Here is a 456,896-nt window from a genome sequence, read left to right as displayed (position 1 = left end):
GACCTCGTTGCCGGCCTGGGCCCATTCCCGCATTTCCGCCACGGTCATCAGGGCCGAAAACGGGATGCCTTTATGTTGGTCCCATATGTTGCCGCCGTCGAACTGGCGCGCCACAAGGTAGTTGGTGGCGGTAAATCCCAGTTCGCTCAGCACCGGCATGGCGTTGCGATGGACGTTCCGATAGCCGTCGTCGAACGTGATGCCGAACACCTTGCCCTGCCGTTCGCCACGCACATAGGGCATGACATCGCGCATGGACAGGCCGCGGTAGCCCAACCGGCGCATCCAGCGCATCTGGCGGGCAAATTTATCGGGATGTACCGTCAGGCCGCGAAACGGCGTGCCCCGGGGATTGGGGTCGCCGATCTGGTGATACATGAGAATAGGTATGGACATGTGACAGATTATAGAGGGTCAGCACCCGTCAGCATGCGGTCCGCCAGGGAAGAACGGACACTTTTTGAACTGGCTCAAGGTGGCGGACGCCCGGCGCCCGCCACCCGCTGGCTCACGCCAAGCTCAAATACACCTCTTCGGTGCGTCGCGCGAACTGGTCCAGTCCGAACTCCGCCACGCTCTTGTCCCTGGCCGCGGCGCGCATGCGCGCGATGCATGCCGGATCATCCAATATGCCAGCCAGGACGTCAGCCACGGCTTCGGGATTGCGCTTGGGCACGATCCAGCCGTCCACCCCCACCGAGATGTTCTCGGGCAGTCCGCCCTGATCGGACACGATGACCGGGAGCCCCATGGACATCATCTCGCGGCAGGCGAACGAGATGGTTTCCACCCGGTAAGACAGGACGAAGCCAAGATCCAGCGCCGCCAGGAAGGGGCGCACATCATCCAGCATGCCCGCGAAGATGACCCGGTCGGCCATGCCCAGGGCCTGCACTTCCTGCATCTGATCGGCCTCGGGCGCGGCGCCGGCCAGGGCGATGTAGACGCCCGCGGCGCGCGGCCCGAGCTGGGCCACGGCTCGAACCATATCCATCCAGCCCTTATAGGCGTTCGTGCCGGCGTTGCTGCCCAGCAACAACGAGCATTTCGCCGCGTGCACGCCCAGCAGCTGGTCACGCGCGGCACGCGCGCGCTCCGCGGGCCAGGGTGCGTAGCGTTCGATATCCACGCCATTGGCGATGGTGGATACGGGCCGGGCCGCGTACGGCGAGGCCCGCAACATGCGTTCCACGAAGTCGCATACGCCGATCACGTGGTCCGTGCCCACGCGCGTGCGCAAGGCGGCGCCGAGGTACGAGATGGGAATGTCGTTGTGCTTGGTCAGCACAATGCGCGGCCGGCGCTTTCCCATGCCCATGCACGCCAGAATGACGGTGCGATGGTCGGAGGATCCATTGACGTGGACCACGTCGATCTGCCGGGAGAGGATCACGCGCCGCAGGCTGCGCGCGGCGGCCAGGCGCTTGCCAAGCCGGCTCGGGTAATTCTGGGCCACGACGTGTACGCCCGGGACGTCCCCGGCCAGCCGGTGAAGGCTGCTGCCGTCGGGCACGGCAACCGTAAGGCGATGACGCTGCGCCAGCGCCCGCAGCAACGAGACTACGTAGATGGTATGGCCGCCAATCGTGGTGTTGCTGTGATAGTTCGTATAAAGAATGTTCATGGGACTGGAGCGCAAAGGCGCGAGGGAATCACTTGCCACGGGTGGTCAGGAACATGAGCTTGGCATAGCGCAGGAAGCTTCCCGTTGCCGCAATCACGGCCAGCACCAGGCCATGCCGGCCGTCGAGAAAGCCGCGCCGGATCAGGTAGATGCGCACGAAGGTCCAGAAGCCATGACCCAATGCCCCGAAGACCGAGGTGCGCCGGCCCTTGGCATACATCATGGCGGCGGCGTCGGACGAGTAGCGGTTGACCTTGGTGATCAGCGCTTCGAGGTTGTCGTACGGATAGTGGTTGAAATAGCCGCGCAACCGCAGCGGCTGGCCGTTGGCCGGCACCACCCGCTCGTGCACGGCAGCATCGGTGAAGCGCGCCGTGCCGCGCTTGAACAGGCGCAGCACGTAGTCGGGCCACCAGCCGCTATGGCGGATGTCGCGGCCGCAGAAGTTCGACAGCCGCGCGATTTCGTAGGTGTCGCCACGCGGATCGCGCAGCACTTCCTGGATTTCCTGGGCCAGTTCGGGGGGAACGCGCTCGTCGGCGTCGATCGACAGCACCCAGTCGCCCGTCGCCAGATCCAGCGCGCGGTTCTTCTGGGGGCCGAAACCGGGCCAGTCGGGCGTCACTTCGACCCGGGCGCCCAAGGCTTGCGCCAATTCCACGGTGCCGTCGGTGCTGCCCGAATCCACCACGATGAACTCGTCGGCGAACGCCACGGACTTGAGGCAATCGGCGATGTTCGCCGCTTCATTCTTGGTGATGATGATGACTGATAACTTCATCCGCGATTCCTAAGACGCTTTTTCCAGGCTCTCCAGGCGTGATAGCGGGGCCCCCAGAAGGGATCCCGCGACAGCCAGATGCGCCGGTTCAGCCAGGCGCCCCCCTGATTGCGCACCGCGAACCGATAGATGTGCTCGGGATCCGCGCCGGAGGTGTTCTGTCCGAAAGGGTCGGTAGTGTACAAGTGCCGGAACCCCGCCTGGCGCGCGGCGGCCACGTAGTCGGCGTCGAAATAGCCCTGGGGCCAGCAGAGATGGTCGCTGGCGGCGCCCAGCCGGCGGACCAGCGCCTCGCGGGAGTCATGCAGTTCCTGGGCGATGCGTTCGCGCTTGGCGTGCGCATCGGCGCCACAGACCTTGTCCCAGCGCGTGTGGGTGTGCGTATGGGAATGGAATTCAAAGGTGCCAGCGGCCAGCATGGCCTCGATTTCGCTCCAGCGCAGCATGGCCTCGTCGGCACGGCCGGCCGCCACGAGCTGCTTGCAGGCGTCATGGTCCGGCGTGGGAGGCAAGGGACCGCTCTGCCCCGCGTGCGGGCGCGGCGGGCCGTCGCCGATCCAGCCCGTGATGGTGAACAGCACGGCGCGCATGCCATGGCGCGCCAGCACCGGATGCGCGTGTACCCAGTTGTTCAGGTAGCCATCGTCGAAGGTGATCAGCACGGAGCGTTCAGGGACAGCGTCCCCGGCCAGATAGCCGGCGAACTGCGCGGTGGACAGCGACTGGTAGCCCGCGCGCGCCAGCCGCGCGACCTGGTCTTCGAACACCGCTGGCGTCGCGGCGATCATGCCCCCGGCCGGCGTGACGTGGTGATACATCAGCACCGGGACGTTGGGCGCGTTCATCCGCGGCGCTCCGCCAGCCACTTGATATAGAGAGCCTCGGTGGTTTCGGCGAGCCGGGCGGGCGAAAACACGGCCTCTTCCCAGACCATCCTGCGGCCCGCCTCGCCCATGCGCCGGCGCAGGGCCGGGTCGTCGATCAGGCGTTGCAAGGCTTCGGTCAGCGCGACCGGATCCTTGGGCGGGACCAGGATGCCGGTTTCGCCGTCGCGGAACATTTCAGAGACGCCCCCGACGTTCGTGCCGACCACGGGCAGGCCGCTGGCCTGGGCTTCGACGAAGACTGTGCCGGACGCCTCTTGCTGCGTCGCCAGGGCAAACAGGTCACAGCCCGCCAGCAGATTGGGGACATCGCGCCGCGTGCCCATGAAATGAATGCGGTCCTGCAGGCCGCGCTCGGCCACGTAGCTCTGGGTCCGTTCAAAAGTGGGCGACCCGGCGCCGACGAGCACCAGGTGCAGCTTGGGCCGGGTGGCCATGAGCGGCGCGATCGCGTCGATCAGATCCTTGTGGCCCTTGGTGGCGCGCATGACCGCCACGCAGCCCACGACGATGTCGTCGTCGGCCAGGCCCAGCTCTTCGCGCAAGGTGGAGCGGTCGACCGGCGCCGGCAGCACGATGGGCGAATAGACGGTAGCCACCTTCTCGCGCGCCACGCCTCGGCTGATCAGGTATTCGCGCACATGGTCGCTGACCGTCGTGACCCGGTGCGGCAGGATGGTGTACGACCATAGCGACCCAACCTTGTTGGACAGGTGCCGGGTCCGCACGATCAGCGGCGTCTTGGTGAGCCGGGCGGCGGCGGCCGCAATGACGGTATCGCGCCGGCTGTGCGTGTTGAGCACGTCGAAGCGGCCTTCTTTCAGGATGCTCCGGACGGCCGCCACGCCTTTCAGGTAATTGACGGGGCCCTTCATGCCGACGGCATGGACCTTGAAGCCGGCATCGCGCAGGCGTTCCGTCAGCTGCGCCTGCGGCTGACAGATCGCTTCAAGATGGTGACCGCGCGCCCGCATGGCGGTCATTTCCTTGAATATTCTTCCTTCCTGGCCGCCAAAGCTGGTGGCCGCTTCCGAGTGCACGATGCGCAGACTAGGCATTAATAGGTGACCTCCACGCCATCAGGCTTGGTCCAATCGTTCAGGTTCGCAAGCAGCGTATCGGCCATGCGAACCCGCCACTCCTCTCCGAGGCGGACCGTGCACAGGAAATTGTTCTTGGTATAGACGATGTCGACCGGCACGCCCGGAATACCGTTTTCGGGTTCGGCACGGAAGGGATTGAGCATCTGGCGCAGGCGGGCGGCGTCGGCGCTGCCATTGAGCTTGACGCGCAAGGACTTGGCCCGCGCCTCGCGGGCGAGCTGCAGGTCATAGAGCTGCTCGGCCACGATGCGCATGCCGCCCGAATAGTCATCATTGCTGACCTTGCCCTGCACGATGACGAGCTGATCTTCGCGCAGGCGGTTGCGGTGCTTTTCGTAGAGTTCGTTGAATACCGAGATCTCGACCTGCGCGGTGCCGTCGTCCAGCACCGCGAAGACCATCTTGCCGCGGCGGGTCATCATGACGCGCACGCTGGCCAGCACGCCGCACATCCATTGCAGGTCGCGCTGCGGTTCCACACGCACAAGCTGCATCGGCACGATGCGGCGCACTTCGTCGCGCCACGCGTCGAAGAGGTGCCCGCTGTAGTAGTAGCCCAGCGCCGACTTTTCTTCCGTCAGTTTTTTGTGCAGGTCCCAGGGCGCGACCTTGGCCAGTTCGCCAGCCACCACGTCGCCGCTGTCGTCGCCGAACAGCGAGGACTGGTTGGCGCTGCGGGCCGCCTGTTCGGCCGCCTCCATGGCAGTGGGAACGGACGCCAGCATCGCGGCGCGGTTGGGTTCGATCGTGTCGAACGCGCCAGCCTTGATCAGGGCCTCGATGGTGCGGCGGTTGACCGCCTGCTTGCTGACCCGGCGGCAGAAGTCGAACAGGTTGAGGAATGGGCCGCCGTCCTTGCGCGCGCGCAGGATGTCTTCGACCGCGCCCTGCCCCGTGCCCTTGACCGCGCCCAGGCCGTAGCGCATCGTGCGCGGCGGCTTGCCCTTTTCGGTGTGTTTGTCGGCGACGGGCTCGAAGCGGTATCCCGAGTGGTTCACGTCGGGCGGCAGCACTTCGACGCCGTTGTCCTGGGCGTCGCGGCAGAAGATCTGGACCTTGTCCGTGTCGTCCATGTCGGAAGACATGGTGGCGGCCAGGAACTCGGTGGGATGGTAGGCCTTGAGCCAGGCCGTCTGGTAGGAGATCAGCGCGTATGCGGCCGAGTGCGACTTGTTGAAGCCGTACCCCGCGAACTTCTCCATCAGGTCGAACAGCTTGACCGCCAGGTTCGGATCATGGCCTTTTTCCTTGGCGCCCTGCTCGAACAACTCGCGGTGCTTGGCCATTTCTTCGGGCTTTTTCTTGCCCATGGCGCGGCGCAGCAGGTCGGCGCCGCCCAGCGAATAGCCCCCGATGATCTGGGAGATCAGCATCACCTGTTCCTGGTAGACGATGACCCCGTAGGTGCTCTTCAGCGTGCTTTCCAGGTCCGAGTGGAAGTAGTCCACTGCGGCGCGGCCGTGCTTGCGGTTGACGAAGTCGTCGACCATGCCCGATTCCAGCGGCCCCGGGCGGTACAGGGCCAGCATGGCGATGATGTCTTCGAAGGTGTTGGGCCGCAGCTTCTTCAACAGTTCCTTCATGCCGCGCGATTCGAGCTGGAACACGGCGGTGGTGTTGGCGTCGCACAGAATCTTGTAGGCGGCCGGATCGTCCAGGGCCAGCGCCATGACGTCGAAGTCGCGCTTGCCGTCGTTGAACTGGCGCACGTAACGCACCGCCCAGTCCAGGATGGTCAGGTTGCGCAGGCCCAGGAAGTCGAACTTCACCAGGCCGGCGGCCTCGACGTCGTCCTTGTCGAACTGCGAGACCGCGCTGTTCTCCTGCCCCGGTTGGCAATACAGCGGACAGAAGTCGGTGAGCTTGCCGGGCGCGATCAGCACACCGCCCGCGTGCATGCCGATGTTGCGGGTCAGGCCTTCGAGCGGCTTTGCCAGGTCGACCAGCGCGCGCACTTCCTCTTCCTGCTCGTAGCGGTCCTTGAAGGCGGGCTCGTCCTTCAGGGTGCGTTCCAGCGTCCAGGGATCCATCGGATTGAACGGGATCAGCTTGGACAGGCCATCGCAGAACATGTAGGGCATGTCCAGCACCCGGCCTGCATCGCGCACCACGGCCTTGGCGCCGAGCGTGCCGAAGGTGGCGATCTGGCTCACGGCGGCGCGGCCGTACTTTTCCTTGACGTAGTCGATGACCCGTTCGCGGTTGTCCTGGCAGAAGTCGATATCGAAGTCGGGCATGGAGACCCGCTCGGGATTCAGGAAGCGCTCGAACAGCAGGTCATAGCGGATCGGGTCCAGGTCGGTAATGCCCAGCGCATAGGCCACGAGCGAACCGGCGCCCGACCCGCGCCCCGGCCCCACCGGCACGCCGTTGTTCTTGCCCCAGTTGATGAAGTCCTGCACGATCAGGAAGTAGCCCGGGAAGCCCATCTGGATGATGGTCTTGCATTCCCAGCGCAAGCGTTCGTAGTACTGCTCGCGCTTGGACTCGCGTTCGGCGGGTTCCGGGAACAGGAACTCCATGCGTTTTTCTAGCCCCTCTTCCGACAACTGGACCAGGTAATCGTCCAGCGTCACGCCCTCGGGCGTGGGGAAGTTGGGCAGGCGCGGCTTGCCCAGCACGAGGCTGAGATTGCAGCGCTTGGCGATTTCCACAGTGTTAGCCAGCGCGGAAGGCACATCGGCGAAACGCCGGGCCATTTCCTCGGAGCTGAGCAGGTACTGTTCCTTGGTGAACCGGCGCACGCGGCGCGGATTGGCCAAGATCTCGCCTTCGGCGATGCAGACGCGGGCCTCGTGCGCCTGGAACTCGAATTCGTCCAGGAACTGCACCGGGTGCGTGGCCACGACCGGCAAGCCGGCCTCTCCCGCCAGCCGCATGGCGGCCTGGCAATAGGCTTCGTCGCCGTCCATGCCGGCCCGCTGCAGTTCAATGTAGTAGCTGCCCGGGAACATATGCGCCCATTGGCGCGCCAGCGCCAGCGCCGACACGGCATTGCCGGCGTCCAGCGCCTGCCCCACGTCGCCGCCCCGGCCGCCCGACAGGGCGATCAGGCCTTCCTGGCCCTGCAGCCATTCACGGCGGATTTCGGCGCGGCCCTTGCCCTGGTTCGTCAAGAATGATTTGGACAGCAACTCGCACAGGTTCAGGTAACCCTGATGGTTGCGCACCAGGAGCAGCAGGCGGAAAGGCTTGGCCAGATCCTCGTCGTTGGTGATCCAGACGTCGCAGCCCGCGACGGGCTTTACGCCGGCGCCGCGCGCTCCTTTGTAGAATTTGATCAGGCCGAACAGGTTCGACAGGTCGGTCAGCGCCACCGCGGGCTGGCCCAGCTTGGCGACGCGCTTGATGAGGTCGGGGATACGCACCGTGCCGTCCACGACCGAAAACTCGGAGTGAACGCGCAGATGAACAAATGGGGACGGGTTTATTGCGGCTTCGGACATTGCAGAATTGTACCCAGGGCCTGTTCTCGCTAGAAGTATCCATGCGTGGTCGCCCGCGGGCGGCGGCCGGGGTGCGGAACCACCGCGCCGCGGCGCTTGTGGGACAATACACGCTATCGGGGGCTACCTCGTATCAGGACAAGATTTACGTATGAAATGGTTAATTCCCGGGATCTGGTTTGCAGCCATCCTGTTCGCTCACCTGAGGGGCCGTGTCAGGCTGCCGCTGGGCCGGCAACTGTTGGACCACTCCGTGCTGCTGGCCCCCATCAACGCCTTCATGGTGCTGACGTCGCGGGTGCCTTCGACGCCCTATCTGACCACCAGCGAGATCGCCGAACTCAAGGTGCTGGACGAAAACTGGGAGACGATCCGCGAAGAAGCCATGCAAATGGCCGAAATGCAACGGATCAAAGCGGCCGATACCCACAATGACATCGGCTTCAATTCCTTTTTCAAATACGGCTGGAAGCGCTTCTACCTGAAGTGGTATGAGGCGCGCCACCCGTCGGCCGAGGAATTGTGCCCCAAGACGGTCGCCATCTTGAAGACCCTGCCCAAGGTCAAGGCCGCGATGTTCGCCGAGCTGCCCCCGGGCGGCCAGTTGAACCCTCACCGAGACCCCTTCGCGGGATCGCTGCGCTACCACCTGGGCCTCGTCACCCCGAACGACGACGGCTGCCACATCATCGTGGACGGCGAACATTACAGTTGGCGCGACGGCGAAAGCGTGGTGTTCGACGAAACCTACGTGCACGAGGCCTACAACAAGACGGCCGAGAACCGGATCATCCTGTTCTGCGACGTGGAGCGCCCGCTGAAATGGCGCTGGGCCGAAGGCTTCAACCGCTGGTTCGGCCGCGTCGTCATGTCCGCGGCCAGTTCGCCCAACGACGGCGGCGACCAGACCGGCGCCATCAACAAGCTGACCCACGCGCACTGGGTGATCGACGAGAAGCGCAAGGCCTTCAAGACCTGGAACCGCAATGTCTACAAGGCCACCAAGTATGGCCTGATCATTTTGGTAGTCGCCGGATTCCTGGCGCTGTAGCAAAACAGGCCGCGAACATCGCGGCCTGTTTTCTTTGCGCGCCGGGTCAGCGCTTGATCGATTCCCAGCTCTTCATCAGGCGTTTGACCGACACCGGCATCGGGGTTCGCAGTTCCTGCGCGAACAGGGCCACGCGCAGTTCCTCCAACAGCCATCTGAATTCATCCAGCCGGGGATCCGGCGCCCCCTTCAGTGCCGAGCGCGCCCGTTGATACTGCGTCACCAGCGGCGCCATTTCCGCCACCAGTTTCGCATCGCGCGCCGGATCGGCGCGCAGCTTGTCGATGCGCGCCACCGCCGCCTTCAGATAGCGGGGGTAGTGCGAAAGCTGCGCGTACGGCGTATCGCGGATGAACCACTTGGGCATCAGCGCGCCCAACTGCTGCTGCAGATCGGCATAGGCGGCGGCGTGGGGCTTGGCCTGCGGCAGCTTGCGCTGGACGGCGGCGTACTCGGCAAGCACGGCTCCGGCCAGTCTTGCCACCTCCTGGGCCAGCAGGCCCAGCCTGCCCTTGCCTTCAGCGCGCCTGGCCTCGAACTGCTGTTCGTTCACGGGCCACGGCTCGGCCAGGCAAGCCTGCCCGAGCGCGCAGTCGATGATCTGGTCCCGCAGTTCCTCCTGCGTGCCCAGCGTCATGTACAGCATGCTGATCTTGGTCAGGTCCGCCAGGTTCTTTTCCAGGAATTTCACCTGCTCGCGCAGCCCCAGCCGGAACAGCTTGAGCAGGCCCGCGCGGTGAGCTTTGCGTGCCTCGTCCGGGTCGTCGAAGACGTCCAGGTCGCAGTGCGCGCCGCGGTCGACCAGCGCCGGATAGCCGATGACGGACTGGCCGCGCCGCTTGATCTCCATGATCTCCGGCAGGGGGCCGAAGGACCAGGAGGTGAGGTTTTCGTGCGCGAGCGCCTGGGCAACCTGCGTGTCGGTGGCCGCCAACTGCTGGAACGTGGCCTGGGCCTGCTTGCCGAATTCGGCCCGCAACTGCGCCAGGTTGCGCCCCGCGGCCAGCATGCGGCCATGTTCGTCGACCACGCGGAAGTTCATGAACAAGTGGGCCGGCAGGGTCTCCAGCTTGAAGTCCGCCACCGCGGGCCGCACCTGCACCTGATCCCACATGTCGGCAATGATCGCGTCCACCAGCCCCTGCTGGGGATCGGCCTGCCGTTCAAACCAGCGGTCATAGAAGCCCGCCGCATAATCCGGCAGCGGCACGCAATGGCGGCGCAGCTTCTGCGGCAGGGACTTCAGCAGCAGGTGCACCTTTTCCTTCAGCATGCCGGGGACGAGCCACTCGCAGCGCGCCGGATCGATCTGGTTCAGGGCGAACAGCGGCACCGCCAGGGTGACACCGTCGCGCGGGGACCCCGGCTCGAAGTGGTAGTCCAGGGCCATCGACACGCCCTGCCATTCGACCTTCTTGGGAAAGACGTCGGTCGTGACGCCGGCGGCCTCGTGGCGCATCAGTTCGTCGCGGGTCAGCATCAGCTTGGCGGCCGACGCCTTGTCCAGCCCGTTGACCCACTTTTCCAGCGACGCCGTCTGCGAGATATCGGCCGGCAACTGGCGGTCATAGAACGCGTGGATCAGCTCGTCGTCCACCAGGATGTCCGGGCGGCGCGTCTGATGCTCCAGCTTTTCGATGCCCGCGATCAGCTTGCGGTTATGCGCCACGAATGCCAGGCGCGTATCGATTTCGCCGGGCACCAGCGCCTGACGGATGAAGAGCTCCCGTGCCTGCGTGGGGTTCACGCGGCCGTAGTGGATACGCCGGCCCGTGTATATGGTCAGCCCGTAAAGCGTGGCCCGTTCATTGGCCACGACCTGCCCGGCCTTCTTTTCCCAGCGCGGGTCGGACCAGTTCTTGCGGATCAGGTGGGCGCCCACCTTTTCCAGCCAGACGGGGTCGATGCGCGCCACGCAGCGCGCATACAGACGCGTGGTCTCGACCAGTTCGGCGGCCATGATCCAGCGGCCGGCTTTCTTCACCAGGCGCGAGCCCGGGTGGATGTGGAAGCGGATCTCGCGGGCCCCTTGGTAATGCCCGCCCTCGTCGCTCTTGAAGCCGATATTGCCCAGCAGGCCGGACAGCAGGGCCAGATGCAATTGCTCGTACGTGGCTTCGATCTGGTTGACGCGCCAGCCCTGTTCGCCCACCAGCGCTGCAAGCTGCGTATGCACGTCATGCCACTCGCGCAGGCGGATCGGCGACAGGAAGTTCTGCCGCAGCAGGCCCACCAGCTTGCGCTGGGATGCCTTGTGCTGCACCTGCTCGCCGTACCAGCGCCACAGTTTCAGGAAGGAGATGAACTCCGACTTGTCGTCGGCGAACTTGGCGTGCGCCGCCTCGGCGGCTTCGCGCTCCTGCATGGGGCGGTCGCGCGCATCCTGCACCGACAGGGCCGAGGCGATGATCAGCATTTCGGCCAGGCACTGGTGCTCGCGTGCCGCCAGGATCATCCGGCCGATGCGCGGGTCCACCGGCAGCTTGGCCAGTTCATGGCCGGTCTGCGTCAGCGCAAAGGCCGCGCCGGTGCGCGCGGCGTCCGCGTCGTCGTCAGACGTGGACACCAATTCGATCGCGCCCAGCTCCTGCAGCAGATGGTAGCCGTCGGCCACGGCGCGCCCGGGCGGCGCCTCGACGAAGGGGAACTGTTCGATATCGTCCAGCTTCAGCGATTTCATCCGCAGGATGACCGACGCCAACGACGAACGCAGCACTTCGGGGTCGGTGAAGGCCGCCCGGTTGTTGAAGTCCAGCTCGTCATAGAGCCGGATGCATACGCCCGGCCCCACCCGGCCGCAACGGCCGGCGCGCTGGTTGGCCGACGCCCGGCTGATGGGCTCGATGCGCAGCTGCTCGACTTTGTTGCGCCAGGAATAGCGCTTGATGCGCGCCAGCCCGCTGTCGACCACGAAGCGGATGCCAGGCACCGTCAGCGAGGTTTCCGCCACGTTGGTGGCCAGCACGATGCGCCGCGCGTTGCCGCGCGGATGAAAGATCTGTTCCTGTTCCGCCTGCGACAGCCGCGCGAACAGCGGCAGCACCTCGGTGCCGGCCGGATGGCGCTTGCGCAGCGCTTCGGCGGACTCGCGGATCTCGCGTTCGCCCGGCAGGAACACCAGCACGTCGCCCGGACCGTGCCGCGCGCATTCGTCCACGGCATCCACGATGGCGTCGATCAGATCACGTTCCTCGTCGCCCGACATGCGTTCGCGGTCGCGGCCAGTCTTGGCCGGCGGCGGCGCGCCCTCGTCGGCCGCCAGTTCCTCGCGCACGGGCCGGTAGCGGACTTCCACCGGGTACAAGCGGCCCGACACCTCGATGACGGGCGCGGGCTTGTCCTCGGACGCGGCAAAGTGCCTGGCGAAGCGGTCGGCGTCGATGGTGGCCGACGTGATGATCAGCTTCAGGTCGGGGCGCCGCGGCAGCAGTTGCTTCAGGTAGCCCAGCAGGAAATCGATGTTCAGGCTGCGCTCGTGCGCCTCGTCGATGATGATGGTGTCGTAGCGGCGCAGCAGCGGATCGCGCTGCGACTCGGCCAGCAGGATGCCGTCCGTCATCAGCTTGATGGACGCATTGGGCCCGGTGCGGTCGTTGAACCGCACCTGGTAGCCCACCACTTCGCCCATGGGCGTGTTCAGCTCTTCGGCGATGCGCTTGGCCACCGAGGTCGCCGCCAGCCGGCGCGGCTGGGTGTGGCCGATCATCTTCTGGCGGCCGCGCCCCAGTTCCAGGCAGATCTTCGGAAGCTGGGTGGTCTTGCCCGACCCCGTTTCACCGCTGACGATCACGACCTGATGGCCCGCGATGGCGCGCGCGATCTCCTGCCGCCGGGCGCTGACGGGCAGGTCTTCCGGGTAATTCACGACGGGAATGGGCCGCTCGGGACGCGCAGCGGGGCGGCTTTCGGACCGGGATCTTGCACGGCCCTCGTTTGCCGGCGCGTTCGCGTCCGGCTCCCGAGGGGCTTTCCGAGGGTCCGTGCGAGGGTCTTTCCGCGGCTCTTTGCGAGGCTCTTTGCGAGGTTCGTTCCGGAGTTCGTTCCCGGGCTCGTTCCCGGGTGCTTTCCCGGTCTCGTTCCGGTCTTTCCCGGGCTCGTTCCGGCCCTCGGCGTGCGGCACGGACTTTTTGGGCGCCCGCGGGCTGGAGGATTCAGGCATGTAGGATTTATCCAATTAGCCTGCCATTATAAATTTCCGGCGGACTTCGCGCGCGGAGCCGTCCGCGGGCGCCGCCAACCCGGCTTGCCGCCCCTTGCCCGGACCTACAGCAGTTTGCCGGGATTCATCAGATGATTCGGGTCCAGCGCCCGCTTGATCATGAGCATCAGGTCCATTTCGACGGGTGACTTGTAGCGCCGCAGCTCGTCGCGCCGCAATTGCCCGACTCCGTGCTCGGCGCTGATGCTGCCGCCACGCTGCGCCACCAGGTCGTGCACGCGGCGGTTCAGCGCCGCCGTCAGCCGGGCGTACTCCGCCGGCGCCACGTCCAGCGGCAACAACACGTTGTAGTGCAGGTTGCCGTCGCCGATATGGCCGAAATTCACGATGGGCAAGCCCGGAAAATCCGACACCAGCGCCAGATCCGCCTCTTCCACGAATGCGGCGAGCCGGGAGATGGGCAGCGCGATATCGTGCTTGACCGCTTTGCCGGCGCGCACCTGCGCCTGGGAAATGCCTTCGCGCAGCCGCCACATGGACTGGGCCTGCGCCTCGTTCATAGCGATCACGCAGTCCTGGATCAGCCCCTCTTCCAGCGCCGTGCCCAGCGAGGTCTCCAGCAGGGCGGACAATCCCGAGGGCTCCGTATCCGACAGTTCCAGCATCACGTAATACGGATGCCGGCCCGCCAGCGGACTGGCCGCGCCGCTGACGTGGGCCACCACCAGGTCCAGGCAGCGGGCCGACATCATCTCGAAGGCGGTCAGTCGTTCGCCGCAGGCGGCCTGCAGACGGGTCAGCAGCGCCACCACCTGCGCGGGCGTTTCGGCGCCGGCCCAGGCCGTGGCGCGGCCGGCGGGCGCGGGATACAGTTTCAGCACCGCCCCCGTGATGATGCCCAATGTGCCTTCCGAGCCGATGAACAGGCTCTTCAGGTCATAGCCGGTGTTGTCCTTGCGCAAGCCGCGCAGGCCGTTCCAGACACGCCCGTCCGGCAACACCACTTCCAGCCCCAGCGCCAGATCCCGCGTGTTGCCATAGCGCAGCACGGCGGTGCCGCCGGCGTTGGTGGCGAGGTTGCCGCCGATGGTGCAGCTTCCTTCGGCGCCCAGGCTCAAGGGGAAGAACCGTCCCACGCCGCGCGCGGCCTCCTGCACATCAGCCAGCAGCACGCCGGCATCGGCGCACAGGGTGTTGCTGACCGGGTCCACCTCGCGGATGCGCTTCATGCGGTTCAGGCTCAGGATCACCTGAGCGCCGCTGGCATCCGGCGTGGCGCCGCCGCTCATGCCGGTGTTGCCGCCCTGCGGCACCACCGGGACCCGCGTCTGGTGACACAGGCGCATGACGGCGGACACCTCGGTGGCGTTGCGCGGACGCACCACCACGGGCGTGCTGCCCTGCCACTTGCCCAGCCAATCGCGCACGTAAGGCGCCTGGCCGTCGGCGTCCAGCACCAGCCCGGCATCGCCCACCAGGTGCGACAGCCGTTCGATCAGTTCGTGATGGCGCATGCTGGCCTCAGGCGCCATGCCAATTGAGCCGGATGCGGCCGATCGCCATGGCCGCCGCCGCCTGCGTGGGCTCCACCACCGGCAGGCCCAATTCGCCTTGCAGCCAGCCCCGGTAGGCCGCCATGCCCGCGCACCCCAGGACGAGCACGTCGGCCTGGTGCTCGTCGCGCAAACGCCGTCCCACCTGCAGCAGGCGTTCGCGTGTGCGCGACTGGTCGGACAATTCCACGACGCCCAGATCCAGCGGCAGTTCGGCCGCCACGCGAGCCGACAGGCCCGCCGCGCCGAACAGCCGCCCGTGGCGCGGCAGCGACTGACGCAGGATGGCGATCACGCCCACGCGCTGACCTAGGGTAAGCGCCGTCAGCATGCCGCATTCGCTGATACCCAGCACCGGCTTGGGCGTCGCCTCCCGCACGGCGTGCAGCCCGGGGTCGCTGAAGCAGGCGATGACATAGCCCGCCGCGGCCGCGCCATGCTTGGCGTCCAGCTCGCGCACAAGCCGCGCCAGCGGCAGCGTCACGCTTTCGACGTCCATCTGGGTCTGCACGCCGGCAGGCCCTTCGGCCAGCGTCAGGCACCGGATGCGCGGACCGCCCGCCATGCGCAGCGGCTCCAGGGCGGCGTCAAACGCGTCCGTCACGGCCTGCGTGGAATTGGGGTTGATGACAAAGAGGGTCTGTTCCATTCGTCCATCCTGGGCAAGATACGGCGCCAGTCTAGCTGCGCCGCCACATAAGCATGTATTGTCAATTTGTGCGTTGCCCTTAACCCTTTGTTATGCTTTTTCCGTCAAGTCGGAGCGTGCGCGTCATGCAACTGAATCTGCGGCAAATCGAAGTATTCCGGGCGGTCATGACGACCGGCTCGATCAGCGGCGCGGCCAAGCTTCTGTTCGTTTCACAGCCGGCGGTGAGCCGCCTCTTGTCGCACACGGAACAGCGGCTGGGGTTCGCGCTGTTCGAACGCATCAAGGGGCGGCTCTACCCCACGCCCGAATCGCGCCAGCTGTTCCGCGAAGTAGAGACCGTCTATGCCGGCGTGCGGCGCGTCGGTGAACTGGCGTCCGAACTGGCCGAGCGCCGCAGCGGCATTCTGCATCTGGTGTCCAGTCCCAGCATCGGCCATATGCTGATCCCGCTGACCATCGCGCGCTTCCGGGAAACGCATCCCGACGTGAAGATCACCTTCCAGCCGCTGACCCAGCAGCCGTTGACGCAGATGCTGCTGGACAATCGCGCCGAACTGGGCGTGGTGATTCTTCCGATCCAGCATCCGAACCTGCTGACCCAGGCCATCGGCCAGGCGCGGCTGGTCTGCATCTGTCCATACAACCATCCGCTGGCCCACCGGTCGTTGCTGTCGATCGCCGACCTGCTGCCTTATCCGCTGATTTCCTACGGCGGCGATACGCCGTTCGGCACGCTCGTGGAACAGATGTTCCTCGAGGCCGGCCAGACCCGCCGGCTGGCGGTGGAGGTGAGTTCGCCGCAGAACGCGTGTTCCCTGGTGCAGGCCGGCGCGGGGATTGCCATCGTGGACGAATTCTCGGTCAAGAGCCGCACGCAGGGAGACTTCGTGGTTCGTCCCATCGACCAGGCCAAGACGCTTACCGCCAGCCTGGTGCAGTCGCGCTTCGAGCCCCTGTCGCAACTGGCGCAGGCCTTCGTGGACGTGCTGCGCCACACCTTGCAGGACCAGGGTTTCGAGCTTGCCGCACCGGCTCTGGCAAACCCTGCCAAGGGTAAACCTTGACTTAACAGGCTGTTATACCAAAGCAATAAAAAAGCAAGTGGAGTTCTAAAACTTCCGCTTTAGGATGACATCCGAAACGTCGTTTCCGATTTCGGTTTTCACGCATCCTGACGGAGTAAAGATGGCAGCCTCCATCGACGCCCAAGGCGTCTTCACCATTTGTCCCACGCCCTTCGACGATGCCCTGAAGGTGGATACCGGCAGCATCCGCACGCTGGTCGACTTCCTGCTGGAAACCGGTGTGACCGGCCTGGCCATCCTGGGATTCCTGGGCGAGCTGCACAAGCTGTCCAATGCGGAACGCAGGCAGGTCCTGGAGACGTTCGTCAAGCATACCGACGGCCGCGTGCCGGTCTGGGTCGGGGTGCGCGCCCACGGCATCACCGGCGCGATCGAACAGGCGCAGGAAGCGCAGGACATGGGCGCTTCCGCCGTGTTCGCCGCGCCGCTGGACAACGCCAGCGACGCGCTGCTGTTCGACTACTACAAGGCCGTCGCGGACGCCGTGAAGATCCCCGTGGTGATCCACGACTTTCCCGATTCGTTCGGCACCGAAATCCGGCCCGAGGTCGTCGCGCGCCTGGGCCGCGAAGGCGGCGTGCACCTGATCAAGATGGAAGAACCGCCGGTCGCGCAGAAGATCAGCCGCATCCGCGAGCTCGTGCCGGACGCGGACATGAAGATCTTCGGCGGACTGGGCGGTGTGTACTTCCTGGAAGAGCTGCAGCGCGGGGCGGTCGGCACCATGACCGGCTTCGCCTTCCCGGAGATCCTGGTGGCCATCTATGAACGCTACGCCCGAGGCGACCATGCCGGCGCGGCGGCGATCTTTGACCGCTACTGCCCGCTGATCCGCTACGAATTCCAGCCCAAGATCGGCCTGGCCTTGCGCAAGTACGTCTACCAGCGCCGCGGCGCCATCAAGAGCCATGCGCTGCGCGCGCCCGGCATGCGCATCGACCCGGTGACGGCGGCCGAACTCGAGGCCACGGTCGCGCGCGTCGGGCTGTCGCTCGCGGCCACCGGCCGGCAACCGGTGCAAGGCTGAAAGGAGCATCGCAATGGACTTGGGAATCAAAGGCAGGAACGCGCTGGTGTGCGCATCCAGCAAGGGCTTGGGCTACGCGTGCGCGCTGTCGCTGGCGCGCGAAGGCGTGAACCTGGTGATGGCCGCGCGCACGGCCAGCACGCTTGACGCGGCGGCGGAGGCGATTCGCCGCGAAACCGGCGCGGCCATCGTCACCGTGGCCGCCGACGTCACCACCGAAGCCGGCAGACAGGCGCTGCTGGCCGCGTGCCCCGAGCCCGACATCCTCGTGACCAACGCGGGAGGCCCCAAGCCCGGCGACTTCCGCGAATGGTCGCGCGAGGACTGGATCGCCGCGCTGGACGCCAACATGCTCACGCCGATCGCCCTCATCCGCGCCACCGTGGACGGCATGATGGCGCGCCGCTTCGGCCGCATCGTCAACATCACGTCCGCCGCGGTGAAGATGCCCATCGACATCCTGGGACTGTCGAACGGCGCGCGGGCGGGCCTGACCGGCTTCGTCGCGGGCCTTGCGCGCCAGACGGTGCGCCATGGCGTCACCATCAACAATCTGCTGCCCGGCCCCTTTCTCACCGACCGCCTGCGTCAGACCGCCGAGCGCGGTGCGCGGGACAGCGGCAAGACGGTGGACGACGTGCTGGCGGCGCGCCTGGCCGGCATCCCGGCCGGCCGCTACGGCGACCCGGCGGAATTCGGCGATGCCTGCGCGTTCCTGTGCGGCGCGCGCGCCGGCTTCATGACCGGGCAGAACCTGGTGCTGGATGGCGGCATCTATCCCGGCACCCTCTGATCCCTTCCAAGCGGAACCCCCATCCCATGACCGACACTGCCGCATTCGACCTGACCATCCGGAACGGGCGCATCAGCACCGCCACGGACACCTTCCATGCCGACATCGGCGTGCGCGACGGCGTGATCGTGGCGCTGGGCCAGAACCTGCCTGCAGGCTCGCGCGATATCGACGCCGCGGGCCGCTGGGTGCTGCCCGGCGGCATAGACAGCCACTGCCACGTCGAGCAGCTTTCCGGCATGGGCATCATGTGCGCCGACGATTTCTACAGCGCCACCGTGTCCGCGGCCTTCGGCGGCACCACCACCATCATTCCGTTCGCGGCCCAGCATCGCGGCAATGCGCTGCCGGAGGTGGTGGCCGACTATGCCCGGCGCGCCGAGGAAAAGGCGGTCATCGACTACGGCTTCCATCTGATCCTGTCGGACCCGACCGAGCAGGCGCTGTCGCACGACCTGCCCGAACTGATCCGGAACGGCATCACCTCGTTCAAGGTGTTCATGACCTATGACCGCCTGAAACTGGACGACTACCAGTTGCTTGACGTGCTGGAAGTCGCCGATCGCGAGGGCGCGCTGGTCATGGTGCATGCCGAAAACAACGACATGATCCGCTGGGTGGCACGGCGCCTGGCCGAACGCGGCATGACCGCGCCCAAGTATCACGCCGTGGCCCACACGCCGCTGGCGGAAAGCGAAGCCACCCATCGCGCCGTGACGCTGGCGCGCATGATGGACGTGCCCATCCTGATCGTCCACGTGGCCGGGCTGGAGGCCGTGCGCGTAGTGCATTCGTCGCAGGCGCTGGGCCTGCCCATCCATGCGGAAAGCTGCCCGCAATACCTGTTCCTGACCGCCGAGGACATCGACCTGCCCGGCCTGGAAGGCGCCAAGTTCTGCTGCAGCCCGCCCCCGCGCGACGCCGCCTCGCAAGAGGCGGTGTGGCAAGGCCTGACCGACGGCACCCTGCAACTGTATTCGTCGGACCACGCGCCCTACCGCTATGACGCCAGCGGCAAGCTGCCCAAGGGCGAGGCCACGACCTTCAAGGACGTGGCCAACGGCGTGCCGGGCCTGGAGGTGCGCATGCCGCTGCTGTTCTCCGAAGGTGTGCTGGGCGGGCGCATCTCCATCGAGCGTTTCGTCGCGCTGACCGCCGCCAACCACGCGCGCACCTACGGGCTGTATCCGCGCAAGGGCACCATCGCCGTGGGCGCGGATGCCGACATCGCCATCTGGAACCCGGAACGCGAAGTGACGATCTCCGCCTCCATGCTGCATGACAGCGTCGGCTACACGCCATACGAAGGCAAGACCGTGCGCGGCTGGCCTGAAGTGGTGATCAGCCGAGGCCGCGTGGCGGTCGAGAACGGGCAATTGCACGTGGCGCGGGGCAGCGGCCGGTTCATCAAGCGCGGCACGCCCGAACCCGTGCTGCGCCAGCGCCTGACCGGCAATCCCAACGCGCTCGTGCGCAAGTATTTTTCAAACAACGGCTCCGCCTGAGGATCACGACATGAGCAAACGTCCCTTCGGCCTGGCGGTCGCGCAGATGGGTCCGGTCCAACCGCAAGAGTCACGCCGCCAGGCGGTGGCCCGGCTGCTGGCGATGATGCGTGAGGCGCACGGCCGCGGCGCGCGCATGGTCGTGTTCCCGGAACTGGCGCTCACCACCTTCTTTCCGCGCTACTGGATGACGGAAGAAGAGGCGATGGAGCGCTACTTCGAAAAGGAAATGCCCGGCCCCGAGACGCGCATCCTGTTCGACACCGCGCGCGAGCTGGGCATCGGCTTCTATCTGGGTTATGCCGAGATCGCGTCGGACGCAAGGCGGTACAACACCAGCATCCTGGTCGACGCCAATGCGCGCATCGTGGGGCGCTACCGCAAGATCCATCTGCCGGGGCACAGCGACCACAAGCCCGAGGCCCCATTCCAGCACCTGGAAAAGAAATTCTTCGAAGTCGGCAACGAAGGCTTCAACGTCTGGGAAACCCTGGGCACGCGTGTCGGCATGTGCCTGTGCAACGACCGCCGCTGGACGGAAACCTGGCGCGTCCTGGCGCTGCAGGGCGCCGAGATCGTGGCGCTGGGATACAACACGCCGTCATTGAACATCCACTGGAATGAACCGGTCCACTTGCGCATGTTCCACCACCTGCTCAGCCTGCAGGCCGCCGCGTATCAGAACGCGGTGTGGGTGGCGGCGGCAGGCAAGGCCGGCGTGGAAGACGGCAGCCACCTGATCGCCGGATCGGCCATCGTCGCGCCCACGGGCGAGATCGTGGCGCAGGCGCAGGGGGAGGAGGACGAGGTGATTTATTGCCAGGCCGACCTGGCACTGGGAGACACCTTCAAGCAGCACATCTTCAACTTCGCCGCCCACCGGCGCCCGGAACACTACGGCTTGATACTTGAGCGTGTGGGAGCCGGGCCGGCGCTGGGCAAGACGCCTCTTCCCTAAAGGACCCGCCATGACCCGCCTTACCCGCACCCTGACCTTTGCCGGCCGCTGTGGCCTCACCTTCTGGCTGGCAGGCGCCGGCCTGGCCGCGGCGGCCCAGCCGCTCACCACCGGCGTGGACGCCACCTTCGCACCGCACGCCATGCCCAAGCTGGGCGGCGGGCTGGACGGCTTCAACATCGAACTGGGCCAGGCGCTGGCCAAGCAGCTGGGCACCACCATCAAGATCGAAGGCACCGAGTACGCCGCGCTGATCCCGGGACTGAACGCCAAGAAGTACGACTTTGTGCTTGCGCCCACCACCGCCACCGAGGAGCGTGCCCGCGCCCTGCTGTTCTCCGAAGGCTACCTGAACACCGACTACACCTTTGTGATCGGCAAGCAGGCCAAGGACATCGCCGGCCTGCAGGACCTGAAGGACAAGAAGCTGGCCGTGAACAAAGGCTCGGCCTATGAAAACTGGGCGCGCGACAACGCGGCCAAGTATGGCTTCAAGTACGACGTATACGCATCCAACGCGGACGCGGTTCAGGCCGTGCAGGCCGGGCGCGCCGATGCCAATCTGGCGGGCAATACCGTGGCGGCCTGGGCCGCCAAGCAGAATCCCGCGGTGCGCACCAGCTACACGATCAAGACGGGCCTGGTCTGGGCGCTTGCGTTCCGGCTGGACGACCAGGCGGGGCGCGACCGCGTGTCCATGGCGCTCAAGTGCCTGAAGCAGGACGGCACGGTGTCCAAGCTGGCCCAGAAGTGGTTCGGCTTCACGCCGGCCGCGGGCTCCGCCGCGGCCACCGTGACGCCCGGCCAGGGCGTGCCCGACCTGCCGGGCTATGACGCCACGCCGGTCGAACTGCGCTGCGGCTGATTCGCCGCGTCACTGCCAACGCACGGGGGATGGCGCCGCCTGCGGCCCGCCCTCGCGCTTCGAGGATGCACACGATGGAAGAACCGATCCTGAAAATCGCGGGGCTGCACAAGTCCTATGGCGACAACGCGGTGCTCAAGGGCATAGACCTGGAAGTGAAGAAAGGGGAACTGGTCTTCATGATCGGCCCCTCCGGGTCGGGCAAGAGCAGCCTGCTGCGCTGCTGCAACCGCCTCGAAGAACCGTCGGCGGGCACCATCCACGTCGACGGCCAAGAGATCACCGCGCCGGCCGCCGAACTGAACCGGATTCGGCAGAACATCGGCATGGTGTTCCAGCACTTCAACCTGTACCGCCACATGTCCGTGCTTTCCAACATCACGCTGGCGCTGCGCAAGGTGCAGCGGCTGGCGCGCGCCGAAGCCGACCGCCGCGGCATGGAAGCGCTGGAGCGAGTGGGCCTGGCGGACAAGGCCACCGCCTACCCCGACCAGCTCTCGGGCGGGCAGCAACAGCGGGTGGGCATCGCGCGTTCACTGGCCCTGCGGCCCAAGGTGGTGCTGTTCGACGAGCCCACCAGCGCGCTCGACCCCGAACTGGTGGGCAGCGTGCTGAACGTGATGCGGGAGCTCAAGCAGGACGGCATGACCATGATGGTGGTCAGCCACGAAATGGGGTTTGCCCGCGCGGCGGCCGACAGGGTTGTTTTCATGGACGGCGGCGTGATCGTCGAACAAGGCCCGCCGCAAGCCGTCTTCGGCGCTCCCCGTCAACCCCGCACGCAGGCCTTTCTTGCCCGCATGGCGGAACATGCCGCCTGAGGCGGCTTCACTGAGCACCCCATGGATCTGAACGCCCTGCTGTTCTCGTTCTTCAATGCCGAAGTCGCGTGGCGCTACCTGCCGGACATCCTGGCGGGCATGTGGATCACGCTCCAGCTTGGGGTGGCGGTGGCCGCCACGGGCGTGGCGCTTGGACTGGTTCTGGCCGTGCTGCGCGCGCTGCGCATCCGGCCGCTGAACTTCCTGATCATCTGCTTTGCCGACATCCTGCGCGCGCTGCCGCCGCTGGTGGTGATCATGGTGCTGTTCTTCGCTTTCCCCTACATCAACCTGTCGATGTCGGCGTTCATGGCCTGCTGGCTGTCCCTGTCGCTGGTGCTGGCCGCTTTCGCGGAAGAGATCTTCTGGGCCGGCATCCTGTCGGTGCCGCGAGGCCAGGCGGAGGCCGCCCGCTCCACGGGACTGAACTGGCTGCAGAGCATGGTCTACGTGGTGATGCCGCAAGCCATGCGGCTGACGGTGGCGCCCCTGACCAACCGCGTCATCGCCATCACCAAGAGCACCGCGCTGGGTTCGGTCGTGGGCCTGAGCGAAGTGCTCAACAACGCGCAATCGGCCAGCAGCAACGCAGGCAACGCCACGCCGTTGACATTGGCCGCGGTCGCCTGCCTGCTGATCTTCCTGCCGGTGGTGGTGCTGGGACGCTGGACCGAAACCCGTTTCAAGTGGAAGCACTGAGACCGCGTCATCGACACACGGCGGCGGCGCCGTCCCCCGCCCGGCCCCGCAAGGCTCCTATTGGCATGAACAGGCCCTAGAGGAAACGCATGGACGAAATCCTGCAGAATTTTTTCAATCTGAACATCTACATGAGCGTGGCGCCCTATCTGCTGCAGGGCCTGGGCCGCACGCTGATGCTATCGGCGATGGTGATTCCGGTCGGGCTGGCGTCGGGGCTGTTGATCGGCGTGCTGTCCATCACGCTCAAGCGGCGCTGGTCGCGCGTGCTGCTGGCCATCTACATCGACTTCTTCCGCGCCCTGCCGCCGCTGGTGCTGCTGATCTTCATCTATTTCGGCGCCCCCTTCCTGGGACTGGACCTGCCCAAGCTGCTTGCGGTGGCCATCGGCTTCATGCTCAATAATTCCTCCTATTACGGCGAGGTGTTCCGCGCCGGCCTGGAAAGCGTGCCGCGCGGGCAGATCGAAGCGGCGCGCTCGACCGGCCTGTCCGCCTGGCAGACGCTATGGCATGTGCAGATTCCGCAGGCCACGCGCAACGTCATGCCGGACCTCATCAGCAACACGCTGGAGGTCGTCAAGCTGACCACCCTGGCCAGTGCCGTGGCGCTGCCGGAGCTGCTGCGGGTGGCGCGCGACGCCCAATCGCTGGTGTACAACCCCTCGCCCATCGTGCTGGCGGCGCTTTTCTACCTGGCGCTGCTGTGGCCCGTCGTCCGTCTTTTGAGCCGGCTGGAGCACCGGAACCTGGCCAGGCACTGAGTTTCCTGTGGGGCACGCGCAACAGCGCGTGTCAAGCGCGCCGATGGCGGCCGGGCTGCGCGGTCATATAATTCCGCCTAACGCCGCCCTCCCGGCGGCGCGCGCGGCACAGCCCGCCGGCTTTGCCGTCCCGCGACCCCATAGGACCTAGCAACGCACATCATGCCCGACCTGGAACCAGACACCGTCTCCGCCCTTGAAGCCCCCGAATTCGCCGCCGCCCAGTTTGTGCGATGGTTCCGAGATGTCGCCCCCTATGTGCATGCGTTCCGAGGCAAGACCTTCGTGGTGGCGTTTGGCGGCGAACTTGTGCAGGCGGGCGCGCTGAATGCGCTGGTTCAGGACCTGTCCCTGCTGTCGTCGCTGGGAATCCGGCTGGTGCTGGTGCACGGCTCGCGCCCGCAGGTCAATGAGCAGTTGCGGCTGAAGGGGTTCACCCATCAGTTCGACCGAGGCCTGTCCCCCACCGACGCCGCCGCGCTCGAATGCGCCAAGGAAGCCGCCGGCGAAATCCGCCTGGACATCGAGGCGGCGTTCAGCCAGGGTCTGCCCAACACGCCGATGTCGCATGCGCACATCCGCGTCATCTCCGGGAATTTCGTCACGGCGCGTCCCACCGGCGTGCTGGACGGCGTGGATTACAAGCACACCGGTCAGGTACGCAAGATCGACGTGGAAGCGCTCAAGTTCGCCATCGAAAAGGGCTCGTCCGTCGTGCTGCTGTCGCCGCTGGGCTTCTCGCCCACCGGCGACGCCTTCAATCTGGCCATGGAAGACCTGGCGACCAGCGTCGCCGTGGCGCTGCGCGCCGAGAAGCTGATTTTCCTGTCCAGCTCGCAAGGCGTGCTGAACGAGGACGGCACGCTCGACACCGAGCTGGCCCGCATCGACGCCGACGCGCTGCTCGCGGCCGGCGAACTGGACGAAGAAACCCACGCCTTCCTGCAATACGCGTCGCTGGCGGTCAAGCGCGGCGTAGCGCGCGCGCACCTGCTGCCGTTCGAACTGGACGGCAGCGTGCTGCTTGAGATCTTTACCCACGATGGCGTGGGCACCATGGTCGTCGAAGACACGCTGGATGACCTGCGCGCCGCCACGATCGACGATGTGGGCGCCATCCTCAGCCTGATCGAACCGCTGGAAGCCGATGGCACCCTGGTGCCTCGCCCCCGCAGCGTGATCGAACGCGACGTCGAGAACTTCACCGTGCTGGAGCACGATGGCGTGATCTACGGCTGCGCGGCCCTGCATGCGTTCGCCGATGAGCAGATGGCCGAAATGGCCTGCCTGATCGTGCATCCCGAATGGCAGGGCTCGGGCGAAGGCGAGATCCTGCTGCGCCACATGGAGTCGCGCGCCCGCGCGGCGGGCGCCAAGCGCCTGTTCGTGCTGACCACCCGGACCTCGCACTGGTTCATCAAGCGCGGTTTCGTGCAGGGCGGGGTCACCGACCTGCCCCGTGAAAAGCAGAACAACTACAACCGTTCGCGCAACAGCATGATCTTTATCAAGAAGCTGTAACCGCGGCCGTCCCGACCTCGGGAACGGAAGGGGCTTGGCGCCCATGGGATGCCAAGCCCGCTAAAATACAGCGTTACTACTCTTTCCGGCAGCGAACACCATGGCTCGTATCGTCAACTGTGTGAAATTGAAGCGTGAAGCAGAAGGGCTGGACTATCCGCCCTATCCCGGCGAAGTCGGCACGCGCATCTGGCAGAGCATTTCCAGGGAAGCCTGGGAAGAATGGAAAGGTGTGCAGACCCGCCTCGTGAACGAAAACCGCCTGAACCTGGCGGATGCCCGGGCACGCAAGTACCTGCAACAGCAAATGGAACGCTTCCTGTTCGAAGACGGCAACGTCGAAGCCGACGGCTACGTTCCGCCTTCGGCCTGATCGGGCCGCGCCGCTTTCCCGCGGCGCCACCGCCACGAAGCCCCTCGTCCGCGAGGGGCTTCGCGTTTTGGGGCGCGCGGTCCGCTCACGCCTTCCCGGCCAGGCCTTCCCGGCGAGGCCTTCCCGGCCAGGCCTTCCCGGCGAGGCCTTAAGATTCGAATATCGCTGGCCGTATTAATGCTGTCATGAAAGAAGAATCGCGCTCGTCCGTTCCGCCCAATCCGTCCCCCGCCGTCAAACGCGCCCTGGAGACCGACCCAGATCGCAAGACCGGCACGCTGCAAGACGTGCGCCATGTCGTGATCCTGATGCAGGAAAACCGGTCCTTCGACCATTATTTCGGCTCTCTGCCCGGCGTGCGCGGCTTTGCGGACCCGCATCCCGTGCCCACGGCCGCGGGCACGGTCATGACGCAGGCCGACGGCGCCGCGCGTTGCAGCCCCTACGCGCTGCAGGCGGAGTACCCGAGCGACGCGCCGGTGGGCTATATCACGCCGCACACCTGGGACGACTCGCAGCGCGCCTGGAACGACGGCCGCATGGACCAATGGCTATCCGCCAAGAGCCGGCTGGGCATGGGCGCATACCACGGCGAGCAACTGCCGTTCCAGACCGAGCTGGCCAACGCTTTCACCTTGTGCGATGCCTACCATTGCTCGGTGCACGCGGGCACCAACCCCAACCGGCTGTTCCTGTGGACCGGCACCAACGACCCGCAGGGTCTGGCCGGCGGACCCGCCCTGGTCAACACCTTCGACCGCCCGGGCCCCGCCACCGAAGGCTATGCCTGGACCACCTATCCGGAACGCCTGCAAGCCGCGGGCGTGGACTGGCGCATCTACCAGGACATGGCGGACAACTATCACGACAACCCGCTGGCCGGCTTCAGGCAGTACCGCCGGCAACTTGCCGAAGGCGCCGCCGACGCCCCGCTGCGCGACCGCGGGCTGTCCACCCGCACGCTGGACGATCTGGCGCAAGACGTCGCCCAGGGCACGCTGCCGGCGGTGTCGTGGATCATCGCGCCCACGGCCGACTCCGAGCATCCCGAAGTGTCGTCGCCCCGCCAGGGCGGCGCCTACACCGAACGCGTGCTGGAAATCCTGACGCGGCATCCCGGCATCTGGAGCCGCTGCGTGTTCCTCGTCACCTACGACGAGAACGACTGCTTCTTCGATCACATGCCGCCGCCCGCGCCCCCTGCCCGCCATCCGGACGGCCAGTCCGGCGGCTTGTCCACGGTTGAACTGGACGGCGAATACCATGACGCCCGGCATGGTCCCAGCGCTTCGACCTCCGACGATCCGGCCAGCCTGCACGGACGCGGCTTTGGCCTGGGCCCGCGCGTCCCCATGCTGGTGATATCGCCCTGGAGCCGGGGCGGCTGGGTCAACTCGCAGGTGTTCGACCACACGTCGGTCATCCGCTTCCTGGAAGCCCGGTTCGGGGTGGCGGAACCGAACATCAGCGCATGGCGGCGCGCGGTCGCAGGCGACCTGACCTCGGCGTTCGACTTCACGGGCGACCGGGGTTCGCACCATCCGGACAGCAATCGCCACGCCTGTCCCTTGCCGTATGTGCTCGAGGCCGTGGGGCGGATGACCGCCGACGGCGAGCACTACCGCCTGACCTTGCGCAACCCCGGCAGCGCGGGCGCCGTCCTGCATGTCTACGACCGTCACGCGCTGACGCAGCCGCCGCGGCGCTACACCGTGGGCGCCGGCGCACGCCTGGACGATGGCTGGCGCCTGGCCAGCGACGGGGCTTACGACCTGTGGCTGCTCGGCCCCGACGGTTTCCACCGGCAGTTCCGCGGCGACGCCCAGGACGCCGGCATGCTCGAGGCCCAGTTGGTGCCCGTGACCTCGGGCCTGCGCCTGCGCCTGATCAATCACGGGGATGCGCCGCAGCCGGTCAGGCTGGAATCACGCATGAGCGACGGCTGGCGCGCCATGGCGCACGTGCCCGCGGGGGGAGCGATGGAGCTCAAGTACGCGGGCTGCGAAGGATGGTACGACCTGGAGATCGGCGCGCCCTCGATGCCGGCCTTCGCCCGGCGGCTGGCCGGCCGCATCGACGCCGGCAAGCCCGGCGTACCGGATCCGCGCCTGTGCCAGGGCGCGATGCTTGCGCCGTAGCGGCGGCGGGGTCGAAAAAAAACCCCAGGGCTAGACGCTGCTGGGGTCTCGATGACAAGGCGCGGCCGATGGCCGCGCTTTGCGTTACTGGTCCGGCGAGTCTTCGGACTCTTCCTCGCCACGCGCGAGGCGCTCGGTGTTCTTCACGCCGGTATGGCGCACATCCGCGCCCTTGACCATGTAGATCACGCGTTCGGACATGTTCTTGGCGTGGTCGCCGATGCGTTCGAGCGCGCGCGCGATGAAGATCATGTCGATCGCGCGCGAAATGGTGCGCGGGTCTTCGATCATGTAGGTGATCAGGTGGCGCAGCGCGCCCTTCCATTCCTTGTCGACCTCTTTATCGCTACGCACCACGGCGGCGGCAAGAATGGGGTCAAGGCGGGCAAACGCGTCCAGCGACTGATGCAGCATGGTGCGCACGTTGGCGGCCATGTGGCGCAGTTCGATCACGGGGATATGGCGCAGTTCGCCCTCGTGCACGCGGCGGGCGACGGTGGCGACCTTCTCGGCCTCGTCGCCGCAGCGTTCCATGTCGGTGAGCATCTTGGATACGGCCATCAGCATGCGCAGGTCGATGGCGGTAGGCTGGTGCCTGGCCAGGATGCGGCTGATGCTCTCGTCGATCTCGACCTCGTGGCGGTTGACTTCCTTTTCCCGTTCGCGGACTTTTTCAACCAAGGACAGGTCGGCGGTGGCCAGCGCGTCGATGGCCTCCTGGATCATGGCTTCCACCAGGCCGCCCATTTGCAAGAATTGCGAACGGACGCTTTCCAGATCGGCGTCGAACTGCTTGTTTGTATGCTCCGTCATCCGGGCTCCCTGCGTGGTTGATCTCATTGCATTGCCCCGAAATAAGAGAGTTACGAGATGGGACTGCACAACCTGCAAGGTTATGACCCAAGTGTGACAGGATTATGAATCCGGGCCCCGCCGCCCGCAAGGCGGATCGGCGGCGCGCCACGGGGGAGCCCGTCGCGTCAGGCGCGGCGGTCCAGCCGGCGGATGCCGTTCTGGGTGGCCAGCAGCGCCACGTCGGCGCCTGGCAGCGAAAACAGGCCGCAGGTCACGACGCCGGGCAGGTTGTTCAGGCGGGCTTCGAAGGCGGGCGCGTCGGCGATCGACAGGCCGGACACGTCCAGGATGATGTTGCCGTTATCGGTAACGAACCCTTCGCGCAGGCGCGGCTGCCCTCCCAGCGCGGCCAGCGCGCGCGCGACCGACTCGCGCGCCATGGGAATCACTTCCAGGGGCAGCGGGAACTTGCCCAGGGTCTGGACCAGCTTGGATTCGTCGGCGATGCAGATGAAGCGCTCGGCCACCGAGGCCACGATTTTCTCGCGCGTCAGCGCGCCGCCGCCGCCCTTGACCATGGACAGGCTGGCATCGATCTCGTCGGCGCCGTCGACGTAGATCGGCATGGTCGCCACGTCGTTCAGGTCCAGCACCTTCAGGCCATGGCCGGCAAGGCGCGCCGCGCTGCGCTCGGAACTGGCTACCGTGCCGCCGATGCGGCCCTTGAAACGCGCCAGCCCGTCGATGAAGAGATCGGCCGTGGACCCAGTGCCCACGCCGATGATGACGTCCGGGCCCGCGACCTGTTCAACGAATTCCAGGGCGGCGTCGGCGGCTTGCTGCTTGAGTTCTTGCTGGGTGAGCATGGCGGTGAAAGTGCGGGAAAGTTGGTTGAGCCAGGAAATTTAGCATGCGCCGATGGCGGGCCACGCCCGCGACAGGATCGCCTGCGTGTCGGCGCCCGCGCCCAGTTCGCCGAATATGCCCCCGTCCGGCTGCAGACGGCTGCCGATGAACGCCTGCGCCACGGCATCGGGCGCATGTTCGATCAGCAAGGCGGCCTGCCACAGCCGTGCCAATCCCCCGGCGATGCGGCGCGCCTGGAATTCCGCCTGGCCGCTATCGGCCAGCAGGGACCGCCAGCGCGCCACGGCCTCGTCGAAGTCCCGGTACTGGCCCGCGGCCCGCGCGAACTCGGCCTCCAGCGCGGGCAGCGCTTCGGGCTCGCGCTGCAAGGCGCGCAGCACGTCAAGCGCCATGACATTGCCCGAGCCCTCCCAGATGGAGTTCACGGGGGTTTCCCGATAGAGCCTGGGCATGGGCCCCTCTTCGACATAGCCATTGCCGCCCCAGACCTCCATGCACTCGGCCACGGCGGCGACCGCGCGCTTGCAGACCCACAGTTTGGCGGCCGGCGTGCCGACCCGCAGCAGCGCGCGCGCGCCGGCGCTGGCGCGTTCGTCCACGGCGCGCGCCAGCCGCAGCCCGAGGGCCATGGCGCCTTCGCTTTCCAGCGCCAGGTCGGCCAGCACATTGCCCATCAGGGGCTGTTCGATCAGCGCCTTGCCGAACGCATGGCGGTGCTGCGCGTGATGCGCCGACTGGGCCAGCGCCTGGCGCAGCAGGGCAGCGCTGCCCAGCACGCAGTCCAGCCGCGTGGTGCCCGCCATTTCCAGCAGCACCGCCAGGCCCTTGCCCGGTTCGCCAACCATGACGCCCCAGGCCTCTTCGAATTCGACTTCCGCGCTGGCATTGCTGCGATTGCCCAGCTTGTCCTTCAGGCGGCGCACGCGGATGGCGTTGCGCGGACCGTCGGGAATCCAGCGGGGGACGAAAAAGCAGCTCAGCCCCTCTTCCGTCTGCGCCAGCACCAGGTGCGCGTCCGCCTGCGGCACCGAGAAAAACCACTTGTGCCCCACCAATTGGTAGGCGCCCCCCCGGCCCGGCGCCCCCAGCGGCATGGCGCGCGTCGTGACGGCGCGCAGGTCCGAGCCGCCTTGCTTTTCGGTCATGCCCATGCCAATCAACGCGCTGCGCTTGGCGGCCAGCGGCGCATCGGTTCCGTCGAACTCGCGGGAATACAGCGCGGGCAGCCACTGGCCGCCAAAGTCCACGACGCCGGCGGGTTCGCGCTGCAGCAGGGGCACGGCGGCAAAGGTCATGGTCGTGGGACACAGCGTGCCGGCTTCGACCTGGCCCTGCATCAGGTAGGCCGCCGCCCGGGCCACATGCGCGCCGGGCGCGGGCGCGGCCCAGGCCCGGCTGTGCAGGCCGCGCGCCATGATGCCGCCCATCAGCAGGTTCCACGACGGATGGAACTCGACGTGATCGATGCGGTGCCCGCCACGGTCATAGCTGACCAGACGCGGCGGGCAGCGGTTGGCCTCGGCGCCGGCCGCCAAGGTCTGCGCGCGGCCCAGCCACGCCCCATGCGCGTTCAGGTCGCCCGCCCAGGCCTCGGCGCCCTCGCGGCGCACCGCCTCGCGCAAGGCCGGATCGGTGTCGAACAGGGAATAGTCTTCCAGGGGCGGGACCTGGTTGATGACGGTATGCGTCGCGAACGATGACATGGCAGCTCCCGGGTTCAATCCGCACGGGCGCCACGGGCCGATGCGGCGCGATCCGGCCTCTTGGCCTTATCCAGCCATGGGCGCGGTCAGGTTCCAGGGCCGCAAAGCCTCGACTTGCGCCGCCAGTTCCAGCAACAGCGCCTCGGTGCCCAGCGCCCCCATGACCTGGATGCCGATGGGCAGGCCGTCGGACGACATCCCGAAGGGGATGGAAATGGCCGGCATGCCCGTCAGGTTGGCCAGGGGCGCAAACGGCGAATAGCCGATGACGCCCTTCTTGCCCAGACGGTAGGCCAGGTAGTCGGCGTTGTCCATGGCATAGCGGCCGATCGGTGCCGGCGGCTGGGCCAGCACCGGGCAAAGGAACAGATCGTAGCCCTGGGAACCGTCGCGGTGCAGGAAGCGGCCCACCCGGCGGGTGATCTCATGGCAGGTATCGACGCAGGCCACGTACTGCGAGCCGGAAATGGCGCGGGCATATTCGCGCGCGCCCAGCGTGGTGGGCTGCAGTTCGTCGGCGGCCAGGCGCCTGCCGCGCGCGGCCACGAAACTGTCGATGGCGTTGGCCGCCGCGCTCGCGATCAAGGGCAGCATGGGCGACAGGACTTCCTCGGACCCCACGGGCGGGGCGGCCTGCACCAGCTCGTGTCCCAGCGAGGCGAAGAAGCGGGCGGCCTCGTCCAGCGTGGCGGCGACATCGGGGTGGATGGCGCCGCCCTCGTAGGTGGTATTGATGAAGGCGATGCGCCGCCGCGGGGCGGAGCGCGGATCGGAGGCCACCCGGGCGACGACCGCGCGGTAGGAGTCCACCGGCTGGGCGGGCGCCGCATAGGGCGCGCCCACGTCCGCGCCGGCGCTGATGTCCAGGGACGCGGCGCAGTCCCGCACCGACAGCGTCATCATGTGCTCGGTGGCCAGGCCGCCCCAGCCCTCGCCCTTGAGCGGACCCAGCGGCATCAGGCCGCGCGAGGGCTTCAGGCCCAGCACGCCGCAGCAGGATGCCGGGATGCGGATCGAACCGCCGCCGTCGCTGCCATGGGCGATGCGCACCATGCCGCTGGCCAGTGCCGCGCCCGCGCCGCCGCTGGAGCCGCCCGCGCTATGGCCGGTTTTCCAGGGGTTTTGCGTGGGCGGGCCGTAGGCCGGGGATTCGGTGGTGGGGCTCAGGCCCAGTTCGGCGCTGGTGGTGCGGCCGAAAGGAATCAGCCCAGCCCGGCGATACCGTTTGACGAGCTCGGCATCGACATGCCATTCGACATGCCCGTAAAGCACGGAACCCATCGCGCTGGGGAGCCCGATGGCGGCGGTGGCAAGATCCTTGAGCAGCGTGGGGACGCCCAGGAACGGGCGGTCGCGCAGTTGCGCAAGGCGCTGCGGCGGCGACAGCGAGGCCAGTTCATCGTCCAGCGACTGGGCCAGACGCAGGCCGGCCTCGGCTTGCACGCCGCAGGCCGCGTTGACCGAAGGGTTACGGGCCGCCACCCGGTCCACGGCTTGCTGCATTGCAGCAAGCGCCGTGATGGCTCCTTGGGCGATGTCGGCGCCCAGCGCCGTCGCGTCGAGAGAAGAGGAATCATGGCGTTCAGCGGTGCTCATGCTTACGATGCTCCAGGTATCGACGGCGAAATGCCGTAAGCATGAGGATATCGGCTGCAGGGGCGGCCAACAAGCAGCCTGGGAACGGCAGGAGTCCGATACGTGCGCTCCGGCCGGTCAGACGGCGCCGGCGGACGGCGCGCGCAGGCCGTCAGCCTCGTCCTCGGCGTCCTCTTCGACCTCGGCATCGGCCTGGTCGGCCGCGCCCGCCCCGCCCAGCAGTCGCAAGGCATCGGCCTCGGGCAACGCTTCCACGCTTTTCAGATTCTTGAGCATGGCGCGGGTGCGCACTTCGGTCTGGCCGATCTTGTTGCTTGCCGTGTCCAAGGTCTTCTTGACGCTGGCCAGGGCTTCGCCGAACTTGCCGAACTCGGTCTTGACGGCGCGCAGCACCTGCCACACTTCGGACGAACGCTGCTCGATCGCCAGCGTGCGGAATCCCATCTGCAGGCTGTTCAGCAGGGCCGCCAGATTGCTGGGGCCCGCCACGTTGATCCGCAGGCCGTGCAGCTTGTCCAGCAGCCCCGGCCGCCTCAGCACCTCGGCGTACAGGCTTTCCGTGGGCAGGAACATGATGGCGAAATCGGTGGTGTGGGGCGGCGAGACGTATTTGCCGGCAATCAGCCGCGCTTGCAGTTCCACCGCCCGGCCAAGCGCGGCGCCGGCGGCCTTCACGCCCTCGGTATCGGCCGCGTCCTGGGCATCCATGAGGCGTTCGTACTCTTCCTTGGGGAATTTGGCGTCGATAGGCAGCCAGACGGGCTCGCCGCCATCGCCGCGCCCGGGCAGGCGGATGGCGAACTCGACCACGGCGTCGCTGCCCGGCACGGGCTTGATATTGCTGGCGTACTGGTCCGGCGTCATGTTGTCTTCGATCAGCCGGGCCAGTTGCACTTCGCCCCAGGTGCCGCGCGACTTCACGTTGGTCAGCACCCGCTTCAGGTCGCCGACCCCCGCGGCCAGCGCCTGCATTTCGCCCAGCCCCTTGTGCACGGCTTCCAGGCGGTCGGATACCAGTTTGAAGGATTCACCCAGGCGCTGTTCCAGGGTCGCATGGAGCTTTTCGTCCACGGTCCGGCGCATTTCGTCGAGCTTGGCGCTGTTGTCCGTCTGCAAAGACTGCAGGCGCTGGTCCACCGTGGCGCGCACCTCCATCAGGCGCCGCTCGTTGATCTGGATCAGCCCCTGCAATTGTTCCGAAAATCCGCCGGCGAAGCGGCCCAGCGATTCGGCCGATTCGGCGCGGGCGGCCTGCGCATCGCGGGCCAGGGCGGCGCGCAGTTCGGCGTGCGACTGTGACAATTCCACCCGCAGGGACCGCGTGGATTCCGAGAATTCGCTGCGCAGGCCGCGTTGGCCTTCGCCGATATCGGCGCGTAGCGCCCGTTCGGTTCTTTCCAGCCCTTCCAGCAAGGCGTCCAGGCGCGCATCGGCTGCGGACGGCCGCAACCAGGCCAACACCGTCGCCAGCATGGCCAAAACCGCGCCGCCGGCGGCGACCCAAAGCAGAATATCGTTCAAAAAGGCGCCTCCAAAGCGGGAATTGTAGGTCTCATCCCCGGCCCTTTCCAGCCAGCCCGAATCATTCCAGGACAATTCGAAGACGCAGGTGGGCAACCGCATTAAAATGACCGCCACCTAAACCGATCCACGTTCCCCTTTTGAACCCTGCTGACCTCTCCCAATGCAAGCCGCCGGTCTCATTTCAGTCCGTGTTTGGCCCGCTGGATCTGAATTCGGAAACGCAGCTTGCCGCAGGCGGGGACCGGCACATCTTCCAGCATCCGCATTCGCCAGCCCTGCTTGTCAAGATCATCGACATGCAAGCGCGCGCCGTCTATCTGGAAGCGCGGCCGTTCAAGCGCTGGTACAAGCAATATCAGCGCGAAAGCGCCTACCGCGTCTATCTGAACGAAATCTCCGAATACGTCACCACCACCACGCGTCCGTCCGGCGTGTGGGAAGTCCCGATGGCGCGCATCGTGGGCCTGGCGCAGACGTCGCTGGGCCTGGGCCTGCTGGTCGAGAAGATCACCGACGGCGAGGGCAACCTGGCCCCCACCGTGCGGGACCTCGGCAGACGCGGCCTCATTGACGACGCATTGAAAGCGCAACTGGCCGAGTTCTTCGAAGACCTGGCCGATGCCCACGTCGTGGTGAACGACATGTCCGCCAGCAATATCGCGGTGGGGCTGAACGCCGACGGCAAGAAGGGCCTGTACCTGATCGACGGCTTCGGCGTGCTGCCGCTGATTCCGCTATACGCCTGGAGCAAGCGGCTCAATCGCCGGCGCATCCAGCAAAAGCATGCGGAACTGCGCGCATCCTTGGCCAGGCGCGAAAGAGAAGGCAGCTTCTAGAGGCCGCCGGCAGGTCCGCCCTGCCCGCCCGCGGGCGCCTCTGACAGCACGATGCCCTGGCGGTCCACCCACACATAGTCATGCCCCGCGCGCTGTCCGCGCCGCAAGGGGTTGCGCGTGCAGAACGCGGCGTAAGCCGGATCCACGAAGCGATAGCTCAGGTGTTCGTCCCGGCCAGCCGGGATGCCCAGCCGCGTGGTGCAGATCAGGAAGGCGGGCGCTTCGCCGACGTCCTCGACATACAGCGCGGCAGGATCAAAACGGCGGGCGTCCCAATCGGGCACTTTCAGGCCCAGCGCCCGGCACAGCAGCGTCTGCCCCGCGCAAAGGCTGGCGGGCGGGCGGGCGCGCCCTTGCGCATCGGGATTCAACTGCTGCATGCGGGCGAGCGCTTCGGGGCCCGACAGCGCATCCGTCCAGGGGTGGGCGGATTTGATCAGCACCGCGTTGCCGGCGCCCGCCGCGCTGAAGTTCAGCGAGTCGCCGCCGCGGGCGTAATACATGTAGACCGTGCCGCCATCCATGAACAGCGCGCGGCGCTTGTGCGTGTAGCCCAGCGAGGCGTGGCTGCCCTTCTCTTCCAGGTAGTAGGCTTCGGTCTCGATGATGCGGGCCGACAGCCACAGATCACCCACGCGGTGGCGGATGACCTTGCCCAGCAGTTCGCGCGCAAGCTGGACCGCGTCGCGGTCGAAGAAGGCATCGGGCAGCGCCCGGCCGGCCAGGCCCGGCGCCGCCGGCTCAGGCGTAGCGTTCGCCGTAGCGCTTTTCGCTGAAGCCAACGCTCACCTCGCCATCGGGCGTCACCGTGACCGGACGGCGCACCAGCGCCGGGTACTCGGCGATCAGCGCGGTCCATTGGGCGTCGGTATCGGCGCCCTTGCGGTCTTCGGGCAGATTGCGCCACGTCATGGAGGCGCGATTGACCAGCTTTTCCCAGCCGCCGACCTGCCCGGCCCAGGATTTCAGCGTGGCGGCGGGCACCGGATTGTCCCGGTAGTCCACGAAGACGTGATCAACGCCGTGCGCCGTCAGCCAGTCGCGCGCCTTGACGCAGGTACTGCACTTGGCCAGGCCATACAGGGTGGTTGCTTTCATTTGGATTCGGCCTCCTTGCGCCATTGCATGCGGTTGGCGAGGATCACGCAGGTGCCCACCGCCAGGATGAACAGGGTGGCGAGCGCGTTGATCTCGGGCTTGAGGCCCAGCCGCACCCGCGAAAAAACCTCCATGGGCAGCGTGCTGGAGCCCGGGCCGGACAGGAACGACGCGATGACGACATCGTCCAGCGACAGCGTGAAGGACAGCAGCCAGGCCGACGCCAGCGCCGGCGCGATGAGCGGCAGCGTGATCTTGAAGAACACGGTGATGGGCGTGGCGCCCAGGTCCAGCGCGGCTTCCTCGAGCGAGCGGTCCAGGTCGCGGATGCGGGTCTGGATGACGACAGCCACGAACGCCATGCACAGCGTCACGTGCCCCACCCAGATCGTGAACATGCCGTTCTGCGACGGCCAGCCCAGCGTTCCGCGCAGTTCCACGAACATCAGCAGCAGGGAAATGCCCAGCACGACCTCGGGGATCACCAGCGGCGCGCTGAGCATGCCCACATACAAGGCAAAGCCGCGAAACCGGCCCATGCGCGCCAGCACATAGCCCGCCCATGTGCCGATGACGACGGCCGCCGTCGCCGTCAGCACGGCGATCCGGAACGACAGCCAGGCCGCGCGCAGCAGCGCGTCGTCGTTGACCAGCGCGTGATACCAGCGGAACGAGAAGCCCGTCCAGGAAGTGACGGAGGGCGACTCGTTGAACGAAAACACCATCAGGCTGATGATGGGCACATACAGGAAGAAATACCCCAAGCCCAGCACCACGGCGCGCATCGTCTTGTTGGGACCGTTCATGCGCGGCCTCCGCCAGCCAAATCCTGCTGCTTGACCTGGCTGTACTGGAAGTACACCAGCGGCACGAGCAGCAACAGCACCATCACGCAGGTCACCGCCGAGGCCATGGGCCAGTCGGCATTGTTGAAGAATTCATTCCACATGACGCGGCCTATCATCAGCGTGTTGGCGCCGCCCAGCATTTCCGGGATCACGTATTCGCCCACGGCCGGGATGAACACCAGCATGGCGCCGGCGATCACGCCCTGGCGCGACAGCGGCACGGTGATCTGCCAGAACGCCTGCCAGGGCTTGGCGCCCAGGTCGTATGCCGCTTCCAGCAGGCGCAGGTCCATCTTCACGAGCGTGGCGTACAGCGGCAGGATGAAGAACGGCAGATAGGCATAGACCATGCCGATATAGACCGCCACGTCGGTGCGATAGATCTCGAGCGGACTGGAAATGAGCCCAAGGCCCTGCAGCAGGTTGTTCAGCAGGCCGTCGTTGCGCAGGATGCCCACCCACGCATATACGCGCAGCAGCAGCGACGTCCAGAACGGCAGGATCACCGCCAGCAGCAGCAGGTTGCGCACCCGCGTCGACGAACGCGCGATGTAGTACGCGATGGGATAGCCGATCAGCACGCAGATCAGCGTGGTGATGCCGGCGATCTTCACCGAGCTCAGGTAGGTGCGGAAATACTGGTTTTCGGTGAACAGCAGGATGTAGCCGCGCAGATGCAGGCTGAACTGGATGGCCTCGTCCTGGAATTGCGCCAGCGATGTATAGGGCGGAATGCCGAACTTCATTTCGGCAAAGCTGATCTTCAGCACCAGCAGGAAAGGCAGCAGCAGGAACAGCACCAGCCATGCGAACGGCGGCACCACCGCCAGGGTCCGGCCCGACGGCAGCCAGTCGCGGGGCGAAAAGCGGATCATGACGCCAGCACCGTCGCGCTATCCGCATCCCAGCTGACGAAGATCTCTTCGTCGATGCCCGGCGCGTCCATCTGGGCCAGCAGCAGGCTGGGCACGCTGGCCTCGACCGTCTTGCCGGAATCCAGGCGGATCTGGTAGAGCGCGTAGCTGCCCATCCAGGCCATGTGGCTGACCATGCCGTGCGCCCAGTTGTATTCGCCTTCGGGCTGCTCGCGCGACACCACCAGGCGCTCGGGCCGGATGGACACATGCACTTCCATGCCCAGCGGCTCGCTCACCCCGTGGTTCACGAAGAGCGGGCGCGTCAACTCGGCGCATTCGATCGCCACATGGTCGGGCTCATCGACCACGATGGTGCCGGTGAACATGTTGGTCGACCCGATGAAGCTGGCGACGAAACGCGAATTGGGGAAGGCGTAGACGTCCTGAGGCGTGCCGCACTGGACGATCTGGCCTTCGGTCATGACGGCCAGGCGGTGCGCCATGGTCATGGCCTCTTCCTGGTCGTGGGTGACCATGATGCAGGTCACGCCGACCTGCTCCAGGATCTTCACCAGCTCGATCTGCGTCTTCTGGCGGATCTGCTTGTCCAGCGCGGACATGGGCTCGTCCAGCAACAGCAGCTTGGGCCGCTTGACCAGGCTGCGCGCCAGCGCCACGCGCTGCTGCTGGCCGCCCGAAAGCTGGTTGGGCTTGCGGCGCGAATAGCCCGCCATCTGGACGAGATCCAGGGCTTCGAACACGCGGTCGTGGATTTCGGCGCGGTCCACGCCTTCCTGCTTCAGGCCGAACGCCACGTTGGCCTCGACCGTCATGTGCGGAAACAGCGCGTAGGACTGGAACATCATGTTCACGGGCCGCCGATACGGCGGCACGCTGGTGATGTCTTCGCCGTCCAGCAGGATCTGGCCCGAGGTGGCCTCTTCGAAGCCGGCCAGCATGCGCAGCAGCGTGGACTTGCCGCTGCCGGAGCTGCCCAGCAGCGCGAAGATCTCGTTGCGCTTGACGGACAGGTTGACGGCGCGCACGGCAACCACGTCGCCAAAAATCTTGACCACATCGGAGACCCGGACGAACTCATCCGGGTCCGCCGCGTGCGGCGCCGAGTGACGGCTATCGTTCATGATGACTAATTTCCCAACTTCAGCTCGGACCACAACTTGTTTTGCAGGCGCGCGATATTCAAGGGCAGCGCCTTGATCACGTACAGGGTCTTGGAGACCTCCGCCGGCGGGTAGATCATGGGGTTGTCGGCCACGTCCTTCGTCACGTACTGCCGCGCCTCTTTGTTGGCGTTGGGGTAGAACATGGTGTTGGTGATGGCCGCGTGAACCTGCGGCGTTTCGATGTAGTTGATGAAGGCCAGCGCCTCTTCGGGATGCGGGGCATCCTTGGGGATGACCATCAGGTCGAACCACGCGGGCGCGCCGCCTTTGGGAATGAAGTAATTCACTTCATAGGCCTTCTTGGCCTCTTGCGCGCGCTTGCGGGCGATCATGACGTCGCCGGAAAAGCCGTAGACCATGCAGAGGTCGCCCACGGCCAGTTCGTCGATATAGCCCGACGAGCTGAACTGCCGGATGTACGGGCGGATCTTCTTCAGGACTTCCATCGCGGCCTGGTAGTCGGCGGCATTGGTGCTGTTGGGATCCTTGCCCAGGTACTTCAGCACGGCCGGAAACACCTGCGCGGCTTCGTCCAGCATGGAGATGCCGCACTCCTTCAGCTTGGCGGCGTTCTCGGGCTTGAAGAGCATGTCCCAGTTGGCCAGGTCGACGTCGTCGCCCATGATCTGCTTGACCTTGGTGACGTTGTAGCCCAGGCCGTTGGTGCCGTAGCCCCAGGGAACGGCGTGTTCGTTGCCGGGATCGACCGTGGCGACAAGCGCCATCACCTCAGGATCCAGGTGCTTCCAGTTCGGGATCTTGGACTTGTCCAGCTTCTGGAACAGGCCGGCTTCGATCTGGCGCGAGGCGTAATGGGTGGACGGGACAACGACGTCATAACCCGACTTGCCTGCCAGCAGCTTGGCCTGCAGGGCGTCGTTGCTGTCGTAGACGTCATAGCGGACCTTGATACCGGTTTCCATTTCGAAACCGGGAATCGTATCGGGGGCCGTGTATTCGGCCCAGTTGTAGACGTTGACGACCTTGTTCTGCGCGACCGCCGCCGATGTGGCTGCTGCGATCAACGCCGCTCCGAGCGCCCAGCGCATTCCCGCCTTGAGTTCCATTATGACCAAGCCCCCTTGCTCTGTGCCCTGTGTGACAGGAGTACCAAAAGGCGAAATGATAAAGCTTTTTAGCGATGACCTGCCCAACTTTGGCGGGCGATTGGGGCACTGCCCGCAGGCCGGGAGCCGTGGCCTGGACGGCGGTCAGGGCTGGATTCCGACGCCCCAGGCCGTCCAATAACTGTCGCGCAGGCGCAGCCAGAAGCGCTCTCCGGACTCGCCCGCCACCTTGCGCAGCGAACGCCGCAGCCGCTCCAGATTGGCCTGGCGCTGCCGTTCCGACAATGCGCCCTGCGTGCCGCGGTCGAAATCGATGAGCCAGACCTTGCCATCGCTGCCGATCAGAATGTTGAACGCATTCAGGTCGGCATGCCACACGCCCGCCCGGTGCATGTGGACGATCGCGTCGGCCACGGCCTGCCAGAGCGGCTCGGCCACCGCCTGAGCCAGGGGACGCACGCCGGGTATGCGCTCCACCACGATGGCGGCGCGGTAGATCGGGCCTTGCCGCCAGTAGGCCGCGGCCAGCGGCGCGGGAACGGGCAGGCCTAGTGCGCGCATCTCCGCCAGCAGGCGGTATTCGCGGAAACTCCGGGTACGGGCCTCGCCATTCCAGAGATAGGCGTCGCTGCTGACGCGGGCAATCATGCCGCCGCGGCGGTAGCGGCGCAACACGCCCTGCCAGCCCTGCCCCTGCACGAACCAGGCCGCCTGGCGGCCGCCGGCGTCCACCGGCCGCGCCCGCTCGCCGTAGTGCGCCGGGTTGAAGACTTCGGGTCCGGCATCCGGCAAGCGCGCGGCGTCGCTGAGCATGGCGCCGCCCAAGGGGCCGGCCCAGGACTGGCGCCGGGCGCCCGATTGCGGGTCGTCAGCCTTCACGGTTGCGCATCCAGTCGGCCACGCCGTAGAAGGATTCCAGCAGGCGCTCGACCAGCGCGGGCTCGATGCCCTCGTCTTCCATGGCGCGCCCGATGCAGGTCACCCATTGGTCGCGTTCGACCTCGCCGATGGAAAACGGCAGGTGCCGCGCCCGCAGGCGGGGGTGGCCAAAGCGTTCTATATAGTGGTCCGGCCCGCCAAAGTACCCGCACAGGAACCAGAACAGCTTGTCCCGGGCCTCATCCAGGCTGGGGCCGTGCGCGGCGCGCAATTCCTTGAGATCGGGCTCCATGTCCATCAGGTCATAGAAGCGGTCGACGAGCGCGCGCACGCCGGACTCGCCGCCCAGAAGGTCAAACATGGTGCGGGAATTTTCCACGGGTTCGGTAATGGTTTGGACGCGGGATGTCATCAGGTTTCTCGAAGGGTGACCAGGGGCGGCGTGCGCAGGACGCCGCGCAGCGCCAGGGCGCCGCCCGCCCAGGCGCCCAGCATGCCGATGCCGATGCCCGCCAGCCACGGCCAAAGACTGAAGGTAATAGTGAAGTCGAACACCAGCGTTGATAAAGCCCAGGCAATCGCGGTGGCGCCGGCGGCCGCCAGCAGGCCGGCCAGGCCGCCCACGGCCCACAGCTCGATGCGCTGGGACCGCGCCAGTTGGCGCCGCGTGGCGCCCAGCGCGCGCAGCACCGCGGCCTCGCGCATGCGCTCGTCGCGGGTGGCGGTCAGTGCCGCGGACAGCACCAGCACGCCGGCGGCCAGCGTGAACAGGAACAGAAGCTGCACCGCCCTGCCCACTTCATTCAGCACGGACTGCAGTTGCTGCAGGATGGCGCCCACGTCGAACACCGTCAGGTTCGGGAACTCGCGCACCAGCGCGGGCAGCACCGCCGCCTTTTCGGGCGGCAGATAGAACGAGGTGATCCAGCTTTGGGGCATGTCGGCCAGCGAGGCGGGGGTCAGGATGGCGAAAAAATTCACGCGCATCGTATCCCAATCCACCCGGCGCGTACTTGAAACCGCCACCTCGACCTGCTGGCCCGCCACGTCGAAGGTCATCTTGTCGCCCAGCCCGATGCCCAGGGTCTTCGCCAGGCCCGACTCCAGCGAGACCTCGGCGGACCCCGGCGCCAGCCAGCGGCCCTGCTCGATGCGGTTCGACGAAGGCATCTCGTCGCCATAGGACAGGTTGAACTCCCGGTCCACCAGCCGCTTGGCGCGCGGCTCTTCGTAGTCGTCCGGCCCCACCGGCTTGCCGTTGACGGCGATCAGGCGCCCGCGCACCATCGGCGACAGCGCAATCCCGCCCAGCCCCTCTCGGGTCAGCGCGTCGGTCACGGCCTGGCGCTGGTCGGGCTGCACATTGATCAGAAAGCGGTTGGGCGCGTCCGGCGGCAGCGTGCGCTGCCAGCCCTGGATCAGGTCGGTGCGCGTCATGGTCAGCAACAGCAGCGCCATCAGCCCGACCGCCAGCGCGCAGACCTGGGTGATCGTGGCGGCCCGCCGGCGCACCACGCCGGCCAGCGCGAAGCGCAGCGCCGGCAGGCCCGCGGCCAGGCCGCGCACGCGCGCCAAGCCCAGGATGCACATCCAGGCCACCAGGGCGAAGACCCCGAAGGCGCCCAGAAAGCCGCCGGCCACTACGGCGCCCAGCCTGGCGTCGCCCGCGAACCACCAGATCAGCAGCGCAAAGCCCGTGGCGCCCAGGACGTAGCCCAGGGCGCTGCGCGCGCTGAGCGTATCCGCGTCGCGCCGCAACACGCGGGCCGGCGGCACGTGGCGCAGTTGCGCCAGCGCCGGCAAGGCAAAACCCAGCAAGAGCAACAGCCCCGTCAGCAAGCCCTGCAGCGCCGGAATGGCCGAAGGGGCCGGCAAGGCGGTGTCGATGAGCGAGCCCAGCAGCATCACCAGCACCTGGTGGACGGCATACCCCAAGAGGCAGCCGGCGGCGGACGAGAACAGGCCGACCAGCGTGAATTCCAGCGTCAGCATGCGGGCGACCTGGGATTGCACCGCCCCCAGGCAGCGCATGACCGCGATGCCGTCGCGGTGCCGGGTCATGTAGCGGCCGGCGGCGAGCGCCACGGCCACCGCCGAGATCAGCACCGCCAGCAGCGCGACCAGCGACAGGAAACGCTGCGCGCGGTCCAGCGTGCGGCGCACTTCGGGACGGCCCGACTCCAGGGTGGCGACTTTCTGGCCGCGCTTCAGGTTCTGCCCGAGCCAGGCCGAATACCCGGCCACGGCGTCCGGCTGGCCGGCGACCAGCAGCGCATAACCGATGCGGCTGCCCGGCGCGATCAGGCCGGTGGCCGGAAGATCGCTGGCGCGCAGCAGCACGCGCGGCGCCACGTTGACGAACTGCATGCCGCGGTCCGGTTCATAGGTGATCACGCGGTCGATGCGCAGATGGGCATCGCCCACGTTCAGCGTATCCCCCACTTTCAGGTTCAGCAGCGACAGCAGTTGGGCATCGACCCACACCGCGCCTTCGGGCGGCGTATCGCGTGTCGGCGCATCGGGGCTGAATGGCGCGTCGGCGACCCGCAAGGCGCCACGCAGCGGATAGCCCGGCTCCACCGCCTTCAGCGCAGCCAGTTGCGCGCCGTCCGCGGCCCCGCCGACCATGGTGGGGAACTGCCAGGTGCTGGAGACGGTCAGGCCGCGCTCGCGCGCCTGTTCCTTGAACGCCGCTGGCACGGGCTCGTCGGCGTCCAGCACCAAGTCGGCGCCCAGCATCTGGCCGGCGTCGCGTTCCAGCGCCCGGCTGACCCGGTCGGCCAGGAAGCCGACACTGGTCACGGCCGCCACCGCCACCACCAGGGCCAGCACCAGCAAGCGCAATTCGCCCGCGCGCGCATCCCGCATCATCATGCGGGCGCCCAGGCGCAGGGTGGACCAGAAACCAGGGCGCTTGGCCTGTGACATATCAGGGAAATCCATCATTCATCTATGTTAACTAACCGCCTATAGGGCGTCCGAATCCCGATATCATCCCGGGGCGGGCGGCAAAGCCGCCCATAAGATAACCAATACCGGAGAAGACAATGCGCAAATCCTGGCTTGCGGCCACGATTCTGACCGCCTGCGCGGCCGCCACCTCGCTGCCCGCGGCAGCCCAGACCACCCTGAAGATGGCCTACGCCCTGTCGACCTCGTCGCACTACGGCGCGGGCGCCGATGCCATGGCCAAGTCCATCGAGGCATCCAGCAACGGCAAGTACAAGGTACAGCAATTCGCCAACAGCGCGCTGGGCGGCGAACGCGAGGTCATCGAAGGCCTGCAGATCGGCACCATCGACCTGGCCATCGTTTCGACCGGCGCCACCCTGAATTTTGTTCCCGAGACCGGGGTTTTCGATATCCCGTTCCTGTTGCGCGACCTGCAGCACGCCCGCACCGTCCTGGACAGCAAGATCGGCCAGGACATGCTGGCCAAGTTCCCCAGCCGCGGCATCGTCGCGCTCGCCTGGGGTGAACAGGGCTTTCGCCACCTGACCAACAACGTGCGCCCGGTCAAGACCCCGGCGGACGCCAAGGGCCTGAAGATCCGCACCACCGAGAACCCGATCCACATCACCGCCTTCCGCCAGATCGGCATCCTGCCCACGCCGATGGCATGGCCCGAAGTGGCCACCGCCCTGCAGCAAGGCACCATCGACGGCCAGGAAAACCCCCTGTCGGTGATCACGTCGGCCAAGCTGTCGCAGATGCAGAAGTACCTGTCCTTGACCGGCCACGTGTACGGCCCGGCCCTGGTGCTGATGTCCGCCAACGTCTATGAAGGCCTGTCGGCCGCCGACAAGGCCAACTTCGACAAGGCCGGCAAGGATTCCGCCCTGGCCATGCGCGCCTACGTGGACAACATCGAGAAGACGGGCGTCGAACAGTTGAAGAAGGAAGGCATGCAGGTGTCCGAAGTCGACCGCGCCGCCTTCGCGGCCGCCGTCGAGCCGGCCTACCCCGAGTACTACAAGAAGTTCGACAAGAAGCTGATCGATTCGATCCGCGACACCAAGTAAGCGGGGCCTGCCCCTGCGGGCATGCAACGCCGGGCGGCGGGATCCCCGTCCCGCCGCCCCCGTGCCCCATTCTTTGCGCCCATCGCACCCGGGATTCATCATGCGTTTGCTCTGCGCTTTCGACCGTGGCTTGTTCAAGCTGATTTCGGTCCTTGCCCAACTTTTGCTGGTGGCCGCCGCGGCCGCCGCCTTCTATCAAGTCATCGCCCGCTTCGTGCTGCACTCGCCCGCCGACTGGAGCGAGGTGCTGACCCGCGCCCTCCTGATCTGGACCGTGCTGCTGGGTGTGGCGCTGGCCTTCCGCCACGGCGCCATGATCAGCGTGGAACTGCTGCGCAACCTACTGGGCGGCACCAAACGGCGCGTGCTTGAAGCCGTGATCGGCCTGATCTGCGCCAGCTTCCTCGGCTTTCTGGCCTGGATTGGCGGCAACATGACCTATCGGGTGCGTTTCCAGACCGTACCCAGCCTGGACATCTCGATTTCCTGGATTTATCTGGCGATCCCAGTGGGGGCAACGCTTGCCGCCATCGCCGTGCTGGCCCGCTGGTGCGCCGGCGAAGAAGAAGACGTGCCCGTGCGCAACGACGCGCAAGGCTGAGCCGCCCTTATCGAACCTGAGCAGCAGATATCGCCATGTCCCAAATAATGATTGTCTCGATGCTGATCTTCTTCGGGCTGTCCGTGCCGGTCGCCGTGTCGATCGGCCTGGCCAGCCTGGCGGGCGTCGGCACCGCCGGCCTGCCCTGGGTGGTCGTCGCCCAGCAACTGTACGCAGCGCTGGACAAGTACCCGCTGGTCGCCATCCCGTTCTTCATCCTGGCCGGCAACCTGATGGAAGCCGGCGGCATCTCCGAACGCATGGTGGAATTCGCCAAGAGCGTGGTGGGCGGCATCCAGGGCGGCCTGGCCTGCACCTGCGTGCTGACCTGCATGATCTTCGCGGCGGTCGCCGGTTCCAGCGTCGCCACTACCTTCGCCGTGGGCGCGATCCTGATCCCGGCCATGATCCGGCACGGGTACCCCGCTCCGTTCGCCGCGTCGCTGCAGGCCAGCGCAGCCGAATTGGGCGTGATCATCCCGCCGTCCATCCCGATGATCCTGTTCGCCGTGTCCACCGACACGTCCACCGGTGAACTCTTCATCGCCGGCGTGATGCCCGGCATTCTCATCGGCGTTGCGCTGATGTTCTACGTCTGGTTCTACGCCAAGCGCAACAACCTCGGCAAGCGCGACGGTGAAGGCCGTCTGCCGCTGTGGCCGGCGTTCAAGAGCGCCTGGCTGGCGCTGATGATGCCCGTGATCATCCTGGGCGGTATCTACGGCGGGGTGTTCACGCCGACCGAAGCCTCGGTCGTCGCCGTGATGTACGCCGTGGTGGTGGGCAAGTTCATCTACCGCCGACTGAGCTTCAGGCAGTTGTCGCAGACACTGCACAAGTCCGTGGTGTCCACCGCCGTCATCATGTTCGTGATCGCCAACGCCGGCATCTTCAGCTTCCTGCTCAACCGGGCCGGAATTCCCGATGCGCTGGGCGTGTGGCTGTCCCAGATCTTCGACACCAAGTTCACATTCCTGATGGGCGTGAACGCGGCCTTGTTCGTGATCGGCATGTTCATCGAGACCTCGGCCTCCATCGTGGTGCTGGCCCCCTTGCTGCTGCCGGTCGCGCTCAAGTTCGGCGTGGAACCGGTGCACTTCGGGATCATCATGGTCGTGAATCTGGCCCTGGGGATGATCACGCCGCCGTTCGGGGTAAACCTGTTCGCGGCCTGCGCGGTGGCGAAGCTGCCGCTGGAACGGTTGATCAAGCCGCTGGTGCCATTCGTGGGCGTGGTGATCGTCTGCCTGATGGTCATCACCTACTGGCCGGGCTTGTCGCTCGGCCTGCGCGATCTGGTGTATGCGAAATAACTTGGCCGGTCCAGGGACGGCAAGGCGTGCGCGGGAACGCGCCGCCTTTTTGTATACAATTTGCATTCGCCGTGCGCCCGTCCCGCGCGGGTTGCAGGGGATCGCCGCCCCCGGCAGCAATGCCGCCGGCTGTCCCTGCCCCGCAAACGACGCGTAGCGGCCGGCCCGCCCGCTGGGGCGCGCCGGCTGTCCGAATGAGAAAAGCGCCCGGTTGGGCGCTTTTTCGTTCGGAAGACCTAGATTTCGCGTTCTTCCGTCTTGAGGTTGTTGTCGCGGGCGAAGTCCACCACGAACTTGTACGCCAGGGGCTCCAGGTCGCGCAAACGGAGATCGACCACGATCCCGCGCACGCCATCGATCACGACGGGGAGCACATAGGGCGAATAAGTGAGGTGGTTACCAGCACAGCCGGCGGGCCGGAACTGTGCCATTACGCCGGCGAGCCGCTCCGCCCAATCGCTGGGGCGGAATCGGCTACCGCTTTCGGTAACGCCATGAATTACGAATTGTCTGACGCGAGTTGCCATGAGTTCTTCACTGCAGGGCGCCTTTCACGAAAGCCGGATCTTCGGCGTGATCAAACATGCGTCCTGCGCCGCGAATTGTATATGATTGATCCTTTGCCCTCTTTCGAAAGGCGATTCGCCTCGAATATGCCGCTGAAAAGCAGGGCATGCCTTTCAGGCAATCACCCTCGGGCAACAACCCTCAGGCAATAACCCAGGAGGATCCGCGATGAGCTCGCCTCTGGCCAACATCTACGCCCGGCTGCCGGTGTCGTTCACGCACGGCCAAGGCGTATGGCTATGGGATGCCCTGGGCCGCAGGTATCTGGATGCCCTGGCCGGCATCGGCGTGTCCTGCCTGGGCCATGCGCACCCGAAACTCGTGGCCGCCATCGCCGAGCAGGCCGCACGCGTCATCCACACCTCGAACATCTACGAAATCCCCCAGCAGACGGCGCTTGCCGCCCGCCTGGCGGAACTGTCCGGCATGCAGGAGGTCGCGTTCAACAACAGCGGCTCCGAAGCCAACGAGGCCGCCATCAAGCTGGCCCGCTATTACGCCTACCAGCGCGGCAACAAGCACGCCCACATCATCACCATGGATTCGTCCTGGCATGGCCGCACGCTGGCCACGCTGGCGGCCACCGGCAGCGAAAAGGCGCGCAAGGGCTTCGAGCCCCTGCCCAGCGGCTTCGTCCAGGTTCCGTACAACAACCTCGACGCAGTGCGCGCCGCCGGCGACGCCGAACCCCGCACCGCGGCCGTGCTGCTTGAAGTGCTGCAGGGCGAAGGCGGTATCCGCCCGTCCGACATCGCCTATCTCCAGGAAGTCCGCCGCCTGTGCACCGAGCGCGGCTGGCTCCTGATGATCGACGAAGTACAGTCCGGCATCGGCCGCACTGGCAAATGGTTCGCCCACCAGTGGGCCGGCATCGTGCCCGACGTCATGACGCTGGCCAAGGGCCTGGCCGGCGGCGTCCCCATCGGCGCAATGCTGGCAGCCGGCCCCGCCGCGGGCGTCTTCACCCCGGGCAGCCATGGCACCACCTTTGGCGGCGGCCCGCTGGTGTGCGCGGCCGGGCTGGCGGTGCTGGATACCCTGGAATCCGAAAAGCTGCTGGACAACGCCCACGCCGTGGGCAATCACTTGAAGAATTCGCTGGCCAGCGCGCTGGCCGGCACCCCTGGCGTCACCGAAGTGCGGGGCCGTGGCCTGATGTTGGGCATCGAGCTCGCCCGCCCCTGCGGCATCCTGGCCATGCGTGCCCTCGAGGCCGGCCTGCTCATCAATGTCACGCGCGACCGCGTCATCCGTATGCTGCCACCGCTGATACTGACCCGCGAAGAGGCCGACCAGATCGTCGCCATCCTGGTTCCGCTCATCCAACAGTTCCTCACCGAAAAACCATAATCAACGTCCCGCCCGGGCCACGAGCCTGGCCGGGCCCAATGACCTGCGACATCACCATGACTCCTCCCACGACTCAAAACGGCCCGTTGCGGCACTTTCTTCAGTTCAAGGACTTCTCGTCCGCCGAGATCGCCTACGTGCTGGACCGCGCGCGCCTGATCAAGGAAAAGTTCAAACGCTATGAGCCCCATATGCCGCTGCACGACCGCACGCTGGCGATGGTGTTCGAAAAGGCCAGCACGCGCACCCGCGTGTCCTTCGAGGCCGGCATGTACCAGATGGGCGGTTCGGTCATCAACCTGACCTCCAACGATTCGCAGCTCGGCCGCTCCGAGCCCATCGAAGACACCGCGCGCGTCATTTCGCGCATGGTCGACATCGTCATGATCCGCACGTTCGAGCAGACCCGCATCGAGCGCTTCGCCTCGCACTCGCGCGTGCCCGTGATCAACGGCCTGACCAACGAATTCCACCCCTGCCAGATCCTGGCGGACATCTTCACCTACATCGAGCACCGCGGTCCCATCGCCGGCAAGACGGTGGCCTGGGTGGGCGACGCCAACAACATGGCCTACACGTGGCTGCACGCGGCCGAAATGCTGGGTTTCACGCTGCACGTGTCCACGCCCGCCGGCTACGAGCTCGAAGCCGCCCGCATCGGCACGCCTTCCAGCAAGGTGCTGCGCCAGTTCAAGGACCCAATGGAAGCCTGCAAGGGCGCGCACCTGGTCACCACCGACGTCTGGACCAGCATGGGCTACGAGGCCGAAAACGAAGAGCGCCGCACGGCCTTCGCCGACTGGTGCGTGGACGCCGAAATGATGGCCGCCGCCGACCCGCAGGCCGTCTTCATGCACTGCCTGCCCGCCCACCGCGGTGAAGAGGTTGCCGGTGAAGTCATCGACGGCCCGCAAAGCGTGGTCTGGGACGAAGCCGAAAACCGCCTGCACGTGCAGAAGGCGCTGATGGAATTCCTGCTGCTCGGTCAGGTCGACTAGACCGGATCCGCAAGGCAGAGGGGCCCGGACATCGCCTGATGTCCGGGCCCCTCTGCTTTCCGCTAGCAGGCGCTACAGGATCTTTTTGAACATCGTGCGCCGCGTGTTGCAAAACGATGGCCGCACACGGCTGCTCCAGTCGCTTGCGCGCACGGCCAGCCACGGCGGGCTGCCGAAGGTTTCCTGGGTATGCAGGTCATAGCAAGCCAGGTAGCGCGGCGACTCGTCGCGGCATTCATAGCGTTGCGCGCGCACCGTACCGGGCACTGACGCCAGGCCGGGCAGATGCTCCTGGTCGTACCAGGCGTTCAGGTCGGCATCCGCTTCGGGCAGCACATCGGTTTCGACGATGTAGTGCCACGGCGCGTCCTGCCCGGCCGACGCCCCGGCCAGATCCAGCGTCCGGTGCAGCACCCGGGCATGGGCGCCGGGAAGCAGCTCGGCCAGGCGGGCCTGGATCTCAGGCAGCGCCTGCTTCCCCGTCACATAGATATAGGTGTCGTCGGCGTCCAGCGCCGCGAACGCGCTGAGCTGCGCTCCCGCCAGGCCGTCGGTCAGACGGGCGGCCAGATCCCGCGCGCGCGCCTCGTCGAAGCGCTCGCCCAGCGACACCAGCAATATCGTTTCCTGCACAGTCATCTCCTTTCAATGCCCGACCCGCAGGGCCACCAGAAAGCGCGACACCATGTTGTACGCACCCACCGTCGCGGCCAGCTCCACCAGCTGCGCATCATCGTAGCGCTCGCGTAGCGGCGCGAACACTGCGTCCGGCACGTCGATGTCGCGTGTCATGGCGTCGGTCAACGCCAGCACCTCGGCTTCGCCCGGCGCCAGGCCCTGCATCCGGTCCGGCGCGGGATTGCCGCGCAGGGCGTCGATCACCGCCTGGGGCATGCCGCCCGCCAGCGCGTGCGGCACGTGCGCCTCGAACTCGTATGGCGCATTGTTCAGGGTCGCCACGCGCAGGATGATCAGTTCGCGCAAGCGCGGCGGCAGCGAGGTCTTCTGCCGGATGGCCGTCAGCATGGCCTCCCAGCCTTCCACCACGGCCGGACTGTTCAGCAGCACCTGGTACAACGGCGATATCCTGCCGCGGGCGGCGGCGATGCGCGCCTCCAGCGTGGCCAGTTCCGGGCGGGTGCCCGGCACAACGGGGGAGACTCGGCTGGCGGTCATGGTCACTCCGGACGAATGTTCTTGCGCTGGATCAGCGTGGTCCACTTTTCGCGGTCAGACGCGATCAGCGCGGCCAGTTCCTGCGGACTGCTGGGCGCGGCCTGGGCGCCGAACTTCTCCAGCCTGGCGCGCACGGCTTCGTTGCCCAGCGCGGCGCGCAGGGCCTGGTTCAGCTTTTCCACGGTGGCCGCGGGCGTCGCGGCGGGTGCCACGATGCCATACCAGTTGTTGGATTCCACACCGGCAATGCCCTGCTCGGCCAGCGTTTTCACGTCGGGCAGGAGCGGATGGCGAGTCGCCGCGGCGATGCCCAGGGGTTTCAGCTTGCCGCCCTGGATGTGGCCGATCAGGCCCGGCACGTCTCCAAAAAAGCCGGACACCTGGTTGCCCATCACGTCATTGATGACCGGCGCCGCGCCCTTGTACGGCACGTGCAGCACGTTGGCCTTGCTGGAATCGGCGAACATTTCCAGGGTCAGGTGCGGAATGCTCCCAATGCCCGACGAACCGATGGCCACGGATTGCGAGGCGGCCCGCGACTTCTTGACGAAGTCCGCCGCGTCGGTCGCGGGGTTGGACGGGTTCACCACGAATACCGTCGCGTTGTTCACCACACGGGACACCGGCGCAAAATCGCGCACCGGGTCGTAAGGCAGGTCCTTGTAAAGCGCCGGGCTGATGGACACCGCCCCCACGCTGGTCAGGAACAGCACCGAGCCGTCGGCCGGCGCCTTGGCCACATAGGCGGCGGCGATATTGCCGTTGGCCCCCGCCTTGTTCTCGACGATGACCTGCTGCTTGAGCTCCTTGCCCAATTGCTCGGCCAGCACGCGGCCCACCAGATCCACCGGGCCGCCCGGCGGGAAAGCGATAATCAGGCGGACCGGGCCGTCCGCTTGCGCGGCGCCCACGGCGGCCAGGCTCAGTAAGCCGGCCGACAGTATTTTCTTGAACATGATGTCTCCTCGTTGAATGACTACTGAAATCCGTACAGCCGCGCCGGGTTGTCCACCAGCACGCGCTGGCGCAGCCCGGCATCGGGACATGCTTCAAAAAACGTATCCACCAGTTCGCCGTCGTCGGGCATGTCGCCCGCCACGTTGGGGTGCGGCCAGTCCGTGCCCCACAGGGTGCGGTCCGGCATCGCCTCGACCAGCGCACGCACAAAGGGAACGCCCTCGGCGAATGGCCGCCGGCCAGACGCGATGCGGTCGATGCCAGACACCTTGACCCACGCCTGCGGCACGGCGGCCAGGCTCAGCAAGGCGCGCATCGCGGGCGACTGCAATCCATCAGCCGCCTTCAGGCGTCCCATGTGATCCACCACGAACGGCACCGGCAGCGCCAGCAGGCGAGGCAGCAATTCAGGCAGCATCGCGCCGTCCACGTGCAGGCACAGATGCCAGCCCAGAGGCGCGATCAGCGCAACAACGCGATCGAAGACCGCGGGATCGGGCGCCCCGCCCAGATGCGGCACGAAATTGAACCGGGCGGCCCGCACGCCCCCCTCATGCAGCGCCGCCACGCCGGCTTCGGTCGCATCGGCGCCCAGCAGCGCCACGCCGCGATAGCGGCCGCCGCTTCGCGCCAGCGCGTCCAGCAAGGCGGTATGGTCCCCGCCGTGGCAATTGGCCTGCACCACCACGGCGCGTTCCACGCCCAGGTGCGCATGCAGCGCCGCCATCGAGGCGTACGGCGCGTCGGGCGGCGTATAGGAACGGCCCGCCGCATACGGAAACACGTCGCCCGGCCCAAAGACATGGCAATGCGCGTCGCAGGCGCCAGGCGGCAGCGCATGGCGGGGACGGGAAGGCGACGCAAGCGGGGGACGGCAATCGGGCACGGGCGGGTTCCTAAATTGAAAGCGTCATCCTCCCGGATTGCGGACTACCAAACAATGCTATATCTTATATTTCAGATATAGATAAATTAAATATCGTATGGATCTCAAGCAGATCGAGTATTTCTTGCGGGTCGCCGAGAGGCGCAGCTTCTCGCGCGCCGCCGAAATGCTCGACGTGGCCCAACCCACTCTCAGCCGCCAGGTCCGGCTGCTGGAACTGGAACTGGGCCAGCACCTGCTCTACCGCAACGGCCGTGGCGCCGAGCCCACCGAAGCGGGCCTGCGCTTCCTGGAGCACGCCCGCGCCCTGCTGACCCTGGCCGAACGCGCCAAGGAAGATCTGCAGACCCTGCGGGAAACCCCCACCGGCAAAGTCGTGGTCGGCCTGCCCCCTCGCATCGCGCGCGTGCTGACCCCGCCGCTCGTGCAGGCCTTCCGCCGCCGTTTTCCGGACGCCTCCATCGCCGTTGCCGAAGGCCTCAGCGCTCAGGTGCGCGAATGGCTGCTGGCCGGCCGGGTCGATCTGGCGCTGCTGTACGATCCCGCGCCGTCCCCGCAACTGGCCTACGAATCACTGTTTCGCGAAGACCTGGTCCTGGCGGCCGCTGCGGGCCATCTGCCTCCCCTGCCGGCACGCGTCCCCGTGGCCCGGCTGGGCGACTACCCCCTGGTGCTGCCCAGCCTGCCCAATGCCATCCGCACCCTGGTGGAAAGCGTGTGCCGGGCCCAGGGCGTGCGGCTCAAGGTCGCCGCCGAGGTCGACGCCGTGCAGACCATCGTGGAACTGGCCGCGCAAGGCGACGCCTACGCCATCCTTCCCCGGTCGGCGGCGCGCGGGCCGGCCGCCGAACACGAGCTATCGCTGTGCGACATCGGCTCGCCCACGATCACCAACAACCTGGTGCTGGCCAGCGCCCGCCACCGCCCCGCCACGCGGCTTGCCACTGCCACCGCCCAACTGATACGCCAATTGAAGCTGGCCGAACTCTTCGCTCCGCCGGCGTCCTCCGCCTGAAGGTGCGGGCTGGATGCCGACCGGCCCGCCCGCCGCCCTGGCCCCACGGCGGCCTTTCGCGGGCAAAAGAGTTAAAATGCACAGCTATATTTCTTGTTTGGCGGCTCGTTGCTGTCAAAGTCCTGTTGGCGTCTCACCTCAAACAATGACCACTATCCTCCCGAACCTTCCCACCGGCCAGAAGGTCGGCATCGCCTTTTCCGGCGGCCTCGACACCAGCGCAGCGCTCCTGTGGATGCGCAACAACGGCGCCATCCCGTACGCCTACACGGCGAACCTGGGGCAACCCGACGAGTCCGACTACGACGAAATTCCCCGCAAGGCCATGGCCTACGGCGCCGAAAACGCCCGCCTGATCGACTGCCGCGCGCAGCTCGTGGCCGAAGGCATCGCCGCCCTGCAATCGGGCGCCTTCCACATCTCGACCGCCGGCATCACGTACTTCAACACCACGCCCATCGGCCGCGCAGTCACCGGCACGATGCTGGTGGCCGCCATGAAGGAAGACAACGTCAACATCTGGGGCGACGGCAGCACCTTCAAGGGCAACGACATCGAGCGCTTCTACCGCTACGGCCTGCTCACGAACCCGGACCTCAAGATCTACAAGCCCTGGCTGGACCAGCGCTTCATCGACGAACTGGGCGGCCGTTCGGAAATGTCCGAATACATGCGCCAAGCCGGCTTCGACTACAAGATGTCGGCCGAAAAGGCCTATTCCACCGACTCCAACCTGCTGGGCGCCACCCACGAAGCCAAGGACCTGGAACAACTGAATTCCGGCATCCGCATCGTCAAGCCCATCATGGGCGTGGCGTTCTGGCGTGATGACGTGGCCGTCAAGGCCGAGGAAGTCACCGTCCGCTTCGAAGAAGGTCAGCCGGTCGCCCTGAACGGCGTCGAATACAGCGACCCCGTAGAACTGCTGCTCGAAGCCAACCGCATCGGCGGCCGCCACGGCCTGGGCATGAGCGACCAGATCGAAAACCGCATCATCGAAGCCAAGAGCCGCGGCATCTACGAAGCCCCGGGCCTGGCCCTGCTCTTCATTGCCTACGAACGCCTGGTCACCGGCATCCACAACGAAGACACCATCGAGCAGTACCGTGAAAACGGCCGCAAGCTCGGCCGCCTGCTGTACCAGGGCCGCTGGTTCGACCCGCAGGCCATCATGCTGCGCGAAACCGCCCAGCGCTGGGTCGCCCGCGCCATCACCGGTGAAGTCACGATCGAACTGCGCCGCGGCAACGACTATTCGCTGCTGAACACCGAATCGGCCAACCTCACGTACGCCCCCGAGCGCCTGTCCATGGAGAAGGTGGAAAACGCCCCCTTCACCCCGGCCGACCGCATCGGCCAGCTCACCATGCGCAACCTCGATATCGTCGACACCCGCGAAAAGCTGTTCACCTACGTGAAGACCGGCCTGCTGGCTTCCAGCGGCGCATCGCTGCCGCAATTGACGGACGCAGCCAAGAAGAAGTAATTCTTCGACTCGTTAAAAAAGCCCTCCTCTGCATTGAGCTAAGGAGGGCTTTTTTGTTGCAACCGCCACAACGGGCAGGCGAACCAAGCAAACGAACAGCCCGTTTTATTGCAGCGCCACTTGCATGATCTCGAAGGCGTTCAGTGCGGCACCACGAAGCAGTTGGTCACCGCTGATGAAAATATCAAGACCATACTCACCATAAATCAGGTTGTGGCGAATTCTTCCCACCTCGACCGCGTGCTTGTACGTGGAGGTCATGGGCATCGGGTAGCGCTGCTTGCCAGGCGCATCCACAACTTCCACTCCCGGCGCTCGCCCGAGCATCTCGCGAATGGCTGCGAGCGACCGAATGGGACGGCTGAACTTCAAGGTCAGGCTTTCAGCATGAGAACGCAAAGTAGGCACCCTCACCGCCGTAACGCTGATTGCCAGTGCGGGCTCGTCCAGAACCTTTCTCAGTTCCCACACCACCTTCATTTCTTCACGCGTGTAGAGATTGTCCTCGAAACGATCCACCTGAGGAATGACGTTAAACGCGAGATTGTGTGAAAAATACTCGCTGGAATTGTCCTGGCCATACTCGTCAAACCCCTGCACGCGCTTACGAAGCTCGACCATCGCGGGTTGGCCCGCGCCGCTGGCAGCTTGATAAGTCGAAATGATGGCGCTTTCCAGGCCGAATGCCTGATGCAGGGGCCCCAGCACCATGAGCGCAATTGCGGAGGAACAGTTCGGATTTGCGATCAGCTTCTCGCCGCGATAGGTACCGCCGTTGATAGGCGGGACCAGCAAAGGGACATCGATGTGATACCGGAACGCTGAAGAGTTATCAATGACAACAGATGCCTGCGCCAGCGCCGGCCCATACTCCAACGAGAACTCGCCAGAGACGCACAGAAAGACCACGTCGCAATCGGCACAGGCCTCAACAGAGAACGGCTCGATCCTGTATTGGTGCTTCCCGATTTCAAGCGGCCGGCCCACAGATTGTTGCGATGCCATGCAAACCACTTCGAATGATGTGTCCTGCAGCAATTCAAGCATTGTCATTCCTACGGCGCCCGTGCAACCGACAACAGCAATTCTCATGTTCCATTTTTCCCGAAAGCGGCAAGCCTCTGTTCCCGCGCATTAGCCACCCTGACGACGGAACCATCAGGAACCGAAAGCCCGTCTCAAGCACTGATATATTCTAAATATCGAGCAGTCCATGCACGCTGAAAAAGCCGACAATAACCAGAGGTTTCGCGACAATGTTGAGTGAACCAGGACTCGTGGCCACACTGGCATATCACGGGCTTTGCACCTTCGAGTTCGGAATTTCCGTAGAGATCTTTGGCCTACCTCGGCCGGAACTGGATATACCCTGGTACAAGCACGCCGTGGTTGGCGTGGACGACGGCCAGATGCGGGCATCGGGTGGCATTCACATAACGAGCGATACCGGAATCGACGCATTGCCAGCGGCCAGAACCATCATTATTCCGGGATGGCGCAGCCAGAGCGATGCCCCGCCGCAGCCATTGCTGGACGCCTTGCGCGTGGCCCATGCAAACGGAGCGAGACTCCTGTCCATCTGTTCCGGCGCTTTTCTTCTGGCGGCAACGGGGCTGCTCGACGGCCGGCGTGCGACCACCCATTGGCAATTGGCGGATGAGCTTGCCCTACGCTATCCGGCGATCAAGGTGGATTCCAATGTTCTTTATGTTGACGAGGGGCAACTGATTACCTCGGCAGGAAGCGCGGCAGGAATCGATGCCTGCCTGCATTTAGTTGCGCGGGACCACGGCTTCCATGTCGCGAATACAGTGGCGAGACGTTTGGTGATGGCGCCGCACCGATCAGGCGGGCAGTCTCAATTCATCACTCTGCCCATGAACAAGTTGCCTCGTAACGAGCTAACTCGGGCACTTCAGTGGGCAAGGGAAAACCTAAGCCAACCTATTAGCGTCACGGAAATGGCGAACAAGGCCGCCATGAGCGAGCGCACGTTTCAACGACGCTTCAAGCAAACGAGCGGACAGTCGCCCAAGGAATGGCTGCAACAGGAACGCGTCCGCCAGGCACGCGCGCTTCTAGAGCGCACCAGGCACAGCACTGCATTCATCGCGCAGACCTGCGGATTTACCTCGGCGGACACCTTCCGCGTCGCTTTCAAGACGGTGGTCGGCCTGTCGCCAGGGACGTATCGCAAGCATTTTGGAAATGAGGAAATTCTTGATCGGCCGCCCACCGCACAGTCGCGCAATTCCTGAAGCCTCTTTGAATCGGCCTATAAACACGAACCAAGAGTGCGCTCGGCCCCGATGTCATTCGCGCTGTCTTGCTGGCATGCCGTTCCAGGATTCCACTACAACTCCACCTGCATCCCCATTTCCACCACCCGGTTCGCCGGGATCTTGAAGAACTTCGTGCTGCGCGTGGAATTGCGCGCCATGAACGAAAACACAGTCCGCCGCCACCGCGACAAGGCCGGCTTCTTCGCCGCCACCACCGTCTGGCGCGACAGGAAGAAAGACGTGCGCATCGGTTCCAGATCCAGCTCCGGATACGCCTCGGCCACCAGCCGCAGCGCCTCCGGCACGTCGGGGTCTTCCTTGAAGCCGTAATTCACCGTCGCCGTCCAGCTCGACGCGCTCAGCTTTTCCACCACGAACCGTTCTTCGGGCGACACGTACGGCACATCGGCTACCAGGATCGTCAAGAACAGCACATGATCATGCAGCACCTTGTTGTGCTTCAGGTTGTGCAGCAGCGCCGGCGGCACGTTGCCCGAATTCATGGTCATGAAAATGGCGGTGCCCGGCACGCGTGAAGGCGGATATTCCTCGAGCTGCGCCATGAATTCCTTGAGCGGCTGGCGGTCCCGCTGCTGCATGTCGGACAGCAGCCGGCGGCCGCGGCGCCACGTCATCATCAGCGTGAACACGGCGATCGCCACCACCAGCGGCAGCCAGCCGCCTTCCGGAATCTTCAAGACATTGGCGGAAAACAGCAGCACGTCGAGCAACAGCAGCAAGCCCAATCCCGTGAACCACAGCATGCGCTTGAAGCCGGTGCTGCCACGCGGCAGCACCGCGAAGGCCAGCACCGATGTCGTCAACATCGTGCCCGTGACCGCGAACCCGTAGGCCGCAGCCAGATCGTCCGATTTGCGAAACCACAACACCAGGACCAGCACGGCGCACAACAGCAGCGCGTTGACTTGCGGCAGGTAGATCTGGCCCTTTTCGACCGCCGATGTATGCAGGATCTGCATGCGCGGCCAGAAGCCCAACTGCACCGCCTGGCGCGTCACCGAATAGGCCCCGGAGATCACCGCCTGCGAGGCGACGATGGTCGCGACGGTGGCAAGCGCCACCAGCGGCGCCAGCCCCCACTCGGGGGCCATCATGAAGAATGGATTGCGGATCGCGGTGGGATCGCGCAGCAATAGCGCGCCCTGGCCGAAATAGCACAGCGTCAGCGACGGCAGCACCATGCTGAACCAGGCGCTGCGGATCGCGGGACGGCCGAAGTGCCCCATGTCGGCGTACAGCGCTTCGGCGCCGGTCAGCGCCAGCACCACCGCGCCCAGCAACACGAAACTGATCCGCGGAGACTCGACGATGAACCGCAAGCCATACATCGGGTTCAGCGCCGCCAGCACGTCCGGGTTCTGCCAGATCTGCCAGGCGCCCAGGACAGCCAGCGTGCCGAACCACAAGAGCATCACCGGCCCGAACAGCTTGCCCATCACGCCGGTGCCGCGAGACTGGATCGCAAACAGCGCAACCAGCACCACCAGCGCGATCGGCACCACCCAGGCGTCCAGTTGGTGCGAAACGATGCTGATGCCCTCCAGCGCCGACAGCACCGAAATGGCAGGCGTGATCATGCTGTCGCCATAGAACAGCGCCGCACCGAATATGCCCAGCACGATCAGCACCCAGCGCAGCTTGCCCTCGCGCGCCCGCACGGCCAGCTCCAGCAGCGCCAGCGTGCCGCCTTCTCCGCGGTTGTCCGCGCGCAGCACCAGGGTCACGTATTTCACCGACACCACCACCATCAGCATCCAGAACAGGATGGACAGCACACCCAGCAGATGGGCCGGCTCCAGGTCAGTGTGCACGCTCAGGCCTGTCAGGCAGGCGCGCAGCGTGTACAAGGGGCTGGTGCCTATATCCCCGTACACCACGCCCAGCGCCCCAAGGACAAGGGCCGCACGCGACGAAGGCGCATGCGCGCCGCCTGGGTGACCGGCGGACGAAGAAGGAGCACTAACCGTACCCTGGCTCATGATGCGGGTTCTTGACGAGTGAGTTGGGCCCCTTTGCGGGGGCCGGGAAACACGACGGACAACCGCGTTCCGGAAAAGTCCGGGCGGCTGGTGAGCTTCCACCAGGCCCCGTGCGCGTGCGCGATCTCGCGCACGATGGCCAGCCCCAGGCCAGAGCCGCCCGCCGTGGCGGTGGGCGACCGGTAAAACGCTTCAAAAACGCGATCACGTTCTTCGGGTGGAATGCCGGGTCCGTCGTCTTCCACCGTCAGCGACGGCGGATTGGCGCCGACGATCAGCGTGATGCGCCCCGTCGGATTGCCGTAGCGCAACGCGTTGTCGATCAGGTTGCCCAGCAGTTCGGCCAACAGCAAGGGATCCGCATCGATCCAGATGGGGGATTCCGGCGCCGCCAGATCCAGTTCGTAATGCGCGTCCCGCACGCGCGGGAACCATTCGGCGCCGTGAACCCTTACCCATTCGCACAGATCGATGCGCACAAAGCTGTCCTGTGGCCGGGCGTTGGGGTCGGCGCGCGCCAGCACCAGCAGTTGCTGGCCCAGCCGTATCATGCGGTCGCTGACCGCCTTGATGCGCTCCGCGCGGGCCCGCACGTCGTCCGGCAAGGGGCGGGCCAGCATCAGCTCGGATTCCAGCCGCAGGCCGGCTAGCGGCGTGCGTAGCTGGTGCGCCGCATGGCCGATGAAACGGCGCTGAGCCGCCAGCGACGCGTCCAGGCGCAACAGCAGGTCATTGGTGTGGGTGACCAGCGGCTCGATTTCCACCGGAACGCCGGCCACTTCGAGCGGCTGCATATCATCGATGGAACGTTGCCGGATTTCCTCGGACAGATGGTTGACCGACCGCAGACCGGACCGCACGCCCTGCACCACCACCCATGTGAACAGTGCGATCAGCGCGACCTGCCCCACGACCATCAGCCAGAAAAAATCTTCCAGCATCCACAGCGACATGTCGATCTTGTGCGTGATGACCCAGGTGGCGGCCAGATCCAGCAACACGAGCAGCAGGATGGGCGGCATCAGCCTGATGACCAGATGCCGGGCAAGCGAACGTGAAGGGAGCAAGGGGTGCGAAACCCGGCGCGAAATCCCGGGTGCGGAAGAAGGTATGCGTTCCTGCGTCATGACGCGTAGCCCTTGCTTAGGCGGATCGATGCGCGCGGCCGGCATGAGCCGGGCGCGGCTGGCCCGTCAGGCCGCTTCCACATCCAGCATGTAGCCGAAGCCACGCACAGTCTGAATGCTGGCGCCCGTGCCCTCCAGGCGCTTGCGCAAACGGTACACGTAGACTTCCACCGCGTTCTCGCTGAAATCTGCATCCCAGGCGGAGAGCGAATTGACGATCTGCCGCTTGGTCACGACGCGGCCTACGCGGGCCATCAGCATTTCCAGGACGGAAAGTTCGCGCACGGACAAGGACAGGCGCTGGCCATTGGCCCGGACTTCACGGCCAACCGTGTCGAATACGAGCGGGCCGACTTCGATCAAGGGTTGTGCCTGGCCGGCGCGGCGGCGGCCAAAGGCGCGCACGCGAGCGGCCAGCTCGGGCAGTTCGAAAGGCTTGGTGACGTAGTCGTCCGCCCCGGCATCCAAGCCCGCGACGCGGTCTTCGATGCCATCGCGGGCCGTGAGAATCAGCACGGGGACCTGGTTGCCATCCTGGCGCAATTGCCTCAGGACATCCAGCCCGCTCATCCCCGGGAGGTTGAGGTCGAGCAGCATCAGGTCGTACGGCTGGCCTGCCAAGGCGCCCAACACGCGGTCGCCCTCGGTCAGCCAGTCGACCGCATAACCCTGGTCGGCCAGAAATTCCTGGAGCGCATGGCCCAGGGTGGTGTCGTCTTCGATTACCAGAACTCGCATGCCGCGATTCTAGCGCGATCCCAAAAAAAAGGGCGCTAAAAGCGCCCCCTTTTCCAGGATTCGTTCACCCGCCGGACGGGGCGGCGGCAGGCGCCGGAGCGCCCCCCCCGCCGGCGGCCGCACCGGCCGGAGCCGTGCCACCCGAGGGCGGCGTCGTAACAAACCCGATGCGCGTCATGCCCGAGCGGCGCGCCGATGCCATCACCTTGGCCAGCGTTTCGTAGCGGGTATTCTGGTCCGCGCGGATGCGGATTTCAGGTTGCGGCTTGGTGCCGGCGATCGACTTGAAGCGGTTCGGCAGGTCATCGATATTGACCGGCTTCTCGTCCCAGAACAGCGCGCCGCTGGCATCGATGGCCAGGTCCACGGTCTTGGGCTCTTCCTCGATCTGCTCGGCGGCCACCTGCGGCATGTTGATCTTGATCGAGTGCGCCAGCAGCGGCGCCGTGATGATGAAGATCACCAGCAACACCAGCATGACGTCGATCAGGGGCACCATGTTGATCTCGGAAACCGCATGGCTCCCGGATCCTTTGCCCTCGAAGCTGCCAAAAGCCATTATTCGCTCCCGCGTTGTACCGCGGCGCCATTCTGGCGGCGCAGCGCGCGCACCTTGCCGTCGGACAGCGCCACTTGCTGGCCGGTGGTCAGGAACGCAAACAGGTCATGCGCAAAGGCATCCAGGCGTGACAGGTACACGCGGTTGTTGCGCACAAAGGTGTTATACGCCAGCACGGCGGGGATGGCCACCGCCAGGCCGAGGCCCGTCATGATCAGGGCTTCGCCCACCGGACCGGCGATGCGGTTGATGGTCACGCCGTCGGACAGACCGATGCCGACCAGCGCGTGGTACACGCCCCAGACCGTGCCGAACAGGCCCACGAACGGCGCCGTCGAACCCACCGAAGCCAGCACCGTCAGGCCGTTCTCGAGCTTGGCGGTTTCTTCGTCGATCACCTTGCGCATGGTGCGCGTGACGAAATCCGAGTTACTGCCCGACTCTTCCAGCTTGGTCGCGCCGAACTTGTTGTGGTGGGCCTGGGCGTGCATGGCATGGCTGGCCAGGTGCGAGAACGGGTCGCGCGCGCCGTGCGTGCTGATCTCGTGCTCGACCTGCTCCAGCGAACTGGCGTTCCAGAACTTGTTCAGGAAGTCGGCCGAACGCTTGCGCATGCTGACATTGCTGGCGGCCTTGACCAGGATCAGGTACCAGGTCACCAGCGACATAAGGATCAGGATGACGAACAGGCTCTTGCCCACGAAGTCGCTCTGGGCGACAAAGTGCATGAAACCCATGTCGGGAACGGCGAGCGGAGCGGGTGCGGCGGGCAGCGCGGCAGCGGCGCTATGCAGCGCGTCGGCCGATTGCTGGACAGCGCCGGCGGCTTGCTGGGCGACCTCGCCCGCGGCGGTGGCGGCTTGTTGGGCCGCGGGCGCGGCCGCTGCCGCGGCGGGCGCGGCCGGGCTGGTGGTCGCCTGCGCCACCAGGGTGGCGCCATGCAGTGCGTTGGACATCTCAGTTCCTCATTACGAAATCGAACGGAATTTTGGCTTTGGCGGGATAGGCCACGCCGTTACGGGTATAGGGCTTGAAACGGCCCTTGCGGGCGGCGGTCAACGCGGATTCGTCCAGGCGCGGAAAACCCGACGACGCATCGATGGTTGCCCGCTCGACCAGCCCCTGGGTGTTGATTTCCACCAGCACCACGACCCTGCCCTCTTCCCGCATGCGGCGCGACGCCATCGGGTAGTTCGGCATCGGACGCGCGCCCTGGAACTCGATACTGGAGACCATCACAGGCTGATCGGGCGGTGGTCCTTGTTGCGGTCCCTGCGGCGCCTGCGTGCCTTCCGGCGCGCCGCTGGGCGGCGTCTGCCGAGGCGGCGTTTCCGGCTTCGGCTCGGGCTTGACGTCCTGCTTGGGCTGGGGCTTCGGTTTGGGCTTCGGTTTGGGCGGCGGGGGTTTGGGCGCCGGCATCGGCGGTTTTTCAACCACCGGCTCGGGTTCCGGTTCGGGTTCCGGCTCGGGCTTCAATTCGGGTTCGGGCTCGGGTTCAGGCTCGATCTCGGGTTGCGGCTCGGGCGGTGTTTCCGTCACCGGCTGCGGCACTTCGGGCGTGGGTTCGGCTTTTGCGATCTGGGGGATGGGCGCATCCACCACGCTCACCATGATCGCCTCGGGTTCCTCCAGTTCAGGACGGCTTTCCGGCGCCATGAAGATGGCGCCGATTACCGCCGCGTGAAGCGCGACTACCGCCAGGCCAGCGCCTGCGCGTATACCAAAAGAAGACCGCGAAGAAGAATTCCAACCGCGTTGAAAACTAGGCATGAATCAGCCAGGGTGCATTGACTTATCCGGCCAGCCAGGGAAAAGACGCGCACAGAAAGGCGACGCCGGCTGACCGGTACAAGCCCGTTATAGTATCTTAAATGCGAATGATTCGCACGTTGTATTTCGTCTGGGCCAGCACATGTCCTGACCGGGATCAAACCCGGCGACAGGGCGGTGCCCCCCGCACCCGGCCACGCCATCGCGTTCTGATACGAAAAATCCGCCACCGGCCTGGAATAGCCGGAATGCGGCTCGCCCGCTAGAAGCGGATCGTCAAGCCGGCCATCGGCCCCTTCTGCACCACGTCGAACACAAAACTCCCTTGGCGGTAATCCACGCCGAGCGCCCGGTAACCGAACGTCGCGGAGAATCGGTCGTTGAAGTGGTAACCGAACCCGAGGCCGACATCCCAGTCCAGGTCCGCGCCCCCCGCGCCGATCAAGCCCCAGCCCGTCGCATAGAACTTCGAATTGAAGGCGTAAATGCCGCGGAGCCCCACCAGGGCATCCACCCACGTCGCGCTATCGCTCCGTTTCCTGCCATGCAGGACGCCTCCACTGAATGAAACCTCCGTGTCGACAGACCAGACCCGAGCGCCCGCCACGAGGTCCAAGTGGTGCGGCGAGGTTTTCAGCACCGAATAGCCGACGCCTATCATTCCCGCGAACGTCGTCGCCTTCACATCGGCGCTCGTCGCAAGCACGCCCCGTGGGCTTGCGCCATCCGAAGAAATGTCGGTATAGATGACGTCCCCGAACACGCTGTACCGCCCCTTGCGCGCATCGCCGATCACCATGGCGGCAAAATTGAGGTCATCGAAAATCTTGTCGAAGCTCGCGTCGATATCGACGGTGGGAAGATGGAACTGCGAAGTCTTGCCGGAAAGGCCGGTGGCCCACAGGTACGGCGTGACCGAAAACTCCCATTCCGTCGGCGCATCCTGGGCGCTTGCCGGGGAAGCCGGGGCCGGATCCGCGCCAAATGCCCGGCCCATCCAGAAGAGGCAAAAAAACAGATAACACACGGTACTGTTTTTCATCGCGAACCTCACGGTGGAACTCATTGAACGGCAGGCAGCGCCAACTGCGCGGCGCCCCTGCCCCCTCCATTGGCTGTCAACTGACCCTTCTGGCCGGCGGAATCACCCAGGAGCCGTCGATGATGGATGGATTGCTTTCGTTGGGCCAATAGAGCCGCATCATCAAGATGAACTTGCCCTTGGGCGCCGGCAACCAGTTGGACTCCAGTTCGGCGCCCGGTGATACATGCTGAATGAGCAGATCGATCGAACCGTCGGCTTTCGCCTTCAAGGGCTGGCGCGCGCTGATCGAGTAGCGATCAAGCGGATTGTCGACAAAGAAATAATCCTCGTCGTACATGGTCAACGACCAGAATCCGGAAACGGGCGGCGTCATCCCTTTTTTGAAGGTCAGCACATACTTCTCGGACCCGTCGTAGGCGCGCATTACCTTGCCGCTGGCGGATTTGAGCGAAGTCGGATAAATCGCATCCTGCGGCCTGTTGGCGCCCAGGCCGATCGCCGTGATCAATGCCCGTTGGACATAATTCGTGCCATAGATCCCGGTCTTGGTCGTAAAGCCCCATCCGTCGATTTCCTGGATATCGCCATCGCTGGATTTGAAGTGCGCCATGATGCGTCCAAAGCCGATTTCGGGCACACGCTTCACGAAAGCAGGATCAAGCTTCGTCTTGTCAAAATCCTGTCCTGGCACGATTCCTATGGAGGCCAACCTGGCAACCATGGGTGCATCCGCAGCGTACGGCGGGTTCCTTTTCAAGAGTTCCGAAAACAGCGTGAAATACTCGATCGCGTCCATCTTGTTGACTTGATCGCGCACGCTCGCCTTCATGTCTATCGCCGGATCGACCTTGCCTTGGGGCGGCTTCCATTCTTTCCCCATTGCGCTCAAGGGAAAGATCTTTACTTCGTCCTGCAGCCTGTGCACCTCCGCATAGTCCTCGGGAGTGCCCGTGCAGTAGATGCGGCCAAGCAGCCACACAATGCTTGTCGGCGACTTGTATTGCGTCATGCCCTGCGGGACCTGCCCCTCCCACCCTGGCCCCGTAACCACGAAAGTCTGCGCTTGGGTTCCCGTCGTCCGCTTGCCGGGAACGTCGAAAACCGTCGTCCAGCCGTCCAGCATGGGAAACAGCGCATAGCGTTTGTTCATATCTGGCAGGCTCACCACCCATGGCTCGGCTCCCACATCGAAAAAGGCTGTCGTATACAGCGTGTCCGCATTTGGCGCGGTCACATCGCGGAAATGCGCGTCCGGGTATTTCCGCAACTTGATGAGATGCCCCATCGGAGCCCGCGTCCCCACCGGTTCCGCGACGTTCGTGATGACCCTCCTGGTCAGCTCCATCGTCACAAGGGGATAGGCATAGATGTATGCGTCGACCGCCGTCGAGAACCCCTCGCTTGCCTCCGGCAGATCGGCAACCAGCCCCTCCGCGGCGCGCACTGACGCGCCCAAGCCGCCGGTCGCAAGCAAAGCCAAGCACCCCGCGTTCAAATTTCGACGAGTAATGTTCATTTTCTTTCCCACGAAAAGTTGTTGAACGGCTTTATGCAGCTTTCATACGGAAACGCACGTAATGGCGGCGAAACGCTGGGCAACCGCGTGGGGCGCTTCAAACTGTCGAAGTGGACGCGCCCCTGGCGTGCTGCCGGCACAACCGCCGGACAGGCTTACCTCGGTCTGACATATTTCCGGATTTCATAGGCCGCCGCGGTGGTCCATTCGTCGATAAGCGGTTGCAGCTTCGACAACTGGACACCGCCCTGGCCCTGCATCGCGCTGGCGACCCTTTCGCCGGTGCCGCCACGCACCGATGCGTAAAGCAGTTCGCCCGATCTGCTATCCGTGATCTGCGATTCGATGGCTACCGTGGCGTTGGCCGGCATGCCGCCCTCCATCGCGGCCCTCGCTCCCGTCATGACCAACGCAATGGGGATGTATTGGTATTCCTTGAGCGGCTGCGTGGCGGTCCCGACCGCGGTGATGGCGATACGCACCTGCGCCACGCCGGGGCCCGGGCGGTCGGCCAGTTGAACCTCTTGACCGATCTTTTGCCGCAACGACCGATCGACCGCCTCGCGAATCTGCGTAAGGGTTTCCAGCGACACATTCTCGGAAGGCTGAGGTTCCGGGTAGTACACGACGGGAGCAAGCCACACCGCGTGGTAGCGTTCGGGCGTGAAATCAGGGTTCAGATACACCAGCCGGGTGCCGCCGCCCGGGGCGGGCCGCTCGGTCAGCATCGAATAATTCTGGAGAAAGCCTGATTCCACCGGTGCGGATGGAGTAGCGCAGCCCGCGACCAGGACGGCCGAAAAAATGCCGAGCAGAAGATTTCGCGGCGAATTACCAGCATTCATTTCGTCTACCTTTTGGAAAGGCGGGTGACGGTGCGAAGCTACTAGTACCTGTGCCAGACGGATTCGGACGAAAAGCGGGACAGCCCCTTCCGTGTATGAACCCTGTGAATACTGAAGTTCAGCCGCTAAAAAAAAAAGTGCGATATGAACCAGTACAAAAATCCTACCCGCCGATCCCGGCGTGCCGTCGGGGCCGGCGACTGCCCGTCAGGCCACCCGGAGGCCCCACAAGCCTCACAAGCCTCGCAGCTTCAAGCTTCAAGAGCCCAAAACAAAAAACCCGCCACGGCGCCGTGTGCGGGTTTATGTGGAATTCATGCCATGCAAGCATGATTCAGGGTCGCTTTTGGTGGGTGCTACAGGGGTCGAACCTGTGACCTACGCCGTGTAAAGGCGCCGCTCTACCAACTGAGCTAAGCACCCATTCTGGTGCGGATGCAAGACGAAAATTCGTACAGGCAACTGCCAACTGGGTTACTCAAAAGCAATACGCGGGCCGGAGTATACCGGACCGCGTACTTGTCGGCAAATCGCAGAGGGCCATGCCGTGCGATCAGCCTGCCGTCCATTAGTTGACGGCGTCCTTCAGGGCCTTGCCCGGACGGAACTTCGGCACCTTGGCCTTTTTGATCTTGATGGTTTCGCCGGTGCGCGGGTTACGGCCGGTGCGCGCGGCGCGAGCCGACACTGCAAACGTGCCGAAGCCAACCAGCGTGACCGTACCGCCCTTCTTCAGCGTGGTCTTCACGGCACCGATCAGGGCGTCGAGCGAACGGCCGGCTGCAGCCTTGGAAATATCGGCCTTGCTGGCGATGTGATCGATGAGTTCGGTTTTGTTCATTCAGGTGTACCCCTCACAAGGTGTGGAGTCTGCCGGGAGAGCAGTTCATGGCCGTCAGGATTGGATGCCACGATTGGACGCAAGACCCGGCAAACGACGAACAGACAGTGGATAAACTTTTATCTTGCGCTGCAAAGCACAACTTTTAAACTGCTGCGCCGCTTAGGATTCGATGGCATGTTGCCTTCAAACCGTCAGCGACGCAGACGTGTATTAGGCCTTGGCGTGGCGCGGCTGTCAAGCGAAAACCTCACCGCAACCCGCGTCAATACTAGCTTTTAGGCGTTTTCGCAATAAACAAAAACGCGAATTTAGGGGTTTGCGCGACACCCGGAAAAAACGCTTTAGGCTTCATCAAACGTCGGCCCAGCGGCGCAGAAGATTGTGATAGATGCCGGTGAGCTGCACGATCGACGCATGCCCCGCCACGTCCTGGTTCAAGCGCTGTATGGCCACGTCCATGTCCAGAAGCAGCGCGCGCTGGCTGTCTTCACGCACCAGGCTCTGCATCCAGAAGAACGAACTGACGCGCGCCCCGCGCGTGACGGGGTTGACCTTGTGCAGGCTGGTGCCTGGGTACAGCACCATATGCCCCGCAGGCAGCTTCACGGCGCGCGGGCCATAGGTGTCGTCGATGACGAGCTCGCCGCCCTCGTAGGAATCGGGATCGGAAAAGAACAACGTGGCCGACAGGTCGGTGCGCACGCGCTCGGCCGAGCCCGTTATGCCGCGCACGGCATTGTCCACGTGATAGCCGAAGGCCTCGCCGCCTTCATAGCGGTTGAACAGCGGCGGGAATATCTTGCGCGGCAAGGCGGCCGACATGAACAGATTGTTGCCCGCCAGCCGCTGCAGGATCAGGTTGCCCAGTTCCTGCGCCAGGGGATGCTGTTCGGGCAGTTGGCGGTTGCGCTTGACCTCGGCCGACTGGAAGCCCGCGGTGACCTTGCCGTCCACCCAATCGGCGGCATCCAGGCGGCGCCGGACCTCTTCAGCCTCTTGCGCCGTGAACACTTCTGCAATCTGTATAAGCATGGGACCCACCCCGTTTGCGTTGCCCGCGCGTCCGTCAGCAGGCCGCGCGCGTGCCGCATTATCCCTTCAGGCAACCATTGAGCGCCTGATCGAAATCAAACAGCAAATCCGCTTCGTCCTCGATGCCGACGGACACGCGGATCAGGCTGTCCGCGATGCCCATCTGCCGGCGGCGCTCGGCGCCCATCTCGTAATAGATGGTGTGGGCGGCGGGCAGCGCCAGGCTGCGGGTGTCGCCAAGATGGGTCGCCATCAGCACGATGCGCAGGCGGTTCAGGAAATCGAAGCAATCGACGCCGTCGGCCAGTTCCACGCCCAGCAGCCCGCCAAAACGCGAACCGAACAGCGCCGCCGCGCGGGCGTGCTGCGGATGGCTGGCCAGCCCGGGGTAATGCACCTTGGCCACGCCGGGATGTTCTTCAAGGAAGCGCGCCAGCGCCAGCGCATTGGAGCAGTGCTTCGCCATGCGCAGAGCCAGCGTCTCGGCGCCCACCGCGATGCGGTGCGCCGGTTCGGCGGCCAGCGTGCCGCCCATGTCGCGCAGTCCCTTCTTCTTGATCTGCGTCAGGCCCCAGCCCGTCGACGGACCCTTGCGGTAGGTCTCATGGATGTTGGCGTCGCCGGACCAGTCATGCAGACCGGTGTCCGTCACGGTGCCGCCCAAGGCGTTGCCGTGCCCGCCTATGTACTTGGACAGCGAATTCATCACGAGCGACGCGCCGACCGACGAGGGGCGGAACATCCAGGGCGAAGTCAACGTGTTGTCCACGACATAGACCAGGCCCTTCTCGCGGCAGATCTCGCCGATCACGGCCAGGTCGGCCACCTGCGTGCCCGGGTTCGCGATGGTCTCGGTGAAGACCATGCGCGTATTGGGCTGGATCGCCGCCCTCACCTGCGAAGAATCGGTCGCATCCACGAACGTGATCTCCACGCCCAGTTCCTGCAGCGTGCCGAACAGGCTGTTCGTGTTGCCGAACACGAACTGGCTGGAGACCAGATGATCGCCCTGGCGCAGCAGCGTCGTGAAGATGGCCGCCAGCGCCGCCATGCCGGTCGAGAAGCTGACCGTGCCCTTGCCGCCTTCCATCTGATTGATCTTGGCTTCCAGCGCGGTGGTCGTGGGCGTGCCCTGGCGCGCGTAGGTGAAGCCCGCCTTGCCCTGGAACACCGCGGCCAGCTCGCGCGCATCGTCGTACGCGAACTCGGACGATGGATGCATCGGCTTGTGCACCGCTCCGTGCTCGACGGATTGATTGCGGTCGGAATGGAGGATCGTGGTGGTGAAGCCGTTCTGGTGCATGATGGGCTGACGCGAAAGAAAAAGGGAATCTACAAAACGAGGCCGGATTACGATTGGCGCTGGCGCACGGTCTCGTAGAGACAGACGGCGCTGGCCACGCTGACGTTCAGGCTTTCAACGGAACCCAGCATGGGAATGTTCACGAGCTGGTCGCAGGTTTCACGGGTCAGGCGGCGCATACCCTCGCCTTCGGCGCCCATGACCCACGCCATCGGCTGGCGCGCGTCAATCTGATGCATGCTGCCGGTGGCCTGATCGTCGGTGCCCACCAGCCACACCCCGCGGTCCTTCAGGCTGCGCATGGTGCGAGCCAGATTGGTCACCATCAGGTAGGGCACGGTGTCCGCCGCCCCGCAGGCCACGCGCTGCACGGTGGCGTTCAGGCCGACGGCCCGGTCGCGCGGCGCGATCACCGCATGCACGCCCGCGGCATCCGCGGTGCGCAGGCAGGCGCCCAGATTGTGGGGATCGGTCACGCCATCGAGTATCAGCAGCAGCGGCGGGCCCTCGATCACGTCGAGCACTTCATCCACATCGACCGCAAGCTGGCGCTCATCGGCCAGCGCCACGACGCCTTGGTGGCGCGTGCCGCGCGACAGGCCGTCCAGCCGCTCCATCGGGACCGGGTGCAGGCGGCAGCCCGCCTTTTCAGCCTGCTCGATGAGTGTCTGCATGCGCTTGTCGCGGCGGGAGGCCTCGACATAGATTTCCTTGATCGACTCGGGCGCGTGGCGCAGCCGCGCGACAACCGCGTGAAACCCGGCAAGAACTTGGGTCGACGCCATAAAGCAATACCTTTAGATAAACGAATACCCGCCCCAGAGCGGGGCGGGCCACCGGATCAGGCCGGCAATAACCGCAATGTTACCCCTTAAGGCCACGCCGCCAAACGACGGCATGGCCATAAGGAACGCGGCGCGCGCATCAGTGCCGCTTGTGGACGGCCTTTTTGGCCGGCGCGGCCCGCTTGGTTGCCTTGGGCGGCTTGCTGGCCTTCTTGGCCTCGGCACGCCTTTCCTTGGCGGTCTGCCCCTTCAGGGCAGCGGGCTTGGGCGACGCCGCCTTCTTCACGCGGCGCACGGGCTCGTCGGGCCCGCGGGCCGCCGCCTTGCGCAGCGCGTCAAAGCTCGTGCCCTGAACCAGGCGGAATTCGATGCGACGCGCTTCCAGGTCCACGCGCGACACCTGCACCTGCACCTTGTCGGTCAGGCGGTAGCGCATGCCCGTGCGCTCGCCGCGCAGCTCATGCAGGGCGTCGTTGAACTGGAAGTATTCGCCGCCCAGTTCCGAGACGTGCACCAGGCCCTCGACGTGCAGGGTGTCGAGCGTGACGAAGATGCCGAAGCTGGCCACGCCGGTGACCGTGCCGCTGAAGTCCTCGCCCACGCGCTCCTTGACGAACCAGCACTTGAGCCAGGCCTCGACATCGCGCGAAGCCTCGTCCGCGCGGCGTTCGCTGGCGGACAGGACCAGGCCCATCTTTTCCCAGATGGCCTGCTCGTGTTCGCGTTGCGTGCGGCCAATGACGACCGCGTGGTCATCCAGGCTGGGCACGTAACGCTGCCCCGCCAACAGGGCCTTGATCACGCGGTGCGTCAGCAGATCGGGGTAGCGGCGGATCGGCGACGTGAAGTGGGCGTAGCCCGGATAGGACAGGCCGAAGTGGCCCATGTTGTCGGGGCTGTAGACGGCCTGCTGCATGGAGCGCAGGCACATCGTCTGCAAGAGCTGGTAGTCGGGGCGGCCGCGCACGGAATCGAGGAAGTCGCCGTAATCCTTGGCGGTGGGCATCTCGCCTCCGCCCAGCGACAAGCCCATCGTGCGCAGGAATTCACGCAGCGATTGCAGGCGTTCCGGCGTCGGGCCTTCGTGTATGCGATACAGACCGGGATGCTTGCTGCGCGTCATGAAGTCGGCCGCGCACGTGTTGGCTGCCAGCATGCACTCTTCGATCAGTTTGTGCGCATCGTTGCGCACGGATGGCACGATCTGTTCGATGCGTCCCAATTCATTGCAGACGATCTTGGTCTCGACCGTATCGAAGTCGATGGCGCCGCGCTTCTTGCGCCCCTGCGACAGCACCTGAAAGAGCTCGTACAGGTGCTGGACGTGGGGCATGACGCTGCGCATCGCGTGCGCGGCCGGGCCGCCGGGCTGCTGCAGGGCGGCCCAGATATTCGTGTAGGTCGTGCGCGCATGCGAATGCATGACCGCGTTGTAGAACTGGTAGGCCGTGACGGTGCCGGCCTTGGCCCCCGTGGCGGGGATGACCATGTCGCACACCAGCACCAGGCGGTCCACATCCGGATTCAGCGAACACAGGCCGTTGGACAGGGACTCCGGCAGCATCGGAATGACCCGGCGAGGGAAGTACACGCTGGTGCCGCGCTCGATGGCGTCGTCATCCAGCGCATCGCCCGGACGCACATAGTGGCTTACGTCGGCGATGGCAACCAGCAGACGCCAGCCGGGACGCTTGCGCTGGCCAGTGCCCAATTCCACGGGTTCGCAATACACCGCGTCGTCGAAGTCGCGCGCGTCTTCGCCGTCAATGGTGATGAGCGGCACGTCGCGCAAGTCCACCCGGCCTTTCAGATCGGCTTTCGTGACCACGTCGGGCAGGCGCGCGGCCTGCTTGCGGGCGGCTTCCGAAAATTCGACGGGCACATCGAACTTGCGCACCGCGATCTCGATTTCCATGCCGGGGTCGTCGATCTCGCCCAGCACCTCGGCAACACGGCCCAGCGGCTGCGTGTGGCGCGTGGGCTGCTCCATGATTTCGACCGCGACGACCTGCCCGTGCTGGGCGCCATTGGTGTCGCTGGGAGGAATCAGGATGTCGTGCTTGATGCGCTGGTCTTCGGGCGCGACGATGGACAGGCCGTGCTCATGCAGAAAGCGCCCCACCAGCTTGTTGGTGCGGCGTTCGATGACTTCGACGATGGTGCCTTCCGGCTTGCCCCGGTATTCGCCCGTTGGCTTCACCAGCACGCGGTCGCCGTGCAGCACCTTCAGCATCTCGCGCGGAGACAGGAACAGATCGGGTCCGCCATCATCGCGCAGCAGGAAGCCGAAGCCGTCGCGGTGACCCAGCACCTTGCCGGCGATGAAGTCCAGCTTCGTAGCCAACAGCAGCACGCCCTTGCGGTTGGGCATCAATTGCCCGTCGCGCTCCATGGCACCCAGGCGGCGCTCGAAGCCCACCATCGTCGCCGCGCGTTCCACGCCCATGCGCTCGGCCAGTTCAACCGGAGACAACGGTGCTCCCGCGGCGCGCAGCGCTGTCAGGATGGCTTCACGGGACGGAACATCAGGGTCGAAGTCCGGCGGCGCTTCGGGCAAGGGTGTTGATCTGTTGTTATTCGATTCGTTATTCGATCGTTTTGCCAAAGCTAAAATTTCCGTATATAATGCGCAGCTTCTGTGGTTCGCCCAAGGCTGAACACTGAAGCAGAAAATGGTCAGAAGGGGTTTGAACAAAAGGGGTTTGAACAAAACCCAAGGGTTTGAAAAAACCCATTGTAAAACCAACTGCACTCTGGCGCATGTTTTAGTTCAACAGTTTAATCAAATATGTTGAGCCAAACGATGCAACTAGGGCGGCAGCGTAGCACATAGTTCTGACAGTATCTCTCAGTGCCCAGGTGGCGGAATTGGTAGACGCGCACGGTTCAGGTCCGTGTGCCGCAAGGTGTGGAGGTTCGAGTCCTCTCCTGGGCACCACGGAATTCAAATCGGGGCAATCAAGATTGCCCCGATAGTCAGGGTGATAAATCCTGGCAAGGTAAAAGCTGAAAAGCCCCGGAAATCGAAAGATCTCCGGGGCTTTTGCTTTGCGCGATTAAATTTCCGAGACAGCCAGCTTTCCGAGACATCCAGCTTCTGCCCTGCCCCGCTTATGCCGGCGACGGCGCCGCTCAACGCCAGGGAACCTTGCGATTCAAATGGTGGCGCGCATAAAGATCCGCCCCCATTCCATCGATCTGCCCGTCGATCAGCGCCTCGAAGGGATCGAGCAGCGAGTCGAAATTGCGCGGCGATTCGATGGCGTTCAGGGCGTGCGTTACGGCCTCGATGGTGGACAGCGCACCCGGCACGTCGGCATGACGCACGCGATAGCGCGTGGACAGCCCGGCAGGCAGCATGACCCGCGGCAAGGCGGCGAGCGCGGGATTGATATGCAGAAGTTTGCGCGCATGCCCCCACGTTCCGTCCGGCACGATGAGCGAAACGGGCACGCCCAGGTCGCCCCCATAGCCCGGCCCCAGCACCTCGGCCCCGTCACCCGGAAACAGCAGGCGCGGCGCATGGCCCGGCACCGACCAATCGCTTTCGGAAAAATACTCGCCCACCACCCTGCGCGCGCCCTCCAGGCCCAGCACGGCGAGCCTGGCCGTATTCAACGCGTGGCGCGCTTCGCTCGGGTGCTGCAGCACCACCACGCGCGTACGGCAGGACAGCGAGGGAATCCGGGCGCACAGACAGTGCGATTGAGGGCGCAGGCATCGCGTGCAGAGGGTACGGGACATGGGCGACACTATATCGAAAGCCGCCCGAACAAAAAAAAGTGAAAAAAAGCGGATCGACTTGCACACTTCAAAGAAAGTATGCATAATCTCGTTCCTCTGCTGCTGAACACGAAACAACGCGAAAGCGAAGCAACGTTAAAGCAACAGCGCCCAGGTGGCGGAATTGGTAGACGCGCACGGTTCAGGTCCGTGTGCCGCAAGGTGTGGAGGTTCGAGTCCTCTCCTGGGCACCAATTATTACATCACGAGGTACCTGTCGTGATGCGCCAAGTAAAACCCCGTACGCGTAAGCGTTCGGGGTTTTTGCTTTTCGGGTCCTGATCAAAGCGGCGCGCAGGGCCTGCGGCCCCGCGGCACCACGTCACGACCCGGGCCTCGTCACCGTAGCGCCGCCCCGGGCCTCGCTATCCAAGACCTGTTATTTCAGCACGCGCGTCATGACCACGTGCGGAATGCCGGCCTCGACGAACTCCTCGCCTTCCACCGTGAAGCCGTGCGCTTCATAAAAGCCCGCGGCATGCGTCTGCGCGTGCAGCACCAGCATGCGGTGGCCGTCTCCGTGGCCCTGCCCGATCAGCGCATCCAGCAATTGGCTGCCCACGCCCATTCCGCGCGCCCGCTTGTGCACGGCCATGCGGCCGATATGGCCATCGGGCAGCAGGCGCCCGGTGCCCATCGGCGTGCCGTCGGGCCCGTACGCCACGGCATGCACGGACACCGCGTCGTCGTCATCGAGCTCGACCTCGGGCGGCACGTTCTGTTCAACGACGAACACTTCGTGGCGCACTGAATAGGCATCCTCGCGCAGGCGATCCCACGTTCCCAAGGCGATACGCACCGTTGCTTGTTTGTTGGCCGACATGTCCTTTCCCTCGCGTGCAGCAAATGAATAAAAGAATCCTACGCCGCATTTTCGCAGGGATGAAGGAGGGACGAAAAGGGGTACGATCGCGGCTTGCCCACGACGCCCATGTTCCGCCATGCCGCCCGCCGCTCCCCCCGCCTGGTTGAAAGCCGCTCCCGCGCTCTTCCTGCTGCTGTGGTCCAGCGGTTTCGTCGTGCTCAAGGTGGGGTTGGCCTATGCTGATCCGCTGACATTCCTGGCCCTGCGCTACGCCTGCGTGGTGCTCATCCTGGCGCCCTTCCTGCTGGTGCTGCGCCCGCCCCCGCCAGCCCGGGCCCGCGCCTGGATCCATCTGGCCGTGGTCGGCCTTCTGTTGCAGGCAGGCTACTTCTGCTTCACCTATCTGTCGCTCAAACAAGGGATGTCGGCCGGCGGCCTGGCGCTCATCACGTCCCTGCAACCGATCCTGATCGGTTTGCTGGCGCCGGCGATCGCGCGCGAACAGGTCGACGCCAGGCGCTGGGCGGGCCTGGCATTGGGCGTGGCGGGGGCCGCGCTCGTCATCGTCGCCAAGGCCTCGATCGACGTGCTGGCGCCATTGGGCCTGCTGTTCGGGGTCAGCGCCCTGCTTTGCATCACCGGCGGCACCCTGTATGAAAAGCGCTTCGGCGCACAGACCCATCCCGTCACCTCCAATCTGGTGCAGTACACCGTCGGCCTTGCCGTCACCGCGCCGCTGGCCTACTGGCTGGAGCCGATGCATATCGAATGGACGGGGGCCCTGCTGGGTTCGCTGGCCTATCTGGTGGTGGGCAATTCCCTGGTGGCGATCACGCTGCTGTTGACCATGATCCGGCACGGTGAAGCCTCGCGGGTGTCCGCGCTATTCTTTCTGGTGCCGCCGTGCACGGCAGTCATCGCCCTGGTGATTCTGCGCGAGCCCATCCCCGCGCTCGCCTGGCCGGGCATGGCGCTGGCGGCCTTGGGCATTCTGCTGGTCACCCGCAAGACTAGCGGTGCGCCCAAGTAGAATAAGCGCCTTCCCGCCCCCCCACCCCGCGCCCATGAATGCCGTCGTCACCGCCGCCCTGCCAGTCTTTGCGCTGATCCTGACCGGCTGGCTGGCTGCCCGGTGGCGCGTGCTGGGCCCCGGCGCCACCGACGCGCTGAACCGCTACGTGGTCTACCTGTCCTTACCCGCGCTGCTGTTTCGCGCCATGACGCAGGTCGATTTGAAGCACATGGCGCATTGGGGTTTTGTCGCCGCATTCGCCGGCGGCATCGCGGTCACCTTCCTGGCATCCTTTCTGCCCGCCAGGCGCGCGCCTCATGCACTGACCGACCGCAGCATCGAAGGCCTCGCCGCGTCGTACGCCAACGCCGGCTATATGGGCATTCCGCTTTGCCTGGCGCTGTTCGGAGCGGAAAGCCTGGCGCCCGCGACCTTCACCACGCTGCTCACCGCCAGCGTGCTGTTCGGCTTCGCCATCGCACTCATCGAATTCGACCGCCAGCAGACGCCCAACCTGACCGCGACGCTGCTCAAGGTCGGACGCGCCCTGATGCGCAATCCGCTGCTGGTCGCCCCGGTACTCGGCCTGGCCTGGGCCGCCACCGGCCTGACCCTGCCGGAAGGCGTGGACCGCTACGTGTCCTTGCTGGGCGCATCCGCCAGCCCCTGCGCGCTGGTGACCATCGGCCTGTTTCTGGCGCAGACGGAAACCGCCAGCGCGGGCCCCGGTGTCTTGCGCCTGGTGGCAGGCAAGCTCTTGCTGCAGCCCGCCGTCACGGCGGTGCTCGCTTTCTACGTGTTTCCGATGCCGCCGCTGTGGGCGTGGACCGCCGTGCTGATGAGCGCGCTTCCCATCGGCACCGGCCCCTTCATGCTGGCCAAAATGTATGGCCGCGATGCCCGCGTGACCTCGCGCGCCATTCTGGTCAGCACCGTGGCCTCGGTGCTGACCGTCAGCCTGCTGGTGGCCTGGATCAGCGCACACCCTCTTTCCTGATTCATATCCATGCTGCTTGCCGTCGCCATCTTCATCTTCACCATCACCCTGGTCATCTGGCAACCCAAAGGCCTGTCCATCGGATGGAGTGCCGTGATCGGAGCGGGCCTTGCGCTGGCGACCGGCGTGGTTCACCTGGCCGACATCGCCGATGTCTGGCGCATCGTCTGGAACGCCACCGCCACCTTCATCGCCATCATCATCACCAGCCTGATCCTCGACGAAGCCGGCTTCTTCGAATGGTCCGCGCTGCATGTGGCGCGCTGGGGCGGAGGACGCGGACGGCTGCTGTTCGTGCTGATCGTCCTGCTGGGCGCCGCCGTCTCCGCGCTGTTCGCCAACGACGGCGCGGCGCTGATCCTGACGCCCATCGTCATGGAGATGCTGCTGGCGCTGGGATTTGGCCCCGGCGCCTCGCTGGCCTTCGTGATGGCCGCGGGCTTCATCGCGGACACCGGCAGCATCGCGCTGATCGTGTCCAACCTGGTAAACATCGTGTCGGCGGACTTCTTCGGCATCGGCTTCGGCGAATACGCATCGATAATGCTGCCGGTGAACCTCGTGGCCGTCGGCTCCACGCTGGCCGTCCTGCTGCTGTTCTTTCATAAGAGCATTCCCCCGCGCTACGACGTGAGCCAACTGCCGGCTCCCGCCTCGGCGATACGCGACAAGATCACATTCCGCGCCGGCTGGGTGGTGCTTGGCCTGCTGCTGGCGGGGTTTTTCATTCTGGAGCCCATGGGCATCCCGGTCAGCGCCATCGCCGCCGCGGGCGCGCTCGGCCTGCTGCTGATCGCGGGGCGCCAGCACGTCGTCGGCACCCGCCGGATCATGCGCGAGGCGCCCTGGCATATCGTGATCTTCTCGCTTGGCATGTACCTGGTGGTGTATGGCCTGCGCAATGCCGGCCTGACGGCCCATCTGGCGCAGGTACTGGACCGTTTCGCGGAACATGGCTTGTGGGGCGCGGCGATGGGCACCGGCCTGATCACCGCCTTTCTGTCGTCCGTCATGAACAACCTGCCGACGGTGCTGATAGGCGCGCTATCCATCGCGGAAACCACCGCCACCGGCCCCGTGCGGGACGCGATGATCTATGCCAACATTATCGGCAGCGATCTGGGCCCGAAGATCACGCCGATCGGCAGCCTGGCGACCCTGCTCTGGCTGCATGTGCTGGCGCGCAAGGGCCTGCGCATCACCTGGGGCTACTACTTCAAGGTGGGCATCGTGCTGACGCTGCCCGTGCTGCTGTTGACACTGGCGGCGCTGGTGTGGCGCTTGCAGTGAGCCCGCAGGCCACGGCGTCGGCCATATATAACTTTTAGTTATTAACGAAGCATGATTTGATGTTTTGAGAAATTTACAAGCCGTTTTAGACTCGCGGCTACTCTCCCGATTCACCCGAGACTTCCATGAGCGCCAACGCTTCCTCCCTGCCCCTGCCTTCGGCCTTGCCGCCCATCCGGATCAACCGCAAGCCGCTCTGGCTTGCGCTGCTGCTGGTGCTGGCGGGTGCCCTGTACCTGAACCAGACCGTCAGCTGGCGGCAGGGCGCGCTGTGGGTGATCGGCGCTTTGCTTGGCGTCACCCTTTATCACGCCTCGTTCGGTTTCACCCAGGCTTGGCGCGTGTTCGTATCGGATCGCCGTGGCGCGGGCCTGCGTGCGCAGATGTTCATGCTGGGCGTGGGCGTGCTGCTGTTTTTCCCCTTCCTGGCGGCAGGCACGTTGTTCGGCCAACCCGTAAGCGGCTTCGTATCGCCACCCGGCGTGTCCGTCGTGCTCGGCGCTTTCCTGTTCGGCATCGGCATGCAACTGGGCGGCGGATGCGCGTCGGGCACGTTGTTCGCCGTCGGCGGCGGCAATACCCGCATGGTCGTGACGCTGCTGTTCTTCATCGTGGGCTCGGTGATCGCCACCGCCAATTTCGGCTGGTGGTCCAGCCTGCCCGCGCTGGCGCCCACCTCGCTCATCAAGACCTGGGGGCTGGCTCCTGCGCTCATCGCCAACCTGGCGGTGTTCGTGCTGATCGCCTGGGCCGCCACGGCGCTGGAAAAGCGTCGCCATGGCCACGTGATCTCGTTCGCCTCGCGCACCGCCCGGCCCGCCTCGCTGTTGCAAGGCCCGTGGCCGCTGATCTGGGGCGGCGTGGCGCTGGTGGTATTGAACTTCGCCACGCTGGCGCTGGCCGGGCGCCCGTGGGGCATCACCTCCGCTTTTGCACTGTGGGGCGCCAAGGCGCTGAATGCCGTGACGGGCGACGTGGCCACCTGGGCCTACTGGAGCAAGCAGCCCTCGCTGGCCGCGCCGCTGCGCCAGGATGTCACGACTGTCATGGACATCGGCTTGATGCTGGGCGCACTGGCCGCCGCCAGCGCCGCCGGCAAGTTCGCCCCCATCTGGAAGGTCCCCGCCCGGTCGCTGGCGGGCGCCGTCATCGGCGGCCTGCTGCTGGGCTATGGCGCCCGCCTGGCCTTCGGCTGCAATATCGGCGCGTATTTCAGCGGCATCCTGTCGGGCAGCCTGCATGCCTGGCTGTGGCTGCCGGCCGCCTTCGCTGGCAGCGCGCTGGGCGTCCACCTGCGCCCGCTGTTCGGCCTGGCTGTCGAAAAGACGCCGCCCGCCTCGAGCTGCTGAGTATCAGCGCCTCAAGAATGGTCCCCTGAAATTCAGGGGATTTTTTTTTGGGCGCACCCCGGCTCCGGCACGCGGCTCCCGGCGTGCGCCGCCTTCCCGGCGCGCGCACCCCGCCATCCATTCATTCATCGGCCAGACGGCTGGGCTGGTGTATGGTGGCTCCATTCCGAAATACGGAGAGGGACATGAACTGGATTGCTGGCCGGTACTCGGCCTTTTTCTTGACCTTGGCGGGCGCCGCGATCACAAGCGCGCTGGCCGCGACACGCTCGCTATGGTGGCTGACCGCCGCCGTCCCGCTGCTGATGCTGGGCGCCCTGGGCGTCTATGACCTGATCCAGACGCGGCATGCGATCCGGCGCAACTACCCGGTCCTGGGCAACCTGCGCTTTCTCTTCGAGTTCATCCGCCCCGAGATCCGCCAGTACTTCCTGGAAGACGACACACAAGCCTCGCCGTTCTCGCGCGCGCAGCGTTCCATCGTCTACCAGCGCGCCAAGCGCGAGATCGACAAGCGCCCCTTCGGCACCCAGGAAGACGTCTATGGCGACCGCTACGAATGGATCAACCATTCGATGTCGCCATCGCACATCAACGACACGGATTTCCGGGTCACCGTGGGCGGCCCGGAATGCACGCAGCCCTATTCCATGTCGGCGTTCAACGTGTCCGCCATGAGCTTTGGCGCGCTGTCCGCCAACGCCGTCCTGGCATTGAATGAAGGCGCCCGCCAGGGCAACTTCGCGCACGACACCGGCGAAGGCGGCATCAGCCGCTACCATCGGCAGCCGGGCGGCAGCCTGGTGTGGAACATCGGCTCGGGCTATTTCGGATGCCGCGACGAACAGGGCGCGTTCTCCGAAGAGGCTTTCGTCAAGAACGCCTGTACGCCGCAGGTCAAGATGATCGAAATCAAGCTGTCGCAAGGCGCCAAGCCCGGTCATGGCGGCATCCTGCCCGCGGGCAAGGTGACCCCCGAGATCGCCGAAGCGCGCGGCGTCGCCGCCTGGCAGGACTGCAACTCGCCGGCCAGCCATTCCGCCTTCGACACGCCTATCGGCCTGATGAAGTTCGTGGCGCGCCTGCGCGAGCTCTCGGGCGGCAAGCCGGTCGGCTTCAAGTTCTGCGTCGGCCACCCTTGGGAGTGGTTCGCCATCGTCAAGGCCATGCTGGAGACCGGCATTACCCCGGACTTCATCGTCGTGGACGGCGCCGAAGGCGGCACGGGTGCCGCGCCCGTGGAGTTCGTCGACCACGTCGGCACGCCGTTGCGCGAAGCGCTGCGGCTGGTCCACAACACGCTGATCGGCGTCAACCTGCGGGATCGCATCAAGCTAGGCGCGTCGGGCAAGATCATCACCGCCTTCGACATGGCCCGTGTCATGGCCATGGGCGCCGACTGGTGCAATGCTGCGCGCGGCTTCATGTTCGCCATCGGCTGCATCCAGGCCCAGGCCTGCCACACCGGGAAATGCCCCACGGGCGTCACCACGCAAGATCCCTTGCGCCAGCGCGCGCTGGTCGTCCCCGACAAGGCGCAGCGCGTGGCCAACTTCCATAAGAACACCCTGCATGCGCTGGCGGAACTGCTGGCGGCGGCCGGTCTGACCCACCCCGGCCAATTGCGCCCGCACCATATCGCGCGTCGCATCTCGTCCAGTGAAATCCGTCTGCTGTCCGCGCTGTTCCCCGAACTTTCCCCCGGCGAGCTGCTGCGCGGGGAATTCCGCCACCAGGTGTTCCGTGCGGGCTGGGCGATGGCGCAAGCCCAGTCGTTCCAACCGACCCACGACATCACCACCGCCCTGGCGCAGGAACACGCTGCCCCGCGCGTAGCGGGCTACGCCTGAAGCGGCTGGCCGGGCGCTACAGCCAGCGCTCGAACATCCGCGAGAAAATCTCCATGAAGCGGTCATCCACGCCCCGGTCCTTCCAGGCCTCGGGCGTGATACGCACGGAGTCTTCCACATCGCGCTGGAACAGCGCTTCCATCTCGGCCGCGAACTCGGGGCCCAGCACCACGGCATTGACCTCGTAATTCAAGGCAAAGCTGCGCCAGTCCATGTTGCTGGAGCCCACCGTAGACCAGACGCCGTCCACCACCGCCGTCTTGGCGTGCAGCAGCGCATCGCGCCGCTCATAGACCTTGACGCCGGCGCGCAGCAGATCGGTGTAGTGCGACCGCCCGGCATTGAACACCAGCGATGAATCGCTGAAACCGGGCAACACCAGAACCACATCCACGCCACGCCGGGCGGCGGCCGTCAGCGCGTCGATGAACGCCGGATCGGGCACGAAGTACGCCATGGTGATATGTATGGATTTCTGCGCGCTTTCAAAGGCGGACATCAACGTGAGATAGACGGTATAGCCGTCGCTGCGATCGGGCTGATTGGCCAGAATCCGCACGCGTGTCGTTCCCGCAGGCGGCGCGACATACGTGCCGCCGCCCTTGATGGGTTCCTTGGCCTGCGATTCCCAGCCCGACTGGATGACCTGTTCGAGTTGCGCCACCGCCGGGCCCTCGATGCGCAGATGCGTGTCGCGCCATGGTGAGGACTTAGCGTCGCCGGCGGGCTGCGCATCGGCCTTCCCCGCGCCGGACCCCGCCCCGGAGCCAGTGCCCGACCGCCCCCCGCTACCCGATAGGGACGACGACTCGTAGACGCTGCTGACGTTGATCCCGCCCAGGTAGCCGACCTTGCCGTCCACCACCAGCACCTTGCGGTGATTGCGCTGATTGGGCGACCAGCCGGCCCGCGCGCGCGCCGGGTTGACCGGGTTGAATACCGCGACCTGAACCCCGTTATCGCGCAGGCGCTCGAACAAGGCGTCGGGCGTATTGAGGGTGCCCACCGCATCGACCATCAGGGACACCTCGGCGCCGCGCTTGCGCGCCGCGATCAGGGCGTCCGCGAACCGCGCCCCTTCCGCGTCGTCCTCGAAAATATAGGTTTCCATGTGGACATACCGGCGCGCCTGCCCGATGGACTGCAGCATGGCCTTATAGGTGCTGGGGCCGTCCGCGAGCAGCCACACCCGGTTGCCGGGCACGAGCGGCGCGCCGCTGACCGCCTGCTCCACCGCCAGATGGCGTGCCAGAAAATCGTCTTTCGGTGTTTGCGGATCCGCCGCGATGCCCTGGCCGCGGCGGTAGCTGTCGCGCGCCGCGTCGGCGGACAGGCCCGCCTGCGCGGCGCGCGCCTGGCGCTCTTGTGCGTCGGGAACGCTGGCGCAGGCAGCCAGCACGGACGCGGCGCAGGCCAGCAGCAGCGCGCGCGTCCATCGCATCGCGCCAGCCACGCCATGCCGCGGGCCCACGCCTGGCCCGAACCGGCCCAAGGCCGGTGGCGGTCTCATGATGCGCCTTTAGCGCCGGCTTCCCGCTACCAGGCAGCAGCCGAGCAAGGCGCCTACCACCGCGGCCACCCCTACCGACTTCCAGGCGTTTTCGTGAACGTATTCGTCCGCGTAGGCGGTTGCGCGGCGCGCGCGCTCCCGGGCAACGCCTTCCCATTCCCCCGCGGATTCGCGCGCATCGGCCAATTGGCGCTTGAGGCGGGCGCGAGCCGCCTCGATTTCGGAGCCCGTGTACGAAGCCGTCGAACGCAAAAGGTCTTCGGTCCCGGCAAGCAGCTCGTGCAAGCTGTCGTTCACCCGTTCACGATGCAAAGCCATCTCAGCGCGCTGGTGCTTTCGATTCATGGTCGCTCCTTATGCTTATTGGGTCTCCCGGCATATGCCTGCCTGACGCAATGCAACATCGCGTCAGCCGCGGGGCGCCGCCCCGCTCGACCGAAGCCCCATTGTGACCGTCATCGGCGGGCCCTGCCCGAGCTTTCGCAACCAGCCGTAAACCGATATTTCAGCGGACCGAAACTTGCTGGGGATAAGCACCGGCCCTGTTGGCGGTCCGCCAAAGCAGATCGGCGGACGGCCCGCCGATCTTCCCCCATTTCGTAAAAGTCCATTGCATTCAGAGGCTACGCGCTTGACACGCAAACCCCCTCACCCGCCACAATAGGCCTTTGCAATGCGCTTCAACCGCCTCAAAAAGGAACTGAACGCATGGTTTCCCCATCCGCACTGCTTGCCCCCGTCGCGCCGGAGTTCCTTGCGCGGCAACTCCAGCGCCCCAGCGACGAGCAGATCGAACTGCGCGACGGGCTGACGGACACCCCAGCTCATATCGATCCAAAGTTCCTCTACGACGCACTGGGCTCATCGCTGTTCACCGCCATAACCCAGTTGCCCGAGTATTACCCCACGCGCTGCGAAGCCGAGATCTTCCAACGCCATGGCGGCGACATCGCGCGCCACATCGGGCCGGTCCAGGCGCTGGTCGACCTTGGCGCCGGCGATTGCGTGAAGGCCGAGCGGCTTTTTTCGAGCCTGCGGCCCAGCCACTACGTGCCCGTCGATATCTCGGTCGACTACCTGCAAGCCGCCGTGCGCAGGCTCAAGCTTTCGTATCCCGACTTGAGCATCCACGCCGTTGGCCAGGACTTTTCCCGCACCCTGGACCTGCCCGCCGACATCCCCGCTGAGCAGCGGCTGTTCTTCTATCCCGGCTCCAGTATTGGCAATCTTGGCCCCGACGACGCCTACGCCATGCTGCGGCGGATACGCGCCGCCTGCCCGGGCGGCGGGCTGCTGGTGGGCGTGGACCGCGTCAAGCCCAGGCAAGTGCTGGAACCCGCCTATGACGACGCCCTGCACCTGACGGCGGCGTTCAACCTGAATCTGCTTCGCCACGTCAATGCCGTGCTGGACAGCGACTTCGATGTGGGCGACTGGCGGCACGTTGCCATTTTCAACAGCGCCCTGTCCCGCATGGAAATGCACCTGGAAGCGCAGCGCGCGCTGCGCGTGACCTGGCCCGGCGGCAAACGCGAGTTCCGCCCCGGCGAACGCATACACACGGAAAACTCATACAAATTCACCCCGCAGGCTTTCGGCGACCTGCTCCATGGCGCGGGCTATCGCGATGTCGCGCACTGGTCAGATTCGAACGGCTGGTTTTCCGTTTTCAGCGCCCGCGCCTGACGCGCAACGCACCCACCCCGCCACAGAAGGATCGCCATGGAACCCGCTTGCCTGTTGACTCATCCCGCGATCGGGCCGTACGCCGCGGGACAAGCGGGACAGCACGACCGGTACGACGCCGTCCGCGCCACCAGCACGGCCCTGGCCGCGCCCCTGAGTCCCGAGGACTGCCAAGTGCAATCCATGCCGGACTGCAGCCCCGTCAAATGGCATCTGGCGCACACCACCTGGTTTTTCGAGACCTTCCTGCTCACGCGCTTCGAGCCTTCCAGCCCGCCATTCCATCCGCAATACCGGATGCTGTTCAACTCCTACTACAACGCCATCGGCGCCAAGCATCCGCGCCCCCAACGCGGGCTGCTGTCGCGCCCGCCGCTCGCCGAAGTGCTGCGCTACCGCCAGCACGTCGACGACGCCATGCATGCGTTGATCTCGCGCCTCGGCGGCAACGACCCGGCCTTCGATACCTTGCTCGAACTCGGCCTGAATCACGAGCAGCAGCATCAGGAACTGATCCTGACCGACATCAAGCACATGCTGTCGGCCAACCCGCTCAAGCCGGCCTACGTGGCGGCGGGCTCGCCGGCCCTGCCGCCCGCCACCCCCACGGGTTGGACCCGCTACGCGGGCGGCATCACACGAGTCGGCCACGACGGGCACGGGTTCGGTTTCGACAATGAAGGCCCCGCCCACGACGTGCTGCTGGCGCCGTTCCACTTGGCCGACCGCCTGGTGACGCAGGACGAATATCTGGCCTTCATCCGCGACGGCGGGTATAAGCGCCCCGAACTGTGGCTGTCACTGGGTTGGGATCTGATTTGCGCCCAAGCGTGGCGGGCGCCGCTTTACTGGGAAGAAGAGCAAGACCAGTGGCGCGCCTTCACCTTGCACGGCATGCAGGACCTGGAGTCGCAGGCGCCGGTCACGCACGTCAGCTATTTCGAGGCCGATGCGTATGCCCGCTGGGCCGGCGTGCGCCTGCCGCGCGAAGCCGAATGGGAGCACGCGGCCCGCCAACTGGCGGAAGACACATTCTCCGAACGCGCCAACATGCTGGAAAACGGGCACCTGGATCCTCGCCCCGCCCCGTCGGCCAATGGGTCGGGTGGTCCGGTGCAACTGTTCGGCGATGCCTGGGAATGGACATCCAGCGCCTACGACGCCTATCCCGGCTTCCAGCCGGACGCGGGCGCGGTCGGCGAATACAACGGCAAATTCATGTGCAATCAGTTCGTGCTGCGGGGTGGCTCCTGCGTCACGCCGCGCGACCATATCCGTCCCAGCTACCGCAATTTCTTCCCGCCCGAGGCGCGGTGGCAGTTCTCCGGCATCCGGCTCGCCCGCGACGCTTGAACGGGGCGTAAATCCACGTTTCGGCTCGCTTGCGCATCCGAAAAATTTCATGCTAGAATTTCGTTCTTCGTTGATCAGCGCTTTGCCAGAAAGACGAAAAGATGGCGCATTAGCTCAGCCGGTTAGAGCGACGGAATCATAATCCGCAGGTCCCCTGTTCGAATCAGGGATGCGCCACCAAGAATTTAAAAGGCCCTCACTTCGGTGAGGGCCTTTTGCATGGGCCGCGGTCCCCTGGCCACAGCCCCCCCTGCCGCAGATACTCGCGGCGGCAGGGGGCCTACCCCAAAATCAACTATATCCCGCGCAACGTGTCGCGGCGCTTGCCGCCCCAGGTTGCGGCCAGGCTTGCCACGAACGCACCAATGAGCATCGAGGCGAAGCCCCACAAGGCGAACGCAGCCGCGGCCTTTCTTGCCGTGTCGGCCGCTTCCTTGGCTTTTTGCTTGGCGTCCTCGGCAGCCTTCTTGGCATTCTGGATCGCCTGCTCGACGCGGCGTTGCGCCACGGCGGGCTCCAGACCCGTTTGAGCGGCGACCACCTTCACGACGTAATCACGGTCCTCCGGCGTCATGTCGCCGCGCGTCAGACTCATGGCCACGATCCGGCCCACCTCGCCTCGCGCCGCGTCGCGGTCACCTCCCGCTTCGGGGCGCTCCGCGCGCAGCAGGGTATCGGTGAAATAGTCGGTCGCCCGCTCCATGCCACCCCCGCTTGCGCCCGCCGCCGCGGTGGCCGTCACGGCCGTGCCGGCCCCCGCCGCGACGGATGCGCCTGCCTTAGCCGCGCCCGAGGCCAGAGACGCAAGCGCCGAACCCAGCAGGGCCGCGCTGACCACGGCGCTCAAGGCCCACACCAGAAAACCGTGCGCCGTGTCGCGGAAGTAGATTTCATCGGAATGCACATCCACCCATTTCGTCCGCAGCCGGCCGGCCACGTAGCCGCCAATGCCATAGGCGACGATCTGGGTGAACAGCATCCAGACGATGATGCCGATACCAACCGCCGGGGCGGACATGCCTTCGTCGCCCCAAGGCGAGACAGACAGAAAGCCCAGGCCGGTGCCGCCGGCGAACAGCGCCAGAGACAGCGCGGCGGCAATCACCGCACCGGCGAAGACCGCCGCCCATGAGACGGCGGAAATCGCGGACTCACGGGGAGGAACCGCGTAGGGCTGGCTCAATGAAGATGCGTTTTCCATGGTCAATCCTTGTTCATTGTGTTTCGTGGCCGCAAGAGCGGCTCCGAAGTGGGAAACGGCGTGCGTCAGTGCCAGAACAACGCCAGCAGAATGATGATCGGGATGGGCACGCCCAGCAGCCACAGCAGAATGGAACGCATAAAAACCTCCTTGGATGTCTTTGTTGCCTGACGGGCAATGAAACCGCTTACGCCAGGTCTATCGTGCCCGGGGATCGAGGATCCGGCGCGGGCGGGGTGGGATCGAGCGCGTCGGGGTTGTCGGCCGGGCGATTTGGATCGGGCCGAGGATCATCCGGCGGTAGATTGCCGGGAAGCGCGGGATCGTCGGACGGCAGGCTGTCCGGCGTGCCGGGCTCTCGATGCGGGGGCTGGGACATGATGTCTTCTCCTCAAGCGGCGCCTAACGCGCCTTGCCCCTGTCAGCAAATCGCGTTCCCGCCTGACGCCGCACGCAAAAAAGCCCTCTTGCGAGGGCTATTCGTGAGTGGGCGCGACGATCAGTTTTTGGGCTTGCCCTACAGGGGAGCCTCCCGGCCTTGCGCATCGCCAGCCCCCAGAAAGGCCACGACGGCGGCCTTGCCCGCGGTCGAGGCTTCAACCAGGCTGCCGTAGCGCTTATCCGAGTAATTGGTGCTGCGCACATTGCCCGATTCCGGATCAAGCAGCGTGATGATCCACGCGAACTCGCCCGGCGTCAGTTGCCGCACCTGCAAGGTGGCGCGCGTGCCGGGACGCAATCGTTGCGACATGGGGCGGCCTCTTCAGTGTTTTGATACTGCCATCGTAGCGCATACCGGACGACCGCAAGCACGGCGCCGCCTCGAAATATGCTGCGCCCGCACATGGCATTCATGCTGCATACCCCGCGGCAAATACACCACAAAGCACGGGTCCCGCCAGGAAAACCCTAGGGCGCAGGCCTGCAATACAGGCGCACAATCAACACAAACATACAGACCGCTCAGCGGCGCCGCATCCCTTTAATCAGGCGAGGACGGAGACAACATGACTTACGTAGCAGTGGTTATAAGCTGTTTGATGGTTGTGGGTATCGTCGCGTTGGTGATTCAAACGATTCAAAGCGCGGGGCCCGAGCCCTGGCTGAAGATATCAGCGGCGATTGTCAGTTCCACCTTTGCATCGCTCTTGTTGATTCCGCTGGGATACGCCGTCGCCCAGAGCATGCTCATCGAGTAATTCCCGTCGCTTCAACGCCGCGCCTTCACGCTATGCGTGTTTGGCCGGTCTGCCGCGCGTCGCCGCCCAACACAACAATGAACCGGCGGTGACCATGGCTACTCCCTGCCAGAACGACGTCGTCAGCGGGGTGGACAGCCATACCGCGGCGAAGACGGCGGAAAACACGGGCGTGAAATAGGAGGCGGTCGCCAGCAGAGTCAGGTTGCCCCGCAGGATTCCCACGTTCCAGAATGCATAGCCGGCCGCCATGGCGCTGCCGGTCACGCACAACTCGATCGTGGCGCTTGCGGTAAAGGCAAGCGGGGGCTCCGCGCTCAAGAGGTACTTGGCCCATAAAACGGCGGCGGTGAGCATGAAAAACAGCGCCACACCATTCTTGCCGTCGGCAAAGCGCTTCGTCACGTTGCAATACACGGCCCAGATGATGGCGCCGCTGAATGCCAGCCCATAACTGAGAGGATTGCTCAAGATGTTGGACGCCGTGCGTTCCAGGGAAAGGCCGCCCGACCCGCCCACCACCCACACGATGCCGCAAACCGACAACAAGATGCCCGGCACCACCAACACGCCCGCGCGCTGGCCGTTGATGAGCATGGCGAGAATCACCGTGAAACAAGGCCACAGGTAATTGATGATCCCTAACTCGATGGCCTGCCCCCGATTGGCGGCGAAGCCCAGCGACAGCGACAGGCATATCTCATAGGCGACAAACAAAATGCTGCCCACGAGCAGGTATGAACGGGGAAAACTGCGCAGCTTGGGAAATCCCAGCAACAGCACCAGGAGTATCGACCCCACCGTATAGATCAGCGCCGCGCCGCCAATGGGACCGAAATCCTCGCTGACGCCGCGGATCAAGCCGACAACGGTGCCCCACAACAATATCGCCAGCAAACCTGACAGGGTGGCCGCTCTGCGGCCGGGAGTGAAGTGCATTGCCGATTCCGATTGCCCGCTGACCGCGCCGAATGACCTGGGCAGGCCCGGCGCCAAGGCGGGAAGTTTAGCGAAAACCGAACAAGCTGTACTGACTCGCCGGCAGATGGGGATCTATGCCGGCAACAGACCCACCACGACGAAAGAGGGAGAAAAAGCCGAATGGCCATTTCAATACGCAGATTGAGCGACGTGCTGGCCAGCACGGAGTCGGGCCGGCTCTATCGGATAGAGGTGTTCTTGCAAGCGGATGATCCGCGCCGCGCCGCCCCCCCGCCCATCGACACCCGCTACATACTCAGGACCACGGATGGAGAACACGTGATGGCACTGGGCGACAAGCGCTACCGGCTGAAATCGGGCGAGATCCTGACGGCCTTGACCCCGCCCTCCCAGGAAACCTGAAGGCGGGTTCCACAGCAAGCGGCGGGTTCACTGATCCAGCGCCACTCTCCGCTTGCCCTGCCCCTTGGCCTTGTACAGCGCCACATCGGCGCGCTCGAGCAATTGCAGCATGGTGGTGCCGGATTGCGGAAAGACCGCGATGCCCACGCTTGCCGACACGGCGACGCGGACATTGGGATATGGCAGCGACAGGCTTTCCACCAGGGCTTCGGCGACCTGCTTCGCATTTTCTCGATTGGCGCCCATCAAGAGCACCGCGAATTCGTCGCCGCCCAGCCTCGCGGCCACGTCGGACAGCCGGATAGCTCTCGCCATCCGCTCGGCGGCCTCTTTCAGCACCGTATCGCCCGCGGCATGGCCGTGCATGTCATTGACCGCCTTGAAGCCATCCAGGTCGATCGCCAGGATCGAGAATTCATCGCCGCTACGCTGCGCCACGGCCAGTTCCCGCAGCACGAGTTCGCCGAACAGCACCCGGTTGCACAGCCCCGTCAGCGGATCGTAGTGCGCCAGGTGTTGCGCGCGCGCCAGCATGCGCGAAGCCTGCAGCATGGCGGCCCCCACCTCCTGGGCTTCCTTGATCCGCGTGGCCGGCAGCTCAACCGTGCGCCCCTCGCCCAGCGCCAGCGCTGGCGCCACCAGCCCCTGCACGGCCGAGGTCAGCCGGCTCGCCAGCTTCAGGGCCAGCCACAGGCCCAACCCGAAAGCGATCAGCGTGCCCAGGCCGATCCAGGCAATGGAGCGGTAAAGATCCGAGGTCAACAGTGTCATCGGGGCGCCGGCGGCGACCGTCCAGCCGGACAGCGCCGAGCGGCTGAACGCCGTGTAGACGGGCGTTCCTTCCTTGGTAACGGTTTCCAGCGATCCCTCGCCTTCCTGCTGTACGGCGCGCGCCAACGCGGGCACCGCCTTTTGCCCCACGAATCGCGAGGTGTCCCGCGTGCGGGCAACGATGGTGCCGGAGCCGTCCAGCACGGCCGCCACCCAGCCCTCTGGCAGCGCGCGCCGGCCCAGCACGCTGCCGATCCGCTCGGGCGACAGCCCCACATTCAGGCTGTAGACCACCTCGTCGCCCCGCAGCACGGGCACTCCGAGGGCGATCGAGGGATCGCGCCCGGCGCCGTCCGAGAACAGGCCGGTGAGCACGGGCATGCGCGATTGAAAAACGCGAATCAATTCCTCCGGCGCGCTACTGGCCGGCAACGCGGTGCCATACGGCACCTGCGTATTGATGAGCTGGCGTCCATCCTTGCTGAGCAAGACATAGCTGTCCACGATCTGGAATCTCACCGATTCGCGCGCCCGCTGATGAAAACCGGCCAGGTCTCCGCCGATCAGGTCGGGGGACGTGGCCAGCATCTGCAAACCGGCTTCGACGCCGGTCAGTTCACGGTCGAGAATGGCGGTGAGATTGCGCGCCAGGAAAATCGTGTCGCGAAAAATCCGTTCTTTCTGGATGACGAAGCTTTGGTGCACAGCCGCGGACGCCACGATCAACGCGGGCGTTATGCAGGCGAAGACCAAGGCCAGCAGGCCGGTTCGCATGGAATACCGCTGCTGGCGCCGCGGACGCGCGCCAGCGAGGCCGTCGCCGTCAGCCATGGCGCGGCGCCTCCAACGCAGTCCGCGCAGCGCGGACATCCCACCGAAACAGCAGCCCTGGCCTCATGTACCTCCCGATACGTCCTTCATGGTCTGCGGCCTGGCCCAATTTACTCCCAAACGGTTCGATGCGACCTGCTTATCGGCCACCGCAGACCGCGCCTGCAATGACGCAGGAAAGGCGGCTGGATGAATCCAGCCCGCCCTTTGTCGCTACCGGTCTTCGAGGTCTGGCGTGCCCGTGAACTGGCTCCTGAGCAAGGTTAACGCCCCTTTCTCCGCCAAGGCCTCGTTCGGAAACACATGCTTGGTGTCTTCAAGAACCGGAAATCCGAAGACCCTTACACGGGAGTGATATCCCTCGGGGGTCTCGGCGAACTCGATGTCGAAATTGCGCTCTTCGATCCAGCCCGATCGATGCAGTTTCCATTCCATATGCAACACGCTCCTGAGTGGCGAAGTTGACACGAAAGGCCGCCCCCCGAAAGGGCCGACGCTGCTACACCATACACCCGTCCAGCAGCGGACGGACGGACACTCGTTGGCGTGCGCCCATCCGCATCTATATCGCTACTTGCCTTCGGACGGGGTGTCTTCGACCTGGGGGGCTGGCATCCCGGACGAAGGCGAGAACAGATCCCAGCTTGCCATGAACAAGGCGGCGACAAGCGGGCCGATCACGAACCCGTTCAAACCGAACAAGGCCATGCCGCCCAACGTGGAGATCAGCACCACGTAGTCCGGCATCTTGGTGTCCTTGCCCACCAGGATGGGGCGCAGCACGTTGTCGACCATGCCGATGACCAGCACCCCGAAAGCGATCAGCGCAACCCCCTTGATCGTGGCCCCCGTCAGCAGGAAGTAGATCGCCACCGGCGCCCAGATCAGACCGGCGCCGATTGCGGGCAGCAGCGACAGAAAACCCATGACCACGCCCCAAAGCAGCGCGCCCTGGATCGACAGGATCGAAAAGATGATGCCACCCAGCAAGCCCTGCGCCGCCGCCACCGCGACGTTGCCCTTGACGGTGGCGCGCACCACGGTGGTGAACTTGCGGAACAGATGCTGCTTGTGCATGTCGCTCAGGGGCACCGCGCGCTTCAGGCGAGCCGAGAGCTGCGGCCCGTCCCGCAACAGGAAAAACAGCAGGTAGAGCATGATGCCAAAGCCGATCACGAACTGGAACGTGTCCTGTCCGATGCTCAGGGCCTGCGTGGCCAGGAACTGGCTGGCCTGCATCGCGCCCGCGGTGAGCTTTTCCTGCAAGCTGGGAATGTCCGCCAGATCAAAGCGCGCCAGCATGTCGTGCACGGATGACGGCAGCGCCGCCATGGCCTGTTGGAAATAGGCGCCGAAATTGATCTGCCCTGACTTGATGCTCTGATAGAGGTTCGCCCCTTCCCGCACCAGCGACCCGCTGATGACGACCAAGGGCAGGATCACCAGCAGCAACACCAGCAGCAAGGTGATCAGCGCGGCGAGATTGCGCCGCCCCCCAATCCGCGCGACCAGACGGCGCTGCAAGGGAGCAAAAAGGATGGCAAGGATGGTGCCCCAGAAAACGGCGCCATAGAAAGGCCACAATAACCAGCCGAACGCGATGGTGACCACCACGAGCAGGAGCAGAAAGGTTCTGTAGTGCACGCTGGAAGATTGGCTCATATTCCGTCCAAGGCGCGGCGCACGCCGCGAGAGCCGCATTGTACAAAGCGCGGCCGGACGGCGCTCGGCGACCCGCGCGCGTCCCGGAACACTAGGGCGCGGGCGAGGCGCGGCCCGCCGCCTCCAGCAGGATGGCGCGGGCCTGCTCAAGCCCCTCGGATTGCGCGTTCAAGCCCTGCAGCCGCAGATTCAATTCCTGCTGGAGGGTGGGCGTCGCCACGCGAGCCTGACCTTCCACCAGCAGAACCTCTTCGGCATGGTCCGCGACAAAGTCCGCCACCCCCAGGGCATCGCGGGCGGCCGAGTCCATTTTTGACGCCGCATCCATCATTTCCGCCGCGGGCGCGCTCACCGCCTCGTCATAGACGCCGTCATAGACAGGCGCCAGATCGGCGGGCAGCGCCAGCGCGGCCCGGGCCTTGTCCGCTTTGGCGCGGGCACTCTGAAGTTTCGACGCGCTCTGGGCCAGGGTCTTGCGCGCGGCTTCGAAGCTGTCCCTGCGCTCCACGATGTCGGCGACGGAGCGGATGGTTTCCACGGCCAGCACCTCCCGTAGCGGCTGGGCGGCCTCGGTCAGGGCATCCTGAAAATCGGTGATTACCTCATAGGCGTCGGCGTAGCCGCCCACGGCCTCTTTCTCGGCCTTGCTGAGCGCGCCAATGGGCACCAGCGTGGCGCCGTTTATCCGGGCTTGGAGCAACTGTATGAACGCGACGCGCTCCTGAGGCTCTTTATTGACGCAGGCCGACAGAAGCAGCATGGAGGCCATCGCCAAGCCCGCCACGCACGCGCGAAACAAGATCATGCACATCCTCCTCGCATGCAGATTCATGAAAATCAGAACCCGCCCCGGAGGGCGGGCGCCTTCCGGCAAATTATCCGGTAGCACCGTCCCGCATCCGCCGGCGGGCGGATTTTGTTGCCATCGAAGCGAGTTGACACAGGGCGGTGGGCCATGGCGCGAAGTATGCCAGCACCCGGACACCACGGGCCGTCCGCGCATCCTCTAAAATACGCGTTTCGGCCGCTGGCGGCCGTTCGCAACATTGGCTTGGCCTCACGACATGACTCAGAACGCTTCGTCCCATTCCTGGGGCTTCAACCATCCCGAGTGCCGCGGGGCCGCGGCATTGCTGTTTTTCATGGATGACCTGGCCCGGGTCGTGAATCAGTATCTGGGCAACGGCCAATTGTCGGATGAAGCCCTGGCCGACGCGCAAAAGGCGGTCGACGCGCTGCTGAGCCGCTACGTGGATATCCAGGCAGCGCCGGGCGCCTTCAACGACGAAGCCATCGAACTCGCGCTGGAAACCGTCGCCCAGGCGGACGGCACGAGCGGCGCCCAGGTGGCGCTGCGGATGTCGCCTCGGCTCGAGGGCTTGATCATCGAAGCCCAGCGCCAGGCCCGGCCCGCCGCGCACTGACCAGGCCGGCAGGGCCTCGCCTGGCCCCCCTGGCCAAAAAAGACTTGCCAACCTTGTCAACTAGCGATAATATCGTTGGTTGATATCCGCGAGCGCCTCGCGCCAGGATAGCAAGTAGTACAGTACCCCAGCAGTACCCCCGCAGTATCCCAGCGCCTGACCGTAACGCGACCCGCCACTGCAATTCGCACCCGCGACCCGCATTTACACCACCAGGCCACCCGAAAGCCCCTTCGGAATTGCGAAGTACAACGCGAAAAACGCAATCCCGGGGCCCGATCTGGAATAAGCGCCTTCACCGAACCGGCAGTCCGGCTTGGCTAGAAGCAACCACACATATCCTGCGGCAAAACGCCGCAACCGCCAGAGCCTCCCGCTCTGAGCCAACTCTCAGGCCGCGAGAGCGCACGCATACACAAGAACAAGTCTTGCATGCGCATGCCGAACGGCCTGAACCGATGCCAACTCGGACTGATTGATGGCATCGCGCCGTTCCCCGTGCGCGCACAAACATGAGAATGCGCAAAGGGCCGGCAGCAGCAATGCGTTAGTGTCATGAAGCTCCTGTCCAATTGAACCCGGCTGGACCAGGCAAGCGGCAAGGATGCGCGGCGTTGATGACGCCCCGATCCTGCGCGACATGGCAGACGCAGCTTTTCAAATAACTAGAACTTAAGAGATCACACACCATGAATACTCGTTTCACTACCTCGGATCTGATCCGCCGTCCCGCTCACACCAAGCTGGACAATATGCCGATCCACATCGGCGATATCGTTTACCTGAAGCCGGCCAATGGCCCGGAAATCCGCGCAACGGTGATTTTCAACGCGCCCATCAACGGCACGACCACCTACACGACCGAAGTCGTGCCCTGCGGCGCGCCCGCGCAAAAGGCTCCCGGCCAGCGCATCCGCTTCCGCCACGAGCACGTGCATCGCATCGAACCCGTGCGCCGCGGCGCACGCTGAGCTAGCTCAAATCCGCCGCGTTTCCAACGCGGCGGTTTTCATTTTGTGCGTGATAAAGTCCCGGCATACCCTGCCCTGGCGACATCAACATGCAAAACAGCCGTCTCGCGGTCCGCATCTGGGACCTTCCAACCCGCGCATTCCATTGGACGCTCGTCGTCTGCATCGTGGGCGCGTTCGTCAGCGTGAAACTCGGCGGGCTGTACATGGATTGGCATGTGCGCTTCGGCTGTACGGCGCTGGGCCTGATCCTCTTTCGCCTGCTGTGGGGCTTTTTCGGCCCGCGCTACGCCCGCTTCGCGCACTTCGTGCGCGGCCCCGCGGCGGTGGCCAGGTACCTCAAGGGCGCGGCCCCTCCCGCCGGCCACAATCCGCTTGGCGCGCTGTCGGTCCTGGCCTTGCTGCTGGTGGTGGGGTTTCAGGCGGTCAGCGGCTTGTTCGCCACCGACGACATCATGACGCAGGGCCCGCTGTTCGGGCATGTCAACGAAGCCACCGCCAGCGCCATGACTTCCTGGCACAAGCTCAATGAATGGGTCATTATCGGCCTGATCGCCTTGCATCTGGCGGCGGTGGCCTGGTACGCGGTGGTGCGCCGCAAGCGCCTGGTCCGCGCCATCATCACCGGCAATGTCGATGCCAAAGACATCCCTCCCGGCACGCCGCCCACGCAGGACGGCCTGGCGATCTGGCTGCGCGCCCTGCTGCTGGGCGCATGCGTGACCGGCCTGGTGCTGTGGATACGATCCCTGGAAGTCATGTCGGACATGTCTTTCTCCTGAGCGCACCAAAAGAAAAAGCCCGCCAAGCGGGCTTTTTTTCGCACTGGCGCCGTCCGCGGACGGCCCCGGGACTTACTTCTTCTTGCGGTAGGCGTCGTGACAGGCCTTGCAGCTTGCGCCCACATCACCAAAGGCCGCGCGCAGCTTGTCCAGATCGCCGGCGTCGGCGGCGGCCGACAGCTTGACGATGTTGTCCTGAAACGCCTGCTGCTTCTGCTTGAAGCCGGCGGCGTCGCTCCAGATTTCCGGACGGGCGTCGCCGCCTTCCGTGCCAGGGCCGAAAGCCGTCCACGGCAATGCCGACAGCGTCTTCAAGACGTCGACATTGGCTTTGATCTGCGCGGGATCATAAGGCGCCTGCCCCTTGACCACCGGCGCCATGCGCCCAAAATGCGAACCCATCAGCGACAGCGCCGATTGGCGGTACTTGACCGCGTCCTCGGGCTTGGCGAACTGCGCGGAGGCGGACGTCGCCAGCAACGGACCCACCGTCATACAGGCCAGCGCGACGAGCGTGGACAACTTCTTCATTGCATTCTCCCGTAGGTACAACGTGAACGCCGCGCGCGTGGCGCGCGCGGCAGGGCGACTATACCGCCCGGGCCAGCTCGGCAGCCAGCCCGATATAGGAGCGCGGGGTCATCGCCAACAGGCGGGCCTTCGGCTCTTCGGGCAGCGCCAGGCCCTGGATGAATTCTCGCAGAGCCTCTTCGGTAATGCCCTTGCCGCGCGTCAAGGCTTTGAGTTGTTCGTACGGTTGCGGCAGGCCATAGCGGCGCATGACGGTTTGCACGGGCTCGGCCAGCACTTCCCAGCACGCATCGATGTCGGCGTCGATGGTGGCCACGTTCACTTCGAGCTTGCCCAGGCCGCGCATGCAGGCATCCCAGGCGACCAGGCAATAGCCCAGGCCCACCCCCAGGTTGCGCAGGACCGTGGAGTCGGTCAGGTCGCGCTGCCAGCGGGAGACCGGCAGCTTGTCGGCCAGATGGCGCAGTACGGCATTGGCCAGCCCAAGATTGCCTTCGGAGTTTTCGAAGTCGATCGGGTTGACCTTGTGCGGCATGGTCGAAGAACCGACCTCCCCTTCCTTCAGGCGCTGCTTGAAATAGCCCAGCGCCACGTAGCCCCAGATATCGCGGTCCAGGTCCAGCACGATGATGTTCGCGCGCGTGATCGCGTCGAACAGGGCCGACATCCAGTCGTGCGGCTCGATCTGGATGGTGTGGCGGTTCTGGGTCAGGCCCAGGCCGGCCAGCACGCGCTGGCTGAAGGCGGGCCAGTCGATCTCGGGATAGGCGGACAGGTGGGCGTTGTAGTTGCCGGTCGCGCCGTTGAGCTTGGCCAGAGGCTGGACCGCCTCGACGGCGGCAATGGCGCGGTTCAGGCGCGCGGCCACGTTGGCGAATTCCTTGCCCAGCGTCGTCGGGCTGGCGGGCTGGCCGTGCGTGCGGGACAGCATGGGCTGGTCGGCCTGGGCCACGGCCAATTCATTCAACTTGGCGGCGACCTCCTGCAGGCGCGGCACCACGACCTGATCGCGGGCGCGCGAAAGCATCAGCGCGTGCGAGGTGTTGTTGATGTCCTCGGAGGTGCAGGCGAAGTGGATGAACTCGGCGGCGCGAGCCAGTTCGGCGTCATCGGCGACTTTTTCCTTCAGCCAGTATTCGACGGCCTTGACGTCATGGTTCGTGACGCGTTCGATGTCCTTGATGCGGCCGGCGTCTGCTTCGGAGAAATTCTCGACGAGCTGACGCAGGCGGGCACGGGCGCCCTCGGAGAACGCGGGCAGTTCCGGCAGGCCGGCATCGGACAGGGCAACCAGCCAGGCCACCTCGACTTCGACACGGTGCGCCATGAAGCCGGCCTCGGAGAGCAGACCGCGCAGCGCGTCGCCCCGGGAAGCGTACCGGCCATCCAATGGCGAAAGGGCATTAAGTTGGCTCAATTGATCGGCGATTTGCATGGTCTGGGAAAGAAAAAGCTACGGATGGGAAAACCCGACGATTTTATCATCCGAGGACGCGCAACATTGTGGCAAACTGGCGAAGATTCCGGCCAGCGGACGATTCGACGTCGTGCGGCCTGCTATACTTCGGCCGCTTTCCGACTCCGCTTGTGACTCCATGAAACTGATCGGCTCGCTTACCAGTCCCTACGTGCGCAAAGTGCGTATCGTCATGGCCGAGAAAAAGCTGGATTACCGGCTTGAACTCGAAAACGTCTGGTCCGCCGACACGCAGATCCAAACGTACAATCCGCTGGGCAAGGTGCCCTGCCTGGTCATGGAAGATGGCGGCGCCCTGTTTGATTCGCGCGTCATCGTCGAATACCTGGACACCTTGTCTCCTGTCGCCCGTCTGATTCCTCAGCCGGGGCGTGACCGCGCGGCCGTCAAATGCTGGGAAGCCATCGCCGATGGCCTCCTGGACGCTTGCGTGACCATCGTCAAGGAAACCCAGCGCCCCGAGGCCCAACGCAGCCCCGAGTGGATCGAACGCCAGTTCGGCAAGATCCACGCCAGCCTCGATGCCATGAACAAGAGCCTGGGCGACAACGCCCACTGCATGGGCATCAACTACAGCCTGGCCGACATCGCCGTCGGCTGCGCGCTGGGCTACCTGGACCTGCGCTTCGCCTCTCTGGACTGGCGCACCGGCCAGCCCAACCTGGCCCGCCTGTACGAAAAGCTGTCCCAACGGCAATCGTTCATCGACACCATCCCCAAGACCGCCTGACGGTCCTGGCAGGCGCCCGGCGTTACGGGGCGCCTGCTCCCGGCCGCTTCCCGCGGCCGGCCCCTTCCCCGCCTTCCGCTCAGGCCGAAAAGGTCTGCCACGCCTTGAACAGCATGTACGCGGCCAAGGCGAACAGCAGGCAGGCGAAAACGCGCTTCAGGGTCTGCACCGGCAAGCGGTGCGCCATGCGCGCGCCCAGCGGAGCCGTCAGCACGCTGGTGCATACCAGCGCCACCAGCGCCGGCCAATAGATGTAGCCCAGCATTCCCGGACGCGACACGCTCTCGTTCAAGCCCGACACCACGTAGCCCACGCTATTGGCCAGCGCAATGGGAAAGCCCAGCGCGGCCGAGGTGGATACGGCGTTATGCAGGGCCACGTTGCACCAGACCATGAAGGGCACGGACAGGAAACCGCCGCCCGCCCCCACCAGCCCCGAGAGAAAGCCGATGCCGGCCCCCGCCGCGCTGGTGCCCGCGATGCCCGGCATCTGGCGGGTGGGCTTGGGCTTCTTGTTGCGCAGCATGCTCCAGCCGGAATAGCCCACGAAGAGCGCGAAGAACAGCGACAGCCACAGGGTGCTGAGCGCGGCGAAGACCGCCCCGCCCGACACCAGCCCGCCGATAATGATGCCCGGCGCCATGGCCCACACGATGCCCCACTTGATCGTGCCGCGCTGCTGGTGGGCGCGCACGCTGGATATCGAGGTGAACAGGATCGAGGTCATCGATGTCGCGATCGCGGTATGCACGACCAGTTCGGGCGGCATGCCCTGCCAGGCGAACAGCATTGTCAGAAAAGGCACCAGCAGCATTCCTCCCCCTATGCCCAGCAGGCCCGCGGCAAACCCCACCACGGCCCCCAGCACCAGCAGGCAAATCACCATCGTCACATCCACAACCGTCTCCTCTTTATTGTCATGAACAAGGCCCCTCGGGTATTGCACCGGGGGGCCTTGAGTAAGGGCAACAAGGCATCGCCTACAGGATGATGCCGCCGCCCAGGCAAACCTCGCCATCGTATAGCACGGCCGACTGGCCTGGCGTCACCGCCCATTGCTGTTCTGTGAAATCGAGCGTGAACGCGCCATCCGCGGCATCGGCCAGGCGGCATGCCGCATCGGCCTGGCGATAGCGCGTCTTGGCGCCGTACCCGCCGGCAACCGGCGGATGGCCCGCGACCCAGCTTGCATCCTGCGCCCGCAGGCTGCCCGACAGCAGCCACGGATGGTCATGCCCCTGCACCACGTAAAGGATGTTGCGTTCCAGGTCCTTGCGCGCCACGTACCAGGCCTCGGCCGTGCCGTCTTCGCGCTGCCGGCCCTTCACGCCGCCCACGCCCAGCCCCTTGCGCTGGCCCAGCGTGTAGAACGACAGCCCTTCGTGGCGGCCGACCTTCTGTCCTTCGGGGGTCATGATCGGACCCGGCTCGGTCGGCAGGTAGCGGTTCAGGAATTCACGGAATGGCCGCTCGCCGATGAAGCAGATCCCCGTGGAATCCTTCTTGGCGGCGTTGTGCAGCCCAATCTCGTGCGCGATGCGCCGAACCTCGGTCTTGTGGATCTCGCCGAGCGGGAACAGGGTGCGCGACAGTTGCGCCTGGTTCAGGCGATGCAGGAAGTAGCTTTGATCCTTGGAGGCATCCAGCGCCTTGAGCAGTTGGAACTGCGTGGCGCCGCCATCGCCCGGCACTTCACGCACGCGCGCGTAGTGGCCGGTCGCGATGTGTTCGGCGCCCAGCGACATGGCGTGGTCGAGAAACGCCTTGAACTTGATCTCGGCATTGCACAGCACATCCGGATTGGGCGTGCGGCCCGCGGAGTACTCGCGCAGGAAGTCCGCGAACACGCGGTCCTTGTATTCGGAGGCGAAGTTGACGAATTCGAACTCCACGCCGACCAGATCGGCCACGCTGGCCGCGTCCAGCAGATCCTGGCGGGTGGAGCAGTATTCGGAATCGTCGTCGTCTTCCCAGTTCTTCATGAACAGGCCGACGACCTCGTAGCCCTGCTGTTTGAGCAACCAGGCGGTGACCGAAGAATCGACCCCGCCGGACATGCCGACGACAACGCGGCCTTTCTTGGTGGAAATTTGACTCATGATGGGACTATTTTAGATCGGACGAGGCATCTTCCCGCGGCCGCGGCTCCGCGGCCCGCGACACCTCCATCAGCCAGGCCCGGAAGGCCTGCAAGGTGGGAAGGTTGGCCTTTTGCTCTGGATAGCACAGGTAATAGCCCATGCGCGCGCGGATGGGCAGTTGAATGGCGATGGCCAGCTTGCCGTCGCGCAACTCGTCTTCGATCAGGCAGCGGGGAATCAAGGCCACGCCAAAGCCCGCCGCCGCGGCCTGCGACAGCAGCGCGTACTGGTCGAAGCGGGCGCCTTCCAGACTGCGCCGGGTGTCGCAGCCGGCCTGCTCGAACCAGTCGCGCCAGCCGTCCAGGGCCGAAGTGTGGTGCAGCAGCGGATAGGCCAGCAGCGCTTCCGGCGAGGCGCAACCGCCCGGGATCAGGCGCGGGCTGCACACAGGCAGGATCTCGCGGCCGACGATATAGTCCGCGCCGCTGCCGGGCCAGAGGCCTTCGCCAAAACGCACCGCGGCGTCGAGCTCGGGCGTGGAAAAGTCATAGCCCTGGCGGTGCGGCAGGAACTCCACATGGATATCGGGCCGAAGGCGCATGAAGGCGGTCAGGCGCGGGATCAGCCAACGCGCGCCGAAGGTCGGCATACAGGTCAGGTTGAGCGTGCCGCCCTGCCCCTGGTGCGCGATCAGTTCGACGGTGGCGGCCTCGATCTGCCCCAGGCCGGCCTGGATCTTGGTCAGATAGCCGCGGCCAGCCTCGGTCAGAACCAGCCCTTGCCTGATTCGCAGGAATAGTTCGACGCCAACGAACTCCTCCAAATGTTTCACCTGTTTACTGACCGCCCCCTGTGTCACGCAAAGTTCCTGGGCGGCGCGAGTAAAGCTGCTGTGCCGGGCAGCCACTTCAAACGCCTGAAGATCCGTTAAAGAGGGACAGAAACGCCGCATCTAATGTCCCCACGCTCGCCGTGGGGCTCCCTGCCGCAATGGGCTCGGTACTGGCGCGGGCGCACCGAAGAAGTTACACAAAAGTAACGGGAAATCCAGCCCGGCCAAAAAGAGGTATGAAAAAAAGTCATAGCTTACGGAGAAACTTTCGTTTGCGCAAACAGGGCCGCCAGGAAAGAATCGTTGCGTTTGCGTCTGCCTTTGCGCATCCGCTTTCCAATTTATTAGGGGAATCCATGCAACGCCGTAATGTAGTTCTGGGCCTGTGTGTCGCCGTCGCGACCCTGGCCACGCCGCTGACCTCGGGTATCGCGCACGCTGAAGACGCGTTTCCGAGCAAGCCCATCCGCCTGATCGTTCCCTTCCCGCCCGGCGGCACCACCGACATCGTCGGCCGCCTGTTCGCGGACAAGCTGAGCAAGGAACTGGGCCAGACCGTCGTGGTGGAAAACCGCGGCGGCGCCGGCGGCTCGATCGGCAGCGCATTCGTCGCCAGCAGCGCGCCGGACGGCTACACCCTCGGTATCGCCACCGTCAGCACGCACGGCATCAACCCGGCCATCTATCCGAACCTGCCGTTCGATGGCGAGAAGGACTTCACGCCCATCTCCAACCTGGCCGCCGTCCCCAACATCATGACCATCAACCCGAAGGTCAACGCCAAGAACATCGCCGACTTCATCAAGCTGGCCAAGAGCGAGCCGGGCAAGCTGACGTACGCGTCGGCCGGCAACGGTTCGGTCTCGCACATGATGGGCGAACTGTTCAAGATGGCGTCGGGCACCGACCTGATGCACGTGCCTTACCGTGGCGTGGGCCCGGCGCTGAACGACGCGCTGGCCGGCCAGGTCGACGTCATGTATGACAACCTGCCCTCGACGCTGCCGCATGTCCAGTCCGGCCGCCTCATCGCCATGGCCGTCGCCGCGCCCCAGCGCGTGGCAGCGCTGCCCAACGTTCCCACGTTCGCCGAAGCCGGCCTGCCGGCCGTGAACGACGCGTCCTGGTTCGGCCTGGTCGCGCCCGCCAAGCTGCCCGCGCCCGTCCTGGCCAAGCTGAACGCCGCCGTGCAGAAGGTCAGCGCCGAAGCCGACGTCAAGACGCGCCTGGAAGCCCTGGGCGCCGCGCCGGCCGCCAACACCTCGGCCGAATTCGGCGCGCAGATCGCGGCTGAAATCGCCAAGAACAAGCGCATCGCCAAAGAAGCCAACGTGAAGATCGACTAAGCGGTCTTCGGTCCTCGCGCGCCGAACGCGCGCGAGGACCTCCGATTCACGAACGCAGTAACCCTATATGCGAATTACCCAACCCCTGTCTTATCGGCTCGACCTTCCGCAGCAATATCCGAATTCGGAATCCTCGGCTCCGCTCGTGCTGGACTCTCCGCACAGCGGCACCGCCTACCCTCCCGATTTCGCGGCCGCGGTGGACTTTGGCGCGTTGCGCACTGCCGAGGACACCTGGGTTGACGACCTGTGGGGCGACGCCATGGACATGGGCGTGCCGATGATCGCCGCCGCCTTTCCGCGCGCCTACATCGACGCCAACCGCGCGCCCGACGAGATCGACGAACTGCTGCTGGACCAAGCCTGGCCCGACGCCATCAACGCGTCGCCCAAGGTCAAGCTGGGCAAGGGCCTGATCTGGCGCATGCTCGATGACGGCACGCCGCTGTACAACCGCAAGCTGACGGTCGCTGAAGTCCGCCACCGCATCGACGCCTGCTGGAAGCCCTATCACGCCGCGCTCGGCCAGGTGCTGGACAACGCCCATCAGAAGTTCGGCAAGGTATGGCACATCAACTGCCATTCCATGCCCAGCGTTGCCGGCGCCTTCGCCACCGACCGCCCCGGCCTGGTCCACCCCGACTTCGTGCTGGGAGACCGCGACGGCAGCACCAGCGATCCGGCCTTCCGCGAATTCATCGCCGCCTGGCTGCGCGAGCGAGGCTACGACGTCACCGTCAACGATCCCTACAAGGGCGTGGAGCTGGTGCGCGCCTTCGGCCGCCCCGACGAAGGCCGCCACAGCCTGCAGATCGAGATCAACCGCAAGCTCTACATGGACGAAGTCACGCTGCGTCCAACCGAAAACTATGGCCGCCTGAAGGCCGATCTGCGCGAACTCACCGCCGCGCTGATCCTCTGGACTCGCGCGCAAACGGCCTGACGCCGGACGTTTGCGCGCTGGTGCCGGGTTGCAAAACCCGACCCCATGGTTCGCCATGGGGTTTTTTTTTGTTATCCCGTGTATAACTACGGCGAACCTTCTAGGAGAGGCGTCGATGCACATCGGGATACCAAAAGAAACCCGAGACGGGGAAACCCGTGTCGCAGCAACACCAGAGACCGTCAAGAAGTATGTAGGCGGCAAGCACACCGTCGTCGTGGAGCGCGGAGCAGGCAGCGCGGCCCGCTATCTTGATGACGCCTATGAAGCAGCGGGTGCCACGCTCGGTTCCGCCCAGGATGCCCTGGGCGCCGAACTGGTCATGAAGGTTCGCGCGCCCGACTCCGCTGAATTGCCGCACATGAAGCCAGGCGCCGTGGTCGTCGGCATGCTCGATCCCTTCGATGCCGAAGGCCTCGCGCAGATGGCCGCCGCAGGACTGGTCGGATTCGCACTAGAGGCCGCTCCCCGCATCACCCGGGCCCAGAGCCTGGACGTGCTGTCGTCGCAGGCCAACCTGGCGGGCTACAAGGCCGTGCTGTTGGCCGCCCATCACTATGGCCGGCTCATTCCCATGATGATGACCGCCGCCGGCACCTTGAAAGCTGCGCGCGCCGTGGTGCTTGGCACCGGCGTGGCCGGCCTGCAGGCCATCGCCACGGCCAAGCGACTGGGCGCGGTGGTCGAGGCCTCCGACGTGCGTCCCGCGGCTCGCGAACAGGTCGAATCACTGGGCGCCAAGTTCATCGACGTGCCCTTCGAAACCGATGAAGAGCGCGAGATCGCGCAAGGCACCGGCGGCTACGCCCGGCCCATGCCGCCCGCATGGATGGCCCGTCAGGCCGCGCTGGTATCGGAACGCTGCAAGCAGGCCGACATCGTCATCGCGACCGCGCTGATTCCCGGCCGGCCCGCCCCCACGCTGGTTTCCGCGGAAACCGTCGCGGCCATGAAGCCCGGCTCGGTGCTGGTGGACCTTGCCGTCGAACGCGGGGGCAACTGCCCGCTGTCCGAGAAAGGCTGCATCGTGGACAAGCACGGCGTGACGATCATCGGGCTGACCAACCTGCCTGGCCTGGTCGCCACCGATGCCTCGGCGCTCTACGCCCGCAACATCCTGGATTTCCTGAAACTCATCATCGATGCGGACGGCGCGCTGGCGATCCAGCGCGACGACGAAATCGTGGCCGCCTGCCTGATGTGCGAAGGCGGCACCGTGACGCGGAGGACCTGAACATGGAAGCGATCAACCCCACCCTGATGAACCTCATCATCTTCGTGCTGGCCATCTATGTCGGCTATCACGTGGTGTGGAACGTCACGCCCGCGCTGCACACGCCGCTGATGGCGGTGACCAACGCCATCTCCGCCATCATCATCGTGGGCGCCATGCTGGCGGCCGCGCTGACCGAAGGCGGACTCGCGCGCGGCATGGGCGTGTTCGCCGTGGCGCTGGCCGCGGTGAACGTGTTCGGCGGCTTTCTCGTCACGCGGCGCATGCTCGAGATGTTCAAGAAAAAGGACAGGAAGCCGGCCAAGGAGGAAGCGAAATGATCTCGCTGAACCTGGTCACCCTGCTGTACCTGATCGCCTCGGTCTGCTTCATTCAGGCGCTCAAGGGACTGTCCCATCCCACGACCTCGCGCCTGGGCAATGCCTTCGGCATGGCCGGCATGGCGATTGCCGTGCTGACCACGGCCGCGCTCATCATCGGCCTGGCGCGCAGCGGCACCGCCACGATCGGCCTGGGCTGGGTGCTGCTGGGCCTGCTGGTGGGCGGCTCCATCGGCACGCTGATGGCCAAGCGGGTGGAAATGACGAAGATGCCCGAACTCGTCGCGTTCATGCACAGCATGATAGGTCTTGCTGCAGTGGCCATCGCGGTGGCCGTCGTAGCCGAGCCGCATGCCTTCGGCATCGTTCCCATCGGCGTTCCCATTCCCGTCGGCAACCGCTTCGAGCTGTTCATCGGCACCTTCGTGGGCGCCATCACGTTCTCGGGCTCCGTCATCGCCTTCGGCAAGCTGTCGGGCAAATACAAGTTCCGGCTGTTCCAGGGCGCGCCCGTCGCATTCCCCGGCCAGCACATGCTGAACCTGGCGCTGGCGTTGCTGATGCTGGCTTGCGGCGTCTGGTTCATGCTTACTCAGGAATGGACGCCCTTCGTCATCATGACCATCATCGCCTTCGTGCTGGGCGTGCTGATCATCATCCCGATCGGCGGCGCGGACATGCCGGTCGTGGTGTCGATGCTGAACAGCTATTCCGGCTGGGCGGCTGCGGGCATCGGCTTTTCGCTGAACAACCCGATGCTGATCATCGCGGGCTCGCTGGTGGGTTCGTCCGGCGCCATCCTGTCCTACATCATGTGCAAGGCGATGAACCGGTCGTTCTTCAACGTGATCCTGGGCGGCTTTGGCGGCCAGGCCGGAGGCGGCGCGGCGGCAGGCGACGGCCAGCAGCGCAGCGTCAAGTCGGGCAGCCCCGACGACGCGGCATTCCTCATGACCAACGCCGAGAGCGTGACCATCGTGCCCGGCTACGGCCTGGCGGTGGCGCGCGCTCAGCACGCGTTGAAGGAACTCGCTGAAAAGCTCACCGCGCGCGGCGTGACGGTCAAGTATGCGATCCATCCGGTCGCCGGCCGCATGCCCGGCCACATGAACGTGCTGCTGGCCGAGGCCGAAGTGCCCTACGACCAGGTCTTCGAAATGGAAGACATCAACAGCGAGTTCGCGCAGACCGATGTCGTGCTGGTGCTGGGCGCGAACGACGTGGTCAACCCCGCCGCCAAGAACGACCCGCAGTCGCCAATCGCCGGCATGCCCATCCTGGAAGCCTACAAGGCGCGCACCGTGATCGTGAACAAGCGTTCGATGGCCTCGGGCTATGCCGGGCTGGACAACGAGCTGTTCTACATGGATCGCACGATGATGGTCTTCGGCGACGCCAAGAAGGTGCTTGAAGACATGGTGAAAGCCGTGGAATGACGGCAAAGGCCCGCGGCTATTCGGCCGCGGGCGCCTTGCGCAACTGCTCGTCCACCACTTCAACCCAATGACGCACCGGTGTATCGGTGCCGCTTTGCAGGTGGCCGATGCAGCCTATGTTGGCCGACAGGATCACATCGGGACTCCCCGTGGCGATGGCGGCCAGCTTGCGGTCCCGGAGCTCAAGCGCGATGTCCGGATTCAGCACCGAATAGGCGCCCGCCGATCCGCAGCACAAATGCTTGTCCGCGAAAGGCTGCAGTTCGAAGCCCAGGTCCGCCAGCAGTTGTTCCGACAAGGGCCGCAGCCCCTGCCAATGCTGCAGGGTGCAAGGCGGATGAAATGCCGCCCGCGTGCCTGCCGGCAAGCGCGCGCGCAGCCGGTCGGCATGCGGCGCCACGATCTCGGCCACATCCCTGACCAGCGCCACGATGTCCGCGGCCTTTTGTGCATAGGCCGGATCGTGACGCAGGTGGTGCGCGTACTCTTTGACCATCGCGCCGCAGCCCGATGCGTTCATGACGATGGCCTCGACCTTGCCGTCCTGCACCAGCGGCCACCAGGCGTCGACATTGGCGCGCATCTGCGCCACGGCCTCGTCCTGCGCGTCCAGATGGAAACTGACGGCGCCGCAGCAGCCAGCGCCTGGCGCGATGCGCGCCCCGATGCCGACGGCGTCCAGCACCCGGATCGTGGCGGCGTCGATGGTAGGCATCATCGCCGGCTGCACGCATCCGGCCAGCATCAGGACCTGACGGTCATGACCGGCGATTGGCGGCAGCACGCCCGCGTCGCGGCGCTCGGGAACCTTGCGCTTCAGCGCTTCCGGCAGCAGGCCCCGCATCGCCTGCCCAAATCGCATGGCGGGCGCGAACATGGGCGACAGCATCGCCCGCCGCAGCAAGGCACGCTTGGTCTTGTCCGCCCAGGATCGGCGCACGCGCTCGTCGACGATCTTGCGGCCGATATCCACCAGGTGTCCGTATTCGACGCCGGATGGGCAAGTGGTTTCGCAATTGCGGCAGGTCAGGCAGCGATCCAGGTGCTGCTGCGTGGACTGTGTCGGCTCCTTGCCTTCGAGCACCTGCTTGATCAGGTAGATGCGCCCCCGCGGACTGTCCAGCTCATCGCCCAGGACCTGATAGGTCGGACAGGTGGCCGTGCAGAACCCGCAATGCACGCAACGGCGCAGAATGGCGTCGGCCTCTTTGCCCAGATCGGTGTCGCTTGCCCAGGAGGCCAGATTGGTTTGCATGATGCGCTATAGCTCCAGGACCAGGCGGCCGGGATTGAACAAGCCGGCCGGATCGAGCTCTTGCTTGAGCCGGCGCGTGATCGAGCCGACGCCGGGCGCCAGCGGATGAAATACGCCATCGGCGGGCGGCTTCGTGTGGGCGGCCCGGAACAGCGTCGCGTGGCCTCCCAGCCGAGCCGAGATCTCACGCAGCTCGGCTGCGTCGCGAGGCCCGGACAGCCAGCGCTGGCCTCCGCCCCATTCCAGCAAGGTCGGCCCCAGTCCCAGCGCGGCGGCCGTGGGCGGCAGGGCCAGTCGCCACAAGGGCTGGTCCTGCGCAAAGAATGCATGAGTCTGTTCCCGCAGCGAACGCCACCACGCCTCGGCCACGTCCGGCGTCAGCGGATCGCCGCCGATCACCTGGCGGGCGCTGGCAAGGGCGGGCGGAGCGCCCGACAGCCGTACGGTAGTCAGCCCTTCGCCGCGCTCGTCGGTGCTGGTCCAACTGGTGGCGGAGATAGGCAAGGGCTTGCCCCGCCAGAGGGCGAAGTTGGCCAGCGCCTGGGCTTGCGTGGCGGGCATGGCAAGCGTCAGCTCCTCCATCGGCCGGGGCACGACCTTGAGCGACACTTCGAGAATGGCGCCGAAGATGCCGTGCGATCCCGCCAGCAAGCGCGACACGTCATACCCCGCCACGTTCTTCATGACCTCTCCGCCGAAAGACAGGATGCGTCCTTCGGAATCCAGTAACTGCGCGCCCAGCACGAAGTCCTTCAGAGCGCCCGCGCTCATGCGGCGCGGTCCCGAAAGGCCCGCGGCCACGCAGCCGCCTATGGTGGCGGACTCCGCGAAATGCGGCGGCTCGAAAGCCAGCATCTGGCCGTGTTCGGCAAGAGCGGCTTCAAGCTCGGCCAGCGGCGTTCCCGCGCGCACGGTCACCACCAGCTCGGAGGGGTGGTAGCTGACGATGCCGCGATAAGGAGTCATGTCCAGCAAGCAGTGGCCATCCTGCGGCCTGACCGGCCGGTAGTTGCCATAGAACCCCTTGCTGCCGCCGCCCATCACAAACAAGGGTTTGTGACCGGCACGCGCCGTCATGACCTGGTCGCACAATTCCGACAGGACAAAATCCATAAGGGATACGTCCTAGAAACGGGCGAGATCGGGGAAGCGCAACTCTCCCGCATGGACATGCATCTTGCCGTATTCGGCGCAGCGGGCCAGCGTGGGAATGACCTTTTCAGGATTCAGCAGGCAAGGCGGATCGAAGGCCCGCTTTACCGCCAGGAACGCGTCGAGTTCTTCGCGAGAGAATTGCACGCACATTTGATTTATTTTCTCCATTCCCACACCGTGCTCTCCAGTCACGGTCCCTCCTACTTGCACGCACAGCTCGAGAATGGCGGCGCCGAATTTCTCGGCGCGCTCCACCTCGTCAGGCTTATTCGAATCGAACAGGATCAGCGGGTGCAGATTACCGTCGCCCGCATGGAAAACGTTGGCGCAACGAAGGCCGAATTCATCTTCCATTTGCTCGATGGCGCCCAGCACGCGCGCCAGGTGACGGCGCGGAATCGTGCCGTCCATGCAGTAATAGTCAGGCGATACGCGCCCGGCGGCCGGAAACGCATTCTTGCGGCCGGCCCAGAACTTGAGGCGTTCGGCCTCGGATGTGGAGACCTGGCAACGCGTGGCGCCGGCCTCGCGGAACACCGCCTCCATGCGCGCGATCTCGTGCGCAACCTCTTCGGGCGTGCCGTCCGATTCGCATAGCAGTATGGCTTGCGCGTCCATGTCATAGCCCGCGCGGACGAAGGGCTCGACCATGTGCGTCGCGCGGCGGTCCATCATTTCGAGGCCAGCGGGAATCATGCCCGCCGCGATGACCCGCGTGACCGCATTGCCGGCCGCCTCGACGCTGGAAAAGCTGGCCATGACGACCTGCGCGCAGGCCGGCTTCGGAATCAGCTTGACGGTCACTTCCGTGACCACGCCCAGCATGCCCTCGGACCCGATAAAGACGGACAACAGATCCAGGCCGGGAGCATCAGGGGCCTCGGATCCGAGTTCGACCACATCGCCATCGATCGTGACCACGCGCACGCGCAGCACGTTATGCACCGTCAGCCCGTACTTCAGGCAATGCACGCCACCGGAATTTTCCGCCACGTTGCCGCCGATGGAGCAGGCGATCTGGCTGGACGGATCCGGCGCGTAGTACAGCCCATAAGGCGACGCGGCCTCGGAGATCGCCAGGTTGCGCACCCCCGGTTCCACGATGGCGGTGGCGCTGGCCAGATCGATATGCTTGATGCGGTTGAATTTGGACAGTCCCAGCAGCACTCCCTGGCTGTGCGGCATGGCGCCGCCCGACAAGCCCGTGCCCGCGCCACGCGCGACGATGGGTGCGTTCAGGCGTTTGCAGATGCGCATGACGGCCTGCACCTGCGCTTCGGTCTCAGGCAGCGCGACGACCGCGGGAAGGGAGCGGTAAAGGGATAGGCCATCGCACTCGTAGGGGCGGGTGTCCTCTTCGCGGAACAACACGCAGTGTGCGGGCAACGCGGCCGACAATGCCTCGACGAGCTGCTGCAACGAATAAGGCGCCTGCACTTGTGCCAGGCCAGTTTCGACCAGTGAATTCATGAGCGCAACAATAGCGCGTGCGCCCGCGTTAAGCAGGCCGGGATTTACCCGCACCCAACGGTTTTACGGGGTTTTCCGGGCGGTTCAGAAGTAACCAGCCGTAAAAGCCGAGCGCACCTGTCGTGGAAATGCAGCAGTCTCGGGCGCCGCTTGCGCTCAGCCGGAATAGTCCAACAGCGCCAAGGTCTTCGATATCGCCGCGCAAGCCTCGACCAGCGGCTTGATATAGCTGGCGGTCCGGTCGGCGCTCATCCGGAAAGCGGGGATGCTCAGGCTGACGCAGGCCACGGGACGGCCTTGCTTGTCGGTGATGGCGCAGCCGAAGCAGAAGATGTCTTTCTCGTTCTCTTCGCGGTCCTCCGCAAAGCCTTGCCGCCGGATCTGTTCGATTTCCTTGCGCAGCGCCTGCGGCGTGCGCAAGGTCGCGTCGGTGAAGACATTGAAATCCAGCGTCGAGATCAGCGCATCGCGTTCAGCCGGCTCCAGCCGCGCCAGATAGGCCTTGCCCACCGAGCTGGAATACATCGTGACGCGGCTGCCCAGCCGCGAGTTCATGCGCACGGCCTTGGGACTTTCGAGCTTGTCGATATACGTCATCTCGGACCGGTCAGGCACCGCCAGGTGGACGGTCTCCTGGGTCAGTTCCTTCAGGTCGAACAGATGATCCTTGCAGAGTTGGCGGATGTCGGAGCTTTCAAGCGCGCGGCTTGCCAGACTGACCAGGCGCGGGCCCAGCCCGAACGACTGGTCATTGCGCTTCGGAACAATGAGTTGTTCGGCGACCAGCGCGTCGACGATCCGATAGACCGTCGGCCGTGGATACCCAAGCTTCCGGCTGAGTTCGTTGATAGTCCACGCCGTGTCGCCGCCCTGGGCAATGGTGTCCAGCACCCGCATGAACTTGGAAAACGACGCGGTTCCAGCGACGGGATTGATGGGGTGTGCCGGACTGGGCTGCGTGACCTTCGTTGTAGTTGCTGTGCCGCGAGTGGCTTTCATTGACCGGTATCCGTGACGATGCGTGCCGGCTGGCCGGCGCGAAGGTCAAGTTACCATATAGCCGCCATCCACCGGCATGACCACGCCCGTCATGAAGGCCGCGGCCGGCGAGCACAGAAACACCACGGCCTGCGCGACATCGGCGGGCGTGCCCCACCGCTTGAGCGGCGTGCGCTCCAGGATGCGCGACGACCGCGCGGGATCGTTCTGCAGCGCTTCGGTGAGCTTCGTGGCAATCCATCCTGGCGCCACCGCATTCACGCGGATCTCCGCATCCGCATAGGCGATGGCAAGCGATTTCGTCAACTGCGCCACCCCGCCCTTGCTGGCGCTGTAGGCCGGCACCAGCCCTCCCCCGAAAAAACTGAGCATCGACGCGGTATTGACGATGCAGCCCCTGGACTGCGCCAGCAGCGGCCGCAACGCCTCGCAGACGCGCATGGTGCCGGTGAGATTGATGTCCAGCACGCGCTCGAACACGGGCAGCTTGAACTCTTCCTGGCGGAAGATGACGCCGGCGCAGTTGACCAGGATATCGACGCGGTCAAGCCCCGCCGCGAAACGCGCCACCGCGTCCGCCTGCGTGACGTCCAGCTCCGCCAGCTCGACGCCCGCCGGGGGCGCTTCGTCCGCCGCCAGTCCGACGGCGTGGACCCGCGCGCCCAGGCGCGCGAGCGCATCGGCGATTGCCCGCCCCATGCCCTGCGTCCCGCCCGTCACTACCGCGGCCTTGCCCTTGAACAGCCCTGCTTGAAAACTCATGTCGGCTCCCTGGTGTAGCGATTGAATGTCTGCTCAACGGACGAACTGATCGGCGTAGCCCGCGCCCAGTCCCACGCTTTCGTAGTGCTTCCTGCACATCTCAAGCTTGGTGAATACATCTTCGTAGCCGGTATGGCGGCCCTCGCTGTCGCAGTAGTACATGACGCCATTGACCTGGAACATGGTGATCATCTCTTCCACATCCTCCGGCACATACAGCGTGTGGGTTTCGCCCGGCGGCTCGAAGACATAGCTGCCTTCGCGCGCGATCCAGTCATGTTCAAGATAGCGCCACGACCCCTTGATGACGTAGCCATGCACCGCCTGCGGATGCCGGTGACAGCTAAGCACACCCGACCTGCGCACGCGCAGCAGGTTCATCCAATATCCTTGGGACACGTTCAGGCACAGGGGCCTGAACCACACGTTCTCGGCCTGCGGCACCCACACGCGTTCGTCGTCCGGAATCACTTGCGGCACCACGATGTCGGGCAGCGCTTCCTTCGGATTGGGGTAACGGTAAGGCGTGGGCACGGCGTTCTCGTGAGTCATGGCGGTCCTGCTCGGTGGGGTGGGGGCGTGGCGCCAGAGGTTTACTTGATGCTCAGGGTCTTCAGGATTTCGGCGTAATCGGCGGTTTCGGCCGCCATCTTTTTCTCGAAGGCCTCACCGTCGGCGTAGACGTAGCCAAGGTTCTGCGCCTTGATCGCCGAGATCAGTTGCGGATCCTGCGCAACCTTTTCGAATATCTGCTTGAGCTTGGCGACCGCGGCGGGCGGCATGTCCTTCGGGCCGGCGATACCGCGCCAGGTGCCATAGGCCACGTCGATGCCCTTCTCCCTGGCCGTGGGCACGTCCGCGAAATCCGGCACGCGTTTGTCGCTCATCAGGACCAGCAGGCGCATCTTGCCAGCGCGCACGTACTCGGCCGCTTCCGCCGGGCTGGTGGCCACCGCATCGAGCTGGCCGCCAAGCAGGTTCAACAAGGCGGGGCCCGACCCGGGAAAGGGAATGTGGGTGAACCGGGTATCCGACTTGACCTCGAACGCGCTCAGCGCGACGTCGTAGATCGAGCCCGTGCCCGAGGTGCCGACGTTCAGGGCCGCGGGCGACTTCTTGGCCGAGGCCATGAAGTCCTCAATGGTCTTGTACGGCGAATTGGCGGGCACCACGATCGCGGCCGGATCGGCATTCAGTTGCACCAGCGGCGTGTAGTCCTTGTAGGTGTGGTCGAACAGGCCGAGCAGAGGCAGGATGACGAACTCGGCGGTGACCACGGTCAGCGTATGGCCTTCGTTCTTGTTGTTCAGCACGTAGTTCCAGCCCACCGCGCCGCCCGCGCCCGACTTGTTGAGCACCACCATGCCTTTCGGGAAATACGGGGCGGACACCTTGGCGAACGTGCGCGCCACGGCGTCGGTGCCCCCGCCCGGCTGGAACGGCACCACCAGCGTCACCGGCTGGCTAGGGTAGTTGTCCGCCGCCAGCAACTGCGCCGGCACCGCGGCCGCCGCGCTGGCGAATGCCAGGCCGGCCACCATCAAGCGTTGTCTCATCAACATCCTTGTCTCCTTTGTCGAGGACGTGGTTTTCTGTAGAAACACGTTCCATGCTTTTGACGGTAGACGGCCGAACTCAAGCAATATCCACAATGTGGACATTTGTCTACGAAAAATCAGAGTAAAGGATTTGTCCCGCTCTGTCACTTGGCAATTACGGAAGGAAGACGCGGCGCGCGACGTGGAGTAGGCAAAAAAAAACCGACGGGCAAGGCCGTCGGCTTTGGACACGCGCGGCACGGCGGCCGCTTGCGGTTTACCAGGCCACGATCTTGCCCGGGTTCAGGATGTTGTTCGGATCAAACGCATGCTTCAGGCTGCGCATCAGATCCAGGGCGTCCTCGCCGTGCTCTTCCGCCATGAACTGCATCTTGTGCAGGCCCACGCCGTGTTCGCCCGTGCAGGTGCCGTCCGCCGCGATGGCCCGGCGCACCAGATTGTGGTTGATGGTTTCCGACTCCTGCCATTCCTGGGCGCTGTCGGCGTCCAGCAGCATCAGCACATGGAAATTGCCATCGCCCACGTGTCCCACGATCGTATAGGGGAAGCTCGCCCGGTCCAGTTCCTCGACGGTGTCGCGCACGCAATCGGCCAGTCGCGAGATCGGCACGCAGACGTCGGTGGTGCTGGCGCGGCAACCGGGGCGTAATTGCAAGCCCGCGAAGTAGGCGTTGTGGCGCGCCGTCCAGAGCCGGCTGCGGTCTTCGGGGCGTTCGGCCCATTCGAAATCCATGCCGCCATGTTCCGCGGTGATCGCCTGGACGGTCTCCGCCTGCTCCTGGACGCCCGCGGGGCTGCCGTGAAACTCAAACACCAGCAAGGGGGTTTCGCGCAGGGTCAGCTTGCTGTGCAGGTTCACGGCGCGCACGCTGGCGGCGTCCATGAATTCCACGCGGGCGATGGGCACGCCCATCTGGATGATTTCGATCACGCTCTGGACCGCCGAGTCCAGCGTGGGAAAGTTGCAGACCGCGGCCGACACGGCCTCGGGCTGCGGATACAGCCGCACCGTGACTTCGGTGATGATACCCAGGGTGCCTTCGCTGCCCACGAAGATGCGCGTCAGGTCATAGCCGGCCGACGATTTGCGCGCGCGGCCCGCGGTGCGGATGATGCGGCCATCCGCCGTGACGACGGTGAGCGACATGACGTTTTCGCGCATCGTGCCATAGCGCACGGCGTTGGTGCCGGAGGCCCGCGTGGCCGCCATGCCGCCCAGGCTGGCATCGGCGCCCGGATCGATCGGAAAGAACAGGCCAGTGCTTCGGATTTCTTCGTTGAGCTGCTTGCGCAGCACGCCCGCCTGCACGGTGGCGGTCAGGTCTTCGGCGTTGATGGCCAGGACCTTGTTCATCTGCGACAGGTCGAGGCTGATGCCGCCCTGGATCGCAAGTATGTGGCCTTCCAGCGACGAGCCCGCGCCGTAGGGAATCAAGGGAACGCGGTGCTCATTGCAGATCTTGGCGATCGCCGCCACTTCGTCGGTCGTGTGCGCGAAGACCACGGCGTCGGGCAGCATGGCCGGATACGGCGATTCATCGCGGCCGTGGTGTTCGCACACGGCGGCGGACTCGGACAGGCGGTCGCCGAAGCGTGCGCGCAAGGCATCCAGACAGGCGGCCGGCACCGCGCGGCGCAACGTTTCGGCGTGCAAGGGAGCGTTCATGATCAGCGTGTTCTCGGGTTCGGTAATCCAAATATTCTACGCCGCCGCGCATGCTGCACCGCAAACCGCCCCAGGCAGGCGATTCGCGGTGCATCGGGCCGTCACTTGCCGGAGGTCAACGCGACGCGGCGGCGTTCACGCACGGCATGGGCCAGGCGCTCCAGCACGGCCACCGACGCATCCCAATCGATGCAGCCGTCGGTGATGCTTTGCCCATAGACCAGCGGCTGCCCCGGCACCATGTCCTGGCGGCCGCCCAGCAGGTGGCTTTCCACCATGACGCCCACCAGGCGGGTATCGCCCGCTTCCATCTGGCGCGCGACGTCCTCGACGACCAGCGTCTGGTTCTCGGGCTTCTTGCTGCTGTTGGCGTGGCTGGCGTCGACCATGATGCGTTGAGCCAGACCGGCCTTGGACACGTCCTGGCATGCCGCGTCCACGCTGGCCGCGTCGTAGTTCGGCGTTTTGCCGCCGCGCAGGATGACGTGGCAGTCCTCGTTGCCGGCCGTCGACACAATGGCGGAATGCCCGCCCTTGGTCACCGACAGGAAATGGTGCGGCTGCGACGCCGCCTTGATCGCGTCCACCGCGATCTTCACATTGCCATCCGTCCCATTCTTGAACCCCACCGGACACGACAGGCCCGAGGCCAGTTCGCGATGCACCTGGCTTTCCGTCGTGCGTGCCCCGATCGCCCCCCAGGAGACCAGATCCGCGATGTACTGCGGCGTAATCATGTCCAGGAATTCGCAGCCCGCCGGCAGTCCCAGGCTGTTGATGTCCAGCAGCAGTTCGCGGGCCACGCGCACGCCCTTGTTGATATCGAAGCTGCCGTCCAGATCCGGATCGTTGATCAGCCCCTTCCAGCCCACCGTGGTGCGCGGCTTCTCGAAGTACACGCGCATCACGATTTCAAGGTCGGCGCTGAGCCGGTCGCGAACGGGCTTGAGGCGCTTGGCGTATTCGACGGCGGCGCGCGTGTCATGGATGGAGCACGGCCCGATCACGACGATCATGCGGTCGTCCATGCCGTGCAGGATGCGGTGCATGCCTTGCCGGGCGGCGAACACGGTGTCGGACGCCTCTTTGGTGCAGGCGAACTCGCGCATCACATGCGAGGGCGGGTTCAGTTCCTTGATTTCTCGAATGCGAAGGTCATCGGTATTGTGCGACACGGTACTGCTCCTGGGTTGCCCGCCACGGGGGTTGGTCCGACGGCACAAAAAAAGCCGCCAGTTCGCTGGCGGCTTTTTTGGGGGGATTCTTTCCAAACTTCAGATTGAGCGCGTCCCTTCCTCCGCCAGCGGCTTCAGAAAACCATAAAAATAAAAATAAAAGGCGGGGGACGCGAATTTCATGGGGATTGACTCTAGCACAGTTTTTTAGGGCCGTCACGCCGGTTTTGCCGGCGGGACGGCCCCCGGAACGCCTCAGGCCGTTCCGCCGACCGTCAGGCCTTCCATGCGCACCGTTGGCATGCCCACGCCGACAGGCACGCTCTGGCCATCCTTGCCGCACGTGCCCACGCCGGAATCCAGTTGCAGGTCATTGCCGATCATGGTGACCCGGTTCATGGCGTCGGGACCGTTGCCGATCAAGGTGGCGCCCTTGACCGGATAGGTCACCTTGCCGTCCTCGATCATGTAGGCCTCGGAGGCCGAAAACACGAACTTGCCGTTGGTGATGTCGACCTGGCCGCCGCCAAAGTTGACCGCGTACAGCCCGCGCTTGACGGACGCCACGATTTCTTCGGCGGGCTTGTCGCCAGCCAGCATGTACGTGTTGGTCATGCGCGGCATGGGCAGATGCGCGAAGGATTCCCGGCGGCCGTTGCCCGTCGCGGCGGTTTTCATGAGGCGGGCGTTCAGGGTGTCCTGCATGTAGCCGCGCAGGATGCCGTCTTCGATCAGCACATTGCGCTGCGTGGCATTGCCTTCGTCGTCGATATTGAGCGAACCGCGGCGGTCGGGGATGGTGCCGTCGTCCACTACCGTGACACCCTTGGACGCCACGCGTTCTCCGATCCGGCCGGAAAACACGCTGGAACCCTTGCGGTTGAAATCGCCTTCCAGGCCGTGGCCGACGGCTTCGTGCAGCAGAATGCCGGGCCAACCCGAACCCAGCACCACGGTCATCTCGCCCGCCGGCGCGGGACGCGCCTCCAGGTTGACCATGGCCTCATGGACGGCGCGCTCGACGTAGCCTTGCAGCATCTCGTCCGTGAAGTACGCCAGTCCCAGGCGTCCGCCACCGCCCGCGTGGCCCATCTCGCGGCGGCCATTGCGTTCGGCGATCACGGTCAGCGACAGGCGAACCAGCGGGCGCACGTCAGCGGCCAGGCGGCCATCGCTGCCGGCGACCAGCACCACGTCATATTCGGCCCCCAAACCCGCCATGACCTGAATCACGTGCGGATCGCGTGCCCGCGCCATGCGCTCGACGCGTTCCAGCAGCGCCACCTTTTCGGGGGCGCTCAGCGTGGCCACGGGGTCGATATCGGCGTAGAGGCTACGGCCGATCTCGGCTTCGACCTGGGCGGCGACCTTCACCTTGCCGGCGCCGCGGCGGGCGATGCCGCGCACCGCATGCGCGGACGACAGCAGGGCTTCGGCCGACAACGAATCGGAATAGGCAAAGGCGGTTTTCTCGCCGCTCACGGCGCGCACGCCGACGCCTTGGCTGATCGAGAAACTGCCCGTCTTGACGATGCCCTCTTCGAGGCTCCAGCCTTCGCTGCGCGTGTACTGAAAGTACAAGTCGGCGTAGTCGACCTTGTGGGTGAAGATTTCACCCAGCGCCCGCGCCATGTCCGCTTCGGTCAGCCCCCAAGGGTCTAGCAAAAGGGATTTGGCGGTGGCCAGGGATGCAATAGCGGGATCGATGATTTTCATAGGCTCTATTCAGGGGCGGCGGCGCGGCCGCGCACGCGCGCGATGACGCTCAAGACCGTATCGTAACGCCGACATGCCCCCGCCGTCCCGAACGCCGCCAAAAGATGGGGCACCCGGCTGCGGGAGGCGCAAGGACTAAATGACCGGATTATTCGGAAAGGAATAGATGGGGACGGAATATTGGGTATCAAGTTAACCTCCTGGGGGTTGGGCGATGGCGGCCGCGGAAGTCGTCATACAACCTGACAAGAAAATGAAATCTTCGGCAAGCCGCGACGCCCGAGCCCTCCATATCATTCTCGAAGGTTGAGAAGCACAAAATGCATGGCGGCTTTGAACACGCCGATTTAGTTCAAGGCGCGTCATCACCCCGAGCGGCGAAAGCGCCCTCCGGAGGCGGCACATCGAATATCGGCCGGCTGCACCGATTCCCGAGCGCGGCGGGCCGCAAAGCCGCCTGCCTGCTCGCTCCACGAAACAAAGGAGGGGTTGTCCGGCAGGCCCCAACAGCCCATTCGGCCGCTATGCGAATCAAGCAAGCGGATGTTTCCGGTTGTCCCAAATTTGAGAATAACCATCCCAATACTTGCTCACTGCGGCCGACCACAAGCGAAATCGCTATACCGCTCTTTTGATACAAAGTAATTAGTCCGAAAATAGCGAAGTCAAGGCGTAACTTCTGTATTATGCGAAGCACAACAAATAAACATAACTTCGCCGGCGATTAAAGCAGTTCCATAATCAGGAATAAACCATGGCCCGAGAAACATACGCAGCTCTGCAAGCAAAGATCGAAAAGGAAATCAACAAGCTCCAGAAGAAGGCTGAGGTCCTACAAACGAAGCGCCGCAAGCCCGTGATCACCTCGATCATCACTTCGATGCGCGAGTACGACATCACCCCTGAAGAGATCATCGCAGCCTTCGGTGCCGGCAAGCCCGCCCGCGCCGCCACCGGCACCGGCACGCGCCGCAAGGCCGGCGCCCCCGCCCGCGCCGCCAACGCTGCCAAACGCGCGGTGGCGCCGAAGTATCGCCACCCCCAAACCGGGGAAACCTGGAGCGGTCGCGGCAAGGCGCCGCGCTGGCTGGCCGCCGAAGAAGCCTCGGGCGCCACGCGCGAGAGCTTTCTTATCAAAGAATAAAACCTATTCTTCAGTAAGAAACAAAACGGCGCACCAATTTGGTGCGCCGTTTTTATTTAACGAAGTTGGCTCCGGACGCTGTCCGGCTCATCGCAGCGGGAATTGAATCTCGCGTTCCGAGCCATTATTCCCCGGGAAATTGTCAAATATTGCTCGGACCAGAAAGGGCATGGTCCGAATGAAATCGTCACTCTCGCTCAGTATGAAAGCGGTCGAGCGGTATACCTCCGCGCCCCCTTGCTGGGTATCGCGGATGTGCAGGGTAAGGGAATTCCGCTGAACCACCATCGGCACATCCACCCAGTCCGGCCCCCAGAAACCCGCGCCCATCCCCCACGGCCGCGGTCCGTAGAATCCGCCATATCCGCCGTAAAAGAACGGATCGTAAGGACGGCGCACCATTACCTGGGTCTGCGAGGAACCATGGCGGAACGACACATCGAAGCGGCCCTTGACGCCTTGCTTGGCCTCGATCAATCCGGTCGCGCCGATGCCGGCCCGCACCATATCCTGGAAGGACTGGTGTTCGAGATTATTGATTTGCGACGGATCCGCCGGGACGAACTGGTAGGTCTGCCCTTCGACGCCCGCCGGCCATTGCTGAAATGAGGTCACTCTTGCCGACACGGTGGGGGCCGCGCAACCCGTCAACGTCAGCACCCCGAGCACGGCCAATATACCGGCCCAACGGCCCACACTGCTGAACAAAGACGGTTTGGACATTTTTGCAACTCCTCGTGTGCGACGGCGCCCATCATACTGACCTTTGACATGCCCGCTTGCCAAAAGTTTACGGCTAGCCCGTAAGCCCCAGGGCGAGCCCAGCAGCCAGCCACTACAATAGACCCCTCGTTCCCACAGGACTGCAATCCCATGCGCACCGAAACGCCCGTTACTGTATACCGCAAGGATTACCAGCCCTACCCCTACGACATTCCCGAAGTCGCTCTCGCCTTCGATCTTGCGCCCGACGCGACCGAAGTTCGTTGCACGATGCGAGTGCAGCGCAAGGCCGGAGCCAGCGCCGACGCCGCCTTGATCCTGGACGGAGAAGACCTGGAACTCGTCTCGGTAGGCGTGAATGGCGCGGCGCTGTCCGCCGACAGCTACCACCTGTCCGATCACAGTCTTGCGCTGCAGGGCCTGCCGGCCGATGCCACGGTCGAGATCGTCAGCCGCTGCAAGCCGTCCGCCAATTCCACGCTGATGGGACTGTACGTGTCAGGCGGCAATTTCTTCACGCAATGCGAGGCGGAAGGCTTCCGGCGCATTACGTGGTTCGCCGATCGGCCCGACGTCATGTCCCGCTACCGCGTCACCCTGCGTGCGCAGCCGGCTTATCCCGTCTTGCTGTCCAACGGCAACTTGATCGCTACGCGCCAATTGCCGGATGGCCGCAACGAGGTGGAATGGGAAGACCCGTTCCCCAAGCCCTGCTACCTATTCGCGCTGGTGGCGGGCAACCTGACACACCGCGAAACCACCGTCAAGACGGCAAGCGGGCGCGACGTGCTGCTGCAGGTCTACAGCGATCCCGGCTCCGAAACCAAGACCGAGTGGGCGCTGGATTCGCTGGTGCGGGCCTTGCGCTGGGATGAAACCCGCTTCGGGCTGGAGCTGGACCTTGACCGCTTCATGATCGTGGCCGTCCATGACTTCAACATGGGCGCCATGGAGAACAAGGGCCTGAATATCTTCAACGCGGCCTACGTGCTGGCCGATGCGGACACCGCCACGGACGCCAACTACGAAGGCATCGAGTCCGTCATTGGACACGAGTACTTCCACAACTGGACCGGCAACCGCATCACCTGCCGCGACTGGTTCCAGCTAAGCCTGAAGGAAGGCCTGACCGTCTTCCGCGATCAGGAATTCAGCGCGGACATGATGGCGCACGGCATGGACGCCACCGCGGCGGCCAGCGCCCGCGCCGTCAAGCGCATCGACGACGTGGTGGCGCTGCGCGCCGCCCAGTTCCCGGAAGATGCGGGTCCCATGGCGCACCCGATCCGTCCGGAAAGCTACCAGGAAATCGGCAACTTCTATACGGCCACCGTGTACGAGAAAGGCGCCGAAGTCATCCGCATGCAGCACACGTTGCTGGGCGAGGCGGGTTTCCGCGCCGGCATGGACGAATACTTCCGCCGCCACGATGGCCAGGCCGTGACTTGCGACGACTTCGTCGACGCCATGGAGTCTGTCTACGTGCGCCAGCAGCCCGGCCGCGACCTGTCCGTGTTCCGCCGCTGGTACCGCCAGGCGGGCACGCCGCGCGTCACGGTCAAGCTCGATCACGACGCCGTGGCCCGCCGCTGCACCGTGACCTTGACCCAGGACTGCCAGCCGGTGGGCGTCGAAAGAAAGGCCGGCGCCGACTACGTCAAGGCGCCCTATCACATCCCCTTCGCCATCGGCCTGCTGGACCGCGACGGCCGCGCCCTGCCCTTGCGCCAAGACGGAGCCGTCACCGAAACGGCTCTGCTGGAACTGACGACGCACAGCCAGCAATGGGTGTTCGACGACATCGCCGACCGTCCCGTGCCGTCGCTGCTGCGCGACTTCTCGGCGCCCGTCATCGTGGGCTACGACTGGACCGACGAGGAACTGGCCCTGCTGTCCGCGCATGACAGCAACCCCTTCGCGCGCTGGGAAGCCGGCCAGGAACTGGCCACCCGCCAGATCCTGGCGCTGGCCCAAGCCCGCCAGGCCGGACGCACGCTGCACGCCGACGCCGCCTTCATCGAAGCATGGCGCGCGCTGCTCACCGACCCGGCGCTGGACGCCGCGTACCGCGCCCGCGCGCTGGCCCTGCCGTCGGAAAAGACCCTGGCTGAACGCATGCAGCAGGTCGACCCGCCCGCGCTGGCCGTGGCCCGCGACTTTCTGCGCGCCGAACTCGGACGTCAGCTCGAAGCCGAGTTCCGCCACGCCTTCGACGACAACCAGACCCCGGGCGAATACAGCCCCGCCCCGGTTCCGGCCGGCAGGCGCGCGCTGAAGAACCTGGCGCTCAGCCACCTGATGGCCGCCGGCGAACAAGAGGCCCAGCGCCTGGCCGAACGGCAGTACGGCCAGGCGGGCAACATGACCGACAGCATGGCCGCGCTGTCCGCCCTGATCAACTACGGGCAGGGCGAGTTTCCGCAGGAAGCGCTAGCGGCGTTCTACGACAAGTGGCGCGACAACCCGCTGGTGGTGGACAAGTGGTTCGCCCTTCAGGCCACCGCCCGCTCGACCACCGTGCAGACCGCGCGCAAACTGATGACGCATCCGGCCTTCACTTTGCGCAACCCGAACCGCGCCCGCGCGCTGATCTTCCAGTTCTGCCTGAACAACGCCCGCGGCATGCACCACCCGGATGGTTCGGGCTACGCCTTCTGGGCTGAACAGGTGCTGGCGCTGGACGCGCTCAACCCGGAAATCGCCGCCCGTCTGGCGCGCGCGCTGGACAACTGGTCGCGCTTCGTACCCGCGTTGCGCACGCCCATGCAGACCGCCCTGCAGCAGGTGCGCCAGCATGATGGCCTGTCGCGCAACGTGCAGGAAATCGTATCCAAGGCTTTAGAATTCGCAGCATAGGGAGACCCTTTTGAAACGCAAAACACTCACTCAGTACCTGGTGGAGCAACAACGCTCCGCCCAAGCCCTCGCCCCGGAAGTGCGACTGCTCATCGAAGTGGTCGCGCGCGCCTGCAAGGCCATCAGCCATGCAGTCAGCAAGGGCGCGCTCGGCGGCGTCCTGGGCAGCCTGGAAAGCGAAAACGTCCAGGGCGAAGTCCAGAAGAAGCTGGACGTGCTGTCCAACGAAATCCTGCTGGAAGCCAATGAATGGGGCGGCCACCTCGCGGCCATGGCCTCGGAAGAGATGGAAACCATCCATCTGATCCCGAACCGCTACCCCAAGGGCGAATACCTGCTGTTGTTCGATCCCCTGGACGGCTCGTCGAACATCGACGTGAACGTGTCCATCGGCACCATCTTCTCGGTGCTGCACGCGCCCCACGACGTATCGGGCGCGCCGGTCTGCGAAGACGACTTCCTGCAGCCGGGCAACAAGCAGGTGGTGGCCGGCTACGCCGTCTATGGCCCGCAGACCATGCTGGTGCTGACCATCGGCAATGGCGTGGTCGGCTTCACTCTGGACCGCGAAATGGGTTCGTGGGTGCTCACGCACGAGAACATCCGCGTGCCGGAAGACACCAAGGAGTTCGCCATCAACATGTCGAACATGCGCCACTGGGCTCCCCCCGTGAAGCGCTACATCGACGACTGCCTGGCCGGTTCGACCGGTCCGTTGGGCAAGGACTTCAACATGCGTTGGATCGCCTCGATGGTGGCGGACGTGCATCGCATCCTGACCCGCGGCGGCATCTTCATGTATCCCTGGGACGCGCGCGAGCCCGGCAAGGCCGGCAAGCTGCGCCTGATGTACGAGGCCAATCCGATGAGCTTCCTGATCGAGCAGGCAGGCGGCGCGTCAATCAACGGCACGCAGCGCATCATGGACATCCAGCCCGACAAGCTGCATCAGCGCGTCAGCGTGATCCTGGGCTCGAAGAACGAAGTCGAGCGCGTGGGCCGCTATCACGCGGAAGACGCCGGCAAGTAAGCCCTTCCGCCCATGCAAAAACCCCGGCCTGGGCCGGGGTTTTTGTTGGGTCAGACACGCGGTGCGCTTACTTGACCTCTTCGATGGACTTCACATCGTCCTTGTTGATCTGAACCTTCTTGCCGTCCTTGTCGTATTCGTACATGTCCGACTTCTTGTTGTATTCGGGTGCGTCGGGCGTCACGGTAGAGGTTCCGTCCCGCTGCTGAATGACCGAGGGCGACGAGCATCCGGCCAGCACCCCAACTCCGGTCACCACCAGGGCCAACGTCATGGTCTTCAGATTCATGGGCGTGTTCTCCGATTGTGAATAGGTGAATTCACTGTATCCGAACCTGGCCCCGAATTCGTGTCGGGTTGTGGGAAAAGTGCATGAGAACGTAATCCGCCCCACCCCCATATGTGAAAAACCCCTCGCGGGCGGCGCCTGCGAGGGGTTGCAACCTTACACAAGCGGCAAGCCGCCTTTACACCTTGGCGTTTGCCTCGATGTATCGGCGCACGGATGCCTGGTCGCAATCCATGGTTTGCACGCGCTGAGGCAACGATTCGAGGTCCGCCAGATTGCCGGGCGGCGTGGCGGGACGGCCAAGCGCCTCTTCGATGGTCTCGGAGAACTTGGCCGGCAAGGCCGTTTCCAGCACCAGCATCGGCACGCCGGACTCGACGAATTCGCGGGCGACTTTCACCCCGTCGGCGGTGTGAGGATCGATCAGCACGCCCGTCTCTTCATACACGGACCGGATCGTCGCGAGGCGGTCGTCGTGCGAGCTGGCGCCAGACACGAAACCATAGCGGGATTCGAACTCCGGCTTCAAATCGGACAGGTCGAACGATCCGTCGCGCGCGACCGCGGCCCACAATTCCTTCACGCGGCCCGCGTCGCGGCCCACCAGGTCGAACACGAAGCGCTCGAAGTTCGAGGCGCGCGAGATGTCCATCGACGGGCTGGACGTTGCGTAAGTCTGCTCGGCCGGGCGCGGGCGGTAGACGCCGCTGCGGAAGAATTCCTCCAGCACGTTGTTCTCGTTCGTGGCCAGCACCAGGCGGCGGATGGGCAGGCCCATGCTGCGCGCGATGTGGCCCGACAGGATGTTGCCGAAGTTGCCCGAGGGCACGGCAAACGAGACCTGCTGGCCCGGCTTGCTGGTGGCGCGCAGCCATCCGTGGAAGTAATACACCACCTGGGCGGCGATGCGGGCCCAGTTGATGGAATTCACCGCGCCGAGCCGGTACTTGCTCTTGAAAGCCAGATCGCCCGCCAGCGCCTTGACGATGTCCTGCGCTTCATCGAACACGCCGCGCACGGCAATGTTGTGGATGTTCTCGTCCTGCAGGGAATACATCTGCGCGCGCTGGAAGGCGCTCATGCGGCCTTGCGGCGACAGCATGAACACCGCCACGCCCTGCTTGCCGCGCAAGGCGTATTCCGCGGCCGAGCCGGTATCGCCGGAGGTGGCCCCCACGATATTCAACGTGGTGCCGCGCTTGGCCAGCACGTATTCGAACACCTGGCCCAGGAACTGCATGGCCATGTCCTTGAAGGCCAGCGTCGGCCCTTCGGACAGGCCGAGCAGCGACAGCCCGCCGTTCAGCGGACGCAGCGGCACGATGTCTTCGCTGTTGAAGATCTGTTGCGTGTAGGCGGCGCGGGTCAGGCGGCGCAGATCGTCCGCGGGAATGTCGGTGGCAAACAGCGACAGCACCTCGAACGCCAGGTCCGCGTACGGCAGGCCCCGCCAGGATTCGAGCGTCTGCTCGGACACCTGGGGCAGCGATTCCGGCACGGCCAGGCCGCCATCGGGCGCCAGGCCTTCGAGCAGGATGTCGGAGAACGTCAGGGCGGCCATGCCGCCGCGGGTAGAGATGTATTTCATGCGAGTTCCTCCGGTATGCGCTGCGCGCCCCGTCCCGGGGCGAGCGCATGCAGTGCTGAATTGTGCAGTCGAGACCCCCGAGCCGCGTGGCACCGGTGCAGCCCAAGCGGGGCCGCCGCGGAGCCGGCTCCGCCGGTCCGCTGGCGGCGCCCCCTTGAGGGGGAAGCGCCGGAGGCACTTCGGGGGTGGATCTTCACGTCAGGTTTTCCACGCGCAGCCGCGTTACCTTGGACCGCACGAAGGGCAAGGACTCGATGCGTTCGATGGCTTGGTTGACGTTGCCTTCCACCGCCTCGTGCGTCAGGAAGATGATGTCCGCGCCGCCGATATGTGAGGGCTGCTGGATCATCGACCCGATGGAGATGGAGCGGTCGGCCAGAATGCGGGCGATGTCCGCCAGCACGCCGGGTTGATCGTCCACGCGCAGGCGCAGGTAGTAAGAGGTGCTGACCAGTTCGATCGGCAGGATCGGCGTATCCGACATGGCGTCCGGCTGGAAGGCCAGGTGCGGCACGCGATTGCCCGGATCCGCGGTATGCAGGCGGGTCACGTCCACCAGGTCGGCCACGACAGCCGAGGCGGTGGGCTCTTCGCCCGCGCCTTGCCCGTAGTACAGCGTGGGACCGACGGCGTCGCCCTTGACCAGCACGGCGTTCATCGCGCCTTCGACGTTGGCCAGCAGGCGCTCGGACGGCACCAGCGCCGGATGCACGCGCAGCTCGATGCCATCGGGACGGCGCTTGGTGATGCCCAGCAGCTTGATGCGGTAGCCCAGGCGCTCGGCGTGTTCGATGTCTTCGGCCGCCAGTTGCGAAATGCCTTCGATGTAGGCGCGATCGAACTGCACCGGCACGCCGAAGGCCAGCGAGGCCAGCAAGGTCAGCTTGTGCGCGGCATCCACGCCCTCCACGTCGAATGTGGGATCGGCTTCGGCGTAGCCCAGGCGCTGCGCCTCGGCCAGCACCTCGGCGAACGGCAGGCCGCGCGACCGCATTTCGGACAGGATGAAGTTGGTGGTGCCATTGATGATGCCGGCCACCCACTGGATGCGGTTGGCCGTCAGGCCTTCGCGGATCGCCTTGATGATGGGGATGCCGCCGGCGACGGCGGCTTCGAACGTCACCATCACGCCGCGTTCGGACGCCGCGGCGAAGATCTCGTTGCCGTGCTTGGCCAGCAACGCCTTGTTGGCGGTCACCACGTGCTTGCCGTTGGCGATTGCTTCCAGCACCAGTTCGAGCGCCAGCGTGTCGCCGCCGATCAGTTCGACGACGATGTCGATCTCGGGATCGCGCACCAGTCCGTGCACGTCGGTGTCGACGTGGATCGAGTCGCCCACGCGCGAGCGCGCCTTGGCGACGTCGCGCACGGCGGCGCGGGTGACCTCGATGCGGCGGCCGGCGCGGCGCGCGATTTCCTCGGCGTTGCGGGACAGCACGGTCCATGTGCCGCCACCAACCACGCCAAGACCCAGCAGGCCCACCTTCATGGGATTCATCGCGCCGCCCTCTGCGGGCGGGCGTTGAGGGGAATTCATTTCAGTTCTCCATAATGCTGTGTGATGCTGCGCAGCACCCCCGACGCAAGATAGCGGTCACCCCTTATCGGGACGCCGCAGATCCGGCTCCGCCGGTCTGCTGGCATGCCCCCTTAAGGGGGAAGCGCGCAGCGCTGCGGGGGTGGGCTTCATTCACTTCAGCAATCCGTCCTTGCGGAACATATCTTTGATGCCGCGCACCGCCTGGCGGGTGCGCTGCTCGTTTTCGATAAGAGCGAAGCGTACGTATTCGTCGCCATACTCGCCGAAGCCGATCCCGGGGGACACGGCCACTTTCGCATCCGACAGGACACGCTTGGCAAATTCCAAAGAGCCCATCGCCCTGTAGGGTTCGGGGATCTGCGCCCAGATGTACATGGACGCCTTGGGAATCTCCACATTCCAACCTGCTTCGTGCAGGCCGCGCGCGAGCACGTCGCGGCGGCTCTGGTACTGCGCCACGATTTCGTTCACGCAATCCTGCGGGCCGTCCAGCGCGGCGATGGACGCCACCTGGATCGGCGTGAACGTGCCGTAGTCGTGATAGCTCTTGATGCGCGCGAGCGCATTGACCAGCTCGCGGTTGCCGACCATGTAGCCGATGCGCCAGCCCGCCATGTTGTAGCTCTTGCTCATCGTGAAGAACTCGACCGCGACATCGCGCGCGCCGGGAACCTGCATGATGGAAGGGGCCACGTAGCCGTCGAAGGTGATGTCGGCATAGGCCAGGTCATGCACGACGAGGATGTCGTGTTCCTTCGCCAGCGCCACCACACGTTCGAAGAACGACAGGTCCACGCACTGGGCGGTGGGGTTGCTGGGAAAGCCCAGCACCATCATCTTGGGCTTCGGGATGGATTCGCGCACGGCGCGTTCCAGCTCCTCGAAGAAGTCCACGCCCGGCGTCATGCGCACGGAGCGGATGTTGGCGCCGGCGATGACGGCGCCATAGATATGGATCGGGTAGCTGGGATTGGGCACAAGCACGGTGTCGCCGCGGTCCAGCGTGGCCAGCATCAAGTGGGCCAGGCCTTCCTTGGAGCCAATCGTGACGATGGCTTCGGAGTCCGGGTCGAACTCGACCGCGTAGCGGCGCTGGTACCAGTCGCAGATCGCCTTGCGCAGACGCGGGATGCCCTTGGACACCGAGTAGCCGTGCGTGGTCGGGCGCGAGGTGGCTTCCACCATCTTGTCGACGATGTGCTTGGGAGTCGCGCCGTCCGGATTGCCCATCGACATGTCGATGATGTCTTCGCCGCGCCTGCGCGCCGCCATCTTGAGCTCGCCGGTAATGTTGAAAACGTACGGGGGCAAACGCTCAATGCGAGAGAACTTCCTCATGATGGGAATCCTTAGGGGCGAAAAGGCAAATAAACCAGGGCGCGGTCGCGCGAAGGGGAAAGGGGCTCAAAGCCGCGCCAGCACACGTTTGCAGCGCAACAAAACCCTGTAATCTAGCGCAACGACGCCTAGGCGGCAAATGGGGCGGAAAAAGCCCCTTTTCCTGGTGGATACGTTGCAACATGCGGCGTGTCCGATGCGCTATTATCAAGCACGTAAAGCCGGAGTTTTTATTGAAGCTGCATACCGATCCTGCGACGGCCGCTCTGAACACTGTCACCGCCTACGGTGATGGCTATATCGAGGTCAACCAGGTACGTTTTTCCTCCTCGGTCGCTTTCGGCCCGGAAGGCGAAGTTACCCTCTGGCCCGTTCAGTCGCCGGCCGACATCACCTCATCTCTCTTGCTCCAGGCGGCCGGATTGTCCGAGCCCGTCCGCGACCCCATGGCTTTTCTGGACGAACCAGAAGCCGCCCCCAGCCGGCCGGCCAATGCGCCCGAAGTGCTGCTGGTGGGCACGGGCGCCCGGCAACAGTTCCTGCGCCCCGATGTGCTGCGTCCCCTTTTGGCGGCGGGCATAGGCGTCGAGATCATGGACACACATGCCGCCTCGCGCACCTACAACATCCTGATGGCCGAGGGCCGGCGCGTGGTCGTCGCCCTCATTCCTCCCCATGGAGCATCCGCTAAATGACGCCCAGCATAGGCAAGTCTGCCCCGCAATTCACCGCCGAGAGCACGATAGGCCCGATCAGCCTGGAACAATGTCAGGGGCGCGCCGTGATCCTGTACTTCTATCCCAAGGACAACACGCCGGGCTGCACCACCGAAAGCCAGGATTTCCGCGACCTGCACGCCGAATTCCTGGCCGCCAGCGCGATCGTGATCGGCATCTCGCGCGACTCGCTGAAGTCGCATGAGAATTTCAAAGCCAAGTACGAACTTCCCTTTCCTCTCATCTCCGACGCCGACGAAACCGTCTGCAATCTGTTCGGCGTCATCAAGCAGAAGAATATGTATGGAAAACAGGTGCGCGGCATCGAACGCAGCACCTTTTTGATCGATGCCTATGGCGTGCTGGTGCAGGAGTGGCGCGGGGTGAAGGTCCCGGGCCACGCCAAGGAAGTCCTGCAAGCAGCCAAAAGCATCGGTTAGTTGCAAGGAAAGACCCGTCAGGCGCTATAGCCGGCCCACACAGGAGAGTGACGCATATGCCGCTTCCGAAGTTGCCTACCCGCCCCGCAGCCATCCTGACCTTCCCCTCGGGCGAATCCGCCCGAGCGCAGGCCCGCACGACCAAGACTGCCGCTGCGCGGTCCAATACCCAGGCCGCCCTCGCCGAAGACGCCGAGGACGAGCTGCTGGTCCAGCCGGAACTTGATGGTCTGGCCTCGCCGGCCCGCAAGGCGCAGATTCCCGCGCCCGCCCGCCAGGTGCCGCCGCCTCCGCCCGCGCCAGCCGTCCGCGCGGAAACGCGCCCCCAGGCCAAGCCCGCCCCGGCGCCCTCCAAGCGCGGCAAGGCGCGCGCTCAGAACGCTCCGCGCAAGCTGTTCGTCCTGGACACGAATGTGCTGCTGCACGATCCCAGCTCGCTGTTCCGCTTCGAAGAGCACGACATCTTCCTGCCGATGATGACGCTGGAAGAGCTGGATCACCAGAAGAAGGGCATGTCGGAAGTGGCGCGCAACGCGCGCCAGGTCAGCCGTTCGCTGGACGCCCTGGTGCAGGACGCGACGCACCTCGAGGAAGGCCTGGAACTGGCCAAGCTGGGCAACAAGGATGCAACCGGCCGCCTGATGTTCCAGACGACCGCCATTCACAGCACCCTGCCCTCCGACCTGCCCATGGGCAAGGCCGACAACCAGATCCTGGGCGTCGTCCGCGCCCTGCAGGAAAAGTACCCGCAACGCGAAGTGGTGCTGGTGTCCAAGGACATCAACATGCGCCTAAAGGCCCGGGCGCTGGGGATGGCGGCGGAAGACTACTTCAACGACCACGTCCTGGAAGACTCGGACCTGATGTATTCGGGCGTGATGCAGTTGCCCGAGGATTTCTGGAACAAGCACGGCAAGGATGTGGAGTCCTGGCAGCAGGGCGGCACCACGTTCTACCGCATCCATGGCCCGCTGTGCTCGCAGTTCGTCGTCAACCAGTTCGTCTACTTCGAAGGCCAGATGCCGCTGTACGCGCAGGTGCGCGAAGTCAGCGGCAAGATGGCCGTGCTGGCGACCCTGCGCGACTACACCCACGGCAAGAACAACGTCTGGGGCATCACCGCGCGCAATCGCGAGCAGAATTTCGCCATGAATCTGCTGATGAACCCGGAATGCGATTTCGTGTCGCTGCTGGGCCAGGCGGGGACGGGCAAGACGCTGCTGGCGCTGGCCGCGGGCATCACCCAGGTGCTCGAGACCAAACGCTACACCGAGATCATCATGACCCGAGTCACGGTGCCCGTCGGTGAAGACATCGGCTTCCTTCCCGGCACGGAAGAGGAAAAGATGCTGCCCTGGATGGGCGCGCTGGAAGACAACCTGGACGTCCTGAACATGGGCGACGGGGAAGGCAACGGGGACTGGGGGCGAGCCGCCACCATGGACCTGATCCGCTCGCGCATCAAGGTCAAATCCCTGAACTTCATGCGCGGCCGCACCTTCCTGAACAAGTACCTGATCATCGACGAAGCGCAGAACCTGACGCCCAAGCAGATGAAGACGCTGGTGACCCGCGCGGGCCCTGGCACCAAGGTGATCTGCCTGGGCAACGTCGCCCAGATCGATACGCCGTACCTGACCGAAGGCAGTTCGGGCCTGACGTTCGTCGTGGACCGCTTCAAGGGGTGGCCGCATTCCGGACACGTCACGCTGCAGCGCGGCGAACGCTCGCGCCTGGCCGATTACGCCGGGGACGTGCTGTAACCCCGCTGTGTCCAGAAAAGAAAAAGCCCCTTGAGCGATCAAGGGGCTTTTTTACTTCCAACGCGGGCCGATTATTTATCGGCGGCGTTGGTGATGGCATTGCCGGCCCGCGACATATCCTTGCCCATGCCGGCGACGGTATTGCAACCGGCCAGCACAAACCCGAAAACGACGAAGGCGGTCAGCACGATCTTGCCACGCATGCTGGAACTCCTGGACTGATGAAATAAAAGTGCTGAAGCTTAGACGATCTGCACGCGCAGTTCGCCCAGGCCTTCCACGCCGCCGGTGATCACGTCACCTTGCAGCACGGCGCCCACCCCTTCGGGCGTGCCGGTGAAGATGATGTCGCCCGGCTGCAATTCGAACAGGCCCGACAGGTAGGAAATGCTCTCGGGCACGTTCCACAGCATCTGCGAGATATCGCTGGACTGCTTGCGTTCGCCGTTCACGTCCAGCCAGATAGCGCCCTTGTCCAGGGTGCCGACCACGCTGCGCGGATGGATGGGGCCCAGCGGCGCCGACTGGTCGAACGCCTTGCCGATTTCCCAGGGACGACCCTGCTTCTTCATTTCGCCTTGCAGGTCGCGGCGGGTCATGTCGAGCCCCAGCGCGTAACCCCAGACGCACTCATTGGCCTGTTCCACGGGAATATCGCGGCCGCCCTTGCCCAGCACCACGACCAGTTCCATCTCGTAGTGCAGATTGGAGGTCTTGGGGGGATACGGCATCTTGCCGGTTTCGCCATCGGCCACGGTCACCACGGCGTCGGCGGGCTTGCAGAAGAAGAACGGATCTTCACGGCCGGTGAACCCCATTTCCTTGGCGTGCTCGGCATAATTGCGGCCCACGCAATAGACGCGGCGTACCGGAAACAGCGCGGCGCTGCCGGCAACGGGAACCGCGACGGGCGGCTGAGGAGGTAGAACGTAATCCATGAGCTATCAACCTATGACAAATACGTGACCGGGAACCGGCCAAACATGTTACCCCGACGCCGCGCGCGCTCCGGATGCCCGCTGTCCCGTGTACGGGGGCATTTTTTATGGCGAAGCGGCCCGGCGATTGAAAATCATCCGCGAGTTTATCCCTTTCCGCGCCCTCCGCGCGGCCCGGTTTTGTTCAGGAAAACCTAGGGATATCCCCATCAAACACCACCAGGCGCTCGATGTAGTCCGCCATATACGCCTTCATTTCCTGGTGCGCCGCCGAAACCTGGTAGCGGTCGTGGGCCGGGCCGTCCGCGAAGGCCGCCACGACGGCGTGGGTCAGGCCGTCGGCGCGGCTGGCCTGGTTGGACCGGAACGCATACCCGGCCACCCCTTCGCATTCCGCCAGGATCCGGTCGCAGTAATCCTGAACCCGCGCATGGAACCGCGCATCGGCGGCGGCGGACAGTTGCAACATCACGACATGCAAGTACATCAGATCTCCTTCTTCGCGCGCGTCGCGGCAAGCCATGCGCGCGACACCAGCCCCATGATGCCGTCTCTAAACAGCAGCACGCACATCACGAAAATCGCGCCCTGGACGATCAGCACCCACGAGCCCAGCGGCGCCAGATAGTTCTGCAGGGACACGAAGGTGAACGCTCCGGCGAGCGGGCCGAACACGGTGCCGATGCCGCCCAGCAGCGCCATCAGCACCACTTCGCCATTGGCGTGCCAATGCACGTCGGTCAGCGATGCAACGCCGAACACCAGTACCTTCAAGCCGCCCGCGAGCCCGGCGACGGACGCCGACAGCGTGAACGCCAGCAGTTTGTAGCGCGACGTGGAGTACCCGAGCGAACGGGCGCGCTGTTCGTTGTCGCGCACCGAGCGGATCACTTCGCCGAATGGCGAGTTCAGCACGCGCAGGACAAAGGCGTATCCGAGCGCGAACACCGCCAGCGTGAAGTAGTACATGGGTATCACGCCTTCCAGGTCGAAGATGCCGAAAAGCTTGCCACGCGGCACGCTCTGCAATCCGTCCTCGCCGCCCGTGAAACCCGCCTGCACCGCGATAAAGTAGACAAGCTGCGACAGCGCCAGCGTGATCATCGCGAAATAGATGCCTTGGCGCCGGATCGCAATGGCACCGAACAGCAGGCCCAGCAGCCCGCCCGTCAACACGCCGGCCAGCAGGCCCAGTTCGGGCGTGGCGCCCAGCAGCTTCATGACAATGCCGGTGGCGTAGGCCGCCGCGCCAAAGAAAGCCGCGTGGCCGAAGGACAGCAGACCCACATAGCCGACCAGCAGGTTGAAAGCCGCCGCGAACAAGGCGAAACACAGTACCTTCATCAGAAACGTGGGATACACGAACCAGGGCGCGACCAGCGCCGCCAGCGCCAGCGCGGCCATCGTCACCCGCATCGCGCGGCGGCTCAACTGCACGGGCTGGCGCGTGGCTTCCGCGGCCAGCACGTTCTGCACCTGTAGCGGTTTGCCGAACAGCCCCGCCGGCTTGCACAGCAGCACCAGCACCATGATGATGAAGATCGCCAGATTGGCGGCTTCGGGATAGAACACCTTGGTCAGGCCTTCGATGATGCCCAGCCCGAAACCGCTGACGATGGCCCCCATGATGGAGCCCATGCCGCCGATGACCACGACCGCGAACACCACCACCACCAGGTTGGAGCCCATCATCGGACTGACCTGGTAGATCGGCGCCGCGATCACGCCCGCCACCGACGCCAGCGCCACGCCCAGCGCGTAGGTCAGCGTGATCAGCAGTGGCACGTTGATGCCGAACGAACGTACGATGGTCGGGTTCTCGGTGGCCGCACGCAGCATGGCGCCCACGCGGGTCTTCTCGATCAGCACCCACACGGCGAGGCACAGCACCAGCGACACCGCCACGGCCCAGCCGCGGTACCAGGGCAGGAACATGAAGCCCAGGTTGACCCCGCCGCTCAGCGCCTTGGGGATGACGTAGGGCAGGCCCGACACGCCATAGGCCTGGCGCAGGCCGCCCTCGATGAGCAGGGCGATGCCGAAGGTGAGCAGCAGCCCATACAGGTGATCCATGCGGTAGGTCCGCGAGATCAGCAGACGTTCCACCACAATGGCGAATACCGCCATGATGAGCGGCACCAGCACCAGCGCGGCCCAGTAGTTCACGCCCGCGTAGTTGAGCAGCATCCACGCCAGGAAGGCGCCCGCCGTGTACTGCGCGCCATGGGCGAAGTTGATGATGTTCAACAGCCCGAAGATCACCGCCAGCCCGATCGAGAGCAGCGCGTAGAAGGAGCCGTTGATCAGGCCGAGCAGGAGCTGGCCAAACAGTGCCGTGGACGGCACACCGAATATTTCGAACACGTGCATTCTCCTCTCAGACACCCAGGCGGCGCGCGATCCGGCCGGGATCGCCGCGCGCCTCGTCCGCCGACAACTCGTCGACCACGCATCCATGCTCCATGACGTAATGGCGGTCGGCCACCTTGGTCGCGAAGCGGAAGTTCTGTTCGACCAGCACGATGGTGAATCCCCGTTCTTTCAGGGTTCGGATGGCTTGGCCGATCTGCTGCACGATGACCGGCGCCAGCCCCTCGGTGGGCTCGTCCAGCAGGATCAGTTGGGCGCCCGTGCGCAGGATGCGCGCAATGGCCAGCATCTGCTGCTCGCCGCCGGACAGATTGCCGCCAGAGCTTGCACTGCGTTCGCGCAGGTTCGGAAACAGCGTGTAGATCTCGTCCAGCGACATGCCGCCCGCAGCCAGCCGCGGCGGCAGCATCAGGTTTTCGGTCACGCTCAGGCTGCGGAACACCGCGCGCTCTTCCGGGCAATACACCACGCCCAGGCGCGGAATCCGATGCGGCGCCATGCCCACGGTCTCCTGCCCGTTCAGGCGGATGGAGCCCCGCCGCTTGTCCAGGATGCCCATGATGGCGCGCAGGGTCGTCGTCTTGCCCGCGCCGTTGCGGCCCAGGATGGTGACGAGTTCGCCGCGGCTCACGTTGATATCCACGCCATGCAGGACATGGGATTCGCCATACCAGGCGTTGAGGTCTTTGATCGCCAGCATCTCAGTGCGCCTCCTCTTCCGACCCCATGTAGGCGGTGATGACCCGTTCATCGCGCGAAACGGTGGCGTAGTCGCCTTGCGCCAGCACGGCGCCGCGCGCCAGCACGGTGATGGTGTCGGACAGGTCGGCCACCACGGAAAGATTGTGCTCGACCATCAGGATGCTGCGGTTCACCGACACCCGGCGGATCAGCGCGGAGATACGCGCCACGTCTTCCTGGCCCAGCCCGGCCATGGGTTCGTCCAGCAGCATGATCTCCGGCTCCAGGGCCAGGGTCATGGCGATTTCCAGCGCGCGCTTGCGGCCGTAAGGCAATAGCGCGGCGGTCGTGTCCGCGAGGTTCGCCAAGCCCACCGCGTCCAGCAATTCCAGGGCGCGCCCGTTCAGGCGGTCCACGCTGCGCCGGCTGCGCCAGAAGCGCAGGCCGTCGCCATGCTGGCGCATCAGCGCCACGCGCATGTTCTGAAGGACGGTCAGCCCCAGGAACACGGCGGATATCTGGAACGAGCGGACGATGCCCAGACGCGCGATCTGTTCCGGCGCCAGAGCCGTGATGTCGCGCCCGCGGTAGTGGATCACGCCTTCGTCGGGCGTGAGGAATTTGGTCAGCAGATTGAAGCAGGTGGTCTTGCCGGCGCCGTTGGGGCCGATAAGCGCGTGGATGGAGCCTTCCTGCAGGGCGAGTGTCACGCCGTCGACGGCATTGAAGCCGCCGAACCGCTTGACCAGCCCCTGGGCGGACAGAACCGCTTGGGTGCTCATGGCGGCGCTCCTACATGCGGGCCAACAGGCCGCCGTCGATCGCCAGGACATGCCCGTTGACGAACGACGCGCCCGGGGACGCCAGGAACACCACCGCGGGCGCAATATCCTCGGGCGCGGCCCAGCGGCCAGCCGGCACGGCGGACGACAGAAACGACTGAAATTGCGGATTGTCCTGCAGGCCCTGCGTGAAGTCCGTGCGCACGAAGCCCGGCGCGAGCGCATTGCAGGTCACGCCACTGGGGCCGTACTCCACGGCCAATGCCCGCGCGAATGCGGCAATGGCGCCTTTGGCGGTAGCGTAGGCGGCGATGTTTGGCATGGTCGCCTGCCCGGCCACCGAAGACATCAGCACGATCCGGCCGAAGCCGCGCTTGGCCATGGCGGGCAAGACGGCACGCGCGCAATGAAACGCGCCATTGACGTGTACGTTCTGCAGCGCCTGCCACTCCGCGGCGGCCATCTCTACCACGGGCTTGCGATTCTGGTTGCCGGCATTGCTGACGAGCACGTCGATGGCCAGGCCAGCGGAATCCAGTTGAGACACGGCGTGCGCCACCGCGGCATCGTCGGCCACATCGAAGGGCGAGGCATGTGCCCTGATGCCCTCTTCGGCCAGACGCGCGCAGGCGGCCTCGCAGGCCTCCCGCGACAGGTCATTGATCACCACCTGCGCGCCGGCCTTTCCCAGCGCCCGCGCAATGGCGTAGCCCAACCCCCGCGCCGCCCCCGTCACCAACGCGACGCGACCCGCCAATCCGAACGTCTGGTCCAGATAATCGTGTTTCAACGCTGTCTCCTTGTCTTATATGCACCGGATCTCTGGGTCCGGCCTGTGTCTTCCTCTGCTTTCGGCATGCAAAACAAAGTTGACATCAATCTCAATATACGCGACTATTTTTAAACACTCAATAACAAGATTTTTGGTTTATCTTCCATAACGAGCAACGGCTAGGAGACCACCATGGCCCTCGAAACCCCCGGCTGCCCCGCCGCCAATGCACTGCCGCCCTTGGCTTCGCGCTTTCTGAAAGTTGCCGATCTGCCCTGGAAGCCGACGCAGGTCGAAGGCATAGACATGAAGGTGCTGATGCAGGACAAGGAGTCCGGCCTGCTTACCGCCCTCTTCCGCTGGCAGCCTGGCACCGAACTGCCGCTGCATGAACACGTCGAGGTCGAACAGACCTTTGTGCTGGAGGGTTCCATCGTGGACGCCGAAGGCGAGGTGTGCGCGGGCGACTATGTCTGGCGCCCGCGTGGCAACCAGCACGTGGCGCGCGCCCCGAATGGCGCCCTGGTGCTCAGCTTTTTCCTGAAACCCAATCTGTTCATCGACGCCTACGCCGGCCAGACGCTGGAATAGGCGTTACCCGCCGCATGACCCCGCACGACTGCCCGGCACAGGGCGGCGCGCAAGGAACCAAGCCCCCGAGGAGACAACCCATGAAGACCCGTATCAAGAACAGCCTTGCTGTCTGCGCGCTGAGCGCCCTGTCCCTGTCCGCCCAGGCGCAGGTGTCGGACGATGTCGTGAAGATCGGCGTGCTGGGCGACCAGTCCGGCATGATGGCGGACCTGTCCGGCAAGTTTGGCGTGGAAGCCGTGAAAATGGCCGTCGAGGACTTTGGCGGCACGGTGCTGGGCAAGCCCATCGAAGTCATTTCGGCGGACCACCAGAACAAGGTCGACATCGGCGTATCGGTTGCGCGCCGCTGGTACGAGAACGACAAGGTGGACCTGATCCTGGACGTGCCCAATTCGGCCATCGCGCTGGCGGTGCAAGATTTGACCCGGCAGATGAAACGCATCGTGATTTTCACCAGCGCGGGTTCGGCGGACCTGACCGGCAAGGCCTGCTCGCCCAATGGCATGCACTGGACCTACGACACCTATGCCTATGCCACCGGCGTGGCCAGCGGCGTCATGGACGACGGCGGCAAGAGCTGGTACTTCATCACATCCGACTACGCGTTCGGCCATTCGCTCGAACGCGACGCGATGGCGGTGGTGAAGGCCAGGGGCGGACAGGTGATCGGCAGCGTGCGCCACCCCATCGCCAGCTCGGACTTCTCATCGTTCCTTCTGCAGGCGCAGGCGTCCAAGGCGCAGGTGATCGGCCTGGCCAATGGCAGCGGCGACACGATCAACAGCATCAAGCAGGCGTTCGAATTCGGCATCATGGGCAGCAAGCAGCGCGTGGCCGCGCTCTTCATGAGCATCGTGGACGTGCGCAGCGTGGGGCTGGAATACGCGCAGGGGCTGAACCTGGTCGAACCCTTCTATTGGGATCAAGACGACAAGGCGCGCCAGTGGTCCGAGCGCTACTTCAAGCGCACCGGCCGCATGCCTTCCATGGTGCAGGCCAGCAACTACAGCGCGGCCATGCATTACCTGAACGCGGTCAAGGCCGCGGGCACGGACGGGTCCGAGGCGGTGCTGAAGAAGATGCATGACACGCCCATCAATGATTTCATGACCGAGAACGGCCGCATCCGCGAGGATGGCCGCGTCATGCGCGACCTCTATCTGTTCCAGGTCAAGAAGCCGTCGGAGTCCAAGCGCGAATGGGACTACTACAACCTGGTGCGCAAGATCCCCGCCGAACAGGCCTTCCGCCCGCTGAAGGACGGCAACTGCGCGCTGGTGAAATCGTGACAGGCGGCGCGCTCCAGCTGCTGGCCGGCAAGCGCGCCATTGTCACGGGGGGCGCCAACCCCCGCGGCATTGGCGCGGCCGTCGTCGAACTGTTCCTGGCGCAGGGGGCAAACGTCGCGGTGTTGGACCATGCCTACCCCGAAGGGGCGGAAGTCCAGCCCGTCCGGGGCCGCGTGGACCTGCACTGCGACGTATCCCGCGCGGCCTCGTGCGAAGCCGCCCTGGCGCGCGCAAAAGAGGTGCTCGGAGGCATCGACGTTCTGGTCAACAACGCCGGCATCGTCGCCGCCACGCGCATCTGGGATCTGCCCGAAGACGAGTTCCGCCGCATGATCGACGTGAATCTGACCGGCACGTATAACGTCACGCACGCGGCGCTGCCCGCCCTGCTGGAAAGCACGCGGCATCCCGCGATCGTGAACCTGGGCTCCACCGCTGCCTTGCGCGGCGGCGGACTGCTGGGCGGTTCGCACTATGCGGCCTCGAAAGGCGGCGTCATCAGCTTCACCAAGGCCCTGGCGCGAGAGCTGGGGCCGCGAGGCATACGGGCCAACTGCGTGGCGCCGGGCATTATTGAAACCGACATGACGCGCGAAAAATTCGGCGAAAATTGGGAACAAGAACTCAAACAGGGCATTCCGCTGCAACGTTTCGGCTCGCCCGCCGAAGTTGCTCAGGCCATTCTTTTCCTGGCATCGGACCTGTCCTCTTACTCAACCGGCATCGTGGTCGACGTCAACGGCGGCTTCCACATTCACTAGGCACGTCCAGAAGCAATGAGCACTCCCGATCGCATGCTGTCCATTCTCGACCTTTTTCGCGACGACACCACTGCCGCGTTCCAGGAAGACGTCATGGCGCATCTGGAGTGCTCGCGCGCCACCGCCTATCGCTATCTCAAGTCGCTGACCGAAAGCGGCCTGCTGGCGCCCACGGCGGGAGGCGCCTACGTGCTGGGTTCGCGCATCATCGAACTGGACCGCCATCTGCGCAGGCACGACCCGCTGATGCGAGCCGCGCGCGAGGTCATGCGCGCCACCGGCGACGAGCTGCGCGCCAACCTGATGCTGTGCAGTTACTACGGCGACAAGGTGATGTGCGTGGACCGCTACTGGACGGACAACTCGATCGAATCCAGCTACGCGCGCGGCCGCCCGTTCCCGATGTTCCGAGGCGCCACCGCCAAGCCCATCCTGGCCAACCTGCCGCCCTACCAATTGCGCAATCTGATGCTATGGCACGCGGCCGAGATCCGCGAAGCCGGACTTGGCGAAGACTGGGATGAGTTCCGCGCGAATCTGAAGCGCTTGCGGGCGGCCGGCGTGTGCGTGTCCCACGGAGAGGTCGACCGTGGCCTGATGGGCATCGGCGCGGCCATCTTCAGCCCCGAGCAGAAGGTGGTCGGCAGCCTGGTTTTCATCGCCGCCGAAGCGCATACCCCGGCCGCGCGCCTGGATGTGCTGCAAGCGCGGATCCAGGTCGCGGCGGCAGAGGTCTCGCAGAATCTGCAGGCGCCTCAAAGCAACGGCGCGGCGGCGATCGGCATCATGCCGTCGCGGCCGCGCCGCATCAAACCGCCAGCCGGTACAGCACCGGCTCGGGCCAAAGCCTGATCAGGCCTTGTTGTAGCGTTCGACGCTGTTCACGATTTCCTCGTGCGCGGCGTCAACACCCTTCCAGCCCTTGACCTTGACCCACTTGCCCTTTTCCAGGTCCTTGTAGTGCTCGAAGAAATGCTGGATGCGGGAAACATCTTCCGCCGGCAGATCTTCATAGGACTTGATGTTGCGGTACGGGGGGTACAGCTTTTCGATCGGCACGGCCAGCAGCTTGGCATCGCCGCCCGACTCGTCGTCCATTTCCAGCACGCCGATGGCGCGGCAGCGCACGACGGCGCCGATCTGGATCGGGAACGGCGTCAGCACCAGCACGTCGGCGGGGTCGCCGTCGTCGGACAGGGTTTGCGGGATGTAGCCATAGTTGCACGGGTAGTGCATGGCGGTCAGCATGAAGCGGTCAACGAAAATCGCGCCCGATTCCTTGTCGACCTCGTACTTGACCGGGTCGGCGTTCATGGGGATTTCGATGATGACGTTGAAGTCTTCCGGCAGCTTCTTGCCAGGGGAGACGCGATCAAGACTCATGGTTCAACCTTGTTTGTCTGAAGGAATGTTCAAATCGAGCCATCGTCCTTGAACGGCGGCTTGGTGGTCGGCACGGGCGCCGCGGCCGGCGCGGGCGCGGGCTTGGGCGCGGCGGGCGGCGCCGGCGCATACGTGGGCACGGGTTCGTCGAAAGCCGCGGCCGGAATCGGCGCGCTGTCGAAGTACTCGTCGATATCGGACGTGCCGCCGGCAAGCGGTGCGTCCTCGGGCGCCAGCGCACGGTCGCGCTGTTCGCTGCTGACGCGTGCGTCCGGATCCAGCACGTAGTCGGAGGCCGAGGCCGCCACCGCGGGCGCCAGCGCGGGGTAGTCGCCACCGAGACCGGTGTCGCCATCGGTGTCCGACAGGCCTACCGCATAGCCGCCCTCGGCATCCACATGGTAAGGATCGGAACCCGTGTCCGCGGGCGGCAGAGCCGCATCCGCCGCCAGCACCGGCAGGGCCATGCTGGCCGCCGTGGCAAGGCGCCAATGGCGCACGGCGTCCGCGGGGCGTTCCAGGCGATCGTAGAGGCTGCCAAGCAGGGCATGCGTTTGCGCATCGCTGCGGCGGCTCAGGCTGCGCAGCAGATAGCGCTCGGCCTGCCCCCAAAGCTGGCCGTTCAGGCACAGCATGCCCAGCGCGGTCAGGAGGTCGGGATCGGTCGGACGCTGTTGCAGCCAGGTCTCCGCCTTGGCCAGACGGCGCGAGACCTGTTCGGCTTCGCAGCGGGCGTAGGCAGCCACCAGGGCCGGATTGAACTTGACGGCAATGGCCGCTTCCAGCACGCGGGCGGCTTCGTTGGCTTCACCGGCGGCCTCGAAGGCCGCCGCGCCCGCCAGGGCGATCTCGGGCAGCAGGCGTTCTTCGGCCTTCAGGTCTTTCCAGGTGGCGCGCCAGGCATCGCTGCCGGCGGCGGCGCGCAAGCGCGCTGCGCCCGAGGCGTCTATGAGCAGATCGGCTTCAGCGCGCGCCAGCGCATTGCGCCGCACGAGGCCGCGCGCCAGCGTGAAGACCTGGTCCTGGTGGTTCAACGCGGTATGGGCGCGCAGCAGCAAGCGCATGGTGTGCAGATGGCGCGCGCCGCCGTCGGCCAGGGGAGCCAGCACCGCCAGCGCGCGTTCGGCGCGCCCCTGGTCCAGCAGCATGTCGGCCGACACCGTCGCCGTGGCTTCGACCAGGCCCGGATCGGCGCCCGCCTGTTCCTGCGCGGTGACCAGCAGGCGGTCGCGCCGGTCGAATTCGCCCAGGCCGTGCGCGGCGCGCCCGGCCGACAAGGCGGCCAGAACGCGGCGCGTCTTCACCTTGGTCTGTTCGAGCAGCTTGGTCAGATCTTTTTCGGCATGGGTATAGCGGCCTTCCAGCAAGCCGATCCAGCCACGTTCGAGCAATTCGTGATCGCGGGCCTGCGCGCGCTTGCCGCGCCAGGCGCGCACGCGGTCGGGAATGGCGAGCAGCCACGCCAAGAGGCGCAAACCCACGTACAGCACGATGAAGGCCGCCACGAGCAGCAAGACGGCGAGCGTCAGCGACATCCCGATGCGCCACGGCCACACGAGCAGCAGCACATTGCCGGAATGCGAGCGCAACACCACCGCCAGGGCGACGGCAATGACGGTGAGCAGCAGTGTCCAGAACCAGGTACGCATATGCCTTAGTCCTGATCGCTGGTCTTGAAGCCCGCAGCCCGCAGCGCCGCGACGGCGTTCAGGCTGTCGGCCACGTCCGGCATGCGCACGGCGATGTCGATCTGCGCCAGTTCGCGCGCCAGCGTCTGGGCGGCGACGGTATCGGGAGAACGGTTGTCGAAGTACTTGGACAGCGTCACGCCGACGTTTTCGAGTTCGCTTTTCCAGACCGGCGACTGACGCATCAGCATCGCGAGTTGCGCCGTCAGAAGGCGCTGACGCAGCGTGCCGCGCACCTGGTCAGCCTGTTCGGGCGACAGCAGCAGCGCGGCGGGTTCGTCCACGCGCTGAATGGTGATCAGCCCACCCAGCTCATGCGCCAGCGCGGAGCCGGCGCGGCCGGGCCAAGAGGCCACTTCCGCACGCCAGCGCTGCCACCAGGGAGCGTCGGCGGGCAAGCCAGCCTGGGGGTCCACCGTGGGCGCCGGAGCAGCCGGCTGGGATTCGCCGACGGGCGCAATGCCCGGAGCGGCGGCGTCTGGCACCAGCAAGGGCGCCCTGCCGATCAGCGCGACCAGGCGTTCGATGCGGGCAGACTGGGCGGGAATATCCACCGTGGACACGGCGCGCAGGCGATCGAGGTCGCCGTTGATCGCTTGCTGCAGGCTGGAGAAGCGCGGCCGGTCGGCGCGCGCCAGCCTGGACTGGGCGGTTTCCAGGGCGACGATGGCGTTTGAAACGTTGCCGGCCAGGCGCAATTGCTGGTTGGCGATCGTCAGCAGACGCTCGATGTCGTTAGCCAGAAGCTCGTCGCTGGCGCTGTCGTTGAAGTTCTGCCAGGCCAGTTGCAACGCGTTGTACTGGCTTTGCGTTTCACGCACGGTGTCTTCAAGTTCGCCCACGCGTCCTGCCTGGGCCTGCGCCAGCGCCAAGGCTTCACGCGTGTCCTTGCGGGCCTGCGCGACGTCGGCGCTGAGCGTTTCGATGCGGGTGGCGACCTCGCGTCCGGCGGACACGAACTGCGTGCGCTGCTTCCAGAGCGCGTAGCCCAAGCCTACGGCCAGCAGCACGACGATTATCAGGGCAGTGACCAACGGGCCACTGCCGCGCTTGGCCGGACGGGCCTTGACGGAATCGGCCGGGGCCGATGCGGACGCGTTTGCGTCCGGGGCGGCCGTATGAACGACCGGATCGGTAGCGGGAGTCTTGTCTGTCATGACGCGATTGTATTCGGTGTCAGTCCGAAGCAACGAATCAAGCAGCAACAAAAGCCTGGAATATCGACTCGTCGTTGGGCAAGCAGATTTTTACCATCGACGGGCACGACGCGCCATCGGCCGTCACCGGCAGGCGGCGCGCAAGGGAGGGATGAGTCAGCACGAAGCCGCACTGCTCCCACCAGCCGGACAGCCCCGCCGCCTCCAGCCCGGCGCGCGCGGCGTCCGCGCCCTCGCCGCTGGTGATCAGCCAGGTGGCGCTGACGCCGGCATCCGCCCAGCGCCGCAATTGGGTCAACTGCGCGGGACGCCAGAGCGCCGGACGCCGCAGGTAAGCGGCGTGCCGCGTGACCGCGACGCCCTCGGCCTCGAGCTTGTCCCCTAGCCAGTCCCTGCCTTGCGTGCCGCGCACCAGCAGCACGCGGGCGGGCATGGGCAGATCCTGGAGCACGCGCCACAGGGCCTCGGAATCGTGGCTGGGCGCGGACTCGTCCGGATGCAGGACTGTTGTATTCGCGCCAAAACACCCCGACTCGTGCAATGCCTGCGCGCTGGCCGGGCCCACCGTGGCCGCGCTCACGCCTGCCGGCCACGGCGCCGGCCCGTCAACCCGGGCAAGCTGGTCGAGGTACTGCCTGGCGGCGTTGCCGCTGACAAACACAACCATGTCATAACCGGCCGGCCGAGGCAGGTCCTCGGGGGCAATCGGCAAGGGATGGATTTCAAGGGCGGGCAGGATGCAGGACAACCAGCCGGCGTCCGACAGACGGCCGGCCAGTGCCTCGTTGCGCCCGGCGGGCCGCGTCAGGACGGCGACGCGCGGCCTCTCGGCGGCTGCGGACGCCTTGGTCATCAGCCTGGCCCGGGGTCCTGCAGCAAGTCGCGCAGAATGGCCTGGGCGCCCGCCTGCAGCAGTTCGTCGGCGGCCGCCTCGCCGATGGCCTCGGCCGCGCTGACGGGACCGCTGCGCGTGGCGTGGACCATGCGTGCGCCGTCCGGCGACGCCACCAGCGCCCGCAGCGTCAGCGTGCCACCCGCGATCTGGGCGAATGCGGCAAGGGGAACCTGGCAGGATCCGCCCAGCTTGCGCGAAACGGCGCGCTCGGCCAATACGCAGGCGGTTGTGTCGGCGCTGACCAGCGGCGCCAGCCAGGCACGCATATCACCGCGATCATCGCGGATCTCGATGCCCAGCGCGCCCTGTCCGGCCGCCGGCAGGCTGTCGGCGGCATCCAGCAAGCTGCTGATGCGCCCCCCCAGGCCCAGGCGTTCAAGACCGGCTGCCGCCAGCACGATGGCGTCGTAGTCGCCCTTGTCCAGCTTGCCCAGACGCGTGTCCAGGTTGCCGCGCAGGGGTTTCACGACGAGCTCGGGATAGCGCGCGCGGATCTGGGATTCACGGCGCAGGCTGGACGTGCCGACGACCGCGCCCGCTGGCAGGTCTGCCAGCGACGCATAGCGGTTGGACACGAAGGCATCGCGCGGGTCCGCGCGATCAAGGACGGCGCAAAGCTCGAATGGGGCTTGCAGATCCACCGGCACGTCCTTCAAGGAGTGAACGGCAAGATCGGCACGCCCATCGAGCAGCGCGTTTTCGAGTTCCTTGACGAACAGTCCTTTGCCGCCCACTTTGGAGAGCGTGCGGTCGAGGATCTGGTCGCCTCGGGTCGTCAGGGTAAGAAGCTCAACCGCGCACGCCGGGTACAGCGTGCGCAGCCGGTCGCGCACATGCTCGGCTTGCCACAGGGCAAGCCGGCTGGCGCGGGTCGCGATGACCAGGCGTTGCGGAAGAGACACGAGACGTCATCAAACAAAATTGGAGACGATGACCGTCGCGACTATCCCGAGGATGGCCAGCACGAACAGACCCTGAAGAAGGCTCAGGCCCGATTCGGATTGCTGGGGATCGACGGATCTACGCAGACTCATGTGCTGATTCCTTGGAAGCGGTTTTGCGGCTTGCCAGCCACCGTCCAAGGACAACAACGAGCAAGGCGCCGATAATTTCTGCAGCGATTTTAACCGTAGTGGGCTGAACGCCGAAATGACGTTCGACAATCACATCGGTGATCAACATGCCGCCCGCGATCCAGCCGAGCAAAGCCGCGCCAAACGTGACAACCAGCGGATAGCGGTCGATGAGCTTGAGGACCAGCGTGCTGCCCCAGATGATGATCGGCACACTGACGATCAGGCCAAAGGCGACCAGGCCGATCTGATGATCGGCGTGGGCATTCTGGGCCGCGCCAGCGATGGCGATGACGTTGTCCAGGCTCATCACGAAGTCAGCGATGATGATGGTCTTGATGGCGGCGGCGATGGATGTTCCGCCCTTTACGTTGCCATGCGCATCGTCTTCGGGAACCAGGAGCTTGACCCCGATCCAGAGCAGCAGCACGCCACCCACGACCTTCAGGAAGGGGATCGACAAGAGCGTCAGGGCGAAGGCAATCAGCACGACACGCAAGATGATTGCGCCGGCGGTACCCCACAGGATGCCTTGCATGCGCTGCTTGGGCGCCAGGTTGCGACAAGCCAGCGCGATCACGACGGCGTTGTCGCCGCCAAGCAGGATGTCGATGAGGATGATCTGGAATACCGCTGCCCAACTCAGCGTCTGTAAAAACTCAAGCACTATGAACCCCCGAAGGCATTTATGAAAAGAATGGCCGGTCCCGAGCCGGCCGACTCGCCGCGCTGCGCGCGGCGAGGTGATTCAAAACAACGCAGTATTGTAATTCAGCTTTCAGTCAGCTTTCTGGCGCATCACCAAAACTTTTCCGATCGCCAAAACAAGCACCGCGCCCAGCACGCCCGTCATCATCGCGAAGCTGTGCTGTGACACACCCAGGGCAGCGTCTATGCGCGCCACTGGTTCCTGCAAGGCGGGATCCCCCACCAGCAACTCGCCAGCAATGAAGCCCAGCAACGCCGCACCCACCCAGACGATAACCGGGAAGCGCTCGATGACCTTCAGGAGCAGCGTGCTGCCAAAGATGACCAAGGGGATGCTGATCGCCAAGCCCAATACCAGCAAGGTCGTGTCGCCCATCGCGGCGGCGGCTACAGCCACCACGTTGTCCAGGCTCATGACCAGGTCGGCAATCATGATAGTGCGAATTGCCGTGAACAAATTGCCTTGCGTCTTGCCCGCGCCGTCTTCTTCGCCTTCCGGCATCAGCAGCGTCACGCCGATGTAGACCAGGAGCAGCGCGCCGATGAGCTTGAGCCACGGCAACAGCAGCAATTTGGCCGCCACGAGCGTCAATACGATACGCATGATGATCGCGGCAGCGGAGCCGACCACGATCGCTTTCTTCTGTTGCGCCGGAGGCAGCGAACGCGCCGCCAGCGCAATAACCACGGCGTTGTCGCCGGATAGCAGGATATTGACCCAAATGATCTGGAGCAACGCTATCCAGAATGCCGCTGAACTGAGTTCCATACTTCTTTCCTAGGTGTGATCCCCCTAGGACAAACCAAATTAATGGGCGAATGAAGACAAAAACGTACTGGCCGTCTTGGTGCGAGCCCGACGGCGTTCTTGCTGGGTACGCGCGAAATTTCTTTCATTATAGTTTCGTTCAGCTTTCCGTATGATTCCGTGACCTCGGCGTGGACACGGGATTACCCTAGGAAAACTGCCAAAGCAGGCAAAAAAAAACCCGCCGAAGCGGGTTTTTTTTGGCGCGCATGCTGAAACTTACAGCACCGACTTGAGCAGCTTGCCCATTTCGGAGGGGTTGCGCGTGGTGCGGATGCCGCAAGCTTCCATCACTTCCAGCTTGGCGTCGGCCGTGTCGGCGCCACCGGAGATCAGGGCGCCAGCGTGGCCCATGCGCTTGCCGGCGGGCGCGGTGACACCAGCGATGAAGCCGACGACCGGCTTCTTCATGTTGTCCTTGGCCCATTCGGCGGCATTGACTTCGTCGGGACCGCCGATTTCGCCGATCATGATGACGGCGTCGGTGTCGGGATCGTCATTGAACAGCTTGAGCACGTCGACGTGCTTCAGGCCGTTGATGGGATCGCCACCGATGCCGACGGCGCTGGATTGACCCAGGCCCAGCTCGGTGACTTGCGCCACGGCTTCGTACGTCAGGGTGCCCGAACGGCTGACGATGCCGATGCGGCCCTTGCGGTGGATGTGACCGGGCATGATGCCGATCTTGATTTCGTCGGGGGTGATCAGACCCGGGCAGTTCGGGCCCAGCAGCAGCGTCTTGCTGCCCTTGGCCTTCATGCGGTTCTTGACTTCGAGCATGTCACGGACCGGGATGCCTTCGGTAATGCAGATCACCAGATCCAGTTCGGCTTCGACAGCTTCCCAGATCGCGGCGGCGGCGCCAGCCGGCGGCACGTAGATGACCGACACGGTCGCGCCGGTGTCGGCCTTGGCGTCCTTCACCGAAGCGAAGATCGGCACGCCTTCGAAGTCTTCACCCGCCTTCTTGGGGTTCACGCCGGCCACGAAGGCGGCCTTGCCATTGGCGTACTCACGGCACATGCGGGTGTGGAACTGACCCGTCTTACCCGTGATGCCCTGGGTGATGACTTTGGTGTCCTTGTTGATCAGAATCGACATTTGTGAATCCTTGGATTTTCTTTAGCGCCAGGCCGCCCCCAGCTGAAGGCGCCCCCTTGGGGGGCAGCGAGCCATGAAAGGGCGCGGCGTGGGGGCATATTTACTTGACGGCGGCTACGACGCGGGTGGCCGCTTCGGCCATCGTGTCGGCGCTGATGATCGGCAGGCCCGAGTCGGCCAGCATCTTCTTGCCGAGCTCTTCGTTGGTGCCCTTCATGCGGACGACCAGCGGCACGCTCAGGTTGACGGCCTTGCAAGCCGCGATCACGCCTTCGGCGATGACGTCGCAGCGCATGATGCCGCCGAAGATGTTGACCAGAATGGCCTTCACGCTCTTGTTGGCGAGCATGATCTTGAACGCTTCGGTGACTTTCTCGGCCGTGGCGCCGCCGCCGACGTCCAGGAAGTTGGCCGGCTCGCCGCCGAACAGCTTGATGGTGTCCATGGTGGCCATGGCCAGACCGGCGCCGTTCACCAGGCAGCCGATGTTGCCGTCGAGCTGGATGTAGGCCAGGTCGAACTTGCTGGCTTCGATTTCAGCGGGATCTTCTTCGTCCAGGTCGCGGTAGGCGACGAGTTCCGGGTGGCGGAACAGAGCGTTGGGATCGAAGTTGAACTTGGCGTCCAGGGCGATGATGTTGCCCTTGCCGTCGCGGTTCAGCGGGTTGATTTCGACCAGCGAAGCGTCGGTGTCCATGTAGCACTTGTAGAGCTTCTGGAACACGTCGACGGCCTGGGCGGTCGAATCGGCGGGCAGGCCGATCGCATTGGCGATCTTGGTGGCTTGCTCGGCGGACAGGCCGGTCAGCGGATCGATGTATTCGGTGATGATCTTTTCGGGGGTGGAGTGAGCCACTTCCTCGATGTCCATGCCGCCTTCGCTGGAGGCGATGAAGGCGACTTTCTGCGTGGCGCGGTCAGTGACCAGCGAGACGTAGTATTCCTTCTGGATGTCGGCGCCGTCTTCGATGTACAGGCGACGGACCTTCTGGCCTTCCGGGCCGGTCTGGTGCGTGACGAGCTGCATGCCCAGGATTTCCGAGGCCAGCTTGCGGACGTCGTCCAGCGAGCGCGCCAGCTTGACGCCACCGCCCTTGCCGCGGCCGCCCGCGTGGATTTGTGCCTTGACGACCCAAACCGGTCCACCCAGCTTTTCAGCGGCAGCCACGGCCTCGTCGACGGAAAGAGCGGGAATCCCGCGCGGCACGGGGACGCCAAATTGCTTCAGCAGTTCCTTGCCTTGATACTCGTGGATTTTCATGTGTTACCTGTCAGGACGTATGAGAAAAAGAAGGTGAATCGGAGGACGAATCGGCCGATGCCTCAGCGCTGCCCCCGGTGTACCACTTGGGATAGTGCTCAGCCACCACCGGGCCGCCAGTGCTCAAGGCATGGCAACCGTCCAATTGGAATGGACGCAGGTCCGGGTTGATTTCTTGCCGCCGGCGGTTGGCCATGGTCTGGATTGCCGCGGTGGGAAGCACCTGCGACAGTTCGGTCATGTGCGTACAGCCCGCCACATGCCCGAAACGCTCCTTGACCTGACGGCGGAAACCCTTGAGCAGGTTCATCCCGATCAGATCAGTGTAAGCCGGCTCGATCGCCATGCAATGCCCGCCATAGGGCGCCGCGTCATAGACGGCCTGAGCAGCCAGGATCGAGAAATTCTCGTCGATGGTGATGCGCAGGTGCATATGATGAACGGGTTGCCCGGCCTTGAACATCTCGCCGTCGCGCTTGGGAAAATCGTACGCCTTGACGTCGATCAGCTCGGCTTCCAGATCCCAGTTGCCGTCATCGCGCGCATAGGACTGCACGCGTATGGAACGCGTGTGCAGCGGTTGGCGAGGATAATCCGGCGGTGGCAAGGGCATGCGTGGGGGCCTGCGGGGCGAAGATGGCCAGCGCATGGTGCGCGGCAACAAAACCTTCAAAGTATAGCGCAGGCAGCCCGGGATCAACTGTCTTCTTGGGCGCTGCCCGCAACGCCGCATCGGTCTCGTGGCCCGCGCAACGGGCGCACGCCCTCTAACCGGGGACAGAACAGCGGGCCGCTGGCGCCGGATGGCTCGGCCAAACGCAGAAAAAACCCGGCTAGCGCATTGACCGCGCAAACCGGGTCTTTATTGTCGCTATCGCCCGGAGCCCTGACTCCGGACGGCTCCCTCAGGCCGCTTCGCGCAGCGCGCGCGCGGCCTGCACCATGCCGATCAGCGCGGCTTCCGTTTCCGGCCAGGCCCGCGTCTTCAGGCCGCAGTCGGGGTTCACCCAGAGGCGCTCCTTGGGCAGACGGGCGGCGGCCTTGCTCATCAGGTCCACCATCCAGTCCACTTCGGGGACGTTCGGCGAGTGAATGTCATATACGCCGGGACCGATGTCGTTCGGATAGCGGAAATCCTCGAATGCCTTCAGCAGCTCCATATTGGAGCGCGACGTTTCGATCGTGATCACGTCCGCATCCATGGCGGCGATGGATTCGATGATGTCGTTGAACTCCGAATAGCACATGTGCGTGTGGATCTGCGTCTCGTCGCGCACGCCGGCGGTCGACAGGCGGAAGCAATCCACGGCCCAGTCCAGATACGCCTGCCAGTCGGCGCGGCGCAGGGGCAGGCCTTCACGGATGGCGGGTTCGTCGATCTGGATGACGCTGATGCCGGCCGTCTCCAGATCCACCACTTCGTCGCGCAACGCCAGCGCCAGTTGGCGGCAGGTTTGCTCGCGCGGCTGATCGTCGCGGACGAACGACCATTGCAGGATGGTGACGGGACCCGTCAGCATGCCCTTGACCGGCTTGTCGGTCAGCGACTGCGCGTAGGACGACCAGCCCACCGTCATCGGGGCGGGACGGGCCACGTCGCCAAAGATGATCGGCGGCTTGACGCAGCGCGAACCGTAGCTTTGCACCCAGCCGTTCTTGGTGAAGGCAAAGCCAGCCAGCAGTTCGCCGAAGTACTCAACCATGTCATTGCGCTCGGGTTCGCCATGAACCAGCACGTCCAGGCCCACCTTTTCCTGGAAGCGGATGACTTCCTCGATTTCCCTGCGGATGGCGGCTTCGTACGCGGAGTCCGTCAGTGCGCCCGACTTCCAGTCGCGTCGCAGGGCGCGAATTTCGGCGGTCTGCGGGAAAGAGCCGATTGTCGTCGTCGGGTAGGCGGGCAGGCCAAGTTGCTCTTGCTGACGAGCGATTCGCCCGGCGAACGGCGCGCGATCCCGCGACACCTCGGCCGCGCCGGCCATGCGCTGGCCCACCGCCGGGTTGTGGATGCGGACCGAAGCCCGGCGCGCCGCGAGCGCCGCGCGTTGCTTGATCAGGCCACCCTGCGCCGCCGGGTCGGTTGCGCCGTCCAGCGCACGGCCCAGCAGGCTCAGTTCTTCCAGCTTCTGGGCGGCGAACGACAGCCAGCTTTTCAGCTCGGCGTCCAGGTCGGTTTCGTTGGCCAGATCCACCGGCACATGCAAGAGCGAGCATGACGGGGCGAGCCAAAGGCGGTCGCCCAATTGCTGCCGGATGGGGGCCAGCGTGGCGAGGGCGGCGTCCAGATCGGTGCGCCAGATATTGCGGCCATTGATGACGCCGGCGGACAACACCTGTTCGGCGCCCAGTCCGGTAACGACGTCTGCCAATTGCTCGGGCGCGCGGACCAGATCCACGTGCAGGCCGGCCACGGGCAGGCTCAGGGCGGTGGGCAGGTTGTCTTTCAAGCCATCGAAGTAGGTCGCGACCAGCAGCTTGACCGGGCTGGCGGACAGCGTGGCGTAGACCCGCTTGAACGCGTCGCGCCAGGCCAGGGGCAGATCGAGCACCAGGATGGGCTCGTCGATCTGCACCCATTGCACGCCCTGCTTGGCAAAGCGGGCCAGCACTTCTTCATATACCGGAAGCAGCGCGGCCAGCAGTTCCAGCTTGCCGGCATCGGCGGCGCCACCGGCAAAGGCGTCGCCCTTGCCCTGGTACAGCCAGGTCAGCGGCCCGGGAATCACCGGTTTGACGGCAAGGCCCAGGTCCTGCGCTTCCTGGATTTGCTCGAACAACGATTCGCGCGCAATGCGGAACGTCTGCCCCGGAACCAGCTCAGGCACGATGTAGTGGTAATTGGTGTCGAACCATTTGGTCATCTCGCAGGCGGCGGCCGGCTTGCCCGTTGGCGCGCGGCCCCGGCCCATGCGGAACAGCGTGTCCAGCGTGACGGGCTCATTGTCCTTCTGGCCGAAACGGGCGGGCACGGCGCCCAGGAGCGTGGTCCATTCCAGGATCTGGTCGTACCAGGCGAAATCGCCCACGGGCACGAACTTCAGGCCCGCCGAGGCTTGCAGCTTCCAATGCCTGGCGCGCAGTTCGCGGCCGGTCTCTTCCAGCGCTTCAGCGGTCTGCTTGCCGGCCCAATAGGCCTCGACAGCGCGCTTCAGTTCGCGCTGGGCGCCAATGCGGGGGAACCCCAAATTATGAATAGTAGTCATGGGAACACCGTCGTTAGACAAAATTTGTTCAAGTGGAGGCTATTCTGAGGCCAAACCAAAATGAATCAAAATCAATGTCTACATTCATAAAATGAGGAATTCTCATACAATATAAGCTCATTCCAGACCTCGGGGTCCGGAGCCCGAGCCCAGCGCCGCTTTGGCGGGGGGGCTTGTCCTGCCTTTGCCACTTCCATGCTAGAAATCCGCCATCTTGAAACGCTCACCGCCATCCGGGAAGGCGGCAGCCTGCAGGAAGCCGCCGAGCGCTTGCACCTGACCCAGTCGGCCCTGTCGCATCAATTGCGCGACCTCGAAACCCGTCTTGGCACTCCCTTACTGAACCGCCGCACGCGGCCGGCCCGGCTCACCACCGCCGGCCTGCGCGTGTTGGCGCTGGCCGACGAAGTCCTGCCCCGCATCCGCGCGACCGAACGGGAGCTGCAGCGCCTGGCCGCCGGCCGCACCGGCCGGCTGCACCTGGCGATCGATTGCCACTCCTGCTTTCAGTGGCTGATGCCGGCGCTCGACGCCTTCCGCGTGCAATGGCCGGACGTGGCGCTGGACCTGTCGGCGGCGTTCTCGTTCGCCCCCCTGCCCGCCCTGGTGCGCGGCGATCTCGATCTGGTCATCACGTCCGACCCCCAGCCGCTGGACGCCGTCGATTACCTGCCGTTGTTCAAGTACGAATTGGTGCTGGCCGTGTCCGAATCCAATCCGCTGGCCGGCAGCAAGTTCGTCACGCCGGACCAACTGGCCGACCAGACGCTCATCACGTATCCCGTAGACAAGCAGCGCCTGGATGTCTTCACGGCGTTCCTGGATCCCGCCGACGTGGAACCCGCAGCCATCCGCAAGGCCGAACTGACGCCCATCATCGCGCAGTTGGTAGCCAGCAACCGCGGCGTGGCGGCGCTGCCCAATTGGGCGCTGACGGAATACATGAACCAGGGCTGGCTGCGGCTCTGCCGGCTGGGCCCGCAGGGCGTGTGGCGCACGCTGTACGCCACGGTGCGCAGCGAGGACACGGACACCTCGTACATCGACGAGTTCCTGACCATCACCCGCGACGTCTGCTTCAAGACATTGTCAGGGATCAAGTCAGCGAAATAGGGCCCTTTCTTGGCGCGCCGATCGTGAGAGATATTCAAAAATAATACGATTCAATTAAACACATAAAGTTTAAAATATCGCTCCTCCAATCTTCGAGTCAGCAGCAAACATGTTCCTGTCATCGTTGCTTTCAGCGCGCCATATCCGCCGTTCGGCCATTCTTGCTTCCATCGCTTTGCTGGCGGGTTGCGGCAATATTCCGAACACGCTCCCAGTCCAGTATTCGCCCTCGTCGGTGATCAGCGCTGAAGGCGCTGTCGAAGTCGGCGATTTCACATACGACCCCAACAAAGCAGATACGGTGGATGCGCCAAAATCCCAGCGCTACGCGAATGCCGGCCTGTCGTCCTCGCAACAGATCAGCGCGCCCAACTCCACTGGCGCCTACCGCGCTCCGCAGATTGCCGCGAACCAAATCCGCAACACCGCAATCGGCAACATACTGCTCGAAAAGGACATCAAGGACTTTGTTCGAGACGCCACCTTTACCGAACTGCGCTTCATCGGCGTCAAGGTCAATGGCGACCAGCAGCGCCGTAGGTTGAACGGCGATGTCCAGGAATTCCTGGTCGACGATCTAGGATATTCGGTGGATTGGACACTGCGTATCGCCTATGTCGTGACTGACAAGGCCACGCAGAAGCCCGTGTATTCGCAGACCAAGGAAATCAAGCGGCGCACGAACAAATTCGCCAATTTCTTCACTTCGCTGAACGATTCGATACGGCTCAGCACCGAAGCCCTGGCCAAAGACCCGGATTTCCTGTCGGCCATCCAGGAGTGAGGCCCCCCCCGCAGCCTGCCCTCTTTAGAAGATTCGCCCTAGCGGATCTTCATTGACGCACAGGCGGGGGACAAGGCCGTCAGTCCTCATCGCCCTCGCCGAGTATTCGGCGGATCACATCGTGCGCGAAGCCGCGGCTGGCCAGGAAGCGGGCCTGCTTGGCATAGACCGCGCGGTCGTCCGGTTTCGCGTCGAAGCGCTTTTTCCAGACTTCCAGCGCGCGATCGTATTCGGTGGCGCGCAGCTGGTCGCGCAGTTCGGCGACCTGGTTGTCGTCCACGCCATGCTGGCGCAATTCCTGCACGATGCGTGCCGCGCCCTGGCGCGATGCGCGCCGGTGCACCAGGCTTTGCGCAAAGCGCTCGGTGGACAGCCACCCCTCTTTCTGCAGGGCATCCAGCACCGCTTCGACTTCGGCGGCGTCTTCGGCATGGGCGGCCAGCTTGCGCGCCAGTTCTTCACGCGCGTGTTCTCGGCGCGACAGATAGCCCACCGCGCGCATTTTGAGCGATGGTCCCTTGCGGGCCGGCTTGGCATCGCCCGCGGAGGCGTCACTGCCGGCGGGGTCTGTGCGGCGGCCGCGCCCCGCGCCGCGCGCTTCGGAACTGCGCTGCCATTGATCGGCGTCGACCGCGGGCGCGGCGCCTTCCTGCTCGCGGCGCGCATCCGAGGTGCGGCACAAGCCCTGAGGCTTGGCGACGGTTTCGAATTCGTCATCCAACTTGGCACGAAGGCGGTCGGCTGACGCGGGAGTCGGTTTCCAGCTCATGCGCTTCCTGCTATGCAAAACGGCAGGCCCGTCGAGGCGCCTGCCGCAATTCACCGGACCGGAGCCCGGACCAATGCAGGGTCACGGCAGGGAATGGCCCGTGACCGGTGGATGGTTTCGATTACTCGGCGGTGTCTTCCGTCGTGGGCACGAATTCGGCGGCACGGCTGACGATGCCCTGGTTCTCGCGAACGCGGTTCTCGATCTCGATGGCCATGTCCTTGTGCTCTTTCAGGTATTCACGGACGTTGTCCTTGCCCTGACCGATGCGGTTTCCGTTGTAGCTGTACCACGCGCCAGACTTGTCCACGACGTTGGCTGCCACGCCCAGATCGATGATTTCGCCTTCGCGCGAGATGCCGGCCCCGTACATGATGTCGAACTCGGCCTGCTTGAACGGCGGCGCGACCTTGTTTTTCACGACCTTGACGCGGGTTTCGTTGCCGACCACCTCGTCGCCCTTCTTGATGGAGCCGATGCGGCGGATATCCAGGCGCACGGACGCGTAGAACTTCAGCGCATTGCCGCCGGTGGTGGTCTCGGGGTTGCCGAACATGACGCCGATCTTCATGCGGATCTGGTTGATGAAGATGACCATGCAGTTGGTGCGCTTGATCGTGGCGGTCAGCTTGCGCAGCGCCTGGCTCATCAGGCGGGCTTGCAGGCCGGGCAGCGAATCGCCCATTTCGCCTTCGATTTCAGCCTTGGGCACCAATGCCGCCACCGAGTCGATGACGATCAGGTCGACAGAGCCCGAACGCACCAGCGCATCGGTGATTTCCAGCGCCTGCTCGCCCGTGTCCGGCTGCGAGATCAGCAGATCGGTCAGGTTCACGCCCAGCTTGTTGGCGTACTGCACGTCCAGCGCATGTTCCGCGTCGACGAACGCGCAGGTGCCGCCGATTTTCTGCATTTCGGCGATGACCTGCAGCGTCAGCGTGGTCTTGCCCGACGATTCCGGGCCGTAGATTTCAACCACGCGGCCACGCGGCAAGCCGCCGACGCCCAGCGCGATGTCCAGACCCAGCGATCCCGTGGAAACCACCTGGATGTCGTGCGAGACCTCGTTGTCGCCGTAGCGCATGATCGAGCCCTTGCCGAACTGCTTTTCGATCTGCGAAAGCGCGGCGGCAAGCGCCTTGGCTTTTTCCGATGCGGCGGCCTTGGTGGTTTTGTCGTCCATGTGGAGTCCTGTCTGTAACGTATCTGGGTGTCGAAGGGATTGCGGGTCTGACGCGGGGGTCCGACTTCTAGTCTGACATTCTGGTCTGGCGCTTTGGTCTAACGTTCTGGTCTGGCTTTCTCGCCTGACTGGCGCCTTGAGCTACGGATCAGATTATGGCATCGGATTGTACTGTACATAAAACCAGTGTGCCAGTCTTTTGCACGTATACCCTGAGTGGGCAAGCCCGGCGCCCTATGACAGAATCGAAGGAGTTCCCGGTATTTTCCCCCTTTTCCGCCGCCGGGCTCCGCCTGCAAGGCGGAAAGCGCCCCGCAGGTGGCGGCAAAGCGCGCGGCGCGGGGTTCCTTCCTTGCAGCAGCCCATGCGTATTCTGATCGCCGAAGACGACAGCATCCTGGCCGATGGCCTGTCCCGTTCGCTGCGCCATAACGGCTACGCCGTGGATGCCGTACGAGACGGCCTGGCGGCCGATTCCGCTTTGGCCGCCCAGGCATTCGACCTTCTCATCCTCGATCTCGGCCTGCCGCAACTGGCCGGTCTGGAAGTGCTGCGCCGCCTGCGCGCCCGCAACTCCGCCCTGCCCGTACTCATCCTGACGGCCGCCGACAGCATCGAGCAGCGCGTCAAAGGCCTGGACCTGGGTGCGGACGACTATATGGCCAAGCCCTTCGCGCTGTCCGAACTCGAGGCTCGCGTACGCGCGCTGACCCGGCGCGGCGCCGGCGGCGGCGCCACGATGCTCAAGCACGGACGGCTGCTGTTTGACCAGACGGGCCGCGTGGCGATCGTGGACGACCAGACGCTGGACCTGTCCGCGCGCGAAGTCAGCCTCCTCGAAATTCTCCTGACCCGCAGCGGACGCATGGTCAGCAAGACCCAGCTTGTGGACCACCTTTGCGAATGGGGCGAAGAAGTCAGCACCAACGCCATCGAGGTCTACGTGCATCGGCTGCGCAAGAAACTCGAACCCAGCGGCGTCAAGATCGTCACCGTGCGGGGTCTGGGCTACTGCCTTGAACGGGACCAGGGTGCGGCGTACCTCGCAAGCTGAGCCCGCGCCTCCAGAGCAGCTCAACCAGGAAGCGCTGGATGTCATGCAAGCCGGGTCCAAGGGCCCGAGCTTCGCGCCGCCCCAGCGTTCCCTGTTGGGCGAGATCCTGGATTGGATGCTGGCGCCGCTGTTCCTCTTGTGGCCGATGAGCGTCGCCATTACCTATGTGGTCGCGCAGAACATCGCCAATGTCCCTTACGACCGGGCACTCGCCAACAATCTCCATGTGCTGACGCGGCACGTCCACGCCCAGGACGGCCGCGCCGTGCTGAAGATGACCGACGCCGCGCGCGACGTGCTGCGCGCCGATGAAACCGACAGCGTGTTCTGGCTGGCCCTGGGCAGCCGCGGCGAATACCTGGGCGGCGACCGGGCCCTGCCCCTGCCCGCCACGGTGGGCCAGCCCCGGCCGGGCGAAGTGCAATACGAGGACGACACGCTGCGCGGCTTCGGCATCCGGCTGGCGTATACCTGGGTCGACCTGCATCTTCCGGATACGCAGCCCCCGCTGCTGATCGTGGCCGAGACCGTGGAAAAGCGCACGCAACTGGCCAACGACATCATCAAGGGCGTGATCATTCCGCAGTTCGTGGTGCTGCCGATCGCCGTGCTGCTGGTGTGGTTCGGCCTGTCGCGCGGCGTGGCGCCCCTGAATGCGCTGCAGCAGCGGCTGCGGGCGCGCCGGCCCGACGACCTCTCTCCCATCGACGAACGCGCCGCCCCTTCCGAGATCGCGCCGCTGGTAGCGGCCATGAACGACCTGCTGGACCGCTTGTCGGCCAACGTCCAGGCGCAGCGGCGCTTCGTGGCCGATGCGGCGCATCAGCTCAAGACGCCGCTGGCCGGCCTGCGTACCCAGGCGGAACTGGCGCTGCGCGATGCCAGCCCCGAGGAAATGCAGTCCAGCCTGCGCCAGCTGGTGACCGGCTCCGAGCGCGCGACCCGCCTCGTCAACCAATTGCTGTTGCTGGCCCGCGCCGAGAATCCCAGCGCCATCGGCCTGACCCGCACCGACCTCAACACCATCGCCTACGAGCAAACCATGCATTGGGTTCCGCTGGCGCTGTCGCTGCGCACGGACCTGGGCTTCGAGGGGTCCGACGATCCCGTCGAGATCAACGGAAACCCCTTGCTGCTGGCGGAATTGCTCAACAACCTGGTGGACAACGCGCTGCGGTACACGCCGCAGGGCGGCCACATCACCGTCCGGGTCCTGAGCTTCGCCGGACAGGGCGCGCTGGAGGTCGAGGACTCCGGCCCGGGCATCCCCCAGGACGAACGCGAACGCGTATTCGACCGCTTCTACCGGGTGCTGGGCACGACCTCGGACGGCAGCGGCCTGGGCCTGGCCATCGTGCGCGAGATCGCACAAAAGCACCAGGCCAGCGTCGTGATCGACGACCATCCCACCCGGCATTCCGATCTGCCCGGCACGCGCATCCGCGTGACTTTCCCCCTCTACTCCCCCATGACGGACCCCGCCGAAAGCTAAGGACTATCCCTAGCCTCCCACGGAACGCTTACTATTTGTTTCAAATTTAAGATTCGAGTAAGGGTCCCGTCAGAACCTCGTCAGCCTCGGCCCCCAATGTGACGTTTAGCTCGATGTCGGTGTCGCCGGCGGAGGGTCAAGCACGGCGGAAAACCGCCGGCCATAAAACGAGGAGACATCATGAGCACAACTACCATGGCAGGCCGCGGTCCATCCGCGGATCCGCGTCCGATGACCAAGGAGGAGCGCAAGGTCATCTTCGCGTCGTCGCTCGGCACCGTGTTCGAGTGGTACGACTTTTATCTGTACGGCTCGCTCGCAGCCATCATCGCCCAACACTTCTTTTCCGGCGTGAACCCGACCGCGGGCTTCATCTTCGCGCTGCTGGCCTTCGCCGCCGGCTTCGCGGTGCGGCCGTTCGGTGCCCTGGTGTTCGGCCGCCTGGGCGACCTGGTCGGACGTAAGTACACCTTCCTGGTCACGATCGTGATCATGGGCCTGTCGACGTTCCTCGTGGGCATCCTGCCCAGCTACGCCAGCATCGGCCTGGCCGCCCCGGCCATCCTGATCATCCTGCGCCTGCTGCAAGGCCTGGCACTGGGCGGAGAGTACGGCGGCGCGGCGACTTACGTCGCCGAGCATGCCCCGCACGGACGCCGCGGCTTCTACACGTCCTGGATTCAAACCACCGCGACCCTGGGCCTGTTCCTGTCGCTGCTGGTCATCCTGGGCATCCGCACGTTCATGGGCGAAGACGACTTCAAGGCCTGGGGCTGGCGCATTCCGTTCCTGATCTCGGTGGTGCTGCTGGGCATCTCGGTGTGGATCCGGCTGCAACTGAACGAATCCCCCACCTTCAAGCGCATGAAGGAAGAAGGCAAGGGTTCCAAGGCGCCGATCGCTGAATCGTTCGGTCAATGGAAGAACCTGAAGGTCGTGATCCTGGCGCTGCTGGGCCTGACCGCCGGCCAGGCCGTGGTCTGGTACACGGGCCAGTTCTATGCCCTGTTCTTCCTGACGCAGACGCTGAAGGTTGACGCCAATACCGCCAACATCATGATCGCCGTGGCGCTGCTGCTCGGCACGCCCTTCTTCGTGATCTTCGGCTCCCTGTCGGACAGGATAGGCCGCAAGCCCATCATCATGGCGGGCTGCCTGATCGCCGCCGCGACGTACTTCCCGATCTTCCAGGGCCTTACGCACTTCGCCAACCCGGCACTGGAAAAGGCGCAAGCAACCGCTCCGGTCACCGTGATCGCCGACCCCAGCACCTGCTCGTTCCAGTTCAACCCGGTGGGCACGTCTTCCTTCACCAGCTCTTGCGACGTGGTCAAGTCGTTCATGGCCCGCAACTCGGTGAACTACCGCAACGAAGCCGCGCCGGCCGGTTCAGTGGCCCGCGTCAAGATCGGCAACGACGAGTTCGTGTCGTTTGACGGCAAGACGATGGCCCCGGCTGACTTCAAGGCCAAGGCAGCCGAGCTCGACAAGGCGCTGACCTCCGCCATCCGCAGCCATGGCTATCCGGCCAAGGCGGATCCGGCCCAGACCAACAACGTCATGGTCGTGGTGCTGCTGACGATCCTGGTCCTCTACGTGACCATGGTGTATGGCCCGATCGCCGCCATGCTGGTGGAAATGTTCCCGACGCGCATCCGCTACACGTCGATGAGCCTTCCCTACCACATCGGGAACGGCTGGTTCGGCGGCTTCCTGCCACCGGTCGCATTCGCGGTGGTGGCGGCTACCGGCAACATCTACGACGGCTTGTGGTACCCGATCATCATCGCGGTCATGACCCTGGTCATCGGCACACTGTTCGTGCGCGAATCCAAGGACAACGACATCAACGCCTGATAGACCATCCCCCGCCGGGTGGGACTGCTGCGCCTGCCCGGCCTTTCAAAAGCTCCTTGCGGAGCTTTTTTTTTGTGCATGCGGCGCAGAAGCGCACACTTTCAGGACCATGTCAGACCCCCGCCATTAGACTGGGCGCTCAGATTACGGCCTTGCGCCAGATCGGCCGACGATTGATCCCCCTGTCTGCCGGTTGCAGGGCCAGTGTTCTGACACCAATACCGCGTTCCCCGCGAGCCTTTTATGACGCGGTATTGTGTGCTCCCGTACCGGCCCGACTCTTCATTGAGCCGGGCCGCTTTTTTTTACGGGCCGCAAATGCATGGCAGCCGCAACGCGGCCGCCATCATCACACCACACCGCCGGCCTCTGGGGCCGGCCGCGATCAACGGCGCATGCCCACGCCAATCGCCACCACGCCCGCGACAATCGCCGCAATGCCTGCCCAGGTCGGGATCGGCACGGACTTCTCGGTTTCGGCGGTGGCCTTGACCGACCCGATCTGCAACACCGTTTCTTCGGACTTGTAGCTAAAGCCCTTGTAGGCCAGGGCGGCAACGCCCAGAACGATCAGGATGGCGCCAATGATCTTCATGTTTTCTCTCCAATTCCACACGGGGTGCGCCGGACATTACCGGATAGCCCCGCCGTTGTCAGTGACAGAACGTGTCGCCTGTCGCGGGTGTGCCGAAGCGCTTCGGCAAAGTCGCGGCGTCGTATAGAATCTACCCTTTTGGCCGACGCTCATGTGGTTCAAGAATCTCAAGATTTATCGTCTCTCCTCGCCCTGGACCTTGGTCGGCGAGCAGCTTGAAGAAACGCTGGCGCGGCACGCCTACCAAGCCGGCAACACCCAGGAAATGCAAAGCCTGGGGTGGGTACCGCCGCGCGAAAACGGCGGGCTCGCCCATGTGGTCAACGGCCAGATACTCCTCAGCCTGCGCGCCGAGAAGAAGCTTTTGCCCGGCACCGTCGTGAATCAGGTCGCCAAGGCGCGCGCGCAAGAGATCGAAGAGCAGCAAGGCTACAAGCCGGGCCGCAAGCAGATGAAGGAAATCAAGGAGCGCGTCACGGACGAGCTTCTGCCGCGCGCCTTCAGCGTATATCGCGACACGCGGGTGTGGATCGATCCGCAGAACCACTGGCTGGTCATCGACGCGGCGGCCTCGGCCAAGGCGGACGAAGTCATAGGCCTGCTCGCCAAGTGCGTGGACCCCTTCCCTCTGGAAAACCTGTACGTGGCCCAATCGCCCGCGTCGGCGATGACTGGATGGCTGGCTGAAGACGAAGCGCCTTCCAACTTCAGCATCGACCAGGACACCGAGCTGCGTTCGTCCGGCGAAAGCGGCGCGGCCATCCGCTATGTGAAGCACTCCATCGATGCCGATGACGTGCGCCGCCATATCCAGTCGGGCAAGCAATGCACGCGTCTGGCCATGACCTGGGCCGACCGCGTGTCCTTCGTGCTGACCGAAGGCCTGGACGTCAAGCGCGTGGCGCCGCTGGATGTGCTGAAGGAAGGCAACGAAGGCATGGCGGCGAACGACGACGAGAAGTTCGATTCCGACATGATGCTGATGACCGGCGAATTGGCCAAGATGATGGCCGAGCTGGTCGAGGCCCTGGGCGGCGAAAAGAAGATCTGAACTTTCCTTGCGCCCGGCCGTGCATGGCCCGGCCAGGAAAATCAGGCCGCCCCTCGGGGGCGGCCTTTTTCATGCTGCGACGCTGCGGTCGCGACCGGCCTGCTTGGCCAGGTACAGCGCCTTGTCGGCGCGGTCGATCAGATAGGCATAGTCCGGATGCCCGTCGAAGGTCGCCACGCCGATGCTGGCCGTGACGTGCAGCGAACCCGCTTCGGCGATGGAGAACCGGTGCCGTCGAATCTCGGCGCCCAGCTTCTCGGCCGTGGCCAGCGCGGCCTCTTGCCCGGTATCCACCAGCACCACCAGGAATTCCTCGCCCCCGTAGCGGAAGACAAAATCGCTGGAGCGGCACGCCTGGTGCACGACCTCGGCGAACTGGCGCAGCACCTGGTCGCCCCCGGCGTGGCCATGCGCATCATTGATGGCCTTGAAGTAGTCGATATCCAGCAGCAGCACGGAAAAGTCCGAGTGCTGACGCCGGGAAATCGAGATTTCCCGGCCGATCACCGAGGGCAGGAATCGCCGGTTCAGCACATTGGTCAGCGGATCGCTGCCGCTTTCGATTTCGGCCACCATATCGAACAGGCCATTGAGCAGATGCTTGATGCGGGCCACCAGTTCCTGCAGTTCGCGGACCTGATCAGGCAGCGAATGCTGTCCATCCGCATCGCCCTGCATCATCCGGGGCAACACCGCTTCGTCCAGGCGCGCAACGGCCTCGGTGATCTGGCGCAGGGCAGGCGCGCTTTCAAACAGCACCCCGCCCTTGTGCTGCAGCCACAACCCGAACTCGGAAGCGGCAAGGCGCGGCAGCGCCTGCTCGGGCGCCCGGTAATGCAGGCCGATCAGCACGGCCTGGCTCCACTCCAGCAACGCGGCGCGCTGGCGTTCGCGCTCGGTGGAGATGTTCTGCCCCAGGGCGAACAGCCGGTAAGCCTCGTCGTTGCGGGCGCCCCGATTGGTATCCCGCATGAACGCGCGGCTCATCTGCTCGATCGCCAGATCGAACAGGTTGCAGACGTATTGCGTCGCCACCGATGCGGCCGTGCCGTCGAGGTCGCTCGCGCGCAGCCGCAGGGCGATCTCGTTCTTCAAGATGCGGGCGCCGGCCATCACCAGATGGATCGGAATATGGACGCGGGCATGCACTTCGCCCACTTTCTTCTGGGTGGCCAGCAAGGCGGCGATGTCGCCCTGATCGCGCACGCAGAACAGCCCCTTGAGCCACCGCGTCATGCCGCTGTGCAGGCGAGTGGAAACGATTTCGTGGGAAAGCCGCGGACCGGCCTCGGCGTCGGCGAGCAAGGTGGAGTAGAACGCGTCGACAAACTGCGCGGCGCTGTCGGCCACCACCGCAGCGACCTGACCGCGCGTGTAGGCGTCGACCGAATGATAGACAGCCTCCCAGGCCTGCGCATTGGACGCGCTCAGGTAACACGCTTGGCCGTTTGCGGCATCGGCGCCGGCTGAGGAAGATGGAACACCGGTACTGCTCGAAGACATAGGATCATCCGCCCAAGACTGTGTGACGTGCCTTGCTGCGACACGTCAAAAATGCCAGCGCGGATTATGCTTGAATTCCCCCGGGCAAGGCCGTCGGCGCGGGCCGGGCCGGGGATACCTCGTTATTCCAGGCCGTGAAAGACGGAGTCGTCGGGCCCGACATGCGACGGATGCTGCCACGTCACGTCCCGCAGCGAATGCTGCACCAGCCCCTCGACGCCGAGCAGTACCGCGAATATGGCCATGCGGATGGGAATGCCGTTGTCAGTCTGGCGGAAGATGGCCAGACGCGGATCGTGGTTCAGGTCCACGCTCAGGTCGTTCGCGCCGGGGCGGCTGTCTCGCGGCAGCGGATGCATCACGATCGTCTCGGGGCTGCAATAGGCATCGATGATGGCGCGGCTGATCTGGAAGTCCGGCGTGTAGCCTTCGTTTTCTTCATTGGCGAAGCGCTCTTTCTGCACGCGCGTCGCGTAGATCACGTCGGCGCCGGCCAGGCCTTCGGCCAGCGACGATTTCTGTTCGATGATGTTGCCGTTGCGGCTGGCCTGCTCGACGATGTAGGTCGGCATTTCCAGGCCCTTGGGCGATACCAGCGAAAACTTCACGTTCTTGTACAGCGCCATCAGCTTGATCAGCGAATGCACGGTGCGGCCGTACTTCAGGTCGCCCACCATGGCGATGTGCGCGCCGTCCAGCAATTTGCCCAGGCGCGAGAACTCGGTCAGGATCGTATACAGGTCCAGCAAGGCCTGGCTGGGGTGTTCGCCAGGACCATCGCCGCCATTCACCACCGGGATGTTCGTCGCGCGCGCGAATTCCGCGACCGAGCCCTGGTCCGGGTGGCGGATCACCATGGCATCCACATAGCCGCTCATGACGCGGCTGGTGTCGTAGATGGACTCGCCCTTGGCCATTGAAGAAAACGTGAACCCGGTCGTGTCGCATACCGAGCCGCCCAGCCGGCAGAACGCCGAACCGAAGCTCACGCGCGTGCGGGTGCTCGCTTCGAAGAACAGATTGCCCAGCACTGCGCCTTCCAGCACGCGCGACACTTTCTGGCGGCGTGCGATGGGCTGCATCATGTCGGCCACGCGGAACAGGTCTTCGACGGATTCGCGCGTGAACTGGTCCACTGACAAGAGCTGGTGTTTGCCTTCCACGGCGATCCGGGCACGCAAAGGCCCATCTTGTACGCTTTGCGTATATTTTTCGAGCAAAACCCCGTTCTGCACGATTTCGCTGACGAAGCGCTGCACCACTTCCGGCATCGCGCGGAACTCCTGAGACCCTTCCGGCAACAACCACGTATCCAGCGCCCGGCGCTTGACGCCTATGCGCGTGGCGAACACATCGCGGGTGAGATTCAGGCGACGCATGGCGTCACGCAGGAAGGCTTGCTGGGAGATGGTCATGACGGGCCCCAAGAAAGAGGATTTATATACGCAGCGCGCATATTATTCCCAACGACACCTCAAGTCCAACGCTTTTGCGCACAAGGGTTTACCCTTAAATTTAGCGTTTTGCGTAGGCCGCCGTCTGCGGCATATCCGACGCCGCCTGCCCCGCCGCCAGCCAGCACGCGGCGCAGAAAGCCAGCGCGCTGAACACATAGCAAAGCGCCGCCATCATCTGCGCGGGCCAGTGGCCGCGGGTCAGGTGGCCGTTGTAGCCTTGGCGCAACAAGCTGACCTGCGCCAGATAGGCGAACAGCAGGCCCAGACACGTCGCCAGCAAGCCCGCCAGAAACAGGATCAAAGGCAATTGCAGGTCCGGCGCGGCGACATCGCCGCCCACCACTCCCAATGAGAATCCCACCAGGATCAGCGCCGCGGCGCCATTGAGCCAGCCCAGGAACCGGAACGCCCCCGCAAACAGCGAGAACGACAGGCCTGCGGCGCGTATCTGCTGGGCGCGGGGATCCATCGATTAACCGCCGCTGCCGGTGCGGCACTCGGGCGTAGCGCTCTGGACCGACTTGCGCAGCGCCGCGATCTCCGCCTCGTCCCAGCGCCCTTCGCCCAGGACGGTCACGGTGACCTTGGACTTCGCGGGGCCATCGGCCTCGGCGGAAATCAGCTCCAGCACGGTGGCGGGCTCGCCCACCTTGAAGACCTGGATTTCATCGGGGGCGCCCTTCTCGCCGATCGTGTGGCGCCATGCGTAGGACACGCCATAGGGATGCTGCACCTGGACATGACATGCACGCACGTACTCGCCGGCGCGGCGGAACGCGGCCTGGTAGTTGGTGTCGACGCTGAAGGTGTCCTTCTTCACCGACTCCACCTCATACACTCCCTTGCTCGCGCAACCGGCCAACAAGGCCGCCAACGTTACACCCACCATCCAGACTGACTTGCGCATGATTCTTCCCGCGATTGGTATTCGGACTTCCGCGATTATGCCAGCGGCCACAAAAAGGCCACGCCGGAAATGCCGGAACATTTCTCGCGTGGCCTCGAACCGTCAGAGCGGCAGCCGGTCTGGATGGCCTACTTCTTTTCCGCAGCGCCCTCGATCTTTTCCCCGCCGCGCTGGATGTCCTTTCCAGCCCCTGCAACGGTGTTGCAACCCGCCGAAAGCGCGGCAATCGAAAGCATCATGACGAGAAAGACTCTGTTCTTCATAAACATCTCCTGTCTGGGCGTGGAAACCGAAGCCAGGATACCGCAAAGCCCCCGCTTTGCGCAGGGCCGTACAAGCCCGGAGGGCCCGGCGGGTCGCCGGGCGCGTCGTCACCCGTATGTAACCGCGCCCGCACCGCATCCCGCTTTTGCGCCGGCCTTCCAGTGGGTTCTCTTGTAACGGCGGCCGCGAAAAACCGTCACCACCCTTACGCGACGGTGACATTTCCGGGCCTCCAACGCCTGTCGCGTATTTGGCGGCAATGGATTAGGATGCGCAAATGACGAAGAAACAAGCATCGCAGAACACCGGCGCCGGCCCGCAAGGCTGGGGCTGGGAACAACCGCAATGTCGCGGACAGGCCGCTTTGGCGCTGTTCATCGACGATCTACATCGAATTTTGCAAGCCCACGCCGCCGGCAAGCTGGCCGACAGCAGTACGCTTGCGGACGCGCAGGAACACGTGAATGAGCTGCTGGCCAGGTACAACGAAATTGGCGCCGCGCCGGATATTTTCCTTGGGCAATCGGTCGAACTCAAAGAGGGTATCGACCGCAACGGTGTATCGCATACGGTACCAATTTTTTCGCCACGCCTGAAACAATCGCTGGTATCGATGCTGGGCCAAGGCCCCGGCTGACACGCCCGCCAACCGACCGCCGGCGATAGACCAGAACAGCCCTCACAGGAGACCACATGATGAACACCGACAATGTCGTAGAGTTTCTCCGCTTGCTGTCGCTGGACGTCTCGCTGGGCACTGCCGCCCAGCACGCCGCGAGCCAGGCGGATGCGCCTCTGGCCCTGGCCCGTTTGGCCACGGCACACGGCTTGCCTTGTAGCGCCTCGGACTGGTCATTCTTTGCCCGGAGCTGCCTGGATTCCTCGGATTCGCTCGACGGAGACGCCGGCGCCGCAAGCGCAACGATCTGGCAGCTCGTGCAGGATCCGGCCCATGGCACCGCCATCCCGGCCAGCGCGATCACCCGGGTCATCGGCATCATTACGCAGCCGGAGGGCGGCCCGCCCGTCGTCGGCCACGTCGTCGGCGATCTGGCGCCGCGAGCCCCGCTGAGCATGTCGCCCTATCCTGCCGGCTCCTGATCGCGGGCAGGCAGCCCGCCCGCCTCAGGAACCGCCTTCCAAAAACGCCGCAACCGCCTTGGCGGCAACCGCACCGCTGGCCATGCACGCCGTCAACAGGTAGCCGCCAGTCGGCGCCTCCCAATCCAGCATCTCGCCCACGCAGAACACGCCGGGCGCGGCGCTGAGCATCAGCCCCGCCGTCAGTCCCTCGAATGCCACCCCGCCCGCGGTGCTGATCGCCTCATCGATCGGACGCGTACGCGTCAGCGTCAGGGGTAGCGCCTTGATCCGCAGCGCCAGGCGGGCCGGGTCGCGGAAATCTTCCGCGGTGGCGCATTCGCGCAGCAGACCCGCCCTGACGCCGGTCAGCCCCAGCCGGCTCTGCAGGTGGCTGGACATCGAGCGCGCGCCGCGCGGGTGCGTCACCGCTGCCGTGACCTTTTCTTGCGGCCAGTCCGGTGCCAGGTCCAGCATGGCGACAGCTCGGCCCTGAGCGTCAAGCTGGTCCCGCAGCGGCGCTGACAGCGCATAGACCAGACTGCCCTCGATGCCCGTTTCCGAAATGACGAACTCGCCTTGCCTGGCCATGCCGCCGGCGGCCATGGATACCGGCTTGACCGGCTGGCCCGCGTAGCGCTCGCGGAAATGATCAGACCATGAAACGTCGAAACCGCAATTGGCGGGGCGCAGCGGGGCTACCTCGATGCCATGCCCCCGCAAGCCCGCTGCCCAGGCGCCGTCCGATCCCAGCTTGGCCCAACTCCCGCCGCCCAGGGCAAGCACGACGGCATCGGCCGCGCAGGTTGTCTCGCCATCCGGTGTATCGAAGCGCAGCGCACCCGCGCAAGGCTTGCCACCCTGCGGCCATCCGAGCCAGCGGTGCCGCATATGGAAGCGCACGCCGCCGGCCCGCAACCTGGCCAGCCAGGCCCGCAGCAGCGGGGCCGCTTTCATTTCCTGGGGAAATACGCGGCCGGAGGATCCCACGAACGTATCGATGCCCAACCGATGCGCCCAGGCGCGCAAGCCCGCGGCGTCAAGGACCTCCAGCCAGGGCGCCACGCACGCGGCGCGCGCCCCGTAACGAGCCAGAAACGGGCCAGATGGCTCGCTGTGCGTCAGATTCAATCCGCCACGGCCCGCCATCAGGAATTTTCGTCCCACCGAGGGCATGGCGTCGAACACGTCGACCTGCACTCCCCTGGCGCTCAATCCTTCCGCGGCCATCAGGCCTGCCGGTCCGCCTCCGATGACAGCGACGCGCCTGGCGGGCGGGCTCATGGCGCCGCCCCCTTCATGGCAACATGACGGATGGGCAAGACAGAATGCATGTGAGACGGACGAAGAAGGAAACGAAAGGGGCCGCCGCCGGCCACGGGGAAGAGATTGTCGCACGGGGCGGCCGCCGCGATGCCGGGCGCGGGCGGCCCGCCCGCCAAGCCGGTCCGCGAGCGGTGGCGGCAGGCCCGCGCATCCGCAAAAAAGGCCTGGCGCCGGCCATTTCTTGACCTCGGGCGCCAAGCCCTTGTTATTACGGCAGAAATCGCAAATACGCAGAAGCTATCCCAAGGCTTGTCCACAATCCCTGTGGGTAACTCTTGCCTCAGGCGTTGCCCGCCGCTTGCATGGGCCCGGACCACGGCTCGGCGTCAAGCTGAAAACGAAGCTCCTGGTATTCGCCGTCCACCGAGACGGAACGCAGCAGCCCGGCGTCCAGGGCCTGGCCCAGCGCCCGGCGGCACAGGGTTTCGGGATCATCCGGAAGCGACTGGAACACGCCGTCCGGTATCCGCAAGCGCAACAACGCCTGGGGATCGCCGAGTTCGGCGGGACGGCCAATGTGGATATGGGCGGGATATCCGTGGGGGCACCAGATCCCCACGTGGTACTTGCCTTCAGAGCCAGTGTCGGCGACATAGCCGGGATGATCGTATTTCGCTGTTCCCATGGACCCTCCTCTGTGCGGCAACCTAGCGCGCGTGACCCATGGTAGCGCAGGGGCGCACCCCTGTGCGCACAGCGGCATCCGGGAAACTCCGGACTGGAACAATGGTTTGACCCAGGGCAAGGGACAGACGAAAAAAAGCCGCGACAATGTCGCGGCTTTTTTAGCAGAGGTCTCGGGGCTACACGCATTCAGCGCGCTGCCGAAAGAACCGGGTACTGCTTGAAACTGGTTGCGGGGGCAGGATTTGAACCTACGACCTTCGGGTTATGAGCCCGACGAGCTGCCAGACTGCTCCACCCCGCGTCTGATGTGTGAATCATACCTCATTTTGAAATCTTGTGCAGCGCACCCAGGCTGTTATTTCTGTTTTTCACCCAAATTCTTTGAAACAGACGTCCCGCCCGGCGGAAAATGCGGCCCCAGGGACTCGTGGAATCCAGGCAGATCACCTGGGCGCCAAGGATCGCCGTCAGACGCACGGCGCCGCCGTAGGCCAACCCATGGACCTCGCCCGCATTGACCCTCACGGATAGGGCGCGATGCAGGCCCTCCGGGGCTTCGGCGCCATTTGCAGTCTCTTCGACCCGCACGCTGCCTTCCGTGCAAATGACGGCGGCGCCGGCGCGCAGGACAAGCCACCGGGTGGAGCCGGGCGCGATTTCCAGGCGGCGCGCCGGGGCAAGGTCGTCGTAGTGCGGGGTCATGGTCATCTCCAATCGGACACCGACAGGCTACTTCCGGGCTGCTCTGCGCAACAGCCACACAATTCGGCTTTCTGTACCGATGCAGACGCTCGATTTTGCCGCTGTTATGGTGTATTTTTCTGGAATCTGTGCCTTCCCTCATTCCAACCCCGAGGAGCAAGATCGGCGCATGGATCCACAACCGCTATACCTACGCCTGGCCAATCACTACCGGCGCGCCATCCAGACCGGCGTGCTCGCTCCCGCCCAGCGCATGCCGTCCGTTCGTACCCTGGTGCGGACCCATCACGTCAGCCTGTCCACCGCGTTGCAGGCCTGCCGCCAACTGGAAGACGACGGACTGATCGAAGCGCGGCCCCGCTCCGGGTATTTCGTCCTGAAACCCAGGCGCAACAGCATCCCCCCTGTCAGCGAACCCGATATCCGGCAGACCCTGGGCGCGGCGCAGTATGTGGGCATCCATGACCGGGTGTCGGACTTCATCGCGAAATGCGAAGCCCATCCGGTCAGCGCCAACTTTGCGCTGGCGGCGGCCGTGCCCGAAGCGTATCCGATGGAAGAGCTCAGACAGGCCATGACGCGGGCACTGCGCCAGTCGCCACAGGTGCTGGTCAGCCCGGTGCCGCCGCAAGGGCATCCGGATCTTCGCGCGGTGCTGGCCCGCCGCGCGCTGGCCAACGGCATCAACGCCACGCCCGACGACGTCATCGTCACGCACGGCTGCATCGAGGCCCTGAACCTGGCGTTGCGCGCCGTCGCCCGGCCCGGGGACACCATCGCGGTGGAGTCGCCTGCCTATTTCGGCTTGCTGCAGATCCTGGAAAGCCTGGGCATGCGGGCGCTGGAAATCCCTACGAGCCCGCAGCACGGCTTGTCGATAGAGGCGCTGGACCTGGCCTTCCAGACGCACGGCGATATCCGCGCCGTGGTCGTCGTGCCCAATTTCCACAACCCCCTGGGCTGCGTCATGCCCGATGCGCACAAGGCACGGCTCGTCGCCCTGTGCGAACGCCAGCAAGTGCCGCTGATCGAGGACGACACCTACGGTGCCCTCACCGACGACGACACGCCTTTGCCCGCGGCCAAGTCCTGGGACGCGACCGGCAACGTCATCTATTGCTCGTCGATGCACAAGACGCTGGCGCCGGGCATGCGGCTGGGGTGGCTGCTGGGCGGGCGCTGGAAAGCGCGGATCGCCATGCTGAAGTTTGCGCAAAGCCGCCCCAATGAGCCGCTGGCGCAGATCGCGGTGGCGGAGTTCATGGAGTCGCGCGCCTACGACCGCCATCTGACGCGGTTACGCCGGCAATTGAAGGCGCAACGCGACCAGACCGCGGAGGCCATCGCCGCGCACTTTCCGCGGGGCACACGTCTGAGCGTGCCGCAAGGCGGCATGCTGCTGTGGGTGGAGATGCCCGATGGCCGCTCGGGAATGGACGTCTTCGAGAGCGCGCTGCGCCAAGGCATAAGGGTCGCGCCGGGCGCCATGTTCTCGAACGGTACCCGGTTCAACCATTTTCTGCGCATCAGTTGCGGACAGCGCACCACGCCGGATATTTCGCGGGCGCTGCTGACGCTGGCGCGCATTGTGGACGAACGGACAGGATGAATCTGGAACTGCATCAATTCATCATCGACTACGGACTGTGGGCCGTGCTCGGCGGCACCTTCCTGGAAGGCGAAAGCGTCGTGGTGCTAGCCGGCTTCCTGGCGCACCAGCGGCTGCTGCACCTGCCGTCCGTGATGCTCTGCGCCTTCGCCGGGTCGTTCCTGGCCGACCAGTTGCTGTTCCACCTGGGCAGGCGTTATCGCGAGCACAGATATGTCCGGCGCATCCGCGAGAAGCCCGCCTTCGAAAAGGCCCTGTCCGCCATCGACCGCTATCCGCATGGATTCATCCTGTCCTTGCGGTTCCTGTATGGCCTGCGCACGGTGGGTCCGGTGGCGCTTGGCGTATCCCAGGTGCCGCCGCTGCGGTTCCTGGTGCTCAACGCCATCGCCGCGGCCATCTGGGCGGCCTGCTTCAGCCTGCTGGGTTATGCCTTCGGGCAAACGATCGAATCGCTGCTGGGACGCCTGCACGGCGTGGAAACCAAGCTGGCGATAGCAGCCGCCATCGGCGTGGCCATCTGGCTGGCGTATCGCGTGTTCGGCCGGCGCCGGAAATAGGCGCCTGGCCGCTCAGAACACCAGCTTGCCGCTAGCCCGCAGCACGTGGCGGCGCCGCGCGCTGCGATACAGGCCGCCGATGAAAGGCAGCAGCGCCAGCCGGCGCAGAATGGGGTGGCGCTGGTCGAAGTCGTGCCAGGCCTTGAAGCCATGCCCCATGCGCTCCCAGCTCTGGCGCGCCTCGGGGGAGAGTTTGCCAGGGTCGAACGCCGCCAGCTTTGCCGCTTCCGAAACGCGAGCCGCCATCGCCGCGCTCCGGCCATCCATTGAATACTGATTCCGCATGGGGCCGCATATTACCCGGCTTGACCAAGCCGTGCCGGCCCGCGCATGAAGGCCGGGCCGATGCAATCGGCGCCACCTTTGAGCGCTACTGGCAAGCCCTTGTAATTAAAGGAGTTTGCGCATCTATGCCCGCGCTATCCCAAGGCTTGTCCACAGAAGTTGTGGGTAACTTGGGTCCGCGCTGACTACTTCAGCGCGCCCACGATCATGTCGCGCACGCTTTCGAACCCTGCCACGTACTGAGGATTCTCGGAGCGGGCCAGCAGGCTGGAATAGTTCTGCTCCAGTTGGGCCTCGATGGCTTCGCGCAAGCCCGGCGAGCCTTTCACCAGATGCAGCATCGACAAGAGCGTGGAGTTCAGCGCGTCGATACGGCCGCCCTGATGCGAGATGGTGTGCACGATAACGGCGATTTGTTCCTGAGTGTCCATGATGAAAGCCTCCTGGCAATGAAAGTCGGCGCAAATCCTAGCATGGCGCCCAAGCTCGGGCCGCGCCGGCATGGGCCGCCCCGGCATGGGCCGCCCCGGCATGGGCCGCCCCCGGCATGGGCCGCCCCCGGTAAGGGCCGTCCCGTTGATCTGCCCGCCGCTAGGCAAGCGCCATATGGCGCGCTAGCATGAAGCGTAGCCGCAAGGGCACCGCGGCGCACGTCACCGGTCCCGCTCCAGGGCGTCCGGTGCAATCGGAGCGCGTTCATGAAGACGATCCAGAACTATGCCCCCCCGAACGCCCAGGCCATGCGGCGGTTGCAGGACAAGCTGGGCTACAGCGACGCCCGGATGGCCGAGCTGGCTGGACTGGACGCATCCACCCCGTGGTCGAGTTATGTGGGCGGCCCCGAGCCCCGCTCGCTGGGACGGCAGCGGCTGTTCTGCATGATGGCCCGCCTGACCCTGGATGAAGGCGAGTGGCAGCGGGTGCTGGCCGCCATGCGCGAAGTCGGCGCGCACTTCGACTGCAAGGATCCGCAGGCCGCCGACGCGCCGCCCGCGCCGGAACCGGTGGCCGACGAGGAGCGCAAGTTCGGCATGCTGCTGGTCAGCCGCAACGGTTCCTTCCATGAAATGGAGCAGTTGCGCGAATTCGCGCATTTCGCGCATGAGGCCGACGTCAGCCGGTTCGTGCACAGCGCCTTCTATGACAGCGACATAGACCTGTGCCGCTTCAGCTTCGCCGACCACGACGGCCTGGACGATGCCAGCCGCGACCGCATTTTCGATGCCGCGCACAAGACCATCACGCGCTTCGAGTTCGACGGCCGCATCTACCATGGCGGCGTTCCGCCGGAGTCCGACGGTTAGTGGCGCCACATTGACGCGGGCGGGCCAAGGCCTGTACCGTCGGCACTCCTGTCTTCCGGCTCAACGCCATTGCCCACCGCATGAACGAACGACTCGACACCATCGACCGGCAATTGCTCAGCCTGCTGCAAGCCAATGCGCGCGAGCCGGCGGCCATTCTGGCGCGCAAGCTGGGCCTGGCCCGCACCACCGTGGTGGCCCGCATCGCCCGCCTGGAGCGCGAGAACATCGTGGCAGGCTATGGCGTACGCCTGGGGCGCTTGCTGGAAGAAGCGGCGGTGCGCGCCTACTGCTTCATCAGCGTGCTGCCGAAGACGCCGGCCGCGGTGATCCGCGAACTCGAAAGAATGCCCGAGGTCGAGGAAGTCTCGTCGGTCAGCGGGCCGTATGACTACCTCATATTTCTGCGCTGCGAGACCCACGAACAACTCGACGGCCTGTTGGACCGCATCGGCCTGATCGACGGCGTCAAGCAGACTCAGACCTCTATCGTGCTGAGCCGCAAGGTGGACCGCCGGAGCGCCGTCGGCACGCCCTGACAGCGCCTCCCCGTCCGGCCCGCCTTTCCACCCCGCGCGACAAGGTGGTGTAATGAGGGTTACCGCGAAACCTGGATCCTTCATGCTTGCTCGCCTTGCCTCTGCCGCCGCCTTGCTCACCCTGCTGACCGCCTGTTCCAGCATGAGCGAAGTCACGTCCGTCGACAAGAACACATACAGCGTCACCTATAGTTCCGGCACGCAGTTGCTGACCTGGGTCGAAATCAAGAATCAGGCCCTGCAACGCGCCGACCAGTATTGCCAGTCCATTGGCCGCAAGCTGCAAAAGCCGAAAATCACGTCCAATCACGCGACCGGCCTGGGATCCAAACGCGCCACCGTCACCTTCGAGTGCGGCGCCATCCCATCATGAACATGCCGCTGCCCGTGGGGATCACCATGGGCGATGCCGCGGGCATCGGCCCCGAGATCGTCGTCAAGGCTTACGCGCAGGGGCTGAACGCGCCCTGCGTCGTCTACGGCGACGCGGGCGCGCTGCGCCGCGCGGCGGCCCAGTTGGGTGCTCGCCTGGAAGTCACGGAAATCGCCGGGATCGGCCACGCCCGTCCCGATGCGGGCCGCATCAATGTCATCGCCTGCAGCCACCCCCTTCCTCCGGATCTGCCCGCCGGGCAGATCAGCGCCCTCGCGGGACGCGGCGCCTACGATTACGTCTGTGCCGCGATCGACGATGCGCAGGCCGGCCGCATCCGCGCCATCGTCACCGCCCCCCTGAACAAAAAATCCATGCACGAGGCCGGGATCGACTACCCGGGCCACACCGAGATCCTGGCCGAGCGCTCCGGCACGCAGGACTTCGCGATGATGCTGGCCAATGACGAGCTGCGCGTGCTGCTGGTGACCATTCACGTGGCGCTGGCGGATGTCGTTGCGCGCATCACGCCCAGCGCGGAACTCACCGCAATGCGGCTGGCGGACCGCGCCTGCCGGCAGATGGGCATTGCGCGGCCGCGCGTGGCCGTCGCGGGCCTGAATCCGCATGCGGGCGAAGGCGGCAAGTTCGGCCGCGAAGACATCGACATCATCGAACCGGCAATCGACGCCGCGCGTGCCGAAGGCATCGACGCCAGCGGTCCCTGGCCCGGCGACACCATTTTCATGCGCGCCCGCCGCGGAGAATTCGATATCGTCGTGGCCCAATACCATGACCAAGGCCTGATCCCGGTCAAGTATCTGGGGCTGGACCATGGCGTGAACGTGACGGTCGGCTTGCCCTTCGTGCGCACCAGCGTCGACCACGGCACGGCGTTCGACATCGCCGGCAAGGGCCTGGCCGACCACGCCTCCCTGGTCGCGGCTTTCGATCTGGCGCTGGCGATGACGCCGTAAGCGCGAAAAGTCCGCCTGCGCCTCACCGGGCGGACACCGACTGACTGCCCGCAAGAGGCCGATACCGGCCGGGTCTACAATACGCCCCGTTTCCGGCGCGCCGCGCGCGCCGCCGCTTTCCGTCTTCCCTCCCCGCCCTCATGTCCCGTCTTGTCCGACTCCTGCCCGACCGCTTCACCCTCTATCTGATCTGCACCGTCATCATCGCCAGCATCGTGCCCGCCCACGGGCAAGGCGTGGTCATATTCGGATGGATCACCAACGTGGCCGTCGGCCTGCTGTTCTTCCTGCATGGGGCGCGCCTGTCCCGCGAGGCCATCATCGCCGGCCTGACGCACTGGAAGCTGCACCTGACCATCTTCTCCGCGACGTTCCTGATGTTTCCGCTGCTGGGCCTGGCGCTCAAGCCCGTGCTGGAACCGCTGGTCACGCCCGAACTCTACCTGGGCATCCTGTTCCTCTGCTGCCTGCCGGCTACCGTGCAATCGGCCATTGCGTTCACGTCCATGGCGCGCGGCAATGTGCCCGCCGCCGTGTGCAGCGCGTCCGCCTCCAGCCTGCTGGGAATCTTTCTGACGCCGCTGCTGGTCGGCACCGTGGTTGCAAACGCCGGCAGCGCGCCGATCTCGTTCGACGCCGTCGGCAAGATCATGCTGCAGTTGCTTCTGCCTTTCGTGCTGGGCCAGTTCGCGCGCCGCTGGATCGGAGCCTGGGTCCACAAGCGCAAGTCCATGCTCAAGTTCGTTGACCAGGGTTCGATCCTGCTGGTGGTCTACACGGCCTTCTCCGAAGCCATCAACGAGGGCCTGTGGAGTTCCACGCCGATCCCTGCGCTGCTCGGCCTGCTGGTCTGCTGCGCCGTCATCCTGGCGCTGGCGCTGGGCCTGTCGGCATTGGCTGGCCGCTTGTTCGGTTTCAGCGTGGAAGATCGCATCACTCTGCTCTTCTGCGGCTCCAAGAAGAGTCTGGCCAGCGGCATCCCCATGGCTCAGGTGCTGTTCGCCGGCCATGCCGTGGGCGCGGTCGTGCTGCCCCTGATGCTGTTCCACCAGATCCAGCTCATGGTATGCGGCGTGCTCGCGGCGCGCTTCGGCAAACGGCCCGAGGCCGACGGCTGAGCCTCGCTCCGCCCCAATAAAAAACCGCGCCCGAAGCGCGGTTTTTTATTGGTTGAACGAATGCCGTTCAGTACATGTCCGGCCTTTGGGCGCCCGAGAAGTTCAGGAAGCGCGTGCTGGAACCCTGGAACGTCAGCCGCACGGTTCCGATCGGACCATTACGCTGCTTGCCGATAATGATTTCGGCGGTGCCCTTGTCCGGCGAATCGGGGTTATAGACCTCGTCGCGGTAGATGAACAGGATCACGTCGGCGTCCTGTTCGATAGCGCCCGATTCGCGCAGGTCGCTCATCACGGGCCGCTTGTTGGGACGCTGCTCCAGGCTTCGGTTGAGCTGCGACAGCGCGATGAGCGGGCAGTTCAGTTCCTTGGCCAGGCCCTTGAGCGAGCGGCTGATTTCCGACACTTCGGTTGCGCGGTTTTCGCCGGAACCGTTGCCCGACATGAGCTGCAGGTAGTCGATGATGATCAGGCCCAACTGGCCGCACTGGCGCGCCAGCCGCCGCGTGCGGGCACGCACCTCCATGGGGCTGAGCGCGGGCGTTTCGTCGATGTAGACCTGCGCATCCTGCATGAGCTGCACGGCATGCGTCACGCGAGGCCAGTCTTCGGCGATGAGCTTGCCCGTGCGCATGCGGTGCTGATCCAGCAAGCCGACCGAACCCAGCATACGCATCGCCAGTTGCACGGCGCCCATTTCCATGGAAAACACCGCCACCGGCAGGCCTTGTTCGATGGCCACGTGCTCGCCGATGTTCATCGAAAACGACGTCTTGCCCATGGACGGACGGCCAGCGACGATGATCAGGTCGCCGCCGTGCATGCCGGAGGTCATCTTGTCCAGGTCCGCAAACCCGGTGGGGACGCCGGTCACGTCCGAACTGCCTTCCCGGTGATAGAGCTCGTCGATGCGTTCGACCACTTGCGTGAGCAGCGGCTGGATCTCCTGGAAACCCGCGGCGCCGCGCGAGCCTTCCTGCGCGATCTGGAAGACCTTGGATTCGGCTTCGTCGAGGAGCTGGCGGGCTTCCTTGCCCTGCGGATTCAGCGCGGCGGATGAAATCTCGTCGGCGATCGACACAAGCTTGCGCAGCATGGCGCGCTCGCGCACGATTTCGCCGTAGCGCCGGATGTTGGCGGCCGACGGCGTGTTGTGCGCCAGGGCGTTCAGATAGGCCAGGCCGCCCGCGTCTTCGGCCTTGCCGGCGCTGATCAGCGATTCGTTGACGGTGATCACGTCGGCGGGACGCGCCAGCCCGATCAGGCGGGCAATGTGGTGCCAGATCAGCCGGTGATCGTGGCGGTAGAAGTCTTCTTCCACCAGCACGTCGGCGATACGGTCCCAGGCGGTATTGTCCAGCAGCAAGCCGCCCAGAACCGATTGTTCCGCCTCGATCGAATGGGGGGGAACGCGCAGGTACTCGAGCTGGGAATCGGCGGGTGTGTTCATGACTTCAATAGTAACGGCTGCAGGATGTCCGCAACGCGGAAAAACCCCTGGACATCTCGCGAGGGTAAGCGGCGCAGCAGGGGACGCAGAGGTGTCGCCACGGCGCACAGAACGCGCGCCAGGCGCGTCAGGCGGGCTTTGACCTCGGGGTCGGGGTTGCACTCGAGATAGACGTCGAGCGCCAGTTTACCCAGCGCTCTGGCATCGGCATCCGGCAATTTACGCAAAGACACCAGCGATGCCAGCATCTGGAACAGATCGTAGGCCTGGGCCAGCGGCCGCGACAAGGTCGCGCCGATGTTCTCTTCGAAGTCGATGCGCCAGATCTCGCCCTCGTTCAGCGTGACGTTGCGGATCTGCGCGCCCCCATGCCACATGCCGCGGGCATGAAAGGCGGCCAGATCGGCGGCGGCAGCGCGCGTGAGCCACAGGCGCGAGGTCGTGTCTTCCTTGCGGATCAGGTAGGCCAGGTCATGGCCCACGAACTCCAGGACGAGCAGCCCCTGTTCCTGCCACCAGACCTCGGGCACGCGGCAGCCGGCCTTGAGCAATTGCGCCAGCCGCTGCCCCTCGTGGGCCAGTCCATTGCGCAGGAGCACGCTGGGCCGTGGAAATTCGCCCAGGAAGACTTTGCAGCTCATGGCCAGGAACAAGGCGCGCGCGTAGCGCAGCGCATAGCTCACGCTCCGGTCTATGCCGGCCCGGCGGCGCTTGATGATGCAGCGCACGCCGTCTATCGTCACCTCCCGCACTGAAGGTTCACGCGATGCGTCCACGCTGTCGAGCCAGGCTCGCAAGCCCGGCGGCGCGTTGTGATGAACGGGCGGATGAGTCAAGAGGTCCTCTGAAAACAACAGGGTGAAGGCTGGACCGCGCTTCCCGGAAGGCAGCACGCAGGGTCTCCGCGGGGCGCAAAGAAAAAAAGCCGGCGCGGGCCGGCTTCTTTTTACAGCAGGTACCGGATCAGGACAGTTCGCCTTCGACCAGAACCGTGACGTCAACCACGACGTCGGCGTGCAGAGCAACCTGGACCGGGAACTCGCCAACAGCCTTCAACTGACCGTTGGGCAGGCGAACCTGGGCCTTTTCGACGGCTTCGAACGAAGCCTTCTTCAGGGCGTCGGCGATGTCGGCGTTGGTGACCGAACCGAACAGACGGCCGTCGACACCGGCCTTCTGGGCGATCTTCAGCTGATAGCCGTTCATGCGCTCGCCCAGTGCTTGGGCAGCGGCCAGCTTCTCGGCCTGGGCCTTTTCCAGTTCGGCGCGGCGGGCTTCGAATTCCTTCAGGGCGGCGTCGGTTGCGCGACGGGCCTTCTTCTGGGGAATCAGGAAGTTGCGGGCGTAACCATCACGCACGCGCACGACTTCACCCAGGTTGCCCAGGTTGACGACTTTTTCGAGCAGAATAACTTGCATTTCAGTGCCCCGGATTAGTTGTGGTTGTCGGTGTAAGGCAACAGAGCCAGGAAGCGCGCGCGCTTGATGGCGGTGTCCAGCTGACGCTGGTAGATTGCCTTGGTGCCGGTCAGGCGAGCCGGGATGATCTTGCCGTTTTCTTGCACGAAGTCGCGCAGGGTGTCCAGATCCTTGTAGTCGATCTCTTCGACGCCGGCTGCGGTGAAGCGGCAGAACTTACGACGCTTGAAGAGCGGGTTCTGCTGCGTGAATTTGCGTTTTTCTTTGCGTTTTCCGAAGAAAGCCATGATATGTGCCTCTATGTTTGAGGGGGCCGGGTGGTTATCGATAACCGCTCCCACTCCCCATAACCTATCCGTATTCAGAAGGTGCTATTCACACCTGCTGCTCAACCCTTTCAAGCCACCTGCGGATCGCGTCCTGCGCTACCGCTGATCTTGCGCGCCTGCTGCAAATGCAGCTTGATCTTCACCGAGTCCTTGCGCGCGGGAGCCAAAAACCCCTGCACCAGCAATTCGGACCCTAAAGCGGTGTTCTTCAACAGCAACGCCAGATCTCCCAATGCCACGGCGGTGATCGTCAATTCGACGCGGCGCGGGTGGCCGGCTTCGATGACTTCCGACTCGTGCGCCAGCACCATTTCCAGTGCGGGCAGTCCGGCGGGAGTGTGGCGCAAAGGCTCGCATTCGAGAACGCGGGCGCTGAGTTCCAGCTGATTCATCCTGCCAGGCACCGAGGGGACTTCATGGGATGAGCTCTCGTGAGCCCTGCTTACTCGGCCTGAGCCGGGACCGCTTCCGCCGAAGCCTTACGGGCTTCTTCGCGCTCGACCGACTTCATCATGATCGAAGGCGTGGTCTGGGCTTTCTTGGTCTTGATGACCAGGTGGCGCAGAACGGCGTCGTTGTAGCGGAACGAGTGTTCCAGTTCATCCAGCGTGGCTTGGCCGCACTCGATGTTCAGGCAGACGTAGTGAGCCTTGACGAGCTTCTGGATCGGGTAGGCCAGTTGACGGCGACCCCAGTCTTCCAGACGATGGACCGAGCCGCCTTGGCCCGTGACCAGCGTTTGGTAACGCTCGACCATGGCGGGCACTTGCTCGCTTTGGTCGGGGTGAACGATAAACACTACTTCGTAGTGACGCATGAGTAAAACTCCTTGAGGATGTCTCGCTGGCCGAACGTCTTGCACCCGCGCTTTCCATCATGGGTGGGTTTACAACTTCGACGTTTCGCAGCAAGGGGCAGCCCGCTACCCAAAAACCATGGGCGGTCGAGCAAGAAAGCCCACGATTATCACCGATTGGGCAAGTACGCGCAAGCCGACGCCACCTTATGAAATAAGGGACGCGTTAGTGGTCGGCTCCTGCCCCGCCGCCCGAGGCATATCCGCAACACCAATGTCCTGCGGCCGGTTGACCAGGCTGACCATCACGTAGCTGATGATCATCAGCAGGAACCACGAGCCGAGCTTGGCAAGGGATACGAGCTGCCAGGCATGCGCCTGGCTCGGGTAGCGCCAGGCGTTGGCGAAGGTGCCGATGTTCTCGGCGAACCAGATGAACAGCGCCACCAGCACGAAGCCCAGCAGCAGCGGCATGCGGCGGTAGGCCCGCCAGATGCGGAAATACACCCAGGTGCGCGCGAACAGCACGCCCGTCAGCGCGAACAGCACCCACCGGAAATCCATGATGAAGTGGTGAGCAAAGAAGTTCAGGTAGATCAGCACCGACAGCGCCGCCGTGGCGGCAAGCGGCGGATGGGCCTGGAAACGGAAATCGAACAGGCGCCAGACGCGCGCCAGGTAACTGCCCACGGCCGCATACATGAAGCCCGTGAACAACGGCACGCCGCCGATGCGCAGCACGCTGGCCTCGGGGTAGATCCACGAGCCCGCCGCGGTCTTGAAGATTTCCATGCAGGTGCCCACCACATGGAACATCAGGATCACCCGGGCCTCGCTCCAGGTTTCCATGCGCAGCGCCAGCAGCGCGGCCTGGATGCCGAGCGCGGCCAAGGTCAGGAAGTCGTAGCGGGCCAGGGCGGCGTGTTGGGGGTACCACCAATGGGTGCCCAGCAGCAGCGCGCACATGAGGCCGCCGAACAGGCAGGCCCAGGCCTGCTTGACGCCGAAGCGGAAGAATTCATAGAGTGCGACGCCAAAGCGGCCGCGGCCGGCCAGATTGCTGGCCAGCCGCGATTCCCACGTCTGCAGTCCCGCTATGAGCGGCCAGTCGCTGGCCGCCGGATGGCTCACGGGCCGCTCAGCCTTCCACGACGGCGTAGGCCGAGTGGTTGTGGATGGATTCGAAGTTCTCGGCCTCGACGCGATAGCGGGCGATGCCGGGGTGCGCGTTCAGGCGAGCTGCCACGTCGCGCACCAGGTCTTCGACAAACTTGGGGTTGTCGTAGGCGCGTTCCGTGACGTACTTTTCGTCGGGGCGCTTGAGCAGGCCCCACAGCTCGCATGAGCCTTCTTCTTCGATCAAGCGGATGACGCCGTCCATGCCGATGTCGTCGCTGAGGATGGCCGAGACCGTGACGTGCGAACGCTGGTTATGCGCGCCGTACTCGGAAATCGCCTTGGAACACGGACAGAGGCTGGTGACGGGCACCTGCACGATAAGTTCGAATTCGACGCTGTCGGCCTGGGCCCGGGCGATCCACTGGACTTCGTAGTCCAGCAGGCTCTGTACGCCGGAGATCGGGGCGGACTTGTTGATGAAGTACGGAAACGAGGCCGTGATGTCGCCGCGCTCGGCATGCAGCAGCGGCAGCATGTCGGCGGCCATGGCGCGGAACAAGGTCGGCGTCATGGGGGTGCTGCGGTACTTTTCCAGCAGGGCCACGAAGCGGGACATGTGGGTCCCTTTTTCTTCGGGCGGCAGGGCGACCGTCAGCGTCCAGTTGGCCACGGTGCCTTGGGCCGAGCCGTCGCCGCTTTCAACCAGCATGGGATGGCGCACGCCACGGATGCCCACGCGCTGAATCGGGATGTGCCGTGTGTCGGCCGAACTCTGGACGTCGGGCATCACGATGGCGGGGTCGATCGGAGAATTCATTTCGGCTTACCTGTCTAGGCAGTCAGTCGTGAAAACGCACAGGCCTAGTAATCTTGAGAGGCGCTCATTATCGCCCATACGCTGGCAATCGCCGGGGAAAACCCTTCTATTCGTATGTTGGCAGGAGCGGAACAGTGTGTTTCATCCTTGCGGATGACGGCTTCCGCCGTCGTCCGCAAGAAGGGCTCAGTTCAGCAAATCGGCGTAGCGGGCCCGGATCGATTGCTCGATGCCGGCGGCGTCCAGGCCCATGCCGGCCAATAGCGCCGACTGCTCGCCGTGATCGATGAACTCGTCCGGCAGGCCTAGTTGCAATACAGGAATCTGCACTCCCGCGGCGCTCAGCGCTTCCAGCACCGCGCTGCCCGCGCCGCCCATGATAGATGCGTCTTCCACGGTGACGAGCGCGTCGTGTCGGCTCGCCAGGTCCAGGATCAGTGCGCGATCGATCGGCTTGACGAAGCGCATGTCGGCCACCGTGGCGTCCAGTTTGGCGGCAGCGCCCAGCGCCGACTGGACCAGCGTGCCGAAGCCCAGAATGGCGATCTTCCTGCCCTCGCGGCGCAGCAGGCCGCGGCCCAGCTCGACGGCATCCAGGCCGGCGTCTTCCTGAGCGCCGCACCCTGCGCCGCGCGGATAGCGCACCGAGGCCGGGCCCGGATGCTGATAACAGGTCGACAGCAGCAAGCGGGTTTCGCTTTCGTCGGAGGGCGTGGCCACCACCATGTTCGGCACGCAGCGCAGGAAGGCGATGTCGTAATTGCCGGCATGCGTGGCGCCGTCGGCGCCCACGATGCCCGCGCGGTCCAGCGCGAACGTGACATCCAGGTTCTGCAGGGCGACGTCATGGACGAACTGATCGTAGCCGCGCTGCATGAATGTGGAGTAGATGGCCACGACAGGCTTTTGCCCTTCGCAGGCGATGCCGGCGGCAAACGTCACGGCGTGCTGCTCGGCGATGCCCACGTCGAAGTAACGCTGCGGAAAACGTTTTTCGAATTCCACCAGCCCGCTGCCCTCGCGCATGGCGGGCGTGACCGCGACCAGGCGCGGATCCTGCTCGGCCGTGTCGCACAGCCACTGCCCGAACACCTGCGTGAACGTGCGCTTGCCCGGGGCCTTGGACTGCTGGATGCCGACCGCGGGGTCGAACTTGCCCGGGCCGTGATACAGCACCGGATCGGCCTCGGCCAGTTTGTAGCCCTGCCCTTTCTTGGTCACCACATGCAGGAACTGCAGGCCTTCCAGGGCCTTCAGGTTCTGCAGCGTGGGCACCAGCGCGTCCAGGTCGTGGCCGTCGATCGGGCCGACATAATTGAAGCCGAATTCCTCGAACAGGGTGGCCGGCGTGACCATGCCCTTGGCGTGTTCTTCGAAGCGGCGCGCCAGCTCGAGCACGGGAGGCACATGCTGCAGCACCGCGCGGCCCACGTTCTTGGCCGTGGCGTAGAAGCGGCCCGACATCAGGCGGGCCAGATAGCGGTTCAACGCCCCCACCGGCGGCGAGATCGACATGTCGTTGTCGTTGAGGATCACCAGCAGGTTGATGTTGGGCGTGACGCCCGCGTTATTCATGGCTTCGAAGGCCATGCCGGCGGACATCGCGCCGTCGCCGATCACGGCGATGTGCTGACGTTGTACCCCGGCATTGCGCGAGGCGACCGCCATGCCCAGCGCCGCCGAGATCGAGGTGGACGAATGCGCGGTGCCGAAGGCGTCGTAGTCGGATTCGCTGCGCTTGGGAAAGCCCGAAATGCCGCCCTGCTGGCGCAGCTTGGCCATGCCGGCCCGCCGTCCGGTCAGGATCTTGTGGGGATAGGACTGGTGGCCCACATCCCAGACGATGCGGTCATGCGGCGTGTCGAACACCTGATGCAGCGCAAGCGTGAGCTCGACGGTGCCCAGATTGGACGATAAATGCCCGCCCGTTTTGGACACCGACTCCAGCACGAAGCCGCGCAGTTCGTCCGCGAGCTTCTTGAGCTCGCGACGATCCAGGCGCTTGAGGTCTGCCGGCGATTGAATGCGGTCCAATAAATCAGTCGTCATGCTTTTATGTGGGTTCGTTGGCCCGGCCTGCGATCAGGCCGTGCGTATCACGGATCAGCGGTCCCGAAGAACGATGAAGTCGGCCAGCTGGGCCAGGCGCGCGCCGGCATCCCCCAGCGGAGCCAAGGCAGCGAGGGCGGCTTCCCGCAGTTCCTCGGCAAAGGCGCGAGCTTCGGATAGCCCCAGGAGCGACACGTAGGTCGGCTTGTTCTCGGCCGCGTCCTTGCCAGGCGTCTTGCCCAGGCTGGCGGTATCGGCGGTCACGTCGAGGATGTCGTCCACCACCTGGAAAGCCAGCCCCATGGCCTGCGCGTAGGCGTCCAGCGCCTGGCGCGACGCCGAGCTGGCGCCCGCCACGATCCCGCCCAGCGCCACGCTGCATGCGAGCATGGCGCCCGTTTTCATGCCATGCATCATCTGCAATTCATCACGCGACAGCGAACGCCCCACGCTGAACAGATCGATGGCCTGCCCGCCCGCCATGCCCTGGCTGCCAGCCGCGCGCGCCAGCGACTGGGTGGCCTGGACAATAAGCGCGGGCGCGATCGGCATGGAGGCCAGCAGGTCGAACGCCAGCGGCTGCAGCGCGTCGCCCGCCAGCATCGCCGTGGCTTCGTCGAATTGCACGTGGACGGTGGGCCGGCCTCGGCGCAGCGTGTCGTCGTCCATGCAAGGCAGGTCGTCGTGGACCAGCGAATAGCCATGGATCAGTTCCACGGCAGCGGCCGCGCGGTCCAGCGAGGCTTCGATGGCCAGCACGCTGCCGCTGACCGGGCAGGCCTGCCCGGCGGCATAGACCAGGGCCGCGCGCACGCGCTTGCCGCCGCCAAGCACGGCGTACCGCATGGCTTCGTGCAAGCGCGAGGGCAGCACGTCCGCCGGAGGCATCAGGTCATCGAGCACGTCTTCGACGTGTCGCGCACGGCCTTGCAACCACTCGGAGAAAGCGAGTTGAGTTTGCTTCATCGGGTTCTTATTCGTCATCCAGCGCCGAGGGATCCAGCGGCCGCAGCAGGTCGCCTTCCAGAACCTTGACCTGTTGTTCGGCCTGCGCCAAGCGGTCTTGGCAGACCCGCGTGAGCGCCACGCCGCGGCGGTAGGCCGCCAGCGATTGCTCAAGCGGCAACGAGCCGTCTTCCATGGCCGCAACCAGCGATTCCAGCTCGGCCAGGGCCGTTTCGAAATCCTGGGGCAAGGGACGATCGTCGGTCTGCGGATCAGCTTGTGTGGGTTTGGCCAAACGGGTCTCCGAGGGCGCTAGGGGTGGATCAATCCGTGAATTGTACGAGATAGCCACGCCTGCCCCGGATGCGCGCCACGCGTCAGCCCGGCGCCCCCGCCAGCCCCGCTACTGCGGCCAGCAATGCCGGCGCCACCCGGGCGCGCAAGTCGGGCTCTTCCAACAGGCTGGCGGGTCCGCCGCAGCTCATGACGAAAACGCCCTCGCCCGTGATGGACGTGAACGGCACGGCGACCGCGTTGATGCCCGACTGCCATTCGCCGATCGCAAAACAGCAGCCCGACTCCCGCAGTTCCGCGCGGGCGCGGTCGATCGCCGCGCCGGCCGGGGCCGCGGCCCCCAGGCGCGCCAGGATGCCGTCGCATTCCTCGGCCGGCAGGCTGGCCAGGTAGGCGCGGCCCATGGCGCTGTCCAGGCTGGCGCGATAGCCCACCGGCAGACGCAGATACAGGGCGGACGAGCCATGGATGGCTTCGACATAGGTCATGGCGTCGCCATCGAAGGCCCCCAGCGCGACCGCTCCACCGGTATCGCGCGCCAGATCGGTCATCGACACCTTGGCGAGTTCGCGCACTTCCAGCCCGGCCAGCAGGCCGAAGCCCAGCGCCAGGACGCCATAACCGGGCGAATACTTGCCCGTGTCCGGGTGGTAGCGCAGATAGCCCAGTTCGGTCAGCGTGTACGTGATGCGGCTGATGGTGGGCTTGGGCAGGCCGGTCAGGCGTGCGAGATCCAGGTTACCCAGCGCCACCACGCCATGCCGGAAGCACCGAAGCACGTCCAGGCCGCGCGCCAAGGCGGTGATGAAGTCCGGCGAATTGGCGCCCTCGCTTGCGCCGGCCGCGCGTTTGCGCCGCGCAGGCAGGCTCAGTTCAAGCTTCTCGTCCGGCTTGGAGGGCGGATGCGCGATGCGCCTTGCGTCAGAAAAAGATTGCATTTCTATTCGCTTCGTTTTTATAGTTTATTTCGAACGACAAAATTAAATTCCAATATACGGAATTTATAGCATCCAAGGAGACCTGGCAAGCCACCGCGATGAGACACCTCGCGGCCCAGCGAAGCCAGGCCCGGCGATCCACTCTCGACCATGCGATTTCAAGGGGAAAACATGATTCGCACCAGCTTCAAACTGCTCGCCACCCTGATGCTCAGCGCCGCCGCGCTGGGTGCGCAGGCCGATACCTATCCCGCCCGGCCGATCAAGGTGATTTCGCCCTTCCCGGCGGGCGGCGCCACGGATGTGCTGACGCGCGTCCTGGCCGAGCGCATGGCCAAGAACCTGGGCCAGCCCATGATCGTCGAAAACAAGGCGGGCGCGGGCACCTCCATCGGAGCCGCCTACGTCTCGCGCGAAGCGCCGGACGGCTACACCATCCTGATGGCCACCAACTCGACGCTGGTCACCAACCGCTATCTCTACAAGGAACTGCCCTACGATCCGGACGGTTTCGCGCGCATCGGCATGGTGGGCGTCGGCCCGCTGGTCCTGCTGTCCAGCCCCAAGCGTCCGTTCAACAGCACCCAGGATGTCGTGGCCTATGCCAAGCAGAACCCGGGCAAGCTGACCTTCGCCACTTTCGGTCCCGGCACGTCGTCGCACCTGGCGGGCGAGCTGTTCAAGGAACGCGCGGGCATCGACATCCTGCACGTGCCGTTCAAGGGCGCGACCCAGGCCCTGCCCGCGCTGATCAGTGGCGACGTGGATCTGTTCTTCGACATGGTCGCCACCGGCATGCCGCAGGCCGATGCCGGCAAGGTCAAGGTGTTCGCCATCACCAGCCCCTCGCGCTTGGCGACGCAACCCAATCTGGGCACGCTGGCCGAACAGGGCTACCCGGCGTTCGACATGACCGCGTGGTTCAGCTTCGTGGCGCCCAAGGGAACGCCCGCCCCCGTGCTGCAAAGGCTGCAGTCGGCCTTGGCCGAAACCCTGCAGGACGAAACCGTGAAAAAGCGCATGCTCGACATGGGCATCGATCCCCGCTCGGGCTCCGCGGCGGAACTCGACAAGCAGATCACGACCGAACAGCCCATCGTGTCGCAACTGATCAAGCAAGCCAACATCGTTCTGCAATGAGGCTGCGCCCCAGCCCCGCGGTTTCGTGACAAAACGTTCGCGGACCGCCGGCCCGCGTTCGGTCGGCCCGCCACCCTGACGCGGGTTGACCCTTCCCACCGACAGCGCCACTCCGGTCCTGTCGGTTTTTTACGCCTGGCCTAACCCCTGGATACAGAAATCGGACGCGTGCCACTGCTAAGGTAACGCAGCAAACACCCAGCGGGAGCCCGATGCCTCATACCGAAGACCGATACGCCCGCCTGGACGCCGCCCGCTGGCTGGCGGCCGTAGCTGTAGTCCTGCTGCATAGCGCCGCGCTGATCGTCAGCGATCCGGCCGCGTATGGCGGCGGCGCGTGGCTTGCCGCCAACCTGTACGACTCCGCCGCTCGCTGGTGCGTGCCTGTCTTCGTGATGGTAAGCGGCGCCTTGCTGCTGGATCCCGACAAGCCGCAGGACGCCCAGAAGTTCTACAGCCGGCGCATGGCCCGGATCTGCGCTCCGCTGCTGTTCTGGACCCTCTTCTACCTGGCGTGGCGCACCGGCCTGGACTGGTGGGACGATGGCAGCGTCGATTTTTCGTTCTGGCCGCGCAAGGTTGCGCAGGGCGAGCCCTACTACCATCTCTGGTACCTGTACATGATCGTGGGGCTGTACCTGTTCGCCCCCCTGGTCCGCCTGCTGTATGTGCGCAGCACGCCCAAGGCCCGCGCGCTGTGGGTAGTGGGCATTCTGGGCGTGGCGATACTGGATGCCCTGTATCGCCGCGCGCTCGGTGCGCCTCATGGCTTCTTCCTGACGTGGTTTCTTCCCTATCTGGGCTACTTCGTCGCGGGCCGCCTGATTTTCGATGGCGAGATGCGCATTCCGCGCCCCGGCCTGATGCTGGCGGCCAGCGTTGCCGCCACCGCGCTGGGCGTGACCATCATGTCCGATGGCCACGCGCTCGACACCTACTTCTACGATTACTTCAGCCTGACCGTGCCCTTCATGTCCCTGGCCGCGTTCCAATGGATCGTGTCGTCGCCGCGCCTGCCCAGGCTGGCCTCGCTGGCGCCGCTGACTTTCGGCGTTTATCTGATCCACCCGGTGTTCCTGGACGTGGCGCGCCGCGCCGGCGCCTTCTCCGGCGGACAGCGCGACGCCTGGGCCGTGCCCTTGCTGACCGCGGCGGTCTTCGTCCTGTCGGCGGCCAGTAGCTGGTTGCTCAGGCGTCATCCCGCCACCCGCAAGCTCGTCTGAAAGACCTACGCCGCGAAGGGTTAATCGGGCTTGGCGCCGCCCCAAACCCACCCTTCGATTGCTTCGCCAAGCCTCCCCGCGTTTCACGGGCGAGGCACAAGCCCTTGGGGTACAATTCACGGCTTATTTGATCGGCCAGACACCGATTTTTCTTCGCGCCAGAACGGATTTAGCCAGGCTCAAATTCTTGAACAGGCCTTGATCAAAACCTTGGCTTGAACAAAAGCGCTTGGCAAAGCTCAAACCGTCCTGGCTTTTTTATCCGAGCGGAGGGAATCATGACCGACATCGGTCGGATGGCACATGTCGTGCCAGCTCGCACCCAGCTACCCGTCAGTGCATATTTTGACGAAGCCCTCTTTGCCCGCGAGCAAGAACTCATTTTCAAGCAATCCTCGCAATATGTCGGCCACCAGAAAGTGGTGCCCGAAGTCGGGGATTGGCGTACGTTGGTTCAGGAAAACGGAGGGCGCACGCTGGTTCGCAACCAGCAAGGCGTCGAACTCATCTCAAATGTCTGCCGCCACCGGCAGGCATTGATGCTTGGCGGCGAAGCCGGCAACGTGGCCGGCAACTGCAATACGCACGGCAATCTGAAGGCCACTGGCGGCAACATCGTGTGCCCGCTGCACCGCTGGACGTACAACAACCACGGCGAGTTGTTGGGCGCGCCTCAGTTCGAGACCACGCCCTGCATGAACCTGCAGAAGTTCCGCCTGCGCGATTGCCACGGCCTGCTGTTCGAAGGCCCGCGCGATCCGGCCGCCGACATGGCGCCGCTGTTCTCGCGGCCCGAGTTCAACTTCGGCGACTACGTGCTGGACCACGTCGAAGTGCATCAGTGCAACTACAACTGGAAGACCTTCATCGAGGTCTACCTCGAGGACTATCACGTCGGTCCGTTCCACCCCGGCCTGGGGCGCTTCGTCACGTGCGACGATCTGGCCTGGGAGTTCAACGCCTGGTACAGCCTGCAGAAGGTGGGCGTGCACAATGCGCTGGCCCAGCCCGGCTCGGATGTGTACAAGCAGTGGCATGACCGTCTGCTGTCGTTTCGTGGCGGCGACGCGCCGGACTTTGGCGCGGTCTGGGTCACGTACTTCCCGACCCACATGATCGAGCTCTACCCGCACGTGCTGGTGTTGTCCACGCTGTATCCGAAGGGCCCCCAGGAAACGGTGAACGTCGTCGAGTTCTACTACCCCGAGGAAATCGCCGCCTTCGAACGCGAATTCGTCGAAGCGCAGCGCGCCGCCTACATGGAAACGGCCATCGAAGACGACGAGATCGCCGAACGCATGGATGCCGGCCGCAAGGCCCTGATGCTGCGCGGCGTGAACGAGACAGGCCCCTACCAGTCGCCGATGGAAGACGGCATGCAGCACTTCCACGAGTGGTACCGCCGCATCATGCAAGAGGTCTAGGCCGGCTGGACCGCACGATGAATAGGGCCTCGCGATCGCGAGGCCCTTTTTCATTGCCGCGCGCCGGCGGACATCAGCGTCCCGTCACGCCGGCGACCGTCCGTTCGCCGATCGCCAGCCCCACCGTCATGCCGACGCCGGAATGCATGACCGCCACCGTGGTGGCCGCGTCCACCGGAATCACCGAAAACGGCGCCGGCCCATGCGCGCCGTATACGCCCTGCCAGCGCTCCAGCACCCGCAGCCGTGCCCCCAGGGCCTGCGAGGCCAGGTCCAGCATGGCGTTATCCACGGCTTCGTCGTTGAACGGCGGCGCGTCCTGCCCATAGCGATGCGAGTCGCCGATGATCAGTTCGCCATACGGCGTGGGGCTGATCAGCAGGTGGATGCCGTTTTCCAGCAGCATGGGCGTGCGCGCCTGGATCACGCCGCGCAGCGCCTGCGCCGATGGCAGATCGGAAAAAGCGCCGTAGTGCACGCAGGACAGGCCCGTCAGCACCGGGCGGTCCAGCGCGATCGGGTTGGTCTCGAAGGCCGCGCGCAGCATCTGCAGGCACGTGACCTCCAGGTTCAACGGCGCGAAGCGTTCGGGCAGCAGGGTCAGGTAATCGTGGCCCGGGCAGACGAAGACGTGGGCGGCCTTGAAATCGCCCGCCGTGGTGCAGACCTCGCCGTTTTCCACCGCGCGCGCCAGCGTCCCCGTGATGAACGTGACGCCCAGAGACGTTTCCAGATAGCGCGTGATGGCGGGCAAGGCCTCGCGGGAGTAGATCTGCAAGTCGTCGTGGCCGCGCAGTGCCATGCAGTGGTGGGCGAGCTGGCCGCCGTACAGGCCCGCCACGTCGCGGCCGGACAGCAGTTCGGCGCGATATCCTTCCTGCCGCATCCGCGTATCCGCGAACTCGCACAGCACGTCGGCCTCGTCCGCGTTGCGGGCCAGCACCAGGGCGCCGTTGGCGCGCACATGGAAGCCCGCCTTGTCCGCCAGTTCCAGCCACAGCTCGCGGGCCTGCTGGGCGTGCGACAGCATCATGCCCGGCGCCTGGCCCGTCACGATGACCTGGCCAAAGTTGCGTATCGTGGCGCCATGCGCCTGCCGGCTGCGCTCGATCACGGCCACCGACAGGCCGCGCTTGGCGGCCGCCCATGCGTGCGCGATGCCGAGCATGCCCGCGCCCACCACGATCACGTCGAAATTTTTCATCTTCGAAACATTGCAAGAGGATTGCGGGGAAGCGCCCGCGGGCGCTTCCCGAGGCGCGGCGGCGTCCGGCGCCGCCGCGATGGTGGACACTTACTTCTTCTTCGGTTCGGACTTGCCGTCGTAGCGCTTGGTCCATTCGGCGATGATGCGTTCGCGATTCGTGGCGGCCCACGTGAAATCGTTCTTGATCATGCGCGAGGTCAGGTCGGCGGGCAGGTTCGGGTTGGCCGTGGCGATCGACGGAATCGCCAGGACGGCGAAGTTCGCCTTGTACAGTTCATTGGCCTCGCGGCTGGCGGAGAAGTCGGCCAGCTTGCGCGCGGCTTCCAGGTGCTTCGTGCCCTTCATGATGGCGGTGGCTTCCACTTCCCAGCCCAGGCCTTCCGACGGGAACACGGCTTCGACCGGCGCGCCGTCGGCCTTCAGCTTGGCGGCGCGGTAGTCGAACGACACGCCGATCGGGAATTCGCCGGCGGCGGCCATGTTGCAGGGCTTGGAACCCGAATGCGTGTAGGAACCGATGTTCTTGTGCAGGGCGTCCATGTAGGCCCAGCCCTTCTCTTCACCGAAGATCTGCAGCCAGGCGCTGACATCCAGGAAGCCCGTGCCCGACGACGCCGGATTCGGCATGACGATCTTGCCGGCGTACACGGGCTTGGTCAGGTCCTGCCAGGACGTGGGCTTGGGCAGCTTCTGCTTTTCGGCTTCGATGGTGTTGAAGCAGATGGCGGCGGCGTAGCCGTCCATGCCGACCCACGAAGGTTCGGCCTTGGCGTCGCGCATGTTGGCGGCGATCTGGTCCAGGCCCTTCGGCGCGTAGGGCTGGAGCATGCCTTCCTTGTCCATCAGGCCCAGCGCCGTGCCGGCCAGGCCCCAGATCACGTCGGCCTTGGGGTTGCCTTTTTCGGCCAGCAGCTTGGCGGCGATGATGCCGGTGGAGTCGCGCACCCACTGGACCTTGATGTCGGGATTGGCCTTCTCGAACGCGGCCTGGTAGACCTTGATCTGGTCGGCTTCGAGCGCCGTGTAGACGGTCAGCGTGGTCTCGGCGGAGGCGGCGCCCATCACGCCCGTCAGGGCGGCGGCCAGTGCAAGCAGCTTGTAGCGATTCATGAGGAACTCCGTGGGTGATCGGAAAAAAAAGGGTGAAGAGGGCCCCCACGGCCGGGGGGATGCCGGCCGCGGTATGCGTTGCGAATGGGTGAACAGGCTTTAGGTCAGGGGCGTTGGCCTCGCGCCAGGCGGGCTTCGATATCGGTGACCACGGCCGGCAGGTCGGCCACCGTGTCGATGAGGTAATGCGGCGACACCGACGACAGTTCCTGGCTGGCCGCGGCGCGCGCCTGCTCGCGGCCGGCCTCGTCCAGGCTCAGGTACTGATCCAGCGTCAGGCCGGCGGCATTGCCCGACAGCAGCAGCCCCACCGTCCACATGCCGGCGCGGCGCCCCTCTTCGATCCCCGGCGCGGTGTCGTCGACCTTGATGCACCCGGCCACGTCCGACAGGCCCAGTTCCACCACGTTCTTCAACGCCATGGCCGGGGCGGGACGCGCGCGCGGAACGTCGTCGCTGGCGACGATGCAGTCCGGTTCCAGCCCTTCCGTTGCGGCCCGCTCCACGACCCGGCGCATGACGCTGCCGGGATAGCCCGAGCAGGAGCCGATCTTCAGCCCGCGCTGGCGCAACGCGCGCAGCAGCTCGGCGGCGCCGGGGATGGCCGACGAATACTGCGCGACCTTTTCAAGCTGCATCGGCAGGAAGCGTTCATAGATGGCGGTCACGTCGTCATCGGTGGGCAGACGGCCGAACTGGGCCTGGTACTGGCTGGCGATGGCGGGCTGGTCGCAGAGGGCGCGGATGTGGTCCCACTTGCCCATGCCCATCGGGCCGCGGGCTTCCTTGAGCGACACGTCCATGCCGAATTGCGAGAACGCATCGACGAACACCTTGGTGGGCGCGAACGAGCCGAAGTCGACCAGCGTGCCGGCCCAGTCGAATATCACCGCCTCCAGGCGGACAGGCAAAGGCGAAACAGTCATGAGGATCATCCTTGGAAAATGGTCGGTCACGCGGCCACCGGGCGGCGCCAGGCCTGGCTGCGGGCCACCAGCGCGCGGCTGGCCAGGTGCAGGATCAGCGCGGCGGCGGCCGAGCTGGCCATGATCACCGTGCACATCGCGGCGGCTGGACCGATGAAACCGGCGTCGTCCATGTTGAGGACCGCGACGGCGGCCAGCACCGTGGACGGGCTGTACAGGAACACCACCGCCGATACCGTCGTCATCGCAGAGACGAAGAGATAGCGCGCCACATCCAGCGCGGCGGGCAGGCACATCGGCAAGGTCACGCGCAGGAACGTCGTCAAGCGGGGCACCTTCAGCGACGCCGAGGCGGCCTCGAATTCGGGATCCAGCGCGTTCAGCGCGGTGGACGCAGTCAGGTGCGCGCTGGTGTAGAAATGGACGACGGTGCACAGGATAAGCAGCGGCATCGTTCCATACAGCACGTTCAGCGGATTCGCGAGGCTGTTGAAAAAGAAGATGTAGCCCAGGCCCAACACCAGCCCCGGCACCGCCATGGGCATCAGGGCCAGCATGCCCGCCATGCCGCGCAGGCTGCGCGCCACGGCGCCGCGCGCGGGCACTTTTTCCATCATCCAGGCGCCCACGAAGACGACGACCGTGCCCACCAGCGCCGTGCAGAACGCCAGTTGCAGGCTGTTGCGCCAAGCGAGCCAGCCGCCGCCGTCCATGTTGTCGAAATCGTAGGAACGCAAGGACATGGACAGGTTGTACGGCCACATCTTCACGAACGACGCCCACACCGCCACGCCGATGATCAGCAACAGGAAGGCGGCCAGCACGGCGGCCAGGGCCAGGAAAGCCGCGTCGCGCCGGCCGTGGGCGCCGGCCGCGTAGGGTTGCGCGCGGCCGCTCATCTGGGCGCCCTGCCGGGCGCGCAGCCTGCGGTCCAGCACGAAGGTCAGCAGCGCGGGCAGGAGCAGCAGAATGCCAATGGCGGCCCCCTTGGGAAAATTCTGCTGGCCGACCACCGCCTTGTAGGCCTCCATCGCCAGGACGTTGTAGTCGCCACCCACGACCTTGGGCACGCCGAAGTCCGTCACGGTCAACGTGAACACCACGCAGCAGGCCGAAAACACCGCATAGCGCGTGCCGGGCAGCGTGACCGTAAGAAAGGTGCGCCAAGGCCCCGCCCCCATCGCGCGCGCCGCGTCATACAGCCGGCCATCCGCCAGCGCCAGACCCGTCAGCAGGATCATCAGCGCATGCGGGAAGGTATAGAAGGCCTCGCCCACGACGATGCCCCAGAAGCCATAGATGGTGGCGCCGCCGGTCAGGCCCTTGAGCAGGCCCTGGTTGCCCAGCAGGTACACCAGCGCGATGCCGGGCAACAGCGACGGCGCCAGCAGCGGCAGCAACGCGATAGTGCGCAGCAGCCCCTTGCCCGGCAGGCGGGTACGCGTCAGCCCGTAGGCAAACCCGTAGGCGCAAGGCACGACCAGCAAGGTGGTCACGACGCCCACGGCCAGGCTGCGCCCGACCATGCTCAGAAAACCATCGGCGCCGATGATGCCGGTGATGACGGACAGGCCCACCCAGGCGCCCTCGCCGTCCGTGACGGACTTGGCCAGGATCGCCGCCAGCGGCAGCGCCAGGAACAGCAGCAGGCCCAGCGCCAGCGCGCCCTGCCCCAGCGTCAGTCCCAACGAGCCGATCCAGCCCGGCAGCGGGCGGCGGCCCAGCGACGGCAAGGCGGCCGGCGCGGGCGCGGGAACGGCGGCCGGCCCGGCCAGGTTCGAGGAACGGGTCACGGCCGGATCAAGCGTAGGCGCGTATCGCATGGCGCGGCAGCTCCACCCAGCAACGGCCGGCGGCGTGAGGACCCAACAGGGCATCTCCGGTTTCAGGGGACACGATCGAATGCACGGTCGCGCCGGGCACGCCTTCCAGGCGCAGGGCCAAGCGGTAGCCGCGGCCCAGGAACACGCCATCCAGCACGTCGGCCAGCATGGAATTGGTTTCTTCCGGGCGCGCCACGCTGACCCGCACGGCCTCCGGCCGCACGAAGAGCGTGCCGGCTGCCGTGTCCAGCGATGCGTCCACGGCCAGCTCCTGCCGGCCGACGCGGGCCCGATGGGCGTCGATGCGTTCGAACGGCAGCCAGTTCGCCTCGCCGACGAAATCGGCGATGAAGGCGGAACCCGGCTGGCGATAGAGTTCCAGCGGCGTACCGTATTGTTCGATGACGCCGCCGTTCATGACGGCGATACGGTCGGCCATCACCATGGCCTCTTCCTGGTCATGCGTCACCATCAGGGTGGTGATGGAGAGCCGTTTCTGCAGGGCCCGCAGTTCGATCCGCAGGTGCTCGCGCACCCGGGCGTCCAGGGCGGACATCGGTTCGTCCAGCAGCAGCAGGGACGGCGACGGCGCCAGCGCGCGCGCCAGGGCCACGCGCTGCTGCTGGCCGCCAGAGATCTGTCCCGGATATTTGCCGGCGGCGCCCGCCAGCCCCACCAGGGTCAGCATTTCCTCGACCCGGTGGGCGACGTGATTGCGGTGGGAACGCTTGCCACTGAGGCCGTAAGCCACGTTCTGGGCCACGGTCAGGTTGGGAAACAGCGCATAGGACTGGAACAGGATGCCGTAGTCGCGCTCCTGGGGCTCGGCATGGGATATATCGCGGCCCGTCAGCACGATGGTGCCGCTGTCCTGCCGTTCCAGCCCGGCGATGGCGCGCAGCAGCGTCGTCTTCCCGCAACCCGACGGCCCCAGCAGGCACACCAGCTCTCCGGCGCGGATATCGAGCGAAACGTCAGCCAGCGCCGTGTGGCTGCCGAATCGCTTCACAAGATTCTGCACTGATAGAAAGGCGGTATCGCGTTGGGGCATGGTGCCTCCGGTCTGGGAACGAAGGCAGTATGGAAGGCGCGTATTGAGCGTTTATGACACTTCGCGCAAATGCAGTAATAAAAACATCAAATTATTTTGGTGTACTGGCGGTCTTGCGCATTGCGTCCATCCCCCGCCCCCCACCATCGTGCTCGTCGCCGAACTCAAATCCTTCTATGCCGTGGCCCGCTGCGGCACCGTCACCAAGGCCGCCGCCCAGCTGGGTGTCAGCCAACCCACGGTGACAGGTCAACTGCGCCAACTGGAATCGCGCTACGGCATCGAGCTGTTCCACCGGCAGGGGCGCGGCATGCGGCTTTCGGACGCGGGCCAGAACCTGATGCCCATGGTCGAAAAGCTGGTGCAGCAGGAAACCGAGATCGATTTCCGCCTGCGCGATGCCAGCGATCTGCGCGAGGGCAACCTGCGCATCGGCGCCACCGGCCCGTTCTACATCATGGACACGGTGCGCCGCTACAACCAGCGCTATCCCGGCATCGACCTTGCCGTCACCATCGGCAACTCGCACAGCATGCTGCAAGCGCTGCACGACTACCGCATCGAGATTGCCACATCCTCTTTTCTGATGGATGACAAACACCTTTATCGCCGGATGATCGCGGCCGACCCGATCCGCGTCGTGACCCACCGCAGCCATCCGCTGGCGCGCCGCGGGCAGGTCCGGCTGGCCGACCTGGCCGAGCACGCGCTGCTGCTGCGCGAACCCGGCTCGATGACCCGAAAACTGACCGAAGACGCCTTGCAGACGGCCGGCGTGACGGTGCGCCGCACGCTGGAAATCGGCAGCCGGGAATCGATCCGGCAAGCCATTCTTTGCGAACTTGGAATCAGCCTGATTCCTTCGCGCGAGATCCCATCCCATCCCGATCTGGCGGCCCTGGACGTTCAGGACGCCGGCATCGTGATGCATGAATACCTGTACTGCCTGCGCGAGCGCCAACCGGTGCAGCTAATCGCGCGCTTTCTGGAGATGGCGCCGGCAGCCGGCTGACCGCAAGCGGTCACTGCCCGCCTCTTCCCCTCGCGGCCACTCAGGAGACAACCATGGCCTTGACCTTGCAAGATATCGAGCAGCTCTTCCTGGAACGCGGGCACCGTTCCTATCATGGCGAATCGGTCAGCCATCTGCGGCATGCGCTGCAGACGGCGGCGCTCGCCGAACGGCACGGCGCCAACGCCCCGCTCATCACGGCCTGCCTGCTGCACGACCTGGGCCACCTGATCGCCGACCGGCCGGGCACGCCCACGCTGCGCGGCATTGACGACAAGCACCAGTATTTCGTCCTGCCCTTCCTGCGCGGGCTGTTCAGCTCGGCCGTGCTGGATCCGATCCGGCTGCACGTGGAAGCCAAGCGCTACCTCTGCTATGTAGAGCCGCACTACGAAGCGTCCCTCTCGGAAGACTCCAAGCGCAGCCTGGCGCTGCAGGGCGGCAGTTTCGACGCCGGCCAGGCGGTGGATTTCGCGAGCATGCCGGGCGCGCCGGATGCGATACGCCTGAGGCGCTGGGACGACATGGCGAAGGTGCCGGGATTGGCCACGCCGCCGCTGGATCATTTCCTGGAGATCGCCGAAAGCGTCTCGAGCCGCGTGAAGCTGGCCGCCGTCTGGTAGGAAACCGCTGACTGCATACGGAAAAGCCAGGGCGTGCCCTGGCTTTTTTGATTCATGCGCCCGTGGCCACCGGACGGGACGGGTCGCTGCACCACTCGCTCCAGGATCCCGGATACAGACGCGAACCGGCCAAAAAGGCGATCTCCATGGACAGCAGGTTGTGGCAGGCGGTGATGCCCGAGCCGCATTGATGGACGACGGCGGCCGGGTCGCGGCCCGCCAGCAGCGCAGCGAATTCGGCGCGCAGTTGTTCCGCCGTCTTGAAGCGGCCGTCCGGCTGGAGATTTTCGCCGTTGGGCCGGTTCAGGGCGCCGGGAATATGGCCGGCCACGGGGTCCATGGGTTCGACTTCGCCACGATAGCGGTTGGCCGCACGGGCGTCGATCACGGTGAAGGACGGCTGGGCGATGTTGTCCAGCACGGTGTTGGCGTCCACGGAACCGGCCAACGGCTCGCCGGGCTCGACCGGCTTGCCGGGCGTCACGGTGGGAGCGGCTTGCGCCGTCGTCGGCAGGCCGGCGGCGACCCAGGCCTGCCAGCCGCCGTCGAGCACCGCGACCTGGCCGTGGCCCAGCCAGCGCAGCATCCACCACAGGTGCGCGGCATACATGCCACCGCTGGCGTCGTACGCCACCACCAGGGTTTGCGGGCCGACGCCATGCGCGGCCATCAGCGCGCCGAATTCGGCGCGGGCGGGCAAGGGATGCCGGCCATTCTTGCCCGTGCGTGCCGCGGCCAGCTCGGTCTCGTGATCCAGGTAGCGGGCGCCGGGAATGTGGCCAGCGTCATATGCCTGGCGCCCCGCCCCGTGATTGGTCAGGTCGTGGCGCACGTCGAATACGCGCACATCGGGCCTGTCGAGGCGCGCGGCCAGGTCGGCGGCGGAAATCAGTGTCGTCGTCATGCGATGTGGCTCCTGTGTGGATGGAAGCGGACGCGGGACTCAGGCTGACTTGGGTTCGCGCATCGTGCGCCACACCGACAGCAGGCCCGCGAAAATGATCAAACCCATGCCGGCCCAGGCCAGGCCGTCCAGGTGGTCGCCCCAGAAGCCCATGCCCAGCAAGGCCGCGAAAATGATGGTGCTGTACTGCAGGGCCGCGGTCAGCAGCGCCGATCCCATGCCGAATGCCCGCGTCATGGTCAATTGGCCAAACAAACCCGTCACGCCCACGCCCAACAACGAAAGGTAGCCGGTCCAGTCGGCGTGGCCCCATCCCTCGAATGCCAGTCCGGCGCCGCTGGACGCGCAAACGGCCACCGAGAAGAACAGCACGGTGCGCCACTCGGGTTCGCCGATGCGTCCAAGCTGGCGGATCTGCATCATGGCGATCGCCGACATGGCGCCGGCGCCCATGCCCAGCAGCGCGGCCAGCCACTGGTCTTCGTTGATGCTGGGCCGAAGCACGGCAATCACGCCCAAAAACCCCAGCGCCACGGCCAGGATGCGCACCGGGTCGCGCTGCGCGCCGCCCCACCCCAGCATCCAGCAGGCGATGAAAAGCGGCGCCGTGTAGTTCAGGCTGGTGGCGGTGGCCAGGGGCAGATGGGAGATGGCGAAAAAACCGAGCCACATCGAGGTGACGCCGGAGAGGTTGCGCCAAATGTGCAGCTTCCAGCTTGTCGGAATGATGGACTGGCGGCCCGCGCGGGCCCAGATCAGCAACAGGATCACCGAAGGCAGGCCGCGAAAGAGCACGACCTGCGGAAGCGACGCGCCGTGTTCGGTGCCGAGCTTCACGAACGAACCCATGATGGCGAACATGGCGGACGCCAGCAACATCCAAAGTGCCTGCATGGGGGTCTACGCTAACGGAAAAGTGGGGAGGAATAGGGGAAAGCGATACTATACTCTGCGTCACCGGGAGCGGTGCCGGCGAGTCGGGGAACTGGCGGGCCGCCGCCATGTCGAACCCCGGGTATTTCCCGCTCGCAGAGGAACAAAAAAACATGAAACGCATCGTTCTATTCGTCGTCACCAACCTGGCCGTCATGCTCGTGCTGTCGGCCACGCTGCGCATCCTGGGCGTAGACCGCATCATCACCGCCAACGGCCTGAACTTCAACGCCCTGCTGATTTTCTCCGTCGTCGTGGGTTTCACCGGCGCCATCATTTCCTTGTTGATGAGCAAGCCGATGGCCAAATGGAGCACTGGCGCTCAGGTGCTGGATCCGAATTCGCCCCGCAACCAGCGCGAAGCCTGGCTGGTGGACACGGTCCATCAGCTGGCCGACCGCGCCGGCATCGGCCGCCCGGAAGTCGCCATCTATGAAGGCGCGCCCAATGCGTTCGCCACCGGTGCGTTCAAGAACGACTCCCTGGTCGCCGTGTCGACGGGTTTGCTGGAAAGCATGAGCGAAGAAGAAGTCGCCGCCGTGCTGGCCCACGAAGTGGCGCACATCGCCAATGGCGACATGGTCACGCTGACCCTGATCCAGGGCGTGGTGAACACCTTCGTCGTGTTCCTGGCGCGCGTGGTCGGCTATTTCATCGACCGCGTCGTGTTCAAGAATGAACGCGGCATCGGCCCCGGCTACTTCGTCACCGTGCTGGTCTGTGAAATCATCTTCGGCGTCCTGGCCTCGATCATCGTGGCCTGGTTCTCGCGCCAGCGCGAATACCGCGCCGACGCCGGTTCGGCCCACCTGATGGGCGCCCGCGAACCGATGATCCGCGCCCTGGCCCGCCTGGGCGGCCTGGAGCCCGGCGAGCTGCCGAAGTCGTTCGAAGCCTCCGGCATCACGGGCAAGGGCGGCTTGGCAGCCATGTTCGCCTCGCACCCGCCGATCCCTTCCCGCATCGCCGCGCTGCAAAATGCCCGCGTGATCTGAACGGCGCCGCAAGCAGAAAGCCCCTTGATTTCAAGGGGCTTTTTTGTTGGACGCGGCGATCAGGCGGTCAGCACTCGACGATGTTCACCGCCAGGCCGCCGCGCGCCGTTTCCTTGTACTTGGTCTTCATGTCGGCGCCGGTTTCGCGCATCGTCTTGATCACCGAATCCAGCGACACGTAGTGCTGGCCGTCGCCGCGCAGCGCCATGCGGGCGGCATTCACGGCCTTGATGGACGCCATGGCGTTGCGCTCGATACAGGGGATCTGCACGAGCCCGCCGACGGGGTCGCAGGTCAGGCCCAGATTGTGTTCCATGCCGATCTCGGCGGCGTTCTCGACCTGCTCCACGGAGCCGCCCAACGCCGCGGCCAGGCCGCCCGCCGCCATGGAGCACGCCACGCCCACTTCACCCTGACAGCCGACCTCGGCTCCCGACAGGGATGCGTTGTATTTGTAGAGCAGGCCGACCGCCGCGGCGGTCAGCAGGAAGTCGCGCACGCCCTCGCGGTTGGCGCCGGGAACAAAGCGGTCGTAATAGTGCAGCACGGCCGGGATGATGCCCGCCGCGCCGTTGGTCGGCGCCGTCACCACGCGTCCGCCGGCGGCGTTTTCTTCGTTGACGGCCATGGCGTACAGATTCACCCAGTCCATGACCGACAAGGGGTCGGACAGCGTGCGCTCGGCACGCTGCGTCAGGTTGCGGTAGAGCTCGGGCGCGCGGCGGCGCACACGCAGGGGGCCGGGCAATTCGCCGTCCGCTTCCGGGTAGTCGATGCCGCAGCCTCGCGCCACGCAGTCCTGCATGACTTGCCAGATGCGGTCCAGGCCGCTGTGCACTTCCGAGGTGTCGCGCCAGGTCAGTTCGTTCTTCATCATGAGCTGGGCCACGGTCAGTCCGCTTTCGCGGCACATGGCCAGCAGTTCGCGGCCCATGCGGAACGGGTACGGCAATTGATTGTGCGCCGCGATGACCTGGCTATTCGACGCGCCCGCGGTCACCACGAATCCGCCCCCCACCGACAGGTAGCGGGCCTCGCGCAGCGACTCGCCGCTGGCGTCGAAAGCGTGAAATTTCATGCCGTTGGGATGTTCGGCCATGGCCTCCCGGCGATAGAACATCATGTGTTCCTTCTCGACGAACGGCAGCGGATACTTGCCCAGCAGCGGCAGTTGGCGGCTGGCGCGCACCGATGCAACCATGCCGGCGATGGCGGCGGGGTCCACGGTATCGGGTGCCTCGCCCATCAGGCCCAGCAGCACGCCCTTGTCGGTGCCGTGCCCCTTGCCGGTGGCGCCCAGCGACCCGTACAGTTCGGCGCGCACGCTGGCAACCTGTGGGATCAGGCCATCGCGCTCGAGGCCTTGCGCGAACAACAGCGCGGCCCGCATCGGGCCCACGGTATGGGAGCTCGACGGGCCTATGCCTATCTTGAACAGATCGAATACGGAAACCGCCACGCAAAACTCCCAGTACATCCACGAATGATCAGTCAATGATACGCGCAGGCAGGGGCGCATGCCGTAATGCCCCGCCGGGCGTATCCTGTATTGCCGGGCGGGTTTCCGCGCGCGCCCGGGCATGCGATCATTACAGAATTATTACTTGTCATAAAAAGAACGGAAACACGCCTGGATGTCTGGACTCATTACCCTGCTTGACTTCGCCGGCTACGTTGCACTGCTGCTCTGGGGCGTGCATATGGTCCAAACGGGCGTACAGCGCGCCTTCGGGGCCGCCCTGGGCGCGGCGCTGGGACGGGCGCTAGGCACACGCTTGCGGGCTTTCGGGGCCGGCCTGGGAATCACCGCCGCCCTGCAGAGCAGCACCGCCACCGGCTTGATGATCACCGGCTTTGCCGCCGGCGGCGTCGTCGGCCTGGTGCCGGCGCTGGCGGCGATGCTGGGCGCGAACGTCGGCACCACGCTGATCGTTCAGCTTCTATCCTTCGATCTGACGGCGCTGGCCCCCATTCTGATCCTGGCGGGCGTCTGGATGTTCCGGCGCTATCCGCCCGGACGCACGCGCGATCTGGGCCGGGTCTTCATCGGGCTTGGCCTGCTGCTGCTGTCCCTGCATCAATTGGTCGAACTCTTCGAACCGTTCCAGACCGCTCCGATGCTGGGCATGATTCTGGACGCCCTGGCGACCCAGCCCGTGGCGGCGGTGCTGCTGTCCGCGGCGTTCACCTGGGCGGCGCACTCCAGCGTGGCGGTGGTGGTGCTGGTGATGTCCCTGGCCAGCCACCACATGGTGGCGCCCCACGTCGCCTTCGCACTGGTCCTGGGGGCCAATCTGGGTACCGCCATCAACCCGATGATCGAAGGCGTGACCGGCGACGATCCCGCCGCCCGCCGCCTTCCGCTCGGCAACCTGCTGACCCGCGTGCTGGGGGTGCTGGCGGGGCTGCTGCTGTTGCCGGTGCTGCAGCCTCTGATGAGCGAACTGGCCAGCGACCCCGCCCGCGCCGTGGCCAACTTCCACACGCTCTTCAACGCGGTCATAGCCCTGGTCTTCCTGCCGCTGCTGACGCCGTATGCGGCCCTGCTTACCCGCTGGCTGCCCAAGCGCGCGGATCCGAACGACCCGTCCCGGCCCCAGTATCTGGACGAATGGGCGCATGACGTGCCGGCGGTGGCCCTGGGCAATGCGGCGCGCGAAGCCTTGCGCATGGCCGACATGCTGCAGACGCTGCTGCTCTATGCGCGGGCCGGCTTCAAACGCGACAACCGCCATCGCCTGGTGCAGGCCCGCCAACTGGACGCCGCCCTGGACAAGCTGGAAAACGCCATCACGACCTACCTGGCCACGCTCGACCAGGAAAACATGACGCGCGACGACATCCAGCGCATGGATGACATCCTGGCGTTCGCCAGCAATATCGGCCATGCGGGCGACATTGCCCATCACGGGCTGCTCAGCCATGTCGCCAAGCTGCGCAAGCAGGGCTGGATCTTCTCGCCCGAGCAGCGCGCCAGCCTGGACGACACCCTGGGCCAGCTCATCGCCAACCAGCGCACCGCCGCCGCGCTGTTCGTCAACGACGACCTGCGTCAGGCCCGTTCGCTGGCGGGGGAAAAGGCACGCTTTCGCACGATCGAAACGCAGGCCGCCGACACCCATCTGCAGAAGATCAAGTCGGGCGAGGTCGACGCCGCCGAAGTCGGTGCGCTGTACCTGGACATCCTGCGGGACATGAAGGGCATCAACTCCCACCTGGTGGGCGCCGCGGCCTACCCGCTGCTCGCCCGCCACGGCGAACTCCTTCCCAGCCGGCTGCGCGAAGCGGGGAATTAAGGAGCCCCCACGCCGCACTCGCTGCGCTCGCTTGCTGCCCCCCGAGGGGGCTGCCCCGCCTTGGGGCGGCCCGGCGGCGGGGCGGCTGTTTTTGTGGGCCCCCACGCCGCACTCGCTGCGCTCGCTTGCTGCCCCCCGAGGGGGCTGCCCCGCCTTGGGGCGGCCCGGCGGCGGGGCGGCTGTTCTTGTGGGCCCCCACGCTGCCCACGCTACGCGTACTTGCTGCCCCCCGAGGGGGGGCGCGCCGTGGCATAAAAATAGCCGACCCGAGGGTCGGCTATTTCATTCCATCAATCCCGTCACAGATACCGCTTGAACCACTCCAGCATCCGGCGCCAGCCATCCTTGGCGGCCTCGGGCTGGTAGCTGGCGCGGTAGTCCGCCAGGAAGGCGTGGTCGGCTTCGGGGTACACCACGAACTCCGATGCCTTCGCGGCGGCGTTGCCGGCGGCCAGCTTGGTCTTCATGGTTTCGACATCCGCCAGCGGGATGCTGGCGTCGCGTCCGCCGTACAAACCCAGCACGGGACCGTGCAGTTCGTCGACCACGTCAAACGCCACGCGCTTGATCAGCGGGCCATGGCCGACGCTGAGCTTGCCGTACCAGGCCACGCCCGCTTTCACGGCGGGGTTATGCGCCGCATACATCCAGGTGAGGCGCCCGCCCCAGCAGAAGCCCGTGACCGCCACCCGGCGGGCGTCGCCGCCGTTGGCGGCGGCCCATGCCACGCTGGCGTCCAGGTCCGCAAAGACCTGCTCGTCGGGCACTTTGCTGACCAGTTCCGAGATGAGCTTCGGAATATCGGTATACGCCGAAGCGTCGCCCTGGCGCTGGTAGAGGTTGGCGGCAACCGCCAGGTAGCCTGCCTTGGCGATCCGGCGGCAGAGATCCTTGATATGTTCGTGCACGCCAAAGATCTCCTGCACGACCAGTACGATCGGCAGGTCGCGCCGGTTTTCCGGCGCGGCGTAATAGGCGTCTATCGGTCCGTCTGCCACGGGCAGCTTGAAATCCCCGTGGACCAGTCCCTGCGTGTCGGTGTGGATCACGGTGGGAGCAACATTGCCGGCGGCGGCGGAAAAACTCATGGAGAACTCCTGTGTTGGGTCGACAAAGCCGGCCATCCCCGCCACCCGGCCCTAGTGCCGGTGGCCATGCTCCGCATGCGGCGCGGCATGGCCGGCGTCGGCGCCATGTTCGTGCCCGTGGTGCATCAGGGTCGTGACGCTATAGATCAGCGCCACCCCCACGCCGACCAGCAGCAACTGCGGGACGGCGTCGGAAAGGGATACCCGTTCGTGCATTTGCGGCATCAGGTCGGCCACCGAGATATACAGGAAGCTGCTGGCGGCAACCACCAGGATGTACGGCACCCAGTCCTGCGCCTGCTGCAGCACGAAGTACCCTATTATGCCGCCCACGGCTGAACACAAGCTGGTGAACAGGATCAGCGCAAACGCACGGCGGCGCGCCAGGCCGGCATTGAGCAGGACGACGAAATCGCCCAGCTTGTGCGGCACTTCATGGACGATGATCGATGCGGCGGTCAGCACGCCCAGCAACGGATCCGTCAAAAAGGCGGCCGCCACCAGCACGCCGTCGCACAGATTGTGCAGCGAGCTGCCGATCAGGATCAACATGCCGCCGCGCCCCGCCTCGTGGCGGTCGTGGCCTTTGTGATGATGATGGCCGTCGCCCTCGTGGTGATGGCTGTGGCGCAGCAGCGCGATTTTCTCCAGCACGAAGAAACCGATCAGCGACGCCAGCATCAGGCCGAAAAGCACGTGGGCATCCCCCACCCCGGTCTCGAAAGCCTCGGGCAGCAGGTGCAGCAAGGCGACCGACAGCAGCACGCCGACGGACAGGCTCACCATGTGGTGCAGGTATTGGGCAAAGACCTTGTAGGCCAGCCAACTGGCGACAAGGACGGCAATCAGGCCGCCGGTGATGGTGGCAAGCAGGACCCAGAGCAGCAACATGAGGGAAGGAAGCAAGTAGGCGGGGAAAGCGCAACATTATATTGTTGCAATCCCAAAAGCGGAAATGGGCCGCCCGAGGGCGGCCCCGCCGGTCCTTCCGGCAAGAGGCATCCTGCCCCCTTGCCCTGGGGAAACCGCCCTCAGTGAGCCTGTTCCCAGTTCTTGCCCATGCCCACCTCGGCCACCAGCGGCACCCGCAAGGACGCCACGGTGCACATCAGGCGAGGCAACGCCTCTTTCACCAGTTCCAGCTCGGCGTCCGGCGCTTCCAGCACCAGTTCATCGTGCACCTGCATGATCATGCGCGTCTGCAGTTTTTCGGCTTCAAGCCAATCCTGCACCGCCACCATGGCCATCTTGATCAGGTCGGCCGCCGTGCCCTGCATGGGCGCGTTGATGGCCGCCCGTTCGGCGCCCTGCCGGCGTGGACCGGAGGCCCCGCGGATTTCCGGAAGCTGCAGCCGGCGCCCGAAGACGGTTTCCACGTAGCCTTGCTCGCGGGCCAGGCGGCGGGTGTTTTCCATATACATCGCCACGCCGGGATAGCGAGCGAAGTAGCGGTCGATGTACGCCTGCGCGGCGTCGCGCGTGATGCCCAGGTTGGACGCCAGGCCAAACACCCCCATGCCGTAGATCAGGCCAAAGTTGATGGCCTTGGCGGCCCGGCGCTGTTCCGTGGTGACGCCGTCCAGCGGCACGCCGAAGACCTCCGATGCGGTGGCGCGGTGGATGTCCTCGCCCGCGGCGAAGGCGCGCTGCAGGTTGGCGTCGTCGGACACGTGCGCCATGATGCGCAGCTCGATCTGCGAATAGTCCGCCGACAGCAGCAGGCCTTGCTCGGCGATGAACGCCTCGCGCACGCGCCGGCCGGCTTCGGTACGGACCGGAATGTTCTGCAGGTTGGGGTCGGACGAAGCCAGCCGGCCCGTGATCACCGCGGCCTGCGAATAATGCGTATGCACCCGCCCCGTGTCCGGATTGATCATGCGTGGCAGCTTGTCCGTGTAGGTGGACTTCAGCTTGGACAGCCCGCGGTATTCCAGCAGCACCTGCGGCAGCGGGTAGTCCAGCGCCAGCTTGCTCAGCACCTCTTCGTCCGTGGACGGCGCGCCGCCCGCGGTCTTGCGCACCACCGGCAACTGCATGCGCCCGAACAGGATCTCGCCCAACTGCTTGGGCGAATTCAGGTTGAACGGCTGCCCGGCCAATTCATAGGCCTTCTGCTCCAGCAGCAGCATTTCCTGGCCCAGCTTGTGGCTTTGCCGGCCCAGTTCCGCGGCGTCCACCTTCACGCCGTTGCGTTCGATGGTGGTCAGCACGGCCGACACCTGCATTTCCAGGCGGTAGATGCGCTCCAGCCCTTCGTCCGCCGACACCATCGGGCGAAGCACCTGATGGAGCTGCAAGGTGAAATCGGCGTCCTCGGCGGCGTAATGGCCAGCCTTGTCCACGGCGACTTCGTCGAAGCCGATCTGCTTGGCGCCCTTGCCGCAGAGGTCCTCGTAGGACACGCCGCTGCGGCCCAGGTAGCGCTGGGCCAGATCGTTCAGGCCCACGCCGCGATGGGATTCCAGCACATAGGCCTGCAGCATCGTGTCTTCGGTGACGCCCGCCAGCCTGATGCCTTCGTTGGCGAACACATGCGTGTCGTATTTGGCGTGATGCAGCAGCTTCGCGCGCGACGCATCCTCCAGCCACGGCTTCAGTCGCGCCAGCACCTCGGCCTTGGGCAGCTGGGTGGCGCCATCCGGCCCGCGGTGCGCGACCGGAATGTAGCAGGCAACGCCCGGCGCCACGGACAGCGATAGGCCCACCAGCCGGGCCTGCATTTCGTCCAGCGACGTGGTTTCGGTATCCAGCGCCACCAGGGACGCGCCCTGCACCATTTCCATCCAGGCATCGAATCCGGCCCAGTCGGAGATGATGCGGTAATCGAGCTCGGCGGGCGCGGCGGGCACTTCCGGGGCGATCCGGGCATCGCCGGAGGGCACGCGCTCGGTATCCCCGGTCACGTCGCGCAGCCAGGTGCGAAAGCCGTAGCGCTCATACAGTTCGGTCAGCGTCGCGTCGTCGCGCGGGCGCGGCGTCAGGTCGTCCACGCCGTCCACATGGCCGGTCAGGTCGCAATCGCACTTGACGGTCAGGAGCTGGCGGGTCAACGGAAAATTCGGAATGGCTTCGCGCAGGTTGCTGCCGGCCACGCCCTTGACCCCATCGGCCGCCTCGATCAGCTTGTCGACGGAGCCAAATTCCGTAATCCATTTGGCGGCCGTCTTGGGGCCCACCTTGGTCACGCCGGGCACGTTGTCCACGGTGTCGCCCACCAGCATCAGGTAATCCACGATGCGGTCGGGCGGCACCCCGAATTTGTTGACGACGCCGGGCTCGTCCAGCACCTCGCCGGTCATGGTGTTGACCAGGGTGACATGGCTGTTGACGAGCTGCGCCAGGTCCTTGTCGCCGGTGGAGACGATGGTGTGCACGTCGTGTTCGGCCGCGCGTTTGGCCAGCGTGCCGATCACGTCGTCGGCCTCGACCCCTTCGATCGCCAGCACCGGCCAGCCCAGCGCCCGCACCGCCCGGTGGATGGGTTCGATCTGCGCGGCCAGGTCCTCCGGCATGGGAGGACGGTGCGACTTGTATTCCGGATACAGGTCGTCCCGGAACGTCTTGCCGCGAGCATCGAAAATACATGCGGCATACTCTGCCTTATGGTCAGATACAAGCTTGCGCAGCATATTCACCACGCCGTAAAGCGCACCCGTGGGTTCGCCTTGCGCGTTGCGCAAATCAGGCATAGCGTGGAAAGCGCGGTACAAGTAACTTGAACCGTCGACCAGTAATAAGGTTTTTTTCATGGTTAAAAAGGCAGATATGGATACACCCGCCGGCAAACAAATTCCGCTGATTATGTCAGAGATACGGACGGCGGCAGACAAGCTCGCAAACATCGGGCCCGCGGTCAGCGTCTTCGGCAGCGCACGAGTCAGCCGCAATTCTCCCCACTATGAAACCACCATCGCCATTTCGGCCGCCTTGGCCGAGGCAGGTTTCGCCGTAATCGCAGGCGGCGGCCCCGGCATCATGGAGGCCGCCAACAAGGGCGCATTCGAAGCAGGAGGCACAAGCGTGGGCTTGAACATCACCCTGCCCCACGAAGCGCACAACAACGAATACCAAACCATCAGCTTGTCGTTCGAGTACTTCTTTCCTCGCAAGGCGGCGTTTTTCATGCACAGCTTCGCCTACGTGGCGATGCCGGGCGGGTTTGGCACCCTGGATGAACTCTTCGAAGCGCTGACGCTCATCCAGACGGGCAAGGTCCCGCCGGCGCCGATCGTGCTGGTGGGCAGTGAGTACTGGTCCGGCCTGGCCGAATGGCTGGGCGACCAGGTGCTCGGGAACGGCATGATCGCCGCGCACGACCTGGATCTTTTCATCATCGAGGACGATCCGGTCAAGGTGGTGCGCAAGGTCGTGGAATTCCACGAAAGCGTCAATTCGGGAGAGCAGTACGCGCCCTCCCTGCCGGCCTGAACGGCTTGTGACGCGGCAGGACGGGAGTCCCCCGTCCACCGCGCCTCGCGCAACGTCCGGGCAAGCTACGACATTGTCTTGACGATGGCCTCGCGTGCCAGCCCCACGAATTCACTTTCGCCGGGGCGGGCGGCGAGCAAACGAAACTCCACGGCGGGCAACGGTGGCAGGCCAGGCGCCTGCAGCCGCGCCATGCCGGCTCCCAATGCGGACTCGTTCAGGCAGGCCACGCCCAGCCCGGCCGCGACCGCCAGTTGCAGCCCGGCGACGCCCGATGCCACGTGTGCGACGGTGTAGGCCACGCCGCGGCGCGACAACAGCCGTTCCGCGAACTGGCGCAGGGCGCAGCTTTCGGGCAGCACCAGCAGTGGCAAGGCGCCCCCGGCAGGGGCCGGGGCGCCGTCCGCCGCCATCCACAACAGGGACTCGCGGCGCAGCAGAGCGCCCTGGGCGCGGCGGCGCGTGGCGCCCCGTTCCTGGATGACCATCGATATGCCTACATCGATTTCACCGCGCTCATAGGCGGCTTCGATGGCCCCGCTTTTCATGATGGTGACGTGCAGCCGCACTTGCGGGTACTGCTCGTTCAAGCGCCGCAGCATGCGCGCCACATCGCCGGGCCGGAAATAATCGGTGATGCACAGCCGCAGTTCGCCCTGCAGCGAAACCCCGCGCAGGTCGCGATACGCCTCGTCGCTAAGCGCCAGGATGGCGCGCGCATGCGCCAGCAGGCGTTCGCCCCCCGGCGTGGCGGCGACCCCCGATTTGCCGCGCAGCAGCAGCGGTTGGCCGGCCCGCTCCTCGAGCTTGCGCATCTGCTCGCTGACCGATGACTGCGACAGGAACACCCGCGGAGCCGCCGCGGTCAGGCTGCCCGCATCCAGCACGGCAACCAGGGTGCGAAGCTGATCGAGGTCAAATCCCGACATGGTTTATCCAACGGATTTATCGATAGATGAAATCGTAAATTCCCGCTTTTCCGATGTCAACACGATTCCTACACTGCGGATGTACGTTTACAAAAAGGAGTTCACCATGCCGCATATCGTCGTCCACCTTTCCGGTTCATCCGATGCCGCCATCAACCGCCGTGTCATCGATGCCGTGGCGGGGCTGACCCAATCGGTGCTGGGCAAGAAGCTGCCCGTCATCGCGATCACGCTGCAGCACATTCCGCACGACCTCTGGTTCATCGGCGGCCGCCCCTTGTCGGAACTGGGCAAGAATGCGTTCCACCTGGACATCAGCGTTACCGACGAAACCAACACCAAGGCCGAAAAGGCGCGCTTCATCAAGGACATCTTCGGGGCATTCCGGGACATCCTCGGCGAGCTCCACGAATGCTCATACGTGCATGTGATCGACGCCCGCGCGGCCGCCTACGGATACGGCGGGGAAACCCAGGAATACCGGCACCAGAAAAACGGCCTGTAGCCGGCGCGCAATGGAAAAAGCCGCGCACTTTCAGGGTGCGCGGCTTTTTTTCGCCGGGATGGGGAGGCATCGCCTCCGTATCAAGGCTTAAATGGCGGATTCGCGCGAGGCGCGCTTGCGCTCGTTTTCCAACAGGTGACGCTTGCGCAGACGGATCGACTTCGGGGTGATTTCCACCAGTTCGTCGTCGTCGATGAATTCCACGGCGTATTCCAGCGACATCTGGATCGGGGGAACCAGGCGCACGGCTTCGTCGGTGCCCGAAGCGCGCACGTTGGTCAGTTGCTTGCCCTTGATGGGGTTCACGACCAGGTCGTTGTCGCGGCTATGGATGCCGATGATCATGCCTTCATACAGCGCATCGCCCGGGCTCACGAACATGCGGCCGCGATCCTGCAGCTTCCACAGCGCGTAGGCCACGGCATCGCCCTGGTCCTGGCTGATCAGCACGCCGTTGCGGCGCTCGCCGATCGCACCTTCCTTGATCGGGGCGTATTCGTGGAAGATGTGGCTCACCAGGCCCGTGCCGCGCGTCAGCGTCAGGAACTCGTTCTGGAAACCGATCAGGCCACGGGCCGGGATCAGGTATTCCAGGCGGGTACGGCCACGGCCGTCCGGCTGCATGTCTTGCAGGTCGCCCTTGCGGCGGCCCAGCTCTTCCATGACGCCGCCCTGGTGGGCGTCTTCCACGTCGACGGTCAGGGATTCAAACGGCTCGCACTTCACGCCGTCGATGTCCTTGAACACCACGCGAGGACGCGACACGGCCAGCTCGTAGCCTTCGCGGCGCATCGTTTCCAGCAGAATGGTCAGGTGCAATTCGCCGCGGCCCGACACTTCAAACACCGTGTCGTCGCCGGTGTCGCGCACACGCAGCGCCACGTTGGACTTCAGCTCGCGGTCGAGGCGGTCGCGCACTTGGCGGCTGGTCACGAACTTGCCTTCGCGGCCGGCCAGGGGCGACGTGTTCACCATGAAGTTCATGGTCAGCGTCGGTTCGTCGATGCGCAGCATCGGCAGGGCTTCCTGCGTGATCGGATCGGTCACGGTGCAGCCGATGCCCAGCTCTTCAATGCCGTTGATCAGCACGATGTCGCCGGCTTCGGCTTCGTCCACCACCACGCGCTCCAGGCCATGGAACTTCTGCACCTGGTTGATGCGGCCGCGGCCGCCCTGGCCGTCGGGACCGAACTTGTAGGCCACTTCCATGCCGGGACGCATGCGGCCACGGTTGATGCGGCCCACGCCGATCTTGCCGACGTAGCTGTTGTAGTCCAGCGAGATGATCTGCATCTGCAGCGGACCGTTGGGGTCGTCTTCGCGTTGCGGCACGTGCTGGAGGATGGCTTCGAACAGCGGACGCATATCGCCTTCGCGCACGTCCGGGGTCAGGCCGGCATAGCCGGACAGGCCCGATGCGTACACCACCGGGAAGTCCAGCTGCTCGTCAGTCGCGCCCAGCTTGTCGAACAGGTCGAACGTGGCGTTGATGACGAAGTCGGTGCGGGCGCCGGGGCGGTCCACCTTGTTGACCACGACGATCGGCTTCAGGCCCAGGGCCAGCGCCTTGCGGGTCACGAAGATGGTCTGCGGCATGGGGCCTTCAACGGCGTCCACCAGCAGCAGCACGCCGTCGACCATGGACAGCACGCGTTCGACTTCACCGCCGAAGTCCGCGTGGCCCGGGGTGTCGACGATGTTGATGTGCGTGCCTTCGTATTCAACGGCACAGTTCTTGGCCAGAATGGTAATGCCGCGTTCTTTTTCCAGGTCGTTCGAGTCCATGACCCGTTCGGTCAGCGCCTGGTTTTCGCGGAAGGTGCCGGATTGGCGCAGCAGCTGGTCGACCAGGGTGGTTTTACCGTGGTCCACGTGGGCGATGATGGCGACGTTGCGCAAGGCGCGAGTCATAGCGAGTCCTTTAAGGTCAGGGTGGAGGGCAGCAAGCCCTCCGGCAATTCGTTCAGTGCAAGCAATGCCTGCTTCGGGTCTGGCATGGCCTGCAAGGCTTCCAGCTCAACGGCGCGTTCCAGAGAGAAAGGCCCGACGTGCGTGCGCCGCAGCGCCGTCAGGTGGGCGTAACAGCCCAGCACGCGCCCGATGTCCTGGGCCAGTGTTCGGATGTATGTGCCTTTACTGCAAGCCACATCGATCTCTGCCTGCGTCCCGTTCAGGGACAACAGCTCGATGCGGTGTATCGTGATCTGGCGCGGCTGGCGTTCAAGCTCGATGCCGGCGCGCGCATATTCATACAAGGGTTTGCCGTCGCGCTTGAGCGCGGAGTACATCGGCGGAATCTGCTCGATGGTGCCCGAAAAACGTGACAGCGCATCGCGCAATGCCTGTTCTTCAATGACAAAACCCGGCTCGGCGGTCGATACGACGTTGCCGGTGAGGTCGCCGGAATCGGTCTCCGAACCAAATTGCAGCGTAGCGCGATATGCCTTGTCGGCGTTAAGCATCGCGCCAGAAATTTTGGTGGCGCGTCCCATGCAGCACACGAGCAAGCCGGTGGCAAAGGGGTCCAGCGTGCCCGTGTGGCCGGCTTTCGCCGCATCCATGGCGCGTTTGGCGCGCTGCAAAGCATGATTACTCGACAAACCCACAGGTTTGTCGAGCAACAGCACACCGTCGAGCGTAAGCCCGCGTCGTTTAGCCATCGTCGAAATCCGGTTGTAAAGCAGTGACGACAGCCCAATCAGGACTGGTCTTCTGGCTCGTCGGGAACGCCCGAATGCGGGCCGGGCCGGTTTGCGCGGTCGATAAGGATCGACATTTCGATGCCACGGGCGATCTGCTCGTCGTGGAAGAAGCGCAAAGTGGGGACAGTGTGAATGTGCAACAGCTTGTAGAGCTGTGAGTGCAGCCAGCCGGCCTTTTCGTTCAGCAAGGTGGTCGCGGCTTCGGGCTCGGCGCCCAAAACCGTGAACCACACCTTGGCATGCGCGTAGTCGGTCGACAGTTCCACACCGGAGAGCGTGATCAGTCCCGCGCGGGTCGTGTCGATCTCGCGCTGGATGATCCCGGCCAGATCCTTCTGGATCTGGTCGGCCAGCCGCAGATTGCGACCGGGAATGGCTTTGGACTTGTGACGGCTCATTAGAAATAATGCCTCGCGGACGCTTTACAGCGTACGCGCGATTTCCTTGATTTCAAAGACTTCCAGCTGGTCGCCCACCTGGATGTCGTTGTTGCCGCGCAGCGTAAGACCGCAATCGAAGCCCGATTTGACTTCCTTGACGTCGTCCTTGAAGCGGCGCAGCGATTCGAGATAGCCCGACCAGTGAACCACGTTGTTGCGCAGCAGGCGAACCTGGGAATCGCGGCGCACGATGCCGTCAAGCACCATACAACCCGCGATGTTACCGAGGCGCGAAATGCTGTAGACCTCGCGGATCTCGACCAGGCCGATGATTTCTTCCTTCTTCTCGGGCGCCAGCATGCCCGACATGGCTGCCTTCACTTCATCCACGGCGTCGTAGATGATGTTGTAGTAGCGCACATCGATGCCGTTGTTCTCGGCCAGCTTCTTGGCGCTTGCTTCGGCACGCACGTTGAAGCCGATGACGACGGCGTTCGAGGCGATTGCCAGGTTGATGTCGGTTTCCGAGATACCGCCCACGGCCGCGTGCACCACTTGCACGCGGACTTCGTCGGTCGACAGCTTGACCAGCGACTGCACCAGCGCCTCCTGCGAACCCTGCACATCCGTCTTGACGATGAGCGTAAGCGTCTGCGTGCCTTCGCCCAGATTGTCGAACATCGATTCCAGCTTCGCGGCCTGTTGGCGCGCCAGCTTGACGTCGCGGAACTTGCCTTGGCGGAACAGCGCGATTTCACGCGCCTTGCGCTCATCGGACAAGGCCATCAGTTCGTCGCCGGCGGCCGGCACTTCGGTCAGACCCTGGATTTCCACCGGGATCGACGGACCGGCGGTCTGGATGGGCTTGCCGTTTTCGTCGAGCATGGCGCGCACGCGGCCGAAGCTTGCGCCGGCCAGCACCACGTCGCCGCGCTTGAGCGTGCCGCTCTGCACCAGGATCGTCGCAACCGGGCCGCGGCCCTTGTCGAGACGCGCTTCGATGACCAGGCCCTTGGCGGGCGCGTCTTCGGGAGCCTTCAATTCCAGCACTTCGGCTTGCAGCAGCACGTTTTCGAGCAGATCGTCGATGCCCTCGCCGGTCTTGGCGGACACGCCCACGAAAGGCACGTCGCCGCCGTATTCTTCCGGCACGACCTGTTCGGCCACCAATTCCTGCTTGACGCGCTCGGGGTTGGCCGACGGCTTGTCGATCTTGGTCACGGCCACGACCATGGGCACGCCCGCGGCCTTGGCATGGTGGATGGCTTCACGCGTCTGCGGCATCACGCCGTCGTCGGCGGCAACCACCAGAATCACGATGTCGGTCGCCTTGGCGCCGCGGGCACGCATGGCGGTGAACGCCTCGTGGCCCGGGGTGTCAAGGAAGGTCACCATGCCGCGCTCGGTCCGAACGTGGTAGGCGCCAATGTGCTGCGTAATGCCGCCGGCTTCGCCCGCGGCAACCTTGGCGCGGCGGATGTAGTCCAGCAGCGAGGTCTTGCCGTGGTCGACGTGGCCCATGACGGTCACGACCGGCGCACGCGGCAGGTGCTCGGCTTCGGAGACCGTGGCGGATTCGTCCAGGAAGGCTTCCGGGTCGTCCAGCTTGGCCGCAATTGCCACGTGGCCCAGTTCCTCGACCACGATCATGGCCGTTTCCTGGTCCAGCACCTGGTTGATGGTGACCATCTGGCCCAGCTTCATCAAATGCTTGATGACTTCGGCGGCCTTCACGGACATCTTGTGAGCCAGTTCGGCCACGCTGATGGTTTCCGGCACGTGAACTTCACGCGCGATGAATTCCTGCGGCGCCGGTTCGTTGCGGCGGTCGTTCTGCTGGTTGCGGCCGCCTCGGCCGCCACCCTTGCCACCACCCTTGCCGCCAGCGCGCCAGCCGTCACGGCTGGCCGGGGCGGCCGGCTTGTCGGCCGGCTTCTTGCGCGAAGCATCATCGGACCAGGTCGAGGCGACCTCGGCGGTCTTGATGGTCTTCTTCGCGCCAGGAGCTGCCGGCTTGGCATCCTTCTTGGCACCAGGCGTCGCGCCGGGCTTGCCGGCGGGCTTGTGCAGCGTGCCGGAAATCGGCGCGGCGGCCGCGGCGGGCGCCTCGGGCTCGGGAGCGCGCAGCACCTTGCGGGGGCGGTTCAGCATCTCGCGCAGCGCGGCGGCTTCGGCCTCGGCGGCACGGCGGGCCTCATCGCGGCCGGCCGACGTGGCGGAAGCGGCAAGAGGCGGGCCGGCGCGGCGGTTGTCGGCACGGTTACCCACCTTGGCGGCAGGCGCGGCCGGCGCGGGCGCGGCGGATTTGACGGATTCGGGCTTCGCAGCAGGCTGAGCCTGGGCGACAGGCGCAGCGGCCTGGGAGGAAGATGTTTCGGACTTATTGGCTAGCACAGCAGGTTCCGGCTCGGCTTGTTCAGCCTGGGGCTCGGTGGATTCAGTCTTGATTTCGGGCTTGGCCTCTTCGGCCACGGGCTCGGCAGGAGCAGGCGCCGGCGTCGGTTCGGGTTCAGGCTGGGCCTGGACTTCGACGGCTTGCGCCTCGACGGTGGCGGGCACTTCGGCCGCGACGGATTCAACAGGCGCGGGCGCTTCTACCGGCGCGGGCGCTTCTACAGCAACAGGTTCCTGCGCTTCGGCGGGGGCCGGAGCCTCTGCCTGCACAGGAGCGGCTTCGCGAGGCTCGACCGCGGCAGGAGCCTCGGGTGCAGCCGGTGCGGAGACCTGCTGCGCCTCTTCGACGGAAGCTTCCTCTTCCGCACGTGCGGAAGCGGCATGCTCCAGGGCGATTTCGGAGGGATCACGCTTGACGAACACGCGCTTCTTGCGAACTTCGACCTGGATCGTGCGCGAGCGGCCGGTGGCGTCAGCCTGCCGGATCTCGGACGTCTGGCGGCGCGTCAGGGTGATCTTCTTGCCTTCGGTCGCGCCATGGGCGCGACGCAGCGATTCGAGCAACTTCGCCTTGTCGCTGTCGGTGACGGAATCGTCAACCGATTTGAGGTCAACGCCAGCCGAGCGCAGCTGATCCAGCAGCACATTGGCAGGCATTTTCAGCTCGGTAGCGAACTGGGCGACGGTATTACTCGACATTAGGCTCTCTCTTCCCTATAGGCAGCTATTACAAACAACGTGAACTTGCGGTGGAAGAAGCGATACTCCGGCCACCGCAGACCCGTGTCCTTTTGGTTATTCTTCGTCGAACCAATGGGCGCGGGCACGCATGATGAGGTCGCTGGCTTCCTGCTCGTTCAGGCCGGCGATTTCCGCCAGCTCGTCCGTTGCCAATTCGGCCAGATCATCACGCGTATGCACTTGGCGCTCGGCCAGCTTGGCAGCCAGCTCTTGCGTCATGCCTTCGAGTTCAAGCAAATCCTGTGCGGTCTCAAGGCGCTCTTCCTGGGCAATTGCCTCGGTCAACAGCGCATTGCGGGCACGGGCGCGCAATTCATTGATGGTGTCTTCGTCGAACGCCTCGATTTCCAGCAGTTCCTGCATGGGAACGTAGGCGATTTCCTCGATACCGGTAAATCCTTCGTCGATCAGGATGTCAGCGACTTCCTCGTCGACGTCCAGCTTGCTCATGAACGTGGCACGCAGGCCCGAACGCTCGACTTCCTGGCGGTTCAGGCTTTCTTCCGGCGTCATGATGTTGATCTGCCAGCCGGTCAGCTCGGAAGCCAGGCGCACGTTCTGGCCCTTGGCGCCAATGGCCTTGGGCAGATTTTCCTCGTCGACGACGACATCCATCGCATGCTTGTCTTCATCGACGACGATGGATTCGACGTTGGCCGGCGCCAGGGCGCCAATGACAAACTGCGCGGGGTCTTCCGACCACAAGACGATATCGACCTGCTCACCGCCGAGTTCGTTGCGCACGGCGGTCACGCGCGAACCGCGCATGCCCACGCACGTTCCGATCGGATCGATACGCTTATCGTATGCCACCACGGCGATCTTGGCACGCACGCCGGCGTCGCGGGCAGCAGCCTTGATCTCGAGCAGACCCTGCTCGATCTCGGGAACTTCATTCTCGAAAAGCTGGCGAATGAACTCGGGCGACGTGCGCGACAGAATGACCTGCTGGCCGCGCGCGGCGTGGTCAACGCGCAACACAAAGGCGCGCACGCGGTCAGCCACCCGGAGGTTTTCCTTCGGGATCATTTCGGAGCGCGGCAGGCGCGCTTCGATCTTGCCGGTTTCGACAATGGCATCGCCCTTGTCCATGCGCTTGATCGTGCCGGACACAATGGTCTCACCACGGTCCAGGAAATCGTTCAGCACCTGTTCGCGTTCGGCGTCGCGGATCTTTTGCAGGATGGCCTGCTTGGCGGCCTGCGCGCCGATACGGCCGAACTCGATGGGTTCGAGCGGCTCTTCGATGTATTCGCCTTCCTGGATACCGGGGACGATCTCCTCGGCGTCCGACAGCATTTCCTGCTTGTCGGGCTCTTGCAGGCCGGCCTCGTCGGGCACGACCAGCCAACGGCGGAAACCTTCGTGGTCGCCCGTTTCCCTATCGATGGAAACACGAATGTCCGCATCATCCTTGAAGCGCTTTTTCATGGCCGAGGCCAGCGCACTTTCGAGTGCGCCGAACACGACGTCACGCGTGACGTTCTTTTCACGCGCCAAGGCATCGACCAACAGAAGAATTTCGCGACTCATCGCTTTTTGCCCTTGAAATCCAGAACGGGATCCAGTTTTGCACGTTCGATGTCTTCGACCGTGAAATTCAATACCTGGACTTCGTTCTTTTTTGCCTCAAATTCGAGACCGAACACGGTCTTGTGCGTTCCAGCAGCGGCGTCAGAGGCTGCGGCGTCGTCTTCCGGCACGGTCAGCGTGCCCGAGAAAACCTTACGTCCGTCCAATGCCTCGCGCAGCTTGATTTCGATGCGCTCGCCTGCAAAGCGTCGGAATTCGGTCTCGTTGCGCAACGGGCGGTCAATGCCCGGCGAACCGACTTCCAGCCGCTTGTAGTCGATGTTCTCGACTTCAAACACCCGCGACAACTGGCGGGACACCTGCTCGCAGTCTTCGATGCGCACACCGCCGACCCGATCGATCGTGACGCGCAAAAGGCCCAGGGCGGCACGCTCGACGTCCACGAGTTCGACGTCCATGCCGGCCAGAGCCTCTTCGGTCAATGCGAATAAATCAGCCATATACTCAAAAAAAATGGGCTGTACGCCCAGCCCACCGATATTGCGCAGAGCCCAGCCGCTTCCCTACTGCACGTAAGGAGCAATGCTGGGCAGCGCCCTATATTGCGACCTAAATTTTGGCTTGCGCCGCCCTGTCCGCCCCACCTGTTCAATTCAGGTAAGGCGGGCCTGCGCGCCTTCCGCTGCCAGCCCTGCCCGGCAAAGACCAGACATTGCTGCCTTCGTCCACTGCCATTCCGCAATACCGACCCGCGACCCGCTATTCTCTTGCTGCTTCTTGCACAAGTTCTGCCAGAAACTGGCACGAGCGCGGCTGAGTTTTCCTCTGCCTTGGCCCCGGGGTTACTGCGGGATTACTGCGGGGTTACTGCGGCCTTATTACGGGGTTATTGCTGTCCCGTTGCTTTCCCGCCGCCCTCGCGCTGCTTCCCTGCTCTTCACTTGAGGAACTGGAAAGCGCACCTAATAAAGGACCGCCTTCGGCAAAAAGCAAAGACGCGAAGCCATGAAAACCATTGATTTTAGCAGATAAACTAAAAAAACGCCTGATTCGTCACGGGCTTACGCTTATATGGGACGTATCGCCCGGACGGCGCGGGTGCGCGCCGCCTCAAGACGATCAACGGCCTTGACGGCCTCGTCCGCCGCCCACGACGCCCAGACGGGATTCATGCGCCGACGCGCCGCGCGGCTGCCAATCATCGCCGCGAGGCGAGGCATCGTTACGGGACGCGCCACTGCGGGGCGTGCGCGGCTTTCCGCCCGCGCCCGGACCCTTATTGCCGCCAGCGCGCGGCCCCTCGGCCTTGTTGCCGCCACGGCCGCCGGCCGCCGGCTTGCCACTGCGATTGGCGTTTCCGCCGCGCCCGCCCGCGGGCTTGTTGCCCGCCGGCTTGCCGCCAGCAGACTTGCCGCCAGCCGGCCGACGGCCGGCGCCCGCAGGCGCATCCGCCACATTGCCGACCGCGACATTGCCCGAGGCCACGTTTCCGGCCGGACCATTCGCCGCCGCTGCGCGCGGGCCGCGCGGCTTGCCGCCCGGTTTGCCACCAGGCTTGCCGCCCATCTTGCCGCCCGGCTTGCCAGCGCCCGAAGGTCTGGCGCCCGCGGGCTTGCCGCCCTTGCGGTTACCCAAGGAGCCTTCGGCAGCCAAGGGGTGCCCATTGGCGTAGCCGCCGGCGATCATCAGGCCGGTGCCGAAAGGATCGGACGGACAAGCGGCCGCCTGACCCGCGCTGCCCACACCGCCGCCCTGCAACTTTCCGCGGCGGCCGATGCGGGCGCCGTTCGTGCCGTTACGGTCCAGCGTCCCGAATCCGGGAGGCAATGCGCTGTCGTGCGATTGCGGCTGCTTGGAGCGGCGGCGGTTGCCGGAAGAATCGTCGTCTTCGCGCAACAGTCCCAACTGCACCATCAATGCGGTGACCAGCGAGCCATCCAGCTCTTCCCAGCGGCCGCGGCGCAGCGTGCGCGGCAGCACCACGTCACCAAAACGGGTGCGGATCAATCGGCTGACGGTGACGCCCACGGCCTCGAACATGCGCCGGACCTCGCGATTGCGGCCTTCCTGCAGCGTGACGCGATACCAGCGGTTGCTGCCGTCGCCGCCCAGGTAGTCCAGCGCGCCAAACGCGGCCAAGCCATCTTCGAGTTCGATGCCGTCGACGAGCGACTGGCGCTGGGCCTCGTCCATCTCGCCCAGCACGCGGACCGCGTACTCGCGTTCAGTGCCGTACCGCGGATGCATGATGCGGTTGGCCATGTCGCCGGACGTCGTGAAAATCAGCAGGCCTTCGGTGTTCAGGTCCAGACGGCCAACGGACAGCCACTTGCCGGTGCGCAGCTTGGGCAGGCGCGCGAAGACGCTGGCGCGACCACCCGGGTCGTCATGGCTGACGATTTCGCCGGCGGGCTTGTGATACAGGATCACGCGCGGCGGCTTCTTGGTATTCACCCGCATGATGGGCTTGCCATTGACGCGAACCTGGTCATTGGGCCCCACGCGCTGGCCGATATGAGCCGGCTCGCCGTTGACGGACACACGGCCCGCAACGATCAGTTCTTCCATTTCGCGGCGCGACCCGATGCCGGCGTCCGCCAGCACCTTGTGCAGCTTGGGCATGACAGCTTCGCTGTTCAGGTATTTGCCCAGGCGCTGCTCCATGCGGTCCGTCGTATCCAGGTATGCCAAGGCCTGCTCGGCTTCCTGCTCGCCGCCCCGGGAATCCGCGGACTCGACCGGCGCCGCGGCGGCCGATGCAGGCTGCCCCTCGGCCGCCGGCGCCTGCTCGGCCGCGGCATCGCCACGGCGGCGGCGGAACGGCGTCCTCAGCTTGCGGCCACGCCCACGCGCGCCAGCCTCGCCTTCGGCAGCCGGCTCACGCGCGGCGGAGGATTCCGGCTGGCCGCTGGAAGCGGTGTCGTCCGAACGGGGATTGTCGTCCTGCATTGCTGTATTCGTTGTCACTGGGACAGCTCCGAATTTCAAACTTGGGTAGGCCTGCCAGGAGCAGGCGCGTCATCATCTGGGGACGCCGAATCCCGTCCGGACTCGGGCCGCTCAGTGCCGGCCTCTTGCGATTCCGCGAGAGCGGCATCGGGGTCGGGTTGAACGGCCGCGCCAAGGCCGATGGCGGGCTCATGCCCGGCAGCGCCAGGCGCCACGGTATCGGTCTTGTCAATCGGGTCGGTCGGTTCCGCGTGTTTTGCGTTCTCGACACTTTCCTTTGCAGCACCGGCCTCTGGGGCATCGGCGGCCATATCGGAAATGTCGTTGCTGGCCATGTCGTCGGGAAAACCGGACACGGACAGGGTATCGGACAAGCCTTCGGCTTGCTCCCGGACGGTGGATTCGCCTGCGGGATCCGCGCCTTCTTCTGCGCGCGAAAGTGGGGATTCTACGCTATCGACCGGGGCTATGGGAGCATCGTGTTCCGAAACAGACAATTCCGCAACCGGGAAAGTATCAATACGCTCGCTGCCGGCATCCTCCTGCGACGCGTTTTCAGCCTCGGAAACGGCCTGCGGGTCCGGGGCAATTCCGCCCGGTGCGCCATTTTCGGTTTCGGGGGAGTCTTCTTCGGCCGGTGCCGATCCTTCCACCGGCTCTCCTTCCACCGGTTCTCCTTCCACCGGTTCGCCTGCCGCGGGGTCGCCCTCCACCGGCTCACCCTCCACCGGCTCACCCTCCACCGGTGCGCCTTCCGCCGGATCGCCTTCCGCGGGCGCAACGCCCTCGCCCAATACCTGCTGCACCTCGCCGAGATCCAGTCCCGCCAGTGCGGCAGCCGCGTGCGCGGACTCCAGCGGCGGCAGCTCATCCAAGGCGCGCAAGCCCAGGTCATCAAGGAATTGCCGCGTCGTGCCAAACAGCGCGGGACGTCCCGGGGCATCGCGATGGCCAATGACCTCGATCCACCCACGGTCCTCGAGCGCCTTGACGATCTGCGACGACACGGTCACCCCGCGGATGTCTTCGATGTCGCCCCGCGTCACGGGCTGGCGCCACGCCACGATGGCGAGCGTTTCCATCACGGCGCGCGAGTATTTGGGCGGTTTTTCGGGACTCAGACGCTCAAGGTAGCGCTGCATGCGCGGGCGGCTTTGAAAACGCCAACCCGACGCCAGCTGCACCAGCTCCAGGCCGCCGTCGGCCCAGTTGCTCTGTAGCGTCTCAAGCAACGTCCTGATGGCGCTGCTATCGAACTGTTCGTCATCTCCGAACAGCTTGCGCATATCGGAAAGTTGCATCGGCTGCACCGCACAGAGAAGCGCGGTTTCCAGCACGAGTATTGCCTCGCTATCGTTCATTGACATTCAAATTCAAAAAGGGGCTGGCTTGCGCTAGGTTGAAAATAAGGTTAAGATTCTTTTCTCAGACGCGGGGTGGAGCAGTCTGGCAGCTCGTCGGGCTCATAACCCGAAGGTCGTAGGTTCAAATCCTGCCCCCGCAACCAAATTGACGAAGGCCTGGCGAATGCGCCGGGCCTTTTTCATTTGTGCTTGCGATTCGTGCTTGCGATTCGTGCTTGCGATTCGCAAGGACCCCAACCGCGAGGACGGACAAAAAACCGCGCGCGCATCCGCAGTTGCCCGGGCCGCTACATAGGCGGACCCGCGACAGACGAGGTTGGCTTGCGTTGTTATCACTGGTTTCCTGTTATACCGCCGCGCTTGCCGCCACCTGCCACGATCAAGTACCGAATCAAGTACTGAAGCGGCCTATCCCACGCATATGGGGCGGATTGCCTGCCGCGACACCCGTCGCGGCAAACGCCTTGAGCAAATTCTGGAAAAGCTGGCGCCAATCGTGCTGGCGCCAATCGCCAATATGACTGCGGAGCACGCCGGCATTTCCGGCGCGATCTTCCCGCGGCAATTGATAGCAAAGATCAGGATCATCAGGCATCGGCCAGTGCAGCACGGCGAACAAGCGCCATGACTCCAGACCAATGCGTTTCCCCTTGCGCATACGAAGACCGGCTTCGCGATGCGTCGGCCTGTCGCCAGGCCGGACTTACCTTTGTTAGGTGTTTTCTAAGGTCACATGCTAGCGGACATCGGCTTGCCGCAAAAAGCCTTCCCGGACGAATCCAAGGCAAGCCGTACCAAACACGCTGAAACAGGCCCAGATTATACCGTCATATACCCTGCCCTCAAGCCCGGAAATCAACCAGACGCTCGGCGCCGGCTAGTCCGCGGACTTGTCCCAGGGCGCCGAACCCAGCCGCTCCACCAGAAAATCGAGCATGGAGCGCAAGATCAGCGGCATCTGGCGGCGCGAAGCGTAAACCCCGTAGATACCCAGTTCCTGCGGCTTGTACTGCGGCAGGATCGCCCGCAGGCGGCCCGATGCAATGTATTCGGCCGCGTAATAGGTGGGCAGCATTGCGATGCCCGCGCCCTCGACCGCCGCGCTCGACAATACCGACACCTCGTTCGCACTGATATTTCCGCTAACGGGCACATCGACGGGCTCCCCATCGCGCTCGAAACGCCATAGGCTCTTGCCAAAATACGAGTGAGTCAGGCAATTGCGCAGGGACAGATCCTCGATGCGAGCCGGCGAGCCTTCGCGCGCCAGATAATCCGGCGACGCGCAGACCACCGAGCGGCAAACGGCCAGCTTGCGCGCGATCAGATTGGGATCCAGGTCATTCGTGATCCGTACCGCCAGATCAACCCGCTCTTCCACCAGGTTGACGGCGCGCTCGACCAGCATCAAATCGACGGACGTACCCGGATGTTGCTTGACGTAGTCCGTGACGGCGCCGGCCAGGTGCCTTGCGCCAAACGACATGCTCGTCGTGATGCGCAACAAACCGCGCGGCGTGTCCTCGGGCGTGGAGACGGCACTGTGCAGGTCGCCCACCATATCCAGCATCTGCCGGCACCGAGGCAGGGTTTCAGCGCCCGCGGGGGTCAGGCTGAGCCGCCGCGTGGTGCGGTGCAACAGGCGCACTCCGACCCATTGCTCCATTTCCGCCAGGTAGCGCGACACCATCGCGCGCGACATATCCAGATGAATCGCCGCCGCCGACAGGCTTCCCCGATCGGCGACCTCCACGAACACCTGCATGGCTTTCAGACGATCCATGATTGTCTCGATTTTTGCATCAGACCGTACCGGTTATACCGTATTTCCGTGCAACATCAGCAACGGAATATCGGCCAATGAAACGGGGTCCTTCCGCAATGCGCGCTCAGCCGGGCGGCTGTTCCAGCGCTTCGAGAACCGCGCCGCGCACTAACTCCACATCCAGTCCGCGCAGGATATAGACGAGCCGCGATTCGCGATCGCCGTCCGGCCACCGCGCCAGGGGCCGGATCGGATAAAGCTCGCCATGCACGGCATGCACTTCGCATGGCAAGGCATCGCCATCAAAGCAGATCAGCCCCTTCATCCGCAGCACACCACGCCCGAAGCGCTCGTGGATGCGCGACACACCTGCCAGGAAGGCTGCCCGCCCAGGGGGCAGCGATAAGGCCAACGAAAAGCTGGACACCTGTGCATGCCGGCCCGCGGCCGGACTAGAAAACGCTTGCAGCCAGTTCGCCACGGCCACCCCGTCGCGCCGCGCAAGCATGTCCGGCCCCTTCCGCAAGAGACCTTCAAGCGGCGCATCGGGCCGTTGCACGCAGCGCAGCGCACCGGGATTGATGGCGGCGACGGCCTCCTCGACCTGCGCCAGCCGCGCCGGGTCCGCCAGATCCGACTTGCTGAAAACCACGGTATCTGCAAGCGCCAATTGCCGCGCGGCTTCGGGTTGCGACGCCAATTGCTCCACACCGTGGTTGGCGGCCACCACCACGATCGCCCCAAGATAGGCGTATCGCTCCGCAAGAAATCGGTCGTGCTTCAGCGTAAACAGGATAGGCGCGGGGTCCGCCAGCCCGCTGGTCTCGATCAGCACACGCCGGAAGGGCTTGATCCTGCGGCTGACGGCAAGCATGAACAGCTCGCGCAGGGCGTCGACGACCGCGCCGCTGACCACGCAGCACAAGCAGCCTCCCTCGACCAGCACGACGTTGTCCCGCGCCAGCTTCACCATGTGATGATCGACGCCGATATCGCCATATTCATTGACGATCACCACCGCGTCGGCATAGGCGGGATCATGCAGCAGACGGTTGAGCAGCGAGGTTTTTCCGCTACCCAGAAAACCGGAAATCACCGTTACGCCGATGCGCTTGTCATCTTCCATGTCGATCCATCCGAGGCGGGAGCCGAAAGGGGTGTAAGCCCAAAGCGCTGTGTAGCACCAAAGCCGAAATCACCAAAGCCAAAACCACCAAAGCCAAAACCACCAAAGCCAAAAGGGCCACTCACTTTCGTGAATGGCCCTTCTTGAATTCTATTGGCTCCCCGAGCTGGGCTCGAACCAGCGACCTGCGGATTAACAGTCCGTCGCTCTACCGACTGAGCTATCGGGGATCTGCCAAGAACGAAATTATGAACGAAAATCTCTGCGGATGCAAATCCAGATTTTTTTCGGGACTTTCGGGTCGATGGTTTCCCATCTTAAAAAAACTCTGATATGATCTCGGTCTTTCCAGATCGGGCCCCATAAAAGGCAACGAGCTGGAAGAAAAAAGATGTTTTGCTTACCGCTTTCCGGCCTGGTCCAGAAACAAAGCAAATGGTCTTGCCGGCATAGCTCAGTTGGTAGAGCAGCGCATTCGTAATGCGAAGGTCGTAGGTTCGACTCCTATTGCCGGCACCAAAATTCAAAAAGCAGCCCTTGGGCTGCTTTTTTTCATTTCCGCGCCCTATCAACCGGCGCCCTGCCCCCGCATCCGGGCCCGCCCATCCCCACTCCGGGGAACTCCGGCCGATCGCCGTGCGTCCAACCTCCTGGACCACCCAAGCGAAGACAACCATGCGCATCCTACTCGTTGAAGACGACGTCATGATCGGTGAAAGCGTATTGGACTGCCTGCGCGCGGAGCACTACGCCGTCGATTGGGTCAGGGACGGCCATGCCGCCGAACTCGCGCTGCGCACTGACACCTATGACCTCATTCTGCTGGACCTTGGCCTGCCCAAGCGCGATGGCCTGACGCTGCTGCGCGACCTGCGCACGCGCAAGGATCGCACACCGGTGTTGATAGCAACCGCGCGCGACGCAGTCAGCGATCGCATCGCCGGACTGGACGCGGGCGCCGACGACTATATCGTCAAGCCCTATGACGTGGACGAACTGCTGGCGCGCATGCGCGCGCTGATCCGCCGCAGCGCGGGCCGCGCCGAGCCGGTGTTCGAGCACGAAGGCATCACCATCGACCCGCAGTCCCACGCCGCGATGGTGGATGGCGCGCCCGTAGCCCTGACGGCACGCGAATGGGCCGTACTGGAACCGCTGATCGCCCGGCCGGGCATGATTTTTTCGCGTGCCCAACTCGAAGAGAAACTCTATAGCTGGAAGGACAGCGTCAGCAGCAATGCCGTAGAGGTATATATTCATGGCCTGCGCAAGAAATTGGGTCAGAACCTGATCCAGAACGTCAGAGGCGTCGGCTATGTCATCCCCAAAACATGAGCATCCCGCTTAGCTATTCGCTGAGAGCCCGGCTGCTTTTCTTTCTGCTGGCCGCCATCGCGGTCGGGGCGCTGGTGCAAGGCGCAATCGCCTATCGCAGCACGCTGGCGCAAGCCGACGATATCTTCGATTCACTGCTGCAACGCACCGCCCTGTCGCTGGGCACCGGCGACGGCCTGCTCAGCACGGGACCGACCCACGCCCGCGGCGCGGGCTCGCCCGTCGCCGATGACCTGATCATCCAGATCTGGACGCCCGATGGCGTCCGGGTCTTCAATTCGCGTTCGCGCCTACGGCTTCCGAGCCAGATCGTGCTGGGATTTTCCGACGCCAAACTGGAAGGCGGAACGTATCGCGTGTATTCGCTGGCGACGCCGTTCCAGGTGATCCAGGTGGCGCAGGACATGGGCGTGCGCACCAACATGGCGCGCGCGCTGGCCCTGCGCACCGTCGCCCCCATCGCGGCGGCCGCGCCGCTGCTGATGCTGATCATCTGGTGCGTCGTCAGCTGGTCGCTGCGGCCGGTCAAGCGGGCACGCGCCCAGGTGGCCGCCCGCCAGCCCGAGGACCTGTCACCCGTCAGCGTGCGCGGCCTGCCCGACGAGATCCGCCCGCTGGTCCTGGAACTGAACCTGCTGCTGGAGCGCATGCGCGGCGCGTTTGCGCAACAGAAGCAATTCGTAGGCGACGCCGCGCACGAACTGCGCTCCCCGCTGGCGGCGCTACGCCTGCAAATGCAGGCGCTGCAGCGCGCCGCGGACGCCGAGACACGCCAACTGGCCGAACAGCGGCTGGCCGCAGGCATCGACCGCGCAACGCGGCTGGTTGAACAGCTCTTGTCCATGGCGCGCCACGAAAGCGCCGTGGAACAGGCGCCCCCGGCGCCCGTCGATCTGGCCGACGTGCTGCGGCAGGCCCTGTCGGAAACACTGACGGCGGCCAATGCCAAATCAATCGTCGTCGAACTGGATGGCGCACCGCAGGCCTTGGTGCAGGGCCATCGGGAATCGCTGGCCTTGCTGGCCCGCAACCTGCTGGATAACGCCATCAAATATTCGCCCGAAGGCGGACGCATCGCCCTGCGCCTTGAACAGGAGGCAGGAAGGACCTTGCTGACGATCGACGACGAGGGGCCCGGCATTGCCCCGGCCGAACGCGAACGCGTGTTCGACCGCTTCTATCGTGTCGAAGGCAATACCCAACACGGCAGCGGCCTGGGCCTGGCGATCGCGCGCGCCATCGCGGACCGGCACGGCGCGGCCATCACATTGCAGGACACGCCCGCCGGCCGCGGCCTGCGTGCCAGAGTGGATTTCTCTACTTAAGTTTCACCTAAGTGTCAGGCCCGAAGATAGCGCCATGTCCTTAAACATGAACGCAGGAGCCGACATGAAGACCAAGCAAATGCAACCCTCGCGCCTTGTCCTGGCGCTGCTGGCCGCCGGCGCCATCGGCGGCGCGGGCGCCACCGCCTTGACCGGCGGTGTTTCGATGGCGGCCGACGCGCCGGCCGTCGCCCCCGCTACCCAGGCAATCAGCACATCCAGCCCCCCCAATTTCGCGCAGATCACGCGCGACTTCGGCCCGGCCGTCGTCAACATCAGCGTGAGCGGCACGCGCAAGGTGTCCGCCGCGGAGAGCGATGATCCCCTGGCGCAGTTCTTTGGACAGATCCCCGGATCCCGCGGCCGCGCACCGGATCGCGAAGTGCCGATGCGGGGCGAAGGCTCCGGCTTCATCGTCAGCCAGGACGGCATCATCCTGACCAACGCGCACGTGGTCCAGGACGCCAAGGAAGTGACCGTGAAGATGACCGACCGGCGCGAATACAAGGCCAAGGTGCTGGGCGCGGATCCGCAGACGGACGTAGCCGTCATCAAGATCGAAGCGAAGAACCTGCCGGTGGTGAAGGCGGGCGACGTCAACAAGCTGCAAGTGGGCGAATGGGTGCTGGCCATCGGCTCGCCCTACGGCCTGGAGAACACCGCCACCGCGGGCATCGTCAGCGCCAAGGGCCGTTCGCTGCCCGACGACACTTCGGTCCCGTTCATCCAGACGGACGTGGCGGTCAACCCCGGCAACTCCGGCGGCCCGCTGTTCAACGACCGCGGCGAAGTCGTGGGCATCAACTCCCAGATCTACAGCCGCACGGGTGGCTTCCAGGGTCTGTCGTTCTCGATTCCCATCGACCTGGCCTACAAGATCAAGGACCAGATCATCGAGCACGGCAAGGTGCAGCACGCCCGGCTGGGCGTGACGGTGCAGGAAGTGAACCAGGACCTGGCCAACTCCTTCAAGCTCGATTCGCCCTCGGGCGCGCTGGTGTCCAGCGTCGAGAAGGGAAGCGCCGCCGAAAAGGCTGGATTGCAGCCTGGCGACGTGGTGCGCAAGATCGACGGCAAGACGATTGTGTCTTCTGGCGACCTGGCCTCCACCATCACGATGGCGGCCCCCGGCGAGAAGATCAAGCTCGACGTGTGGCGCGCTGGCGCCCAGAAGGACCTGGTCGCCACCCTGGGCGGCGCGCCCAAGGACAAGACGCAGGCTTCGGCGGACGGCCAGGAAGTGCGGCCGGGCCAACTGGGCTTGGCGCTGCGCCCCCTGAGCCCGCAGGAGCAGCAGTCGTCGGGTTCGGAAGGCTTGCTGATCGAGCGGTCGGCGGGTCCTTCGGCCAAGGCCGGCATTCAGCCGGGCGACGTGCTGCTGTCCCTCAATGGCGTGCCCGTGCACAACATCGGAGAGGTCAAGGAAGCGCTGTCCAAGGCGGGCAAGACCGTTGCCCTGCTGGTCCAGCGCGGCGAGGACAAGATCTTCGTGCCCGTGCAGGTCGGCTAAGCCGGCCCGTGCATCACTCCGCGTCGGGCTGCTTGCCCGGCGCGGCCGCATCGAACGCCGGCAGCGCCCGGCAAGCCGCGTCGATGCGCACCACATTGGGCATGGCCGAGAGGTCGCACTCGAAGCGCTGCGCATTGGCTACCTGCGGCACCAGGCACAGATCGGCGATGGTGGGCGTATCGCCATGACAGAATCGGCCCGTCGCGCTGGAATGGGCCAGTTGCGACTCCAGGGCTTCCAGCCCCTGATGCACCCAGTGCTTGTACCAGGCGGTCTTGGCGGCTTCGTCCACGCCCAGCGTGTGCTTCAGGTACTTCAGCACGCGCAGGTTGTTCAGCGGATGGGTGTCGCAAGCGATGCCGAGCGCCAGATCCCGCACGCGTGCGCGGCCGATGGGATCGGACGGCAGCAGCGGCGTCTGGGGATGCGTTTCTTCGAGGTATTCGATGATGGCGAGCGACTGTCCGATGACCGCATCGCCATCGACGAGCGTGGGCACCAGCGCCGTCGGATTCATCTTGCGGTAATCGGCGGATAACTGCTGCCCGCCATCCTTCAGCAGATGCACAGGCAGGTACTCGTACGCCAGGCCCTTCAGATTCAGGGCAATGCGCACCCGGTACGCGGCCGAACTGCGGAAGTAGCTGTACAACTGCATGAAGTCTCCTCGGTGTTTTTCTGGCGCCGCCCGCCCGGGCGGCGCTTGTTCATTCCAGCGATTCCGTCTTCGCCGCCTTGCGGGACAGGCCCTTGGGCAAGGGAAACGCCACATTTTCTTCAAGTCCGGGCATCTTGCGCACCGAGACGGCGCCTAGTTCCTTGACCCGGGCGATCACCTGCTGAACCAGGATCTCGGGGGCCGAGGCGCCCGCCGTCACGCCGATCCGCTTGCGGTCGACCAGCCAGGCCGGATCGATGGACTGCGCGCCGTCGATCAGATAGGAGGCCACGCCCTTGCGCTCGGCGACTTCTCGCAAGCGATTGGAGTTGGAGCTGTTCGGGCTGCCCACGACCAGCACCAGGTCGCAATCCGGCGCCATCACCTTGACCGCGTCCTGGCGGTTCTGGGTGGCATAGCAGATGTCGCTTTTCTTGGGTTCGGCAATGCTGGGGAAGCGCGCCTTGAGCGCCTGGGAGACCGCGGCCGCGTCGTCCACGGACAGCGTCGTCTGCGTCACGTAGGCCAGGTTTTCCGGGTCCACCACTTGCAGGCTGGCCACGTCCTCCGCCGTCTCGACGAGGTACATGCCGCCCTGAGCCTGACCCAGGGTGCCCTCGACCTCGGGATGGCCTTTGTGGCCGATCATGATGATCTCGCGGCCGGCGGCGCGCATCCGAGCCACCTCGATATGCACCTTGGTGACCAAGGGGCACGTAGCGTCGAACACCTGCAGCCCGCGCGATTCCGCTTCGGCGCGCACCGCCTTGGACACGCCATGCGCCGAGAACACCACAATGGAACCGGCCGGCGCATCGTCGAGCTCGTCGATGAAGATGGCGCCCTTTGCACGCAGGTCTTCCACCACATAGCGATTGTGGACGATTTCATGGCGCACGTAGATCGGCGCGCCATGCAGCTCGATCGCGCGCTCGACGATATCGATGGCGCGATCCACGCCCGCACAGAAGCCGCGCGGCTGCGCAAGCAGGACTTCGGCGTCGGGGGCGGTTACGGCCTGGCTCATCAAAGAACCCCCAGCAGCGCCACATCCACTTGCAAGCTGATGCCCGCGAGCGGGTGGTTGAAATCGAACAAGGCCGACTCGCCGTTGATTTCTTTCAGGACGCCGGAGTACCGGCCGCCGTTGGGCGCGGTGAATTCCACCAGGTCGCCGGGCTCGAATGTGGCGTCGGCGCCCGCGTGCTCGGCGAGCATTGCGCGCGTCACGCGCTGGATCAGTTCCGGGTTGCGGTCGCCATAGGCATCGGCCGGGGCCACCGTAACACTGAAGCGGTCGCCTTCGGCGCGGCCGATCAAGGCAGCCTCGAGGCCGGGCGCCCACTGGCCGCTGCCCATTTGCAGCGTGCCCGGACGGCCGTCGAAGGTATCGGCAAAGACGGAGTCCTTGCCCGGCCCGGAGGCCAGCGTGATCCGGTAATGCAACGTCAGGTAGGAATCCGGACGGACCAAAACGTTCACTTCGTTAGAGGCGATGCTCAAGATCTGCCACCGTATGGAGATTAGGTAAACCTTGATTTTAGAGCTTCTTATGAAATTGTCCGTGCAACTGCCAAAACAAGAGCGTCCCCGAGAGCGGCTTTTGCGTCACGGGGCCGCTTCGGTCCAGGACGCGGAACTGCTCGCCATCGCGTTGCGCACCGGCATTCCCGGGCTGAACGTGGTGGACCTTTGCCGCAGGCTGCTGGATCGGTTTGGCGGTTTGCGGGGGCTTTTGGGCGCCCCGCCCGAAGATCTGATGGCCATTCCGGGGCTGGGGTCGGCCAAGGCCTGCACCCTGGCCGCCCTGCTCGAGCTGGCCCGGCGCGCCCACGAGGAAAACCTGGCCCGCGACAGCCCCATGAACCACCCCGCCCGCGTGAAACAATATTGCAAGGCCGCGCTGGCGCATCGGCAGGTAGAGCATTGCATCGCCCTCTACCTGGACAACCAGTTGCGTCTGATCGCCACAGGCGAGCTGGCGCGAGGCACGCTGTCTCAAGCGGCCGTCTACCCGCGGGAAGTGGTGCGCGAGGCGCTGCGCCATCATGCCGCTGCCTTGATCGTGGCGCACAACCATCCCTCGGGCCTGGCCGAACCCAGCGCCGCCGACCACGGATTCACCCGGCACCTGAAAGAGGCCCTGGCGCTGGTGGACGTCAAGCTGGTGGACCACCTGATCGTGGCGGGGGGAACCGCGGTTTCCCTGGCCGAACTGGGCTGCCTGTAACCGCCAGGCGCGCCGGAATTCGTTAGACTACCGCTCGTTATTGCTTTAGGCTTAACCTAATTCCGGCCCCCGCGACCCTTTTTGCGCCCGACATGAAACGCCTGTGGGATATTTCCCCGCCCGTCTCCACGGCTTCGCCCGTTTTTCCGGGCGACACGCCGTACCGCCAGCAATGGAAGTGGTCGCTCGCCCCTGGCTGTCCGGTCAACGTCAGCGAAATCACGCTGTCCCCGCACATTGGCGCGCACGCCGACGCCCCTCTGCACTATCAGAACGGGGCAGCGGCCATCGGCGCGGTGTCGCTCGAACCATTCCTGGGCCCCTGCCGCGTCATCCACGCCATCGATTGCGGGCCGCTGATCACCCCTGACCACCTGGCCCATGCGGCCCTGAATCTGCCGCCGCGCGTACTGGTGCGCACGGCCAAGCATGCCGCGCAAGACTGGTGGACCGACGATTTCTCCGCCTACGCACCCCAGACGATCGAATGGCTGGCCGAACGCGGCGTCATGTTGATCGGGCTGGATACGGCCAGCATCGACCCCGCGTCCAGCAAGACCCTGGACAGCCATCAAACGATCCTGCGGCGCGACATGCGCGTACTGGAAAATCTGGTGCTCGATGACGTGCCCGAGGGCGATTACGAGTTGATCGCCCTGCCGTTGGCGCTGGTCCAGGCTGATGCCAGCCCGGTTCGCGCGGTCTTGCGCGAACTCTAGGCTGATTCGCCCACGCTGGGGCGGCTGACCGATTCAGCCGCCCCGCTTTGTGAAGCACGACCATGAAAATCCATTCCGCGCCCCCTTGGCGCGCCCTGCCCGTATCCGTTCGTCGCGTCTCTCCGCCCCGCCCAGGAGGCCGCCCATGAGCCAGAACCAACGCCCCGAAGACATCGTCCGCCAGGAAAAAGCGCAACTCGACTTCACGCGCGACATGACCTACGGCGACTATCTGCATCTGGACGAACTGCTGGGCGCGCAGCACCCGCTGTCGCCCGAGCACAACGAAATGCTCTTCATCATCCAGCACCAGACCAGTGAACTCTGGATGAAGCTGATGCTGCACGAGCTACGCGCGGCCATCGCCAACGTGGCCGCCGACCGCCTGCAGCCCGCCTTCAAGATGCTGGCGCGGGTCAGCAAGATCATGGAACAGCTGGTCCACGCGTGGGACGTGCTGGCAACCATGACACCGCCCGAGTATTCCGCGCTGCGTCCCTACCTGGCGCGTTCCAGCGGCTTCCAGAGCTATCAATACCGCCAGGTCGAATTCCTGCTGGGCAACAAGAACGCGGCCATGCTCAAACCGCACGCGCACCGCGCGGACCTGCTGGCTCAGGTGCAGAACGCCTATGAAACGCCTTCGCTGTACGACGAAGCGCTGCGTCTGCTGGCCCGTCACGGCATCGACGTGCCCGCCGACCGGCTGGACCGCGACTGGACGCAGCCCTATCAGGCTTCGGACGCCGTCGAGGCCGCCTGGCTGACGGTCTACCGCCAGACGGATCGCTACTGGGACCTGTACCAGCTTGGTGAAAAATTGACCGATCTGGAAGACGCGTTCCGCCTGTGGCGATTCCGCCACGTCACGACCGTCGAAAGGGTCATCGGATTCAAGCGCGGCACTGGCGGCACCTCGGGGGTGGATTACCTGCGGCGCATGCTGGACGTGGTGCTCTTCCCCGAGATCTGGAAGCTGCGCACGGAACTCTGACCGCCACGCTGATTCCGCCCCCCATTTCCTGCCCCGGCGGCGCCCCCAATCGGCTCGCCGTCCGTGGCTGGTCCATGGGGAAATCCCGTGCTAGAATTTGGGGTTACTTTTTGGATACGTGGCTCGGGCCATCCGCGAGTATCTCCGTTTATCAGGGATATTTCAGCGTGAACGGTCGGTTGGATCGATCTTGATCGACCCCGATGTTGAGCAATTCCGGTGTTGAACGACTGGTTTTGAACAACCCTGGCTGGCGACCCTAACAACTTGAGAAAGACTTGAAAGAGTCTAGGAAAGCACCATGAAAGAAGGCATTCACCCCGAATACCGCGAAGTCGTCTTCGCCGACCTGCAGACGGGCAACAAGTTCATCACCCGTTCGACCGTCCACACGCGCGAAAACATCGAAATCGATGGCAAGACGTACCCGCTCTTCAAGTGCGACGTGACCTCTGAATCGCACCCGTTCTACACTGGCGCCCAGACCCGTATCGTCGAAACCGGCCGCGTGGAAAAGTTCCGCGCCCGCTTCGCCCGTACCGCCGGCACGGTCAAGTCCGCTTCCTGATCCTGTCGCTCCTGCGGGAGTCACAGCAAAAAGGCAGCCTTCGGGCTGCTTTTTTTTCCCCCCTTGCCGGCTTCATCGCGGCCTAGGGCTGGCGCATTCAGACCACTCGGTTACATTAACGCCCGTGTCCCCTCTTTCCATTTCCACTCCGGCCCGGCTGACGTCGGTGGCCACCGCGAAATTGCCTCGCCTGATTCTGCTGGGCTTGGCTCTGGCCTATATCGTGGCCGGCCTCTTCATGCGCGACCCCTGGAAAACGGACGACGCGGTCGGATTGGCGACCATGATCACGGCGATCCGCGAAGGCGGGCTGACCTGGCTGCTGCCGCAAGTGGGGCATCTGGCCCACGCCGAGGAAGGTCCGCTGATCACATGGGTGGGCGCGGTCTGCATCTGGCTGTTCGGCCCTTTCATCGGCGACATCACCGCTGGCCGGCTTCCCAATCTGCTGTGGTTTGGCATCACGGCCTCGAGCGTCTGGTACGGCACCTATCTGCTTGGCCGCCGCGCCGAGGCCCAGCCCCTGGCGCTGCCCTTTGGCGGAGAACCCGAGCCGCGCGACTATGGCCGCATGCTGGCCGACGCCGCGCTGCTGCTGCTGCTGGCCACGGTAGGCATCCTGCAGCGCATGCATGAAACAACCGTCGTGCCCGCCATCATGGCGTGGCAGGCACTGGCTTTCTACTCGCTGGCGCGCACCGTGGACCGCCCGGTCACGGGCAGCACCACGCTGGGCATCGCGCTGGCCGCGAGCTTCCTGACGCGCGGGTGGGTGGGCGCCCTGCCCATCATGATTGGAGCGGCCCTCGCCTTCTATCCGCGCAGCCATCTGTGGAAATGCAAACGCTGGGCGCTGTGGGCCGCGCTGCTGGCCACCGCCCTGATCCTGGCGTGGTGGATTCCCGCCAGCCAGGCCAGCGAGTACTGGATCCGCAACTGGAAGACCTGGAACCTGTCGTCCTTCGCCGTGCCCTCGTGGCACGACATCGGACGCACGCTGCGTGATCTGCCCTGGTATCTGTGGCCGACCTGGCCGCTGGCTCTGCTGGCCGTCTGGCGTTGGCGCGCGTGGATCTACGCACCGCATATCTGGCTGCCGCTGATGCTGCTGGCCTGCTCGGCGCTGGTGCTGTTCGGGCTGGAAGAAGCGACGGACTCCGAGTATGTGCTGCTGGTGGTGCCCTGCGCCGTGCTGGGCGCATTCTCGCTGCCGACCTTGCGCCGCGGCGTCGTCAATACGCTGGACTGGTTCGCCGTGATGTGCTTTTCCCTGACGGCCGCCACCGCGTGGCTGGGCTGGGTGGCGCTGCACTTCCAGTGGCCGGCGCAGATTTCCCGCAACATCGGCCGGCAGACCGCCGGCTACGAACCCGCCATCTCGTGGGTGGCGTTCGCCCTGGCCGTGGCCTTCACCTTGGCGTGGATCGCGTTGGTGGTGTGGCGGCTGCGTGTCCGCCCGCAAGCGCTGTGGCGCGGCACCGTACTATCGGCCAGCGGGCTGACCGTGACGTGGATATTGCTGGTGCTGTTGTGGCAGCCCGCCGTGGACTACGCGCGCAGCTATCGGACGGTCTCGGGCCAATTGGCCCAGGCGCTGGAGCACCACACCCGGCCCGGTGAATGCGTGCGAGGCCTGAGCCTGGGAAGCGGCCAGCGCGCGTCGTTCCTGATCTTCAACAATCTGTCGTTCACGTTCGACGCCCGTTGCACGCTGGTGCTGCAGCAGACCACCAACCAGAGCCTGCGCGACAATACCGCCGCTTACAGCGACGGTGCGGAAGTGCTGTGGCAAGGCGGCCGCCGCGCCGACCGGCAGGAAGTGTTCCGTCTGCTTCGGGTCGGCGCCAAGCGATGACTCCCGCGCCCATGGCGCCGATGACCTTCGGCGCCACCCTGCGCGGCATCACCAAGCAGGCTTGGCCCGTGCTCATCAGCCAGTGGGCCAGCATTTCGTTCGGCGTGCTGGATACCGCCATGACGGGCCACAGCAGCCCCGACGACCTGGCGGCGATGGCGCTGTCCGCCTCCATCTACATCACCATATTCGTGGGCCTGATGGGCGTCGTTCACGCCCTGATCCCGATTCTGGCGCAGCAATTCGGCGCCGGCAACAATCTTGAAGTCGGCCGAAGCTGGGGCCAGGGCGTATGGCTCGCGCTGGGCCTGTCCGCCGTGGGCGCGATCCTGATGCTGTTCCCGGACGTGTGGCTGTCGATGTCCGGCGACGTGGCTCCAGGCGTGCGCGACCGCATCGCGTCCTACCTGCAGGCGCTGGTGCTTGCCTTGCCCGCCGCGCTGGTGTTTCGCACCATCTACGCGCTGGGCACGGCGGTGTCCCGACCCAAGCTGGTCATGGCCATCAACCTGTCGATCATCGGTTTCAAGGCGCTTTTCAACTGGCTCTTCATCTACGGCACGCTGGGCCTGCCCGCGATGGGCGCGGCAGGCGCCGGATTGGCCACCGCCGTGGTGTCATGGATGAGCCTGGGGCTGGGCCTGTGGGTAATCACGCACGACCGCTACTACCGCCGCTTCCAGCTCAGGGTCGGGAGGCCGGACTGGAAGGCGCTGAAGGAACTGCTGCGGCTGGGCATCCCCATGGGCGGATCCTATCTGGTCGAGGTATCCGCTTTCACGTTCATGGCGCTGCTGGTCGCGCGCGAAGGCACGTTCGTCACTGGCGGCCATCAGATCATGTCGAATCTGGCCGCCCTCTGCTACATGATGCCCATGGCCCTCGGCGTCGCCACCGCCGCATTGACGGCGCAAGCCATCGGCGCCGGCAATTTTGCGCACGCGCACCGCACCGGGATGGCCGGACTGGCGTTGGGCCTCATGGGCGCATTGCTGACGTCGGCGGTGCTGCTGGCGGGCCGCCCGCTGATCCTGGCGGCCTACACCGATGACGCCGAAGTGGCGGCCGTCGCAACCACACTGCTGGCCGTCCTGCCGCTGTTCCACCTGTTCGATTCGATGCAATGCATCAACTCCTACCTGCTGCGCGCCTACAAAGTCGCCGTGGTTCCGCTGCTGCTGCAGATGGTGGCGCTGGCCGGCGTCGGCTTGGTGGGCGGCTGGTGGTTCGGCTTCGGCCCGGGGCGCGGCGGCCTGGACGGATTGCGCGGCATGCTGGTGCCCGGCTCGCCCGAAGGCGCGGGCAGCATGTGGCTGATGGCCATGGTCGGCCTGGCGCTATCGGCCGCCCTGTTGCACTACTGGTATCGGCACATCGTCCGCGCCGTGGCGCGCTAGACAACCGCACCAAAGCGAGGCAGCAAGCGAGCGCAGCGTGGGGGCCATCTACTGCCGCCCCGCCGCCGGGCCGCCCCAAGGCGGGGCAGCCCCCCCGGGGGGCAGCAAGCGAGCGCAGCGAGTGCGGCGTGGGGGCCGTATACAACCGCCCCGCCGCCGGGCCGCCCCAAGGCGGGGCAGCCCCCTCGGGGGGCAGCAAGCGAGCGAAGCGAGTGCGGCGTGGGGGCCGTATACAACCGCCCCGCCGCCGGGCCGCCCCAAGGCGGGGCAGCCCCCCCGGGGGGCAGCAAGCGAGCGCAGCGAGTGCGGCGTGGGGGCCCTTTCTCCCGGGGCCCTACTTCGGCCGCTTGTCGATCACGCGGCGCGCCTTGCCGGTCAGGGTGCGCTCAACGTGGCCGGCGTCCGACACCTGAATGCGGGCGCTCACGCCGATGTGCGTCTTGACCGCGTGCTGCAGTTGCTTGCCCAGGCTGGCGCGTTCCACGTCCGACAGGCCCGAGAATTCCGCGCGCACCTCGGTCAGGATTTCCAGCTCGTCCATGTTGCCCGTGCGCGTCAGCACAAGCTGGTAATGCGGCGCCAGTTGGGCGATCTTCAGGACCAGCTCTTCGACCTGCGTGGGGAACATGTTCACGCCACGCACGATCAGCATGTCGTCGCTGCGGCCCGTGATCTTGCCAATGCGGCGCATGCTGCGCGACGTCGGCGGCAACAGGCGGGTCAGGTCGCGCGTGCGGTAGCGCACGATGGGCATCGCTTCCTTGGTCAGCGACGTGAACACCAGTTCGCCGGCTTCGCCGTCGGCCACGGGCTCGCCCGTATCCGGATTGACGATCTCGGCGTAGAAGTGGTCTTCCCACACCACCGGGCCGTCCTTGGTTTCGACGCATTCGCTGGCCACGCCCGGCCCCATCACTTCGGACAAGCCGTAGATGTCCACCGCGTCGATGCCGGCTTCGGTCTCGATGTCGGCGCGCATCTGCCCCGTCCACGGCTCGGCGCCGAAGATGCCGATACGCAGCGAGCTTTGACGCGGATCAATGCCCTGGCGGCGCTGTTCTTCCAGAATATTGCAGAAATAGGAGGGCGTGACCATGATGATGTCCGGACGGAAATCGTTGATCAACTGCACCTGTTTTTCAGTCTGTCCGCCCGACATCGGGATGACCGTGCACCCCAGGCGTTCCGCGCCGTAATGCGCGCCCAGGCCGCCCGTGAACAAGCCGTAGCCGTAGGCCACGTGCACCGTGTCGCCGGGCTTGCCGCCCGCGGCGCGGATCGAGCGCGCCACCAGGTTGGCCCAGTTGTCCAGGTCTCCCTTGGTGTAGCCTACCACCGTCGGCTTGCCGGTCGTGCCGCTGGATGCGTGAATGCGCGAGATGCGTTCGCGCGGGACGGCGAACATGCCAAACGGATAGTTCTCGCGCAGTTCCTTCTTGGTCGTGAACGGGAACCGGGAAATGTCGGATAGCTGCTTCAGGTCGTCCGGATGCACACCGGCTTCGTCGAACGCTTTCTTGTAGTGCGGCACATTTTCGTAGGCGTGCTTGAGCGACCACTTCAAGCGCTCGAGCTGCAGGGCGCGCAGTTCATCCTGGCTGGCATGCTCGATGGGATCCAGCCCCGGCTTGCTCATGGTATTGGGCATGTTTTGTCTCTCCTGAAATTCTCTACGCCCCGGCTCCGGCGGCGCGGCTGCAATCCGCGCTCGCCTCGGCCGGCGGCCTTCTCTTTGGTTGACGGCGCGGTCACGCGTCCGCCGGCACTCCGACGATCTGCCCCTTGATGCGATAGGAACGGCCCCGGAACAACGCGACGTTGCGGCCGTCCTGGTTGGTGACGGTGACGTCGTAAACGCCCGTGCGCCCCGCCAGCGAACGCTCCTGGGCCACGGCGGTCAGCATGTCGCCCTCGAAGCCGGGGGCCAGGTAGTCGATGGTGCAGCCGGAGGCGACGGTGCTGACGTTGCGGGAATTGCACGAAAACGCGAACGCGCTGTCGGCCAGGGCGAAGATGAACCCGCCATGGCAGGTCTTGTGGCCATTCAGCATGTCGGCGCGCACGCGCATCGTCAGCCGCGCATAGCCCGGCGCCATTTCCTCGATCTTCATGTCCAGGCCCTGAGTCGCCGCATCGCCCGCGTACATGACAGAGCCCACGGCCTGCGCGAGTTCCTGGGGATCGGCCGGCACTTCAACGGGGGGAACGTGGGTGCTCATCATTGCCCCTTGAATTGCGGTTCGCGCTTGCCGAGGAAAGCGGCAACGCCTTCGGCATAATCCGCGCTGCGGCCCAGTTCGCGCATCATGTCGCGTTCCAGGTCGAGCTGCGTGGACAGGTCATTGCCCAGGCTGGCCTGCAGGGCGCGCTTGGTAAAGGCCAGGCCCTTGGTGGGCGCGGCCGCGAAATGCGTGGCCAGGCGGTCCAGTTCGGCGTCGAATTCCTCGTCCGCGACGCATTGCCAGATCAGGCCCCATTCCTGCGCCTGCTTGGCGCTGAGCTTGTCGCCCAGCATGGCCAGGCCCATGGCGCGAGCACGGCCGACCAGGCGCGGCAGCGCATACGTGCCGCCGGTGTCGGGAATCAGGCCCAGGCGGCAGAACGACTGGATGAAGTTGGCCGAGGCCTTCGCGATGACGATGTCGCCAGCGAACGCCAGGTTCGCCCCCGCCCCCGCGGCCACGCCGTTCACGCCCACCACGACGGGCATGGGCAGCGCATTCAGGCGGCGCACGAGCGGCGCGTAGAACTTGTCGACGGTCTCGCCCAGATCGGGCGGCGTGCCGTCGGCCGCGGGCTTGCGTTCGCTCAGATCCTGGCCCGCGCAGAAGCCCCGGCCCGCGCCGGTCAGGACCAGCACGCGCGCGCCTTCGGTTTCGATGCGCGTCAGCGCATCGGCCACTTCCGCATGCATGTTGGCGGTGAAGCTGTTCAGCTTGTCCGGGCGGTTGAGCGTCAGGCGGGCGATGCCGCCGGACAGGTCGAATTGAATATCCTGGTAGCTCATGTGCGATCGACCCTGCTCAGACGTGACGGCGGGTTTGCACCACGCGGAAGCGATTAGATACGAACGCCGCGTCGGACAGCGCCGCATTGGCCGCCGGGTTGGCGCCGGTGCCGTGGAAATCGCTGAAGGCGGCGGTCTGGTTGACGAACACCGCGCCGGTCAGGTTCAGCGAGAGCGACACACCGGACACTTCCGCCGCATCCTGCACCTGCTCGGCCACCCGGTCGTCCGTCGTATAGGCGGACAAAGACAGGGCGCCATGCTGGATGACGCTGTCGCGGGCAAGCTGGATGCTGTGGGCGGTGGAATCGGTGGCCACGACGAAGGCGATGGGGCCGAACCATTCCTGGCCGAGAGCGGCGTTGCCGGCTTCGGCGCGCAGCAGTAACGGCGTGCGGACGCAGGCGTTCTCGAACTGGGGATGGGCCAGCGTCTTGCTGTCAGCCACCACGGGCAGGCCCAGGGCCCGCGCCTTTTCGATGCGCTCGACGATGCCCTCGTTCTGGATCGCGCCGGTCAGCTCGACGGCGCGCGCGGCGTCCGCGCCCACTTTCTCCAGCGCCACGCCCAGCGCGGCGGCGACGTCGTCGAAACTGACGCGGCCTTCCGGCGTATTGATGCCATCGCGCGGCACGTAGATGTTCTGCGGCGCCGTGCACATCTGGCCCGAATACAGGGCCAGCGAGAACGCGAGGTTGCGCGTCACGCCCTTCAGATCGTCGGTGGAATCGATGATCACCTGGTTCACGCCGGCCTTCTCGGTGTAGACCAGCGCCTGGCGGGCGTTGTTCTCGAGCCAGTCGCCGTTGGCGGTGCTGCCCGTGAAGTCGACGATCTTGACGGCCGGATCAAGCGCCAGCTTCTGCGCGGTGTCGTCGCCGGCGGCATGCGCGGCCAATTGCACCACATCGGGGTCAAACCCTGCTTCCTGCAGCACTTCGCGCGCCACCTTGACGGTGATCGCCAGCGGCAGGATGGCGCCGGGGTGCGGCTTGACGATCACGGTGTTGCCGGTCGCCAGGCTGGCGAACAGCCCGGGATAGCCGTTCCAGGTGGGGAACGTCGAGCAGCCAATCACCAGCGCCACGCCTCGCGGCACCACGGTGAACTGCTTCTCCATGCGGATCGGATCGTTCTTGCCCTGCGGCTTTTCCCAGATGGCGACGCCGGGCACGCGCGACATTTCCTGCCAGGCGTAGGTCACGGCTTCAAAGCCGCGGTCCTGGGCGTGCGGGCCGCCGGCCTGGAAGGCCATCATGAAGCCCTGTCCCGTCGTGTGCTGGACGGCGTAGGCGATGTCGAAACTGAGCTTGTTCAGGCGCGCCAGGATTTCCAGCGAAACGCCCACCCAAGCCTGCGGGCCGGCCCGGCGCCAGTCTTCCAGCGCGCGTTTGGACGCGGCGATCAGCTTGTCGGCGGGGACGCGCGGATACGTGATACCCAGGTCGAAACCGTAGGGCGACTTTTCACCGCCCACCGTGCCGTCGGCATCGTGCAGGTTCAGCGGAAAGGGCTTGCCCTTCAAGGCTTCGAAGGCGGCGCGGCCGTCGTCGTTGGCGGTTTCGCCATAGTTGCGCGGGCTGGGCGACTCCGCGAACGGGCTCCAGTAGCCACGCAGCGCGGCGGCGGCCAGGGATTGTTCCAGCAGGGGCTGGTGGCGATCAAAGAATTTCTGGGACACGCTTGTCTCTCCAAATGGATATGAATTTCTGCCTGGCGCGCGCCGGGTCAGGTTTCCTGGTCGAAGTCGATGACCAGGCGGTCGCTGACCGGAAAGCTCTGGCAGCTCAGGATGAAGCCGCGCGCCACTTCGTAGTCTTCCAGGGCGAAGTTGGCGTCCATGTCCACTTCACCTTCGATCACTTTGCAGCGGCAGGTGGAACACACCCCGCCCTTGCACGAATACGGCAGTTCGATTCCCTGCGCCAGCGCCGAGTCCAGCACGCTGTCTTTGTTCTTTTCAATGACGAACTTGCGGCTGTGCCCGTCTTGCACCACGGTGACCTCGCACTGGCCCTTGCCGGGCGCCTGGCGGGCGTCCTGGCCGGTGCGCAGCGCGCGCGGCCCCTTCGGCGCGCCGAAGAGTTCGAACTTGATGTTCGACTTCGGAATGCCGCGGGCCTGCAACCGCTCGACCACGCTTTCCGTCATGGTCTGCGGGCCACAGACAAAAGCGTAATCGATATCATCGGGGCTCATCCAGGCCGACATGAGCTGGTCGACCTTGTCGCCGTCCAGGCGGCCGTTGAAGAGTTCGATGTCCTGGGTTTCGCGGCTCATGACATAAACCAGCGAAAAGCGGTCCATGTACTGGTTCTTCAGGTCTTCGATTTCTTCCCGAAAGAGCACCGCGGACGACGCGCGGTTGCCGAAGAACAGCGTGAACTTGCTGCGCGGCTCGGTCGACAGCGCGGTCTTGACCAGCGAAAACACCGGGGTGATGCCGCTGCCCACGGCGAACGCCACATAGTGGCGCTGGTTCTCGGGCGCGAAATCGACCGTGAAATTGCCGGCAGGCGCCATCACTTCCAGCGTCTGGCCGGGCTGCAGTTCGTGGTTGGCCCAGCTTGAGAATGTCCCTTCGTCCACCTTCTTGATCGCCACGCGCAGCAGCTTGTCGTGCGGGGCGGAACAGATGGAATACGAACGGCGCAGCTCTTCGCCATTGAGCTGCGTGCGCAGCGTCAGGTACTGGCCGGGCAGAAAGGAAAACGCGTCCGCGAGCGTATCGGGCAGGTCGAAGGTGACGACCACCGCGTCGCGCGTATTGCGCGCCACCGAGGCGACCTTCAAGGAATGGAATTGGTTCTGGCTCATCTTGGCACCCGCTCTCAGTGAGTCTTGAAATAATCGAAGGGTTCGCGGCAAGCCACGCAGCGGTACAGGGCCTTGCACGACGTGGACCCGAAGCCGCTGACCAGCCGCGTGTCGCGCGAGCCGCAGCGCGGGCACGCGATGGCTGGGGCGGCCGCGCGGCGGCTGATGCCCGATATGTCGATGGCGCGTTCGGCGGGCGCGGCAATGCCGTAGCCCCTGAGCGCCTCGCGCCCCTTCTCGCTCATCCAGTCGGTCGTCCAGGCGGGGGCCAGCCGGGTTTCGACCCGGACCTCGCCCACGCCGTGACGCTCCAGCGTCTGCCGGATGTCCTGCGTGATCTCGCGCATGGCCGGGCAGCCGGAATAGGTAGGCGTGATGACAACCACGCAGGCGTCGCCGTCCCACGACACATCCCGCACCACGCCCAGATCCACCACGGACAGCACGGGGATCTCCGGATCGGGAACCTCTTGCAGCCAGGCGTAGACCTGGTCGTCGGAAACGGGCGCCAGCGCGTTCACCATGTCGCTCCCGGATAGGCGCGCGGCAGATGCTGCATTTCGGCCAGCACGTAGCCCAGCGCCTCGGTGTGCCTGCCCTGGCGGCCGCCCTGGTACGCCAGGTGGTTCGCGGCGGCCTCGTCGGGCACGTTCAGCGTGGCCTCTTCCAGCACTTCCCGCACATGCGCCAGCCAGGGCTGCCGCAGCGCCGACAGTTCACAGCCAATGCCGCGGGATGCCAGTTCCAGATCGATGGCGTCGTCGGCGAACAGTTCGCCGGTGAAGCGCCAGGCGTCGTCGATGGCGGCCTGCATCTTGGCATGGCTTTCGGCGGTGCCGTCGCCCAGGCGAACCACCATGTCCGACGAACGGCGCACGTGATAGGTCACTTCCTTGATCGCCTTCGCGGCGATCGCGGCGACGCGCTCGTCCGACGACTTTTCCAGGCGCTGCAGCAGAAAGTAGTGCCAGACGTCGAACAGAAATTGCCGCGCCATCGTGTCGGCGTAGTTGCCGTTGTCGCGTTCCACCAGCAGCACGTTGTGGAACTGGTGCGTGTCGCGCAGATAGGCCAGCGCATCTTCGTCGCGGCCGACGCCCTCGACCTCTCCGGCCAGGGTCAGCCACATGCGGGCCTGGCCCAGCAGGTCCAGCGCGGTATTGGTCAGCGCCAGGTCTTCTTCCAGGATGGGTCCGTGGCCGGTCCAGGCGCCCAGCCGCTGCGACAGGATGAGCGACGAATCGCCCAGGCGCAGCAGGTACTCAAAGAATGTCTTGTCCATGTCTCCCCCGGCGCCTTACATGTGCTTGATTTCTTCGGGCATCGGGAAAAACGTCGGATGCCGGTAAACCTTGCTGTTGGCGGGTTCGAACAGGGGATCCTTGTCGCCCGGGCTGCTGGCCGAGATATCGGACGCGCGCACCACCCAGATGCTCAGGCCCTCGTTGCGGCGGGTATAGACGTCGCGGGCGTGATTGATCGCCATTTCGGCGTCGGACGCGTGCAGGCTGCCAACGTGCTTGTGCGCCAGGCCATGCTGGCTGCGGATGAATACTTCCCACAGAGGCCAGTCTTTGCTCATGATGGATTTCCTCTAATGCCGGGCACGCTCAGCGCTACCCGGTTTGCAATGAATAAAGAAAAAGGATGTGCCTGAAAAATCGTCCATCCCGAACGCGGGTGCGGCCAGCGCAGCCGCGCGGATCCGGCTCCGCTGCGGCGCCCCTTGAGGGGGGCCCGCCCAGGGGGAAGCGCGCAGCGCTTCGGGGTGGACCCTTCCCTTCAAGCCACCTTGCGTTCGGCCTGCTTGTCGGCGTAGGCGACCAGCGCATCACGGACCCAGGCGCCGTCTTCGTGCGCCTTGACGCGCGCGGCCAGGCGCTCCCGGTTGCAAGGGCCATGGCCCTTGAGCACCGCGTAGAACTCGCTCCAGTCGATCTCGCCGAAGTCGTAATGGCCGCGCTCGGCGTTCCACCTCAAATCGGGATCCGGGACGGTCAGGCCCAGGTATTCGGCCTGGGGCACGGTCTGGTCCACCATCTTCTGGCGCAGCTCGTCGTTGGAGAAGAGCTTGATCTTCCAGGCCATGGACTGGGCGCTGTTGGGGGAATCGGCGTCCGAGGGGCCGAACATCATCAGGGCCGGCCACCACCACCGGTTGAGCGAGTCCTGCACCATGGCCTTCTGTTCAGCGGTGCCGTGCAGGCACATCTGCATGAGCAGGTCGTAACCCTGGCGCTGGTGGAAGGATTCTTCCTTACAGACGCGGACCATCGCCCGCGCATAGGGGCCATAGGAGCAGCGGCACAGCGGGATCTGGTTGATGATCGCGGATCCGTCGACCAGCCAGCCGATCATGCCGATGTCGGCCCAACTGAGCGTGGGGTAATTGAAGATGCTGGAGTACTTGGCGCGGCCGGCATGCAGGTCGTCGATCAGGTCGTCGCGCGACACGCCGAGCGTTTCGGCGGCGCTGTACAGATAGAGCCCGTGGCCCGCTTCGTCCTGGACCTTGGCCAGCAGGATGGCCTTGCGCTTGAGCGACGGCGCGCGGGTGATCCAGTTGCCCTCTGGCAGCATGCCCACGATTTCGGAGTGCGCGTGCTGCGAGATCTGGCGCACCAGCGTCTTGCGGTAAGCCTCCGGCATCCAGTCCTTGGCCTCGATGCGGACGCCATCGTCGATGCGTCGCTGGAACGTCTGTTCCGGGCCCTCAAGCTGGTCCGCGGTCTTGACCTGCTTGACGCCGGTTTCGACGAGTTGAGCGTACATGTCTGTCTCCTTGAGACGGTTTGCGAAAACGCAAGGCAAACGCTGCGCAGTGCCGTCATGTCATAGGAGGATTATTTAATACAAAAAAATCATTGTCAAACTCAAATCTGTATCACATTGGATTTATGTATCATGTTGAGGATCCCGATACTGGCCCCCTTGCGGCCCCCTTATGGCAAACCCTCAGTCGCCCCTCGACCGCTCTCTGTCCCGCTTGTTGAAAAGCGATCCGCCCCGAGCAAAATCGCTATGCGTCAGCGTGCTGGGCGATGCGCTGGCTCCGCACGGCGGCGCTATCTGGCTAGGCAGCCTGATCGAGTTGCTGGCCCCCCTGGGGATCAATGAACGCCTGCTGCGCACCAGCGTGTTCCGCCTGGTGGCGCAGAACTGGCTGCAATCGGAACGGCATGGCCGGCGCAGCCTGTATCTGATTTCAGAGCAAGGCGCGCGCCATACCTCCCACGCCTCGCAGCGCATCTATGAAGGCGCGGCAAAGGAATGGAACGGGGAATGGACGCTGGTGGCGCTGCCGCGTACCGGCAACGGCCTGGCCGAACGCGGCGAGCTGCGCCGCGAGCTGGTGTGGGAAGGGTTTGGCATGATCGCGCCGGGCCTGTTCGCGCACCCGCACACCGAGGCGCGCGCCGCGCACGACATCCTGGACAAGCTGGGCATTCCTGACCGGGCGCTGGTGCTGTCGGCCCGCGACCTGGCCGGCGCGGGCGGCCTGCCGATCGCCAGCCTCGCCTCGCAATGCTGGAACCTGGACGACGTGGCAGAACAATACCGGCAGTTCTCCAGGAATTTCGGCCCGCTGGAAAAGCTGCTGGAAGACGCACCCGCCCCGGCAGAGGCTTTCACGGCCCGGGTCATGCTGCTGCACAACTGGCGCCGGATCGTGCTGCACGACCCCCAACTGCCCGGGCCCATGCTGCCCGGCGACTGGCCCGGCCACGCCGCGCGCGAACTGTGCGGGCGCATCTATTGGAAGATTTTCGATGCGTCCGAAACGCATCTGGACGCCGTGGCCGGCCAGGACAATGAGCGCTACGCGCCGTTGGCGGCGGACGTGGAATCGCGCTTCGGCGGGCGGCCGCGCTAGGATCCGTTCACACTAAAGCGCAGCGCTGCCGGGCATGGCCACGCCCAAGGTGTCCACGTGCAGTTCGCCCGCGGCATCGCGCCCGGGGCCTGGCAGCGCCACGCCATTGGCGGGCGCAATGAACGAAAGTGTCCAACGGGCCCGGACCGGCCTGCCCAGCGCGGCGCCGGTATCGGCATCGATTCCGCTGGGCACGTCCAGCGCCAGCACCGGCACCCGCCAGCGGTTCACGGCATCGACCAGTGCCTGCCAATGGGGTTCCAGCGGCCTGTTCAAGCCTATGCCGAACAGGCCGTCGATGACCAGGCCGGGCGCTTCGTCCCCGGCCAGCGCCGCACGGACGATCCCGCCCGAGGCAAGCCAGCCCGCATGGGCGCGCGCGGCATCGGGGGGAAGCTTGGCGGGATCCGCCGGCAACAACACGCACGTCTCAAAACCCCGGGCATGCAGCCCGGCGGCTGCCTCCATGGCATCGCCGCCATTGTTGCCCGGGCCAGCCAGCGCCAGCACGCGCGTGCCTGGCGGGATGCGCTCGGCGGCGTACCGGGCGGCCGCCGCGCCGGCCAGCGGCATCAGCGCCCGCCCCTCCTTCAGGGCGAGCCGTTCGGCATGGCGGATGGCGGCAACGGAATAAGACTGCATGGACGTACAGGCACCTGATCAATCGGTGACGGAAGAGGTCACACCTTCAGGAAGTGCTCGCGGTAGTACTTGAGCTCTTCGATGGACTCGTAGATGTCGGCCAGCGCTTCGTGGCGGCTCTTTTTCTCGAATCCCTTGTACACGGCAGGCGCCCAGCGGCGCGCCAATTCCTTCAGCGTGCTGACGTCCAGGTTGCGGTAATGGAAGAACTGCTCCAGGCGCGGCATGTAAGCAAACATGAAGCGGCGGTCCTGGCTGATCGTGTTGCCGCACATCGGCGACTTCCCCGCAGGCACATGCTGCGCCAGGAACGCCAACAGCGTATCCTCTGCCTGCGCCTCGGACACGGTGGATGCCTTGACCTTGTCGATCAGGCCACTCTTGCCGTGGGTGGACTTGTTCCAGTTGTCCATGGCGGCGAGCAGGCTGTCGGACTGGTGCACCACAATGACCGGCCCCTCGGCCACGACCGTAAGATCAGGCTCGGTCACCACGACGGCGACTTCGATGATGCGTTCTTTCTCGGGGTCCAGCCCGGTCATTTCCATGTCCAGCCAGATCAGGCGGTTTTCGTTCGCAGCCATATAATTTGCCTATAAAACACGCGATTTTCGCACATCCCTTCTTGAGCAAACCGCATCGCCCATGTTCACACTGCTGTTCGTTGCCTTTCTGCTGACCGATATCGCCGTGCGCATGTGGCTGGCCTCGCGCCAGATCCGCCATGTCGCCCGCAATCGCGACCAGGTGCCGTCGGAATTTTCCCATCGCATCGGCCTGGCCAGCCATCAGCGCGCGGCGGACTACACGGTGGCTCGGGTCAAGCTGGGCATGCTCGAGCGCACCTATGACGCCATCCTGCTGGTATGCCTGACCCTGATGGGCGGACTTCAATTCATCGACCTGCTGGTAAGCCAGCTTACCAGCAACGACTTCCTGCGCCAGATGCTGTTGCTGGTGGCGGTGGCGCTGGTGCTGGGCCTGCTGGGCCTGCCCTTCACGCTGTGGCGGCAGTTCAAACTGGAAGCGCGCTTCGGATTCAACCGCATGACGCCCGGACTGTTCGTCGCCGACGCCGTAAAGGGCCTGCTGGTCGCGGCGGTGCTGGGCCTGCCCCTGGCCGCGGCGGTGCTCTGGCTGATGGGCAGCGCGGGCGCCTACTGGTGGGTCTGGGCCTGGGCGCTGTGGACGGCATTCAATCTGGCGCTGCTGGTCATCTACCCGATGTTCATCGCCCCCCTCTTCAACAAGTTCACGCCGCTGTCCGACCCCGAACTGGCCGGTCGCATCCAGCGCCTGGCGCAACGCTGCGGCTTTGCCTTGAACGGCTTGTTCGTGATGGACGGATCGCGCCGCTCCGCCCATGGAAATGCCTACTTCACGGGCTTCGGCCGTTCGCGCCGCATCGTATTCTTCGACACCTTGCTGGCTCGCCTGAACGCCGATGAGATCGAAGCGGTGCTGGCGCATGAACTGGGCCATTTCGCCAAGCGCCACATCATCAAGCGCATTGTCTTCAGCTTTGGCGCGGCGCTGGTATTCTTCGCCATCTTGGGATGGGTGGCCCAGCAGCCGTGGTTCTACGTGGGCCTGGGCGTGCTGCCGCAACTGGGCGGACGCAACGACGCCATGGCCCTGCTGCTGTTCTTCCTGGTCATTCCCGTATTCACTTTCATGTTCACGCCCTTGGCCAGTTGGTACTCGCGCCGCGACGAATTCGAAGCGGACCGTTACGCGGCCGAGCAGAGTTCGCCCGAGCGCCTGGTATCCGCGCTGGTCAAACTCTACGACGACAACGCCGCAACGCTAACTCCAGACCCTGTGCATTCCGCCTTCTACGACAGCCACCCCCCCGCCGCCGTGCGCATCCGCCACCTGATGGCGCCCGCCGCATGAGCGCGCCGCGCACTACCCGGACTTCACCGCCCGCCGACCCCTACGAAGGCTTGCCCAGGCGCGAACCCATGGAAGGCCGCATCATCGCCGCGCATGGGCGCCACTACACCGTGGAGCTTGCGGACGGCGCATTGCGCAAGTGCTTTCCCCGAGGCAAAAAGGCCGGCGCCGCCGTGGGCGACCGCGTGCGGATCACGCCCCAGGGCAAGGACGAAGGCGCCATCGATGCCATCCTGCCGCGCACCAACCTCCTGTTCCGTTCCGACGAAATGCGCTCCAAGCAGTTTGCGTCCAATGTGGACCAGTTGCTGATCGTGATCGCCGTGCGGCCGACCTTTTCGGACGATCTGACCGGCCGCGCGCTCGCGGGCGCCTGGAGCGTGGGCATTTCGCCGCTGATCATCCTGAACAAGACTGACCTTGAGGATGAGCTGCCGGCCGCGCGCGCGCGCCTGGCACCCATCGCCGCGTTGGGCGTGGACGTGATCGAACTGAGCGCGCTGGAACCCGAAAAAGTCCAGACCCTGCTGGCGCCGCGCCTGGCCGGACGCACCAGCCTGTTGCTGGGCCAGAGCGGCATGGGCAAGTCCACCTTGCTCAACGTGCTGGTGCCCGGCGCCGCCGCCGCCACGCGTGAACACTCGACCGCGCTGGACATGGGCAAGCACACCACGACCAGCACGCGGCTCTATCACCTGCCCGATCCGGGCGGCGATCTGATCGATTCGCCCGGGTTCCAGGCCTTTGGTCTGCAGCACCTGACCCGCGAAGACATCATCCGCGGCTTTCCGGAATTCACGCAGCCCATCGAAGAATGCCGCTTCTACAACTGCTCGCACCGGCATGAGCCGGGATGCGGCGTGGTTGCCGCGTTGCAGGCGGGCAGAATCGATCCGGCGCGGTATGCCCTGTACGAACGCATCCTGGAAGAAAACCTGGCGGGCCAGCAGCGCTACTGACCTTGCGCCAGCGCATACGGAAACGGCCCCTACCGGGGCCGTTTTCCTTCAAGGCGTGCGCGTCGCCAGCGATCGGCTTGATCAGCGCGGGGCGAAACCGTGACGCAGCAGATGATAGAGATTGCGCAGCATGCCGGCGGTGGCGCCCCAGATGAAATGCTTGCCATAAGGCATGCCGTAATACTGGCGCACCCGGCCATCGTCCAGCCTGGCTTCATACAGGCGATGATTGGCGGGGTCCATCAGGAACGACAGCGGCACCTCGAACACCTCGGCCACCTCGAACGCATCGGGCGCCAACTGAAAGCCCGGGCGCACCAGTGACACGACGGGAACGATCGAAAACCCCGTTGCGGTCAGGTAAGGCGGCATGCTGCCCAGCACTTCCACATGGTTGGACGGCAAACCCGTCTCTTCCTGTGCCTCGCGCAAGGCCGCGGCGACGGGGGTGGAATCGCTCGTCTCGATGCGTCCGCCCGGAAAGCTGATCTGGCCCGCATGGTCATGCAGATGCGCGGCGCGCTGGGTCAGCATGATATGGACGCCATCGTCTCGCGTCACCAGCGGAATCAGCACCGCGGCGGGCACGGGCGTACCCTCGCGTCCCGGATAGCGCAAGTCGTTGTCGCGCGAAAGTTCCAGCGTCCAGGTGGACGGCTGGCTTAGCGTGCCCCGCAGGGAATCCGGGGTGAGCAGGCTGGAGGGCACAGCCGGCAGGGACTTGTTGGCCACCACCCAGGGTTGCGTCGCCGGATCAAAGCCCGGGCGCGCCAGCGGCCGTCGGGGCCGTGCGGAAGACGAGGAATCAGACATGCGGCTTTTCGAAAAGAAAAAGGCACCCTTGCAGGTGCCTTTTTAACCCGGAAACCTGTACCGGACGGAAACGCGGGTTGGCGTGAGCGTCCGACACAGGCAGGGCCGTGTACCGATAAGCGATCAAGCCGCCGAGGCTTGCTTGCTGACCAGCTTTTCCTTGATACGCGCCGACTTGCCCGAGCGGAAGCGCAGGTAGTACAGCTTGGCGCGGCGCACGTCGCCGCGGCGCTTGACTTCGATGCCGGCGATTTGCGGCGAGTACAGCTGGAACGTACGTTCCACGGCTTCACCCGACGAAATCTTGCGCACGGTGAACGCGGAGTTCAGGCCGCGGTTGCGCTTGGCGATGACAACGCCTTCGAAAGCCTGCACGCGCTTGCGGGTGCCTTCAACGACGTTCACGCTCACGATGACGGTGTCACCAGGAGCAAATTCAGGCTTGGCTTGACCGCCGGTCAGACGGGCAATTTCTTCCTGTTCCAGGATAGCGATAAGGTTCATTAGAACTCCTAGATCATCATGTCTTTGCGGACTAAAACTTTTGCCGTTCGATGTTTTCACGCGGACCCGATGGGCCACATCCTGGTGAGTCCCATCAAGATGGGTCACATCAAGCTGGGTCAAATCAAGCTGGGTCACATCAAGCAATTCGCGTGTGCATGCAATTAGTCCGTCGGACGTTCATGCGATGCTCGTGCCGCAAGCAGAGGATGAGATTTGGCAAACCGCTGATTCTACACCAAAAATTGGGCCGAGGCTCCGGTAACATGGGCCCCCGCCGCAGGCTTTGCGGTACGCTTCGCCTTTCCTGTCACAAACACGTCATCTGACGCTGTTCCCACCATGTCGTACTCGTCCCTGATATTGGTCGTCCTGGCGGCGATGGCCCACGCAACGTGGAATCTGCTCGCCAAGCGGGCGGCCATGGTGGGCGCGCCATTCGTCTTTGCCTATGGCCTGTGCGCTTCGGTGCTCTACGCCCCCTGGGTGATCTGGGTGCTGATGCACGACGGCATGACGTGGACCTGGCCGGTGGTCGGCGCAATTTTGACGTCCAGCCTGTTGCATCTGGGCTACAGCCTGTGCCTGCAGCGCGGTTATCAGGTGGCCGACCTGTCCGTCGTCTATCCCATTGCGCGCGGCACCGGCCCCCTGCTGTCCACCACGGGCGCATTCCTGTTGCTGGGCGAACCCGCCACGGGCACCGGCATTATCGGCATGCTGTGCGTGGTGATAGGCGTATTGCTGATCGCCACGCAGGGTCGGCTGGCCATCTTCAAGCATGCGCAGGCCTGGGTGGGCGTGCGCTGGGGCGTGGTGATCGGGCTGTTCATCGCCGCCTATACGGTCGTGGACGCCTACGGGGTAAAGGTGCTGCTGATCAGCCCGGTGCTGTTCGACTGGTTTACCTGCGTCACGCGCACCACGATGATGACCCCGCACATGCTGCACCGCCGCGCCCAGGCCTGGGAATCGATGCGCGGGCACTGGCACCTGGCGCTGGCGGTGGGGTTCTTGTCGCCGCTGGGTTACATCCTGGTGCTGTACGCCTTGCGCAATGGCGCTCCGCTCAGCCTGGTCGCGCCTGCGCGCGAGATGTCCATGATGCTGGGAACCCTGGCGGGGATGTTCCTGCTGCGTGAAAAGGTGGGACCCGGCAGGCTGGCCGGCTGCCTGGCCATTCTGGCCGGCGTGATCCTGTTGGGATCGAGCTGACGGCTTTCGGCCCCGGGCGTTGCCGGTACGCGCCTGGCCATCAACCGCCTAGAAGCCGCCGGCGACACCCAGCCACATCAGGCCGGGGATCATTGCGCCCCACGCCAGCACCAGCAACACGTCCGTCACCATCATCTTCATCGTGACCTGATTCGATATCGGTTCAACGGTGGCATCGCCCAGGCTGTGGTTACGGACGGCCGGCGCGGCGGGCGAGACCGGCGCCGCAACCGGCAAGGCCAGCGGAACCGCCGGGGCGACCACGGTATTGCCCACCAGCGCGTCTTCTTCGACGGGAGCGGGCGGGAACGGCCAACGGGCAGGCTTGGTGGCCGAACGCACGCGCTGCCGGGAAGGAATGCCTGCCGCGGATGCGTTCCAGGGCATGGCCACACCTGTCAGCCTGGCGCAAAAAGCGCGGACGCGATGCGCGCCGCGGCGCAGCGGGTTCAGCGAAACGACAAGCTCATCCGACAAGACGGAAAAATCAGCGGTGTTCATGGGAACTCCTTGGATAAACGTTCCAACGCCGTGGCGAAACGCCATGGCATGCGCCCGAGGCGACAGCAGCCTGCGGTCAATCGAACAATGACAACTGGCCGGCGGCCACGGCGCGAAGCTGCCGCGCGCCGCGCCCGTATGCACCGCTGACCGCGGGCAAACCAGCAGGAAAAGGGACCCCTGAAGACGCTTGCGCGCCAACCGGGGATAGGAAATCGGAAGAAGCCGGGCCGGAACTGGTGGCCCCGGCGTCGAACAGGGGCGAGGAGGCGCCCGGGCCCGACGGGGGCTGGAAACGGTCGCAATCCAGCGCCAGCCGGTGGCGGTTGAGGCCCAGCTTGCGGGTTGCCACGGCGAATCGCTGGCGCAGCAGGTCCGCCCAGATGCCGGTGCCGCGCATGCGAGAGCCGAAATTCGGGTCGTTGCGGCGGCCGTTGCGCAGGTCTTCGATACGATGCAGCACGCGCTGGGCGCGGTCGGGGTAATGCGCGTGAAGCCAGTCCTCGAACAGGGTCTTGACCTCCCAGGGCAGGCGCAGGACGGTATAGCTGGCGTAATGCGCCCCCGCCGCCTTGGACTCCTGGAGAATGTGTTCCATCGATTCGTCGTTGATGAAGGGGATGACGGGCGCCACCAACACGCCCACCGGCACGCCGGCGTCGGTCAGGCTGCGCACGGCCTCCAGGCGGCGCCACGGCGCGGCGGCACGGGGCTCGAGCGTGCGCGCCATGCCGGCGTCCAGCGTCGTGATGCTGATGTAGACCACCACCAGATTCTGTTCGGCCAAGGCTGCCAGCAGGTCCAGGTCGCGGGCGACCAGCGCGTTCTTCGTGACGATGGTGACGGGATGCCGGGTTTCCAGCATGAGTTCGAGCAGGCCGCGCGTGAGGCGCCAGTCGCGCTCGATGGGCTGGTAGGCGTCCGTGGCCGATCCGATATTGATGGGCGACGGCTTGTAGCCCGGCCGGCTGAGTTCGGCGCGCAGGGCCTGGACGGCGTTGGCCTTGGCCACCAACCGGGTCTCGAAGTCGAGCCCTGGGGAGTAGCCCAGATAGGAATGCGTGGGCCGGGCGTAGCAATACACGCAACCGTGCTCGCATCCGCGGTAGGGATTGACCGCCACGTCGAAGGGGATATCGGGGGAATCATTGCGCGACAGCATCTTGCGCGCTTCTTCCGCCGTGACCGTGGTCTTGGGGGCGGGCGGCGCGCACCGGGTGTCGGGCAGGATGGGGATGACGGTGGCGTCAGTCCGCGGGAAGTCCGAGGAATTATCGGGGACGGAATCCACGAAATCAGCGGGCAAGCCAGACGAGGACCAGCCGTCGTCGACCTGGACGCGGTCGTCGCGTTGAAAGCGATGCCGAACATTAGTAACCGCACCCCGACCGCGCAAGGCGGCGGGGGCGGCAGCCGGGGACCCAGAACCGGCGGGAAAAGAATGATCGGTGCGTGCCATGAAAACTACTGTACAAAAACACAGTGGTTTTGACAAGCACCAAACAACTTTTCGTAAGACAACCCAACTTTACCGCAAGACGAAGACAAGGGCGGAACAAATCGTTTTCACCTGGCGATATGCCCCGGAAACCCTTGCCAGCATTGGCTTTGGAAGAAATACAACACCAAAAATCCGGGCCAGGCGCCGTTGTTTTCCAGCCTCTTTTTCCTTCAGCGCAGCATCCCCGCCGCCGCGGTCTGGTGCGTGGCCTCGTCGATCAGAATGAAGGCGCCCGTCGCGGGCACATCGTCATACCGGTCGACCGCCAGCGCCTCGCGCGTGGTGAACGACACGCGTCCGATATCGTTCATGCGCAAGGTGCCGTCCGTGTTCTCCACTTCCTGCAGTTCGTGGATGTCGCGATGCGACAGCACCGCGCGTATCTTGGCCGACGTCAAGCGCGTGCCCGACTTCAGCAGATACTTGCGCGCCGGATTCAGGGCCTGCGAATCCAGCCAGCACAGTTCGGCTTCGAACTCGCGCGACACTTGCGCGGGCGCGGACGCGTGCACGATCACGTCGCCGCGCGACACGTCCACATCGCGGTCCAGCACCAGCGTGATCGAATCTCCGGCCACGGCTTCATCCAGCGCGCGGTCGAAGGCGCGCAACTCGCGCACCACCGCCGTCACGCCGGACGGCTGCACCGTGATCTCGTCGCCGGGACGCAGCACGCCGCTGGCGACGCGGCCCGCATAGCCCCGGAAATCCTCTTTGCGATTACCGTCGTGACGCGCCACCCACTGCACCGGAAAGCGCAATGGCAAGGCGTGGCCGTCTGCCGCCAGATCCAGCGATTCAAGCAGGGCCAGCAAGGGCGGCCCCTGGTACCACGGCGTCTGCGGCGACAGCGAGACGACGTTGTCGCCGTTGAGCGCCGACAGCGGCAGCGCATCGAAATGCGCGATGCCCAGCTTGGCCGCCAGATCCGCATAGGCATCGCGGATGCGCTCGAACACGGCACGGTCCCAGTCCACCAAATCCATCTTGTTCACGGCGACCACGATATGGCGTATGCCCAGCAGGCGCGCGATGGTGCTGTGCCGCTTGGTCTGCGGCAGCAGCTTGCCGTCGGCCGCGCGCGTCGCGTCGATCAGGATGACGGCGACATCGGCGGTCGATGCGCCCGTCACCATGTTGCGCGTGTACTGCTCGTGGCCGGGCGCGTCGGCGATGATGAACTTGCGCGCGGGCGTAGAGAAATAGCGGTAGGCCACGTCAATGGTGATGCCCTGCTCCCGCTCGGCTTCCAGCCCGTCCGTCAGCAAGGAAAAATCGATGCCGTCGCCCGCGACCCGCTTGTGCTTGGCACGTGAAATCGCATCGAGCTGGTCGGCGAACACGCCTTTGCTGTCATAGAGCAGGCGACCGATCAGGGTGGACTTGCCGTCATCGACGGAACCCGCCGTGATCAGGCGCAGCACGCCAGTGTCGGCGCCGGTAAGAAAGGAATCGTTCAGTGCGTTCATAAGAGTCCCCAGACGCCGGCATGAGCCGGCGCATCGTGCATTCAGAAATAGCCTTCCTTCTTGCGGCGCTCCATCGAGGCCTCGGAAGTCTGGTCGTCCATGCGCGTGGCGCCGCGCTCGGTGATGTCGGTCACCGCGGTTTCGGCGATGATGGCCATGGTGTCGGCGGCATCTGACGCCACCGGGCAGGTGCAGGAGATATCGCCCACGGTGCGGAACCGCACGGACAGGCGTTCGACCTGTTCGCCCTCCTGCGGCGGCGTCAGCCGCGTGACCGGCACCAGCAGGCCCTTGCGGCGCACCACCTCGCGCTCATGGGTGTAGTAGATCGGCGGCAGCGCAAGCTGCTCGCGCTGGATGTATTGCCAGACATCCAGCTCGGTCCAGTTCGAGATCGGGAACACGCGCATGTTCTCGCCGCGATGCACGCGGGTGTTGAACAGATTCCACAACTCGGGCCGCTGGGCCTTGGGGTCCCACTGGCCGAATTCGTCGCGGAACGAAAAGATGCGTTCCTTGGCGCGCGCCTTTTCCTCGTCGCGCCGGGCGCCGCCGATGCAGGCGTCGAAGCCGAATTCCTCGATCGCCTCCAGCAGGGTTACGGCCTGCGCCGCATTGCGCGAATCGGTCTCGCGCCGCAGGACGACGCTGCCGCGGCTGATCGAGTCTTCGACGCTGCGCACGATCAGGGTTTCGCCCAGCTCGGCCGCGCGTGCGTCGCGGAAGGCGATCACTTCGTCGAAGTTGTGCCCGGTGTCGATGTGCATCAACGGGAACGGAAAGCGGCCCGGCCGGAAGGCTTTCTCGGCCAGGCGCAGCAGCACCACGGAGTCCTTGCCGCCCGAGAACAGCAGCACGGGTTTTTCGCTTTCGGCGGCCACTTCGCGCAGGATGAATATCGCTTCCGATTCCAGCCAATCCAGGTGGCTGCGTTGGATCACAGCAGACATAGGTATTCCCCTAAAACAGATTTCGAATTCATGGCCGGCGTCAATCGCCGCGCGCCACGGTACTGATGACCCGGTTGCCCGCATGCAGGCCGCATTCCTTGGAGTCCGACGACTCCCACCACCAGCGCCCGGCCCTCAGGTCTTCGCCCGGGCGGATCGCGCGCGTACAGGGTTCGCAGCCGATCGACGGGTAGCCCTGGTCATGCAGCGGGTTGTACGGAATGCCCAGCGCGCGGATGACCGACCAGACGTCGTCTTCGCTCCACTCGGCCAGCGGGTTGAACTTGTAGAGACCGAACGTGCCGTCGTCTTCTTCCAGCGGCAATTCGCCCCGGGTGGTGGACTGCGCGCGCCGCTGTCCGGTGAGCCAGGCGCCGCGGCCCGACAGCGCGCGCCTGAGCGGCTCGACCTTGCGGATCTGGCAACAGGCTTTGCGCAGTTCCACGCTTTCGTAAAAGGCGAAAGCGCCATGCGCGGCCACATGCTGGTCCACCGCGGCCGCAACGGGCCGGTACACCGTGACCTCGCGCCCATAGCGTTCGCGCACCGCGTCCAGCACGCCCAGCGTCTCGGCATGCAGCCGGCCCGTATCCAGTGTGAACACCTCGAGTTCCAGGTCCGCGTCATAGATGGCGTGCGTCAGCACCATGTCCTCGGCCGCCAGCGACGACGCCAGCGCCGCGTCCGGATAGCGCCGCTGGATATCCGCCAGGCGCGCCGCCAGCTCGCGCCAGCGCTCCGCCAGGGCGGCGTCGAGTTCCACGGAAAGATCGGCCGACGTCATGGTTGCACCGCGAAGATGCGCGCCCGCCGGGGCCGCGCCAGAAGAATTTCGCCGTCGCGCAGGTTGAGTTCCCGATACAGAAGCTCCGGCACTTCGGCCTCTATCAGCGCGTCCGAATCCTCGCGAGCAAGTTCCAGGTAGGCGCTGGGCCCGGCCAGGTAGGCGTGCGACAGCCGCACCGCAATGCCATCGGCATCCGCGCGATAGCGTTCGATCTCGAATTCGTGCGGCCGCACATAGGCGGTGGCGCGCTGGGCGTCGGCCTGCTCCAGTTCGGGCGCTGGCAGCGACAGGCCGGCGCCTTCCCATACGCCGCGCGACGCCACGCCCTGCAACTGGTTCACGTCGCCCAGGAATCCGTAGACGAAAGGCGTGGCCGGCCCTTCCCACACCTCGCGCGGCGTGCCCACCTGCTCGATCCGGCCCGCGTTCATCAGCACCACGCGGTCGGACACTTCCAGCGCTTCTTCCTGGTCGTGCGTGACGAACACGCTGGCCACGTTCAGCTCGTCGTGCAGCCGGCGCAGCCAGCGGCGCAGTTCCTTGCGCACCTTGGCGTCCAGCGCGCCAAAGGGCTCGTCCAGCAGCAGCACCCGCGGCTCGACGGCCAGCGCGCGCGCCAGGGCGATGCGCTGGCGCTGCCCGCCCGACAACTGCGCCGGATAGCGGTCCGCCAGCCAGTCCAGTTGCACCAGGCCCAGCAGGTCGTGCACCTTGCGCTTGATCTGGTCTTCGGACGGACGCTGCGAACGATGCTTGACGCGCAGGCCGAAGGCCACGTTCTCGAACACCGTCATGTGCTTGAACAGCGCATAGTGCTGGAACACGAACCCGACCTGGCGCTGGCGGACATCCACGGACGTGGCGTCTTCGCCCGCGAACAGCACGCTGCCGGAATCGGCCGCCTCCAGCCCGGCGATGATGCGCAGCAGCGTCGTCTTGCCGCAGCCCGACGGCCCCAGCAGCGCCACCAGCTCGCCAGTTTCAATGTGCAGCGACACGTCGTTGAGCGCGCGGAACTGTCCGAACCGCTTGGATAGATTGCGAACTTCGATACTCATGCCTGTCTCCTTGCCGGTCGCGTCAGGCGACTGCCGGCTTGATGGCCACCGCAGGGCCGGGATACTCGACCGGCTGGTCGGCGTCCTGCATCAGGCGCGCATTGCGCCACTCGACCACGTTCTTCGCCACCAGGGTCACCAGCGCCAGCAGGGCCAGCAGCGAGGCGACGGCGAACGCCGCGGAATATTGGTATTCGTTGTAGAGAATCTCCACATGCAGGGTCATCGTGTTGGTCAGACCCCGGATCTGTCCGGACACCACCGACACCGCGCCGAACTCGCCCATGGCCCGCGCATTGCACAGGATGGCCCCATACAGCAGGCCCCATTTGATGTTGGGCAAGGTCACCCGCCAGAAGATCTGCCAGCCGCTGGCGCCCAGGGTCAGCGCGGCCTGCTCTTCCTCGCTGCCCTGCGCCTGCATCAGCGGAATGAGCTCGCGCGCCACGAAGGGAAAAGTGACGAACAGCGTCGCCAGGATGATCCCCGGCACGGCATAGACAATCTTGATGTCGTGGGCTTGCAGCCAGCCGCCGAACCAGCCTTGGGTGCCGAACAGCAGCACGAACACCAGGCCGGCCACGACGGGCGACACCGAAAAAGGCAGGTCGATCAGCGTGATCAGGAACTGCTTGCCGCGGAACTGGAACTTGGTGATGGCCCAGGCGGCGGCGACGCCGAACACCAGGTTCACCGGCAAGGCGATCGCCGCGACCAGCAGCGTCAGGCGGATGGCCGCCAGCGCGTCGGGCTCGACAATCGCGTCCAGGTATAGCTGCCACCCCTTCCGGAAGGCCTCGGCGAACACCGCCGCCAGCGGCACCAGCAGAAAGAGCGTCAGGAATGCCAACGCCACGAACAGCAGCACGCCGCGCACCCAGCGCGGCTCGGTCAGGTGAGCGGGACGGTCCGATGCGCTCATGACAGCCTCCCCAGGCCGCGGCGCGCCTGCCAGCCCTGCAACAGGTTGATGATCAGCAGCAGCACGAACGACAGGCCCAGCATCACGGTCGCGATGGCGGCCGCGCCGGCATAGTCGAACTGCTCCAGCTTGGAAATGATCAGGAGCGGCGTGATCTCGGACACCATGGGCATGTTCCCGGCGATGAACACCACCGATCCGTATTCGCCCACCGCGCGGGCGAACGCAAGCGCAAAGCCCGTCATCAGGGCGGGCAGGATAGTCGGCAGGACCACCCTGCGGATGGTCTGCCAGCGGTCCGCGCCGAGGCTGGCCGCGGCCTCCTCGATTTCGCGCTCCACGTCTTCAAGCACCGGCTGCACGGTGCGCACCACGAAGGGCACCCCGATGAAGATCAGCGCGATCACGATGCCCAGCGGCGTGAAGGCGACCTTCAATCCGAACCATTCCGACAAGGGCCCGCCCAGCCAGCCCTTCTGTGAGTACAGGGCGGTCAGCGCGATGCCGGCCACCGCAGTGGGAAGCGCGAACGGCAGATCGACCAGCGCGTCCAGGATCTTCTTGCCGGGAAAGCGGTATCGCACCAGCACCCAGGCGACGACAGTGCCGAACACCAGGTTCACCAGCGCCGCGATGAACGATGCGCCAAACGTCAGTTGATAGGACGCCAGCACCCGCGGCGCCGTCACGGCGTCCCAGAATCCCTGCCATCCCAGGCCCGCGCTCTTGATGGGCAAGGCAGCCAGGGGAATCAGCACGAGCACGCTGAGGTAGAACACCGCGTAGCCCATGGAAATGCCGAATCCGGGCAGCACGCCCGGGCTATTGCGCCGAACGGCGAAAGGCGCTTGCGCGCCGTTTGCCGTCGGGTTCGAGGCGGTAGTCATGGCCGTCGTCCGATCGTTGTCCGATTATTTCTTCTGCGGCAGGTAGATCTGGTCGAAGGTGCCGCCGTCGCTGAAGTGGTCCTTCTGCGCCTTGCGCCAGCCGCCGAAGATCTTGTCGTCGATGGTGACGAGCTTGACCTTGGGGAACTTGGCCTCGTACTTGGCGGCAACCGTCTTGTCCAGGGGCCGGTAGTAGTTCTTCGCGATGATTTCCTGCGCAGCAGGCGTGTACAGGAATTCCAGGTAGGCCTGCGCGGCGTCGCGCGTCCCCTTCTTGTCCACGATCTTGTCGACGATGGCCACGGGCGGTTCCGCCAGGATGGACAGCGACGGCACCACGATATCGAACTTGTCCGGGCCCAGCTCCTCGAGCGCCAGGAAGGCCTCGTTTTCCCAGGCCAGCAGGACGTCGCCCACGCCGCGCTCCACGAAGGTCGTGGTGGATCCGCGCGCCCCGGTATCCAGCACCGGCACATGCTTCAGCAGATCACCGACGAAGGCGCGCGCCTTGTCTTCGCTGCCGCCGTTCTTTTCCAGCGCATAGGCCCATGCGGCCAGGTAGTTCCAGCGGGCGCCGCCCGAGGTCTTGGGATTCGGCGTGATGACCTGCACGCCATCCTTGATAAGATCGTCCCAGTCCTTGATCTGCTTGGGGTTGCCCTTGCGCACCAGGAACACGATGGTGGACGTGTAGGGCGAGCTGTTCTGCGGCAGGCGCGCCTGCCAGTTTTCGGGCAAGAGGCCGCGGTCGGCGATGGCGTCGATGTCGTAGGCGAGCGCCAGGGTCACCACATCGGCTTCCAGCCCGTCGATGACCGAACGCGCCTGGCGCCCGGAGCCGCCGTGCGACTGGCGGATCGTCAGGTCGACGTTCGCCTTTTCCTTGTACTGCTTGACGAAGGCGTCATCGATGGCGCGGTACAGCTCGCGCGTCGGATCGTAGGACACGTTCAGCAGCGTTTGCTTCTGCTGGGCTTGCGCCGGCGAAATCGCGGCAAGTGAAACTGTCACTGCGGCCAAGGCGGCCAGCCAACCGGCTTTCCTGAAAGACATCCCTTGCTCCCTGTGTTCGGTAATGTGGAAGCAAGTTTGCGGGCAGGCCATTCTGAACGGAACGAATCATTTTTTGATTGCTCATCGCTCTCAGGCATATAGGATCGCCGTCCCAACAATGGAAAACCGCCGCGTTCCCCTATGGGAAAGGCGGCGGCGATAAGGGCCCGAAGGCCGTCGGTGCAATGAGGGGCGACCCCTCATTTTTGAATTTACTTATTCGGCTGCGGCGTAATGCGCAGGTACGGGCGCACAGCCTTGTAGCCCTTGGGGAACTTCTCCTTGATCACCGCTTCGTCCTGCAGGGACGGAACAATGATCACGTCGTCGCCGTCTTCCCAGTTGACGGGCGTGGCCACGCTGTGGCTGTCGGTCAATTGCAGGGAATCGATGACGCGCAGGATTTCGTTGAAGTTGCGGCCGGTGCTGGCCGGGTACGTGATGGTCAGGCGCACCTTCTTGTTCGGATCGATGATGAACACCGAACGCACGGTCGCCGTGGCGCTGGCGTTGGGGTGGATCATGTCGTAGAGCTCGGATACCTTGCGGTCCTTGTCGGCCAGGATCGGGAAGTTGACCTTCGTCGACTGCGTGTCGTTGATGTCCTCGATCCACTTGGTGTGCGAATCGGCGCCATCCACGGACAGGGCCAGAACCTTCACGTTGCGCTTGGCGAAATCGTCGGCCAGCTTGGCTGTGTAACCCAGTTCCGTCGTGCAGACGGGCGTGAAATCGGCCGGATGCGAGAACAGCACTCCCCAGCTATTGCCCAGATACTCATGGAAGCGGATCGGGCCGGCCGAGGATTCCTGTTCGAAATCAGGGGCGGTATCGCCCAGGCGTAGTTGACTCATGGTGTCTCCTGTGTGCGGATCAGGTGTTGGGGGCTGACTGCCCTACCATCATGGGCGGGCAGCGCAGGGCAGCGTTTCTTGGGGGAGCGTACCCCGTATGAAACGATTCTTCCATCAAACCTTTAGCGGAGGAAATACGCAAGTCATATAACCTTATGCAATATTCGAAGCGGCCCCGCAGGCCTCCGCGACGACTCCCGCGCGCACGGCGGCGGACAAGGACAATGCGCGCGGCAGGATATGCGCCGCATAGAACAACCCTGTCGCGGCCTTCTCGCGATAGAACGGATCGGTGACGCCCGCCGCCAGCTTGCGGCGGCACACCAGCACGGCGCGCGCCATCTGCCAGCCGCCATGGACCACGCCGGCCAGCATCAGGTAAGGCACGCTGCTGGAGTAGACCGCCCGGATGTTCGCGGCCGACTGCTCCAGGATGAAGCCCACGCCCGCCTCGTACGCCTGGATGGCGCCGTCGAGGTTGTCGCGCAACAGGCGCAGGGCGTCGCGTTCCGGCGCCGCCGCCCGCGACGACTCGGACTCGACCGCGCGCAGCGTCTCGCGCATCGCCGCGATGGCGGCGTAGGCGGTAGCCCCGCCATCGCGCTGCGTCTTGCGGCTGACCAGGTCATTGGCCTGGATCGCCGTGGTGCCTTCGTAGATGGGCAGGATGCGGGCATCCCGATAGAACTGTGCCGCCCCGGCTTCCTCGATGTAGCCCATGCCGCCGTGCACCTGGATGCCCAGGGACGCGACCTCCACGGCCGACTCCGTGGAATAGCCCTTGACGATGGGCACCATGTATTCATAGAACGCGCGGTTGCGCGCGCGCTGCTCCGGATCGGGGTGGTGGGTGCCCTTGTCATGTGCGGCGGCCGTCACGTAGGACACGGCGCGCGCGGCCTCGGTCAAGGCCTTCATCGTCATGAGCATGCGCTGCACGTCGGGATGGCGCGCAATGGCGACCGGCCCGGCCGATCCCTCCACCGCCCGCCCCTGCACCCGTTCGCGCGCATACGCCAGCGCGTGCTGGTAGGCCCGTTCGGATACTCCGATCCCCTGCTGCCCCACCGAATAGCGGGCGGCGTTCATCATGATGAACATGTACTCCAGACCGCGGTTCAGCTCGCCCACCAGATAGCCGACGGCGCCCTCGCCCACCTCGCCTTTGCCTGCCCCGTACAGCAGCTCCGCGGTCGGGCTGCCGTGTATGCCCAGTTTGTGCTCGAGCGATGCGCACCAGACATCGTTGCGCTTGCCCAAACCGCCATCGGGTTCGAGCAGGAACTTGGGCACGATGAATAGCGATATGCCCTTCACGCCCGCCGGTGCGTCCGGCGTGCGGGCCAGCACCAGGTGGATGATGTTTTCCGCCAGGTCATGCTCGCCGTAGGTGATGAATATTTTCTGACCATGCAGCCGATAGCTGCCGTCGTCCTGCCTGATTGCGCGCGTGGCGACCTGAGCCAGGTCCGAACCTGCCTGCGGCTCGGTCAGGTTCATGGTGCCCGTCCATTTGCCGCCAATCAGGTTCGGCACATACTGCTTGCGCTGCGCGTCCGAGCCTACCGTAAGGAGTGCCTCGATCACGCCGTCGGTCAGCATGGGACACAAGGAGAACGCCAGGCTGGCCGCCTGGATGTTCTCGCCCGGCGCGGCGGCCACCAGCTTGGGCAGTCCCTGCCCGCCCCAGGCCTGAGGATGCTGCAGCCCCTGCCAGCCGCCCGCCGCGTAATCCTTGAACCCCTGGGCGAAGCCCGGCGTGGCGGCGACACGGCCATCGGTCCAGACAGGGGGGTGTGTATCGCCGGGCACATTCAGCGGCGCCACGGCCTGCTCCACGAAACGGCCGTTTTCCTGCAGGATCGCGTCAACCAGGTCGGGCGTCACGTCCTCGAAGCCGGGCAGTTTCAGGACGTCGTCCAGTCCGGCGAGCTCGGTCAGGGCGAAGCGGAAGTCCTGCAACGGGGTTACATAGGGCATGGTGTCTCCGGGTGCGGCGGACGGCGGGGCGCGTGGCGTTCCCGGTCCAATGCGTTTTCTGTCTACGCTTGAGGGGCCCCGTCCGGCTTGCCGCCGGCGGAGCGCTAGCTCAGATGGTACGCCAAGGACACGATGATCGGCCCGAGCACCGGCAGCAGCACATTGGCGATCGCATAGGTCACCGTGTATCCCAGCAGCGGCACGGAACTGCCGCTGGCCGTCAGGATGGCGCTGATGGCGGGGGTGCTGACGTGCTGGCCCGCGATGGCGCCCACCAGCAGCGGGCCTTCGATCTTCAGCAGCTTGTGCCCCACCCACAGCGACAGGCAGGCTGGCCCCAGCGATACCAGCAGCCCGATCACGGGCAGCACCGCGCCGTGCTGGCGGATCAGGGAAATGGCGTCGGGGCCCGCCGACAGGCCCACGCAGGCGACGAAGACCGCGAGCCCAAGGTCCTTCAGCAATTGCACCGCATGGCCGGGCATGTGCCCGATCGCCGGCCGCTTGGCATTGATCCAGCCGCAGACCAGACCGCTCACCAGCGCCCCGCCGCCGCTGCCCAGCGAGACCGGGATGCCCCACAACCTTGCGCTCAGGCTGCCGATCATCAGGCCGGCCAGGATGCCAAACGCCAGGAACACCAGGTCGGTCACGCCGCTGCGGCGCAATTCGCTGCCAAGCGCCGCTCCGGCCTCGGACAGCTCCGGTTCGGCGCCTACCAGCGTCACCAGGTCGCCGTACTGGACCACCGTCGCGGGCGTCAGCGGCAGCTCGTGGCCGGACCTGACAATGGACTGCAGAAAAACGCCGCGGGCGCGGCGGGCATTGGGCCGTTTGGCCAGTTCGCCCACCGTGTACCCATTGACTGCCTTTTTGTTGACCACCACGGCCCGCTCGCTGAGCTGGAGATCATCGGCATGTGCCTCGGGCAACTGGATCTCGGGGCCGATCACCGAGCCGGCGCGCAGCGCGAAGCGGCGCAGGCCCAGCACCACCACCACGTCACCGATCGCCAGCCTGCCTTCCGGCGCGGCGTCGACCGCCTCGCCGTTGCGCAGGATGCGGCTGATCGCCGTGCGGCCGCCCAGCAGCGCCTCGACCTCCGCCACGGTCTTGCCGTCTACATCCTTGACGACGTGGGCGCGGCCCACCAGCCTGGGCAGAGACGGAAGATTGGACTCGCCGCCCTCGCCCGGAGGCACGCCCAGCTTTTCCTCCAGCGCCCTGGACGCCTCGCGCAGATTGATGCGCAAGAGCGCCGGGGCCACCTGACTGGTGAAGAACACGATGCTGATCAGTCCCACCAGATAGGTCAGCGTGTAGGCCGTGGCGATGTTGGCTTCCATGCGCTGCACTTCGGCCTCCGGCAATCCCAGGTGCTTGAGCGCCTCGGCCGCCGTGCCCACCACGGCGGATTCCGTCGCCGCGCCCGCGGCCAGGCCAGCGGCCGTGCCGGCATCCAGGCCGAACAGCGGCACCGCCGTCAGCACGATAGCCAGCACCAGCGCGGCCTCGATGATCGGCAGCACCATATAGCGCAGGCTGGACCGGTTGAGGTTGGCGAAGAACTGCGGACCGCCCGAATAACCCATGGCGAAGATGAACAGGGCAAACGCGACCTCTTTCAGGTCGCCCTGCATCTGGCAGCCCGTCTGGCCGATCAGCAGGGCGACGATGAGCGTTCCGCACACCCCGCCGAGCTGGATCGGCCCGACCTTCAGCTTGCCTATCAGGTATCCCAATCCCACCGTGACGAACAAAACCGCGATGGGGACGCTATTGAAAAACCCGACGGAGCATGTCATGAAGTCATATCGCCCTGTGGCTGCCTATTTCGCCGCGGCTTTCTTGGCGGATTTGGCCGCCGTGTCCGCCTTCTTCACGGCCTTCTTCACGGCCTTCTTGGCGGCGGTCTTGCCCGCGGTCTTGCCGGTGGCGGCACGCTTGGCCCCGGCGGCCTTGACCGTCTGGCCCTTGCCGGCCGTCGGGCCCGACCGCACCAGTTCGCCGGCCTTCCAGGCCTCGACGTACTCGGTCGCCGATTCGATCATGTACTTGCCGATCTTGGAATAGTCGGCGTCGTCCAGATTGGCCAGCGAAATGCGGATAGACCACGGCGGACCGCCGAAGCCGCCGCCATCCATCAACACCACGCCCGACTTTTCAGCCAGGCGGAACAGGAAGTCCACCGGCTCATAATTGGCGGTCATGTACTTGCAGAAGGCGTCGCCATACGTGATCTTGGCCCACACCATGAAGTCCAGTTCCACGTAGTACCAGCCCCGCATCGGATCTTCCGGCGGCATCGGGATGCCCAGCCCGCGCCAGAGTGCATCGCGACGGCCTCGCACGATCTCCATGGTCAGATGCTTGTAGGCGTCCTTCAGGTCCAGCAAATGGGACAGCGCGAAGAAGCCCATCTGCACCTGCTGCGGCAGCGACAGGCCCGCCGTATGATTCAAGGCCACGTTGCGGCTGTCGGCGACCATGCGGTCGATGAACTTGAGCTTTTCGGGCTCCATGGTCACGGCGCCATAGCGCTTGTTCAGGCGACTCTTCCACGATGCGGGCAGCTCGGCGATGCGGCGGTCCATCGTGTTTTTCTCGTGAATCGCGATCACGCCCAGGCGCCAGCCGGTGCAGCCGAAATTCTTCGAAAACGAATACACGCAGATCGTGTTGTTCGGCACTTCGGCCATCAGCGAACGGAAGTTCGGCACGAAGGTGCCGTACACGTCGTCCGTCACCAGCACCAGATCCGGATTCTTGCGGATCAGGCGCACGATCTGCTTCATCTCCACGGGGTTGAATGCCACGGACGGCGGGTTGCTGGGGTTCACCGTGACCGCCAGCTTGATCTTCGGATTCTCGAGCTTGGCGATTTCGGAGGCCGGATAGTGCCAATCGTGCGTACCGTCGGCGCGCATGCTGCTGGCATTGATCGCGACAATCTTGAACTGGAAGCGCTCCAGATGCGCGATCTCGATGTAAGGCGTGAAGGTCGGCAGGAACAGCGCGATGGTGTCGCCCTGCTTCAGCAGGCCGTTCTGCAGCAGCGAGTCGAAGATGTAGCACATGGCCGCCGTGCCGCCCTCGACCGGAAACAGGTCGAACTTGCCCCTGGGCGGACGGCCGTCGCACATTTCCTTGACCAGGTAGTCATGGATGATCTGTTCGGTATGCACCAGCGCGCGCGGCGGCACGGGATAGTGGTCGCCGATGATGCTGTCGGTCAATTCGTGGATCCACTCGTCGGGGTCGAAGGCCTTGACCTTCACGCCGTACTCCAACACGCCGGCCAGGAAGTCGTAGCCGTCTTCGCCCTTGTTCTTCGAGAGAAACTTGCGCAAGCGGTCGGCGCATCCCTTCTTTGCCGGCATGCCGGCCAGAATGCCATCGTCGCGTACGCGGCGCGCCTCTTTCATGGCAAACCGGCCCAGCAGAAAGAAGGCGTCCCGCGGCTCGGTGGCGATCCAATTCGGATTGCCGCGGCCCGCGTTCAGCATGGTCGCCGTGGCGGACTGCTGACTGTCCTTGGCCAGTGTGATCAGGTAGTCCTTCAGCTCGAACGGCGATAGCTGTTCCAGGTCGCGCTGATGCGACCGGGTGGTTTTCAAGGCCGAGGCCAGACTGACGGTGAGAGGCGTGGTGGAAGCCATATTTCAATACTCCTGGTATGCGTTATGACAGGCGCCTTGAGAGCGGCGCCGTTTCGCTTGCCGCGCTTGCTGTGGCGCCCGCAAGCCCAAGGGCTTGCGGGCCATCCTGCTAAGACATGAGCATGACGATGACAATCCCCCAGATGATGAGCAGGGTATTGCCGATGGCGTAAGGCACCGTGTAGCCCAGGGCCGGCACCTGACTTTTGGCCGTCTCGGTGATCTGTCCGATGGCGGCGGTGGTGGTCCGGGCGCCGGCGCAGACGCCCAGGGCGATGGCGGGGTGGAATTTGAAGACGTACCGCGCGATGAACACGCCCAGTATCATCGGCACGCTGGTGGCGATGATGCCCGCGATGAAGAGCTTCGCGCCCAGTTGCTGAAAGCCCTGAACAAAGCCCGGACCCGACACGATGCCCACGACCGCCACGAAGGCGGTAAGACCGACGGAGGTCAGGAACCAGTGCACCGGTTCGGGCACGCGGCCAAAGGTCGGATGCACGGATCGCAGGTAGCCGAAGATCAGCCCGGAAATCAGGGCGCCGCCCGACGTCGACAGCGTGATGGGTATGCCGCCCACGGTCATCACCAGGCTGCCGAACAGGCCGCCGATCAGGATGCCGAATCCCACGAACACCATGTCGGTCTGATTGGTGGCGCGGTCCACATAACCCAGCTTGCCCACCACCCGTTCGACGTCGCGCTTGGGGCCCAGTATGAAAAGGCGATCGCCGCGGTCCAGCTTCAGGCCCCAGTTGACCGGCATCTCGTGACCGCCCCGTACGACCTTGCGCAGGAATACGCCACGGCCCAGTTGCCGCACGGTCTCGTTTTCGGCGAGTTCCTTGAGCGTCTTGCCGGCCACGTTCTTGTTGGTCAGGACGACCTCGATGATCTCGGCGGGCAGATTGATCACGTCCCGGTCCTCGACCTCGGTGCCGATGATGCCCGCCGCCTGCAGGACCAGTGCATCATGGCGCCCCGTCACGCCCAGCACGTCGCCGGCCTGCAGCGCGGTGCTGGAGTCGCTATCGATGATCTGGTCGCCGCGGCGGATGCGCTCGACAAAGACGCGGGCGTCGACAAACTTTGCCTCCAGGTCCGCCACCGTCTTGCCCACGTACTCGGCATTGTCCAGCCGGTACGCGCGCGCCGTGAACTTGCGGTAGCCCGACAGTTCCATCGAATCCGCGCCGCCGGACATCTTGGCCTCGTATTCCTGGCATTCCTTCACGATGTCCACGCGCATCAGCTTGGGCCCCAGCGAGGCCAGCAGCCAGGCGCTGCCCACCGTGCCGAAGATGTAGCAGACCGCGTAGGCCACCGGAATGCTGTCGATCCACTGCTTCTTGGTCGCCGCATCGATGTTCAGGCCGTTGATCGTGTCGGTCGCCACGCCCATCACGGCCGAAATGGTCTGCGCGCCCGAGAGCAGCCCGGCGCCGGTGCCGGCGTCAAAGCCAAAGGCGACGGCGGTGCCCCATGTCACCAGCAGGCAGATCACGCAGATGATGACCGCGAAAATGACCTGGGGAAGGCCATCGCTTTTCATGCCGCGGAAGAATTGCGGCCCGACGCCGTAGCCAAGACCAAAAAGAAAAAGCAGGAAGAACACCTGCTTGAGAATGGGGGCGATCGTGATGTCGAGCTGGCCGACCAGCACGCCCACCAGCAAAGTCCCGGTCACGGCCCCCAGATTGAAGCCAAAGATCTTTTTGGCGCCGATCCAGTATCCCAGGCCCAAAGTCAGAAAAATCGCCAGCTCTGGATACTTTCGTAGTGTGTCAAAGAACCATTCCATCCCGAATCTCCTTCGTTCTGTACAGGTCAAGCACATGCGCCGTAGATCCAACCGCGCGCCGATTACATTATCAGAATCATTTGGAAAATCCAGAAAAAAAAAACCGCAGGCACGAGGCTTGCGGTTTTTTGATGCGGGAAGAGGCGGTTTACAGCGCGCTCGTCAGTTCCGGCACGACCTGGAAAAGATCGCCGACCAGCCCATAATCGGCCACGCCGAAAATGGGAGCCTCGGCATCCTTGTTGATGGCCACGATGACCTTGGAATCCTTCATGCCGGCCAGATGCTGGATGGCGCCCGAGATACCCACAGCCACGTACAGTTGCGGCGCGACGATCTTGCCCGTCTGGCCGACCTGCCAATCGTTCGGCGCGTAGCCGGCATCGACCGCGGCGCGCGAAGCGCCCAGGGCGGCGCCCAGCTTGTCGGCCAGGGGATCCAGGATCTTGAAGTTCTCGGCGCTGCCCAGACCGCGGCCACCCGATACCACTACGCGCGCGCCCGCCAGCTCAGGACGGTCGCTCTTGGCGACTTCGCGGCCCACGAACGTGGACAGGCCCGAATCGGCGACAGCGGCGATCTCTTCCACCGCACCCGAACCGCCTTGCGCCGCGACGGCGTCAAAGCCGGTCGTGCGAACGGTGATGACCTTGACGGCATCGGCCGATTGCACGGTGGCGATGGCGTTGCCGGCGTAGATCGGGCGCTGGAAGGTATCGGCCGATTCCACGCCGATGATGTCGGAGATCTGGGCCACGTCGAGCTTGGCCGCGACGCGCGGGGCCACGTTCTTGCCCGAGGCGGTGGCCGGGAACAGGATGTGGCTGTAGCTCGACGCCACAGCCAGCACCTGGGCCGCCACGTTCTCGGCCAGGCCGTCAGCCAGTTGCGGCGCGTCGGCCAGCAGCACCTTGGACACGCCAGCGGCCTGCGCGGCCTGATCGGCCACGGCGCGCGCGTTGGCGCCGGCAACCAGCACATGCACATCGCCTCCGATCTTGGCGGCGGCGGCGACGGCGTTCAGGGTTGCGCCCTTGAGCTGGGCGTTATCGTGTTCGGCAATAACCAGCGTCGTCATGTCAGACCACCTTCGCTTCGTTCTTGAGTTTGTCCACCAGGGCCGCGACATCGGCCACCTTGATGCCGGCCTTGCGGGCGGGCGGCTCGCTGACCTTCAGCGTCTTCAGGCGCGGCGCGGGATCGACGCCCAGGTCTTGCGGCGTGACGGTGTCCAACTGCTTCTTCTTGGCCTTCATGATGTTCGGCAGCGTGACGTAGCGCGGCTCGTTCAGGCGCAAGTCGGTGGTCACGATGGCAGGCAGCTTCAGCGTCAGCGTTTCCAGGCCGCCGTCCACTTCGCGCGTCACGGTGACCTTGCCGTCGGCGACCTCGACCTTGCTGGCGAACGTGGCTTGCGGCCAGTCCAGCAGCGCGGCCAGCATCTGGCCGGTCTGGTTGGCGTCGTCATCGATGGCTTGCTTGCCCAGGATCACGAGCTGCGGCTGCTCCTTGTCGACCAAGGCCTTCAGCAGCTTGGCCACGGCCAGGGGCTGCAGTTCGGCGTCAGTCTGGACGAGCACGCCGCGATCGGCGCCAATGGCCATGGCGGTGCGCAGCGTCTCCTGGCATTGCGCAACGCCGCAGGAAACCGCCACGACTTCGGCGACCGTGCCCTTTTCCTTCAGGCGGGTCGCTTCTTCGACGGCGATTTCGTCAAAGGGGTTCATGGACATCTTCACATTGGCGATATCCACACCAGTCTGATCCGACTTGACGCGCACCTTGACGTTGTAATCAACGACGCGCTTGACAGGTACCAACACCTTCATCCCGCTGCCTCCAAATGGAAATAATGACCCGGCATGCGCCGGGATCGCATTGCACAATTTTTTCCTGATTCTACAGCTTCGCCAGCGCCCGTATATGCGCAACCACGCTGCGGCCCAGAGCGGACAAGTTGTAACCGCCCTCGAGCGTGCTGACGATCCGTCCCTGACAGTGGCGTTCGGCCACCTCCACTAGCTGCTCCGTGATCCATGCGTAGTCGGCTTCCACCAGGCCCATCTGGCCCATGTCGTCCTCGCGGTGCGCGTCGAACCCGGCCGACACCAGAATCAGTTCGGGGCGATGCGCCTCCAGCCTGGGCAGCCAGGTATCGGTGACGATGGTCTTGACCACGGCGCCCGCCGTATAGGCGGCCACGGGCACATTCACCATGTTTGCGGCCGGGGCGTCGGTGCCGCTATTGGGAAAGAACGGATGCTGGAAAAAGCTGCACATCAGCACGCGGTCATCGCCGGCGAACACGTCTTCGGTCCCGTTGCCATGGTGGACGTCGAAATCCACGATCGCCACCCGCGTCAGGCCATGGGCTTCCAGCGCATGACGCGCTGCAACAGCGATATTGTTGAAAAAGCAGAAGCCCATCGCCTGCGACCGGCAAGCGTGGTGTCCGGGTGGACGCACCGCGCAGAACGCCGTGCGGGCCTCGCCGGCCATCACGGCGTCCACGGCAGCCACACCCGCTCCCGCCGCGTGAAGCGCCGCTTCATAGGTATGCGGGTTCATCAGCGTGTCGGGATCTATCGGGTAATACCCTTGGTCTGGCGTATGTTCGCGCAAACTGTCCAGATACTGGACAGTGTGTACCCGCAACAGCGCCTGCCGGGACGCCTGAGGCGCCTGCCGGTCATCCAGGTAGGGCATCAACCCGCTTGCGAGCAACTGGTCTGAAATCGCGTCCAGCCTCTGCGGGCTTTCGGGATGCCAACTGCCCATTTCATGCAAGCGGCATGCCGGGTGGGTAAGATACATGGTCTCCATAAGGAAGATTATGTTCATCTGTCGGCGAATACTGCAACTCGGAACGCTTTCCGCCCTGCTGGCGGGGTGCTCCACCACCGCCCCCACCGCACCCTCTACCGCCCTTTCTGCCCAGACGGCCCCGGCCACAGGCGCCGCCCCCATCCGCATCGGACCCAGTACGCCGACACTCGGGCCCGATACCCCGGATGATGCACCCGCCGTTCTGACGGCCTCCGGCGCCCTGCGCCCGGAGGTCCAGTCGTTCGTGGAAGGCCTGGCGGCCGAACGCCAACTGCCCCTGGCGCCCATGGTCTCGGCGCTGGAAGGCTCGCGCTATAACCCCACGGTGGCGCGCCTGATCGCGCCGTCCCCGCCCGGCAAGAAGGTCTGGCGCAGTTGGCTCACCTACCGGTCGCGCTTCGTTGAACCCAAGCGCATCGGCTGGGGCGTCGAGTTCTACAACGAGAACCGCGACCTGCTCAATCAGGCCGCGCAGCGCTTCGGGGTGCCGGCGCCCATCATCGCGTCCATCATTGGCGTCGAAACGCTGTACGGCCGCAATATGGGCAACTTCCGCGTCCTGGACGCGCTGGCCACCCTGGCCTTCGATTACCCCGATCCCGCCAAACCCGAACGCGCCACCATGTTCCGCGGCCAGCTCGCCGACTTTCTGACGCTGGTCATGAAGGACAAGCTGGAACTGGAAACCCGCGGTTCGTACGCGGGCGCCATCGGCATGCCGCAGTTCATGCCCACCAGCGTCATGCACTACGCGGTGGACGGCGACGCCAATGGCCATATCGACCTGACCAACAATACTCAGGACGCCATCATGTCCGTCGGCAGCTTCCTGGCGCAACACGGCTGGCAGCGCGGCCTGCCCGTGTTCGCGCCGGTGGCATTGCCCGCGGACCCGACGGCGCTGGTAGACGGCGGCCTGGAGCCCAAGCAAAGCTGGAACACGCTTTCCGCGGCAGGCGCGCGGCTGCAACCGGGCGCCTCCAGCGAGGGCTGGGGCAGCCAGCCCATGGGGGTTGTCGACCTGGTCGAAGAAGCCCGGGGCACGGCGCAATACCGCGTCGGCACGCCGAACTTCTTTGCGCTGACCAAGTACAACCGCAGCTATTTCTACGCGACCTCCGTGGCCGACCTGGCCACCGAGATCGAGGCCCGCGTGGCGCGCTGACCTGGAACCCGCAAAAAAAGGCGCCCCGGCCAAGGCCGGGGCGCCTTTTTCATTCGGCAGCCGCGCCAGGCGGTTGCCGGCCGCGGTGGATGGCGCAAACCCGCCTGCCCGCCGCCGGGCGTGTCAGTTGAAGACGCCCGTGGACAGGTAGCGGTCGCCGCGGTCGCACACGATGAACACGATGGTTGCGTCGTTCACGCGCTCTGCCACGCGCAGCGCGGCAACCAGCGCGCCTGCCGACGAGATACCGCCAAAGATGCCCTCTTCGGCAGCAAGCCGCCGCGCCATGACCTCGGCCTCGGATTGCTGGATGGATTCGTAGGAATCCACGCGGCTGCGGTCGAAGATCTTGGGCATGTAGGCCTCGGGCCACTTGCGGATGCCCGGGATCTGCGAGCCTTCGGCCGGCTGGGCGCCCACCACCTGCACCGCGGGATTGCGCGACTTCAGGTAGGCCGATACGCCCATGATGGTGCCGGTGGTGCCCATGGCGCTCACGAAATGCGTGATGCGTCCGTCGGTCTGATTCCAGAGTTCGGGGCCGGTGGTTTCGATGTGCGCGCGCGGGTTGTCGGGGTTGGCGAACTGGTCCAGCACCAGCCCCCGGCCATCGGCCTGCATTTCGGTGGCCAGATCGCGCGCGTACTCCATGCCGCCCTTGTCAGCGGGCGTCAGGATGAGTTCGGCCCCGTAGGCCGCCATCGCCGCACGGCGTTCCACGGAAAGGTTGTCCGGCATGATCAGGATCATGCGATAGCCCTTCATCGCGGCCGCCATGGCCAGCGCAATGCCCGTATTGCCGCTGGTGGCTTCGATGAGGGTGTCGCCCGGTTTGATATCGCCGCGCTCTTCCGCGTGCTTGATCATCGACAGGGCCGGACGGTCCTTCACGGAACCCGCGGGATTGTTACCTTCCAGCTTGGCCAGGATGACGTTGCCACGCGCCTCGCCCGCGTCCCCGGGAATGCGCTGCAGGCGCACGAGGGGCGTGTTGCCGACGGTTTGCTCGATAGTGGGATAGGTAGTAGTCATGGCGACGATCATAACTCCGCCTGGCGGCGGGCGCGGCCAAAAGCCGCGCTCGCGCCAGGGGTTCCCGAACCCGCCCCGGGGTCAGGGCTTGCCGCGCGCCGGCGCCGCCATGGGCGCGCCGGGCTTGGCGGGCGCGGGCCTGGCCTGCGCGGGCTTGGCCCCGGTGCCGGCGGGCTTGGCCGAGGTGCCGGCCGGCTCGGCCGCGGCGCTGGCCGGCTCGCCCCCGGCCCCGGGTTTGCCCCCGATGGTCAGGCCGGCCGCCTGCAGCGCCTGGGCTTTTTTCTGGCCGATGCCGCGCACCCGTTCGCTCAGGTCTTCCAGGGATTCGAAGTTGCCGCCGCGCTCGCGTTCGCGCACGATGATCTCGGCCGTGCGCGGTCCGATTCCCCGGATGCCTTCAAGCTGGGTGGCGCTGGCCTGGTTGACATCCACCGCCCGCGCCGGCGGCGCGGCGACACCAAGACCAGCCGAAAGCAGCAAGACGCTCAGCGCCTGCCGCAGGACGCGCTGGCCGCCGCGGGGGCCGTTGGACGCCGTGACCCGGCGCGGCCTGCGCCATTGCGAAAGCGGCGATGCGCGGGCAACGGTGGACTGGAAAAACGGATTCATGGGGTTCTCCTAGGATGGCGGCGCAACGGTTGTCGCGCCACGTCCCTATCATCGTGGCGCGCTTGCGCATGCACCGGCCCGGTGAACAAAACCATCCACCCCGGCAAACACGCGCGCGAAAAAAAGCCACCGGCTCGCGGTGGCTTTTCACGGTGACGGCCCGGGCCGCGGCTACCTGCGGGCGCGCCAATAGCGCACGTACTCGGCCACGCCGGTCTGCACGTCGCGCATCGACGCGGTGAACCCGGCCGCGCGCAATTGGGTGACGTCAGCCTGCGTATAGCTCTGGTAGCGTCCCTTGAGATCGTCCGGAAACGGGATGTAGCGGATCAGATCCAGCTCCGCCAATTGGGCCAGCGTCAGTTCCGCTTCACCGCGTTCGGCGCGCAAGGTGTTCACCACCGCGGCGGCCACGTCATTGAAAGGCTGCGCCCGGCCGGTGCCGCAGTTGAAAATGCCGGATTGCTCGGGGTGGTCCAGGAAGTGCAGGTTGACCGCGACCACATCCTCGACCGAAATGAAGTCACGGCTCTGGCCGCCGTCCACGTAGCCGTCCCAGCCCGCGAACAGGCGCACATGGCCGTGTTCCAGGAACTGGTTCATGTTGTGGAACGCCACCGAGGCCATGCGGCCCTTGTGCTGTTCGTGCTGGCCATAGACGTTGAAGTAGCGCAGGCCCACGACCTGCGCCGTCAGGCTGTCCATGCGCTTGCGCAGCACCTGGTCGAACAGCAGCTTGGAATACCCGTAGACGTTCAGCGGGCCTTCGTTGTCGGGGTGCTCGACGTAGACCGAAGAACCGCCGTACACCGCGGCGGACGAAGCATAGAGGAACGGGATGCGGCGCGCCTGGCAGAACTCGAACAGCTCCAGCGTGACGCGGTAGTTGTTGTCGAGCATGTAGCGGCCGTTGCGCTCGGTCGTGTCCGAGCAGGCGCCTTGATGGAGGACCGCGCGGATCTCGGGCAGGCTGCCGTCGGCCACGCGCCGGCGGAAGTCGTCCTTGTCCATGTAATCGGCGATCCTGCAGTCGACGAGATTGACGAACTTGTCGCCCTCGGTCAGGTCATCGACCGCGATGATGTCTTCGATGCCACGGCGGTTGAGTCCGCGCACCAGGTTGCTGCCAATGAAGCCCGCGGCTCCGGTTACGACGATCATGAGGGTTCTCCTGCCAACTCCGCGGCGGTGACGATGGACGTGCCCAGCTTGCCCACGGCGATGCCGCCGGCCTTGTTGGCCCAGCTCATTGCCTCGGCCCAGGGCAGGTCGATGGCGCGCGAAACGGCCAAGGTCGCCAGTACGGTATCGCCCGCGCCGGACACGTCGAACACTTCGTGCGCTTGCGCGTCGGTATGGTCGCGTCCTGCGTCGGTAAATAAGGTCATGCCCTGCTCGGAACGCGTCACGAGCAAGGCCTCCAGGTTCAGGTCGGCGCGCAGACGCTGCGCGCGGTCGGTCAATTCGGCCTCGGAATTCCAGCGGCCCACCGCCTGCTGCATTTCCGAGCGGTTGGGCGTGACCAGCGTCGCGCCGCGATAGCGGGAATAGTCATCGCCCTTGGGGTCCACCAGCACCGGGATGCCGGCATTGCGCGCCAGGAAGATCAGGGATTCCACGCGCGTGAGCACGCCCTTCGCGTAGTCCGACAGCACCACGATATCGTGATTGGCCAGATGGCGGGCAAGCGCAGCGTCCACGCTGTCCAGGGCGGCCTGGCCCGGATGCTGCTCGAAGTCCACGCGCAGCAACTGCTGCTGACGCCCCAGCACGCGCATCTTCAGCGTGGTGTGGAGGGAAGTGTCGGCGATCAGGTCGGCCTGGATGCCGGCCTCGGTGGCCAGGCGCCTGACGCTGTCGCCGGCCTCGTCCTCGCCCAGCACGCCGACCAGGGTGACGTGGCCGCCCAGGGCAGCCACGTTGCGTGCCACGTTGGCCGCGCCGCCCAGGCGGTCCTCGCGGCGCGCGACGCGCACCACCGGCACCGGCGCTTCGGGCGAGATGCGTTCAACTTCGCCGAACCAGTAGCGGTCCAGCATCACATCGCCAACCACGAGAACGCGGCTACGCGAAATGGCTTCGGCGGGAAAAGAGTTCATTCAAGTTCTTCCAGACGGCGCGGCGCATAGGTCTCCCAGGCGTTGCAGCCGGGACACTGCCAGTAAAAGCGACGCGCTTGAAAACCGCAACTGCGGCATGCGTAGCGATCGAGCCGTTGCGTGTGCTTGTGGATCAGGCTGCGCAGCAAGGTCAGATCGGCGCCGGGCACCGGACCATGGTCGGCGTCGCCCTCGCCGTTGGCCAGTTCGGCCTCCAGCAGCCGGTCCAGGCCGAGCAGCGAAGGATGGCTGCGCAACGCGCCGCGGGCAAAGGCCCAGGCGGGCGCCGCGCCCTGCTGCACCCTGAGTTCCCTGAACACCACATTGAACAGATCCAACGAGGCATGGCGGGCATACTGCTTCTGCAGGAACTCGAGCCCCGCCTGCGCCTGATTGGCGCCGCGATAGTTGGCCAGCAGTTGTTCGGCCACCAGCCCGGCATACTCGGGCGCATCGGTCATGACCGATTCCAGGTACAGCCTTTCGCGCTTCGGGTCCTGTTCGATCAGGGCCAGGCGCGCGCGCAGCATGGCGGTGCGCACCATCGCGCCCTTGCTCGACGCCGCGTCCGTGGTGGCCAGGGCGTGATCGGCGGCGTCCAGCGCCTTGTGCGCGGCCTCGATGTCGGCGGGCTTGGCCGTCAGGGCGGTCTGCGCCTGCTCGCAGTAGTAGTGCACGATCTGCGGAACGGGTTCGTCGACCAGGCCCTGCAGCGTCTTCACGGCCTCGATGGCGCGCGGCCAGTCATGTTCGGATTCAAAGATACGGATCAGGGAGCGCAGCGCGGGCAGGGCATAGCGCGTGTCCTTGAGCTGTTCGAAGCCGCTTTCGGCACGGTCGAGCATGCCCGCCTTCAGGAAGTCCTGCGCCAGTTCATGCTGCGCGTGCTCGCGCTCGGCGACCGGCAGGTCGGAGCGGTTCAGCAGGCTCTGGTGCACGCGGATGGCGCGCTCCATCTCGCCACGGCGGCGGAACAGGCTGCCCAGCGCAAAGTGCAGCTCGGTGGTTTCAGGGTCCAGTTTGGCGACTTCGACAAAGGCGTCGATGGCGCGATCCGGCTCTTCGTTGAGCAGGAAGTTCAACCCGCGGAAATAGGAGTCCGGCAGGCTGCGGGTTTCGCGCAGCATTTGCCTGATGTCGAAGCGCGCGGCCAGCCAGCCCAGCGCGAACAGCACCGGCACGAAAATCAACCACCAAGGTTCAAAATCCACTATTCGGGCTCATGCGGTAATTCGGTGCAAAAAGGGGGACGTGCGGCACGACCGATGCCGTCACAGCGGCGACATCGGCGCAACGGCCTCTGGCGGCACGACGGGCGTGGTGCCGCTGGCGGCGGCCTGGATACGATCCAGCTCTCGGCGCAGGCGGATGGCTTCACGGCGGCGGCGCACGGCGGCGGGTACGGTGAGCAGCAGGCCAAACAGGGCGCCCAGCACGAACACGACCAGCATGACGACGATCAGCGGAACGTCCTGAACGACGTAATCGGCATAGAACTTCACGGCAACCGGATCGGTGTTCTTCAAGGCGAACATCAATACGGCAACAAACACGAGCAATCGCAGGGCCCAGACTAGATAGCGCATGGCGCATGCTCCAGATAATTCAAGACCATCAATTGTAAGCGACCTCTCTCGCGCCAGCGAAAAAAAACCCCGGGGGTAAAAACAAAGCCCCTTGATTTCTCAAGGGGCTTTGTCCGCGGTCCGATCTGCCTGAAGGCAGCCTTCGCTTGGCCGACGCGTCAATGCATGGCGTGCAAACCTGCCATGGACGGAATCGACTCGCTCGATCCAGAGGATTGAGCGTCCTCGTCATTGCCGCCGACCAGGTCCACCCGTTCGCGCAATTCCTTGCCCGCCTTGAAATGCGGCACCTGTTTGCCAGGCACCAGCACTTGTTCGCCGGATTTCGGGTTGCGCCCGACACGGGGAGACCGCTGCGACAACGAGAAGCTGCCAAAACCGCGGATCTCGATGCGCTGACCCGAGGCCAGGGCCTGGGTCATCGCATCCAGAACAGTCTTGACGGCGTAATCGGTGTCGCGGGCGGCCAGCTGAGGATAGCGGGCCGCCAAGGCGGCGATCAGCTCCGACTTGGTCACGAATTAACCGTCGTTGCGCTGTTGGTCCAGCTTGGCCTTCAGCAGCGCGCCGAGGTTGGTGGTGCCGGACGAAGCGCTGGCGTCGGACATGCGCTGGATCGTGTCGGCGGTTTCGGCGTTGTCGCGGGCCTTGATCGACAGTTGGATCGAACGCGTCTTGCGGTCGATGTTGACGATCATGGCTTCGATGTTCTCGCCAGCGTTCAGAACGGTGGTGGCATCTTCAACGCGGCCCGAGGAGATCTCGGAAGCGCGCAGGTAGCCTTCAACGTCCACGGACAGCGTGACGACGGCGCCCTTGGCTTCAACCGACTTGATGGTGCCCGGAACAACGGCGCCCTTGTCGAAGGTGGCAACGAAGTTGTTGAAGGGGTCGCCTTCAAGCTGCTTGATGCCCAGCGAGATGCGTTCCTTGTCGGTATCGATGCCCAGAACCACGGCTTCGATCTCGTCGCCCTTCTTGAAGTTGCGCACGGCTTCTTCGCCGGTTTCCGTCCACGACAGGTCGGACAGGTGAACCAGGCCATCGATGCCGCCGGGCAGGCCGACGAACACGCCGAAGTCGGTGATCGACTTGATGGCGCCGCGGACCTTGTCGCCGCGCTTGAAGTTCGTGGCGAACTCTTCCCACGGATTCTGACGGCACTGCTTCATGCCCAGCGAGATACGACGACGGTCTTCGTCGATTTCCAGGACCATGACTTCGACTTCTTCGCCCAGGGTAACAACCTTGCGCGGGTCGACGTTCTTGTTCGTCCAGTCCATTTCGGACACGTGAACCAGGCCTTCGATGCCCGCTTCGACTTCAACGAACGCGCCGTAGTCGGTCAGGTTCGTGACCTTGCCGAACAGGCGGGTGCCTTGCGGGTAGCGGCGAGCCAGGCCCACCCACGGATCTTCGCCCAGTTGCTTGACGCCCAGCGAGACGCGGCTCTTTTCCTGGTCGAACTTGAGGACCTTGGCTTCGACTTCCTGACCCACTTGCAGGACTTCGGAGGGGTGACGCACACGGCGCCAGGCCATGTCGGTGATGTGCAGCAGGCCGTCGATACCGCCCAGGTCAACGAACGCGCCGTAATCGGTGATGTTCTTGACCACGCCCTTGACCACGGCACCTTCGTGCAGGGTTTCGAGGAGCTTTTGACGCTCTTCGCCCATGCTGGCTTCCAGCACCTGGCGACGCGACAGCACAACGTTGTTGCGCTTGCGGTCGAGCTTGATGACCTTGAATTCGAGGGTCTTGCCTTCGTACGGGGTGGTGTCCTTGACCGGACGCAGGTCCACCAGCGAACCCGGCAGGAACGCGCGGATGCCGTTGGTCATGACGGTCAGGCCGCCCTTCACCTTGCCGGTGATGGTGCCGGTAACCAGTTCGCCGTTTTCCAGGGCCTTTTCCAGCTGCAGCCAGGCCGACAGGCGCTTGGCGCGGTCACGCGACAGGATGGTGTCGCCGTAGCCGTTTTCCAGGGAATCGATGGCCACCGAGACGAAATCGCCGGGTTGCACTTCGAGCTCGCCCTGGTCATTCAGGAACTCTTCCAGGGGGATCAGCGCTTCGGACTTCAGGCCGGCATTGACGACGACGAAATTATGGTCGATGCGCACGACTTCGGCACTGATGACCTCGCCGGACTTCATGTCCTGGCTCTTGAGGCTTTGTGCGAAAAGGTCGGCGAAACTTTCGCCGCCGGTGGCGGTGGCGGTAGTGGGAACGGAAGACATGGGGTTGAAATCCATTAGGCCAAAATGGCCGTTAAGAACACACCGCAGCGGATTGCCCGCCACAGTGGAGTCAAAATACCTGTCTGCCGGTTTGCCCTTGCGGGGTGGCCCGTGGGGGTGTCGCCTGGCTAGAACAGGGCCTAATCAAAAAATCAGTGTTGAAGCGGGGCTTCGTTGGATTCTGGCCCGGCTTGGTCGCCCGGTTCTACTACACCTATGCCTGCGCCTTCTGCCAGAAATCCAATATTGCCTGCACCGTTTCTGCAATCGTCAAATCAGACGAATCCAGCACGTGTGCATCTGCTGCGGGAGCCAGGGGCGCAGTAGCGCGACCAGTATCGCGGGCGTCTCGCTCGCGCATATCCCGTAGAAGGTCATCAAGATTAGCAGAAATTCCCTTTTCGATCAACTGCTTACGCCGCCTCTCCGCCCGGGCGACGACGTCGGCGACCAGGAACACCTTCAGGGAAGCATCGGGGAACACTACGGTACCCATGTCGCGCCCGTCCGCAACCAGCCCCGGCGGCAGCCGGAAAGCGCGCTGGCGCTCGAGCAGCGCCTGGCGCACGCCTGGGAAAGCGGCTACCCGGGACGCGAAATTACCCACTTCTTCACGGCGGATCTCGTGGCCGACATCGGCGCCGTCCAGATAGACATGCGGGCCCTCGAAACGCACATCCAGCGTTTCGGCCACGCCGGCCACGCGGGCCTCGTCTTCGGCCGCCACGCCGCGGTTGATCGCGGCCAAGGCGGTCAGACGATACAGCGCGCCGCTGTCGAGGACCGCCCAGCCCAGCGCTTTGGCGACGCGATGGGCCACGGTGCCCTTGCCGGACGCGGTGGGGCCGTCGATCGTGATGACCGGAGCCAGGGAGGAATGAGTCGAAGCCGTCAAAGTCATGGACAATTTAGCGCTAGGCCTGAACCAGGCCCGCGTAGACATCAAAGTAACCCGGGAACGTCTTGCTGACGCAACCGGGATCAAGAATACGAACCGCCGCCGGCCCGAAAGCCGCCAGCGAAAAGCACATGGCCATCCGGTGGTCGTCCCAGGTGCCGATGTGCGCATCGCGCCAGGCGTCCGCGGCGGGCGGCGTCACGCGCAACCAATCCGGCCCCGATTCCACCTGCGCCCCCAGCTTTTCGAGCTCGGTCTGCATGGCGTGGATGCGGTCGGTTTCCTTCACGCGCCAGCTGCCGATATTACGCAACCGGCAGGGGCCATCCGCATAGAGCGCCAGCGCGGCGGCCGTCATGGCGGCGTCGGGAATCAGGTTGAAATCCGTGTCGAAGGCCTTCAGGCGGCCGCCCTCGGCCACCTTGACGCCGGACACCTCGATCCAGCCGGGTCCGTAAGTCACCTGGGCGCCCATGTCCGCCAGCGTGCCGGCAAACGCGACATCCCCCTGAATGCTGTCCGCGCCCACGCCGGTCACCCGCAAGGGCCCCCCGCCGATCGCGCCCAGCGCCAGGAAATACGAGGCCGTCGATGCGTCCCCTTCCACAGCGATCTGGCCCGGGCTGCGATAGGCGGCTCCGGCGCCGATCACGAAACGGCTCCAGCCGTCGCGGTGCACCTGCACGCCAAAGCGCGCCATCAGGTTCAGCGTGATCTCGATGTAGGGTTTGGAAATGAGCTCGCCGACCACCTCGATCGCGACGGGCTTGCCGCTGCGGCCCGCCTGCAGCGGCGCCGCCAGCAGCAAGGCGGTCAGGAACTGGCTGGACACCGAGCCCTGCACGCGGGTCACGGCGTCGTCGGCGATCTCGCCGCGGCCGATATGCAGCGGCGGATAGCCGGGCTGGCCCAGGTAGTCGATGCGCGCGCCCAGCGCATTCAGGGCGTCGACCAGATCGCCGATGGGGCGTTCGTGCATGCGTGGCACGCCGGACAGGCGGTAGTCGCCGCCCATCAGGGCCAATGCGGCGGTCAGCGGGCGGATCGCGGTGCCGGCATTGCCCATGAACAGATCGGCGCTTTCCACGGGGAAGCGGCGCACGCCCTGCACGGTGACGCGGCCCGCATCCAGTTCGGACACCTGCACGCCGAGCTGGCGCAAGGCGCCCAGCATGACGCGCGTATCGTCGGAATCCAGCAGGCCGGTGATGTCCGTGCTGCCCCCGGCGATCGCCGACAGCAGCAGCACGCGATTGGAAATGCTCTTGGAACCCGGCAGGGCCATCACGCCCCGCGCGTGCCGCACGCGCGGCAGATCGAGATAAGGCGAAGCGCCCATGTCAGCTACTCCTTGCGCCAGTTGCGGCGCGCGCGGGCCGCCGTATCCAGCAGCGTCAGCAAAGCCTCGCCGTCGCCATCGGCGATGGCGCGTTCGGCACGATCCAGCACGCCTCGCACGCCGGCCAGTTCGGCCAGCATCGCGTCGCGGTTGGACAGAAAGATGTCGCGCCACATCTCCGGCGAACCGGCGGCGATACGGGTGAAGTCGCGAAAGCCGCTGCCCGCGAGGTCCAGGCGGGTATGGGCGTCGGCGGCCGTGGCCACCTGTTCCATGTAGACCGCCGACAGCAGGTGCGGCAGATGGCTTACCGACGCCAGCACGCGGTCGTGCGCATCGGCGTCCATGTCGAACACGTCCGCGCCGCAGGCCTGCCAGGCGCGGCGAACCAGGTCCAGGGACCCCGCGCTGTTTTCCGGTAGGGGCGTCAGGATGACCGCGCGCTTGCGGTAGAGCCCCGCGTCGGCGGCCTCCGGCCCCGTACGCTCGGCGCCCGCGATGGGATGCCCGGGCACGAACTGCCCGATGCGATCCCCCAGCGCGGCGCGCGCGGCCTCGACCACTTCGGCCTTGGTGCTGCCCGCATCGGTCAGCACCGTGCCTTCGGCCAGTCGCGGCAGCATGAGCGACAGCACGTCTTTCAGACCGCCGACCGGCGTGGCCAGCAGGACCAGATCGGCCCTGGCCGCGGCGTCTTCGGCCGCAACCGCCTCGTCGATCAAGCCCAACTCAACGGCGCGCGCCAGCGACTGCGCGTTGCGCCCTACCCCGAGCACCCGGCCCACTTGGCCGGCCTGGCGCAAGGCCGCGGCGAACGATCCGCCGATCAGGCCGACACCGACAACCGCCAGTACAGGAATCAGGGGGCCCGCGGCCCCCTGATCGGAAGAAGGTAACGCGTCGTTCATTCGGACAGGATGGCGGTCAGTGCGTCGATGAATCGGGCGTTTTCTTGCGGCAGCCCGATGGAAACGCGCAGCCACTCGGGCAGGCCGTCGCCGGCCACCGGGCGCACGATGACGCCGCGCTTGAGCAGCGCCAGGTTGATGCGCGGCGCATCGCCCACATGAACCAGCACGAAATTGCCGTAGCTGGGCACGTAGCGGAGCTTCAGGCTGTCGAACGCCGCGCAAAGCTGCGCCTTGCCGGCCTTGTTGGAGGCGTAGGCTTCTTCCAGGTAGGCGGCATCGCCCAGCGCTGCGATCGCGGCGGCCTGGGCCAGCGTGTTGACGTTGAACGGCTGGCGCACGCGGTTCAGCAGATCGGTCAGGGCCGGCTGCGCGACCGAGAAGCCGACGCGCAGGCCGGCCAGGCCATAGGCCTTGGAGAACGTGCGCGAAACGATCAGGTTCGGGTAGCGGCGCGCGAGCGCGGTGCTATCGAAGCGGAATTCGGGGTCTAGATACTCGTTGTAGGCCTCGTCCAGCACCACTGTGACGCGGTCGCCGTGGGCGGCGTGCACGCGTTCGAGGAAATCGGCGATCTTGTCCCCCGGAACGAAGGTGCCCGTGGGGTTGTTCGGATTGGCGATGAAAAGCAGGCGCGTGTCGTCGGCGATCGCGTCGAACATCGCATCCAGGTCATGGCCGTAGTCCTGCGCCGGCACCACGATGTGGCGCGCGCCGCGCGCCTGGGTGGCCAGGCGATACACCGCGAACGAATGCTGCGCATACACGGCCGACGAGCCCGGTTCCAGCAGCGCCAGCGCGGCGATTTCCAGAATGTCGTTGGAGCCGTTGCCGAGCGTGATCCAGTTCATCGGCACGCCGTAGCGTTCGGCCAGCGCCGCTTTCAGGTCAAAGCCGTTGGGATCGGGATAACGCGCCAGCGACTCGGCGGCGGCCAGCATGGCCTCGCGCGCCGACTTGGGCATGCCCAGCGGGTTTTCATTGGAGGCCAGCTTGACGATGGTGGCCGGGTCCAGCCCGAACTCGCGGGCCAGTTCTTCGATCGGCTTGCCCGCCTGATAGGGGGCAATGGCGCTGACATGCGCGGGAGCAACGAGGGGCTTGGGTGCGGTTGTCATGGTAGGGAGTGTCACTGCGCCGGGTATGAACCCAGCACTTTCAGATAGGCAACCTGCGCCTGCAAGGCGGCCAGGGCACGCTCGACGTTCGGATCGTTGCGGTGACCCAGGACATCGACATAGAAATAGTATTCCCACTGGCCGGTGCGCGCGGGCCGCGATTCGAAGCGCGTCATGGACACGCCGTTGGCGGCAAGCGGCGCCAGCATTTCATACACGGCGCCCGCGCGGTTCGGCACGGCCAGGATCAGGCTGGTCTTGTCCTTGCCGCTGACCAGCGGCTCGATGCCGCCGATGGCCAGAAAACGGGTTCGGTTGTGCGGATCGTCCTGAATGCCGGCGGCGACGATCTGCAGATTCCAGGCGGGCGCCGCCACGTCGCCGGCGATCGCCGCGATGCTGGGGTCGCCCGCGGCGGCGCGCGCCGCTTCCGAGTTGCTGGACGCGGCAACGCGTTCCACATCGGGATGGTTGCGCGTCAGCCAGCCCTGGCACTGCGCCAGCGCCTGGGGATGCGCGGAGATGGTCTTGATGCCGTCCATGCTGCCCGACTGCGACATCAGGCAATGGCGGATGACGAGCGAACGCTCGCCCAGGATCTTCAGCGGGGTATTGAGCAGCAGGTCCAGGCTGCGGTTCACGGCGCCTTCGGTGGAGTTTTCCACGGGCACCATTCCCACATCGGCTTGGCCGGCCTCGACCGCGCGGAAGACCTCATCGAACGACGCACAGGGCAACTTCTGCACCGCATGGCCGAAATGCTCCAGCGCGGCCTGTTCCGAGAACGAACCCTGCGGCCCCAGGAACGCGACCGTCATGCCGCGCTCCAGGCCGCGGCAGGCCGAGATGATTTCGGTCCAGACCGACGCCACGCCCGCATTCGGGAACGGTCCCGGATTGAGCTGCTGCAGGCGGCGGATCACTTCGGCTTCGCGTTCGGGGCGCAGCACCGGGCCATCGGCGTGGGCGGCGTGCTTGACCTCGCCCACTTCCAGCGCCGCCCGGGCGCGTTGCGACAACAGATCCAGGATCTGGGCGTCCAAGGCGTCGATGCGTTGACGCAAGGGGAGCAGCTTGCGCTGCAGGTCTTCATCCATGACGGCGCTCGAATTCCTTCAGGTACTCGACCAGCGCCGACACCCCGGCAAGGGGCACGGCGTTGTAGATGGAGGCGCGCATGCCGCCCACGCTCTTGTGGCCCTTCAGTTGCGTCAGGCCGGCGGCGTCCGCGCCTTGCAGGAAGGCGTCGTTGAGCGACTCGTCGCGCAGCACGAAAGGCACGTTCATGCGCGAACGCACCGGTGCGTGTATGGGGTTCCGATAGAAACCGCTGCTGTCCAGGTAGCCGTACAGCAGATCGGCCTTGGCCTTGTTGGCGGCTTCCATGCCCGCGACGCCGCCGTTGGCCTTGACCCACTTGAACACGAGGCCCGCGACGTAGATCGCGAAGGTGGGCGGCGTGTTGTAGCGCGAGTGCTCGGCGGCCACATTGGCGTAGTCGAACGCGGACGGGCAGATCGGCAAGGCGTGGCCGATCAGGTCGCGGCGCGCAATGACCATGGTCACGCCCGCCGGGCCGGCGTTCTTCTGCGCGCCGGCGTACATCATGCCGCAACGCGCGACGTCCATCGGACGCGACAGGAAATGCGAGGACGCGTCGACGACCAGCGGCACATCGGGCGCGCCCAGCGCGGCGGTATCCGGCCAGTCGAGGAACTCGACGCCGCCGATGGTTTCATTGCTGCAAAGATGCAGGTAGGCCGATTCCTTGCGCACCTGCCAGGTATCGACAGGCGGCACCCAGGTCAACGGACCCTGCTCGCGTCCATCCAGCTGGGCGGATTGTTCGCTGCTGGCGGCCAGATGGGTGCTGCCGTAGCGGCCGGCTTCCTTGTACGAACGCTTGGACCAGTGGCCCGTCACGACGAAATCGGCGGCCGGCGTGCCGCGGCGTCCCATGAGATTCATGGGGACGATGGCGTTTTCCCCGGAACCTCCGCCCTGCATGAACATGACGGCGTAGTCCGCCGGCAAGCCCAGCAGTTCGCGCAGGTCGGATTCGGCTTCATCGCAGATCTGCACGAAGTGCTTGCCGCGATGGCTCATTTCCATCACGGACATGCCGCTGCCGTGCCAGTCCAGCATTTCCGCAGCGGCTTGCTGCAGCACCACCTCGGGCAAGGCCGAGGGGCCTGCCGAGAAGTTCCAGGGGCGGGCCATTATTGCTCCGTAGGTTCCGTCGAATCCGCTGCGTCGTTGCTGTCGTCGCCATTGGCTTCCTGGCCGTCTTCGTCCAGTTCGCCGTCATCGTCCGCATCGCTTTCCACGACGCGGCGCACGCCCGACAGCGTGCTGCCGTCGTCGACGTTGATGAGCGTGACGCCCTGGGTAGCGCGGCCCATCTCGCGGATTTCCGCGACACGGGTGCGCACAAGGACGCCGCCAGTGGTGATCAGCATGATCTCGTCCGAAGGCATGACCAGCACCGCGCCCACCACCTTGCCGTTGCGCGAGGTGGTCTGGATGGCGATCATGCCCTTGGTTCCGCGGCCATGGCGGGTGTACTCGGCGATCGGAGTACGCTTGCCGAAGCCGTTTTCGGTGGCGGTCAGCACGGTCTGCGTTTCGTCGCCGGCCACGAGCAGCGCAATGACGGTCTGCGTCTCTTCGAGCATCATGCCGCGCACGCCGCGGGCATTGCGGCCCATCGGACGCACGTCGTTCTCGTCGAAGCGCACGGCCTTGCCTGCGTCGGAGAACAGCATGACGTCGTGCTTGCCGTCGGTCAGGTCGGCGCCGATCAGGTAGTCGCCGTCGTCAAGGTCGACGGCGATGATGCCGGCCTTGCGCGGGTTGGAGAAATCGGACAGCGGGGTCTTCTTGACCGTGCCGCGCGACGTCGCCATGAAGACGTAGTGATCTTCGCTGAATTCCTTGACCGGCAGCACCACCGTGATCTTCTCGCCGTCAGCCAGCGGGAACATGTTCACGATCGGCTTGCCACGGGAATTGCGCGTGCCTTGCGGCACCTCCCAGACCTTCAGCCAGTACACGCGGCCGCGGTTCGAGAAGCACAGCAGGAAGTCGTGCGTATTGGCGATGAACAACTGGTCAATCCAGTCGTTTTCCTTCATGGCCGTGGCTTGCTTGCCGCGTCCGCCGCGCTTTTGCGAACGGTACTCGGACAGGGGCTGGCTCTTGATGTAGCCGCCGTGCGACAGGGTCACGACCATGTCGGTGGGCGTGATCAGGTCTTCGGTGTCGAGCTCCGTCGCGTTCATCTCGATTTCCGAACGGCGCGAGTCCTTCGCGCTGGTCGAGAATTCGGCCTTGATGGCTTGCAGCTCTTCGCTGATGATGGACGTGATGCGCTCGGGGCGGGCCAGGATATCGAGCAGGTCGGCGATGGTGGACATGATGTCCTTGTATTCGCCGACGATCTTGTCCTGCTCCAGCCCGGTCAGGCGTTGCAGGCGCATGTTCAGGATTTCCTGGGCCTGCGTGTCGCTCAGGCGGTACATGCCGTCGCCCTGGAGGCCGAACTCGATGCCCAGGTCGTCGGGACGGAAGGCCGTGCGGCCGCCCGGCGTGTCGCCATCGGCGCGCGAGAGCATTTCGCGCACCAGCGAAGAATCCCACGACTTCGCCATCAATTCCTGGCGGGCCACCGGCGGCGTCGGCGCCGCCTTGATGATCGCGATGAAATCATCGATGTTGGCCAGCGCCACCGCCAGGCCTTCCAGCACGTGGCCGCGCTCGCGGGCCTTGCGCAATTGGAATACCGTGCGGCGCGTGACCACTTCCCGGCGATGCTGCAGGAAGTAGTCGATCATCTGCTTCAGGTTGAGCAGGCGAGGCTGGCCGTCGACCAGCGCCACCAGGTTCATCCCGAAGGTGTCCTGAAGCTGCGTATTCTTGTAGAGATTGTTCAGGACAACCTCTGGGACCTCGCCGCGCTTGAGCTCGATGACCAGGCGCATGCCGTCCTTGTCGGACTCGTCCCGGATATCGGAGATGCCTTCGATCTTCTTGTCGTTGACCAGTTCGGCAATGCGTTCCTGCAGCGTCTTCTTGTTGACCTGGTAGGGAATCGCGTCGATCACGATCGCCTGGCGATTGCCCTTCTCCATGTCCTCGAAATGGGTCTTGGCGCGCATGATGACGCGGCCGCGGCCCGTGCGATAGCCTTCGCGCACGCCGGACATGCCGTAAATGATGCCGCCGGTGGGGAAATCGGGCGCCGGGATGAGCTCGATCAGCTCATCGACCGTGCAGGCCGGATTGCGCAGGCAGTACAGGCAGCCGTCGACCACTTCCTGGAGGTTGTGCGGCGGAATGTTGGTGGCCATGCCCACGGCGATGCCCGAGCTGCCGTTGACCAGCAGGTTGGGCAGGCGCGACGGCAACAGCAACGGTTCTTGTTCGCTGCCGTCGTAGTTGGGGCCGAAGTCCACCGTCTCCTGGTCGATGTCGGCCAGGAGTTCATGGGCGATCTTGGCCAGGCGGATTTCGGTGTAGCGCATCGCCGCGGCGTTGTCGCCGTCGATCGAGCCGAAGTTGCCCTGGCCGTCGACCAGCATGTAGCGCATGGAGAAATCCTGCGCCATGCGGACGATGGTGTCATAAACGGACTGGTCGCCGTGGGGGTGGTACTTACCGATGACGTCCCCGACGATACGCGCGGACTTCTTGTACGCACGGTTCCAGTCGTTGTTCAGTTCGTGCATCGCGTAGAGCACGCGCCGGTGGACAGGCTTGAGCCCGTCCCGCACATCCGGTAGCGCCCGCCCAACGATCACGCTCATTGCGTAATCGAGGTAACTGCGGCGCATCTCTTCTTCCAGCGATACCGGAAGCGTCTCCTTGGCAAAGGAATCCATATATATAACGACAGAATCGTGTAAGGAGGAACCCGGGCCGGGTAAACAGGAAATTCTATCATTCGATTGGGAGTGAGGTCTGGCGGGCGGCGGGAAGAGGCGCGAGCGGCGTCCCGGACCGGGCAAGCGGGAGACGCCCCCCGCCGCGCGGGCCCGCGCCCCGTGGGCCTGTTGTCAAAAACCAACAGGGAAAACCGATGGAGCGCCGAAAACGTCATATCCAGCATTAATGCGCCTGTCCAGGGAAGCCAAAGGCCCCCAAATGCCTTAAGATTGTTTCCAGCACGCAGGAAACCCAGTAGCTATTCCTTTGAACCAGCTCTTGGCGTTGCTATACTGGCCCCGTTTTCCTGATATGCGGCGGGGGTTCGCTGCGAGTCACTTATCCAGCTTCAAGCTCAACGAGGAGAAACATGAACAAACCCTCCAAATTCGCTCTGGCGCTCGCCTTCGCCGCCGTCACGGCCTCTGGTGTAGCTTCCGCGCAAACCGTGGACAACTGGCGCAACCCGTTCGGTGACGTTTGGAAAAACGGCACGAACGAACTGTGCTGGCGCGATGCTTTCTGGACCCCTGCTACCGGCATCCCCGGTTGCGACGGTGTTCCGGTTGCACAACAGAAGGCGAAGCCGGCCCCGATGGCGGCAAAGGTCGTGTTCAATGCTGACACGTTCTTCGACTTCGACAAGTCGGTTCTGAAGCCCGAAGGCCGTCAGTTGCTGGACCAAGTTGCCCAGCAAGCTCGCGGTATCGAGCTGGAAACCATCATCGCTGTTGGCCACACCGACTCGATCGGTACCGAAGCCTACAACCAGAAGCTGTCCGAGCGCCGCGCCGCTTCGGTCAAGGCCTACTTGGTTAGCCTGGGCATCGATCCCAACCGTATCTATACGGAAGGCAAGGGCGAGCTGCAGCCGATCGCTTCCAACAAGACGAAAGAGGGCCGTGCCCAGAACCGTCGCGTTGAGATCGAAATCGTGGGTAGCCGCAAGTAATTGCCGGACTAGCTACAATAAGGGGCCTCGCATAGCGAGGCCCTTTTTTTCGCGTGCGATGCACCCATCCGGTGCATCGCCGGCCCCTTCCTCGCCTAGCGCGCTGGACCCCCTCTATATATAGAGCCGCCTTTCGCTGGACCGCCCATGACCACGCCAACTCACGACACCGCGCAAGCATCCGTCAACGCCGACCAGGCCGAACTCGACAAGTTCAGCGCCCTGGCCAGCCGGTGGTGGGACCCTGAAAGCGAGTTCAAGCCGCTGCACGCCATCAACCCGCTTCGGCTGGAATGGATCCAGGAATGCGCGGGCAGCCTTGGCGGAAAGAAGGTGCTGGATGTGGGCTGCGGCGGCGGCATCCTGTCCGAAGCGATGGCCCGCGGCGGCGCCGAGGTGACCGGCATCGATCTGGCTGAAAAATCCCTGAAGATTGCACGCCTGCACGGCCTGGAATCGGGCGTGAAAGTCGAATACCGCAAGGTGCCCGTCGAGGAATTGGCGGCCGAACAGCCCGGTCAGTACGACGTGGTGACCTGCATGGAAATGCTGGAGCACGTACCGGACCCCGCCTCCATCGTGCGCGCATGCGCCACCCTGGCGAAACCGGGCGGCTGGGTGTTCTTTTCCACGCTGAACCGTAACGCCAAATCCTTTCTGTTCGCGATCGTCGGCGCCGAGTACGTGCTGCGGCTGCTGCCGCGAGGCACCCACACCTACGACCAGTTCATCAAGCCCAGCGAACTGTCCGCGGCGGCCCGCGGCGCAGCCCTGGAGCCGGTGAGCATGCGGGGCATGGAGTACAACCCGATTACCCAGATCTACACGCTATCGTCCGACACCTCGGTCAACTACCTTATGGCTACCCGCAAATGAGCGCCCTGATCCTGTTCGATTTCGACGGCACATTGGCCGATACCGCCCCCGATCTGGCCGCGGCGGCCAACCGCCAGCGCACCCGCCGGGGCCTGGACCCGCTGCCGTACGAGGCGCTACGCCCCGTCGCGTCGCAGGGCGCCCGGGGTCTGTTGCGCGTGGCGCTCGACCTCAAGCCTGGCGATCCGGACTACGAACCGACCCGCCTGCAGTTCCTGGAAGACTACGCGGCCAGTTCCACGGTCCACAGCAAGCTGTTTCCCGGCATCGAAGACCTGCTGGCCGATATCCGCAAGCGCGGGCTGTCGTGGGGTATCGTCACCAATAAGGTCACCTACCTGACCCTGCCCATCGTCGAGTTCCTGGACCTGACGCGCGACAGCGCCGTGCTCGTGTGCGGCGACACGACGGCCCATGCCAAGCCCCATCCCTTGCCGCTGCAGCACGCCGCGCGCGAAGCCGGGTTCGCGACGGACCGCTGCGTGTATGTCGGGGATGACCTGCGCGACATCCAGGCCGCGCACGCGGCGGGCATGCCCGCCGTCGCGGCGGCCTATGGTTACGTGGGCGAAGAAGACAATATCATCGCCTGGGAAGCGGAATCCTGCGCCGATACGCCCGCGGATCTCTGGTCCGCCATCCACCCGCTGCTGCCCAGCGACCTGCGCTAACACACGGGACGGGCCGCCGCCTGGCGGCCCGAGACGCTCTTTACGATCGTTCGCGTCCATTAGTGAAGCTGACCGAACAATCTTTCCGGATCTGGACGCTTTATCCTGAAGTCCAAGTCCCTTAAAGTGTGAAGCATGCCTGGCGCTCGGGGTGTTCCCCGATTGCCTTTCCGGCTGACGCCGGCGTTGCCGCTTCCGCCATATCCGCCGCACCAGAGCTCCGCGCTGACGGCCTTCCGCCCTCTCGCACCGTGCCCGCGCCCTTGCCGCCGCGCACACCCGACCTTTTTACTGCGCCCCACACCGCCCTGCCCGCGTGCTGCCTTTCGGCATCGCGCCAGAGGAATGCCTATGCTTTTGCCTATTCTGCTTCTATCCGCCGCCGGCTTCACCATCCTGACCACCGAGTTCCTGATCGTGGGCCTGCTTCCAGGCCTGGCCCGCGACCTGAACGTCACCGTATCCCAGGCGGGTCTGCTGGTGACCCTGTTTGCCTTCACCGTCGCCGCGACCGGTCCGCTCCTGACCGCCCTGATGGCAAACATCGAGCGCAAGCGCCTGTTCATCGGCGTGCTGGTGCTGTTTGGGCTTTCCAATGCCCTGGCGGCCGTTGCGCCCAACATCTGGATCATGGCGGTTGCCCGCTTCGTGCCTGCGCTGGCCCTGCCGGTGTTCTGGTCGCTGGCCAGCGCCACCGCCGTGGAGCTGGTCGGCCCGGCGCGCGCCGGCCGCGCCATCTCGATGGTGGCCTTCGGCATCGTGGCCGCCACGGTGTTCGGGATTCCCATCGGTGTACTGATTTCGGACGCATTCGGCTGGCGCGCGGCCTTCTGGGTCCTGTCGGTGGTGGCGTTCGCCAAGGCCTTGCTGCTGCTCTTCACCTTCCCCAGCACCCGTATCCGGGCCAACAGCGTCCGGCTCGTCACGCAACTGCGCATCCTGCGCAACCCGATCGTGATCGGGCACGTGCTGCTGTCGCTGCTGGTGTTCACCGGCATGTTCACCGCCTACACCTACCTGGCGGACATGCTGGAGCGCCTGGCCGGCTTCAACGGCGAGACCGTCGGCTGGACGATGATGGCCTTCGGCGCCGTCGGGCTGGCCGGCAACACACTGGGCGGCCGCATGGTGGACCGCAGTCCGTTGGGGGCCACCGCCCTGTTCTCGTCGCTGATGGCCGCGGGACTGGCGTTCGTCGCGCCCGTCATGCAGTCGCATGGGTTGCTCGCCGTCGCGCTGGGGATATGGGGCATCGCGCAGGCCGCGCTGTTCATCGTGTGCCATGTGCGCCTGATGAAGTCCGCCCCGGAAGCGCCCGCGTTCGCGGCGTCCCTGAACATTTCCGGTGCCAACATCGGCATCGGCCTGGGCGCCGTGGTGGGCGGACATGTGATCGACAACTACGGCCTGACCTCCCTCGGGGCGGCCGCGGCGGTCATCGTGGCCATTTCGGTGGGCCTGGCCCTGTTGCTGATGGCGGCCTCGCGCCCGGGCCGGCAAGCCAAGCCCGCATGCGCCGGGGCGGCCTGACCGGCACTTGTGTCCCCTGCGCCACGCCCCAACGGACTGGCGCGGGCAACAGAGCAGGCTGTTGCGATTAACAGTACAATAGACTTTCTTGGGGCCGATCCGGATTCGACGTGGGTCGCGAAACAACTCAGGGCATGCCGAGCACCAGTTCGCTCGTTAAACCACTGGAAACACTACAAACGCCAACGACGAGCGTTTCGCTCTCGCCGCTTAAGCGGTGAGCCGCTGCACTGATCTGTCCTTGGGTCAGGCGGAGGAAGGCAACTTCCTAGGGGGGTAACCCTCGAACCGCAGCAGCGACATTCACAAGGAATCGGTCTGCGCTGGGGTCACACGGCTCAGATTTAAATTACGTGAATCGCTTTGGTCCGGCCTGTCGGTTGGCTAAGTCCAAAGTTAAAACTAAATAAATCGACTACGCATGTAGAACTGATTGCAGAGGGCTTGCGGACGGGGGTTCAATTCCCCCCGGCTCCACCAAATACCCTAGTGTTATCAAGCACTTAGAAAAGGCCAATCCTAAAAGTTGGCCTTTTTTTTTGGGCTGTTTTGGGCTGTTTTGGGTAGAGTGGTCAGCTTTTTGGTCAGCATTCGGTAGGGTGCTGTCCCATCAGCGTACCCTTCAGTCCGCCCTTGTAACAAATGGGGTATCATTGCTTAGCCCATGAAGGCGTCCAATTCTTGCTTGCCCATTTTGATAACTTTTACTATATAATATGGGGAAATTCATCTTCCACCGGGACGCGCTTGAGGACATCCAGCTCCTCAGCTTCGCCCATTCAGTGGAGATGCTTCAGCTTGGCCAGATGCTCCGCCAATTGGAAGCAGACCCAGCCAAGTTCGAGAAAATTTGGGAAGACGGCTATGGTGAGTTTCGGAACGCGCAAGACAAGTTCAACGTACTCAAATGGCGAAAAGCCCAAGCGAAGGGCCACGGTCTTTGGAGACTGAAAGATCTGGACCTCGAGCGGAACGGCAAGTGTTTCCGCATTTTTTACTGCATGCACGACGCCCATTACGACCAAGCACACGTCCTGGCCGTTGTGTACAAGCAACTCAACGATAAATCTGAGTTCGACTATGATGATCTCAAGAGTCCTACTGCCGTTCGTATGCTGCGCGCCTACGACGGGGTTCGCGGCTCCACACCCTGATGTGCAGACCATCCTCTCGCTGGAAAAGCAGTGGATATGCGTGGGTCACCAGCTCATCGAAGTGCCTGCGCTCGATGTGGCGCCGCCCGTCGCGCAAACTGAGTTTTCCTTAGACGACGTATTTGGCCCACTGGAGGCCACGGCTGGCGAGGCCGCAGTGGCGGAAGCTACCCGGTCGATTGCCGATCTGCTCTATCCGGAACACGCGGAGACTCCTACTCTTGCAGTGCTTCGCTTGAGGGCCGGAATGTCACAACGAAAGCTTGCGGACGCAATGGGTATAAAGCAGCCTCAAATAGCGCGGCTGGAAGCGGGTAAGGACAATCCCACCTTCACCACCCTCCAAAAGCTGGCCAAGGCGTTGAACTTGTCCACGGCCGCGGTCGCTGCGGCATTAGAAACTACGCTGGAAACTGCACAACATGCGTGACACCACCCGCAAGTTAACGGTCGTCTATTGCGAGGATGTTCGGCTGGAACTGACAGGCCAAACTTCTCTGATAGGCATCTTCAATGGAACATTGCTGGCGCAGTCTTTCCCGCTCACGCTGCCGAAGTTCGCAATATCAGTGGAGATTGGCACTCCTTTCGAGGAACAACTTCGCTCTCTACGTTTCGAACTGACGACGGATGCGGGGGATCAACTGCTCGCCATGGATTTCCCGCAAGAGGTGCTGCAGCAACAGAAATTAGCAGCCTCGCAGGTGGACCTTGAAGGCTTTGAGGAGAAGATGGTCGGGTTCCGAACCCAGTTTTTTCTTACCCCTTTGGTCGTCCAGCAGCCCACCATGATTCGCAGCAAAATTATCACGGAGAACGGCGAAGTTAAAGGCGCGGCGCTAAAAGTGGGGCAAGGGAACCCGGTCTTTCCGCATATGCAGCCGTTGAGCCAGTAACCCCGCTGCGGGCGAATGGCGGCTCCTATACCTAGATCCTCCATGAAGGTTCTATGTGCAGCCACTATCAGACCCTGAAAGACGCCGAACTACTGCTGAAGAAATTCGGCGTCCGCGAGAAGCCGCCCGCCGGCAAGTACAACATGTGGCCGCAGTATCAGGGGATCTTTGTGCGCAGGCCGCCGGAGTACGACGCCGGCGACGAGGCTGTGCCGGGTCGTGAGGCGACGGTCGGCCGCTGGGGTCTGATATCCGCATCGACTGGGCCCAACGGATTGGAGAAAGACGCAAAGCTATCCACCTTCAACGCCCGCGACGACCGTGTCGCCCACGCCTTCACCTTCCGCAACGCCTGGCGCCGTGCGCAGCACTGCATCATTCCCGCTGATGCAATCTTCGAGCCCGACTGGCGCCCCGTATACGAGAGCACCAGCACGAACTCGATTGCCACGCGCTTCACTAGAGTCGACGACGCGCCGCTAGGCATCGTTTGGGACCGCTACCTGGATGCGGCCGGCCAGTGGCAGGACAGCTACACGATGCTGACAATCAACGCGGACGCCGATCCCCTCTTCCGCGACTACCACCAGGCAGGCAAGGAAAAGCGCATGATCGTGATCCTGCCGGAGGGTGCCTACGGCGACTGGCTGACGGCGAGGGCCGAGCAGAGCCAGGACTTATTAATGCCCTTCCCCGCCGGAAAGCTCGTCGCCACACCAGCGGGCTGATCCGGAGTGACGCTGCTCTAAGAAGTGCGAAGGCTGAGGCACTGTGAAGGGGCCGGAGCCGTACCCTCCCTGCCCCTCCGACTTGCAGAACACCCGTGAAGTCGCGGTGATCAGCATTGAGAATACTGCGGCCGGCCGACGCTTCGATTCGACCGCTCCCCACTAAGCCCGTGTTGGAACCCACGTCGTTGTTGGCACCATTGTTGATCGCAGCATCAAACACGTAATTCAACGAGGAGTGGTTAAGCAGGATCTGACCGTCGCCGGGACCAAAGACAACGCGAGAGGTTTCGACTGTGCCTGGCGCCACCAAAGGAGAACCGCTTTCGCTGCCAATGATCAGTTTGCCGGACGAGGAAGAAGTCGTAGCCAGACTGAGGGATTGCGCGGATACCTTGCCTCCTTCAGAGATTGTCAACTTGCCGTTCGCGGGCATGCCAACCAGGATGGTCGAGGCTACGTTCCAATGTGAGTCAGCTCCACGGACGCTCACCTCCCCCGAGCCGTCCAATGCACCGACATAAGCCCTGGCACTCGAGACATACGGGCCGTTTCCAACTGCACATCACGCGCCTCCTTGTGGGCCTCGACGGCCTGTTCATTTACCTCTACTGCGCGCCGCTTACGCTCCGCCCCCTTTGCCTGCGCTGCGCCCCCGCAGATAGGCCCCGAGTGCCACCGCCAGAGCAGCACCAACGGCCACCAGATATCCCTTGAATCGCTCAAACAGCGCCAACATGGTCGACCTCCCCCATTGCGGCGGCGTAGTTAGCGGACCATTTGGCACGAAGCTGCGCACGCTCGTTGGCGGTGCCGCGGGCATATGCGCCGGGTCGCCACGTACGCAGGTAGAGCGCCAACGCGGCCTCTTCGTCGCCAACAGCGGGCAACGGTCGGGGATCTGACCAGAGCAGTAGCCGCGTGAGCGCTGCGGCCAGCAGGCCGTCCTGTTCGATGGCGTTCCAGATTGCGCCATCATTTGCGGCCACCCCGTGCGCCTGATAGACCAACGCGGCCTGGTCGCGTGTCCCCTCATGGGTCCGAACACCCCGCACCATGCCCCCGCCCCGCTCCCCTTGCCAGAAGCTCTTTGCAGGCCCTTCGGGTCGCGGCGGACTTCCAACTCACGCAGCTTGTTCTGCACCGTGCGAGTGGACAGCCCGGTGTCTTCCGCCAAAGTAGCCACAGAGGGGAATGCCCCCTCACCCTTTGGCCCCGCATAATTGGCAAGGCACAACAGAACGTGACGGGCGGATGCCTCGGTCAACGCCCGCCAGGGTGGCGACGATAACCCTCGCATGAAATCCGATTCCGCTGAAAAGCGGGTTTCGGCCAGCGTCGCGTGCGGCGCTTACCGAAGCAAATCGTTCTCGCGTGACCCGCTCAATTAGTGCGGAAAAAATACTAAGCCTCCCTCGGGTCTCGACCAGTCATCGCGAATAGATTCCACTCAAAAGTACCTTGTGGCCGCCGCGCGACCAGAACACCTGCAAATTGGCATCCGCCGAATTGGGTATATGGAAGCGCCCAATTCCGCGAGTAACTTATTGGTAGCCTTTCCCTACGAGGCGAAAATCCTCGGTGGCGAATCGCGATACTGCCACATCTAGATTGGACGGGGCAGTAACAACCTGAGAATAAACAGAGGGGGCTCTCATGACTGACACGGTAGGCGTTATTTGCAATTCAGGCGTTTGCACCGAAGTGGATCCGGTGTCAGCACTCGTTCTCATCGCCCTGGATCAATTAATCAAAGAACTCAATTCCAAAGAGCCCTTCGGACCAAATGGGGAGATCGTCAAGGCCCTCCGAACCGCCTGGAACGACATTGCGAACGGGCCGGGCGAGAACAACGACATCAGGAAGGCTCTCCAGACGGCGTGGAACGACATCACAAAAGGGGCGGGGCCAAACAATGACATCGTCAAGGCGTTTGAGCGACTTGGGATTAAGTTCTAAGAGGACGATATGACTTACAAAGCGCAATGTGAGGACTGGGGAAATGCAATCCGCGAACAAGCGGATCGTTTCTACGACCACCAGATCAATGAAACCAGAGAACTGATTCAGAAAGCGAACGACGAAGGTAAGGACCCGTCGAAAATAGAGCTTGCAGATGGGATCGCCACCATCAACTATGAGCGCTTGTTGCAGGACACGATCGACGCGAAACAACTGGCGTACAGCGACGCGGAGGCCAAGGCAGCTCAGTGTGACGCCAACGCGGTACCTGACTGGCTTTCGGACGTTCAGAAAACTACTGACTTCGCGATGACGGTCGCGCTGCTTCCGTATGTCGCTCTTACCAAAAGTTACGCCGCAGCCAAGATTGACTTGGGTCAGGTCTATAAAGGACGGACGTTTGGTGGCGATGATGCATTGATCCCGAAAGCCCGGGAGGAGGCGTTCAATGCGTTGGGCATCGGAGGTGACGTTGCCAAGGTGCTTCGGGACCCTGTGAATGAGGTACGCAACACCGTGAACGACGCAGTTGAGGCGATGAAGAAGGCGTTGCCACAGCTACCGAAGATCAATTGGCCCAAGTGGTAAGGAGGAAGTGAAATGACAATCACCAACGCTCAGTGTGCGAGCTATGGTCAGAAAATTCGGGAAAAGGTCGAAGAGTTCTTTAATCCCAGGATTGAAGCCACCGAGAAGATAATCGCTGACGAACTCGCCGCCGGCCGAGACCCTGCTCAGTACTCCATACAGGGCGGCATCGCCACGATCAACCTGATCAAACTTCTTGACAAAATCAAAGAATCGAAGGGCCTCGGCATAATAAATGCCCAGACTCATGAAGGAGAGTGCGACAAAGTAGCGGTGCCCAATTGGATAGGCGATGCGCAGAAGGTCAGCGACATAGCGCTCGGGATTGCCATGTTGCCCCTGATTCTACTGACAGGAAATCTGGCGGCCGCCCATGTGGACCTTGGAGAAGTTTTCCATGGAAAACCACTGGGTGGTGAAAATGCGTTCGTTCCTAAGGTACGGGATGACGTATTGGACTTCCTACAAATCGGTGGTGACATGAGGAAACTCATCAATGATCCAGTGAACGAGATGAACTCATTCTTTTCGCAAGGCCTGGAGGATCTCAAGAATTGGTTGGAAAAGCCGTTCGGCTGACTCGGGGCGAGCGGCAATGCTCAATCTGAGCCCTGTAGGGGCCTCGTTCGTACTCGTGGCGCCGGCGGCACCTCGCAATTGCAAATCCGTGGACCGAAGCCCATCGTTGATCCTCCAATTTGACCAATCGAAGACGGCTTGAAGCACAACGGATGTGCAGATAGCGAATAGACGTCCGCCCTGCGACAACTCACCGACCGCCGGCAGACCTCATGTGCGGACTCATCCCTCTGCGGGCCGGCGCTTCTTTATGATCGGCAACAACCTCTTCGGGGTGCCGCTGTAGCTCATGCGACGCATGCGCCGTTTTGGGCAGCATCTACGCCGGACCAATTTTCCGGCTCCGCTCGGCTGTTCAAGCCGGCGTATCTCCACCGGCATTCTGCCGTGCCTGGGTTCAACTTGTGTGACTGGCGCGCCCTGGCGAAGGGGCGCGCCTCCCTGATCAGCTTTCCCCTCCCTCTGTCTGTCTCAAGGACTTCCCCATGTTCGCAATGCTCACGCTCGCTGCGCCAAATCGGCGCGGCCCTGTTCAACGTCCTGCACGTGATCGCCAAGGCGAATCACTGGTAAGGCACAGCCAGCTTTTCAATCCATGGCGCCCGGTCGGCGCCGATCACTCCAGAGGAATCCATGTCCGAAATTACCGTCGGCAACACGTACAAACTGAAAGGCCCCAAGCGCAAGCCGCCCATCGAAGCAGTGGTAACCGCCGTCAAGCCGCATGGCCGCGGCTTCAGCGTCGAACACCTGGTCGGCAAGAAGAAGCTGACCGCCGGCCTGGGTAAGTTCCAGGGCATGCTCGTCCAGTAAACAGCATCCGCCTAGCCCGCTCGTCGGGGTGGCTTCGGAGAGCGGGCCGGCGCCGCAACGTCACCGGCGCTGAAAGTGACTTTCAGGAATTCACCGGGCTACCGGCCCGCTTTCCGAAGCCAACCAACGCGCAAGTCTGCGCAGATCCCATGCCCTCAACTATCCCCGCCATCTGGTGGGGGCTGGCCCTGCTCGCCCTCGCGGCGGTGGCGCTGGTTCCCATCTGCGAACACTTCAACCGCCGCTACGTCGCGGCCGATCCCTGGAACCCGACATGAACACCATCAGCGCAAGCGCGCCCCCGGTGCGCCACCGTAATCCCATCACGATCAGGCAGGCCGCCCGCAAGCTGGGCAATCTGATCGCGCCCCGCGACCACGCCGGCAAAGGCAATTGGAACAAGGACGCGGATCTCCCCCTGTGGGCCTGGCCCGCCAGCCTGGCGCTGGCGGCATTCTTTCTCTTCGGCCCGCAGGTCCTCGGGTGGCTGCTGCTGCTCGTCGCATGAACGGCATCGAATTTATGCTAAAGGATAGCGCAGACCGGAAGCCGCCGGTCCCGTTGCCCACCGTCACTTGTGCTGAATTGACCCAAAGCAAGAGGCCTTCCGAATCGAAGAGCGGGCGTTCATCAAGGGCGCTAAGAGGCGCCTATCAGCGAAATAGCCGGGTGAGTGCTGCGGCATATCACCGCAGGCCATCCGCCACATCTGGCGCGGTTGAGCCGGGACGATAGGCCCTGGAAGCTTCCCATCTCAAATGGGCAATTCCGGTCTTTCGCCCCGGCTAATAGAAGTCATTGCGTTGTGGAAGATATGCAGCGTGTTGCTAACCTGACGCTTTGCCTCCTGTGCCGCATGAAGTTGGAGTTTCCAGCGAGGATCTATGGAGTCGACACGCCAGTCAGCAGCAGCGCGGCGAAGTTGGATCTCCATACGTCGGAGTACACGGCGTACATCTATGAAATATGCGCAAAGGTACGCAGTAGGAAGCTCGTGAACATTTACGCGATCCATTGCCTCCAGAAGCGATGAAACATCATCAATGATGACGTCAGTTTCCAGGACTTCCTCTACAGGAATCCGGCCATCAACTGCGTCCTGTATGTGACTCATCTGCCAAAGCGCTTGACCAATAAGACCGCATAACGGCTCGAATGCTTCAACACGATTCTCGATTCGAATCTGAGCATCCCGCCTCATTTGCAGGTGGTGCTGCCACAGAACAAAGCCCGCACCGGCCAAGATTGCCACTACTGAAAAAACAGCCTGAATCCAAGCCGGAGCAGCCTCAAATTTGAGAAGTGCCTTCCCCCATGGAGAAAGTGCGGCACCGCCAAAAAGCATCGCTGTCAGCGCGGCAAGCACTGCCCACTCATACCACTTGAAGTTCTTCAAACGCGTCCCCAAAAGGTTCTGCCGCGCATAGTATCCGAACCTCCCCGCAGTGTCAGCCATGCAGAATATCAGCTCGAAATCTGATTCAACACGGCTACTTGCGCCGTCACCTTTCCGAGCCGTATCCGGGCCTTCTCCGTCAAGTCCGTCGTTCTGTTTCCTCCAACTTTGTATAGGCGAATGGCAGCAACCTGATAAGCCACTTCACACAGAATTTCGAGAATGGGAGGTATTGCCTCTTCGGGCAAGTCCTTCGCAAGAAGTACATGAAAGCTATCGCGAACATCTCGCAATCTGTACGTAGGTATTGAATTCGCAGTACCCAGTTTATCAGTTGACGATGTCATCGCCCTCTCGGCGTGTAGAGCCAAGTTTTTTGCCACTAGCAAGAGCGCAGCGCGGTCCTTCCTCTTCTGCCCGTCATCTCGGAGCTTTGAGATCACCGGAAGACCGATGGCAATCACTACAGCCAAAATCGACGTGATCGCTTGCACGGCTGTAGCCCAAGGAGTGATTCCCCATGATTCCTCCACGTTTTGACGGAAGGGATCGTACAGCGAATCTACTTCTTGGAACCAACATGACTCAGCCCCCCCGCATCGTTCAAGTCGACGATCAAGGACGGCACGATCAAACGCGCCGGCGCAATGAAAGTTCGCTATTCCGATATCCCCGTGAAAGAGGGTTTCGACCTTCGCGACCTCGATGAAGAATATGACGCCGGTATCGAAGCCCTGGCCGCCTACATCCTGGATGGCGGCACTTTCCCCGCGCTCGAAGTCGTCGCCCTGCCGGACGGCTCCGGCGTCGAGGTGGTGGACGGTCATCGGCGCTATGACGCCATTGGACGAGCGATCCAACGCGGCGCACCCATCGAATGGGTGGCCGTGGTCGGGTTCCAAGGCAACGAGATAGAGCGCCGCGCGCGCATCTATACCAGCAACGAAGGCGTCAAGCTACGCCCTCTTGAAGCGGCACGCGGCTTTAGGCGGTTTCGCGGGATGGGCCTGGACACCGGGGAAATCGCGGCGCTCGTCCACCGCAGCCGGCCACACATCGAAAACTATCTTGTCCTCGCGGACGCCGAACCCGATGTGCAAGCGCGGGTCCGCCACGGCGCCGTCTCCGTCGAGGCAGCAATCGACGCTATACGCCGGCATGGCGCCCGAGCCGGAGAAAATTCCTGAGCGGCAAGGTCGACCAGGCGAAGGCAGCCGGCAAAACGAAGTGACCGCCAGCACCATCCACGGTCGCGCCCTGCCCCGCAAGGTCGTGTCCCCGCTCATCAGCGGCGTGGACACGTTCATGCAAGGACTCGACGCCAATCAACGCGCCACCCTTCTGGACATTCAGGAAGGCCGCGTAGCCGCTGAAACCATCACCATCCCGCCCGCCGCCCTGCGCGACCTGTTTCAGGCTCACGGTGCGGTCGAAACCGTGCGCGCCAAGCAGGCCGAAAAGCGGCGCCGTGGTGCCCAGACCGCGGCGACGGTCAGCCAGGCCGAAATCCCAACCGCAGAGGATGCCCACGCATGAACGCCCCCCAAATCCTCGACGACTTGGACGACGTTGACCTGGCCGCTCTGTCCACCCGCGTTTTGCACAACATGGTTGCAAAGATGACGCCGGAAGAGCGCCAGCGCTATCGAGACGCCCTCGACGCCGCCGACACCCCCTCCGCAATCTCTTGGGCGTCGCCCTGGGTGTGCCTGATCCGTCGTCCACCGCCCCGGAAAGAAATGCGCAACTTGTCGCGGCGCATTTTCCGGCATGCCCTGGGACACTTTGTGCCCGTCATGTTGGAGAGAAAAAGCTTAGAAGGGATTTGGCCAATGCGGTTCGCTCAGCTTCCGCGGGTAGCGAAGCGCAAACGGTTGTCAATCTTCTAAGCATAATGATAGTGCGGCACCATTAGACGAGAGTCTGGTCACTGCCAAGCGTGGTATCGCACGCTTCCTCGGCCAACCCTTCGGCATCGTTTAGCCTCTTCCGCAACTTATCAATCAAGCCCTCAACTTCTGCTCTAGTCGACTTATAGTGCTGCTGAAGAATGGGAAAGTAAATCTGGAGCGCGGAAACCGCATCTTTGAAGCGAGGCCCATCGGGAATCATTGATGATACCTGTTTACGAATTCTGTCCTCAGCCACCGCCGTCAGATACTCCCGCACCAGCTCAGAATTCGATTCAATAGTTAAAACAAGCCCCTCGAACCTGGCGTACACGTTTACCAGTTCCCTGCGCATGTCCGCATCCGGGATCTCTGCAATCCGCGCGGTGACGCTTTTGTAAATTGGAAATGGCTCTGCAGGCATGCGATTGTAGACCGCCAAGATTGGCCGGGAAGATTGACTAACGGCCCTAAGAATTTCGGGCCCATAGATTCCGTCCAACTGCGCCCAACGCACTTCGAGCTCGTCACTCAATGCTTGCATTACACGACGAGTGCTTTCTTTACCCTCGTCCCTGCGCCGCTGAATCTCCTTTAGCCGTTGGATTTCCTGCAATTTAGATTGACTTTGCGCCTGCACGCGACTCGCATGTAAAGCGCCGTAGATTGCTGCGCCCGCCACTATCGCTTGAGTCCAAGCAGCCCAAACTTCAGCCTTGGGATTTGTAACAACCAAGACTACTAAAACGACGACGCCGAGCAGGATCAAAACAGCAATCCCGCACGGGACCTTGCCCTCTTTCATGTTGTCCTCCTTGTGGAGGCAAGATGTTATCCGAACACGTGCTCACGTCGGTCGCTTGCCGCAAGATCGCCCGATGCACCGCGAGACGTTAATAACTAACTGCTCACACAAGAGCAGGCACATTGCCGCTGCCATGAGCATGAAAGGCCAATGTGGTGTCACCCTCCCTTAAGACGAAACCTTCGGTCCTGGAGCGAAAATGCCAATCTTTGAGGATGGGATTGAAATGCGTGCAGCCCTCAACCACGCGCCACAACGACGAGCAACTAACCCTGATGCCCAAGAGCCAAAATTAAGCACTAACTTATCCATGCAACACATCTATGCATCACCGACATTGCAACCAAGTACCGGCCAACGTGCGTTCCGTTTGGGAGTAAACATGCCTATCAGGCATTTGACTATCAAAAAATTCGCGGATGATTCTGGCTATACTGAAGACGCCATTCGCACCCAGATCCGCGACGGCGTTTGGCCCGAAGGAACTATCTGGGTAAAGGCGCCGGACGGCCGCGTCTTGATCAACACTGAAGGATATGACGCGACCAGCTTCCGACTCGTCCATCGAAATCGACTTCTATTATGCGAACCAGCGGTGCCGGGAACGCATCAAGCTCCAGCCCCCCCCGCTAATCTAAAGCGGGCGGCGAACCATCGCACCGCGATCCTCGATGCGATTTCACGCGGCACCTTTAGCTACGCGACCATATTCCCGGACAGCAAGAACGCGGCCAAGTTCAGCCCGAAGGCGCTAGGCCAGACACTACAGGCCTATCTAGAAAACTGGGTAGACGCGAAGGCTAAGACCATCAAAGCAAGTACGGCAGACGGCTACAGGAAGGCAGTCAATGGGCGCCTCGTCCCGTCATTGGGCAAACATGAGCTGGCCGATCTGCGCCGCGCCCATGTCCGCGAAATGTGCGAAGACATGGACGTCACAAATTAGCGTATCGCGAACGTGCTGTCCGTTCTACGAACGGCACTCGATGAGGCCGTGACCGACGAGCTTATTGAAGCCAACCCCATTTCGGGCTGGACGTACCAAAAGAACGAGCCGCCAAAAGAAGAGGATGACGTCGATCCCTTCACTGCCGCGGAACAGGTGGAGATACTTAAGGCACTTGACGGACAGGGGCGCAACCTTGTCAGTTCGCGTTATGGACCGGACTGCGAACGTCAGAAATGGTCCGCCTCCGATGGGAGGACGTGGACCTGGTGCGCAGCGAAGTCCGCATACGGCGGGCGACCACCCAAGCGGCCAAGGGCGCTGCGGAGGTGCTGAAGACGGGCACCAGCAAGCGGATGGTAAAGCTGCTCGGTGCAGCGCGTGAAGCGCTGGAATTGCAGAAGACGTTTACCCTGCTGGCAAATGCCCATGTTTTCCACAATCCGCGCACGGGCGCACCGTGGGAGGGCGACCAGCCAATCCGCAAGACTCTGCGGCAGCCGGCGCTCAACCGGGCAAAGGTTCGTTACAGGGTGCCCGACCAGACGCGGCATACATATGCCTCCATGATGTTGTCCGCCGGAGAGCATCCCATGTGGGTCGTCAACCAGATGGGACATGCGGACTGGGGCATGATTCGCCGCGTGTATGGGCGCTGGATGCCGGACGCCGCCCCCGATGCTGGGTCCAAGGCGGAAGCCCTAGACGGAGCCTCGAATGGTCAGCATTTGGTCAACATCACCCCTAAGACCCGCATAAACACTGGCTAACCCGGGGGTTCAATTCCCCCCGGCTCCACCAAAACACTGCCCAGCGCGGTTTGCTGGAATAAAAAATCCTCAAGGAAATCATTTCCTTGAGGATTTTTTTCGTCCATGCCTTCCGGACTGCCCGATGTTGCCCTGGGGGTCTCAGTTGCTGTTGATCCAGTCCTGGGTTCCCTGGATGAACCACGGAAGATTCAGTCTTTCGCCTTCGCCCGACTGTATGGTCAGGCGCTGACCCGACGAAGCGCTATTCGCCCCCTGCGTGGTGGCGGCAGGAGCGGCCTGCCGTGGCGGCGCATCCGCGCACGCGGCGAGCGATGCGCACGCTGCCCCGAGCAGGACTAGCCGTGAAGCAAAACGGAGGGTCATCATGGTGTTCTGGTTTCCGATAGCGGCGCCGGCGGCCAAAATGCCGGGCAATAAGGCCTCAACCCGTACGTTACTCGCATTGCGGAATCCGGTGGCGCAACCGGGCGGACAGGGCTGGGGAATTGTCCCTGGAGCGCGCAACTGAAATAGGTTGTTTCCACACTGCGGCGCACCTCGTAACAAGCGATGGATTGATTCGCCCCTAATTGGCGTGAGCGGCACGCTTCCTCGCTCATCCCGCGCTCACTGCCCCCAATATCGGAGGGCAAGCCAATAGGAATGGCTCGACATAGTCCGACACATATTACGAATACTTTCAAGACACAATAACCGTCAGAAAATGCCACCGGCCTGGGGGTCCGTTCTTGCAATGAAAGTCCTATCCATTTTCGGGACGCGCCCCGAAGCCATCAAGATGGCGCCGCTGGTCCGCGCGCTGCAGAACGAACCGCGGATCGAGAGCGTGGTCTGCGTGACGGGCCAACATCGCGAAATGCTGGATCAGGTGCTGGCGCTGTTTGACCTGCGGGCGCAGCACGACCTGGACATCATGGTGCCCAACCAGACGCTCAACGGGCTGTACGCCCGGCTGATCGGCCGCGTCGACAGCGTGCTGGAAGCCGAGCAGCCGGACTGTGTACTGGTTCACGGTGACACCAGCACCGCGTCGGCATGCGCGCTGGCGTCGTTTCACCGGCGGGTGCGTATCGGCCATGTCGAAGCCGGACTGCGCACCGGTAATCTGGCGATGCCCTTCCCCGAGGAAATGAACCGGCGCGTGGTCGATGCGGTGGGCGACCTGCTTTTCGCGCCGACGGCGGAATCGCGCGGCAACCTGCTGCGCGAGAACCTGGCCGGACGCATCACCGTGACCGGCAACACGGTGATCGACGCCTTGGCGATGACCTGCGCCAAGCTGGCCCCGGGCGGCCCGCTGGCGCGCCAGCTTCAGGCGCGATACGACTGGCTGGATCCGCGCCGCCGGCTGCTGCTGGTGACCGGCCACCGGCGCGAGAGCTTTGGCGGCGGTTTCCGCAATATCTGCGCGGCGCTGGCCGAACTGGCGCGGCGTCCCGATCTGCAGATCGTCTACCCGGTGCATCTGAACCCCCAGGTGCGCAACGTGGTGACGAGCGAGCTGTCCGGACTGCCGAATGTGCATCTGATCGCTCCGCTGGATTACCTGGACTTCGTCTGGTTCATGCAGCGATCCCATCTGATCCTGACCGACTCCGGCGGCGTGCAGGAAGAAGCGCCGTATCTGGGCAAGCCGGTGCTGGTGATGCGCGATGTCACCGAACGGCCCGAAGCGGTGCGGGCGGGCACGGTGGCGCTGGTGGGCACCGATACGCGGCGCATCGTCACCGAGGTCAGCCGCCTGCTGGACGACCCCGGCCTGCACGGCGAGTTTTCGCGGCGGATCAATCCTTACGGAGACGGCAAGGCCAGCCAGCGCATCGTCGATGCGCTATGCGGCCGCGCCGTGTCGGAATTCGATCCCGGCGCAGCCGCCCTCGCTCCCGCTTGACGCCCTTCCTCACCGCGACGCATCCCCCAGGACCCTTCATGCCTCACTCGTTTCAATCACCCGATATCCGCGCGCTGTGCCGCGTCCTGATGGCGGCCGGCCTGCTGTTGCCGCTGGGCGCGCTGGCCAGCCCTGCCGGCGATGCGCTGCGCCGTCTGCAAAGCGACGGCTGGGTGTCCCGCAGCACAACGCTTGAGGATCTGGGCATTGCCGAACCCGTTGTGTTGAGCAACAGCGACGCGCGCCAGGAATTCTATCTGCCGGTGCCGCGCGGCGTGCCGATAGCGGATGCCACCCTGAACTTCGATGCGCGCTACAACAAGGGAGAGCCGGGCACGACCAGCATGGTGTTGTGGCTGGACGGCGTGCCGCAAGCGGCCCAGCGGATCGCCGACGGCGAAGGGTCTGCCGCGCGCAGCCTGAACGTGGAGCGCCGCGGCCGCGAGAACGGCTTTTTGCGCATGGGCGTGGACTGGCAGTCCGAAATCGCGCTGCGCCGTTGCGAGAGCAATCGGGCAACGGCCAATGCCTTGACGATTTCGCCGCAAACCCGGCTGAGCTACCGCTACGACGCGTCAGCCATCGGCAACCTGGATGACGCGTGGGGCACCCTGCCGGGCAAGCCCGTGCTGATGGTTGCCTCGCGCAAACTGGATCAGCAGGCCTTCGACAGCGCGTGGCGCATGGGCGTGGCGCTGGAGCGCAGCGGCAAGCGCGTCGCGGTCCGGGCGTTTCCCGCGGTGGGCGACGAGGTCGACACGCGCGGGCTGCGGGCCCCCGCGGGCCTGGAGCAGGTGGCGGCATTTGCCGCGGTGGCCGGCGCCGAAAGGCACAAGCTTGCCAATGCGGCGGAGATCGGCGCCCTGCTGGTCCTGGGAGCGCCCGCCGTGACGGGCGACGTGATCATCGCCGACGCCGGGTTGCGCGCCAGGTACAACGAGGCGCTCGACGCCCTGCAGGCGCAGTTGACGGCCGACGCCGATGCGGCCGACGCGTTCAAGCGCTGGCGCCAGGCGCGCATGCCGCTGGCGGACGTGGACCTGCAGTCCAAGGAGATCCGCCTGCTGCCGGTGGGCCGGCAAGCGGCTATCGCCGTGGCGCCCGACGCCGGCGCACAAGGCGCGGGCGCCTTCGACACAGCCTGGCGGCGGATTCTGTCCACTCGCCAGGTGCAGGTGCAAGTGGCGACACCGCCCCAGACGCTGCAGGACGGCGGCCTGCGGCTGACGAGTTTGGGCGGTTCTGCCGCCAGCTTCGATGTGGTCGCGCGCGGCGACTGGAACACATCCTTCCCGCTGGCCGCGGTGTCCACCGACGGCCGCATGCCCGACGAACTGGTCATGGATCTGGCGGCCGCGCCCGGCGCGTCCTCGACGCGTCCCGTGGCGTCGGTGTTCTGGAACGGCATCCTGCTGGCCGCCAAGCAGCTCGACGCCAACGGCAAGCCCGAGCGCCTGACGGCACGCGTGCCCGGCTACGCGCTGGGCGTGACCAACGCGGTGCGCGTGACGTTCCAGCGCCAGCCCGTGTCCGTGGACTGCAACGAGATTGCGCAGGGCTACCCTGTCAACGTACTGCCGACCAGCTACATCATGCCCGGCAAGGCGCAGCCGGACGGCACGTTCGTCGGGCTGCTGCCGCTGCTTGCGGGCGCGCCGCAAGTGCTGATTCCCGACAGCTATCTGGCCGATGCGCCCGACAACATCAAGCGGGTGATCGGCATCGCCTCCGCCAGCGGCGTTTCCGCCACGCGGGCGGAACTGACGGTCGCGCCCGCGGGGCAGACGGTCAAACCCGGCCGCCCCTTCCTGGCGATGGAAGTGGCCGTGGATGGCGCCAAGCCCGCGGTCCAGGTCACCGACCGCAAACGGCTGCGGGTTTCGGGCAAGGATGCGGACTGGCTGGACATCACCGGCCTGGAGCATCTGAGCACCGCCGAAGTCGTCAGCGCGGGGGGCCAGGACGGGGTGCTGTGGCACACGCTGGGCCAGCAGCCCGGCATGACAGATGCGCCCTTTGTGCTGAACCGCGGCAACGTCGCGATCATCGGCGCGGCCGGCCCGCTGGCCTGGATCGACAGCGGCAACCCGGACGCGAGCCACCCGCCCGGCGCCGGCGAAAGCGCGTTCTTCGAATGGCGCCGCTACATCTCGTGGAGCGTGCCGGCCATCAGCATCGGCATGCTGGTGCTGCTGCTGATCCTGATCGTGGCGTTGCGGGCCAATCGCAGGAAAAACAAGGACACCCGGTAACCCGGAGGCGCCATGTCTTCGCTTTACTGGCCCTACCTCATCGCCGACTACTACCGCGGACTGGAACTCGTGACCGCGTTGGTGGGGGTGATCATCCTGCTGTCGAGCCTGGACGACCTGTTCATCGACGGCTGGTACTGGCTGCGCGAGCTGTGGCGGTCGCTGACCATCAAGCGCCGCTACACGCCGCTGAGCGCCGAGCAGTTGCGCGCCAAGCCGGAACAGCCGCTGGCCATCATGGTGCCCGCCTGGCTGGAGTACGACGTGATCGCGCCGATGCTGGAAAACATGGTATCGACGCTGGAATACAAGAACTACATGATCTTCGCAGGCACCTACCAGAACGACGAGCGCACGATCAAGGAGGTGGAGCGGATGCGCCGGCGCTACCGCCAGCTGGTGCGCGTGGAGGTGCCGCACGACGGTCCCACGTGCAAGGCGGACTGCCTGAACTGGATCGTGCAGGCGATCTTTGCGCAGGATGCGAAGCAGCCCGTGCCCTTTGCTGGCGTAATCCTGCACGACAGCGAAGACGTGCTGCATCCGCTGGAGCTGAAGTACTACAACTACCTGCTGCCGCGCATCGACTTCATCCAGCTGCCGGTGACCTCGCTGGAGCGGGAATGGCACGAGCTGGTCGCGGGCACCTACATGGATGAGTTCGCGGAATGGCACACCAAGGATCTGGTGGTGCGCGAAAGCCTGTCCAAGATGGTGCCGTCCGCGGGCGTCGGCACCTGCTTCTCGCGGCATGCGCTGGTGGAACTGGCCGCTGAAACGAACAACCAGCCGTTCAACACGGACACGCTCACCGAGGATTACGACATCGGCGCGCGGCTGGCGCAGCGCGGCATGCGGCAGATCTTCGGGAAGTTCCAGGTGGAGTACGTGACGCGGCGCCACACCTGGTTCGGCCTGGGCAAGGAAAAGGTCTCGGCCATCCGGATGCCGCTGGGCGTGCGCGAATACTTTCCGAACACCTTCCGCACCGCCTACCGGCAGAAGGCGCGCTGGACGCTGGGCATCGGCCTGCAAGGGTGGCAGCAGGTGGGGTGGACGGGGTCGCTCGCGACCCGGTATCTGCTGTTCCGCGACCGCAAGGGTTTGGTCACGTCGTTCATCGCGATCCTGGCCTATGTGCTGCTGGCGAATTTCTTCGTTTTCTACCTGGCCGATCTGTTTGGCTGGTGGACGGTGTATTACCCCTCGTATTTCCGGCCCGGCGGCTGGCTCGTGACGCTGATGTGGATCAACGCCGTCGCCCTGCTGCTGCGCGTGGTGCAGCGCGGCTACTTCGTCGGCAAGATGTATGGCTGGGAGCACGCGCTGCTGTCCATCCCCCGGATGATCGTGGGCAATTTCATCAACGCGATGGCGGCGGCGCGCGCCTGGCGCCTGTTCATCGGCCACCTGCTCACGGGCAAGCGCCTGGCCTGGGACAAGACCATGCATGACTTCCCGTCCACCGATCAATTGGCGCAGCAGCGCCAGCGCCTGGGCGAATTGCTGCTGTCCTGGCAGGCGATCGATCAGGCCACGCTGGAGCGCGCCCTGGAGATCCAGGCGCGCGAGAAAAAGCCGCTGGGCCAGATCCTGACCGAAGCGGGCTGGCTCGACGAGGGCACGCTGAACGAAGCCATCCATTTCCAGAAGTCCGGGCAGGCGGACACGCCGCCCGCTTCCGCCGAGCACAAGCCCGCCACGCCATGACGTCTTTTTCTCGCTTGCTGGTCCTGTCCGCCGCGCTGGCTTGCGCCGGGTCCGCGGCGCCCGCCGCGGCGCAGTCCCCGGCGCGCGCCGCCGAAGCCCCGCTGGAAGGCGCCGCCTACCAGTTCGCCGCCGAGGGCTACAAGAACTACGACGCCGGCAACTACGCGCTGGCCCAGCAGCAGGCGGAATCCGCGATTGCGCTGCGCCCCGACATCGAGCGCCTGCGCCTGCTGCTGATCTACGCGCTGCAAAAGCAGGGAAAGATCCAGGAAGCCGACAAGGCCGCCGCCGATGCGATCCACGCGGGGCTGGACACGCCTGGCCTGCGCCAGGCGCGCGCCAACCTGCGTCCCCACGCGGCCCAGCCCCGCGCCGCCACCGCCGCGCCGGGAACCACCAGCGCCTATCGCCGCGGCTTTCCCATCGCCACCCGCGCCTACGCCGACTACAACCGCGCGGACTATGCGGCGGCCCAGCGCGGCGCGGAGCGGGCGTTCCGGATCGATCCGAAACAGGGGCCGTGGGCGATGTTGTGGCTGGACGCGCTGGAGGCCCAGGGCAAGTACGCCGAGGCGGAAGCGGCCGCCGCCACGGCGCTGTCGCTGGGCGCGCCGAACAAGGACGACCTGACCGCGCGCCAGCAGACGCTGAAGCGCCGCATGGCGGTCAAGCCCGCCGAGGAAGGCTACCAGGCCCTGATCGCCAACCAGCCCGGCGCGGCGGTGCCGCTGGCTCGCCAGGCCGTGACGCTGGCGCCCGACACCGCCAGCCATCGCCTGCTTCTCATGACCGCGCTGATGCAGGACAACCAACTGGCAGCCGCCGAAGAGGCCGCATCCGATGCCATGCGGCAGGATGACGAAAATACGGTGGCGCTGGTGATGCGTGCCTATCTGCGCCAGCGCCAGGGCAAGACCGATCTGGCCAACACGGACTTCGACGCAGCGCTCGATCAGGACTGGCTGGACGACGAACAGCGGCGCAACGTGCGCCTGATCGCCGCCGACGCGGCGCTCGCCGCGGGTGAAAACGCGCGCGCGCTGACGCTGGTGGAGCCCCTGGGCGCCAAGGACGAGGCGGCCGCGCAACGCGTCAAGCGCGCGCGGTCCCGGCCCGCCGTGCCCGCCACGCTGACGCTCGCCAACTACCCCGCGCCGGTGCAGGACTGCCGGGACACGCCCTATGGCACCGCGTGCGAACTGCTGCCGTCGGATGCCGCCGGCAGCGGCGGCCCGGCCGCGCTCGCGTACGCCGCCTATGCGCGCGAAGACTATCGCGAAGCCATCGCCCAGGCCCGCAAGGCGGTCGAACAGGACCCCGCCAACAAGGACTACCAGCGCCTGCTGACCACCGCCCTGGCGGCGGGCAACGCCGCGCAATTGGCCGAGGCCGACCGGCGCATGAGCGAAGCGCTGGCGGCCCAGCCCGGCGACGCCAGTCTGCTGATGCAACGCGGCTACCTGCACCAGCGCATGCGCCAGCCCAAGCTGGCGCTGCAGGATTTCCAGGCGGCCCGCGCAACCGGCAAGGCGCCGCCCACCGCGATCCTGGACGAAGGCTATGCGCTGGCTGGCGCTGGCGACAAGCGGGGCGCGGTCGATCGCCTGACGCAGGCCATCGACGAAGCGGACGCCGACAGGCTGGAACTGACCCCGCAACAGCGTTTCGACACGCGCAACGCGCTGGGCGGGCTGTCGCGCGAATGGGGCGGCTATCTCTCGGCGGGCTATCGCGGCGCCCGGCCCGCCTCGTCGGGGCTGGGCGGGGCGGCCATCACGGTGCCGGGCGACGCCGTGTTCAGCACGGCAGAGATTTTCTGGCGGCCGTCCGATTTCCTGAACGATTCCTCGCGGACTTTCGAGCTGTACGGCCGCCTGTCCAACACGCTCTACGACAAGGGCGGCACCACCACCGGCCAGACGGTGTCCGACCCGTGCGGCGGCTCCATCGACATCAACGAGACCTCGAATCAGGGCATCGCCGGCATCCCCACGACCGTGGGCGCGCTGGGCATGCGCTTCACGCCGTCCACCGAGGTGGGCGTGACCTTCGGGCTGGAGCGGCAGTTCAACCTGGGCACCGCGACCCGCTCGGGCACGTTCAGTCCGGATCCCGCCGCGCTGCGCTGCGCCCTCAATCGCGACAACCAGACTGCGCACTACCAGACCGACGCGGGCAGCGGCGGCTGGCTGGCCTATGTCACGTATGGCCTGTACGAGGGCACATCGCTGCGCATCGACCGGCCCGACTGGTTCACGATGGAAGGCTACCTGCAGGCCGGCTACGCGTGGCAGGACATGCCCGCGAAGTTCTGGCTGCGCAACAACGCCACCGGCGAGGACAGCGGCAAGTCGTCCGGCAGGCTCAAGCGCGATCAGGCCTTCGGGGCCGGCGAACTGCGCGTGGGCCGCAGCTACCGGATGGATGCGATCAGCGACCGGCTGGTGTTCTATCCCTATGCGGTGGTCGGCGCGGACTGGCTCTGGAACAGGAACGAAGTGACGGGGGCTCCCATCGACGGATCCGACGCCTACCGGCTGCTGGGCAACGGCTCGTCCTGGTCCATGGGCGCCGGCCCTGGCTTCAACATGCGCTACTGGTTCCGCGAGGACCACTACAACGCGCCGCGGTCCTATCTGGACCTGACGACGCAATACCGTTTCAACATAGGCGGCGGAGCCGCCGACCGGGCGAAAGGCCTGTTCATCAACCTGACCTTGTCGTACTGACGACGCGCCGGCCCGCCCCCCAAAAGGAGACCTTCCCATGCCCCTCTTCCCTCCCCCCTTGCGCCGCGCCTATCGCGCCGTGATCCCCACGGGCCTGCTGGCCATCGCCTGCTCCGCCGCGTCCGCGCAGCAGGCCTCTTCCATCGTGATCCAGGGCAAGGACAACTGGCTGTTTCCCGGCTGGGGCAGCCTGACTCAGGTCGACACGCGCGGCATCGACGCGGCGACCCAACTGGTGCGCGAGACCCGCGACGCGCTGGCCGCCAAGGGCGTCCATCTGGAAGTGCTGGTGTTGCCGGACAAGACGCTCTTCTATCAAGACAAGTTGCCGGACGGCAAGGCGCTCAGCGCCGACGTGAAGCAGCGCTATCAGACCATCCAGGCAAAGCTCAAGCAGGCCGGCGTGGCGACCATCGACGACGAGGCCGTGCTGCAAGGCGTGAAGCGCGGCGGACAGGACGTCTTCTACCGCACCGACCAGCATTGGACGCAGGCCGCGGCCGACGCCACGGCCGACGCGCTGGCGCAGCGCATCAAGCAGGACGTGAAGACCCTGTCCGGCAAGCCCGGCACCGGCATGGCGCTGGGCAGCGTCGTCAACGAGCGCCGCTACGGCGACCTGGCCGAGCTGTTCCTGACGCCGGAACAACGCAAGCAGGCCGGGCGCGAGACCTTTACGGTGCGGCGCCAGGCGGAAAGCCAGAGCCTGCTGGACGACACGCCCGCGCCGGTGCACGTGACCGGGCACAGCATGGTGCAACCCTATTTCGGCTTTCCGCAGAAGCTGTCGAACGCGCTGGACCGCCCGGTCTCCGTCAACTGGAAGCCGGGCAACGTGGGCCACTGGATCATGCTGCTGGAATACCTGGAATCCCCCGCCTACAAGCAGAACAGGCCGCAGGTCCTGGTCTGGCAGATGTTCGAGCCCACCTACGCGCAGGGGCCGGACGCCAAGGGATTGTGGGACAACGCGTCCATCATGAGCGCCGACGCGTGGCGTGGCCGCATGAAAGCCGCCATCGGGCAGTAAGGCCGTGGATTCCAAGGACAACGCCGCCGCTTCCGGCCACCGGCTCACCGCCGGCGTGGTGGCCGTGCTGCTGGCGATCGGCCTGGGCTGGGGCCTGTGGCGCCTGGCGCAGGCCCGGATCAGCGTTGCGCAGGTGTCTCCGCCCGCCTGGATGGATGGGTCGGCCGGCGCGGTGCTGAACAAGGCCCTTGCGCTGCCCGGGCAATCCGCGCTGGACACCTGGAACGCGGCCGTGCGGTACCGGGTGCTGGGCGATCTGGGCGATCAGGTGGCCATGGGCTGCCCGCAGTGGCTGTTCTACCGCGACGGCCTGCGGCCGCAGCCCGGCACACACGTGTTCAACGAACGCCTGCGCCTGATGCGGTATTGGGTGGACACGCTGCGGCAGAAACAGGTGCAGGTGCTGGTGGTCGCGGTGCCCGACAAATCGCGCATCGAGTCCGACCGGCTTTGCGGCCTGCCGGTGTCCCTGCCGATGCGGCGCACCCTGGACGACTGGCAGGCGGCCCTGAAGGCGCAAGGCGTGCCTTACGTGGACCTGCGCGATGCGCTGCAAGCCGCCCCGGCGCCGCGGTTCTTCCTGACCGACGTGCACATGAACGCACAGGGCGCGCAGGCCGCCGCCGAACGCGTGGCTCAGGCCGCGCTGCCCCTGTTGCAAGGCCGGGGCACGCAGGCGTTCCAGACCGGCGCCGCGACGCCGCCGCAACCGCGCATGGGCGACCTGATCGTGCTGGCGGGGCTTGCGCATGCCCGGCCCGGCTGGCGGCCGGACCTGGAACTCGTGTCGGAGCAACAGATAGCGCCCGTGCGCAGCGGCGGCCTGCTGGACGAGGCGGCGCCCGTCGAGGTCCTGCTGGCCGGCACATCGAACGGGCGCCGCAGCCAGTTCGCCGAACGGCTGGGCATGGGGCTGGGGCGCGAAGTCTGGAACATGAGCCTCGATGGCGGGCAGTTCTCGGGCGCCCTGCAGGTGGCGCTGAAGCAGCGGGATCAATGGCCCGGCAGCTTGAAGCTGCTGATCTGGGAGTTCTCCGAAAACGCCCTGTCCCTGCCGCTGACCGGGGAAGAGAAATCCCTGTTGGCCCGCATCCCGTAGCGACCCAAGATGCTATTCAATTCCTACCTGTTCCTGTTGATCTTCCTGCCCGTCACGCTGGCTGTCTACTATGCGCTGGGGCCCTTGAACGTCCGTCTGGCCGCGTTGTGGCTCTGCCTGACCTCGCTGGTTTTCTATGGCTGGTGGAACCCGCAGTTCGTGGTGCTGCTGGCCGGATCGATCGCGTTCAACTATGCGATCAGCCAGCTCGTGCTGCACAACACGGCGCGCCCCCGGCTGCAAGGCCTGATCGTTGGCCTGGGTGTCGGCGCCGACCTGGCGCTGCTGTTCCACTATAAGTATTTCGCGACGCTGCTGAACTTCCTGAACGACCTGGGAATGACGAGCGCAACGGCGAACGACATCATTCTGCCGCTGGGCATTTCGTTCTTCACGTTCACGCAGATCGGCTATCTGCTGGACTGCAAGGCCGGCATCGTGAAGGAACGCAGCCTGCTCAGCTACGTGCTGTTCGTGACGTTCTTTCCGCACCTGATCGCGGGGCCCATCCTGCATCACAGGGAAATGATGCCGCAGTTCGCCCGGCCCGAGAACTACCGGTTCAAGGCCGAGAACCTGTCGGTGGGCGCGATGCTGTTCACGATCGGACTGGCAAAGAAAGTGCTGCTTGCCGACGGCATCGCACCTTATGCGGATGCGGGCTTCGCCGCGCCCGGCGAGCTGCAGTTCTGGGGATCGTGGGGCGCCAGCCTGTGCTACGCGCTGCAGCTCTATTTCGACTTTTCGGGCTATTCGGACATGGCGCTGGGTCTGGCCAAGATGTTCGGCATCCGCTTCCCGCTGAACTTCAATTCCCCCTACAAGGCCAGCAGCATCATCGATTTCTGGGCGCGCTGGCACATGACGCTGACACGCTACATCACCGCCTATCTGTACTACCCGGTGGCGATGGCCGTCTCCAAGTGGCGCACCAACCGCAACCTGCCGGTGGGATCCGCCGGCATCGGCACGCTGGGCGGCTTCGCCAGCAGCATCGTCTTCCCCACGCTCTTCACGATGACGCTGGCGGGAGTCTGGCACGGCGCCGGCTTCCAGTTCGTGGTGTTCGGACTGCTGCACGCCATGTATCTTTCCATCAACCACGCCTGGCGCATCTTCGTCGTCGGCCGCAAGCCCGCGGCCGCGCGCCAGGTCCGTCCCGCCACCCGCGCGCTCTGCATCCTGGTGACATTCATCGCCGTGCTGATCGCGCAGGCGTTCTTCCGCGCGCACGGCGTGGGCGACGCGATGCTGCTGATGCGGGGGATGGCGGGCGCGCGGGGCATGGAATCGCTGGACCTGTCCGCGCACGTCGCCGGCCTGGCCTGGGGCGACGCGTGGCGCGTCATCGTGGGCCATCACCTGCAGTTGATCTATGCCCTCGTGCTGCTGGGCATCGCGTGGTTTACGCCCAACGCGCACCAGATCCTGGGCCGATATTCCCCCGCGCTGTTCAAGCCGCAGGAAGCGCCGCGGGCCTTCATGCGCTGGCGCCCCAGCCTGGGCTGGCTGGCCGTCATGGCGGCGCTGCTGTTCCTCTGCCTGATCAACCTGCATAAAGAAACCCGGTTCCTCTATTTTCAATTCTGACCGCACGCGGTCATGGAGCATGTCATGGACATCAACGCTATCGAAGTCAAAGTGGCGCAACTCGTCGAAAACATCATCCTCACCCAGGTCGATCCCGACACCCTGCTGATCGAGTCCGGGCTGGTGGACTCCCTGGCCGCCGTGGACCTGGCGCTGGCGGTGGAACGCGAGTTCGGCTGCAAAATCCCGCCCACCGAGATCGACGTGCACCTGGAGTCCGTGCACACGCTGGCGGCGTTCATCGCCGAAAGCGGCCGCGGCTGACACGCGCCCGCGGGCCTGGAGGGCTGGACCATGCGTTTCGATTTCAACACCTACGATTTCACGGACACCACGGCCGGCGCCGCCGCCACCGCGGTCGTATCCGCCCAGGGCAGCCTGTCCTGGGCCGCGCTGCGGGCGGCCACCGCCGTCTGGGAAACGGAAGCGCGCCAGGCCGGCGCGCGGCCCGGCGTGCCGCTGCTGATATCGGGGCACAAGGAAGCCGCGTTTCTCGTGGCCATGCTGGGCTGCCTGCGCCTGAACGTGCCCTTCGTGCCGGTGGACGTCATCAATCCGCCCGAGCGCGTGGCGCGCATCGGGCAGCTCGTGCAGGCCGGGCTGCGCTACGACGCGCAAGCCGGCGCCTTCACCCCCGCGAGCGACGCGCCGGCGCCCCTGGAAGAAACGGGGCTGGCCTACATCATGTTCACGTCCGGCAGCACGGGCGATCCCAAGGGCGTGCAGATCGGCCGGGAAAGCGTCACGCTGTTCGCCGGGTGGATACAAGACTGCCTGGCCCTGGGCGCCGCGCCCGCCTTCATGGACCAGATGCTGTTCAGCTTCGATTTCTCGCTGTTCAACTGGGTGGGCGCGCTGGCGCTGGGCGGCACGTGCGTGCTGTGTCCGCGCGAGACCATCGGGCAGCGCGATGTGTTCGTTTCCTACCTGGCCGAGACCCGCATCAATGTGTGGGCCTCGACGCCGTCTTTCGTGCGGCAGCAATTGTTCAACCCCGCCTTCGATCAGGCGCATCTGCCCGATCTGCGCGTCTTCGTGTTCGGCGCCGAGTCCCTGACGCCGGCCATGGCCGAAGAACTGTGGCAGCGGTTCCCGCGCGTGCGCATCGTCAATTCCTACGGGCCGACGGAGGCCACCTGCTCCACGGCCTGGGTGGAGATCGATCCGGCCTTGCGGGCGGCTGCGCCCAACCCCTACCCGATCGGCCGCGCCAAACCCTACGCCGAGGTCTTCATCGAAAACGGGGAAATCTGCATCGCGGGCGACCACGTCATGCGCGGCTATCTGAACCGCCCCGACCTGAACGCCACGCGCATGTTCACGCGCCACGGCAAGCGCGGCTATCGCAGCGGCGACCTGGGCGACCAGGACGCGCAAGGCCTGGTCACGTTCCGCGGACGGATCGACGATCAGATCAAGCTGCACGGCTACCGGATCGAGCTGGCGGAAATCGACGCCGCCCTTGCCGCCCTGCCGGGTGCGCGGGCGGGCGCCACCGTGGCGCTGCGCAGGCCCGACGGCGCCATCGTCCGGCTGATCGGCTTTGTCGAACCGTCCCTGCCCGGTCCCGCCGGCCTGCAGCCGCTGCCCGCCGAACTCGGCGACTGGAAGCACAGGCTGGGCCGGCGGCTCCCGCCTTACATGATTCCCTCCGAACTGGTGGCGTGCCACCGCTTTCCCACCACCAGCACCGACAAGGCAGACCGCAAGCAGCTCGAACGCTTGTACCTGGATGCCCGCCTCAGCAAGAAACCGGAGCCGCAAGCATGACACCCCGCCTTTACCGCCTGGCCCTCGCCCTGACGCTGGCCGTCGGCGCCGCCCCCGTGTTTGCCGAGGGCGTGCTCGCCCAGCTCTACGCCGCGAGGCCGCCGGCCGGCTCTTCCTTCGTGCGGGTGGTGAACCCGCATGTCGGGCCGCTGCGCGCGCAGATCGCCAGCGGCCCCGAACAGGAGATCGGCCCCGCCGTGCAGGCCACCACCTATGCCATCGTCAAGGGCAACCAGCCCTTCGACGTGCGGATCGACGGCAAGCCCGCCGCCACGCTTCAGGTGGCGCCGGACACCTTCAGCACGCTGGTGCCGCGCCGCGACGGCGGCAGGCTGTCCTTCAGCATCATCGACGACAGCGCCGGGGCGCAGGATGCCTTGAAGGCGGAGCTGCGCTTCTACAACTTGGCCGCGGACTGCCCCAGCGGCCAGTTGGGCGTCAGCCCCACGGGCCCGGTCCTCTTCCCGAATGTCGAATCCGGCGCTTCCGCCGCGCGCGCCATCAACCCCGTCAGTGCGGCCCTGGCCGCGGGCTGCGGCGCTGCCGTCTCGCCGGTCCTGCCGCTGCCCGCTTTGCAGCCCGGCGACCACTACAGCCTGTTCCTGACCGGCACCGCCGACGCGCCGGCCTTGCGCGGCCAGGTCAGCGGCACGGACCCCTACAGCAGATAAGGAGGCGCCATGCGCCGCGTATTCAGGGACGATCATGAACTGTTCCGCGACCAGGTCCGGCGCTTTGTCGCCAGCGAGATCGCGCCCCACTACACCGAATGGGAAAAAGCCGGCGTGACGCCGCGCGCGCTGTGGCGGCGCGCCGGTGAAGAAGGCCTGCTCAACTGCGCCGTGCCCGAGCCCTATGGGCTGGGCGGTGACTTCGGGCATTCCGCCGTGGTGATCGAAGAGCTGGCACGCGCGAACTTCCTGGGTATCGGATTCTCCATCCATTCCGACATGGTGGCGCCCTATCTGCTGAATTTCGGCACCGGCGAGCAGAAAGAACGCTGGCTGCCGCCCATGACCCGCGGCGAAACCATCGGCGCCATCGCGCTGACCGAGCCCGGCGCGGGCAGCGACCTGAAGGCCGTCCGCACGCGCGCGTGCCGAGACGGCGGGCACTATGTGCTGAACGGCCAGAAGACCTTCATCACGAACGGCGTCAACGCGGGACTGGCCATCGTGCTGGCCAGCACCGATCCGGACCAGGGAGCGCGCGGGCTGTCGCTATTCTGCGTGGAAGAGGGCCTACCCGGCTACACCAAGGGTGCGGCGCTGCAAAAGATCGGGCAGCACAGCCAGGACACCTGCGAGCTGTACTTCGATGACGTGCGCGTGCCGGCGGACTGCCTGCTGGGGCCGGGGAACGCCGCCTTCGAGATCCTGACGCGTGAACTGGCGCGCGAACGGCTGGCGATCGCGTTGCGCGCGGCCGCCTCTCTGGAAGGCATGCTGGAGGAAGCGGCGCAATACACGCGCGACCGCAAGGTCTTCAGCCGCCGCGTGATCGATTACCAGAACACGCGCTTCAAGCTGGCCAACGCCCGCGCCCAGAGCACCATGCTGCGCGTGTTCCTGGACGACTGCCTGGCGCGCCAGATGGAAGGCGAACTGGACCCGACGACGGCGGCCATCGCCAAGCTCAACGCCACCGAGATCCAGGGCAGGATCCTCGACGATCTGCTGCAGATGTACGGCGGCTACGGCTACATGGCGGAATACGGCATCGGCCGCGCGTGGGCGGATGCGCGCGCCCTGCGTATCTTTGGCGGCACAAGCGAGGTGATGCTCGAGATCATCGGCCGCAGCTTCAACTGAAGCGGGCCGCGCTCAGATGCGCGCCGCCAGCCAGTCGCGCATCAACGCGCGCGCTTCCGGGGTGTCGTCGATGACCCAAGGGTCCATCGCAAACGCCACCACCCGCTTGGCGCCGTAGCCCCGGGCGATCTCCCACTGCCGACGGACGCGTTCGAAGTCGGCGGAGCGCGCCTTGAAGGTAGAGCCGTCGGTGGCGCCGGAGGGCAGTTCCTCGAACAGTTCCAGGATCAGGTCGAACGATGCCCCGCGCGCCAGCAGCATGTCGTGCAGCGGCTCCAGCGCCCGCAGGTTGTCCAGCCCCGCCACGCCCACGCCGTCCTGGATCATCGGATGGATGCGCACACGGTCGAGAATGCGGCTCCACAGCGTTGCCAGCGAGCCGTCGGTCGGCAGGCGGCTGTGATAAGTGGAAACGCAGGGCACGCCGCGGCTGGTGGCCTGGGCCGCGCGCGAGTATGCATCCAGCCAGGGCATCAGCAGGGCCTGGCGCTCGGAAGACGCCCAGTTGTATTGCTCCAGCTCGTACGGCAGATACCAGCCGCGGAAGGCCCGGCGATCCGGCCAGCGCGCTTCCTGCATGTAAGCCACGCCCCGCTCGCGGGTGTGGTCCAGGTAGGCGGCAAGGGCGGCGTGGTCGGTCCCCGCCAACATATCCCACCAGCGCTGGTCATAGGGCAGACCCACGTGCACGCCGAGTCCCTGGCGTTCGGCCTCGTCAAAGAGTGTGCGCAGCACCGCGTCGGGCGCCATCCAGTCGTCCGGCCGCCCGCCTTCCAGGCCGACCCATTGCAGGAAGATCTCACGGCAACCCAGGCGCCGGAAGGCCGACAGCCGGCGGCGCCAGTCCTCGGGTCCGAGCGCCAGGTGGCTGCGCCAGAGCTGCAGAAAGGTGGCGTTCAGCGACAGCGGCGGCGAGCAGGCGGCCAGTGGTGCCAAGGCGCCGAGCGCCAGCGCTTGGAACAGGCGCCGGCGCATGGGAGAGGCCGGCGCCTGCCACCCGTGCCGGCGCAAGGAGGAAGCCGGCGCCTTGAACCCGCGCTCGCGAACGGGAGAAGCCGGCGGTGGACGGATCAGGAAAGGAATCCCGCGCCGCCCTTAACCGCGATTGCCGAACATGCCGGACAGCGAGGCCAGCAGGTCGGTCGGATTGAATTGCTGGCCGGGCTGCACCGCGCCATCGGGCGTCGCCTTGTCGACAAGCTGCGGCAGCAGCGCGGATAGCGAACCCAGCACGGAATCCGTGTCCTGACCGGTTTTGGCGGCCAGTTCGTTCACGACGCCCGGATCCAGCACGGAACCGAGCTCGCCCGGGCTGACGGGCAGGTTCTGCCCGGTGCCCACCCAGGACGCGACGATTTCGCTCAGGCCGCCCTTCTGGAAGCTGGCGATCAGGCCGGTGAGGCCGCCCGGGTACTTGTTCAGTTGCTCGATCAACGCGGGCAGCAGCGATGCCTGTCCGCCTTGCTGACCGCCGCCGGCCATTGAGGCCAAGGTATCCAATAGACTCATTGCCTCGCTCCTGAAAAAAGTCGGAAAACCAGTATAGGCCCACGGCCGGCGCCGCGCGTGCCATCCCGGCGCCCATGCGCCGCAACTTTGCAAAACTTGTAAATGGGCAGGGGGCGCGGCCGCCTGCCACCGCAAGAGACCGTGCCGTGGAGGGCCGGCGCCGCTCAGTTCGCGGCCGTGGGGGCGGCCGATGCCTTCAACGCCTGCAAGGCTTTCATGCCCGCGCGGCCGTCCGGCGGCAGGCCCAGTTCCCGCTGCGCGGCCTGCAAGGCCTGGCGGGTCCGGGCGCCGATCATTCCATCGGGTTCGCCCACATCGTGGCCGCGGGCGATCAGCAGCCGCTGCAGCTCGCGCCGTTGCGCCCGGGACAGCCCCGGATCGTCGGTGGGCCAGGCCTGCACCAAAGGCCCGCCGCCGCGCAGCCGGTCCGACAGGTGCGCGATCGCCAGCGCGTAGCTTTCCGCGGCGTTATAGGAATACAGGGCGTCGAAATTGCGCGTGACCAAAAACGCGGGGCCGCTCCGGCCCGCCGGCAGCATCAGGCCCGCAGGCGTCTCGCCCGCGGGCAAGGCCTGCCCGTCGGCCCGGACCACGCCCTGGCGGACCCAGGACGACATAGGCCGCTTGTTCTTGCGCCCCGCTCCGGCCGTGTCCAGACCGGCGGGCAGCTTGACTTCGTAGCCCCAGGCCAGCGCGGGATTCCAGCCCGCCCGCTTCAGGAAGTTGGCGGTGGACGCCAGCGCGTCGGGCACGCTGTCGACCAGGTCGCGCCGGCCGTCCCCATCGAAGTCCACCGCCAGCCGCAGGTAGGTGGAAGGCATGAACTGGGTCTGGCCGAATGCGCCCGCCCACGATCCGGCCAGACGCTCGGGCGCGATGTGCTCGTCCTGGATGATCTTCAGGGTGGCGAAGAACTCACCCCGGAAATAGGCTTGGCGGCGGCCGAAGCACGACAGCGTGGACAGCGAGGTCAGGAGCGGCCGGCCGCCCAGCGTGCGCCCGAAATTGCTTTCCACGCCCCAGACGGCCGCGATGGTGGCCGGGTCCACGCCATATTGCTTGGCGGCGCGGTCGAGCTCGGCCTGCCAGCGCGCCATGCCGGCCCGTCCGTCCGCCACGCGTTCGTCGTCCACCAGGCCCGCCATGTAGTCCCAGATGGGCGTCTTGAACTCGGGCTGGGCATCCAGCAGATCGATCACCGCCATATCGGGCGCCAGGTTTGCGGTGTGCGTGTCGAACGCCGCCCCCGACACGCCGGCCTTCAGGGCGGGCGCGCGCAACTGCGCGAGGCAGGCGGCAAAGGCGTCCGCCGCCTGGGCCGCGGGCAAGGGCAAGATCAACGCGGCGCCGGTCAGCGCGAAGGACAAAAGGGATTTCATGCCTGGGATTCCTTGGGGGATGGCGACGCCGCATCGCCTTCGAGGCGCCGCGTCCAATCTTCGACTTCGCCTGCGCGGGCGCGTTTCTCGAAGAGCGTGCGCCAATTCGGCGACAGCTCGGGCAGATCAGCCAGGGCTCGCAGCACGTCCGGGTCCAGCACGCGGCGGTTCAGGATGTCCTGCACGTGCGCCAGCGTCCATTGCGGATGCGGACGCTCCTGCAGGGATAGCGTATCGCCCGCCTTCAGCCAGCCGGTCGCCAGCACGCGGTAATACCAGCCGGTCATGCCGCTGGCCTGTACCTGGGCCGCCATGCCGCGACGGCCGAAGCGGTGATCCAGTTTCCAGCAAGGCTGCCGCGCCTGCGACACCTGAATCAGCGCCGTGCCCGCGCGGTAGATATCGCCCACGCAGACGTCGCGTTCCGTCATGCCCGTGGTGGAGAGGTTCTCGCCGAAGGCGCCGGGACCGTCCAACACGGCGCGTTCACCCAATGCGGCACGCCAGGCCGGGTAGTGGTCGCGCGCATAGTGATGCAGCGCCTTTTCGGGACCGCCATGAAAGCGGCGATCGGCCTGCTCGTCGCCGCCCAGGCCTTCCGGCCCCAGCCGCAGGCGCTCGGCAACGGGATGCTTGTCGATGCCGCTGTCGCGCCCGGAGTCGCCCAGCGGGCGCACCGTGCCGGTCAGCAGCGCATCTATCGTGATGTCCATTCTGGCGCCTTCCGGTCAGCCGGCCTGCAGGGCGGCAAGCTCTGCTTCGTTGAAACCCGCGGCGCGGCGCGCCTCAAGGTTGAAGGGGCCGCGCAAGCGGGGAGCATCGTACCGGCGGGCCAGCTCGGCGTAGCAGGCCACGGGCTCCCTGCCCGCTTGCGCGCATTGTTGCCGGTACCAATGGTTGCCGATGGCGACGTGGCCGATCTCGTCGCGCAGGATGATGTCCACGATGGCCGCGCTGTCCGGGTCTCCGGCCCCGGCCAGCTTGTTGCGGATCATGGGCGAGGCGTCCAGGCCGCGCGCCTCCAGCGTGCGCGGCACCAGCGCCAGGCGGGCGAGCAGATCGTCCTGCGTTCTTTCCGCCATGTCCCACAGGCCGCTGTGCGCCGGGAAATCGCCATAGGCATGACCCAGCGCGTCCAGACGCTGGCGCAACAGATCGAAGTGATAGGCTTCTTCACGGGCGACGCGCAGCCAGTCCCGGTAGAAGGCCTCGGGCATGCCGGCAAAACGCCAGAGGATATCCAGCGCCAGGTTCACCGCGTTGAATTCGATATGCGCCAATGCGTGCAGCAGCGCCGCGCGCCCCTCCTGCGTGGCCATCGAACGTTGCCTGACCTGCGCCGGCGCGACCAGTTCCGGCCGTGGCGGGTGGCCGGGCAAGCCCGGCAGCGGCGCGAACACGCGCTGGCAATCCAGCACGGCGTCATCGGCGATGGCGCGCACGCGCTCGAGCTTTTCCGGCCATGCCGTGGCCGCCAAGGCCGCCAGCGCCTGCTCTCGCATGCAGTTCGGACCAAACCCCTGCGCGGCGGGGACCGTATTGCTGACCATGATGATTCCAATCCCGGGCGGACCACGGCCGCCTCAAAACCCTGAAAAGCCTGTGGCTTCGATACCCTGCATTGACGGAGACTTTATCATTCAGCGATGGATTCCCCGCGCCTGACCATTGAAACCGATCTGTCCCGCATCGACGCCCGCCAGTGGGACGCGCTGGCGGGGGACCAGCCCTTCCTGCGGCACGCCTTCCTGCACGCCTTGCACGAAACCGGCTGCGCGGCGCGCGGCACCGGCTGGGCGCCTCACTACCTCGCGCTGTGGCGCGGCGCAGCGCTGGCCGCCGCCGTGCCCCTCTACCTGAAATCGCATTCGCGCGGCGAGTACGTGTTCGACTATGCGTGGGCCGACGCCTTCCAGCGGCATGGCATGCGCTATTACCCCAAGCTGCTGTCGGCCATCCCCTTTACGCCGGTGACGGGTCCTCGGCTGCTGGCGACCAGCGACGAAGACCGCGCGACGCTGGTGCGCGGGCTGGTGGCCTTCGCGGAAGAAATCAAGGTGTCGTCGCTGCATCTGCTGTTTCCCATCGACGCCGACATGCGCGTGTTGCGGGATGCGGGCTTCATGATCCGGGAAAGCGTGCAGTTCCACTGGACCAACGCCGGCTACGCGGACTTCGATGCGTTCCTGGCCACCATGAGCCACGACAAGCGCAAGAAGATCCGGCAGGACCGCAAGAAAGTCGCCGCAGCCGGACTGTCGTACCGCTGGCTGCGCGGCCACGAGATCCGCGCGGCCGACCTGGCGTTTTTCTATGAATGCTATTGCCATACGTATTTCAACCATGGCAACCCGCCCTACCTGAGCCGCGAATTCTTCGAGCAAGCGCACCGCGAACAGGCGGACGCCTTCGTGCTGATCCTGGCGGAACGCAACGGCCAGCCGGTGGCGGCGGCGCTGAATCTGGCGGGCGGCGATGCGCTCTACGGCCGCTATTGGGGCGCGACGGAGTATGTGCCGGGGCTGCATTTCGAAACCTGCTACATGCAGGCCATCGCCTATTGCATCGCGCACGGCATCGCGCGCTTCGAGGGTGGCGCGCAGGGCGAACACAAGATGGCGCGCGGGCTGCTTCCCACGCCGACCTGGTCGGCGCACTGGGTCGCCCACCCTGGATTCGCCGAGGCGATCCAGAACTTCCTGGACGAGGAGACCGCCGCGGTCACGGACTATCTGGGCGAACTCGAATCCCATACGCCCTTCAAGAGCGCCTGATCCGTGCGGCGCGCCGGCCGCCGGCGCTTCAAAGAAAGCGGTCGAGCAGCTTGCGGCTGTGCTTGTCCAGCGACTGGATGTCGCGCACCAGATAAAAGATGCCGTGGCTGTCGGCGATCAGCAAGGTCTGCGGGCTCAGGCGGCGGATGTCTTCTTCGCCGCGCAGCGTGAAGGACGTGGGGCCGCGATCGGTTTCGACCTTCCAGGTGCTGGGCGTGGCGTACGTCGACACGCTGGCCAGCTTGCGGATCTCGGGCATGAATTCGCGGCCCGCGAGTTCTTCCTCGATCAGCTCCCGCTGCGCGGCCGGCACGTCGGACAGGTGTTCGATCCAGACCAGTTCGTGGCCGTCACTGGTCACCAGCGACAGGCCGCGGCCCGCTTCGCTGATCGGAAAGGCGCGCACGGGAATGACGCCTTCATGCACTTCCCCGTCGGCGGATTGAAACTCCAGGCGCCCGAAGGGATTGCGGCGCAACTGAAAGAACGGCAACGTCATGACGATAATCCCGGTTCCGTGTCAGGCCACGGCGGCCATGTCTTCGCCGCCCGACGCTTGCGCATCGGCTTCGGCCTGGCGCGCTTGCGCCTGATACAGGCGATAGTAGGCGCCCTCGCGGGCCATCAGTTCTTCGTGCGGCCCCTGCTCCACGATCTGGCCGCGGTCCAGCACCACCAGGCGGTCCGCCTTGCGCAACGTGCTCAGGCGGTGGGCGATGGCGATGGTGGTGCGGCCGCGCACCAGGTTGTCCAGCGCCTTCTGGATTTCCTTTTCGGTGGTGGTGTCCACCGACGACGTGGCTTCGTCGAGAATCAGGATGCGCGGGTCGATCAGCAGCGCCCGGGCGATGGAAATGCGCTGGCGCTCGCCGCCGGACAGCGCCTGGCCGCGCTCTCCCACCAGCGAGTCGTAGCCGTGCGGCAGCCGCAGGATGAATTCGTGCGCGTGGGCGGCGCGCGCCGCGGCGACGATCTCGTCGCGCGTGGCGTGGGGCTTGCCGTAGGCGATGTTCTCGGCGATGGTGCCGAAGAACAGGAACGGCTCTTGCAGCACCAGGCCGATATTCTGGCGATAGTCCGCCACGCGCACCGAACGGATGTCGGCGCCGTCCACCAGCACCGCGCCTTCGGACACGTCGTAAAAGCGGCAGATCAGGTTGATCAGCGTGCTCTTGCCCGAGCCGCTGTGTCCCACCAGGCCGATCATCTCGCCCGGGGCGATGGTCAGGTTCAGGCCCCGGATGACCTGCCGGTTGCCGTAGCGGAAACCGACGTCGCGCAATTCGATGCGGCCGTTGATGTGCGGCAGCTTGGCCGGATTCTGGGGTTCGGGCACGCTGGAGACGTGGTCCAGGATGTCGAAGATGCGCTTGGCGCCGGCCGCCGCCTTCTGCGTGACCGAGACGATGCGGCTCATGGAATCCAGGCGCAGATAGAACCGTCCGATGTATGCCAGGAAGGCCGCCAGCACCCCCACGGTGATCTGCCGTTGCGACACCTGCCAGATGCCGAAGATCCAGACCACCAGCAGGCCCACCTCGGTCAGCAGGGTGACGGTGGGAGAGAACAGCGACCAGGTGGTATTGACCCGGTCATTGACTTCCAGGTTGCGGTTGTTGGCTTCGCGAAACCGCGCGACCTCGCGCTTTTCCTGGGCGAACGCCTTGACCACGCGTATGCCCGGGATGGTGTCCGCCAGCACGTTGGTGATCTCGGACCAGATGCGGTCGACCTTTTCGAAGCCATGCCGCAGGCGGTCGCGCACGGCATGGATCATCCAGATGATGAAGGGCAGCGGCACCAGCGTGACCAGGGCCAGCCACGGGTTGATGGTCACCAGGATGACCGCCGTCATGACGATCATCAGGATGTCGGTGGCGAAGTCCAGCAGGTGCAGGGATAGAAATACGCAGATGCGGTCGGTCTCGCTGCCGATGCGCGAAATCAGGTCGCCGGTGCGCTTGCCGCCGAAGTACTCCAGCGATAGCCCCTGCAGGTGCTCATAGGTGGTGGTGCGCAGGTCGGCGCCTATGCGCTCGCTGACCCAGGCCAGGATGTAGGTCCGCGCCCATCCCAGCCCCCAAGCCAGGAAGGCGGACGCCAGCAGGCCGCTCAGGTAGAGCCGGACCTTGGCGTAGTCGATCGGCGCGCCGTTCTGGAACGGAATCAGCACGTCGTCCATCAGCGGCATGGTGAGGTAGGGCGGCACCAACGTGGCCGCGGTGCCCAGCAGCGTCAGCAGGAAACCGGCAATCAACGGGCCACGGTACGGCCGCGCGAAACGCCAGAGGCGCAGCAGCGCCCAGGTGGAGGACGGCGCCGCCTGTTCCTGGTTGCACGTCGGGCATTCTTCCTCGCCCGCGGGGATGACGTTATTACAGATGGTGCAGGCGCGTTCCGCCAGGTCTTCCACCTGATGGCCGGAAAGGCGGATGGACTGCTGGGTCTCGAACTGGGCCAGCAAACGCAGGGCGGCCGGATTGCGGGCCAGCGTGAAGCGCCAGATGCCAAGCCGCGCGGTGTCGTCGTGCAGCTCGAGTACGGCGGCGCCCGCGTGGTCGGACAGGCTGAGCCTTAATTGGGGGCCATATGGCCAGGATTCCCAGCGGGTATCGTCCGAATGGCGCGCAAGCAGACGGCGGTCGGTGACGGCGACCAGGCCTGGCTGGAATTTCAAACGCTGATCGAGGTCTATTTCGACCCACGCCAGCAGGTTTTCGCCGTCCGCCAGTTCGGCAAGGATTTCATCCCGCCAGCGGGCAGGAAAGGCATCGGCAAGGCCGGAAAGCAGGTGTGGTTTTTTCATTGGAACGCATACCGGGCCAGGACTCTGCCCTACTAGGCGGCACCCGGTTTGACGCCGTCGGCGGCAAACGTGTCCCTTCCTTACAACACAACGAGTTCACGCCTTGAAGGCGTCGTATAGTAGCAGCCGATTTTTCTAATTAGGAATATCTGGGATCCCCCGCTCGTCGGCATTATTCTAAAGGCGCAACCCCAATAAATTCGCGGTCTTGCATAGGGGCGTCCGCGCGTGCCAACCTGCTTCTCACGTAAATTAAAACATGAAAAAGAAAGACATTGAATTTCTCGATGTCGTGGCTTTGCGCGGCCCGAACATTTGGACGTATCGCCCGGTCCTTGAAGCATGGGTGGATATCGGAGAGCTGGAGGACTACCCGTCCAACACGATTCCCGGATTCTACGAGCGCCTGACCGAATGGCTGCCGACCCTGATCGAGCACCGTTGCAGCCCCGGAGTCCGGGGCGGCTTCCTGGCCCGCCTGAAAGAAGGCACCTGGCCCGGCCACATTCTTGAACATGTAACCCTGGAACTCCAGAACCTGGCCGGCCTGCGCGGCGGGTTCGGCAAGGCCCGCGAGACCTCCACGCGCGGTGTCTACAAGGTGGTCGTGCGCGCCTGGCAGGAACAGGTCACCCGCACCGCCCTGAACGAAGCCCGCGACCTGGTCATGGCCGCCATCGAAGACCGCCCTTTCGATGTGCCCGCCACCGTCTCGAAGCTGCGCAGCCTGGTCGACCGCCACTGTCTCGGCCCCAGCACCGCCTGCATCGTGGACGCGGCCGATGACCGCGACATACCCTACATCCGCCTGTTCGAGGGCAACCTCGTGCAGTTCGGCTACGGATCGGCCCAGCGCCGCATCTGGACGGCCGAAACCGACCGCACCAGCGCGATCGCGGAAGGCATTTCGCGCGACAAGGATCTGACCAAGGAGCTGCTGTCGACCTGCGGCGTGCCCGTGCCGGAAGGCCGCCTGGTCGAAAGCGAAGACGACGCCTGGGACGCGGCCGAGGACATCGGCCTGCCCGTCGTCGTGAAACCCTATGACGGCAACCATGGCCGGGGCGTCTTCACCAACCTGACGACCCGCGAAGAAGTGGTCTCCGCCTACCGCGTGGCCGTGGACGAAGGCAGCGGCGTGATCGTCGAACGCTTCGTGCTGGGCAACGAACATCGCCTTCTGGTGGTCGGCGACCGCATGGTGGCCGCCGCCGCCGGCGAGCCCGCCTGGGTGACCGGCGACGGCAAATCCACCATCGCCGAACTGATCGACAGCCAGATCAATACCGATCCGCGCCGCGGCCGTACGGAAAACCACCCGCTCAATCCGGTGCGCCTGGATTCCGCCGCCCGGCTGGAAATCGCCCGCCAGAACCTGTCCGAAGACAGCATCGCCCCCGAAGGCCAGCGCGTGCTGGTTCAGCGCAGCGGCAACGTCGCCTTCGATGTGACCGACCGCGTCCACCCCAGCATCGCGGCCACCGTGACGCTGGCTGCCCGCATCGTGGGCCTGGACATCGCCGGCGTGGACCTGGTGGCGGAAGACATCTCCCGCCCGCTGGACGAACAGCGCGGCGCGATCGTCGAGGTCAATGCCGGCCCGGGCCTCCTGATGCACCTGAAGCCCGCCGACGGCACGCCGCGCCCGGTCGGCCGCGCCATCGTCGACCATCTGTTCCCCGATGGCGACGCGGGCCGCATTCCCATCGTTGGCGTGACTGGCACCAACGGCAAGACCGTGGTGGCCCGCCTGGTGGCGCGCTTGCTGCACCTGTCGGGCAAGCGCACCGGCCTGGCGTGCAGCGAAGGGCTCTACCTGGACCGCCGCCTGGTGCAGAAAGGCGACCGCGCCGACTTCGCGTCGGGCACCCGTCTGTTGATGAACCGCAACGTGGACGCCGCCGTCATCGAAAACGACAGCGGCGTGATCCTGGGCCAGGGCCTGGCCTACGACCGCTGCCACGTCGGCGTGGTCACCAACATCGACGACGCGGACCACCTGGGCGACTTCGACATCAATGAAACGGAGCGCATGTTCAACGTGTTCCGCACGCAGGTGGACGTGGTCCTGCCCGGCGGCGCGGCGGTGCTGAACGCGCGCGACCCGCGCGTGGTGGAAATGGCCGAACTCTGCGACGGCGCCGTGATCTTCTTCGGCATCGATCCCGCCCTGCCCGCCATCGCGGCCCATCTTGGGCAGGACGGCCGCGCCGTGTTCGTGCGCGACGGCTGCATCGTGCTTGCGCAAGGCGCGCAAGAAGAGCGGCTGGCCGACGTGGCGGCCATTCCGCTCACGCATGGCGGGCGCGTGGCCTTTCAGGTCGAGAACGTGCTGGCGGCCGTGGGCGCGGCCTGGGCGCTGGACATCCCGGTTGAATTGATCCGCGCCGGGATCGAAACCTTCGATATCGATCAGGCGGATGCCCCCTGGCAATTCACCCTGTTCGAACGCAAGGGCGGCACGGTCGTGGTGGACGATGTGCACAATGCGTCGGCGCTGCGTCCGCTCATCGCCGCGATCGACCAGTTCCCGTCCACGACGCGCGCCGCCGTCTACTCGGCCGGCGCGGACCGCCGCGATGCGGACCTGATCGAACAGGGCAGGCTGCTTGGCGATGCCTTTGACCGCGTCGTGCTCTATGACGACATGACCGTGCGCAGCAAGCGGCCCCAAGGCCAGGCGCGCGCCCTGCTGCGCCAGGGCCTGGCGCAGGGCAGCCGCGTCAAGGACGTCCAGGAAGAGCCCGATCACGGCAAGGCCATCGAAAGCGTGCTCGACGGCATCGCGGCGGGGGACTTCGTCCTGCTGCAGTCCGACGAGGCGTTCTCCGGCCCCACCATCGACCTGGTCCGCCGCTGGATTCAGCAACACTGACAATATCCGCGCGCGCCCGCGGCAGTCCGCGGGGCGCGCGTTAGACGACAGGAATACCTGCCATGGAAGTTTCCCGTATCCGAGCATTGCGCGGCCCCAATCTGTGGAGCAAGAACACCGCGATCGAGGCCATCGTGTCCTGCGCCGACGCCGAATGCTCCCTCGACAACCTGCCCGAATTCGAAGCCCGCCTGCGTGCCCGCCTGCCCCAAATCGGGCTGCTGCGTCCCGAAGGCCATCAGGACGCGGTATCGATGGCGCATGTGCTGCAGATCGCCGCATTGACGATGCAGGCGCACGCCGGCTGCCCCGTCACGTTCGGCCGCACCGCCTCCACCATCGAGCCCGGCGTATTCCAGGTGGCGGTGGAGTACAGCGAGGAAGAGGTCGGCAAGCTGGCGATGGAACTGGCGCAAGCGCTGGTGCGCGCCGCGCTGGACGACACCCCGTTCGACATCGCCGACGCCTTGAAGCGTTTGCGCGAACTGGACGAAGACGTGCGCCTGGGCCCCAGCACCGGTTCCATCGTGAACGCAGCCGTGGCGCGCAACATTCCGTACCGCCGCCTGACTCAGGGCAGCATGGTGCAGTTCGGCTGGGGCAGCAAGCAGCGCCGCATCCAGGCCGCCGAAACGGATCTGACCAGCGCCATCTCGGAGTCCATCGCGCAAGACAAGGACCTGACCAAGATGCTGCTGGACGCCGCGGGCGTGCCGGTGCCCATGGGCCGTTCGGTCACCACCGCCGAAGAAGCCTGGGCCGCGGCCCAGGAACTGGACGGCCCGGTGGTGGTCAAGCCGCGCGACGGCAGCCAGGGCCGGGGCGTCGCCGTCAACATCGAGACGCGTGAGCGCGTGATCCAGGCCTTCGAAGTGGCCGAGGAAATCAGCTCGGAAGTCATCGTCGAACGCTACATCCCGGGCCACGACTTCCGCCTGCTGGTGGTGGGCGGCGCGCTGGTGGCTGCATCGCGGCGCGATCCGCCCCAGGTCACGGGCGATGGCCAGCACACCATCCGCCAACTGGTCGACCAGGTCAACGCCGACCCGCTGCGCGGCGACGGCCACGCCACGTCGCTGACCAAGATCCGCTTCGACGACATTGCCCTGGCGACGCTGAAAAAGCAGGGCTTCGACGCCGACTCCGTGCCGCCTCCCGGCACGCTGATCTTCCTGCGCAACAACGCCAACCTGAGCACCGGCGGCTCCGCCACCGACGTGACCGATGAGGTTCATCCCGAGATGGCGGCGCGCGCGGTATCCGCGGCCCGCATGATCGGCCTGGACATCTGCGGCGTGGACGTGGTGGCCGAAAGCGTGCAATACCCGCTGGAAGAGCAGCATGGCGGCGTGGTCGAGGTCAACGCGGCCCCCGGGCTGCGCATGCACCTGAACCCCTCGTTCGGCAAGGGCCGCCCCGTGGGCGAAGCCATCATCTCCAACATGTACGCGGACGGCGACGACGGCCGCATTCCGGTGGTGGCCGTTGCCGGCACCAACGGCAAGACCACCACGGTGCGCCTGACCGCCCATCTGCTGGGCACCGCCGGCAACCGGGTGGGCATGACGAATTCGGATGGCGTCTACGTGGACACGCTGCGCATCGACACGGGCGACTGCAGCGGCCCGCGCAGCGCCCGCAGCGTGCTGATGCACCCCGACGTGGACGCCGCGGTGTTCGAGACGGCCCGTGGCGGCATCCTGCGCGAAGGCCTGGCCTTCGACCGCTGCAACGTCGCCATCGTCACCAACATCGGCATGGGCGACCACCTGGGCCTGGGCTACATCAGCACGGTGGAAGACCTGGCGGTGGTCAAGCGCGTCATCGTCCAGCATGTTCATCCCTCGGGCACGGCGGTACTGAACGCCGCCGATCCCATCGTGGCCGAAATGGCCGCGAGCTGCCCCGGGTCGATCACCTACTTTGCCGAGGACCGCAACCATCCCGTGCTGGCGACCCACCGCGCGCAGGGCCTGCGCTCGGTGTACCGCGACGGCGATGCCATCGTGGCCGCGCAGGGTGCCGATGAGGTGCGCTTCCCGCTGGCCGCGATTCCGCTGACGCGCAATGGCACCATCACCTTCCAGGTGGAAAACGCCATGGCGTCGATCGCCGCGGCCTGGGCGCTGAACCTGGACTGGGACATCATCCGCCGCGGCCTGGCCACCTTCGTCAACGACGCCCAGACCGCCCCCGGCCGCTTCAACGTGTTCGACCATCGCGGCGCCACGGTGATCGCGGACTATGGCCACAACCCCGACGCGATCCTGGCCCTGGTGCGCGCGGTGGACGCCATGCCCTCGGCGCGGCGCTCGGTGGTCATCAGCGGCGCGGGCGACCGGCGCGACGAAGACATCCGCATGCAGACCGAGATCCTGGGCGCGGCCTTCGACGATGTCCTGCTCTACCAGGACCAATGCCAACGCGGCCGCGCCGATGGCGAGGTGCTGGCCCTGCTGCAGCAGGGCCTGGTCGGCGCCAGCCGCACCACGCACATCGAAGAGATCCACGGGGAATTCCTGGCGATCGACACGGCGCTCTCGCGCTTGAACGCGGGCGACCTGTGCCTGATCCTGGTGGATCAGGTCGAAGAGGCGCTGGACCACATCGCCAAGCGCATCTCGCAAGCCTGACGCGCGCGCGGGTAAAAACAAACGGGGCGCCCAGGCGCCCCGTTTGTTTTCGTGCCCGCGGCGTTCAAGCGTGCGGCGACGCCATGGGCGCCACCGCCTGATACTTGTCCGTCACGTGCGTGCATCCCACGGCCGCCATCGCGCCCAGCACCAGCAAGATCGCGCTGCAAAGTCGTTTCGTCATGCGTGCTCCTTTCCGTTTTCACGTCGAACCGCCAGGCGGGTTCCGTGGCGACTATACCGGCATGGCCCCGGGCGATCCAGCCGCCCGTTCCCTCGCGCGGGGCAAATCCCGTTACGAGGGGCACTCAAAAGGGGACAAAACATTGCAGGAATGTAACTCCACCCTCTGCTGCCCCTGCAGGCTTCCCTCGTCGCAGACGGCCGGTTTTCACCCTCGGTGCGTTGTTACATTTATCCACAGCCGCGTTTGACAGGCCCCGGGGTGCGCTCGTACGGTAAGGACTAGCTGATCAGTGTCCAACTCAACCGCGATTGCAGGACTTATAGGCCATAAGCCTGACGCCGCAAATCAACAGAGAGAGGTCACCATGAATAACGACATCATCGCCGGCAAGTGGAAGCAACTAGCAGGCAAGGCCAAAGCGGCCTGGGGTGAACTCACCGACGACGAGTTGACCCGAACGGAAGGCAATGCCGAACGCCTGGCTGGCTTGATCCAGGAGCGCTATGGCAAGACCAAGGAAGAAGCGCAAAAGGAAGTCCGGGATTTCTTTGACCGCAATCCCTGATCCGTTCAATCACCAGGAGAAGCTGACATGCTGCATTACGCCGTAGTTTTCTTCGTCATCGCCATCATCGCGGCTGTCCTGGGTTTCGGCGGTATTGCCGCCGGCGCCGCGGGGATCGCCAAGGTCTTGTTCTTCGTCTTCCTGGTATTGGCGCTGCTGTCCATTCTGGGCGGCGCCTTCCGCAAGAAATAGAACACGCACCCGCACATTCATTGAAAGCCATTGCGTCCTGAACGCGCTGAACCACCAATAACAAGGAGCATTACTATGGAAATTCGCAAGCTGATCGCCGCCGCTGCACTGGGCACGGGCGCTGCCTTCACTTCCATGGCTTTTGCCGCCAACGACGGCAAGCCTAAACAGTCCGTGGGTGAATACGCGTCCGACGCCACCGTGACCACCAAGGTCAAGGCCGCCTTTGTGGCCGACAAGCAGCTGAGTTCCCTGGAAATCGCCGTTGAAACCAATAACGGCGTCGCAACCCTGACGGGCAGCGTGGGCACCGCCGCCGAAGCCGATCATGCCGCCACCGTGGCGCGCGGCGTTGAAGGCGTCAAGCAGGTCATGAACAACATCAAGGTCGATCCCGCCAAGAACAAGAAGTAAGGACGGCATCTTCCAGAGCTACGCCTGAAGAACAAGCGGCGCCCGTGGCAACACGGGCGCCGCTTTCTCGTGGGCGTACGGTGCGGGCCGCCTGGCGCTAGAGCGTCACGGTGCCTCGGCCGATCTCCAGCGCGCGGCCGCCCACCTGGATCCGGCCATCGGCGCCGACGTCCAGCAGCAGCCGGCAGGGCCGGCCCATCTGGTCGCCCTGCTCTACCAGTATGCTGGCCGGCATGGGGTAGCCGCGGTGCTGCAGCCAACCGCCCAGGTTGGCGCAGGCCGACCCGGTGCCCGCGTCTTCGTCGACGCCGCCCCCCGCCTTGGCGAAGAAGTACCTGGCCACCACGGCCTGGCGCCCGTCTTGCAGCCTGCCTTCGTCGAAGGCAAACACATAAAGCGTCTTGCGCCCCAGGCTGCTGGCCTGCCAGCGCGCCAGCCTGGAGGCATCCGGCGCGGCCCGGCGCACGGCATCCACGCTGGCAAGCGGCACCAGCAACTGGTCCGCGCCGGTATCCACCCAGATGGGTTCGGCCAGCAGGTCACCGCCGTCCAATCCGACCAGCCCCGCGATTTCGGCGCCGTCCAGTTCGGGCCTGGCCGTGCGCACCCCGCCGGGGCATGGCGCGGTAAACGTCCAGGCATCGCCGCTGGCCACCACGGGCACGACGCCGGCCTTGAATTCCAGCGTCAGCGCATCGCCCGTCCGCAGCAGGTCGCGCACGACCTGCGAGGTGCCGATGGTGGGATGGCCGGCGAACTTCATCTCGTAGCCCGGCGTGAAGATGCGCACCTGCGCGTCCGCGCGGTCCGAGGGCAGGATGAAAGTGGTCTCGGACAGGTTGAACTGCGCGGCCAGGTTCAGCATGGTGGCGTCGTCCATGCCCCGCGCGTCTTCGAACACGCAAAGCTGATTGCCGCTGAAAGTGGAGGAAGCGAAAACGTTGAGCAGTCGGAACGCGTAGGTGGCCATGGCGGAACGAAAAAAGAGGGAATGCCGGCGGCGCCGGCGCGGTACCAACTTTATCGCAATGCGCGCGAGGACGGGCTACCAGATGGCGAAGAACAGCACCCAGGCCAGGCAGAACGGCGCCAGGCCCGCGATCAGCGCCAGCCCGGCCAGGCTTTTCCTGAACACGCTCGCCGGGCGTTGCTTGAGCAGCCGGACGAACAGGCGCAGCGTCCAGAGCACCGCCAGCGTCAATAGCGTGAAGCGCACGGGCGTGGCCCACGCGGCTTGCACGCCTTCGTGCTTGAGCAGGTTGACGGTGGTGGCCGACAGCCCCAGGAACACGCCGATGCCGGCCGCCGGGATCAAGGCCTGGGCCAGCTTGTGCAGGCCCGGGCGCCCCCAGCGCGTGGCGCGGACGCCCGGCACCGGCGCCGCGGGCGCCAAACGGTCAGCGAGCCACAAAGACAGGAAGCTCGCGCCGCCGACGCAGACCGTCGCGCCGACGACGAACATCAGAATGCCCGCCCCATCCAGCCATGAAAAGCTGTCGTTCACGTCTGGATAATGCGTCAGGATGAACCAGGGCGCGTTGTCCATCAGCGGCCACAGGATGTCGCGCTCGACCAGCCAGGTCGCGGCCCATTGTTTCGCGGTGACGTACCAGGGGCTGGCGCTCCAGAGAAACGCGCCGATGGCGATGCCCATCAGGCCAAAGCACAGCAGCGCGGTCTGCCAGGGATCGCCGTCGGCCACCTGCACGATCTCTTCTTCGGGCGAGCGCGGCGTCAACGCGATCGCGCCGCGATAGCCGCTGCACCGGCCACAGACGTGGCAGTCGCCCGCGCCCTTCATGTGGCGCAAGGGGACCAGCGGCGCACAGTTGATGGGTTCGATGCGGATGACCGGATGGCGCCACTTTTCTTCGTCGACCTTGAAATGCCACGGCGCCAGCTTGGCCAGCAGGTTGAACACGCCATTGACCGGGCACAGATACTTGCACCACACGCGCTTGCTGCGGCCGTAGCGCCAGCCCACGATCATGGCCGCCACCGTGGACCCGCCCAGCACGGCCAGCACGGCCAGCGGGTACTGATAGACGCTGACCAGTTGCCCATAGATCGTCGTCAAGGCGAACGCCACGAACGGCCAGCCGCCCCAGCGCATCCACTTGGGAATGGCGCGGCCCTGCCCGCGCTCGCTGGCCCATTCGGTCAGCATGCCCTCGGGACAGAGCCAGCCGCACCAGGCCCGGCCCAGGATAGGCATGGAGATCAGCACGAACGGCCACCACACGCCCCAGAAGGCGAACTGAGCGACGATCGTCAGATTGTTGAACACCGAGGCCGCGTTGTCCGGCAAGGGCAGCAACGCGGGCACGATCAAAAGGAACGCGTACATCGCGACGATGCCCCACTGCAGCTTGCGCAACAGCGGGGCATGGTCACGGAGAAAGTCGGCGATACGGGAGGCGGACCTCCCGAGCAAAGCTGCCATGGTCAACCTTCAAATATTCCTTCCGGCAAAACGCCGGAATCAGGATGCTCCCCGGGCCGCCGTCACCGGTGCGGGCTTGCCGCCCGCCCACCGCAACAACGCCCAGACAGCGATCCAGTAGCCCACCCACAGCAGGACCGACATCAGCGCCGGGTAGGCGCGGTAGCCCGCGAAGTCGGCAAGCACCTTGCCGAAACCGGAGCTGTCGCTCAACAGCCACGAGCTGTCCCAGACGGGGTCCACGAGCGTCGGCAGGACATCCAGGGAAATCAGGTGATCCAACCCGCCCACCAGCAGCGAGCCCGCCAGCAGCAACAGCAGGATTTCGGTCACGCGGAAGAAGCGGCGCCACGTAATGAGCTTGCCGCCCAGCTGCAGCAGCCAGAACGTCAGCAGCGCCACCGCGAAGCCCGCCACGCCGGCCAGGGCCAGCATCAGCATGTCGCTGCCGCCTTCGCCCGCCGATACGGTGCCATACAGGAACACCACGGTCTCGCTGCCTTCGCGGGCCACGGCGATGGCGACCAGCACCAGCAGGCCCCACCAGTTGTCATTGGCGACGGACGAACGCGCGCCGCTTTCGAGTTCGCGCTTGAGCGTGCGGCCATGCGTTTTCATCCACACGACCATCTGCACCACCAGCACGCACGCGGCCAGCGACATGATGGCCTGGAACCATTCCTGGCCTTCGTCGCTGAGCCAGGACGAGACGCCCAGCAGCACCAGCGCCAGCGCCACGGCCAGTCCCAGCCCGGCCGCGACGCCGCCCCACAGATAAGGCAGCCCGCGCTTGCCCTCGGGCGTGGCGCGCAGCCACGTATACAGGATGCCCACCACCAGCAGGGCTTCGACGCTTTCGCGCCAGACGATGAAAAGTACCTGTTCCATGACCTGCTACGCGTTATTCCTTGGGCTTGACGACCAGGGTGCCTTTCACGCTCTGGTGAAAGTCATCAAAAAAGGGATACTCGCCGGGACGCGAGATGGTGATCACCACAAAGGATTTCACGCCGGGTCCCAGCACTTTTTCCTTGCGCAGCGGAATGCTCTCGAATTCCACCGGCTCGTTGCTCTCGTTGATGAGTTCAATCTTGAAGCGGCCTGCCGGCACTTCCAGCGTGGCTGGCTCGAACGTCCCGTCCGGCTTGAACCTCAAGGTGAACGTGGGCAGTTCGTCCGCCCGCGCGGGCGCCGTGCCGGCCACGCCGGCCAGGCCGATCAGCAATGCGGCAAGAACACGCGGCAGGCGGCGCACGATCAGTAACCGCCCTTCTTGCCGGTGCCGGCGTAGACGAATTCATATTCCAGGTCGAAGGGCTCGAACCACGGACCCACGCCGGTTTCCTTGTCGACGTGGCGGCCGAAGTGGCTCATCTTGTCCGCGGTCGGCGGCAGGATCGAGTACTTCAGCTTGTACTTGCCCGGGCCTTCCAGCTTGACGTTCTCGCCATAGTGCGGACCGTCGTTGGCGACCATGGGCATGAACGTGCCCTTCTGCACATTCTGGCTGCCCACCTTCTGGATTTCATAGTTCACGACCAGATAGGGCACCCATTCGCCTTCCGGGAAACCCGTCTTGTTGCCGGCGGTGGCGTGGATGTCGGCCTCGAGGTGGACATCGGAATCCTTGGCGGGACGCATCATGCCGGGAGGATCCATTTCAATCGGCTGCAAATACACGGCGCCGATTTCCATGCCGCCCTTTTCCGCGGGCTTGCCGATGGGATACTCGGCCGCCTGCGCAGCAGAGACGCTCAACGCGACAATGGCCAGCGCCAAGGCTTTCTTGATCATGTGCATAATCCTTGAGACTCAAACAAATCGCGGTTCCAAAACACAAACAAGAACCGTTTGCATTAATGTATCGGATTTTGCTGACACACCCCTGAACCCAAAGGCCCAAAAAGTGCCGGATCATTGCGCTGGGTCAAACGAAAAAAAAACCGGCGCGGCTTTCGCCGCGCCGGTTCAGACAAGGGGTCGGGTCACGTGGACCCCGCCCTGACCGGTCTCTATTTGCGTCCCGGGCCGCCCGGCGTGCCGCCAGGCGTGAACGGGAAGGTCGAGAACATGGCGCGCGTCTGGTCCTGCATCTGGTCCTGCATCTGCACGAACAGGTTTTTGCTCTGGTCGATGTAGTTGTTCATCATGTTCTGGAGCATGGGCGTCTGCACGTTCATGAACTGCGTCCAGGCCTCGGGGCCGAACTGGCTCCCATACAGGCCCTTGGACTGCTCGGCCATGCGCTGCTGGATCTCCATGAATGCCTGGATGTTCTTTTCCAGGTAGGAACCCATGATGCCCTGCATGGCATGACCGTAGAAACGGATGATCTGGGACAGCATGTTCGAGGAGAACATGGGCATGCCGCCGCTTTCTTCTTCAAGAATGATCTGCAGGAGGATGCTGCGCGTCAGGTCTTCGCCGCTCTTGGCGTCGACGACCTGGAATTCCTCGTTGGCCAGGACCAGTTGCTTGACATCTGCCAGGGTGATGTAGGTGCTGGTCCGGGTGTCGTATAAGCGACGGTTGGGGTACTTTTTAATCAGGCGCAGGCTGGCGCCGGTTTGTGCTTGCGTCATTGTTTGTCCCCGGATCGGGCGATCTCTTAGGCTTCGGATAAGGTGGAGTGTAATGCCGGACGGCCCTCTCCCCGAGGCCATCCGGCGCCGATGGGCCGCCCCGTGGCGGCCCACGTTGGGTCAGCCCATGTGCAGGCCGCCGTTCAGCGAGAAGTCCGCGCCGGTCGAAAAGCCGGATTCGTCCGAGGCCAGCCACGACGTCATCGACGCGATTTCCTCAGGCGTGCCAAGGCGGCGCACCGGAATCGTGGCAACGATCTTTTCCAGCACGTCGGGACGGATGGCACGGACCATGTCCGTGCCGATATAGCCGGGCGAAATCGTGTTGACCGTGACGCCCTTGCTGGCCACTTCCTGCGCCAGCGCCATGGTGAAGCCGTGTATGCCCGCCTTCGCCGTGGAGTAGTTGGTCTGGCCGAATTGCCCCTTTTGGCCGTTCACCGAACTGATGTTGATGATCCGGCCCCACTGGCGTTCCACCATGCCTTCGATGACCTGCTTGGTCACATTGAACAGGCTGTTCAAGTTGGTGTCGATCACGGCCCGCCAATCGTCGGCGGTCATTTTGCGGAACAGCCCATCGCGGGTGATACCCGCGTTATTGACCAGCACGTCGACCGGGCCCAGTTCCTTGGTGACCCGTTCGAAGGCATCTACCGTGGACTCCCAATCGGACACGTTGCCCACGGACGCATGGAACGTATAACCCTGCGCGGCCTGTTCATCCAGCCATTGCTGATAGTTGCGGCTGGGGCCGCAACCTGCCACCACGCGAAAGCCATCCTTGGCCAAGCGCTGGCAAATAGAGGTGCCAATCCCGCCCATCCCGCCTGTTACGTAAGCCAGTTTTCCGCTCATTGGACTTCCTCCTGTGTGCGACGGACGCCTCGTTGATTAACTTTCTTATTGGTTCGGGAATCAACCGCTTGCGGCGGTGTCAGGCTGCCCGGACCTTCACGTATCTGCCAGGGGCCGGCTCGATGGGCCGGTGCTTGGCATTGCCTAATTTTGCGCGTGCCTTGACTTGCTTGCCGGAATGCTCGGCCAGCCAGGCCGTCCAATCGGGCCACCAGCTTCCCGGATGTTCGGTGGCCTGCGCGAACCACGCGTTGGGATCGCCTGGCAACGGTTGGCCCGCCTGTTCCAGCGTGTCCGCCACCCAGTAGCTGCGGCGCTTCTTGGCGGGCGGATTGACCACGCCGGCGATATGGCCGGAGGCTCCCAGGACGAAACGCTGCGGCCCGCGCAGCACCTGCGTGGACGCATAGGCCGATACCCAAGGCACGATATGGTCTTCGCGCGACCCGAATATGTACGCCGGCATCCGCAACCGCGTCAGGTCCAGCGGCATGCCCGCGGCTTGTGCGCGTCCCGGCACCTTCAGGTTGTTCTCGAGGTAGGTGTTGCGGAAGTACCAGGAGAAGAAGGGTCCGGGAAGATTGGTGCTGTCGCCGTTCCAGAACAGCAGATCGAAGGGCGGCGGCTTCTGGCCCTTCAGGTAGTTGCCCACCACGTAGTTCCAGACGAGCTCGTTGGGCCGCAGGAACGAGAAGGTGGTGGCCAGGTCGCGGCCGGGCATCAGCCCGCCGTTGCCCAGTTGATGGTCGCGCAGCAGCGCGTGGGCTTCGTCGACGAAAACACCGAGGACACCGGTGTCGTGGAAATCCAGCAGCGAGGTCAGCAAGGTCAGCGAGGCCACGGGATGCTCGCCGCGCGCTTCGGCCAGCGCCAGCGCCGAGGCCAGCATGGTGCCGCCCACGCAGAAGCCCAGGGCGTTGACCTGCGGTTCCTTCGTGATGTCGCTGGCCACGCGCAGCGCCTGCAGCACGGCGTCGTCCAGGTAGTCGGACCAGGTGGCGCGGTCTACGCCGTCGGTATCGCCGGCCACGGGATTGCGCCACGAGATCAGGAACACCGTGTATCCCTGCGCGACCGCATGCCGCACGAAGGAGTTTTCGGGTTGCAGGTCCAGGATGTAGAACTTGTTGATGTTCGGGGGCACGATGACCAGCGGCCGTTCGTGCACGGTGGCGGTCGACGGCGCGTACTGGATGAGCTGGAACAACCTGTTTTCGAACACCACTTCGCCAGGGGTGGTCGCTACGTTGCGGCCGATCTCGAACTGCGATTCGTCCGTCTGCGTGATACGGCCCTTCTTGACGTCGCCCAGCAGGTTCGCCAGGCCTTCGTTCAACGCGCGGCCGGCGCTTTCCACGATGGATTGCTGGGCGTCCGGGTTCAGGGCCAGGAAGTTCGACGGCGACAGCGCGTCGACCCATTGCATGATCGAAAAGCGCAGGCGGTCGCGCATAGGTTCGCTGACCTGGGCGGCGTCGACCATGCGCGACATGGCGCGGGCCGACAGCAGATAGGTATGCGCCAGCAGCAGGTGCGAACCATTGGTGGCCCAGGCATCTCCGGCGAAGCGCCGGTCGGGCGGAGGCGCCAGCGCGCCGCGCCGGGCGTCGTCGCAAAGGCGCTGCCATTCACGAGAAAATTCGGCCTGGATGTCAGCCAGGACTTCCGGTGCCACGCTCACCGGAATGGGGCCTGCGGCGGAGAGATTGGCATTCACTTCGACACCTTGTTATCGAGACTTCGCGATTGATCTTGCATTCCGGGGTCAGGACTGTCAATGCGGGTATACAAGGAGGGCCGCCAGAGCGGAATGCAAGGCCGGACACCGGCCTTGCGCGGCATCAAACCGGGTCCAGCCAGGCCAGCAAAGCCATGCGTCCGGTTTCGCCGTCGCGCCGGTAGGAAAAGTAGCGGTCTGCCTGCGTCACGGTGCATATTCCGCTCAGCGACACCTCTTGTACCCCGGCGCGGCGCAGACGGAAATCGGCCAATCCGGCGAGGTCGGCCAGCCATTTGCCGGTGATGCCCGGCCGCGGCGCGAAGTAGCGCTGGCTGGCGGGGTCGTCCGCCACGAAGGCGTCCAGCACGTCCTGCCCGACCTCGAACTCGCGGGGACCGATCCCCGGACCGATCCACGCGCGCCAATCCGAGGCCTGCGGCGCCTTGGCACGCATGGCGGCCAGCGTATGTTCCAGCACCCCGCCCGCCAGGCCGCGCCAGCCGGCGTGCGCCGCGCCCAGCACCTGGCCGCGGGCGTCGGCGATGACGACGGGCAGGCAGTCGGCCACCATGATGGCCAGCACGCGTCCGGGCCGCGCCGTGACGCTGGCGTCCACCGCGGGCTCTTCCGGCACATCGGACTGGTCGGCGTCCACGACCTCGCTGCCATGCACCTGGCGCAGCCACAACGGTTCGGACGGCACCGCGGCGCGCACGCGGCGCCGGTTCTCGGCCACGGCATCGGGATTGTCGCCCGCCCGCCGGCCCAGATTCAGGGTGTCGTGCGGGGCCACGCCCACGCCGCCCGCCCGGGTCGTGCAGAAATAATTCACGCCGGCCCATTGGGGGCCGGTCACCACGGGCAGGCCTGCGGTCACGTGTTCCATGCGATGCCTTCCTGGACCAGCGTCATGTCGGCGGGCACCTCGGCGGTGAATTGGACCTCGCCCTTGCCGCCCGGGTCGTCGAAATGCAGCGCGCGGGCGTGCAGCATCTGGCGCTGCGCCCCCGCGATGTTCCTGCCGCCGTAGATGGTGTCGGCCAGCAGCGGATGCCCCAGGCTGGCCATGTGCACGCGGATCTGGTGGGTCCGGCCGGTTTCAAGGCGGCACACGACTTCGGTGACCCGGCCTCCCGGATCGACCGTGCCGCGGCGGGCCGGCGCGTAATTAGTAATGGCGGGCTTGGGCGCCACGGGACGTTCGACGCTCATGCGCACGGGGACGCGCGGGTCGCGGCCGATGGCGCGGTCCACCTTGCCGGGGCCGGCGACCCAGCCATGCGCCAGCGCCACGTATTCACGGCCCATGCTGCGCGCCTGCAACTGGCGCACAAGATGAGTCTGGGCCGTGTCGTTGCGAGCCACCACCATCAGCCCGGAGGTGTCCTTATCCAGCCGGTGCACGATGCCGGCGCGGGCGATCTGGGCCAATTCGGGGTAGCGGTGCAGCAGGCCATTGAGCAGCGTGCCGCTCCAGTTGCCGGCGCCGGGATGGGTGACCAGCCCTGCAGGCTTGTTCACCACGATCCAGTCCGGGCTCTCAGCCACGACGGCGAATTCCACGGGCTCGGGGGTGAAGGCGCGCGCGTCGGGCGCGGGCTGGGCCCAGATGGTCAGTTCGTCGCCCGGACCGACCGTCTGGCGGATCTTGCCGGGCGCGCCATTGACCAGCACGTTGCCGGATTCGATCCACCCCTGCAAGCGGTTGCGCGAATGGTCGGGCAACAGGCCGGCCAGCACCTTGTCCAGCCGGTCGGCGCGCATGGCGGACGGCACGGTTACAAGTTGCGGCTCACCCCGGGGGGCGGTGTCGGTGGCTTCGTCGGCGCAATCTTCGGCGTCATCCTCGGCACTGCCGTTTGCAGTCCCGGCGGCAATCCCAGCGGCAATTTCGGCGGGATTTTTGCCTGGGCTTTTGCCGAGGGCTTCGCCCGAGGTTTTGCTCGAGGTTTTGCCGGGGGTTTTGGCCGGGGTTTTGCCCGGGGTTTTGCCCATATTTTTGCCGGTTTTCTGGCCGGCCGGACCCTGGAGTTTGTCGTCAGAAACAAGATCTGTGCGGGCGGCTGTATCAGACATGGAGACAAATCATATAATCAGCCTGCCATGCTAACACCAAGGATACGATTCTCGTGATTCACCACTCCGCAGCTCCCTCGAACCCCGCATCCCGAAGCGGGCCGGTTTTGCGCGTGGTTATCGCGCTATTTGCCGTCATGATCATCGCCGGTTGCGGCTCCACCGACAGCAAATACGACAAGACCACCAACTGGAGCGCAGAACAACTCTACGCCGACGCCAAGGCGGAAATGTCCTCGGGCGGCTGGAAGGAAGCCCGCGAGCGCCTGACCGCCATCGAAAGCCGCTATCCCTTCGGTGTCTACGCCCAGCAAGCCCTGCTTGAACTGGCGTACGTCAACTGGAAGGACGGCGAAAACGAGCAGGCCCTGGCCGCCATCGACCGCTTCCAGCAGCTTTACCCCAACCATCCCGGCACCGACTACGCCCTGTACCTGAAGGGCCTGATCAACTTCACGCCGGCCAGCGCCTTCATGAGCAACCTTACCGGCCAGGACCCCGCCGAACGCGATCCGAAGGGCCTGCGCGCCTCTTACGACGCTTTCAACGAACTGATCAAGCGCTACCCGGACAGCAAGTACGCCGTGGACGCGGAAAAGCGCGTGGCCTGGCTGGTCAACACCATCGCCATGAACGAGGTGCATGTCGCCCGCTACTACTACGAGCGCGGCGCGTATGTCGCGGCGGCCAATCGCGCGCAGACCGTCATCACCGACTTCGAGGGCGCTCCCGCCACCGAAGAGGCGCTCTACCTGATGGTCGAGTCCTACGACAAGCTGGGCATGACCGAACTCAAGAACGACGCCCAGCGCGTCTATGACAAGAACTTCCCCAACAGCGAATTCAAGACCAAGGGCCTGAAGGCCGACAAGAGCTGGTGGAATCCCTTCAACTGATTCCACCCGCATGGGAAGAAAAAAAGCCCTTCGCTTGAAGGGCTTTTTTTTTGCCTGCCGCGGCGGGCGGCGCTATTGGTCGTCCGGTCCGCGCTTGCGCCGGTAAAACGCAAGCACCTCTTCGAGCTCCCGGGTCCGCGCGAACGGCGGCAGGCCGCGCCACAGCCGCTTGCCGTAGGGCTTTTCGACAAGACGCGCATCGCCCACCATCAGCACGCCCCAGTCCGATTCCGTACGGATCAGGCGGCCAGCGCCCTGCTTGAGCGAGATCGCGGCTTCGGGAAGCTGATATTCGGAGAACGGATTGCCGCCCTGCGCCCGGCAGGCGCGCAAGCGCGCCTCGATGACGGGATCGTCGGGCGGCGCGAACGGCAGCTTGTCGATCGCCACCAGGGTCAGCACATCCCCGGGCAGGTCGATGCCTTCCCAGAAGCTGGCGCTGCCCACCAGCACCGGGTGCTTGAGCTTGCAGAAACGATCGAGCAGATCGCGGCGCGTGCCCTCGCCCTGCTTGAGCAAGGGCCAGTCATGCCCGGCGTCGTCGAAGGCGTCCGCCAACAACGTGGCGACCCTGTCCACCGCGCGCAAGGTGGTGCACAGCACCAGCGTCCCGCCCGGGCTTGCTTCCAGCAGCGGCATCAGCGTCTGGACGAACCGCTCGATGAACTGCGGCGATTGGGGTTCGGGCATGCCGCGCGGCACGAACAGCAATGCCTGTTCGGGGTAGTCGAACGGAGACTCCCACTTGCCCGTGCGCGCGCGCTCCAGCCCCAGCTGGCTGGTGAAGTGCGTGAACTCGCCGTTGACCGACAGCGTCGCCGACGTCATGATCCACGCCTGCCCCGGCTTGCGGTACTTGGAAAAGGCCTGGGCCACCGACAGCGGCGCCGAGTGCAGGCGCACATGATGCTGGCCGTGTTCGACCCAGCGCACCGCCGGGCCGGTCCATTGTTCCGCCGCGGCGGCGCCTTCCAGGATGGCGGCCGGCGTGGAGGGTCCATCGCCCAGCGCGGATTGCTCCATGCGCACGGGCGCGTGATCGTCCCGGCCCCAGCCTTCGTCGTCCGCGCCGGCATTGGCGCGCCCGGGCGTCGCCCAGCGTTTGAGCCGCACCGAGATCTCGGCGCCGGCGCGCGCGGCGGCCATCAGGTCCGGATGTTTTTCCGCCACCGCGCCCAAGGCCTTGGCGGCGCCGTCCACGGCTTCGCGCAGCGCCAGCAGCGCCTCGTCGAATTCATCGGGGTTGGGAATGGCGTCGAAGGTGGCCTTGCGGCCCGGCATCTTGTCCAGGGGCGCACAGACCAGGCGCAATTCGCGCGCCGCGGTTTCCAGGTGGCGGCTGACGTCGCTCCATTTGGCCGCTTCGCGCGCATAGGCCAGTCCCGCGACTTCCAGCGCACGGCCGAAGTCCATCAACTGGTGCGTGGACACGCTGCTGCCCAGGAAGCGCGTGGCGGTGTCGGGCAACTGGTGCGCTTCGTCGAAGATCACCGTGTCGGCTTCGGGCAAGAGATCCGTGACGCCCTCTTCGCGCAGCACCAGGTCGGCCATGAACAGCGCGTGGTTGACGACCACCACATCGGCCTCCTGGGCCTGGCGGCGCGCCTTGACGACGAAGCAGTCGCGGATGCGAGGGCACTCCTGGCCCAGGCAGTTCTCGCGCGTGGAGGTCACGCGCTGCCAGATGTCGGCGTCTTCGGGCACCTGGGCCAGGTCGCCGCGGTCACCCGTTTTGGAAATGCCGGCGAACACCTGGATCTGGCGCAGTTGCTGGATCTCGGTGCGGGACTTCAGCGCGCGCTCGTCGCCCTGCAGGCGTTCCAGGTGGTAGTGGCAGACGTAGTTGCCGCGGCCCTTGAGCAGCGCGGCGGTCACCGGCGCGGCCAGCGCGGCGCGCACGCGCGGCAGATCGCGCGCGAAGAGCTGGTCCTGCAGGGTGCGCGTACCGGTGGAAATCAGCACCTTGCCGCCCTGGATGAAGGCGGGTACAAGATAGGCCCAGGTCTTGCCGATGCCAGTGCCCGCTTCGGCCACCAGCGTGGCGCGGTCCTGGATGGCCTGGCCGATGGCCTGCGACAGCTCCACCTGCGAAGGACGCGGCTTGTAGCCGGGCAAGGCCGTGGCCAAAGGCCCGTCCTCGTCGAAGAATTCGGAAATATCCAGGTCCAGCATGCAGGCAGCCTAGTGTCGGTCAACGGTGAACCGGTGCCGGACAAGCGGTTCGGGCGCCAGACACTTATGTGGGAAAGGACCAAATGATACCCGCTGCGGCCGCGCTTTCGCGCTTGCGGCCGACCGCCGGGCCGCTGCAACAAGGGACACATCTGTCCGCCCGGGCACGTTCTGTAACAGCGGCTTATGGCACAATCCGCCCCTTGTTTTTCCTTTTTGTCGTCGTATAGAGATGTCTGAAACTTCCACTATCACGAACGTCGCCGCCGGCGTCGACAACGCCCGCATCGTCGCGCAGCTTGCAACCGAGCTTGGCGCGCGCGCCTCCCAGATCGCTTCGGCGGTGGAACTGCTGGACGACGGCGCCACCGTGCCCTTCATCGCCCGCTATCGCAAGGAAGCCACCGGCGGCCTGGACGATACCGTGCTGCGCAACCTGGAAGTCCGCCTGGGCTACCTGCGCGAGCTCGAAGAGCGCCGTGGATCCATCCTTGAATCCATTTCGCAGCAAGGCAAACTGACGCCCGAACTGCAGCAGGAAATCGCCACCGCCGATACCAAGCAGCGGCTGGAAGATCTGTACGCGCCGTACAAGCCCAAGCGCCGCACGCGCGCCCAGATCGCCCGCGAGGCAGGCCTGGAACCGCTTGCCGACGGCATCCTGGCCGATATGGCCTGCGACCCCGCCGCGCTGGCCGCGCAGTACCTGAACCCCGAAGCGTCCATCAACGACGCCAAGGCGGCGCTCGACGGCGCGCGCGACATCCTGGCCGAGCGCTACGCGGAAAACGCAGACTTGCTGGCCAACATGCGCGAACACCTGTGGTCCACCGGTCTGATCTATTCCAAGATGATCGACGGCAAGGAAACCGAGGGCGCCAACTTCCGCGACTGGTTCGACTTCAACGAACCGCTGCGCACCCTGCCGTCCCACCGCATCCTGGCGCTGCTGCGCGGCCGCCAGCAAGGCGTGCTGGAACTGCGCCTGGGGCTGGAAGCCGACCTCGAAGCGCAAACGCCGCACCCCTGCGTGGCCCGCATCGCCAACTTCCTGAAGCTGGGCAATGGCCTGTTCGCACTGGACGCGACGCCGCGCGCGCGCTGGCTTGGCGAAGTCTGCCGCTGGACGTGGCGCGTCAAGCTGCTGACGGCCTTTGAAAGCGAACTGGTCGGCCGCCTGCGCGAAAGCGGCGAAGCCGAGGCGATCCGCGTGTTCGCCGCCAACCTGAAGGATCTGCTGCTGGCGGCCCCCGCCGGCCCCAAGGCCGTGCTGGGCCTGGACCCGGGCATCCGCACGGGCTGCAAGATCGCCGTGATCGACCAGACCGGCAAGGTGGTCGACACCACCACCGTATACCCCTTCGAACCGCGCCGCGACCGCGATGGCACGATCAACACGCTGGCCGCGCTGGTGGCGCGCCACAAGGTCGACCTGATCGCCATCGGCAACGGCACCGCCTCGCGCGAAAGCGAAAAGCTGGTGGGCGACATGATGGAGCGCTTCCCCGACCTGAAGGTAACCCGCGTGGTGGTCTCCGAAGCCGGCGCCTCGGTGTACTCCGCCTCGGAAACCGCCGCCCTGGAATTCCCCGACCTGGACGTGACCCTGCGCGGCGCCGTGTCCATCGCGCGCCGCCTGCAGGATCCGCTGGCCGAACTGGTCAAGATCGATCCCAAGGCCATCGGCGTGGGCCAGTACCAGCATGACGTCAACCAGCGCGAGCTGGCGCGCTCGCTGGATGCCGTGGTCGAAGATTGCGTGAACGCCGTGGGCGTGGACGTGAACACCGCTTCCGCCGCCCTGCTGGCCCGCGTGTCCGGCCTGAACTCGCTGCTGGCCAAGAACATCGTGGCCTGGCGCGACGAGAACGGCGCCTTCCCGACACGCGAGATCCTGCGCAAGGTGCCGCGTTTCGGCGAAAAGGCCTTCGAACAAGCCGCGGGCTTTCTGCGCATCCCCAACGGCGACAACCCGCTGGACGCCTCGTCCGTCCACCCGGAGGCGTATCCGGTGGTCGAGCGCATCGTGGCCAAGATCAAGGCTGAAGTGAAGCAGATCATCGGCCAGCGCGAGGCCCTCAAGGGTGTGTCGCCGTCCGACTTCACGGATGAGCGCTTCGGCCTGCCCACGGTCAAGGACATCTTCGCCGAACTGGAAAAGCCGGGCCGCGATCCGCGCCCCGAGTTCAAGACGGCGCAGTTCAAGGAAGGCGTGGAAACGCTGAACGACCTGTACCCGGGCATGGTGCTGGAAGGCGTCGTGACCAACGTGGCGAACTTCGGCGCGTTCGTCGACATCGGCGTCCACCAGGACGGCCTGGTCCATATTTCGGCCCTGGCCGAGAAGTTCGTGAAGGATCCCCGCGACGTCGTGCGGGTGGGCCAGACGGTCAGCGTGAAGGTCCTGGAAGTGGACGCCGCGCGCAAGCGCGTGGCGCTCACCATGCGCATGAACGACACCGCCGCCCCGGCCCGCCGCAGCGGCGACGCCCCCAAGGGCGGCGACCGCTCCAGCCGCCGTCCCCAAGGCGATGGCGGCCGCGGCAATGCGGGTGGCGGCGCAGGCGCGGCGAACAGCGCCATGGCGGACGCTTTCGCCAAGCTCAAGCGCTGATTCCCACGTTGAAAGCAAATGCCCGGCGCCCTGCGGCGCCGGGCATTTGTATTTTGTCGGCCACCCTATTGGCCGGGCCTAGGGCTTTCCCGTAAAAGGCCGTTTTCGTTGCGATCTCTCAAGGCTTATTCAGGAAAATAAGCGAAAATATCTAATTGTGTCCAAATAATAAAAACCACCGCAAGGGCGGTAGTCCGGCGACGCAAGACCCACGATCAGGCGAGCCGCGGCGCGAAACGTCTATCGGGTAGCAGCACAAAAACAATAGCGCCCCCCCTGATAGAACGGAGAGCCTTCCGCCATGCCCAGTACCCTCACGCTTGCCGCCAATGAAACCGCGGTCATCACCGAAAAAGATGCAGGTGCCAGCGGCATCTTCGCCGAAATCACATTGGGCCAGTATTCGCACCTGATCGTGGAAAGCGCCGAAGTCACCTTCAAGCACATCACGCTGGAGCGCCTGGGCAGCCGAGTCATCGAACTGCGCGACGGCGCGCAATTGCACGTCGGCGCGCTTGGTTTCGCCAGCATGGGCGCCAGCATCATCTACCGCATCGGCACCGGCTGCGCGCTGACCTTCGACGCCAGCCAATGGGATCCGGAAGTGGTCGCCAATACCACCTTCGATTTCGCCAGCCAGGGCAGCGGCACGCTGAAGTATTTTCCGTTCATCAATCCGGAATGGCTGGACTGTCCCAACGTCACGGGCTACTCGGACGGCGACATGCTTGAAATCGCGGGCCAGGGCAACACCCAGCGCTTCCTGGTGCGCGACGGCCGCATCGTGGCCAGCGCACGCCTGGCCTGAAGCCAGGGCCTGTGTTCGGCCCTTCTGGCGGCGCGTAGCGCCGCCAACCCTGACCGGCTATTCCTGCGACAGCGACAGCAACGCTTCGCGCGCCCGCGCCAGCAGCGCGGCGGGTTCGCCTTGCGCGCCGGACGGCGCCGTCGCGACGGCCACCCCGTCGACCAGGGCGGCATAGCCCTGCTCGTTGGCCTGCAGGACCGTATCGGCCGGTTCCAATTGCAGGCGGCGCATCAACGCGCCGGCTTCCTTGGGATCCGCGAAGCGTTGCGACAGCAGCAGCTCTTCGCCGTCGGCCGCCAGCAGGCGGAAACGGAAGCCGCCGTCTTCATCGCGGAAGCTGACGAAGCGCGCGCCCTTCGGCTTGTCCTTCTTGCCCGAGGCGCCCTTGCCCGCGGTGGCGGCCGCGCCCAGGTTGCGCAGGCCGACGGCCTGGCGCAATTCCTGCATGAACGGCACGGCCTGCTTGCGGGCCTTGGCGGCGCCGGCCTGAAGGATGTCTTCGATGCGGCCGGGGTTGGCCATCAGGTCGATGTACTTTTCCCGCATCGGGGCCAGCAAGGCCTCCAGGTGGTCATAGAGCGCCTGCTTGGCATCGCCCCAGCCCATGCCTGCTTCAAGCTGCTGGCGGAAGACCGCCGACTCCGCCTGCGTCGCGAACGCGCGATACAGCGTGTACAGATGCGAGGCCTCGGCGTCCTTGGGTTCGCCGGGTGCGCGCGAATCGGTCACGATGCGCATCACCGACGCGCGCAGCGCGCTGGCACCGCCTTCGAAGAGCGGAATGGTGTTGTTGTAGCTCTTGGACATCTTGCGGCCGTCCAGGCCCGGCAAGGTCGCAACGTCTTCTTCGATGGCCACTTCCGGTAGCGAGAAATATTCGCGGCCATACAGGTGATTGAAGCGCTGGGCGATGTCGCGCGCCATTTCCAGATGCTGGATCTGATCGCGGCCCACGGGCACCTTGTTCGCGTTGAACATGACGATGTCGGCGGCCATCAGCACCGGGTACGAAAACAGCCCCATGGTGATGCCGTCGTCGGGATCCACGCCCTTGGCCACGTTCTGGTCCACCGAGGCCTTGTACGCATGCGCCCGGTTCATCAAGCCCTTGGCCGTGACGCAGGTCAGCAGCCAGCACAGTTCGGGAATTTCAGGGATGTCCGATTGCCGGTAGAACGTCACGCGCTCGGGGTCCAGGCCCACCGCGAGCCAGGTGGCCGCGATTTCCAGGCGTGAACGGGCGACTCGCGCCGGGTCGTCGCACTTGATCAGCGCGTGGTAATCCGCCAGGAAAAAGAATGCGTCCACGCCGGGCTGCGTGCTGGCCTGGACCGCTGGACGGATCGCGCCCGCGTAGTTGCCAAGGTGGGGAGTTCCAGTGGTGGTGATGCCGGTAAGGACGCGGGTATTCATGGGGCGAAGAGGCGTTTGCTAGGGGAAGCGCCCAGTGTAACGTGCCGGGGCGCCGCCCTGCCCGCGCACGGCCGCCGGATGGCGCTACAGGACGGCCAGCACCGGCGCGGCCAGCGCGCACAGGCCGCCGGCGGTCAACGCGGCGCGCGGCCGGAAGGTCAGGAACCAGATCAGGAGCAGGCCGGCGATGCTGAGGATGCCGATCCATTCGACCGTGCCGTAGCTCCAGCCCCAGACCGCGGCGGATGCCCACAAGGAAAGCGCCAGCGCGATCCAGCCGAAGACGCGCAGCGGCACGCGGTGCCGCCGCGGCAAGGCGCGGTCGAAGACGTCTTCGTAGTGGCGGTCCATGCCCAGGCACAGCGCGGAGAACCCTGCGTAGGCCAGGCAGAAGGCGGCAAGCGTCATGGCGTATCACCTCGCGGTTCATAAACGGCCCGGCTCGGCGCGGGCTGGGCGGGAGACGGCTGGGCGCCAGGGGAACCGGCCGCGGCGACTGCGGTCCTGACCGCCGCGGAGCGGTCGGCACGCGCCTTGCCCGGCGCCTTGCGCGGCGCCTTCCGCGCCAGGGCGGCCTTGCGGGCCATCCAGCCGAACAGCAAGGCGCTGGCCAGGCAGGTCAGGTCGAAACCGGCCATGACCCAATCGCCCTCGGGCAGGGACACGCCCAGATGCCGCGACGTGGTGAGCGCGTTGACCACCGGCACCAGGGCCAGCGCGGCCGCCGCGACGCCCAGCAGGTCCTGCCATTTGCGGCGCTGGAACAGGAATGCGTAGACCAGCGACAGCCCCCAGGCGGAGAAGAAGGCGCGCACTTCCCAGACCTGGCGGCCGGGCATGTCCGCCGGCAGCAGGCGATTGGCCAGGAACACAGCCGCCACGCCAAACACCACGCCCGCGATCGTGCCCGCGTTCAGGCCGTCCACCAGGCGCAGCGAAAACGCTTCGCGCGCATCGCCGGGACGGGCCTTCTGGCGGCGTTTGGCGATCCACAGCACGAGTCCGGTGCCCACCATGCCGGTGCCCGCCAGGCTGACCAGGAAATAGAGCCAGCGCAGCAGCGGTTCGGCGAACAGCCCCAGGTGCAGGCCGGTAATGGCGCCGGCGGTCTTCACGGTGGCGCTGAGATCGTCCTCGCTTTCCTGCAGCGCGCCCGTCACGCCGTCAAAGCGCATGTAGGGCGCCAGGCGGCCGAACGACACGCCGTCGGCGGCATCGCGGACCAGGGTGATGTTGGCGCCGGCATCGCCCGGGTTGTTGACCGTCACGCGGCCCACCCTGCCCTGCCAATGCGCCTGGGCCTGCTCCACCAGCGGCGCGATACGGACCGTCGGCGCGGGCTGGTTCAGCGGCGGCGTGACCTTGAACGACTTGAAGACCTCGTCCGTGTATTGGCGCGGGCTTTCGTACACGGCCTGGATGCCGGCCGGCATCAGCATCACCATGAACAGCACCAGGCCGCTGAAGGTGATCATCAGGTGGAACGGCAGCCCCAGCACCGACAGCGCGTTGTGCCCGTCCATCCAGGCGCGCTGGCCGCCCTTTCTGGGCCGGAAGGTGAAGAAGTCGGTGAATATCTTTTTGTGCGTGATGATGCCGCTGATGATCGCCACCAGCATGAACATGCCCGCGATGCTGGCCAGCCAGCGCCCCCACGGGAATGCGGTTTCCAGTTCGAAATGGAAGCGGTAGAAGAAGTCGCCGCCGCGCGTCTGGCGCCCGGTGACGGCCTGCCCGGTGGCCGGGTCCAGCTTCACGCGCACGAAGCCGCGTTCACCCGGTTTGGGCTTGGGCACCTGGTACAGGAGCTGGATCAGCGGCTCGCGATCCGTCGGAGGCGTGATGAACCAGCGCTTGGCGTCCGCCGCATGTACGCTCAGGTAGCGCTGCGCCGTGTCCATCGCCTGAACGGCGGGCCCCGGCTGCACCTGGATCTCGGGCTGCATCCAGCGCGTGATTTCGGGCCGGAAGAACGCCAGCGAACCGGTCAGGAACATCGCGAACAGCACCCAGCCGAAGATCAGTCCGGCCCAGGTGTGCAGCCAGGACATCGATTGGCGCAGGCCCTCTTCGCCCTGCATCTTGGTGTTGGCTGCCTTCATGCGGCCCCCAGCATGCGGCCGGCCAGGAACAGGCCGCCCAGCACCGCGGCCGGCACGAGCACGCCGGCCCAGGCGCGCCACGCGGTGCACGTTGCGAACACCCAGATCACGCCACAGGTGTAGACGACGAAGGACAGCATTTCGGCCGTGGTCACGGCATCGGCCCGCCCCATGGGCAGCCACACGGCCAGACAAGCCGCAGCCGCCGAGGCCAGCACGTAACCGCCAAGGATGGCGGCCGCCGCCCGGGAGAAGACGGCCATTCGGTAGCGCATCATGCCTGCGCCGGCTGCGGGAGCTTTCACTTGGCCACGTTGAAGGTCAGGGTGGAAACGTAGCGGATCCGGGCATAGGACTTGCCATCGGCCTCGCCCGCCTTGTCTTCCACGTGGGCCGCCTCCAGCACATACTGCCCGGGCCAGGGCGTGCTGATGTCGATGCGGCCGTTATCGTCGCTGCGGAAACGCTTTTCCCACTTCGGCGGACCGAACACGGTGACCTCGGTCTTGGCCAGCGGCTTGCCCTTGAATTGCAGCACGAACGCGTTGGCGCCGGCCGACGACGGCACCAGCTCCAGATCCAGCTTGCCCTGGGTGTCCTCGCGGCCCGCCCGGGCGCCGTAATGCACCAGCGTGTCCTTGAACTGGTAGGCCAGGTTCAGCCGGACATCGCCCCTGCCCGCCGCGGCGAACTCGACAAAGTCGGCGCCTTCGCCCGAAACCTTCAGCGCCTTGCCATCCGGCCCCGTCACGACGGGCGCCCCCATGATCTTGCCCAGCAGGCCGTCGCGCTTTTCGCGCACGTCGTCCGCCCATTCGCCAAAGTAGGCCTTGGCGGGCCCTTCGGCGCTGCGTTCCAGCCACACGAAATGCGCCTGCGCGGCGCCCGCGGCGCCCAACAGGGCGATGGCGGCCAAAGTCTTTGCGTACATCATTGTCGATATCTCTTTTTGTCTGAATCGGACTCAGGCCCGGCGCGGACGCGGCCGCAAGCTTTCATGCGGGCTGAATTATAACCATTCTCGTTAAAACGAATGCACCGCTGAACGGAAAGGGCGGCCCGCCCGGGCCGCCCTTTCTGCCACTTACCAGCGATAGCGCAGGCTGGCCTTGATCGAGCGTTGATACCCGAACCAGCACCACGACTCGCCCGAGCATGACGCGATGTATTCCTTGTCGAACAGGTTCTGCACGTTCAGCGCCACCTGCATGCCCTTCAAGGACGGGGACACCCGGCCCATGTCGTAATCCAGCATCAGGTCGACCAGCGTGACCTTGGGCACTTTCAGCGTGTTGGCCTCGTTCGCGTACGAGGAACCGATATAGCGCACGCCGCCGCCCACGCCCAGGCCCGCGAGCGGACCTTCCTGAAGCTGGTAGCGCGCCCACGCCGACGCCTGTTGCGAGGGCACCGCCACCGGCGTCTTGCCGGTCAGGTCGAAGCCGGACGCGTTGGGATAGGCCTTGGAGTATTCGTTGTTCATCACCGAATAGGCGGCCAGCAGCGTCAGGCCGCGCACGGGTTCGGTCTTGGCCTCGAGTTCGATGCCCTGCGTGCGCAACTCACCCGCCTGGATCGAGCAGCGTCCGCCGGCCGTGCCGCAAAGGTGCGTCGGATCCGGGTCGGTGGTCGTCATGTTCTCGCGGCGGATGTCGAAGGCCGCCACCGACAGCATGGTGGCGGTGCCCGGCGGCTGATACTTGATGCCGACTTCGTACTGCGTGCCTTCGATCGGCTTGAACGGCGTGTTGTTCCACCCCGTGCCCGACTGCGGTTCGAACGACTCCGAGTAGCTGAAGTACGGCGCCACGCCATTGTCGAAGTTGTAGATCGCGCCCAGCCGGCCCGTGAAGGCTTCGGCATTCAGTGCCGACGGCGCGACGCGGCCGGTGGCGATGGTGGTGGTTTCACCCACATTGCGCGACCAGTCGTAGCGCCCGCCCAGCAAGACCGACAGGCGGTCGATCTTGATCTGGTCCTGGAAATACAGGCCGGTCTGGTACTGCGTGGTGGTTGCGTCCGACGAGAAGGCCGGAACGGGAATGTTCTGGCGGTTGTCGGGGTCTTTCACGTACAGCGCCGGAGCGGAACCAAAGCCGGACAGCGTGTCGGTCTTGACGTGCTGGTAATCGAAGCCCAGCAAGACGGTGTGGCCAATGCTGCCGGTGTTGAAGCGGGCCTGCAGATTGTTGTCGATGGTGAGCGCGCCCACATCCACGTCGGTCGCGATGGACGCGCGCTGGTGGTACAGGTAGGTCCTGTCCGTGTAGCCGTAGAAGTTGGTCATCGCGCCGTAGACGCTGCGGTATTTTGCCTCTGAATGCGTCCAGCGCAGGCTTTGCGAGGCCTTGAACGTGTCGTTGAAGCGGTGGTCCAGCACATAGCCCAGCGAGTAGCTCTTGCGGTCGCTCTTCTCGAAGTTGGCGTCGCCGTCGTAGTAGTCAGCCGGCAGCCGGAAGCCGTCCGGCGCCGACAGCAGCGTGCGCATCGCCGGCGCGGCGCCGTAGGACCCCATGTCGGGGTCGCGCTGGAAGTTGGTCAGCACGGTCAGCGAGGTATCGCCGCTGGGCCGCCAGGTGAACGCCGGCGAAACGAAATAGCGGCGCTCCTTGGTGTCGTTGACCTGGCCATCGGACATATAGCCCGAGCCCACCAGGCGGTACAGGTACTTGCCTTCCTCGTCCATCGGACCGCCGAAGTCGAAGTTGGCGCGGCGGAAATCATAGTTGCCGACCTGCACCTCCACTTCGCGCAGCGTCTCTTCCGTGGGCCGCTTGCTGATCTGGTTGACCACGCCGCCCGGGCCGCCCTGCCCATAGATGACCGACGCCGGCCCTTTCAGCACGTCCACGCGCTCCAGCCGGAAGGCGTCCACCTGCGGCAGCGCATCGCGGCCGCCGAATACGCGCAGTCCGTCCAGGTAGGTCGAAGCCGAAAAGCCGCGCACGGTGAACTGGTCCAGGCGCGTCGCCGTCGCGCCGCGCGACTCGGTCGCCACGCCCGGCGTGTAGCGCAGCACCTGGTTCAGCGTCTGCGCGCCCTGCTCCGTCATCTGCTCGCGGGTCACCACCGACACCGACTGCGGGGTCTCGATCAGCGGCGTGTCGGTCTTGGTGGCGCTGACGCTGGCGGTGGCCACATAGCCCACCGTCGGCGCCAAGGCGCTTTCCGCCATGCCCGACACCGTCACCGGCGCCAGCGTGTGGGTATCGCCCGTTGACACCGGCGCGGGCGCCAGCGTCCAGGTATTGCCCGATTGCGCGCGGGCCTGCAAGCCGCTGCCCGACAGGATGCGGGCAAAGCCCGCCCCCACCGAGTACGCGCCATCAAGACCTTCCGAACGTCGCCCGCGCACCAGTGCCGGGTCGAACGACAGCACGACGCCCGCGCTGCGCGCGAACTGCGTCAGCGCGTCGGCCAGCGGACCCGCCGGAATCTGGTAGCTGCGCTGGGCGCTGGCGGCGGCGGGAGCGGACTGCGCCCAGGCCGACGGCGCGGCGGCCACGAGCGCGCCTGCGCAGGTGGCGGCCAGCACGGCCATGCGGCCGGCGGTCAGCGGAGCGCGCAAGCGCGTTTGGAATGAAGCAGACACAAAAACTCTCCCTGTACGGTGGTATCTATCTCTGCCTTTCCGTACGGGATTCGAAAACCTGCAATGCGTGGGGCAAAAAAAATGTAACGGTCAGATTTCGCGCGGTCCGACCTGCAGCCAATACTGCGTATGCCGCGTGACGGCGATCGGCAAGGCGGGCTCCAGCGCCTTGAGCGCGCGCTCGGCGTCGTCCAGCGGAAAGACCCCGGACAGGCGCAGTCCCGCCACGGCGGGATCGACCCGGATCACGCCCAGGCGCTGGCGCGCCAGGTGGGCCGCAAAATGATCCAGGCGCCAATCCTTGGCCACGACCATGCCGTCCACCCAGGCAAGCCGGTCGGGATCCGAGGCATTGCGCAGCGCCTCGCCGGTGTCTGCATAGGCCAGGCGTTCGCCCGCGTTCACATGGGTCAGCACGCCGTCGCGCAACAGGGCGACGCTGCCTTCGTAGACCCCCAGCCGCGACCCGCCCGGGATGCGCTGCAAATCAAAGCGGGCACTCGCGACCAGCAGTTCCCCGTACCCGGAGTCCACCCGCAGCATGTCCACGCCAGGCCGCGATTCGGCCTGCACCAGCATTTCGCCGCGCAACAGGTCGATTCCGCGCGCACTGCCGCTCACGTTCACGCGCACCGCGCTGTCGCTGTTCAGGGTGATGCGCAGGCCGTCCGCCAGCGCGATGGGACGGCGTTCTCCGACACGGGTGCTGAAGTCCGCCGCCAACCGCTGCCAGGGCGTATGGTGGTAGCCCGCCCAGCCTGTCGCGGCAACGCCCGCCACGGCCAGCATGCCGCGCAGCGCGTCGCGGCGGCCCCGCGAAGCCGGCGCATTCAGCGCGGCGTGGGCCAGCGCCGCCGGCACCCGGCGGGCATCCCGGCCAATGGCCTGCAACCGGTCCCAGGCCTGGCGATGCGCAGGATCCTGCGCGAGCCAGGCGTTACAGGATTCCCGGTCGTGCGCGTCGGCCAGCCCGGATTGCAGCTTGGCCCACCAGGCTATCGCCTGGCGCACGACCGGGTCCGGCGGCATGGCGTTGGCGGCGTCAGGCATAGAACGCCGCATAACATGCGGTCATCGCGCGCACCATGTACTGCTGCACCGAACTCAGGGAGACGCCCAGCCGTTCGGCGATTTCGGGATAGGTCAGGCCGTCAAGCTGCGACAGCAGAAACGCCGACCGCGCCTTGGGCGGCAGGCCGTCGAGCAACCGGTCAAGTTGCATCAGCGACTGCAGTTGCTCGGCCTGCATTTCGGGCGACGGCGCATAGGATTCGGGCATGGCGGCCAGATAGGCCAGATAGGCATGTTCCAGCGCGGCGTGGCGCTGATGGTCCACCACCAGGCCCTTCGCGATCGTGGTCAGCAGCGCGCGGGCCTCGTGGGCGCGCACCGCCTTGCGGCCTTGGATCACCCGCAGGAACACATCCTGCGCCAGATCTTCGGCGCGATGCGCACAGCCCAGCTTGCGGCGCAGCCAGCCGAACAGCCACGGGCGATGATCGCGGTACAGGCCATCGACGGGCGCGGCCTGGGCGTCGACGCACGAGGCCGGTGAAGAGAAAAGCGTGGAAGACACGGATGAGACTGCGGCGTTTGACCAGAAGTCTCAAAATCTTAATTGATAATGACTTGCATTACCAATTTTATCCGCTCCGGCCCGCCCAATCCGGGCCGGATGCGGCATAACTACAACGACACGGTCAGCCGGCGCTCGGATTCCAGGTACTCGCGCGACTGCATTTCAAGAATGCGCGACACGGTGCGATGGAACTCGTTGGCGAGCGCGCCTTCGGTGTAGATCTGTTCCGGTTCGCATTCGGCGGACATGATCAGCTTGACGCGATGGTCATAGAACACGTCGATCAGCCAGGTGAACCGGCGCGCCTCGGAAGCCTGGCGCGGCCCCATCTTGGGCACGCCCGACAGAATCACGGCATGAAAACGGTTGGCCAGTTCAAGATAGTCGTTCTGTGAACGCGGGCCGCCGCAAAGCGTGGCGAAATCGAACCACACCACCGATCCCGCCAGCGCCAGCGCACGGATCTCGCGATGCTCGATATGCAGCACCGGATCTTGCGGAGGGGTGTCCGCCAGGCTGTCGAAGGCGGCCTGCAGCGCCTGCTGGGCAGCCTCGTCCAGCGGCGTGTGAAAGCACTGCACCTGCTCCAGCGAACGGCGGCGGTAGTCCACGCCGGCATCCACGTTCATGACGTCCATGCGCGACTGGAGCAGCGCAATCGCCGGCAGCACGCGATCGCGGTGCAGGCCGTCGGTGTACAGCGTGGACGGCTCGTAGTTGGACGTCATCACGAAGGACGTGCCGTATTCGAACAGCTTTTGCAGCAGGCGATGCAGGATCATCGCGTCCGCCACATCGGACACGTGGAACTCGTCGAAGCAGATCAAGCGGTAGCGCTTGGCCACGCGCCGGGCCACCTCGTCCAGCGGGTCCTGCATGCCCTTCACTTCTTCCAGCTCGCGATGCACGCCGCGCATGAATTCATGGAAGTGCAGGCGGGTCTTGCGCACGACGGGCACGGTGGCGTAGAAGGCGTCCATCAGGAAGCTCTTGCCGCGCCCCACCCCGCCCCACAAATAGACGCCGCGCGGCACGTCGGGCCGGTTCAACAGCTTCTTCAAGGCGTTCGAGCGCATCGACTTGAACTTGACCCATTCGTCGTAATAGCGCTGCAAGCGGTCGATCGCCTTCTTTTGCGCATCGTCGGGCTTGTAGCCGCGTTCGGCCAAGGCGTGTTCGTAGTATTCGCTGACGTTCATGTGGGAAGCAGACCAGGCGGAATGAAAGAGGGCGATAAAAAAAGGGCGGGTCCTTGAACCCGCCCCCGGTCTTGCTCAGGTCAAGCGGCGCTTAGAAGTTCAGCGCACGCTTGTCCACGGCCAGAGCGGCTTCCTTCACGGCTTCCGACAGGGTCGGGTGCGCGTGGCAAATGCGGGCGATGTCTTCGGCGGCGCCGCGGAATTCCATGATGGTCACGGCTTCCGAGATCAGTTCCGAGGCCATGGGGCCCACGATGTGCACGCCCAGGACTTCGTCGGTCTTGGCATCGGCGATCACCTTGGCAAAGCCGGTGGTGTCGCCCAGCGCGCGGGCGCGCCCGTTGGCCAGGAACGGGAAGCTGCCGGCCTTGTACTCGCGGCCTTCGGCCTTGAGCTGCTGTTCGGTCTTGCCCACCCAGGCGATTTCCGGCGACGTGTAGATGACCCACGGCACGGTGTCGAAGTTGACGTGGCCGTGCTGGCCGGCGATGCGCTCGGCAACCGCCACGCCTTCTTCCTCGGCCTTGTGCGCCAGCATCGGGCCGCGCACGACGTCACCCACTGCCCAGACGTTCGGCAGGTTGGTCTTGCAGTCGCCGTCCACGGCCACGAAGCCGCGTTCGTCCAGCTTCAGGCCCACGGCGTCGGCATTCAGGCCGCCGGTGTAAGGCACACGGCCGATCGAGACGATCAGCTTGTCCACCACCAGCTTCTGCTCGCCGCCCTTGGCGTCGACGTAAGGCACGGTCACCGACTTGGCGGTCGCCTTGATCTCGCCGATCTTGACGCCCATCTGGATGTCCAGGCCTTGCTTGGTGAAAGCCTTCAGGGCTTCCTTGGCCACTTGCGCATCGGCGGCGGCCAGGAATTCCGGCATCGCTTCCAGGATCGTGACTTCGGAACCCAGGCGGCGCCACACGCTGCCCATTTCCAGGCCGATCACGCCGGCGCCGATGACGCCCAGCGTCTTGGGCACGGCGCCGATGTTCAGCGCGCCGTCGTTGGACAGCACGACCTTTTCGTCGAACGGCAGGCCGGGCAGTTCACGCGCCGACGAGCCGGTGGCGACCACGACGTGCTTGGCAACCAGGTCTTCTTCGGTGGTGCCGGTGACCTTGATGCTCCAGCCGCCTTCCACTTGGCCGCCGAAGGCGCCCTTGCCATGGAAGAAGGTGACCTTGTTCTTCTTGAACAGGTACAGGATGCCGTCGTTGTTCTGCTTGACCACCGTGTTCTTGCGGCCGATCAGCGTGTCGAGCTTCAGGCTCACGCCCTTGACTTCGATGCCGTGATCGGCGAAGTGGTGGTTGACCTGCTCGAAGTGTTCCGACGATTGCAGCAGCGCCTTCGACGGAATGCAGCCGACGTTGGTGCAGGTGCCGCCGGGAGCCGGGCCGCCTTGGCCGTTCTGCCAGGCGTCGATGCAAGCGACCGACATGCCAAGCTGCGCGGCGCGGATCGCGGCGATGTAGCCGCCAGGGCCGGCGCCGATCACGACGACGTCAAATTGTTTGGACATAGTGTTCTCGCGTATGAGGTATTGGGTGGAGCACGCCCTGCCCAGCGGAGTCAGGCTGCGGGCCGGCGGGGAGCCGGCCAGGGCGCCGCGGAACCGGGAGGTTGCACGCGGCGCCGGCCAGGGGCGTCGAGATTACAGGTCCAGCAACAGGCGCTGCGGATCTTCCAGGGCGTCCTTCATGGCGACCAGGCCCAGCACGGCTTCGCGGCCGTCGATGATGCGGTGGTCGTAGGACAGGGCCAGGTAGTTCATCGGGCGGATGACGATCTGGCCGTTTTCCACAACAGCGCGATCCTTGGTGGCGTGAACGCCCAGGATGGCCGATTGCGGCGGGTTGATGATCGGGGTCGACAGCATCGAGCCGAACACGCCACCGTTGGAGATCGAGAACGTACCGCCGGTCATTTCTTCGATGCCCAGCTTGCCGTCGGCGGCGCGGCGGCCAAAGTCGGCGATGGTCTTTTCGATTTCGGCGATGGACAGCTGGTCGGCGTTGCGCAGGATCGGCACCACCAGGCCACGCGGGCTGCCGACAGCGATACCGATGTCGAAGTAGCCGTGATAGATGATGTCCTTGCCGTCGATCGAGGCGTTGATCAGCGGGTACTTCTTCAACGCGGCAACGGCGGCCTTGACGAAGAACGACATGAAGCCCAGCTTGATGCCGTGTTCCTTTTCGAACTTGTCCTTGTACTTGCTGCGCAGATCGATGACCGCTTGCATGTTCACTTCATTGAACGTGGTCAGGATCGCGTTTTCTTGCTGCGACTGCAGCAGGCGCTCGGCGATGCGGGCGCGCAGGCGGCTCATCGGCACGCGCTGTTCCGGACGGCCGTCGAGCGACAGCGTGGTCGGGGCGGGAGCAGCCGAGGGCTTGGCCGCGGCGGCCTTGGCGGCGGGTGCGCCGGCGGCCAGGGCGTCGCCCTTGGTCACGCGGCCATCACGGCCGGTGCCGGCCACGGAAGCGGCGTCGACGCCCTTCTCGGCCAGGATCTTGGAGGCGGCGGGCGAAGCGACACCGGCGGCGGCCGACGAAGCGGGCGCGGCGGCCGGCGCGGCGGCGGCTTGCTCAGCGGCCTTGGGGGCTTCAGCGGGCGCGGTCGCGGCCGAAGCAGCCTTGGCGGCGGTGTCGATACGGGCCAGCACTTCGCCGGAGGTCACGGTGCTGCCATCGCCCTTGACGATTTCAGCCAGCACGCCGGAGGCGGGGGCCGGCACTTCCAGCACGACCTTGTCGGTTTCGACTTCGATCAGGATTTCGTCCGCTTCGACGGCAGCGCCAGGCTGCTTCTTCCAGGTAAGCAGGGTCGCTTCGGAAACGGATTCGGAAAGTTGGGGAACGACGACGTCGGTAATAGCCATTTTGTTTATTCCGTAAAAGTGAGTTCTGGTCACGCGGCGCGGCAAGGTTCGAAACGGGGTTCCTGAACGCTTGCCGCCCGCGGCGCGTGCATCGAGTAAAGGTTACTTCGTCAACATGACCTTGAACTTGGGCGCGAAGGCCGTTTCGATCAGGGCCTTCTGCTGCTCCTGGTGCTTGGCCAGGTAGCCCACGGCCGGCGATGCCGAAGCGGCACGGCCTGCGTAGCCCAGCTTCTGGCCTTCGACCATGTTCTCGTACACGTGATGCTGGACGTAGAACCAGGCGCCCTGGTTCTGCGGTTCGTCCTGAACCCAGATCACCTCGGTAGCCTTCGGGTACTTGCGCAGTTCGGTTTCGAACGACTTGTGCGCAAACGGGTAGAGCTGCTCGACGCGGACGATGGCGACATTGTCGGCGCCGCGCTCACGGCGGGCGTTGACCAGGTCGTAGTACACCTTGCCCGAGCAAGCCAGCACGCGCTTGACCTTGCTGGCGTCGATGGCCTCGTCGACCTCGCCGATCACCGGACGGAAGCTGCCGCCGGCCAGATCGGTCAGGGGCGAACCCGCGTCCTTGTTGCGCAGCAGCGACTTCGGCGTGAACAGCACCAGCGGCTTGCGGAACGGGCGGATCATCTGGCGGCGCAGCACGTGGAAGATCTGCGATGCCGAGGTCGGCTGGACCACTTGCATGTTGTTGTCGGCGCACAGTTGCAGGAAGCGCTCGATGCGGCCCGACGAGTGCTCGGGGCCTTGGCCTTCGTAGCCGTGCGGCAGCATCAGGGTCAGGCCCGACTGGCGGCCCCACTTGGCTTCGCCGGAGCTGATGAACTGGTCGATCACGACCTGGGCGCCGTTGACGAAGTCGCCGAACTGGCCTTCCCAGATGGTGAGCGTGTTGGGTTCGGCGCTGGAATAGCCGTATTCAAACGCCAGCACGGCCTCTTCGGACAGCACCGAGTCGATCACGGTGAACGGCGCCTGGCCTTCCGACACGTTCTGCAGCGGAATGTAGGTGCCGTCGTTCCAGCGTTCGCGGTTCTGGTCGTGCAGCACCGCGTGGCGGTGCGTGAACGTGCCGCGGCCCGAATCCTGGCCGGTGATGCGGATGGCGTAGCCCGAGGACACCAGGGTCGCGAAGGCGAGATGTTCGCCCATGCCCCAGTCCAGGTTCATTTCGCCCTTGCCCATGGTGCGGCGGTCGTTCAGCAGCTTGGCGACCAGCGGGTGCACCGTGAAGCCTTCCGGCACCGTGGTGATGCGTTCGCCGATGCGCTTCAATTCGGCCAGCGGCACGGCGGTGTCGGCCTGGTCGGTCCACTTGGCGCCCAGGAACGGCGACCAGTCGATGGCGTACTTGCTCTTGTAGTCGGTCAGCACCGGTTCGATGGTGCGCTGGCCGTCTTCCATGAGCTGGCGGTAGTCCTTGACGAGCTGATCGGCTTCGCCTTCGGCCAGCACGCCTTGCGTGGTCAGCTTGTCAGCGTACAGCTTGCGCGTGCCGGGGTGATGGCCGATGCGCTTGTACATCAGGGGCTGCGTCAGCGACGGGGTGTCCTGCTCGTTGTGGCCCAGCTTGCGGAAGCAAACGATGTCCACGACGATGTCATGACGGAACTGCAGGCGGTAGTCCAGGGCGAGCTTGGTGACGAACACCACGGCTTCGGGATCGTCGCCGTTGACGTGGAACACCGGGGCTTCGATCATCTTGACCACGTCGGTGCAATACAGCGTCGAACGCGAGTCGCGCGGGTCGGACGTGGTGAAGCCGATCTGGTTATTGATGACGATGTGCAGCGTGCCGCCCGTGCCGTAGCCGCGCGTCTGGGCCAGGTTCAGGGTTTCCATCACGACGCCCTGGCCGGCGAAAGCCGCGTCGCCGTGCACCAGCACCGGCAGCACTTGCTTGCCTTCGCCATCGCCGCGGCGTTCCTGGCGAGCGCGCACGCTGCCTTCGACCACGGGGTTGACGATTTCCAGGTGGGACGGGTTGAACGCCAGCGACAGGTGGACCGGACCGCCACGGGTGGACAGGTCGCTCGAGAAGCCGTTGTGGTACTTCACGTCGCCGTCGGTCAGGCCTTCGGCGTGCTTGCCTTCGAACTCGGCGAACAGGTCGCCGGGCATCTTGCCCATGATGTTCACGAGCAGGTTCAGGCGGCCGCGGTGGGCCATGCCGACCACGATTTCCTGGACGCCGTTTTCACCGGCGTGGTTCACCACTTCGTCCATCGAGGCAATGAAGCTTTCGCCGCCTTCCAGCGAGAAGCGCTTCTGGCCGACGTACTTGGTGTGCAGGAAACGCTCGAGCCCTTCGGACTCGGTGAGCTGCTGCAGGATGTGGCGTTTTTCTTCGGCCGAGTAGGCGGGCGCGCCCAGGGTGGTTTCCAGGCGTTCCTGGATCCAGCGCTTGGCGGCGGGGTCGGAGATATGCGTGAATTCCGCACCGATGCTGCGGCAGTAGGTGTCGCGCAGCGCCTTCAGGATGTCGCGCAGCGTCATGGTGCTGGCGGTCGTGAAGTAGGTGTTGGTGGCCGAGTAGGTCTGGTCCAGATCGGCTTCGGTCAGGCCATAGAAGGCGGGATCGAGTTCCGGAATCGGGGGACGTTCCTGGCGCTTGAGGGGATCCAGATCGGCCCAGCGCGAACCGAGCGAGCGGTAGGCGGCAATCAGCGACTGCACCGATACCTGCTTGCTGGCGACGCTCAGGTCGGGTTCGGCAGAGCGTTGCACGAAGGCATTGGCCTTGGCGCGCTGGGCAAACGATTCGACGATGGGAGCGTGGGCCTGGTCGCGAGTGGATTCCTGGCCGTCGGTTGCGGGAGCGTGCTGCAGTTGGTCGAAATATTCGCGCCAATTGTCAGGAACCGAACCGGGATTGTCGAGGTAGGCTTCGTAAAGCTCCTCAACATACGGGGCGTTACCCCCAAAGAGATAAGACGTGGATAGAGATTCTATTTCCGAAGACATATCGCTTCACCTTTACGAGTGCTTCACTCGACACGATGCAGGAAAACCTTCCGCGACACGGGCTTCCCGTTTAGCGGATAGCAGGGGCAGAAGGCGCGTACAAGCCTTAAAAGCCGTATGGGTCAAGAGTATAACCCTTTGAGTTTACGGACGTCTTGCTGCTTTTCCGTGACGCAAAAGCCCTTTCGGAATGCTGTCATGCGGCGTTGGAATGTCCAGCGAACCCCGTTTATTTCGCCGTCTTCGCGCCACCAAATTCCGTTAATCCAGAATGCCGCAGCGCGTCATTTTTGATTGACCGAAATTCAAGTGTTGCGCTTTCGCCTCGTCATACGGGCAACGCGGTGGTCGACAGGATCTCTTTCAGCACGAAAAACGTGCGGATCTGGCGTACGCCGGGCAGCTTGATGATCTCGCCCGCATGCAGCTTGTTGAAGCGTTCCAGATCGCGTATGCGCAGCATCAGGAAGTAGTCGAATTCGCCCGCCACCAGATGGCACTCCAGGCAGCCGCTGATGCCGCGCGCCGCGGCCTCGAAGTCGGTGAAGGACTCGGGCGTGGATCGGTCCAGCACCACTCCCACGATGACCAGCGTGGCCATCTCGACCTCGGCCGGTTCCAGCAGCGCGACCGTTTTCCGGATGATGCCTTCGCTCTTGAGTTTTTCGACCCGCCGCAGGCAGGCGGCGGGGCTCAGGTGTACGCGCGCGCTGAGATCCAGATTGGTGATCTGCGCGTCTTCCTGCAAGACGCGCAGGATGTGGCGGTCGATGCGGTCCAGCGCGAAAGCGGTGGTCATGTGATAAGTCCCTAAAAATTTAATTCGGTCATTCCTTATATCTTCGAAATAATAAATCCATCGAAAAGCAAATCCTCAACTTTGGATTTAAGGAATTAAAAAAATACGCAATTGACCGTCTTCCACGGAAATTCCTATGATTTTTCTATCCCGGCCGGGCACCCGGGCCCACGAAAACCCATCAGGAGTCTCCATGGATCTGGACCGTTTTCCCCGTCATCGCCTGACCTTCGGCGACACCCCGATCGAAAAGCTGGACCGCCTTTCCGCGCACCTCGGCGGCAAGGTCGAGATCTACGCCAAACGCGAGGACTGCAACAGCGGCCTGGCATTCGGCGGCAACAAGCTGCGCAAGTTGGAATACCTGATTCCACAGGCGCTGGAGCAAGGCTGCGACACGCTCGTGACCATCGGCGGCATCCAGTCCAACCACACGCGGATGGTGGCGGCCGTGGCGGCCAAGCTGGGCCTGGCCTGCGTGCTGGTCCAGGAAAACTGGGTGGACTATTCGGACGCGGTCTATGACCGGGTCGGCAACATCATGATGAGCCGCCTGATGGGCGCCGACGTGCGCCTGGTGGACCAGGGTTTCGACATCGGCTTTCGCCGCAGTTGGGAAGAGGCGCTGGAAGACGTCAGGCGGCGCGGCGGCAAGCCCTATGCGATTCCGGCCGGCGCGTCGGATCACGAGCTGGGCGGGCTGGGTTATGTGGGCTTCGCCGAGGAGGTGCGGCGCCAGGAGGCGGCTCTGGGCTTCAAGTTCGATTACATCGTGGTGTGCGCGGTCACCGGCAGCACGCAGGCCGGCATGGTGGTCGGCTTCGCGGCCGACGGGCGCGCCGACCACGTCATCGGCATCGACGCCTCGGCCACGCCGGATCAGACTCGCGCCCAGATCCTGCGCATCGCGCGGCGCACCGCGGACCTGGTCGGGCTGAAGCAGCCCATCGAAGACAAGGATGTGGTCCTGGACACCCGCTACGCCTACCCGGCCTATGGCCTGCCCTCGGCCGAAACGAACGACGCCATCCGCGCTTGCGCACGGCTGGAAGGCATGATGACCGACCCGGTATACGAAGGAAAATCCATGCAGGGCATGATGGACATCATCCGCAAAGGCGAAATCCCCGCGGGCTCGCGAGTCCTGTATGCGCACCTGGGAGGGGTGCCGGCGATCAACGCCTACAGCTTTCTGTACCGCAACGGATAGCGGCGGGTTCGGGGTCACCGCATGGCCCTGCGGCGACCTGCGCTGACCCGCGCGCCCTACCCACGCACGGCGGGAAAGCCGTGCCGCCGGGCCGCCCGCAGCACGACCAGCGTGGCCGCCAGCGGCACCAGCAGCGCCGGCGAAAAAGCCGCGACGCCGAAGCGATCCAGCAGGACGCCACCGACGAGGCCTCCGCCGGCGATCGCCATGTTCCAGGCCGTGACCAGCATCGACTGCGCCACGTCGGCCGCGTCCCCCGCCGACTTGGCGATCGCGGTCTGGAACAGCGTCGGCACGCCGCCAAAGGCCACGCCCCAGGCGGCCACCGCCGCATACACCGCGACCGGCGCATCGCCCGCCGCGCCAAGGACCAGCGCGGCCAGGGCAAACAGGACCGTGCTGGCAATCGTCAGCGCACGCAGGTGAAGATCGACCAGCGTGCCGGTGATCCAGATGCCCATCAGGCAAGCAAGGCCAAACACCAACAGCACCACGTCTGTCCGATCGGCCATGCCCGCAGCAGTCAGGAAGGGGGCGATGTAGGTGTAGAGAATGTTGTGCGCCAGCACGAACGCGAACACCACGAACAGGACCGGACGCACGCCAGCCAGGGTGAATACGTGACCCAGCGACAAGCGCTTGCCCGCCGCCTGCCCGGCGAAGTCCGGCACCTGGACGCGCACCCATGCCATCAGCACCAGCGCCAATCCGCTCATGATGCCGAAACACGCCCGCCAACCCACCAGATTGCCGAGGAAGGTGCCGGCCGGCACGCCCAGCGACAACGCCAGCGGCGTGCCCACCATCGCAACGGCGATGGCGCGGCCCTTCTGATGTTCGGGCACCATGCGCGCGGCATAGCCCGCCACCAGCGCCCACAGCAATCCGGCCGACACGCCTGCCAGGAAGCGCGCCACCATCGTCAGCACATAGTTGCCGGAAAACGTGGTCACGGTGTTGGCGACGACGAAGCCGGCAATGGCCGCAAGCAGCAACGGGCGCCGGCGCATGCCCTGCGTGGCGGCGGTCAGCGGGATCGCCGCCACCAGCGAACCGAGGGCGTAGAGGGTGACAAGCTGACCGGCCAGCGCTTCGGAAATTTCCAGGCCGGCGCTGATCTGCGGCAACAGGCCGGCCGGCAGGGCTTCCGTCAGGATCGTGACGAATCCCGCCATCGCCAGGGCCAGCAGCGATGCCAGGGGAAAGCGCGCGGCTTGCGCGCCGACGCCAAGCGTTGTTGTGGTTGAAACTGCCATGATCCTGCCTCTGTGGGTGTGCCGATGGCGGGCGCATGGGCGCGAAACCGGCACGGGTTGGACGAAGGCAGTGATGTTGGCCACGTTTGCGATACAGGACAATAATGCTGGTGTTCAAAACATATCGGACAAAATTTCCGAAATAGACTCAATATGGAATCGCTCAACGCCATTGCGTTCTTCGTTCAGGCCGCGGAAACCCGCAGTTATTCCGCGGCCGGGCGCATCCTCGGCGTCTCCTCGTCGGCCGTGGGCAAGAGCATTTGCCGGCTGGAACAACGACTGGGCGTGCGCCTGTTCCATCGCAGCACGCGCAGCATCACGCTGACCGCCGAGGGGGCCCTGTTCCTGGAACGGTGCCGCCGCATCCTGTGCGAAGTCGAGGCGGCCGAACTGGAACTCTCCGAAACCCGGCAAGCGCCCAGGGGCCGGCTGCGCATCAGCTTGCCCTTGGTCGGGATGCTGGTCATGCCCGCGCTGACCGCGTTCATGCACCGCTATCCGGACATCGAGCTTGACGTGGACTTCTCCGATCGCCTGGTGGACGTGATCGAGGAAGGCTTCGACGTGGTGATGCGTACCGGCGAACTGACCGACTCGCGCCTCGTCTCCCGCCCGCTGGGCACCTACCGGCTGCAACTGGTCGCCTCCCCCGGCTACCTGGCAAGGCGCGGAACGCCGAAGGTTCCCGCCGACCTCGCGCACCACGCCTGCTTGCAGCACAAGTTTCCCAGCACCGGAAAATTCGAGCCGTGGCCGTTCAAGCGCGCTGAAGACGAACCGGGATGGGCGCTGCCGGCCTCGATGGTCTGCAACACGTCCGCGGCACTGATGGATGTGGCCCTGGCCGGCCTGGGGATCGCGTGCCTGCCGGACTTCCTGGTGCGGCAGGCGATCGGGCGGGGCGAACTGGTGCCGGTGATGGACGCATGCGTCGAGCACCAGGGCACCTTCCGGCTGCTGTGGCCGTCAAGCAAACATCTGGCGCCGAAACTGCGTGTCTTCATCGATTTCATGGGCGCGGAGCTATTCAAGGGCGATCCTGCAACGGATACTCGATCGGCGGCCTGACCGACGCGATGCGCTTTGGCATCGGATCGAGGGCAATCGCCGATGGCGCAAACAGCGCATATTGATGTACATACTTTGTATACAAGAACTGGCTTTACCGTTATCGTTCAGTTCGCCATGCAACCCTTGAGCGGGCGCGCCCCGGCGCCGCCCATTCGCGATGACATCCTACGACTCCACGCTGCCCTACCCCCGCGACCTGATCGGCTACGGACGCAATCCGCCTCATGCGCAATGGCCCGGCAATGCGCGCATCGCGGTCCAGTTTGTGCTGAATTACGAAGAAGGCGGTGAAAACAGCGTGCTCCACGGAGACGCGGGATCCGAACAATTCCTGTCGGAACTGTTCAACCCGGCCAGCTTTCCGGAACGGCACATCAGCATGGAAGGCATCTACGAATACGGTTCGCGCGTGGGCGTGTGGCGCATCCTGCGCGAATTCGAGAAGCGGCAACTGCCGCTGACCGTCTTCGGCGTCGGCATGGCGCTGCAGCGCCACCCCGAACTGACCGCCGCCTTCACGGAGCTGGGCCATGAAATCGCGTGCCACGGCTGGCGCTGGATCCACTATCAGCACGTGGACGAGGCCACCGAACGCGAACATATGCGCCTGGGCATGGACGCCATCACAGCGCTGACCGGTACGCGCCCGCTGGGCTGGTACACCGGGCGCGACAGCCCCCGCACCCGCCGGCTGGTGGCGGACTATGGCGGCTTCGAATACGACAGCGACTACTACGGCGATGACCTGCCCTTCTGGATGCAGGTGCAAAAAACCGACGGCACGGTCGTGCCGCAGCTCATCGTGCCCTACACCCTGGACTGCAATGACATGCGGTTCGCGCTGCCGCAGGGCTATTCGCACGCCGAACCCTTCTTTCAATATCTCAGGGACAGCTTCGACGCGCTCTACGCCGAAGGCGACGAAGCGCCCAGGATGCTCAGCATCGGCATGCATTGCCGCCTGCTGGGCCGGCCCGGACGCATCGCCGCGCTGCAGCGTTTCCTGGACCACATCGCGCGCCACGACCGCGTCTGGGTCTGCCGCCGGGTGGACATCGCGCGGCACTGGAAAAGCGCGCACCCCTATTCTCCCGACCGTTGAACAGGACGAACATGGCCCACACCCTAGCCCAACTCAATGCCGCCACGCCCGCCGAGGCGCAGGCCCTGCTTGACGGCCTGTACCCGCACGCGCCCTGGGTGGCCGCGCACGCCGTCCAGTCGCGTCCGTTCCGCTCGGTCGCCGACCTGCGCCAGCGGCTGCGGCAAGCCGTGGATGGAGCCAGCCCGGACGCCCGGCTGGCCCTGGTCCGCGCCCAAGCGGAAATGGCGCAATGGCCGTCCGGCAACGCTGAACAGACCCTCCGGCTGGCTCAGCTCAAGGCCGACTACGCGGCCCGTTTCGGATTTCCGGCAGTCTTGGCGCTACGCGGCGCGCGCGGCACGCCCCTCGACAGCAGCCAGCTTCTGGACGAGCTGTCGCGGCGCCTGGACAATCCGCCCGACGCCGAAGTGGAAGAGGCGCTGCGCCACCTCCATCGCAACGCCGAACTGCGCCTGCACGACTTTTTTGGCGAGCCCGCGCTGGGCAATGACATCTGGGACTGGCAAGAGCGGCTCAGCACGCACAGCGACCCCGGCTATGCCGAAAAAGGCCAGCTCACCGTCACGTACCTGACCGACGCGCACCGCGCCTGCGCGCAGCGCATTTCGCACTGGATGCGGGAATGCGGCTTCGACGAGGTGGCGGTGGACGCGGTGGGCAACGTGGTGGGCCGCTACCGCGCGGACCGGCCCGGCGCCCCCACGCTCATGACGGGCAGCCATTACGACACCGTGCGCAACGGCGGCAAATATGACGGCAGGCTGGGCATATTCGTGCCGATGGCCTGCGTGCGCGAGCTGCACCGCCAGGGCCGCCGCCTGCCCTTCGACCTGGAAGTGATCGGGTTCGCCGAAGAGGAAGGCCAGCGCTACCGGGCCACGTTCCTGGGTTCCGGCGCCCTGATCGGCGACTTCAAACCCGAATGGCTGGACCAGAAGGACGCCGACGGCATCACCATGCGCGACGCCATGATGCACGCGGGACTGTGCATCGACGACATCCCCAAGCTGCGGCGCGATCCCGCCCGCTACCTGGGCTTCATCGAAGTGCATATCGAACAAGGACCGGTGCTGTACGAACTGGGACTGCCGCTGGGCATCGTCACGTCCATCAACGGCAGCGTGCGCTACCAGGCGCAGATCTTCGGCATGGCCTGCCACGCCGGCACCACGCCCATGGACCGCCGCCGCGATGCGGCCGTGGCCGCCGCCGAACTGGCCTTGTTCGTCGAACGGCGCGCCGCGCGCGATGCGGACTCCGTCGGCACCATAGGCATGCTCGAAGTGCCCAGCGGCTCGATCAACGTGGTGCCGGGCGAATGCCGTTTCAGCCTGGACCTGCGCGCCCCCAGCGACCCGCAGCGCGATTCGCTGGTCAACGATGTGCTGGCCGAACTGGCCGCCATCTGCCAGCGGCGCGGCCTGCGCTACGCGCTGGAAGAAACCATGCGCGCCGCCGCCGCGCCCAGCGACCCGGTCTGGCAGCAGCGCTGGGAACGCGCGGTCGACGCGCTGGGCGTGCCCGTGTACCGCATGCCCAGCGGCGCCGGGCACGACGCCATGAAACTGCACGAAGTCATGCCCCAGGCCATGCTGTTCGTGCGTGGCCAGAACGCCGGCATCAGCCACAACCCCCGAGAATCCACCACCAGCGACGACATCCAGCTAGCCGCGCTTGCGATGCAAGGCCTGCTCGACACGCTCGCCATTGAAACCACTGCATAAAACCATGACCGATTACGCCCGACTCGACGCCTGGGTTGACGCCCACTTTGACGAAGAAGTCCGCTTCCTGCAGGACCTCGTGCGCGTGCCCACCGACACGCCCCCCGGCAACAACGCGCCCCACGCCGAGCGCACCGCGGCGCTGCTGCAAGGCTTCGGCCTGCAAGCGGAAGCCCACCCCGTGCCCGCCCAGGAGGTCCACGACTATGGGATGCAATCCATCACCAACCTGATCGTGCGCCGCGAATACGGCGACGGCGGCCGCCGTGTCGCGCTCAATGCCCACGGCGACGTGGTGCCTCCCGGCGACGGCTGGACCCACGATCCCTATGGCGCCCAGATCGACGACGGCAGCCTGTACGGCCGCGCCGCCGCCGTCAGCAAGAGCGACTTCGCCAGCTTCACGTTCGCCGTGCGCGCGCTGGAGGCGGTGGCCCGGCCCGCGCACGGCGCGATCGAATTGCACTTCACCTACGACGAGGAATTCGGCGGCCTGATGGGACCCGGCTGGCTGCTGCGGCAAGGCCTGACCAAGCCCGACCTGATGATCGCGGCGGGCTTCAGCTATGAAGTCGTCACGGCCCACAACGGCTGCCTGCAGATGGAAGTGACGGTGCACGGCAAGATGGCGCATGCGGCCATCCCCAGCAGCGGCGTCGACGCGCTGCAAGGCGCGGTCAAGATCCTTGAGGCCCTGTACGCGCAGAACACGCAGTACCGGAAGATCAGTTCCCAGGTGCCGGGGATTTCCCACCCGTACCTGAACGTCGGGCGCATCGAAGGCGGCACCAACACCAACGTGGTGCCGGGCAAGGTGAGCTTCAAGCTGGACCGGCGCATGATTCCCGAGGAAAACGCCGTGGAGGTCGAAGCCGACATCCGCCGGATCATCCAGGAGGCCGCCGCCTCGATGCCGGGTATCAGCATCGACATCAAGCGCCTGCTGCTGGCCAATTCGATGCGCCCCCTGCCCGGCAACCAGCCGCTGGTGGAAGCCATCCAGAAGCACGGAGAGGAACTGTTCGGTGAACCGATACCCGCCATGGGCACGCCGCTGTATACGGACGTGCGCCTGTACGCCGAAGCCGGCATCCCAGGCGTGATCTACGGCGCGGGCCCGCGCACCGTCCTGGAGTCGCACGCCAAGCGCAGCGACGAGCGCGTGGTGCTCGAAGACCTGCGCCGCGCCACCAAGGTCATCGCGCGCACCCTGGCCGACCTGCTCAAGCCCGTCTGAACCGGCGGCATGGCGGCGCGCCCGCCATGCCTCCCCTACGCGCCAACGCTACGCCACCCGCATGACGCGGCGCCAGAACAGCACCGCCACCATCGCGAAAACGGCCAGCCCCAGATAGTTGGCCGTGCCGGCGAAGTCTTCGCCCGCAATCGCCACCGGGGCCTCCATGCCCGTGCCGCCGATGATGGCCGCCATCAGCACGCCCACCAGGCTCTCGCCCACGATCAGGCCGGACGCGATCAGCACGCCGCGCCGGTTGGGCGCATCGGCGAATTGCTCGTACGGCTGGCCGGCGGCAGCCGCGCGGCGGCGCAGGGCGCCTTCCAGCAGCCACGCCAGCACCGCGCCCACCACGATGGGCGCGGCGACGGTCGGCGGCAGGTAGATGCCGATGCCCACCGCCAGCACCGGAATGCGCGCCACGCGGCAGGTGCGCTTCATGACTTCGTCCGTCACGATCAGCCCGACGCCCACGGCCATGCCGATCAGGATCATGGTCCAGTTCAGTTCATGGGTGAAGATGCCGCGCGCAATCGCCAGCATCAGCGTCGCCTGTGGCGCGGACAGGGCAAGCGCCGGATCCATGCCTTCGCGCGGCATCGAACCCGCGAACCCGTAGGCGTTGTACAGCAGCTCCAGCACCGGCGAGATCACCGCCGCGCCGACCACGCAGCCGATCAGCAGCGCCACCTGCTGGCGCCAAGGGGTCGCGCCCACCAGCCAGCCCGTCTTCAGATCCTGCAGGTTGTCATTGGAAATGGAGGCGACCGCCACCACGGCCGATGTGCTGAAGATCGCCAGTGCGATCGCCATCTGGACACCGTTTTGCACCGCCAGCAATTCGCCGCCCAGCGCCAGCATCAGCACGGACACCAGCACGATGGCGACGATGCCGACGCCGGAAATCGGACTGGTCGACGATCCCACCAGACCGGCCATGTAGCCGCAGGCGGCGGCCACCAGGAAACCGAACACAAAGGCGAACATCACCGCGTAGGCCACCAGCTTCCAGATGGCGCCCGCCGACAGCGGCACCCCCGACAGGAACACCTGGAAGGTGACCACGAGCACGGCCACCAGCACCAGCGTCACCGCCGAGATCCAGCCGGCCGACAGGTCCCGCTCGGTGCGCGGCGTCTGGCCCGCGCGCGCCGCGCCCGCCTTGGTCAGGGCCGAAAACGACGCCTTCACCCCACGCGCCATCGGCGCGAACAGCGTCGCCAGCGTCCAGATGGCGCCCACGCCGATCACGCCCGCGCCGATGAAGCGCACCTGCGACGACCACAGTTCCGTCGCGTAGTTCTGCAGCGACATGCCCGCGGGCATGTCACCCATGGCCGTCAGGATCGGCACCGCGATGCCCCAGGAAATGATCAGCCCCGTCAGCATGGCCAGCCCCGCGACAATGCCGATCAGGTAGCCCGCGCCCAGCAGCGCCAGCGAAAAGCCCATCGGCAGCCGGAACACGGCGCCGCCCAGCGCGAACCAGCCGCTGACGCTGTCACCCAGCACCCGCAGGCCGCTGGCGGCAAAGCTGACAACAGCCGCGGCGATGCCGCCCGCCACGATGTCGCCCATACCCGTCGCGGGCGACTTCGCGGACGCCCCGCCCTCGGCTTCGGAAACGTCCTGCTCGCGTTCCGCGCTGCCCACCCGCAGGATCTCGGCCGCGGCCACGCCTTCCGGATACGGCAGGTCGCTCTGCACCACCATCACATGGCGCAGCGGAATGGTGAACATCACGCCCAGCATGCCGCCCGCCGCGCAGATGCCCAGCGTCTGCCAGAACGGAAAGCCCTGCCAGTGGCCCATCATGACCAGCGCCGGCAGGATGAAGATGATGGACGACAGCGTGCCGGCCGCCGAAGCCTGCGTCTGCACCATGTTGTTTTCAAGGATGTTGGCGTCCTTGAACATGCGCAGCACGGACATCGAAATTACCGCCGCCGGGATGGCCGATGAAAACGTCAGGCCGACCTTCAACCCCAGAAAAACATTGGACGCCGTGAAGATGACGGTAATCAGGGCGCCGAGCAGGACGCCGCGGAACGTCAGTTCCGGCAACGTGACCTCCGCGGGAACGCGGATGGGTTGGGTCATGGAATTCTCCCTATCTGGTAGCCGCGAATTCTAGCGCCAGACTGTCCGCCACTCGGTCACCACCCGTAAGCATGATTCCGCGGTAGAACCTGCCGTGGCCCGAAAATCTGACAACACATTATGCTGAAACCGGGGGATTTCTCCCAAGATTTTGATTACCCATGCCAGAGGCAAGGGTCTAGCATGGACGCTAGAACAGGAGACAGGACGACCATGCTTGACGCCAGCCAGCCCCTTTCCGGCCCAGCCCCCCAGGACGACGCCGACCCCGCCGAAACCGCCGAGTGGCGCGACGCCCTGCATTCGCTGGTCCAGGCCGAGGGGCCCGGGCGGGCGGGCTATGTGCTGGACAGCCTGCTGGGCCACGCCGCCGCGCTGGGCCTGCGGGCCAACAGCCAGACGCGCACCGCCTACCTGAACACCATCCCCGCTGACCAGGAACCGCCCTTTCCGGGCAACCTGGCGGTCGAAGAACGCATCGCGCGCATCAACCGCTGGAATGCGCTGGCCATGGTGGTGCGCGCCAATCTGGCGCACGGCGAACTGGGCGGCCACATCGCCAGCTATGCGTCGGCCGCTGACCTCTTCGAGGTGGGCTTCAACCATTTCTTCCGCGCCCGCACACCCGACAGTCCGGGCGACATCGTCTACATGCAGCCGCATTCGGCGCCCGGCGTCTACGCCCGCGCCTACCTTGAAGGCTTTCTGGGCGAAGACGATCTGGCCCACTTCCGCCAGGAGATCACCGCGACCGCCCGCGGCCTGCGCGGCCTGTCGTCGTACCCCCATCCCTGGCTGATGCCGGACTTCTGGCAGTTTCCCACCGGCTCCATGGGCATCGGGCCGATCAATGCGATTTATCAGGCGCGTTTCATGCGCTACCTTGAGCACCGCTCGCTGGTCCCCGGCGCCGACCGCAAGGTCTGGGGCATCTTCGGCGACGGCGAAATGGACGAGCCCGAATCCATCGCGGCACTGACACTGGCCGCCCGCGAAAAGCTCGACAACCTGATCTTCGTCGTCAACTGCAACCTGCAACGGCTGGACGGCCCGGTGCGCGGCAACGGCCGCATCATCGACGAACTGGAAACCCTGTACGCCGGCGCGGGCTGGAACGTCATCAAGCTGGTCTGGGGCAGCGACTGGGACGCCCTGCTGCGGCGCGATACCGGCGGCGCGCTGGCCCGCGCCTTCGCCAACACCGTGGACGGCCAGTTCCAGACCTTCGCGGCCAACGACGGCGCCTTCAACCGCGCCCACTTCTTCAACCAGAATCCCGAGCTGGCCGCCCTGGTGGCCGACTGGTCCGACGAAGCCATCGACCGCCTGCACCGAGGCGGCCACGACATGGTGAAGATCCATGCCGCCTATCACCGAGCCGCCCGGCACCGGGGCCAGCCCACCGTCATCCTGGCGCAGACCAAGAAGGGCTTCGGCATGGGCTCGGCCGGCCAGGGCAAGATGACGACCCACCAGCAGAAGAAGCTGGACGACGTGGCGCTGCTGGCCTTCCGCGACCGCTTCGCCCTGCCGATATCGGACGCCGACTGCGTCGCGCTGAAGTTCTACCGCCCCGCCGAGGACAGCGCCGAAATGCGCCATCTGCAGGCGCGCCGCGCGTCGCTCGGCGGCCACATTCCCCGGCGCAACGCGCAAGCGCCGCGCCTGACGCCGCCGGACGTTGAACAGTGGGCGCGCTTCGCGCTGGCCGCCGACGGCAAGGAAATGTCGTCCACCATGGCCATCGTCCGCATGCTGACGGCGCTGCTCAAGGACGGCACCGTCGGCCCGCGCATCGTGCCCATCGTGGCGGACGAGGCGCGCACCTTCGGCATGGCCAACCTGTTCCGGCAGATCGGCATCTATTCCGCGCAAGGCCAGCTTTATGAGCCCGAGGACATCGGCTCGGTGCTGTACTACCGCGAGGCACGCGACGGCCAGATCCTGGAAGAAGGCATCACCGAGGCCGGCGCGATCTCCTCCTGGACGGCGGCGGGCACCAGCTACTCGGTCAACGGCCTGCCCATGCTGCCGTTCTACATCTACTACTCGATGTTCGGCTTCCAGCGCATCGGCGACCTGATCTGGGCCGCCGCCGACCAGCGCACGCGCGGCTTTCTGATCGGCGCCACGTCCGGCCGCACCACGTTGGGCGGCGAGGGCCTGCAGCACCAGGACGGCTCCAGCCACATCATGGCCGCCGCCGTGCCCAACTGCCGCGCCTACGACCCGGCCTACGCCTACGAGGTCGCCATCATCGTCGAACACGGCATGCGCCGCATGCTGGACGAGCAGCGCGACGAATTCTTCTACCTGACCGTCACCAACGAAAACCTGGCGCAGCCCGACATGCCGACGGACCCCGCCGTGCGCGAGGGCATTCTGCGCGGCCTGTACCTGCTGCGGCCGGCGCGCCAGCAGGCCCAGGTGCGCCTGCTGGGCGCGGGCCCCATGCTGCGCGAGGCCGAAATGGCCGCCGCGCGCCTGTACGACGACTACGGCGTGGATGCCGAGGTCTGGAGCGTGACCAGCTTTTCCGAGCTGGCTCGCGACGGCCGGCAGGCCGAGCGCGCCCGCGTGCTGGGGCTGGACGCCGGCGCCAGCGCCGACTGGGTGCGCGCCTGCCTGGGCGCAAGCGACGCCCCCGTCATCGCCGCCAGCGACTACGTGCGCGCCGTTCCTGAACAGATCCGCGCCTGGGTGTCGGCGCCCTACCGCACGCTGGGCACCGATGGCTTCGGCCGCAGCGACACGCGCGCACAGCTCCGTGATTTCTTCGAAGTCAGCGCCGACTGGATCGTGCTGTATGCGCTGGACAGCCTGGGCAGGCAGGACGACAGCAAGGCGCTGCGCCAGAAACTGAGCGCGGAAAGCCGGCACGCGCCGCCCTGGGAGATGTAGGCGCCCTCACCCGTCCGCCCTCATCCATTCGGCCGGCCCGGTCCGGCGTTTTTTTGATCAAAAGCGAATGCTCGCTGCACCGCAGCAACCAAGCGCCCGCGCTTTCTGGTGAAATACGGGGGTTCCCCAAGCATTTCGCAAAAAATACGGCGGGCCGCGAGCCCGCCTTTGTCATCCCCGTTTCTTTTTCAGTTAGTGCCTACCAGGCCCCGATCCCATGGACGAAACCCTTACTAAAATGGCGTTGGATTACCACGCCTATCCCACCCCCGGCAAAATCTCGGTCACGCCGACCAAGCCGCTGGCCAACCAGGACGACCTGTCCCTGGCCTACTCGCCCGGCGTCGCCGCGGCGTGCATGGCCATTTTCGAGCAGGGCGACGACGCCGCATCCAAATACACCTCGCGCGGCAACCTGGTGGGCGTGATCACCAACGGCACCGCGGTCCTGGGCCTGGGCAACATCGGCCCCCTGGCCGCCAAGCCCGTCATGGAAGGCAAGGGCTGCCTGTTCAAGAAGTTCGCCGGCATCGATGTGTTCGACATCGAACTGGCCGAGAACGACCCCGACAAGCTGGTCGACATCATCGCGGCGCTGGAGCCCACGCTGGGCGGCGTCAACCTTGAAGACATCAAGGCGCCCGAGTGCTTCTACATCGAAAAGAAGCTGCGCGAGCGCATGAAGATCCCCGTCTTCCACGACGACCAGCACGGCACCGCCATCATCTCGTCGGCCGCCATCCTGAACGGCCTGAAGGTCGTCAACAAGGACATCGGCTCGGTCAAGCTGGCCTGCTCCGGCGCCGGCGCCGCCGCCATCGCCTGCCTGGACCTGCTGGTACACCTGGGCGTCAAGCGCGAGAACATCTACGTGGTGGACTCGCGCGGCGTCATCTGGGACGGCCGCGATGAAAACATGGAAGTCAACAAGAAGCGCTACGCGCAGAAGACCGACGCGCGCACGCTCGCCGACGTGGTCAATGGCGCCGACGTGTTCCTGGGCTGCTCCACCGCCGGCGTGCTGACCGGCGACATGGTCAAGACCATGGCCGACCGCCCGCTGATCCTGGCGCTGGCCAACCCGGAACCGGAAATCCGCCCGGAAGTCGCCCGCGCCGCCCGCCCCGACTGCATCATCGCGACCGGCCGTTCGGACTACCCGAACCAGGTCAACAACGTGCTGTGCTTCCCCTTCATTTTCCGCGGCGCCATGGATGCCGGTGCCTCGCGCATCACGGAAGAAATGAAGCTGGCTTGCGTCAAGGCCATCGCCGACCTGGCCCAGGCCGAGCAAAACGATGAAGTGGCCCGCGCCTACGCCGGCCAGGAACTGTCGTTCGGCCCGGACTACATCATTCCTAAGCCCTTCGACCCCCGCCTGATCGTCCAGATCGCGCCGGCCGTGGCGCAAGCCGCCGCCGACTCCGGCGTGGCCGCCCGCCCGATCGAAGACATCGAAGCCTACCGCCAGAAGCTGATGGGCTTTGTGTACCACTCCGGCCAACTGATGCGCCCGCTGTTCGCCCAGGCCAAGAAGGCGCCCAAGCGCGTCATCTACGCCGACGGCGAAGACGAACGCGTCCTGCGCGCCGTGCAGACCGTGGCCGACGAAAAGCTGGCCTTCCCGATCCTGATCGGCCGCCCTGCCGTCATCGAGATGCGCATCGAAAAAGCCGGCCTGCGCCTGAAGGCCGGCGAGCACTTCGAGATCGTGGATCCGGAAGACGACAGCCGCTTCAATGAAACCTGGAATGCGTACTACCAGTTGAAGGGCCGCGAAGGCGTGACGCCGGCCATCGCCAAGGCGATGATCCGCAAGCACAACACGCTGATCGGCGCGATGCTGCTGCGCCGCGGCGACGCCGACGCGCTGCTGTGCGGCGTGGCCAGCAAGTACGACAACCAGCTCAAGTACGTCGACGAAATCATCGGCAAGAAGGAAGGCCAGACGTACGCCGCCCTGAATGTGCTGATGCTGCCCGACCAGACGCTGTTCGTCACGGACACGCACGTCAATGAAAACCCGTCGGCCGAGGAAGTGGCCAGCATCACCATCCAGGCCGCGGACGAGATGCTGCGTTTTGGCGTGGTGCCGAAGATCGCGCTGCTGTCGCACTCCAACTTCGGCAGCCGCGTGACGGAATCGTCGCGCAAGATGGCCGCCGCGCGCCGCATCGTGCAGGACCGCGCGCCCGACCTGGAAGTGGACGGCGAAATGCACGCCGACGCCGCCCTGTCGGAGAAAATCCGCGTCCTGGCCTACCCGGACAGCACGCTGAAGGGTCCGGCCAACCTGCTGGTCATGCCCAACCTGGACACCGGCAACATCACGTACAACATGCTGAAGATGACGGGCAGCAATGGCGTCGCGATGGGTCCGATCCTGCTGGGCGCCGCGCGTCCCGTGCACATCCTGACCACCAGCGCGACCGTGCGCCGCATCGTCAACATGACGGCGCTGGCCGTGGTCGACGCGCAGCAGGAAGCCGCCGAAGAAGCCAAGAAGCGCCGCCGTTGATCGCATAGTCACGGTGCAAGACCGCGGGCGCCCTACGGGGCGCCCGTTTTTATTCTGCCGCGCAACTCCTGGCCCGCCCGCACGGGCGGATGGTAAAACCTAGTCTGTCCTTTACCTTGGAGACGACATGCTGGCCGATGCAATGTATGCCTGGTTTCACTATCTGGCGATCTTCGTACTGGTGGTGGTGCTGACCGCCGAAGCCGTACTGCTGCGCCCGGACCTGACGGCCGGCAGCGTGAAGCGCCTGGTCATCTACGACCGCTTCTATGGGGTGAGCGCCATCGTCGTGCTGATCACCGGCGTGCTGCGCCTGACCGCGGGCGTCAAGGGCGCCGCCTTCTACATGAGCAATCCCTGGTTCCACGCCAAGATCTCGCTGTTCGTCGTCATCGCGCTCTGTTCGATTCCGCCCACGCTGGCGTTCCTGCGCTGGGCCAAGCAATCGCGTCAGCAACCGGGCTTCGTCCCTGCCCTGCCCGAGATCAAGCGGGCGCGGCGCTGGGTGATGATCTCGTCGCACCTGTTCATCTTCCTGCCGCTGTTCGCCGTTCTGATGGCGCGCGGGATCGGCGCGTAGCGCGGCCGTCTCGCTGCCTCAGGGGCAGCGTGCGCGGACCGGCGCTTGCGGCTCCTTGCCGTCGACGCTGAAGGTCGCGAAGCGGAACACACCCACCGCTTCGTTGGCCACGATTTCAACGACGTCGCCCGCCAGCGTCTGCATCACCGACATGCCTTCGGGCACATCAGCATGGCCGCCCCGCTGGGCGGCCATGCCATTCCAGGGGCTGAAGACCAGAACGCCCGGGTACGGTTCTCGCGCATCCCCGGACCCGCGCCGGACGGTCTTGACGAGCGTGCCGGCGGGATAGCTCAGCCCCCCGAACTGCGTGGGGCAGGCAAGCGCCGAATCACCGACCCTGAGCAGGTTCCGCCCCGCATCCAGGTAGATCCGGGGATCGCTCAGCGCCAGCCCGAATACGCGCACCGCCACGGGATCGTTGATTTCGATGCGCCAGCGGTCGGCATCGCGCGATCCGTCCGTGTAGGCGGTGCCGTTCGAACCATACAGGACGGCTCCCCTCGCGATCTCCATGCCCGCCGCCGCGTTGCCGGCGCCCAGGACGCATTTGCTCAGCATCTTCATGGCCCCATCGGGCTCCACGTCGAATTCGATGTCCTGCGTGGCGTCGCACCGCCAGCCCAGGACGGCCTGGTCGCCCGCGCCGCGCAGGATGACGGTGCGCGGGTGCCTGCCGAGCGTGGCGTACGTGTCCTTGTCGTACTCGGTGTCCAGGTAGCGCCGCACCGTGATCGCCTGCACGCCGTACAGCGGGACGGCCTGCGGAAAAGCGGCTTCGACATAGGTGTCGATCTTGCCTTCGTCCTGAAGCTTCAGGCGCGTGCCAGCGGGCATGTCGACGCCGCCCACCGTGGCTGGCTGCTGCAGCGTGATGTTGCGCGCCGCTTCCCTTCGGCTGCTCTCGTTTTCGACCCGCCAGAACACTGCCTGAACCCAGGCATAGAACGCGAATGGGACCGACAGCGCCACGAACAGCAAGGCGGATGTCTTCCAGTATTTGCGGACCGCGCGGCGCGCGCCCGCGCTCACCGCCAGGACCAGCGCCCACCCCAGCAGCAGCAGGCCGGCAAAGAAACCGGCGGTAAGCAGGATGAAGAAATTGGCCGAGGGTAGTGCTATGGGAATCATGGCAGGGATCATATCCGCAAAATTTGCCGCGGACAGGCGAAAAAAAACCGCCCGAAGGCGGTTTCTTTGCCGTGCGCAGCGGATTAACGCTTGTCCATCGGGGGCACGTCGCGCGTGACCGAACCGGTGAACAATTGGCGCGGACGGCCGATCTTGTAGTCGGGATCGGACAGCATTTCGTTCCACTGGGCGATCCAGCCCACCGTGCGGGCCAGCGCGAAGATGGCGGTGAACAGCGAGGTCGGGATGCCGATGGCGCGTTGGACGATGCCCGAGTAGAAGTCCACGTTCGGGTACAGCTTGCGCTGCACGAAGTACGGATCCGACAGGGCGATGCGTTCCAGTTCCATGGCCAGCTTGAACAGCGGGTCGTTTTCCAGGCCCAGGGCCGAGAGAACTTCCTTGCAGGTTTCCTGCATCAGCTTGGCGCGCGGATCGTAGTTCTTGTAGACGCGGTGGCCAAAGCCCATCAGGCGCACGCCCGAGTTCTTGTCCTTGACCTTCTCCATGAACTCGCCGACCTTGGCGATGCCGCCGTTGGCTTGCAGTTCTTCCAGCATCTGCAGGCAGGCTTCGTTGGCGCCGCCGTGAGCCGGGCCCCACAGGCAAGCCACGCCGGCCGAGATGGCGGCGAACGGGTTGGTGCCCGACGAACCGCACAGACGCACGGTCGAGGTCGAGGCGTTCTGTTCGTGATCGGCGTGCAGGATGAAGATGCGGTCCAGCGCGCGCTCGACGACCTCATTGACCTTGTAGTCTTCGCACGGCGTGGCGAACATCATGCGCAGGAAGTTGCCCGTGTAGGACAGGTCATTCTGCGGGTAGATGAACGGTTGGCCTTGCGAGTACTTGTATGCCATCGCGACCAGCGTCGGCATCTTGGCGATCAGGCGGATCGCCGAGATGTGGCGATGCTGCGGGTTCGTGATGTCGGTGGAGTCGTGGTAGAACGCGGACAGCGCGCCGACCAGGCCCGTCAACACGGCCATCGGGTGCGCGTCGCGGCGGAAGCCGCGCAGGAAGAAATGCAGTTGCTCGTTGACCATCGTGTGATGAGTCACTTGCGAGTCGAAATCGGCCTTCTGGTCCTTGTTCGGCAGTTCGCCGTTCAGGATCAGGTAGCAGATGTCCATGAAGTCGCAATTGACGGCCAATTGCTCGATCGGGAAGCCGCGGTACAGCAGTTCGCCCTTGTCGCCATCGATGTACGTGATGCCCGATTCGCAGGCAGCCGTCGACATGAAGCCAGGGTCAAACGTGAACATGCCCGTCTGGCCATAAAGCTTGCGGATGTCGATCACATCCGGACCGACCGTGCCCTTGTAGACAGGGAACTCAATGGGTGCGCTGCCATCCGAGAAGGATAGAGTGGCTTTTTTGTCAGACAGGTTCATGTTTATTCCTCTCAATTAATCAGAGCGCGCGCATCTGGCCAATAATGCCTCGAAGACGGGGAGTATCCAGTTCGCCTTCGAGTTCCTTGCGGGCCAGCAGCAGGTCGAGAAGATCGTTGTCTCCCATCTCGAAAAGCTGGGTCAATGCGGCCACGTCATCATCGGTAAGTTCTGCCTCGTAAGCGTCGAGATACCGGGTGATGATCAAGTCGTTTTCGAGCAGGCCGCGGCGCGCCCGCCAACGCAGTCGCGCCCGCTCCAGTTCAGTAAGCCTGCTCATGCTTCACACCTTAGATAACTTAAAACTAGACCGTGCGACGGACCATCAGTTCCTTGATCTTGCCAATCGCCTTGGTCGGGTTCAGCCCCTTGGGACAGACGTCGACGCAATTCATGATGGTGTGGCAACGGAACAGGCGGTACGGATCTTCCAGGTTGTCCAGACGCTCGCCCGTGGCTTCGTCGCGGCTGTCGGCGATGAAGCGGTAGGCTTGCAGCAGGCCGGCCGGGCCGACGAACTTGTCCGGATTCCACCAGAACGACGGGCAGGAAGTGGAACAGCACGCGCACAGGATGCACTCGTACAGGCCATCCAGCTCTTCGCGCGCCTCGGGCGACTGCAGACGCTCTTTCTCGGGCGGCGGCGTGTCGTTGATGAGGTACGGACGGATCGAGTGGTACTGGTTGAAGAAGTGCGTCATGTCCACGATCAGGTCGCGGATCACGGGCAGGCCCGGCAGCGGACGCAGGACGATGGGTTCCTTGAGTTCGCGCAGGTTGGTGGTGCAGGCCAGGCCGTTCTTGCCGTTGATGTTCATGGCGTCGGAACCGCACACGCCTTCGCGGCACGAGCGGCGCAGGGCCAGGCTGTCGTCGACATCGTTCTTGATGCGCACCAGCGCATCGAGCAACATCTTGTCGGTCGGCTGGAGTTCGACTTCCAGCTTCTGCATGTAGGGGCGCTCGTCCTTGTCCGGATCGTAGCGGTAGATTTCGAACTTGACGATTCTCTTGGTGCTCATAGTGGGCTCAATCCGGACTTAGAAGGTACGCGCCTTGGGCGGGAAGGACTCGACCGTCAGCGGCTTCATCTGCACGGGCTTGTAATCGAGGCGGCTGCCTTCGGAGTACCAGAGCGTGTGCTTCAGCCAGTTCTCGTCATCGCGAGTCGGGTTGTCGTCGAGTGCATGCGCGCCGCGGCTTTCGGTGCGGTTGGCGGCCGACTTGATCGTGGCGCGGGCCACTTCAGTCATGTTCGCCAGTTCCAGCGCCTCGACACGGGCGGTGTTGAATACCTTGGACTTGTCCTTGAAGTAGATATTGTCTGCTTGCTTGGCCAGGTCTTCGATCTGGGTCACGCCTTCGTTCAGCAGTTCCAGCGTGCGGAACACGCCGCAGTGGCGCTGCATCGAGAAGCGGATGGCGTTGCCGATATCCTGCGTCTTTTCGCCGGAAGTGCGCGATTCGAGCTTGTTGACGCGGTCCAGCGAGAACTCGACTGCCTGCTGCGGCAGGTCTTGGTGGGCGCGCTGGCGCTCCGGGTGCGAATTCACGATGTGGTTGCCGGTGGCGCGACCGAACACGATCAGGTCCAGCAGCGAGTTCGTGCCCAGGCGGTTGGCGCCGTGGACCGACACCGCGGCGCATTCGCCGATGGCGTACAGGCCGTTGACGACCTTGTTCTCGCCGTTTTCGCGCGACAGCACCTGGCCATGATAGTTGGCCGGAATGCCGCCCATCTGGTAGTGGATGGTCGGGACGACGGGGATCGGTTCCTTGATCGGGTCGACGTTGCCGAACTTGATGGCGATTTCGCGGATCGAGGGCAGACGCTTGTTGATGACGTCGGCGCCCAGGTGATCCAGCTTCAGCACCACGTAGCTGCCGTCCGGACCGCAACCGCGGCCTTCCTTGATTTCCTGGTCCATCGAGCGCGACACGAAGTCGCGCGGCGCCAGATCCTTCAGCGTGGGCGCATAGCGCTCCATGAAGCGCTCGCCATCCTTGTTCAGCAGGATGCCGCCTTCGCCGCGCACGCCTTCGGTGATCAGCACGCCCGCGCCGGCCACGCCGGTCGGGTGGAACTGCCAGAACTCCATGTCCTGCAGCGGGATGCCGGCGCGAGCCGCCATGCCCAGGCCGTCGCCGGTGTTGATGAAGGCGTTGGTGGAAGCGGCCCAGATCCGGCCCGCGCCGCCGGTGGCCAGCACCGTGGTCTTGGCTTCCAGGATGTAGATTTCGCCCGTTTCCATTTCCAGGGCGGTCACGCCCACGACGTCGCCCGCTTCGTTGCGCAGCAGGTCCAGCGCCATCCATTCGACGAAGAACTGGGTGCGCGCGGCGACGTTGCGCTGGTACAGCGTGTGCAGCAGCGCGTGGCCGGTGCGGTCGGCAGCGGCACAGGCGCGCTGGACCGGCTTTTCGCCGAAGTTGGCGGTGTGGCCGCCGAACGGACGCTGATAGATCGTGCCGTCGGGGTTGCGGTCGAACGGCATGCCGAAGTGCTCGAGCTCGTACACGGCGTTCGGCGCTTCACGGCACATGAATTCGATGGCGTCCTGGTCGCCCAGCCAATCCGACCCCTTGACGGTGTCGTACATGTGCCAGTACCAGTTGTCTTCGCTCATGTTGCCCAGCGAGGCGCTCACGCCGCCCTGCGCCGCAACCGTGTGCGAGCGCGTGGGGAACACCTTGGAGAGCACCGCAACGGACAGGCCCGCCTGGGACAGTTGCAGCGAACAACGCATGCCGGCTCCGCCGGCGCCAACGACCACCACATCAAACTGGCGGCGCGGCAAGGATTTCAAGACAGAGACCACGGCTTAGATGCTCCAGAGGATTTGCGCGAAGTAAACGACCGAACCGACCAGCCAGAGGATCGTCAGCACTTGCATCAGCAGGCGCACGCCCACCGACTTGACGTAATCCATCCAGATGTCGCGCACGCCAATCCAGGCATGCCAGGCCAGCGCAATGAATGCAAGGGTGGCCAGGATCTGGCCAACCGGAAGAACGCCCACGTAGAAGTTGAACAGCGCGGTCCAGTATTCATACGTGAAGGCCGGCATCATCAGGATGCCGATGAGCAGCACCAGCGTATACACAGCCATGATGACGGCGGTGACGCGCTGGATGATGAAGTCCATGACGCCGTAGTGGGCGCCGACGACCAGACGCTTGGGTCCGTAGTTTTTAGCGGCGGCCATTTACAGCACTCCGAACAGTTTAAGGGCGAACACCAGGGTCAGCGCCAGGCTGACACCGAACACCACGCCGGCGCTCTTCTTGGCCGACAGCTTGTCGATACCGATGTGCAGGTCCAGCAGCAGGTAGCGGATGCCGGCACAGAAGTGATGCAGGTAGCCCCAGACCAGGACCAGGAAGACAAGCTTCACGATCGGATTGCCGGCGTACGCGGCCACGGCAGCGAACGTTTGCGGCGCGGCCACGCTGGCCGCGAACAGCGGCAGAATGACCAAGGGCAAACAGAGGAACAGCAATATGCCGCTGATGCGGTGCAGGATGGACAGCTTGCCGGCCAGGGGCAGGCGGTAGTTGGCAAGTTGCGCAATACCAATATTGCGAAACTGCGGACGTGGCTTGGCAGCGGTGTCGGACATGACGGCCTCGGTGTTTCGGAACTAGGGAATCGTAACGGCAAGAATGCCGGCGCCCTTGCGGGCAAACACGGTATTTTCGCCCAGAGATTGGGTTGGTATCAAATCGTAGGTAAAAAACTCATCAATTCAGACTATTGCGGTAGTGGTATCGATCGGTCAAGTACAACCCCCGGCGGATTTCCATGGGGCGGTCACCATACGTGTAAGACACACGGTCTACCTGCAACAACGGCGCGCCGGCGGCAACATTAAGCAGCGTACAGACTTCGGCCGGCGCGGCGACCGCGCGCAGCTTCTCGTCCGCGCGCACCATGCTGACGCCGAACTCGGATTCAAACAGGCCATAGAGCGGCGCCTTGTTGGCGCTCAGCAGCTCCAGGGTCAAGCCTCGGAAAATCGATCCCGGCAGCCAGATGTCGTCCAGCACGGTGGGCGTCTGTCCCATGGACAGCAGGCGGCGGATCATCACGACGGTTTCGCCGGCCCGCAGATCCAGGGCGCGCGCGATTTCCGCGGGCGCGCGCAGGCGCCGGCACTCCAGGATACGGCTTTCGGCACGGCCGGGCTCGCCCTCTTCGTCGGGGGCCAGGCGCAGGAAACGGTAGCGTACGCGGGCTTCGTGGTGGGTGGCGACAAAAGTGCCCTTGCCCTGGCGGCGCAGCAGCATGTGCTCGGCGGCCAGCTCATCGACCGCCTTGCGCACCGTGCCCTGGCTCACCTGAAAACGGGCGGCCAGGTCGATTTCGCTGGGGATGAGTTCGCCCGGCTTCCATTCGCCGCGCTCCAGGCTTTGGACAAGCAGATCCTTGATCTGGCGGTAGAGCGGACTGAAAGCGGCCCCCTCGCCCGTCGGACGGGCGGCGCGAGTGCGTAAGGAGGTTTCGGGCCGGGGCTCTGCCATGGATCTTCTTGAAAGTGTCATGTTTATCCGGATGAATAGGTACGCAGCGCAAAGGATGCAAACCCATCCGCAATGCGCTGCTGCTGCCGGTCTTCTGGCTTGATACAGGCGCGCGGCCAGACCCTGGCTGCGGCGCATTCGAATAAACGCTCTATTGTGGCATATTGGCAGGTACGCTGTCCAACGTCTTATGTCTTATATAAGATAGAAGAGCAATTGACGGACACGTAAATTCAATCTAGGATTCAACGCTGTCCTGGCCTCGCGCCGAACGCCTGCGCGCGCCCTGCTCACGCGCTGCGCGTGCGCTGATTGCCGCGCCCAACGATTACACTGATTGGTGAGATTTTTTTCTCGCCAAACCATTACGGAGAACGTCCATGTCCAAGCCTGCCTTGCGTGTCGCCGTCACCGGCGCCGCCGGCCAAATCGGTTACGCACTGCTATTCCGCATCGCCTCGGGCGAAATGCTGGGTAAAGATCAACCCGTCATCCTGCAACTGCTGGAAATTCCCGACGAGAAAGCGCAAAAGGCCCTGAAGGGCGTCATCATGGAACTGGATGACTGCGCCTTCCCGCTGCTGCAGGAAGTCACCGCCCACAGCGACCCGCGCACCGCCTTCAAGGATGCCGACGTGGCCCTGCTGGTCGGCGCCCGTCCGCGCGGCCCCGGCATGGAACGCAAGGACCTGCTGTCGGTCAACGCCCAGATCTTCACGGCGCAGGGCAAGGCCCTGAACGACGTCGCCAGCCGCAACGTCAAGGTCCTGGTCGTCGGCAACCCCGCCAACACCAACGCCTACATCGCCATGAAGTCGGCCCCGGACCTGCCGGCCAAGAACTTCACCGCCATGCTGCGCCTGGACCACAACCGCGCCCTGTCGCAACTGGCCGCCAAGTCGGGCAAGGCCGTCGCCGACATCGAAAAGCTGGTCGTGTGGGGCAACCACTCGCCCACGATGTACCCCGACTTCCGCTTCGCCACCGTCGGCGGCGAATCGCTCTCCAAGCTCATCAACGACGACGCCTGGAACCGCGACACGTTCATCCCCACCGTGGGCAAGCGCGGCGCCGCCATCATCGAAGCCCGTGGCCTGTCCTCGGCTGCCTCGGCCGCCAACGCCGCCATCGACCACGTCCGTGACTGGGTCCTGGGCAGCAACGGCAAGTGGGTCACGATGGGCATTCCGTCGGACGGCTCCTACGGCATTCCCGAAGGCATCATCTACGGCGTGCCGGTCACGACCGAAAACGGCGAATACAAGCGCATCGAAGGCCTCGAAATCGACGCCTTCTCGCGCGAGCGCCTGGACTTCACGCTGAAAGAGCTCCTCGAAGAGCGCGACGGCGTCAAGGACCTGCTGAAGTAAGCAGCGCACGAGTAAAGGATTGGGCCCGTTCATGCGGGCCCAATTCCTAAGCAAGACCGGAACATAAACCTGTCTCTCTGCCCAGCCGCAAACGATTGTCGCGCAGGGGACAGATTTATTTTTCGGACCCGCGCTAAGGTCGTGGGCCAGCATAAAAAGGAGACGATCATGTCCAGACCCGAATCGCCCGGCGCCCTGTTCCGTCGCGCGCTCACCGAAGAAAGCCCGCTGCAGATCATTGGCGCCATCAACGCCAACCACGCCCTGCTGGCCAAGCGCGCCGGCTACCGCGCCATCTACCTGTCCGGCGGCGGCGTCGCGGCCGGATCGCTGGGCCTGCCCGATCTGGGCATCAACACCATGGACGACGTCCTGACCGACGTGCGCCGCATCACCGACGTGTGCGATGTGCCGCTACTGGTGGACATCGATACCGGCTTCGGGCCGTCGGCGTTCAACATCGCCCGCACTGTCAAGAGCCTGATCAAGTTCGGCGCCGCCGCGTGCCACATCGAGGACCAGGTCGGCGCCAAGCGCTGCGGCCACCGTCCCGGCAAGGAAATCGTCACCACCGAAGAAATGGCGGACCGCGTCAAGGCCGCGGCCGATGCCCGCACCGACAGCGACTTCTACCTGATCGCCCGCACCGATGCGATCGCCTCGCACGGCGTTGACGCTGCCATCGAGCGCGCGCTGGCCTGCGTGGAAGCCGGCGCCGACGCGATCTTCGCCGAAGCCGCCTATGACCTGCCCACCTACGACCGCTTCGTCAAGGCCGTCAAGGTGCCGGTGCTGGCGAACATCACCGAATTCGGCAAGACCCCGCTGTTTTCGGTCGAAGAGCTCAAGAGCGTGGGCGTGGGCATGGTGCTCTACCCGCTGTCGGCGTTCCGCGCCATGAACAAGGCCGCCGAGGCCGTCTATTCCGCCATCCGCCGCGACGGCCACCAGAAAAATGTCGTGGACCTGATGCAGACGCGCGAAGAGCTGTACGACCGCATCGGCTACCACGAATTCGAATCCAGGCTGGATGCGCTCTTCCAGAAGGGCAAGGCGTAATCCTTCATTGTCCAGGCATCAGGCGCCACGCTGATCCCGGGGCGCCGCCCGCCACCCATTGCATTGTCCATCGCAAAAGGAAAGGAGTAGAGACATGAGCACGGCTCCCAAGAAGCAAGCAGCCACGCCGGACGCCAAGCCGGAAGAAAAAGCCGGCTTCAAGCCCAAGAAGTCGGTCGCGCTGTCCGGCGTGGTCGCGGGCAACACCGCGCTGTGCACGGTCGGCCGCAGCGGCAACGACCTGCACTACCGCGGCTACGACATCCTGGACATCGCCCACACCAGCGAGTTCGAAGAAATCGCCCACTTGCTGGTCCATGGCAAGCTGCCCAACAAGGCCGAACTGAAGGCCTACAAGGAAAAGCTGCGCAGCCTGCGCGGCCTGCCCGCGCAGTTGCAGGTTGCACTGGAAGCCCTGCCCGCCGCCAGCCACCCGATGGACGTGATGCGCACGGCCGTGTCCGTACTGGGCTGCGTGCTGCCTGAAAAAGACGACCACAACGCCCCTGGCGCGCGCGACATCGCCGACCGCCTGATGGCCAACCTGGGTTCCGCCCTGCTGTACTGGTACCACTTCAGCCACAACGGCCGCGTCATCGACGTGCAGACCGACGACGACAGCATCGGTGGCCACTTCCTGCATTTGCTGCACGGCGAGAAGCCCAGCGACGAATGGGTCAAGGCGATGCACATCTCCCTGAACCTGTACGCTGAACACGAATTCAACGCGTCCACCTTCACCGCGCGCGTCATCGCCGGCACCGGTTCGGACATGTTCTCTTCCATCTCGGGCGCCATCGGCGCGCTGCGCGGCCCCAAGCACGGCGGCGCCAACGAGGTCGCCTTCGAAGTGCAGAAGCGCTACGAAACGCCCGACGAAGCCGAGGCCGACGTCCGCCGCCGCGTGGAAGCCAAGGAAGTCATCATCGGTTTCGGCCATCCTGTCTACACCGTGTCCGACCCGCGCAACAAGGTCATCAAGGACGTGGCCAAGAAGCTGTCCAAGAAAGCCGGCACCACCAAGATGTTCGACATCGCCGAACGCCTGGAAACCGTCATGTGGGACGTCAAAAAGATGTTTCCCAACCTTGACTGGTTCTCGGCCGTCAGCTATCACATGATGGGGGTACCCACCGCCATGTTCACCCCGCTGTTCGTGATCGCGCGCACCGCGGGCTGGTCGGCCCACATCATCGAGCAGCGCATCGACAACAAGATCATCCGCCCCACCGCCAACTACGTGGGTCCGGAAGACCAGAAGTTCGTGCCGATCGAAAAGCGCAAGTAAGGCACTAGCGAGGGCGCGGCATGGCCACCTGTATTCATTTTCTGGAGAGGTATTGCTATGTCCGCCCCGATCTCCAACGTACGTCCCGATCCCGACCAGGTGCTGGCCGATATCGCGGACTACGTTCTGAACTTTGAAATCAGCAGCGGTCTTGCGTACGAGACCGCCCGCAACTGCCTGATCGATACGCTGGGCTGCGGCCTGGAAGCGCTGGAATATCCGGCGTGCAGGAAACTGCTGGGGCCGGTCGTGCCCGGCACCGTGGTGCCCAACGGCGCCAAGGTGCCAGGCACGCAGTTCCAGCTGGATCCCGTCCAGGCGGCGTTCAACATCGGCGCCATGATCCGCTGGCTGGATTTCAACGACACCTGGCTGGCGGCCGAATGGGGCCATCCGTCGGATAACCTGGGCGGCATCCTGGCCACGGCCGACTGGCTGTCGCGCACGGCGGTCGCGGCGGGCAAGCCGCCGCTGACCATGCGCGACGTGCTGACCGGCATGATCAAGGCGCACGAGATCCAGGGCTGCATCGCGCTGGAAAACTCCTTCAACAAGGTCGGCCTGGATCACGTCGTGCTGGTCAAGGTGGCGTCCACCGCCGTCGTGGCGCAGATGCTGGGCCTGAACCGGGACGAAACGATCAACGCCGTGTCGCTGGCCTGGGTCGACGGCCAGAGCCTGCGGACCTACCGGCACGCCCCCAACACCGGCAGCCGGAAAAGCTGGGCCGCGGGCGACGCCACCAGCCGCGCGGTGCGCCTGGCGCTCATCGCCCGGACCGGTGAAATGGGCTATCCATCCGTTCTTACCGCCAAGACCTGGGGCTTTTACGACGTGCTCTTCAAGGGCCAGCCGTTCAAGTTCCAGCGTCCCTACGGCAGCTACGTGATGGAGAACGTGCTGTTCAAGATCTCGTTCCCGGCCGAATTCCATTCGCAGACCGCCGTGGAATGCGCCATGCAAATCCACGACAAGCTGAAGTCCGCCGGCAAGACGGCCGACGACATCAAGAAAATCACGATCCGCACCCACGAGGCCTGCATCCGAATCATCGACAAGAAGGGCCCGCTTAACAACCCCGCCGACCGCGACCATTGCATCCAGTACATGGTGGCCGTGCCCGTGCTGTACGGCCGCCTGACCGCCGGCGACTACGAAGACGAGGTCGCCCGGGATCCGCGCATTGACGCGTTGCGCGACAAGATCGTCTGCGTGGAGGATCCGGCCTACACCAGCGATTATCACAACCCCGCCAAGCGATCGATCGCCAACGCGCTGACCGTGGAATTCAAGGACGGGTCCGCGCTGGACGAGATCGTCTGCGAATACCCGATCGGCCACAAGCGCCGCCGCGCCGACGGCATCCCCCTGCTGGAAGCCAAGTTCCGCACCAACCTGGCCCGCATTTTCCCGCCCAGGCAGCAGCAGCGCATCCTGGACGCCTCGCTGGAGCAGAAAACGCTGGAGGCGATGCCGGTCCACGAATACGTGGATCTCTACGTAATCTGAACTCACGCGCCGCGTGGGGGCCTTTCCATCGCGGCATACAATGCGGCTTTCCTCGATCGGATCGCGCCATGGCCATGCTTTGGGTCAAGACCTTCCATATAGTCTTCATCGCCTCCTGGTTCGCCGGATTGTTCTATCTGCCGCGCATCTTCGTGAATCTGGCGCAGCAATCGGACCCGGCCGTCCAGACGACGCTGCTGGGCATGGCCCGCCGGCTGTATCGTTTCACCACCATCCTGGCCGTCGTGGCCATTGCGTTCGGCATGTGGCTGTACCTGGGCTATGGCATCGGGGTCGGCCCGGGCAACGGCTGGATGCATGCCAAACTCTTTTTCGTCCTGCTCGTCATCGGCTACCATCACGCCTGTGGCCTGATGCTGCGTAAATTCGAACAGGGCAAGAACACCCGTTCGCACAAGTTCTATCGCTGGTTCAACGAAGTTCCCGTCTTGCTGCTCTTGGTGGTGGTGGCGCTGGTCGTCGTCAAACCCTTCTGATACCCCTACCTTTGCACATTCGCCAGGATTCGTATGTCCTCTGATGAACAGGGCCGTCCGCGCAAGACGCTGACGATCAAGAAAACGGCGCGCGACGCCCACGCCGAAGACGCGCCCAAGCGCACCCGTACGGGCGCCCGCGCCCGCCTGGTCGCTCAGATCGAGCGCACCAAGGAAAACGTCGAACGCCAGAAGGATCCCGTCGGCTATCAGCGCCGCCAGGAAGAAGACGCACGCGGCGCGCGCAAGCCGTCCGCCGGCGGCCGTAGCGGCCCCGGCCGGACACAGGCGCCCCGCGCCGGCCAGTCCGAACGCGGCCAATACGATCGCGGTTCGTCTGATCGCTACCCGTCCGATCGCGGTTCGTCCGGTCGCGGCGCTTCCGATCGCGGCCCGGCCGGCCGCGCTTCGTCCGATCGCGGTTCTTCCGATCGCGGTTCTTCCGATCGCGGTTCTTCAAGCCGCGGCCAGTCTTCCCGGGGCCGCACTGACGAAACCCGCCGCGACGCGGCGCCCGCTTCGCGTTCCGCGCGTCCGCAGCAGCGCGCGCCGCGACTGCGCGACGATCAGTACATCGCCCCCGCCACGCCGTCCGGACGCTTCTACGACCCCTTCGAGGACGACGGCCCCGCCCCGGAGTTCGCGCCCAAGCCCGAATACGCGCAAGAGCCCGAACACGCCCAAGAGCCGGAATTCACGCAAGAGCCGGAATTTGCCCAGGAACGCGAATACGCCCGCGAACGCGCGCCTGCCGCCGACACCCGCAGCCGCCGCCCGCGCGAACCCCGCCAGGCCGAGATCTTCAACGTCTTCGCCCCTTGCCCTCTAGGCCTGGAAGAGGCCCTGACGGCGGAGATGCAGGCCCTGGGCTACGACGATGCGCAGGCCGGCCGCGCGGGATGCTCGTTCTCGACCGACTGGTCCGGCGTGCAGCGCGCCAATCTGTATTCGCGCCTTGCCACCCGAATCCTGGTGCAGGTGGCGCATGCGGAGATCTCGCACGAAGACGACATCCTGGACCTGGCCCGCGACACCCCCTGGGAACGCTGGTTCGGCGCCGAACAGACGCTACGCGTCGACACCTCGGCCATCAAGAGCCCGGTGCAGAGCCTGCAGTACTGCAATCTGCGCGCCAAGGACGGCATCTGCGACCGCCTGCGCGAACTTGAAGGCGAACGTCCCAGCATCGACACGGTGCGCCCGGACGCGCGCGTCCACCTCTTCCTGACGGGTCATACCGCCACGCTGTATCTGGACACCTCGGGCGAATCCCTGTTCAAGCGCGGCTGGCGCCTGGACAAGGGCGAAGCGCCGCTGCGGGAAAATCTGGCGGCCGGCATGCTGGCGCTGGCGGGCTGGGACCCGGCCGCGCCGCTGCTGGACCCGTTCTGCGGTTCCGGCACGATTCTGATCGAAGCGGCCTGGATCGCGCTGGGCGTGCCTCCGGGCATTTCCCGCCCGTTCGGCTTCGAACGCCTGCGCGACCATGACGCCTACCGCTGGCGCGATCTGAAGGATGACGCCCGCGCGCGCATCCTGCCGCAACTCGATGCGCCGCTGGTGGGTTACGACCTGGATCCGCAAGCCATTGAATTCGCTCAGAACAATGCCGAGCGCGCCTGGCTCACGGCGGATTCCATCCGCTTCGAGGTCGGCGATGCGCGCAACGTCACGGCCCCCGCGGACCACGGGTGGATCGTCACCAATCCGCCGTACGGTGAACGGATGGGAACCGAGCAGGATTCCGATCTGTGGCGCGATTGGGCCGCCTGCCTGAAGCGCAATTTTGCGGGCTGGCAGCTCCATGTCATCACCAGCGATCTGACGCTGCCCAACCAGATGCGCCTCAAGCCCAAGCGCCGCGTGCCCTTGCACAACGGTTCGCTGGACTGCCGCCTGTTTGGTTTTGAACTGGTCGCTGCCGGTTACCGCGACGCCTGAGTTGTAAAAGCGCCGCAACATGCGGCCGCTATCTTTGCTTATGGTGCCCCGGCGCGCGATTTTGGGGCATTATCAGCACCAAGGTGTTGCCAGGTTGCACCAGCTTCGATCGGCCTCTTGCACAGTTGCAGGGTAAACCCTATAATTCGGGTTATCCCTAGTAGCAAACAACTGTGCAAGCCCGTGGAGGCTATTGTGAACAACCCGAACAACACTATCCGCCTGACCGACGAACTCGAGCGCCAACTGATGCTCCAGGCGATTGAAGAACAATTCCGTCCGCACCCGATGCGGGCGTTGGCTGCAGGCCTGCGCAAGCTGGCCCACGGCATCAAGGCCCTGGCTGGCAAGACGAGCGCCAAGAACGCGCATTCCGCTGCCTGAGCATGGCCCGGGGCCCTCAGGTCCCAGACTGATTTTCCCCTTGGGGGCTGCATAGCCCCTTTTATAGACCCGCCCTTACCGGCGGGTTTTTTTTTGCGCGTTCCTGGAATGTCCCCCGAGGCGCGGGCAGGCGAAGCGCAGTCTTGACAGATCAACCGACCAACTAGTAGATTGGCAGCATTGCAAGCGCCCGGCCCCAACTTATCGCCAATGGCGACCGAGTGCAGCGTCTTTCCCAACCATCCAGAGCGAATCCCCATGACCGTGGAACTTTCCCCCAGAGCAATCGAAATCATCGAGCAGACGAAGCTGTTGCTCGCGGCGGGGGGCTATCACGGGTTCAGCTATGCGGACGTGTCGGAACGGGTGCATATCGGCAAGCCCAGCATCCATCACCATTTCCCGACCAAGGCGGACCTGGTGCTGTCCGTGGTGGCGCGGCATCGCGAGCAGGCCCGTGAGGGCCTGGCGGCGCTCGACCAACACGTCGAAGACCCGCTGGCCCGGCTGACGGCCTACACGGATTACTGGGCCAAGTGCATCCGCGAAGGCACATTGCCCATGTGCATCTGCGTGATGCTGGCAGCCGAATCGCCCATGATTCCCCGGGCGATTTCGGACGAGGTTCGCGCCTACTTCGGCGATTTGAGCGCGTGGCTTGCGTCGGTGCTCGAGCAAGGCGCGGCTAAGGGGCAGCTCCGCCTGCGCGATGACGCTCAGGTCGACGCGCGGACATTCATGTCCACCGTGCATGGCGCGATGTTGACCGCAAGGGCCTTCGATGACCCCGAGACCTTCGCGACGCTTACGCGCGCGGCCATCCGCCAATTGGCCGTCCCGGCCTGATGCCTTCATGAGTCTCAGCGCCATCGAGCAGAGGGGCCCGGTCCGTGCCGACGAAGCCCGCGACCCCTATCTTGCCGAACGCGTGGGCGTCCACACCCGGGCCGACCGCGCGGCGCGGACGCAGTCCGCATCGTTTGAACGCATACACGCGGCGCGCAAGCTGGCCGCGGCAACGGCGGCGCCGGCCCCAAAAGCGGTGACAGAGAGCGAGGACACTCCCGGCGCGCCCATCGACCGGCTACGGGATCAATACGTCGCCCACTGCCTGATGAGCGCCATCCTCGCGTTCCGCAAGGAACAGGCCACGCTGCAAGAGCGCGCCGACGCCGCCAATGACCTGGGCACGATCCAGGGTTTGCTGCCGCTGCAGCCGTATCGAATCGCGTTGGGCGACCCGCACATTCAGCCGCAACAGGTGGCTGCCGCCGCCAGCGTCGCCCCCGCCATGGTGGGTCCGGTGGCCAACATGGCGGCATTGCGCAACGCTACCGATGACGCGCTGGGCACCCATCCCGCCACGCGCGCCCGCACCCGCCGCCCGCGCGACCCCCAACCCTGACCCGTGCCTCGCCCCAAGGGCGGCGGGAGGCCCCGGCATGCGCGCCGTGGGGCTTGGCGGATTTTTATGGATAATACGGCTCCATGACCGACGCCCCCCTCGACCAAACCCCCAATCGGCTACGCCGATTCGCCTGCATGATGTACGAAGCCGTGCTGCTGTTTGGCGTGGTCTTCCTGGCGGGTTACCTGCTGGATACGCTGACCCAGAGCAAGAACGCCCTTGAACTGCGCCCCGCGCGGCAAGCCTGGCTGTTCGTCGCGATCGGCGCGTACTTCGTGCTGTGCTGGCGCCGCCGGGGTCAGACGCTGCCCATGAAAACCTGGAACATCCGTCTGGTCGACCGCGATGGCAATACCCCGTCCACCGGACGCCTGATCCTGCGTTACATCCTGGCCTGGCCGCTGGTGCTGGCCGGCGCCGCCGTGGTCTGGGCCGCGGCCAGCGCCACGGGCTGGCCGTCCATGGACATGTTCATCGTCGCCGCGCCCTTCACGCTCTTCATCTGGTCGTGGTTCGACCCCGACGGCCAATTCCTGCACGACCGGATACTGGGCACGCGGGTGCGCAACGCGCCGCAACGCAAGAAGACCAGGCAGCAGCAACAGCAACAGCAGCAACCCTGACGCGCCGGGCATGACGCCAGCAGGGCTCCAGCCCGCGCCGGCGTCACAACAGCGTCATGGATTCTTCACGCGCGCGTCATGGGAGGGTGGTTTCATTCTCAAGCATGACCACAGCCCACAGGGAAGCGACCGTGAACGACATCCGCCCCGCGCACTGGCGAGCCCTCTGGATTTCCGATATTCACCTGGGTACCGCCGGGTGCAAGGCGGAATTCCTGCTTGATTTCCTGGATCACAACGACTCGGACACCCTGTACCTGGTGGGCGACATCGTGGACGGCTGGCAGTTGCGCAAGCACTGGCACTGGCCGCGCGCGCACAACGACGTCATCCAGCGCATCCTGCGCAAGGCGCGCAACGGCACCCGCGTGGTGTTCATCCCGGGCAACCACGACGAATTCGCCCGCGAGTTCGCGGGCTACGCCTTCGGCGACATCGAGATCCTGGACGAGGACGTCCATGTCACGGCGAAGGGCCTGCGCCTGCTGGTGCTGCACGGCGACCAGTTCGACGGGGTGATCCAGCACAGCCGCTGGCTGGCTCACCTGGGCGACGGCCTGTACCAGTTGGCGCTGTGGATCAACCACCACTTCAACCGGCTGCGCCACCGGCTGGGGATGCACTATTGGTCGCTGTCCCAGTACCTGAAGCACAAGGTCAAGAACGCCGTGTCGTTCATCACGGACTTCGAGGAAGCGCTGGCGGGCGAAGCCCGCCGCCGCGGCCTGGATGGCGTGGTCTGCGGCCACATCCACAAGGCCGAACTGCGAGACGTGGGCGGCATCCTCTACTGCAATGACGGCGACTGGGTGGAGAGCCTTTCCGCCCTGGCGGAAACCCACGATGGCCAATTGCAGTTGCTGGACTGGGCCGCCCTGCAGGCGGAGCGCCAGGCCGATCCCGCCACTCGCCCGCCCCGCTCCCTGACACTGCCCGCCCTGCCTTCCGCCCTGCGTCGCCAAAGCAAGCATCCGTGATAACCCGTATGCGTCCCCGTTACGCAACGGGGATATTGCAGTTCACGTCCCTCTAGGTCATGCTTGCATCTGGGGCAACGGGCGATCTGACCCGTTCACGCTGCAACATGCTCACAACATAGGGCCATGAACGACCAATATCAGGCGCTCTACCAAACATTCCGCTGGCTGGTACCCACCCAGTTCAACATCGCGGAAGCGTGCTGCCACCGCTGGGCATCCAGTAGTCCGGATGCGCGGCGCATTGCCATCTACTACGAAGATGAGTCCGGCAACCGCGAGGTCTGGACCTTCGCCCGGCTGGCGGAAGCCGCCAATCAACTGGCCAACGGCCTGGTGAAGATGGGCGTGGGCCGCGGCGACAGGGTCGGTGTGGTTTTAGGGCAACGTCCCGAGACCGTTGTCGCCCATATGGCCATCTACAGCGTCGGCGGCGTGGTGCTGCCGCTGTCGGCCCTGTTCGGGCCCGAAGCGCTGGAAAGCCGCTTGCGCGACTCGGAAACCCGGATCGCCATCGTCGACCATGCCTCCAGCGCCAACCTGCTGGCCGTCAGCGACGCCTGCCCGGCCCTGCAACAGATCATCGGCATCGGCTTCGCGGACGAACGCGTGCTGCCCTGGCGCAGCCTGCTGGCCCGCCAGCCCAGCGAATTCAAGGCCGTCCCGACGCGCTCGTCGGACCCCGCCATCCTGCTCTATACGTCCGGCACCACCGGCGCCCCCAAGGGCGCGTTGCTGCCGCACAGCGTGCTTATCGGCAACCTGCCGGGCTTCGTGGCTTCGCAGGACTGGTTCCCCAAGCCCGCCGACGTGTTCTGGTCGCCCGCGGATTGGGCCTGGACGGGCGGGATAATGGACGCCCTGCTGCCCACGCTGTACTTCGGCCACCCCATTGTCGGCACGCGCGGGCGGTTTTCCGTCGAACGCGCGTTTGAATTGCTGGAACGCTACCAGGTCACCAACACCTTCCTCTTTCCCACCGCGCTGAAGATGATGATGAAGGCGGTGCCCGAGCCCCGCAACCACTACCAGCTCGCCCTGCGCTCCATCATGAGCGCCGGCGAAAGCGTGGGCGAAACCGTGTTCGAATGGTGCCAGTCGGCGCTGGGCGTGACGCCCAACGAAATGTTCGGCCAGACGGAAATGAACTACGTGGTGGGCAACAGCCAGAAGCGCTGGCCCGCCAAGCCCGGCAGCATGGGCCGGCCCTACCCGGGCCATAACGTGGCCGTGCTGAACGACGACGGCGTTCCCGTCGCCGCTGGCGAAACCGGCGAGATCGCGGTCAACCGGCAGGATATCCATGGCTTCCCCGACCCGGTGATGTTCCTGGGCTACTGGCGCAACGAGGCCGCCACGCTGGCCAAGTTCAAGGGCGACTGGTGCCTGACGGGCGACCTGGCCACCGTGGATGCGGACGGCTACCTCTGGTACGCGGGCCGCGCCGACGACGTCTTCAAGTCGGCCGGCTACCGTATCGGCCCCGGCGAAATCGAAAGCTGCCTCATTGGCCACCCGGCCGTGGCCAATGCGGCGGTCGTGCCCAAGCCGGACGCCGAGCGCGGCGCCCTGGTCAAGGCCTATGTCGTCCTGACTCCCGAATTCGTGCACCGTGACCGCAACGATGTCATCGAGAATTTGCAGGAGCACGTGCGCGAGCGCCTGGCGCCCTACGAGTACCCGAAGGAAATCGAGTTCGTCGACGAATTGCCGATGACCACCACCGGCAAGATCCAGCGCCGCATCCTGCGCCTGCGCGAAGAAGAGCGCGCGCGGGTCTCCGCCGCGGTCAACCCAGACACCGCCGCGCCCCTGGCGGCCCCGGCGCAGCCACCGGAGACCTAGGCATGGCCATCTACCAACTCAACGATCTGATCCCCCGCATCGACCCGCAGGCCTACGTGGCCGACAGCGCCGACATCATCGGCAATGTCACGCTGGAAGCGGGCGTCAGCATCTGGTCGCACGTGTCGATCCGCGGCGACAACGACGCCATCCTGATCCGCCATGGCACCAATATCCAGGAATCCAGCGTCCTGCACGTGGACTCGGGCTGTCCCATGACAATCGGCCCCAACGTGACGGTCGGGCATCAGGCCATGCTGCACGGCTGCACCATCCACGAGGGCGCCCTGGTGGGCATGCAGGCCATCGTGCTGAACAACGCGGTCATTGGCCGCAATTGCCTGATTGGCGCCGGCGCCATCATTCCCGAAGACCGCGTCATTCCGGACAATTCCCTGGTCATCGGCATCGGCAAGGTCGTCCGCGAGCTCTCCGAAGAAGAAATCGCCAATCTGCACAAGAACACCGCCCATTACGTGGCGCGGGGCCAACAGTACAAGACCGCCCTGAAACGGCTGGCCTGACCGCCCTGGGGAACGGCCCAACCCCCTGCTGCCAGCAGGGGGAATACCCCCCTCCGATCGGCTAACATCCCGCCATGACCGATCAGCTTAAAAAATACCTCACCGAAGACCGCAGCGTCCGCGTGCAAGCGGTGCGCCTGGCCGAAACCTGGAAGGCCGTCCAGGCCAACCACGACTACCCCCCGGCAATCACCCATCTGCTGGGCGAACTGGTCGCCGCGTCCACCCTGCTCGCGGCCAACATCAAGTTCGATGGCTCGCTGGTGCTCCAGATCCAGGGCGACGGCCCCATCGCCCTGCTGGTGGTGGAATGCCGCTCCGACCTCAGCTTGCGCGCCACCGTGAAGATGCGCGAAGGCCACGACGTGCCCACCGACGGCAACATGCAAAGCCTGTTGAATCCCGGCGGCAACGGGCGTTTCATCGTCGTGCTGGACCCGCAGCGCAAGCTGCCTGGCCAGCAGGCCTATCAGGGCATCGTGCCTCTCGAAGGAGACACCGTCGCCCAGGCCCTGCAGCATTACATGAAGGCGTCGGAACAGCTCGACACCCGCTTGTGGCTGGCGGCCGACGCCGATCACACCGCCGGCATGCTGATACAGCGCCTGCCCCACCATGGCGGCGCGGATGCGCAGATTCTCACCGAGCAGGCCGCCACCGAAACCTGGGACCGCACCAACGCCCTGGCCAGCACCCTCAAGCGCGACGAGATGCTGGAAACAGACATCGACACCCTGATCCATCGCCTGTTCTGGGAAGAAACCCTGGTGGCGTTCGACCCCCAGCCGGTGCGCTGGCACTGTCCCTGCACCCGCGAACGCGTGGCCAGCATGCTGCGCTCGCTGGGCGAGGAAGAAGTCAACAGCATCCTGGCCGAACGCGGCCAGGTGGACGTGGGCTGCGATTTCTGCGGCAAGCCCTACAAGTTCGATTCCGTGGACTGCGCCACCCTGTTCTCGCCGAACCAGCCGCCCCCCGGCGACGCGCCCCCCACGGTGCACTGATCCACGCCGCCGGCAAGCCCGCCGGCCGGCTTTTGTCACACCGGATTGTCCGCATCGACAGGCGGTCATGCCCGCGCCACACTGCGCAGCCATGACCGCCTTTTCTTTTATGCCCCCGTCCGTGGCGGGCCGCCGGCAGCTAGGCGCCGCCGCCATCGAATTCGCCGTCGCCGCCGCCATCGTGCTGCTGCTGGGGCTGCTGTCGGCCGAAGCCGCCCGCTGGCATGCGGCGCGCCAGATGGCGCATCTGGCGCTGATGGAGGCGGCCCGCGCGGGCGCCACCGCGCACGGCGATCCGGCCCGCATGCGGGCGGCCTTCCTGCAGGCACTGCTGCCGCAGTACGCGGATCCGCAAGGGCCGGCGGGCGCACAGCGCCGGCAGGAACGCGCCTTGGCCGAGCTGGCCGCGTTGACCGGAACCCATCCCTGGCGGATTGAAGTGCTGCTGCCGGACGAGCAATCGTTTCGCGAGCACGCCCGCACCGGCTTGGACGTCGCCACGGCCCCTGGGCTGCGCGCCATCGACAATGACTACCTGGACTTACAGCACGCGCGCGAGCCGCCGCGGCCTGGCGGCCAGGACATCTTCCGCGCCAACACACTGAAACTGCGCCTGACCTACCTGCACAAGCCATTGCTGCCGCCGCTGCGGGCCTTGCTGGCGGTGTTGGGAAGGCAATCGGACAGCTACGCCGGGCTGGCTCAGGCCAAGGGCCTGCTGCCCATCCGGGTCGAGCTCGAAACCGAAATGCATACACACCCGGTGGATTGGGCGCGCAAGACGCCCCGCCCGGCAGGCATGGTGTACGGCGAATGCAGCCTGCCGCGCTGCGATTAGGGGCAGATGCTGGAGCGGGCGCAAAAGCGGACGCAAAAGCAAAAACAGAAGCAGGAAGGCCGAAGCGGCCGGCCCGCGCCCGGCATCAATGCCGGGGCGTGGTGGAACTGGCGGCGGGAGAGCCGGCAGGCCGGACAGGCGCGGCGGCAGGCCGGGCAGGCGCGGCAGCGGGGGGCCGGGCGGCCGGGGCGCTGGTGCGCGCGGGCGCGGCGGGCTTGGCCGCCGCATCCGCCGCCAGCGAGGCGCCGGCGGGCGGCTGGGTGTTCTGCGGCAGGATGTGCACGAACACTTCGCCGTCGCGCATCATGCCCAGTTCTCCGCGCGCCCTTTCTTCAATGGCGCCGGAACCGACTTCGAGATCCCGCACTTCGGCCTCTAGCGCGGCATTGCGCGCGCGCAGGCCTTCATTGGTCTCGTGCTGTTCCGCCACCTGGCGTTGCAGATCCCAGACCTTGAACCACCCGCCCTTACCCAGCCACAGCGGGTATTGGATCAGGCCTAGCAGCACGAACAGCACCAGGAACAACAGGCGCATACGCAGGAACCCTCAGCAGTCGTGGCGTGGAAGCGGCCGCGGCGGCAAGCCCCGCGGCCGCGCTTCTTCAACGCAGGTTGTAGAAAGCTTCCAGGCCAGGATACGACGCCACTTCAGCCAGTTCCTCTTCGATGCGCAGGAGCTGGTTGTACTTGGCCATGCGATCCGAGCGGGACAGCGAACCGGTCTTGATCTGCATGGCGTTGGTCGCCACGGCGATGTCGGCGATGGTCGAGTCTTCGGTTTCGCCCGAACGGTGCGACACGACGGCGGTGTAGCCGGCGCGCTTGGCCATTTCGATGGCGGCGAACGTTTCCGTCAGGGTGCCGATCTGGTTGATCTTGATGAGGATCGAGTTGGCGACGCCCTTCTGGATGCCTTCGCGCAGGATCTTGGTGTTGGTGACGAAAAGGTCGTCGCCCACCAGTTGCACTTTCTTGCCCAATTGGTCGGTCAAGAGCTTCCAGCCGTCCCAGTCGTTTTCGGCCATGCCGTCTTCGATGGAGATGATCGGGTACTTGTCGCACCAGGTGGCCAGCAGGTTGGTGAATTCCTGCGAGGACAGCGAGATGCCGCCTTCGCCGGCCAACGTGTACTTGCCGTCGCGGTAGAACTCCGAGCTGGCGCAATCCAGGCCCAGGGCGATCTGCGTGCCGGGCTCGTAGCCGGCTTCGGTGATGGCCTTGAGGATCAACTGGATGGCGGCTTCGTGGCTGGGCACGTTGGGCGCGAAACCGCCCTCGTCGCCGACGGCCGTGGACATGCCCTGGCCGTGGATCAGCTTCTTGAGCATGTGGAAGACTTCTGCGCCCCAGCGCAGGGCCTCGCGGAAGCTGCCTGCGCCCACCGGCAGAATCATCAGTTCCTGCAGGTCGAGCGTGTTGTTGGCGTGCGCGCCGCCGTTGATGACGTTCATCATCGGCACGGGCATGCTCATGGGGCCGCTGCCGCCAAAGTAGCGATACAGGGACAGGCCCGATTCATCGGCGGCGGCACGGGCCACGGCCATGCTGGCCGCCAGGATGGCGTTGGCGCCCAGGCGTTCCTTGGATTCGGTGCCGTCCAGTTCGATCAGCGTGCGATCGACAAAGGTCTGTTCCTGGGCGTCCAGGCCCATCAGCGCTTCGGAGATTTCCGTATTCAGGTTTTCAACGGCGCGCAGGACGCCCTTGCCCAGATAGCGGCTCTTGTCGCCGTCGCGCAGTTCGATGGCTTCGCGGGCGCCGGTGGATGCGCCCGACGGCACGGCCGCGCGGCCCATGGCGCCGGACTCCAGCAGCACATCGCATTCCACGGTGGGGTTGCCGCGCGAATCAAGAATCTCGCGGCCGATGATATCGACGATTGCACTCATGACTTTACATTCCCTGAACGATAAACATATTCATGACGGCCGCGCCTTCGCGGGCATTGCGGGCACGGCGGTACTGCCAGGAGTCGTAAAAGGCCTGGGCGGCGGCCATGGTCGGAAACTCCATGACGACGGTACGGCCCGGCTCACGCCCCTCGAGGTGCTTGGACTCGCCGCCGCGCACCAGGATCTTTGCATCGTACGCGCGCATGGCGAGCGTGGACAGACGCTTGTAATCCTCATACTGCGCGGGCTTGGTCACGGTGACGTCGGCGATGAGATAAGCACTCATGGGGTTCCTTCAGAGCAGTTGCGTTGGTTTCGGTCTGGCGCCGGATACGGCGACGCCGCCAGTGTCGCGCAAGGCGGCCGGGCGACGCATATCCGATGCTAATTGGTTGTATCCGAAAGAAGCGCCGCCGTATAGGGCGGCGCTGGCGTGCCGCCCCCCAAGGCGACGGCCCGCGGCCCCGAGGATCCGCATGCGGAACTCGAGACCGCGGATGCGCATTACGCCTCCTGGCCGCGGCGAGACTTCTGCTCGATGGCGGCGCGGATATAGCTGGAGAACAGCGGGTGGCCGTCACGCGGGGTGGACGTGAACTCCGGGTGGAACTGCACGCCCACGAACCACGGGTGGTCGGGCAATTCCATCATTTCCGGCAGGTTCTCGGACGGCGTGCGGGCGCTGATCACCATGCCTGCATCTTCCAGGCGCGGCACGTAGACGTTGTTGACCTCGTAGCGGTGACGGTGACGTTCGTTCACTTCGTCGCCATAGATGGTCTGCGCGCGGGTGCCCGGCTTGATCGGCACGCGCTGCGCGCCCTTGCGCATGGTGCCGCCCAGGTCGGACGAATTGTCGCGTTTTTCGACCTTGCCTTCGCGGTCCATCCACTCGGTGATGAGCGCCACCACCGGGTGCGGCGCGGAGGGATCGAATTCCGTGCTGTTGGCGCCGCCCAGGCCGGCGACGTGGCGCGCGAACTCGATGACGGCCAGTTGCATGCCCAGGCAGATGCCCAGATAGGGCACGCCGTTTTCACGCGCGTAGCGGATGGCGGCGATCTTGCCCTCGGTGCCGCGCTTGCCGAAGCCGCCCGGAACCAGGATGGCGTCCAGGTGCTTGAGCTGGTCGGTGCCGCGGGTTTCGATGTCTTCCGAGTCGATGTACTCGATGTTGATCTTCGAGCGCGTGTGGATGCCGGCGTGGACCAGGGCTTCCGTCAGCGACTTGTACGACTCGGTCAGGTCGACGTACTTGCCGACCATGCCGATGGTGAGCTGGTGTTCGGGGTGCTCCAGCGCCTCGACCAGGTTGTCCCACATGGACAGATCGGCCGGCGGCGGGGTCAGGCCCAGGGCTTCGCAGACGATGTTGTCCACGCCCTGCTTGTGCAGCATGGCGGGGATCTTGTAGATGGAATCCGCGTCCCAGACGGAGATGACCGCGTCCAGGGGCACGTTGGAGAACATCGAGATCTTGGCGCGCTCGTCGTCCGGAATGCGGCGGTCGGCGCGGCACAGCAGCGCGTTCGGGTAGATGCCGATTTCGCGCAGCTTCTGCACCGAGTGCTGCGTGGGCTTGGTCTTCAGTTCGCCGGCGGAGGCGATGAAGGGCACCAGCGTCAGGTGGACGAAGGCCGCGTTGTTGCGGCCCATGCGCAGGCTCATCTGGCGCGCGGCTTCCAGGAACGGCAGGGACTCGATGTCGCCGACGGTGCCGCCGATCTCGACGATGGCGACGTCGGTGTTGCCATTCCATCCAGCTTCGGCGCCACGGGCGATGAAGTCCTGGATCTCGTTCGTGATGTGCGGAATGACCTGGACGGTCTTGCCCAGGTAGTCGCCACGGCGCTCCTTGCGCAGCACGGATTCATAGATCTGGCCGGTGGTGAAGTTGTTCACCTTGTGCATGCGAGCGGAAATGAATCGCTCGTAGTGGCCCAGGTCCAGGTCGGTTTCGGCGCCGTCTTCCGTGACGAACACCTCACCGTGCTGGAAGGGGCTCATCGTGCCCGGATCGACGTTGATGTAGGGGTCGAGCTTCAGCATGGTCACCTGCAAACCACGCGACTCGAGAATGGCGGCGAGCGACGCGGCGGCGATGCCCTTGCCCAGGGAAGACACCACACCGCCGGTGACAAATACGTATTTGGTCATCGTAATGAGCACCCGGGACGAGCGGGCGCGTGCGGGAAATTTGGATTATAGCCGGGCGGCGGCAGTTATTTGGGTTTTCCCCTAGCAGCGTCCGCGTAACATTTGACTGCACTCCGCATGACATTGACGCGCGGCATGCGAAAACGCCATGCTATGTTCGCTCCCTATTTTTTGGCCGCTGTTTTCCGGACAGCGTTCTCATTGTCCTCCGCAAAGCGCCGATGACCACCCTATCCCGCCCCGCCTACTCCCTCGCCTGGCGCATTGCCGTTGCCGCCGTCCTGCTGCGGCTGGCGTACACCACGCTGGTCCAGGCCTATTCCTTGCTGGGCCCCTCGCCTTACATGGAGCAGCTCCGGGAGAACTTCACGCAGCCTTCCGTGCTGGCGCCGCTGCTGGCCAACCTGGTCTCCACCCTGGTGATTGTCGGTCTTGCCGCCTGGGGCGCGACGCGCCATTGGCTCACGCGGCATGGCACCTCCACCGTCGACCAGCCGGCCAGGCTGCTGGGCACCTTCCTTGCTTTGCAGGCGCTCTACACGCTCTGCCTGACGAGCGGCATGGCCATCGCGCAGAATGCGATGCTGGGCAGCCTGATCAAGAGCGGCTCACTGCTGGAGGAATGGTTCGGCCTGGGCATCACCGGCCGGTTCATCACCATGAACCTCCTGATCCGGGCGATCACCATCCCGCTTGAAATCATCGGGATCTGCCTGGCCGTGCGCATCGCGACCTGGACAGCCGCCCCCGCCGGACCGGCGGGCAGCCCGCCCCTGACGCGGCGGCACGTGGCCTGGATCTGCGGCCTCACCATCCTGGCCTGGCAGACGAGCGTTTCGATCATGCTGGGCGGCTATATGCAGATGCACGCGATGGGCGCGGGCTGGACGGAACACGCGCTGGGATACTGGGTGCTGCCCATCATCCTGCTTGTGCTGTCCACGCTGGTCTGCCTGAACGTGCTGCCCCGCCGCCTGGAACACCCCGCGATGGGCCGTGCCGTGGCGCTTGGCAGCCTTGCGTTCTGGTTCGCCCAGGCGCTGGGCATCGGGCTGGGCCTGGCGGTGCTGACGTCGATGACCTGGAACCAGCTTGCGTGGGCCGCCGAATCCCAGGCTGCGGCCGTCCTGGCACTGCTGATCTACGGGGCGCTGCTTGCAATGGGCTGCCTGTTCGGCGCGCGCCTGCTCTACCGCGCGCGCCAAGGCGCCCCGGCATAGCGAGCGGGGCCGCGCGCCCCGCAATGAAAAAGGCCGCGGAGGCATGCCCCGCGGCCTTTTTCTTGCGCCGGTCCATTACACCGGTCCGTTCTTCCACCGGTCCATTACTCCGGTCCCCACACCGGTCCCCACACCGGCCCATACACCGGCCTATCCACGACAGGCGCGATCAGATCGCCGCGCAGCGCCGCTCCAGCCAGGCCAGCGCCTCGCCCTCGACCAGCGGCGACAGGCGTTCCAGCACCGTCTTGTGATAGTCGTTCAGCCAGTCGATCTCGTCTTCGCGCATCAGCGACGGCTCGATGCAACGCGTATCGATCGGGCACATCGTCAAGGTTTCAAAGCATAGGAACTCGCCCAGCTCGGAGGTGAGCCAGCTTCGGTTGGCCACCAGGTTTTCGATCCGCACGCCCCACCGTCCAGGACGATAGATGCCCGGTTCGTTCGAGGTGATCATGCCCGGTTCCATGGCCGTATGCGGCCCCGGCATCGCGCGGTACGAAATGACCTGCGGGCCTTCATGCACGTTCAGGAAGTAGCCGACGCCGTGGCCCGTGCCGTGGCCGTATTCCGCGCCGCCCTCCCAGATGGGCGCACGGGCGATGGCGTCCAGCATGGGCGACGGGGTGCCGCGCGGGAACGACGCGCGCGACAGCGCGATCATGCCCTTGAGCACCAGCGTGAAATCGACCTTCTGGTCCGCGCTGGGCGTGCCCACGGCGACCACGCGGGTGATGTCCGTGGTGCCGCCCAGGTACTGGCCGCCCGAGTCGATCAGCAGCAGGCCATTGCCTTCGATGGTGGCGTGCGATTCCGCGGTTGCCCGGTAATGCGGCATGGCGCCGTTGGCGTTGAAGCCCGCGATGGTGGCGAAGCTGGGGCAGACGTAGGCAGGACGGCGCGCGCGGGCGGCGGTGATCTGCTCGTCGATGGTCAGCTCGGTGATGGTTTCCTTGCCCAGCGCGCCTTCGAACCAGGAGAAGAATTCGCAGAGCGCGGCGCCGTCCTGCGCCATCGCCTGGCGTACATTGGCCAGTTCGGCGTCGGTCTTGCGGGACTTCAGCAGCGTGGACGGATTGATGGCTTCGATGCGCGGCACGGCCGGATCCATGGCGTGAAACACGCCGCAGGTCACGCGCGCCGGATCTATCAACAGTTTCTGGTCCAGCTCCAAAGAAGCCAGCGCGTCCGCCGCCTGGGCGTAGTCCGCCACTTCGACACCGTCCGCGGACAGGGTGGCGCGCAGGGCGTCGTCAACCTTGCCGGGGGCCACGAAGAGCGTGGCGTGGTCCAGGCCGACCAGCGCATGGCCGACGAATACCGGGTTGTAGTCCACGTCCGCGCCGCGCAGATTGAAGAGCCAGGCGATGTCGTCCAGCGTCGAGATGAAATGCACGTCGGCGCCGTGCGCGCGCATGGCCTCGCGGACCTGGGCAAGCTTGTCGGCGCGGGCGACACAGGCTTCGGGCGCCACATGTTCGTAGATGCGGGCGCCGGGCAGGCCCGCCCGGTCCGGCCAGACCTCGTCCAGCAGGTCCTCGCGGATTTCCAGCGCGGCGCCGGAAGTGGCGGCAGCGGCGGACAGGGCGCGGAATGCGCCCAGGCCCAGCACCTGCCCGTCCACGCCGATGACCTCGCCCGCCTTGGTATTGGCGGCCAGCCAGTCCACATGGCCGGGCGTGGTGGCCAGCGCGATCTTCATGAGCTGCACGCCGGTGCCGGCCAATTGCGCTTCGGCCTGCACCCAGTAGCGGCTGTCCACCCACAGGCCGGCAAAGTCGGCCGTGACCACCAGCGTGCCGACCGACCCCGTGAAGCCCGACAGCCAACGCCGCCCTTGCCAGCGGGCCGGCAGGTATTCGGACAGATGCGGGTCCGATGAGGGAACGACATAGGCGGACAGGCCGCGGCGGCTCATGGCCTGCCGCAATTGGGCGATACGGGCGTCGGTGCTAGACATGGGGGGAGTGATCCTTAGCGCAACATGAAAGACATGGCGGCCAGGCTGTTCAGCGTGCGGACGGCCGACTGCATGCTATCCGTGGTGAATCGCAAGGTGACGCCGTCCACGCGTTCCAGCGTGGGCCACATGCAGAACAGGTCGGCCAGGGCCGCGCTCTGCGTCTGCAACCGGCATTCTATAGGGGCGGGAATGCGGAAAGGAACGGCTTTCTTGTCGCCCCCGCGCTTCAGGTTGCGCACGGCGGTCTCGGCCGCCGCGGCGATCGCGCGGCGCGACGCGGCCGGCGACAGCGTGACGCCGCTGCCCTGGCCGTGCGCCACCTTGGTCTGGACCCATTCGGCGCCCGGAAAGGTGTCCCGGGTTTCCTCGATGAATACGTCGTCGCCCGTGCCCAGGATGACGGGCACGCCCATTTCGCCCGCCAGCGCGCCGTACAGCCCGGCTTCGCCCAGCTCCATGCCGTTGATGACGACACGGGCGAACGCGAAGCTGTTGATGGTGTGGGCCAGGATGCCGCGCCCTTGCGAACGCGAGTGGTAGCCGATCATGAACACGGCGTCGCACGCTTCTTCCAGCCCGCCCATCATGCCCAGGTAGCGCGGCTTGCCCAGCACCAGGCGGGCGCGCTCGTCCAGGCCGTCGGGCAGCAGGTTGCGAAAGCCGCCGTGCGAATCGTTGACCAGGATCTCTTCGGCGCCGCCGGCGATCGCGCCTTGCACGGCCGCGTTGGCCTCGGCGGTCATCCAGGCGCGGGCGCGCTCGTATTCGCCGTTGCCGGCGCGGACCTGTTCGGCGTGGAAGACGCCGGCGACGCCTTCGATATCGGTGGAAATCAGGATCTTCATGAATGCAGCCTTCGAGGAATTCAGAATTCGGTATCGGACAGCCATTGGCGCCAATCGGGCGCGGCCTGGCGGATGGGATCGCGGTGGTGGCCGTCGCTGCCGGTCACGCCCTCGGCGTGCCACAGCGCGGAAATGATGGCCTGCTCGCAGGCTTCGGCGGCGGCCTCAAACAAGGGGTCGATGCGGGCCTCGTGCAACATCGCCATCGCGGGCATGGGCGACTCGGCCTGTTGCGGGATCGTGTAGGCGGTCGAGAACGCCAGCGCGATGTCGCCGCTGCCATGGCCGAACACCGAACCCGTGCGCGCCAGGCCGGCGCCGGCGCGCAGCGACAGGCGGCGCAACTGGCGCGAATCCAGCGGCGCGTCGGTGGCCAGCAGCAGAATGATCGACCCCTTCTCGGGCGCGATGACGGCGTTCTCGCCCTGCTGCGCCAGGCCGCGGTCCAGTTGCTCGGCCAGCCGGCGGCCGAACGGCCTGCCCGCCACCGTCAGGTTGGGCAGACGCCCGAAGTTGGCCAACACCAGCGCGCCGACGGTATGGCGCAGTCCGGGCTGGATGGACGCCACCCGCGAGGCCGAGCCGATGCCGCCCTTGAAGGAAAAGCACGACATCCCCCGGCCCGCGCCCACGGAGCCCTGCGCGAACGGTTTGCCCGCGCCGGCCAGCGCTTCGGCGTAGTGCGCCTCTTGCACGGCCAGCGCCTGGATGTCGTTCAGGTAGCCGTCGTTGCATTCGAAGACCAGCGGATTCACCGTCGCCAGGCCGCGCCCGATGCCGGGATTGGCGGCCACCGCGTGGCGGATCTGCGCATTGGCGACGGTGCCCACGCCAAAGGTATTGGTCAGCGCGATGGGCGTTTCCAGCACGCCCAGCTCCTGCACCTGGATCAGGCCCGTGCTCTTGCCGAAGCCGTTCAGCACGGTCGCGGCGGCGGGCGTCTTGTCCAGATAGGGATCGCCGCCATGCGGGCGCACGACGGTGACGCCGGTCTGCACGGGGCCGTCGGCCAGGGTGCAATGCCCCACCGTCACCTCGCCCACGTCGCAGATCGTGTCCAGCGGCCCCGACGGCAGCACGCCGATGCGGGGGAGTTCCAGCGCTAGGTTGTCCATGTTTGCAGCGTGTCGCCACGCTCCTCAATGCAAAACGCCGCCGTCCTTGATTCGGTGCGCGGCCTGATGGCGCGCGGTCGAACGGGGCGGCGGCAGTGAGTAACTGCCCCCACGCCGCGCCCCCTACCGGGGGCTAGCTGCCCCCCCGAGGGGGCTGCCCCGCCTTGGGGCGGCCCGGCGGCGGGGCGGCGGCGTGTGTCGATGTTACTTGCGGTCGATCTTCGGATCGAGCGCGTCGCGCAGGCCGTCGCCCAGCAGGTTGAAAGCCAGTACCGTCAGGAAGATCGCCAGCGCGGGGAAGATCGCCACGTGCGGGGCGATGACCATGTCGGCCCGCGCCTCGTTCAGCATCGCGCCCCACTCCGGCGTGGGAGGCGATGCGCCCATGCCCAGGAAGGACAGGCTGGCGGCCGTGATGATCGACGTGCCGATGCGCATCGTGCCGTACACCACGATCGGCGAGATCGTGCCGGGCAGGATGTGGCGCATGATGATGGTCCAGTCGGACGCGCCCACGCTCTTGACCGCTTCGACGTACGTCATCTGCTTGATCGACAGCGTGTTGCCGCGCACCAGGCGGGCAAACGCGGGCACGCTGAACACGGCCACGGCCACGATCACGTTGATCATGCTGGAGCCCAGGATGGCGACCACGCCGATGGCCAGCAGCATGCCCGGGAAGGCCAAGAGCACGTCGGATACGCGCATCGTGATGCGTTCCCACCAGCCCTCGTAATAGCCTGCCATCAAGCCCATGAAGGTGCCGACGATGGCGCCCATCGCGACCGACAGGAAGCCGGCGGCCAGCGAGATCCGCGCGCCCATCACGATGCGGCTGAAGATGTCGCGGCCCAGCGAATCCACGCCCAGCCAATGGGTCAGCGAGGGGCCGGCGTTCAGCGCGTCGTAGTCGAAGAAGTTCTCGGCGTCGAACGGCACGATCCACGGCGCGAAGGCCGCGATCACGACCAGCAGCAGGACGAAGGCGCCGGCGCCCACGGCCAGCTTCTGCTTCTTGAATTTGCGCCAGAACTCGGTGGCGGGCGTGCGCACGTCGTTCTTAGGAACAGCGGCGATGGTCGTGGCGGGTGTCGTATTGCTCATGGCCGCCTCACTTGTAACGGATGCTGGGATTGATGACGCCGTAGAGCACGTCGACAATCAGGTTGATCAGGATGAATTCCAGCGAGAACAGCAGCACGAGGCCCTGGATCACCGGATAGTCGCGCTGGGTCACGGCGTCAACCAGCAGGCGGCCAAGGCCGGGCCAGTTGAACACGGTCTCGACCACGATCGAGCCGCCCAGCAGGAAGCCGAACTGCAGCCCCATCATGGTCACGACGGGAATCAGCGCGTTGCGCAGCGCGTGCTTGATCACGACGCGGCGCTCGGTCAGGCCCTTGGCGCGCGCAGTGCGCACGAAGTCTTCCTGGATGACCTCCACGAAGGACGCCCGGGTGAAACGCGCCATGACGGCGGCCACCGCGGCGCCCAATGTGATGGACGGCAGAATATAGTGTTGCCAGGTCGAGGCGCCCACGGTCGGCAGCCAGCCCAGGTTCACGGAAAACACCTGCATCAGCATCATCCCCAGCGCGAATGCGGGGAACGAGATGCCGGACACCGCCAGCGTCATGCCAAGGCGGTCAGGCCAGCGGTTGCGCCACACGGCGGACACGATCCCGATGATCATGCCGAAAGAAACGGACCAGACCATGCTCGCGAGCGTCAGCCACAGGGTGGGCATGAAGCGGTCGGCGATTTCGGTCGAGACGGGACGTTTGGTGCGCAGCGAGGTGCCGAGGTCGCCCTGCAGCATGTGGCTGAAGTAGCGCACGAACTGCTGCGGCAGAGGCAGATCCAGCCCAAGTTCCTTGCGCACCAGCTCAACGGTTTGCTGGTCGGCCTCCTGGCCCGCGGCCAGTCGCGCCGGGTCGCCCGGAAGCATGTGCACAAACAGGAACACGACCACGGCTACCAGCAGCAGCGTGGGGATCATGCCCAAAAGACGTTTGACGATGTAGGTCAGCATTGAAATTCCTGCAACATCGGCGGGGACACCGTGCCCCCGCCGTATGTGGCCTTACAAGGGCCCGTGGGCCCCGAGAGTGACTGCTAGGTTTACTGCTTCAGGTCGATGTCGCCGAACCAGAACGAGGTGTCCGGTTCCACGTACACGCCCGACAGGTTCTTCGACTTCACGTACAGGTTGTTCTGGGTCACCAGGAAGGCCCACGGGGCGTCCTTCCAGATGGTTTCCTGAACGTTCTTGTAGATTTCCGTCTTCTTGGCGCGATCGGTCGTTGCCAGCGCCTGCTGGATGCCGTCGTCAACCGACTTGTTCGAGTAGTACGACACGTTGTTCAGCACCGGCGGGAAAGCGGCGGTGGTCAGCAACGGGCGCAGGCCCCAGTCGGCTTCGCCGGTCGAGGACGACCAGCCGGCGTAGTACATGCGGACCTTGGCGTCCTCGGGCTTTTGCACCTGTTGGACGCGCTGGACGCGCTGGCCCGATTCCAGAACTTCCACCGACACCTTGATGCCGACCTGAGCCAATTGCTGCTGCAGGAACTGCACCACCTTCACCGAGGTGCCGTCGTTGTAGGCGGACCAGAGCTGGCTTTCGAAGCCATTGGGGTAGCCGGCTTCGGCGAGCAGCGCCTTGGCCTTCTTGATGTCGTAGGGCCACGCGCCCATCTTGTGCGCGTAGTCCACGCCTTGGGGCACGACGCCGTCGACGACGGTGGCATAGCCCGAGAACGCGACCTTGGCCAGGGCGTCCTTGTTGATGGCGTAGTTGATCGCTTCACGCACCTTGACGTTGTCGAACGGCTTTTGCTGCGTGTTCATCGACAGGTAGCGGGCCATGATCGAGTTCTGGTGATCGACCACGTCCAGCTTGTCGTTCTTCTTCAGCACGGCGGCTTGCTCGAACGGCACCGGGAAAGCAAATTGCGCTTCGCCCGTCTGCACCACGGCGGCGCGGGTGTTGTTGTCGGTCACGGTACGGAAGGTCAGCGTGTCGACCTTGGGGTAACCCTTCTTCCAGTAGCCGTCGAACTTCTTGACCTTCAGGTATTCAGCCGGCTTCCATTCGACGAATTCGAAGGGGCCCGTGCCGACGGGGTGGAAGCCGATTTCCTTGCCGTACTTGGCCAGCGCGGCGGGCGAGATCATCATGGCGGCCGGGTGGGCCAGCGCGTTGATGAAAGCCGAGAACGGCTTCTTCAGCGTGATCTTGATGGTCATCGGGTCGACCACTTCGGTCTTGTCGATGACGCTGAACTGGATATAGCGCGACAGGCGGTTTTCCGGGTTGGCCGGACGATCGAAGTTGATCTTGACCGCTTCGGCGTTGAAGTCGGTGCCGTCGTGGAACTTCACGCCGGGACGCAGCTTGAACGTGTAGACCAGGCCGTCTTCGCTGACGGTGTAGTCGGTGGCCAGGACCTTCTGGATCTTCAGGTCCTTGTCGAACTCGAACAAGCCTTCGTAGTAGGCCTTGCCGGCCGCCTGGTTCAGCGTGCTGTTCGTGTTGTACGGATCCAGCGTTTCCAGTGCGATGGAGACGGCAAACGTCACGTCCTTGGCGGCATGCGCCAACGGCGACGTGAGCACGCCGAAGGCCACCGCGGCGGCGGCCATCAGCTTGGTGGGGCGCAGAACTTTCATCATTGCAACTCCTGGTTCCAAAACGGAATTAGGGGGTTTGGTGGAAGAAAAACAAGGTCAACTACTGACTCAATACGCTCCGCCGACGGGGTGGCGGGCTACAAAATGATCCGTACCGACCTGAACCAGCGGCTGCACCACGGGTTCGTCGTCCAGTTTGCGGATCGGGCTGGGGATTTCGTCGGACAGCAAGGTGCGCTTGATGTGGCGGCGCGCGGGATCGGCGATCGGCACCGCCGCCATCAGCTTCTTGGTGTAGGGATGCTGCGGGTTCTCGAAAATCGCGCGGCGCGGGCCGATCTCGACGATCTGGCCCAGGTACATCACGGCCACGCGGTGGCTGACGCGTTCGACCACGGCCATGTCGTGCGAGATGAACAGGAACGAAATGCCCATGTCGCGCTGCAGGTCGATCAGCAGATTCACGATCTGCGCCTGGATCGAGACGTCCAGCGCCGACACGGATTCGTCCGCGATCACGACCTTGGGATTCAGGGCCAGGGCCCGCGCGATACAGATGCGCTGGCGCTGGCCGCCCGAGAATTCATGCGGATAGCGCTGCGCCATTTCCGGCGGCAGGCCCACGCGTTCCAGCAGCTCGGCCACGCGGCGCTCGGCATCGCGGCCCTTGGCCACGCCGTGCACCAGCAGCGGCTCCATGATGGAGAAGCCGACCGTCACGCGCGGATCCAGCGACGCGAACGGATCCTGGAACACGAACTGGATGTCGCGGCGCAGGGTCTGAAGCTCATTGTTCTTCAGGCGCACGATGTCGCGTCCGCCGAACTTGATCTCGCCGCCCTGGCTGTCCACCAGGCGCAGGAGCGAGCGGCCGGTGGTGGACTTGCCGCAACCCGATTCGCCCACCAGCGACAGCGTTTCGCCGGGAAACAGATCGAAGCTGACCTGTTCCACCGCGTGGACGCGGCGCTGCACGCGGCTCAGGATGCCGCCGCGCAGATCGAAGCGGGTCACCAGATTGCGCACGCTCAGGATGGGCTCGCGCTTGGCCGCCGGCACTTCCTGCGTGCTGGCAACGCCGGGTTCCGCCACGGGCTGGGCCTTGCCTTCCACCTGCAGCAGCGGGAAGCGCGCGGGCAGGTCGGTGCCCTGCATGGCGCCCAGCTTCGGCACGGCCGACAGCAGCGCCTTCGTGTAGCTGTGCTTGGGCGCGGCAAAGACCTGTTCGGACGGGCCTTCCTCGACCTTGTCGCCGCGGTACATGACCAGCACGCGGTCGGCCACTTCGGCGACCACGCCCATGTCGTGGGTGATGAACACCACGCCCATGTGCATTTCGTCCTGGAGCTGGCGGATCAGTTGCAGGATCTGCGCCTGGATGGTCACGTCCAGCGCGGTGGTGGGCTCATCGGCGATCAGCAGCGCCGGTTTGCAGGCCAGCGCCATGGCGATCATGACGCGCTGGCGCATGCCGCCGGACAACTGATGCGGGTAGCGGTCCAGCACCGACTTGGCTTCCGGAATGCGAACCTGCTCCAGCATGCGCAGGGCTTCGGCGCGGGCGGCCGCGGCATCCTTGCCCTGGTGCTGGCGGATGGACTCGGCGATCTGGTCCCCGGCCGTGAACACCGGGTTCAAGGAGGTCATGGGCTCCTGGAAGATCATGGCCATGTCCGCGCCGCGCACGTTGCGCATGACGCGCTGGCTGGAATTGGCCAGGTCGATCACGGAGCCATTGCGCCGGCGCAAGGACATGCTGCCCTGAGCGATGCGTCCGCCGCCATGTTCCACCAGGCGCATGAGCGCCAGCGACGTCACCGACTTGCCCGAACCCGATTCGCCCACGATGGCCAGGGTTTCGCCCCGGTCCACATGGAACGACAGATTGCGCACGGCTTCGACCGTGCGCTCCGAACCCACGAAACGCACCGTCAGGTCGTCGACCTGGACCACGCGGTTATCCGGCAGCGCCAGGCTGTTTGCGCGATCAACCATCTTCATTTTTCCCCAATATCAATGCAGAACCCGTTGCCGCTCATCGGTAGATGGCGGTAACCGGCTTTTCGCCTACGCGGGCGTAACCCCGATACATGCCTTCCGTGTTGAACGGCAAGGCCACATTGCCCTGGGCATCGACGGCCACGAGGCCGCCCTTGCCGCCGATGGTGGGCAGTTTTTCCATCACGACGCTGTCAGCCGCGGCTTCCAGCGATGCGCCGCGATATTCCATCTGGGCGGCCACGTCGTACGCGGCCACCATGCGGATGAACATCTCGCCCGTGCCCGTCGTGGACACGGCGCACGTCTTGTTGCTGGCATAGGTGCCCGCGCCGATCATCGGCGCATCGCCCACGCGGCCAACCTGCTTGTTGGTGATGCCGCCGGTGGAGGTGGCGGCGGCCAGGTTGCCCTGGGCGTCCACGGCCACCGCGCCCACCGTGCCGAACTTCTTGTCGGCATCCAGCGGGTCGGCCGGCGCGGGCTGGCCGCGGGCGACCATCGCCTGGCCGTCATGGTCCAGCACGGCGGCGTCCGGTGTTTCGCGCTGCACGCGCAGCAACTGTTCGCGGCGGGCGTCGGTCGAGAAGTACGACGGATCCACCAGGTCCAGGCCTTCCTGCTCGGCGAAGGCTTCGGCGCCCTCGCCCACGAAAAAGACGTGCTTGCTGTTTTCCATGACCTTGCGCGCGGCGAAGATCGGGTTGCGCACGCGGTTCACGTTCGCGATGGCGCCCGAACGCAGCGTGGCGCCGTCCATGATGGCGGCGTCCAGCTCGTGGGTGCCGGCGCTGGTGAACACCGCGCCGTGGCCGGCGTTGAACAGCGGGCAGTCTTCGAGCAGGCGCACGGCTTCGGTCACGGCATCCAGAGCGCTGCCACCCTTGGCCAGCACGGCCTGGCCGGCGGTCAGGATGGATTCCAGCGCACTCAGGTATTCCTGTTCTTTCTCGGGGGACATGGCCGCGCGGGACATCGCGCCGGCGCCACCGTGAATGGCAATCACGGGTTGAATCATCGTTTACCTACTCCATGGAAGAGCCACGGCATCACGGACTGGGTCACCCCAGCGGCGGCCGCAACGGAATTCTTGGCCCGATAGGCCACCGCGGCGGACAGGGCTTCGATCAGCCCGAGCGCGGCGGTTTCGGAATTGGGAATGAGCTGGCGCGCGGAAAACGCGTACAGCACGACGGATGCCGTCGGCGCCAGCGGAGACGTGGGCTTGTCGGTCAGCACCAGGACCGGCACGCCGGCCTGCCTGGCCGCGCCGGCCAGCGTCACGGTGTCGGCCAGATAGCGCGGAAAGCCGATGGCGATCACCAGATCCTTGCTGGTCATGCGCGACATCTGGCGCGCCGCGTGCGAGACGCCGCCAGGGCCGGCCAGCGACTCCACGGAATGCAGATGCATGCAGAGTCCGCGCTGCAGCAGACCGGCCAGGAAGCCGCTGGCGCCAAAACCGATGATGAACACGCGGTCGGCGGCCAGGATGGCTTCGACCGCCTGCTCACAGGCGGCGGAGTCCAGCGATTGCAGGTTGCGCTGCGCGTTGCGGATGTCTTCTTCCAGCGTGGCGGCGAATATCTGCACGGCGCTGGCGGAGTGCGCAAGTTCGGTGCGTAGCTTTTCGACAGGTTCCAGCGCCGCTTCGAAGCCGCGCGCCAGCTCGGCACGGAATTGCGGATACCCCGGCAGGTCCAGGGCGCGCGCAAAACGGTTGGCCGTTGCCACCGACACCCCCACCGCCGCCGAGAACTCGTCGATGGTCATGGTGGCGGCGCGGAATTGATGCGCCAGCACGTACTCGGCCATCTTGTGCTGAGTCCGGCTCAGCGCGGGCTGTGCCCGGGCGATCCGATCAGCGATCGTAGGTGCGGCCTTGGTCATCGAAAAGAGGTGGGGGTCTTAGCGGAGGTTTATGTAAATTTGTTTACACGCAAATTTTAGATAAGAAAATTGATTTTCATACTAAGGGTATACCCGTGAAAATATGTAACAGTCGAGCGAAAGTAACGGGGCCGGTTTGAGGTACGCTTGTTGCCCTCGCTGATTTCCCGATAGATGGAACGCCGAATGCTGCCCGCCTGGACCTGCAAGCCCCACGCCGAACTCTCGCCCGCCGAGCTCTACGCCATCTTGAGGCTGCGTTCCGAAGTCTTCGTCGTGGAGCAGAATTGCGTCTTTCTCGACATGGACGGCAAGGACCTGCAAGGGCAGACCGAGCATTTGATGGCCTGGCGGGCGGGCGCGCTGCTGGCCTACTGCCGGCTGCTGGAGCCGGCCCTGAACGACGGCCGGGCCGTCATCGGCCGGGTCATTACCGCCCCCGCCGCCCGCGGGACGGGCCTGGGGCATGAACTGATGCGCCGCGCCAAGGACGAAGCGCGGCGCCTCTGGCCGGGCCAGCCGGTCTATCTGGGCGCGCAGGCGCGCCTGCGGGGCTATTACGGCGGACACGGCTTCGTGCCGGTCACCGAGGAATACATGGAAGACGGCATTGCGCACGTCGGCATGCTGCTGAACGAAGCGGCCTGAACGCCGATGCCATGAAAAACGCCCCTTGCGGGGCGTTTTTCATGGCGGCGGGAAGAATCAGCGGACCGCCGACACGTCCAGCTTCGCGCCGGTCTTGGACTTGATCTCGTCCACCGTCACGCCAGGCGCCGTTTCCAGGAGCTTCAGGCCGTTTTCAGTGACTTCCATCACGCCCAGGTCGGTGATGATCAGGTCAACCACGCCCACGCCGGTCAGCGGCAGATTGCATTCGGGCAGCAGCTTGATGTCTTCGGTGCCGTCCTTCTTCTTGGCCACGTGTTCCATCAGCACGACCACGCGGCCGACGCCGGCCACCAGATCCATCGCGCCGCCCATGCCCTTGACCATCTTGCCCGGGATCATCCAGTTGGCCAGGTCGCCTTTTTCGGAGACCTGCATCGCGCCCAGGATGGCCAGGTTGATCTTGCCGCCGCGGATCATCGCGAACGAATCGGCCGACGAAAAGATCGACGAGCCGGGCAGCGTCGTGACCGTCTGCTTGCCGGCGTTGATGAGGTCGGCATCGACTTCATCGTCGGTGGGGAACGGGCCGATGCCCAGCAGGCCGTTTTCTGATTGCAGCCAGACCTCGACGCCCTTGGGCACGTGGTTGGCGACCAGGGTGGGCAGGCCGATGCCCAGATTCACATAAAAACCGTCTTGCAGCTCGCGCGCCGCGCGCGCCGCCATTTCATCGCGGGACCATGCCATGTCGTCTTCTCCTTAGGCCGGGCGAGTGGTGCGTTGTTCGATGCGCTTTTCGGGGGTCGTGTTCAACACGATCCGCTGCACATAGATGCCAGGCAGGTGGATCTGATCCGGGTCCAGGCTGCCGGTGTCGACGATTTCCTCGACTTCGACCACCGTGAACTTGCCGGCCATGGCGACGTTCGGATTGAAGTTGCGGGCCGTCTTGCGGAACACCAGGTTGCCGCTGCGGTCGGCGATATGCGCCTTGACCAGCGACACGTCCGGCACGAGCGAACGTTCCATCACGTACTGATGGCCGTCGAATTCGCGGATTTCCTTGCCGTCGGCCACGATGGTGCCCACGCCGGTGCGGGTGAAGAAGGCGGGAATGCCCGCGCCGCCGGCGCGCAGCTTCTCGGCCAGCGTGCCCTGGGGCGTGAACTCGAGCTCGAGTTCGCCCGACAGGAACTGGCGTTCGAATTCCTTGTTCTCGCCCACGTAGGACGCGATCATCTTGCGAACCTGGCGCGTATTCAGCAATTGGCCCAGGCCAAAACCATCGACGCCCGCATTATTGCTGATGCAGGTGAGATCCTTGACGCCCGAATCGCGCAGCGCGGCGATCAGGGCTTCGGGAATACCGCAAAGGCCGAAACCGCCCACGGCGATCATCTGACCGTCCTTGACGATGCCTGCCAGCGCCTCCTGGGCGCTTGCAAAAACCTTGTCCATCGCTCCAACTCCTAGTTAAGGTCGAACTGAAGAGAGCGCGGCTGCCGGCGCCAGCTCCGGGGCATCGCGGCCAGGCCCGATAACCTTGGAGCGGCGGCGCCGAGGGTGGCGCGCCCTTATTGCTTTTTTGATTTTGCGGTAGATTTTACCGGCATGCCCGGCCAACGCACGCGCTATTTTGGCCGGTTCGCGTGCGCGGTCCCGATGGCGCGGCTCGGATGCCGCGGCCTCAGGCGGCGGGCTTGAACTGCGTTGCCATCCGCGCCAGGACTTCGGGTGGCCATGCAGCGGACGCATTGGCCACGTAGTCCATCCAGACTAGCACGTTGCGACCGCGCGCATAGGGGCCCGCCGTGTCGCCGACCTTGTCGAGCAGCAGCTCGAATTCCGCGCTGGAACGGCCGATACGGGTGACGGTATGCGTGACCCGAACGGTGGCCGGATATGTCAGCGGGCGCAGGAAATCGCACGAGGCATGCGCCAGGATGGGGCCGCTATCGGCGGGCAGTTCGAAGCCCGCCCCATACAGGATCTGCATGCGGGCTTCTTCCATGAGGCGGAAATACAGCGTGTTGTTGAGATGGTTCAAGGCGTCTGAATCGCCCCAGCGCAAAGGCAATTCCAGTTGATGGGTGTCGCCCACTGCAAGAAGCCGCGCAGACAGATTGTCCGGGTTCACCGTTTACTCCTGAAGGCTAAAAGAAATACGAAGGCATACTCGGCCTCCGCCTGCAATACAATCGCCGATAATACTTCCAGCCACATATGGAATACATACGGGGAGCTTTGCAAATGTCTGAACGCGAGTCGATGGAATATGACGTGGTCGTGGTTGGCGGTGGACCCGCCGGCCTGGCCACCGCTATCCGTCTAAAGCAGCTAGCCGCTGAAAAGAACCAAGAGATCGGCGTCTGCGTGCTTGAGAAAGGCGCGGAACTGGGTGCGCACATCCTGTCCGGCGCCGTCATGGACCCGCTGGCGCTGACCGAGCTTATCCCCGACTGGAAGGAAAAAGGCGCGCCGCTCACGGTGCCCGTCACCCAGGACAAGTTCCTGTTCCTGTCCCAGACCGGCGCGCGCGCCACGCCGAACTGGCTGCTGCCGCAGTGCTTCCACAATGAAGGCAACTACATCGTCCGTCTGGGCGACGTCGTCAAGTGGATGGGCGAGCAGGCCGAGGCGCTGGGCGTGGACATCTTCCCCGGCTTTGCCGCGGTTGAAGTGCTGTACGACGAGAATGGCGCCGTCCGCGGCGTCGTCACCGGCGATATGGGCGTTGCCCGCGACGGCTCCCACACCGACCACTACCAGCCCGGCATGGAACTGCATGCCCGCTACACCGTGTTCGGCGAAGGCTCGCGCGGCCAGCTCGGCCGCCAGCTCATCGAACGCTACAAGCTCGACGACGGCCGCAACCCGCAGTCCTACGGCATCGGCATCAAGGAAATGTGGGAAGTCGATCCGGCCCAATCCAAGCCCGGCCTCGTCGTCCACACGGCCGGCTGGCCGCTGGATTCCGACACCTACGGCGGCTCGTTCCTCTATCACCTGGACAACAACCTGGTGGCGGTGGGCATGATCGTCGGCCTGGACTACGCCAACCCCTGGCTGTCCCCCTTCGAAGAATTCCAGCGCTACAAGACGCACCCCGCCATCCGCGGCACCTTTGAAGGCGGCAAGCGCATCGCCTACGGCGCGCGCGCCATCACGGCCGGCGGCCTGATGTCGCTGCCCAAACTCACGTTCCCCGGCGGCGCGCTGGTCGGCTGCGAAGCCGGCTTCCTGAACGCCTCGCGCATCAAGGGCAGCCACGCCGCCATCAAGTCCGGCAAGATGGCCGCCGAAGCCGCCTTCGACGCACTGGTCGCCGATCGCCGCCAGGACGAACTGACCGCCTACCCGAAGGCCTTCGAAGCATCCTGGCTGCATGCCGAACTGAACAAGGCGCGCAACTTCAAGCAGTGGTTCAAGAAGGGCCGCACCATCGCCACGGTGATGACCGGCGTCGAACAACTGCTGCTCAAGGGCAAGATGCCCTGGACGCTGCGCCACAACAAGCCCGATCACGCCTGTTTGCAGCCGGCCTCGGAATGCGCGCGCATCGACTATCCCAAGCCCGATGGCAAGCTCACCTTCGACAAGCTCAGTTCGGTGTTCATTTCCAACACCAACCACGACGAGAACGAGCCCGTCCACCTGACGCTGAAGGACGCCTCCATTCCCGTGAAGGTCAACCTGGCCAAGTACGGCGGCCCCGAGGCGCGCTACTGCCCCGCGGGCGTGTACGAGTTCATCAAGGACGACCACGGCGACGACCGCCTGCAGATCAACGCGCAGAACTGTGTGCACTGCAAGACCTGCGATATCAAGGATCCCACGCAGAATATCGTCTGGGTGGCTCCGCAAGGCGGCGAAGGCCCCGTCTACAGCGGCATGTAATCCGGCCGGGCGGCAGCGCCCGTCCAAAGAGGCGCCCCTCGGGGCGCCTTTTTTCCGACCACAGGAAACGACACCATGACCGAACGCGTACTTCTCATCGGCTGCGGCGACCTGGGCCAGCGCGTGGCGCGGCGCTTCCTGGCGCGGGGCGATGACGTCCATGCCCTGCGCCGCCACCCGCCTGCGGACGACGCCAGCGGCATACAGTGGCTGCAAGGCGACATCACCCGCGCAGACTCGCTGCCTGCCCTGCCGCAAGGCGTGACCCGGCTGATCCATCTGCCCGCGCCGGGCGCGCGCGATCCCGATGTCTATCGCGGCGTATTCGTGGACGGCTTGAGAAACGTGCTGCAGGCGCTGGACGCCTCCCGGCTCAAGCGGATCGTGTTCGTTTCGTCCAGCGCGGTGTACGGAGAACACCATGGCGACTGGGTCACCGAAGCCACGCCGCCCGCGCCGCAGGGCTTCAATGGCCGCGTGCTGCTGGAGGCCGAAGCGGCGCTGGCGGCCCAGCCGGTGTCGTCGACCGCGCTGCGGCTGGCCGGGCTGTATGGTCCCGGCAGGCTGCAGTTGATCGAACGGCTGCGCAGCGGCGCAGCCGGCGCACCGGTCCGGCCCGAGCATTGGGCCAACCGCATCCACATCGACGACGCCGCCGCCGCTGTGGTCCACCTTGCGCTGCTGCCCGAGGTGGACCCTGTGTATATCGGCTGCGACGACACGCCCCTGCCCCTGCACACGCTGTATGCCGACCTGGCAAGGCTGATCGGCGCCCCCGCGCCGCGCGAAGCACCCGCGCCCGCCAATATCGGCAGCAAGAAGCTCAGCAACGCCCGCCTGCGCGCCAGCGGACTGACGCTGCAATGGCCCGATTCGCGCCTGGGCTATGCAGCCTTGCTGGCGCAGGCCGGAGCGGCGCAGGCATAGTTCGGCCCCCATCGAATCGTTGCGCGCGGGGGTGGCGGATACTGGCGGCCAGATCCATCACTGGCCATCCCATGCAACCCCATCACCCGCTGGACGCGGTCACCCACCCCGCGCCGTACCCGTACTACGGCGCGCTGGCGCGCGGCAGGCCCTTGTATCGCGACTCCATGCTGGGCCTGTGGGTCGCCTGTCATCCGGACACGATCACCGCGGTCATGCGGCACCCTGCGGCCCGCGTGCGCCCCCCGGCCGAGCCCGTGCCGACGGGCTTGTGCCCTGGACCGGCGGGCGAGCTGTTCGGCCGCTTCGTTCGCATGAACGACAGCGCGCTCCATTCACGCCTGAAGGACTTGCTGGCGACGTTCATGCGTGAGCAAGGCTTGGTGCAGCCGCCCCCGCGCGCATGGCTCCCGGCTACGCCGCTGGACGCCGCTTCCGTCGACCGTTACCTCTGCGCCGCGCCCGTGCATGCGCAGGCCGCTTTTCTGGGATTGGGCCCGGCCCTCCATGCCGATTGCGCGGCGGATATCGCCGGCTTTCTGCTCGCCCTGCCCGCGACGGCGGGCGCCGGCCGGATCACCGCCGGCCATGCGGCGGCCGAGCGCCTGCAGACCCGCCTGGCATCGCACCTGGCCGGCCCCGACGCCCCGCCCGCGCTGCGCAGGCTGAGCGCCGGCGCGGCACAGGCAGGCATCGCGCCGGCCATGGTGGCCGCCAATCTGGCCGGGCTGCTGTTCCAATCCTGCGAAGCGGGCGCGGGGCTGCTGGGCAATGCGCTCATCCTGGCCGGCCGCCGGGGCGCGACCGCGGCGTTGACACACGAAGAGGCCAGGACACTGGTGGGCGACGTCGTGCGCCACGATCCCCCGCTGCACAACACCCGGCGCTTTTTGGCCGACGGCATCGACATTGGCGGGCAACGCATCGAAGCCGGCCAGACCGTTCTGCTGGTGCTGGCGGCTGCGGCCATGGCCCAGCCCGAGAAGGACTGGACCTTCGGCGCGCAAGGACATGCCTGTCCCGGCGGCGAAGCCGCGCGCCGCCACGCCGCCGATGCGCTGACCCACCTGCTGGGCGCCGGCGTCGATGCGGCCGCGCTGGCCGCCCGGTTCCGCTACCGCCCGCTGCCCAATGCACGCATCCCCCAGTTTCATTTTTCCGAGGACAGCCATCCATGATCGCCGTGATATTCGAAGTCGAACCCGCCCATGGCGACCCCGATCCCTATCTGCGCATCGCCGCCGGTCTGATCGACGAGCTGAAAGCCATCGACGGATTCATTTCCGTCGAGCGCTTCCAGAGCCTGTCCACGCCGGGCAAGCTGCTGTCGCTGTCATTCTGGCGTGATGAAGAATCCGTCAAGCGCTGGCGCGGGCTGGAATCGCACCGCCGAGCGCAGGAAGCCGGGCGCGGCGGCGTGTTCCAGAACTACCGCCTGCGCGTTGCGCAGGTGCTGCGCGACTACGGCATGAACGAGCGCGGTGAAGCGCCGGCCGACAGCCGCGACCGGCACGGCTGACGCCCGCCCGCGACGCTCAGGCCAGGTGGCGCGCCACCGCTTCGATCACCCGCCGCACATCCGCGGCGGACACGTCCAGGTGCGTCACCAGCCGCGTCGGGCCGCCGTACACGGCGCGCATCAGGATTCCGTCGTTCGCCAACGCGGCCGTCAGCGCCTCGCAGCGGGACGGCTCGAACTCCACGAACACCATGTTGGTGTCCTGGCTCAGCACCTTGACGCCACGCACGCCGCGCAGGCCCTCGGCCAGCAGGCGCGCATTCTCGTGGTCTTCGGCCAGCCGGTCCACATTGTGCTCCAGGGCGTACAGGCAGGCTGCCGCCAGCACGCCGGACTGGCGCAGCCCGCCGCCCAGCATCTTGCGCCAGCGATGGGCACGGGCGATCAGATCCTCGCTGCCGACCAGCACCGACCCCACCGGCGCGCCCAGGCCCTTTGAGAAACAGACGGACACCGAATCGAAAGGCTGGCACAGGTCAGCCACGGGCTTGCCACTGGCGACCGCCGCATTGAAGACGCGCGCGCCGTCCAGATGCGTGGCCAGTCCGTGTTCGCGCGCCCAGGCCGTCGCAGCCTGTATGTAGGCTGCCGGAATCAGCTTGCCGTGGAAGGTGTTTTCCAGCGCCAGCAGGCGGGTGCGCGCGAAGTGCGCATCGCCCTGGGGCTTGAGGGCCGCGGCCAGCTTCTCCAGCGGCAGCGATCCGTCCTCCGCGTGCTCGATCGGCTGCGGCTGGATGCTGCCCAGCACGGCCGCCCCGCCGCCTTCGTACTTGTAGGTGTGCGCAAGCTGGCCGACCAGGTATTCGTCGCCGCGGTCGCAATGCGCCATCAACGCCGCCAGGTTGCTTTGCGTTCCCGACGGAAAGTACAGGCCCGCCGCCTTGCCGGTGCGCTCGGCAAGCGCTTGCTGCAGGCGAATCACGGTGGGATCGTCGCCCATCACGTCGTCGCCCAGCGGGGCGCTGACCATGGCCTGCAACATGGCGGCGCCAGGCCGGGTGACAGTGTCGCTACGCAGATCGATCATGGAGAGTCCTAGGAGGAAAAGAGAAGGTCGTCAGTGAATTCAGTCGGTGCTTGCCGCCGGCGCGGCGCGGCTCACCACCCAGATACCGGCCAGGATCAGCGCCATGCCGCCCAATTCGCCGGGCGTGGGGCGCTCTGACAGGATGGCCCATGCCAGCAGCATCGCCACCACGGGAACGCCCAGGCTGGACAGGCCGGCAATCGACGCGGGCACGCGGCGCACCACCTGCAGCCACAGGAGCCAGCCGGCGGCGGTGGCGATCAGCACAATGTAGGTCATGCCGGTCCACAAGGGCCAGCCCCATTGCGCGGTCATTTGCGGCACCAGATAGGCCACGGGCACCATGACCAATCCGCCAAACAGCATCTGCCAGGCGGTGAACGTCATGACGTCGGGAGCGTGGCGGTCGAACATGCGCTTGGACAGCACGGTGCCCACGCCCCAGCACAGCCCGCTGCCCAGGCCCAGCAGCACGGGGCGGATGTCGCCCAGGCCGTTCCAGGGCTCGACAAAGCAGATCAGCCCGATGGCGGCCAGGCCGATGCCCAGGCCATGGCGGGCAGAGGGGCGCTCGCCCAGCAGCCACCACGCGAACAGGACCACCCAGAACGGCATGGTGTAGGCCATGAGCGACACCTTGCCCACGCCGCCCGACACCAGCGCCGTCTGCACGAATCCCTGGAACCCGGCCGTCTGCGTCAGGCCGATCAGCAGCGTCAGTTTCCAGGGCGGCATCGCCAGCGGGCGGCGCGTGGCGATCGCCAGCGCGAACAGCACCAGGCTGCCCGTCACGTAGCGCAAGGCCACGAAGTCAAAGGGGCCGATGTAAGGAACGATCAGCTTCATCGCGATCCAACTGCCCGCCCAGACCAGAATGGTGCTGAACATCAGGGCAAGTCCTGTGCGATCGAAACTGCTACTGCTCACGGGTGGCTCCGTAAAAGGCGATGAAAAGAAAATACGCCCGCACCGGATGCCGGTACGGGCGTATGACATTATGCGCCTGTCGCGTTGCGAACGGCCGGCCACGCTCGGCCGGACGCACTTACAGGGGCTTGGACAGTTGATCCAGGATGGCGGGGTTTTCCAGCGTGGAAACGTCCTGCGTGACTTCCTCGCCCTTGGCCACCACGCGCAACAAGCGGCGCATGATCTTGCCCGAACGCGTCTTGGGCAGGTTGTCGCCGAAGCGGATGTCCTTGGGCTTGGCGATGGGGCCGATTTCCCGGGCCACCCAGTCGCGCAACTGTTTGGCGATGGCTTGCGCCTCTTCGCCTTCCGGACGCGAACGCTTGAGCACCACGAAGGCCACGACGGCCTCGCCGGTGGTGTCGTCCGGGCGGCCGACGACGGCGGCTTCCGCCACCATCTCGTGCGCCACCAGGGCCGATTCGACTTCCATCGTGCCCAGGCGGTGGCCCGACACATTCAGCACGTCGTCGATGCGGCCCATGATCCAGAAGTATCCGTCCGCATCGCGCTGCGCGCCGTCGCCAGCCAGGTAATAGCCGCGCAGTTCGGACGGGAAATAGCTCTTCTTGAAGCGCTCGGGGTCGCCCCAGATGTTGCGGATCATCGCGGGCCACGGCCGCTTGATGACGAGGAATCCGCCATTGCCTTTTTCGACGTCGCCGCCGGTCTCATCGACGATGGCCGCGGCGATGCCCGGCAGCGGCAGCGTGCAGGAACCGGGCTTGGTCGGCGTGGCGCCCGGCAGCGGCGTGATCATGTGGCCGCCGGTTTCGGTCTGCCACCAGGTATCCACGATGGGGCAGCGTTCGCGGCCCACGTTCTTGTGATACCAGATCCACGCTTCGGGATTGATGGGTTCGCCCACGGTGCCGATGATGCGCAGGCTGTCCAGGTCGTAGTTCTTCGGATGGGCTTCGGGCGCGGCCTCGGCCGCCTTGATCAGCGAGCGGATCGCGGTGGGCGCCGTGTAGAACGTGGTGACCTTGTGGCGCGCGATCATGTCCCAGAAGCGGCCCGCGTTCGGGTAGGTCGGCACGCCTTCGAAGACGATCTGCGTCAGCCCGGCCGCCAGCGGCCCGTACGTGATGTAGGTGTGGCCCGTGACCCAGCCCACGTCGGCCGTGCACCAGTAGACGTCGTCCTTGCGGGCGTCGAAGGTCCACTTGACCGTCAGCAGCGCCCACAGCAGGTAGCCCGCCGACGAATGCTGCACGCCCTTGGGCTTGCCGGTGGATCCGGAGGTGTAGAGGATGAAGAGCGGATGTTCGGCGTTGACCGGCACGGGTTCGCAGGTGTCGGGCTGGCCGGCTTCGACATCGTGCATCCAGAGGTCACGGCCTTCGGTCCATTGCACCTTGCCGCCGGTGCGGCGATACACGACGACCTTGGTGATCGCCTCGCAGCCGCCCATCGCGATGGCTTCTTCCACCGCGGGCTTGAGCGGAATGGTCTTGCCGCCGCGCACCTGCTCGTCGGCGGTGATGACCAGCGACGCGCCCACGTCCACGATGCGCTCCTGCAGGCTCTTGGCGGAGAAGCCGCCGAACACCACGGAATGCGTCACGCCCAGGCGGGCGCAAGCCTGCATGGCCACGACGGCTTCGATCGACATGGGCATGTAGATGATGGCGCGGTCGCCCTTCTTGTAGCCCAGCGCGGCCAGCCCGTTGGCGAAGCGGCATACGCGCGCCAGCAGTTCGCGGTAGCTGATCTTGTCGACCTTGCCGTCATCGGTTTCAAAGATGATGGCGGTCTTGTCGGCGTTGCCGTTGGTCAGGTGCACGTCCAGGCAATTGGCCGAAACGTTCAATTCGCCATCGCCGAACCAGCGGTAGAACGGCGCGTCGGATTCGTCCAGGACCTGCGTGAACGGCTTGGTCCACTGCAGGTTGTCGCGGGCCTGCCCGGCCCAGAATCCGTCGAAGTCGTTTTCGACTTGCGCGCACAGCGCGTTGTAGGCATCCATGCTGGGAATCGCGGCGCCCTGCGCCGCGCGCTCGGGCGGCGGAAAGACGCGGGTTTCCACCAGTACGGACTCAATAGCGTTCGACATGATCTTTGTCTCCAATCGGTGATTCTGTTGTTTATGCCGCTTTTTTATTGCCCACCCGCCACCGTATCGCCGCGCTCTTACGGGCACCTTACGCAAAATGCGGGCCGGAGCCCGCGGGCCCGCGAAGTGCGCAACGGCCGGACGGCGCCGGACCAGGGCAAGAAAACGCCGAAAGGCGTCGACAAGACAGCACGCACAAGCAAACTACGCAAAAGCACACAGTGCAAAAACACTGCGGGTAATCCGCGCGCCGCCGCGGTATCGATGCGGCGGCGCGGGGCAGTCCATAAGGATAGCAGCCGCCTCGAGCCTGGCGTATACCGCCTTCAGGCGGTCCGGCGTGCCAGGCCGCCTTTCATGTCCACGCGCGACAGCAGAACCAGTCCGCCCACGAAGAACAGGCCGGTGACAAGAATGGCCAGGCGGTGGTTGCCGTGCGTGGCCCAGGTCACCAGGCCATAGGTCAGCGGACCGATCACCGCGGCAAGCTGCACGGCGAAGGTCCACAGCGAATAGAACTCGGCCAGGCGTCCGGCGGGCGCCAGCGCGCCCGTCATCGCCCGGCCCGCGCTCTGGGTCGTGCCCATGCAGAGCCCGGCCAGCGTAGCGGCGATCCAGAACACCGGCGCGGTCACGGCCGCATAGGCCACCAGCACCATCACGATCCAGCCGGCCAGGGTGATGGCCAGCGCCGGCTTGTGGCCGATGCGGTCCTGCACATAGCCGAACGAGAACGCGCCCGCCGCCGCGCCGATGTTCACGGTGAACACCAGCAGCATGATCTGCGGCGTGGTGAAGCCCATGACTTCCGATGCATAGACCGCCGCCAGCGTGATCACGACGGAGATGCCGGCCTGGTAGCAGGCAATGCACATGAGCAGGCGGCGGAATTCGGGGAAGTGCCGCCCGGTCTCGCGCCAGGCATAGGCCAGGCGCTTGAGCATGTGCAGCGCTTCTTGCTTGCCCGCCCGCGGCCGGGCGCGCTCGCGCAGCAGGAAGAAGGACGGCAGCGCCGCCAGCGCAAACACCGCGCAGGTGACGACGATGACCCAGGGCACGAAGTGCTCGGCCGTGGCGCCACGCGCTTCGGCCAGCGTCACCACGACCAGCGACAGGCCCAGCGTGAGCATGCCGCCGCAATAGCCGAAGCTCCAGCCCCAGCCGGACACGCGCCCCAGCGCCGCGGGCTTGGCAAGCTCCGGCAGGAAGGCCGCGACCACGGATTCGCCCACGCAATAGCAGTAGTTCGACACGACGATGGCGGCCAGCGCCAGCCATACGTCGCCGGGTCCGGCCTGCGTCAGGACCAGGGTGGCCGCCACGCAGCCCACCGTGCTCGTGTAGAGCAGGCGGCGCTTGCCCGCGCGCGCGTCGGCGCGGGCGCCCAGCGTGGGCATGGTCAGCATGATGAGCAGATAGGACAGCGATAGCGCCGCGGTCCATGCCAGCGTGGCCCACGGGGCGCGCCCGCCGACCACGCCGACGAAATAGGTGCTGAACACCGCCGTGAGGATCACGGTGGTGTAGCCGGAGTTCGCGAAGTCGTACATGGCCCAGGCCCAGACTTCGCGCTTGGTCACGCCGGGGTTCAGGGGACCGGCGTCCCCCGAACCGGCGTTCGGTCCGGAAACGCCGGCGGGCGTTTCCGGCGGCAGCGCCTGGCTCATAGGCCCAGCGCGGCGATGCCTGCTTGCGCGATCTGCACGTCTTCGGTGGACTTCACGCCCGACACGCCCACCGCGCCCACGACCTGGCCGTCGGCCACGACGGGCACGCCGCCTTCAAGCATGCCTTCGATCAGCGGCGCCGACAGGAACGAATAGCGGCCGTTGTTGATGATCTCTTCGTAGATGCGCGATTCGCGGCGGCCCAGCGCGGCGGTCTTGGCCTTGGCGGGCGCAATGTGCGACGAGATGGGGGCCGCGTCGTCCAGGCGCAGCATGCCCAGCAGATGGCCGCCGTCGTCGGTCACGGCGATGGTGACGGCCCACTTGTTCTGCAAGGCGTGTGCTTCGGCCGCGGCCAGAATCTTCTTGACGTCTTCGGCGCTCAGCACGGGTTTGGTTTTCATTGCAGTGACTCCTTGATCTGTTCGAGGGCGTTAGGGTCTTCCATGGTGGTCAGGTCGCCGGGATCGCGCGCTTCGCATACCGCGACGATCGCGCGGCGCAGCACTTTGCCGGAACGGGTCTTGGGCAAGGCGCCCACGAACCGGATCCTGGCTGGCCTTGCCACGGCGCCAAGCTGATCTTCCACCAGCCGCATGATATCGCCTTCCAGCTGCTTTGCCCCTTCCGGCGTATCGGCCGCGGCGGGATTCTTCAGCACGGCGAAGGCCATCGCGACCTGCCCCTTGAGCGCGTCGGCCACGCCCACCACCGCGCATTCCGCGATCCCGCTGTGGCTATTGACCGATTCCTCGATCTCGCGGGTGCCCAGCCGGTGGCCGGCCACGTTGATCACATCGTCCGTGCGGCCCAGGATGAACCAGTAGCCGTCCGCGTCCACCAGCCCCCAATCGAACGTGGAGTACACCTCCCGCCCGGGAATGGACGTGAAGTAGGTCTGGACGAAACGCTCGTCGTCGCCCCAGATGGTGGACATCGCGCCGGGCGGCAACGGCGGCACGATGGCGACCACCCCCTTTTCGTCCGGACCCAGATCCTCGCCGGTGGATTCGCTGACGATGCGCGCATCGAAGCCGTAGACCGGGAACGACGGGCTGCCGAAGCGGGTGGGCACGTTCTCCACGCCCGGCTGCGCCGACAGGATCGGCCAGCCCGATTCGGTCTGCCAGTAGTTGTCGATGATGGGCTTGCCCAGCCCCTCGGAAATCCATTTGGCCGTCGGCTCGTCCAGCGGCTCGCCCGCCAGGTAGACCGCGCGCAGGGAGGACAGGTCGTGCTGCTTGAGCAGCGCCGGATCCTGGCGCTTGAGCACGCGCACCGCCGTGGGCGCCGAGAACAGGGTGTTCACCCCGAACTGCTCCACCAGCTTCCACAGGATGGCGCCGTCGGGGCGCACCGGCGTTCCTTCATACAGGACGGTCGCCTGCCCGCCGATCAGGGGCCCATAGACGATATAGGAATGCCCCACCACCCAGCCGATGTCGCTGGTGCAGAAATAGGTGTCGCCGGCGCGGCCGTTGAACAGGTATTCCATGGACGAGGCCAGCGCCACCGCGTAGCCGCCCGTGTCGCGCTGCACGCCTTTGGGGCGGCCCGTCGTGCCCGAGGTATAGAGGATGTAGCTGGGCTCCGACGACTCCAGCCACTCGATGGGAACGTGGGTGCCGCGATGGCGTTCGCGCAGGGTGGCGTAGTCCAGGTCGCGCCCGGCTACGGGTTCGAACGGCGCCAGGCCGCGGTCGAACACCACCACCGAGGCCGGCGGCGTCTTGGCCAGGGCCAGCGCGCGGTCCAGCAGCGGTTTGTACGGCACCACCTTGCCGCCGCGCGAGCCGCCATCCGTGCACACCACCACCTTGGGCGCCGCGTCATCGATGCGCTGGGCCAGGTTCACGGAGGCGAAGCCGCCGAACACTACCGAGTGCACCGCGCCGATCCGCGCGCAGGCCAGCATCGTGAACACCGCTTCCGGCACCATGGGCATATAGAGCAGCACGCGGTCGCCGCGCTCCACCCCGAGTTCGCGCAGCATGGCGGCGGCGGCATTGACCTCGTCATAGACGTCCTGGCGCGTGTAGACATGCTCGCGGTCCACTTCGGTGGACACCCAGATCAGGGCGGGATGGTCGGCCTGCGTCGGCAGCCAGCGGTCGACGGCGTTGTAGCAAAGGTTGGTGCGCCCGCCTACGAACCACTTGGCGAATGGCGGGCGCGAGAAATCCAGGACAGACTCGAAAGGCGTTTCCCAATGGATGCGGCTGGCCTCTTCGCGCCAGAATGCATCGCGGTCATGTACCGATCGGTAATGGAAATCCCGGGTTTTTTGCATTTTTGTCTCCTGGTATTGTTCATAGGCCTTAAGGCTGATTGCGTTCTTTTCGAATCTTTTCGGTCATTCTGGTAGGCAAACCTTGCACGAGGCTTGCCGCAAGTCAAAAAATTCTTCCCGATGTCCACGCTGCATGGATATTTAGGGCCGTTACGTCATGAATCGGCCTTAAAAGTTTGGTAGAATCCCCGCGAAGTTGCACAAAATTGTTGATTTTGCTGACATCTCAGCCACATCCGCGGCGATTGCCGTGGTTTTTGCTGTCATCGGCAAGTCATCCCCAGGCGAATGCATCGACACTCCATAATCGCGCGATTCAATTCATCCGTTGACCAGGCAAAGCGTGGTCTGCGTATGCTCGCGCTGACCGCGTGCGTTGCGGGTTTGGCAGGTTGTGCGGGCACTAATCAAAAGTCAATCGCCCATTCGTCCGAGATCGATCCGTACGAAATGGAATGGGTTGCCACCTCCGATGATCCCATCGGTCTTCTGGTGGTGCAGAAATTCAAGCGCGAACGCCAACGCACCCACTCGGGCGTCGACAGCGACCACGCCATGGTCAGCGAAGCCCTGAATTATCTGGGCATCCGCTACCGCTTCGGCGGCAATTCCCCCGACACCGGGTTCGACTGCAGCGGCCTGGTCGCCTATTCCGCGGAACGCTCGCTGGGCCTGAAGCTGCCCCGCAACGCCGCCGCCATCGCCCAGCAAGGCACCTCCATCACCAAGAACGAATTGAAGGCCGGCGACCTGGTCTTCTTCAACACGATGGGCCGCCGCTTCTCGCATGTGGGCATCTATCTGGGCGACGACCGCTTCGTGCATTCGCCCAGCAGCGGCGGCGTGGTCCGTGTGGAAAACATGACCATGGCCTACTGGTCCAAGCGCTACAACGGCGCACGCCGCCTCGACAACAGCCTGATGGCATCGGCCCGCGCGGCAAACTGACCCGCCCTTCCTCAAGATATTCGCACGGCGCCAACACCCCGCGCCATCCCCAGAATGCAAAAATGCCGCCGGACTTTCCCGTCCGGCGGCATTTTTATTTCTCTTCGCGGCGTTTGGGCCGCAGGCCGTGTCGGCCTCCCCAGTTATCCGTATTGGCGCGGCAGGACGCCCGCTCAGTGAACCGTGCCTGCGCGCGGGCACAGACCGCACTGCTGCAGGGCCTGCTGCATGCTGCACACCGAACGGCGACACGCCACGACCCGGATGCCGCCGCGCTGCGCCGCGTTGCGGAAGGTCTTCATGACGTTGTGCCCCAGGAAGTCGGTCAGCAAAATGACCAGTTGGGTGCCCGAAGGCAATTGCAGCGTCTTCTTTTGGTGCGAGGGATCGCGTCCACTGATGTGGTGCGTGATCGAGATATTGTGCCCCTTGAGCAGATCGGGGATGTTGCCAAGGCGGTCGGCGCCCACTACCACTGCACTTAATCCTGCCGTCATGATGAACCTCACTGGGTCGTTGAGACTGGATGTAATGATAATGATTCCTATTTTTTAGTCAACTTAAATGAGATACGTTCTTATTTAATTATTTTTATGAGCTTGGGGAAAGGGATAGCGAGCCTCCTGCCCATGACCTCAAAAAAAAACGCGCCGCCCAAGGGGCAGCGCGCTTTTCGCCAGGATGTTGAACGCCGGCTGAGTGGGATGCCGGCTTACTTGGGCGGTCCTTGCACGGCCTCGGTGACCACGGCGCGCGTCAGGGACGGCGCCAGCATCTCCAGGAAGGTGTACACATAGTCACGCAGGAACACCCCCGACTTCACGCCCACGCGCGTCGTGTGCGTGCCGAACAGGTGGCCCACTGGCAGCCCGACCAGATTGGCGTCGCGGCGCGGGTCATACGCCACGCCGGCGATGATGCCGATACCCAGGCCCACGTCCACGTAGGTCTTGATCACGTCGGCGTCGATGGCCTCCAGCACGATGTCCGGATGTATTCCCTGGTTGGCGAAGATCTCGTCGATCGTGCTGCGGCCGGTAAAGGCGCGGTCATAGGTCACGATCGGATACTCGGCCAACTGCGCCAGCGACAGCCGCTTGGCGGCGCTGGAAGTCAGTTCGGCCAGGGGATGGTCCGGCCGCACCACCACGGTGTGTTCCCAGGCGTAGACGGGCAAGGTTGCCAGGCCCGGGGTCAGGGCCAGCGATTCGGTGGCCAGCGCCAGGTCGGCCTGCTCATGCAGCACCATTTCGGCAAGCTGCGCGGGGCTGCCCTCGGCCAGCGACAGGTGGACCTTGGGGAACTGCTTGCGGAACGCGGGAATCACGCGGGGCAGCAGATAGCGCGCCTGGGTGTGCGTGCAGGCGATCACCAGGCCGCCCTCGTCGCGGCGCGCGAACTCGTCGCTTACCTTTTTCAGGTTGTCCACCTCGCGCATGATGCGGTCGATGACTTGCGACACGGCCAGGCCGGGCTTGGTCAGGCCCTTGATGCGCTTGCCATGCCGTTCGAAGATCTTGATGCCCAGCTCATCTTCGAACTCGATGATCGCCTTGGACACCCCCGGCTGCGAGGTATAGAGCATCCGGGCGGCTTCGGTCAGATTGAAGTCGCGCCGGATGGTTTCGCGCACGAAACGAAATTGCTGGAGGTTCATTAATTGGCCCCTGATAGACGGGCCAATTATAAGTAATAAGAACGCCTTGTTATATGAATTATTCGTATAAGCTTAAGAACAAGGCGTCCCCCTTTCAGCGCATCGAGATCGTGGTGTTGACGGTCTTGGCGTGCGCGGACCAGCGAGCCGTGACGGTCTTGGTCTGCGTCCAGAACTGGACAGCCTGCTTGCCGTTGGGGCCCAGGTCGCCCAGCTTGGACCCCCTGGAACCCGTGAAGCTGAACCACGCCACCGGCACCGGAATCGGCACGTTGATGCCCACCTGCCCCACGTCGATGTTGTTCTGGAAGTAGCGCGCCGCGCCGCCGTCCTGGGTGAACAGCGCCACGCCGTTGCCGTTGGGATTGCGGTTGATGAAGGCCACCGCGTCTTCCAGCGTTTCGACGCCGACGCAGCACAGGACCGGACCGAAGATTTCTTCGGTGTAGATGGTCATGTCTTCGCTCACGCCGTCGAAAATCGTCGGGCCCACGAAGTTGCCTTGCTCGAAGCCCGACACTTTCAGGTTGCGGCCGTCCAGCAGCAGCTTGGCGCCTTCGTCCACGCCCTTCTGGATCAGGCTCTCGACCCGCTTCTTGGCATTGGGCGAGACCAGCGGGCCCAGATCGGCTTCCCGGTCGGTGCCGGAATTGACCTTGAGCTTTCTGGAGCGTTCGACGAAATCAGGCAGCCAATTGCGTGCGTCGCCCACCAGCACGGCAACGGACGAGGCCATGCAGCGCTGGCCGGCAGCGCCGAAAGCCGCGCCCACGAGCTGGTTGAGCGCGACTTCCGGATCGGCATCCGGCAGGATCACGCAGTGGTTCTTGGCGCCCATCATCGACTGGCAGCGCTTGCCCGCGGCCGACGCGCGGTTGTAGATCTCGGTGCCCACCCGGGTGGAACCGATGAACGACACCGCCTTGATGTCCGGGTGCTCGCACAGGCCGTTGGCCGTTTCCGGACCGCCATGCACCACGTTCAGCACGCCCGGGGGCAAACCGGCCTCCAGGGCCAACTGAGCCAGGAACAGCGACGCGGTCGGATCCTGTTCGGACGGCTTCAGCACGAAGCTGTTGCCGCAGGCCACGGCGATCGGGAACATGAAGCAAGGCAGCATCACCGGGAAATTGAACGCGGTGATGCCCGCACACACGCCCAGCGGCTGGATCAGGGTGTAGACGTCGATGCCGGACGCGGCGTTTTCAGCGTATTCGCCCAGTTGCAGGTTCGCGATCGAGCACGCATGTTCGACCACTTCCAGGCCGCGGCCGATTTCGCCCTCGGCGTCCGGCAGCGTCTTGCCGTGCTCACGGGTGATCATCTCGGCCAGCTTGCCGGTGTTGGCGCGCAGCAGCTCCTGGAACTTCAGCATGACGCGCATCCGCGCGCCCTGCCCGCTGTTGCGCCAGGTCTTGAAAGCCTCCTTGGCGTTGGACACGGCCAGGTCCAGCTCTTCGCGCGTGGCGAAGGGGACCTTGGCAACGACTTCCTGGGTGGCGGGGTTGATCACGTCTCGCCATTCGGTGGTTTTGGACTGCACTAGCTTGCCGCCGATCAATAGCGGAACGCGCGGGACTTCACTCATTTTGATGCTCCTCACACTGCGTAGTCGATGCGGATGGTGTTCCGCGTTCTTGGATACTGCGGCGCGCCGCCGGACCGGAATCCGCAGACGCCGGCGGGTCGCCGGACCCGGCTTATTTCTTCACCAGCGGGCACAAGGAATCGGACAGGGGCTGGAAGGCTTCGGCCGCCGGAATGGTGGCCACCAGCTTGGAATAGTCCCAGCCACCCTTGGACTCCGCGGGCTTCTTCACTTCGTACAGATACATGTCGTGGATCACGCGGCCGTCGGGGCGGATAGACGCATTGCGCATGACCGGATCCTTGATGGGCAGCTCCCGCATCTTGTCGGCCACGACCTTGCCGTCGGTGCTGCTGGACGCGGCAACCGAACGCAGGTAATGCAGCACGCTCGAATACACGCCCGCCTGCGTCATCGTGGGCTTCAGGCCGCGGAAGGCCTTTTCGAAGCGCGTGGCCCATTGCCGCGACGCGTCGTCGTAATCCCAGTAGAAGCCGTCCACATAGGACAGCCCCTGGGCGTTTTCCAGTCCAAGCGCACGCAGGTCGGACAGGAAGATCAACAAGGACACCAGCCGCTGGCCGCCGGCCACGATGCCGAACTCGCGCGCCTGCTTGACGGCATTGACCGTGTCCTGCCCGCCGTTGGCCAAGGCCACCACCTGCGCTTTGGAGCTCTGCGCCTGCAACAGATAAGAGGCGAAGTCGGGCGCATTGAGGGGGTGGCGGACGCTGCCGGCAACGGTGCCGCCCAGCGCCTGCACGGCCTTGACCGTGTCGGCTTCCAGCGAGTGGCCGAAGGCATAGTCCACGGTGATGAAGAACCAGGACTTGCCGCCCGCGCGCACGGTGGCCTTGGCGCCGCCGGCGGACTGCGAATACGTGTCGAACATCCAGTGAAAGCCGACGGGCGAGCATTCCTTGTTGGTCAATGCCGTGGTGGCCGGGCCGGAGAACATCACGACCTTGTTCTTTTCGCGGGCGATGCCTTGCACCGCCAGCGCCACGGCGGAATTGGTCAGGTCGGCGATGGCGGTGACGCCGTCGCGGTCAAACCATTCGCGCGCCTTTGCCGCCCCGACATCCGCCTTGTTCTGGTTGTCGGCGGACACCAGTTCGATCTTCATGCCTTTGCATTCCGCGGCCAGGCAGTCGTCGATGGCAAGTTGCGCCGCCGCCACCGAGCCCGCGCCCCCCATGCCGGCATAGGTGCCGGACATATCGGTCAGAATGCCGATCTTCACCGGCGGCTTATCCGCCGCGTGAGCCTGGCTCACCAATGCGGCGCCCAGACACAAGCCTGCGGCCATTCCGCGTGCGTGCAATTTCATGGATTTGTCTCCTGAGTTTTATGCGCTGAGTTCTAGCGTTTTGGCGCCGTCTTCGCGGCCCGCGGTCCCAGGGCATAGCCCAAGGCCTGCCAGCCCAGTGTAGATGTGTGAAAATCAACAAGCAACACTAGAAATGCACATTCCTTGTGCATTCATGCACAGCAAGAATTTGCCCGCCGCGCGCGGTTTCGCGGGGGCCGGAGAGCCGGATCGTGCTTGATTGGGACAGCCTGCGTTATTTCCTGGAAGTGGCCCGCACCCAGCGAGTCAGCGCGGCGGCGCGCAAGCTTGGCGTCGAACACACCACCGTTTCGCGCCGCATCCGCGCGCTGGAAGCCGAGCTGGACACGCTGCTGTTCGAGAAGTCGCGCAGCGCCGGATTCGTGCTGACCGATGACGGCCAGCGCCTGTTCGTGCATGCCGAGCAAATGGAAAGCGTGGTGCACACCGCCCGCGAAAACCTGTCCGGCATCGGGCAGGCGCTGTCGGGCCATTTGCGCATCGGCGCCACGGAGGGCTTCGGCAGCTACGTGCTGACGCCGCTGGCAGCGGACTTCCAGCGGCGCTACCCGCACATCACCTTGGACATCCTGCCGGTGCCGCGCTTTGTCAGCCTGTCCAAGCGGGAGGCCGACCTGGCCATCACCATCGAACGGCCTCAGCGCGGCCCCTACGTGTGCAGCAAGCTGTGCGATTACACGCTGCGCCTGTACGGCACGCCCGGCTATCTTGCACGCCATGCGCCGATCACGGGCCGCGCGGACCTGGCGGACCACACGTTCATCGGCTACGTGGACGAACTTCTGTTCAGCGAGCGCCTGCGCTATCTGGAAGACCTGCTGCCCGCCAGCAAGGTGGTGTTGCGCAGCACCAGCGTCGTGGCGCAGTACCATGCGGCGCTGCAGGGGCAGTCGCTGGCCATCCTGCCATGCTTCATCGCCGCTCAGGACCCCAGGCTCAAACCCGTACTCGAGAACGAGATCGCGATCACGCGCTCATTCTGGATGTACTGCCATGAAGACCTGCGCAAACTCAAACGCGTGACCGTGCTGTGGGAGTTCATCCGCAAGTCGGTGCTGAAAAATGCCGATCTGCTGGCCGGCAAGCGCGGCACGATGAAATACCTGCCGTGACAGGCCGGGGCGGCCGCGATAAGCCGCCCGTCAGCCAAGATGATTACGCGCTGTTCTTGGGGGCCTTCACGCGCAAACGCCGCATCAGCAGGAAGACGGTCAGCACCGCGACCGCGCCGTGGATCGCCCACACGCCCATGCCAAAACTGAGCTTGCCGCTGGAGATCCAGGCGCGCGACAGGTTGATCATGTTCATGTAGAGCAGGCCCACCAGGCCTGCGATGAGCAGGTCGCCCGAACGCCCCAGGCGCGGATTCACCGCGCCAAGCGGAATGGCCAGCAGCGCAAGGTTCAGCGCAGCCAAGGGCAGGGAAATGCGCCACATGACCTGCGACCAGCTGCTGTCGGTGTTGTCTTCCATGAGCTGCTGCGTGGTGCGCGCCTTGGAAGAACGTTCCGCCGCCGCGCGGGCCTCGGCCACGGGATCGTCGCCCGATTTGCTTTCCAGGCGCAGGCCGTATTTTTCGAAATGCACCAGCCGGATTTCGGGCGTGCCTGGTTTCAGGTCGTAGCGGTGGCCTTCACCAAGCACCAGGAAGCGGTCGCCGTTGGGCTGGGTCTCGCTGTGCGCGCTGCTTGCGGTCAGCACGCTCAGCCATTCGGGGCCGACCTCGCGCGCGAACACGTTGCCGAGCTCGTCCTCGGGACGGACGGGATCTTCCGCGAAGAACACGCGGTTGCCGCCGGAAGACTCGGCGAACTGGCCGGCCGTGACCTTGGACAGGTCGGAACGTTGCTCGAAGCGCTCGTGGTATTCGCCGATCTGGCGATAGGCCCAGGGCGACGCCACCAGCGTCAGGCCCGCCACCGCCACCGCCACGGGAACCGCGACGCGCAGCACGGGCTTGAGCCAATCGGCAAGGGATAGGCCGCTGGCGAACCACACCACCATTTCGGACTCGCGGTAATTGCGAGTCACCGTGGTCAGCACCGCGATGAAGATGGAGACCGCCAGAATGGTCGGTAGCGCGGTGATGGTCGACAGCGCGGCCAGCACCAGCACGACGTCCGCTCCGATGTTGCCGCCCGCGGCCTCGCCGAGCAGGCGCACGAGAAGCACGCTGAGCCACACGACGAGCAACGTGGAAAAGACAACGCCAGCGTGACTGGTGATCTCGCTGACGACAGAGCGTTTAAATAGAGACATGGGAGAATATGCGGGATAATCGACCGCATCATACACAGACGCACACGGGAAACCCTCATGGAATTTAGCACACAGACCACTGCTTCCCTGCACCAAGTCAAAACCGCCGCCCTTGCCGTGGGCGTGTACGCGGATGGCGTGTTGAGCCCCGCCGCCGATCTCATCGACCGCGCTTCCAATGGCGCCGTGCGCGCCGTGGTCAAGAACGAGTTCCGCGGCCGCGCCGGCTCCACCCTGACGCTGCGCAGCCTGCCGGGCGTTACCGCGCAGCGCGTGGTGCTTGTCGGTCTGGGCAAGCAAGATGAATATTCGGCCCGCATCCATGCGTCGGCCGAGCAGGCTTTTGCCTCGGCCTGCGTGGCAGCCCAACTCACCGAAGGCGTTTCCACGCTGGTCTCCAACCCGGTCACCGACGTCGCCGTCGCCGCGCGCGCGCGCAGCGCCGCCATTGCGGCCGGCAATGCCACTTATCACTACGACGCCAGCTTCGGCAAGCCCGACCGCGACGCCCGCCCCAAGCTCAAGAAGATCGTCCAGGTCGTCGAGCGCGCCGACGCGGCCCAGGCCCAGAAAGGCCTGCGCGAGGGCAGCGCCATCGCCAACGGCATGGAACTGACCCGCACGCTGGGCAATCTGCCGGGCAACATCTGCACGCCCACCTACCTGGGCGACACCGCCAAGCGCCTGGCGCGCGAGTTCAAATCACTGAAGGTGGAAGTCCTGGACCGCAAACAGGTCGAGGCGCTGGGCATGGGTTCGTTCCTGTCGGTCGCCCGCGGCTCCGAAGAAGCGCTGCGCTTCATCGTCCTGCGCCATGCCGGCCTCAAGACGGCCAAGAAGGGCGCCAAGGGCGCGCAGGGCCCGATCGTGCTGGTCGGCAAGGGCATCACGTTCGATGCCGGCGGCATCTCGCTCAAGCCCGCCGCCACCATGGACGAAATGAAGTACGACATGTGCGGCGCCGCCAGCGTGCTGGGTTCGTTCCGCGCCCTGGCCGAACTTGAACTGCCGCTGGATGTCGTGGGCCTGATTCCCGCCTGCGAGAACCTGCCCAGCGGCAAGGCCAACAAGCCGGGCGACGTCGTCACCAGCATGGCCGGCCTGACGATCGAAATCCTGAACACCGACGCCGAGGGCCGGCTGGTCCTGTGCGACGCGCTGACCTACGCCGAGCGGTTCAAGCCGTCCGCCGTGATCGACATCGCCACGCTGACCGGCGCCTGCGTCGTGGCCCTGGGCAACGTCAACACTGGCCTGTTCTCCAAGGACGACGCCCTGGCGGATGCGCTTTCGGCCGCCGGCCGCCAGTCGCTCGACACCGCGTGGCGCATGCCGCTGGACGACGCCTACCAGGAACAGCTCAAGTCCAACTTCGCGGACCTCGCCAACATCGGCGGCCCGCCGGCCGGCGCGGTCACGGCGGCGTGCTTCCTGTCGCGCTTCGCCAAGGCCTACCCCTGGGCCCACCTGGATATCGCCGGCACCGCCTGGCGCGGCGGCAAGGACAAGGGCGCCACCGGCCGCCCCGTGCCCCTGCTGATGCAGTACCTGCTGGATCAGGCTTGAAACGCCTGCAACGGAAGCCCGCATGACGCGCATCGACTTCGCCTTCGGCGCGCCTGACCGTTTGCGCATGGCCTGCCAGGTCGTGCGCAAACGCTTCCTGGCAGGCCAGCGCCTGGTGGTGTACTGTAAGGACGGTACACGCCTGGCTGCGTTCGACCGCATGCTCTGGGCCTTCGACGACACGGCCTTCGTGCCCCATGTGCTGGCCAATGACCCGCTGGCGTCCGACACCCCCGTGGTGCTGACGGCCGGCGATCCGCTTGAGGCCGCGCAGGCAGCGGGCCCCGACGGCCAGCCCCAGCCCTGGCTGCTGAATCTGGACGACGATTGCCCCCCGGGATTCGAGGCCTTCGAACGCCTGCTGGAAATCGTCTCCGATGACCCGGAAGACAAGCAGGCCGCCCGGCAGCGCTGGCGGATCTACCAGACGGCCGGGCATACGCCGCAAAGCCACGATCTCAGCCGCCAGGCCCCGGGCGGCTGAACGCCCTCTTTGCCCCGCCGCATCTTATTGAACTTCGGGAGTTCCCATGCCCTCTCGCCCCATCGACCCTGGCATCCCGACCCTCACTCAGCGGGCCGAGCCCTCTCTATATGGCCCCGCCGGCGACGACGACGCACCCGTGCTGACGGAACTGGCCGACGACGCCGGACTGGCTTATGCTGACGACGCGTTTCCCGTCCTGACGGACATGGCGGATGACGCCGGCGCTTCGGCGTCCCCCCAACCGCTGGCCGCCGCGCCGCAGCCAGCAGCGCCGCTGCCCGACGCGACCGTGCTGACCGCCCGCCTGCAGGCCGAGGTGGAACAGCTCATGCGCGAGGCCCTGGCCGACGCCATCGAGCAAATCCAGGCCCGCATGGACGCGGAATTGCCGGCCATCGTGGCCCGGGTACTGAACGCGGTCAGGCCCGGTTAAGGCGTCCTACAAAGGTCCAGCCGGGGGCCTAAATCTTCCAAAATTGGATTCTTCAGGGAACCGTAAGGTATTCTTCGCATCTAAGCTTTCTAGGCAATCATCATATTTGTCTTACACAGGAGTCCTCAATGAACGAATATCGTCCGTCCCCTTTTAACCGTTCCGGCCAGGTCGCCGGCGCGCCGGGCGAGGTCGCTCGCAATCAGGTCCTGCGCAACACCTATTGGCTTCTGGCCCTGTCGCTGATCCCCACCGTGCTGGGCGCCGCCGTCGGCCTCTACACGGGCATCAACCGCGTCATGGGCGCCAGCCCCGGCCTGTCGGCCATCGTGTTCCTGGTGGGCGCGTTCGGCATGATGTTCGCCATCGAGAAAAACAAGAACAACTCGATGGGCGTGGTCCTGCTGCTGGCCTTCACGTTCTTCATGGGCATCATGCTGTCGCGCCTGCTCGGCTTCGTGATGGGCATGAGCAACGGCTCCCAACTGGTCATGACGGCCTTCGGCGGCACCGCGATCGTCTTCGGCACGATGGCCACGCTGGCCTCGACCATCAAGCGCGATTTGTCCGGGATGCAGAAATTCCTGTTCATCGGCGCCGTGGTGATCCTGGTGGCGGCCTTGGCCAACATCTTCCTGCAGCTGCCCGCGCTGATGCTGACCATCTCGGTCATGGCCATCGTCGTGTTCTCGGCCTTCATGCTGGTCGACCTGCAGCGCGTGGTCAACGGCGGCGAAACCAACTACGTCTCCGCCACGCTCGCCATCTACCTCGACGTCTACAACGTCTTCTCGAACCTGCTGATGCTGCTGGGCATCTTCGGCGGCAACCGCGAGTAATCGCCAGTCGCCATACCAGTACCCAAGGGCCTACATTCGCATGTAGGCCTTTTTCATTGCCCCCGCCATTTGCCCTGACGGAGCCTCGCCATGCCGGACCGCCGCCACTTTCTTCAGACCGCCGCCAGCGCCGCCTTGCTGAGCCCCGCGTGGACCGTACAGGCGTTGACCCCTGCGCCCGCCAT

426 protein-coding genes, 8 tRNA genes, 1 other RNA gene and 3 pseudogenes (2 of these 438 running past the window's edge) are annotated in these 456,896 nt (G+C 65.2%); 171 read left to right on the top strand and 267 right to left on the bottom strand.

Annotation, left to right across the window (positions count from 1 at the left end; all coding sequences use genetic code 11):
- The 6 genes from ASE30_RS15550 to dnaE all read right to left on the bottom strand — a co-directional run.
- Positions 1-396, bottom strand: partial view of a polysaccharide deacetylase family protein gene (locus ASE30_RS15550; RefSeq protein WP_156407655.1) — the 5' portion only. It extends 330 nt beyond the left edge of the window; the window shows 396 of its 726 coding nt (coding positions 1-396); the start codon lies at positions 394-396; its stop codon lies beyond the left edge, outside the window.
- 112 nt (positions 397-508) lie between these two features.
- On the bottom strand, positions 509-1,624 hold the full coding sequence (locus ASE30_RS15545) for a glycosyltransferase (protein WP_057285166.1): 1,116 nt from the start codon (positions 1,622-1,624) through the stop codon (positions 509-511).
- A gap of 28 nt (positions 1,625-1,652) precedes the next feature.
- A complete protein-coding gene (locus ASE30_RS15540) occupies positions 1,653-2,405 on the bottom strand; it encodes a glycosyltransferase family 2 protein (protein ID WP_057285165.1) in 753 nt (250 codons plus the stop codon).
- The gene (locus ASE30_RS15535; RefSeq protein ID WP_057285164.1) at positions 2,402-3,250 is read right to left on the bottom strand and encodes a polysaccharide deacetylase family protein; all 849 of its coding nucleotides are present in this window, start codon (positions 3,248-3,250) and stop codon (positions 2,402-2,404) included. Before ASE30_RS15535 ends, ASE30_RS15540 begins: the two co-directional genes overlap by 4 nt.
- The gene (locus ASE30_RS15530; RefSeq protein ID WP_057285163.1) at positions 3,247-4,347 is read right to left on the bottom strand and encodes a glycosyltransferase family 4 protein; all 1,101 of its coding nucleotides are present in this window, start codon (positions 4,345-4,347) and stop codon (positions 3,247-3,249) included. The genes ASE30_RS15535 and ASE30_RS15530 overlap by 4 nt, the downstream gene beginning before the upstream one ends.
- Positions 4,347-7,838 (bottom strand): DNA polymerase III subunit alpha, encoded by a 3,492-nt coding sequence (dnaE, locus tag ASE30_RS15525; protein ID WP_057285162.1) that lies wholly within the window; start codon positions 7,836-7,838, stop codon positions 4,347-4,349. The genes ASE30_RS15530 and dnaE overlap by 1 nt, the downstream gene beginning before the upstream one ends.
- 151 nt (positions 7,839-7,989) lie before the next feature.
- Here dnaE and lpxO point away from each other — a divergent pair, with 151 nt between their 5' ends.
- Positions 7,990-8,889 carry a lipid A hydroxylase LpxO gene (gene lpxO, locus ASE30_RS15520; protein WP_057285161.1) on the top strand — a complete coding sequence of 300 codons (900 nt, stop codon included), beginning with the start codon at positions 7,990-7,992 and terminating at the stop codon, positions 8,887-8,889.
- A gap of 46 nt (positions 8,890-8,935) precedes the next feature.
- On the opposite strand, the gene hrpA is transcribed toward lpxO, so the two are convergent.
- From hrpA to ASE30_RS15505, 3 genes are all read right to left on the bottom strand, one after another.
- Positions 8,936-13,048, bottom strand: a complete 4,113-nt coding sequence (gene hrpA / locus ASE30_RS15515) for an ATP-dependent RNA helicase HrpA (RefSeq protein ID WP_156407654.1) — start codon at positions 13,046-13,048, stop codon at positions 8,936-8,938.
- A 104-nt stretch (positions 13,049-13,152) separates the two neighbouring features.
- Complete coding sequence (locus tag ASE30_RS15510; RefSeq protein WP_057285220.1) at positions 13,153-14,562, bottom strand: FAD-binding oxidoreductase; 1,410 nt, start codon at positions 14,560-14,562, stop codon at positions 13,153-13,155.
- Between the two features lie 7 nt (positions 14,563-14,569).
- Entirely contained in the window at positions 14,570-15,250 is a 681-nt protein-coding gene (locus ASE30_RS15505; RefSeq protein WP_057285160.1) for an aspartate/glutamate racemase family protein, read from the bottom strand.
- 125 nt (positions 15,251-15,375) lie between these two features.
- Between ASE30_RS15505 and ASE30_RS15500 the strand changes: the two genes are divergently transcribed.
- The 12 genes from ASE30_RS15500 (at position 15,376) to ASE30_RS15445 (ending at position 27,802) form a co-directional block, all read left to right on the top strand.
- Positions 15,376-16,317: a LysR substrate-binding domain-containing protein gene (locus ASE30_RS15500; protein ID WP_057285159.1), complete on the top strand. Its 942-nt coding sequence runs from the start codon at positions 15,376-15,378 to the stop codon at positions 16,315-16,317.
- Between the two features lie 121 nt (positions 16,318-16,438).
- Entirely contained in the window at positions 16,439-17,365 is a 927-nt protein-coding gene (locus tag ASE30_RS15495) for a dihydrodipicolinate synthase family protein (protein ID WP_057285158.1), read from the top strand.
- Positions 17,366-17,378: 13 nt separating this feature from the next.
- The gene (locus ASE30_RS15490) at positions 17,379-18,158 is read left to right on the top strand and encodes an SDR family oxidoreductase (protein WP_057285157.1); all 780 of its coding nucleotides are present in this window, start codon (positions 17,379-17,381) and stop codon (positions 18,156-18,158) included.
- A 26-nt stretch (positions 18,159-18,184) separates the two neighbouring features.
- A complete protein-coding gene (gene hydA / locus ASE30_RS15485; RefSeq protein WP_057285156.1) occupies positions 18,185-19,663 on the top strand; it encodes a dihydropyrimidinase in 1,479 nt (492 codons plus the stop codon).
- 10 nt (positions 19,664-19,673) lie between these two features.
- Complete coding sequence (locus ASE30_RS15480; protein ID WP_057285155.1) at positions 19,674-20,621, top strand: N-carbamoyl-D-amino-acid hydrolase; 948 nt, start codon at positions 19,674-19,676, stop codon at positions 20,619-20,621.
- 10 nt (positions 20,622-20,631) lie between these two features.
- Positions 20,632-21,486 carry a transporter substrate-binding domain-containing protein gene (locus ASE30_RS15475; protein ID WP_082601590.1) on the top strand — a complete coding sequence of 285 codons (855 nt, stop codon included), beginning with the start codon at positions 20,632-20,634 and terminating at the stop codon, positions 21,484-21,486.
- 74 nt (positions 21,487-21,560) lie between these two features.
- Positions 21,561-22,307: an amino acid ABC transporter ATP-binding protein gene (locus ASE30_RS15470; protein ID WP_057285154.1), complete on the top strand. Its 747-nt coding sequence runs from the start codon at positions 21,561-21,563 to the stop codon at positions 22,305-22,307.
- Between the two features lie 21 nt (positions 22,308-22,328).
- Positions 22,329-23,006, top strand: coding sequence for an amino acid ABC transporter permease (locus ASE30_RS15465; RefSeq protein ID WP_057285153.1), 678 nt, complete (start codon positions 22,329-22,331; stop codon positions 23,004-23,006).
- Positions 23,007-23,095: 89 nt separating this feature from the next.
- Complete coding sequence (locus tag ASE30_RS15460) at positions 23,096-23,770, top strand: amino acid ABC transporter permease (protein ID WP_057285152.1); 675 nt, start codon at positions 23,096-23,098, stop codon at positions 23,768-23,770.
- Between the two features lie 162 nt (positions 23,771-23,932).
- Positions 23,933-25,291, top strand: a complete 1,359-nt coding sequence (gene argA / locus ASE30_RS15455; RefSeq protein WP_057285151.1) for an amino-acid N-acetyltransferase — start codon at positions 23,933-23,935, stop codon at positions 25,289-25,291.
- A gap of 100 nt (positions 25,292-25,391) precedes the next feature.
- A complete protein-coding gene (locus ASE30_RS15450; protein WP_057285150.1) occupies positions 25,392-25,664 on the top strand; it encodes an oxidative damage protection protein in 273 nt (90 codons plus the stop codon).
- A 185-nt stretch (positions 25,665-25,849) separates the two neighbouring features.
- Positions 25,850-27,802: a phosphocholine-specific phospholipase C gene (locus ASE30_RS15445; protein ID WP_057285149.1), complete on the top strand. Its 1,953-nt coding sequence runs from the start codon at positions 25,850-25,852 to the stop codon at positions 27,800-27,802.
- Between the two features lie 84 nt (positions 27,803-27,886).
- On the opposite strand, the gene phoU is transcribed toward ASE30_RS15445, so the two are convergent.
- From phoU to ASE30_RS15420, 5 genes are all read right to left on the bottom strand, one after another.
- Positions 27,887-28,615 (bottom strand): phosphate signaling complex protein PhoU, encoded by a 729-nt coding sequence (gene phoU, locus ASE30_RS15440; RefSeq protein WP_057285148.1) that lies wholly within the window; start codon positions 28,613-28,615, stop codon positions 27,887-27,889.
- Positions 28,616-28,782: 167 nt separating this feature from the next.
- Positions 28,783-29,463: a ribose-5-phosphate isomerase RpiA gene (gene rpiA / locus ASE30_RS15435; RefSeq protein ID WP_057285147.1), complete on the bottom strand. Its 681-nt coding sequence runs from the start codon at positions 29,461-29,463 to the stop codon at positions 28,783-28,785.
- Between the two features lie 39 nt (positions 29,464-29,502).
- Entirely contained in the window at positions 29,503-31,167 is a 1,665-nt protein-coding gene (locus ASE30_RS15430; RefSeq protein WP_057285146.1) for an isovaleryl-CoA dehydrogenase, read from the bottom strand.
- Between the two features lie 66 nt (positions 31,168-31,233).
- Positions 31,234-32,763 (bottom strand): amidase, encoded by a 1,530-nt coding sequence (locus tag ASE30_RS15425; protein WP_057285145.1) that lies wholly within the window; start codon positions 32,761-32,763, stop codon positions 31,234-31,236.
- Positions 32,764-32,880: 117 nt separating this feature from the next.
- Positions 32,881-34,236 (bottom strand): DNA recombination protein RmuC, encoded by a 1,356-nt coding sequence (locus tag ASE30_RS15420; protein ID WP_057285218.1) that lies wholly within the window; start codon positions 34,234-34,236, stop codon positions 32,881-32,883.
- 239 nt (positions 34,237-34,475) lie between these two features.
- Here ASE30_RS15420 and ASE30_RS15415 point away from each other — a divergent pair, with 239 nt between their 5' ends.
- Positions 34,476-35,123 (top strand): YrbL family protein, encoded by a 648-nt coding sequence (locus tag ASE30_RS15415; protein WP_156407652.1) that lies wholly within the window; start codon positions 34,476-34,478, stop codon positions 35,121-35,123.
- Here the strand turns inward: ASE30_RS15415 and ASE30_RS15410 are convergent.
- The 9 genes from ASE30_RS15410 to ASE30_RS15370 form a co-directional block, all read right to left on the bottom strand.
- Positions 35,120-35,833: a DNA-3-methyladenine glycosylase gene (locus ASE30_RS15410; RefSeq protein WP_082601595.1), complete on the bottom strand. Its 714-nt coding sequence runs from the start codon at positions 35,831-35,833 to the stop codon at positions 35,120-35,122. The genes ASE30_RS15415 and ASE30_RS15410 overlap by 4 nt on opposite strands.
- A gap of 31 nt (positions 35,834-35,864) precedes the next feature.
- A complete protein-coding gene (locus tag ASE30_RS15405; RefSeq protein WP_057285143.1) occupies positions 35,865-36,221 on the bottom strand; it encodes a Spx/MgsR family RNA polymerase-binding regulatory protein in 357 nt (118 codons plus the stop codon).
- Positions 36,218-37,027 (bottom strand): ABC transporter permease subunit, encoded by an 810-nt coding sequence (locus ASE30_RS15400; protein WP_057285142.1) that lies wholly within the window; start codon positions 37,025-37,027, stop codon positions 36,218-36,220. The genes ASE30_RS15405 and ASE30_RS15400 overlap by 4 nt, the downstream gene beginning before the upstream one ends.
- Complete coding sequence (locus tag ASE30_RS15395; RefSeq protein ID WP_057285141.1) at positions 37,024-37,944, bottom strand: ABC transporter permease subunit; 921 nt, start codon at positions 37,942-37,944, stop codon at positions 37,024-37,026. The genes ASE30_RS15400 and ASE30_RS15395 overlap by 4 nt, the downstream gene beginning before the upstream one ends.
- Positions 37,941-39,068 carry an ABC transporter ATP-binding protein gene (locus tag ASE30_RS15390; protein WP_057285140.1) on the bottom strand — a complete coding sequence of 376 codons (1,128 nt, stop codon included), beginning with the start codon at positions 39,066-39,068 and terminating at the stop codon, positions 37,941-37,943. Before ASE30_RS15390 ends, ASE30_RS15395 begins: the two co-directional genes overlap by 4 nt.
- A gap of 5 nt (positions 39,069-39,073) precedes the next feature.
- Positions 39,074-40,177, bottom strand: coding sequence for a polyamine ABC transporter substrate-binding protein (locus ASE30_RS15385; protein ID WP_057285139.1), 1,104 nt, complete (start codon positions 40,175-40,177; stop codon positions 39,074-39,076).
- A 144-nt stretch (positions 40,178-40,321) separates the two neighbouring features.
- Positions 40,322-41,056 (bottom strand): 3-deoxy-D-manno-octulosonic acid kinase, encoded by a 735-nt coding sequence (locus tag ASE30_RS15380; RefSeq protein ID WP_057285138.1) that lies wholly within the window; start codon positions 41,054-41,056, stop codon positions 40,322-40,324.
- Positions 41,046-41,468: a group II truncated hemoglobin gene (locus ASE30_RS15375; RefSeq protein WP_082601588.1), complete on the bottom strand. Its 423-nt coding sequence runs from the start codon at positions 41,466-41,468 to the stop codon at positions 41,046-41,048. Before ASE30_RS15375 ends, ASE30_RS15380 begins: the two co-directional genes overlap by 11 nt.
- A complete protein-coding gene (locus ASE30_RS15370; RefSeq protein WP_082601587.1) occupies positions 41,468-44,002 on the bottom strand; it encodes an ABC transporter permease in 2,535 nt (844 codons plus the stop codon). Before ASE30_RS15370 ends, ASE30_RS15375 begins: the two co-directional genes overlap by 1 nt.
- 101 nt (positions 44,003-44,103) lie before the next feature.
- Here ASE30_RS15370 and ASE30_RS15365 point away from each other — a divergent pair, with 101 nt between their 5' ends.
- The 3 genes from ASE30_RS15365 to ASE30_RS15355 all read left to right on the top strand — a co-directional run bounded on the left by ASE30_RS15365 (position 44,104) and on the right by ASE30_RS15355 (position 46,992).
- Positions 44,104-45,078: a TRAP transporter substrate-binding protein gene (locus ASE30_RS15365; protein WP_057285136.1), complete on the top strand. Its 975-nt coding sequence runs from the start codon at positions 44,104-44,106 to the stop codon at positions 45,076-45,078.
- A gap of 100 nt (positions 45,079-45,178) precedes the next feature.
- The gene (locus ASE30_RS15360; protein ID WP_057285135.1) at positions 45,179-45,679 is read left to right on the top strand and encodes a TRAP transporter small permease; all 501 of its coding nucleotides are present in this window, start codon (positions 45,179-45,181) and stop codon (positions 45,677-45,679) included.
- A 35-nt stretch (positions 45,680-45,714) separates the two neighbouring features.
- Entirely contained in the window at positions 45,715-46,992 is a 1,278-nt protein-coding gene (locus ASE30_RS15355) for a TRAP transporter large permease (protein WP_057285134.1), read from the top strand.
- Between the two features lie 236 nt (positions 46,993-47,228).
- Here ASE30_RS15355 and ASE30_RS15350 read toward each other — a convergent pair whose 3' ends face one another.
- Positions 47,229-47,519 (bottom strand): DUF3579 domain-containing protein, encoded by a 291-nt coding sequence (locus tag ASE30_RS15350; protein ID WP_013392635.1) that lies wholly within the window; start codon positions 47,517-47,519, stop codon positions 47,229-47,231.
- Between the two features lie 208 nt (positions 47,520-47,727).
- On the opposite strand from ASE30_RS15350, the gene ASE30_RS15345 reads away from it, so the two are divergent.
- On the top strand, positions 47,728-48,909 hold the full coding sequence (locus ASE30_RS15345) for an aspartate aminotransferase family protein (protein ID WP_057285133.1): 1,182 nt from the start codon (positions 47,728-47,730) through the stop codon (positions 48,907-48,909).
- A gap of 56 nt (positions 48,910-48,965) precedes the next feature.
- Positions 48,966-49,907 (top strand): ornithine carbamoyltransferase, encoded by a 942-nt coding sequence (gene argF / locus ASE30_RS15340; protein WP_057285215.1) that lies wholly within the window; start codon positions 48,966-48,968, stop codon positions 49,905-49,907.
- Positions 49,908-49,979: 72 nt separating this feature from the next.
- Here argF and ASE30_RS15335 read toward each other — a convergent pair whose 3' ends face one another.
- From ASE30_RS15335 to ASE30_RS15320, 4 genes are read right to left on the bottom strand one after another with little or no spacing between them, the layout of a single operon-like run.
- Positions 49,980-50,540 (bottom strand): DUF4286 family protein, encoded by a 561-nt coding sequence (locus tag ASE30_RS15335; RefSeq protein WP_082601594.1) that lies wholly within the window; start codon positions 50,538-50,540, stop codon positions 49,980-49,982.
- 12 nt (positions 50,541-50,552) lie between these two features.
- The gene (locus ASE30_RS15330; protein WP_057285131.1) at positions 50,553-51,083 is read right to left on the bottom strand and encodes a carboxymuconolactone decarboxylase family protein; all 531 of its coding nucleotides are present in this window, start codon (positions 51,081-51,083) and stop codon (positions 50,553-50,555) included.
- 2 nt (positions 51,084-51,085) lie between these two features.
- Complete coding sequence (locus ASE30_RS15325; RefSeq protein ID WP_057285130.1) at positions 51,086-52,039, bottom strand: tripartite tricarboxylate transporter substrate binding protein; 954 nt, start codon at positions 52,037-52,039, stop codon at positions 51,086-51,088.
- A gap of 20 nt (positions 52,040-52,059) precedes the next feature.
- A complete protein-coding gene (locus ASE30_RS15320) occupies positions 52,060-52,926 on the bottom strand; it encodes an amidohydrolase (protein ID WP_200964435.1) in 867 nt (288 codons plus the stop codon).
- A 97-nt stretch (positions 52,927-53,023) separates the two neighbouring features.
- Between ASE30_RS15320 and ASE30_RS15315 the strand changes: the two genes are divergently transcribed.
- Both ASE30_RS15315 and argG read left to right on the top strand, forming a co-directional pair.
- Positions 53,024-53,941 carry a LysR substrate-binding domain-containing protein gene (locus tag ASE30_RS15315; protein ID WP_057285129.1) on the top strand — a complete coding sequence of 306 codons (918 nt, stop codon included), beginning with the start codon at positions 53,024-53,026 and terminating at the stop codon, positions 53,939-53,941.
- A 145-nt stretch (positions 53,942-54,086) separates the two neighbouring features.
- Positions 54,087-55,427 (top strand): argininosuccinate synthase, encoded by a 1,341-nt coding sequence (gene argG, locus ASE30_RS15310; RefSeq protein WP_057285128.1) that lies wholly within the window; start codon positions 54,087-54,089, stop codon positions 55,425-55,427.
- A 105-nt stretch (positions 55,428-55,532) separates the two neighbouring features.
- On the opposite strand, the gene ASE30_RS15305 is transcribed toward argG, so the two are convergent.
- Positions 55,533-56,519 (bottom strand): aspartate-semialdehyde dehydrogenase, encoded by a 987-nt coding sequence (locus tag ASE30_RS15305; protein WP_057285127.1) that lies wholly within the window; start codon positions 56,517-56,519, stop codon positions 55,533-55,535.
- A 164-nt stretch (positions 56,520-56,683) separates the two neighbouring features.
- Between ASE30_RS15305 and ftrA the strand changes: the two genes are divergently transcribed.
- Positions 56,684-57,685 (top strand): transcriptional regulator FtrA, encoded by a 1,002-nt coding sequence (gene ftrA / locus ASE30_RS15300; RefSeq protein ID WP_057285126.1) that lies wholly within the window; start codon positions 56,684-56,686, stop codon positions 57,683-57,685.
- 95 nt (positions 57,686-57,780) lie between these two features.
- Here the strand turns inward: ftrA and ASE30_RS15295 are convergent, their stop codons facing one another.
- From ASE30_RS15295 to rnr, 15 genes are all read right to left on the bottom strand, one after another.
- Positions 57,781-59,709: a potassium transporter Kup gene (locus tag ASE30_RS15295; RefSeq protein ID WP_057285125.1), complete on the bottom strand. Its 1,929-nt coding sequence runs from the start codon at positions 59,707-59,709 to the stop codon at positions 57,781-57,783.
- Positions 59,706-60,731 (bottom strand): HAMP domain-containing sensor histidine kinase, encoded by a 1,026-nt coding sequence (locus tag ASE30_RS15290; protein ID WP_057285124.1) that lies wholly within the window; start codon positions 60,729-60,731, stop codon positions 59,706-59,708. The genes ASE30_RS15295 and ASE30_RS15290 overlap by 4 nt, the downstream gene beginning before the upstream one ends.
- Positions 60,732-60,902: 171 nt before the next feature.
- A complete protein-coding gene (locus ASE30_RS15285; protein ID WP_057285123.1) occupies positions 60,903-61,574 on the bottom strand; it encodes a response regulator transcription factor in 672 nt (223 codons plus the stop codon).
- A gap of 64 nt (positions 61,575-61,638) precedes the next feature.
- The gene (locus tag ASE30_RS15280; protein ID WP_057285122.1) at positions 61,639-62,133 is read right to left on the bottom strand and encodes a biopolymer transporter ExbD; all 495 of its coding nucleotides are present in this window, start codon (positions 62,131-62,133) and stop codon (positions 61,639-61,641) included.
- Entirely contained in the window at positions 62,133-63,089 is a 957-nt protein-coding gene (locus ASE30_RS15275) for a MotA/TolQ/ExbB proton channel family protein (RefSeq protein WP_057285121.1), read from the bottom strand. Before ASE30_RS15275 ends, ASE30_RS15280 begins: the two co-directional genes overlap by 1 nt.
- A 1-nt stretch (position 63,090) precedes the next feature.
- Entirely contained in the window at positions 63,091-63,903 is an 813-nt protein-coding gene (locus ASE30_RS15270; protein WP_057285120.1) for an energy transducer TonB, read from the bottom strand.
- Between the two features lie 262 nt (positions 63,904-64,165).
- The gene (locus tag ASE30_RS15265; protein ID WP_057285213.1) at positions 64,166-64,945 is read right to left on the bottom strand and encodes a hypothetical protein; all 780 of its coding nucleotides are present in this window, start codon (positions 64,943-64,945) and stop codon (positions 64,166-64,168) included.
- 76 nt (positions 64,946-65,021) lie between these two features.
- Complete coding sequence (locus tag ASE30_RS15260; RefSeq protein WP_057285119.1) at positions 65,022-66,464, bottom strand: DUF1254 domain-containing protein; 1,443 nt, start codon at positions 66,462-66,464, stop codon at positions 65,022-65,024.
- Positions 66,465-66,619: 155 nt separating this feature from the next.
- Positions 66,620-67,309 (bottom strand): DUF3313 domain-containing protein, encoded by a 690-nt coding sequence (locus ASE30_RS15255; protein WP_057285118.1) that lies wholly within the window; start codon positions 67,307-67,309, stop codon positions 66,620-66,622.
- A gap of 347 nt (positions 67,310-67,656) precedes the next feature.
- Positions 67,657-67,732 (bottom strand) — tRNA-Val (locus ASE30_RS15250).
- A 145-nt stretch (positions 67,733-67,877) separates the two neighbouring features.
- Positions 67,878-68,150, bottom strand: a complete 273-nt coding sequence (locus tag ASE30_RS15245; protein ID WP_003812968.1) for an HU family DNA-binding protein — start codon at positions 68,148-68,150, stop codon at positions 67,878-67,880.
- 354 nt (positions 68,151-68,504) lie between these two features.
- Entirely contained in the window at positions 68,505-69,185 is a 681-nt protein-coding gene (locus tag ASE30_RS15240; RefSeq protein WP_057285117.1) for a Fe2+-dependent dioxygenase, read from the bottom strand.
- Positions 69,186-69,243: 58 nt separating this feature from the next.
- Positions 69,244-70,488 (bottom strand): cystathionine gamma-synthase family protein, encoded by a 1,245-nt coding sequence (locus tag ASE30_RS15235; protein WP_057285116.1) that lies wholly within the window; start codon positions 70,486-70,488, stop codon positions 69,244-69,246.
- Between the two features lie 47 nt (positions 70,489-70,535).
- Positions 70,536-71,273, bottom strand: coding sequence for a 23S rRNA (guanosine(2251)-2'-O)-methyltransferase RlmB (rlmB, locus tag ASE30_RS15230; RefSeq protein ID WP_057285115.1), 738 nt, complete (start codon positions 71,271-71,273; stop codon positions 70,536-70,538).
- Positions 71,274-71,412: 139 nt separating this feature from the next.
- Positions 71,413-73,878, bottom strand: a complete 2,466-nt coding sequence (rnr, locus tag ASE30_RS15225) for a ribonuclease R (protein WP_057285114.1) — start codon at positions 73,876-73,878, stop codon at positions 71,413-71,415.
- A gap of 248 nt (positions 73,879-74,126) precedes the next feature.
- Here rnr and ASE30_RS15220 point away from each other — a divergent pair.
- Positions 74,127-74,211: transfer RNA gene (locus ASE30_RS15220), tRNA-Leu, on the top strand.
- A gap of 194 nt (positions 74,212-74,405) precedes the next feature.
- On the opposite strand, the gene ASE30_RS15215 is transcribed toward ASE30_RS15220, so the two are convergent.
- Positions 74,406-75,017, bottom strand: a complete 612-nt coding sequence (locus ASE30_RS15215; protein ID WP_057285212.1) for a tRNA-uridine aminocarboxypropyltransferase — start codon at positions 75,015-75,017, stop codon at positions 74,406-74,408.
- Between the two features lie 148 nt (positions 75,018-75,165).
- Between ASE30_RS15215 and ASE30_RS15210 the strand changes: the two genes are divergently transcribed.
- Positions 75,166-75,250 (top strand) — tRNA-Leu (locus ASE30_RS15210).
- Between the two features lie 185 nt (positions 75,251-75,435).
- Here the strand turns inward: ASE30_RS15210 and ASE30_RS15205 are convergent.
- Entirely contained in the window at positions 75,436-75,879 is a 444-nt protein-coding gene (locus tag ASE30_RS15205; RefSeq protein WP_057285113.1) for a GNAT family N-acetyltransferase, read from the bottom strand.
- A gap of 118 nt (positions 75,880-75,997) precedes the next feature.
- Between ASE30_RS15205 and ASE30_RS15200 the strand changes: the two genes are divergently transcribed.
- From ASE30_RS15200 to ASE30_RS15180, 5 genes are all read left to right on the top strand, one after another.
- Positions 75,998-76,891 (top strand): DMT family transporter, encoded by an 894-nt coding sequence (locus tag ASE30_RS15200; protein ID WP_057285112.1) that lies wholly within the window; start codon positions 75,998-76,000, stop codon positions 76,889-76,891.
- Positions 76,892-76,925: 34 nt separating this feature from the next.
- On the top strand, positions 76,926-77,870 hold the full coding sequence (locus ASE30_RS15195) for an AEC family transporter (protein ID WP_057285111.1): 945 nt from the start codon (positions 76,926-76,928) through the stop codon (positions 77,868-77,870).
- A gap of 9 nt (positions 77,871-77,879) precedes the next feature.
- A complete protein-coding gene (locus ASE30_RS15190) occupies positions 77,880-79,160 on the top strand; it encodes an arsenic transporter (RefSeq protein WP_057285110.1) in 1,281 nt (426 codons plus the stop codon).
- Positions 79,161-79,285: 125 nt separating this feature from the next.
- On the top strand, positions 79,286-80,509 hold the full coding sequence (locus ASE30_RS15185) for a YeeE/YedE family protein (protein WP_057285109.1): 1,224 nt from the start codon (positions 79,286-79,288) through the stop codon (positions 80,507-80,509).
- 185 nt (positions 80,510-80,694) lie between these two features.
- On the top strand, positions 80,695-82,359 hold the full coding sequence (locus ASE30_RS15180) for an FMN-binding glutamate synthase family protein (protein WP_057285108.1): 1,665 nt from the start codon (positions 80,695-80,697) through the stop codon (positions 82,357-82,359).
- Between the two features lie 16 nt (positions 82,360-82,375).
- Here ASE30_RS15180 and ASE30_RS15175 read toward each other — a convergent pair whose 3' ends face one another.
- Complete coding sequence (locus ASE30_RS15175; protein ID WP_235515271.1) at positions 82,376-83,800, bottom strand: phosphatidylserine/phosphatidylglycerophosphate/cardiolipin synthase family protein; 1,425 nt, start codon at positions 83,798-83,800, stop codon at positions 82,376-82,378.
- A gap of 78 nt (positions 83,801-83,878) precedes the next feature.
- On the bottom strand, positions 83,879-84,214 hold the full coding sequence (locus ASE30_RS15170; protein ID WP_057285106.1) for a YqjD family protein: 336 nt from the start codon (positions 84,212-84,214) through the stop codon (positions 83,879-83,881).
- 363 nt (positions 84,215-84,577) lie between these two features.
- On the opposite strand from ASE30_RS15170, the gene egtD reads away from it, so the two are divergent.
- From egtD to ASE30_RS15155, 3 genes are all read left to right on the top strand, one after another.
- A complete protein-coding gene (gene egtD / locus ASE30_RS15165) occupies positions 84,578-85,555 on the top strand; it encodes an L-histidine N(alpha)-methyltransferase (protein ID WP_057285105.1) in 978 nt (325 codons plus the stop codon).
- Positions 85,556-85,591: 36 nt separating this feature from the next.
- Positions 85,592-86,908 (top strand): ergothioneine biosynthesis protein EgtB, encoded by a 1,317-nt coding sequence (egtB, locus tag ASE30_RS15160; protein ID WP_057285104.1) that lies wholly within the window; start codon positions 85,592-85,594, stop codon positions 86,906-86,908.
- Positions 86,909-87,011: 103 nt separating this feature from the next.
- Positions 87,012-87,088: transfer RNA gene (locus ASE30_RS15155), tRNA-Met, on the top strand.
- A 115-nt stretch (positions 87,089-87,203) separates the two neighbouring features.
- Here ASE30_RS15155 and ASE30_RS15150 read toward each other — a convergent pair.
- The 3 genes from ASE30_RS15150 to ASE30_RS15145 all read right to left on the bottom strand — a co-directional run bounded on the left by ASE30_RS15150 (position 87,204) and on the right by ASE30_RS15145 (position 88,860).
- Positions 87,204-88,109, bottom strand: coding sequence for a hypothetical protein (locus ASE30_RS15150; RefSeq protein ID WP_057285103.1), 906 nt, complete (start codon positions 88,107-88,109; stop codon positions 87,204-87,206).
- A gap of 187 nt (positions 88,110-88,296) precedes the next feature.
- Entirely contained in the window at positions 88,297-88,488 is a 192-nt protein-coding gene (locus ASE30_RS28560) for a hypothetical protein (RefSeq protein WP_082601585.1), read from the bottom strand.
- A 138-nt stretch (positions 88,489-88,626) separates the two neighbouring features.
- On the bottom strand, positions 88,627-88,860 hold the full coding sequence (locus ASE30_RS15145; RefSeq protein WP_057285102.1) for a hypothetical protein: 234 nt from the start codon (positions 88,858-88,860) through the stop codon (positions 88,627-88,629).
- Positions 88,861-89,116: 256 nt separating this feature from the next.
- Between ASE30_RS15145 and ASE30_RS15140 the strand changes: the two genes are divergently transcribed.
- Entirely contained in the window at positions 89,117-89,308 is a 192-nt protein-coding gene (locus ASE30_RS15140; protein ID WP_057285101.1) for a hypothetical protein, read from the top strand.
- A gap of 30 nt (positions 89,309-89,338) precedes the next feature.
- On the opposite strand, the gene yddG is transcribed toward ASE30_RS15140, so the two are convergent.
- Positions 89,339-90,247 carry an aromatic amino acid DMT transporter YddG gene (gene yddG / locus ASE30_RS15135; RefSeq protein WP_057285100.1) on the bottom strand — a complete coding sequence of 303 codons (909 nt, stop codon included), beginning with the start codon at positions 90,245-90,247 and terminating at the stop codon, positions 89,339-89,341.
- Positions 90,248-90,409: 162 nt separating this feature from the next.
- Here yddG and ASE30_RS15130 point away from each other — a divergent pair, with 162 nt between their 5' ends.
- A complete protein-coding gene (locus ASE30_RS15130) occupies positions 90,410-90,652 on the top strand; it encodes a hypothetical protein (protein ID WP_057285099.1) in 243 nt (80 codons plus the stop codon).
- A gap of 27 nt (positions 90,653-90,679) precedes the next feature.
- Here ASE30_RS15130 and ASE30_RS15125 read toward each other — a convergent pair whose 3' ends face one another.
- From ASE30_RS15125 to ASE30_RS15110, 4 genes are all read right to left on the bottom strand, one after another.
- Complete coding sequence (locus ASE30_RS15125) at positions 90,680-92,254, bottom strand: sensor domain-containing diguanylate cyclase (RefSeq protein WP_057285211.1); 1,575 nt, start codon at positions 92,252-92,254, stop codon at positions 90,680-90,682.
- Positions 92,255-92,467: 213 nt separating this feature from the next.
- Positions 92,468-92,689, bottom strand: coding sequence for a hypothetical protein (locus tag ASE30_RS15120; protein WP_057285098.1), 222 nt, complete (start codon positions 92,687-92,689; stop codon positions 92,468-92,470).
- Between the two features lie 135 nt (positions 92,690-92,824).
- Entirely contained in the window at positions 92,825-93,916 is a 1,092-nt protein-coding gene (locus ASE30_RS15115; protein WP_057285097.1) for an AI-2E family transporter, read from the bottom strand.
- 91 nt (positions 93,917-94,007) lie between these two features.
- Positions 94,008-94,721: a DUF3053 family protein gene (locus ASE30_RS15110; RefSeq protein ID WP_057285210.1), complete on the bottom strand. Its 714-nt coding sequence runs from the start codon at positions 94,719-94,721 to the stop codon at positions 94,008-94,010.
- Between the two features lie 259 nt (positions 94,722-94,980).
- Between ASE30_RS15110 and ASE30_RS15105 the strand changes: the two genes are divergently transcribed.
- The 3 genes from ASE30_RS15105 (at position 94,981) to ASE30_RS15095 (ending at position 97,093) form a co-directional block, all read left to right on the top strand.
- Positions 94,981-95,340 (top strand): hypothetical protein, encoded by a 360-nt coding sequence (locus ASE30_RS15105; protein WP_057285096.1) that lies wholly within the window; start codon positions 94,981-94,983, stop codon positions 95,338-95,340.
- 689 nt (positions 95,341-96,029) lie between these two features.
- The gene (locus tag ASE30_RS15100) at positions 96,030-96,311 is read left to right on the top strand and encodes a hypothetical protein (protein ID WP_057285095.1); all 282 of its coding nucleotides are present in this window, start codon (positions 96,030-96,032) and stop codon (positions 96,309-96,311) included.
- An 89-nt stretch (positions 96,312-96,400) separates the two neighbouring features.
- Complete coding sequence (locus ASE30_RS15095) at positions 96,401-97,093, top strand: cytochrome b/b6 domain-containing protein (RefSeq protein WP_057285094.1); 693 nt, start codon at positions 96,401-96,403, stop codon at positions 97,091-97,093.
- Between the two features lie 72 nt (positions 97,094-97,165).
- Here the strand turns inward: ASE30_RS15095 and ASE30_RS15090 are convergent, their stop codons facing one another.
- Positions 97,166-97,624 (bottom strand): cytochrome c, encoded by a 459-nt coding sequence (locus tag ASE30_RS15090; RefSeq protein ID WP_057285093.1) that lies wholly within the window; start codon positions 97,622-97,624, stop codon positions 97,166-97,168.
- A 58-nt stretch (positions 97,625-97,682) separates the two neighbouring features.
- The gene (gene purB / locus ASE30_RS15085; RefSeq protein ID WP_057285092.1) at positions 97,683-99,059 is read right to left on the bottom strand and encodes an adenylosuccinate lyase; all 1,377 of its coding nucleotides are present in this window, start codon (positions 99,057-99,059) and stop codon (positions 97,683-97,685) included.
- Between the two features lie 160 nt (positions 99,060-99,219).
- Between purB and ASE30_RS15080 the strand changes: the two genes are divergently transcribed.
- Positions 99,220-99,831, top strand: a complete 612-nt coding sequence (locus ASE30_RS15080; RefSeq protein WP_057285091.1) for a glutathione S-transferase — start codon at positions 99,220-99,222, stop codon at positions 99,829-99,831.
- Between the two features lie 79 nt (positions 99,832-99,910).
- On the opposite strand, the gene ASE30_RS15075 is transcribed toward ASE30_RS15080, so the two are convergent.
- The 3 genes from ASE30_RS15075 to ASE30_RS15065 form a co-directional block, all read right to left on the bottom strand.
- The gene (locus ASE30_RS15075; protein WP_057285090.1) at positions 99,911-100,729 is read right to left on the bottom strand and encodes a sulfite exporter TauE/SafE family protein; all 819 of its coding nucleotides are present in this window, start codon (positions 100,727-100,729) and stop codon (positions 99,911-99,913) included.
- 82 nt (positions 100,730-100,811) lie between these two features.
- On the bottom strand, positions 100,812-101,930 hold the full coding sequence (mnmA, locus tag ASE30_RS15070) for a tRNA 2-thiouridine(34) synthase MnmA (protein ID WP_057285089.1): 1,119 nt from the start codon (positions 101,928-101,930) through the stop codon (positions 100,812-100,814).
- A 7-nt stretch (positions 101,931-101,937) separates the two neighbouring features.
- Positions 101,938-102,864 carry a LysR substrate-binding domain-containing protein gene (locus ASE30_RS15065; protein WP_057285088.1) on the bottom strand — a complete coding sequence of 309 codons (927 nt, stop codon included), beginning with the start codon at positions 102,862-102,864 and terminating at the stop codon, positions 101,938-101,940.
- A gap of 236 nt (positions 102,865-103,100) precedes the next feature.
- On the opposite strand from ASE30_RS15065, the gene ASE30_RS15060 reads away from it, so the two are divergent.
- From ASE30_RS15060 to ASE30_RS15040, 5 genes are all read left to right on the top strand, one after another.
- Positions 103,101-104,090, top strand: coding sequence for a tripartite tricarboxylate transporter substrate binding protein (locus ASE30_RS15060; RefSeq protein WP_057285087.1), 990 nt, complete (start codon positions 103,101-103,103; stop codon positions 104,088-104,090).
- A gap of 67 nt (positions 104,091-104,157) precedes the next feature.
- A complete protein-coding gene (locus ASE30_RS15055) occupies positions 104,158-105,033 on the top strand; it encodes an N-formylglutamate amidohydrolase (protein WP_057285086.1) in 876 nt (291 codons plus the stop codon).
- 115 nt (positions 105,034-105,148) lie between these two features.
- Complete coding sequence (locus tag ASE30_RS15050; RefSeq protein ID WP_057285085.1) at positions 105,149-106,267, top strand: Re/Si-specific NAD(P)(+) transhydrogenase subunit alpha; 1,119 nt, start codon at positions 105,149-105,151, stop codon at positions 106,265-106,267.
- 2 nt (positions 106,268-106,269) lie between these two features.
- The gene (locus ASE30_RS15045) at positions 106,270-106,587 is read left to right on the top strand and encodes an NAD(P) transhydrogenase subunit alpha (protein WP_006388447.1); all 318 of its coding nucleotides are present in this window, start codon (positions 106,270-106,272) and stop codon (positions 106,585-106,587) included.
- Positions 106,584-108,023: an NAD(P)(+) transhydrogenase (Re/Si-specific) subunit beta gene (locus tag ASE30_RS15040; protein WP_057285084.1), complete on the top strand. Its 1,440-nt coding sequence runs from the start codon at positions 106,584-106,586 to the stop codon at positions 108,021-108,023. Before ASE30_RS15045 ends, ASE30_RS15040 begins: the two co-directional genes overlap by 4 nt.
- A 16-nt stretch (positions 108,024-108,039) precedes the next feature.
- Here the strand turns inward: ASE30_RS15040 and glcF are convergent, their stop codons facing one another.
- The 10 genes from glcF to tldD form a co-directional block, all read right to left on the bottom strand.
- On the bottom strand, positions 108,040-109,278 hold the full coding sequence (glcF, locus tag ASE30_RS15035; RefSeq protein ID WP_057285083.1) for a glycolate oxidase subunit GlcF: 1,239 nt from the start codon (positions 109,276-109,278) through the stop codon (positions 108,040-108,042).
- 6 nt (positions 109,279-109,284) lie between these two features.
- Positions 109,285-110,391 carry a glycolate oxidase subunit GlcE gene (glcE, locus tag ASE30_RS15030; protein ID WP_057285082.1) on the bottom strand — a complete coding sequence of 369 codons (1,107 nt, stop codon included), beginning with the start codon at positions 110,389-110,391 and terminating at the stop codon, positions 109,285-109,287.
- Between the two features lie 12 nt (positions 110,392-110,403).
- On the bottom strand, positions 110,404-111,903 hold the full coding sequence (locus tag ASE30_RS15025) for an FAD-linked oxidase C-terminal domain-containing protein (protein WP_057285081.1): 1,500 nt from the start codon (positions 111,901-111,903) through the stop codon (positions 110,404-110,406).
- A gap of 156 nt (positions 111,904-112,059) precedes the next feature.
- On the bottom strand, positions 112,060-112,902 hold the full coding sequence (locus ASE30_RS15020; protein WP_082601584.1) for an IclR family transcriptional regulator: 843 nt from the start codon (positions 112,900-112,902) through the stop codon (positions 112,060-112,062).
- 45 nt (positions 112,903-112,947) lie between these two features.
- The gene (locus tag ASE30_RS15015) at positions 112,948-113,664 is read right to left on the bottom strand and encodes an SDR family NAD(P)-dependent oxidoreductase (RefSeq protein ID WP_057285080.1); all 717 of its coding nucleotides are present in this window, start codon (positions 113,662-113,664) and stop codon (positions 112,948-112,950) included.
- A 33-nt stretch (positions 113,665-113,697) separates the two neighbouring features.
- A complete protein-coding gene (locus tag ASE30_RS15010) occupies positions 113,698-114,216 on the bottom strand; it encodes a 2,4'-dihydroxyacetophenone dioxygenase family protein (protein ID WP_057285079.1) in 519 nt (172 codons plus the stop codon).
- Positions 114,217-114,257: 41 nt separating this feature from the next.
- Positions 114,258-115,220 (bottom strand): tripartite tricarboxylate transporter substrate binding protein, encoded by a 963-nt coding sequence (locus ASE30_RS15005; RefSeq protein WP_235515264.1) that lies wholly within the window; start codon positions 115,218-115,220, stop codon positions 114,258-114,260.
- Positions 115,221-115,479: 259 nt separating this feature from the next.
- Complete coding sequence (locus ASE30_RS15000; RefSeq protein ID WP_057285077.1) at positions 115,480-116,889, bottom strand: FAD-binding oxidoreductase; 1,410 nt, start codon at positions 116,887-116,889, stop codon at positions 115,480-115,482.
- Positions 116,890-116,990: 101 nt separating this feature from the next.
- Complete coding sequence (gene aroG / locus ASE30_RS14995) at positions 116,991-118,064, bottom strand: 3-deoxy-7-phosphoheptulonate synthase AroG (RefSeq protein WP_057285076.1); 1,074 nt, start codon at positions 118,062-118,064, stop codon at positions 116,991-116,993.
- A 255-nt stretch (positions 118,065-118,319) separates the two neighbouring features.
- Positions 118,320-119,780 (bottom strand): metalloprotease TldD, encoded by a 1,461-nt coding sequence (gene tldD / locus ASE30_RS14990; protein WP_057285075.1) that lies wholly within the window; start codon positions 119,778-119,780, stop codon positions 118,320-118,322.
- A 754-nt stretch (positions 119,781-120,534) separates the two neighbouring features.
- Here tldD and ASE30_RS14985 point away from each other — a divergent pair.
- Positions 120,535-120,924 (top strand): H-NS family nucleoid-associated regulatory protein, encoded by a 390-nt coding sequence (locus ASE30_RS14985; protein ID WP_057285074.1) that lies wholly within the window; start codon positions 120,535-120,537, stop codon positions 120,922-120,924.
- Positions 120,925-121,011: 87 nt separating this feature from the next.
- Here ASE30_RS14985 and ASE30_RS14980 read toward each other — a convergent pair whose 3' ends face one another.
- A complete protein-coding gene (locus tag ASE30_RS14980; protein WP_057285073.1) occupies positions 121,012-121,647 on the bottom strand; it encodes a DUF4136 domain-containing protein in 636 nt (211 codons plus the stop codon).
- Positions 121,648-121,797: 150 nt separating this feature from the next.
- Between ASE30_RS14980 and pepN the strand changes: the two genes are divergently transcribed.
- Positions 121,798-124,503 (top strand): aminopeptidase N, encoded by a 2,706-nt coding sequence (pepN, locus tag ASE30_RS14975; RefSeq protein ID WP_057285072.1) that lies wholly within the window; start codon positions 121,798-121,800, stop codon positions 124,501-124,503.
- Positions 124,504-124,513: 10 nt separating this feature from the next.
- Complete coding sequence (locus tag ASE30_RS14970) at positions 124,514-125,533, top strand: class 1 fructose-bisphosphatase (RefSeq protein ID WP_057285071.1); 1,020 nt, start codon at positions 124,514-124,516, stop codon at positions 125,531-125,533.
- Positions 125,534-125,600: 67 nt separating this feature from the next.
- On the opposite strand, the gene ASE30_RS14965 is transcribed toward ASE30_RS14970, so the two are convergent.
- From ASE30_RS14965 to alaC, 4 genes are all read right to left on the bottom strand, one after another.
- Positions 125,601-125,822: a YgdI/YgdR family lipoprotein gene (locus ASE30_RS14965; protein WP_057285070.1), complete on the bottom strand. Its 222-nt coding sequence runs from the start codon at positions 125,820-125,822 to the stop codon at positions 125,601-125,603.
- 178 nt (positions 125,823-126,000) lie between these two features.
- Positions 126,001-127,410 carry a threonine synthase gene (thrC, locus tag ASE30_RS14960; RefSeq protein ID WP_057285069.1) on the bottom strand — a complete coding sequence of 470 codons (1,410 nt, stop codon included), beginning with the start codon at positions 127,408-127,410 and terminating at the stop codon, positions 126,001-126,003.
- 193 nt (positions 127,411-127,603) lie between these two features.
- Entirely contained in the window at positions 127,604-128,908 is a 1,305-nt protein-coding gene (locus ASE30_RS14955) for a homoserine dehydrogenase (RefSeq protein WP_057285068.1), read from the bottom strand.
- Between the two features lie 192 nt (positions 128,909-129,100).
- Positions 129,101-130,288: an alanine transaminase gene (alaC, locus tag ASE30_RS14950; RefSeq protein ID WP_057285067.1), complete on the bottom strand. Its 1,188-nt coding sequence runs from the start codon at positions 130,286-130,288 to the stop codon at positions 129,101-129,103.
- 233 nt (positions 130,289-130,521) lie between these two features.
- Here alaC and ASE30_RS14945 point away from each other — a divergent pair, with 233 nt between their 5' ends.
- Genes ASE30_RS14945 through ASE30_RS14935 form a run of 3 tightly spaced genes read left to right on the top strand, consistent with a single transcriptional unit; the run spans position 130,522 to position 133,207 of the window.
- Entirely contained in the window at positions 130,522-130,983 is a 462-nt protein-coding gene (locus tag ASE30_RS14945; RefSeq protein ID WP_057285066.1) for an Mth938-like domain-containing protein, read from the top strand.
- Positions 130,980-131,444: a peroxiredoxin gene (locus tag ASE30_RS14940; protein WP_057285065.1), complete on the top strand. Its 465-nt coding sequence runs from the start codon at positions 130,980-130,982 to the stop codon at positions 131,442-131,444. Before ASE30_RS14945 ends, ASE30_RS14940 begins: the two co-directional genes overlap by 4 nt.
- A gap of 56 nt (positions 131,445-131,500) precedes the next feature.
- Positions 131,501-133,207 carry a PhoH family protein gene (locus ASE30_RS14935; RefSeq protein WP_057285064.1) on the top strand — a complete coding sequence of 569 codons (1,707 nt, stop codon included), beginning with the start codon at positions 131,501-131,503 and terminating at the stop codon, positions 133,205-133,207.
- Between the two features lie 71 nt (positions 133,208-133,278).
- Here ASE30_RS14935 and ASE30_RS14930 read toward each other — a convergent pair whose 3' ends face one another.
- The 7 genes from ASE30_RS14930 to ASE30_RS14900 form a co-directional block, all read right to left on the bottom strand.
- Positions 133,279-133,410, bottom strand: a complete 132-nt coding sequence (locus ASE30_RS14930; RefSeq protein WP_008164311.1) for an entericidin A/B family lipoprotein — start codon at positions 133,408-133,410, stop codon at positions 133,279-133,281.
- A gap of 39 nt (positions 133,411-133,449) precedes the next feature.
- Positions 133,450-134,145, bottom strand: a complete 696-nt coding sequence (locus ASE30_RS14925) for a fumarylacetoacetate hydrolase family protein (RefSeq protein ID WP_057285063.1) — start codon at positions 134,143-134,145, stop codon at positions 133,450-133,452.
- A 184-nt stretch (positions 134,146-134,329) separates the two neighbouring features.
- Positions 134,330-134,632, bottom strand: a complete 303-nt coding sequence (locus ASE30_RS14920; RefSeq protein WP_057285062.1) for a Dabb family protein — start codon at positions 134,630-134,632, stop codon at positions 134,330-134,332.
- Positions 134,632-136,509, bottom strand: coding sequence for an ABC transporter permease (locus tag ASE30_RS14915; protein WP_057285208.1), 1,878 nt, complete (start codon positions 136,507-136,509; stop codon positions 134,632-134,634). The genes ASE30_RS14920 and ASE30_RS14915 overlap by 1 nt, the downstream gene beginning before the upstream one ends.
- Positions 136,510-136,522: 13 nt before the next feature.
- Complete coding sequence (locus ASE30_RS14910) at positions 136,523-137,215, bottom strand: ABC transporter ATP-binding protein (RefSeq protein WP_057285061.1); 693 nt, start codon at positions 137,213-137,215, stop codon at positions 136,523-136,525.
- A gap of 1 nt (position 137,216) precedes the next feature.
- Complete coding sequence (locus ASE30_RS14905) at positions 137,217-137,978, bottom strand: ABC transporter ATP-binding protein (RefSeq protein ID WP_057285060.1); 762 nt, start codon at positions 137,976-137,978, stop codon at positions 137,217-137,219.
- Positions 137,979-137,988: 10 nt separating this feature from the next.
- Entirely contained in the window at positions 137,989-138,768 is a 780-nt protein-coding gene (locus ASE30_RS14900) for an SDR family NAD(P)-dependent oxidoreductase (protein ID WP_057285059.1), read from the bottom strand.
- Positions 138,769-138,942: 174 nt separating this feature from the next.
- Here ASE30_RS14900 and ASE30_RS14895 point away from each other — a divergent pair, with 174 nt between their 5' ends.
- The 4 genes from ASE30_RS14895 (at position 138,943) to ASE30_RS14880 (ending at position 142,246) form a co-directional block, all read left to right on the top strand.
- Positions 138,943-139,341 carry a cupin domain-containing protein gene (locus tag ASE30_RS14895; RefSeq protein ID WP_057285058.1) on the top strand — a complete coding sequence of 133 codons (399 nt, stop codon included), beginning with the start codon at positions 138,943-138,945 and terminating at the stop codon, positions 139,339-139,341.
- An 80-nt stretch (positions 139,342-139,421) separates the two neighbouring features.
- Positions 139,422-140,633: an ABC transporter substrate-binding protein gene (locus tag ASE30_RS14890; RefSeq protein WP_057285057.1), complete on the top strand. Its 1,212-nt coding sequence runs from the start codon at positions 139,422-139,424 to the stop codon at positions 140,631-140,633.
- Positions 140,630-141,394, top strand: coding sequence for an SDR family NAD(P)-dependent oxidoreductase (locus ASE30_RS14885; RefSeq protein WP_057285056.1), 765 nt, complete (start codon positions 140,630-140,632; stop codon positions 141,392-141,394). Before ASE30_RS14890 ends, ASE30_RS14885 begins: the two co-directional genes overlap by 4 nt.
- 15 nt (positions 141,395-141,409) lie before the next feature.
- On the top strand, positions 141,410-142,246 hold the full coding sequence (locus ASE30_RS14880; RefSeq protein ID WP_057285055.1) for an IclR family transcriptional regulator: 837 nt from the start codon (positions 141,410-141,412) through the stop codon (positions 142,244-142,246).
- Here ASE30_RS14880 and ppa read toward each other — a convergent pair whose 3' ends face one another.
- From ppa to metE, 12 genes are all read right to left on the bottom strand, one after another.
- Positions 142,247-142,777 (bottom strand): inorganic diphosphatase, encoded by a 531-nt coding sequence (ppa, locus tag ASE30_RS14875; RefSeq protein WP_057285054.1) that lies wholly within the window; start codon positions 142,775-142,777, stop codon positions 142,247-142,249.
- Positions 142,778-142,806: 29 nt separating this feature from the next.
- Positions 142,807-144,426, bottom strand: a complete 1,620-nt coding sequence (locus ASE30_RS14870) for a heme biosynthesis HemY N-terminal domain-containing protein (protein ID WP_057285053.1) — start codon at positions 144,424-144,426, stop codon at positions 142,807-142,809.
- 5 nt (positions 144,427-144,431) lie between these two features.
- On the bottom strand, positions 144,432-145,622 hold the full coding sequence (locus tag ASE30_RS14865; RefSeq protein ID WP_057285207.1) for a uroporphyrinogen-III C-methyltransferase: 1,191 nt from the start codon (positions 145,620-145,622) through the stop codon (positions 144,432-144,434).
- A 37-nt stretch (positions 145,623-145,659) separates the two neighbouring features.
- Complete coding sequence (locus ASE30_RS14860; RefSeq protein WP_057285052.1) at positions 145,660-146,475, bottom strand: uroporphyrinogen-III synthase; 816 nt, start codon at positions 146,473-146,475, stop codon at positions 145,660-145,662.
- On the bottom strand, positions 146,475-147,419 hold the full coding sequence (gene hemC / locus ASE30_RS14855; protein WP_057285051.1) for a hydroxymethylbilane synthase: 945 nt from the start codon (positions 147,417-147,419) through the stop codon (positions 146,475-146,477). The genes ASE30_RS14860 and hemC overlap by 1 nt, the downstream gene beginning before the upstream one ends.
- 9 nt (positions 147,420-147,428) lie before the next feature.
- Positions 147,429-147,551, bottom strand: a complete 123-nt coding sequence (locus ASE30_RS29770; protein WP_255366978.1) for a hypothetical protein — start codon at positions 147,549-147,551, stop codon at positions 147,429-147,431.
- Positions 147,538-148,257 (bottom strand): TerC family protein, encoded by a 720-nt coding sequence (locus tag ASE30_RS14850; protein ID WP_057285050.1) that lies wholly within the window; start codon positions 148,255-148,257, stop codon positions 147,538-147,540. Before ASE30_RS14850 ends, ASE30_RS29770 begins: the two co-directional genes overlap by 14 nt.
- A 111-nt stretch (positions 148,258-148,368) precedes the next feature.
- On the bottom strand, positions 148,369-149,067 hold the full coding sequence (locus ASE30_RS14845) for a TerC family protein (protein WP_057285049.1): 699 nt from the start codon (positions 149,065-149,067) through the stop codon (positions 148,369-148,371).
- 258 nt (positions 149,068-149,325) lie between these two features.
- Positions 149,326-150,207: a succinate--CoA ligase subunit alpha gene (sucD, locus tag ASE30_RS14840; RefSeq protein WP_006225012.1), complete on the bottom strand. Its 882-nt coding sequence runs from the start codon at positions 150,205-150,207 to the stop codon at positions 149,326-149,328.
- 100 nt (positions 150,208-150,307) lie between these two features.
- Positions 150,308-151,468: an ADP-forming succinate--CoA ligase subunit beta gene (gene sucC / locus ASE30_RS14835; protein WP_057285048.1), complete on the bottom strand. Its 1,161-nt coding sequence runs from the start codon at positions 151,466-151,468 to the stop codon at positions 150,308-150,310.
- A 10-nt stretch (positions 151,469-151,478) separates the two neighbouring features.
- On the bottom strand, positions 151,479-152,081 hold the full coding sequence (locus ASE30_RS14830; RefSeq protein ID WP_057285047.1) for a DUF2889 domain-containing protein: 603 nt from the start codon (positions 152,079-152,081) through the stop codon (positions 151,479-151,481).
- Between the two features lie 292 nt (positions 152,082-152,373).
- Positions 152,374-154,671: a 5-methyltetrahydropteroyltriglutamate--homocysteine S-methyltransferase gene (gene metE, locus ASE30_RS14825; protein WP_057285046.1), complete on the bottom strand. Its 2,298-nt coding sequence runs from the start codon at positions 154,669-154,671 to the stop codon at positions 152,374-152,376.
- 195 nt (positions 154,672-154,866) lie between these two features.
- Here metE and ASE30_RS14820 point away from each other — a divergent pair, with 195 nt between their 5' ends.
- Both ASE30_RS14820 and ASE30_RS14815 read left to right on the top strand, forming a co-directional pair.
- Positions 154,867-155,784, top strand: a complete 918-nt coding sequence (locus ASE30_RS14820) for a LysR family transcriptional regulator (RefSeq protein WP_057285045.1) — start codon at positions 154,867-154,869, stop codon at positions 155,782-155,784.
- Positions 155,785-155,893: 109 nt separating this feature from the next.
- Positions 155,894-156,568 (top strand): hypothetical protein, encoded by a 675-nt coding sequence (locus ASE30_RS14815; protein ID WP_057285044.1) that lies wholly within the window; start codon positions 155,894-155,896, stop codon positions 156,566-156,568.
- Positions 156,569-156,647: 79 nt separating this feature from the next.
- Here ASE30_RS14815 and recX read toward each other — a convergent pair whose 3' ends face one another.
- Positions 156,648-157,337: a recombination regulator RecX gene (recX, locus tag ASE30_RS14810; protein ID WP_057285043.1), complete on the bottom strand. Its 690-nt coding sequence runs from the start codon at positions 157,335-157,337 to the stop codon at positions 156,648-156,650.
- A gap of 121 nt (positions 157,338-157,458) precedes the next feature.
- Entirely contained in the window at positions 157,459-158,520 is a 1,062-nt protein-coding gene (gene recA / locus ASE30_RS14805; RefSeq protein WP_057285042.1) for a recombinase RecA, read from the bottom strand.
- Between the two features lie 364 nt (positions 158,521-158,884).
- Between recA and ASE30_RS14800 the strand changes: the two genes are divergently transcribed.
- The 3 genes from ASE30_RS14800 to ASE30_RS14790 all read left to right on the top strand — a co-directional run bounded on the left by ASE30_RS14800 (position 158,885) and on the right by ASE30_RS14790 (position 162,923).
- Positions 158,885-159,574, top strand: a complete 690-nt coding sequence (locus tag ASE30_RS14800; protein ID WP_006218337.1) for a response regulator transcription factor — start codon at positions 158,885-158,887, stop codon at positions 159,572-159,574.
- Positions 159,575-159,689: 115 nt separating this feature from the next.
- Complete coding sequence (locus tag ASE30_RS14795) at positions 159,690-161,066, top strand: sensor histidine kinase (RefSeq protein ID WP_156407665.1); 1,377 nt, start codon at positions 159,690-159,692, stop codon at positions 161,064-161,066.
- 195 nt (positions 161,067-161,261) lie between these two features.
- Positions 161,262-162,923 carry an MFS transporter gene (locus ASE30_RS14790; protein WP_057285040.1) on the top strand — a complete coding sequence of 554 codons (1,662 nt, stop codon included), beginning with the start codon at positions 161,262-161,264 and terminating at the stop codon, positions 162,921-162,923.
- Positions 162,924-163,308: 385 nt separating this feature from the next.
- Here ASE30_RS14790 and ASE30_RS14785 read toward each other — a convergent pair whose 3' ends face one another.
- Positions 163,309-163,518 (bottom strand): hypothetical protein, encoded by a 210-nt coding sequence (locus ASE30_RS14785; RefSeq protein ID WP_008164281.1) that lies wholly within the window; start codon positions 163,516-163,518, stop codon positions 163,309-163,311.
- 151 nt (positions 163,519-163,669) lie between these two features.
- Between ASE30_RS14785 and ASE30_RS14780 the strand changes: the two genes are divergently transcribed.
- Entirely contained in the window at positions 163,670-164,569 is a 900-nt protein-coding gene (locus ASE30_RS14780; protein ID WP_057285039.1) for a recombination-associated protein RdgC, read from the top strand.
- A 69-nt stretch (positions 164,570-164,638) separates the two neighbouring features.
- Here ASE30_RS14780 and ASE30_RS14775 read toward each other — a convergent pair whose 3' ends face one another.
- The 5 genes from ASE30_RS14775 to ASE30_RS14755 all read right to left on the bottom strand — a co-directional run bounded on the left by ASE30_RS14775 (position 164,639) and on the right by ASE30_RS14755 (position 168,699).
- Complete coding sequence (locus ASE30_RS14775; RefSeq protein ID WP_057285038.1) at positions 164,639-166,072, bottom strand: diguanylate cyclase; 1,434 nt, start codon at positions 166,070-166,072, stop codon at positions 164,639-164,641.
- A gap of 122 nt (positions 166,073-166,194) precedes the next feature.
- On the bottom strand, positions 166,195-167,487 hold the full coding sequence (locus ASE30_RS14770) for an aspartate carbamoyltransferase (RefSeq protein WP_057285037.1): 1,293 nt from the start codon (positions 167,485-167,487) through the stop codon (positions 166,195-166,197).
- 100 nt (positions 167,488-167,587) lie between these two features.
- A complete protein-coding gene (locus ASE30_RS14765) occupies positions 167,588-167,998 on the bottom strand; it encodes a hypothetical protein (protein WP_057285036.1) in 411 nt (136 codons plus the stop codon).
- Between the two features lie 3 nt (positions 167,999-168,001).
- On the bottom strand, positions 168,002-168,436 hold the full coding sequence (locus tag ASE30_RS14760; protein ID WP_057285035.1) for a BPTD_2524 family lipoprotein: 435 nt from the start codon (positions 168,434-168,436) through the stop codon (positions 168,002-168,004).
- Between the two features lie 128 nt (positions 168,437-168,564).
- Positions 168,565-168,699, bottom strand: a complete 135-nt coding sequence (locus ASE30_RS14755; RefSeq protein WP_057285034.1) for an entericidin A/B family lipoprotein — start codon at positions 168,697-168,699, stop codon at positions 168,565-168,567.
- A 278-nt stretch (positions 168,700-168,977) separates the two neighbouring features.
- Between ASE30_RS14755 and ASE30_RS14750 the strand changes: the two genes are divergently transcribed.
- Both ASE30_RS14750 and ASE30_RS14745 read left to right on the top strand, forming a co-directional pair.
- Positions 168,978-169,337 (top strand): hypothetical protein, encoded by a 360-nt coding sequence (locus ASE30_RS14750; RefSeq protein ID WP_057285033.1) that lies wholly within the window; start codon positions 168,978-168,980, stop codon positions 169,335-169,337.
- A 59-nt stretch (positions 169,338-169,396) separates the two neighbouring features.
- Positions 169,397-169,801 (top strand): hypothetical protein, encoded by a 405-nt coding sequence (locus tag ASE30_RS14745; RefSeq protein WP_057285206.1) that lies wholly within the window; start codon positions 169,397-169,399, stop codon positions 169,799-169,801.
- Between the two features lie 24 nt (positions 169,802-169,825).
- On the opposite strand, the gene ASE30_RS14740 is transcribed toward ASE30_RS14745, so the two are convergent.
- The 4 genes from ASE30_RS14740 to ASE30_RS14725 all read right to left on the bottom strand — a co-directional run bounded on the left by ASE30_RS14740 (position 169,826) and on the right by ASE30_RS14725 (position 172,435).
- Entirely contained in the window at positions 169,826-171,064 is a 1,239-nt protein-coding gene (locus ASE30_RS14740; RefSeq protein WP_082601583.1) for a TIGR03862 family flavoprotein, read from the bottom strand.
- Between the two features lie 322 nt (positions 171,065-171,386).
- Positions 171,387-171,731: a hypothetical protein gene (locus tag ASE30_RS14735; protein WP_057285031.1), complete on the bottom strand. Its 345-nt coding sequence runs from the start codon at positions 171,729-171,731 to the stop codon at positions 171,387-171,389.
- A 226-nt stretch (positions 171,732-171,957) separates the two neighbouring features.
- Positions 171,958-172,034: transfer RNA gene (locus ASE30_RS14730), tRNA-Met, on the bottom strand.
- Positions 172,035-172,054: 20 nt separating this feature from the next.
- Positions 172,055-172,435 (bottom strand): hypothetical protein, encoded by a 381-nt coding sequence (locus ASE30_RS14725; protein ID WP_057285030.1) that lies wholly within the window; start codon positions 172,433-172,435, stop codon positions 172,055-172,057.
- 169 nt (positions 172,436-172,604) lie between these two features.
- Between ASE30_RS14725 and ASE30_RS14720 the strand changes: the two genes are divergently transcribed.
- Positions 172,605-174,044 carry a PLP-dependent aminotransferase family protein gene (locus ASE30_RS14720; protein WP_057285029.1) on the top strand — a complete coding sequence of 480 codons (1,440 nt, stop codon included), beginning with the start codon at positions 172,605-172,607 and terminating at the stop codon, positions 174,042-174,044.
- On the top strand, positions 174,041-174,604 hold the full coding sequence (locus tag ASE30_RS14715; protein ID WP_057285028.1) for a DedA family protein: 564 nt from the start codon (positions 174,041-174,043) through the stop codon (positions 174,602-174,604). Before ASE30_RS14720 ends, ASE30_RS14715 begins: the two co-directional genes overlap by 4 nt.
- A gap of 12 nt (positions 174,605-174,616) precedes the next feature.
- Here the strand turns inward: ASE30_RS14715 and ASE30_RS14710 are convergent, their stop codons facing one another.
- Together ASE30_RS14710 and ASE30_RS14705 are read right to left on the bottom strand one after the other, a co-directional pair.
- Complete coding sequence (locus ASE30_RS14710; protein ID WP_057285027.1) at positions 174,617-174,850, bottom strand: hypothetical protein; 234 nt, start codon at positions 174,848-174,850, stop codon at positions 174,617-174,619.
- Between the two features lie 224 nt (positions 174,851-175,074).
- Positions 175,075-175,320, bottom strand: coding sequence for a hypothetical protein (locus tag ASE30_RS14705; protein WP_057285026.1), 246 nt, complete (start codon positions 175,318-175,320; stop codon positions 175,075-175,077).
- A gap of 267 nt (positions 175,321-175,587) precedes the next feature.
- On the opposite strand from ASE30_RS14705, the gene ASE30_RS14700 reads away from it, so the two are divergent.
- The 5 genes from ASE30_RS14700 (at position 175,588) to ASE30_RS14680 (ending at position 179,200) form a co-directional block, all read left to right on the top strand.
- Positions 175,588-176,193, top strand: a complete 606-nt coding sequence (locus ASE30_RS14700; protein WP_057285025.1) for a hypothetical protein — start codon at positions 175,588-175,590, stop codon at positions 176,191-176,193.
- 80 nt (positions 176,194-176,273) lie between these two features.
- The gene (locus ASE30_RS14695) at positions 176,274-176,732 is read left to right on the top strand and encodes an Lrp/AsnC family transcriptional regulator (RefSeq protein ID WP_057285024.1); all 459 of its coding nucleotides are present in this window, start codon (positions 176,274-176,276) and stop codon (positions 176,730-176,732) included.
- An 82-nt stretch (positions 176,733-176,814) separates the two neighbouring features.
- Entirely contained in the window at positions 176,815-177,105 is a 291-nt protein-coding gene (locus tag ASE30_RS14690) for a hypothetical protein (RefSeq protein WP_057285023.1), read from the top strand.
- Positions 177,102-178,082, top strand: coding sequence for a 4-hydroxythreonine-4-phosphate dehydrogenase PdxA (pdxA, locus tag ASE30_RS14685; protein WP_057285022.1), 981 nt, complete (start codon positions 177,102-177,104; stop codon positions 178,080-178,082). The genes ASE30_RS14690 and pdxA overlap by 4 nt, the downstream gene beginning before the upstream one ends.
- 140 nt (positions 178,083-178,222) lie before the next feature.
- A complete protein-coding gene (locus tag ASE30_RS14680; RefSeq protein ID WP_057285021.1) occupies positions 178,223-179,200 on the top strand; it encodes a bile acid:sodium symporter family protein in 978 nt (325 codons plus the stop codon).
- Positions 179,201-179,267: 67 nt separating this feature from the next.
- Here ASE30_RS14680 and ASE30_RS14675 read toward each other — a convergent pair whose 3' ends face one another.
- The 12 genes from ASE30_RS14675 to ASE30_RS14620 form a co-directional block, all read right to left on the bottom strand.
- Positions 179,268-180,650: a replicative DNA helicase gene (locus ASE30_RS14675; protein WP_057285020.1), complete on the bottom strand. Its 1,383-nt coding sequence runs from the start codon at positions 180,648-180,650 to the stop codon at positions 179,268-179,270.
- Complete coding sequence (locus ASE30_RS14670; RefSeq protein WP_057285019.1) at positions 180,647-181,486, bottom strand: hypothetical protein; 840 nt, start codon at positions 181,484-181,486, stop codon at positions 180,647-180,649. The genes ASE30_RS14675 and ASE30_RS14670 overlap by 4 nt, the downstream gene beginning before the upstream one ends.
- 127 nt (positions 181,487-181,613) lie before the next feature.
- Positions 181,614-182,069, bottom strand: a complete 456-nt coding sequence (gene rplI, locus ASE30_RS14665; protein ID WP_057285018.1) for a 50S ribosomal protein L9 — start codon at positions 182,067-182,069, stop codon at positions 181,614-181,616.
- 14 nt (positions 182,070-182,083) lie between these two features.
- Entirely contained in the window at positions 182,084-182,356 is a 273-nt protein-coding gene (gene rpsR, locus ASE30_RS14660) for a 30S ribosomal protein S18 (protein ID WP_006218308.1), read from the bottom strand.
- A gap of 110 nt (positions 182,357-182,466) precedes the next feature.
- A complete protein-coding gene (priB, locus tag ASE30_RS14655) occupies positions 182,467-182,790 on the bottom strand; it encodes a primosomal replication protein N (protein WP_046802801.1) in 324 nt (107 codons plus the stop codon).
- Positions 182,791-182,840: 50 nt separating this feature from the next.
- A complete protein-coding gene (gene rpsF / locus ASE30_RS14650) occupies positions 182,841-183,215 on the bottom strand; it encodes a 30S ribosomal protein S6 (RefSeq protein ID WP_057285017.1) in 375 nt (124 codons plus the stop codon).
- Positions 183,216-183,401: 186 nt separating this feature from the next.
- Positions 183,402-184,325 carry a DUF817 domain-containing protein gene (locus ASE30_RS14645; protein ID WP_057285016.1) on the bottom strand — a complete coding sequence of 308 codons (924 nt, stop codon included), beginning with the start codon at positions 184,323-184,325 and terminating at the stop codon, positions 183,402-183,404.
- 7 nt (positions 184,326-184,332) lie between these two features.
- On the bottom strand, positions 184,333-185,130 hold the full coding sequence (gene folE2 / locus ASE30_RS14640) for a GTP cyclohydrolase FolE2 (protein WP_057285015.1): 798 nt from the start codon (positions 185,128-185,130) through the stop codon (positions 184,333-184,335).
- Between the two features lie 186 nt (positions 185,131-185,316).
- Entirely contained in the window at positions 185,317-187,179 is a 1,863-nt protein-coding gene (gene dxs / locus ASE30_RS14635) for a 1-deoxy-D-xylulose-5-phosphate synthase (protein ID WP_057285014.1), read from the bottom strand.
- Positions 187,180-187,233: 54 nt separating this feature from the next.
- A complete protein-coding gene (locus ASE30_RS14630) occupies positions 187,234-188,145 on the bottom strand; it encodes a polyprenyl synthetase family protein (RefSeq protein WP_057285013.1) in 912 nt (303 codons plus the stop codon).
- Positions 188,146-188,152: 7 nt separating this feature from the next.
- Positions 188,153-188,419: an exodeoxyribonuclease VII small subunit gene (locus tag ASE30_RS14625; protein WP_057285012.1), complete on the bottom strand. Its 267-nt coding sequence runs from the start codon at positions 188,417-188,419 to the stop codon at positions 188,153-188,155.
- A gap of 82 nt (positions 188,420-188,501) precedes the next feature.
- Positions 188,502-189,356, bottom strand: a complete 855-nt coding sequence (locus ASE30_RS14620; protein ID WP_057285011.1) for an IclR family transcriptional regulator — start codon at positions 189,354-189,356, stop codon at positions 188,502-188,504.
- A gap of 171 nt (positions 189,357-189,527) precedes the next feature.
- Here ASE30_RS14620 and ASE30_RS14615 point away from each other — a divergent pair, with 171 nt between their 5' ends.
- From ASE30_RS14615 to ASE30_RS14605, 3 genes are all read left to right on the top strand, one after another.
- On the top strand, positions 189,528-190,496 hold the full coding sequence (locus ASE30_RS14615) for a tripartite tricarboxylate transporter substrate binding protein (protein ID WP_057285010.1): 969 nt from the start codon (positions 189,528-189,530) through the stop codon (positions 190,494-190,496).
- Between the two features lie 212 nt (positions 190,497-190,708).
- Positions 190,709-191,719 (top strand): acyltransferase, encoded by a 1,011-nt coding sequence (locus ASE30_RS14610; protein ID WP_057285009.1) that lies wholly within the window; start codon positions 190,709-190,711, stop codon positions 191,717-191,719.
- A gap of 278 nt (positions 191,720-191,997) precedes the next feature.
- Positions 191,998-193,143, top strand: a complete 1,146-nt coding sequence (locus ASE30_RS14605; protein ID WP_057285008.1) for an aromatic ring-hydroxylating dioxygenase subunit alpha — start codon at positions 191,998-192,000, stop codon at positions 193,141-193,143.
- Between the two features lie 73 nt (positions 193,144-193,216).
- Here ASE30_RS14605 and ASE30_RS14600 read toward each other — a convergent pair whose 3' ends face one another.
- The 5 genes from ASE30_RS14600 to ASE30_RS14580 form a co-directional block, all read right to left on the bottom strand.
- Positions 193,217-194,347, bottom strand: a complete 1,131-nt coding sequence (locus ASE30_RS14600; protein WP_057285205.1) for a TIGR03364 family FAD-dependent oxidoreductase — start codon at positions 194,345-194,347, stop codon at positions 193,217-193,219.
- A 90-nt stretch (positions 194,348-194,437) separates the two neighbouring features.
- The gene (locus tag ASE30_RS14595) at positions 194,438-195,460 is read right to left on the bottom strand and encodes a putative 2-aminoethylphosphonate ABC transporter substrate-binding protein (protein WP_057285007.1); all 1,023 of its coding nucleotides are present in this window, start codon (positions 195,458-195,460) and stop codon (positions 194,438-194,440) included.
- Positions 195,461-195,564: 104 nt separating this feature from the next.
- On the bottom strand, positions 195,565-196,395 hold the full coding sequence (gene phnX, locus ASE30_RS14590; RefSeq protein ID WP_156407650.1) for a phosphonoacetaldehyde hydrolase: 831 nt from the start codon (positions 196,393-196,395) through the stop codon (positions 195,565-195,567).
- Positions 196,396-196,412: 17 nt separating this feature from the next.
- The gene (locus ASE30_RS14585) at positions 196,413-198,209 is read right to left on the bottom strand and encodes a putative 2-aminoethylphosphonate ABC transporter permease subunit (protein ID WP_057285005.1); all 1,797 of its coding nucleotides are present in this window, start codon (positions 198,207-198,209) and stop codon (positions 196,413-196,415) included.
- The gene (locus tag ASE30_RS14580) at positions 198,187-199,260 is read right to left on the bottom strand and encodes a putative 2-aminoethylphosphonate ABC transporter ATP-binding protein (protein ID WP_057285004.1); all 1,074 of its coding nucleotides are present in this window, start codon (positions 199,258-199,260) and stop codon (positions 198,187-198,189) included. Before ASE30_RS14580 ends, ASE30_RS14585 begins: the two co-directional genes overlap by 23 nt.
- A 148-nt stretch (positions 199,261-199,408) precedes the next feature.
- Here ASE30_RS14580 and ASE30_RS14575 point away from each other — a divergent pair, with 148 nt between their 5' ends.
- Together ASE30_RS14575 and ASE30_RS14570 are read left to right on the top strand one after the other, a co-directional pair.
- Complete coding sequence (locus ASE30_RS14575) at positions 199,409-200,272, top strand: LysR family transcriptional regulator (protein ID WP_057285003.1); 864 nt, start codon at positions 199,409-199,411, stop codon at positions 200,270-200,272.
- 53 nt (positions 200,273-200,325) lie between these two features.
- Positions 200,326-200,895 carry a phosphonate degradation HD-domain oxygenase gene (locus tag ASE30_RS14570; RefSeq protein ID WP_057285002.1) on the top strand — a complete coding sequence of 190 codons (570 nt, stop codon included), beginning with the start codon at positions 200,326-200,328 and terminating at the stop codon, positions 200,893-200,895.
- A gap of 52 nt (positions 200,896-200,947) precedes the next feature.
- On the opposite strand, the gene ASE30_RS14565 is transcribed toward ASE30_RS14570, so the two are convergent.
- Positions 200,948-201,799, bottom strand: coding sequence for a sulfurtransferase (locus tag ASE30_RS14565; protein WP_057285001.1), 852 nt, complete (start codon positions 201,797-201,799; stop codon positions 200,948-200,950).
- A 39-nt stretch (positions 201,800-201,838) separates the two neighbouring features.
- Entirely contained in the window at positions 201,839-202,693 is an 855-nt protein-coding gene (locus tag ASE30_RS14560) for a DMT family transporter (protein ID WP_057285000.1), read from the bottom strand.
- 152 nt (positions 202,694-202,845) lie between these two features.
- Here ASE30_RS14560 and htpX point away from each other — a divergent pair, with 152 nt between their 5' ends.
- Positions 202,846-203,727: a protease HtpX gene (gene htpX / locus ASE30_RS14555; protein ID WP_057284999.1), complete on the top strand. Its 882-nt coding sequence runs from the start codon at positions 202,846-202,848 to the stop codon at positions 203,725-203,727.
- Between the two features lie 67 nt (positions 203,728-203,794).
- Here the strand turns inward: htpX and ASE30_RS14550 are convergent, their stop codons facing one another.
- Positions 203,795-205,186, bottom strand: coding sequence for an L-serine ammonia-lyase (locus ASE30_RS14550; RefSeq protein ID WP_057285204.1), 1,392 nt, complete (start codon positions 205,184-205,186; stop codon positions 203,795-203,797).
- A 175-nt stretch (positions 205,187-205,361) separates the two neighbouring features.
- Here ASE30_RS14550 and ASE30_RS14545 point away from each other — a divergent pair, with 175 nt between their 5' ends.
- A complete protein-coding gene (locus tag ASE30_RS14545) occupies positions 205,362-207,023 on the top strand; it encodes a Na/Pi cotransporter family protein (RefSeq protein WP_057284998.1) in 1,662 nt (553 codons plus the stop codon).
- Positions 207,024-207,322: 299 nt separating this feature from the next.
- Here the strand turns inward: ASE30_RS14545 and ASE30_RS14540 are convergent, their stop codons facing one another.
- The 3 genes from ASE30_RS14540 to polA form a co-directional block, all read right to left on the bottom strand.
- On the bottom strand, positions 207,323-208,111 hold the full coding sequence (locus ASE30_RS14540; RefSeq protein WP_057284997.1) for a dienelactone hydrolase family protein: 789 nt from the start codon (positions 208,109-208,111) through the stop codon (positions 207,323-207,325).
- Between the two features lie 51 nt (positions 208,112-208,162).
- A complete protein-coding gene (locus tag ASE30_RS14535) occupies positions 208,163-209,002 on the bottom strand; it encodes a ZIP family metal transporter (RefSeq protein ID WP_057284996.1) in 840 nt (279 codons plus the stop codon).
- A gap of 140 nt (positions 209,003-209,142) precedes the next feature.
- Positions 209,143-211,860: a DNA polymerase I gene (gene polA / locus ASE30_RS14530; RefSeq protein WP_057284995.1), complete on the bottom strand. Its 2,718-nt coding sequence runs from the start codon at positions 211,858-211,860 to the stop codon at positions 209,143-209,145.
- A 52-nt stretch (positions 211,861-211,912) separates the two neighbouring features.
- On the opposite strand from polA, the gene ASE30_RS14525 reads away from it, so the two are divergent.
- Positions 211,913-212,539: a TIGR00730 family Rossman fold protein gene (locus tag ASE30_RS14525; RefSeq protein ID WP_057284994.1), complete on the top strand. Its 627-nt coding sequence runs from the start codon at positions 211,913-211,915 to the stop codon at positions 212,537-212,539.
- A 65-nt stretch (positions 212,540-212,604) separates the two neighbouring features.
- Here ASE30_RS14525 and ASE30_RS14520 read toward each other — a convergent pair whose 3' ends face one another.
- Positions 212,605-213,468, bottom strand: coding sequence for a LysR family transcriptional regulator (locus tag ASE30_RS14520; RefSeq protein ID WP_057284993.1), 864 nt, complete (start codon positions 213,466-213,468; stop codon positions 212,605-212,607).
- A gap of 106 nt (positions 213,469-213,574) precedes the next feature.
- On the opposite strand from ASE30_RS14520, the gene ASE30_RS14515 reads away from it, so the two are divergent.
- A complete protein-coding gene (locus ASE30_RS14515) occupies positions 213,575-213,973 on the top strand; it encodes a hypothetical protein (protein WP_057285203.1) in 399 nt (132 codons plus the stop codon).
- 87 nt (positions 213,974-214,060) lie between these two features.
- Here the strand turns inward: ASE30_RS14515 and typA are convergent, their stop codons facing one another.
- The 8 genes from typA to scpB form a co-directional block, all read right to left on the bottom strand.
- On the bottom strand, positions 214,061-215,884 hold the full coding sequence (gene typA, locus ASE30_RS14510) for a translational GTPase TypA (protein WP_057284992.1): 1,824 nt from the start codon (positions 215,882-215,884) through the stop codon (positions 214,061-214,063).
- The gene (gene truB, locus ASE30_RS14505; RefSeq protein ID WP_057284991.1) at positions 215,881-216,633 is read right to left on the bottom strand and encodes a tRNA pseudouridine(55) synthase TruB; all 753 of its coding nucleotides are present in this window, start codon (positions 216,631-216,633) and stop codon (positions 215,881-215,883) included. Before truB ends, typA begins: the two co-directional genes overlap by 4 nt.
- Before the next feature lie 38 nt (positions 216,634-216,671).
- Positions 216,672-217,073 carry a 30S ribosome-binding factor RbfA gene (gene rbfA / locus ASE30_RS14500; RefSeq protein WP_057284990.1) on the bottom strand — a complete coding sequence of 134 codons (402 nt, stop codon included), beginning with the start codon at positions 217,071-217,073 and terminating at the stop codon, positions 216,672-216,674.
- 24 nt (positions 217,074-217,097) lie between these two features.
- Positions 217,098-220,148: a translation initiation factor IF-2 gene (gene infB / locus ASE30_RS14495; RefSeq protein WP_057284989.1), complete on the bottom strand. Its 3,051-nt coding sequence runs from the start codon at positions 220,146-220,148 to the stop codon at positions 217,098-217,100.
- A 96-nt stretch (positions 220,149-220,244) separates the two neighbouring features.
- Entirely contained in the window at positions 220,245-221,723 is a 1,479-nt protein-coding gene (gene nusA, locus ASE30_RS14490; protein WP_057284988.1) for a transcription termination factor NusA, read from the bottom strand.
- Positions 221,720-222,223, bottom strand: coding sequence for a ribosome maturation factor RimP (gene rimP / locus ASE30_RS14485; RefSeq protein ID WP_057284987.1), 504 nt, complete (start codon positions 222,221-222,223; stop codon positions 221,720-221,722). The genes nusA and rimP overlap by 4 nt, the downstream gene beginning before the upstream one ends.
- Positions 222,224-222,842: 619 nt before the next feature.
- Positions 222,843-224,672, bottom strand: coding sequence for a pseudouridine synthase (locus tag ASE30_RS14480; RefSeq protein ID WP_057284986.1), 1,830 nt, complete (start codon positions 224,670-224,672; stop codon positions 222,843-222,845).
- A gap of 35 nt (positions 224,673-224,707) precedes the next feature.
- Complete coding sequence (scpB, locus tag ASE30_RS14475; protein ID WP_057284985.1) at positions 224,708-226,039, bottom strand: SMC-Scp complex subunit ScpB; 1,332 nt, start codon at positions 226,037-226,039, stop codon at positions 224,708-224,710.
- Between the two features lie 63 nt (positions 226,040-226,102).
- On the opposite strand from scpB, the gene ASE30_RS14470 reads away from it, so the two are divergent.
- Positions 226,103-226,179: transfer RNA gene (locus tag ASE30_RS14470), tRNA-Met, on the top strand.
- A 248-nt stretch (positions 226,180-226,427) separates the two neighbouring features.
- Here ASE30_RS14470 and ASE30_RS28990 read toward each other — a convergent pair.
- From ASE30_RS28990 to ASE30_RS14450, 4 genes are all read right to left on the bottom strand, one after another.
- On the bottom strand, positions 226,428-226,655 hold the full coding sequence (locus ASE30_RS28990; protein ID WP_156407648.1) for a hypothetical protein: 228 nt from the start codon (positions 226,653-226,655) through the stop codon (positions 226,428-226,430).
- Positions 226,656-226,913: 258 nt separating this feature from the next.
- The gene (locus ASE30_RS14460) at positions 226,914-227,819 is read right to left on the bottom strand and encodes a LysR family transcriptional regulator (protein WP_156407647.1); all 906 of its coding nucleotides are present in this window, start codon (positions 227,817-227,819) and stop codon (positions 226,914-226,916) included.
- 106 nt (positions 227,820-227,925) lie between these two features.
- Positions 227,926-228,927 (bottom strand): GTP-binding protein, encoded by a 1,002-nt coding sequence (locus ASE30_RS14455; RefSeq protein ID WP_082601582.1) that lies wholly within the window; start codon positions 228,925-228,927, stop codon positions 227,926-227,928.
- A gap of 154 nt (positions 228,928-229,081) precedes the next feature.
- Positions 229,082-229,157 (bottom strand) — tRNA-Asn (locus ASE30_RS14450).
- A 213-nt stretch (positions 229,158-229,370) separates the two neighbouring features.
- Here ASE30_RS14450 and ASE30_RS14445 point away from each other — a divergent pair.
- From ASE30_RS14445 to ASE30_RS14430, 4 genes are all read left to right on the top strand, one after another.
- Positions 229,371-229,446 (top strand) — tRNA-Thr (locus ASE30_RS14445).
- A gap of 156 nt (positions 229,447-229,602) precedes the next feature.
- Positions 229,603-230,262: a response regulator gene (locus tag ASE30_RS14440; RefSeq protein ID WP_057284982.1), complete on the top strand. Its 660-nt coding sequence runs from the start codon at positions 229,603-229,605 to the stop codon at positions 230,260-230,262.
- Complete coding sequence (locus ASE30_RS14435; protein WP_057284981.1) at positions 230,259-231,587, top strand: ATP-binding protein; 1,329 nt, start codon at positions 230,259-230,261, stop codon at positions 231,585-231,587. The genes ASE30_RS14440 and ASE30_RS14435 overlap by 4 nt, the downstream gene beginning before the upstream one ends.
- Positions 231,588-231,651: 64 nt before the next feature.
- Positions 231,652-233,097 (top strand): DegQ family serine endoprotease, encoded by a 1,446-nt coding sequence (locus ASE30_RS14430; RefSeq protein ID WP_057284980.1) that lies wholly within the window; start codon positions 231,652-231,654, stop codon positions 233,095-233,097.
- 13 nt (positions 233,098-233,110) lie between these two features.
- Here ASE30_RS14430 and maiA read toward each other — a convergent pair whose 3' ends face one another.
- The 3 genes from maiA to ASE30_RS14415 are packed head-to-tail and all read right to left on the bottom strand — an operon-like array spanning position 233,111 to position 235,258.
- Positions 233,111-233,755 carry a maleylacetoacetate isomerase gene (gene maiA, locus ASE30_RS14425; RefSeq protein ID WP_057284979.1) on the bottom strand — a complete coding sequence of 215 codons (645 nt, stop codon included), beginning with the start codon at positions 233,753-233,755 and terminating at the stop codon, positions 233,111-233,113.
- Positions 233,756-233,804: 49 nt separating this feature from the next.
- The gene (gene ispH / locus ASE30_RS14420) at positions 233,805-234,782 is read right to left on the bottom strand and encodes a 4-hydroxy-3-methylbut-2-enyl diphosphate reductase (RefSeq protein ID WP_057284978.1); all 978 of its coding nucleotides are present in this window, start codon (positions 234,780-234,782) and stop codon (positions 233,805-233,807) included.
- Positions 234,782-235,258 (bottom strand): peptidylprolyl isomerase, encoded by a 477-nt coding sequence (locus ASE30_RS14415; RefSeq protein WP_082601581.1) that lies wholly within the window; start codon positions 235,256-235,258, stop codon positions 234,782-234,784. The genes ispH and ASE30_RS14415 overlap by 1 nt, the downstream gene beginning before the upstream one ends.
- Before the next feature lie 49 nt (positions 235,259-235,307).
- Between ASE30_RS14415 and radC the strand changes: the two genes are divergently transcribed.
- The 6 genes from radC to ASE30_RS14385 all read left to right on the top strand — a co-directional run bounded on the left by radC (position 235,308) and on the right by ASE30_RS14385 (position 241,518).
- Positions 235,308-235,985: a DNA repair protein RadC gene (gene radC / locus ASE30_RS14410; protein ID WP_057284976.1), complete on the top strand. Its 678-nt coding sequence runs from the start codon at positions 235,308-235,310 to the stop codon at positions 235,983-235,985.
- Between the two features lie 92 nt (positions 235,986-236,077).
- Positions 236,078-236,704 carry an arylformamidase gene (gene kynB / locus ASE30_RS14405; RefSeq protein ID WP_057284975.1) on the top strand — a complete coding sequence of 209 codons (627 nt, stop codon included), beginning with the start codon at positions 236,078-236,080 and terminating at the stop codon, positions 236,702-236,704.
- 145 nt (positions 236,705-236,849) lie between these two features.
- The gene (gene kynA / locus ASE30_RS14400; RefSeq protein ID WP_057284974.1) at positions 236,850-237,698 is read left to right on the top strand and encodes a tryptophan 2,3-dioxygenase; all 849 of its coding nucleotides are present in this window, start codon (positions 236,850-236,852) and stop codon (positions 237,696-237,698) included.
- 301 nt (positions 237,699-237,999) lie between these two features.
- Positions 238,000-238,266 (top strand): type B 50S ribosomal protein L31, encoded by a 267-nt coding sequence (locus ASE30_RS14395; RefSeq protein WP_057284973.1) that lies wholly within the window; start codon positions 238,000-238,002, stop codon positions 238,264-238,266.
- Positions 238,267-238,390: 124 nt separating this feature from the next.
- Positions 238,391-240,121, top strand: a complete 1,731-nt coding sequence (locus ASE30_RS14390; protein WP_057284972.1) for a glycosyltransferase family 39 protein — start codon at positions 238,391-238,393, stop codon at positions 240,119-240,121.
- Positions 240,118-241,518: an MATE family efflux transporter gene (locus tag ASE30_RS14385; RefSeq protein WP_057284971.1), complete on the top strand. Its 1,401-nt coding sequence runs from the start codon at positions 240,118-240,120 to the stop codon at positions 241,516-241,518. Before ASE30_RS14390 ends, ASE30_RS14385 begins: the two co-directional genes overlap by 4 nt.
- A 334-nt stretch (positions 241,519-241,852) precedes the next feature.
- Here the strand turns inward: ASE30_RS14385 and paaK are convergent, their stop codons facing one another.
- From paaK to paaA, 9 genes are all read right to left on the bottom strand, one after another.
- Positions 241,853-243,166: a phenylacetate--CoA ligase PaaK gene (gene paaK, locus ASE30_RS14380; RefSeq protein ID WP_057284970.1), complete on the bottom strand. Its 1,314-nt coding sequence runs from the start codon at positions 243,164-243,166 to the stop codon at positions 241,853-241,855.
- A 100-nt stretch (positions 243,167-243,266) separates the two neighbouring features.
- Positions 243,267-243,737, bottom strand: a complete 471-nt coding sequence (paaI, locus tag ASE30_RS14375) for a hydroxyphenylacetyl-CoA thioesterase PaaI (RefSeq protein ID WP_057284969.1) — start codon at positions 243,735-243,737, stop codon at positions 243,267-243,269.
- Positions 243,737-244,525: a 2-(1,2-epoxy-1,2-dihydrophenyl)acetyl-CoA isomerase PaaG gene (gene paaG, locus ASE30_RS14370; RefSeq protein ID WP_057284968.1), complete on the bottom strand. Its 789-nt coding sequence runs from the start codon at positions 244,523-244,525 to the stop codon at positions 243,737-243,739. Before paaG ends, paaI begins: the two co-directional genes overlap by 1 nt.
- A 16-nt stretch (positions 244,526-244,541) precedes the next feature.
- Positions 244,542-246,206, bottom strand: a complete 1,665-nt coding sequence (gene paaN / locus ASE30_RS14365; protein ID WP_057284967.1) for a phenylacetic acid degradation protein PaaN — start codon at positions 246,204-246,206, stop codon at positions 244,542-244,544.
- A 47-nt stretch (positions 246,207-246,253) separates the two neighbouring features.
- Positions 246,254-247,342, bottom strand: a complete 1,089-nt coding sequence (paaE, locus tag ASE30_RS14360; protein ID WP_057284966.1) for a 1,2-phenylacetyl-CoA epoxidase subunit PaaE — start codon at positions 247,340-247,342, stop codon at positions 246,254-246,256.
- Between the two features lie 14 nt (positions 247,343-247,356).
- Positions 247,357-247,866, bottom strand: a complete 510-nt coding sequence (gene paaD / locus ASE30_RS14355; protein ID WP_200964434.1) for a 1,2-phenylacetyl-CoA epoxidase subunit PaaD — start codon at positions 247,864-247,866, stop codon at positions 247,357-247,359.
- A complete protein-coding gene (gene paaC / locus ASE30_RS14350; RefSeq protein WP_057284965.1) occupies positions 247,860-248,624 on the bottom strand; it encodes a 1,2-phenylacetyl-CoA epoxidase subunit PaaC in 765 nt (254 codons plus the stop codon). The genes paaD and paaC overlap by 7 nt, the downstream gene beginning before the upstream one ends.
- Before the next feature lie 15 nt (positions 248,625-248,639).
- The gene (gene paaB, locus ASE30_RS14345; protein WP_013392438.1) at positions 248,640-248,924 is read right to left on the bottom strand and encodes a 1,2-phenylacetyl-CoA epoxidase subunit PaaB; all 285 of its coding nucleotides are present in this window, start codon (positions 248,922-248,924) and stop codon (positions 248,640-248,642) included.
- Between the two features lie 200 nt (positions 248,925-249,124).
- Positions 249,125-250,114 carry a 1,2-phenylacetyl-CoA epoxidase subunit PaaA gene (gene paaA, locus ASE30_RS14340; protein ID WP_057284964.1) on the bottom strand — a complete coding sequence of 330 codons (990 nt, stop codon included), beginning with the start codon at positions 250,112-250,114 and terminating at the stop codon, positions 249,125-249,127.
- Positions 250,115-250,286: 172 nt separating this feature from the next.
- On the opposite strand from paaA, the gene paaX reads away from it, so the two are divergent.
- Positions 250,287-251,216 carry a phenylacetic acid degradation operon negative regulatory protein PaaX gene (gene paaX / locus ASE30_RS14335; RefSeq protein ID WP_057284963.1) on the top strand — a complete coding sequence of 310 codons (930 nt, stop codon included), beginning with the start codon at positions 250,287-250,289 and terminating at the stop codon, positions 251,214-251,216.
- Positions 251,217-251,228: 12 nt separating this feature from the next.
- On the opposite strand, the gene ASE30_RS14330 is transcribed toward paaX, so the two are convergent.
- Together ASE30_RS14330 and orn are read right to left on the bottom strand one after the other, a co-directional pair.
- On the bottom strand, positions 251,229-251,858 hold the full coding sequence (locus ASE30_RS14330; protein WP_057284962.1) for an NAD(P)H-hydrate epimerase: 630 nt from the start codon (positions 251,856-251,858) through the stop codon (positions 251,229-251,231).
- A 38-nt stretch (positions 251,859-251,896) separates the two neighbouring features.
- A complete protein-coding gene (gene orn / locus ASE30_RS14325; RefSeq protein ID WP_057284961.1) occupies positions 251,897-252,442 on the bottom strand; it encodes an oligoribonuclease in 546 nt (181 codons plus the stop codon).
- Between the two features lie 61 nt (positions 252,443-252,503).
- Here orn and ASE30_RS14320 point away from each other — a divergent pair, with 61 nt between their 5' ends.
- Entirely contained in the window at positions 252,504-253,754 is a 1,251-nt protein-coding gene (locus ASE30_RS14320; RefSeq protein ID WP_057284960.1) for a M48 family metallopeptidase, read from the top strand.
- Positions 253,755-253,822: 68 nt separating this feature from the next.
- The gene (rsgA, locus tag ASE30_RS14315; RefSeq protein WP_057284959.1) at positions 253,823-254,713 is read left to right on the top strand and encodes a ribosome small subunit-dependent GTPase A; all 891 of its coding nucleotides are present in this window, start codon (positions 253,823-253,825) and stop codon (positions 254,711-254,713) included.
- A gap of 81 nt (positions 254,714-254,794) precedes the next feature.
- Here the strand turns inward: rsgA and ASE30_RS14310 are convergent, their stop codons facing one another.
- Both ASE30_RS14310 and rplS read right to left on the bottom strand, forming a co-directional pair.
- The gene (locus ASE30_RS14310; RefSeq protein WP_057284958.1) at positions 254,795-255,526 is read right to left on the bottom strand and encodes a CoA pyrophosphatase; all 732 of its coding nucleotides are present in this window, start codon (positions 255,524-255,526) and stop codon (positions 254,795-254,797) included.
- A gap of 123 nt (positions 255,527-255,649) precedes the next feature.
- A complete protein-coding gene (rplS, locus tag ASE30_RS14305; protein WP_057284957.1) occupies positions 255,650-256,030 on the bottom strand; it encodes a 50S ribosomal protein L19 in 381 nt (126 codons plus the stop codon).
- A 342-nt stretch (positions 256,031-256,372) separates the two neighbouring features.
- On the opposite strand from rplS, the gene ASE30_RS14300 reads away from it, so the two are divergent.
- Positions 256,373-257,245: a DMT family transporter gene (locus ASE30_RS14300; protein ID WP_057284956.1), complete on the top strand. Its 873-nt coding sequence runs from the start codon at positions 256,373-256,375 to the stop codon at positions 257,243-257,245.
- Between the two features lie 48 nt (positions 257,246-257,293).
- On the opposite strand, the gene ASE30_RS14295 is transcribed toward ASE30_RS14300, so the two are convergent.
- The 17 genes from ASE30_RS14295 to ASE30_RS14215 all read right to left on the bottom strand — a co-directional run bounded on the left by ASE30_RS14295 (position 257,294) and on the right by ASE30_RS14215 (position 277,490).
- The gene (locus tag ASE30_RS14295; RefSeq protein WP_057284955.1) at positions 257,294-257,746 is read right to left on the bottom strand and encodes a hypothetical protein; all 453 of its coding nucleotides are present in this window, start codon (positions 257,744-257,746) and stop codon (positions 257,294-257,296) included.
- Positions 257,747-257,822: 76 nt separating this feature from the next.
- Positions 257,823-259,205, bottom strand: a complete 1,383-nt coding sequence (locus ASE30_RS14290; RefSeq protein ID WP_057284954.1) for a PA0069 family radical SAM protein — start codon at positions 259,203-259,205, stop codon at positions 257,823-257,825.
- Between the two features lie 212 nt (positions 259,206-259,417).
- Positions 259,418-260,716 (bottom strand): sulfate adenylyltransferase subunit 1, encoded by a 1,299-nt coding sequence (locus tag ASE30_RS14285; RefSeq protein ID WP_057284953.1) that lies wholly within the window; start codon positions 260,714-260,716, stop codon positions 259,418-259,420.
- Between the two features lie 41 nt (positions 260,717-260,757).
- Entirely contained in the window at positions 260,758-261,666 is a 909-nt protein-coding gene (gene cysD / locus ASE30_RS14280) for a sulfate adenylyltransferase subunit CysD (protein WP_057284952.1), read from the bottom strand.
- Positions 261,667-261,706: 40 nt separating this feature from the next.
- Complete coding sequence (locus tag ASE30_RS14275) at positions 261,707-262,450, bottom strand: phosphoadenylyl-sulfate reductase (protein WP_057284951.1); 744 nt, start codon at positions 262,448-262,450, stop codon at positions 261,707-261,709.
- Complete coding sequence (locus ASE30_RS14270) at positions 262,447-263,511, bottom strand: sulfate/molybdate ABC transporter ATP-binding protein (RefSeq protein ID WP_057284950.1); 1,065 nt, start codon at positions 263,509-263,511, stop codon at positions 262,447-262,449. The genes ASE30_RS14275 and ASE30_RS14270 overlap by 4 nt, the downstream gene beginning before the upstream one ends.
- A gap of 22 nt (positions 263,512-263,533) precedes the next feature.
- The gene (gene cysW / locus ASE30_RS14265; protein WP_057284949.1) at positions 263,534-264,433 is read right to left on the bottom strand and encodes a sulfate ABC transporter permease subunit CysW; all 900 of its coding nucleotides are present in this window, start codon (positions 264,431-264,433) and stop codon (positions 263,534-263,536) included.
- Entirely contained in the window at positions 264,430-265,320 is an 891-nt protein-coding gene (gene cysT / locus ASE30_RS14260) for a sulfate ABC transporter permease subunit CysT (RefSeq protein ID WP_057284948.1), read from the bottom strand. The genes cysW and cysT overlap by 4 nt, the downstream gene beginning before the upstream one ends.
- A gap of 24 nt (positions 265,321-265,344) precedes the next feature.
- Positions 265,345-266,373: a sulfate ABC transporter substrate-binding protein gene (locus tag ASE30_RS14255; RefSeq protein WP_057284947.1), complete on the bottom strand. Its 1,029-nt coding sequence runs from the start codon at positions 266,371-266,373 to the stop codon at positions 265,345-265,347.
- Between the two features lie 212 nt (positions 266,374-266,585).
- Positions 266,586-267,227 (bottom strand): peroxiredoxin, encoded by a 642-nt coding sequence (locus tag ASE30_RS14250; RefSeq protein WP_057284946.1) that lies wholly within the window; start codon positions 267,225-267,227, stop codon positions 266,586-266,588.
- A gap of 153 nt (positions 267,228-267,380) precedes the next feature.
- Positions 267,381-269,207 carry an acyl-CoA dehydrogenase gene (locus ASE30_RS14245; protein ID WP_057284945.1) on the bottom strand — a complete coding sequence of 609 codons (1,827 nt, stop codon included), beginning with the start codon at positions 269,205-269,207 and terminating at the stop codon, positions 267,381-267,383.
- A 104-nt stretch (positions 269,208-269,311) separates the two neighbouring features.
- Positions 269,312-271,012 carry an aspartate-alanine antiporter gene (gene aspT, locus ASE30_RS14240; RefSeq protein WP_057284944.1) on the bottom strand — a complete coding sequence of 567 codons (1,701 nt, stop codon included), beginning with the start codon at positions 271,010-271,012 and terminating at the stop codon, positions 269,312-269,314.
- Between the two features lie 24 nt (positions 271,013-271,036).
- Positions 271,037-272,866 (bottom strand): bifunctional aspartate transaminase/aspartate 4-decarboxylase, encoded by a 1,830-nt coding sequence (locus ASE30_RS14235; protein WP_057284943.1) that lies wholly within the window; start codon positions 272,864-272,866, stop codon positions 271,037-271,039.
- Positions 272,867-272,975: 109 nt separating this feature from the next.
- Complete coding sequence (aspT, locus tag ASE30_RS14230) at positions 272,976-274,667, bottom strand: aspartate-alanine antiporter (protein ID WP_057284942.1); 1,692 nt, start codon at positions 274,665-274,667, stop codon at positions 272,976-272,978.
- A 148-nt stretch (positions 274,668-274,815) separates the two neighbouring features.
- A complete protein-coding gene (locus tag ASE30_RS14225) occupies positions 274,816-275,745 on the bottom strand; it encodes an electron transfer flavoprotein subunit alpha/FixB family protein (protein WP_057284941.1) in 930 nt (309 codons plus the stop codon).
- Between the two features lies 1 nt (position 275,746).
- Positions 275,747-276,496: an electron transfer flavoprotein subunit beta/FixA family protein gene (locus ASE30_RS14220; RefSeq protein ID WP_057284940.1), complete on the bottom strand. Its 750-nt coding sequence runs from the start codon at positions 276,494-276,496 to the stop codon at positions 275,747-275,749.
- 70 nt (positions 276,497-276,566) lie between these two features.
- Positions 276,567-277,490, bottom strand: a complete 924-nt coding sequence (locus tag ASE30_RS14215; RefSeq protein ID WP_082601580.1) for a histone deacetylase family protein — start codon at positions 277,488-277,490, stop codon at positions 276,567-276,569.
- Between the two features lie 10 nt (positions 277,491-277,500).
- Between ASE30_RS14215 and mltB the strand changes: the two genes are divergently transcribed.
- Positions 277,501-278,658 (top strand): lytic murein transglycosylase B, encoded by a 1,158-nt coding sequence (gene mltB, locus ASE30_RS14210; protein WP_057284939.1) that lies wholly within the window; start codon positions 277,501-277,503, stop codon positions 278,656-278,658.
- A 123-nt stretch (positions 278,659-278,781) separates the two neighbouring features.
- Here mltB and cysM read toward each other — a convergent pair whose 3' ends face one another.
- The 15 genes from cysM to gyrA all read right to left on the bottom strand — a co-directional run bounded on the left by cysM (position 278,782) and on the right by gyrA (position 295,367).
- The gene (gene cysM / locus ASE30_RS14205) at positions 278,782-279,690 is read right to left on the bottom strand and encodes a cysteine synthase CysM (protein ID WP_057285199.1); all 909 of its coding nucleotides are present in this window, start codon (positions 279,688-279,690) and stop codon (positions 278,782-278,784) included.
- 81 nt (positions 279,691-279,771) lie between these two features.
- A complete protein-coding gene (locus ASE30_RS14200) occupies positions 279,772-280,299 on the bottom strand; it encodes a helix-hairpin-helix domain-containing protein (RefSeq protein ID WP_082601579.1) in 528 nt (175 codons plus the stop codon).
- A gap of 171 nt (positions 280,300-280,470) precedes the next feature.
- Positions 280,471-281,460, bottom strand: coding sequence for an ADP-glyceromanno-heptose 6-epimerase (gene rfaD / locus ASE30_RS14195; protein ID WP_057284938.1), 990 nt, complete (start codon positions 281,458-281,460; stop codon positions 280,471-280,473).
- Positions 281,457-282,398, bottom strand: a complete 942-nt coding sequence (gene rfaE1, locus ASE30_RS14190; protein ID WP_057284937.1) for a D-glycero-beta-D-manno-heptose-7-phosphate kinase — start codon at positions 282,396-282,398, stop codon at positions 281,457-281,459. The genes rfaD and rfaE1 overlap by 4 nt, the downstream gene beginning before the upstream one ends.
- On the bottom strand, positions 282,395-283,609 hold the full coding sequence (gene lapB, locus ASE30_RS14185; RefSeq protein ID WP_057284936.1) for a lipopolysaccharide assembly protein LapB: 1,215 nt from the start codon (positions 283,607-283,609) through the stop codon (positions 282,395-282,397). The genes rfaE1 and lapB overlap by 4 nt, the downstream gene beginning before the upstream one ends.
- Positions 283,610-283,669: 60 nt before the next feature.
- Complete coding sequence (locus ASE30_RS14180) at positions 283,670-283,984, bottom strand: lipopolysaccharide assembly LapA domain-containing protein (RefSeq protein ID WP_057284935.1); 315 nt, start codon at positions 283,982-283,984, stop codon at positions 283,670-283,672.
- A 158-nt stretch (positions 283,985-284,142) separates the two neighbouring features.
- The gene (locus ASE30_RS14175) at positions 284,143-284,502 is read right to left on the bottom strand and encodes an integration host factor subunit beta (RefSeq protein WP_057284934.1); all 360 of its coding nucleotides are present in this window, start codon (positions 284,500-284,502) and stop codon (positions 284,143-284,145) included.
- Positions 284,503-284,505: 3 nt separating this feature from the next.
- A complete protein-coding gene (gene rpsA, locus ASE30_RS14170) occupies positions 284,506-286,224 on the bottom strand; it encodes a 30S ribosomal protein S1 (RefSeq protein ID WP_057284933.1) in 1,719 nt (572 codons plus the stop codon).
- Between the two features lie 214 nt (positions 286,225-286,438).
- Positions 286,439-287,125, bottom strand: coding sequence for a (d)CMP kinase (gene cmk, locus ASE30_RS14165; protein WP_057285197.1), 687 nt, complete (start codon positions 287,123-287,125; stop codon positions 286,439-286,441).
- A gap of 13 nt (positions 287,126-287,138) precedes the next feature.
- Positions 287,139-288,461 carry a 3-phosphoshikimate 1-carboxyvinyltransferase gene (aroA, locus tag ASE30_RS14160; protein ID WP_057284932.1) on the bottom strand — a complete coding sequence of 441 codons (1,323 nt, stop codon included), beginning with the start codon at positions 288,459-288,461 and terminating at the stop codon, positions 287,139-287,141.
- A gap of 5 nt (positions 288,462-288,466) precedes the next feature.
- Positions 288,467-289,369, bottom strand: coding sequence for a prephenate dehydrogenase/arogenate dehydrogenase family protein (locus ASE30_RS14155; protein WP_057284931.1), 903 nt, complete (start codon positions 289,367-289,369; stop codon positions 288,467-288,469).
- Positions 289,366-290,487, bottom strand: coding sequence for a histidinol-phosphate transaminase (gene hisC / locus ASE30_RS14150; RefSeq protein WP_057284930.1), 1,122 nt, complete (start codon positions 290,485-290,487; stop codon positions 289,366-289,368). Before hisC ends, ASE30_RS14155 begins: the two co-directional genes overlap by 4 nt.
- An 11-nt stretch (positions 290,488-290,498) precedes the next feature.
- Positions 290,499-291,584 (bottom strand): prephenate dehydratase, encoded by a 1,086-nt coding sequence (gene pheA / locus ASE30_RS14145; RefSeq protein ID WP_057284929.1) that lies wholly within the window; start codon positions 291,582-291,584, stop codon positions 290,499-290,501.
- Entirely contained in the window at positions 291,577-292,707 is a 1,131-nt protein-coding gene (serC, locus tag ASE30_RS14140) for a 3-phosphoserine/phosphohydroxythreonine transaminase (protein WP_057284928.1), read from the bottom strand. The genes pheA and serC overlap by 8 nt, the downstream gene beginning before the upstream one ends.
- Positions 292,707-295,367, bottom strand: a complete 2,661-nt coding sequence (gene gyrA, locus ASE30_RS14135) for a DNA gyrase subunit A (RefSeq protein ID WP_057284927.1) — start codon at positions 295,365-295,367, stop codon at positions 292,707-292,709. The genes serC and gyrA overlap by 1 nt, the downstream gene beginning before the upstream one ends.
- Positions 295,368-295,780: 413 nt before the next feature.
- Here gyrA and ompA point away from each other — a divergent pair, with 413 nt between their 5' ends.
- The 9 genes from ompA to ASE30_RS14095 all read left to right on the top strand — a co-directional run bounded on the left by ompA (position 295,781) and on the right by ASE30_RS14095 (position 302,217).
- A complete protein-coding gene (ompA, locus tag ASE30_RS14130; protein WP_057284926.1) occupies positions 295,781-296,362 on the top strand; it encodes an outer membrane protein OmpA in 582 nt (193 codons plus the stop codon).
- Positions 296,363-296,509: 147 nt separating this feature from the next.
- Positions 296,510-297,238 (top strand): bifunctional 2-polyprenyl-6-hydroxyphenol methylase/3-demethylubiquinol 3-O-methyltransferase UbiG, encoded by a 729-nt coding sequence (gene ubiG / locus ASE30_RS14125; protein ID WP_057284925.1) that lies wholly within the window; start codon positions 296,510-296,512, stop codon positions 297,236-297,238.
- Entirely contained in the window at positions 297,235-297,909 is a 675-nt protein-coding gene (locus ASE30_RS14120; RefSeq protein WP_057284924.1) for an HAD-IA family hydrolase, read from the top strand. The genes ubiG and ASE30_RS14120 overlap by 4 nt, the downstream gene beginning before the upstream one ends.
- Positions 297,910-298,260: 351 nt before the next feature.
- Positions 298,261-299,439: an MFS transporter gene (locus ASE30_RS14115; protein WP_057284923.1), complete on the top strand. Its 1,179-nt coding sequence runs from the start codon at positions 298,261-298,263 to the stop codon at positions 299,437-299,439.
- A 90-nt stretch (positions 299,440-299,529) separates the two neighbouring features.
- Positions 299,530-299,919, top strand: a transfer-messenger RNA (tmRNA) gene (ssrA, locus tag ASE30_RS28555).
- 236 nt (positions 299,920-300,155) lie between these two features.
- Positions 300,156-300,593: a hypothetical protein gene (locus tag ASE30_RS14110; RefSeq protein ID WP_057284922.1), complete on the top strand. Its 438-nt coding sequence runs from the start codon at positions 300,156-300,158 to the stop codon at positions 300,591-300,593.
- A gap of 1 nt (position 300,594) precedes the next feature.
- A complete protein-coding gene (locus ASE30_RS14105; protein ID WP_057284921.1) occupies positions 300,595-301,023 on the top strand; it encodes a helix-turn-helix transcriptional regulator in 429 nt (142 codons plus the stop codon).
- Positions 301,016-301,489: a hypothetical protein gene (locus ASE30_RS14100; RefSeq protein ID WP_057284920.1), complete on the top strand. Its 474-nt coding sequence runs from the start codon at positions 301,016-301,018 to the stop codon at positions 301,487-301,489. Before ASE30_RS14105 ends, ASE30_RS14100 begins: the two co-directional genes overlap by 8 nt.
- Positions 301,490-301,542: 53 nt before the next feature.
- The gene (locus ASE30_RS14095) at positions 301,543-302,217 is read left to right on the top strand and encodes an SOS response-associated peptidase (protein ID WP_057284919.1); all 675 of its coding nucleotides are present in this window, start codon (positions 301,543-301,545) and stop codon (positions 302,215-302,217) included.
- A gap of 397 nt (positions 302,218-302,614) precedes the next feature.
- On the opposite strand, the pseudogene ASE30_RS29925 reads toward ASE30_RS14095, so the two are convergent.
- The 3 genes and pseudogenes from ASE30_RS29925 to ASE30_RS29920 form a co-directional block, all read right to left on the bottom strand.
- Positions 302,615-302,731 (bottom strand): annotated as a pseudogene (locus ASE30_RS29925) (hypothetical protein); the annotation flags it as partial.
- Between the two features lie 208 nt (positions 302,732-302,939).
- Entirely contained in the window at positions 302,940-303,275 is a 336-nt protein-coding gene (locus tag ASE30_RS29580; RefSeq protein ID WP_235515262.1) for a hypothetical protein, read from the bottom strand.
- A gap of 119 nt (positions 303,276-303,394) precedes the next feature.
- Positions 303,395-303,517 (bottom strand): annotated as a pseudogene (locus ASE30_RS29920) (hypothetical protein); the annotation flags it as partial.
- 356 nt (positions 303,518-303,873) lie between these two features.
- Between ASE30_RS29920 and ASE30_RS14085 the strand changes: the two are divergent.
- The 6 genes from ASE30_RS14085 (at position 303,874) to ASE30_RS14065 (ending at position 306,667) form a co-directional block, all read left to right on the top strand.
- Complete coding sequence (locus tag ASE30_RS14085) at positions 303,874-304,176, top strand: hypothetical protein (protein WP_057284918.1); 303 nt, start codon at positions 303,874-303,876, stop codon at positions 304,174-304,176.
- A 9-nt stretch (positions 304,177-304,185) separates the two neighbouring features.
- Positions 304,186-304,767, top strand: a complete 582-nt coding sequence (locus tag ASE30_RS14080) for a hypothetical protein (protein WP_057284917.1) — start codon at positions 304,186-304,188, stop codon at positions 304,765-304,767.
- Between the two features lie 12 nt (positions 304,768-304,779).
- Positions 304,780-305,346, top strand: a complete 567-nt coding sequence (locus ASE30_RS14075; RefSeq protein WP_057284916.1) for a hypothetical protein — start codon at positions 304,780-304,782, stop codon at positions 305,344-305,346.
- 633 nt (positions 305,347-305,979) lie between these two features.
- Positions 305,980-306,159: a hypothetical protein gene (locus ASE30_RS14070; RefSeq protein WP_057284915.1), complete on the top strand. Its 180-nt coding sequence runs from the start codon at positions 305,980-305,982 to the stop codon at positions 306,157-306,159.
- 149 nt (positions 306,160-306,308) lie between these two features.
- The gene (locus tag ASE30_RS29765; RefSeq protein ID WP_255366971.1) at positions 306,309-306,437 is read left to right on the top strand and encodes a hypothetical protein; all 129 of its coding nucleotides are present in this window, start codon (positions 306,309-306,311) and stop codon (positions 306,435-306,437) included.
- Positions 306,434-306,667: a hypothetical protein gene (locus ASE30_RS14065; protein ID WP_057284914.1), complete on the top strand. Its 234-nt coding sequence runs from the start codon at positions 306,434-306,436 to the stop codon at positions 306,665-306,667. Before ASE30_RS29765 ends, ASE30_RS14065 begins: the two co-directional genes overlap by 4 nt.
- Before the next feature lie 246 nt (positions 306,668-306,913).
- Here ASE30_RS14065 and ASE30_RS28985 read toward each other — a convergent pair whose 3' ends face one another.
- Entirely contained in the window at positions 306,914-307,555 is a 642-nt protein-coding gene (locus ASE30_RS28985; protein ID WP_156407644.1) for a hypothetical protein, read from the bottom strand.
- 647 nt (positions 307,556-308,202) lie between these two features.
- Between ASE30_RS28985 and ASE30_RS14055 the strand changes: the two genes are divergently transcribed.
- From ASE30_RS14055 to ASE30_RS14045, 3 genes are read left to right on the top strand one after another with little or no spacing between them, the layout of a single operon-like run.
- Positions 308,203-308,742 (top strand): hypothetical protein, encoded by a 540-nt coding sequence (locus ASE30_RS14055; RefSeq protein ID WP_057284912.1) that lies wholly within the window; start codon positions 308,203-308,205, stop codon positions 308,740-308,742.
- 40 nt (positions 308,743-308,782) lie between these two features.
- On the top strand, positions 308,783-309,091 hold the full coding sequence (locus ASE30_RS14050) for a hypothetical protein (RefSeq protein WP_057284911.1): 309 nt from the start codon (positions 308,783-308,785) through the stop codon (positions 309,089-309,091).
- Positions 309,088-309,444 (top strand): hypothetical protein, encoded by a 357-nt coding sequence (locus ASE30_RS14045; protein WP_057284910.1) that lies wholly within the window; start codon positions 309,088-309,090, stop codon positions 309,442-309,444. The genes ASE30_RS14050 and ASE30_RS14045 overlap by 4 nt, the downstream gene beginning before the upstream one ends.
- A 22-nt stretch (positions 309,445-309,466) precedes the next feature.
- Here the strand turns inward: ASE30_RS14045 and ASE30_RS14040 are convergent, their stop codons facing one another.
- Positions 309,467-310,249, bottom strand: coding sequence for a hypothetical protein (locus tag ASE30_RS14040; protein WP_057284909.1), 783 nt, complete (start codon positions 310,247-310,249; stop codon positions 309,467-309,469).
- Positions 310,250-310,785: 536 nt separating this feature from the next.
- Between ASE30_RS14040 and ASE30_RS29570 the strand changes: the two are divergent.
- From ASE30_RS29570 to ASE30_RS29265, 3 genes and pseudogenes are all read left to right on the top strand, one after another.
- Positions 310,786-310,913 (top strand): annotated as a pseudogene (locus ASE30_RS29570) (Arm DNA-binding domain-containing protein); the annotation flags it as partial.
- The gene (locus tag ASE30_RS29270) at positions 310,914-311,195 is read left to right on the top strand and encodes a hypothetical protein (protein ID WP_369819326.1); all 282 of its coding nucleotides are present in this window, start codon (positions 310,914-310,916) and stop codon (positions 311,193-311,195) included.
- A 260-nt stretch (positions 311,196-311,455) separates the two neighbouring features.
- Positions 311,456-311,965 (top strand): site-specific integrase, encoded by a 510-nt coding sequence (locus ASE30_RS29265; RefSeq protein ID WP_235515261.1) that lies wholly within the window; start codon positions 311,456-311,458, stop codon positions 311,963-311,965.
- 141 nt (positions 311,966-312,106) lie between these two features.
- Here the strand turns inward: ASE30_RS29265 and ASE30_RS14030 are convergent, their stop codons facing one another.
- Positions 312,107-312,334: a hypothetical protein gene (locus ASE30_RS14030; protein WP_057285196.1), complete on the bottom strand. Its 228-nt coding sequence runs from the start codon at positions 312,332-312,334 to the stop codon at positions 312,107-312,109.
- Positions 312,335-312,701: 367 nt separating this feature from the next.
- Between ASE30_RS14030 and wecB the strand changes: the two genes are divergently transcribed.
- From wecB to ASE30_RS13975, 11 genes are read left to right on the top strand one after another with little or no spacing between them, the layout of a single operon-like run.
- Complete coding sequence (gene wecB, locus ASE30_RS14025) at positions 312,702-313,859, top strand: non-hydrolyzing UDP-N-acetylglucosamine 2-epimerase (RefSeq protein ID WP_057284908.1); 1,158 nt, start codon at positions 312,702-312,704, stop codon at positions 313,857-313,859.
- 38 nt (positions 313,860-313,897) lie between these two features.
- Positions 313,898-316,111, top strand: coding sequence for a cellulose biosynthesis cyclic di-GMP-binding regulatory protein BcsB (locus ASE30_RS14020; protein WP_057284907.1), 2,214 nt, complete (start codon positions 313,898-313,900; stop codon positions 316,109-316,111).
- A 12-nt stretch (positions 316,112-316,123) separates the two neighbouring features.
- The gene (locus tag ASE30_RS14015) at positions 316,124-317,821 is read left to right on the top strand and encodes a glycosyl transferase family protein (protein ID WP_057284906.1); all 1,698 of its coding nucleotides are present in this window, start codon (positions 316,124-316,126) and stop codon (positions 317,819-317,821) included.
- The gene (locus tag ASE30_RS14010; protein WP_057284905.1) at positions 317,818-320,550 is read left to right on the top strand and encodes a hypothetical protein; all 2,733 of its coding nucleotides are present in this window, start codon (positions 317,818-317,820) and stop codon (positions 320,548-320,550) included. The genes ASE30_RS14015 and ASE30_RS14010 overlap by 4 nt, the downstream gene beginning before the upstream one ends.
- 37 nt (positions 320,551-320,587) lie before the next feature.
- Positions 320,588-321,580, top strand: a complete 993-nt coding sequence (locus tag ASE30_RS14005) for a twin-arginine translocation pathway signal (protein ID WP_057284904.1) — start codon at positions 320,588-320,590, stop codon at positions 321,578-321,580.
- Positions 321,581-321,584: 4 nt separating this feature from the next.
- A complete protein-coding gene (locus ASE30_RS14000; RefSeq protein WP_057284903.1) occupies positions 321,585-322,679 on the top strand; it encodes a cell division protein FtsQ in 1,095 nt (364 codons plus the stop codon).
- Between the two features lie 9 nt (positions 322,680-322,688).
- Positions 322,689-324,269, top strand: a complete 1,581-nt coding sequence (locus tag ASE30_RS13995) for an MBOAT family protein (protein ID WP_057284902.1) — start codon at positions 322,689-322,691, stop codon at positions 324,267-324,269.
- Between the two features lie 24 nt (positions 324,270-324,293).
- Positions 324,294-324,533 (top strand): acyl carrier protein, encoded by a 240-nt coding sequence (locus ASE30_RS13990; RefSeq protein WP_057284901.1) that lies wholly within the window; start codon positions 324,294-324,296, stop codon positions 324,531-324,533.
- Positions 324,534-324,563: 30 nt separating this feature from the next.
- A complete protein-coding gene (locus ASE30_RS13985) occupies positions 324,564-326,039 on the top strand; it encodes an AMP-binding protein (protein ID WP_057284900.1) in 1,476 nt (491 codons plus the stop codon).
- On the top strand, positions 326,036-326,710 hold the full coding sequence (locus ASE30_RS13980) for an alginate O-acetyltransferase AlgF (protein WP_057284899.1): 675 nt from the start codon (positions 326,036-326,038) through the stop codon (positions 326,708-326,710). Before ASE30_RS13985 ends, ASE30_RS13980 begins: the two co-directional genes overlap by 4 nt.
- A 9-nt stretch (positions 326,711-326,719) precedes the next feature.
- Positions 326,720-327,850 carry an acyl-CoA dehydrogenase family protein gene (locus ASE30_RS13975; RefSeq protein WP_057284898.1) on the top strand — a complete coding sequence of 377 codons (1,131 nt, stop codon included), beginning with the start codon at positions 326,720-326,722 and terminating at the stop codon, positions 327,848-327,850.
- A gap of 12 nt (positions 327,851-327,862) precedes the next feature.
- On the opposite strand, the gene ASE30_RS13970 is transcribed toward ASE30_RS13975, so the two are convergent.
- The 5 genes from ASE30_RS13970 to ASE30_RS13950 all read right to left on the bottom strand — a co-directional run bounded on the left by ASE30_RS13970 (position 327,863) and on the right by ASE30_RS13950 (position 332,288).
- Positions 327,863-328,825 carry a DUF4434 domain-containing protein gene (locus tag ASE30_RS13970; protein ID WP_057284897.1) on the bottom strand — a complete coding sequence of 321 codons (963 nt, stop codon included), beginning with the start codon at positions 328,823-328,825 and terminating at the stop codon, positions 327,863-327,865.
- Between the two features lie 120 nt (positions 328,826-328,945).
- Positions 328,946-329,359, bottom strand: a complete 414-nt coding sequence (locus tag ASE30_RS13965; protein WP_057284896.1) for a YidB family protein — start codon at positions 329,357-329,359, stop codon at positions 328,946-328,948.
- Between the two features lie 164 nt (positions 329,360-329,523).
- Positions 329,524-330,738, bottom strand: coding sequence for a lytic murein transglycosylase (locus ASE30_RS13960; RefSeq protein ID WP_057284895.1), 1,215 nt, complete (start codon positions 330,736-330,738; stop codon positions 329,524-329,526).
- Positions 330,735-331,451 (bottom strand): MOSC domain-containing protein, encoded by a 717-nt coding sequence (locus ASE30_RS13955; RefSeq protein ID WP_057284894.1) that lies wholly within the window; start codon positions 331,449-331,451, stop codon positions 330,735-330,737. The genes ASE30_RS13960 and ASE30_RS13955 overlap by 4 nt, the downstream gene beginning before the upstream one ends.
- A gap of 15 nt (positions 331,452-331,466) precedes the next feature.
- Positions 331,467-332,288, bottom strand: coding sequence for a ferritin-like domain-containing protein (locus ASE30_RS13950; RefSeq protein WP_057284893.1), 822 nt, complete (start codon positions 332,286-332,288; stop codon positions 331,467-331,469).
- Between the two features lie 96 nt (positions 332,289-332,384).
- Between ASE30_RS13950 and ASE30_RS13945 the strand changes: the two genes are divergently transcribed.
- Entirely contained in the window at positions 332,385-333,512 is a 1,128-nt protein-coding gene (locus ASE30_RS13945) for a GNAT family N-acetyltransferase (protein WP_057284892.1), read from the top strand.
- Positions 333,513-333,540: 28 nt separating this feature from the next.
- On the opposite strand, the gene ASE30_RS13940 is transcribed toward ASE30_RS13945, so the two are convergent.
- A complete protein-coding gene (locus ASE30_RS13940; protein WP_057284891.1) occupies positions 333,541-334,011 on the bottom strand; it encodes a DUF1854 domain-containing protein in 471 nt (156 codons plus the stop codon).
- 21 nt (positions 334,012-334,032) lie between these two features.
- On the bottom strand, positions 334,033-336,318 hold the full coding sequence (locus tag ASE30_RS13935; protein ID WP_057284890.1) for an ABC transporter ATP-binding protein: 2,286 nt from the start codon (positions 336,316-336,318) through the stop codon (positions 334,033-334,035).
- Between the two features lie 259 nt (positions 336,319-336,577).
- Between ASE30_RS13935 and cphA (ASE30_RS13930) the strand changes: the two genes are divergently transcribed.
- From cphA (ASE30_RS13930) to ASE30_RS13915, 5 genes are all read left to right on the top strand, one after another.
- Positions 336,578-339,193 carry a cyanophycin synthetase gene (gene cphA, locus ASE30_RS13930; protein WP_057284889.1) on the top strand — a complete coding sequence of 872 codons (2,616 nt, stop codon included), beginning with the start codon at positions 336,578-336,580 and terminating at the stop codon, positions 339,191-339,193.
- Between the two features lie 62 nt (positions 339,194-339,255).
- A complete protein-coding gene (gene cphA, locus ASE30_RS13925) occupies positions 339,256-341,826 on the top strand; it encodes a cyanophycin synthetase (protein WP_057284888.1) in 2,571 nt (856 codons plus the stop codon).
- Positions 341,827-342,377: 551 nt separating this feature from the next.
- On the top strand, positions 342,378-342,578 hold the full coding sequence (locus tag ASE30_RS13920; RefSeq protein ID WP_057284887.1) for a CsbD family protein: 201 nt from the start codon (positions 342,378-342,380) through the stop codon (positions 342,576-342,578).
- 27 nt (positions 342,579-342,605) lie between these two features.
- Positions 342,606-342,770 carry a DUF1328 domain-containing protein gene (locus ASE30_RS28540; protein WP_082586272.1) on the top strand — a complete coding sequence of 55 codons (165 nt, stop codon included), beginning with the start codon at positions 342,606-342,608 and terminating at the stop codon, positions 342,768-342,770.
- A 75-nt stretch (positions 342,771-342,845) separates the two neighbouring features.
- Positions 342,846-343,184 (top strand): BON domain-containing protein, encoded by a 339-nt coding sequence (locus ASE30_RS13915; protein WP_057284886.1) that lies wholly within the window; start codon positions 342,846-342,848, stop codon positions 343,182-343,184.
- 97 nt (positions 343,185-343,281) lie between these two features.
- On the opposite strand, the gene ASE30_RS13910 is transcribed toward ASE30_RS13915, so the two are convergent.
- From ASE30_RS13910 to ASE30_RS13865, 10 genes are all read right to left on the bottom strand, one after another.
- Entirely contained in the window at positions 343,282-344,154 is an 873-nt protein-coding gene (locus ASE30_RS13910; protein ID WP_057284885.1) for a PhzF family phenazine biosynthesis protein, read from the bottom strand.
- Positions 344,155-344,229: 75 nt separating this feature from the next.
- Positions 344,230-345,627 (bottom strand): 4Fe-4S binding protein, encoded by a 1,398-nt coding sequence (locus tag ASE30_RS13905; RefSeq protein ID WP_057284884.1) that lies wholly within the window; start codon positions 345,625-345,627, stop codon positions 344,230-344,232.
- A 39-nt stretch (positions 345,628-345,666) separates the two neighbouring features.
- Positions 345,667-346,515, bottom strand: a complete 849-nt coding sequence (locus tag ASE30_RS13900) for an FTR1 family protein (protein WP_057284883.1) — start codon at positions 346,513-346,515, stop codon at positions 345,667-345,669.
- A 13-nt stretch (positions 346,516-346,528) separates the two neighbouring features.
- Entirely contained in the window at positions 346,529-346,882 is a 354-nt protein-coding gene (locus ASE30_RS13895; RefSeq protein WP_057284882.1) for a cupredoxin domain-containing protein, read from the bottom strand.
- 2 nt (positions 346,883-346,884) lie between these two features.
- A complete protein-coding gene (locus ASE30_RS13890) occupies positions 346,885-347,421 on the bottom strand; it encodes an iron transporter (protein ID WP_057284881.1) in 537 nt (178 codons plus the stop codon).
- A gap of 218 nt (positions 347,422-347,639) precedes the next feature.
- A complete protein-coding gene (gene phaR / locus ASE30_RS13885; protein ID WP_057284880.1) occupies positions 347,640-348,209 on the bottom strand; it encodes a polyhydroxyalkanoate synthesis repressor PhaR in 570 nt (189 codons plus the stop codon).
- Between the two features lie 120 nt (positions 348,210-348,329).
- Positions 348,330-349,067 carry an acetoacetyl-CoA reductase gene (gene phbB / locus ASE30_RS13880; RefSeq protein ID WP_057284879.1) on the bottom strand — a complete coding sequence of 246 codons (738 nt, stop codon included), beginning with the start codon at positions 349,065-349,067 and terminating at the stop codon, positions 348,330-348,332.
- Positions 349,068-349,146: 79 nt separating this feature from the next.
- Entirely contained in the window at positions 349,147-350,784 is a 1,638-nt protein-coding gene (gene phaC, locus ASE30_RS13875) for a class I poly(R)-hydroxyalkanoic acid synthase (RefSeq protein ID WP_057284878.1), read from the bottom strand.
- Positions 350,785-350,908: 124 nt separating this feature from the next.
- Positions 350,909-351,673, bottom strand: a complete 765-nt coding sequence (gene pgeF, locus ASE30_RS13870) for a peptidoglycan editing factor PgeF (protein ID WP_057284877.1) — start codon at positions 351,671-351,673, stop codon at positions 350,909-350,911.
- The gene (locus tag ASE30_RS13865) at positions 351,661-352,563 is read right to left on the bottom strand and encodes an RluA family pseudouridine synthase (protein WP_057285195.1); all 903 of its coding nucleotides are present in this window, start codon (positions 352,561-352,563) and stop codon (positions 351,661-351,663) included. Before ASE30_RS13865 ends, pgeF begins: the two co-directional genes overlap by 13 nt.
- A gap of 9 nt (positions 352,564-352,572) precedes the next feature.
- Here ASE30_RS13865 and ASE30_RS28980 point away from each other — a divergent pair, with 9 nt between their 5' ends.
- Positions 352,573-352,920 carry a hypothetical protein gene (locus ASE30_RS28980; RefSeq protein ID WP_156407643.1) on the top strand — a complete coding sequence of 116 codons (348 nt, stop codon included), beginning with the start codon at positions 352,573-352,575 and terminating at the stop codon, positions 352,918-352,920.
- A gap of 80 nt (positions 352,921-353,000) precedes the next feature.
- Positions 353,001-353,759 carry an outer membrane protein assembly factor BamD gene (locus ASE30_RS13860; RefSeq protein WP_235515269.1) on the top strand — a complete coding sequence of 253 codons (759 nt, stop codon included), beginning with the start codon at positions 353,001-353,003 and terminating at the stop codon, positions 353,757-353,759.
- Between the two features lie 72 nt (positions 353,760-353,831).
- Here ASE30_RS13860 and ASE30_RS13855 read toward each other — a convergent pair whose 3' ends face one another.
- Complete coding sequence (locus ASE30_RS13855) at positions 353,832-355,931, bottom strand: ATP-dependent DNA helicase (protein WP_057284875.1); 2,100 nt, start codon at positions 355,929-355,931, stop codon at positions 353,832-353,834.
- A gap of 232 nt (positions 355,932-356,163) precedes the next feature.
- Between ASE30_RS13855 and tex the strand changes: the two genes are divergently transcribed.
- Positions 356,164-358,545: an RNA-binding transcriptional accessory protein Tex gene (tex, locus tag ASE30_RS13850; RefSeq protein WP_057284874.1), complete on the top strand. Its 2,382-nt coding sequence runs from the start codon at positions 356,164-356,166 to the stop codon at positions 358,543-358,545.
- Between the two features lie 301 nt (positions 358,546-358,846).
- Positions 358,847-359,353: a hypothetical protein gene (locus ASE30_RS13845; RefSeq protein ID WP_057284873.1), complete on the top strand. Its 507-nt coding sequence runs from the start codon at positions 358,847-358,849 to the stop codon at positions 359,351-359,353.
- A 57-nt stretch (positions 359,354-359,410) separates the two neighbouring features.
- On the opposite strand, the gene ASE30_RS13840 is transcribed toward ASE30_RS13845, so the two are convergent.
- The 13 genes from ASE30_RS13840 to ASE30_RS13780 all read right to left on the bottom strand — a co-directional run bounded on the left by ASE30_RS13840 (position 359,411) and on the right by ASE30_RS13780 (position 375,888).
- Positions 359,411-360,766, bottom strand: coding sequence for a tryptophan--tRNA ligase (locus tag ASE30_RS13840; protein WP_057284872.1), 1,356 nt, complete (start codon positions 360,764-360,766; stop codon positions 359,411-359,413).
- Positions 360,767-360,850: 84 nt separating this feature from the next.
- Positions 360,851-361,174 (bottom strand): DUF3325 domain-containing protein, encoded by a 324-nt coding sequence (locus ASE30_RS13835; protein WP_057284871.1) that lies wholly within the window; start codon positions 361,172-361,174, stop codon positions 360,851-360,853.
- Positions 361,171-362,868 carry a PepSY domain-containing protein gene (locus tag ASE30_RS13830; protein ID WP_057284870.1) on the bottom strand — a complete coding sequence of 566 codons (1,698 nt, stop codon included), beginning with the start codon at positions 362,866-362,868 and terminating at the stop codon, positions 361,171-361,173. Before ASE30_RS13830 ends, ASE30_RS13835 begins: the two co-directional genes overlap by 4 nt.
- Entirely contained in the window at positions 362,865-363,146 is a 282-nt protein-coding gene (locus ASE30_RS13825) for a DUF3649 domain-containing protein (protein WP_057284869.1), read from the bottom strand. The genes ASE30_RS13830 and ASE30_RS13825 overlap by 4 nt, the downstream gene beginning before the upstream one ends.
- Before the next feature lie 23 nt (positions 363,147-363,169).
- Positions 363,170-363,802: a DUF4198 domain-containing protein gene (locus ASE30_RS13820; RefSeq protein ID WP_057284868.1), complete on the bottom strand. Its 633-nt coding sequence runs from the start codon at positions 363,800-363,802 to the stop codon at positions 363,170-363,172.
- 150 nt (positions 363,803-363,952) lie between these two features.
- Positions 363,953-366,409 (bottom strand): TonB-dependent siderophore receptor, encoded by a 2,457-nt coding sequence (locus ASE30_RS13815; protein WP_057285194.1) that lies wholly within the window; start codon positions 366,407-366,409, stop codon positions 363,953-363,955.
- Between the two features lie 141 nt (positions 366,410-366,550).
- On the bottom strand, positions 366,551-367,510 hold the full coding sequence (locus ASE30_RS13810) for a FecR domain-containing protein (protein ID WP_057284867.1): 960 nt from the start codon (positions 367,508-367,510) through the stop codon (positions 366,551-366,553).
- A complete protein-coding gene (locus ASE30_RS13805; RefSeq protein ID WP_057284866.1) occupies positions 367,503-368,036 on the bottom strand; it encodes a sigma-70 family RNA polymerase sigma factor in 534 nt (177 codons plus the stop codon). Before ASE30_RS13805 ends, ASE30_RS13810 begins: the two co-directional genes overlap by 8 nt.
- Before the next feature lie 110 nt (positions 368,037-368,146).
- Entirely contained in the window at positions 368,147-369,238 is a 1,092-nt protein-coding gene (zapE, locus tag ASE30_RS13800) for a cell division protein ZapE (RefSeq protein ID WP_057284865.1), read from the bottom strand.
- 91 nt (positions 369,239-369,329) lie between these two features.
- Complete coding sequence (lpdA, locus tag ASE30_RS13795; RefSeq protein ID WP_057284864.1) at positions 369,330-370,757, bottom strand: dihydrolipoyl dehydrogenase; 1,428 nt, start codon at positions 370,755-370,757, stop codon at positions 369,330-369,332.
- Between the two features lie 132 nt (positions 370,758-370,889).
- Positions 370,890-372,119: a 2-oxoglutarate dehydrogenase complex dihydrolipoyllysine-residue succinyltransferase gene (gene odhB, locus ASE30_RS13790; protein ID WP_057284863.1), complete on the bottom strand. Its 1,230-nt coding sequence runs from the start codon at positions 372,117-372,119 to the stop codon at positions 370,890-370,892.
- Between the two features lie 102 nt (positions 372,120-372,221).
- The gene (locus ASE30_RS13785; RefSeq protein ID WP_057284862.1) at positions 372,222-375,089 is read right to left on the bottom strand and encodes a 2-oxoglutarate dehydrogenase E1 component; all 2,868 of its coding nucleotides are present in this window, start codon (positions 375,087-375,089) and stop codon (positions 372,222-372,224) included.
- A 328-nt stretch (positions 375,090-375,417) separates the two neighbouring features.
- Entirely contained in the window at positions 375,418-375,888 is a 471-nt protein-coding gene (locus ASE30_RS13780; RefSeq protein WP_057284861.1) for an Lrp/AsnC family transcriptional regulator, read from the bottom strand.
- Between the two features lie 193 nt (positions 375,889-376,081).
- On the opposite strand from ASE30_RS13780, the gene ASE30_RS13775 reads away from it, so the two are divergent.
- A complete protein-coding gene (locus tag ASE30_RS13775; RefSeq protein ID WP_057284860.1) occupies positions 376,082-377,098 on the top strand; it encodes a 1-aminocyclopropane-1-carboxylate deaminase in 1,017 nt (338 codons plus the stop codon).
- Between the two features lie 56 nt (positions 377,099-377,154).
- Here ASE30_RS13775 and ASE30_RS13770 read toward each other — a convergent pair whose 3' ends face one another.
- Complete coding sequence (locus ASE30_RS13770) at positions 377,155-378,354, bottom strand: MFS transporter (RefSeq protein WP_057284859.1); 1,200 nt, start codon at positions 378,352-378,354, stop codon at positions 377,155-377,157.
- A 153-nt stretch (positions 378,355-378,507) separates the two neighbouring features.
- Here ASE30_RS13770 and ASE30_RS13765 point away from each other — a divergent pair, with 153 nt between their 5' ends.
- The 4 genes from ASE30_RS13765 (at position 378,508) to ASE30_RS13750 (ending at position 383,494) form a co-directional block, all read left to right on the top strand.
- Positions 378,508-379,425, top strand: coding sequence for a LysR family transcriptional regulator (locus tag ASE30_RS13765; RefSeq protein WP_057284858.1), 918 nt, complete (start codon positions 378,508-378,510; stop codon positions 379,423-379,425).
- Between the two features lie 160 nt (positions 379,426-379,585).
- Positions 379,586-380,530, top strand: a complete 945-nt coding sequence (puuE, locus tag ASE30_RS13760) for an allantoinase PuuE (protein ID WP_057284857.1) — start codon at positions 379,586-379,588, stop codon at positions 380,528-380,530.
- Between the two features lie 11 nt (positions 380,531-380,541).
- Positions 380,542-382,257, top strand: a complete 1,716-nt coding sequence (locus tag ASE30_RS13755) for a hydantoinase/carbamoylase family amidase (RefSeq protein ID WP_057284856.1) — start codon at positions 380,542-380,544, stop codon at positions 382,255-382,257.
- 4 nt (positions 382,258-382,261) lie between these two features.
- Entirely contained in the window at positions 382,262-383,494 is a 1,233-nt protein-coding gene (locus tag ASE30_RS13750; RefSeq protein ID WP_057284855.1) for a M20/M25/M40 family metallo-hydrolase, read from the top strand.
- A gap of 48 nt (positions 383,495-383,542) precedes the next feature.
- Here ASE30_RS13750 and ASE30_RS13745 read toward each other — a convergent pair whose 3' ends face one another.
- A complete protein-coding gene (locus ASE30_RS13745; protein ID WP_057284854.1) occupies positions 383,543-385,594 on the bottom strand; it encodes an OPT family oligopeptide transporter in 2,052 nt (683 codons plus the stop codon).
- A 213-nt stretch (positions 385,595-385,807) separates the two neighbouring features.
- Here ASE30_RS13745 and mdeB point away from each other — a divergent pair, with 213 nt between their 5' ends.
- The 3 genes from mdeB to ASE30_RS13730 all read left to right on the top strand — a co-directional run bounded on the left by mdeB (position 385,808) and on the right by ASE30_RS13730 (position 391,593).
- Complete coding sequence (mdeB, locus tag ASE30_RS13740; protein WP_057284853.1) at positions 385,808-388,495, top strand: alpha-ketoglutarate dehydrogenase; 2,688 nt, start codon at positions 385,808-385,810, stop codon at positions 388,493-388,495.
- Positions 388,496-388,712: 217 nt separating this feature from the next.
- Entirely contained in the window at positions 388,713-391,013 is a 2,301-nt protein-coding gene (locus tag ASE30_RS13735; RefSeq protein WP_057284852.1) for an NADP-dependent malic enzyme, read from the top strand.
- Positions 391,014-391,140: 127 nt separating this feature from the next.
- Positions 391,141-391,593 (top strand): DUF2214 family protein, encoded by a 453-nt coding sequence (locus ASE30_RS13730; protein ID WP_057284851.1) that lies wholly within the window; start codon positions 391,141-391,143, stop codon positions 391,591-391,593.
- 18 nt (positions 391,594-391,611) lie between these two features.
- On the opposite strand, the gene ASE30_RS13725 is transcribed toward ASE30_RS13730, so the two are convergent.
- The 8 genes from ASE30_RS13725 to ASE30_RS13690 all read right to left on the bottom strand — a co-directional run bounded on the left by ASE30_RS13725 (position 391,612) and on the right by ASE30_RS13690 (position 398,639).
- Positions 391,612-392,724, bottom strand: a complete 1,113-nt coding sequence (locus ASE30_RS13725) for a hypothetical protein (RefSeq protein ID WP_057284850.1) — start codon at positions 392,722-392,724, stop codon at positions 391,612-391,614.
- An 83-nt stretch (positions 392,725-392,807) separates the two neighbouring features.
- Entirely contained in the window at positions 392,808-394,118 is a 1,311-nt protein-coding gene (locus ASE30_RS13720) for a citrate synthase (protein WP_057284849.1), read from the bottom strand.
- Between the two features lie 19 nt (positions 394,119-394,137).
- Positions 394,138-394,398 (bottom strand): succinate dehydrogenase assembly factor 2, encoded by a 261-nt coding sequence (locus ASE30_RS13715; RefSeq protein WP_046802661.1) that lies wholly within the window; start codon positions 394,396-394,398, stop codon positions 394,138-394,140.
- Positions 394,399-394,423: 25 nt separating this feature from the next.
- The gene (locus ASE30_RS13710; RefSeq protein ID WP_006389365.1) at positions 394,424-395,140 is read right to left on the bottom strand and encodes a succinate dehydrogenase iron-sulfur subunit; all 717 of its coding nucleotides are present in this window, start codon (positions 395,138-395,140) and stop codon (positions 394,424-394,426) included.
- A gap of 18 nt (positions 395,141-395,158) precedes the next feature.
- Entirely contained in the window at positions 395,159-396,937 is a 1,779-nt protein-coding gene (gene sdhA / locus ASE30_RS13705; protein WP_057284848.1) for a succinate dehydrogenase flavoprotein subunit, read from the bottom strand.
- Positions 396,938-396,940: 3 nt separating this feature from the next.
- Positions 396,941-397,324 carry a succinate dehydrogenase, hydrophobic membrane anchor protein gene (sdhD, locus tag ASE30_RS13700; RefSeq protein WP_057284847.1) on the bottom strand — a complete coding sequence of 128 codons (384 nt, stop codon included), beginning with the start codon at positions 397,322-397,324 and terminating at the stop codon, positions 396,941-396,943.
- Positions 397,325-397,738 carry a succinate dehydrogenase, cytochrome b556 subunit gene (gene sdhC, locus ASE30_RS13695; protein ID WP_057284846.1) on the bottom strand — a complete coding sequence of 138 codons (414 nt, stop codon included), beginning with the start codon at positions 397,736-397,738 and terminating at the stop codon, positions 397,325-397,327. It abuts the gene before it with no gap.
- A 121-nt stretch (positions 397,739-397,859) separates the two neighbouring features.
- Positions 397,860-398,639 (bottom strand): GntR family transcriptional regulator, encoded by a 780-nt coding sequence (locus ASE30_RS13690; RefSeq protein ID WP_057284845.1) that lies wholly within the window; start codon positions 398,637-398,639, stop codon positions 397,860-397,862.
- Positions 398,640-399,019: 380 nt separating this feature from the next.
- On the opposite strand from ASE30_RS13690, the gene ASE30_RS13685 reads away from it, so the two are divergent.
- The 15 genes from ASE30_RS13685 to ASE30_RS13615 all read left to right on the top strand — a co-directional run bounded on the left by ASE30_RS13685 (position 399,020) and on the right by ASE30_RS13615 (position 413,906).
- A complete protein-coding gene (locus ASE30_RS13685) occupies positions 399,020-400,009 on the top strand; it encodes a malate dehydrogenase (RefSeq protein WP_008161849.1) in 990 nt (329 codons plus the stop codon).
- A gap of 168 nt (positions 400,010-400,177) precedes the next feature.
- Positions 400,178-401,068 carry a methylisocitrate lyase gene (prpB, locus tag ASE30_RS13680; RefSeq protein WP_057284844.1) on the top strand — a complete coding sequence of 297 codons (891 nt, stop codon included), beginning with the start codon at positions 400,178-400,180 and terminating at the stop codon, positions 401,066-401,068.
- 94 nt (positions 401,069-401,162) lie between these two features.
- Positions 401,163-402,356: a 2-methylcitrate synthase gene (gene prpC / locus ASE30_RS13675; protein ID WP_057284843.1), complete on the top strand. Its 1,194-nt coding sequence runs from the start codon at positions 401,163-401,165 to the stop codon at positions 402,354-402,356.
- A 57-nt stretch (positions 402,357-402,413) separates the two neighbouring features.
- Positions 402,414-403,865: a bifunctional 2-methylcitrate dehydratase/aconitate hydratase gene (locus ASE30_RS13670; protein WP_057284842.1), complete on the top strand. Its 1,452-nt coding sequence runs from the start codon at positions 402,414-402,416 to the stop codon at positions 403,863-403,865.
- Positions 403,866-403,933: 68 nt separating this feature from the next.
- The gene (locus ASE30_RS13665; protein ID WP_200964431.1) at positions 403,934-404,362 is read left to right on the top strand and encodes a CopD family protein; all 429 of its coding nucleotides are present in this window, start codon (positions 403,934-403,936) and stop codon (positions 404,360-404,362) included.
- A gap of 555 nt (positions 404,363-404,917) precedes the next feature.
- Positions 404,918-406,303, top strand: coding sequence for a THUMP domain-containing protein (locus ASE30_RS13660; RefSeq protein ID WP_369819325.1), 1,386 nt, complete (start codon positions 404,918-404,920; stop codon positions 406,301-406,303).
- A 195-nt stretch (positions 406,304-406,498) separates the two neighbouring features.
- Positions 406,499-406,687, top strand: coding sequence for a hypothetical protein (locus tag ASE30_RS13655; protein WP_057284840.1), 189 nt, complete (start codon positions 406,499-406,501; stop codon positions 406,685-406,687).
- A 258-nt stretch (positions 406,688-406,945) separates the two neighbouring features.
- Positions 406,946-407,533 carry a TetR/AcrR family transcriptional regulator gene (locus ASE30_RS13650; protein WP_057284839.1) on the top strand — a complete coding sequence of 196 codons (588 nt, stop codon included), beginning with the start codon at positions 406,946-406,948 and terminating at the stop codon, positions 407,531-407,533.
- A gap of 7 nt (positions 407,534-407,540) precedes the next feature.
- Positions 407,541-408,092, top strand: coding sequence for a hypothetical protein (locus ASE30_RS13645; protein ID WP_057284838.1), 552 nt, complete (start codon positions 407,541-407,543; stop codon positions 408,090-408,092).
- Between the two features lie 83 nt (positions 408,093-408,175).
- Positions 408,176-408,718: an RDD family protein gene (locus ASE30_RS13640; protein WP_057284837.1), complete on the top strand. Its 543-nt coding sequence runs from the start codon at positions 408,176-408,178 to the stop codon at positions 408,716-408,718.
- 104 nt (positions 408,719-408,822) lie between these two features.
- On the top strand, positions 408,823-409,695 hold the full coding sequence (locus tag ASE30_RS13635; RefSeq protein ID WP_156407640.1) for a UDP-2,3-diacylglucosamine diphosphatase: 873 nt from the start codon (positions 408,823-408,825) through the stop codon (positions 409,693-409,695).
- 126 nt (positions 409,696-409,821) lie between these two features.
- Positions 409,822-411,540, top strand: a complete 1,719-nt coding sequence (locus tag ASE30_RS13630) for an acyl-CoA synthetase (protein WP_057284835.1) — start codon at positions 409,822-409,824, stop codon at positions 411,538-411,540.
- A gap of 2 nt (positions 411,541-411,542) precedes the next feature.
- The gene (locus tag ASE30_RS13625; RefSeq protein WP_057284834.1) at positions 411,543-412,064 is read left to right on the top strand and encodes a gamma carbonic anhydrase family protein; all 522 of its coding nucleotides are present in this window, start codon (positions 411,543-411,545) and stop codon (positions 412,062-412,064) included.
- Positions 412,065-412,138: 74 nt separating this feature from the next.
- Positions 412,139-413,068, top strand: a complete 930-nt coding sequence (gene hslO, locus ASE30_RS13620) for an Hsp33 family molecular chaperone HslO (protein ID WP_057284833.1) — start codon at positions 412,139-412,141, stop codon at positions 413,066-413,068.
- A 91-nt stretch (positions 413,069-413,159) separates the two neighbouring features.
- Complete coding sequence (locus ASE30_RS13615) at positions 413,160-413,906, top strand: TadE/TadG family type IV pilus assembly protein (protein WP_057284832.1); 747 nt, start codon at positions 413,160-413,162, stop codon at positions 413,904-413,906.
- Positions 413,907-413,991: 85 nt separating this feature from the next.
- On the opposite strand, the gene ftsB is transcribed toward ASE30_RS13615, so the two are convergent.
- From ftsB to ASE30_RS13590, 4 genes are all read right to left on the bottom strand, one after another.
- Positions 413,992-414,441 (bottom strand): cell division protein FtsB, encoded by a 450-nt coding sequence (gene ftsB / locus ASE30_RS13610; protein ID WP_057284831.1) that lies wholly within the window; start codon positions 414,439-414,441, stop codon positions 413,992-413,994.
- A 67-nt stretch (positions 414,442-414,508) separates the two neighbouring features.
- Positions 414,509-415,795 (bottom strand): phosphopyruvate hydratase, encoded by a 1,287-nt coding sequence (gene eno, locus ASE30_RS13605; RefSeq protein ID WP_006218107.1) that lies wholly within the window; start codon positions 415,793-415,795, stop codon positions 414,509-414,511.
- A 4-nt stretch (positions 415,796-415,799) separates the two neighbouring features.
- Positions 415,800-416,084 carry a DUF1330 domain-containing protein gene (locus ASE30_RS13600; RefSeq protein WP_057284830.1) on the bottom strand — a complete coding sequence of 95 codons (285 nt, stop codon included), beginning with the start codon at positions 416,082-416,084 and terminating at the stop codon, positions 415,800-415,802.
- Between the two features lie 218 nt (positions 416,085-416,302).
- Positions 416,303-417,955 carry a CTP synthase gene (locus tag ASE30_RS13590; protein WP_057284828.1) on the bottom strand — a complete coding sequence of 551 codons (1,653 nt, stop codon included), beginning with the start codon at positions 417,953-417,955 and terminating at the stop codon, positions 416,303-416,305.
- A 221-nt stretch (positions 417,956-418,176) separates the two neighbouring features.
- On the opposite strand from ASE30_RS13590, the gene ASE30_RS13585 reads away from it, so the two are divergent.
- Positions 418,177-419,175: a hypothetical protein gene (locus ASE30_RS13585; RefSeq protein ID WP_057284827.1), complete on the top strand. Its 999-nt coding sequence runs from the start codon at positions 418,177-418,179 to the stop codon at positions 419,173-419,175.
- A gap of 169 nt (positions 419,176-419,344) precedes the next feature.
- Here ASE30_RS13585 and ASE30_RS13580 read toward each other — a convergent pair whose 3' ends face one another.
- The 9 genes from ASE30_RS13580 to ASE30_RS13540 all read right to left on the bottom strand — a co-directional run bounded on the left by ASE30_RS13580 (position 419,345) and on the right by ASE30_RS13540 (position 430,619).
- A complete protein-coding gene (locus ASE30_RS13580; RefSeq protein WP_057284826.1) occupies positions 419,345-421,135 on the bottom strand; it encodes an aminopeptidase P family protein in 1,791 nt (596 codons plus the stop codon).
- Positions 421,136-421,149: 14 nt separating this feature from the next.
- Positions 421,150-421,983 (bottom strand): M55 family metallopeptidase, encoded by an 834-nt coding sequence (locus ASE30_RS13575; protein WP_057284825.1) that lies wholly within the window; start codon positions 421,981-421,983, stop codon positions 421,150-421,152.
- A 20-nt stretch (positions 421,984-422,003) separates the two neighbouring features.
- Positions 422,004-423,098 (bottom strand): P1 family peptidase, encoded by a 1,095-nt coding sequence (locus ASE30_RS13570; protein WP_057284824.1) that lies wholly within the window; start codon positions 423,096-423,098, stop codon positions 422,004-422,006.
- A 204-nt stretch (positions 423,099-423,302) separates the two neighbouring features.
- The gene (gsiD, locus tag ASE30_RS13565; RefSeq protein WP_057284823.1) at positions 423,303-424,202 is read right to left on the bottom strand and encodes a glutathione ABC transporter permease GsiD; all 900 of its coding nucleotides are present in this window, start codon (positions 424,200-424,202) and stop codon (positions 423,303-423,305) included.
- A gap of 7 nt (positions 424,203-424,209) precedes the next feature.
- On the bottom strand, positions 424,210-425,130 hold the full coding sequence (gene gsiC, locus ASE30_RS13560) for a glutathione ABC transporter permease GsiC (protein ID WP_057284822.1): 921 nt from the start codon (positions 425,128-425,130) through the stop codon (positions 424,210-424,212).
- Between the two features lie 89 nt (positions 425,131-425,219).
- On the bottom strand, positions 425,220-426,773 hold the full coding sequence (gene gsiB, locus ASE30_RS13555) for a glutathione ABC transporter substrate-binding protein GsiB (RefSeq protein WP_057284821.1): 1,554 nt from the start codon (positions 426,771-426,773) through the stop codon (positions 425,220-425,222).
- A gap of 66 nt (positions 426,774-426,839) precedes the next feature.
- Positions 426,840-428,726, bottom strand: coding sequence for a dipeptide ABC transporter ATP-binding protein (locus ASE30_RS13550; protein ID WP_057285192.1), 1,887 nt, complete (start codon positions 428,724-428,726; stop codon positions 426,840-426,842).
- A 40-nt stretch (positions 428,727-428,766) separates the two neighbouring features.
- Positions 428,767-429,747 carry an isoaspartyl peptidase/L-asparaginase family protein gene (locus tag ASE30_RS13545; RefSeq protein WP_057284820.1) on the bottom strand — a complete coding sequence of 327 codons (981 nt, stop codon included), beginning with the start codon at positions 429,745-429,747 and terminating at the stop codon, positions 428,767-428,769.
- Positions 429,744-430,619 (bottom strand): MurR/RpiR family transcriptional regulator, encoded by an 876-nt coding sequence (locus ASE30_RS13540; protein WP_057284819.1) that lies wholly within the window; start codon positions 430,617-430,619, stop codon positions 429,744-429,746. The genes ASE30_RS13545 and ASE30_RS13540 overlap by 4 nt, the downstream gene beginning before the upstream one ends.
- Positions 430,620-430,808: 189 nt before the next feature.
- Here ASE30_RS13540 and ASE30_RS13535 point away from each other — a divergent pair, with 189 nt between their 5' ends.
- Complete coding sequence (locus ASE30_RS13535; protein ID WP_200964438.1) at positions 430,809-431,267, top strand: GNAT family N-acetyltransferase; 459 nt, start codon at positions 430,809-430,811, stop codon at positions 431,265-431,267.
- Positions 431,268-431,324: 57 nt separating this feature from the next.
- Here the strand turns inward: ASE30_RS13535 and ASE30_RS13530 are convergent, their stop codons facing one another.
- From ASE30_RS13530 to ASE30_RS13520, 3 genes are all read right to left on the bottom strand, one after another.
- A complete protein-coding gene (locus ASE30_RS13530; protein ID WP_057284817.1) occupies positions 431,325-431,978 on the bottom strand; it encodes a CoA transferase subunit B in 654 nt (217 codons plus the stop codon).
- 12 nt (positions 431,979-431,990) lie between these two features.
- The gene (locus ASE30_RS13525; RefSeq protein ID WP_057284816.1) at positions 431,991-432,689 is read right to left on the bottom strand and encodes a CoA transferase subunit A; all 699 of its coding nucleotides are present in this window, start codon (positions 432,687-432,689) and stop codon (positions 431,991-431,993) included.
- A 229-nt stretch (positions 432,690-432,918) separates the two neighbouring features.
- Positions 432,919-433,368, bottom strand: coding sequence for a thioesterase family protein (locus tag ASE30_RS13520; RefSeq protein WP_057284815.1), 450 nt, complete (start codon positions 433,366-433,368; stop codon positions 432,919-432,921).
- Positions 433,369-433,481: 113 nt separating this feature from the next.
- On the opposite strand from ASE30_RS13520, the gene ASE30_RS13515 reads away from it, so the two are divergent.
- The 4 genes from ASE30_RS13515 to ASE30_RS13500 all read left to right on the top strand — a co-directional run bounded on the left by ASE30_RS13515 (position 433,482) and on the right by ASE30_RS13500 (position 437,574).
- Positions 433,482-435,128, top strand: coding sequence for an electron transfer flavoprotein-ubiquinone oxidoreductase (locus ASE30_RS13515; protein ID WP_057284814.1), 1,647 nt, complete (start codon positions 433,482-433,484; stop codon positions 435,126-435,128).
- 75 nt (positions 435,129-435,203) lie between these two features.
- Entirely contained in the window at positions 435,204-436,055 is an 852-nt protein-coding gene (locus ASE30_RS13510; protein ID WP_057284813.1) for an NAD-dependent epimerase/dehydratase family protein, read from the top strand.
- 71 nt (positions 436,056-436,126) lie between these two features.
- On the top strand, positions 436,127-437,233 hold the full coding sequence (locus ASE30_RS13505) for a cytochrome (protein ID WP_082601575.1): 1,107 nt from the start codon (positions 436,127-436,129) through the stop codon (positions 437,231-437,233).
- Positions 437,230-437,574, top strand: a complete 345-nt coding sequence (locus ASE30_RS13500; RefSeq protein WP_057284812.1) for an antibiotic biosynthesis monooxygenase — start codon at positions 437,230-437,232, stop codon at positions 437,572-437,574. The genes ASE30_RS13505 and ASE30_RS13500 overlap by 4 nt, the downstream gene beginning before the upstream one ends.
- 16 nt (positions 437,575-437,590) lie before the next feature.
- Here the strand turns inward: ASE30_RS13500 and ltaE are convergent, their stop codons facing one another.
- The 6 genes from ltaE to ASE30_RS13470 all read right to left on the bottom strand — a co-directional run bounded on the left by ltaE (position 437,591) and on the right by ASE30_RS13470 (position 445,622).
- Positions 437,591-438,601 (bottom strand): low-specificity L-threonine aldolase, encoded by a 1,011-nt coding sequence (gene ltaE / locus ASE30_RS13495; RefSeq protein ID WP_057284811.1) that lies wholly within the window; start codon positions 438,599-438,601, stop codon positions 437,591-437,593.
- 39 nt (positions 438,602-438,640) lie between these two features.
- On the bottom strand, positions 438,641-439,528 hold the full coding sequence (locus ASE30_RS13490) for a DMT family transporter (protein ID WP_156407639.1): 888 nt from the start codon (positions 439,526-439,528) through the stop codon (positions 438,641-438,643).
- Positions 439,529-439,646: 118 nt separating this feature from the next.
- A complete protein-coding gene (gene acs, locus ASE30_RS13485; RefSeq protein WP_057284809.1) occupies positions 439,647-441,626 on the bottom strand; it encodes an acetate--CoA ligase in 1,980 nt (659 codons plus the stop codon).
- Between the two features lie 326 nt (positions 441,627-441,952).
- Entirely contained in the window at positions 441,953-443,293 is a 1,341-nt protein-coding gene (locus ASE30_RS13480; protein ID WP_057284808.1) for an MFS transporter, read from the bottom strand.
- Positions 443,290-443,697 (bottom strand): heme-binding protein, encoded by a 408-nt coding sequence (locus tag ASE30_RS13475; RefSeq protein WP_057284807.1) that lies wholly within the window; start codon positions 443,695-443,697, stop codon positions 443,290-443,292. Before ASE30_RS13475 ends, ASE30_RS13480 begins: the two co-directional genes overlap by 4 nt.
- Positions 443,694-445,622, bottom strand: a complete 1,929-nt coding sequence (locus tag ASE30_RS13470) for a propionate--CoA ligase (protein WP_255366980.1) — start codon at positions 445,620-445,622, stop codon at positions 443,694-443,696. The genes ASE30_RS13475 and ASE30_RS13470 overlap by 4 nt, the downstream gene beginning before the upstream one ends.
- 249 nt (positions 445,623-445,871) lie before the next feature.
- Here ASE30_RS13470 and ASE30_RS13465 point away from each other — a divergent pair, with 249 nt between their 5' ends.
- Positions 445,872-446,531, top strand: coding sequence for a C40 family peptidase (locus tag ASE30_RS13465; RefSeq protein WP_057284805.1), 660 nt, complete (start codon positions 445,872-445,874; stop codon positions 446,529-446,531).
- Positions 446,532-446,704: 173 nt separating this feature from the next.
- Here the strand turns inward: ASE30_RS13465 and ASE30_RS13460 are convergent, their stop codons facing one another.
- The 4 genes from ASE30_RS13460 to ASE30_RS13445 form a co-directional block, all read right to left on the bottom strand.
- A complete protein-coding gene (locus ASE30_RS13460) occupies positions 446,705-447,028 on the bottom strand; it encodes a DUF2325 domain-containing protein (RefSeq protein WP_035212827.1) in 324 nt (107 codons plus the stop codon).
- 215 nt (positions 447,029-447,243) lie between these two features.
- Positions 447,244-448,188, bottom strand: a complete 945-nt coding sequence (locus ASE30_RS13455; protein ID WP_057284804.1) for a CysB family HTH-type transcriptional regulator — start codon at positions 448,186-448,188, stop codon at positions 447,244-447,246.
- A gap of 94 nt (positions 448,189-448,282) precedes the next feature.
- Positions 448,283-449,776, bottom strand: coding sequence for a CoA-acylating methylmalonate-semialdehyde dehydrogenase (locus ASE30_RS13450; protein ID WP_057284803.1), 1,494 nt, complete (start codon positions 449,774-449,776; stop codon positions 448,283-448,285).
- 112 nt (positions 449,777-449,888) lie between these two features.
- On the bottom strand, positions 449,889-451,106 hold the full coding sequence (locus tag ASE30_RS13445; RefSeq protein WP_057284802.1) for an ABC transporter substrate-binding protein: 1,218 nt from the start codon (positions 451,104-451,106) through the stop codon (positions 449,889-449,891).
- A gap of 212 nt (positions 451,107-451,318) precedes the next feature.
- On the opposite strand from ASE30_RS13445, the gene ASE30_RS13440 reads away from it, so the two are divergent.
- Positions 451,319-452,239 carry a LysR family transcriptional regulator gene (locus tag ASE30_RS13440; RefSeq protein ID WP_057284801.1) on the top strand — a complete coding sequence of 307 codons (921 nt, stop codon included), beginning with the start codon at positions 451,319-451,321 and terminating at the stop codon, positions 452,237-452,239.
- Positions 452,240-452,282: 43 nt separating this feature from the next.
- On the opposite strand, the gene lptF is transcribed toward ASE30_RS13440, so the two are convergent.
- Positions 452,283-453,386 carry an LPS export ABC transporter permease LptF gene (gene lptF / locus ASE30_RS13435; protein WP_082601573.1) on the bottom strand — a complete coding sequence of 368 codons (1,104 nt, stop codon included), beginning with the start codon at positions 453,384-453,386 and terminating at the stop codon, positions 452,283-452,285.
- Positions 453,387-453,443: 57 nt separating this feature from the next.
- Between lptF and ASE30_RS13430 the strand changes: the two genes are divergently transcribed.
- From ASE30_RS13430 to ASE30_RS13410, 5 genes are all read left to right on the top strand, one after another.
- Positions 453,444-454,952 (top strand): leucyl aminopeptidase, encoded by a 1,509-nt coding sequence (locus tag ASE30_RS13430; RefSeq protein ID WP_057284800.1) that lies wholly within the window; start codon positions 453,444-453,446, stop codon positions 454,950-454,952.
- A gap of 22 nt (positions 454,953-454,974) precedes the next feature.
- Positions 454,975-455,436 carry a DNA polymerase III subunit chi gene (locus ASE30_RS13425; protein WP_057284799.1) on the top strand — a complete coding sequence of 154 codons (462 nt, stop codon included), beginning with the start codon at positions 454,975-454,977 and terminating at the stop codon, positions 455,434-455,436.
- 46 nt (positions 455,437-455,482) lie between these two features.
- On the top strand, positions 455,483-455,872 hold the full coding sequence (locus tag ASE30_RS13420) for a hypothetical protein (RefSeq protein ID WP_057284798.1): 390 nt from the start codon (positions 455,483-455,485) through the stop codon (positions 455,870-455,872).
- Positions 455,873-456,000: 128 nt separating this feature from the next.
- Positions 456,001-456,711 carry a Bax inhibitor-1/YccA family protein gene (locus tag ASE30_RS13415; RefSeq protein WP_057284797.1) on the top strand — a complete coding sequence of 237 codons (711 nt, stop codon included), beginning with the start codon at positions 456,001-456,003 and terminating at the stop codon, positions 456,709-456,711.
- Between the two features lie 90 nt (positions 456,712-456,801).
- On the top strand, positions 456,802-456,896 hold the 5' portion of the coding sequence (locus tag ASE30_RS13410; RefSeq protein ID WP_057284796.1) for an aldo/keto reductase. 823 nt of this gene lie beyond the right edge of the window; the window shows 95 of its 918 coding nt (coding positions 1-95); the start codon lies at positions 456,802-456,804; its stop codon lies off the right edge, out of view.

This window comes from Achromobacter sp. Root83 (genome assembly GCF_001428845.1).
Lineage (GTDB): Bacteria > Pseudomonadota > Gammaproteobacteria > Burkholderiales > Burkholderiaceae_B > Achromobacter.
The sequence above is the reverse complement of the archived record's forward strand: the minus strand, read 5'-3'. Positions and strand labels throughout refer to the sequence as shown.

Coding starts and splice junctions, on each gene's coding strand:
- ASE30_RS14180 (WP_057284935.1), bottom strand. CDS start 283,984: ATGCGCTATCTAGTCTGGGCCCTGCGATTGCTCGTGTTTGTTGCCGTA.
- ASE30_RS15500 (WP_057285159.1), top strand. CDS start 15,376: ATGCAACTGAATCTGCGGCAAATCGAAGTATTCCGGGCGGTCATGACG.
- cysW (WP_057284949.1), bottom strand. CDS start 264,433: ATGAGCGCATCGGACCGTCCCGCTCACCTGACCGAGCCGCGCTGGGTG.
- phoU (WP_057285148.1), bottom strand. CDS start 28,615: ATGACGGAGCATACAAACAAGCAGTTCGACGCCGATCTGGAAAGCGTC.
- ASE30_RS14700 (WP_057285025.1), top strand. CDS start 175,588: ATGAAGACGATCCAGAACTATGCCCCCCCGAACGCCCAGGCCATGCGG.
- ASE30_RS13640 (WP_057284837.1), top strand. CDS start 408,176: ATGACCGACGCCCCCCTCGACCAAACCCCCAATCGGCTACGCCGATTC.
- paaA (WP_057284964.1), bottom strand. CDS start 250,114: ATGTACGCTCAACTCGTCGAAACCGGCGTCAAGCAGGTCAAGACCGCG.
- ASE30_RS14610 (WP_057285009.1), top strand. CDS start 190,709: ATGCCTCATACCGAAGACCGATACGCCCGCCTGGACGCCGCCCGCTGG.
- ASE30_RS14015 (WP_057284906.1), top strand. CDS start 316,124: ATGTCTTCGCTTTACTGGCCCTACCTCATCGCCGACTACTACCGCGGA.
- ASE30_RS13545 (WP_057284820.1), bottom strand. CDS start 429,747: ATGATTCAACCCGTGATTGCCATTCACGGTGGCGCCGGCGCGATGTCC.
- ASE30_RS14580 (WP_057285004.1), bottom strand. CDS start 199,260: ATGCCCCAACGCGATACCGCCTTTCTATCAGTGCAGAATCTTGTGAAG.
- ASE30_RS13820 (WP_057284868.1), bottom strand. CDS start 363,802: ATGATGTACGCAAAGACTTTGGCCGCCATCGCCCTGTTGGGCGCCGCG.
- tldD (WP_057285075.1), bottom strand. CDS start 119,780: ATGAAAATCATCGATCCCGCTATTGCATCCCTGGCCACCGCCAAATCC.
- ASE30_RS15095 (WP_057285094.1), top strand. CDS start 96,401: ATGCAAAACAGCCGTCTCGCGGTCCGCATCTGGGACCTTCCAACCCGC.
- polA (WP_057284995.1), bottom strand. CDS start 211,860: ATGAAAAAAACCTTATTACTGGTCGACGGTTCAAGTTACTTGTACCGC.
- ASE30_RS14865 (WP_057285207.1), bottom strand. CDS start 145,622: ATGACAGACAAGACTCCCGCTACCGATCCGGTCGTTCATACGGCCGCC.
- ASE30_RS15505 (WP_057285160.1), bottom strand. CDS start 15,250: ATGGAACAGACCCTCTTTGTCATCAACCCCAATTCCACGCAGGCCGTG.
- ASE30_RS13725 (WP_057284850.1), bottom strand. CDS start 392,724: ATGATTCCCATAGCACTACCCTCGGCCAATTTCTTCATCCTGCTTACC.
- ASE30_RS15275 (WP_057285121.1), bottom strand. CDS start 63,089: ATGTCCAACGCACTGCATGGCGCCACCCTGGTGGCGCAGGCGACCACC.
- pepN (WP_057285072.1), top strand. CDS start 121,798: ATGCGCACCGAAACGCCCGTTACTGTATACCGCAAGGATTACCAGCCC.
- ASE30_RS14940 (WP_057285065.1), top strand. CDS start 130,980: ATGACGCCCAGCATAGGCAAGTCTGCCCCGCAATTCACCGCCGAGAGC.
- ASE30_RS13860 (WP_235515269.1), top strand. CDS start 353,001: ATGATCATCGCCGGTTGCGGCTCCACCGACAGCAAATACGACAAGACC.
- sdhD (WP_057284847.1), bottom strand. CDS start 397,324: ATGGCCGCCGCTAAAAACTACGGACCCAAGCGTCTGGTCGTCGGCGCC.
- ASE30_RS15390 (WP_057285140.1), bottom strand. CDS start 39,068: ATGAACGATAGCCGTCACTCGGCGCCGCACGCGGCGGACCCGGATGAG.
- mltB (WP_057284939.1), top strand. CDS start 277,501: ATGTTCATCTGTCGGCGAATACTGCAACTCGGAACGCTTTCCGCCCTG.
- lpxO (WP_057285161.1), top strand. CDS start 7,990: ATGAAATGGTTAATTCCCGGGATCTGGTTTGCAGCCATCCTGTTCGCT.
- hydA (WP_057285156.1), top strand. CDS start 18,185: ATGACCGACACTGCCGCATTCGACCTGACCATCCGGAACGGGCGCATC.
- ASE30_RS14070 (WP_057284915.1), top strand. CDS start 305,980: ATGTCCGAAATTACCGTCGGCAACACGTACAAACTGAAAGGCCCCAAG.
- paaK (WP_057284970.1), bottom strand. CDS start 243,166: ATGCCCAATACCATGAGCAAGCCGGGGCTGGATCCCATCGAGCATGCC.
- ASE30_RS13500 (WP_057284812.1), top strand. CDS start 437,230: ATGATCGCCGTGATATTCGAAGTCGAACCCGCCCATGGCGACCCCGAT.
- ASE30_RS14905 (WP_057285060.1), bottom strand. CDS start 137,978: ATGAGCACCCAAGCGGTTCTGTCCGCCCAGGGGCTGGTCAAGCGGTTC.
- gsiC (WP_057284822.1), bottom strand. CDS start 425,130: ATGCTGACCTACATCGTCAAACGTCTTTTGGGCATGATCCCCACGCTG.
- ASE30_RS15545 (WP_057285166.1), bottom strand. CDS start 1,624: ATGAACATTCTTTATACGAACTATCACAGCAACACCACGATTGGCGGC.
- dxs (WP_057285014.1), bottom strand. CDS start 187,179: ATGACGACTGATTTATTGGACCGCATTCAATCGCCGGCAGACCTCAAG.
- ASE30_RS13580 (WP_057284826.1), bottom strand. CDS start 421,135: ATGTCTAGCACCGACGCCCGTATCGCCCAATTGCGGCAGGCCATGAGC.
- ASE30_RS14515 (WP_057285203.1), top strand. CDS start 213,575: ATGCCGCATATCGTCGTCCACCTTTCCGGTTCATCCGATGCCGCCATC.
- ASE30_RS14890 (WP_057285057.1), top strand. CDS start 139,422: ATGAAGACCCGTATCAAGAACAGCCTTGCTGTCTGCGCGCTGAGCGCC.
- infB (WP_057284989.1), bottom strand. CDS start 220,148: ATGTCGAGTAATACCGTCGCCCAGTTCGCTACCGAGCTGAAAATGCCT.
- ASE30_RS13845 (WP_057284873.1), top strand. CDS start 358,847: ATGCCCAGTACCCTCACGCTTGCCGCCAATGAAACCGCGGTCATCACC.
- ASE30_RS13915 (WP_057284886.1), top strand. CDS start 342,846: ATGGAAATTCGCAAGCTGATCGCCGCCGCTGCACTGGGCACGGGCGCT.
- rimP (WP_057284987.1), bottom strand. CDS start 222,223: ATGGCTGATTTATTCGCATTGACCGAAGAGGCTCTGGCCGGCATGGAC.
- ASE30_RS13950 (WP_057284893.1), bottom strand. CDS start 332,288: ATGGTCAGCAATACGGTCCCCGCCGCGCAGGGGTTTGGTCCGAACTGC.
- paaC (WP_057284965.1), bottom strand. CDS start 248,624: ATGGACAAGACATTCTTTGAGTACCTGCTGCGCCTGGGCGATTCGTCG.
- hisC (WP_057284930.1), bottom strand. CDS start 290,487: ATGACAACCGCACCCAAGCCCCTCGTTGCTCCCGCGCATGTCAGCGCC.
- ASE30_RS13615 (WP_057284832.1), top strand. CDS start 413,160: ATGACCGCCTTTTCTTTTATGCCCCCGTCCGTGGCGGGCCGCCGGCAG.
- prpB (WP_057284844.1), top strand. CDS start 400,178: ATGTCCAGACCCGAATCGCCCGGCGCCCTGTTCCGTCGCGCGCTCACC.
- ASE30_RS14460 (WP_156407647.1), bottom strand. CDS start 227,819: ATGGATCGTCTGAAAGCCATGCAGGTGTTCGTGGAGGTCGCCGATCGG.
- eno (WP_006218107.1), bottom strand. CDS start 415,795: ATGAGTGCAATCGTCGATATCATCGGCCGCGAGATTCTTGATTCGCGC.
- ASE30_RS13590 (WP_057284828.1), bottom strand. CDS start 417,955: ATGACCAAATACGTATTTGTCACCGGCGGTGTGGTGTCTTCCCTGGGC.
- ASE30_RS14705 (WP_057285026.1), bottom strand. CDS start 175,320: ATGGACACTCAGGAACAAATCGCCGTTATCGTGCACACCATCTCGCAT.
- ASE30_RS15260 (WP_057285119.1), bottom strand. CDS start 66,464: ATGAACATTACTCGTCGAAATTTGAACGCGGGGTGCTTGGCTTTGCTT.
- ASE30_RS14870 (WP_057285053.1), bottom strand. CDS start 144,426: ATGCGTACCTGGTTCTGGACACTGCTGCTCACCGTCATTGCCGTCGCC.
- typA (WP_057284992.1), bottom strand. CDS start 215,884: ATGACTCGCGCCTTGCGCAACGTCGCCATCATCGCCCACGTGGACCAC.
- ASE30_RS13540 (WP_057284819.1), bottom strand. CDS start 430,619: ATGACCAAGGCCGCACCTACGATCGCTGATCGGATCGCCCGGGCACAG.
- ASE30_RS13775 (WP_057284860.1), top strand. CDS start 376,082: ATGGATCTGGACCGTTTTCCCCGTCATCGCCTGACCTTCGGCGACACC.
- cphA (WP_057284888.1), top strand. CDS start 339,256: ATGGAAGTTTCCCGTATCCGAGCATTGCGCGGCCCCAATCTGTGGAGC.
- ASE30_RS14570 (WP_057285002.1), top strand. CDS start 200,326: ATGGCCTTGACCTTGCAAGATATCGAGCAGCTCTTCCTGGAACGCGGG.
- ASE30_RS14075 (WP_057284916.1), top strand. CDS start 304,780: ATGACAATCACCAACGCTCAGTGTGCGAGCTATGGTCAGAAAATTCGG.
- ASE30_RS13890 (WP_057284881.1), bottom strand. CDS start 347,421: ATGATCAAGAAAGCCTTGGCGCTGGCCATTGTCGCGTTGAGCGTCTCT.
- ASE30_RS14845 (WP_057285049.1), bottom strand. CDS start 149,067: ATGGAACTCAGTTCAGCGGCATTCTGGATAGCGTTGCTCCAGATCATT.
- cmk (WP_057285197.1), bottom strand. CDS start 287,125: ATGACTTTGACGGCTTCGACTCATTCCTCCCTGGCTCCGGTCATCACG.
- ASE30_RS14020 (WP_057284907.1), top strand. CDS start 313,898: ATGCCTCACTCGTTTCAATCACCCGATATCCGCGCGCTGTGCCGCGTC.
- gyrA (WP_057284927.1), bottom strand. CDS start 295,367: ATGGATTCCTTTGCCAAGGAGACGCTTCCGGTATCGCTGGAAGAAGAG.
- ASE30_RS14770 (WP_057285037.1), bottom strand. CDS start 167,487: ATGACCATCTCCCAGCAAGCCTTCCTGCGTGACGCCATGCGTCGCCTG.
- aspT (WP_057284942.1), bottom strand. CDS start 274,667: ATGGAATGGTTCTTTGACACACTACGAAAGTATCCAGAGCTGGCGATT.
- ASE30_RS13665 (WP_200964431.1), top strand. CDS start 403,934: ATGGCCATGCTTTGGGTCAAGACCTTCCATATAGTCTTCATCGCCTCC.
- ASE30_RS15315 (WP_057285129.1), top strand. CDS start 53,024: ATGGATCTCAAGCAGATCGAGTATTTCTTGCGGGTCGCCGAGAGGCGC.
- ASE30_RS15045 (WP_006388447.1), top strand. CDS start 106,270: ATGGAAGCGATCAACCCCACCCTGATGAACCTCATCATCTTCGTGCTG.
- ASE30_RS14740 (WP_082601583.1), bottom strand. CDS start 171,064: ATGAGCCCGCCCGCCAGGCGCGTCGCTGTCATCGGAGGCGGACCGGCA.
- orn (WP_057284961.1), bottom strand. CDS start 252,442: ATGGCTGCGAACGAAAACCGCCTGATCTGGCTGGACATGGAAATGACC.
- ASE30_RS14120 (WP_057284924.1), top strand. CDS start 297,235: ATGAGCGCCCTGATCCTGTTCGATTTCGACGGCACATTGGCCGATACC.
- ASE30_RS15385 (WP_057285139.1), bottom strand. CDS start 40,177: ATGGAACTCAAGGCGGGAATGCGCTGGGCGCTCGGAGCGGCGTTGATC.
- ASE30_RS15270 (WP_057285120.1), bottom strand. CDS start 63,903: ATGCCTAGTTTTCAACGCGGTTGGAATTCTTCTTCGCGGTCTTCTTTT.
- ASE30_RS14775 (WP_057285038.1), bottom strand. CDS start 166,072: ATGTCTTCGAGCAGTACCGGTGTTCCATCTTCCTCAGCCGGCGCCGAT.
- rplI (WP_057285018.1), bottom strand. CDS start 182,069: ATGCAAGTTATTCTGCTCGAAAAAGTCGTCAACCTGGGCAACCTGGGT.
- thrC (WP_057285069.1), bottom strand. CDS start 127,410: ATGAAATACATCTCTACCCGCGGCGGCATGGCCGCCCTGACGTTCTCC.
- ASE30_RS13445 (WP_057284802.1), bottom strand. CDS start 451,106: ATGAAATTGCACGCACGCGGAATGGCCGCAGGCTTGTGTCTGGGCGCC.
- paaG (WP_057284968.1), bottom strand. CDS start 244,525: ATGAGCTACCAGGATATTCAATTCGACCTGTCCGGCGGCATCGCCCGC.
- ASE30_RS15205 (WP_057285113.1), bottom strand. CDS start 75,879: ATGTCGGCCAACAAACAAGCAACGGTGCGTATCGCCTTGGGAACGTGG.
- ASE30_RS14520 (WP_057284993.1), bottom strand. CDS start 213,468: ATGTCGGGATTTGACCTCGATCAGCTTCGCACCCTGGTTGCCGTGCTG.
- rpsA (WP_057284933.1), bottom strand. CDS start 286,224: ATGTCTTCCGTTCCCACTACCGCCACCGCCACCGGCGGCGAAAGTTTC.
- ASE30_RS15540 (WP_057285165.1), bottom strand. CDS start 2,405: ATGAAGTTATCAGTCATCATCATCACCAAGAATGAAGCGGCGAACATC.
- ASE30_RS15280 (WP_057285122.1), bottom strand. CDS start 62,133: ATGGCTTTTGGCAGCTTCGAGGGCAAAGGATCCGGGAGCCATGCGGTT.
- ASE30_RS15050 (WP_057285085.1), top strand. CDS start 105,149: ATGCACATCGGGATACCAAAAGAAACCCGAGACGGGGAAACCCGTGTC.
- ASE30_RS14055 (WP_057284912.1), top strand. CDS start 308,203: ATGAAAGTTCGCTATTCCGATATCCCCGTGAAAGAGGGTTTCGACCTT.
- ASE30_RS14155 (WP_057284931.1), bottom strand. CDS start 289,369: ATGAACGACGCGTTACCTTCTTCCGATCAGGGGGCCGCGGGCCCCCTG.
- ASE30_RS13425 (WP_057284799.1), top strand. CDS start 454,975: ATGACGCGCATCGACTTCGCCTTCGGCGCGCCTGACCGTTTGCGCATG.
- ASE30_RS15495 (WP_057285158.1), top strand. CDS start 16,439: ATGGCAGCCTCCATCGACGCCCAAGGCGTCTTCACCATTTGTCCCACG.
- serC (WP_057284928.1), bottom strand. CDS start 292,707: ATGGCCCGCCCCTGGAACTTCTCGGCAGGCCCCTCGGCCTTGCCCGAG.
- ASE30_RS15365 (WP_057285136.1), top strand. CDS start 44,104: ATGCGCAAATCCTGGCTTGCGGCCACGATTCTGACCGCCTGCGCGGCC.
- ASE30_RS15460 (WP_057285152.1), top strand. CDS start 23,096: ATGGACGAAATCCTGCAGAATTTTTTCAATCTGAACATCTACATGAGC.
- ASE30_RS14720 (WP_057285029.1), top strand. CDS start 172,605: ATGGATCCACAACCGCTATACCTACGCCTGGCCAATCACTACCGGCGC.
- ASE30_RS14955 (WP_057285068.1), bottom strand. CDS start 128,908: ATGAATCCCATGAAGGTGGGCCTGCTGGGTCTTGGCGTGGTTGGTGGC.
- ASE30_RS15480 (WP_057285155.1), top strand. CDS start 19,674: ATGAGCAAACGTCCCTTCGGCCTGGCGGTCGCGCAGATGGGTCCGGTC.
- ASE30_RS14270 (WP_057284950.1), bottom strand. CDS start 263,511: ATGAGTATCGAAGTTCGCAATCTATCCAAGCGGTTCGGACAGTTCCGC.
- rplS (WP_057284957.1), bottom strand. CDS start 256,030: ATGAACCTTATCGCTATCCTGGAACAGGAAGAAATTGCCCGTCTGACC.
- hrpA (WP_156407654.1), bottom strand. CDS start 13,048: ATGCCTGAATCCTCCAGCCCGCGGGCGCCCAAAAAGTCCGTGCCGCAC.
- ASE30_RS14690 (WP_057285023.1), top strand. CDS start 176,815: ATGCTTGCTCGCCTTGCCTCTGCCGCCGCCTTGCTCACCCTGCTGACC.
- rlmB (WP_057285115.1), bottom strand. CDS start 71,273: ATGGCGTCGACCCAAGTTCTTGCCGGGTTTCACGCGGTTGTCGCGCGG.
- ASE30_RS13995 (WP_057284902.1), top strand. CDS start 322,689: ATGCTATTCAATTCCTACCTGTTCCTGTTGATCTTCCTGCCCGTCACG.
- yddG (WP_057285100.1), bottom strand. CDS start 90,247: ATGCACTTCACTCCCGGCCGCAGAGCGGCCACCCTGTCAGGTTTGCTG.
- ASE30_RS13650 (WP_057284839.1), top strand. CDS start 406,946: ATGACCGTGGAACTTTCCCCCAGAGCAATCGAAATCATCGAGCAGACG.
- ASE30_RS14605 (WP_057285008.1), top strand. CDS start 191,998: ATGACCGACATCGGTCGGATGGCACATGTCGTGCCAGCTCGCACCCAG.
- ASE30_RS13745 (WP_057284854.1), bottom strand. CDS start 385,594: ATGACCCAACCCATCCGCGTTCCCGCGGAGGTCACGTTGCCGGAACTG.
- lptF (WP_082601573.1), bottom strand. CDS start 453,386: ATGTCTCTATTTAAACGCTCTGTCGTCAGCGAGATCACCAGTCACGCT.
- ASE30_RS13720 (WP_057284849.1), bottom strand. CDS start 394,118: ATGAACCTGTCTGACAAAAAAGCCACTCTATCCTTCTCGGATGGCAGC.
- ASE30_RS14710 (WP_057285027.1), bottom strand. CDS start 174,850: ATGGCGGCTCGCGTTTCGGAAGCGGCAAAGCTGGCGGCGTTCGACCCT.
- ASE30_RS15475 (WP_082601590.1), top strand. CDS start 20,632: ATGACCCGCCTTACCCGCACCCTGACCTTTGCCGGCCGCTGTGGCCTC.
- ASE30_RS14600 (WP_057285205.1), bottom strand. CDS start 194,347: ATGAAAAATTTCGACGTGATCGTGGTGGGCGCGGGCATGCTCGGCATC.
- ASE30_RS15465 (WP_057285153.1), top strand. CDS start 22,329: ATGGATCTGAACGCCCTGCTGTTCTCGTTCTTCAATGCCGAAGTCGCG.
- ASE30_RS13965 (WP_057284896.1), bottom strand. CDS start 329,359: ATGAGTCTATTGGATACCTTGGCCTCAATGGCCGGCGGCGGTCAGCAA.
- ASE30_RS15490 (WP_057285157.1), top strand. CDS start 17,379: ATGGACTTGGGAATCAAAGGCAGGAACGCGCTGGTGTGCGCATCCAGC.
- ASE30_RS15055 (WP_057285086.1), top strand. CDS start 104,158: ATGCGAATTACCCAACCCCTGTCTTATCGGCTCGACCTTCCGCAGCAA.
- ompA (WP_057284926.1), top strand. CDS start 295,781: ATGAACAAACCCTCCAAATTCGCTCTGGCGCTCGCCTTCGCCGCCGTC.
- ASE30_RS14535 (WP_057284996.1), bottom strand. CDS start 209,002: ATGTTGCTGCTCTGGGTCCTGCTTGCCACCATCACCGGCGGCCTGATT.
- ASE30_RS15330 (WP_057285131.1), bottom strand. CDS start 51,083: ATGACCGCCAGCCGAGTCTCCCCCGTTGTGCCGGGCACCCGCCCGGAA.
- ppa (WP_057285054.1), bottom strand. CDS start 142,777: ATGAGTCTTGATCGCGTCTCCCCTGGCAAGAAGCTGCCGGAAGACTTC.
- radC (WP_057284976.1), top strand. CDS start 235,308: ATGAAATTGTCCGTGCAACTGCCAAAACAAGAGCGTCCCCGAGAGCGG.
- ASE30_RS14030 (WP_057285196.1), bottom strand. CDS start 312,334: ATGATGACCCTCCGTTTTGCTTCACGGCTAGTCCTGCTCGGGGCAGCG.
- ASE30_RS15200 (WP_057285112.1), top strand. CDS start 75,998: ATGCCGCCCGCCGCTCCCCCCGCCTGGTTGAAAGCCGCTCCCGCGCTC.
- ASE30_RS14560 (WP_057285000.1), bottom strand. CDS start 202,693: ATGCAGGCACTTTGGATGTTGCTGGCGTCCGCCATGTTCGCCATCATG.
- ASE30_RS13550 (WP_057285192.1), bottom strand. CDS start 428,726: ATGGTTGATCGCGCAAACAGCCTGGCGCTGCCGGATAACCGCGTGGTC.
- ASE30_RS13835 (WP_057284871.1), bottom strand. CDS start 361,174: ATGACGCTTGCCGCCTTCTGCCTGGCCTACGCAGGGTTCTCCGCGCTG.
- ASE30_RS15000 (WP_057285077.1), bottom strand. CDS start 116,889: ATGAACGCTCCCTTGCACGCCGAAACGTTGCGCCGCGCGGTGCCGGCC.
- zapE (WP_057284865.1), bottom strand. CDS start 369,238: ATGAACGTCAGCGAATACTACGAACACGCCTTGGCCGAACGCGGCTAC.
- cysT (WP_057284948.1), bottom strand. CDS start 265,320: ATGACTACCGCCTCGAACCCGACGGCAAACGGCGCGCAAGCGCCTTTC.
- ASE30_RS14745 (WP_057285206.1), top strand. CDS start 169,397: ATGAACACCGACAATGTCGTAGAGTTTCTCCGCTTGCTGTCGCTGGAC.
- paaB (WP_013392438.1), bottom strand. CDS start 248,924: ATGAGCAAAGACTGGCCTCTGTGGGAAGTATTCATCCGCAGCCAGCAT.
- ASE30_RS14815 (WP_057285044.1), top strand. CDS start 155,894: ATGTTCCTGTCATCGTTGCTTTCAGCGCGCCATATCCGCCGTTCGGCC.
- ltaE (WP_057284811.1), bottom strand. CDS start 438,601: ATGATCGATCTGCGTAGCGACACTGTCACCCGGCCTGGCGCCGCCATG.
- ASE30_RS14225 (WP_057284941.1), bottom strand. CDS start 275,745: ATGACGACGCTGGTTATTGCCGAACACGATAACGCCCAGCTCAAGGGC.
- ASE30_RS14255 (WP_057284947.1), bottom strand. CDS start 266,373: ATGTCTTTCAGGAAAGCCGGTTGGCTGGCCGCCTTGGCCGCAGTGACA.
- ASE30_RS14215 (WP_082601580.1), bottom strand. CDS start 277,490: ATGGAGACCATGTATCTTACCCACCCGGCATGCCGCTTGCATGAAATG.
- ASE30_RS13985 (WP_057284900.1), top strand. CDS start 324,564: ATGCGTTTCGATTTCAACACCTACGATTTCACGGACACCACGGCCGGC.
- rbfA (WP_057284990.1), bottom strand. CDS start 217,073: ATGAGCCGTCACAAGTCCAAAGCCATTCCCGGTCGCAATCTGCGGCTG.
- purB (WP_057285092.1), bottom strand. CDS start 99,059: ATGCAAATCGCCGATCAATTGAGCCAACTTAATGCCCTTTCGCCATTG.
- ASE30_RS15005 (WP_235515264.1), bottom strand. CDS start 115,220: ATGAGACAACGCTTGATGGTGGCCGGCCTGGCATTCGCCAGCGCGGCG.
- ASE30_RS13530 (WP_057284817.1), bottom strand. CDS start 431,978: ATGGCATGGTCCCGCGATGAAATGGCGGCGCGCGCGGCGCGCGAGCTG.
- ASE30_RS13515 (WP_057284814.1), top strand. CDS start 433,482: ATGTCTGAACGCGAGTCGATGGAATATGACGTGGTCGTGGTTGGCGGT.
- ASE30_RS13780 (WP_057284861.1), bottom strand. CDS start 375,888: ATGACCACCGCTTTCGCGCTGGACCGCATCGACCGCCACATCCTGCGC.
- dnaE (WP_057285162.1), bottom strand. CDS start 7,838: ATGTCCGAAGCCGCAATAAACCCGTCCCCATTTGTTCATCTGCGCGTT.
- puuE (WP_057284857.1), top strand. CDS start 379,586: ATGACATCCTACGACTCCACGCTGCCCTACCCCCGCGACCTGATCGGC.
- ASE30_RS14595 (WP_057285007.1), bottom strand. CDS start 195,460: ATGAATCGCTACAAGCTGCTTGCACTGGCCGCCGCCCTGACGGGCGTG.
- ASE30_RS14395 (WP_057284973.1), top strand. CDS start 238,000: ATGAAAGAAGGCATTCACCCCGAATACCGCGAAGTCGTCTTCGCCGAC.
- ASE30_RS15190 (WP_057285110.1), top strand. CDS start 77,880: ATGCTGCTTGCCGTCGCCATCTTCATCTTCACCATCACCCTGGTCATC.
- glcF (WP_057285083.1), bottom strand. CDS start 109,278: ATGCAAACCAATCTGGCCTCCTGGGCAAGCGACACCGATCTGGGCAAA.
- ASE30_RS14220 (WP_057284940.1), bottom strand. CDS start 276,496: ATGAAGGTGTTGGTACCTGTCAAGCGCGTCGTTGATTACAACGTCAAG.
- paaX (WP_057284963.1), top strand. CDS start 250,287: ATGGCAAACCCTCAGTCGCCCCTCGACCGCTCTCTGTCCCGCTTGTTG.
- ASE30_RS13670 (WP_057284842.1), top strand. CDS start 402,414: ATGTCCGCCCCGATCTCCAACGTACGTCCCGATCCCGACCAGGTGCTG.
- ASE30_RS15235 (WP_057285116.1), bottom strand. CDS start 70,488: ATGCACCAGAACGGCTTCACCACCACGATCCTCCATTCCGACCGCAAT.
- ASE30_RS14620 (WP_057285011.1), bottom strand. CDS start 189,356: ATGCAATCTTTTTCTGACGCAAGGCGCATCGCGCATCCGCCCTCCAAG.
- recX (WP_057285043.1), bottom strand. CDS start 157,337: ATGAGCTGGAAACCGACTCCCGCGTCAGCCGACCGCCTTCGTGCCAAG.
- ASE30_RS14920 (WP_057285062.1), bottom strand. CDS start 134,632: ATGTACTTGCATGTCGTGATGTTGCAACTGTCCGCCGCCGCCGATGCG.
- ASE30_RS13975 (WP_057284898.1), top strand. CDS start 326,720: ATGCGCCGCGTATTCAGGGACGATCATGAACTGTTCCGCGACCAGGTC.
- ASE30_RS13635 (WP_156407640.1), top strand. CDS start 408,823: ATGACCACAGCCCACAGGGAAGCGACCGTGAACGACATCCGCCCCGCG.
- ASE30_RS13570 (WP_057284824.1), bottom strand. CDS start 423,098: ATGGACAACCTAGCGCTGGAACTCCCCCGCATCGGCGTGCTGCCGTCG.
- ASE30_RS14780 (WP_057285039.1), top strand. CDS start 163,670: ATGTGGTTCAAGAATCTCAAGATTTATCGTCTCTCCTCGCCCTGGACC.
- ASE30_RS14715 (WP_057285028.1), top strand. CDS start 174,041: ATGAATCTGGAACTGCATCAATTCATCATCGACTACGGACTGTGGGCC.
- ASE30_RS13630 (WP_057284835.1), top strand. CDS start 409,822: ATGAACGACCAATATCAGGCGCTCTACCAAACATTCCGCTGGCTGGTA.
- ASE30_RS15420 (WP_057285218.1), bottom strand. CDS start 34,236: ATGCTGGCGACGGTGTTGGCCTGGTTGCGGCCGTCCGCAGCCGATGCG.
- ASE30_RS13830 (WP_057284870.1), bottom strand. CDS start 362,868: ATGAAGGCAGCCAACACCAAGATGCAGGGCGAAGAGGGCCTGCGCCAA.
- ASE30_RS14085 (WP_057284918.1), top strand. CDS start 303,874: ATGACTGACACGGTAGGCGTTATTTGCAATTCAGGCGTTTGCACCGAA.
- ASE30_RS15245 (WP_003812968.1), bottom strand. CDS start 68,150: ATGAACAAAACCGAACTCATCGATCACATCGCCAGCAAGGCCGATATT.
- ASE30_RS14965 (WP_057285070.1), bottom strand. CDS start 125,822: ATGAATCTGAAGACCATGACGTTGGCCCTGGTGGTGACCGGAGTTGGG.
- ASE30_RS14110 (WP_057284922.1), top strand. CDS start 300,156: ATGGGGAAATTCATCTTCCACCGGGACGCGCTTGAGGACATCCAGCTC.
- ASE30_RS14435 (WP_057284981.1), top strand. CDS start 230,259: ATGAGCATCCCGCTTAGCTATTCGCTGAGAGCCCGGCTGCTTTTCTTT.
- ASE30_RS15060 (WP_057285087.1), top strand. CDS start 103,101: ATGCAACGCCGTAATGTAGTTCTGGGCCTGTGTGTCGCCGTCGCGACC.
- rpsF (WP_057285017.1), bottom strand. CDS start 183,215: ATGCGTCACTACGAAGTAGTGTTTATCGTTCACCCCGACCAAAGCGAG.
- ASE30_RS15530 (WP_057285163.1), bottom strand. CDS start 4,347: ATGCCTAGTCTGCGCATCGTGCACTCGGAAGCGGCCACCAGCTTTGGC.
- ASE30_RS13770 (WP_057284859.1), bottom strand. CDS start 378,354: ATGGCAGTTTCAACCACAACAACGCTTGGCGTCGGCGCGCAAGCCGCG.
- phaR (WP_057284880.1), bottom strand. CDS start 348,209: ATGACGCAAGCACAAACCGGCGCCAGCCTGCGCCTGATTAAAAAGTAC.
- ASE30_RS15470 (WP_057285154.1), top strand. CDS start 21,561: ATGGAAGAACCGATCCTGAAAATCGCGGGGCTGCACAAGTCCTATGGC.
- ASE30_RS14115 (WP_057284923.1), top strand. CDS start 298,261: ATGCTTTTGCCTATTCTGCTTCTATCCGCCGCCGGCTTCACCATCCTG.
- ASE30_RS15185 (WP_057285109.1), top strand. CDS start 79,286: ATGAGCGCCAACGCTTCCTCCCTGCCCCTGCCTTCGGCCTTGCCGCCC.
- maiA (WP_057284979.1), bottom strand. CDS start 233,755: ATGCAGTTGTACAGCTACTTCCGCAGTTCGGCCGCGTACCGGGTGCGC.
- ASE30_RS14765 (WP_057285036.1), bottom strand. CDS start 167,998: ATGGATCCCCGCGCCCAGCAGATACGCGCCGCAGGCCTGTCGTTCTCG.
- ASE30_RS15265 (WP_057285213.1), bottom strand. CDS start 64,945: ATGAAAAACAGTACCGTGTGTTATCTGTTTTTTTGCCTCTTCTGGATG.
- ASE30_RS14385 (WP_057284971.1), top strand. CDS start 240,118: ATGACTCCCGCGCCCATGGCGCCGATGACCTTCGGCGCCACCCTGCGC.
- argG (WP_057285128.1), top strand. CDS start 54,087: ATGACCACTATCCTCCCGAACCTTCCCACCGGCCAGAAGGTCGGCATC.
- ASE30_RS15100 (WP_057285095.1), top strand. CDS start 96,030: ATGAATACTCGTTTCACTACCTCGGATCTGATCCGCCGTCCCGCTCAC.
- ASE30_RS14005 (WP_057284904.1), top strand. CDS start 320,588: ATGCCCCTCTTCCCTCCCCCCTTGCGCCGCGCCTATCGCGCCGTGATC.
- ASE30_RS14200 (WP_082601579.1), bottom strand. CDS start 280,299: ATGAATCCGTTTTTCCAGTCCACCGTTGCCCGCGCATCGCCGCTTTCG.
- scpB (WP_057284985.1), bottom strand. CDS start 226,039: ATGTCAATGAACGATAGCGAGGCAATACTCGTGCTGGAAACCGCGCTT.
- ASE30_RS13710 (WP_006389365.1), bottom strand. CDS start 395,140: ATGAGCACCAAGAGAATCGTCAAGTTCGAAATCTACCGCTACGATCCG.
- ASE30_RS14785 (WP_008164281.1), bottom strand. CDS start 163,518: ATGAAGATCATTGGCGCCATCCTGATCGTTCTGGGCGTTGCCGCCCTG.
- ASE30_RS14540 (WP_057284997.1), bottom strand. CDS start 208,111: ATGAGTTTTTCCGCCGCCGCCGGCAATGTTGCTCCCACCGTGATCCAC.
- rfaE1 (WP_057284937.1), bottom strand. CDS start 282,398: ATGAACTCTTTTCCCGCCGAAGCCATTTCGCGTAGCCGCGTTCTCGTG.
- sdhC (WP_057284846.1), bottom strand. CDS start 397,738: ATGTCCGACACCGCTGCCAAGCCACGTCCGCAGTTTCGCAATATTGGT.
- ASE30_RS15375 (WP_082601588.1), bottom strand. CDS start 41,468: ATGACATCCCGCGTCCAAACCATTACCGAACCCGTGGAAAATTCCCGC.
- kynA (WP_057284974.1), top strand. CDS start 236,850: ATGAGCCAGAACCAACGCCCCGAAGACATCGTCCGCCAGGAAAAAGCG.
- ASE30_RS15065 (WP_057285088.1), bottom strand. CDS start 102,864: ATGCGGCGTTTCTGTCCCTCTTTAACGGATCTTCAGGCGTTTGAAGTG.
- ASE30_RS14040 (WP_057284909.1), bottom strand. CDS start 310,249: ATGAAAGAGGGCAAGGTCCCGTGCGGGATTGCTGTTTTGATCCTGCTC.
- sucD (WP_006225012.1), bottom strand. CDS start 150,207: ATGTCGATTCTGATCAACAAGGACACCAAAGTCATCACCCAGGGCATC.
- priB (WP_046802801.1), bottom strand. CDS start 182,790: ATGAATCAGCTGGAACTCAGCGCCCGCGTTCTCGAATGCGAGCCTTTG.
- ASE30_RS15370 (WP_082601587.1), bottom strand. CDS start 44,002: ATGATGGATTTCCCTGATATGTCACAGGCCAAGCGCCCTGGTTTCTGG.
- argA (WP_057285151.1), top strand. CDS start 23,933: ATGCCCGACCTGGAACCAGACACCGTCTCCGCCCTTGAAGCCCCCGAA.
- ASE30_RS13980 (WP_057284899.1), top strand. CDS start 326,036: ATGACACCCCGCCTTTACCGCCTGGCCCTCGCCCTGACGCTGGCCGTC.
- ASE30_RS15105 (WP_057285096.1), top strand. CDS start 94,981: ATGACTCAGAACGCTTCGTCCCATTCCTGGGGCTTCAACCATCCCGAG.
- mdeB (WP_057284853.1), top strand. CDS start 385,808: ATGCTTGACGCCAGCCAGCCCCTTTCCGGCCCAGCCCCCCAGGACGAC.
- paaI (WP_057284969.1), bottom strand. CDS start 243,737: ATGAGCACCCACGTTCCCCCCGTTGAAGTGCCGGCCGATCCCCAGGAA.
- ASE30_RS15430 (WP_057285146.1), bottom strand. CDS start 31,167: ATGTCATCGTTCGCGACGCATACCGTCATCAACCAGGTCCCGCCCCTG.
- ASE30_RS13585 (WP_057284827.1), top strand. CDS start 418,177: ATGACCACCCTATCCCGCCCCGCCTACTCCCTCGCCTGGCGCATTGCC.
- ASE30_RS14285 (WP_057284953.1), bottom strand. CDS start 260,716: ATGAACGCACTGAACGATTCCTTTCTTACCGGCGCCGACACTGGCGTG.
- ASE30_RS14935 (WP_057285064.1), top strand. CDS start 131,501: ATGCCGCTTCCGAAGTTGCCTACCCGCCCCGCAGCCATCCTGACCTTC.
- ASE30_RS15450 (WP_057285150.1), top strand. CDS start 25,392: ATGGCTCGTATCGTCAACTGTGTGAAATTGAAGCGTGAAGCAGAAGGG.
- htpX (WP_057284999.1), top strand. CDS start 202,846: ATGAAACGCATCGTTCTATTCGTCGTCACCAACCTGGCCGTCATGCTC.
- ASE30_RS15080 (WP_057285091.1), top strand. CDS start 99,220: ATGAAACTGATCGGCTCGCTTACCAGTCCCTACGTGCGCAAAGTGCGT.
- ASE30_RS13910 (WP_057284885.1), bottom strand. CDS start 344,154: ATGGCCACCTACGCGTTCCGACTGCTCAACGTTTTCGCTTCCTCCACT.
- ASE30_RS13855 (WP_057284875.1), bottom strand. CDS start 355,931: ATGCTGGACCTGGATATTTCCGAATTCTTCGACGAGGACGGGCCTTTG.
- pheA (WP_057284929.1), bottom strand. CDS start 291,584: ATGGATGAAGACCTGCAGCGCAAGCTGCTCCCCTTGCGTCAACGCATC.
- ASE30_RS15180 (WP_057285108.1), top strand. CDS start 80,695: ATGAACTGGATTGCTGGCCGGTACTCGGCCTTTTTCTTGACCTTGGCG.
- pdxA (WP_057285022.1), top strand. CDS start 177,102: ATGAACATGCCGCTGCCCGTGGGGATCACCATGGGCGATGCCGCGGGC.
- ASE30_RS15120 (WP_057285098.1), bottom strand. CDS start 92,689: ATGGAATGGAAACTGCATCGATCGGGCTGGATCGAAGAGCGCAATTTC.
- ASE30_RS14310 (WP_057284958.1), bottom strand. CDS start 255,526: ATGTCTGATTCCTCGTCTTCCGCACGGCCCCGACGGCCGCTGGCGCGC.
- ASE30_RS14430 (WP_057284980.1), top strand. CDS start 231,652: ATGAAGACCAAGCAAATGCAACCCTCGCGCCTTGTCCTGGCGCTGCTG.
- ASE30_RS14695 (WP_057285024.1), top strand. CDS start 176,274: ATGAACGAACGACTCGACACCATCGACCGGCAATTGCTCAGCCTGCTG.
- ASE30_RS14755 (WP_057285034.1), bottom strand. CDS start 168,699: ATGAAGAACAGAGTCTTTCTCGTCATGATGCTTTCGATTGCCGCGCTT.
- ASE30_RS13815 (WP_057285194.1), bottom strand. CDS start 366,409: ATGGCCGTGCTGGCCGCCACCTGCGCAGGCGCGCTCGTGGCCGCCGCG.
- ASE30_RS14680 (WP_057285021.1), top strand. CDS start 178,223: ATGTCCCGTCTTGTCCGACTCCTGCCCGACCGCTTCACCCTCTATCTG.
- wecB (WP_057284908.1), top strand. CDS start 312,702: ATGAAAGTCCTATCCATTTTCGGGACGCGCCCCGAAGCCATCAAGATG.
- ASE30_RS15140 (WP_057285101.1), top strand. CDS start 89,117: ATGACTTACGTAGCAGTGGTTATAAGCTGTTTGATGGTTGTGGGTATC.
- ASE30_RS14985 (WP_057285074.1), top strand. CDS start 120,535: ATGGCCCGAGAAACATACGCAGCTCTGCAAGCAAAGATCGAAAAGGAA.
- ASE30_RS15400 (WP_057285142.1), bottom strand. CDS start 37,027: ATGAACGGTCCCAACAAGACGATGCGCGCCGTGGTGCTGGGCTTGGGG.
- ASE30_RS15255 (WP_057285118.1), bottom strand. CDS start 67,309: ATGAATGCTGGTAATTCGCCGCGAAATCTTCTGCTCGGCATTTTTTCG.
- paaE (WP_057284966.1), bottom strand. CDS start 247,342: ATGAGCCAGAACCAATTCCATTCCTTGAAGGTCGCCTCGGTGGCGCGC.
- phnX (WP_156407650.1), bottom strand. CDS start 196,395: ATGATCCTCATGACTGTTTCGCCTTTGCCTGTCCGCCTGGAGGCGGTG.
- ASE30_RS15295 (WP_057285125.1), bottom strand. CDS start 59,709: ATGAGCCAGGGTACGGTTAGTGCTCCTTCTTCGTCCGCCGGTCACCCA.
- ASE30_RS13510 (WP_057284813.1), top strand. CDS start 435,204: ATGACCGAACGCGTACTTCTCATCGGCTGCGGCGACCTGGGCCAGCGC.
- ASE30_RS13420 (WP_057284798.1), top strand. CDS start 455,483: ATGCCCTCTCGCCCCATCGACCCTGGCATCCCGACCCTCACTCAGCGG.
- ASE30_RS14545 (WP_057284998.1), top strand. CDS start 205,362: ATGTCTGGACTCATTACCCTGCTTGACTTCGCCGGCTACGTTGCACTG.
- ASE30_RS14790 (WP_057285040.1), top strand. CDS start 161,262: ATGGCAGGCCGCGGTCCATCCGCGGATCCGCGTCCGATGACCAAGGAG.
- ASE30_RS13455 (WP_057284804.1), bottom strand. CDS start 448,188: ATGAACCTCCAGCAATTTCGTTTCGTGCGCGAAACCATCCGGCGCGAC.
- ASE30_RS14725 (WP_057285030.1), bottom strand. CDS start 172,435: ATGACCCCGCACTACGACGACCTTGCCCCGGCGCGCCGCCTGGAAATC.
- ASE30_RS15240 (WP_057285117.1), bottom strand. CDS start 69,185: ATGCTTATACAGATTGCAGAAGTGTTCACGGCGCAAGAGGCTGAAGAG.
- ASE30_RS13505 (WP_082601575.1), top strand. CDS start 436,127: ATGCAACCCCATCACCCGCTGGACGCGGTCACCCACCCCGCGCCGTAC.
- egtB (WP_057285104.1), top strand. CDS start 85,592: ATGGAACCCGCTTGCCTGTTGACTCATCCCGCGATCGGGCCGTACGCC.
- ASE30_RS14980 (WP_057285073.1), bottom strand. CDS start 121,647: ATGTCCAAACCGTCTTTGTTCAGCAGTGTGGGCCGTTGGGCCGGTATA.
- ASE30_RS14080 (WP_057284917.1), top strand. CDS start 304,186: ATGACTTACAAAGCGCAATGTGAGGACTGGGGAAATGCAATCCGCGAA.
- ASE30_RS15040 (WP_057285084.1), top strand. CDS start 106,584: ATGATCTCGCTGAACCTGGTCACCCTGCTGTACCTGATCGCCTCGGTC.
- ASE30_RS15285 (WP_057285123.1), bottom strand. CDS start 61,574: ATGCGAGTTCTGGTAATCGAAGACGACACCACCCTGGGCCATGCGCTC.
- ASE30_RS13465 (WP_057284805.1), top strand. CDS start 445,872: ATGCATCGACACTCCATAATCGCGCGATTCAATTCATCCGTTGACCAG.
- aspT (WP_057284944.1), bottom strand. CDS start 271,012: ATGACATGCTCCGTCGGGTTTTTCAATAGCGTCCCCATCGCGGTTTTG.
- ASE30_RS15110 (WP_057285210.1), bottom strand. CDS start 94,721: ATGATCTTGTTTCGCGCGTGCGTGGCGGGCTTGGCGATGGCCTCCATG.
- ASE30_RS14675 (WP_057285020.1), bottom strand. CDS start 180,650: ATGAACACACCCGCCGATTCCCAGCTCGAGTACCTGCGCGTTCCCCCC.
- gsiD (WP_057284823.1), bottom strand. CDS start 424,202: ATGAGCAATACGACACCCGCCACGACCATCGCCGCTGTTCCTAAGAAC.
- hslO (WP_057284833.1), top strand. CDS start 412,139: ATGACCGATCAGCTTAAAAAATACCTCACCGAAGACCGCAGCGTCCGC.
- egtD (WP_057285105.1), top strand. CDS start 84,578: ATGGTTTCCCCATCCGCACTGCTTGCCCCCGTCGCGCCGGAGTTCCTT.
- rsgA (WP_057284959.1), top strand. CDS start 253,823: ATGGAAGGCCGCATCATCGCCGCGCATGGGCGCCACTACACCGTGGAG.
- ASE30_RS13990 (WP_057284901.1), top strand. CDS start 324,294: ATGGACATCAACGCTATCGAAGTCAAAGTGGCGCAACTCGTCGAAAAC.
- recA (WP_057285042.1), bottom strand. CDS start 158,520: ATGGACGACAAAACCACCAAGGCCGCCGCATCGGAAAAAGCCAAGGCG.
- ASE30_RS13450 (WP_057284803.1), bottom strand. CDS start 449,776: ATGAGTGAAGTCCCGCGCGTTCCGCTATTGATCGGCGGCAAGCTAGTG.
- ASE30_RS13475 (WP_057284807.1), bottom strand. CDS start 443,697: ATGAAAACCAAACCCGTGCTGAGCGCCGAAGACGTCAAGAAGATTCTG.
- ASE30_RS13960 (WP_057284895.1), bottom strand. CDS start 330,738: ATGAAATCCCTTTTGTCCTTCGCGCTGACCGGCGCCGCGTTGATCTTG.
- ASE30_RS15115 (WP_057285097.1), bottom strand. CDS start 93,916: ATGAGCCAATCTTCCAGCGTGCACTACAGAACCTTTCTGCTCCTGCTC.
- ASE30_RS14480 (WP_057284986.1), bottom strand. CDS start 224,672: ATGCAGGACGACAATCCCCGTTCGGACGACACCGCTTCCAGCGGCCAG.
- rpiA (WP_057285147.1), bottom strand. CDS start 29,463: ATGCTCACCCAGCAAGAACTCAAGCAGCAAGCCGCCGACGCCGCCCTG.
- ASE30_RS13945 (WP_057284892.1), top strand. CDS start 332,385: ATGGATTCCCCGCGCCTGACCATTGAAACCGATCTGTCCCGCATCGAC.
- ASE30_RS13920 (WP_057284887.1), top strand. CDS start 342,378: ATGAATAACGACATCATCGCCGGCAAGTGGAAGCAACTAGCAGGCAAG.
- ASE30_RS15445 (WP_057285149.1), top strand. CDS start 25,850: ATGAAAGAAGAATCGCGCTCGTCCGTTCCGCCCAATCCGTCCCCCGCC.
- kynB (WP_057284975.1), top strand. CDS start 236,078: ATGAAACGCCTGTGGGATATTTCCCCGCCCGTCTCCACGGCTTCGCCC.
- ASE30_RS14295 (WP_057284955.1), bottom strand. CDS start 257,746: ATGAACACCGCTGATTTTTCCGTCTTGTCGGATGAGCTTGTCGTTTCG.
- paaD (WP_200964434.1), bottom strand. CDS start 247,866: ATGGTGAACGCGCTGGCGCCCGTTTCCGACGACCAGGTCTACGCCTGG.
- ASE30_RS15015 (WP_057285080.1), bottom strand. CDS start 113,664: ATGAGTTTTCAAGCAGGGCTGTTCAAGGGCAAGGCCGCGGTAGTGACG.
- ASE30_RS13900 (WP_057284883.1), bottom strand. CDS start 346,515: ATGGAACAGGTACTTTTCATCGTCTGGCGCGAAAGCGTCGAAGCCCTG.
- glcE (WP_057285082.1), bottom strand. CDS start 110,391: ATGGATTTTGTCCTGTCGGAATTGTGCGACCAGGTCATGACGGCGCGT.
- ASE30_RS15425 (WP_057285145.1), bottom strand. CDS start 32,763: ATGAGCACCGCTGAACGCCATGATTCCTCTTCTCTCGACGCGACGGCG.
- ASE30_RS15355 (WP_057285134.1), top strand. CDS start 45,715: ATGTCCCAAATAATGATTGTCTCGATGCTGATCTTCTTCGGGCTGTCC.
- ASE30_RS14860 (WP_057285052.1), bottom strand. CDS start 146,475: ATGACCAAGGCGTCCGCAGCCGCCGAGAGGCCGCGCGTCGCCGTCCTG.
- ASE30_RS13600 (WP_057284830.1), bottom strand. CDS start 416,084: ATGAGTGCTTATCTCATCGCCGACGTCACCGTGACCAAGCCCGCGCAG.
- ASE30_RS13480 (WP_057284808.1), bottom strand. CDS start 443,293: ATGAGCCAGGCGCTGCCGCCGGAAACGCCCGCCGGCGTTTCCGGACCG.
- ASE30_RS15025 (WP_057285081.1), bottom strand. CDS start 111,903: ATGAATTCACTGGTCGAAACTGGCCTGGCACAAGTGCAGGCGCCTTAT.
- ASE30_RS14525 (WP_057284994.1), top strand. CDS start 211,913: ATGTCAGAGATACGGACGGCGGCAGACAAGCTCGCAAACATCGGGCCC.
- ASE30_RS15020 (WP_082601584.1), bottom strand. CDS start 112,902: ATGAAAGCCACTCGCGGCACAGCAACTACAACGAAGGTCACGCAGCCC.
- ASE30_RS15130 (WP_057285099.1), top strand. CDS start 90,410: ATGGCCATTTCAATACGCAGATTGAGCGACGTGCTGGCCAGCACGGAG.
- ASE30_RS14735 (WP_057285031.1), bottom strand. CDS start 171,731: ATGGGAACAGCGAAATACGATCATCCCGGCTATGTCGCCGACACTGGC.
- cphA (WP_057284889.1), top strand. CDS start 336,578: ATGAAAAAGAAAGACATTGAATTTCTCGATGTCGTGGCTTTGCGCGGC.
- ASE30_RS14795 (WP_156407665.1), top strand. CDS start 159,690: ATGCTGGCGCCGCTGTTCCTCTTGTGGCCGATGAGCGTCGCCATTACC.
- ASE30_RS14100 (WP_057284920.1), top strand. CDS start 301,016: ATGCGTGACACCACCCGCAAGTTAACGGTCGTCTATTGCGAGGATGTT.
- ASE30_RS14330 (WP_057284962.1), bottom strand. CDS start 251,858: ATGCAGTCTTATTCCGTTGCCGCCATCCGCCATGCCGAACGGCTCGCC.
- ASE30_RS14630 (WP_057285013.1), bottom strand. CDS start 188,145: ATGAAGCAAACTCAACTCGCTTTCTCCGAGTGGTTGCAAGGCCGTGCG.
- ASE30_RS14300 (WP_057284956.1), top strand. CDS start 256,373: ATGTCGTACTCGTCCCTGATATTGGTCGTCCTGGCGGCGATGGCCCAC.
- ftsB (WP_057284831.1), bottom strand. CDS start 414,441: ATGCGCCTGTTGTTCCTGGTGCTGTTCGTGCTGCTAGGCCTGATCCAA.
- cysM (WP_057285199.1), bottom strand. CDS start 279,690: ATGACTACTACCTATCCCACTATCGAGCAAACCGTCGGCAACACGCCC.
- ASE30_RS13460 (WP_035212827.1), bottom strand. CDS start 447,028: ATGACGGCAGGATTAAGTGCAGTGGTAGTGGGCGCCGACCGCCTTGGC.
- rfaD (WP_057284938.1), bottom strand. CDS start 281,460: ATGATCGTCGTAACCGGAGCCGCGGGCTTCATTGGCAGCAACCTGGTG.
- mnmA (WP_057285089.1), bottom strand. CDS start 101,930: ATGAGTCAAATTTCCACCAAGAAAGGCCGCGTTGTCGTCGGCATGTCC.
- metE (WP_057285046.1), bottom strand. CDS start 154,671: ATGACTACTATTCATAATTTGGGGTTCCCCCGCATTGGCGCCCAGCGC.
- ftrA (WP_057285126.1), top strand. CDS start 56,684: ATGTTGAGTGAACCAGGACTCGTGGCCACACTGGCATATCACGGGCTT.
- ASE30_RS15195 (WP_057285111.1), top strand. CDS start 76,926: ATGAATGCCGTCGTCACCGCCGCCCTGCCAGTCTTTGCGCTGATCCTG.
- ASE30_RS29765 (WP_255366971.1), top strand. CDS start 306,309: ATGCCCTCAACTATCCCCGCCATCTGGTGGGGGCTGGCCCTGCTCGCC.
- ASE30_RS14440 (WP_057284982.1), top strand. CDS start 229,603: ATGCGCATCCTACTCGTTGAAGACGACGTCATGATCGGTGAAAGCGTA.
- ASE30_RS13690 (WP_057284845.1), bottom strand. CDS start 398,639: ATGGCAGAGCCCCGGCCCGAAACCTCCTTACGCACTCGCGCCGCCCGT.
- ASE30_RS13645 (WP_057284838.1), top strand. CDS start 407,541: ATGAGTCTCAGCGCCATCGAGCAGAGGGGCCCGGTCCGTGCCGACGAA.
- cysD (WP_057284952.1), bottom strand. CDS start 261,666: ATGTCTGCTGTGATCCAACGCAGCCACCTGGATTGGCTGGAATCGGAA.
- ASE30_RS14830 (WP_057285047.1), bottom strand. CDS start 152,081: ATGCCCTTGCCACCGCCGGATTATCCTCGCCAACCGCTGCACACGCGT.
- acs (WP_057284809.1), bottom strand. CDS start 441,626: ATGTCGAACGCTATTGAGTCCGTACTGGTGGAAACCCGCGTCTTTCCG.
- ASE30_RS13905 (WP_057284884.1), bottom strand. CDS start 345,627: ATGGCAGCTTTGCTCGGGAGGTCCGCCTCCCGTATCGCCGACTTTCTC.
- ASE30_RS13970 (WP_057284897.1), bottom strand. CDS start 328,825: ATGCGCCGGCGCCTGTTCCAAGCGCTGGCGCTCGGCGCCTTGGCACCA.
- ASE30_RS13730 (WP_057284851.1), top strand. CDS start 391,141: ATGCTGGCCGATGCAATGTATGCCTGGTTTCACTATCTGGCGATCTTC.
- aroA (WP_057284932.1), bottom strand. CDS start 288,461: ATGGGCGCTTCGCCTTATCTCGATCTGCCGCGCGTGCGGCACGCGCGG.
- ASE30_RS14925 (WP_057285063.1), bottom strand. CDS start 134,145: ATGGATTACGTTCTACCTCCTCAGCCGCCCGTCGCGGTTCCCGTTGCC.
- ASE30_RS13575 (WP_057284825.1), bottom strand. CDS start 421,983: ATGAAGATCCTGATTTCCACCGATATCGAAGGCGTCGCCGGCGTCTTC.
- ASE30_RS13735 (WP_057284852.1), top strand. CDS start 388,713: ATGGACGAAACCCTTACTAAAATGGCGTTGGATTACCACGCCTATCCC.
- ASE30_RS14275 (WP_057284951.1), bottom strand. CDS start 262,450: ATGACGTCGGCCGATCTTTCCGTGGAACTCGACGCCGCCCTGGCGGAG.
- ASE30_RS14095 (WP_057284919.1), top strand. CDS start 301,543: ATGTGCAGCCACTATCAGACCCTGAAAGACGCCGAACTACTGCTGAAG.
- ASE30_RS13935 (WP_057284890.1), bottom strand. CDS start 336,318: ATGAAAAAACCACACCTGCTTTCCGGCCTTGCCGATGCCTTTCCTGCC.
- ASE30_RS29580 (WP_235515262.1), bottom strand. CDS start 303,275: ATGGTGCGGGGTGTTCGGACCCATGAGGGGACACGCGACCAGGCCGCG.
- ASE30_RS15175 (WP_235515271.1), bottom strand. CDS start 83,800: ATGCGATGGACGCGCGCGCTGCTGCTGGCCTGCGCCGCGTCCGTGCTG.
- rpsR (WP_006218308.1), bottom strand. CDS start 182,356: ATGGCTTTCTTCGGAAAACGCAAAGAAAAACGCAAATTCACGCAGCAG.
- ASE30_RS14760 (WP_057285035.1), bottom strand. CDS start 168,436: ATGCGCAAGTCAGTCTGGATGGTGGGTGTAACGTTGGCGGCCTTGTTG.
- ispH (WP_057284978.1), bottom strand. CDS start 234,782: ATGAGCCAGGCCGTAACCGCCCCCGACGCCGAAGTCCTGCTTGCGCAG.
- ASE30_RS13955 (WP_057284894.1), bottom strand. CDS start 331,451: ATGGACATCACGATAGATGCGCTGCTGACCGGCACGGTGCGCCCGCTG.
- ASE30_RS15010 (WP_057285079.1), bottom strand. CDS start 114,216: ATGACTCACGAGAACGCCGTGCCCACGCCTTACCGTTACCCCAATCCG.
- ASE30_RS15405 (WP_057285143.1), bottom strand. CDS start 36,221: ATGAAAGCAACCACCCTGTATGGCCTGGCCAAGTGCAGTACCTGCGTC.
- ASE30_RS28560 (WP_082601585.1), bottom strand. CDS start 88,488: ATGTCCCAGCCCCCGCATCGAGAGCCCGGCACGCCGGACAGCCTGCCG.
- ASE30_RS14615 (WP_057285010.1), top strand. CDS start 189,528: ATGATTCGCACCAGCTTCAAACTGCTCGCCACCCTGATGCTCAGCGCC.
- ASE30_RS14010 (WP_057284905.1), top strand. CDS start 317,818: ATGACGTCTTTTTCTCGCTTGCTGGTCCTGTCCGCCGCGCTGGCTTGC.
- ASE30_RS13810 (WP_057284867.1), bottom strand. CDS start 367,510: ATGCCTGACGCCGCCAACGCCATGCCGCCGGACCCGGTCGTGCGCCAG.
- ASE30_RS15125 (WP_057285211.1), bottom strand. CDS start 92,254: ATGGCTGACGGCGACGGCCTCGCTGGCGCGCGTCCGCGGCGCCAGCAG.
- truB (WP_057284991.1), bottom strand. CDS start 216,633: ATGGCTAAACGACGCGGGCTTACGCTCGACGGTGTGCTGTTGCTCGAC.
- ASE30_RS14290 (WP_057284954.1), bottom strand. CDS start 259,205: ATGGCACGCACCGATCATTCTTTTCCCGCCGGTTCTGGGTCCCCGGCT.
- ASE30_RS13765 (WP_057284858.1), top strand. CDS start 378,508: ATGGAATCGCTCAACGCCATTGCGTTCTTCGTTCAGGCCGCGGAAACC.
- folE2 (WP_057285015.1), bottom strand. CDS start 185,130: ATGAATTCTCCGATCGACCCCGCCATCGTGATGCCCGACGTCCAGAGT.
- ASE30_RS28540 (WP_082586272.1), top strand. CDS start 342,606: ATGCTGCATTACGCCGTAGTTTTCTTCGTCATCGCCATCATCGCGGCT.
- ASE30_RS15145 (WP_057285102.1), bottom strand. CDS start 88,860: ATGTCGCAACGATTGCGTCCCGGCACGCGCGCCACCTTGCAGGTGCGG.
- ASE30_RS13840 (WP_057284872.1), bottom strand. CDS start 360,766: ATGAATACCCGCGTCCTTACCGGCATCACCACCACTGGAACTCCCCAC.
- ASE30_RS14585 (WP_057285005.1), bottom strand. CDS start 198,209: ATGCGATACGCGCCTACGCTTGATCCGGCCGTGACCCGTTCCTCGAAC.
- ASE30_RS13715 (WP_046802661.1), bottom strand. CDS start 394,398: ATGAGCAGGCTTACTGAACTGGAGCGGGCGCGACTGCGTTGGCGGGCG.
- ASE30_RS15090 (WP_057285093.1), bottom strand. CDS start 97,624: ATGAAGAAGTTGTCCACGCTCGTCGCGCTGGCCTGTATGACGGTGGGT.
- lpdA (WP_057284864.1), bottom strand. CDS start 370,757: ATGTCCAAACAATTTGACGTCGTCGTGATCGGCGCCGGCCCTGGCGGC.
- ASE30_RS14930 (WP_008164311.1), bottom strand. CDS start 133,410: ATGCGTGGCAAGATCGTGCTGACCGCCTTCGTCGTTTTCGGGTTTGTG.
- ASE30_RS13415 (WP_057284797.1), top strand. CDS start 456,001: ATGAACGAATATCGTCCGTCCCCTTTTAACCGTTCCGGCCAGGTCGCC.
- ubiG (WP_057284925.1), top strand. CDS start 296,510: ATGACCACGCCAACTCACGACACCGCGCAAGCATCCGTCAACGCCGAC.
- ASE30_RS15345 (WP_057285133.1), top strand. CDS start 47,728: ATGAGCTCGCCTCTGGCCAACATCTACGCCCGGCTGCCGGTGTCGTTC.
- ASE30_RS14235 (WP_057284943.1), bottom strand. CDS start 272,866: ATGGCTTCCACCACGCCTCTCACCGTCAGTCTGGCCTCGGCCTTGAAA.
- ASE30_RS13785 (WP_057284862.1), bottom strand. CDS start 375,089: ATGTCTTCGGAAATAGAATCTCTATCCACGTCTTATCTCTTTGGGGGT.
- gsiB (WP_057284821.1), bottom strand. CDS start 426,773: ATGATGAAAGTTCTGCGCCCCACCAAGCTGATGGCCGCCGCCGCGGTG.
- ASE30_RS14750 (WP_057285033.1), top strand. CDS start 168,978: ATGACGAAGAAACAAGCATCGCAGAACACCGGCGCCGGCCCGCAAGGC.
- tex (WP_057284874.1), top strand. CDS start 356,164: ATGTCTGAAACTTCCACTATCACGAACGTCGCCGCCGGCGTCGACAAC.
- ASE30_RS15150 (WP_057285103.1), bottom strand. CDS start 88,109: ATGGAAAACGCATCTTCATTGAGCCAGCCCTACGCGGTTCCTCCCCGT.
- ASE30_RS13625 (WP_057284834.1), top strand. CDS start 411,543: ATGGCCATCTACCAACTCAACGATCTGATCCCCCGCATCGACCCGCAG.
- ASE30_RS14065 (WP_057284914.1), top strand. CDS start 306,434: ATGAACACCATCAGCGCAAGCGCGCCCCCGGTGCGCCACCGTAATCCC.
- ASE30_RS14045 (WP_057284910.1), top strand. CDS start 309,088: ATGAACGCCCCCCAAATCCTCGACGACTTGGACGACGTTGACCTGGCC.
- ASE30_RS14910 (WP_057285061.1), bottom strand. CDS start 137,215: ATGCTGGCGATCAAAGACCTCAACGCCTGGTATGGCGAATCCCATGTC.
- argF (WP_057285215.1), top strand. CDS start 48,966: ATGACTCCTCCCACGACTCAAAACGGCCCGTTGCGGCACTTTCTTCAG.
- ASE30_RS13940 (WP_057284891.1), bottom strand. CDS start 334,011: ATGACGTTGCCGTTCTTTCAGTTGCGCCGCAATCCCTTCGGGCGCCTG.
- ASE30_RS15170 (WP_057285106.1), bottom strand. CDS start 84,214: ATGAATCGAAAGCACCAGCGCGCTGAGATGGCTTTGCATCGTGAACGG.
- ASE30_RS15360 (WP_057285135.1), top strand. CDS start 45,179: ATGCGTTTGCTCTGCGCTTTCGACCGTGGCTTGTTCAAGCTGATTTCG.
- pgeF (WP_057284877.1), bottom strand. CDS start 351,673: ATGGAACACGTGACCGCAGGCCTGCCCGTGGTGACCGGCCCCCAATGG.
- ASE30_RS14455 (WP_082601582.1), bottom strand. CDS start 228,927: ATGGAAGATGACAAGCGCATCGGCGTAACGGTGATTTCCGGTTTTCTG.
- ASE30_RS13825 (WP_057284869.1), bottom strand. CDS start 363,146: ATGATGCGCTACCGAATGGCCGTCTTCTCCCGGGCGGCGGCCGCCATC.
- ASE30_RS13685 (WP_008161849.1), top strand. CDS start 399,020: ATGTCCAAGCCTGCCTTGCGTGTCGCCGTCACCGGCGCCGCCGGCCAA.
- ASE30_RS15305 (WP_057285127.1), bottom strand. CDS start 56,519: ATGAGAATTGCTGTTGTCGGTTGCACGGGCGCCGTAGGAATGACAATG.
- ASE30_RS14320 (WP_057284960.1), top strand. CDS start 252,504: ATGTTCACACTGCTGTTCGTTGCCTTTCTGCTGACCGATATCGCCGTG.
- ASE30_RS15535 (WP_057285164.1), bottom strand. CDS start 3,250: ATGAACGCGCCCAACGTCCCGGTGCTGATGTATCACCACGTCACGCCG.
- ASE30_RS15395 (WP_057285141.1), bottom strand. CDS start 37,944: ATGATCCGCTTTTCGCCCCGCGACTGGCTGCCGTCGGGCCGGACCCTG.
- ASE30_RS29770 (WP_255366978.1), bottom strand. CDS start 147,551: ATGAGTCTGCGTAGATCCGTCGATCCCCAGCAATCCGAATCGGGCCTG.
- ASE30_RS14245 (WP_057284945.1), bottom strand. CDS start 269,207: ATGCCCTATGTAACCCCGTTGCAGGACTTCCGCTTCGCCCTGACCGAG.
- ASE30_RS14800 (WP_006218337.1), top strand. CDS start 158,885: ATGCGTATTCTGATCGCCGAAGACGACAGCATCCTGGCCGATGGCCTG.
- ASE30_RS13750 (WP_057284855.1), top strand. CDS start 382,262: ATGACCGATTACGCCCGACTCGACGCCTGGGTTGACGCCCACTTTGAC.
- ASE30_RS15290 (WP_057285124.1), bottom strand. CDS start 60,731: ATGCCGCCCATCCTGCTGCTCGTGTTGCTGGATCTGGCCGCCACCTGG.
- alaC (WP_057285067.1), bottom strand. CDS start 130,288: ATGAGGAAGTTCTCTCGCATTGAGCGTTTGCCCCCGTACGTTTTCAAC.
- nusA (WP_057284988.1), bottom strand. CDS start 221,723: ATGAGTCGCGAAATTCTTCTGTTGGTCGATGCCTTGGCGCGTGAAAAG.
- ASE30_RS15510 (WP_057285220.1), bottom strand. CDS start 14,562: ATGCGCCATCACGAACTGATCGAACGGCTGTCGCACCTGGTGGGCGAT.
- odhB (WP_057284863.1), bottom strand. CDS start 372,119: ATGGCTATTACCGACGTCGTCGTTCCCCAACTTTCCGAATCCGTTTCC.
- ASE30_RS13525 (WP_057284816.1), bottom strand. CDS start 432,689: ATGGACAAGGTTTTTGCAAGCGCCCAGGAGGCGCTGGCAGGCATCGTC.
- ASE30_RS14880 (WP_057285055.1), top strand. CDS start 141,410: ATGAGCACTCCCGATCGCATGCTGTCCATTCTCGACCTTTTTCGCGAC.
- sucC (WP_057285048.1), bottom strand. CDS start 151,468: ATGAAAATCCACGAGTATCAAGGCAAGGAACTGCTGAAGCAATTTGGC.
- prpC (WP_057284843.1), top strand. CDS start 401,163: ATGAGCACGGCTCCCAAGAAGCAAGCAGCCACGCCGGACGCCAAGCCG.
- ASE30_RS14820 (WP_057285045.1), top strand. CDS start 154,867: ATGCTAGAAATCCGCCATCTTGAAACGCTCACCGCCATCCGGGAAGGC.
- ASE30_RS15325 (WP_057285130.1), bottom strand. CDS start 52,039: ATGTTCAAGAAAATACTGTCGGCCGGCTTACTGAGCCTGGCCGCCGTG.
- ASE30_RS13755 (WP_057284856.1), top strand. CDS start 380,542: ATGGCCCACACCCTAGCCCAACTCAATGCCGCCACGCCCGCCGAGGCG.
- ASE30_RS15215 (WP_057285212.1), bottom strand. CDS start 75,017: ATGTCCCGTACCCTCTGCACGCGATGCCTGCGCCCTCAATCGCACTGT.
- ASE30_RS14895 (WP_057285058.1), top strand. CDS start 138,943: ATGGCCCTCGAAACCCCCGGCTGCCCCGCCGCCAATGCACTGCCGCCC.
- ASE30_RS14565 (WP_057285001.1), bottom strand. CDS start 201,799: ATGACGACGACACTGATTTCCGCCGCCGACCTGGCCGCGCGCCTCGAC.
- ASE30_RS13430 (WP_057284800.1), top strand. CDS start 453,444: ATGGAATTTAGCACACAGACCACTGCTTCCCTGCACCAAGTCAAAACC.
- ASE30_RS15350 (WP_013392635.1), bottom strand. CDS start 47,519: ATGGCAACTCGCGTCAGACAATTCGTAATTCATGGCGTTACCGAAAGC.
- ASE30_RS14250 (WP_057284946.1), bottom strand. CDS start 267,227: ATGAGTCAACTACGCCTGGGCGATACCGCCCCTGATTTCGAACAGGAA.
- phbB (WP_057284879.1), bottom strand. CDS start 349,067: ATGAGCGGAAAACTGGCTTACGTAACAGGCGGGATGGGCGGGATTGGC.